Below are 457,483 nucleotides of genomic sequence, written 5' to 3'. Positions count from 1 at the left end.
CGACCATTGTCTGTTCTGGGGTGGTTTGCGGACTGGCGGCTTCTGGGCGGGCTTTCGCAAAAATGGACATTAGGCGATCGTCAGGTTTGGGGCCGTCAGCGCACCAACTGCTTATGGCAGGAATCCGAAAGCGGCCGCGTTTGTCTCCACGCAGCCGCGCCACTGACAAACGCGAAATAGTTACGCAGGCATGGCACAATCACGGTTCGTCACGTTTGCGCCGCTGGCTTCAAGGTCATTACCAGTGCATCGATTTCACCTATCAGTGACCTGCCTACACCTCTTACTTCGGTAACACAAATAGCCAGACCTTCTCTCCCCGCCTCTCGCTGAATGCAGTCGAACAAGGAATTGCGTTGATAGCTACCATCGTCCTCTTTCTTTAACGACATGTAGGACCCATTGCTAATGGGCTTAAGCGTCCAATAGTTTTCTAGCTCGAAAAACTGCCCATGCATTTCAACCATATCCAAGTACCGGGATTTGAGTACAGCGATACCCTCACTTGCCATCATTGACATGATCGTGGGGAGATCGAAAAATTCTGGCTGTTCCTGCCTCATAAACAACGCTGTCGCAACGCTTGTCGGGTCTATGTGTAGATCGCTGAGGCTATAGGCGGCGAGACACCATGTCAGCTTGTCCGCTCCTGCCTGTCTTAGCATCTCCAGTTGCTCGTCGGCCCACTTAGCCAGAGAACTCGCGCTTGCCCTAGTTTCTGCCGAAGTATCTCTCTTGGCGGACTGCGCATTATAGTCAAGGTAGCCAACGTATGAGTGGGAACCTCGAGAGTGTATGGTGGTCGCTAAGCCTCCCACAGAACGAACTGATAGGAAATTGCTATCCTTGTGAAGATGCGTTGAAAGAGCAGCCAGCCCACAAATAGCACCTTCGTCGTCATGTAGGTATCTCAAGCGCTCCGCGTAAACTCCAACGTCTATAGCGACGTCTGCATTGGGATTACTGCCAGAGAAAGACAATTGGCCCAGCCAAGCACTACGTTTTTGCGGTGTGTCAATATGCTGGATGCTTTCGTGTACAGTGCGGGTCCCGTGGTCATCCGATAGTTGCACGTCTACATCCAGACCTGCCGTCAAAGCGGCCAAATAATCACCGAACGGCACTACGAAGTTCTGGCTTCGTATATTGTCAGCTGTGATGTTGGGATTGTCTATGTCGCTATGAGCATTCAGAAGCCGCATTGACACCTTCGTGGACGAACCACTTTCGAACGCTGCTGGTCTACCCGAGGACAGAGTTGGGCGCATTGTTAGCCCATTCGGAAACGACAGAGTTCGGCATTCTGCTAAGCCCTCATCGGGACGCCGAGACGACACCAAGACCTTATCTGCGGCCATGAAGATAGAATAGAAGCCTACGCCAAAACGACCTATCGATCGGAATGAAGAAGAGACTAATCCTGGCAACTCTTCCCGAGCCAAATCTGATGCCCAAAATGAACTACCAAAATCCAAAAGCGGGCCAGTCAGAACCCGTTCCGACATCCCCATGCCGTCATCTTGCACATCGAGCCAAACTTCGGCTCCTTCGTGCCTTAGACCAATACTGATTGAACCATGATAGCTCGGCTCGACTGAGCGTCTAGCAACAATCGCGTCACGTGCGTTCTGTATGATCTCACGTAACGCTATCTCGACTTTATCGGATTGAACTCCGTACAAATTTTCGCCGCCAAGGCTCTTAATGAGATTCTCGATGTTGCTCACGTGCAACTTTGCAGAGCAAGGTTTCCAGCCCACAACTTTTACATGCGCACTCAACGTTTCTGGTGAGCTAGAGCCGGTAATGCGCTTTACGGCGAAGGGCGGACTGATGTTGTGCAATGTACGCTCTGCAAGCGCGGCATTAGACGATGCAACTTCATTTGCTAGAACAGAAATGGCATCGAAAGCGACCCACCATGCGTCAACATCGTCTGGTCCAAAGGTTTTGTTGGACGTAAAAAGCAATGAACTACGGCTTGGGTCAGACTGGTCTAGATCGACCCTTGCAAGCCAGTTCTGCGCCTTCCAATGGTCTGCAGAAATTCCCACCCGCCGGGCCAGCGCATAGAAGAAATCCGGCGCTCGTCTGTCGTCAATATGAGCGGCGTCTGCACAGCGCAGGAGCAGAGCGAGCTTCACTGGATCAATTCGCCACTCACGAGGAAGAAAACCCGGTGCGTTAACTTGCGGCGGTAGAGTGGCTAGAACTTTTTCGACAGGCCAGTGGTGACTGGCTGCGATATCGCCTATCAACGGGCCGAAACGCTGTCTCAGTTCGCTATCTTCAATGAGATGGAGCTGTTCGCCAGTCATATTGGTCCACGCTCTGGTTCCTAAGGCACCTGCTTGCTTTGCATGAAGCGTGCGAAGGGTAGTGAAGTCTGCTCGCTCGGCTAGTTGCGTCTCACCGATGCCTGATGTCGTTTTCCGAAGTCCTTCATATGCATCTTTCCATTCCACTGTCTGTCTTAGTCCCTCAGCGCCCCCTTCATAGGCTTCAAAACAAAGTGCAGCATCGTGCAGCAGAATGGCTCCACCTAGGACAAAGCCCTCAAGTGGATTGAGGGGATAGTCAGGGCCTGCCACCAAATCGGCGGTTTCCCAAAGGGCATCTAGGTGGGTGACATCGTGTATGGTCAGTTGCGGCAGAGCCTTGGAAATCTGTGCTGTTAGTACTGCGGCTCTGTCTCGCATGACATTGTGTGTGCTTAGCAGCCGCAGCTGCGAGGCATTGTTACTGTCTACGCTAATGCTGCCCATCGAGCGCAGCCATAGGCCAGTTCCTTGATACTGATGCGGCATAGCGTTCCCCCCACACGATTGGTACAGAGTCTTGGTATGCCCCTCATTCGTCAAGTGGCAGTCACCGAACTGAACGTGTTGCCCGTGAGGAGCGCCATGGCAGGTTTTGGGGTCTTGCAAACCGGTGCTAAACGCCCGAAATGGGGTCGCAAGCGGACATAAGGAGGATATTCGAGAGAAACGCTACCGGCGCAAGAAGCGCAAGCACGAAGATTGTCAGTAGTTAAGGTGCTGGTATCCGGCGGGCCGCCAGATATGCGGCGTCGGGGCGGCGGCCGGGGCGGTTGTCGTGATGTTGACGTTCACCGGCCGGTTCATGGCGTCTATCATTTGCTGGCGCTGCATTGCGGCACTGGCAGCTTGAAGGCTGGCCCCTAGCTGCGCCGACGCCGCTGCCCGGTTGCGATCAATTTCGGCGTCGATGTTGGATGCGACCGAAACAAGAAGCAGCTTCGCTTCCGCGTCCGTGATAGCGCCCTGTTTCCACTTTTCTTGTATGGCGTCACCGGCGGCAATGTACGTCGTCTTGTAGCGGTTCGGCGCTGCTTTCGCCACGGTCGCGGCTCTTGTGCAACTCCAAACCTTCCCGAAGTCTCCCCCGGTGTCGCAATTCGAGTACAAACCGGACGCGGTGACGCAACCAGCGGCAGGGGCCGCGAGGGCCGTCACGAAAAGCAAATCGCGAATTTTCATTTCCCGTCCCTGTTCCTACGCAACCATTCGTACGCAGCTATGTAAATCGACACCCCGACGGCAACCGCCGCGATGCTTTCAACCGTGAAGATCATGTGAGCCGATCTTTTTCGTTTCGCCATATGGTTTCGACCGCTTTTTCTCCGACATTTGCAAGACCTTTTTCCCCAACAAGTTCCGCCACGAGGCTGCACGCGGAGACGGCGTTGTCGTTGCTTCGCGTCAAATTAATGCCATGCCGCAGCGCGATATTGACGGTTTCGGCAATCACGGTATCCCGAAACCCCGCCTTGGCCGGCTTCGCCCCGTCGCCCCTGACAGCAGCGGCCGCGAACGCCCGGATAGGTGACGGGACGGGGCGGCCTCGCTCAAGGCAGAAAGCGGCGACCCGGCGCGCGATAGGTTCCCCCGCCGTGCCCTCGCTTCGGATCGTGACCGCGATCCTGTCAAGCCCGTGTTCGACGTGAACCCCTTCGCCGCGCTGCAATGCTTCGCTCTCGGCTTCCAGAACCCGTTGCGCGGCCAGAAGTTCGGCCGCCAGTGTACCCCTGTCCGGCATTTTGCAGAGCGGAACCGTTTGATCCAGAAAGTCGCGGATTTCAGCTTTGGCGGCAACGATGGCCGTGGTGGCGACAATCGTTCCTCGGCGACCACGACGCCGCGCCGGCAGCGACGGGAACATTTCAAACAGGGTGCGGTCACTGCTCATGACTGCGCCCCCGCAGCCTTCGGATGAAGTGCCACCACGTTGTCGCCGGGCTTTTGGTTGACGATCCGGTCAACCCGCACCGCCCACGCTTGAAGGGCCGCGCGCTTTTCATCAGCGAAGTCGTGGCGCTGGTAAACGCCCGTCACGCCGCCGAAAGTCCCCGAAACGTGGTTCAACACCTTTTCGACAACGTGGATGGGGGCACCGTTCTTCGCCATGCCCGTCGCTACAGTCCGCCGAATGTCATGCAACCGCCAAGGCGCGAGCGTGATGACTTCTGGATCGCCGCCGTTCTCGGCCGCCTGCTTGCGCAGGGCTTTCAGCATCTCGGCGTCAAGCGTTCGCTTAGCGCGGGAGAAGCCCGACACCGGCGTGGTGCCGGTGGTCGTGAACACGATATCGCCCGTCTGATGAGCATGCGAGAGGGCGTCGCGGGTCGCATCGCTCAAGGGCACAAGGTGGGTTGTGTCATTCTTGGCGCGCTCGCGCGGTATGGTCCATAAATCGCCGCTCACTTCCTCCCACCGCATGCCCGCGACTTCATCGCGGCGCTGGCCGGTTAGCACGAGAAGCTTGACCAGCGGGCCGAACGGCCACCCGATAGCATCGCACGCAATCCACAAGGCGCGGGTTTCGTCGTCGCTCAATACGCGGTCACGGGACTTTTCGGCTGTCGGCGGCTTCAAGCCTTCGCATGGGGATGCAGCCAACAAGGTGCGCTCCACCGTCCAGTTGAACAGCTTGCGCAGCGCGGCGAACGCCCGGTTCGCCTGCACGCCCGCCCCGCGATCCACGATGCTGTCGAGATGGGCGAGGACATCAGCGCGATCGATGGTCGTCACCGGGCGGTGCCCCCACTTGTCGATAGGACTGCCCTTGAGAACCGCGAACAGCGCGGGATCGTTCGCGAGCGCGTCGGCCACCTTCGTGTCGGCCGCCGCCGCGATCTTTCCCTTGTCGGGCGCAAGGCCAAGCTGTCGGGCGGTTTCCTTCCACGAGCGGTTCTTGGGCGCTGCATAGCGGGCGAGAAAGGAACGCACAACGGTATCGAAGCGCCGCAGGTCCGCCGTCTCACGCTCGTGCTGCTTCGCCGCCGCCGGGTCCGCGCCTTCCTGCACCGCCCGGAGCGCGGTACGGGCCGCATCACGCGCGCCGGCGAGGTCAAGCGCCGGGAATGCGCCCAAGGTGAGTTTCTTCGGTTTGCCATGCGACCTATAGCGGGCGGCCCATGATTTCTTGCCGGAGGGCTGGACCACGAGATACAGCCCGACCACAAAGCCATCGGGGATTTCAATGCGCTTTTCGGGATCGGCCTTGATCTTTTCGACCGCAGCGGCGGTGAGGGCCTTCGCCATCGGGGTATCTCCGGGGTAACGAAACGTGCGTGTTATGCGCTGTTATCCCGTGTTATCATCAGTTGCTCACAACTGCAATTTATGCATTAATTATCAACTATATCGTACGATACAAAGTTATTGAATGTTACCCCACGTTACGGTGTATCCAGCGACTTTTAATCAGTAGGTCCTGGGTTCGAGCCCCAGCGCGCTCACCAAGAAATTATGTCAATCAATGCGTTGTACATTCCACGGATTGGCTGATCATTCCGCTGCGGCAAATCGCGGGCGGCTCGCTTCGGCCAGCGTCCAGGCATCTTGAATGTCGGAGGCGGCAGGAAGCTTATCCGCCGCCAATAAGCACCCCCGCGGCGAAGACCAACGCGCCGCCCAGCACGACCTGAAACGCGGCGCGGAGGAATGGCGTTTCCATGTAGCGGTTCTGGATCCAGGCGATAGTCCAAAGCTCGATGAAGACCACGAGGACGGCGATCGCAGTCGCGGTCCAGAAATCGGGGATCAGGTAGGGCAGCGCGTGCCCCAGTCCTCCCAGCGCGGTCATCACCCCGGAGGCAAGGCCGCGCTTCCACGGGCTACCGCGGCCTGACAGAACGCCGTCGTCGTGCGCCGCCTCGGTGAAGCCCATCGAGATCCCCGCCCCAACGCTGGCGGCAAGGCCGACCAGGAAGGTCGTCCCGCTGTCCTGGGTGGCGAAGGCGGTGGCGAAAATCGGCGCCAGCGTCGAGACCGAACCATCCATCAGCCCTGCCAGTCCCGGTTGCACCCAGGTCAGGATGAACTGCCGCCTCTCGGTGAAGTCCTCGGCGGCTTTGGCATCCGCGCCCAGATGGGCAATCTCCAGAGCCTCGGCCGTTTTCTCGTGGCCGGCTTCGGCCGCGGCCAGATCGCCCAGCAGCTTGCGCGTCGCTGCATCCGTGGTCCGGCCAGCGGCGTGGATGTAGAAGGCTTCGGCTTCCTTCTCCATGGCCGCCGCCTCGCCGCGGATCGTGTCCAGAGAGAGATTGGCCGACAGCCAGACCGGCTTGCGCGTGTAGTAGCCCGCCACATGTTCGCGCCGGATCAGCGGGATGACCGGGCCGAACCTCACCTCGTGCAGGTCGATCAGGCTGCGGCGGTGGTCGTCCTCCTCGGCGGCCATGCCCTCGAAGATCGCCGCGGTGTCGGGATAGTCGCCCCGCAGCTTTTCGGCATACTGGCGGTAGATGCGGGCATCGTCCTCCTCGGAGGATATGGCGAGCGCAAGAATCTCCTGCTCGTTCAGGTCCGAGAAACGACGACGGGAAGACAGGGCGGTCAGCACGACAGGCTCCATTTTAGAATTATTCTATAATAGGCGAGAGCACCGCAATTGCCAAGCTGCTTGTGCACGGCACAATAGAGCCTTCGCGAAAGCGGTTGAAAGCCGCACGCTTTCGGACAATACCGGTGTGGAGGTCGAGGCAGTCGGTCTACGGCGTCACCCGGAACGACAGACTCGTCGGCTAACTCAGCATATCTCCCGGATACTCTCGGCAAGCTGGACGTCGACCCCGTCGCCGGAACAGGGGCGCACACCACAACCTTCCGCGAAGCGCGGTGTCATACGGGTCGCACAGGAAGCCCGTACACGGTGACGGCTGCCCGCGCCGGATCGGACTGGCGGGGGCGCCGATATCGCGGAGAGTTCGCATGCTGGAGTCGGGCATCAAGCGTTTGCTGTTTGCAAGCCGGTGGCTGCTGGTGCCGTTCTACCTGGCGCTGGTCGTCGCCCTGATCGCGTTGCTGATCACGACGATCAAGGAACTGCTGGACTTCTTGCCTCTCATCTTGTCCTTGCCGCCGTCATACATGGTGCTGCGCGTCCTCACGATCATCGATCTGGCCTTTATCGGCGCGCTGGTCGTCATCGTCATCTTCTCGGGCTACAAGAACTTTGTCTCCACCAGAGCTGCGGACGAGCGGAACAGCTCTCCGGAGTGGATGGGCCAGATCGATTTCACCGGCCTCAAACTGAAGCTGATGTCATCCATCGTGGCTATTTCGTCCATTCAGTTGCTGAAGAACTTCATGGATGTGAGTCTTTACTCGGACAGGGAACTGGCCTGGATGGTGGGGCTGCACTTCGTGTTCGTTTTGACCGGTCCACTGCTGGCCGTGATCGAACGGTTATCGGGCGGCGACCGGAACGGGACCTGAAACAAGGCACGCCGCGGCACAGAACACCCCGCCGCAGTTCTGCGTTTTCGGGAATCGCGGCCGGCTGCCCTCTGCCGCCTGTCCCGGCAGCACTTCCCGATCCAACATGGTGAGCGGCGATTACAGTAGCGCCGGCCTCGGCCTCTGGTCTGAGCGAATTACAACCAAATTCCAGAATGCTCGTTATAGTTGTACCGCTCCATTGGGCGTTGTTGGCTTTTTAATAAAGTATTCACCATCGCGGATATGCATACTCTATTCTTTATCAGCCATGCTATGCGCTCCTGGATTCATTTTTTGCTTTGACATACTGAAAGAATCAGGCAGCATTCTCTTGGGGGCCAATCAACGAGATTGCTATGATACCCGAAAATCACAGGAGACCTTGGACCGATGCAGAAAAAAAGCGACTTCAAGACCTCGCCGCCGCCAACACCCCTACCCGCATGATCAGCATCGAACTGGGCCGGTCCGAAGATTCGATACGTGTGAAAGCGGCTGCGGAAGGTATCCCCTTGAAAAGGACAAACCGAAAATCAGGCGAGACAACAACCTGACAACGGTTCCGTTCTAGATCCGGAATACAGGCGGCCAGCCCTGACCGGCCGTCGTTTTCTCCGGGACAGGCTTCGGACACCGGTAAACCCCGCGCAGTGCGGGGTTGAAGCACACACAGCGGCGCCGGCTTCGCATCGGCCGCCCTGTGGTCATGGCGCGGAGATCTGCGGCCCTGCCATGCTGACTGAATGCTGGACTCTCGTCGCGGTTCGATTACGCTCCCGGCGTCAATCGATCAGGAGTAACCGAATGAGCGATCAGAACAGCAAGATTTCCCATCTCTTCACCGAACTGACTGCACTCCGCATTGTGGTTCAGGGGCTTGTCGGCAGAAGAGCTCTTGAAACCAATGATCCGCGGCTCTTCATCGAGAATCTGAAAGCCGCCTCCATAGACGATCTTTCGCGCGCCAGCTTTTCAGAAGCGGTCGCAGAACACGACAATGCAATCAGGGATGGCGTTCGCGAAGAGATTGAACGCTTCCTCGGCGCACTGAATTTTCCGCAGAGAGCGGGGAACCCGTAAGCCGCGCCCACACACCGGGGCCTTTTCATCAACAGATCCCGGCTTCGAGATCAGGCGCATTCATCAAGCAAAGCAATGACGCTTCTCGACAAGAGCAACTCCAGCAAAAGCAGACGCTGCGCTTGCGCCCGGAAATATGTAAAAACAAAATGACAGGCTATTTTTGCGTTTCGGCGAAACGTAGAAGTGGCCAGGCGTAACCTGTCGAGAAGCGTCCCGGTCTGCTCGCCTCCGCTTGCGGAAACAACAGTCCCTGGCGACAGCTCCATCCTCGCCCGTGCCTTTGCTGCGCGGGGCCGGATGTCAGGGCGGCCATGCCTCGCGGTGTTGGCCGCCCCTATATCGCCATAGAAGGGCTGTTCACTCACCGGATAAGGAGAGGGAGGAGGCTCGCCATGAGATTTCCACGTCTTCTGCGCAGCATGGCTGTCATCGTCGCCGGTGTACTGCTATCCGGATGCGTCTCGTATGGATACGGCCCGGGGCCGGTCTATCATGACGGCTATGGCAGAGTTTATAGCGAGCGGTATGCCTACCCGGCACCCCGCGTCGTCCCGGCACCGCGATATCGTTACCAGCGCCAAGACTACAGGCCACGGCCGGGCTACTATTATCAGCCGCGCGTCTACCGCGCTCGTCCTGTATATGGGCCGCGGCCAGGCTACTACTATCGAGGCCATTACGGGTATTGGCGCTGAACGGCGAGAACCATGACGCGGCCGTGCGGACGGCGGCGCGCCCCGCATAAGGGCCGCCGGCCGCGGCAGCGAGGCACGTTCAGCGAACGTCGATATTGATATCGTCGAGCGAGGGCGCCTTCCCGATCAGCCCCTGCTCAACGAGAAACGTGCCGAAGCGTTCGTAGCGGCGCCGGTCGAGCGCGGCGGGACGCCTAGCGAAACGCGGCAGCGTATCGAACCACGCCCGGCGGTTAAGCTCGTTATCGAGGTCCGGATAGGCGGCAACGAACAGTTTCCACGCTTCCTCCGGATGATTGGTCAGATAGAGCGTTGCATCCTCGACCGCGGCAAGAAAGCGGGGCAGGCGGTCGTCCCCCTCCAGCGCCCGGCGCGTGACGAGGATGAGTTCGTCATAGGTCGGCACACCGTGCTCTTCGGGATAGAATATCCGGCCTTCACGCCCCTCCAGCCGCATTTGCGTCAGCTCGAAATTGCGGTAGCTGCCAACGGTCGCATCCACCTTGCCGCCGATGAGCGCCGGGGTAAGCGCGAAGTTGACGTTGACCAGTTCGACATCATCCATGACAACGCCGGCGCTGGAGAGCATCCTGCCGAGAAGCGCTGTCTCGAAGCCCGACACCGAATAGCCGATTTTCCTGCCCTTGAGATCGGCCAGCGTCCTGACCGGGCCATCGGCAAGGACGGTTATACCGTTCAGGGGCGTTTCCACGAGCGTCGCGAAGCGGACGATGGGCAGGCCGGCCGCATGGTCGAGATAGAGCGACGGCTGGTAATGAACGCCGACGTCGGCCTGGCCAGCGGCCACGAGACGCGGCACGGACGACGGATCGGAGGGAGCAACGAGTTCGACATCGAGCCCGGCCTTTTCGAACAGCCCCAGACGGTCAGCGACAACGAGGGGCGCGTGGTCCGGATTGACGAACCATTCGAGCAGGACTGTCAGCTTGTCCGCCGCACGGGTGGGGGTACTCACGGCCAGCGCCAGAGCGCCGAGCGCGATGGCGAGCAGGGGGATTTTTCTCATCGGTTCCTCCTTTGATGCGAAAACGGGTCGACGGGGCGCTCCAACAGCTGGCGCCCGGGCTTCAGGGACCAGAGCGTCACGGCTCCTGCTCATGCGCCCACGGCGCGACGCGGCGGGCCACCTCGTCGACAAGCGCACGCAGCGCGAGACTGAGCGCCGCGATGATCGCCATCGCAGCGAAGGCTGTCGCCGTCTGCATACGGGCATTCGCCTGCCCCATCACGAAACCGAGGCCGGCCGAGGCTCCCACCCATTCGCCGACGACCGCGCCGAGCGGGGCAAGCGGCGCCGCAACGCGCAGGCCCGTCATCAGCGCCGGCAGGGCGAGCGGCACGCGGATATCGACCAGCGTCCGCCAATGGCTGGCGCCAGTGAGCGCCGTTGCATCGAGAATGTCGCGATCGACGCGGCGCAGGCCATCGGCAAAGGCCGAGGCGACGGGGAAGAAGATGATGATCGTCGTCATAACCACTTTCGACAGCATGCCGAAACCGAACCAGACGACCAGCAGGGGGGCGATGACGAAAACCGGCAGGGCCTGCAGCACGAGCAGCATCGGCCATACAAGCCGCCCGAGTCTTGGCACCGCGGCGACAAAGAACGCCGCCAGCACGCCGAAGCTCGTGCCGAAAACGAAGCCGAGCGCGATTTCCGTCACCGTCGTCAGGCTGTGACGGGCAAGATAACCCGCTTGTGCGCCGAACACGGCAGCGACGTCGGCCACGGACGGCAGGATGTAACGGGGAGGCTGGAACACCCAGACCGCGCCCTGCCAGACGAGAATCAGCGCGATCAGGGTGCGCAACGCCGCGCCGGTCCGCGCCATGCCGTTCAACGCCTCGCGCGCGGGTGGCCGGGGTCGGCGAAGGGGCGAAAAGACAGAAAAACCACGACATTCGACTCCGCATCAGCCGCGCGGCGCGAACCGGCCAGAGCCTTGCCGCGCCAGTGACGATCCGGATTGTCCAATGCCAGGAAAAGGATATGGGCCGCCGCTTGTGCAGAGCGGGGCTTTCCGTTCCTACGCCGGTACGAACCGGATCAGGTTCAAGGGTCCGGCTCGCCGCCATCTCAGCACCGTTCGGTGCACCCCTCGGATAAGCAGAGCATTGGGTCAGGGCATGAAGGAAGTCAAGCCCCGCCCGCACGAAAGCGTTGGCACCAACCACCTGAGCGATCATGACAATTTTGGGGAAAGTGGCGCCGCTTGCGTGACCGCTGACCGCGCGGCCAAGGGCTTGATATCGTGAATGCCCGAGACGGGGAGCAGGACAGCACGATGTCCCGCTTGTGCCTGGAGCGCGTTCCGATCAGAATTCGCTCAAAATTCGGCAGCCCATAAACGCGGACGCATTGCCGTACACGCGCAACTTGACAATCAAGGAACATAACATGCTGATCCGAAACGAAATCGCCAGTGACATCCCGGCGATCCGTGCGGTTGTGACCGAGGCCATGCGGATGCTGCCGCAATCCACCGGAACCGAGGCGACCATCGTTGACAGGCTGCGGGCAGAGGATGCCCTTACCCTGTCGCTCGTGGCCGAAGACGGTGGTGAGGTGGTCGGCTATCTCGCCGCCTCGAAGGCGCGGATTGGATCGCAGGACGGCTGGGGCCTGATCGGCCCCCTTGCGGTCTTGCCGTCGAGGCACCGGCAGGGGATCGGCAGCGCCCTGATGGCCGAGGCGATCCTTCGATTGAGGGCGACCTGCCCGGGCGCGACCTTGGTAGGCGACCCCGGATATTATGGTCGTTTCGGCTTCAGGGCGTTTCCGGGGTTGCGGATAGATGGCTGCCCGCCAGAGGTAGTTCAGGCCTTGCCGTTCGATGCCACTGAACCGAGCGGCGAAGTGATCCATCACGCCGCATTCGGTCTGGATCAACAAGGTTGACAGCAGCCAGGGCCGCACATTTGACAGCGTGGCTCCGGCGCCCGCATTTCATCGCACACCCGGCTATTAGGCCTGAACTCTGATGAAGGCCATGCCAATAACCGCGCGGTGACCGCCCGGGATTGGCGCGAAAGACTTGCCGGGCTCACATAACTTTGGCGTTCAGCTTCGTTCGCCAGTGGAGCGCTCGCTCCTTCAGGTTCTTGTCGCGTATATAAGGAGACTCATCGGTTTCGATTTTTTCAATGACCTCGAAACTGAAATGAGCTTCGCCGTATTGACGCCACGCGGCCAGCAAATCCGGTCTTGGATGAGTACCTTGCCGAAGTGCGAACCATATGCGTGTCTGGATGGTTTCTATATCGGGCCATTGGCCGATCCAGATATCACCAGAGACGGCAGAGCGAATGGCATAAACACCACCCACCACCTTGCGCTCCTTGTAGGCGGCAACTGCCGCCTTCCTCTTTTCGCTGTTCATCTTAATACCCCGATCAATTCCCGATTCCGCAAACGGCCTCGCCGAGAAGCGCACCGGCAGCGATAATATTATCCGGGTTATATTGACGCAAGAATTTTATCCGGGTATTTAATGCCCGTGATCATATGGAGTTGACCAGTGCCTGACTATCTCTCGAAACCCTGCACCGCATTCGACGGTTATCGGCTGCTGTTGTCCGGGCCGTTGATCGAGGTCGCCCTCGCTGTAAAAGCGACGATCGAAACCGACGCCACGCGCGCAGTTCTGGTGTTCGACGATTTGACGGGACGTGTAATTGATCTTGATCTGCGCGGCTCCAAGGCCGAGATCATTGAAAGGCTATCGCGTTCCGCGCAGCAATCTGCCGAGCATTCTGCGGCTCGATCGAGCGAACCATCAGAGTTGCCAAAGGCAGACGCTTCGGAACCACGAGGGCGGGGGCGGCCAAAATTAGGCGTCGTGGCCCGTGAGGTGACCTTGCTGCCGCGACAGTGGGATTGGCTGGCGGCGCAACCGGGCGGCGCCTCCGCCGTTCTCCGGCGGCTCGTTGATGAAGCCAAACGAAATGGCGGTTCCCGGCAACGACGAATTGCGCAGGAGGCTGCCTACCAATTCATGTTAGGGATCGCCGGCGACTTGCCAAATTACGATGAGGCTGCTCGTGCCCTTTTCGCAGATGATCGCAAGATGCTGGAGCATTGTGTCGCTGAGTGGCCGGGAGATATCGCAACCCATCTCATTCGCCTCGCCTTCGAAGCGCGCCCGTAGCTGGCGTCGCTTCGGCGATTCGTCGCCCAACACCGTGTTGCATCTCGTCTACCTGAAGCGGGGCAACCTTCATCCCCTGAAGGGCCCTACCGGCGTTACAACGAGCGCGATGGCTATCTATCGGAATTTTTTCGGGAGTTTTGGTGCCGCTTAGGTGACTCGAACACCTGACCCCATCATTACGAATGATGTGCTCTACCAACTGAGCTAAAGCGGCCAACCATTCCGATAACGGCACAGTACGCCTACGGCGCATCCGTCATCGCTATGTATGTTGTGCTTTTACCTTTCCTGTGCTGCGGGTCAAGCGGGAAATATCGTTTTCCACACCTGACTGGCTGCATTCCACGCGAGTCACCCTTCCCGTGGCGGCCGGCGCTCCTTGTCGGCGAGATACCGGCGCGCGTAGAGCGTGAAGACGGCCGCAAGCGTCACGGCGAGCCCGAACCACGTGAAGGCATAGTCGAGATGGTTGTTCGGAAAGCTGACCACCGTCAGCCCGCCGCGTGGCCAGGCCGCAGTGCCCTCGCCGGTTGCCTCGACGGCGTCGATCAGGAAAGGCGCCACGCGCGTCATCCCCGTGGCGCGGGCGATGGCCTGCGGATCGCGCGTGAACCACTCACCTGCCTCCGGCACGTCCGCCGGCACGAACCAGCCGCGCTCCTGTGGCGCGCGCAGCAGACCTGTCACTGTGACCGCGCCGTCACGGCGGTCGCCGTCGGACCACTGGCGGAATGCCGCCGCGTCCTGCTTCAGCTCCACCGGTATGAAACCGCGGTTGACGATGATGATGCTGCCGTCGGCCTGCTTCAGCGGTGTCAGCACGAAATAGCCCATCAGCGCGCTGCCGCCGCCGCGTCTGTCGAGCTGCGCATTGCCGTGGACATAGACCTGCAGGTCGTAAAGATACCCGCCCGTCGCGGTGATTGGGCGGTACTCCGCCTCGTCGCGCTGCCACGCCGCCCATTCGGCCTCCGCCGGCGCGGGAACGGGCGCGGCATGCGTGCGCGCCTCGATGCGGGCGATCAGCGCCTCTTTCCACGCCAGCCTCTGAAGCTGCCAGACACCGAGCACGACGAGGATGATCACGCCGGCGAGCGTGAAGATGCCAGGCGCCAGCAGGGCCCGCCACGCCGGCCCGTCCGAAGCCGCGCTGCCGGCGGCGGATGGTTGCCGTTTCTCCGTCCGCCGCTCGTCCATGGTCGGCCGACGGTCTCAGTGGCCGCCGCTGCCGCCGGAACCCCACACGTAGATCGCCACGAACAGGAACAGCCACACCACGTCGACGAAGTGCCAGTACCACGCCGCAAACTCGAAACCGAGATGCTGCGTCCGCGTGAAATGTCCGAGATAGACCCGCAGCAGGCAGACCGCGAGGAAAATCGTGCCGATGATTACGTGCGCGCCGTGGAAGCCCGTCGCCATGAAGAACGTCGCGCCGTAGATGTTGCCGGAAAAGCCGAACGTCGCGTGGCCGTACTCATAGGCCTGCACGAACGTGAACAGCACCGCGAGCGCGACCGTCAGCCACAGTGCCTGCTTCAGTCCCTCGCGGTCGTCCTCCAGCAGCGCGTGGTGCGCCCACGTCACCGTGGTGCCGGAAGTGAGCAGGATGAGGGTGTTGAACAGCGGCAGGTGCCAGGGATCGAGCGTCTCGATGCCCTGCGGCGGCCAGTGCCCGCCGGTCACCTCCGCGCGCTGGAACTGGATGGCCTCGCCCGGGAACAGGCTGGCATCGAAGAAGGCCCAGAACCACGCCACGAAGAACATCACCTCGGAGAGGATGAACAGGATCATGCCGTAGCGGTGATGGATCTGCACCACGCGGGTATGGTCGCCACGCTGCGCTTCGGTGATCACGTCTGTCCACCACGCGGCCATCGTATACAGCACGCCGATGATGCCCGCGCCGAACACGTAGGGGCCGATGTGCAGCCCGCCGAGCGCCAGGCTCTTCATGGTCATGATGCCGCCCACCGCGAGGATGAACGCGCTGAAAGAACCGATGACCGGCCAGGGGCTCGGGTCGACGAGATGGTAATCGTGATGTTTCGCGTGAGCCTGAGCCATGATTTTCCGGTCTCCGAATTCGTCGCTGGCGCCTCGCGGCATCACAGCCTTTTCCGCCCTGCAGAATCGTTGATGGATGCCGACGATGACAGGGGTTTGCCGTCCTTAACCGGGAACATGGTGTAGGAAAGCGTGATCGAGTCGAGCCCCTTCAGGTCACGCTCGTTGTCGAGATCGGCATCAATAAAGAATACCACCGGGGCGATGATCGTCTCGCCCGGCCCCAGCGTCTGTTCCTCGAAGCAGAAACAGTCGAGCTTCACGAAATACTGCCCTACCTGATCGGGCTGCACGTTGTAGGTGGCGACGCCGGTCACCGGCTTGTCGCTCCTGTTCGTCAGCTCGTAGAACACGGTGTGCGTTTCCCCGAGCCGCACCGTCACCACGGGCGTCTCCGGCACGATCCGCCACGGAATGGAGGGCGACACGTTGGCGTCGAACCGCACCGCGATGCGCCTGTCGGACACGCTGCCGTCGGACTTGACGCCCGCCACAGGCGTGCCGGCGAAGCCCGTCACCTGGCAGAACAGCCGGTAGAGCGGCACCGACGCGAACGCGAGGCCCAGCATGCCCGCGACCACGCCCACGCAGACGAGCGCCGTGCGGCGCGCCCTGACGGAAAGTTCGCGATGCGTTTGCGGCTCCTGTTCGCTCATGTCCCCTCGCAGGCCGTCACAGCGGCCGGTTGAAAACGTTTGAACCCAGCCGGGCAATGGTCAGGATATAGAACAGCACGAACAGCCCGCCCAGCGCGAGGCCGATGGCGACGTTGCGCGCGCGCTGGCGGCGGCGCTCCTCCGGAGACAGCCGCACACCCTCCGGCGCGCCTGCCGGCACTGTCTTGTCCGCACCCTGCTTGCCATGCGTCGCTCCGCCATTCACAGCAGATGCCCTCCCGAAATGGCGCCAAGGCCCGGAACCAGCCTGCCCAGCGCATGCTCCGCGAGCAGGGCGGCGAACAACAGGAAAAGATAAAGGATCGAGAAGCCGAACAGGCGCCACGCCGTCCTCACGCCGATGGCGTTCAGACTGGCGGCATCCCCCCCGCGCCGCCAGAGCCGGAACGCCAGCCATAGCATGCCCGCGCCGCCGAAGCCCGCCACCGCGGCGTAGAGCGCATGGCCCGAACCGAGCCACACAGGCAGCGTCGCCACCGGCACCAGCACCAGCGTGTAGAGCAGGATCTGCAGCCGCGTCGACGCCTGCCCGACGACGTTCGGCATCATCGGCACGCCGGCGCGCGCGTAGTCTTCCGACTTGACGAGCGCCAGCGCCCAGAAATGCGGCGGCGTCCACAGCAGGATGATCAGGAACAGCACCAGACCGTCCACGCTCACCGAGCCGGTGACGGCCGCCTCGCCGATCATGGGCGGAAACGCCCCCGCCGCACCGCCGATCACGATGTTCTGCGGCGTCGAGCGCTTCAGCCAAACGGAGTAGATCACCGCATAGAAGAAGATGGTGAAGGCGAGAAACGCCGCGGCGAACCAGTTGGTGGCGATGCCGAGCACGAAGACGGCGCCGCACGCCAGGATCATGCCGAAGGTGAAGGCCTCATCCGGCGTGATGCGCCCGGCCGGGATAGGCCGGTTGCGCGTGCGCATCATCACCGCGTCGATATCGGCGTCCCACCACATGTTGAGGCAGCCGGAGGCGCCGGCCCCGACCGCGATGGCGAGCAGCGCGATCGCCCCCACCACCGGATGCACGGTTCCCGGCGCCACCAGCATGCCGACGAGCGCCGTGAACACCACCAGCGACATGACGCGCGGCTTCAGCAGCGAAACGAAGTCGCCGACGCTCCCCGTCGAGACAAGCGGGGGCTGGACGGGCGACGCCATCGCCCGTTCCTGCTGCGGCCATCCATCCGTTACAACCGTCATCATCAACTATCCGCCAAACCGCAACCGTCTGCCCGTTCAGTGACCGCCGCCCGAGATGCGCGGCAGCGTCTCGAACTGGTGGAACGGAGGCGGCGACGACAGCGTCCATTCCAGCGTCGTCGCACCCTCGCCCCACGGATTGTCCGCCGCGCGCTCCTTGCGAGCATACGCGACCCACAGCCCGTAGAAGAAGACGCCGAGGCTGAGGGCGAAGATGTAGGAGCCGAGCGAGGCCACAAAGTGCCATCCCGCGAAGGCGTCCGGGTAGTCGACATAGTGGCGCGGCATGCCGGCGAGCCCGAGGAAGTGCATCGGGAAGAACAGCACGTTGGCGCCGATGAAGGCCATCCAGAAGTGCAGCCTGCCAATCCAGTCCGGGATGACGTAGCCGAACATCTTCGGGAACCAGTAGTACCAGGCGGCGAAGATGCCGAACACCGCGCCGAGCGACAGCACGTAGTGGAAGTGCGCGATCACGTAGTAGGTGTTGTGAAGCTCGCGATCGATGCCCGCGTTCGCCAGCACGACGCCGGTCACGCCGCCCACCGTGAACAGGAAGATGAAGCCGATCGCCCACACCATCGGCGCGGTGAAGCGGATGGAGCCGCCCCACATCGTGGCTATCCACGAGAAGACCTTGATGCCCGTCGGCACCGCGATCACCATGGTCGCGAACACGAAGTAGCGCTGCGTGTCGAGCGACAGGCCGACCGTATACATGTGGTGCGCCCAGACGATGAAGCCGACGACGCCGATCGCCACCATCGCGTAGGCCATGCCGAGATAGCCGAAGATCGGCTTGCGCGAGAAGGTCGACACGATGTGCGAGATCACGCCGAAGGCCGGCAGGATCATGATGTACACTTCGGGGTGTCCGAAGAACCAGAACAGATGCTGGTAGAGCACCGGGTCGCCGCCACCCGCGGGGTCGAAGAACGTCGTGCCGAAGTTGCGGTCGGTGAGCAACATGGTGATGGCGCCCGCCAGCACCGGCAGCGAGATGAGCAGCAGGAAGGCCGTCACCAGCATGCCCCAGGCGAAGAGCGGCATCTTGTGCAGCGTCATGCCCGGCGCGCGCATGTTCAGGATCGTGGTGATGAAGTTGATCGCGCCCAGGATCGACGACGCGCCCGCGATATGCAGCGCGAGGATGCCGAAGTCAAACGACGGACCCGGATGGCCGGACACGGAGAGCGGCGGATAGGCCGTCCAGCCGCCGCCGAAGCCAAGGCTGCCCGGAGCACCCGGCACGAACATGGAGATGACGAGCAGCGAGAACGCAGCCACCAGCAGCCAGAACGAGATGTTGTTGAGGCGCGGGAAGGCCATGTCGGGCGCGCCGATCATGATCGGGATGAACCAGTTGCCGAAGCCGCCGATCAGCGCCGGCATGACGACGAAGAACACCATGATCAGCCCGTGGCCAGTCACGACCACGTTGAAAAGCTGCCCGTTGGAAAAGAGCTGCAGGCCGGGGGACTGCAATTCGATACGCATCAGGATGGACAGCGCCCCACCGACGAGCCCCGCGCTGAGCGCGAAGATGAGGTACAGCGTGCCGATGTCCTTGTGGTTGGTCGAGAGCACCCAGCGCCGCCAGCCCGTCGGATGCGCGTGCTCATGCGCGTCATGCGCCGTTACTGTAGAAGCCATGGTCAAGCTCCTCCTTGGTATGTTCCGCCCGCGGCGTTCCTGGATGGTTTCAGTCTATCGTGAAGCCAGCCGGCTGGCGACCATCGTCGGCCGGCCGTTATTATCGTTGGCCGCGAATTTCGTCTTCGCCTCCGCCAGCCATTCCGCATAGCGCTCCTCGCTGACGATGCGGATGGCGATCGGCATGAAGGCGTGGTTCTGGCCGCAGATCAGCGAGCACTGTCCGTAGTAGATGCCTTCCTTCTCCGCCTTGAACCAGGTTTCGTTCAGGCGCCCGGGAATGGCGTCGATCTTGAGCCCGAAGGACGGCATCGCGAAGGCGTGGATCACGTCGGCGGCCGTCACCTGCACGCGGACGGTCTTGTTGACCGGCAACACCAGCTCGTTGTCAACGGCGAGCAGGCGCGGCTGTCCGGCCTGAAGCTGGTCCGCGGGAATGTAATTGGAATCGAAGCCGAAGCCGCCGCCCTGGTCCTCGGGATAGTCGTAGGTCCAGTACCACTGATGCGCCGTCACCTTGACGGTGATGTCGCTCGGCGGAAGGATGAGCTGCTGGCGCAGGAGCTTGAAGGACGGCACGGCGATCACGACGAGGATCAGCACCGGCACCACGGTCCACGCCACCTCCAGAAGCGAGTTGTGCGAGAACCGCGACGGGGTGGGGTTGGCCTTCTCGTTGTAACGCAGGATCACGATCAGCAGCAGCGCCGCCACGAAGGCCACAATCAGGCCGATGATCCACAACAGAAGGTTATGGAAATCATGCATGGCGTGCGCGACTTCCGTCACCGGCGTCTGCAGGCTGATCTGCCACGGCGAAGGCTGGCCCTCGGCCGCTTGCGCCTGCCCGGCCACAGCCCCGACACCCGCGATCAGCGCCGTCAGCGACCGCAAACGAAAAAACGTCTTGCCCATCGTTCGTCCGATGCTCCCGTTAGCGGTGAGGCGAGCGATCCTCATCCCTTGTCCCTTGGGCCGGTTAACGCCGGACCGGTTATCCCGGCTGCCCGATTAAACAGCCTTCGACGCACGGGCAAGCGAGAATACCATCTCCCCTCCCCTGCTACTACTTTTGAGCTTTATCAAAGATCACAACAAAGCGCCCGGTGCAACAGGGATAAAGCGCCTTCGCGCGCCCTTAGCCGGCGCTTCCACGGCTTCCCACTCTGGAATGCTTGAAAAACATGAGCCTGGCCGTTCGGCCCGTCCGTCGGGCAGGAAGCGCTCCGGCGGCGGAGACGCCCGGCAAGGCCGGATGGCGGGCGATAACCGTGGTTAACCAGCCCCGAATCATATACCGATGCGAAGCAGTCCGGCGGATATGTGGTGGCGCGACACGATTTCCGCCTGAAATTCGGGCCAGGCGACGATTTCCTGAATTTACGCGGACGGGAAATGGTTCTATCTCTTCGCGTTCTCCCGGTGCGCCGGATGCGGCGACGCTCCGCATGCGGCGCGCCTTCACGCATGATCGTCCGTGCATCGAATCTTTTTCGGAGGGCGGATGCCGCCCTCCGGCAACGTGACCCAGACCCCAGGGAAGTGAGCGCATGTTGGAAGTGAAGCGCATGTTCCGCCCCATCGTCTCCGCCGTCGCGCTCGCCGGGCTCGTCTGCGCCGCCGGCACGCCGGCCGCCGCGCAGGGCGTGGTGCGCGCCACGCACGGCGAGTGGCAGCTACGGTGCGAGACGCCGCCCGGCGCATCGGCCGAACAATGCGCCCTGGTTCAAAATGTCGCAGCCGAGGACCGGCCCAATATCACCCTGCTGGTGATCGTGCTCAAGACCGCCGACAACAAGAGCCGCCTGCTGCGCGTCGTGGCGCCCCTCGGCGTGCTGCTGCCCGCCGGGCTCGGCCTGAAGATCGACCAGACGGATGTCGGCCGCGCGGGCTTCGTGCGCTGCCTCAACACCGGATGCATCGCCGAAGTGGTGATGGACGACACCCTCCTCGGCCAGCTCAAGGCCGGCAAGACGGCCACCTTCATCGTGTTCCAGACGCCGGAGGAGGGCGTCGGCATCCCGGTCGCGCTCCAGGGCTTCAACGCCGGCTTCGACGCCCTGCCCTGATCCCCCCGCACGGGCGGCGGCATGCGGCCGACCGGGAACACGCTTCGCGCCGGACATCCGTTGCGCGGCAATTTTATCCGCACCAGGGCGTGCGCCTTTCAGGTCCATGCCGCACAGTCGACGAGGCGACCATGATTGACACCGGATCACGCATCACCTCCCGCGGCACGAAAGCCGGCGTGCCGGTCCTGCGCCGGCTGCTGCCGGCCGCGGCGGTCGGCGCGGCGCTGCTGCTCGCCGGCTGCCAGTCCTCGGGAAGCGGCGCGGACGGCGGCGGTTCCAGCCTGAAGAACTTCCTGCTCTATGGCGGCGCCACCGTGCCGCCGGAAATGCCGCCGGATCCGGAGGTCATCGCCTGCCCGCGTTTTGACGTCTTCGAGGGCGGCTCGGCCGTGCGCTCGGGCGAGGGACGGTCGCTGCGCTATCAGCTCGCGATCCGGACGACGGCGCGCGAGTGCATTCCGCAGCCGGACGGCAGGCACACGGTGAACGTGGGCGTGGAGGTGCTGGCGCTGCTCGGCCCTACAGGCGGGCCCGGCACCTATTCCGCGCCGTTGCGCATCTCGATCAAGCGGGACAACACTGTTCTCTCCACCCGCACGCGGCAGGTCTCGATCACCATTCCGGCGGGCGAGGCGCAGGCCATGACGCGCATCGTGGAGGAAGGCTTCCCGCTGCCGGAGGATACGTCCAATGTGCTGATCGAGATCGGCCTCGGCGCGCCCCGGCGATAGGGCCCGTCGGCAGCCGGTATCAAAAAAGGGGGAACCATGGCGACCGACGATTTGCTGACCACTCCGATCTTCGCGCGTCACGAGGCGCTCGGCGCGCGCATCGTACCGTTCGCGGGCTACGCGCTGCCGGTCCAGTATCCGGACGGCATCCTCGCCGAGCATCGCCACACGCGCCAGGCGGCGAGCCTCTTCGACGTCTCGCACATGGGGCAGGCCACGCTCGCCGGCCCGGACCACGAGACGACGGCCCGCGCCCTGGAGGCCTGCGTGCCCGCCGACATCCTCGGCCTCGCGCCCGGCCGGCAGCGCTACACGCAGCTGCTCAACGAGCAGGGCGGCATCATTGATGACCTGATGGTAAGCCGCTCGGCCGATCCGTCCTCGGAAGGGCGCCTTTATCTTGTCGTCAATGCAGCGCGCAAGGAGGTCGACTTCCGCCACCTCGCGCTCAACCTGCCGGCGGCCGTGCGGCTCGTTCCCCACCCCGGCCGGGCGCTGCTGGCGCTGCAGGGGCCGCTTGCCGTGGAGGTGATCGCGCGTTTCGCGCCCGCGCTGCGGGAGCAGCCGTTCATGGGCATGGCGGCGGCGCGTATCGGCGATATAGAGGTGTCGGCGACGCGCTCGGGCTACACGGGCGAGGACGGCTTCGAGCTTTCGGTCGTCGCCGACCGGGCGGCGGCGCTGTGGGACCTGCTGCTCAATGAGCCGGAGGTGAAGCCCGCCGGGCTCGGCGCGCGCGATTCCTTGCGCCTTGAGGCCGGCCTCTGCCTCTACGGACACGACATCAACGAGGAAACCTCGCCCGTCGAGGCCGGCCTCGCCTGGTCGATCCAGAAACGCCGGCGCGAGGAAGGCGGCTTTCCCGGCCACCGCCGCATTCTGTCGGAGCTGCAAAACGGCACGTTGCGCAAGCGCGTCGGCATCCTGCCGCAGGGCCGCACGCCGGCGCGGGAAGGCACCGCCATCCACGACAGCAAGGGGGAACTCGTCGGCGAGGTCACCTCGGGCGGCTTCGGCCCCACCGTCAACGGGCCGATCGCCATGGGCTACGTCGTCAGCGATTGCGCGCGCGTCGGCACCCCGCTGGGGCTGGACGTGCGGGGCAAGACCATCGCCGGCACCGTCGTCCCGCTGCCGTTCGTCGCGCACAGCTACCGCCGATAAACAACGAAGAGCCGCACAGGCATCCGCCAACATGAGCTTCCGGAGAAAAGCATGACCGACATCCGTTACACCAAGGATCACGAATACATCCGCATCGACGACGGAGCCGTGGCGACGGTGGGCATCAGCGACCACGCCCAGTCCGCGCTCGGCGACGTGGTGTTCGTCGAGCTGCCCGAGATCGGGCGGGTGCTCAAGGCAGGCGAGGAAGCGGCCGTCGTCGAGAGCGTGAAGGCGGCAAGCGAGATCTTCGCGCCGGCTTCCGGCAAGGTCGTCGCCATCAACACGGCGCTGGAGGAAAATCCCGCCATCGTCAACGAGGACCCGTTCGGCAACGGCTGGTTCTTCAAGATCGAGCTGGCCGACGCGGGCGAACTGGCGCAACTGCTCGACGAGGCCGCCTACGCGGACTACATCCGCGATCTGGCCTGAACCCGCGATCGCGAAACCGCGTCCGGCGCGCGGTCTCCCGCCGACAGGTTCCCGCCAGAAAGGCTGTTTCCCATGCGTTACCTTCCGCTGTCAGACGCCGACCGCGCCGAGATGCTGGCGCGCATCGGCATCGATTCCATCGACGCCCTGTTCGCGGACATCCCGCAGGAGAACCGCCTGAGCGGCGACCTGCCGCTGCCGCGCCATCAGGGAGAGCTCGCCGTCGAGCGTCACCTGCGGGCGCTTGCCGGCCGCAACGTGCCGGCCGCCTCGGTGCCGTTCTTCGTGGGTGCGGGCGCCTACCGCCATCACGTGCCGGCCACGGTCGACCATCTCATCCAGCGGTCGGAATTCCTGACGAGCTACACGCCCTATCAGCCCGAGATCGCGCAGGGTACCCTGCAGATGCTGTTCGAGTTCCAGACGCAGGTGGCCGCGCTCACCGGCATGGAGGTCGCCAACGCCTCGATGTACGACGGCTCGACCGCGGCGGCCGAGGCCGTGCTGATGGCCCACCGCCTCACCCGCCGCGGCAAGGCGGTGCTGTCGGGCGGGCTGCATCCCCATTATGCGCAGGTCGTGCGCACCGTCTCGTCGCTGGGCGGCCACGCGACCGTCACGCTGCCGCCGGATGTCGCCGCGGGCGAGGATCTCGCGGCGCATATCGATGACGACACCTCCTGCGTCGTTGTGCAGACGCCCGATGTGTTCGGCAACCTGCGCGACCTGCGGGCGGTGGCGGAAGCCGCGCATGCACGCGGCGCGCTGCTCGTCGCCGTGTTCACGGAGGCGGTGTCCCTCGGGCTTGTCACGCCGCCCGGCGCGATGGGCGCGGATATCGTCGTCGGCGAGGGACAGTCGATCGGCAACGCGCTCAACTTCGGCGGCCCCTATGTCGGCCTGTTCGCCACGCGGACGAAGTACCTGCGCCAGATGCCGGGCCGCCTTGCCGGGCAGACGCTCGACGCCGACGGCCGGCGCGGCTTCGTGCTGACGTTGTCGGCGCGCGAACAGCATATCCGGCGCGAGAAGGCGACATCGAACATCTGCACCAACTCGGGCCTGTGCGCGCTCGCCTTCTCCATCCACGCCACGCTGCTGGGGTCGGAGGGGCTGCGGCGGCTTGCGCTCGTCAACCACGCCAACGCGGTCGCGCTCGCCGAGGCGCTCGCCACCGTCGGCGGCGTCGCGGTGCTGAACGGCACCTTCTTCAACGAATTCACCGTGCGCCTGCCGCGCGCGGCCGCCGATGTCGTGGAGGAACTCGCCGGGCGCGGCATCCTCGCGGGCGTGCCGGTGTCGCGCCTGCTGCCGGACGCGGGGCTCGACGACCTGCTGCTCGTCGCCTCGACCGAACTCAACACGGCGGACGACCGCGCCGCGCTCGCGGACGGCCTCAGGGAGGTATTGTGATGCTGAACGATCAGGGCCGCCCCACTGCTCCCGTGCGGAACGGCGACAACAGCGACACGCGCGGCACCTTCACCGGCAACCGCGCGCTGGCGCAGGAGGAAGCGCTGATCTTCGAGATCGGCCGCGTCGGGACGACCGGTGTCGATATCGAGGAGCCCACCGCCTTCGCGCCGCGGCTGGGCGGGCTGGCGCGGCAGGACGGCATCGGCCTGCCGGGCCTCTCGGAGCCGGAGGCCGTGCGCCACTACGTGCGCCTCAGCCAGCAGAACTACGGCATCGATACGGGCCTCTTCCCGCTCGGCTCCTGCACGATGAAGCACAATCCACGCCTCAACGAGGCGCTGGCACGGCTGCCCGGCTTCGCCGACATTCACCCCCTGCAGCCGCTTTCCACCGTGCAGGGAGCACTGGCGCTGTTCGACGAGCTGTCCCGCTGGCTGCGGGAGCTGACGGGCGCCGAGGCCATCGCGCTGCCGCCCAAGGCAGGCGCGCACGGCGAGTTCTGTGGCATGGCCGCGATCAAGGCGGCAATCGCGGCGCGTGGCGAGGCGGCGACCCGCACTGTCGTGCTGGTGCCCGATTCCGCCCACGGCACCAATCCGGCGACGGCCGCGCTGCTCGGCTTCTCCGTGCGCCCCGTGCCGGCACGCGCGGACGGCACGGTGGATGCGGCAGCTGTCGCCGCGGCACTGGGGCCGGACGTGGCCGCCATCATGCTGACGAACCCCAACACCTGCGGCCTGTTCGAGCGCGACGTCCGGGCCATCGCCCATGCCGTGCACGAGGCCAGCGCCTTCTTCTATTGCGACGGAGCGAATTTCAACGCCATCATGGGCAAGGTGCGGCCGATGGACCTCGGCGTCGACGCCATGCACCTCAACCTGCACAAGACGTTTTCGACACCCCACGGCGGCGGCGGCCCGGGCGCGGGGCCGGTCGCGCTTTCCGGCCGGCTTGCGGCCTTCGCGCCCCTGCCCTACCTGAAACAGGACGGAGAGACGTTCACGCTGGTGGAGGATGAGGCGTCGGCGCGCGAGGCGGGTGCGGCGCCGCTCGGCCGCCTCACCGCCTTCCACGGGCAGGCGGGCGTGTTCGTGCGCGCGCTCGCCTTCATGCTGTCCCATGGTGCCGACGGCCTCCGGCAGGCGTCGGAAGACGCGGTGCTGAACGCCAACTACATCCGCGCCAGCCTCGGCAACCTGATGTCCGTCGCCTTCGACCGGCCAACGATGCACGAAGTGCTGTTCGACGACGCCTGGCTGAAGGGGACCGGTGTCACCACGCTCGATTTCGCCAAGGCGCTGATCGACGAGGGTTACCACCCGATGACGGTCTACTTCCCGCTCGTGGTTCACGGCGCGATGCTGGTGGAGCCGACGGAGAGCGAGTCGAAGGCCTCTCTCGACCTGTTCATCGCCACGCTGCGCGATCTCGCCCACAGCGCGCTGGCGGGCGAGACAGAGCGTTTCACCGGCGCCCCCCACTACGCGCCGCGCAGCCGGCTCGACGAAACCCGGGCGGCGCGCCAGCCCGTGCTGCGCTGGGCGCCCCCGCCCTGACGCCCGTGACGGAACCGCCGCAGCGCCGGCCCCGCCCGGCGCTGCCCGCAGATGTCCACATTCGTCAACGAATGATTCGTCTGTGTGCGGCGCGTCAACCTTTCATTTACCGCTGTCGTTAAGAATATCCCCCGACGCGGCTGACGCGGCCCATGCGACGTCCTGTCGGACGACCCATGGAGCGCGACGGCGGTGAAGTAATGAATCAATAGAATCGGTTAGCCCGATTCAGAACCTTGAAACGTCATGAAGCTCATTCGTGCCCATTTTTCCCGCATAGAGATTTACACCGAAAGAGTGAACCTCCCGCGTAAATAACTTGCCAGCACGAATCAGGGTTTGTTAACCATTACAGCATAGCGTTTCGGGTTGAAGTGGGATGAGACTGCGCGACGCCGCCGGGGACACCCGTCATTGGCGCCGATTGTCTCAGGGCCAACAGCACAGGGAGCCTCGGCAACGAGGTTAAGGACGAGGCCATGCGCGTATTGCTCATTGAGGACGACAGCGCTACCGCGCAAAGCATTGAATTGATGCTGAAGTCCGAAAATTTCAACGCCTATACGACTGATCTTGGCGAGGAAGGCGTCGACCTTGGCAAGCTCTACGACTACGACATCATCCTGCTCGATCTAAACCTTCCGGACATGTCGGGATACGAAGTCCTGCGCAGCCTGCGTGTCGCGAAGGTCAAGACGCCGATCCTGATCCTCTCCGGCCTCGCCGGCATCGAGGACAAGGTGAAGGGCCTGGGCTTCGGCGCCGACGACTATCTCACCAAGCCGTTCCACAAGGACGAACTCGTCGCGCGCATCCACGCCATCGTGCGCCGGTCGAAGGGTCACGCGCAATCCGTCATCACCACCGGCGATCTCGTCATCAACCTCGATGCCAAGACCGTCGAGGTCAGCGGCGCGCGGGTGCACCTGACGGGCAAGGAATACCAGATGCTGGAGCTGCTTTCCCTGCGCAAGGGAACGACGCTCACCAAGGAGATGTTCCTCAACCATCTCTACGGCGGCATGGACGAGCCCGAGCTGAAGATCATCGACGTGTTCATTTGCAAGCTGCGCAAGAAGCTCGCCAATGCTTCGGAGGGCACGAACTACATCGAGACGGTGTGGGGGCGCGGCTACGTGCTGCGGGACATCAGCCCGACGGAAGCGCGGATGGCCGGCTGAGTGGCGCGCCGGACAGGGGGCGCGATCGGTTCCGGCAACCGGAACATGCTGTTTTTAAGTATGAGTCTATCGGGAATATGAAGCAGTCCGGCGCAAATGCCGGCATCTCCGGAATCTTACTTGTCGCCTGAAAGTCCCAGCGCGCCGAGAACACGCAGGAACAGGCTCTTCCCGGCGTTGCGGTCGGGCGCCTCCGGCCGGACATCCCCGCTATCAGCCGATGGCTCCGCCGTCTCCGGACGTTGCGGCGCTTCATCCTTTTGCCCCCCGGCGCTTGCCTGCGCCGTGGGCAAGGGCACCGCGAGAGCCACGGGGAGAGCCACAGCCGCCGCCGGCGGCTCGGGTGGGGGCAGCGCTGTCGGCGCAGCCTCCTCCGGCGGCGCGGCGACGGCGGGTTCGCCCGCCGCCTGTTCCGCCTCGTGACGGCGCCCGGCTGCTCCGCCTTCCCGCAAGCGCAGCACGCGCGCGCCCTTGCCCCGCCTGCTACGCGAGGCAGGCAAAGCCGCCGAAGCGGCTGCGGGATGGCCGGCGACCTGCCGCTTGCCGCCGTCTGCGACCACGTGCGCGGGTTCCTCCAGCAGGCCGAAGAAGCGGGCAATTTCTTCCGTTGCAGAGAGGCCGATATCGGCGAAATGCGGCCCTGGCTGCTCATGGATGTCGGTGCGTCCGGCATCGATCGGCACGGCATGGCCGAGGTGCTCGATGGCCACTGCCTCGATCAGGATCTGCCCCTCGGCGCCACGCCAGCGCAACCGCCTGTTGCCCTTGATCTCGTCCTCATCGCTCGCCAGCTCGTCGAGGCCGTGCACGTTGGCCCATTGCTTGACGATCTCCATGGCGTTCGAGGGCCTCACCACATCGTCGGCGAGCCCTTGCCAGACGGCGATGCGCGGCCACTCCACGGCAATGCGGCTCTCCGTCAGGTCGCCAATCGGCGATGCCCGGCGAACGTCGTCGCCCCGCTCCTCCGGCGTGCGGCTGCTGCCCTCCATCATCACCTGCAGCGCCTCGTGCACCGTGGTAGCCGAGCGGTAGGGAAGCCCGGCAACGACGGCGCCGGCGGCGAACACTTCCGGATAGGCCGACAGCATGACATTCGTCATGCCGCCGCCCGCGGAGAGGCCGGTGACGAATATCCGCTGGAGATCGATCTGATGCGCCTTCGTCATGAAGGTCACCATCTGCCTGACGGACGCGGCTTCCCCCGCGTCGCGCTCGATATCGCTCACACGGAACCAGTTGAAGCAGCGGCGGGGGTTGTTCTCGTTGCGCTGCTGCGCGAAAAGCACGGCGAAGCCCTCCCGCTCCGCCAGATACGACCAGCCGGAACCGCGGTCGTAACCCGCCGCGGTCTGGGTGCAGCCGTGCAGCACCACGACCAGCGGCGCGCCGGGCGGGAGATCGTGCGGGACATACTGAAACATACGCAGGTTGCCGGGATTGTCGCCGAAATGTTCGACTTCGGAGATGCGACAGCCTTCGTCGCTGCCGACCTCGCCATCATCCAGAAGATGCGGCAGCGAGAACAGCGTATCCCACTGCATCCGCCACAGGGCGAGATTGGCGGTCGTCGATGCAATTCCCGTCATGTTGCTCCATCTTTCTTGTTGCCGAACTGTGGGGATGTCAGGGAAGCGACGAAAGAAAACGCGACGTCACCCCGGGACCCTGGCACCGCTGTTCCACCGTTCTCGAAGCGGGCCCTCTTGCACCAATGCTACCGCATTGCAGCAAAACCATGTCAACAAACTCAAAATATGCTCTTCAAAACATCGTTCAAGATAAGCCGAAACATGTGAAGTGAAAATAACAACCCTGCCACTACCCTTGAAAATACATCGCGATTCCGCCCGGGGCGAGCCGGCGGGCGGTGCGGAATCCACAGCGCAGAGCAGAGGACGCGGGCGCGCCCGTCAGCCAAATACCATGAGCCCGGCAAGGCCCGCCGTGCCCACGATGATGCGCCACCACGCGAACACGCCCAGACCGTGGCGGGCCACGAAGACGAGCAGCGAGCGCACTACCAAGAGGCCTGACAGGAACGCCGCGATGAAACCGACCGTGATCAACAGGCCGTCGTTGGCGTCCAGGTTCTTGTAGTTCTTCAGCAGGTCATAGGCGAAAGCCGCCGCCATGGTCGGCATGGCGAGGAAGAAGGAGAACTCCGTCGCCGCCCGCTTGTCGGCCCCGTTGAGCATGGCGCCGACGATGGTCGCGCCCGAGCGCGACACGCCGGGGATCATCGCCACGCACTGGCACAGCCCGATGATGAGGCACGTGCGCAGCGGAAACTGCGTCGCGTCGTGCAGGCGCGGCGAGAGCTTGACGTTATCCACCATGATCAGCACGAGCCCGCCCGTGATCAGCGACAGGCACACGATCCACGGATCGAACAGCACGTTCTTGATGAAGCCATGGGCAAGCGCGCCGACCACCACCGCCGGCAGAAACGCGACCAGCACGCCGAGCGCGAAGCGCTGCACGGCCGGATCGGTGCGGATGTCGCGCGCCATCGCGAACAGCCGGTGGAAATACACCAGCATGATGGCGAGGATGGAGCCGAGCTGCACCAGCACCTCGAATGTCTTGCCGTTCGATTCGAAGCCGATGAAATGGCCGAGCAGCAGCAGATGGCCCGTGGAGGAGACGGGAATGAACTCCGTCAGCCCCTCGACCACGCCCAGCGCCACCGCTTCCAGCAGATCGCCGATCACCATGATATTTCCCTTTTCGCGGATGTCTCGCCCGCCCGACGGTCCGTGCCGCCGCCCTCAGTTGTCCCGCGCCCCACCGGTTTTCGGGCGCACGATCCCTGCCGGAAAGCGGCGTCCATCTTCCGGGATCATGCGCTAACGTTCTGCCGGTGTAGCGTTAGCGAACCTTTAATGACATACTCGCTTAGGCCGGCAGCAGCGCATAAAATCGGTTGTTCACACCGCGAGCCGGCTCTATGAGTGGGCTGACAACCCGGATGGCTGACATCGTCTTGCAGGATTCCCCCGCGCATGTGTTGATCTGTCGACACCGCACGCGCGGTGCGGCACCGCAGCTTCCACCCCAGGGCTCGTTTGGCTGAATCGATGGCGACATTATTCCACTACCCCTTCTGCCCCCATTCGCGCTTCATTCGCCTCGTCATGGCCGAGATGGGCCTCGAATCCGCCCTGATCGAGGAAAAACCGTGGGAACGCCGCCATGAATTCCTGATCATGAACCCGGCCGGGAATCTGCCGGTGTTTCTGGAGGAACAGGGCTTTGCGGTGCCCGGCCCGGCCGTCATCGCGGAATATCTGGACGAGACGCGCGGCCTCGGCCTCGAAAACCGGCGCCTGCTGCCCGAGCAGTCCGCCGCGCGGGTGGAAGTGCGCCGGCTGATGGACTGGTTCCTGACCAAGTTTCACGCGGAAGTGTCGGACTATCTCGTGACGGAGAAGATCTACAAGCGCTTCATCAGCGTGGCCAACGGCGGCGGCCCGCCCGACATGAGCGCCATCCGCGCCGCGCGCGCCAACGTGCGCTATCACCTGAAGTACATCGGCTTCCTCATCGCCAAGCGCAACTGGCTGGCCGGGCCGGAACTCACCTACGCCGACCTCGCCGCCGCCGCCCACCTGTCGAGCGTCGACTATCTGGGCGACGTGCCGTGGGAGGAGGACGAAACCGCCCGCGCCTGGTATGCGCGGGTCAAGTCGCGCCCCTCATTCCGCCCCCTGCTGGCAGACCGCGTGCCGGGCATGCCGCCGGCCGCCCACTATGCCGATCTCGATTTCTGACAGGGTGTGATATAGATGGGGCCGCCCCTTCGGCCGCCTGTCGCGAAAGCCCGTCGATTGCACATCCGCCCCTCGCCCGTTCCGGCCACCTCCCGATCTGCCGATGCCCGTCCGGCCGGCGGCGGGGCCGCGTTGAAGCAGGCACTTGTAGCGCGGGCGCGGGCGGAGGGTTTCGACGTCGTCCGCGTCACGCGCGCGGATGCAATCCCGGAGGCGGGCGCGCGTCTCGAAAGCTGGCTTGCAGCCGGGCACCACGCCTCGATGGACTGGATGGCCCAGACCGCGGACAGGCGCGCCTCGCCGCACGCCTTGTGGCCGGAGGTACGCTCCGTCATTGTGCTCGCGATGAACTACGGCCCGGCCGACGACCCGATGGCGCTGCTCGCCCGCAGAAGCCACGGCGTCATCGCCGCCTACGCGCGCAACCGCGACTATCACGACATCATCAAGGGCAAACTCAAGCAGGTCGCCGGCTTTCTCGCCTCGCGCGCGGGGGAGGAGGTGAAGGTGTTCGTCGACACCGCCCCCGTCATGGAAAAGCCGCTCGCGCAGGCCGCCGGGCTCGGCTGGCAGGGCAAGCATTCGGTCATCGTCTCGCGCGACCATGGCGGCTGGCTGCTGCTTGGCATCATCTTCACAACCGCCGACCTGCCGCCCGACACGCCGGAGCGGGACCATTGCGGCTCGTGCACGCGATGCCTCGACATCTGCCCCACCGGCGCCTTTCCTGCCCCTTACCAGCTCGACGCGCGCCGCTGCATCTCCTACCTCACCATCGAGCACAAGGGCGCGATCCCGCGCGCGTTCCGCGCCGCCATCGGCAACCGGGTGTTCGGCTGCGACGATTGCCTCGCCGTCTGCCCGTGGAACAAGTTCGCCGCAGTCGCGCGCGAGGCGAAGCTCATCGCGTGCGAAGAAAACGTGGCGCCACCGCTGGCGGAACTCGCTCGCCTCACGGATGCCGCCTTCCGCCTGCGCTTCGCCGGGTCGCCCGTGAAGCGCACGGGCCGCGAGCGCTTCGTGCGCAACGTTCTCATCGCCATCGGCAATTCCGGCAATGCCGCCCTCCTGGACGAGGCACGCGCGCTCATCGACGATCCCTCGCCCGTGGTGCGCGCCGCCGCCGTGTGGGCGCTCGCACAGCTCCTGCCGGCGCGGGATTTCACCGCTCTCGCCCACACGCACCACCCGCGCGAGAGCGACGCGGAGGTAGCCGCCGAGTGGCAGGTGGCGCTCGACGAAAGGGGTGCGGCATGAGGCTGTTCATTTTCGGCGTCGGCTACACGGCGCAAGCCCTGATCGAGGCGCACCGGCCGCTCTTTTCCCGCATCGGCGGCACGGTCAGAACGGACGACAAGGCGCGCGCGCTGAGGGGGCGGGGCGTCGCCGCGCACGTCCTCAACGGCACCGCCGTCAGCGATTCGCTGCTGCGCGACATCTCGGACGCAGACGCGATTCTCGCCGGCATCCCGCCGGGTGAAGCGGGCGACCCGGCGCTCTCGCTGCTGCTCTCCGGCGGCGTCGAGATGCATGCGCGGTGGGTCGGCTACCTGTCCACGGTCGGCGTTTACGGCGATCACGGCGGCGCGTGGGTCGACGAAATGTCGCCTGCCGTCACCCGTGTTCCGCGCTCGATGCGCCGGCTGGCCGCCGAGGAAAGCTGGCGGGCCCTTGCCGCCGCCGCCGGCGCGCGCGGCCTCGTCTTCCGGCTTCCCGGCATATACGGACCGGGCCGCAACACCTTACGCGACCTCGCCACCGGCACGGCGCGCAACATCGTGAAGGATGGACAGGTGTTCAACCGTGCCCATGCCGCCGACATCGCCGCCGCCATCGCCGCCGCGATACGGGACGAGACGGCCGACGGCATTTACAATGTGGCAGACGACGAGCCGGCCGCGCAGGGCGAGGTCGTGGCCTTCGCCGCCGGGCTACTCGGCGTTACGCCGCCCGCGCCGGTCGATTTCGCCACGGCGGAGCTGTCGGACATGGTGCGCAGCTTCCATCTGGAAAACAAGCGGGTCGCGAACGCGCGACTCAAGACGCTGCCGGGCTTCCGGCTCACCTACCCCACATACCGCGAGGGGCTCGCCGCTCTCCACGCACAGGGTGAAGGCCGCACCGCTACCGCGACGCTTTCCCGGATCACGCCCTGACGGCGACGCGCGCCTCGCCACGATTGACGGCCTGCATCTGCGCCGTGAACGCCCCCTGCGCCGTGTGCAGCGTGAGTTGCGGCAGGATGCATAGCGGCGCACGCGATCCCTTGACGCCCGCGATCAGCAGGCGCGTGGCGGGCGCGTCGGCACGCGGATGGACGGGACGCACGGTAAGGCCGCCGAACCGGCCCTCCAGGGCCGCAAGCAGGCCCTGCAGCGCATCCGCCCGGTGGATGGCGACGATCCATCCGCCCGGCCGCGTCACGTCGGTGCAGGCCCGCAGCCAATCGTCCAGCGTGCCACCTTCCAGCACATGGGCGGAACGTCTGGCGGCGTCCGGCGAGCGACGCACGGCGTTTTCATCGTGAAAGGGCGGATTCGTCAGCACCAGATCGGCCGTTTCCCGCAATCCGGCCGCCTGCCGGGCGGCGGCGGCGAACAGATCGACGGCGGCGAGGCGCACACGCTCCTCCAGCGCGTTCAGCGCGATGTTCCGCTGCGCCAGCGCCGCCGCGCCGACATCGCGCTCGACGAGCGTCACGGTCGCAAGCGGATTGAGCGCCGCGGCCGCGAGCCCCACGGTGCCCACTCCCGCCCCGAGATCGGCGATATGCCCGTCGAAATCCGCCGGCACCGCCGCAGCGAGCAGCACGGCGTCCGTTCCTGCCCGGTGGCCGCGGCGCGGCTGGAGAAGCCGCAGCCGCTCGGCGAACAGGCGATCCTCGACGACATCGGCGCGATCGTCTGCCATCGTCACGTCGCCGTCGGTCATTCGCCCTCGAACGAGACCAGCGTGCGCACGGTGACCCCTTTCGCGCGCAGCTTTTCCGCTCCCCCGAGATCGGGCAGGTCAACGACGAAGACAGCGGCCACCACCTCGGCGCCGATCCGCCGCAGCAGATCGACTGCCGCAGTCGCCGTGCCGCCGGTCGCGATCAGGTCATCGACGAGGATGACCCGCTCGCCGGCGTCGATGGCGTCACGGTGCATCTCGATGGCATCGAGGCCGTATTCAAGCGAGTAAGGGAGCGAGACGGTGTCGCGCGGCAGCTTGCCCTTTTTCCGGATCGGCACGAAGCCGGCGGAAAGCTGGTGCGCGACCGCGCCGCCGAGAATGAAGCCGCGCGCCTCGATGCCGGCTACCTTGTCGATCTTGGCACCGGGCCAGGGCTGCACGAGTTCGTCCACTGCCCGCCGGAACGCCCGCGCGTTGCCGAGCAGGGTGGTGATGTCGCGAAACATCACCCCGGGACGCGGATAGTCGGGAATGGAGCGGATCGCCGCCCTGAGATCAGCCGTCGGATTGCTGCTCATGTCAAATCACCTTCGGCATTGTCGCGGGCCAGGTTCGCGGGCCGGAACATGATTCGAGAATAATGCCTTCCCGGCACGTGCCAAGCAGGAAAACCCCCTTGCGGGGGTTTTTCGTCAGCGTTCACGCTTATGCGTGGTGTTCTTCCGCGTGGGTGCTGGCCCAGATCTTCTTCTTGGTGAAGTAGAGCAGCGCCGCGAACACGGCCAGGAAGATGATGACCCTGAAGCCCATCGCCTTGCGCGCTTCGAGATGCGGCTCGGCGGCCCACATCATGAAGGCGGTCACGTCGCGGGCGTATTGATCCACGGTCTCCGGCACCAGGGCGCGGCCGTCCTCGCCCCTCGGAAACTCCACCTGTTCGTTGGAAAGCGGCGGCGGCATCGCGATGAGGTGGCCGGGAAAGAACTTGTTGTAGTACTGCCCGGGCTGCACCGTCACGCCTTCCGGCGCGTCCTCGTAGCCGGTGAGGATGGCGTGGATCAGGTCTGGCCCCTGCTCCTGATAGAGGGTGACGATGTCGAACAGGAAGGTGGGGAAGCCGCGCGTGTAGGTGCGGGCCTTGGCCAGCAGCGAGAAATCGGGCGGATAGGCGCCGCCGTTGGCCGAACGCGCCGCCTGCTCGTTGGGGAACGGCGAAGGGAAGCGGTCGGAAGCAACGCCGGGGCGCTCGAAATAGTCACCCGCGTCATTCGGCCCGTCCTGCACCTGGTAGGTGGCGGCGAGGGCCTTCACCTGATCCTCGGTGAAACCCGGCCCGCCCGGCTCGGAGAGGTTGCGGAACGCCACCCGGCTCAGCGCGTGGCAGCTCGAACAGACCTCGCGATAGATCTTGAAGCCGCGCTGGAGCTGCGCGCGGTCGTAGCTGCCGAATGGGCCGGCGAACGACCACGACACCGCCGGCGGATGAATGGCCTCGGCCGCCCGCGCCGGGGCGGCACCGGGCAGGGACAGCCCCGCCAGAAGGCCCGCGGCGGCGCCGAGCGTCAGGAGGAAGCCCCGCAGCCCGCGCCCGATGGAGGACGCCGCCGAGGCGACGGCGCCGACACGCTTGTTCTGGCTCATGTCCTGCTTTCCCTGCGCAACCAGGCAGCTTTCGTCGCTTGCGACAGTCGTCAACATATCTGCCCTCCTGTCAAACGTTACTGCCTGCGGCTGCAACCGCCGCGCCTTGCGGCTTCGCCAGCACCGACTCCGCGATCGAATTCGGGAGCGGCTTCGTCTTTTCGAAGAGCCCCAGCAGCGGCAGGATGACCAAGAAGTGGGCGAAGTAGTAGACCGTCAGAATACGGGAGGCGATGACGTATCCGCCTTCGGCCGGCATGGCGCCCAGATAGCCGAGGCCGATCGCCACCAGCACGAACACCCAGAACAGCTGCCGGTAGAGCGGGCGATAGACGGCGGAGCGCACCTTCGACGTATCGAGCCACGGCAGGAAGGCCAGCACGGCGATGGAGCCGAACATTGCGATGACGCCGCCGAGCTTGGAGGGGATGGCGCGCAGGATGGCGTAGAACGGCAGGAAGTACCATTCCGGCACAATGTGCGCGGGCGTCACCAGCGGGTTGGCCTGGGTATAGTTGTCGGCGTGGCCAAGGTAGTTCGGCGTGTAGAACACGAACCACGAGAAGAAGATGAAGAAGACGATGACGCCGAACATGTCCTTGATCGTCGCGTGCGGCGTGAAGGGCACCGAGTCCTTTCGGATATCCTTGATCTCGACGCCGGTCGGGTTGTTCTGCCCGACGTGGTGCAGCGCCCAGATGTGGAGCACGACCACGCCCGCGATCATGAACGGCAGCAGATAGTGCAGGGAGAAGAAGCGGTTCAGCGTCGGGTTGTCGACCGAGAAGCCGCCCCACAGCCACGTCACGATCGGATCGCCCACGAACGGCAGCGCCGAGAAGAGGTTGGTGATCACGGTCGCGCCCCAGAAGCTCATCTGGCCCCACGGCAGCACGTAGCCCATGAACGCGGTGGCCATCATCAGCAGGAAGATCACGACGCCCAGAATCCAGAGCACCTCACGCGGCGCCTTGTAGGAGCCGTAGTAGAGGCCGCGGAAGATGTGGATGTAGACCGCGATGAAGAACATCGACGCGCCGTTGGCGTGCAGATAGCGCAGCAGCCAGCCGAAGTTCACGTCGCGCATGATGTGCTCGACCGACGAGAAGGCCAGCGTGACATGCGGCGTGTAGTGCATCACCAGCACGACGCCGGTGAGGATCTGCGCGATCAGCATGAAGGAGAGGATCGCGCCGAACGTCCACAGGTAGTTGAGGTTCCGCGGCGTGGGAAAGGCGACGAACGACGAATGGACGAGGCTGATGATCGGCAGCCGGCTTTCCAGCCACTTCGTCAGGCCGGTCTGGGGAACGTAGGTCGAATGTCCGTGCATGGCTCTTCTCGGCTTCAGCGCATCAGGGGTCGCTGTTCTGGATGCGGTCTACCCGAGTAACGGTCTACCCAAGTCAACCGGTACGCATGTCAACCGATACGGATCGCCGTATCGGAGACGAACTGATAGGCCGGAATGTGCATGTTCTCCGGCGCGGGCCCGCGCCGGATGCGCCCGGCCGAATCGTAGTGCGAACCATGGCAGGGGCAGAACCAGCCATCGTAGTCGCCCTGGCTGCCGAGGGGGACGCACCCGAGATGCGTGCAGATGCCGATCATGACGAGCCAGGCTTCCTTGCCCTCGGCGGCGCGGTTGGTGTCGCTCGCCGGCGCGTCGGCGGGCAGGTTGCCGTTACGGGCCAGGGGGTCGACGAGGTCGCTGATCTGGACGGCCTTCGCTTCCTCGATCTCCTTGGGCGTGCGGTGGCGGATGAACACGGGCTTGCCGCGCCATTTCACCGTGATGCTCTGCCCTTCGGCGACCTGCCCGACGTCGACCTCCACCGAACTCAGCGCCAGCGTTGAGGCGTCCGGGTTCATCTGGTTGATAAACGGCCAGGCAAGCGCGGCAGCGCCCACTGCGCCCATGGCGCCCGTCGCGATGTAGAGAAAGTCTCGCCGTGTCGGCTCTACGCTCGCAGTCTCTGCCACGTTGCCCCCCAAATCGTTCTCCGCCGCACAGCCGCCGTGCCCGGCAACCACCGCCGGACCGGAAAACCGCGCGAACCACCTGCGTTACCACGACATACGCCGCTTGCCGGCGCATCGAGCGCACGACGGATACCCCCCGGCCGGGCGGCCGGGATTTCCATCCTTCGGCTCTTTGGCATGGTTCCAGAACCATGTCCAGAGTTACACTACAACAGTCTTAAAATGCAACGGCGATTCGCCACGGCCAAGCAAGGCCCGGCCTTGCGGCGCGAGGCTGGCGGCAAAACCGCGCAGGGCGCTTGCGCTGTTAGCCGTAAACCTGTCACATGGGCCTGCTAAAGCGTTTTTCGGGCGTGCTAAAGCGTTTTCCGGTTCGGAAGGTTGCCCGGCTCGCGGTTCGGCGCGCTTGTGGTGGGGTGCTTCTCGCTCCACCAGAAAGCGCACAGTTCATCGGTCTTTTGTGCCATCTCGTTGGGAGGAGACAGACATGAGTTTCACCGTTGGCGACGTTGTCATGCTCAAATCGGGCGGTCCGGCACTCACGGTCACGGCAGTCGACGACAAGGGCGTTTCCGTTGTCTGGTACGCCGACAGCGAGGACAACTTCCGCAACACCGTGCTTCCGCCCGAAACCCTCATCCTGTTCGACGACGAGGACGACATCGACGTCGAGGAAGAGGATGACGAGGAAGAGGAAGACGACGAAGACGACATAGCGTAACAGCCCGTTACGCGAATCAGGCGTCACCGTTTTCCGGGACCGCGAGGGCGGTCCCGGAATTGTGGTGTTTGTATTGATGCTGGCGCCGGGCAGGCCTGCGCGCGATGCGTTACAGGGTCGCTTGCGTCACATCATCGCAGGCCGTGCGCACACGCCTCGGCCCGCCTCGACGGGCCGCCGTCAGTCGGCGGGAACGCGGCGGACGATGAATTCGATTCGCCCGTCTCCCAGTTCGCGCCAGCTCTCGACCTCGGTCACATAGGCGGACCGCCGCAAGCGGTCCATCCATTCGCGCGCCTTCATGCGCGCCTTCTCACGCGGCAGAATGTAGGTTTCCCGCCAGCAGCACAGGGTGGTGCCGGCAGCATCGCGCTGCCGCGCGACCACGTCGCGGCGCCAGGCGAGACGCCGGGCAATCTGGTCGGGCAGATAGACGTTGCGGGCCATCGTTGATTCCCTGCGGGTCAGGTCAACCCTGACGACCCGGCAACTGTAGCCGCCCGCCAGAGACCTGACGATACCCGCGCAGAACTTGCGATATTATTTTATTCTCCTGCCGACGGCGTGCCGTTCTCCGGGCGTGCGCGCGGACGCTTGCCATCCGGCTTCCGGCTGGCGCATAAGATGGAGAAACGGCGGTCGGTTCCCCGCCGGCCTATCGGGGAGAGTGAGGGCGATGCAGACCTTTTTTGTCGAGATCAAGTGCCTGCTCGGACAGACCTACGCCGTCGCCAGCGCGCTGGCGGATCGGGAAATCGCGTCCGAGATCTATTCCATCGCCGGCGACTATGACATTCTCGCCAAGTTCCATGTCGATGCCGGTGTCGATGTCGGCCATTTCGTGGGTGAGAAGGTGCAGACCATCGACGGCATCTCCGACACACGCACGATCATCACCTTCAAGGCCTTCTGAGCAGCCGTGCGTCCTTCCGCGAATGTCCGTCCCTCCATGAAAAAGCGTATCCCATGCACGGGCTGAAGAGCGCACTCCTCACCATCTGGCGGCTCATCCTGCCCTATGCCACGACGCGCGACGCGGGCGAGATGACCATTCCGCTCATCGGTCGCGTGCGCCTGCAGGAGAGATGGATCGGGATCGGGCTTTTCATCTCGCTCATCCTGATCAACCTGTTCCAGGTCGCCCTGAACGTGCGTCTCAGCTACTTCTCGCGCGATCTCTACAACGCCCTGCAGGAGATGGATGCGGCAGCCTTCTGGCACCAGCTTCTGGCCGTCTTCTCGCCGCTCGCCGCCGTCTGGATCGCGATCGCGATCCTTGAGATCGTCGTGCAGTACATCTTCCACATCCGCTGGCGGGCGTGGATGACGCGCCGCTATATCGACAACTGGCTCTCCGGCAGCGCGCACTACAAGATGCAGCTTTCGGGCGCGGAGGCCGACAATCCGGACCAGCGCATCGCGGAAGACATCAACCTGTTCATCGCCAACACGCGCACGCTCAGCCTCGGGCTGCTGTCGCAGGTCGCGACACTCGCCTCCTTCGCGGCTATCCTGTGGTCGCTGTCCGAGAACTTCACCCTGCCGGGCACCGATATCGCCGTGCCGGGGCTCCTGCTGTGGGTGGCGCTGATCTATGCGGTGCTCGGCACGTGGCTCACGCATATCATCGGCCGGAAGCTGATCGGCCTGAACTTCGCCCAGCAGCGCTACGAGGCCGATTTCCGCTTCTCCCTGGCGCGCCTGCGCGAATACGGCGAGCAGGTGGCGCTGCTGTCGGGCGAGAACGCGGAGAAGGAGCAGCTCGGCCAGAAGTTCGGCCGCGTGATCGACAACTTCATGGCGATCCTCAACCGGCAGAAGAAGCTGACGCTGTTCACCGCCTCCTTCTTCCAGGCCAGCGTCGTCATCCCCTATCTCTTCGTGGCGCCCTACCTGTTCCTGAAGAAGGTGACGCTCGGGCAGATGATGCAGACGGTGGATGCCTTCTCTCGCGTGCAGGGCGCACTGACCTTCTTCATCTCCGCCTATACCACGGTCGCCGACTACAAGGCGGTGGTCGACCGCCTGTCGAGCTTCGAACATGCCATCAACGCCACGCGCCGGCAGGAACAGCGGCCGGGCGTACAGTCCCTGCTAGACCATCCGGTCCGGCCCACGTCCGATAACGGCGCCATCGTCATCTCGTCGGTCGACCTGCGCCTGCCCTCGGGCCGCACAGTGCTGTCGATCCCGGATCTCGTGCTGAACAAGGGCGAGCGTGCGCTCGTCACCGGTCGTTCCGGCGTCGGCAAGTCGACGCTGTTTCGCGCAATCGCCGGCATCTGGCCCTTCGGCGCGGGCCGCATCGCCCTGCCGAAAGGCGCCAGCGTGATGCTGCTGCCGCAGCGGCCCTACATTCCGATCGGCACCCTGCTCGACGCCGTCTCCTATCCGTCGACGAGCGACATCTACCCGAAGGAGGAGGTCGCGCACGCGCTCCAGGCGGTACATCTCGGCCATCTCGCCCCTCACCTCGACGACGAGGGGCTCTGGGGGCTCACACTGTCGCTCGGCGAGCAGCAACGCCTCTCGGTGGCGCGCGCCCTGCTCGCGAAGCCCGACTGGCTGCTGCTCGACGAGGCAACCGCCGCGCTCGACGAACCGATGGAAAAGGAAATGTACGCGCTGCTCGCCGAAAGGCTGCCGCACACGACAATCGTCTCCATCGGGCACCGTTCCACGCTCGATGCCTTCCACGACCGGCGCATCGAACTCACGGCCGCCGGCGTCGGGAAGGATACCGCGCTCACGCCCGCATAAAGCGGCTCAACGAAAAACACCCCGGCGCGAGCCGGGGTGTCGAAAAAGCCGTCCGGAAGAACAGCGGTCGCGAATCAGACCCAGTCGTCGCCGCCGCCGCCGAAGTCGTCGAAACCGCCGTCGGCGCTTTCGTCATAGCTGGCGTCCTGATAGGTGGCGTCGTTGCCAGCGTCGGCCGTATCCTGAGCCGAAGTGTCCTGAGCCGAGGCATCCTGAGCCGAGGCATCCTGCGCCGAAGCGTCGTTGGCGGACGAGGCCGCCCCGGCATCGGCGGCCTGCGCCCCGCCGTTGAGGCCGAAGGCGTTGGCGAGCACGTTGCCGATCAGCAGGCCGCCGGCGACGCCGGCCGCCGTCGTCATGGCAGAAGCGAGGAAGCCGCCGCCGCCGGCCCCGCCGCGATTGCCCCACGGGCCGGGTTGGGCACCCTGCGCGCCCCACGGCCCCTGCTGACCATCCTGCCCGTTCCTTGGCCCGTTACCCTGTTGCGGGTTGTTGGGCCGCGCGGCGGCGGGACGCGCCTGCTGCGCGGGCGGCGTCGAGGCGCCGAAAAGGCTCGACAGGAAGCCGCCGCTGGCGGCGGGCGCCGCCTTGACCTGCGCGACCTCATCTTCCAGCGCGTTGACGCGGTCGTTGAGCGTGGTGAGCGCCTGCTCCTGCACGTGCACGATCTGCGCCAGCAGATAGGCGGCGCCGGGCTGACCGGCGAGACGGTTGGCGATCAACGCCTCGGCTTCAGGGTCACGCGGCTGGCCTTCGGCCTGCTTCAGCCGGTCGAAAATTCCATTGATAACGTCACGTTCCTGCGGATTCATTGCATGGCCCTCTTGAAGCAAGATTCCAGATTCCGGACGCTCCTCGCGAAGCGTCGGATGCCGCAGAAGTAGGAAGCCGCGGCGCGTTCGCCAATGGGGGGACGGCAATAACAAATCCGTGACCGGCGATCGCGCCTCGCGCGGCCTTGACAGACAGGGCCGATGACCTGTAGCGCCAGAACATCGCACCGAGATATCGCATCAGGATGGCGCCGCGCGGCCATCCGCACCCCGGGACGGCATTGCCCATGACCTCACCGAACGACAACGCCACGGAAGTAATCGCCGGCCTCGGCACCATCGCCGACCGTTACGACGTGCTGCTGTGCGACGTCTGGGGCGTACTGCACAACGGCGTCGCGGCCTTTCCGGAAGCGGGCGAGGCGCTGGCGCGGTTTCGCGCGCGCGGCGGCACCGTCGTCCTCATCACCAACGCGCCGCGCCCGCACGGCGTCGTGCGCGTGATGCTCGACGGCCTGAACGCCCGCAGCGACGCCTATGACGCCATCGTCACCTCGGGCGACGTCACGCGGGGCGAGATCGCGGCCCGGCATGGCCTACCGGTCTGGCATCTGGGCCCGGCGCGCGACCTGCCGGTCTTCGAGGGGCTCGACGTTTCGCTCGCCGCGCTGGAGGATGCCGCCTATGTCGTGTGCACCGGCCTCTTCGACGACGACACCGAAACGCCCGACGACTACGCCGACAGGCTGCGGGCCATGGCTGAGCGGCGGCTGACGATGGTCTGCGCGAACCCGGATCTCGTGGTGGAGCGGGGCCATGAGCTGATCTACTGCGCCGGCGCCATCGCGGCCGCCTATGAAGCCATCGGCGGGCGATCGATCTATGCCGGCAAGCCGCACCTGCCGATCTACGCCCGGGCGATCGAACGCGCCGTCGCCGTTCGCGGAGCGGCGCCGGACGCGCGGCGCGTGCTCGCCATTGGCGACGCCCTGCGCACCGATATCGCCGGCGCGCGGGCGGCCGGCTTCGACTCGCTGTTTGTCGCGCGCGGCATTCACGCCGCCGAGACGCTCGACGACCGGGGGCATATCGACGAAACCCGCCTCTCCAGCCTCATCGCCGGCCGGCAACCGTCGCCGACGGTGGCGATCGAGCGGCTGGTCTGGTAGAGAAGTCCGCCGGAAACGGAAGCACGATTCCCGAAAACGGATGCCCCTTTCCGGAAAAGATCGTGCATAAACAACCGGAGCGGGCGGGTGGCGATTCGCGGAAAAGTCGTCCCGCTCAAGTCACGCGAAACCGCATCGAACCGAGCATGACCGCACCCCTGCCGCATCTTCCCCTCTCCCCGCCCCGCATCGTGCGCGGTTTCGATCCGCTGCCGGAGGGGTTTGAGCGGCCGGTGATCGCCATCGGCAATTTCGACGGCGTGCATCGTGGGCATCAGGCCGTGATCGGTGCGGCGCACGCACTTGCCCGCGACCTCGGCAGACCGGCAATTGTGCTGACGTTCGAGCCGCATCCGCGCCGCTTCTTCGCGCCGGCGAAGCCGATGTTCCGCATCACGCCCGTGCCGCTGAAGGCGGCCGTCACCGTCGCGTTCGGCGTGGACGCCGTCATCGAATTCGTCTTCGACGCCGCCTTCGCCGGCCTGACGGCGGCGGAGTTCGTGGACGACGTGCTCATCACGCGCTACGCCGCCTCGGGCGTCGTTGTCGGCCACGATTTCCATTTCGGCAAAGGCCGCGAGGGTTCGCCCGCTTTCCTCCAGCATCACGCCCACCGCCACGACCTGCCGGTCGTCGTCGTGGAACCTGTGCTGGAGGCGGATACGCCCGTCTCGTCGAGCGCCATCCGTGACGCGCTCGTGGCAGGCGACATCGCCACGGCGAACCATCTGCTCGGCTATCGCTGGCTCGTGCAGGCGGAGGTGGTGCACGGCGATGCGCGCGGGCGCACGCTCGGCTATCCCACCGCGAACATGCGCCTCGACGCTGCCTGCGGCCTGCGCCACGGCATCTACGCCGTGCGGGTGCGGGTGGACGGCATCATGCGCGCGGGCGTCGCCAGCTTCGGCCGCCGCCCCACCTTCGACGACGGCGCGCCGCTGCTCGAAACCCATCTGTTCGACTTCTCGGGCGATCTCTACGGCAAGCAGCCGGAGGTCGAGTTTCTGGCCTGGCTGCGCCCGGAGCTGAAGTTCGACGACGTCGACGCGCTTGTCGTCCAGATGGACCGCGACAGCGCCGGGGCAAGGGCGATAGCGGCCCGGCCGCCCGATCCGCGCGCTCCCTCGCTGCTTGGCTGATCCGCGGCGGGGCTTTTGCGGCGCATTCCCCTTTACGTGCCGATCTTCCGGCTGCTAGAAGTCTGCCATGAAACATAGCGTCATGACATATCGCTGCATTTGCGACCCCATGGGCATGCCCACGTGCATGCCCATGCCCGCATGGGGCCAAAGGGGCAGCAGGCGAATTAACGGCCCGGCCCCGGTGACCGCCTCGCCTCTTCCGATGGCGATACGGGCCGGGTCCGGGAGGAGATGACCGCTAACTGCGGTCCTGGATTATATCGCCTTACTCCGGCGTTCTCTCGCCGTGTTTACCGAGACGTTGCCCTTCCATGACAAATACAGACAAGACGACTTCCGACAACGCCGCCCGCGACTACACGGACACCCTGTTCCTGCCGAAGACCGATTTTCCCATGCGTGCGGGCCTGCCGCAGCGCGAGCCGGAAATTCTCGCCCGCTGGCATAAGAACGGCCTCTACGGCCAGTTGCGCGAGGCCGGCAAGGGGCGCAAGCGCTTCGTGCTGCACGACGGCCCCCCCTACGCCAACGGCAATATCCATATCGGCCATGCCCTCAACAAGGTGCTGAAGGACATGATCGTGCGGGCCCAGTCCATGCTGGGCCACGATGCGAACTATGTGCCGGGCTGGGACTGCCACGGCCTGCCGATCGAATGGAAGATCGAGGAGCAGTATCGCGCCAAGGGCCGCGACAAGGACGAGGTGCCGGTCGTCGAGTTCCGCCGCGAATGCCGCGCTTTCGCCGGTCACTGGGTTGACGTGCAGCGGGAGGAATTCAAGCGTCTCGGCGTCGTGGGCGACTGGGAGCATCCCTACCTCACCATGGCGCTGCCCGCGGAGGCGCAGATCGCGCGCGAGATCATGAAGTTCTCCGCTTCCGGCCAGCTTTATCGCGGCTCGAAGCCGGTGATGTGGTCCGTCGTCGAGCGCACCGCGCTGGCCGAGGCGGAGGTCGAGTATCACGAGCACACCTCGCCGAGCATCTTCGTCGCCTTTCCCGTCGTCGACACGGACGACGCGGGCCTGAAGGACGCGCGCGTCGTCATCTGGACCACGACGCCGTGGACCATCCCGGCCAACCGCGCCATCGCCTATTCCCGCGACATCGCCTACGGCCTCTACGAGGTGACCGAGGCGCCCGCCGACAACTGGGTGCGCCCGGGCGCGAAGCTGCTGATCGCAGACAAGCTCGCGGAGGGCCTGTTCAAGGCCGCGCGCGTCGAGGCGTTCCGCAAGGTGCGCGCCGTCGATCCGGCGGCGATCCGCGCGGCGGCGCATCCCCTGCGCGGCAAGGGCTATGAGTTCGACGTGGTGCTCGTCGCCACCGACTATGTCACCGACGACGCCGGTACGGGCTTCGTCCACACCGCGCCAGGCCACGGCGCGGACGACTACAGCGCCTATCTCGCCAACCGCGCCCTCTTCGCCGCCGCCGGCACCGTGGAGCTGCCGCACACCGTGGGGCCGGACGGCACATACTATCCGCATGTGCCCCTGTTCGCGGGCGCGCGGGTGCTCGACGACAAGGGCAAGGAAGGCGACGCCAACGAGCGCGTCATCGCGGCGCTGCGGGAGGCGGACGCACTCGTGGCGCGCGGGCGCATCAAGCATCAATATCCGCATTCCTGGCGCTCCAAGGCGCCGGTCATCTACCGCAACACACCGCAATGGTTCATCGCCATGGACAAGCCCATCGATGGACCGAACGGCGCCACGCTGCGCGAGCGCGCGCTCAAAGCCATCACGCAGACGCAGTGGGTGCCAGCCTCCGGCGAGAATCGCATCACCGGCATGATCGCCAACCGGCCGGACTGGGTGGTGTCGCGCCAGCGCGCCTGGGGTGTGCCGATCACGGTTTTCGTGCGCGAGGACGATTCGGGCAACGTCACCGATATCGCCCCCGGCCACGGTTTCGCGCATAACGCGGAACTGGCGAAGCGCATCGCCGACGCCTTCGAGGCGGAGGGCGCCGACGCCTGGTTCAATGCCGATCCGCGCCGCTTCCTCGAAGGGCTCGTGGACGATCCGGCCGCCTGGGCGCCGGTCAACGACATTCTCGACGTGTGGTTCGACTCGGGCTCCACCCATGCCTTCACGCTGGAGGTGCGCGACGACCTCAGGACCAACCGCGTCATCGACGGCGGGCCGGACAGGGTGATGTATCTCGAAGGCTCCGACCAGCATCGCGGCTGGTTCCACTCGTCGCTGCTGGAAAGCTGCGGTACGCGCGGGCGCGCGCCCTACGACGTGGTGCTGACCCACGGCTTCGTGCTCGACGAGCGCGGCGAGAAGATGTCGAAGTCGAAGGGCAATGTCACCGCGCCGCAGGACGTGATCAAGACCTCCGGCGCGGACATCCTGCGCCTGTGGATCGCGGCCTCGGACTATTCGGACGACCTGCGCATCGGCCCGGAGATCGTGAAGACCTTCGCGGAGACATACCGCAAGCTGCGCAACACGATGCGCTGGATGCTGGGCTCGCTGCATCATTTCGACGGCAGCCGCCTCGTGGTCTACGAGGCACTGCCGGAACTCGAACAGCTCATCCTGCACCGCGTCGCGGAACTCGACGAGGAAGTGCGCGCCGCCTATGCGGCCTTCGATTACAAGCGCATCGTCGCCGCGCTGTCGGCGTTCATGAACACCGATCTGTCGGCATTCTACTTCGACATCCGCAAGGACACGCTCTATTGCGATCCGCGCTCCAGCAAGACGCGGCTCGCCGCGCTCACCGTCATCGATCAGGTGTTCCGCACCGTCACCACGTGGCTCGCGCCCATCCTCGCCTTCACGGCGGAGGAGGCGTGGCTGTCGCGTTTCCCCTCGGAGACGGGCTCCGTTCACCTTGAGCCTTTCCCGCAGATTCCGCCCACCTGGCGCAACGATGCGCTGAAGGCGAAATGGGAGAAGGTGCGCGACGTCCGCCGCGTCGTCACCGGCGCGCTTGAGATCGAACGCGCTGCCAAGCGCATCGGATCGAGCCTTGAAGCGGCGCCGCGCGTGTTCGTCGATGACGAGGCACTGCGCGCCGTCCTGAACGGGCTGCCGTTCGCCGACATCTGCATCACCTCCGGCATCCACGTCGAGGCGGGCGACGGGCCGGCGGACGCCTTCCGCCTGCCGGAAGTGCCCGGCGTCGCGGTCGTGTTCGAGCGCGCCGCGGGTCGCAAGTGTGCCCGCTCGTGGAAGATCCTGCCCGAAGTCGGCACCGACCCCGACTATCCCGACGTCACCCTGCGCGATGCCGAAGCGCTACGGGAATGGGACGCCGTCCACCAGGCGCGCTCCGCATGAACGACGTGACGCGCGGCGCCATCACCCCGCAGCAGGCCGGCATCATCGCGGCGCTGGCCACGCTCGTTCTCGACCAGGCGACGAAGCTGTGGGTCTATCACGTCCTCGACATCGCCACGCGCGGGGCCGTGGAGGTGACGCCGTTCTTCAACATCGTGCTGGTCTGGAACCGCGGCGTCTCCTACGGCCTGTTCCAGCAGGACAGCGACCTGGGCCGCTGGCTGCTTGTCGGCGTATCGGTGGGCGCGGCCATCGTGATGGCCGTCTGGGCGCGCCGGGCGCGGACGACGCTCGTCGGCGTCTCGCTCGGGCTGATTCTGGGCGGGGCCGTCGGCAACGCCATCGACCGCAGCGTCTATGGCGCGGTGCTCGACTTCCTGCACCTCCACGCCTTCGGCTTCAGCTGGTACGTGTTCAACGTGGCCGACGCCGCCATTGTTGCCGGGGTGGCCGGACTTCTGTATGATTCGCTCGTCATCGAGCGGCGAAAAGGGGCTTCGGACGGAAAATGAGCCGTTGCCCCATTATCGCCGCAGACAGCCGGGACGATAGGCGGCAGGATGCGGCGGCGCGGTTACGGCTCGCGGGCCGACGGATTGGGCGGGGCGGGCAAGCTCTGCGGCGGAACGGGATGGGACATGACGCGCGTTGATCTTAAAAAGGCCGGACTTGTCATTGGCACGGTTTGCGCCGGTCTGGCTTTCGGCATGGCGGCGGGATCGTCGGAAGCTCTGGCGCAGGAACGCGACACCACCGGCGTCTTCATGAAAGACGTGCTGGGCAAGCTCGGCATCATCGAGGGCGACGCCCCCACTATCGACTATCAGGAGCGCGCGCCGCTCGTGCTGCCGCCCAGTGCCGGCAACAACCTGCCGCCGCCTCGCGCGGCGGGCGGCGGCCATCCGAACTGGCCGACGGACCCGGATGTCGCCGCGCGCCGGCGGGCGATCGAAGCCGCCAACAAGCCTGTGCCAGTCAACCGCGACAACGAGGAAGCCCGCCCTCTGAGGCCGGACGAACTGCGCGCCGGGCGGCGTGTCGGCGGCGGCGGTGTGCCGGCGCCCACAGCCGACGATTGCCATGGCGACGCCTGCAGCGCACGGCCGCTCGACCCGCGCCAGCTGCGCGGCACTGCGTCGCAGAAGGAGAAAGAGCCGGCCGTCGCCTACGGGAAGGAGCCGGCACGCGCGACGTTGACCGAGCCGCCGAAAGGCTACCGCATGCCCTCCGACAAGGCGCGGATTCCGGAGCCGGAGGTCACGCCGGTGGATCGCCTCGATCCCGCGAGCCCCTACTTCTTCCTCAACAGCCAGAATCGCAATTGATGCGGGAGCGGGGCCGTCCGGATTCGGCGCGCCCCTTGTCACGGATCGCGCACCGGGCCGCATCGGCGGGCGGTTCCGTGCCGTCCGATCCTTCCCTCCGACGCGCCCTGAACAAGTGAGTTGTGCATGACCAGTCCATTTTCCGGCCCGGATTCCAGCGGCGCGAGTTCCACGGGTGAAGGCTCCATCTCCGCCGCCGGACAGGCCGCCGGCACCGGAACCAGCCTGAAGGCAGGGCCGGAAGTGGTGACCCGCACGCTCGCCAACGGCCTCGACGTCGTCGTGATTCCTGACAGGCGGGTGCCGGTCGTCACCCATATGGTGTGGTACCGCAACGGCTCGGGCGACGATCCGCTGCGCAAGTCCGGCATCGCGCATTTTCTCGAACATCTGATGTTCAAGGGCACGGCGACACACCCCGCCGGCGAGTTCTCGCACCTCGTGGCGAGTCTCGGCGGGCAGGAAAACGCCTTCACCTCCTATGACTACACCGCCTATTACCAGCGCATCGCGAAGGAGCATCTCGGCACGATGATGGCCTTCGAGTCCGACCGCATGACCGGCCTCACGCTGGACGACGCGGCCGTGGACCCGGAACGGCTCGTCGTGCTGGAGGAGCGGCGCATGCGCACGGACACCGATCCGTCGGCGCAACTGTCGGAGGCGCTCGCCGCCACGCTTTACACGCACAATCCCTACGGCACCCCGATCATCGGCTGGCAGCACGAGATCGAGACCCTCGACCGGCACGACGCGCTCGCCTACTACCGGCGTTTCTACACGCCGGAGAACGCGATACTGGTCGTTGCCGGCGACGTGGAGGCCGATGAGGTGATCGCGCTGGCCGAAAGCACCTATGGCCGGATCGCCGCACGCGGCGAACGGCCGCAGCGCCAGCGCCCGCGCGAGCCCCTTCCCGTTGCCATGAAGCGCGTTTCAGTCGCGGATGCGCGTGTTGAGCAGCCCTACCTGCAGCGCGCGTGGCTCGTCCCCTCCGTGCGCACCCAGACCGGGCAGGAGGCCTATGCGCTTGAGCTGCTGGCCGAAATTCTGGGCGGGGGGCCGACCTCCCTGCTCTACCGCCATCTGGTGCTCGACCAGGGCGTGGCGGTGAACGCCGGCGCGAGCTACCATGCCACGATGCTCGACGATTCCCGCTTCGACATCTATGCCGTGCCGGCATCAGGCGTCACGCTCGACGCGCTGGACGAGGCGGTGGGCAAGGTCGTGACGCGCCTCGTCGAGGACGGCGTGAACGAGGCGGAGCTGACGCGCGCGCGCACCCGTTTCGTCTCCGAGATGATTTATGCGCAGGACAGCCAGGTCCACATGGCCCACATCTACGGGTCGGCGCTCGCCATCGGCGAAACCGTGGCGGACGTTCAGCAGTGGACGGACCGCATCGAGGCGGTCGATGCGGGTGCCATTCAGGAGGCGGCGCGGCGTTTCCTGAGCCGGCCGCACACATCCGGCTTCCTGCTGCCCGCATGACGGCGCCGGCCGCCTTCCGCGCCTGATCCGGCGCTTTCCGTTTCTGTCGAGGTTTTCGCATGTCGCTTGTCGAGCCGGGTTCCGCAAACGCTTCCAGTCAGACGTCCGCTTCGCGCGCCATCCAGCGCGTCGTTTCGCCCGGCGGCATCGAGGCCTGGCTCGTTGAGGAATACGCTGTTCCCCTCATCGCGGTGGAGTTCGCATTCAGGGGCGGCGCGTCCCTCGACCCGGCGGACAGGGCCGGCGCCGCGAAGCTGTTCGCGAGCCTGCTCGACGAGGGCGCGGGCCCCTACGATTCCGAAGCCTTCCAGGAAAAGCTCGCGGAACACGCCATCGAGCTGCACTTCGCCGCCGACCGCGACACCTGGCGGGGTTCGCTGAAGACTCTGGCGCGCCACGCCGGGCAGGCGTTCGAGCTGCTGCGCCTCGCGCTGACGGAGCCGCGTTTCGACGACAGCGCCGTGGCGCGCGTGCGCGAGCAGCTGCTCGCCGGCCTGCGGCACGAGGCGAACGACCCGGACACGCTCGCGAGCCGCGCCCTGTTCGCACGGGCCTTCCCCGGCCACCCCTACGCGCAGCCCGTCAAGGGCAGCATCGATACCGTGCCGGCGCTCGACCGCGACATCTTCCTCGCCATCAAGCCCGCAGCGCTCACCCGGGCGAATCTCACCGTCAGCGTGGTCGGCGCCATTGACGCCGCGACGCTCTCGGCGCAGCTCGACGCCGTCTTCGGCGATCTGCCGGCAGGCGGGCAGGTGCCCGCCGTCGCGCCGGCGGCGCCGCTGGCGTCAGGCGCGCTTGAGGTCATCGATGTCGACGTGCCGCAGACGTCCCTGCGCTTCGCGGTGCCGGGCTTCCTGCGCAACGATCCGGATTTCATGGCTGGGATCGTGTTCAACCACATTCTGGGCGGCGGCGCGTTTACATCGCGGCTGTTCCAGGAGGTGCGCGAGAAGCGCGGACTGGCCTACGGCGTCTCCACCTCGCTCGTGCCGCTGCGCGCGGCCGGCCTTCTGGTGGGCGGCACCGCCACCAAGAATGAGCGCGCGGCCGAATCGCTCGCCGTCATTCGCGCGGAAATCGCCCGCCTGACGGCCGACGGCCCGGACACGGACGAACTCGCCAAGGCCAAGCAATACCTCATCGGCTCCTATCCGCTGCAGTTCGACAACTCGGCCAAGATCGCCCGTCAGTTGCTGCAGATCGCACTCGACGACCTTGGCATCGACTACATCGACCGGCGACGCGGCCTTGTCGAGGCGGTGACGCTCGCCGATGTCAGGCGTGTCGGCGAGCGGCTTTTCGGAACGAGCAAACTGCTTGTCATCGCGGCGGGGCGGCCGGAGGGGCTGGCCTGACATCCGCACAAACGGGGCGAGGAATTATGTCGGGAACCATCGCATTTCAGCAATCCATCGATCTGGCGCGCGCCTCCCGCATCGGCGGTAACGGCCTGCCGGACACGGCGATCGATGCGGCCTTCGCTGCCGTAGGGACCGCGCTCGCGCGCCTCAACGCCGCTGTAGAGAAGGGCGAGCTGCCGCTCGTCGACGTCGCCGGCGGGAGCGACGACCTGCCCGCCATCCACGGCGCGGCGACGCGGTTTCTGGGCGCCTCGCCCGTCACCGACATCGTCGTGCTCGGCACCGGCGGGTCGAGCCTCGGCGCGCAGGCGCTGGCGCAGCTTGCGTTCTATCAGGTGCCGGGCCTCGGCCGGCGCGACGAGCCGCGCCTGCATTTCTTCGACAACCTCGATCCCGTTACCTTCGGCATCACGCTGGAGCGCCTGCCGCTCGATACCACACGGGTGCTGGCGGTTTCCAAGTCCGGCGGCACGGGCGAGACGCTGATCCAGGCGATCACCCTGCTCGCGAAGCTGGACGAGGCGGGGCTGCGCGACCGCGCCGCAAGCCTCATCCTCGGCCTGTCCGAACCGCGTAAGGACGGCAAGGCGCATCCGCTGCGCGATCTGCTTGAGCCGGAGGGCGTCCAGTTCCTCGACCACCACACCGGCATTGGTGGCCGCTATTCCGTGCTGAGCAACGTCGGCCTGCTGCCCGCCGCCATTCTCGGTCTCGATATCGACGCCATTCGCGCCGGCGCGCGCGCGGTCGTCGCCTCGCTGAAGGATGGCGACGTGCATGCCATCCAGCCGGCGGTCGGCGCGGCGCTCAATGTCGCGGCCCATCTCGAAGGCAAGGGCATCGCCGTGCTGATGGCCTATACTGACCGGCTGGAGCGCTTCGCCAAGTGGTGGATCCAGCTCTGGGCCGAGAGCCTGGGCAAGAAGGGCCTCGGCTCGCAGCCCGTGGGCGCGCTCGGCCCCGTCGATCAGCACAGCCAGCAGCAGCTCTATCTCGACGGGCCGCGCGACAAGCTGTTCACGGTCATCACCCTCGACGTGAAGGGCACGGGCCCGCTCATCGACGCGGAACTGGCCGCGCGCGCCGGCCAGGCCGGTTTCGCCGGCAAGCACGTGGGCGATTTCGTGGCTGCACAAGGGCTTGCCATGACGGACACTTTCGCGGCCAACGGCCGGCCTGTGCGCCAGATCCGCCTGCAGCGCCTCGACGAGTACACTCTTGGCGCGCTGCTCGCGCAGTTCATGCTGGAGACGATCCTCACCGGCTTCGCGCTCGGCATCGATCCGTTCGACCAGCCGGCCGTCGAGGAAGCGAAGGTGCTCGCCAAGCAGTATCTGGCCGAGGGCCGGGGCTGACGGCGGAGCTGAATGGCATGGCAGCAGGCATCGCAGCTGGCTTGGCAGTCCGCCGTCTCGAACCTGTCCTGATCGATCGCATCGCCGCTGGCGAGGTGATCGAGCGGCCAGCCGCCGCCATCAAGGAGCTGGTCGAGAATGCGGTTGATGCCGGCGCCCGCACCATCGAGGTGGTCGTGGAGGCGGGCGGCAAACGGCTGATTCGCGTCACGGACGATGGCTGCGGCATGTCGGCCATCGACCTCGATCTCGCGGTGGAGCGCCACGCGACCTCCAAACTGCCCGAGGGCGATCTGTTCGACATCCGCTCGCTCGGCTTCCGGGGCGAGGCGCTGCCGTCCATCGGCGCTGTGGCGCACCTGTCCATCCTCACCCGCAACGGGACGGATCCCAACGGCTGGGCCATCGTGGTGGACGGCGGGCGCAAGGAGTCCGTCCGCCCGGCGCCGGCAGGCCGTGGCACGCGCATCGAGGTGACGGACCTGTTCTCCGCCACTCCGGCACGGCTGAAATTCCTGAAGAGCGACCGCGCCGAGGCCCAGGCCGCGGTCGAAGCCGTGAAAAGGCTGGCGCTGGCGCATCCGCAGGTGCGCTTCACGGTCGCGGGCGATCACCTTTCCACCGTCGACCTGCCGGCGGAAGGCGACGACGAGGCCGCGCTGCTGCGCCGTCTCGCACGCATTCTGGGCGCCGAGTTCGCGCCCAACGCCGTCCCCATCGACGCGGAGCGCGAGGGCGTGGCGGTGACGGGCTTTGCCGGCCTGCCGACCTATCACCGCGGCACCTCCACGCACATCCACGCCACCGTCAACGGCCGCCCGGTGCGCGACAAGCAGATACTGGGTGCGGTGCGTGCCGCCTACATGGATTTCCTGCCCAGCGACCGCCATCCGGCGCTGATGCTGCGCATCGCCTGCGATCCGCGCCTTGTCGATGTCAACGTGCATCCGGCCAAGTCTGAAGTGCGCTTCCGCGACCCCGGTCTGGTGCGCGGGCTGATCGTGGGCGCGCTCAAACAGGCCCTTGCGGGCGCGGGCCACCGTGCAACGACCACCGGCGGCTTGCGGACGCTGGCGGCGTTACGGCCGCAGTCCATACCGGAAGCGATGAGCCCGCCGATGCAGGGCGCGCCGCAGCCGGATCTGCACATCCACACCGGCCAGCCCTTCCCCTCCTCCGTTTTCGGCGGGCGGGCCCGCCCCGCGCCCGCCACCTTCGACAACTGGCAGGCGCCGACTGGCTTCGCGGATAGCCCGCAAACGGCGTTTCACGCCTTTGCCCCTCCAGCGGCGGATGCGCGCGCCAGCGAGACCACCGCCGTGGCGGAAGCCGTGGAGCAGCCTCTCGGCGCGGCCCGCGCGCAGGTGCACGAGAACTACATCATCAGCCAGACGCGCGACGGCATCGTCATTGTCGACCAGCACGCAGCTCACGAGCGGCTGGTGTACGAGCGGCTGAAGCGCGAGCGCGCCGCCAGCGGCATCGCGCGGCAACTCGTGCTTATTCCGGAAATCGTGGAACTCGACCCGTCCGAGGCCGACCGGCTGCTCGCCCATGGCGACACGCTCGCGGCGCTCGGCCTTGTCGTCGAGGGCTTCGGTGCGGGGGCGGTCGCCGTGCAGGAGGTGCCGGCAGCGCTCGTGGGCGGCGACATCCGGGCACTGGTGCGGGACGTCGCCGACACGCTGACCGAATGGGGCGATGCCCGCGCACTCGACGAACGGCTCGACCATGTCCTCGCGACCATGGCCTGCCACGGCTCCGTGCGTTCGGGCCGGCGGCTGCGCCCCGATGAAATGAACGCCCTGCTGCGCGAGATGGAGGCGACCCCCTTCTCTGGCCAATGCAACCACGGCCGCCCGACGTACGTCGAACTCAAACTATCCGACATCGAGCGCCTGTTCGGGCGCAGTTGAAAGCACCCTGCGCCCGACGGACAAGCGCGTGTCGCCGTAGTCGCGGGTTTCCAGCTTCTCGAAACCTTCGGGAAAGACGAAGGCGGCATCGCTCGCCTCTTCCACCACCACGAGCGCGTCGTCGGTGAGCCAGCCGCCTTCGCGGGCAGCGGTGAGCGCTTTCTCCGCCAGTCCGCGGCCGTAGGGCGGATCGCAGAACACCAGGGAGAACGGTTCCAGCGGCTTTGCCTCGCCGAGCTTTGTCGCATCGCGCCGGTAGATGCGCGTCAGGCCGCCGACGCCCAGCGCATCCGTATTGGTGCGGATGACGGCGCGCGCTTCCGCGCCGTCATCGACCAGCAGCGCGAAGGCCGCACCGCGCGAGATGGCCTCCAGCGCCATCGCGCCCGTGCCGGCGAACAGGTCCAGCACCCGCGCGCCGGTCACGGGATCGCCATAGGCGTGCGCCAGCACATTGAAGATGGTTTCGCGCACGCGATCCGACGTCGGACGGATGGCGTCCGACTTCGGCGTGGTCAGGGCGCGGCCCTTGAAACGGCCTGCGACGATACGCAACCGCTGCCTCCGTCACTCAAGCATTTAGGACTTGCGCGGCGGACGCGAGCCGCCTGGACGCGAACCGGAAGGTTTGCCGCCGAACGACTTTCCCGACGGCGGTTTGCCGGCGAAGCGATCACGCCCACCGAAATCCCGCCTGCCGCGTGACTGGCTATCATCCGCCGCTTGGCCACGAAACGGCTTTTTCTCAAACGATTTGCCGGCGAATTTCCGCTCCGGCCTCTTCTCGCCGGACGGGCGATCCCCGCGGAAACCTTCATCACGAAAACTCTTGCCACGCGGACGATCGTCAGACGGCCGGTCGCCCTGGGACCTGTCACCATGCGGCCGGAAACCCGGCCGGTCGCCGCGCGGGCGATCGCCGCCAAAACCTCCGTCACGAAAACTCTTGCCACGCGGACGATCGCCAGACGGCCGGTCGCCCTGGGGCCTGTCACCATGCGGCCGGAAACCCGGCCGGTCGCCGCGCGGGCGATCGCCGCCGAAACCTTCGTCACGGAAACTCTTGCCATGCGGACGATCACCAGACGGCCGGTCGCCCTGGGGCCTGTCACCATGCGGCCGGAAACCCGGCCGGTCGCCGCGCGGGCGATCGCCGCCGAAACCTCCGTCACGAAAACTCTTGCCATGCGGACGATCACCAGACGGCCGGTCGCCCTGGGGTCTGTCACCATGCGGCCGGAAGCCCGGCTTGTCGCCGCGCGGGCGGTCGTCGCGATCCCGTCGGAAGCCTTCGTCGGGGCGACCGGCCGGACGATTGGCGCGGTCGGCGAAAGTGCGCCGCTCATCGCCCTGCTCGTCCCGTCCGAACCGCCGGGCGGGACGCTGGGAGTCAGCGCTCGCAGGACCGCGCCTGTCGAAGCCATCCCGCTTTCTGAAGCCGCCCTCGCGCGCCTCATCCGGCAGGTCGGGCCTGACCTTGCGGGCCGACCGCTCGGCGAGCTTCGGCATCGGTACCAGCCGTTCGACCTTGACCGTACGGCCGCCCGGATCGGTGATCGCGCCAGCGCGAACGTGCTCGCGCTCTCCGCTGAGGGCGCGCGACTCGCGTGCGTCCGCGCCGCGGCGGGGCACCCGTGTGCCCTTGGGGCGCACGGCCTCGGTCTCTTCATCGCGCCAGACGGCACGTTCCTTGGAACGCTGCTCGTAGGCCTCGCGCTTGTAGGCGGGCGCGGGCGCAGCGGCAGCACGCGGTCCCCGGGCGAGAAAATCCTCGCGCGAGCGGAAGCGGCCTTCGCGCGCGGGCACCGCGTCCGTTCGTGCGGACAGCGGACGTGCGGAGGGCTGGCGCGCGGGCAACTCGTCAGCCTGGGCAAGGCCGGTCTCGAAATCGACCCCCGCCTCGCGTGCCAGCGCTTCGCCGAGCTGGTCCTTGAGGATGCGGGTGCGCACTTCCTCCAACGCGCCCTCGCCCAGATCGCCGAGCTGGAAGGGGCCGAAGGAAACGCGGATCAGGCGGTTCACGCGCAAGCCGAGATGTTCGAGGATGCGCTTGACCTCGCGGTTCTTGCCCTCGCGCAGGCCGAGCGTCAGCCAGACGTTGTCGCCCTGAGCGCGCTGGATCGCGGCCTCGACCGGGCCGTAATGCATACCGTCGATGGTGATGCCTTCGCGCAGCGCGTCGAGTTGCGCCTGATCCACGGCGCCGTAGGCGCGCACACGGTAGCGGCGCAGCCACGCGGTATCGGGATGCGCCAGCACGCGCGCGAGGCCGCCGTCGTTGGTGAGCAGCAGCAGGCCCTCGGTGTTGATGTCCAGCCGGCCCACGGCCACAACGCGCGGCAGGTCCGCCGGCAGGCTGTCGAACACCGTCGGGCGACCTTCCGGATCGCGGGCCGTGGTGACGAGGCCGCGCGGTTTGTGGAACAGCCACAGGCGCGTGCGCTCACGCGCCGGCATCGGCGCGCCATCGATCAACACCCGGTCGGCCGGGCCGACCAATGTCGCGGGCGTGTCGATGACCTTGCCGTTCACGGACACCCGGCCTTCCGCGATCATCACCTCGGCATCGCGGCGCGAGGCGACGCCCGCCCGCGCCATCACCTTGGCGATGCGCTCCGGGCCGGACGTCACGGCGACGGGTTCGCGGCGCTGCTCAACGGCGCGCGGCTTGCGGGCATCGGGGCCGCCGACATCGGCGAAGCGGCGCGCGGGCCGCTCCGGCCGCTCGCCGCCCCCGCGCATCCCGTCCTTACGCTTTTCTTCCTTACCCGCGCCGCCGGGGCGCGGCTTGCCATAGCCCGCGCGGGGGCGCTCGCCCTCGCCCTGGGGGCCGGCGAACTTGCGCGGGGCACTGAATTTTCTGACACCTTTTGACGACCGCGCGGTATCGCCGCCCGGCCGCCGAGCGGGGCGACGCTCGTCTTTCCATTTATTGGTCATTGCTTGCTCATATCAGAACGGATGCATTGACGCGAGAGGATCGACGCATAATATCCGCGCTCTCGCGCGAAATATTTCAATGCCGGAGACTGCTGCCGTCACAATGCCACCGCATTCCGCCCTCCCGCCGGACGACCCGATGTCCATCGCCTTCGACGAGGCGCGCCGCGCCGCGCTTGCCGGCGAGGTGCCCGTCGGCGCGGCCGTGGTCTGCGACGGCATCGTCATCGCGCGCGCCGGCAACCGCACCCGCACCGACAACGACCCCACCGCCCATGCCGAGATGCTGGCCATCCGCGCGGCGTGCCTGCGGCTCGGCAGCGACCGCCTGCCGGGCTGCGACCTCTATGTGACGCTGGAGCCTTGCCCGATGTGCGCGGCGGCGATCTCGTTCGCCCGCATCCGCCGGCTCTACTACGGGGCGGAGGACCCGAAGGGCGGCGCGGTCGACAACGGCGTGCGCTTCTTTCACGCGGACACCTGCCACCACGCGCCTGACGTCTACGGCGGCATCCGCGCGCAGGAGGCGGCGGACATGCTGCGCACCTTCTTCCGGGAGAGGCGGTGAGAGGGCATGCTCCTTATAAATAGAGCGGACGCCATCTTCATTATCGAGGATATCGCGAAGCGCGGCGGTAGCCGCTGTTGCCGTATCGCCTCCAATAAGTCGGCACTGTTGCCATAAGGGCAACAATCGGCCATAGTCGGCGGTCATGGACAGGATGGGCGATCTCGATGTCTTCGCGCAGGTGGTGACGGCCCGGAGCATGTCGGCTGCGGGGCGGGAGATGGGGCTGTCGACGGCCGTCATTTCCAAGCGCATCCGCCGGCTGGAGGAGCGGCTGGGCGTGCGCCTGCTGCAGCGCACCACGCGCCAGATCACACTGACCGAGGCGGGGCAGGGCCTTTACGAACGCGCCGTCGCCATTCTGGCCAGCGTGGAGGAGGCCGAGGCCTGGGTGGCGCGCGGCAGCGCCGAGGTGCGCGGCGTGCTGAAGGTTTCCGCGCCCACCTCCTTCGGCCGCCTGCACATCGCGCCGCGCCTGCTGCCGTTTTTGCGGCGCCACCCGAATCTGACCGTCGATCTGAACCTGTCGGACGAGTTCATCGATCTCGTCGGGGAAGGCTATGACGTCGCGGTGCGCATTGCCGATCTCGCCGATTCCAGCCTCGTTGCCCGCAGGCTTGCCCCCAACCATCGCCTGCTCGTCGCCGCCCCCGCCTATCTGGAGCGCACTGGCGTTCCCCAATCCGTCGACGACCTGCCCCAGCACACGCTCATCGCGCACAACAGCGATCACTGGCGGCTCGAAGGGCCGCACGGGCAGCATGTCGTGCGCATCAACGCGCCGCTGCGCACGAATTCGAGCGAGGTGGTGCGCGAGGCGGTGATCGCGGGCATGGGCATTGCCCTGCGCTCGACGTGGGACATCGGGCCGGAGCTGCGCAGCGGCCAGTTGCGCGCCGTGCTGCCCGGCTACGGCGCTTCCAACCGCGTCGCGGTGTACGCGGTCTATCCCAGCCGCCGCCATCTGGAGCAGAAGGTGCGGGTGTTCGTGGACCATCTCGCCGCGCTGTTCGGCCCGACGCCCTACTGGGATGACGGCCTGACGCTCTCCTGACCAGCGGCGAAAGGCGAGGCGGCGGAAAAGGCGATCTCGACCATCGTGCCTTCGTGCAGGGCGCTCGAAATGTGGAAGCGCCCGCCGCTTGCCTCCACCAACGCGCGCGTCAGCGGCAGGCCGAGGCCGGTGCCCGTGCCGTGGCCGAGCCGCGTCGTGGTGAGCTGCGCGAAGGGTTCCAGCGCTGCCGATACCTGCGCGCGTGTCATGCCGATGCCGGTGTCGCGGATGCGCAGCGTCGCGCCGCCGTCATCCGCGCGCGCAGTGGAAACGATGACCTGCCCGCCCGCGTCCGTGAACTTCACCGCGTTCGACAGCAGGTTGAGAATGATCTGCTGCAGCGCACGCTCATCGATACTGACCGGCGGCAGCGCGCGCGCGAGGCTGGTGCGCAGCACCACCTGCTGTCGCCCTGCCTGTGGCATCAGCAACCCGACGCAGCCCGACACCACGTCGTTGAGGGAAACGAGGGAGGGTGCAAGCTCCAGCCGCCCGGCCTCGATCCGCGCCAGGTCGAGAAGATCGTTGACGAGGCTGATCACCTGTCCGCCGGAGGCGTGGATGTCTCGCAGGTATTCGCGGTAGCGCTCCGAGCCGACGGGGCCGAACCGCTCCTCCAGCATGATCTCCGCAAAGCCGATGATGGCGTTGAGCGGGGTGCGGATTTCGTGGCTGACGCGCGCCAGAAACGCGGCATGGCCGCCCTGCGCCTCTCCGCCGGCCGCCTCCGGCAGCGCGTCTTCGCGCCGGGGAGCGCCGCTGACATCGCGCAGGATGGCGAAGAAACGCTCGCCGTCGCGGGTCGCCGGCGCGTCCGCGACGTCCGGCGCGAGCCGGCCCATGACCATCATCAGCTCGATGGTGCCGCCGCCGCGCGCACGCGCCGTCACCAGTTGCCCGTCGTTGAGAACGCTGGCGAGTCCGCCCTCGCGCAGCCCCTCGAAATAGGCCTTCGCCCCGGCGACGCTCTCCGCCGTCAGCAGTCGCCACAGAGGCGTGCCTACCACGTCGGTTTCCTCGCGTCCGAACAGCGCCTCCGCCGAGCGGTTGAGCGACAGCAGGCGGCCCGCGCCGTCGAGCGTGACGACGCCGTCTGTTGCCGTGTCGAGGATGGTGTCGAGCGCCCGCACGCGCGATTCCTGATAGCGCAGTTCGCGTTCGAGATCGCGCAGGTGCGCTTCCATGCGGGGTTCGAGCGCGCGGCGGAACGACATCAGCGTCGCCGGCCCGCCCTCCCATGGCACGCTGACCATGCGCGCGTCGGCGGAAAGAGGCGTGCCCTGTGCAGTGCGCAACGCCAACGGCGCATCTCCGCCGCCCGGCGTGTTCGTGAACAGCGCCTGCAACCCCCCCGCTGCGGCGAAGGCGGCGGCATCCGTATAGCCAAGCAGATCAAGCAGGCCACGGCTCGCGAACAGCACCGAGCTGCCGCGTGTCACCAGCAGGCCGAGCGGCAGGCGGTCGGCGATTCGCCTGAAGACGGCGACGGAATCCTGCTCCGCGTCTTCCGGCCGGATGACGCCGGCTGCAGCTTCCCGATGCGCGTCGCCTGCCTCTTCCAGCGCGCGCGGCACAGCCGGGCGGGCTTCCGCCGGCAATGCCGCCGCCGGCGTGACGATATCCGCCACGGGGCGCGGTCCCGGTTTAGCATGCGGCGCTGTTTCGGGACGTCCGGCGGCGGGAATGTCCGGCGCGGGCTCACTGGCCGCGCCGCCGTCAGGCTCCCGGTCGTCGTGCGGCATAATGTCGCCGATGCGGGAGATGCCCAGCGCGCGGGCGATATCGCGGAACGCCTGTTTCTCGCTGTCCGTCAGCCGCGAGCGCTGCGGCGCCTCGGCCGGCTCAATCATCGGTTCGGCGACCGGAGCGACCGGAGCGGCCGGCGCGGCGGGAGCGGAGACGGCCGGCGCGGCAGGCGCAGCCGGGGCGGCAGCGCCGCCTCCCGCATCGCGCAGGCGGGCGATGCGGCAGAGGCCGAAGCCGCGGAATCCCTGAAAGCGGCGCTTCGCATCGTGCATCGGAATGCCGGCGAGTTCCACCGGCAGCAGCGGTATGGCCACGTCGTCACCGACGCGCCACAGCACCTCCCGGCCGCTCCATGTATCGTGGTGCGACAGGGCGGCCGCGACGCCGTCCGGATCGTGGACGATGCCTTCCGCCACGAGATCGCGCCAGCTTCGCCCCTCGATGTCGCCGGATTGCCGCCCCACGAGCCCCGCAAGCTCCTGCGAGACACGCGCGAACCTGCCCTGCGCGTCCGTCTCCCAGATGAAGCGCACGGTCGACCGGTTGCCGGCATAGACGAGCAGGCGGTCGAGCGCACTTTGGCGAGCGGCCTCCGCGTTCCCGTCCTCAACAATGTCGCCGCCGCGCGGCGCGGATGGTGCGGCGACGGCTTGCATCGCTGCGCCGTCGTCCGGGCCGCGATGAACGAAGCCGTCCTCCACCACGCGCGGCAGGCGCGGCAACGGCCCGCGCAGGATGGTGAGCAGGAACTCGCCCTCCCCCGTGGCGACGCGGTGGCATTCGAGCAGCAGGCGGGCGATGCCGTAGCCCTGCGGAAGCGTGATGCGTTCGAGCCGGACCCCGCTGCCAGCGGAAAGCGCCGCCGCGATGCGGCGCAGGCGCCCGCGCAGATTCTCGCCGCCGGCCGCCCGCAACGCGGGCGCGAGCCCGGCGGTGCCAACCGAGGCGCCAATGACGCGGTTGCCGTCAAGCGACCACAGCACCGCAGCCGCCTCCTGCTCCACGAGCGCGGCAAGCGCGGGATCTCCCCAGATACCTGTCTTCGATGCGTCCGGTCGCCTCGACATCCGAATCACCCGCCTCACTGTCACATTAGGACCGCGACATATGACTAATAAAATGTTAATATATCTTTGTCCTCAGAGCGTCACGGAATCTGCGTAGATTGCCGGCGCAATCCGGCATCAACGTTAACGTTGCGTCAGGAACGCCAAAATGTAGGTTTGACGGAATAAGCCCCCTTGCATTGCTGCGATGCAGCATATATGCATTGCAGTGCACAATCCGTCAGTGTATGTCCCTTTCGTCCAGCGTTTCCAAGGAGATTACGATGAGCAACAACCTCCCGACCTACGAGATCCCCGCCGAGCTGCGTGAGTTCGCTGAGAAGAGCGTCGACCAGGCCCGCAAGGCGTTTGATGGCTTCCTCGGCGCTGCCCACAAGGCGATCGCCACCTTTGAGAACCAGACGACGGCTGTCCCCTTCAACTCGCACGAAGTCGCCCGCCGCACGCTTTCCTACGCCGAGAGCAACATCGCTGCTGCCTTCGACCTCGCCGAGAAGCTCGTCCGCGCCAAGGACCTGCGTGAAGTGACGCAGTTCCAGAGCGAGTACCTGAAGAACCAGTTCGCTGCGCTTCAGGAGCAGGCCCGCGACTTCGGCGCCACCGTGCAGAAGACCGCCACGGAAGCCACGCAGCAGGTCCAGAACGCTGTGAAGGAAGCCACCCAGAACGCGACCGAAGCCGCCAAGGAAGCCGCGCAGGCCGCCAAGGACGCGACCAAGACCGGCGCGTGACATACGCGAGACCGGCCGCAACCATGCGGCCGGTTGCCCGACGTGATGCCGGATTGCACTGCGGCGCGGGGCGACTGTCCCGGCCGCGACCTTACTGCGCCGCAGCAGCCCCTTGTCCGATGCTACCGCTGACTGGCATGATACGTGGCGCGGTTTCCGGCAGTACAGGCGTCCGTTCAGGCGAGAACAGTTCGGGTATCAGGTCCAGTGATATAGAGACGGAGCAGAATTTCCATGACGACACGTAAGGTAACCGGCACTCCGGCAGGCGGAAGAAGAAGGACAACTTCCGCGAAAAGCACGACGACGGCCGAGGACGTGAGCGTTACGGATACGACTGCGCAGCCCGCCGCCACCGCCGCAGACAAGACGCAGGCAGCATCGGCTCCCCAAGCAGCATCGGCTCCCGCTGCTGCCCCGGCCCCCAGACAGGCCACCGCTCCCGTGGCCACGCCTTCTCCGTCCGTCAAGGCCGCCCCGGCTGCAGCCGTAAAGCCCGCTGAAGCTCCTGCCAAGGAAGCCCCCGCCAAGGCAGACAGCCCGGCGACCGAAACCAAGCCGGAGCCCGCCAAATCCGCGCCGGCCCAGCCTGAGGCGGTGAAGCCCGCTGAAGCCGCCAAGCCTGTCGAGACCATCGAGGCTGCGAAGCCTGTTGAGACCGCCAAGCCCGCCGAGGTCGCAAAGCCTGTCGAGGTCGCAAAGCCTGTCGAGGTCGCAAAGCCTGTCGAGGCTGCAAAGCCCGTAGAGACGGCAACGCCGGTCGAGCCCGCCAAGCCAGCTGAAACTGCTGAGGCCGCCAAGCCGTCCCAGCCAGCCGAACCCGCCGAGCAGCCTGCCCCCCGCAAGGTCGCCGCACCGGCTGCGAGCGCGGCGCCTGCTGCTCCAGGACTGTTCGACAAGCCGCTCGCGCCTCCGCGCACCCCTGCGGCGCCGGTTGCCCCCAAGGAGGAGGCTCCGGTCGTGACGGCAACGGTCGCTCCGGCGGCACCGGACGTGCAGCCCGCCGCAGCGCCGGCGGCTGCGGAAACGACGCCGGCGTCCGTCGTGGAAAGCGCGGTCGCACAGGCTGCCCCCGCCACCATCACCGCTGTTTCGACCACGACGCAGGTCGGCCTGCGCTACGCGCGCCAGGGCTACAGCAGTCTGCATGAGCAGAGCGAGCTGTGGACGAAGAATTTCTCGACCGGCGTCTCGCTCGCCTCGCGCGGCGTCACGGAACTGAACAGCAAGATGTTCGATCTCGTGCGCAGCCAAACGGACGGCACGCTCGACCTCTGGCGCCAGCTCCTGACTGTCAGTTCGCTCGCCGAGGCTGTGGAGCTGCAGACGCGGGAACTGCGTCGCCAGTTTGAGTCCACGTCGAGCCAGTTGAAGGATATCGCGCAGACGTCTAACCGGCTGCTGAGCGAGGCCTTCAGCCAGGTCCAGGCGCGGCAGTCCAAGTCCAACGACCGGTCCTGATCGCGGCGCCCGGCTTCCCGGGCCGCCATGCGGCATTTGAGACGCGACGGGCATTCACGGACGCCCGTCTGCCGTTCCCTCACGAGACCCCTGTGGACTCGATGCGCCGACAATGTGTCGCGGTTCTTGCATCAATCGCGCGAAGCCGCTATGTAGTGGCGTCTGATTCTCCAAACGGGCCGCTGCGGTTTCCGTTTGCGGGATGCAATACCGTTCTGACGGTAGAAGACCTGCCTCCGGCAGCACCGTGCAGCTGTAGCTCAGTTGGTTAGAGCGCTTGATTGTGGATCAAGAGGTCGCCCGTTCGAACCGGGCCAGCTGTACCATTCAAATCAATCACTTAGCTGATACGTTAAATGCCTCACCTCTTGCCGTGTCAGCGCCATGTCAGCAAGCCGTGAAGAAAGGGCCTATTTCGCATTCTCGGTTGTATATATAATTAATATACATAAATAATATGTATTATTATTTAAAATTGGACTTAAGCGACACTTGCGACAGATAGCGCGAGCTTAAAACCCTGCGACATTGCGACAAATGGCATAACACGCTGATATAAAAAGAAAAAACTGTCGCAATTTGATTTGCGACAGCTTGCGACACTTTTCTTTGAGCATTGAAAAATAACGGTTTTCCTGTCGCAGCATTAATCCGCTGTCGCACTGGCCTTCCGATAGAAGCCCTTCCGGTCGGGACATTCCTCGATATGCCCGTGATCGATCAGGATTTTCGACAGCTTGTCCGCCAACTCCTTTGAGCCGCGACAGCTCGCAGGCCCCGAGCGCATCACGTCACGGATGTTGAACGCCCCCCGCTTCAGCGCCCACTGGCTCAGCTCGGCGGCCTTCTTGATATTCTCGTCCGCGACGCTCTCGCCCAGCAGCCGCAATGCCTCGTCGATGTACCAATGCAGGATGGTTATGGCCTTCTCCATCATCGCCGCGCTGATCTCGATGCTCCCGAGGTCGCCGGCTTGCGACACGAATGCATCGTACACGGTCAGTACCCCGGCCAAGCGTGCAGCCATCTCCGCCGCCTTGCACACCAGCGGCTTGATCGGTCGCAGCCCGCCGCCATCATCCAGCTCGCGCTCGATCTCGTTGGAAAAGGTCTCCCACGCCGATTTCGCCTGGTCGCTCATCCGTAGCGCCGGCGGCGCCAGCTGGTTACGCGCACCCTCCGCGAGCGGCCAGCCGGCCTCCATCATCCGCCGCAGCCTTATCCGCAAACTGCCGATCGCCGCCAGATCATCCTGTAGAGGTTCCTGCCGCATTCGGGTGCCGGCCAGGGAGCGAGGGTAGGCGATCAGGAACCGCGCCGTTAGCCCTTGATCTCGCAGCGTAGGGTTGTTGATGAAGGCCAACGTGGCCGCCGGCTGCGCCATGAGGTGACACGAAAGGCGGCGGCCGGACGCGATGGTAGTGCGCTCGTCCTTGTCCGCCCTGATTCGCTTCAGCGCCGCTCCATCCCATGCCTTCGACAACAACCCGCCGGATCGCCCCGCATGGTCCTTCGACATGGAGTATCCGCCGAAAAAAACAGCTCCTTCGTCGCCGAACAGTCCGAGGCTCGCGTGATAGCGCGGCATGTTCTTTATCAGCCCGTCGATGCTCACATCGGACGCGACGACGAACGGATCCAGCGGCTCGTCTGGCTCCGGCCCCAGCGCCATCAGCTCCGCTGTCATAGCGGCCGCATCTTTTTTCTTGTCACCGATGATTTTCCGCCGTGCAGCTGCCCATGCCTCACGGCGCGCGTCCGCGCCCATCTTTTCATTTTTGTGCTCGGTGCGCAGATCGGCTTCAAAGTCGTTGATGCCGGCAAGCGCCTCGTGATCCGCGCCGCTTTTGCGGTCGCCAGATTCCGCGACGGTGATGAAGAACAGCGATAGCGGCTTCGGCCGCTCGTCCGGGATGTCAACGTCGGCATGCGCCTGTGCAGCCAGCGCGGCAGCCGCCAGCACGCTGTTCGCCGCCATTGCATGCGGAACCTGAACCTTACGTGCTATAGCCTCAGCAGCCGCCTGCAACGGCCCCAGCGCCTCCATAGGGAACGGAGCCGGGTCCGGGACTTCGGGCAGCAGCGGCAGCGCGGTCGACGGCAGTTCCCGCTTCCTATGCGTGTAGGAGGCTTTGGCTTTCTCTAGGTCGATTGTCACCATTTTGCCGCCCCCTTCAGCACGTCGTTCATGTCGCCGCGAATGTTGGGAACTTCCTCGACAACCTCCCGCCCCGCCGCCAGCCAGCGATCAGCCAGTTCGTCGCACGCTTTGGCGTTCGCGCCGTTGTCGTCTGTCTCACCCAGGATCGTGATCGCCTCGATGGCCTCGTGGAGCACCGGGAACGCCCCCAGCATCCCCGCGCTACCCAGCGCCCACGCGGGCCGATGTCCAAGGACGCGCCCGCTCAGCGCCGTTTCGCACCCCTCCGCGACGGTAATGCCGCCCGTCACCTCGGCGTCAGGGTCCAGCTTGATCGCCGCACCCTTCACTGGCCCGAACATTTCACGGTCGATCTTCTCCGCGAGCGGCGACAGATAGGTCTTCTGGATCGCAGCCGGCGCATCCGTGAAAATGTCGCGGTAGAGCGCAATCATTGCCGGGTGCCTGTCGCCGCCGGACGTGAAGACAGACGGATGGAAGCGCAGCGCCCCATGCGCAAGATCGTCGTCGTCAAGAACGACGGCGCGGCTGCGCAAATAGGAGGCCGCCAAGGTGCCCCGGATCGGAATGGCTTCTGACCAGATGTCGAGCGCCCGCTTCTGATTTCGATTCGGCTCCGGGGAAGGAACTGGTCTCCGCCGCTCCCGTGGCCTCTCATCTTCGCGGCCCTGCCCCGGTCTCCACGGCGTCAACCCGAGCGCAGCGCGAACGTAGTCACGGCACTCGCGCCAGTCGTCGTTGCAATGGCTCTTTACGACGAAGCCGTCTGGATCGCTGGCGCTAATCGTGACGGACAGCGATCGGTCCTTCCTGCTATGGCCTGGGCCAGGGACAACGGCGTTATTGCCCCGCGCCTCCCCGCCCAACGCCCGCGCGATATCGTGCGCGGAAAATGCTTGCCCGGAACGGGCAGGTTTGCTATACGGATAGTGCATAAAATTTGTTCTCCTTAGAACAACAACCCGGCTAATGTTGGCGCATTGCCGGGTTTTACTTTTCCTGCGAACTATTCTCGATAAGCTCTCCTAAGTATTGTGTTGCGAATGCGTCCAGTTCATCAACCGGATACAGCACGCTTTTGCCGGCTTTATGCAGTTTCGGCCCTGTTCCCTCGCTATGCTTCTTCGCCAGCGTGCTCGGCTTCAACTGAATATCCCACCGCTCCCGAAAATAGATCGACGCCTCCTTACGCGTGAGGCGCTTTTTCTTGAAAACAACATCGGACATCCGTTCTTCCTTTTTCGTAGATACGCGCCATGCAGTCACCCCGGTGTTTTATTTTTGTTCTATTTGTTTACCATATGTAGGATGCGGCTGCGAAAGGGGCGCTACATGCGGTACCCCTGTTATCCCCGGTTTCCACTGTAAGCAGCTTCATAGATCGCCAGAGGATGGAACGCGTTGTCACCGGTGATGTATTGCAGCGAGGCCGTCACGCGCTCGAATACGGCGCTTGCGTTGACCGTGATGAAGCCATCGGCATCGCCCAGCCGCCTGCTGGCCTCGGCAACGTCCAGGTGCGGATTGGCGGGTAAAATGGCCGAATTCCCCCCTGCCACGACGATGTACGTGGTGCCGTCACGTTCCGCGAAGGGCAGCCCTACGGCCCGCTCCGGGTTAACCTCTCCGGCGTCCCAGCCGACGTGAGCGAAACGGTTCGCAGCCTTCAAAGCATCCGCAGCCGAACCGGCGCCGGCGTCGATGATAGCGCCGCCGATACCGATCTCTATGATGTTTCCAAATGAAAACAGCCGGCGATGCCCAGGGCCGCCGACGCCTATAATGTTCTCGCCCCCGACGATCAGGCCGCGGTCAAGCCAATTTGTGATCGTCTTGGCGGACACTCCTGTCGCCTGGGACGCAACCCCGATTTGGAATTGCCGATAACGGAAATTGTTGTGCATCGCTAACTCCTGTCGATGCACTCTTTATGTCATATACTCATATGGGCTGTCAACGACTCTCACGAGTCTATAAAATTATCCTCCAGCCGCCAGCTTCTTCGCCCTCGTGTGCGCCGACTGCGGGCTGATGCCAACGGTGCGGGCGATGCTCGGCAGGGGCACGCCAGCGGCCAGCATCTCCGCGAACAGCCCCGCACCGGCTTCGGTGAGCTTGCGGCCCTTCCCTTCGCCGGTCGTCGTCGTGATCGCCGCCGCCTTCGCCGTCCAGTCTGCATCCTCGGCCTCAACGGCAGCGCCGGCAGGCTCGACGGGATCGTCCAGCACCGGCGACAGCAGGTCTTCGATATCGGCCTGCCTGCCGCCCTCGACCGGATCAGCTGCGATGCCGCCTTCGTTGCCGGCCGGAATCCGGCCGGCAGTGGTGTCGTCTTGCTTGCTTTCAATCGTCCCAACTTGGGACGATTGAAGCTCCAGCGCCTCCAGCCGCCGCTCGATCTCCGACCGCCAGTCCGCCAGCTCGTCGCCTGCACGGGTCGCCGCTATCCACACCGCCGCCCTCTCGATGAAACTCGGATCGGCCCGCATCTGCGCCGCGATCTCCAGCAGCACGGGACGCCCTTCCTCTGGAACCCGCGCCGACGCTTGAACATATCCAACCATGCTTCCATCTCCTATCAATTGCAGGCATGCACAATACTGCAAATGCATGTATCACGATGCAGTTATAAGCATGCATTTGATAACTTGCAATTGGTAGCATGTGCATGCCTGCAAAAGATGTCATTGATAGTCCCGAATAACCATGACGATCTGCTCCTTGTGCATGATCGCCCACCGCCAGTTCCCGCCATGCCTTGCCTTCATGGCGGCAGAGAGCTGCTCGGTCATGCGCTCGATTTCCTCGTCGGTCGGGACGTGTGCAGCTCGCACACCAAATGCCGTGACGGCCATCGCCCCAATGGCGGCCGCGCCGCCAAGGATCGACCGGCGTGTCGTGTCCGTGCTCATGCCGGCCTCCCCCTCCTCGCCCGCTCCCGCCGCGCGATCTCCCGCGCTTCGTCGTCGGTTACGACATAGGTTTCAACGTCATCCGGTACTGGCCCGAGGCATTTGTGGATCGCCTGAATTTGAGACGCACGGAACACCAGCTCCCGGCGCGGGTTGATCTGCTCGACGATGACCAGCGGATCAAGCTCCGCCTTGGGATGCAGGTCTGCGCCAAACCTCGCCCACGGCGCGATGGCATACTTCAACCGCTTCAGGAGGATCTGATGCTGGCCGGGTTGCAGAAGCTCCGGTCGGATGAACAGCGCCACGATGTCACCGGGCTTGTACGCCTCGGTCTTGCTCATGACTAACTTCTGGTCGTGATGCAGCCAGGGCTCCATGCAATGGCCGTCGAGAACCATCGCATAGACCTCCGGGAAATCGTCCGGGTGGATGGTGAACTGGATACGCTTTGAATTTTGCACAGCTCCGCTGGCTGCGCGAACGGGCGTGTTCGGCATTGGTGATGCTCCAGATTGCGAAATTATCGTAACGGTGATACGATATCCGAACAATGCATGAAGTCAACTCAAATCGTAACAGGGATACGAAATTGCTGCCCATTCAATGTAAGATGGCCCGCACGGCATTGGGTATCGGCGTCCGCGATCTAGCGGCGCTTGCCAAAGTTTCGCCCGATACCATTGCCCGGCTAGAGCGCGGGGAAGCACTCCGGGAGCGCACCGTCGACGATATCCGCGCCGCCCTCGAAGCCCAGGGCGTGCAGTTTCTCGACAGCGGGGAGGTTGCTGCCGGCCGGGGCGTGGCGCTGGTGAAGGGGGATGCGGAATGAGCCTCGGGCACTTTATCGACTCGGCCCTATTCTCAGCTTCGGCATTTCGACGTGCAAAAAAGGGAACAGAAAGAGAAGCAACCCCCGGCATCTCTCAGATTGCGCTGCTTCTCCCTTTCCTCTCCAATGCCTCTTGACGTGCTTTGCAAACTCGACTAGAAACAAAAAGAGACAGGCTCGAGCGATTCTTCGCCTGAGCCTGTCTCAAAAATGATCCGGTATATCCGGCTATGGTGCCGGGCGTGTAGGAAGGGTGGTCGAGCGGTCGAAGACTCTGAGCTTATACCTCAGCGTACGTGTTGGTAGCACGTACCGCGGGTTCGAATCCCGCCCCTTCCGCCATCGCTTGGGAGCGAATGACATGGAACGAGTAGAAGAATTTCTTGAATTTGTCAAGGGGCAAGCAGACTTTCATGATAGGCAACAGGTACGGCATAGCGCCAATGAGCGCCGTGCATCGCAACATGCTCGTACTGCAGGTAATTTTAGGGAGTTGGCGAACTTCCTTGAGAGACAGGCTGCCAGGGAAGCTGAACCGAAGGTCAAGCGTCTCGCCCTAGGGTGGGATGAGATTGAGGGCCTGCCCGAAGAGCTTCTCAGCGAGCTCAGCGTCTCGGAGTCCGATCGGACGGAATTCAACATTCTTTCTATTCTGGATGAAGCGGGAGGGGTTATTTCGTTGGATCGCCTATTGGTAGAGTATTATAAGCTCACGGGCGACGTAATGAAACGCCAAACGATGAACAACCGCCTTTACAGAATGGGAATAAAGGAATTAGTATTTTCTGTTCCTGGGAAAAAGGGTGTTTACTCAAATAGACGTATGGATGAATCCGAGGCCGCTCAACTTTCTTAGCCACGGAAAGATATTTTCCCGTCAGCTTGGGCGATCAATGACAAGAAACTTTTGCTCAATCCGTTGATAAAGAATCACGCTAAGCGGCCATTGAAAAAAGGGAGGGGGCGCCGCTGCCGCCCCCTCCCTTCACGCCCCTAATGCAGTCAACTCGAACGCTACAGTATCACCACCCAGCCGCCTCGTCGCGCTATCAACAGCCGTCACGGTCAGCGTGAGGCCCGCCCAGATGATCCTGTCGTTCTTCACCGGCGGCCCCAGCCATGATGCGGGAATGGTCTCCGCGAGGATGATGACGCGCCTGTGGCCCAACGTGATGCCCGTGGTGAGCTGTTCCGGCTGATAGCCTGTCACCCGCGCCAGCACCTCACATTCGGCCCCATCGAAGCCCCTGCGCAGTTTTACGGTCTCGCCGTGCTGCTCGATCTGCCGGCGGTACATGGCCCGTGCTTCAGATGGTTTCATTCCTCGCCTCCCATGCTTCGCGGATCACGTCCCGCACGGCTTCCAGCACCGCATCGGGCAGCGTCAGCAACAGCGTCACGTCGCCGCGAACGGTGCGGGTGAACGGCAGCTCGACGCGGAATCCATCCTCGGCGTGCCGATCCGCCACAACCCGCCAGCCGCGTGTCGTGATGGTGATGTCACCCGCGAGGATATCCACCGTTGCCAGCCCCCGAACGGTGCCGCCATCCAACGGGAGCGTCTCGATATGCGTCAACGCCACTTCGGTCATACGAGAAAGTCCTCCAGCGGCCAGTCGTTCTCAAATATGCTTCGCGGCTTCATCTCGCCGGACAGGGCGCGCGACACGGCCATGGCAGCCGCCACAGCGCCGTCGATCCGGTCCCTGCTTCTGCCCTTATGAAAGCTCCGGTTGCCGCTGCTGTCCGTTTGCACGGCCACGTTTTCGAAGCACCATCGCAGCAGAGGGTGCCCGCCGTGGTGGAACTTGCCGCCGACGATGGCGCGCTCCAGATCAGCGATGGCCGGCCCCATCGAGCGCCAGCCCTGGCGGAACTCGATCACGGGGAAGCCGTCGTTCGCCAGCGGGATTGTCACCTGGCGGGAATAGGCCGGATCGGCCGCGATCTCGACCACGTTGAACCGGGAGCACAGGTCACGGATGCAGTTCTCGACAGCCGGATAGTCGATCACGTCGCCCGGTGTCAGTGTCAGGTGCCCCTCATCGGCCCAGCGGGGATATGGAACGCCATCCACCTCGCCGCGCCTGCGCAGGGCATTACCGGGGCAGAAGAACGACGGCAGCACGAACAGCTCATCGTCATCGCCGCGAACGACAGCGACAACGGCGGTCAGGTCCGTGGTCGAGGACGCATCGAGGCCGATCCATGCTTCGCGGCCCTCCAGCTCGGCGACATCGAACAGATTTCGTCCCATGTCGTAAACGTCCATGTCGACGAACGGATCGTGCGACTTGTCCAGCCAGACGTTGAGGTTCAGTTGCCGGAAAGCCTCTCGATCACCCGGCCGGCGTTCGCCTTCCTTCGCCAGTTGCCGCAGGCCCTCCAGATCGGGATACGGCGGATCACACGACAGGCCGGGATTCGCCCGGAACCACAACGCCTCGTCGCGCCAGTCAGCATCAGCCGGCGTCTCGAACAGAATAGGCAGTATCGACGAATCTTCCACCTCGCCGCGAGCAACCTTCCGCGCGTCGTCGATGATGTCGTGGGCGATGTTCTCCTGCCCCCGGCCGGCCGTGGTGGCGACGATCAGCAGCGAGCCGGCTACCTTCACCAGACCGGATTTCACCACGTCCCAAAGGTCGCGCTTCTTCCAGGCATGAAGCTCATCGACCAGCGCGAACGCCGGTGTCCGCCCGTGCTGCGTGCCCGCATCCGACGAGATACTTTCGAAGAACGAGCGGTGCCGCGTCGAGGTGATCCGGTTGCGGTAATCCTGTATCGTGGTGACGCGCTCGATGGCCGGTGTTGCCGCGATGACGTTCACGGCCTCCTGAAAGGCCAGCCGTGCCTGCTTGCGATCGCTGGCAGCCGTCAGCACCTCACCACCGGGCAATCTTTCCGGCCCCACAGTGTGCAGCAGGGACAGCGCCGCGCCCAGTGTCGTCTTGCGGTTGCCGCGAGGAAGCAGCAGCACCACGGTCTTCACGATCCGGCTGCCGTCATCATGGCGAGGGCCGTAGATCGCCCGCACGATGCGCTCCTGCCAACGGTCGAGGCGAAACAGGCCGTCCGGTGCCTTCGGGTGCCGCAACGCCCGCAGGAACTTCACCGCCCGCTCACCATGCCCCAGCGGGTCGGCAATCGGGCTGTCGTCGTGGATCCATGCGGGATAACCCGTCGCATCACAGGCCAAGCGCATCGTCGTCATCGTCTCGCCGCTCCTGCTTCGGCCGCCGCCCCGGCAGCAAGCCCAGCTCACCGGAGAGAATGCGGAACTCCTTCTGCGCCAGATTGAGCGCCCGGAAGGCCGCATTCACCGCGCCATCGACCACGATCCCCTCCCGCGACAGGATGGCCTCGGCCTCGCGCATTGCGCTGACTGACAAGCAATAACTAGCAAATAGCTGCTTCGTATCCTCCTGCAACACGCCGTTCTCATGCAGCAATTGCGCCAGGCGCTTCCATTCGTCCTTCGCGAGCTTCGGAAGCCACGAGGGAGCAGCCGGCGGCGGCGTCAGCGCTGGGCCGTTATTCGACAAAGCCGGCTTTCCTCCCCTCATGTCACCCTCTTAGTTGCAACTCATTCGCAAGAAATCATTCCGGCCCCGATCTCACGCGATCGACCCCGGCCGGTACAGGCCCCCTTGCCATCAAGCTCAGACCCTCCCCCCTGCCCATCGTCGCCTGTCCGGCTAGGTGGGGCAGCTTCCGAAGCCAGCGCCTCTGTACGGCCTTCTGTGGCCCCGCAATCGACATTGCTCGCATCGCCATGCTCGAACCGCAGGTACGGCAGGCTGATACCGTCCCACCGCATGTACGACCGAATGCCAAGGTCGGCTGCCGTATCAAACTTCGCGCTATCATCAGATAGCAAGTGCGTGCTAGCTTGTGCTTGCATAGCGTCGTTCCTGCGATTGCTTCCAGCCCGAATGGCACTGAACGCAAAGTTGCTGCCAGTTCACCTTGTTCCAGAACAGCGCCCGGTCGCCACGATGCGGGATGACATGGTCAACCACCGTCGCCGGTGCGCCGCAGCGGATGCAGGTCGGGTGCGATGCGAGGTAGCTGGCCCGCGCCTTATCCCATGCGCTGTCATATCCGCGCTCCCGTGCATTCGGTCGGCGCGCATCGGCTTCGGCCTTCTGCGCAGGACGACAGGGGCACGACTCACCGCGCGACACGGCGTATCGGCCACACGAGCAAAGGCGCTTCGGTGCGAACGCCATGTCAGGCCACCGGAACGTCACGGTGCGGCGCCAACAATGCGTCGACCTCGACAGCCGATCCTATGTTGCCGAAGCTCTGGCTCCCAACGCCGTCGACGGTCTCAGACTTCACCCACGGATCGCGGGCCGAACTATGCCAATACGATGCCGCCAGCAACGTCGCAGCGCGGGTGATCGCAACAGGGAGATGAAAGCGCATAGGATCAGCAGGCGGTGCGCCATCCGGTCGAGGATCACTGCCCGGAAGATCATGCCCGGCCCAATAGGTGACGACATGCGTGCCGGCAGGCAGGCTCAGAAGGCCAGTACCAACATCGACTTCACGCCCCAAGAGGCCAGCAATTCCGTCGATGGTGATGGTGCGAACCGGAGTATGCGACAGGACAGCAGGCCGTGAAGCAGCGACATAAACGTGCTCTTCATACTGCTGAAGCGTGAGCGTCCGGCGCAACGTGCCCTCGATGGCAGCCGATGCCGCAAGGATCAGCTCGATCAGGCGTGGTGCATTGTCCGCGTCCGCCTTGATGCCCAACTGCCGTGCCACCTCATCCGGAGTCGTGAGTGCGCGCGTCGAGGCAGGCGTGATGATTATTGCCATAGCTTCCCTCATGATAGTGGTGGCGGCTGGCACTAGGAGCTGACCAGCCGCCCGACGCACGCAGCTTGAGCGGTTGAAAAGCGGTATCGGGGCGCCCGCAGCTGCGCTTCCGTTTTCGGACCGTCGTTAAGCCCTCAGAATTTGCACCCCGAATTTGGTAGCTGCCGGGGGAATCGCTCACCCCGGCAGCCGGTCGGTAGGGCAGCCTCGCGCGTGCCCCGCCTAGCCCCGCAGCCTCGCGCGTGCGGGGAATTGGATTACGCCTTGACCTTCAGCAGCTTCAGCGCCTCGGCCTTCACCACGCCGGCCGCGACACGGCGGCGCGCGTGGAACCGGACAACGCCGTTCACGGCCGCGCTGTAGTCGTCGCGCAGGACACTCAGTGCCACGCGGTCGAAAATGCGGAAGCCGGACTGGAAGTCGCCGAACGCGAGCGGGTATTTGCCAGCACCGATGTCATCCATGTCGGGCGCTTCCACGAGCGGGTAGCCCAGAAGGGTTTCAGGCTGGCCCGCTTGCAGACCTGGCTGCCAGATGTAATTGGCCGTTCCGTCCTTGATCTTGCGGATCGTTGCGATCGTGGTTCGGTTCGCCACAAATACGCCCTTCGCCCGATAGGCGCTCGGCAAGCTGTATGCGAGGGAGATAATCTCATCGGCCGTGACCACGTTGCTCGCCGCCGTCACCAGCGCGCCGGTGGTGAGCGTGGTGTCGGTGAGGAAGCCCGCAGGCTGCCCGGTGCCGCTGCCCTTCACGAAGGCGACGCCCTCGGCCTTGCCGAACGCCTCGGCCAGGTCAAGCGCCAGCTCACTCTCAAGGTTGAACGCACTGTCTTCCAGCAGGCGGCGCGTCACCTCGACATAGGTCGCCAGCTCATGAACCTGAAGCTTTTTCTGCGAGTAAGTCGGCTGCGACGGCGTGCGTGGTTCCGGGCCGGGGGTGGTCGTGTCCCATTCGTCCGTCCAGGTCGCGGTGCTGCCGGCCGTGCGCAGGGGAAGCGTCACCTCGTCGCCAGATGCCTGCGAGATGCGCGCAATCTGACGGATCGGGGAATGCTCCACAAGGTTCTTGATCAGCTCGCGCTCGAACTGCTCGGGGACAAGAAAGCCGCCCGTGAGACCGTTCGTGGTGCCGGAGACCAGCGCCTTCGTCTCGTCCAGGTCCATGTGCTCCCGGCCGATGCGCAGGTAGTTCACGAACGCCTTGCGCTCGACCGTCGGTTCGTCGAAAGCCGGGGCGGGGGCAATGGCCGGACGGGCAGCGGCAAGTTCGAGAGCTTCAAGGCGGGATTCGATAACAGAAACATCAGTCATATTGGAGCCTTTCACGGTGAGAATGCGAGCCGCCGGGTTTGCCGGAACAGCGACGAGGGAGATTTCGAGGAGATCGGCTGCGGTGATGCGCCTGCCCGTTGCGGTGGATGATGCGGCCGTGGTTTTGAACCCGACGGAAAGGCCACGCAGGTCACCTGTTCGCAGAAGGGCGTATACGTCCTGGCCGCGTGCGGTATCGAGATTGAGCTTGCCTTCGACAAGCAGACCGTCGCCGGTGGCCTCAACTTTCGTCCACCGCCCGACGACCTCGCCAGCATCGTGGTTGAAAAGCATTGGCAGGGGCAGATCGAACACGAACGCCGCCGGATCGATGCTATCGCCGTCCCTGTCCGTTGCCGGTGCTGATGCGATACCGGTGACGATGCCGGCGTCTGTTGCCTCGATGTAGGCGGAAAGCGCTTTGACCTCGACGTTCATGGGGTTTCCTCGCTCATAGGGGCAGCCGCGCCAGTCTGGCCGGCCTGGCGGACCAATTCGTCGCCACCGGGAACAGGGGGGCGGTTCTGGATCGCACGCACCTCGTTCGCCGTCAGCCAGGCGGTGCCGGTGGCCTTGGCGTAACCTTCGAACTGCTTTTCGAAATCGGCGCGGGTCAGCGGCTCGACGACATGATCGATGAACAACCCGCCCGACCGCTCGGCCGGCGTCAGCAGAACCCGCGTCAGGGCGCTCTCCCAAACCCACAGCCACGGCTCGACGGCCAGAAGCCATTGCTTGCCTTGCTGCTCGGTGTTGCTGAACGTGCCGTGGGACAGGTCACCGGCAATCGAGGGAGGCACCCTGAAGGCGCGGGAAATGTCCTCGACCACCAGCCGGCGAAGCTCAAGGAACTGCGCGTCAACGAGGCTCAGCGCGATCTGCTCCCATTCCGTGCCGGCGTCTAAAATTGCCGTGCGGCCGCTGTTGGTGCCGCCGTGGGCCGCGTTCCAGCTCGCCGCGATCCGCTTCAACGCATCCGCCGAGACGCCGGCCGGAACCTTGAGAATGCCGCTTGGCCGGCCGCCCTGTCCGAATACGCGAGCCTGATGCTCGGTCATGACGATATCGAGCGCGATGGCGTTTTGCGCCGCCTTACCAATCGCCAGCGGCCGGTCGTAGGTGGAACCCGGAGCGCGGATCACCAGCAGGTCTTTCCACGACACGACACGGCTGGTGTTGTCCGCGAGGGTGACGCGGTATTCAGGCTCGCCGGTCGGCAGGATGGTTTCGGACACGAACCCCGGTGCAAGCCGGTGGATTTCCCGGGGCTTGCCGCGAACACGGATGACCAGGCCGTAGCCTGAACCGCCGATCAGCGCGTCACGGGTGATCTGCGCCCGCGCCTCAAATGAGCTTGCCCACGGGCAGAAATCCCCTTCGAGGATCTTCGCCACCGGGTGCCCGACTTCCTGCTCCTGCGCTGTGCCCCGGCTGCGATAGAGCCGAACCTGAAGGCTCGCCACCGTCTCGCTGATTGCGCCGATGCAGGCTCGCGCCGTCGCGCTGCGCTCGATCGTGGAAGCCGTGACAGCCGGAAGCCCGGTCACGGAAAGCGGCTCGGTGATAATGCCGGACCAGGTGTCCCAATCCAGCGCCTTCGTCTCAGGCTCGACGGCAGGTGAAACTGCCCCAACTTGGGGAGGTTTGCGGGAGAAGGGCCAAACCATTATTGGATTGACCCCGCTTCCTCGGCCTCGATGATGGCGGACGCAATATGGTATCCCCGCGTGCTCTGCGCGATCCGCCGCAGCCGACGAACAACGGCGCTCGGATATTGCAAGACGTGAAGCGCACGATCAGGCACGCCGCCGCCGACGCGCTTGCCGTTCGGGGCGATGTCGGCGAGGATGCCGCCCACGATCACGGAATACGGCGGCAGCAGCGATACGAAGTCTGCGTCCGGGGGCAAGTCGTCCGACAGCAAGAGTTCGGTGATAATTGCCAGCGCCCCGGTGTCCGGCCCGTCACCGGTATGCAGATCGGCCAGACGAACCAGCACTCGCTCGGCATCCAGCACCCGCTCGGCGCTCATAGCCAGCATCAGCGCGGCCACATGCTGCGGCCCCAACGGATGATCGGCAGGCTCGACAGGCGGAACCCGAGCCGCACGCGCACCAGGCAGCCAGCCAGACGAAATCAGCACACGCGCAATGTTGCCGACACGCGATGCCGGCAGACCCGTCGCCTCGACAAATGCCGAAACCAGTTCTGACGTCTTTTCAAGCATTGCAAAATCCGATGTTCATGCCTATCCTAAAAAAGCATGAACCGCTTCAGCAAAGCACGCAAGTTTTTCTCAATCGTAAACGGAAATTAACTTTTCTATTGTTTCCGATTAATTCTTATTGTTTCTTATTCATTTACAAGAACAAAATTATCCACAGGCAAGGGGCAAATCTGCCGCTTGATCCGCCCCGGCAAGTCGGCGGTAAGCATCACCCGTCGCAAAATAGCCTGCGACAGAAAAGACCATTATAATTCAGCATGTTATGTAAAGTGTCGCAAACTGTCGCAAGCCCATTTGCGACATTATTATTGTTTTATATCAATCACTTATTTCATCTGTCGCAGGTGTCGCAGGGGTTTTCGCGCTCTCGCTCACATTTTTCACACCCGATGTCAGGGCAGCCGCGATGCGGGATGCGGTTTCCTCCGACGCCTGCCGGACGGGATCATCATGCAGATGCGCATAGATGGCCGTGGTTGCCGTTTGCGTGTGCCCGAGGATTTTCCCGATCACGGCAAGGCTACTTCCGCTCGACGCCGCGAACGATGCGAACGAGTGACGCAAATCGTGGATCCGAACATCCGTCACGTCAGCATCGTGGCCGGCCTCCTTGGCAATCGCTGTTGCCTTCTCCCGCACCTTCTCCCAGACCTTTTGAAGCCCGACGATCGGCTTGTGCTCCCCGATCTTCGACGGCAGGACATAGGGGTTGTTCGATCGCTTCTCCCAGCGCGCCGTGATCACCTCGCGCGCTGCTGGCGGCAACGGTGTGACCTTGGCACCCGTCTTGCTGTCAGGGAACTCGATGAAGCCCCGCCGCATGTCCAGCCATTCCCATTGCAGCTTCTGGATTTCATTCTTCCGGCAGCCCGTGAACATCAACAGCCGGATAGCGTCCGCGAACTCATCGCTGATCGCCGCATCGTTCTGCATCCTGGCGATGGCCTCGCCGATCAACGCCGCTTCAAGCTCGGAAAGGAACCTCTTCTTCTTCGCCCCTTTGTGCATCTCGATCTTGCCGGCCGGATTATCCGTAATGCCGATGTCAGCCATAGCGAAATTGATCGCCGCCCGGAGGGACACAACGGCATGCCCCGCAACGGACTTGCCGCCACGAACGATAGCCCGCCCCCGGAAACCCGTCTTGATATCCGTGGCTGTCTTGCCAGCGGCGATATCCGCCTGCATCTTGGACACGTCGCCTTTTGTCAGGGATCGCACAGTCCGCTTGCCGAGGAGCGGGATGATATGGCGTTCGAACATCGCCCTGTCGTTCTCCCAGCTCGACGCCTTCTTGTTTGGCCGCGCTATCTTTCCCTCGACGGAATAATGCGCCCAGAGCTGTGCGACCGTCATGGCGTCCCGCGCCGCCGCTTTCTTTTCCAGCGGGTCTATACCGTCCGCAAGGCCGCGCAGCGCATCTATTGCCCTCTGGCGAGCCATGTCGGGCGTCCAAGGCGATCCGTGCCGACCTATCGTCCATTCCCTCGAACGGCCCTCCGGTGTTCTGTAATTCAGGATGTAGGACTTCGCACCGCCAGAGGTTACGCGAAGGCCGAACCCCTTCACATCCGTGTCCCAGGTGATGTCTTTGCCAGTCTCCGGCACCTCGGCGGCATCAACCACGCGCTTTGTGATCTTCGCGGTTTTCGACAACAATTCCTCCCGTGTCAGCACCATGTCAGCAGCAGAGCCGAAAACATGGGTATCACCGCGAAGGGAAGGTAAACAATCTACAATGATAACTGATTGAAATATAATGATTAAGTCAACGCCCCGAAACCATAGGGAATCATGGAAAGCATATAACCGCCAAATTGTGGATCAAGAGGTCGCCCGTTCGAACCGGGCCAGCTGTACCATTCAATCACGTCAATCGAATCGTCACGCCGAGCGGCCCTTGATCACGGGGTTGCGGGGCGCTTTGCCCGGAAGCCTCTTTGCCGGAAGCCGCGCCGGTGCGGCGTGAGCGGCGTCAGGCCCGGCCGCGCAGCCGGCCCACGATCCCGGCGGGGAAGAAATAGACGCTGAGGATGAAGACGAGGCCGAGCCACAGCAACCACCTGTCGGGGTTCAGGATGTCAGGCAGCAGCGGCAGGCCGGCGGTTGCCGCTGCAGCGCGTTCCATCAGCGCCTGCAGATAGTTCTGCGCCAGCACGAAGATCGTCGCGCCAAGCACGGCGCCATACATCGTGCCCATGCCGCCGATCACCACCATCAACAGAATGTCGATCATGATCTCCATGCCGAGTGTCGTGCCGGGGCCGACGTAGCGCAGCCACACCGCGAACACCGCGCCCGCCAGCGCCGCGATCACCGCCGCAAGGCAGGTCGCGGCCGCGCGGTAAACGACTACGCGATAGCCGATCGCCTCTGCCCTGAAGGCGTTCTCGCGAATCGCCTGCAGCACCGAGCCGAAGGGCGAGTTCACCACCCGCAGCATGACGAGGAACAGCGCGAGGCACGTGCCGAACACGAGATAATAGGCAATCACCCTGCCGGTGATGCGCGTGCCGAACACGGGCTCCTCCAGCAGCCGGAAACCCGGCGTCAGCTCGCGCGGGATGCGGAAGTTCAGCCCGTCCTCGCCGCCCGTGATGCCCGAGAGCTGGCTGACCAGCACCGCCATGGCGGAAGCGACGGCGAGCGTGATCATGGCGAAGAAAATCGCCCGCACCCGGAGCGAGAACAGTGCGATCGCAAGCGCCGTCAACGCCGCGAGCGCCACGCCAGCGGCGGCGCCTGCACCGATGGGCAGCCAGCCCGGCCCGAGGCGAGCCGCGGCAATGGCGACACCATAGGCCCCCATGCCGAAGAACATGGTATGGGCGAAGCTCACGATCCCGGCATAGCCGAGCAGCAGGTCGTAGCTCGCCACCAGCACGATGAACATGCAGATCCGCGCCGCCGTCTCCAGCGCCCGCGTGCCGGGCAGCAGGAAGGGAGCGGCGGCGAGCACGACGAGGATGACGGCGAGCAACACCGCCAGCAGGCGGCTGCGCGGCAGGTCGTCGGAAAGGATCGCTCTCAGCATGGTCATTTCGCCTTCACGACCGGGATCATGCCCTGCGGGCGCCACATAAGGACCGCCACCATCAGCGCGATGTTCGACACCAGCGCGGCCTTGGGTTCCAGAAAGGCAACGTAGTTCTGCAGCAGCCCGACCAGCAGCGCCCCGATGAAGCAACCCTCGACCGAGCCCAGCCCCCCGATGATGACGACGATGAACACGAGCACCATGATCTGGTTGCCCATGCCGGCGGTGATCACCTCCTGATACAGGGCCCACATCACGCCGCCGAGGCCCGCGAGAGCCGAGCCGGCGACGAAGACGAGCACGAAGACGCGCCGGATGCGATAGCCGAGCGCCTGCACCATTTCCGGATTTTCGACGCCGGCGCGCACGATGAGGCCGAGCCGCGTGGCGCGCAGCAGCCAGCGCATGCCGAGAAACAGCACGAGCCCGATGGCCACCGCGAGCAGCCGGTATTTCTCCAGCGCCGCGCCCGCGAAGGTGACGGCGCCCTTCAACGTTTCGGGCCGCGGCACGGCGATCTGTTCGCCGCCCCAGATGACGTGGATGAGCTGCTCCGCCACGATCAGGCCGCCCATGGTGACGAGGATCTGCTTCAGGTGCGAGCCGTAGACCGGGCGGACGATCCAGCGCTCGAAGCCGAGGCCGAGGCCGCCTGCCGCCGCCATGGCGGCGGCGATGGCGAGCGCCACGGCGGCGACGTTGGCGGGCATGTCCGCCGCCCCCGCCATGCCCGGCAGCGCGAGCAGAACCGTGGCGCCGACGAAGGCGCCGAAGGAGATGAAGGCGCCGTGGCCGAAATTGATAACGTCCATCAGCCCGAAAACGAGCGTCATGCCGGAGGCGATGGTGAAGATCATCATCCCCATCGCAAGGCCGGAAACGGTCAGCGTCAGCCACGACGACCCTTGCGGGATGAGCACGAGGCCGGCGAGCATCAGCGCCGGGATCAGCAGCACCGGCAGCCAGGGCTCCAGGCGCCGGGCGAGCGGCGGGCGGGAGAAGGTGGGGGCGTGCTCCGGCGCGCGGCTCATGCGGCGCCCTCCATGCCGAGAAGCCGGCCCTGAAGCGCCGCATCGGCGGCGAGGTCCGCCATCCGCCCGGACCAGACGGTGCGCCCGTCCTCCATCACCACCGCGCCGTCGCCGAGCGCGCGGGAGAGGGCGAAGTTCTGCTCGACGAGCAGGATCGTCGCGCCGGCGCGCTTCAGGTCCTTCAGCGCCCGCGCCAGCGTGGTGACGATGGCGGGCGCAAGCCCCTTGGAGGGCTCGTCGATGAGGTAGAGCCGGCGCTCCTCGATCATGGCGCGCGCGACGGACAGCATCTGCTTCTGCCCGCCCGACAGCGTCCCGGCCGCGCTGTCCCAGAAAGTCTTCAGCGGCGGGAAGGCAGCGGTGATCCACGCCAGCCGGGCCTTGTCCATCGGGCCGGAAATCGCCGCAAGGCGCAGATTCTCGCCGACGGTCAGGTCCGAAAAGATGCCCATGTCCTCGGGCACGTAAGCGATGCCGCGCCGGGAGATCTCCGCCGTCGGAAGCGCGGCGATATCCTCGTCCGCGAACAGCACTTGCCCGGTGCGCGCACGCCACAGGCCCATGATGGTACGCAGCATTGTCGTCTTGCCGGCGCCGTTGCGGCCCAGCAACATCGTCACCTCGCCGCGCGGCACCGAAAAGCTCACGTCATGCAGGATGTGGTAACGCCCGATGTCGGTGGCGACCGACCGCAGCGTCAGGATCGGCTCAGACATCCTCCAGCGCCCCTCCCAGATAGGCTTCCCGCACGATGGCCGAGGCCATCACACCGGCGGGCGGGCCGTCGGCGACCAACGCGCCGTTGTGGAGCACGATCAGCCGGTCGGCGAGGCTGCGGATGACGTCCATCTTGTGCTCGACGAGCAGCACGGTCGTCGCGGGATCGGCCCGGATTTCCGCGATCAGGCCGAGGATCACGGGCGCCTCGTCCAGCGACATGCCCGCGGTCGGCTCGTCGAACATGTAGATCTTCGGTTCGAGCGCGATCATCATCGCCACCTCAAGCTTGCGCTGGTCGCCGTGCGACAGGGCGGCGACGGGACTTTTCGCGAGCCGCGTCAGCTTCACCCGCTCCACCACCGCCTCGGCCGCCGCGATGAGGTCGCGTTGCGCGGAGACGCGCGGAAACGCGCGCAGGCCCCGCCCCTGCCGCGCCTGGATGACGAGGCGGACGTTCTCCAGCACCGAAAGCGCGGGAAACAGGCTCGTCAACTGAAAGGCGCGGCCGATGCCGGCCCGCGTGCGCGCCGCGATGGGAGTGCGGGTGATGTCGCGCCCCTCCAGCAGCACCTGCCCCGCCGTCGCCGGGATCTGCCCCGAGATCAGGTTGAAATAGGTGGTCTTGCCCGCGCCGTTCGGGCCGACGATGGCCGTCAGCTCGCCGGGCCGAAAGGCGCAGCTCACGGCATCCACCGCGACATGCCCGCCGAAGCGGACTGTCAGTCCGCGCGTTTCAAGCGAAGGCCCGTTCATGCATCACCCCGTCAGGCAAGCTTCCGCCGCGCTCGCGGCCAGGGCCGGGTTCAGTCGCGCACGGGCACTTTCATCTCGTCGATGCCGATGACCCGCACCAGTTCCGGGATGCCCCAAGCCACGGCAGGATCGACCTTGATGCGGAAATGATACATTTCCTGCAGCGCCTGATGGTCCTCCGGACGGAAGATCATCTTGCCCTTCGGCGTTTCCCACTCCATACCCTCCATCGCCGCGATCAGCGCTTCCGTATCGGTGGAACCCGCCTTCCTGATCGCCTCGACGATGGCGATGCCGGCTGCCATGCCGCCGGCGGTGAAGAAGTCCGGCGGCGCGCCGAAGCGCTCCTGATGCGTCTTCACCAGCCATTTGTTCGCGGGATTCTGCGGGATCTCGTAATAATAGTAGGTCGCGCCCTCCATGCCCGGCAGTTCCTTGTAGGCGGCGAGCGCCGAGAGGATGTTGCCGCCGGAGGCGATCCGGATGCCGAAGCGGCCGGGGTTCATGGCGTTGATCCGGCCCATCGGGTTGTTGGCGCCCGCCCAGATGATGTAGAGCAGCTTCCTGTCGCCCCCGGCGTCCTTCATTGCGTTGAAGATGCGCTCGGCAGCGGCCGTGAAGTCGGTCGTGTCCTGCGGCACGTATTCCTCGTGCACGATCTTCGCACCGGTGTCCGCCAGCGCCTCGCGAAAGGCGGCCACGCCGTCACGACCGAAGGCGTAGTCCTGCGCCAGCGTGGCGATGCGCACGCCCTCGCCGCCCAGCGCCACGGCATTGGCGATGGCGTCCTGGCTGGAGTTGCGGCCGGTGCGGAAGATGAAGCGGTTGCGGTCCGCCCCTGTGATCGAGTCCGCCACCGCCGGTTCCACGATGAGAATCCTGCCATGTTCCTCGGCCACCGGCAGCATCGCCAGCGCTACGCCCGAACTGACGTCGCCCACCGCGAGCAGCGCATCGTCGTCGCCATAGACCTCGGCCAGAACGGCGCGGCCGACGTCGGGCTTCAGCTGGGTATCCTTCTCGATCACGACGATTTTCTCGCCGCCGATCTCCATCGTGCCGCCGGTCGCGTATTCGAGGCCGAGCAGCAGTCCTTCGTGAGACTGTCTGGCATAGGCTTCGAGGGCGCCGGTCTTGCCGTAGACGTGTGCAATCCGGATCTCGGCCTGCGCGGGGGACGCAAGAAGGCCGATGGCGACCGCAGCGGCCGCCAGAACACGGTTCATGATTTCCTCCCGTTATTCATGACATATGAGTCATGTTTCGCATGACGCTACTGGCGGCTGTCTTTCCTGTCAATCGCGACCGCTCCGGTATCGGGCGGCACGTTCAGGCGCGTGTCAGCAAATTTTTCCATGCATTTGCCCGGCTATCCACGTCTTTGCCGTACAGCCGGGACAACGCATGCTCCACCTTTCTTCCGACCGTTCGATGACGGTGCTCACCGGCGCCACCGTGGCGGGCATGGGTCTTGCCGCCTGCGATGCGTTCGCCGTCCCGGGGCCGTGGGGCCCCGCCGGCCTCGCGCTGGCCTATCTCGCGGGCGGGCTGCCGGCGGCGGCGCTGTGGCACGAGGGCGGCACGGTGCTCGTGGTGCTGAACGGCCTCCGGCTGCTCGCCGACCCCATCCGCAGCGACCGCAAGCGTGCCTGACCCGGCACGGCGCCAGCATGATCCACCGCTCATCCCATGGCTCCTCTCCCCGACATTATTTGAACCGTTCCAAAGAATGCGCGGATGCTCTACCTTGTCTGTGGAACGAGGATGCGCGGATTCTTCCGACGGACGGCTGGATGCGGCGGCGCCTGTTCAGCCGCCTGCCGGCGCGCAGGCCGGCGATCGTCGGGGCGAGGCGGGGAAAGGACGGAGGATGCGCATCCTTCTGGTGGAGGACGACCGCGGCATCGGCGATGCCGTGCGCGCCCAGATCGCGGCGGAGGGCCATACGCCCGACCTGGTGACGACTCTCGCCGACGCGCGCGCCTGCCTCGACACCGTCGCCTACGACCTGATCCTGCTCGATCTCATGCTGCCGGACGGCGGTGGCCTCGGCTTCCTGCGCGCGTTGCGCCGGAGCGGCTCGGCGACGCCTGTCATCATCCTGACCGCGCGCGACCGGATCACGGAGCGGATCGAGTGCCTGAACACCGGCGCGGACGACTATCTGGTCAAGCCCTTCGATCTCGACGAGCTGTCCGCCCGCATGGGCGCCGTGGCGCGGCGCTACGCGGGGAACCCCAACCCGCTGATCGAACTCGGCGGGCTTGCGATCGACATCGCCGCCCGCCGCGTCACCGGCCCCCAGGGCGAGATCACCCTCAGCCAGCGCGAATGGGCGGTGTTCGAGGCCCTGCTGCAGCGCCCGGGCAGCATCGTGCCGAAATCCGCGCTTGAGGAGCGGCTCTATTCCTTCGACGCGGAGGTGGAGAGCAACACCATCGAGGTCTACGTCAGCCGCCTGCGCCGGAAGCTCGGGCGGGGCAGCATCGAGACGCTGCGCGGCCTCGGCTACCGGCTGGGGCGTGGATGAACGCGGCGGATGCCCCGCGCAGCCTGCGGCGCGACCTCGCGCTCGGCCTTTCCCTCGGGCTCTGCGCCTTCTGGCTCATGGCAATGGCCGCGGCCGCGCAGATCGTGGGGCACGAGCTGGAGCAAATCTTCGACGCCGCCCTGCGCCAGACCGCCGAGCGCATCCTGCCGCTCGCGGTGATCGAGCAGGCCAACAGCGGGGAAGCACCCGCCACGCGACATATCTCCACCGTCGGGCCGCACCGGGAGGGGCAGATCACCTATGTCCTGCGCGATCGGGACGGGCGGATCGTGCTGGCCTCCGAGGACGCGGACCTTGCGGTTTTCGCGCAGCCGCTGGCCGAAGGCTTCCATAACGTGAACGATCATCGCGTCCATGCGCGGTTCGCCGTATCGGGAACCTATCGGATCGAGGTGGCCGAGCCGCTCTCCTACCGGCGCGAGGCGCGCCGGGAAACGATCGGCTTCATGTTTCTGCCGCTGCTCCTGCTGCTGCCGGCGAGCCTTGCCGGCATTGCCGTCTTCACCCGCGCGCGCCTCGCGCCGGTGGCGGCACTGTCGGCGGAGGTGGCGGGGCGAGACGCCTCGGACCTCTCGGCCCTGAGCACGCCCGGCCTGCAGGAGGAGCTGGTGCCGATCCGCGACGCGGTGAACCGGCTGATGACGCGGCTCGCACGCACGCTGGAGGCCGAGCGCGGCTTCACCGCCAATGCCGCGCACGAATTGCGCACGCCCATGGCGGCGGTGCTGGCGCAAACCCAGAGGCTGCTGGCGGAGGCGCCCGAAGGGCCGCTACGCCAGCGGGCGCTGACCATCGAGGCGGAACTGAAGCGCCTCGCCCGCCTCGCCGAAAAGCTCCTGCACCTCTCGCGCGCCGAAGGCGGTGGCGTTCTGGCCGGAGCGGACAGCGACGTGGCACCCATTCTCGCCTTGGTGGGGGAGGATTTTGCCCGCGCCGGCCACGGCGGGCGCCTGCGGCTCGCCCTGCCGGAGGGAGGCGCGCGGCTGCGCATCGATCCGGACGCCTTCGCCATCCTCGCCCGCAACCTGATCGAGAACGCACTGACCCACGGCGACCCGGCCACGCCTGTCGAGGTGAGGCTCTCGACCGGCGGCACGCTCACCGTCACCAACGCCGGCCCTGTCATTCCCGCCGAAACGCTCACGCGGCTCACCACCCGCTTCGAACGCGCCGGCAGCAGGGGGAGCGGCTCCGGCCTCGGCCTTGCCATCGCCGCCGCCATCGCACGGGGCACCGGCGCTGCGCTGACGCTGGCCTCGCCCGCGCCGGGACGTCACGACGGCTTCGAGGCCCGCTTCACGCCGTGCGCCCCGTGACATCGGGACGCGATGGTGGTATCGAAAGGTGGCATATGAGGGCGGCCTGCAGCCGGGAAACGGAACGTCCGGCCGGAGCGCTCCGCCGCGACGGGGGTGAGCGGGCATGATCGCGAATTCCAGCGCACCGGCCGGCGATCCCCGCGCCGCTCCACCGTCCTTCCGCCGTACCCTGACCGTCTGGGACCTCGTCGCCGTGCTGCTCGTACTCGGCGCCGTCGTCCTGCTCGCGCAGGCGAGCCTCGGGCTGATGCAGCCCCTGCCCGGCCCGGGCACCGGCGCGATAGACCTTTCTCCAGCGGCCCTGCCGGAATATGCGCTGCGCACGTCCATGCGCATGCTGGCGGCGATGGCGCTGTCGCTCGTCTTCACCTTCACCTACGCGACCTGTGCCGCGCGCAGCCGGCATGCGGAACAGATCCTGATTCCGCTGCTCGACATTCTCCAGTCCGTGCCGATCCTCGGTTTCATCTCGGTGACGGTCGTCTTCTTCATGTCGCTGGCGCCGGGGAAGGCACTGGGCGCGGAACTGGCCGCCATTTTCGCCATCTTCACCAGCCAGGCGTGGAACATGGCGTTCAGCTTCTACCATTCGCTGCGCACGGTGCCGAAGGAACTCGTCGAGGCGTCGCGTTCTTTCCGCCTCAGCGCATGGATGCGCTTCTGGCGGCTCGACGTGCCGTTCGCCATGCCGGCGCTGGTGTGGAACATGATGATGTCCATCTCGGGCGGCTGGTTCTTCGTCGTCGCGGCGGAGGCGATCAGCGTCGGCGAGACCACCGTCACACTGCCCGGCGTCGGCTCCTACATCGCGCTAGCCATCGAGCGGCGCGACATCGGCGCCATCGGCTGGGCCATTGCCGCCATGCTGGCCGTGATCCTGCTCTGGGACCAGTTGCTCTTCCGGCCGCTGGTGGCCTGGGCCGACCGGTTCCGCGTCGGGCAGGACGACACCGGCGGCCCGCCGCCACGCGCCTGGGTGCTGACCGCACTGCGCCGCTCGCGGTTGATAGCGACGGCCATCGCGCCGCTCGCGGCCGCCTGGCGGTGGACTTACCGGATAGCACCGCCCCCGGCGGCTGCCCGCGTGCCGGCCACGGCGGCCGGGGAAACGGCTGCGCGCTGGCGCGAGCGGCTCTGGTATGCCGCGGTCGCGGCCGTGTGCCTGTTCGCCCTGTGGAAGACCGCCACATTCGTGTTCACGGGCGTCACGCTGGCGGAAGCGGGGCGCACCGTCCTCCTCGGCCTCGCCACCATGGTGCGCGTCTTCGTGCTGATCGCGCTCGCGAGCCTTGTGTGGGTGCCCGTCGGCGTCTGGCTGGGGCTGCGGCCGGCGGCGGCGCGCATCGCCCAGCCGGTGGCCCAGTTTCTGGCGGCCTTTCCCGCCAACCTGCTGTTCCCGCTCGCCGTCTCCGCCATCGCGGCGCTGCGGCTCGATCCGGACATCTGGCTGAGTCCGCTGATGATCCTCGGCACGCAGTGGTACATCCTGTTCAACGTCATCGCCGGCGCGTCGACGATCCCCGGCGAGTTCCGCGACATCGGCACCAACCTGCGCGTGCGCGGCTGGCTGTGGTGGCGACGGATCGCGCTGCCCGCCGTCTTTCCGTTCTACATGACGGGCGCGATCACCGCCTCCGGCGGTTCGTGGAACGCCAGCATCGTCGCCGAACTCGCGAGCTGGGGCGACACGACGCTGAAGGCCCACGGCCTCGGCGCCTATATCGCCGAGGCGACGGCGGCCGGCGATTTCCACCGCGTCGTGCTCGGCATCGCCGTGATGAGCGGGTTCGTCGTCGTCATCAACCGCACGTTCTGGCGGCCCCTCTACGCCTTCGCCGAACGCAAGTTCAGCCTCGACTGACGGGAGGACAGGATGAACACCTCACACCACGATACGGCCGGCCGCCCGGACCCGGCATCCCGCGGCCCCGCCCTTCCGGACGCCGCCCCCCTGCTGGAGCTGCGCGGCGTGCGCAAGTCCTTCCCCAGGCCGGACGGAGGCGAGCTGCTCGTTCTCGACGGAATCGACCTGACCTTGCGGGAAGGCGAGGTCATCGGCCTGCTCGGGCGATCGGGCTCCGGCAAGTCGACGCTTCTGCGGCTCATCGCCGGGCTCGCCGCGCCGGTCGCCGGCTCCGTCACCTGCCTGGGGCAGGAGGTGGCCGGGCCGCCGCCCGGCGTGGCCATGGTGTTCCAGAGCGCGGCGCTGTTTCCCTGGCTCACCGTGCTGGAAAACGTGCAGCTGGGGCTTGAGGCGCTGTGCCTGCCGCCCGATGAAATCCGCCGCCGCTCGCTCGACGCGATCGACCTGATCGGGCTCGACGGCTTCGAATCCGCCTATCCGCGCGAGTTGTCGGGCGGCATGCGCCAGCGTGTCGGCTTTGCGCGCGCACTCGTCGTCCACCCCGCCATCCTGCTGATGGACGAGCCGTTCTCGGCGCTCGACGTGCTGACGGCGGAGACCCTGCGCACCGACTTTCTCGACCTTTGGGCGGAGGGCCAGTTGCCGATCCGCGGCGTGATCCTCGTCACCCACAATATCGAGGAGGCCGTGCTGATGTGCGATCGCATCCTCGTTTTCGGCTGCAATCCGGGCCGCATCCTCAAGGAGATCGCGGTCGACCTGCCGCAGCCCCGCGTCCGCCTCGACCCCGGTTTCCGCGATATCGTCGAGCGCCTTTACGTGGAAATGACGACCGCAGCCGCCGTCCGGGCCGCGGGCACGCGAACCGAGCTTTTTCCCGGCGCGGGGATCGGCACCGTCCTGCCGCCCGTGTCGTCGAACATGCTGGCGGGCCTGATCGAGGCCGTCGCGGGACCGCCCTATGACGGCAAGGCCGATCTGCCCGTCATCGCCGCGTCGCTGAATCTGGAGATCGACAGGCTCTTCCCTGTCGCCGAGACGCTGCAGATGCTGCGCTTCGCGGAAATGGCGGGCGGCGACATCACGCTGACACCGGAGGGCAAGCGCTTCGCCGACGCGGACACCGACGCGCGCAAGCACCTCTTCGCCCAGCATCTGCTCACCTATGTCGCGCTCGCGGCCCACATCCGGCGCGTGCTCGACGAGCGGCCCGGCCATCGCGCGCCCTGGCACCGGTTCCTGGACGAGCTGGAGGACCACATGTCGCCACGCGCCGGCGCGCGGACCCTGCGCACCGTCATCGACCTCGGCCGCTACGCCGAGATCTTCGCCTACGACGACCGGCGGCGCGTCTTCAGCCTCGACAATCCCTGAGGCGGCGCGAAACGGCCGTTCCCGGCAGGCGCTGGACCGGGCGTGGGGTCAGGCACCGGGCAATTGCGACAGAATGACGCCCGGCGCGCGCGCCGCATCCGTTTTCAGAGTGGTGTCAGCTTCGCAGCGTCAGATCGGTGCCGTCGCGCCCATCGCAGACGTCAGGAGAACGGAACCATGTCCCACCCCGCACCAACCGGATATTCGCTCGCGCAAATCACACTCCACTGGATCATTGCCGCCATCGTCTTCTTCCAGCTCGCCTTCGGGGAGAGCATGGCTCACGCCGTCAAGGCGCGCGAGGAAGGCGGTACGCCCGCCGGCGCAGATGGCGCGCTGGCCAGCGCGCACTACTGGCTGGGCATCGCCGTCCTCGCGCTGGTGGCGTTGCGGCTTGCGCTGCGCGTCGCGCGCGGCGTGCCGGCGCCGGTCGACGAGGGCCTCACCGGCAAACTCGCGGCTGGCATGCACCACCTGTTCTACCTGCTGCTCGTCGCCGCACCCGTCACCGGCCTGCTCGGCTTCTATGCGGGCGAGCCGTGGGGAGGCGTGCATACGGTCGCCAAGCCCCTCTTCATCGTGCTCATCCTCGGGCATGCCGGCGCGGCACTTTTCCACGCTTTCTGGCTCCACGACGGAACCCTGCGGCGGATGCTCGTTCCCCAGCGCGGCTGAGCCATGGAATCATTTGACGGGTAAAGGCGCTCGCTCCAGAAAAGAAGCGTGGGGGCCATCGGGCCACCCGCGATGCGTGAGGTTCGGAATGCTGATAAGGCCCGCCGCTGCGGCGGACGTGAAGGGAATCACGGCGATCTACAACGACGCCGTCGCCAACACGACCGCCATCTGGAACGAGACCGTCGTGGACGAGGCCGACCGCGCCGCCTGGCTCGCGGCCCGGCAGGGTGGCGGCTTCCCGGTTCTGGTCGCGGCCACGGAGGATACGCCGGCCGGCGAGGTGCTCGGCTATGCCACCTTCGGCGCGTGGCGGCCCCACGACGGCTACCGGCACACCGTCGAGCATTCCATCTATGTGCATCCGCGCCACCATCGCGCGGGCATCGGCGGGCTGCTGCTGGCACGGCTGATCGAGGAAGCGCGCGCGCAGGGGCGGCACGCGATGATTGCCGCCATCGAAGCGGGAAACGGCGCCTCGATCGCGCTGCACCGCCGGTTCGGTTTCGTGGAGGCCGGCCGCCACAACGAGGTGGGGACGAAATTCGGCCGCTGGCTCGATCTCGCCATCCTGCAGCTCATGCTCGACGACGGGCCGCCGCAGGCACCCTGCCGCCGGGATGTGCCCTGACTGGGCGCCTGCCGGTTTCTTTCCGGCCCCTGTCGAATTAGCGGTATCCGCCCTGCGGCCCGATGCTGTAGAATCGGCGCCGGCGAGAACAACGGGCGCACACGCGCCGGGAGGACGCATCATGAGCTGGAACCCCGCCCTCGAACCCGGTTGCCCGGACGACACCGGCGCCGACGCCATCGAAACGCTGATCATTCCCCGCACGCGCGACCTCGGCGGCTTCGAGGTGCGCCGCGCCCTGCCGGCGCCAAGGCGCCAGATGGTGGGGCCGTTCATATTCTTCGATCAGGCCGGACCGGCCGAGTTCCTCACCGGCGCGGGGATCGACGTGCGCCCGCATCCCCACATCGGGCTCGGCACCGTCACCTATCTCTATCGCGGCGACTTTCACCACCGCGACAGCATCGGCAGCGACCAGATCATCCGCCCGGGCGAGCTGAACTGGATGGTCGCGGGACGCGGCGTGACCCATTCCGAACGCACCAGCGCGCAGGGGCGTGCGGGCCCGCACAGCCTGTTCGGCATCCAGACATGGGTCGCGCTTCCCGAGGGGGCGGAGGACAACGCGCCCGTCTTCGAGCACCACGGCACGCGCGACCTGCCGGTGATCGAGAACGAGGGCGTCTCGCTGAAGCTGATCCTGGGGCATGCCTATGGCGAGAAAGCGCCGGCCACCGTCTATTCGGAAACGTTCTACGCCGACGTGCAGCTGCAACCGGGCGCGCGCTTCCCGCTGCCGGACGACCACGAGGACCGGGGCATCTACGTCTCGGAAGGCAGCATCGCCGTCGCCGGGCAGACTTTCGAAGCCGGGCGCATGATGGTGTTCCGCCCGGGCGACACGATCACCGTCGCGGCCGGCGAGCGCGGCGCGCGGCTGATGATCCTCGGCGGCGCGACGCTCAACGGCCCGCGCTACGTGTGGTGGAACTTCGTCGCCTCGTCGCACGAGCGCATCACGGCGGCGAAGGAGGCCTGGAAGGCACAGCAGTGGGGCAAGGGCACGTTCGACCTGCCCGTCGGCGACCGGGACGAATTCATCCCGCTTCCGGACGCGGTGCGCGTGCAGGCGGCGACGGGCGGCACGGCGGCGGATGCATGATGCGCGAACTTGAGATCGCGGTCGAGCACTGGCCCATCGCCGGCAGCTTCACCATCGCGCGCGGCAGCCGCACCGAGGCCGTCGTCGTGGTCGCAACCGTGCGCGAGGGCGAACACGCCGGATGGGGCGAATGCGTGCCCTACAAGCGCTATGGCGAGAGCGTCGACAGCGTCGTGGCGCAGCTGCGCGGACTCGCGGAGGCCGTGCGCGACGGCCTGATGCGCACCGACCTCCTCCGGCGGCTTACGCCCGGCGCGGCGCGCAACGCGCTCGACTGCGCCCTGTGGGACCTCGAAGTCCACGCCAGTGGCCGCCCGCTCCATGCACTCGCCGGCGCACTGAAGCCCGCGCCGATGACCACCGCCTACACGCTGAGCCTCGGGACACCGGAATCGATGTACGAGGCCGCAAGGCGCGCGGCGGAGCGGCCGCTGCTGAAGGTCAAGCTGGGCGGGGACGGCGATATCGAGCGGCTCGCCGCCGTGCGCGAGGGCGCGCCGCGCGCGCGCCTCATCGTGGACGCGAACGAGGGCTGGCGGCCGGACAACCTCGGCGCCAACATCGCGGCCTGTGAGCGGGAGAAAGTCGAACTCATCGAGCAGCCGCTGCCGGCGGGCGACGACGGGGCCCTCGCCCGCATCGATACGCCGGTCGCCATCTGCGCGGACGAAAGCATCCACGACGCGGCATCGCTTGCGGCACTGCCCGCGTGGTACACGGCCGTCAACATCAAGCTCGACAAGACCGGCGGCCTGACAGACGCGCTCGTGCTGCGGCGGGAGGCGGCCGCGCGCGGTCTCGGCATCATGGTCGGCTGCATGGTGGGCACGTCGCTCGGCATGACGCCGGCGCTCGTCATCGCCGAGGGGGCGGACTACGTCGATCTCGACGGCCCGCTGCTGCTCGCCCGCGATCGCGAGGGCGGCCTGCGGTATGAGGGCAGCACCCTCATACCGCCGTGATCGCAAGGGATCAGCGCTGGTCGTTGCTGGAAAGCAGGTGACGATAGATCAGGCCGCCCGCCGCGCCGCCGAGCAGCGGCACCACCCAGAACAGCCAGAGCTGCGCGATCGCCCAGCCGCCCTGGAACAGCGCGACGCCCGTGCTGCGCGCCGGGTTGACCGAGGTGTTGGTGACCGGAATGCTGATCAGGTGGATGAGGGTGAGTGCGAGACCGATGGCGAGCGGGGCGAACCCGGCGGGCGCACGCCCGTCCGTGGCGCCGAAGATGACGATGAGGAAGAAGGCCGTGAGCACGAACTCCACCACGATCGCGGCGAAAATCGAGTAGCCGCCCGGCGAATGTTCGCCGTAGCCGTTGGAGGCGAAGCCGCTCGCGGAGGCGTCGAAACCCGCCTTGCCGGAAGCGATCAGGTAAAGCACGAACGCGGCCGCGATGGCGCCCAGCACCTGCGCCACGATGTAGGGCCCGATGTTCCGGGCCGGAAAGCGGCCGCCCACGAAAAGGCCGACCGTGACAGCCGGGTTGAAATGCCCGCCGGAGATATGCCCGAGGGCATAGGCGCCGGTGAGGACGGTGAGGCCGAAGGCAAGGGCAACACCGGCATAGCCGATGCCCACGTCAGGGACGCCCGCGGCCAGCACGGCGCTGCCCGCGCCGCCGAGCACCAGCCAGAAAGTGCCCAGAAACTCGGCCGCAAGGGCCTTGCCCGCTCCGGGGAAACTGTCGCTCATCTTAGAACTCCTGGTTCGATCGATTCCGATAACCACCTGGAGAGGCGTCGCGGCGTGCATCTGCCCCCACATATGGCAGAATACAGAATACATCCGAACTGTGTATCTTGTATGCTATTCAATATACTGTATTAACCGAATTCGTATCGCCGCCGCACCATGCCGCGCGGCGGGCACCGTCGGAGACGCGGGAGCCGGTGGAATTTTGCCGCCAATTCACTTCGTCTTAACCGAAAACGTACAATGGTGACCACGCGGTCTGGGACGCAGGCGTTCATTCCGGCGGATTCGCGCCGGCCGGCTTCGTCACGATCCGTGTCTGATAGTTCCTGAAGCGGATCGTCTTGCGATGTTTGCGTCTATTTCCAGCCGGTTCACGAAGCCGCTGACGGCAGCCCTGCTTGCCGTGGCGGTCGCCTCCTGCGCCACGCAGCGGCGCGAGCCCGTGCCTTCCGACTACCCGATCCACGGCATAGACGTTTCCCGCTGGCAGGGCGACATCGACTGGGTCACGGTCCGGCGCAGCGGCGTCGCGTTCGCCTGGATCAAGGCGACGGAAGGGGGCGACCACATCGATCCGAGGTTCCTCGAAAACTGGTATGCCGCGGGGATCGCCAACGTGCCGCGCGGCGCGTATCACTTCACCTACTGGTGCCGGCCGGCGGTCGAGCAGGTGGCGTGGTTCATCCGGAACGTGCCCGTCGACCCCGATGCACTGCCGCCGGTGCTCGACGTGGAGTGGAACGGCCATTCGAAGACCTGCCCGCGCAAGATCCCGCGCGCCGCGGCCATCGCCGAGATGAAGATCATGCTCAACGCGATGGAGCAGCACTACGGCAAGCGGCCGGTGATCTACACCGACATCACCTTCTTCAAGGACGTGATGCAGGGCGAATTCGAGCGCTATCCGATCTGGGTTCGCAGCATCCCGCGCTATCCGACACCCCGCTTCGACGGGCGGCGGTGGTATTTCTGGCAGTATACCGCCAAGGGCACCATCCCCGGCATCGGGGAGCCCGTGGACCGCAACGCCTTTTTCGGCACGGCCCATATGTGGGAGCGCTTCCTTGCCGGAGATCTATAGGAACAGCGGGCTCGACAAGTAACGATTTATCGAAGCCTGCACGTTACTTATAATGATTCAAATATGACTGGAGTATAATAGCGCATCGCAGATGCGACTGCGGTCATACTTGCCGACTCAGCCGAAACGATCTAGCAAGAGACGGGGACCGGAGCGGAGTCGGCCGCATTCTCCTGGCGCTGCTCCGCGATAACGCCGATCCGGCGTCACCCGTGCAGGAGGTTGGGCAGGAGGTCATCTTGGCTACCGACACCGCAAACAAGCCGCCGGCGCCGGATTCCGGCTCGCAGCAGTTCGGAACCGAAGGCATCGCGCCGATGACGCGCCCGAGCCGCATCACCCGTGTCCTGATGGGAATCGTGGCGTGGGCGGAGCGGCTTAACCTGCGATATTCCAGGGTCGGCAACCCGCCGGTCTACGACAACGCCACCTTTCCCTGGGTCGCGGACATCGAGCGCGAATGGCATCTGATTCGCCACGAACTCGACGCGGTGCTCGAACGCCAGAGCGAGTTGCCGAGCTTTCAGGACATCTCGGCCGACGTGAAGACCATCAGCACCGATTCGCGCTGGAAGACGTTCTTCCTCACGGGCTACGGCCTCAAATCGGAGCAGAACATCGCCGCCTGCCCGCAGACATGGCGGATCGTCCAGAAGATCCCCGGCCTCAAGACGGCGATGTTCTCCATCTTCGAGCCGGGCAAGCACCTGCCGCCGCATCGTGGCCCTTACAACGGCGTCCTGCGGCTGCATCTGGGCCTGATCGTGCCCGAGCCGCGCGACAAGCTCGCCATCCGCGTGGACGACCAGGTGCTGCACTGGGAGGAAGGCAAGGCGCTTGTCTTCGACGACGCCTACAAGCACGAGGCGTGGAATCACACCGACAGGACGCGCGTGGTCCTGTTCGTCGACTTCGTGAAGCCGCTGCGTTTCCCCGCGAGCCTGATCAACTGGCTGCTGCTGAACGTCGCCGTCTTCACCCCCTTCATCCGCGAGGGGCTCGACAACCACAAGGCGTGGGAAAAGCGCTTCTACACGGAAGCCGAGGCGTTGCGCAACAAGGGCCATTGACGGCCCCAGGCGCCGTTCCGCCTTATGTGCGTGCCGCCTCGTGCCCGCGCGGCGGCCGCGTTGAGGAAACGCCACACCTCAAGAATACGGAAATAGATCGCGGAGCCGCGATCTCGCGGGAAAGTGAACCGTTCAGGAAAACGTGATGTCCGCGCCTGCCCGCAACGCATGGCTGGCGGCCATGCAGGATATTGACTTATAGCTCGCGCCGGCACATAGCCATCCAACGAGAAACGCGAGAACTCAGCTAAATGCAATCACAATATAATAATTCTAAACTGTACATCATAGTTCGCCGTGTTCCTTTTCTCGTGCGTATGCTTTCTCTCGCGCTTTCGATTTCTTTTATAATTATTCTTGATTCTGTTGTCCAAGCTCGTGCCCAGGACGTTCAGCCCGTCACGGTAACGGATATCGCGGGCAGGACGATCTCCCTTCCCCGGCCGGCACAGCGGCTTCTGATCGACGACGGACGTTATCTGATCGCCCTGTCGCTGATGGCGGACGATCCGGTTTCGCTCGTGGCCGCATGGCCGCACGACGTCCACCGTCTCGGCGACGCCGCCTACGGCGCCTATCGCGAGCGTTTTCCCGCCATCGCCGACAAGCCGCGCATTGCCGGTTCGGCGGACTCTCTCTCCGTCGAACAGGTCATCGACGTCGCGCCCGACGTGGCGATCTTCCGCGACGGGCTGGGACCGAACCCGGAGCAGATCCGCCAGATCGAGGCGGCCGGCATTCCCGTCGTCTTCATCGACTTCTTCTCGCAGCCGCTCGAAAACCTGGAGAAGAGCTTGCTCATCCTCGGCCGCCTGATCGGGGCGGAAGAACGGGCGCAGGCCTTCATCGACTTCCGGGACGCGCATCTGAAGCGCATCACCGGGCGGATCGCGCAGACGCCGGCCCTCCGGCGCCCACGTGTTTTCCTGGAAGTGCACGCCGGGCTGACGGAATGCTGCAACTCGCCGGGGCGGGGCAATGTCGGCAATTACGTCGAACTCGCCGGTGGCCATAATATCGGCGCGGACGTGCTGCCCGGCGCCAGCGGCAAGCTTGGCATCGAGTACATCATCAGCGCGGAGCCGGAAATCTACATCGCCACCGGCGGCCCGCACACCGCGAAGGCCGGCGGTTTCGTCATCGGGCCGGAATTCTCGCCCGCTGAAGCGCGGGCTTCGCTGGCGCGCATGGCGGCGCGGCCGGGCATCGCCTCCCTCGCCCCCGTCGAGCGCGGCGAGGTGCACGGGCTCGCGCATCAGCTTCTCAACTCGCCGCTCGACATCCTCGTCGCCGAACGGCTCGCCAACTGGATCCATCCCGAACTTTTCGCCGACGTCGATCCGGACAAGACGATCGAAGAGCTGAACACACGTTTCCTCGCCGTCCCGCTCGCGGGGCCAAACTGGATCGACCTGCGCCAGCAGGCCGGCGGCGCATCATCCGAGTGAACAGAATGGCAAGTGTCGCAATGCGTCAACCCGCCGAAGGCAGCGATATCGAGAACGCGGGCTTCGCCGCGCCTTTCGTTTTCAGTGGAGCCGGCGGAACGCTCGTCGGCCATGGCGCGGGCTGCAGCCTCGCGCCGACAGCCGCCGGCAGCCTCGCCGCCGCCGTCGAGGCGTTCTGGAAGGAGCAGCGCCACGCGACGCTGCTCGTCGGCGCCCTGCCCTTCGACCGGACGGCCGCCGCGCACCTCTACGCGCCGGAAAGCGTGTCCGCGGCCGCGCCCATCGGCAAGGTGCGGTCGCTGCCGCGCGCGGCGGGAGGCTGGACCAGCATCGCCGAGCCGCCGGCCGCGACCTACGCCGACAGCGTCGCACGCGCGCTCGCGCTGCTGAACGACGAAGCTGCGGCCCTGCGCAAGGTCGTGCTGGCGCGCAGCCTGCTCGTGACAGCCCCCCACGCCATCGATCTCGATGCGGTGCTGACGCGCCTCGCACAGGACTCCACCATCACGACCTATGCGGTGCCGCTGCCGGCGGCTGCTTCGGGCGCACCGCGCACACTCGTCGGCGCCAGCCCCGAGCTGCTCGTGGACAAGCGCGGCGGCACGGTCCGCTCCGCGCCGCTCGCCGGCTCCGCGCGCCGCCACGCCGACGCCGCCGCCGACAGGGCCTCCGCGGACGGCCTGCTGCACTCGGAAAAGGACCTGCGCGAGCATGCCTTCGTGGTCGAGGCCATCCTCGACACGCTCACCCCCTATTGCCGCGCGCTGTCCGCGCCGGAAGGCCCGTCGCTGGTCTCGACCGCCTCCATGTGGCATCTGGGCACGGCCATTGACGGCGAGCTGAAGGATCCGGCAGTGTCCGTCGTTGAACTCGCCGCCGCCCTGCATCCCACGCCCGCCGTCTGCGGCCTGCCACGGGCAACGGCGCGCGAGGCGATTGCCACGCTGGAGGACTTCGACCGCGGCTTCTACGCGGGGGCGGTGGGCTGGGCGGATCGCGCGGGAGACGGACGCTGGATGGTGGCGATCCGTTGCGCGGAATTTTCCGGTGCGACGGCACGCCTCTATGCGGGGGCGGGCATCGTGCCGGGTTCCGATCCCGAGTCGGAAGTCGCCGAGACCTCGGCGAAGTTCGCGGCCCTGCTCGCCGCGCTCGGCATCGACGAAGCCGGCAGGACGCAGGAACCGCGCTGACGCGGCAGACTGGCGATACGCCCCGTCCCGCGCCGCAAGCGCGGTCCGCACTGAGCGGCATGAGGAGGATGCAACGTGATTCCGGCAATCCAGAAATGGCCCGAGGAACTGGCCGCACGCTACCGGGAGGCCGGCTACTGGCGCGGCGAGACGTTCGGCGCCATGCTGCGCGACCGCGCCGGCCGCTTCGCCGATCGCACCGCCATCGTGGCGGGCGACACGCGCTGGACCTATGCCGAGCTGGACGCGCGCGCGGACGCGGTGGCGCGCGGCTTCGCGGCGCTGGGCTTTCGCGCCGGAGAGCGCGTGGTGGTGCAACTGCCGAACGTCGCGCCATTCTTCAGCGTCGTCTTCGGCCTGTTCCGCGCCGGCATCCTGCCCGTCTTCGCGCTGCCCGCGCATCGCTCCACCGAGATCGAGCATTTCCTCACCCGCACGGAAGCGCGCGGTTACGTGATAACGGACACGTTCGAGGGCTTCGACTATCGTGCTCTCGCGGCGGAGGTAAGGGCAAAGGTGCCGGCTCTCGGCCATGTGATCGTCGCGGCCGACGACGCCGGCCCCTTCATGCCGCTCGCCGCGGTGGAGAAGCATGACGGGCCGCTGCCGGAAGGCCCCTTGTCCTCCGATGTCGCCTTCCTCCAGATTTCCGGCGGCAGCACCGGCCTTTCCAAGCTCATTCCGCGCACGCATGACGACTATATCTACAGCCTGCGTGGCAGCAACGAGATTTGCCGGATGGACGAAACCAGCGTGTATCTCGGCGCGCTGCCCATCGCGCATAACTATCCCATGAGCTCGCCCGGCACTTTCGGCACGCTCCATGGCGGCGGCACGGTGGTGCTCAGCCCCTCCCCCGCGCCGGATGCGGCGTTTCCGCTGATCGCGCGCGAGAAGGTGACCATCACCGGCCTCGTGCCGCCGCTCGCACTGGTGTGGGCGGACGCGGCGCGAACCACGACGCACGACCTCTCCAGCCTTAAAGTGCTGCAGGCGGGCGGCGCGAAGCTGACGCCGGAAGTAGCGCGGCGCATCCAGGCGGTGTTCGGACCGGTGCTGCAGCAAGTGTTCGGCATGGCGGAAGGGCTCGTCAACTACACCCGCCTCGACGACAGCGAGGAGGTCGTCACGGAAACGCAAGGCCGCCCGATCAGCCCGGACGACGAACTGCTGATCGTGGACGACGACGACAGGCCCGTGGCGCCCGGCACGCCGGGCAACCTGCTGACGCGCGGCCCCTATACCATCCGCCAGTATTTCAACGAGCCGGAGGCCAACGCCCGTTCGTTCACGCCGGAAGGCTATTACCGCACCGGCGACATCGTATTGCTGCGGCCGGACGGCAATCTCGTGGTGCAGGGCCGCGCCAAGGACCAGATCAACCGCGGCGGCGAGAAGGTCTCCGCGGAAGAGATCGAGGACCATCTCCTTGCGCATCCCGGGGTGTTCGACGCGGCGGTGGTATCCATTCCCGATCCCTATCTCGGCGAGCGCTCCTGCGCCTTCGTCATTCCACGCAAGTCCGTTCCCGAGGGCGCGGGGCTCAGGCCGCTGGCGCTCAAGTCGTGGGTGCGCGAACGGGGCCTCGCCGCCTTCAAGGTGCCGGACCGGGTGGTGTTCGTGGACAGCTTCCATACGACAGCCGTCGGCAAGGTCAGCCGCAAGGACCTGCGCGCCACGCTACGCCAGCGTCTGCTGGAAGCGGACGCGGCGGAAGCCCGCGCGCAGACGCAAGAGAAGGATTGAACGATGGGATTGCCGAGCATCAGCGCCTATGCCCTGCCGGACGCGCGCAACCTGCCCGCGGCGCGCGTGCCATGGCGGGCGAGTCGCGACCGCGCTGCCCTGCTGATCCACGACATGCAGAACTATTTCCTGGCGCCCTTCCCCGCCGATGCCTTGCCGATCCGGCAGGTTATAGCCAACATCGACCGGCTGCGCCGCCATGCGCATCTGCTCGGCATCCCGATCTTCTACACCGCGCAGGAGGGCGATCAGGATCCGCGCGACCGGGGCCTGCAACGCGATTTCTGGGGGCCGGGCATGAGCACGCGGCCGGAGCATCAGGACATCCACGCCGTGCTCGCACCATTCGATGGCGACTTCGTCCTGCACAAGTGGCGCTACAGCGCTTTCCAGCGTTCCAATCTGGAACACCTGATGCGCGTGCGTAACCGCGATCAATTGATTGTCACCGGCATCTATGCTCACATCGGCTGCCTCATGACCACGGCGGAAGCGTTCCAGCGCAATATCGAGCCTTTCTTTGTAGCCGACGCGGTGGCGGACTTCTCGCGCGAGAAGCACGACCTGGCCGTGACCTACGCGGCGGAACGCTGCGCCGTCGCCACCCTGACGAACCACCTGCTGGAGAGCCTGTGAACCGATGAGCGCCTTCACGAAAGACACTATGCGCGCCGACATCGCCCGCATCATCGGCGAGGATGCTTCCGAAATCGGCGACGACGACAGCCTGATCGATCTCGGCCTCGATTCCATCCGCGCCATGGCGCTGGTGCAGCGCTGGAGCGATCTGGGCGTGAAGCTCGACTTCGCGCAGCTTGCCGAAAAGCCGACGCTGGCGCGCTGGTGGGCTATCGCCAGCCGTCATCTGGCCGGCCGCCATCCGGCAGAGTAGCCATGACCGCCACTCCCGCGCCGGCCGCCGGCCGGCCCAGTCCATCGCCGCCGGAGCGTCATCCGCTCCTGCAGGCGCAGGAGGGCATCTGGTTCGCGCAACGGCTCGACCCGGAAAATCCCGTCTTCAACACCGGGCAGATCGTCACGCTGTCGGGCCCGCTCGACTGCGACGCCTTCAAGGCGGCGGTGGAGCAGGCCCTGCGGGAAGCGCCCGCGCTCGCCGCGCGCTTCATCGACGGACGCGACGGGCCGGAGCAGACGATCGGCGCAGCGCCCCCGGCCGCGCTTTCGATCTTCGATTTCAGCCGTGAGAGCGATCCCCTCGCCGCCGCGCGCGCCCACATCGACCGCGACATGGCCCGCCCGCGTGATCCTACCCGCGATCCGCTGGTCACGGAGCATCTGCTGGTCGTCGGACCGGGCCTTTACCTGTGGCATCAGAACATCCACCATCTGGTGATCGATGGTTTCGGCACCGCGCTGCTCAACCGCCGTATTGCCGCGCTCTATAACGAGGCCGTGGCTGCCGTTCCCGCGCAAGAGACTGAATTCGGGGCGTTTTCCGGCTATCTCGCCGAGGACGCGGCCTATGCTGGCAGCACCCGCGAGGACCGGGAGCGGGCGTTCTGGCACGACCTGTTCGCGGACAGGCCGCATGTCGCCGGCATCGCGCCGGGCGAGGCGGCGAGCGCGCACAGTTTCCACCGCTTCACGCTTTCCCTGCCGGAAGAAACCGCCAGGGCACTGACGGCGCGGGCAGCGGACATGGGTCTGAGCTGGCCCGATCTGCTGACAACGCTGGCCGGCGCCTTCATCGTCCGCCATGCGGGCGGCGATGAGGCCATCGTCGGCGTGCCACACATGGGCCGCTTCGGCTCCGCGTCGGCGCGCGTGCCGTCCATGGTGATGAATGTGCTGCCGGTGCGCGTGCGCGTGGACGAGGATGAGCCGCTCGGCGACCTTGCCGCCGACACCGCCCGCAAGCTCACGCGGACGCGCCGCCACGGACGCTACCGCAGCGAGCAGTTGCGCCGCGACCTCGGCCTGATCGGGCAGGATCGCCGCCTCTACGGCCCGCTCATCAACATCCTGCCCTTCGACGAGCCGCTCGGCCTGCATGGCGTGGCCTCCGACATCGCGGTGCCCGGCGCCGGCGCCGTCGACGACCTTACCTTCACGCTGCGCGCAGACCGGGAAGGCCGGCAAATCCGCCTGGAACTCGACGCGAATCCCGCGCTCTATTCCGCGGACCGGACGCGGCAGCTCGGGCGGCGCTTCATCGCTTTCGTGCATGCCGCAGCCCAGGCGGAGCGCCTCGCCGATGCGCCGACGCTCTCCCCCGACGAATACGGTCAGTGGTTTGCCGCGCAGCGGGCGAGCGCGCATCCCGTCGCCGAGACGACGCTTGCCGCGCTGCTGGCGCGCACCGCCCGCAGCACGCCCGACGCGCCTGCGCTCGCCGAGGGTGCGCAGCGCTGGACCTATGCGGAACTGGAGCGTGAAACGGCGGCCTTCGCGCACCGGCTGCGCGCGGCCGGCGTGAATCCGGGCGACGCGGTGGCCGTGGCCTTGCCGCGCTCGCGCCATCTCGTGCTCGCACTGCTCGCGATCGTGCGGCTCGGCGCCGCCTATCTGCCGCTCGATGCCGACCATCCGCGCGAGCGCCTGACGCGCATCCTGCGATCAGCCGCCCCGCGCGTCGTCGTCACCACGCGCGAGTTGCGGCACAGGCTGCCGGAAGGCGCGCCGCCGTTCGTCATCGACGAGGAGGACGCGGGCCCCCCTGGCGGCGAGCCCTTCCACGACCCCGCACCGGGGGATGCGGCCTATATCATCTATACCTCCGGGTCGACCGGCGTGCCCAAGGGCGTGGTGGTGGAGCACCGGGCCATCGTCAACCGCCTGCTGTGGATGGCGGCGCACTACGGCATCGGTCCCGGCGACCGCATCCTTCAGAAGACGCCGGCCACGTTCGACGTTTCGGTGTGGGAGTTCTTCCTGCCCTTCATCACCGGCGCCACGCTCGTCGTCGCGCCGCCCGACACCCACAAGGACCCCGGCGCGCTCGCGGCGCTGGTGCGCGAACACGCCGTCACCACGATGCATTTCGTGCCCTCCATGCTGGCGCTGTTTCTCGACGAGCCGAAGGTGCGGGGCCTCGCCATCCGCCGCGTCTTCGTCTCGGGCGAGGAGCTGCCGGCGAAGCTGCGCGACCGCTTCCACGAGCTGATTGCGGGCGAGTTGCACAACCTCTACGGCCCCACGGAAGCAGCGGTGGATGTGAGCTACTGGAAGGCTTCCGCCGCCGACCGCAGCCAGCCTGTGCCGATCGGCTTCCCGGTGTGGAACACGCGGCTTTACGTGCTCGACGCGCGCCGCCGCCCCCTGCCGGCGGGAATCGTCGGCGAACTCTACCTTTCCGGCCGGCAACTCGCACGCGGCTATCTCGGCCAGCCGGAACTCACGGACGAGCGGTTCGTCGCGGACCCGTTCTTTCCCGGCGAGCGGATGTACCGCACCGGCGATCTGGCGCTGGCGCGCGAGGACGGCGCCATCGTGTTCCTCGGCCGCACGGACCATCAGGTGAAGCTGCGCGGCCTGCGCATCGAACTCGGCGAGATCGAGACGGCGGCGCTCGCGGACGAGGCGGTGGCGCAGGCGGTGATCGACGCGCGCGACGACGGCGCAGGCGGCAAGCGGCTCGTCGCCTATGTCACGCAGAAGCCCGGCCGAGACATCGACACGGAGCGGCTGCGCGCCGCCATCGCCGCGCGCGTGCCGGACTACATGGTGCCCGCCGCCTTCGTGACGCTGGCGCGCCTGCCGCTTTCCGCCAACGGCAAACTCGACCGCAAGGCCCTGCCGGAACCGGCCTTCGCCGGCCACGCCGGGCGCAAGCCGGAGAGCGCGACCGAAAAGCGCGTCGCGGCCCTGTTCGCGCGCTGCCTCCGGCTCGACGAGGCCACGATCTCGGCGGACGACGACTTCTTCAGCCTCGGCGGGCATTCCCTGCTCGCGGCGAAGCTCATGCAGCAGGTGCGCGACGACTGGGCGCAGGCACTCGGCGGCAACCCGTTCGGTCTCGGCGTGGTGTTCACCGATCCCACCGTGGCGCGGCTCGCGGCCCGGATCGACGCGGCTTGCGCGCCGGGTAACGGTTTTTCCGCCACCGAGAACGAGGGGCTTGCACCGCTCATCCGCCTCAACGACGGGCGGGGGGCGAGCCCGCTGTTCTGCATCCACCCCGCCGGCGGCATCTCGTGGTGCTACGGGGGCCTCGCGCGCGCCCTCCCGGCGCACGCTGTCTACGGCCTGCAGGCGCGCGGGCTCGATCCGCAGGCGCCCGCGCCCGCCAGCATCGAGGCGATGGCGGCCGATTACATCGCCCTCGCCCGCACCATCGTGCCGGACGGGCCCATCCACCTCGCGGGCTGGTCGGTAGGCGGCATCATCGCCCATGCCATGGCCGTGCAACTGGTGGAAAGCGGTGCGCCGCACGGGCTTCTCGCTCTGCTCGACGCCTATCCGAGCGATAGCTGGCGCGACCAGTCCGATCCCTCGGAAGATGTCTCGCTGAAGGCGCTGGTGCAGATCGCCGGCCATGACGTGTCGGAACTCGGCGACGGGCCGCTGACGCGGGAGAAGGTGGTCGCGTATCTGCGCGGCATCGACAACCCGCTCGGACTGCTCTCCGACCGCGCGCTGACCGGCGTCGTGCAGGTGGTGGCGGCGAACAACCGCCTGGTGCGCGGGCACTGGCATCGCTTCTACCCCGGCGGAGTTCTCTACTTTCGCGCCGCCCTCGACCATGCGGGCACCGATCTGACGCCGCAATTGTGGACGCCTTATGCGGCGTCGCTCGACGTGCACGACGTGCCGTCGCTCCATGCCCACCTGACGGGCGCGGCGGCGACCGCGCATATTGCGCCCGTGATCGCCGACAGGCTGCGGCGGCTTTCGTTGAGTTGACAGGAGTTTGCCATGCGTGAAAGCGGCATCGCCGGAAAAATCGCCTTCGTCACCGGCGCTTCGGGCGGCATCGGCGCCGCCGTCGTGCGCGCGCTGCTCGACGAGGGCGCGACCGTGGTCGCGACGGACCGGGACACGGAGGCACTGGCGCGCCTCGCGAACGCGAACGCACCGGACAGGCTCGTCACCGCGCCGCTCGACGTGACGCAGGCCGATGCGGTGGAACGCGCGGTGGCCGCCGTCGAGGAACGGACCGGCCCGATCGATATCCTAGCCAATGTCGCCGGCGTGCTGTCGGCCTCGCCGGTGGCCGAAACGGATCTGGCGGAATGGCAGCGCGTGTTCGCCGTCAACGCCACCGGCGTGTTCCTGGTCTCGAAGGCCGTCGCCGCCCGCATGCAGCCGCGCGGGCGGGGCGTGATCGTCACAGTCAGCTCGAACGCGGCCGGCATTCCCCGCCACGGCATGGCAGCCTATGCCGCCTCGAAGGCGGCGTCGACCATGTTCACCCGCTCGCTGGGGCTGGAACTGGCGCCGCATGGCATCCGCTGCAACATCGTCGCGCCCGGCTCCACACTGACGCCGATGCAGGAAGGGATGTGGACGGACGGGAACGGCCCGGCGCGGGTGATCGCGGGCGCGCCGGAAATTTTCCGCACCGGCATTCCGCTCGGCCGCATCGCCGCGCCGGAGGATATCGCGGATGCGGTGGTCTTCCTCGCTTCCGACCGCGCCCGCCACATCACGATGGCCGATCTCTATGTGGACGGTGGCGCCACCCAACGCGGGTGAATCTTACGCTTCCCCTGTTCGGGCTGGAACAAATCGAACGCTCGGCTGTTCTTCCCATGTCATCACCTGACAAGGAGAATACCATGCGTAATATTGTTTTCGGCGCTGTGTTGCTGTCTTCGGCCGCGCTCGCCGTCCCCGCACTGGCACAGACCGCGCCGACCCCGGCATCGCCGGCGGCGGTGGCACCCGTCTCCGCCGCCAGCGTGCTGAGTTCCAACCTGATCGGCCTCAATGTCGCCAACGCCGGCAATGAAACCATTGGCGAAATCAAAGACCTGGTGCTCGGGACGGGCAACGAACTGACAGGCATCGTCGTCTCCGTCGGCGGCTTTCTGGGCCTTGGCGAACATTACGTCGTTCTCGATCCCTCCACCGTCGCCGTAACCTACAACGAGACCGACAAGAAGTGGGAGGCTCGCGCGAACGCTACCGCCGAGCAGTTGAAAGCGGCTCCCGCGTTCAAGTATGAAGGCAAGTGGAAGTCCTGACGGAGCAGCCGCTTTAGCTGAGAAGCAAATCGGCGGACTTGTGCTTTGCAATACGTGTTTCGCGCTAGCGAAACCACGCGGAACAGCGGTCACGGAAACGGACGCGCCAGTCGTTCCTATCGGACTCCATTCGCTGTCAGGAACGGCGCGGTGACAGGCCGCGCCGTTCCTGCTAATTTCAGCGGTAAGAACCCGGCGTTGCACAGCCGCCCCCTTTGTTTGTTCATGTCTCCCGGCGGTCCAGAAAAGCGGATCATTATACGGCAATTCCGACGAGGCAACCGTGCCGCTTCTCCCCGATACCGTCGACATCTGGATCGCGCACATCGATGACGCGGCGGTGTTGGGAGTTCCCAACACCTCGCTCGACGGCATCCTCGCCCCCGAGGAGCGGGAACGGCGGTCACGATTGCGATTCGGTAGCGACCGCAAGCTGTTCACGATGGCACATGCGCTGCTGCGAATGGCTCTCGCCCGCTACGCGCCGGTGCTTCCGTCCGCTTGGACGTTCACGCGCGGCGCCTACGGAAAACCCGCGTTGCGCGCCGACCAGATGCAGATGCACAGGCTTTATTTCTCGCTGTCCCACGCGGGAACGGCGGTCACGTGTGCCGTCTGCCATGCCGCCGATGTCGGGGTGGATATCGAACCTCTCGACAACGCTGTCGACCCCTGCGAACTCGCCGCATCCGTGCTCTCGCCTGCCGAGCAGGCATCGCTGTCGGCGCTGGAGAACGGTGCGCGACGACAGCGGTTTCTGGCGTTGTGGACACTCAAGGAAGCCTATGTGAAGGCGCGCGGGCTTGGGCTGTCGTTTCCGCTGCAGGATTGCAGCTTCAGCCTCGATCCGCCGCAAATCGCCTTTGCCGGGCATGTCGTGGACGATCCGGACGACTGGCAATTCGACAGTCAGCTCGTTGACAACGGCCACATTATCGCGGCTGCCGCGCACCTCGGCAGCGCCCGGCCGCTGCGTTTCCGTTATCGCTATTCCCGCGATTGTCAGTCATGAAAAAAGGCGGAAGGCGCAATACCTTGCTCCACGAGCCCGGCTCGTCGAGCGGCGGTCAAGCCCGTGCGGCGCTTGGGCAAACACATCACACGAGCAGTTGAAGACCGGGAGCCGTGGTATTACCGCCTTCCGCCATCGGCCCCCTCTCCCGGGTCTCGGGTCCCGGCCGGGGGGCGCACCGCGATCCGGGCGCCTACAACACCGGCAGCGCCGCTTCCTCCTCCTCCGTGAACAGCCGCGAGCGCGTCAGGAAGCGCACATCGCGGCCGTTTTCCAGCGAAAACATGCCGCCGCGACCGGGCACGACATCGATGATGAGCTGCGTGTGTTTCCAGTATTCGAACTGAGGGCGGCTCATGTAGAACGGCGCGCCGCCGATCTCGCCCATCCGCACGTCGCTGTCGCCGATAAGGAACTCGCCCTGCGGATAGCACATCGGCGAGGAACCGTCACAGCAACCGCCCGACTGGTGGAACAGGATCGGACCATGATCGGCGCGCAAAGTATCGATCAGCGTAAGCGCCGCGTCAGTCGCCAGAACACGCTTGACGGTTGCATCGTTCATCGTCGGCCTCCCCGTGGGCCCGCCAATGCCGTTCCCCGCGGCAGTGCGGTATGGACCTGCCCCGCCACACTTCGGCGGCGGGGCAGGATCGTGATCAGAAGAAGCCGAGCTTCTGCGCGCTGTAGCTCACCAGCAGGTTCTTGGTCTGCTGGTAGTGGTTCAGCATCTGCAGGTGGTTCTCGCGGCCGATGCCAGACTGCTTGTAGCCGCCGAAGGCCGCATGCGCCGGATAGGCATGGTAGACGTTCGTCCACACGCGCCCGGCGTGGATGCCGCGCCCGAATCGGTAGGCGCGCGTGCCGTTGCGGGTCCACACGCCCGCACCCAGCCCGTAGAGCGTGTCATTGGCCAGTGCCAGCGCCTCGTCGTCGTCCTTGAAGGTCGTCACCGCGACCACGGGGCCGAAGATCTCCTCCTGGAAGATGCGCTGCCTGTTCTGGCCCTTGAACACGGTCGGCTTGACGTAGTAGCCGCCGGCGAGTTCGCCTTCCAGCACGTTGCGCTCGCCGCCGACGAGCAGTTCCGCCCCCTCCTGCTTGCCGATGTCGATGTAGCTCAGGATCTTCTCGAGCTGCTCGCTCGACGCCTGCGCGCCGATGGCGGTGGTGGGATCGAGCGGGTTGCCCTGCTTGATCGCCTTCACCCGCTCCAGCGCCCGCTCGATGAAGCGATCGTAGATCGATTCCTGGATAAGCGCGCGGCTCGGGCAGGTGCAGACCTCGCCCTGGTTGAAGGCGAACAGCACGAAGCCCTCGATGGCCTTGTCGAAGTAGTCGTCATCCGCGTCCAGCACGTCGGCGAAGAAGATGTTCGGCGACTTGCCGCCAAGCTCCAGCGTCACCGGGATGAGGTTCTGGCTGGCATATTGCGAGATCAGGCGGCCCGTGGTCGTCTCGCCGGTGAAGGCGATCTTGGCGATGCGCGGGCTCGACGCGAGCGGCTTGCCGGCCTCCAGGCCGAAACCGTTGACGATGTTCAGAACACCGGGCGGCAGGATGTCCTGAATGAGCTCAGCCAGCACCAGGATCGAGGCGGGCGTCTGCTCGGCCGGCTTCAGCACGATGGCGTTGCCTGCGGCGAGCGCCGGGGCGATCTTCCACACCGCCATGAGAATGGGGAAGTTCCACGGGATGATCTGGCCGACGACGCCGAGCGGCTCATGGAAGTGGTAGGCGACGGTGTCGTGGTCGATCTCGCTGATGCCGCCCTCCTGCGCCCGGATGACACCGGCGAAGTAACGGAAATGGTCCACCGCGAGCGGGATATCGGCGTTGGTGGTCTCGCGGATCGGCTTGCCGTTGTCCCACGATTCGGCGAGCGCCAGCAGATCGAGGTTTTCCTCGATGCGGTCGGCGACACGGTTGAGGATCAGCGAGCGCTCGGCCGCACTGGTGCGTCCCCACGCTTCCCGCGCGGCATGGGCGGCGTCGAGCGCCAGTTCGATGTCCTCCTTCTGCGAGCGAGCGACCTCGGTAATCTTCTTGCCGGTGATCGGCGACGTGTTGTCGAAATAGCGGCCGTCGACCGGCGCCACCCATTTGCCGCCGATGAAGTTGTCATAACGCTCCTTAAAAGGGGTCTTGAGAAGCGAGGTGGCTGGTTCGTACTTGTTCACGGCGATCCTCCCTGAAGTGTGCCTGACGGTCTCCTAGCACCGTGCATGCCACGTTCCGGGTGCGGCGCCGCAATTCCGTGCTGCAACGCGGCAAGTATTGACAGGCGTCAAGAAATCGCCAGTCTGCGGAATAACTCGAAAAAGAACGTCACGTTTGACGCAACGATCGTGCTGGAAAGGTGTTGCAGAATGCAGCATGATTGTTGCAACAGCCGCGGCAAATAACAACACCTGGAGGAACGGCCATGGCAACAGGTTCAACGACGCCGCAATCCACGGATACGGTTGCGGTCGCGCGACAGCAGTTTTTTTCCAAACAGAAAGTCCCCGCGTCGCTCGTCTCGCGGACCATCCTCCAGTCGTGGCTGCGGTGTTCGCAACTCGGGCACGACGCCAGCCGCGACCCCACTGTCGAGCCCGTCGGCCCGCAATACCTGCGCGAGGCCCACGAGCAGCACGAGATGCTGCGCCGCCTGTGCCAGGCGGAAATCGAGTCTCTGCGACGCGAGGCGCGCACCACGGGCGGCATCGTGGTCTTGTCCGACGCGAACGGCATGGTGCTCGACGCCGTCGGTGACACAGCCTTCGCCGGGAAGGCGGCGGGCGTCGCGCTGCGCCCGGGCGTGGCGTGGAGCGAGGCCAGCATCGGCACCAATGCCATCGGCACGGCGCTCGTCGAGCGGCGGCCGGTCATGGTGCGCGGCGGGGAGCATTTCTACGAGCCGCATCGCGTGCTGAGCTGCGCTGCGGCGCCCATCTTCGATCCCCGTGGAGCGATCGCCGGTGTGCTCGACCTGTCGGGCAGCGCCGCCACGATTTCCCGCCAGAGCCTGTCGATGGTGCGGCTCGTCATCGACCAGATCGAGCACCGGCTGTTCGATCAGGCCTTCGGGAACCGGGCGGACCGTGGCGACATCGAGATGTTGCGCTTCCATACGGAACGATCCCTGCTCGGCACCGCGCGCGAGTGCATTCTCGTCTTCGAGGGCGACCGCCTGATCGCCGCCAACCGGCACGCCCTTCAGGCCATATCGCGCGGCTGGGATGCGCTCGGCCGCACGTCCTTCGACGCCCTGTTCGACGGCGGCGGATCGCTTGGCGAGGAAGGGACGCTAAGGTTCCACTCGGGCGAGACCGTGCACTACAGGCTGCCGCGTCGCGGCGCCCGACGCTGCCAGCCGCAGCCGCGAGAGCGCCGGTCCCTGCGCGTGAGCGTCCCTCACCCGCCGCTTTCATGACCGCCATTCCCTGGCCGCAGCCGATATTCGACGCGCAGACGCTCGCCGATGTCGAGAATGCGGCACGGCTCGTCGACGCCGATATCCCGTTGCTGATTCATGGTGAGACGGGGTCCGGCAAGGAGGCGTTCGCGCGCGCCGTCCATGGGAAAAGCCGCTGCGCCGACAAGCCCTTCGTCGCCGTCAACTGCGCGGCCATTCCCGAAAGCCTGATCGAATCGGAGCTGTTCGGCTATGAGGAAGGCGCGTTCACCGGCGCGCGTCGGCAGGGCTCGCGGGGGCTGCTGCGGGAGGCTCACGGCGGCATCCTGTTTCTCGACGAAATCGGCGACATGCCGTTCGCGCTGCAATCCCGCCTGCTGCGCGTGCTGCAGGACAGGCAGGTGATGCCGCTCGGCGGCGGGCGCCCCTCGCCCGTCGACATCCGTGTGATCAGCGCGACCCACCGCGATATCGAGGCGCTTTCACGGCAGGGGCATTTCCGGCCGGACCTCTACTACCGCCTCGCCCAGTTCACGATGACGCTGAACCCGCTGCGCACGCGCACCGATCTCGTGCCGCTGATCGACGGCCTGTGGCGGCAGGTGACGGGCGGTTCGGCTCCCCTGCCGGAAGAAACCCGCAGCCGCATGGCTGCCTATGACTGGCCCGGCAACTATCGTGAACTGGTGGGCGCGCTGCGAGCGCTGGCGGCACTTGCGACATCCGGAACGCATCCCGGCCCGCACCTCCTGCCGACGGCCCTGCGCCGGATACAGCCGATGCCGGCCGTCGCGCAGCCCATCGAGACCGGCCTGCTGGAGCATCACACGCGCGACGTGATGCGTGCGACGCTCGAAGCCTGCGGCGGCAACATATCGCTCGCGGCGCGCCGTCTCGGCATCAACCGCAGCACGCTCTACCGCCACCTGCAGCGGCTGCAGTAGCGCCCCGTCATTGCGGCGCGGCGCCTTGCGCGGGCGGGGCATCCGTCAGCGAGAAACGGATCGGCAGGGATACGGTCGCATCGACGGGCTTGCCATCGCGGGTCGCGGGTTCGAACTTCCAGCGGCTCACGGCCAGCGCTGCCGCGACGTCGAGCGATACCACGGAACTGCTGCGCTCGACAGTGATGTTTTCCGGATTGCCCGCGGCGGTGATGCGCAGCCTTACGACGACCGTGCCTTCCTGTCCCGCGGCGCGCGCCTCATCGGGATAGGCCGGCCAATGCTTCATCACATCACCGGGATAGGGGCGCGGCGGCGCCGTCCGCCCCTTCGCGTTCTCACCGGCGCCGGGGCGTGGGGCGGCTGTCTGTGCCAGCACCATCGTTCCGGCGCACGCCACGAACATGGCGGCGAGGCCGCAACGCAGCAGCACAGGAACGCGCGGGAAAAACCGGTGCATCAAGCTTCGACCAGTCCGCGCGTGGACGAGGCAGCGGTTTTTGCGGCCTTGCGCTTCACCCGCACGATCACCTCGACGCAGACGATCTCCATGCCCTCGGGCGCTTCCGGAAGGCCGGCGACGGAAATCAGTCCGTCCGGAATATCGACCAGCGTCTGGTCGTCTTCCACGAAGAAATGATGGTGTTCGGCAATGTTGGTGTCGAAATAGCTCTTGGTGCCGTCGACAGCGAGCTGGCGCAGCAGACCCGCTTCCCTGAACTGGTGTAGCGTATTGTAGACGGTGGCCAGTGACACGCTGATCTTGGCCTCGCAGGCTTCGTCATAGAGCATCTCGGCCGTCAGATGGCGGTGACCGCGCCCGAACAGCAGCCACCCCAACATGATGCGCTGGCGTGTCGGCCGCAGACCGGCTGAACGCAGTATCTCACGGACGTCGTGGAAGCCGCAGCCGGTCTTCACAGGGCTGCCGACATTCTGGACGAGGGTGCGGGGATCGGTCTGAACCGGGACGCCGCGAAGCATCATCGCGCGAAAGGGGCTGGACATGGCACATCCTCAACGGTCTGGTGTCTCACGACACATGAGCAAGTTTATGAATATCTATTGGACCTTTATCGGCTAAATGTAAATAATAATAACATTTTGTTTTATTATAATAATTCCATTCAAAGGCCCTTTTCATGCACGGTGAACTATAGCTTTCCTGACACCATCATTCCGTGCCGCAGGGGCCGGGTGGTTGTTTCGTATCCGCTATTCCCGCACTGAATGCGATAACGTGGCCGTGTCATGCCACGCCACGGCGATCGGTTCCGTGACCGCTGTTCCGGCCTCCGGCTATGTCTTGTCTGCCTGCATTTCCAGACGGTTATATGCCTCCGTTGACAGTGGAAGCACGTGCCTTGGATGGCTGTTCCGTGACTGCCATTCCCGCGTTGCGAGATGTTGGCGTACGTCGTCGATGAGAAACGCCGGGAAATGAAGTGCTGTGTGGACTGAACATGGTGGAAACAGTGAATATCTGCTGAAGAGGCGATAAGGGCCGGTTTGTCGAGGCGTATCAGGAGGCTGATTCTGGCGCTGGGGCAAGTTGGCCGGGTAGTCGAAGCCGCAGCCGGAGGCCGGAATCGCGATGGTTCGTGACCGGCGTTCCCGAAAACTACACGATATTTCAAAATCTTACTAAATCATGGGGAATTCCGTTAACCTTTTTGGCCCGCCTGTCCAATAGGTCCCGTAATGCGCCGGGGAGCAAGGCATGAAGCAGGCACTATAGCCTTCCGGGGCTTTTGTTCCCGATTACCGCATTGATAAAGTTTGATAATTTTAACTGATGCATGTTGACGGATTCCGGGAGCGTACCGAATCGGAAACGCTTCAGAAGGGTGATTCCGTGATCGCTATTCCGGATAGAGATGTATGGAATCAGGTGCTTGGCGTGGAGCCTGCTTTTGTTCGGGGAAGAGAGCGGATTCTGATGCGGTTGGCTGGAGAGCCTAAGGAGACATGACGGACTGATTTTACGGGAGACGGGCGATGCTGGTTTTTTGGAGGCGTTTTCGAAGGAGCGCTGTCGTTAGAAATTATCCTTAAAAGAATCCTTTATAAAGAGTCTGACTCCCCATTCTGAGCATTTACAAAGTGTTAACGGCCGCTTTCGTGACCGCTGTTCCCGATTTCCGTGACCACGACTCCGGTTGCCGAGACCACTGTTCCCGTTTCCGGGGCCGGTGCTTCCGTTGTCGTGACCGCCGTTCCCATACGCTCGGCCTGTTGAAAACCTGTGTTTCCGTGACCGCTATTCCCGTTTGCTTGACGGTCGGTGCATATGCCGCCAAAGCTGACGGCGTTGGCAAGGTCGTGGGTCGGTTGGTCGGGACCGGATGTGGCGATCCGGATAGCGGGCGGAGGAAGGCATGGCTGAGGAACTCAGTGAAGTTGAGCGCAAGCGGCTTGAGCGTGACCGTCGGACGCGCCAGAACAGGCGCGGGCGCCGCAATCCCGCGCCCGTGCCGGCCAAGCTCACGCGCACGTCGGCGTTTGCCCCCAAGCGCCGCGGTATCATTGATTCGAATATCGAGCGCATTTTCTATGTTCCTGGTCAGTCCGTGGTGCAGGTGCGTGGCGGCGAACTCGGCAGCCTGCACCGTGATGTCATCTATGCGCTGTTCCGCCTGAAGGAGCGCATGACGACGCTGCGCATTCCCAATCCCGATGCGCCGCAAAATGGCACGCTGCAAGGTGTTCCGTCCCATTACGAGGTGATCGAGGTTGTTACCACCTGGCGTGAGCTGCTCAAGGCCCAGGGCCTCACGCAGCACGTCAACAACCTGCTCACCCAGAAACAGGTGTTTCAGGATCTGCGCCAGGTGGTGATCACCATCTATGAAGGCAATCCCGACCAGATCATGGAGAAGCTGCATCGCGGCAGGCTCGGCGGACGCGGCATGATCACCGGTATTATCGATACCGTGGAATGGGACGGCGTCAATCTCGACAGCCGCGTGAAGGTCCGTTTCGGGCGCGGCGTGCTGGCGGCGTTCCGTACCAAGAACCTCGTTTCCCTCAACGCCGAGGTGCAGTTCGCGCTGAAGTCGGACTATGCCAAGTCGTTCTGGCCATATATCGACTCGAAGCCCACCCACCTTTTTGTCGACGAGACCATGCTGGCTAGCCTTGTCGACCGTGAGGTCTATGGCGAGCGTGAGACGGATTCGACCCGCTCCCAGTTCCGCAAGGATTGTCGGCAGGCGTTTGACGACATGATCCGCGCCGGCGGTCTCAAGGAATGGTCGATCGAACTGCTGGGGGCCGGCAAGCGCAAGATCCGCCGCTATCACTACAAGCACGCGCTGCCGCGCAGGATCGAGCAGGAGCAGATCGAGCTGCCGTTCCCGCTCGCCGTGTGATTGCGGGTGCGCGACACGAGCTCATCGACGGGTTCGCGTACATGCCGGCGCATGAAGGATCGCCGGCGGTCGGGGTTCGAAATGGATGGCAGCGGCCGGTGTATGCGCTTGCGGCGCATCAGTGGGGGCAGTGCCGCCGGGCCGATCGAGATAGACGGCAATGGCGAGCAACGATGCGAACTCGCCAGGAACGAAGACGAGGGAATAGACGGCGGACTGGACAAGCATGAACAGGATGTAGTCGCCGACGGCCATCACGAACGGCGACGCCGCGCCGCCCCGGGCCAGTCCGCGCGCCAGACGGAAGCCCGCGAAGTGGATGGAAAGGATCAACGCGGCGCCCGCAAGGCCGTATTCGAAGACAATGCCGGCCCAGCCGATGTCCGCGAGAAAGAAGAAGTCGTTGCCGAGAATGTCCCCCATCGTCACCTCCCCGAAACGCGACATCGCACCCATGCCGACGAGCCAGCCGAAGGGATTGTCGCCGAGATAGGCGAAAGCGGACCGCAGCGACTGCAGGCGCACCGACAGCGAGCCGCCGAGCACCTCCTGAACCGATGCGGCGAAAGGGCTGAACCCTGCGCCAACCGCCGCCGCGGTACCGCCGCAAAGCACCAGCGCCGCGGCAAGCCGGAACCACCGCGGCGGTATCAGCGCGAGCCCCGCCACGACAGCGGCGGCAGCGATGGTCATGCGCTGTTTGTAGATAAATACCAGCATTGCAAAACAGCAGAGGATCGCGAGCGCCACCCATAACTCGCGTTGTTGCTGTAGGCGTCTGACAAGATAGAACAGCAGCAATACACCGAAGAACATTGGCATGTAGATGCGATAGCCGCGTTCGACGTCATAAAGCAGGAACTTCGCGCCAACGGCATCGGTCGAGTACCAGCTTTCAGGAATGGTGAGCCATAACAACGGCATCAGCACGAAGGTGGCAACACCCGGCGCCAGCATGGAGCACGCCAGTTGCCGCGGCGTCGGAGCCAGCAGCCTGAGCAGGGCGAGCAGCGCGAAGTAATAGGTGAAGGGCCAGACCTTCACCGTGGTAAGCATCGCATCGGCAAGGCCGCCGCCCCAGTTCGCCATGGCCACGACGGGAGCGATGCCTAACAGATACGCGAGGAGAAGGAGGAAGAACGGACGCAGCGGCGCATCCGCCGACGTCAGCCCGCGCAGTGTGAGCAGGACGACGATGACCGGCCACGCCTTCGACAGATAGTAGACCGCAGGCCACTGGCTCATGTAGTAGAAGCTCTGGCCGAAAAACGGCAACACGACCAGCAGGATGACGGTGATCGCCACGTTATGGGTCCCGCCCGTCGGCTCCGCCGCGCTGCCACCGGCGATGTCCGCTCCCGGCAAAATGGCTTCCAACGCTGGCGGAGTGGCGCCTGCGGGTGCGGGAGGGGTTATGGGATGGTTCGGCTCATCCGGTCCGGGCACGCGCTTCAAGGCATGATGCCCCCGGTCGTCGTGCTGTAGCTGCCGATCGTGTAACCGAAGCTGCGCTGGAATGGCACCACCTTGTTGATGAACTGGTCGACCCACAGGTTGACCTCCGCGATCGAGCTGCGCGGGACATAGATGACGTCGCCCGGCTGCAGAGCAATGTCCTCGACGCCGCCAGTCTCGATCACGGCGCGGATGTCCAGTGTGCGCAGCATCGCCTTGCCCTCCGGACTGCGGCGGATGACGGCGATCTGGCCGAGGCGTGCGTCGTCCGTGAAGCCGCCGGCCAGCAGAACGGCGTGCAGCGCGTTGATACGCATGTCCGTGAGTTGCATCGAGCCCGGGTTGCGGACCGCGCCGCCGATGTAGATGCGGGACGATACCGCCTCCTCGATCGACACCACCACCTGCTGATCGGCGACCGTCCTGCGCGAAACCGCGCGGATGAGCGTCTCAAGCTCCGGCAGCGTGCGTCCGGTGGCCCGTACCTGCCCGGTGGCGCGAAGGCCGATATGGCCGTCTGGCGAAACGATGACGTCCTCGTCCATTTCCTGCGTCAGCAGGAACTTGATCTTCAGGCGATCACCCGGGCCGACGCGGTATACGGGCGGTGCCGTGTCGCTCCAGGCCACGAAGCCCTCGGTGTTGGCCTCGACGAAGGTCAGGTTCTGGCCGGTGGACAGGGCAGTCTCGTTCCGGTCCACAGCGGCGCATCCGGCCAGCAGCGTGGCGGCCATTGCGACGCGCGCGTGCTTAAGCATCACAGCCATCGGTAAATCCATTCCGGCAGGTAGAACTTGCGTCCCGTGAACACGAAGCCGGCAATGCCGCCGCCGGCGTCGAAGATGTTGTCGCGGCTCCACGTCGCGACGGGGCCGCGCGACTGTTCCGCGCGCACCACCAGCAGGCTCGCCTCGACGGCAACTGCGAGGCGGCGCGTGAGATGAATCGATGGGGCTGGAAAGCCGATCAGGATCACGTCGTAGCGATGGCGCAGCCCCGCCAGCAGGTCGCGCGCGCTGCGGGGCGGCGCGCTGAGGCTTACGAGCGGCGAGTCGGCGTCGACCGAGGCGACGTCGAGGCCGGGAATGGCAGTCTGCGCGATCCGGACGCCGTCGTAACTCTCGATTTCCTGCGTTACGGGTACGGATACGCCGATGGCGAGCGTGCGCAGCCCCCTGCCCGCGCCCAGTTCGACCGCGAGCGCTTCGGTGAGGCGCACGTTGTCGCCGGCAGCGCCAATATCCACGAGTTGCAGGGTCGATAACGGCTCGCCGCCGACATCGATGTCGCGCAGGCGCGCGACGAGCGATAGCAGCGCCTGCCGGTTCTGCGGCGCGTCGAAACCCCCGGGCGCATCCGCCAACACAGCGAGCGCGGGAAGGCGCAGCGCCCGCTCCGCATCCTGCTGGCGAATGAAGCCGGGGCGCAGTTCCGCCGCGCAGACGCCGGCTGCGGCGCCCGAAAGGAGGCCCGCGAGAAGCCCTGCCGCAATGAACGGTAGCGCCAGGTGCCGCGCAACGACATCGTCCCGGCCGGACTGGATCACCCGGACATTGGAGGCCCGCACTGCAGCGGCGGTCTCCTCGATCCGGGCCGCTTCCGCGCGTTTGACGTATTCGCCGTGCGTATCCGTGAGGACGGTGCGCTCCCGCTGCAGTACGCGCAGCCGCGTCTCGGCGTTCCGCAGCGAGTCCACGCGCCGCTGTGCCTGTTCCTGCTGGGCATCGAGTTCGTGCATCTGCCGGTCGAGAGCGTCGCGCTCCACGTTCAGGCTGACCACCATGTTATCGATGAAGTCGGCGGAAGGGTTGCGAACGTCGCGTTCCGACCACGTGGAGCGCTCCGGCGGGTGTTTCGCGCTGTCGATCGCCACGGCGATCTTGGCGTCTACCTCGCGGATGAGCGGGTGGCCGGGCGCATAGCGTCTGATGAGCGATTCACGCTCGGTGCGCAGTTGCACCAGCAGGTCGCCGGCGTTGCTGCCGGGTACGGCTTCGTTGCTACGCTGGCGAGAGTCGAAAACGGTGTCGTGCAGCGCCGCCCGCTGCTTTTCCGCCTGCGCGAGTTGCCCGTCGATCGCACGCCGGCGCTCGCTCGCCTGCCGCCTGCGGTCCAGTATGCTGTCGGCCTGGTTGGCGGCGAGCGTCAGATCCTGGGCGAGGTCAATGATGCCGGCTTGCGTCATCTCTTCGCTAATGGCGCCGTCCGTCTCCCGGAGGCGGGTTTCGAGGTGCTCGACCTGCGATGTCAGGATGGCCGATGTCGGATTATCGAACAGCGTCTTGCGGCGGGCGAGATAGTGGTGGATGAGCCTGTCCATCGCCATCACGGCGAGATCGCGGTCCGGATGGGTGAAACCCACCAGAATGACGTTGGAGCCCGACTGGACGCTGGCGCGCAGCCGCTCGCGAAACGCCTGGAGTGCCGCGTCCTCGTTGGAACCCGCATCCCGTCCCAGCGCCACGGACCAGCGGGAGGCAAGCGAAGGCGGGAATAAAGCCTGCGAGCCGATGTCGGCGAGCGTCGCGCGGATAACCTCGGCACTTTCGAGGATGAGGACCTCCGCCTCGACGGATTTGAGGCCCTCGACCGACAGAACGGCCGGACCGTTGTCCGTCACGCCCTGCGTGCCGGAATACTCCCGGGAGACGAGAACCATCAGCAGGCCGTTCGACGTGTACTGAATCCGCGAGAAGACTGCGAGGGCGATGGCGGCGACGACCGGCACAAGCGCCGCCAGAACGATGACGCGCCTGTGATAGGCGGCTGCCGCCAGCAGGTCGCGGACGGTGAAATGTCGCGCCGGCACGGACACGCGGATACCGCCTGCGGCGTTATCGGGGCCATGCGCATCGCGATGTGTGGCGATCACCAATTCGAGTTGCCTTCTGCTATCCGTGGAACAGCTGGACGTAAAAATGAAAAAAATAAGAAAATAAAAAATAACTAATGATAATTATCATAATTATTATTATATAATATCTTCCCAAAAAGCATCTTATGCTCCGTTTATTAGTTATAAAAAGCAAATATCATTTGTGATAATAGAAAAATATACGACCTTTATAATTGCGGTGAATCGATGTATATATTGTTTACCACGGCGGCCCGGGTTGGCGACAGTGCGCAATGGTGGTCGGCGGCTCTTGCGGCCAGTTTCCACAGGAAAGGCGGTCACGAAATGGAATTTCATAACAAAAATACGAATACTGAATAAAATGTTCATTTATAAGAATGCATATTTAAATATAGAAGTTTCATTAAATTAAATAATAATTTCAATAAATTGATCTATATTTATGTGTAAAAATCAATATAAAATTTAAGTGTTATATTGATGTTTAAGGAAGCGGAAATTTAGCGTCATTATTGCCTTTTTAGCGAATTCTCGCGAGGTTGCCTCGATGCTGCGGTGCCGGGGGCTCGGCGAGGTGATTGAATGACACGGTGGACGCATGGCCTGATCAACAGGCTGGCCATGCTCGTTGACATTGCGATGCTCACGGCCGGCGCGGTGGCGGCGCATGTCCTGTGGGCGGACGGCGCCGCCGCGCGCAGTGCGGCGCTGTGCCTGCTTCAGGCTGCGATCTATCGCGCCGTCATGAAAGCTGGCGGCGCCTACCGGGCCGAATATTACCGGTCGGCCGGGCGCCAGATTCGCCAGGTCGCCGTCGGCGCGGGCGTGACCGTGGTGGCGGTGACTGTCTTCGAGACCGCCCTCGTGCCGGGCGCGCCCTCCTATGGCGCCGCCGTTCCGCTCTCCATGCTGCCGCCGTTCGCGGCGCTGCTGTTCGGCCGTCTGGCCATCGTGCTGCCTGGCATGCATCATCTCGCCCGCCGGGCTGTCCTGCGCCGGCGCGTCGTCATTGTGGGCGCCGTCGCCGAGGTGGAAAGGGCCATCTCCCGGCTGAACCGGAACGATGCGGGCCTGATGCAGTGCATCGGCGTCTTCACCGACGACACGGCGGGAACGGGCGCCGTCGCCGACGTGCCTGTGCTCGGCCGCACGGATGACCTGCTGACATGGGACGGGCGCGATGCGCTCGACCTTGTGATCGTCGCCCTGCCCTGGGACGACATCGTGCGTCTTGGGATGCTGATCGACCGCCTGGGCCGCCTGTCGGTCGATGTCACGGTGTCGTTGACGCATGACGCATTCCGTCCGCGTTTCGCGCAGGTCCTGCGCGTCGGCGAGTTGCCGACGCTACAGGTCGTCCGTCAGCCGCTCAAGGGCACGCTGCTGTTCGCGAAATGGATCGAGGACAAGGTCGTGGCGGTTGCCGGGCTTGCGGTTACGTTGCCGCTGCTCCTGCTCGCGGCACTGCTCATACGTCTTGAATCGCCCGGCCCCGTGCTCTTCCGTCAGCAGCGTGTGGGACGCAACGACAGACCGTTCACGCTCTATAAACTCCGTACCATGCGCGTCGACCCCGTCGACGACGGCACCCGGGGGACGTTGCGCGGCGACGCGCGGATCACGCGCGTGGGTGCCATCCTGCGCAGGACGTCGCTCGACGAACTGCCGCAACTGTTCAACGTGCTGGAGGGCCACATGTCCATCGTCGGACCGCGTCCCCACGTGGCGAGGATGGATGTCGGCGGCCGGCAGTACGACACGGTGGGTGCCTACATGCACCGCTACCGCATGAAACCCGGTATTACCGGCTGGGCGCAGATCAACGGCATGCGTGGCGGTATTCATTCGCTTGAGAAAGCCGAGCGCGGCGTGGAACTCGATCTGTATTACGTCGAGAACTGGTCGCTATGGCTCGATATCAAGATCATCCTGCTGACCCTGACCAAGGGCATGGCGGGGAGCGACGTGTTCTGACAGTCATCCTTCCGGTATGATCGCACGGCGGCGCGCAGCCCGCCGAAATGCGCAAGTCGGCGCGAGGTGTCTTGCGTTATGTGGTTGATCTGATACCATCACGCTGAAATTGCGGATACGGATATTAATCCGTGACGACGGAATCAAAATGACAGCCAGCGAACTTCTCCCGCGTCCCGCCAAAACGGCGGTGGACGTCACCATCGGCGAGCATGCGGAATTGCTCAGCAGCCAGTTGCAGGCGCTGAGCGACGCCCTGTTTCCGCCGTCGTCGCGCAAGACGCTGCGGCGCTTCACCTCCGGCGAGGTTGCTCGCCTGATAGGAGTGTCCGATTCCACGCTGCGCAAACTGTCGCTGGCCAATGAGGGGCCGGCGCCGGAGATGTCGGGCAACGGGCGCCGGCTCTATTCCCTGTCGCAGATCAACGAACTGCGGCATCTGCTGGCGGGGAACATGCGTGGCAGGGACACGCAGGCGCTGCTGCCGCGCCGTGGAGAGGGCGACCACCTGCAGGTCGTGGCGGTGACGAACTTCAAGGGTGGATCGGGCAAGACGACGACGGCCGCGCATCTTGCGCAGTATCTGGCGCTGCACGGATACCGGGTGCTTGCCATCGACCTCGACGCGCAGGCGAGCCTGTCGGCGCTTCTCGGCGTCATGCCGGAGATCGACGTCAAGGCCAACGACACGCTTTACGCGGCCATCCGGTACGACGACAAGATTCGCCCGCTGAGTGAAGTCGTGCGCCAGACGCACTTCGACGGGCTGGATCTCGTGCCGGGCAACCTCGAACTGATGGAGTTCGAGCACGACACGCCGCGCGCGCTTGCCGCCGGCGCGCAGGGAGGGGACGGAATTTTCTATACCCGCATCGCCCGTGCGCTGGACGACGTGGCCGACCGTTACGACATTGTGGTGCTCGACTGCCCGCCGCATCTCGGCTTCCTCACGTTGAGCGGGCTGTGCGCGGCCACCGCGATGATCATCACGGTGCATCCGCAGATGCTCGACATCGCGTCCATGAGCCAGTTCCTGCTGATGACGCACGATCTGCTGACGGTGGTGCGCGGCGTCGGCGCGTCGCTGGACTACGATTTCGTCCGCTACCTCATCACCCGGTACGAACCGCAGGACGGGCCGCAGACCAAGGTCGTCGCGTTGCTGCGCAACCTGTTCGGCGATCACGTACTCACCAACCCCATGGTCAAGTCGGCGGCTGTTTCCGACGCGGGGCTGACGAAGCAGACGCTCTATGAGATCGGCCGCGAGAACCTGACGCGCTCCACCTACGACCGGGCGATGGAAGCGCTCGATGCGGTGAATGGCGAAATCGAACGGCTGATCGCGGGCGCCTGGGGGCGCGGGGCATAGTCCGGCGGCGTTCTGTTGGGAGCTCCCAACAGGCTACGGACCGGATCGGGAAATTGAAGAAGGAAGCACCGATGAGCCGCAAGGACACTCTCGCCGCCCTGTTCACGCAGAAAAAGGCCGTCACGCCGCCTGCGGCACCCGTCGGCGAAGCGGAACGGGAGCGCATCAGGAGCGGGGCGATCTCCGCCATGGGGGCGTCGCTGCAGCAGCTCACCGAGGGGGCGCGTAACGCGGCACGGTTGCAGGAGCAGATCGAGGAGGGGACGGTCGTCGTCAATCTCGATCCCGCGCTGGTCGACAGCGGCATGGTGGCGGACCGCTTGCAGCCGGAGGTGGATCCGTCGTTCGACGAACTCGTGGCCAGCATCCGCGATTCCGGCCAGCAGGTGCCGATTCTGGTGCGCCCGCGCGATCAGGATCAGACACCGCGCCGCTATCAGGTGGCCTACGGACATCGGCGTCTACGCGCCGCGCAGCAGCTCGGTATCTCCGTCAAGGCGATCGTGCGGCCGTTGACCGACGCCGAGATGGTGGTCGCGCAGGGCAAGGAAAACCTCGAACGCCGCGATCTCTCTTATATCGAAAAGGCACTCTTTGCCCGCCGGCTGGAGGACGCCGGCTTCGAACGCGCCACCATCGTCGCAGCATTGTCGACGGACAAGGCAGACCTCAGCCGCTATATTTCCGTGGCGCGCCTCATTCCGGAGGACGTCGCGCAGGCCATTGGCCCGGCTGGTCGCGTCGGCCGCGCACGCTGGCTGCTGCTCGCCGAAAACCTCAAGCGTCCAGGCGCCAGCCGGCGGCTCAAGTCCGTGCTGGAAAGCGAAGAGTTCCGGCAGGCGGACAGCAATGCCCGTTTTGCGCAGGTGTTCGCGGCGCTGGCGGACAAGGCTGTGGCCGAGAAAACGTCCGAGCGCATCTGGCGCGATCAGGAGGGGCGGGCGGTGGTGCGGATCGAGTCCCGCAAGGATCGCACGGTCTTCGTCGTCGACGAAGCGGCGGCGCCGGAATTCAGCGTGTTTCTGGAGCAGGAGTTCGATACCCTGTACGCGCGCTACCGGCAGAAACAGGCGGAAAAGAGTGGTTGAGCCCTCAGGCGAGCGGCTGTAAATTCGTCTGAAAAACAATATAAAAAATCTGCAAACGGAACTGAACTCGCCGTTAGATTCCGTAGCCCGTGCAGCCTGCCAGCGGGGATTCTCATACGTTATGGAGCGTCCCGGCGCCGTCCCATAGCGCAAGCCGCAGGCCGTGGCTGATGCCGGTCAGCGCGGAAGACGAATGATCTTCCCCGGCCAGCTCCTCGAAACGCATGATGAGGCGCGCCGGCGCATGCGCTGCGAGCAGGCGGGCAAGATCGCGGGAGCGGTCCACCATGGCCCGTTCCTGCCGCAGGGCAACGATCCGCTCCGTGTCGGGCAGCGCCCGCTGCCAGGGTGCAAGCGCCTGCTCGTACTCGCCCACGGCGATCAGCGCGCGCCGCGGCGCCTGCTCCTCGCCGATCCGTGCCGGCAGCAGCGGCACGTTGGCGTGCAGCCACGGTTCATCCCACCACACCGAGGGGCTGATCGCCACGTAGCTCTCGAATGCGCCCGGATCGAGCAGCAATTGCGAAAGCACAAAGTACGCGCCGAGCGAATGGCCGAACAGGGCCTGGCGCGCGCGGTCGAGCGGCGCCTCCCGCTCCACGAGCGGGCGCACCACCTCGGCGATGAACCGCGCCAGCGTCTGCGCTCCGCCGGTCGGGCGCGGCCCGGCGTTGCCGCGCGGCCGGTCGCGCGTATGCGGCAGGGTGAAGTCGTGGACACGCCTGTGCTGGTCGTAGGGATTATCGGTGTCGTAGCCGATGCCGATGACGATAGCGGGCGCGACGCCCGTCGAATCCTGCCGCGCGGCGCGCATGCGCACGGCCTCGACGGTGGTCAGAAAGGTGGCGTTGGCGTCGAGCAGGAATATGGCGGGATAGCCGGCTGCCGGCGGCGCCTGCTCAGGCAGCGCCAGAAAGATGCGGTAGGCGAAGCCGTCGAAGGGCGAGCGGACGACGCGGACGCTGGTGCGGGGCAGGAACAGCGGTTGCGGCGCGTTGTCCAATTCTATCGCTCGGTCAGCTTGAGTTCGATGCGCCGGTTGCGCTTGAAGGCTTCCTCGTCGTCGCCGGGATCGAGCGGCTGGTACTCGGCAAAGCCTGCGGCGAGCAGCCGCTGCGGCGGCAGCCCGCGCGACTGCAGGTAGCGCACCACCGCGATCGCGCGGGCGGACGAAAGCTCCCAGTTGGAACGGAAGGCGCCGGCGCCGGAGAGCGGCCTGCGGTCGGTATGGCCGTCGACGCGCAGCACCCACGGGATATCCGGCGGAATTTCCTCGACGAGTTCCAGCAGCGCGTCCGCCACCTTGTCGAGTTCGCGCTGACCCTCCGGCAACAGTTCGGCCGCGCCGGTGTCGAAAAACACCTCGGACTGGAACACGAAGCGGTCGCCGACGATGCGAATGTCCTGCCGCTCGCCCAGAATCTGCCGCAGCCTGCCGAAGAAGTCCGAGCGGTAGCGCGCGAGTTCCTGCACGCGCTGCGCGAGGGCGACGTTGAGGCGGCTGCCGAGATCGGCAATCCGTGCCTGCGATTCCCGGTCGCGCGCCTCGGACGCGGAAAGCGCGTCCTCCAGCGCGGCGAGCTGCCGGCGCAGGGCCGCGAGCTGCTGGTTGAGCAATTCCACCTGCGCCAGTGCACGTCCCGAGATTTCCTTCTCGCTGGCGAGCGCGGAAGACAGGCGCCCGATTTCGCTGGAGGCGGACGAGCGCGCGTCCGTGCCGGCGGTCAGCAGCCCCTGCAGACGGTTCTGCTCCGCCTCGCTCGTCTGCAACGTCGATTGCAGGGTGGAGAGATTGTCCTGCAGGTTCCGGTTCTCGGAGCGGGCAAGGGCGAGCAGGTCGGTGAGTTCGGCGATCTGCTGGTTGAGGCGGCGCAGCGCCTCGTCCTTGCCAGAGAGTTCCTGCGAGAGATAGAACTGGCCCAGCACGAAAACCGATAGCAGGAATACGATCGACAGGACGAGCGTCGACAGCGCATCCACGAACCCTGGCCAGTAGTCGATCCGCCGGGCTTCCCGGCGCCCGCGCGACAGGGCCATGGCTCAGTCCACCCGTCTGGAGGGGGGGGCGGTGAGGCGTTCGAGCAGCCGCTTGATCTCGCTCTGCTGGTCGGCCTGCGCCTCGACCCAGTCGCGGATGAGCTGCTGCTCCCCGCGCATGTGCTGCACGAGCGACTGGATGCCCTCGGCGAGATTGGCGAGCGCCTGTGTGGCGGCGCGGTTGCCCTGGTTTTCGCTCACCAGCGCGGAGAGCCTGTCGAGTGCGACGCTCAGTTCCGCCGTCGGGGGAGCTGCCGTCTGCACCGGCCGGCCGGCCTCGGGAACGGCGGGCACGATGACTTCCGGCGCCGGATGGTCCACCACTGAGCGGGCAAGGATATCCTCAAGCTCGGTATAGAAACGGTTCTGCGCCTGGCCGGTCTGCAGGTCGAGAAAGCCGAGCACCAGCGAGCCGGCAAGCCCGAACAGGGATGACGAGAACGAGATGCCCATGCCGGCGAGAGGCGCCGAGAGCCCCGTTTTCAGGTCATCGAACAGCACGGCCGAGTCGCCGTCCGTGCGTAGAGAGCCAATGACGCCGCCAATGGAACTCACCGTCTCCAGCAGGCCCCAGAAGGTGCCGAGCAGGCCGAGAAACACGAGAAGCCCGGCGAGGTAGCGCACGATGTCCCGGCTTTCGTCGAGGCGCGCGGCAAGTGAATCGAGCAGCGCGCGCACCGTCAGCGTCGGGGCGGAGGCGCGCTCCAGCCGTTCGCCGAACACGGCGGCCATGGGCGCGAGCAACACCGGGGGCGCGGCGATCGCCACGCCCTCGCCCGTCAGCTGCGAAGCATTGACCCAGTTTACCTCGCGAAACAGTTGCCACATCTCCCGCAGCGACATCACGATGCCGACCAGCAGCACGCCGATGATCAGCCCGTTCAGGCCCGGATTGGCCATGAAGGCCTCGACGATCCGCCGTTGCAGCACCAGCGCGACAAAACCGATAAGGATAAGGAAGACGGCAGCGCGCACGAGATAAATCCGTGGCGCGGACAACTTCGGAGCGGCAAACGTCATCGTCTCGGCCCCCGGGGCTCCAGTTTGTGCAATGCGGTATCGCGACGGAAGTTAAGGATAAACATGCCAAACGACAATGACAATCGCGGGCAGGGGCAGCAACCCGTGAAGTCGGGTTGCCCGGCGGCCTGCCGGGCATCGGCTGAAAGACGCCGGAGGTCGCAATGCCCACGGTCTGGGGCGACACATTTGACTTTTGCAAGGATATATGCGAAATTTTGATGTAAAAATTGATAATATTAAAAATAAAACGCTGTTTATTTTTATAATTTTCGTCTTCTTTGAAACATCAGGATAGCAGTATATGTCTCATATTTCGTCTGTAAGTTTTGGATATATTTATGCAAAGCGTGGGGATTTTGAAGATACAGCCGACTATGAATCAATTCGGCGGGGTATTCCGGGTACCGGTCTCGCCGTTGCGGACAGGCCTCTTGCGGGTCGATGTGTCGAATGGGAAACCAATCCTGTTCCGGACGGCATGGGCTCCTCGCGGCGGCCGGCCTTGTCGGGCGTCTCACGGCCGCTGCCCGAGCAGTTCAATACGGCGCGTGGACCGATCAGAATCACGTCTGTGCAGAAGCCGCAGTCCAGATGCTATCTCGAATTCGATCTCGGACGAAGCCTGAGCGCGTCCGAGAAGAAAGCCGCCCGTGCCGGGTTTCAGGCAGTGGTCTTCAGCCTCGTCAAGCGGGAGATCATATTCAGCCGCGATTACACTTCGCTGCCCGAACTGGCCGTGAAGCAGAGCGAGGACGGGAACACCATCACATTCGATGTCACGGCCAGAGCCGGCGAGTACATCGAGATGCTGGAGAACCTCACCGGGCAGGTCAGGTTCCAGTTTTCCGATACGAGATCGCCCGTCTCGACCGCGCAGGTGCACGTGGACCTGAAGGGGAGCAGCATGTGGGCGACGTTGAAGCTGCGCAGCGCGCTCGCTCTCGGCCGCAGTGAATTTCGGGAGCAAGCCGAGAGGCTGCTCGGCAAGGTGCTCCTGCCCGGCGGCGGCCGATTCCCGTGAGTCAGGCCTTGGCGCTGCGCAGTAGCCCGAGCAACTCCCGCTGGATCACTTCGTTGCCGCAGACGACGGTGCCGGTTTCCAGCGGGTTGTCGCCGCCGTCGGCATCCGCGATGAAGCCGCCCGCCTCGCGCAGCAGCACGATGCCGGCGGCGATATCCCAGCTGTTGACGCCCCGTTCCCAATAGCCGTCGTAGCGGCCGCTTGCGACATAGGCGAGATCGAGCGCCGCCGCCCCCATGCGGCGCACGCCGGCCGTGCGAACGGTCACCGCCGCGAGTTCACGGATGAAAGCGGGGTGTCCGCCCTTGCCGAGATGGGGAATGCCGGTCGCGATAACGGCGCTCGCCATGTCGCGGCGCGCGGAAACGCGGATGCGGCGGTTGTTGAGATAGGCGCCGGCGCCCTTTTCCGCGACGAACAGCTCGTCCTTGATCGGGTCGTAGATAATGCCGGCGACAATCTGCCCCTGCCGCTCCAGTCCCACGGAGATGGCGAAATGGGGAATGCCGTGCAGGAAGTTCGTGGTGCCGTCGAGCGGATCGATGTGCCAGCGATGGGTCGTATCGGTGCCCGGCACGATGCCGCCTTCCTCCAGCACGAAGCCGTAGCCGGGGCGGACCTTTTCCAGCGCCTCGCGCAGGACGGTCTCGGCCTTTTTGTCGGCGGCGGAAACGAAGTCGCCCGGCCCCTTCAGGGAAACCTGCAACGCCTCCAGTTCGCCGAAGTCGCGTTTCAGTGAGCGGGCGGCCTTCATGACGGCATCGGTCATGACGGTGATGAGGGGGGAGCGAATCATGTTGAATTGCCTGTGGGACAAGCCGAATGAACGCCAGCTCCGGAACGGATGGCGAATGACGGATAACGGAAGCGTGTGCCGTTATCTGCCCGCAAGCAGCCGCGGCGTCAAGGTATGTTTCACCGGGCCGCCGTGCCCGCTCCTATGGCGCCAGCCCGAAGTTGATGTCGTCCGTGCGCTCGCGCGCCAGCAGCTCGGCCCGTTTTCGCTCTTCGGGCGTGAGGTTCTTCAGCGCCGTGTCGAGCCATGTATCCGTGCGCCCCTGCGCGGAGGCCATCAGGTGCCAGGCCGCTGCCTGCACGAGGTCCTTCGGCAGGCCCCGGCCGGCGACGAGAATGCGCGCCAGCCTGTTCTGGGCAATGGCGTTGCCGCGCGCGGCGGCGACGGCGAACAGGCGCGCGGCGCGCTCCTCGTTCACCTCCACGCCGTTGCCGTTGAACAGCATGATCGCGAGTTCCACCTGCGCCGCGATGTTGCCGTTGGCAGCCGCCCGCGCCATCCATTGCGCCGCGCGCGCGGCGTCGCGGCCGACGCCCTGGCCCTCGCGCAGCATGACGGCGAGGGCGTATTGCGCATCCGGCACCTCGGCGGCGGCGGCCTTCTCCAGCAGGGAAACGGCGCGCGAAACGTCGTCGGCGCGGCGCGCGGCGAGCAGTGACAGCGCCAGATTGTAGGCCGCCAGTGGATGGCCGGCGGCGGCAGCCTTCTCCAGCAGCGCGACGGCGGCCTTGCGTTTCTCCTCGGCGCCCGCTGCGGCGCCGTCGGCGCTTTCAGCGACGGCCAACATGGCGAGCGCGAAGGTGCCGTTGCGGTCTCCCGCCGCGTCGGCGCGCCGATACCACGCGGTGGCCTGCGTGAGATCCTTCGCCACGCCGAGCCCCTGGGCGTAGATTTCGCCGAGCAGCGTCATCGCCGCGCCGTCACGCGGGTTGCGCGCAGCGCGCAGGGAGGCGCCCTCGAAGGCCGATTTGTAGAAGCCGCGCTGATAGTCCGCGAAGGCGTAGTCCGCCGTGAAATCCGGCAGCGTCGGGATGTCGTCCGCACCCGAATCACCCGGCATCACGGGGGAGGGGAGAAAACGGGCTCCCGGCGGTGCGCCGGTCGGCGCCGGCTGCGCCCGTGGCAGCGCGTTGCGGGGGCCGCCCGCGCCCGGCAGGCCGAAATCGCCGGTGAAAGGAATGGCCGGCGCCTTGTCCTTGCCATCCTGCGCCGCCGCCGGCAGGCCGAGGAGCAGGCTGGCGGCCACGGCAACGGCGGCCTGCCGGACACCGGCGCGCGGCAGAACGGAAGACGGGCCGTCTGGCAGTTCCCGCGTCATCGGCCCGGCGCTTCCCTGCCCGGCACGTCGGTCGTGGCGATGATGGCGCGCACCCTGGCGACGGCGGCCGCCGGGCCTTCCGCATGCGACCAGACGGCCTCGCCGACGCCGATGAACTCCGCGCCGGTTTCGGCCATGGCGGCGACATTATCGAGATCGTGGACGAAGCCGACGCAGGGCACGGCGAAGATCTCCGCCCACCAGGCCGCGCGCTCGATCGTGGTGTCGAGGTCGGGCAGACTGCCGTCCGCCCGGGGCTCGCCGAACATGAGATAGTCGATGTCGCGCTCGCCTGCCTCCATGGCCTCATGGCGGGTGCGCAAGCCGCCGACGCCGACGATGCGGTCCGGCTTCAGGGTGTCGATCGCCTCCTGCACGGCGCCGTGGGTATCGATATGCACGCCGTCCGCGCCACCGCGCACGGCGACGAGAGGGGAGGTGCGCGCGATCACCGCCGCGCCTGCCTTCTGCAACACGGGTACGATGGTCTTCAGCGCTTTTGTCTGCTCGCGCTCGTCGGTGAAGGCGAACGACAGCAGCACCGCCGCGACCCCGCCGCCGTCGCACGCCTCGGCCAGCGGCGCCATGGCGCCGCTCGGGTCGTCGATGGTGCGGGAAACGAGATAGATCTGTGCTTTGTCGGTCATGGCAACCCTGTCGAACCTCTCTTGTGTCATGGCGCGCCGTGCGCGCGGATGCAAGGCCCAAATGCGTGGCGGGGGCCCCGGCATGAATCTGCGGGCGCGGATCTCATATCCGCGGGCCGACGAGCCCGGCTAATCGGCCCGCGGTGAAGCCCGGTTGCCGACAAGTATCAGGAGGCGCCCTGCGGCAGCGCGGCCTGGCGGGCGCCTTCGTCAGCCTCGCCGGCCGGCTCACGGCTGACGAGGGCGACAGCCGCGCGCAGCACCTCAAGGCCCGCGCCGTGCCTGACGGCTTCCGTCGCGAGGTGGCGGCGGAAGAGGCGCGCCCCGCGCCGGCCGGGAAACAGCCCCAGCAGGTGGCGCGTCATCTGGTTGAGGCGTACACCCGCCTGCAGCTGCGCCCCCACATAGGGCATGAAGGCGTCGATGGCCTCGAACCCGTCCGCCACGGGCGCCGGTGCGGGCGCCTCTCCCGGCGGTGGCAGGGCGTCGACACCGAGCAGGATCTCCGGGTTCTGGTAGGCGGCCCGTCCGATCATGGCGCCGTCGAGCGGCCGCTCGACGCCGTCGCGAATCGCATCTTCCGCCGCCGCTAGCGTGGCGAGACCGCCGTTCAGCATGACGGGCAGCCCAGGCCGGTCCTGCTTGAGGCGGTGGACGCGGGCGTAGTCGAGCGGCGGGATGTCCCGGTTCTCCTTCGGGCTGAGGCCGGAGAGCCACGCCTTGCGCGCATGCACCACGAGCCCGTCGACGCCCGCCTGCACCACGGCCTCCGCGAGGGCGTCGAGAGCCTCCTGCGTGTCCTGATCGTCGACCCCGATGCGGCATTTGACGGTGACGGGAATGGAGACGGCACCCCTCATCGCCGCCACGCAATCGCCGACGAGCGCAGGCTCGCGCATCAGGCAAGCGCCGAACCGCCCGTTCTGGACGCGGTCGGACGGACAGCCGACGTTGAGGTTGATCTCGCCATACCCCCAGTCCGCGCAGATGCGCGCCGCCTTCGCCAGCTCGCCGGGGTCGGAGCCGCCAAGCTGCACCGCGATCGGGTGTTCCGCGGGTGAGAAATCCAGAAATCGCGCCTTGTTGCCGAACAGGATGGCGCCGGTCGTCACCATCTCCGTATAGAGCTGGACGCGGCGCGACAGCAGGCGATGAAAGAACCTGCAATGTTTATCAGTCCAGTCGAGCATCGGGGCAACCGCGTAGCGCGCACCGCCGAACGGGCTGATATTCCTTGTTTTATAGGCAACTGGCTCAAACATATGCAACTTCATTATAGCGAAAGACTGTTAGTGATCATGGACGGGGCGATCAAGAACGGGCCATTGACATGGACGGCATGGCGCATGGGGTCGAAACCATGCGGCAATCGAAGCCCGGAAGGCGCATGTAAACCAATTGCTTACATGGCGTCAAAGAATATGTAAGCAAAGAACTGACAGTCGCCTTCGAGGGGCGGGTATCGGGAGGGAGGCGGCATTCGTCACCCCGTTTCGTCATCTTGGAAGCCGCATGTCTGTCGCTCCCCCATCGAAAGCCTTGACAAGGCGACGCCTGGCAGGAAGCTGCGGGAGATCGGCCGGAGCGAGGGCCACGTCGCCCCGGTCCGAGGTGAGTTTCGGCATGAGGTGAATCATGGACGTCGTCATCTATCACAATCCCGCCTGCGGCACGTCGCGCAATACGCTCGCCATGATCCGCAACGCCGGTATCGAGCCGCACGTCATCGAATATCTGAAGACGCCGCCGACACGGACGATGCTCCAGCAACTTATAAAGCGCATGGGCATGCCCGTCCGCGCCCTCCTGCGTCAGAAGGGCACGCCCTATGCGGAGCTTGGCCTCGACGATCCGGGCCTGACCGACGACCAGCTTCTCGACGCCATGCTGGCGCATCCGATCCTGATCAACCGGCCCGTCGTCGTCAGCCCGAAGGGGGTGCGGCTCTGCCGTCCGTCCGAAGAGGTGCTGGATCTGCTGCCGCCCCAGCGGGGCGCGTTCACGAAGGAGGATGGCGAGCGCGTGGTGGACGAGCACGGCCGCCGCGTGGCGACGGCATAAGGACGGGCAGCGCCTGTCCCAGCCGGGTCCGTGACCGTTCCGGCAAGGCATAGGCTATCGCATAAGCGGGACGATGATGCTCAAAGTCCGGTCCCGGGCTTACACAGATTGCCGGCCGCAACGCAAGGTGCCGCAGAAACATCAATTATGTCAAATAATTGATGCAATCCGTCGGCATATGAAGCGATCTTCCCGTCGCGCCTGACCGCGCCCGGCGTGTATGCCGTTCGATGCAATCAAAACGACGGAAACACTATCCCGGCACGCACACGAACAATTGCCTGGTGGCGGCGTCGACGGCGTCGCGGCTGTAGACGAGCGGGTAGTATTCGCCGTCGCGCCAGGCGGTGGCGAGATCGCCGTAGTGGGGTGAGCCCGGCAGGCCGGACTGGCCCGGCGTGTTGACGAACAGGCTGTTGTCCCAGCCGCCGACGTCGATGATCATGCGCACCGAGGGTCCCGTCGTGACGTCGAGGTTCGAGGCGCGGTAACCCGCGTAGTTGGGGGTGGAGGAACTGCCGCCGAGCCGCACCGGCGGCATCGACCACACGGCGGCGCCCTCGGCGATGCCGTCAAGCGGATGCTTCAGCGACAGCCGGTGGATGTCGCCCCAGGCCCAGGCTGCCGGGTCTTCCCCCATGAGCGACCGGCACTCGGCCCAGGCCGCCGACAGGGTCGCGTCCAGCGTGGTCTGCAGCACGTCCTCGTCCGCCGCCCGCACCCAGTCGGCGATCGCCGGCAGGTTGACGGGCTGGAGCAGCGGCAGGTCCTCGTCGGCGAGCCCCGCGGCGCGGCCGAGCGCATTGCCGATATGGCGCGAGAGCCATATCTCGAAAAGCGCCGCCGCGCCGGACGAGGCCCGCAGGTCGCCATCCCACGCCCGCAGAAGGGCGTGCGCCGATGCCGCGTCTCCGCCTGCCCGGTAGCGTTCCCCCAGCAGGGAGACGAGGCGCGCGGCGGAGACGGAAAAAGTGTCGTTCTGGAGCCGCGCGCAATCGTCGAGCGTGACCTTGTCCCGTCGCGACACCACGTCGTGGATGCGGTCCGAGCGGCTCGCGTCGAGCCATTCGTAACCGATGGGCGGATGGGTCGCGGCCCAATCCGCGGGCACGTTCATGGCGTTCGCCGTTGCGATGAAGCCGCGTGCCGGGTTCCTTTCCACGGGGCCGTCCTCGGGCGCGAGGTAGCCCACCCATGCATAGCGGCCGTCGCCCGGCACGGGCAGCAGGCCGTTCCAGCCCTCGCGCAGCGGCGTCGCGCCGGACGGCTTCCAGCCGATGGTGCCGGCCAAGTCCGCATAGACGTGGTTCACCGACGGCGTGCCCCAGCCGCGCAGCGCCTGCGTATAAGCATCGAAACTACGTGCCCGCATCACTGCGAGGCTCGCCATGTAGGGCGCCATGCCGGCGTCGGTCCACACGGTGCGCAGCGCGTAGGCGCGGCGGGCGGCGGGATCGCGGTGGATCACCGGGCCGTGGCGGGTGAAGTAAAGGCTGCGCCGCTCGAACCCGCTTCCCCTGACGGGGATGTCCTCGACGCATTCCGTCATCCTCTCCCAGCCATCGCCGAAGCGGTAGCTGAGCGGATCGTCGGGGTGCGTGTCGTAGACGAAGACATCTTCCTGATCGGCGCCGAAGATCGTCAGCGCGAACGCGGCGGTGCCGTTGTGCCCCATCGAGATCCCCGGCACAGCCGGCTCTCCCGCGCCGATGGCGTCGAAGCCGGGCATCGAGAGGTGGACGACGTAACGGATCGAGGGGAGGGTGTGGATGCGGTGCGGGTCGAGCGCCAGGATGGGCCGCCCGGTGGCGGATTTTTCCGCCGACACGGCCCAGTTGTTCGACCCTTCCGACTGGACCGCCTGGACGATTTCCCCGGTGGGCGCGACCCTCCGCCACCGGGAGGCTTCCGCCGGCGTGGCCGCGAGGCGCTGTGCCGAAAAGCTCACCGGGGCGACCGCGAGATTGAAGTCGTCGAGGATCGCAAGCGGCAGGGAGGCGAGATCGAGGTCGGGAGCGGTCTGCGGTACGACGGGCGGCTCGCGTCGCAGGCGCAGTTCGTCCGCCGCGGCGCCTGCGCGCGCGGTCAGCCGGGCGCGCAGGATCTCCGACGTCGCGTTGCGGGTGAGGGAATGGCTGCGGATGCGCACGACATCCTCCGCCGCCCAGCGGGAAGGCGCGTTGCCAAGTTCCGCGAACTCCGGTGGCAGGGGGTGCGCGCCCGCCTCGATGCCGGCGATATAGGCATTGATGCCTGCGGCGAAGGACGCGCAGATGGCCTGCGCGTCGCTGCCGTAGGCCGCCCATTCCGCCGCCATGTCGCCCCTGTATAGGAAGAGGCGCGCGGCCCGGTCCTGCTCCAGATAGCCCGGCCCGAAATCGGCGGCGAGCAGGCCGAGTCCGCGCTTTCGCCACAGGTCGATCTGCCATAGCCGGTCGCGGGCCACGTTCCAGCCCTGGGCGAAGAACAGGTCGTCCCGGTTCCGCGCCCGGATGTGCGCCACCCCCCATGTGTCGACGGCGATCTCGACGGGTTCCTGCAACCCCTCGACGACGATCGGGGCGGGGGCGTTTCCGGGCATGGCTGGTTCATCCTTCTTGAGGGGCGCGCCGTGTCGTGGTCCGGCCGCGTTATCGCAGGCGTGTGAACAGGCCCGCGAAGAGCTGCGCGCGCTCGCGCAGGCTCGCGACCTCGATATGCTCGTTGAGCGTATGCAGGCCCGCGCCGCGAACGCCGATCGAGTCGAGAGTGGGAATGCCGAGCGCGCCGGTGAAATTGCCGTCCGAGCCGCCGCCGGCGCTCGCATGGGTAAGCTCGAAGCCGATTTCCCGGGCGATGTCGCGTGCGACGGCGTGGAGCGCCATCGTGCCCGGCTGGTCCGGCTCCCACACCGGCCGCGTGACGCCGCGTGTCACCTCGAAGACGACATCGCCGGCTTCGCCCGCCAGCGCGAGCATGCGCTCGACGCCCCGGTCCAGATCCTCCTGCTTCTTCGCCATGCTCAGCGCTTCGGCCTCGCACGAGGAAGAGACGCAGTTCACCCATTGCCCGGCATGAACGACGCCGACGCTGAAGGTGCAGTCGTCGGTCGTCATCGCCTCGATTTCAAGTATCTTCTGTGCCATGCGGGCGATGGCCGAGCGCCCCTCCGCCAAAGCGGCGCCCGCGTGGCTCGGGCGGCCGGTGGTCCGCAGGTTGTAGCGGGCGATGGCATAGCGGCCGGTGACTGCGCCGCCGTCGGCCAGCGCGGGCTCGGGAACGAGGACGTAGCGGTTCTTCAAGGCTTCCTGTTCAATCAATTCGCGCGTCGAGGGCGTGCCCACCTCTTCGTCGGGAGTGAGCAGGAAGGTGACGGGAAGCGGCGTTACCAGGGCGGCGCGCACGAGCTGGCGGATTGCCTCGAAGGCGACGAAATTGCCCGCCTTCATGTCCTGGATGCCGGGGCCGTAGCAAAGGTCCCCCTCCCGGCGGAAGGGCAGCTTCTCCAAGGTGCCGACGGGGTGCACGGTGTCGAGGTGGCCCGAGACGAGGATGCCCGGCGCGCCGAAGTCCCGGTGGGGGAAGCGCGCACGCAGCGACCCGCCGTAGCCCAGGCGCCCCGGGATGCGCTCGACATGCGCACCGGCCGTCGCGAAGTCGAAGGCGGCGACGTCCATCATGCGGTCGACGGCGGCGGCGTCGAACGTGGGGCTTTCACACGTGATCCAGGGCCGCAGCCGGTTCACCATGTCGTCGATGTCGAAGGGAAGATTGAGGGCGCTCATGCCGTCGGTTCCTTGTCGATGGGCAATCGGGTTTCGATGATGCGCGCGTAGATGGAGGCGCCGACGGGAAGGATGTCGGGATCCAGCACGAACGCGGGGTTATGCAGGGGAACGGTCCCGGCGTGACCGAGATTGAGGTAGCTGCCCGGCACGCGCCGCAGCATGTCCGCGAAGTCCTCGCTGCCCATGAAGGGCGCATCTTCCTCGGCGACGTTCCCGGCGCCCACCACGTCGGCGGCGGCCGCCAGATAGGCATCGGAGAGTTCGGCGTCGTTGAGCAGCACGTCGAAGATCTCATGGAAGGCGACGTCGATGGTGATGCCGTGGCCAAGGGCGAGGCCCTCGCAGATGGCGCGCATGCGCGACTGGACGAGGTCCCGCACGTCGGTGCTGAAGAAGCGGATCGTGCCTGTGATCGTGGCCGTTTCCGGGATGACGTTGTACGCAGAACCGGTGTGGAACTGCGTGCAGGAGACCACGCACGCATCCGTGGCGCGCACGTTCCGGCTGACGATGCTCTGCAACTGCTGGATGAGGTCGGCGCCGATCACCAGCACGTCGCGCGCCTGATGAGGCATGGCGGCATGGCTGCCCCGGCCCCGGAGATGGATGTCGAAGAACGAGGCGCCGGCCAGTGCCGCCCCCTTGCGCAGCGTGGCATGGCCGGGCTTGCCGGTCGGCTGGTTGTGCATGCCGTATATCTCGTCGCAGGGAAAGCGTTCGAACAATCCCTCCTGCAGCATGCGGCGCGCGCCGCCTAGCCCCTCTTCGGCGGGCTGGAAGACGAAGACGGCGGTGCCGGCGAAGCCCCGGCTGGCGGCGAGATATTGCGCGGCGCCGAGCAGCATCGTGGTGTGGCCGTCGTGTCCGCAGGCGTGCATCCTGCCGGGGTTACCGGAAGTGTAGGCGACGCCGGACGCCTCCTCGATCGGCAGCGCGTCCATGTCGGCCCGCACGCCCACGCGGCGATTGCCGGCGCCGCCGCGCGTCCCCCGGCCGTGCAGGATGCCGACGACGCCGGTCGTGCCGATGCCGGTGTGGACCTCGTCGAACCCCCACGAGCGCAGTTTGTCCGCGACGACGGCGGCGGTGCGGCTTTCCTCGAAGCCGAGTTCCGGGTGCCGGTGCAGGTCCTCGAAGATCGAAAGGAGATCGGCCGACCGTTCATGTATCGCGGGAATGACAGGCATGTGCTGGCCCTCTGTTTCTCATGTTAGCTGGCTTCCAGATAGCGACGGCCGGCGAAATCCCAGAAGCGCCCCGGCGCCGCGTCGATGAGCGTCCGGGTGTACTCGTGGCGGGGATGCGCGAGCACCTCGGCGGCCGGTCCCTGTTCCACGACGACGCCGCGCTGCATGACGATGACGTCGTCGCAGATCTGGGCGGCGACGCGCAGGTCGTGGGTGATGAAGATGATGGCGATGCCGACCGCTTGCTGCAGTTCCGCGAGCAGGTCGAGAACCTGCGCCTGCACGGACACGTCGAGGGCGGAGACGGCCTCGTCCGCGACCAGCACGTCCGGACGCAGCGCGACCGCACGGGCGATGGCGATGCGCTGGCGCTGTCCGCCCGAGAACTGGTGCGGGTAGCGGTTCAGGGCGTCCTCGGGCAGCGAGACGATCTTGAGCAGGCGCCGCGCCTCCGCGACAGCGTCATCCCGGCTGATGCCGTAGTTGAGCGGGCCTTCGGTGAGGCTCTTCTCGATGGTCCAGCGCGGATTGAGCGAGCGGAAGGGGTCCTGGAACACCACCTGCAGGTGCTTGCGATGGCGCCTGAGCTGCGGGTGGGGCAGATAGGCGATGTCGTGGCCCTCAAGGAAAACATGCCCCTCGGTGGGGTCGATGAGGCGCATGATCGAGCGCGCGACCGTCGACTTGCCGGAGCCGGATTCGCCCACGATGCCGAGCGTGCGGCCGCGCTTCAGCGTGAAAGTGACGCCTTGCGCGGCCTTCACCGGCGGCCGCCGGTTGAACAGCGAGCCGGCATGATAGGTCTTGCCGAGGTCGCTCACCTCCATGACCGGCGGCTCCTTCGGCTCCGGGCGGGGCACGCGGGGCGTCAGGCCGGGGATGGCGTCGAGCAGGTCGCGCGTGTAGGGTTCCCGCGGGGTGCGCAGGATATCTCCGATCGGGCCGCTTTCCACCACCCGCCCATGCCGCATGACGCAGACGGAATCGGCGATCTCGGCCACCACGCCCATGTCGTGGGTGATGAACAGCACGGCCGTGCCGTGCTTCTCCTGCAATTCGGTGATCAGCGAGAGGATCTGCTTCTGGGTCGTGACGTCGAGCGCGGTTGTCGGCTCGTCGGCGATGAGCAGGACGGGTTCGAGGATCAGCGCCATGGCGATCATGATGCGCTGGCGCTGCCCGCCGGAAAGCTGGTGCGGGAAGGAGCGGTAGATGCGTTCGACGTCGGGCAGGTGCACCTGCCGCATGATGTCGAGCACGCGGGCGCGTTTTTCGTCCTTGCCGAGCCGGGTGTGGAGGTCGAGGACTTCGGTGATCTGCCGGCCGACCGGCATGACCGGGTTGAGGGCGGTCATCGGCTCCTGGAAGATCATGGACAGTCGCGTGGCGCGCATCTCCCGCATCTGCGCCTCGCCGAGCGAGAGCAGGTTCTCGCCCGAAAGCGAGATGCGTCCGGAACGCACGGCGAGCGAGCCCTTCGGCAGCAGCCCCATGGTGGCGAGGGAGGTGACGGACTTGCCCGAGCCGGATTCGCCGACGAGGCAGAGTGTCTCCCCCTTGCGGATGCGCAGCGAGATGCCGTGCAGGAATGGTTCGTTTTTCGACGTGTGGGCCAGGCCGACCACGAGGTTCTCGATGTCGAGCACGACGGGGGCGCCGGAAAAGTCGCGGTTGCGCAGTTTCATGCCTCAGCCCTCGCGCATCTTGAGACGGGGATCGAGCGTATCGCGTACGGCGTCGCCGAGCAGGTTGATCGAGAGGATGCACAGCGTCAGCATCAGCCCCGGCCACAGCACCAGCGAGGGCTTGATGCGGAAGAAGGTGCGCCCTTCCGCCATGATGTTGCCCCAGGTCGGGATCTCGGTGCTGACGCCCGCGCCGAGGAACGAGAGGATCGCCTCGGTCAGGATGGCGGATGCGACGATATACGTGCCCTGCACGATCATCGGCGCCATCGTATTCGGCAGCAGGTGCTGGAACAGGATCTTGAACGTGCTCGATCCCAGCGCCGCCGCGGCCTCGACATAGGGCTCCTCGCGTGCCGTCAGGATCACGGCGCGCACCAGGCGCACGACGCGGGGTATTTCCGGAACGGTGATCGCCGCGACGACGGAGCCGATGCTCGGGCCGTTCAGCGCCACGAGGGCAATGGCGATGAGGATCGAGGGCATGGCCATCAGCGCGTCCATCATGCGCATGATGACGGCGTCGGCCCCGCGGAAGAAGCCGGCCACCAGGCCGATCAGCACGCCGAGCGCCACGCTGACCGCCGCCGCCGCGATGCCGATGAACAGCGATATGCGGCCGCCGATGATGACGCGGGAGAGGAGGTCGCGGCCGTAGGCGTCGGTGCCGAGGATATAGTCGGCACTCGCGGGCTTCAGCCGTTGGAGCGGCGACATGGCCATGGGGTCGTGCGGCGCCAGCCACGGCGACAGGATCGTCACGACGATGATGAGGAGCAGCACGACGGCGGCGATGGTCGGACCGATCCCGAGGGCCGCCACACGGGGCAGCGGCAGGAAGCGCAGGATGGATCGCATCCCGGAGGGGCGGGTTGTCTGGGCCATCAGTAACGGATCCTCGGATCGAAAATGGTGTAGGAAATGTCGATGAGCAGATTGATCAGGACGTAGATCGCGCTCGTCAGCAGGATCATGGCCTGGATGACGGGATAGTCCCGCGCCAGAACCGCATCCACCGTCAGGCGCCCGATTCCCGGGATGTTGAAGATGCTCTCGGTGACGACGACGCCGGAAATCAGCAGCGCGAAGCCGGTGCCGACAATCGTGACGATGGGAATGGCGGCGTTGCGCAGCGCGTGGATGAACAGCACGCGCCGTTCTCCCGCGCCTTTGGCGCGCGCCGTGCGCACATAGTCCTCGCCCAGCACCTCCAGCATGCTGGCGCGCGTCATGCGGGCGATGAGCGCGATGTAGATGGAGGCCAGCGTCAGCGCCGGCAGGATGGCCCGTTCGAGAAACGGCACGATCCCCTTGCTGATGGGCGTGAAGCCCTGCACCGGCAGCCAGCCGAGGTTCACGGCGAACAGCAGCAGCAGGAGATAGCCGACCAGGAACACGGGCATCGAGAAGCCCAGCACGGAGAAGCTCATGACGCAGTAGTCGACCCAGGAGCGCCGCCGCCACGCCGCCGCCACGCCCATGGGGATGGCGAGGACGACGGAAATGGTGATGGTGAGCAGTGCGATGGAAATGGTCGGCCCAAGGCGCTGGCTCATCATATCGATGACCGGCACGCCCGAGATGAGAGAGACGCCGAGGTCCCCCTGCAACAGCGCGCCCATCCAGGTGATGAACTGGATATGGATCGGCTGGTTGAGCCCCATGGCCTCGCGGATGCGCTCCAGTTGGGCGGGGGTCGCGGCATCGCCCGCGATGATCGCAGCCGGGTCACCGGGGGTGAGACGCAGCAGCAGGAACACGAACACCGCGACCAGCAACATGACGGGAATGACGGCAGCGATCCGTTTGAGAATGTAGGCCAGCATGTCGATCCTCGCTCGCCGAATGGTTGTTGAAGGGGGAGACCCGCCCGGGACACGTCCGGCGTTCCCGCCGGCCTTTTCCTCCTTCCGGCCATGACCGTCCCGTTCCCGGACGTGGCGGCTTGCCGCTGTCCGGGTTGTCAGGGAGGGGGCCGGTTGTTATTGGCGCCGCGCCGAGCGCGACGCCGCCCGTGCTGGACGGGGGCGGTTCATTCCGCCTTGTTGAGGTTCCAGAACACCGGGATCGGCGCGCGGATCATGTCCGTCACGCTGGCGCGCCGCGCCTGGGGCGGGTTGTACTCGCCGAGGGGGATGTAGAGGACATTCTCCATGGCGTGGGCCTGGATCCGCGCAGCAACCTTCGCCTGGTCCTCCGGCGTCGCCGCCGCGATGAACTCCTGCTTCAGCTTCTCGATCTCGGCATCCTGCGGCCAGCCGAACCAGGCCGTGTCGCCGCGCCCGTTCAGCATCACGTTGTTCAACGGGCCGGCGATTTCCGGGATCTGCCAATTGGTGAAGAAGACGTTCCAGCCGCCGTCCTTTGGCGCCGCCTGGGAAGCGCGCCGGCCGACCAGCGTCTGCCAGTCCATCGGCTGCATGTCGACATTGAAGCCGGCGGCGCGCAGCAGCTGGGCCGCGACCACGGGCTGGGCCGTGAGGCTGGAGACGTCGGTCGGCTGCATCAGCACGACGGGCGTATTGTCGTAGCCCGCCTCCTTGAGCAGCGCCTTCGCGCGCTCGGGGTCGCCCTTGGCGATGAGCGTCTCGGCCCCGGCCTCGGACGCGAGCGGCGTGCCGCAGCCGAAGATCGCGCCGCAGGGCTTGTAGAACTTCGGATCGCCCATCATCGTCGCCAGCACCGGCTCCTGAGAGAGCGCGAGCAGGGCGGCCTGGCGGATCTTCTGGTTGTCGAACGGCGGGTGCTTGAAGTTGAGCCGGCCCATCGTCTGGTATCCGAGCGGGTCGCGCAGTTCGAGCACCACCTTGTCGTCGCCGTCGAGGAGCGGGGCGAGATCGACCGGAACCTGCTCGATGTAGTCGATCTCGCCGCTGGCGAGCGCGTTGACGGCGGTCTGGCCGTCGGTCATGGTGAGCCACCGCACCTTGTCGACATTCACGACCTTGCCGCCCGCGAGCCAACTCGCCGGTTCGCTGCGCGGCACGTAGTCCGTGTTCTTGACGTAGGAGACGCCGACGCCCGGCTGGAACTCCTCCGGCACGAACTTGAAGGGGCCGGAGCCGATATGCTCCTTGATGGCGGTGTCCGCGGGGGTCTCCGCGATGCGCGCCGGCATGATGAAGGGCGGCAGCGCCGACTGTTTGGCGATGGTGTCGAGCAGCGGCGGGAAAGGCTTGTCGAGCGTCCACACCAGCGTCTTGTCGTCCTTGGCTTCGAGCGACGCCGTAATGTCCATGATGAGCTGGCCGCCCGCATCGCGCTTGGCCCAGCGCTGGAGGGAGGCGACCGCGTCCGCCGCCGTCACGGGGGCGCCGTCATGGAATTTCAGGCCGTCGCGCAGCGTGAAGGTGTAGACCTTGCCGTCGCCGGATACCTGCCAGTCCGCCATCTGCGGCTGCGGCTTGAAATTCTCGTCGACCGCGATCAGCACGTCGTAGATCATGTAGGCGTGGTCACGGGTGATATGCGCGGTGGTGATGACCGGATCGAGGACGCGCAGGTCTGAGTGCATCACGGCGGTCACTGTCCGGGCGGAGGCGGGCGCCGCCGAAAACCCTGCGACCAGCATCAGCACCGGGAGCGCGAGGCCGCCCAGCAGCGCGCGCGGCCGGAGACCGCGCCTCGCCGGACGCCTGGCATGTACTTCGCCGTCAATACAATGCGTTGCTGATACAATTCTTTCCTGACCGATAATAGACATGGTTTTTTATCCCTCTGGAGAACATGATTTTCGTTTGTCATGTTTTATATTGACGTTGCTGCGGAGGCTGAAGACAGTTTCAGGAGGCCGTTACCTCCCGGAAACGCCGACGCCCGCCGAGGTTATGCCGCCGGCGAAAACGGCCGGCCGAGAGGTTCCAGCCGGATGCCGGGCCGGAGCCGCTTCCAGGCGAGCACGGCGGGGCTGAGCGGCATGGGGCCGGGCGCGGTGCATACCAGGATGGTTTCCGCGATGGGATCGAAGTCCGCGCGGAAATGCACCGAACTCTTGTTGACGAGGATCGCCTGCCGCTCGGGCTCGATGCCGACCATGCGGTAGAGCGCCCGGTCGGCCATCTGCGCCTTGTGCGAGACGACGACGACGCGGATGTCGTCGATGCGCAGCGCGGCTGAGGGGCCCATTCGCATGTGCGCCCCACCGTAGTAGGGGCCCGGCGCGACGACGTTCCCGTCCGAAAGGCGCTCGACCGTGAAGGTGCCGACGAAGGGCGCGTCGCCCGGCACGCCGGAGCGGCCGCCGAGCGCAAGCGTGACCTGTGCTCCTTCTCCGGCGGCATGCGCTGCCTTCGCCGCCTCCGGATCGAAGAGGCACCCGAGCGCCGCCGCCCGCGCGCCACACGCCACCAGTGCCCGCAACATGCCGGTGGTGTCGGAGTCGCCGCCGGCGCCGGGATTGTCCTGTGTATCGGCGATGATGACGGGCCGCGTGGCCGTGCGGGCGATCTCCATCGCCGCGCGTACCCCCGCGTCTGGTTCGTAGGACGTGCCGGCGAATGCCGGCTCCGCGGCGAGGACTGCGTCGTGCAGCGCGTCGGCGGCTGCCTCGACCGCTGTCTCGGAGCGGCCGTAGGTCACGACCACCGGGCCGCATTCGGGAAAATCGGCTGCCGGGAACCCGGTGAAGAGCGAACTGGACGTCACCTGCCCGTCCCTTTCCTGCGCCACGGTGCGGGCGTAGAGCCCTTTTGCGGGCTCCTCGCTCGTGCATTGCCACGCGATCGGGATGAGGTAATCGAGGCGGCGAATGGCCTTGAACCACGGCTGCGGCCGTTCCATCAGCTCGCCGAGGACTGCCGCCGCGCGCCGGCCGGTGTCGGCCATGTCGATATGCGGATAGGTGCGAAAGCCGACCATGGCGTCCGCCGCCTCGAACATGCGCGCGGTGATGTTGCCGTGCAGGTCGAGCGCAACCGCGACGGGCACCCGCGGGCCTATCGCTTCCCGCACGCGCGAAAGGAGCGCGCCTTCCCCGTCGTCCTCGTGCTCCGCGACCATGGCGCCGTGCAGGTCGAGGAAAACGCCGTCCAGCGGGCCGGCGTCACGGATGCCGGCGACAATCTCGCCGGCGATCGCCTCGTAGGCCGCGGCCTCGACGGGGGCGGAGGGGATCGCCCCCGCCCACAGCACCGGCACGACCTCCCATCCCTGCTCCTGCGCGTAGGCGATGGCGCCCGCGATGCCGAGGTTGATGCCGCGCGAACGCACGATCACGTCCGCGCCGCGGGCGAACGGCATGTAGCCTCCGCCCTGAATGAAATCGCCCATACGCGCCGGAGACGGGGCGAACGTGTTCGTCTCATGAAGAAAACCGGCGACACCTATGCGTCTTGTCATGACCCGCATCCCGCTCTGGATGGATTCCACTTTTTCTTGCGTCCTGATCGGACTGTGGATATCCTGTATCGCTCAACGATATAGTCATATTGGTAATACTAGGAGGGTCTTGAATGTCTTGTCAATCGCTTTTGGTGCGCAGATGACATTTCGGAGCGTGCACCGTGCGAACGCACAAAGGGCCATCAATTTGGAGAGCGACGCCGAGGGTGATCCGCTGTTCCTGCGCTCGGTTGCGCGGGTGATGCAGGTTCTGAATGCGTTCAACGACGCCCACCGCCCGCTGACGTTGAGCGAGATCGCCACTGCCGCGCGCATCGACCGCAGCGCCGCCCAGCGCATCGTCCATACTCTGCGGAAACTCGGTTACATCGCCCGCGACGACGACGACAGGGGCTACATGCTCGGGCTGCGCGTGCTCGACCTGACGCTCGATTTCATGCGCCTCAACCCGCTGGTGAAGCGCGCGAGCCCCATCCTGCTGGAGTTGCGCCGCCGGGTGAGCGAGCGCGTGGACTTGTCGCTGTTCGACGACACAAGGGTACTCTACGCCATGCGCATGCCGAGCAAGCGGGAGGCGTTCCACGCCACGCTTCCGGGGCACAGCGTGCCCGTCTACTGCTCCTCGGGGGGCGTGGCGATCCTGGCGCGGCTCGACGACGAGCAGGCGCGCGACATCGTTGCACGCAGCGACCGCACCCCCTTCACAGCCTTCACGATGCGCGAGGTGGAGGAGGTTATGCAGGCCGTCGAGGAAACGCGGAGGAAGGGCTTCGCCTGCCTCACGAACCAGATCATGAACGAAGAGGTCGCCATAGGCGTGGCGATCACGGCGCACGACGGCCGCCCGCTGGCCGCCATTCACATCGCCGGGTCGCTGCTCGAATGGTCGAAGGAGGAGTTTGTGGCGAATTTTTCCGGGTTGGTGATGGAAGCCGCGGACGCCATCGGCAGCTGAGGCGGGCCGCCGTTCAGGTTCGGAAGAGCGATGGAAGGCCCGCCGGTCCGGCTCCCTCCCCGGACGTGGCAAGCGTATTGCTAAAGGTGAGGTAAGCGACGAATGGCGGTCATCCGCGCGGACGGGCGCATGGTGCACGACATGTATCTGGTCCAGGCGAAGACGCCGGAAGAGTCGACCGGAGAATGGGATCTCATGAAGGTTCTGCGGACCATCCCGGGCGATAAGGCCTTCCGGCCGCTGTCCCTTTCCACCTGCCGGCTCGTCCGGAAGAGCTGAGTCCGCCCGGTCTCCCGGCGCCGGATCGTGTCATCGTTTCTGTGGAGCGATGACACGATATGACTTTTTGATTTTGAATGAACTTTTCAGATCGGAAAGCGCTCTATGGACGTTGGGAAATCTCTGCCAGCTTCTTGTAGAGATAGGAGCGCGATATGCCCAGCTCCTCGGCGGCGCGTTTCTTGTTTCCGCTGTGGCGTTCCAGCGCCTCCCGAATCAGCGCGTGCTCCACGTTGCCCACCGTTTCGCGGATCGTGGCGGAACTGTTGACGGGGGGCGGGGCTTGATGATGCTCCGCCTCGTCTTCCAGGCTGCGGAAGTTCGCCAGGGTCAGCTCGCTCCCGTCCGCGAAGATCATGGCGCGCTGCACCTCGTGATGCAGCTGGCGGACGTTGCCGGGCCAGGAAAGGCCTTGCAGCATCTGCAGGGCGAGCGGATGGATGCGCCGTACGGGCGAGCCGATGCGCTGGCTCACTCTCTGCACGAAGTGGCGCACCAGCAGCGGAATGTCGCCCGACCGCTCGCGCAACGGCGGAACGTAAAGCGTTACGCCGTTGATGCGGAAATAGAGATCCGCCCTGAAAGCCTCTTCCGAGATCATGCGGCGCAGGTCGCGGTTGGTGGCACTGATGAGGCGGAAATTCGTGGTGCGGGCGCGGTTGGAGCCGACCCGCTCGAATACCCCGTTCTCGACCACGCGCAGCAGCTTGATCTGCGTTTCCATCGGCATGTCGCCAATCTCGTCGAGGAACAGGCTGGAGCGATCCGCCATCTCGAACTTGCCGCTGCGGCCCTCGCGGCGTGCGCCCGTGAAGGCGCCGGCTTCGTAGCCGAACAGCTCGCTCTCGACAAGCGTCGACGGCAGGGCGCCGCAATTCAGCACCACCATGGGCCGCTCGACCCGCCGGCTGAGATTGTGAATGGCATGCGCCACGAGTTCCTTGCCGGAGCCGCTCTCGCCGGAAATGAACACGGGCACGTCGAGGGGCGCGACCTTGCGGATCTCCTCCTTGAGCTGGCGGATGGCATCGCTCTCGCCGACGATTTCCTCAAGGCCGAAGGCGCGATGGCGCAGTCCAGCGAGCTCTTTCTTGTAGTAATCCACCTCGGCACGCAGCGATGAAATCTGGCGCGAGAGTTCGTGCACCTCCTCGGGGGCCTTGAACATGACGCGCCCGATCGCGCCCACGAGCTGGCCATCGCGCAGGATCGGCACGCGATTGACGACACGGGCCACGTTTCGCATCTCCTGCACCTGCCCGATTTCCGGCGTCCCGGTCTTTGCGACGATGTGCAGGCGGGTGTTCTCGATCACGTCCTGCACGGGACGGCCGACGGCGTCGCCGCGCGCATGGCCGAAGAAGCGTTCGTGGACCGGACTGAGGTAGCGGAGCACGGAATCTTGGTCGACCACCGTGATCCCCTCGAAGGGGTTGGTGAGGAAGTGGTTCAGGATGTCGAACGCGATGTCCACGCTGAGGATGAAGTCCACGAGCGTGGACGATTTGTCCTCGCGATGGACAACCACCGCCGTCATGTCATCGGCCGTAGGCATGGCCAGCACGACGTGCGGCTCGTCCTTGTACGTCGTGGCGGAAATGCGTTTGCCCGCTCCCGTTCCCTTCATGTGATCCACGATCGCATCCGCCAGCCCGGACGTGCGAGCGGGCTCGGAAGCAAAGGATATGGCGCCGGTGTCGTCCAGGACGACAATATTCAGGAGGGTGGGCATGGGGCGTTTCCGTGTGTTCTTTGAGGACATATGATTCTTGCAAGTGTCCATGCTGAAAACAGCAAACAACAACGGAAACGCGGTGGCAAGGAGAAAATAGCCTGCAACCGTATGAAATATATGCGGTTCGTGTGGGTGGCACGGGGCTTGCTAGTCATCGTTGGCACAAGGATGACTAGCAATGACCGCAACAAATCCGCCTCACTTCAAACTCCCAGTCTCGAAGCTGCCGCCGGGCCGCAGATCGGAGAAGTTCCGAATGCTTGACGGCGTGCGCGTGCTGGATCTGACTACCTCGATTGCCGGGCCATATGCCACCATGCTCCTGTCGGATTTCGGCGCGGAGGTGGTGAAGGTCGAGCGTCCGGAGGGCGACGATGCCCGGCATTGGGGGCCTCCGTTCCTGGACGGTGAATCCCTCTGGTTTCTCTCGGTCAACCGCAACAAGAAGAGTGTCCGGCTCGACTTCTCAGTTCCGGAGGGGCGCGAGGTGCTCGCCGGCCTGATCGACAGCGCCGACGTGCTGGTGACCAATCTGCTACCCACGGCCCAGCGCAAGTTCGGCATCGATGCCGGCAGGCTGAGGTCGGCCCGGCCCGACCTGCTGCATGTGTCCATCACCGGCTTCGGCCTGAACGGGCCCTATGCCGCGCGCCCGTGCTACGACCTTATCGCCGAGGGATTTTCCAGCGTGATGGACCTGACCGGGCCGAGCGGGGCCGCGCCGCAGAAGGTGGGCGCGCCTGCCGCCGACATGCTGGCCGGCACCGATGCCGCACTCGCGACGCTGGCCGCTCTGAACCGCCGCGCCGTTACGGGTGAGGGCTGCACTATCGACATCGCGCTGGCGGAAAGCATGGTCCGCTTCATGGCGCCGCGCATCGTGCCCTTTCTCGGCTCGGGCGAGGTTCCGCGCAGGAGCGGCGGCACCGACAGCGTCATCGCCATTTACCAGACCTTCGACACCGCCGACCTGCCCCTGACGCTCGGCCTGGGGAACGACGGAATCTGGAAGCGTTTCTGGGACGCGGTGGAGGATCCCGCCGGGGCGGAGGGAGAGGAAGTGGCGACCAATGCGGCCCGCCGCGCCAACCGTGGACAGATCGTCGACCGGATCCAGGCGATCCTGCGCCGGCGCCCGCGTGCGGAATGGCTGGAACGATTCTCGAAGGCGAGGGTGCCTGCCGGGCCGATCTACCGCGTCGACGAGGTGGTGGAAGACCGACACCTGCTTGAGCGTGATACCTTCTTCCGAATCGATCAGAATGACCGCCAGATACCGCAGGTTTCACTGGGTATTCATGTCGATGGCGAGGCGGCGGGCTACGTCGCCGCACCACCCCGCCTCGGCGAGCACAGCGAGGAACTGCTGCGCGGTCTGCTCGGCTACGACTGTGAAAAAATACAAAGGCTGCGCACGCTCGGCGTGATCTGAGCGGCTGACAGCCCCGATTATTCAGGAGGAAACCCCATGGCATACGAAACCATTCTCTACAGCGAAGACGGCCCCGTCGGCACGCTCACGCTGAACAGGCCCGACGACGGCAACATGTTCAACGCCGTCATGTGCCGCGAGCTGCGCGACTGCATCGAGGCCGTGCGCACCGAAACGCGCACCCGGGTTCTGGTCATCACCGGTGCGGGCGACCGCTTTTTTTGTACCGGGGGCCGCAAGGACGGCCTGGAGCCGACCAACCTCTACGCCGGCGTGCTTCCCACGCTCGAAATGTACGACGCGATCGAGCGTCTCCAGAAGCCCGTCATCGCCAGCGTCAACGGTTTCGCGGTGGGCGGCGGCAACGTGCTGCAGATGGTCTGCGACCTCTCCATCGCCAAGGAAAGCGCCGTTTTCCGCCAGGTGGGGCCGATGGTGGGCTCGTTCGACGCCGGTTACGGCACCTGGTTCCTGGAGGACATCGTCGGCAAGCGGCGCGCCAAGGAGATCTGGTACCTCAACGAGAAGCTGACCGCACGGCAGGCCCTCGAATACGGACTCGTCAACAAGGTCGTGCCGGACGACCAGCTCGCTGCCGCGACGCGGGAAATGGCCCTGACCATCGCCGAGCGCGGCCCCTTCGCCCTTGCATCGCTCAAGGCGGCGTTTTCCGCGCGGCACTCCGGCGTCGGCGGGCTGGCCCGCCTGGCGCACGATCTGCTGCTGCGCGGCTATCTCGACTCCGATGAGTCGCACGAGCTTTCGGAAGCTTTCGCGCAGCGCCGCAAGCCGGACCCCGCCAAGTTCGGCAAGTGAGCGTGGCACGAAGCGAGAGCCGATGTCCGATGCAGTCAACTCTGCTAACCCTTCACGATCCGGCTACGGCGCGTGCCTATTACGAGGCGCGGCAGTGGCGCGATGACACTCTCTACGGCCTCGCGGCCGCTCATGCCGCCTCGCGTCCCGATCTCTACGCCCTGCGCGACGCCACGCGCCGCCTGACCTGGGCGGAGCTGTTGCGCTGGGCCGACGCGACGGCGGCCGACCTGCTGGCCACCGGGCTGCGCGCCGGGGATCGGGTCGGCGTGTGGCTGCCCAATCGCGTGGAGGCCACGGTGGCCTTCCTGGCCTGTTCGCGTGCCGGGTTCGTCTGCGTGCCTTCGCTGCACCAGAACCACACGGTGGGCGAAATCGTCACGCTGATGGAGCGCTGCGCGGCTGCTGCCCTCGTCGCCCAGCCGGGTTACGGGGCGGATGCCGACCGGCATGACATCTTCATCGCGGCGCTCCACCTGCCGGCCATGCGCCGCGTCTATACGGTGGAGGCGCGGCCGGGGCTGTCCGGCAGGGTGGCGGCGTTCCCGCCCGCCGATGCGCCGGCGGCATTGCCGCCGCCTGTCGCCAATCCGGACAAGATCACATACCTCGCCTTTACCTCGGGCACCACGGGCGCCCCGAAGGGGGTTATGCACTCCGACAACACGCTGCTGGCCAATGGACGCGCCATGGTGGCGGACTGGCATCTGGGGCCGGATACGGTGATCTATTCACTCAGTCCGCTCAGCCATCACATCGGCACCGTGGCCCTTGAGCAGACGCTCGTCGCCGGTTGCGAACTGGTGCTGAACGACGCCGCGAAGGGCGTGAGCCCGGTCGACCGCATCGTCGAGACCGACGCGACCTACGTGATGGGCGTCCCCACGCATGCGATCGACATACTGGGCGAGATGGAACGGCGCGGACTCGCCTCCCTGGGCGCCGTCAAGACCTTCTACATGGCTGGGGCCGCCATTCCGATGCAAGTGGCGCGCCGTTTCCTCGCCTATCGCATCACGCCGCAGAACATTTACGGCATGACCGAGAACGGCTCCCACCAGTACACGATGCCCGACGATGACGTCGAGACCATGGTCCGCACCTGCGGCAAGGCCTGCGCGGCCTACGAAGTGAGGATCTGGCGGCCCGACGCGCCGGACATCGAGGCGGAGCCGGGCGAGGTGGGCGAGATCGGCGGGCGGGGCGCATGCCTGATGCTCGGCTATTTCGGCAATCAGGCCATCACCGAGCGCTCCTTCAACGCGCACGGGTGGTTCATGTCCGGCGATCTGGGAAGGCTCGATCCGAACGGCAACCTGGAAATCGTCGGCCGCTCCAAGGATCTCATCATCCGCGGCGGCCATAACATCCACCCCTCCCGGATCGAGGATCTCGCCATCCGCCATCCGTCTGTCTTCAAGGTGGCGGCCTTTCCGGTGCGCGACGACCGGCTGGGGGAAAAAGTGTGCCTGGCCGTCATCCCCTGCGAGGGAGCGGACGTCACCGCCGAGGAGATGCTGGCCCATCTCTTCGAGACCGGCCTGTCGAAATACGACATGCCCGAATACTTCCTCGTGCTCGATGCCTTCCCGCTGACCGCCAGCGGCAAGGTCCTGAAGCGCGAGATGGTGGAACAGGTGCGCGCCCGTCAGATCGAGCCGACGCCTGTCCGCTTCAAACCCGCCACCAAGCCCGTCGCGGCCACCGATCCCCTCACGACAAAGGGAAGCTGACATGGTGAAACTCTTGCGCGAGGGCGCTCTCGCCCTCCTTACACTCGACAGGCCCGAGGCGCTGAACGCGCTTTCCTTCGCCGTCATCCGCGACATCGGCGCGGCCATCGACGAGGCGGCGGGGTGGGACATCCGCGCCCTCATCCTGACCGGCACCGGGGAAAAAGCCTTCTGTGCCGGCGCGGACATCAAGGAACTCGTCGGCCGCTCCCTCATGGACGAACGCGCGGGGTCGGAACTCGGCCAGCGCGTGTTCGCGAAACTCGACAGTTTCAAGGTCCCCTCCATCGCCGCCATCAATGGCTATGCCTTCGGCGGCGGGCTGGAACTGGCGATGGCCTGCACCTTCCGCGTCGCATCGTCCAAGGCGCGGGTTGGCCTGCCGGAGATCAAGCTCGGCCTCATTCCCGGCTATGGCGGCACGCAGCGCCTGCCGCGCCTCGTCGGTGAGGCGCGAGCCGCAGAGATCGCCCTCACCGGCCGCACCATCGACGCCGAGGAGGCGCTCGCGATAGGGCTCGTCAACCGGCTGGCCGACGGCGACGTGGTCGAAGCCGCCAAGGCGTTCGCCGCCGAGTTCACGGGTTACGGCCTGCCCGCGCTCGCCCTTGCGCGGGCCGCGGTGCGGCGCGCGCTCGACGTGCCGCTCGACGAGGGGCTGCGCGTCGAGGCGGATCTTTCCACGCTTGCCTACCGCACGGAAGACGCCGCCGAGGGTCTCACCGCCTTCATCGAGAAGCGCAAGCCGCAATTCCGGGACAAGTGAAATGACGAGCCGAAACATCTTCCTCACCGGCGCGAGCCGCGGCATCGGGGCCGTGGTGGCGATCGAGCTGGCGCGGCGCGGCCATACCGTCGGCTGCTTCTCGCGCCGGGGCAGCGGCCCGGAGCACGCAGACGTGCCCGAAGCGCTGAAGGCGCGGCTGGTGCCCCTGAAGGGCGACGTGCTGGATGCGGAATCGGTGGCAGCGGCGTTGGCGGCCTTCGCTGCGGCCGCCGGATCCGTCGACGGCATCGTCAATAACGCCGGCGTGCACATCGCCCGTCCGTCCGACAGCCAGCCCCTGGCGGAGTTCGGGGAGGTTATGACCACCAACACCACGGCCACGTTCAGCGTGTGCCAGCAGGCTTACCCCCACCTCGTCGCGGCGGGCGGCGGGCTCGTCGTCAACATGGGTTCCTTGTTCGACAAGCTGGGCGTGCGTCACAACGCAGCCTATTGCGCCTCCAAGGCGGCGGTCGCCGCGCTCGGGCGCTGCCTGGCCGTGGAGTGGGCGGCCATGGGCATCCGCGTGCTCACGGTGGCGCCGGGCTATATCGAGACCGATCTCAACAAGGACTATCTGGCTTCGGAGAAGGTACGCACCTTGCTCGCGTCCCGCATTCCCACGGGCGGTCCGGCCGGCCCCGGGCAGGTGGCGCGGCTGATCGCCAGCCTCTTCGAGGAGGACATTCCCTTCCTGACCGGCGAGACCATCTATCTCGATGGCGGTCAGGGTATGGCGCACTGAGGACATCCCATGACTGTCATGACACGCCTCGACGGCCAGCTCGGCCTGTCCGAAGACGAGGCCATCCTTCTGGAAAGCGTGCGTCAGCTCGCCCGCGAGGAGATCGCCCCGCGCGCCGCGCATCACGATGAGACCGGAGAGTTCCCCTGGGAAAACGTCAGGAGCATCAACGCGCTCGGCCTGAACGCCATGTTCGTTCCGCAGGCCTATGGCGGCGCGGGCCTGAGCTATCTCGCCTATCTGGCCTGCGTGAAGGAAATCACGGCCGCCTGCGCGTCCACGGGCATCATCTGGGCGACGAATTTCCACGCCATGAAGCCTGTCATCGACTTCGGCTCCGAGGAACAGAAGCAGCGCTTTCTGCCAGCCGTCGCCGAGGGCGCGCTCGCGTCGCTGGTGATCACCGAGCCGGATGCCGGCTCGGATGCGACCGGCATGCGCACCAAGTTCACGCCCGACGGCGACGACATCGTCGTGGACGGCTTCAAGACCTTCATCACCAATGGCGACGTGGCCGATTTCTATGTCGTCTTCGGCAAGTGGTCGCAGGCCGAGGACCCGAAAGCGGCCATCTCCTGCCTCGTGCTGGAGAAGGGTACGCCGGGCCTGAGCGTGGAGCGGCTGGAAGACAAGATGGGGCACCGCGCCTCGTCGACGGCGTCTCTCGCCTTCGACGGCTGCCGCGTGCCCGGCGCCAATCTGCTGCGGGGGCCGGGTGAGGGGCTGAAGCTGCTGCTCGCCTCGCTCAACAAGTCGCGCCCGTCCATCGGCGCGCACGCCCTCGGCATCGCCCGCGCCGCCTTCGACGAGGCGACCGCCTACATCAACGGCCGCAAGCAATCCGGCCGCAAGATCATCGAGTTTCAGGGCATCCAGTTCCTGCTCGCCGACCTCGCCAGTGAGCTTGTGCTCTGCGAGGCCTGGCTGACGCATGTCGGCCGGCTGGTGGATGCCGGTGTCAACGATATCGGCATCGAGGCTTCCATCCTGAAAATGCGCGCGAGCGATCTCGCGATGCGGATGGCCACCGAGGCGGTCCAGCTCCACGGCGGCTATGGCTACGTCAAGGAGTACCGGGTCGAGCGGCTGATGCGCGACGCCAAGATCACGCAGATCTGGGAAGGCACGAACCAGATCCATCGCCAGCTCATTGGCCGCAGCTTCATTGAACGGTGAGAAAGACAGATGAGCGAACAGATCACAATCGGAGTTGCCGGCTCCGGCACCATGGGGACGGGAATAGCGATCGTCGCGGCGCGCGGCGGCTTCCCCACCATTATCTACGACGTCGATCCCGCGCGCGTCGAGGCGTCAATCGGGCAGATGAGTGCCTTCTTCGCCAAGTCGGTGCAGCGCGGCAAGCTCACGCAGGAACAGGTGGACGAAATCATGGGCCGGGTGTCCGGCACGAGCGATATCGCCGCCATGGCCCCTTGCGGCCTGGTTATTGAGGCCATCTTCGAGGAACTGGAGGTGAAGGGCGGGCTCTTCTCCGATCTCGACAAGGTATGCGGACCGCAGGCGCTGTTCGCCTCCAACACCTCCACCCTCTCGATCACCGAGATCGCCGCGCGGTCCGGGCGCGACGACCGCTTCGTCGGCATGCATTTCTGCCTGCCGGCCCAGCTGATGAAGCTGGTGGAGATGTCGCCCGGGATCAATACGTCGGATGAAAGCTTCGCGCGGGCGTGGCAGATCTGCGAGCAGATGGGCCAGCGGCCCGTGAAGACGCAGGACGCGCCCGGCTTCATCCTTAATTACTTCCTCGTCCCTTTCAACAACGACGCCATCCGGCTCGTCGAGGAGGGCGTGGCGGAGCCGGCGGAGATCGACAAGGCCATCAAGGGCGCGCTGGGCTACGCCATGGGGCCGATGGAGCTGCTTGATCTCATCGGACTCGATACGCAGGTACTGCTGTGCGAGGCGCTGCACGGGGTGACCCATGAGCCGCGCGCGGCCTGCCCGCCGCTGCTGCGCCGCATGGTCGCCGCCCGCCGCCTCGGCCGCAAGACGAGGCGCGGCTTCCTCTCCTACGAGACCGCCGCCATCTTCGGAGCCTGATCGCATGTCCAATCCCCATTCGCATTGCGTGATACTGAACGGCGAGAGCCGATCCTTTCCCGAGTCCCATCCGCTGCTCGACGCCACGGTGGCCGATGGCGACATTCTCGTCCTCGCCGGTGCAGACGCCGGCGAGAGTTTCGCCGGCCTTGCCGACACGGCACGCTACAGCGTGGTCCTGATCGAGCTTGGTAGCGAGTGCCTTGGCGTGCATACCGGCGAGAGCCGGGGCGAGGAAGGCAGCAACGTGCTCGGCTTCGCCCGCTTCCGCCTCGGGGATGCGAAGCCGTCCGATCTGGTGGAGATCGTGCGCCAGCCGCAGACCGCGCAGACGGCCGTGGAGGCCGCGCGGGCGCTGTTCGAGGCGCATGGGCTGAAAACGGCTGTCTGCGGCGATTTTCCGGGCCGCATCGTCGACCGGCTGGTGCGGCCCTACTACAACGCCGCCCTCAACCGGCTCGACGCGAAGCTGGCCACGGCCGCCGATATGGACCTGACGCTGAAGCTGGGCCTCGGCTATCCGGAGGGCCCCGTCGAGCTTCTGGAACGTACAGGGCTTGCCGCCCATCACGACACGACGAAGGTGCTTCACGATGCGCTCGGCGACCCGGCATATGCCCCGGCCCGCCGCGCGCAGGTGGCCAAAGCCCGCCAGCTCAAAGGGAGGTGATCATGCGTCCACTGGAAGGTCTTCTCGTTCTCGATTTCTCTACCCTGCTGCCCGGCCCGCTGGCCAGCCTCGTCCTGGCCGAGGCGGGTGCGCGCGTTGTGAAGATCGAGCGCCCCGGACGGGGCGACGAAATGCGCAGCTACGAGCCCAAGCTGGGCGAGGACAGCGTGAATTTCGCGATGCTCAACCGGGGCAAGCAGTCCATCGCCATCGATCTGAAGGCTGCGGGTGCGGTGGACGAACTGATCCCGCTCATCCGCCGTGCGGACGTGCTGATCGAGCAGTTCCGCCCCGGTGTCATGGAGCGGCTCGGCCTCGGCTACGACACCGTGCGCCATCTGAACTCGAAGCTGGTTTACTGCTCCATCACCGGCTGGGGCCAGAACGGGCCGAAGGCGCAAACCGCGGCCCACGATCTGAACTACGTCGCCGAGACCGGCATGCTCGGGCTCACGGCCGGCGCGGACGGCGCGCCGGTTTTGCCGCCGGTGCTGGCGGCGGACATCGCCGGCGGCGCGCTGCCGGGCGTCGTGAACATCTTGCTGGCCCTGCGCCAGCGCGACATCACCGGGTTCGGCAGCTACCTCGACATCGCCATGGGCGACAACCTGTTCACGTTCCTCTACTGGGGGCTGGGGGCGGGCTTCGCCGGCGCGGGCTGGCCGCGTCCTAGCGCCGACCTGGTGACGGGCGGGTCGCCCCGCTACCAGATCTATCGCACGGCCGATGGCCGCTATCTGGCCGCCGCGCCCATCGAGGACAAGTTCTGGGAGAACTTTACCCGCATTATCGGGCTGCCGGACGCCCTGCGCGACGCTGGCGCGCCGGCCGACCAGGTGCGGGCGGCGGTGGCCGAGCGCATCGCGGGCAAGACGGCGGCCGAATGGCAGGCCCTTATGGCCGGGCAGGACGTGTGCTGCTCCATCGTGGCGACGCTGGAAGAGGCGGTGGCCGATCCGCACGTGGCCGCCCGCCGCCTGTTCGACCACACGCTGATGGCAGGAGGCAGGGAGCTGCCGGCGGTGCCGGTGCCGATCGCCCCCGTTTTCCGTGCCGCACCCACGCGCGGCTCGGCCCCGGGGCTGGGCGAGACCACCGATCCCCTCCTGTCCATCTGAAAGGATTCGATATGCGCAGTTACCGCGTCTGGGAGCACGGCGCTCCCTCTTCAATGCAGGTCGATCTCCTCCCCGACCTCGTCCCCGCGCCGCGGGAAATGATCGTGGATGTGAAGGCGGTCGGGATCAACTTTCCCGATACGCTGGTGGTCTCCGGCAAGTACCAGGTCCTGCCGCCGCGCCCGTTCACGCCCGGCAAGGACCTCGCCGGGGTCGTGCGCGCCGTGGGAGCGGGGGTGGAAGGCTTCTCGCCGGGCGACCGCATCATGGCACAGGTGGAACACGGCGCTTTCGCCGAGCAGGCGAGCGTCCCTCCCTCCCAGGCATTCCTGTTGCCGGACGGCCTGTCCTTCGAGGCCGCGGCCGCCATGGGCCTCGTGTACCAGACCGCCTATTTCGCGCTGGTTGAGCGCGGCCAGTACAAGCGCGGCGAGACCGTGCTGGTGGGCGGCGCCGCGGGCGGCGTGGGCCTTGCGGCGGTGCAGATCGCCAAGGGACTGGGCGCGCGGGTGCTGGCCGGCGTGCGTTCGGCCGCGGAAGAGGCGGTCGTGCGCGAGGCCGGCGCGGATGCGGTCATCGATCTGTCCGTCGCGGATCTGCGCGACAACCTGCGGGCGCAGGTTCACGCGGCCACCGACGGCCATGGCGCCGACGTGGTGCTCGACCCGCTCGGCGCGGATTTCTTCGCGGCCGCCTTGCGGGCTGCGGCCTGGTGCGGGCGCCTCGTGGTGATCGGTTTCGCCGCGGGAGATATCCCGACGGTTAAAGTCAACTATCTGCTTGTCAAGAACATCTCGGTGAGCGGCCTCCAGTGGAGCGACTATCGGGACCGCACGCCCGAACTGGTGCTGAAGGTGCAGCAGGAGCTGTTCGATCTCTGGCGCGCCGGCGCGGTGAAGCCGCGCATCATGCGCGTGTTCCCGTTCGAGGAGCTGCCCGAGGCGCTGGAACTCGTCGCGCAGGGCAAGGTCCAGGGCAAGGCCGTGGTCTCCATCGGCGGGGGCGCGGCATGACGGCGCTGCCACGTTCCGCGCCTGTCGCCGTCGTCGGGGCGGGGGCCATGGGCGCCGGCATCGCGCAGGTGGCGGCGCAGGCGGGCCACCCCGTGACGCTGTTCGACGCCGCGCCCGGCGCCGCCGGGAAAGCGCGGGAAGGCATCCTCGCCAATGTCGCGCGGCAGGTGGAGAAGGGCCGCTTGCCCGAGGGCGCGCGTGAGGATATCGCCGCCCGCCTGGAGGTCGCGCCGGCGCTCGAAGCGCTGGGCGGCGCGGCGCTCGTGGTGGAGGCCATCGTCGAGAGGCTGGAGGTGAAGCGCCAGCTTTTCGCCGGGCTGGAGGAGATCGTCGCGCCGGATGCCATTCTCGCATCCAACACCTCCTCTCTCTCCATCACCGCCATTGCAGCCGGGCTGAAGCATCCGGAGCGCGTGGCAGGGCTGCACTTCTTCAATCCGGCGCCCGTGATGGCGCTGGTCGAGGTGGTCGCCGGCCTCGCCTCCGACCGCCGGGTGCTCGACACGCTCAGCGAAACGGCGCGGGAATGGGGCAAGCAGCCCGTGCTGGCGAAGTCCACTCCGGGTTTCATCGTCAACCGCGTCGCGCGTCCATTCTACGCGGAGGGCCTGCGGCTGCTGGAGGAGGGCGCCGCCGACGCGGCCACGATCGACGCCGTCGTCCGGGAGGCGGGGGGCTTCCGCATGGGGCCGTTCGAGCTGATGGATCTCATCGGCCACGACGTGAATTTCGCCGTCACCCGGTCCGTGTTCGAGGCCTATTTCCATGATCCGCGCTACCGCCCGTCCCTGACGCAGCAGGAGCTGGTGGCCGCAGGATGGTATGGACGCAAGTCCGGCCGAGGCTTCTACGATCATGCGCCCGGCGCCGTCCGCCCCGTGCCGGCGACGCTGCCAGCGTATCCGGCGCCGCGGGTCGCCGCGGTGGAGGGCGACCTCGGCCCGGCCGAGCCGCTGGTGGCGCTCCTGGAGCGGGCGGGCATCGCCGTCTCTCGCCGCGCGGGGGCGGGCGTTATCCGGCTGGATGGCGCCAGCCTCGCGCTGAGCGACGGGCGCACGGCCACCGCGCGGGCCGCTGGCGGGGAGCTTGAAGACCTCGTGCTGTTCGACCTCGCGCTGGACTACGGCACCGCCTCGCGGATCGCCGTCGCGGCTGCCTGCCAGGCGCGGCCGGAGGCGCTGGCACAGGCGGCGGGGTTGTTCCAGGCGCTGGGGAAGGCGGTCTCGGCGGTGCGCGACGTGCCCGGCCTCATCGTGGCGCGCACCGTGGCCATGCTGGCCAACGAGGCCGGCGAGGCCGTGCTGACGGGGGTGGCGACGCCGGCCGATATCGATCGCGCGATGACCTTCGGCGTGAACTATCCGCGTGGCCCCTTGGCTTGGGGGCAGGACGTGGGGCCGGCCCGCATCCTCCGCGTTCTGGAGAACCTGCAGGCGACCTATGGCGAGGATCGCTACCGTCCGTCGGCGCTGCTGCGCCACCGCGTGGCGGCCGGGCAGAGCCTGCGCACCGGGATGGAGGCGGAGGCCCTCAGCCTCTGAGGCGGGCTTGCACGCGAGGCGGAGGGCCGGGCGATCGTCGCCGCGCATATGGCGGGCGCGGATCGGCTTGAAGAGACGGGGGCGTCACACTCCCTGCACCATAGCGCCTCGGCGCGGGGGATAGCGACAACCAAAAGGCGGAAATGACCCGCAAACAATAAATCCAGGGAGGATCACATGCAACAGCATGCGCCGCGCCCATCCGGGCCCACCGGGGACGGCGACAACATCATCGAGACCCGGGGCCTCACCAAGGAATTTCTCGGATTCGTCGCCGTCCGGGATGTCAATCTGAAGGTAAGGCGCCATACGATCCATGCCCTGATCGGTCCGAACGGAGCGGGGAAGACGACCGTTTTCAACCTGCTCACCAAGTTCCTGAGACCTACGTCCGGCTCGATCCATTTCAATGGCGTCGACGTCACGCGGACCGCGCCCGCCGACATGGCGGGCCAGGGCATGGTGCGATCGTTCCAGATCTCGTCCGTTTTCTCGCACCTCACGGTGCTGGAAAACGTGCGTGTCGCGCTGCAGCGGCCGCTGGGTATATCGTTCCATTTCTGGAAGCCGCGCAGGACGCTGCATCCCCTGCACGAGCGGGCGGACGAGCTGATCGAGTGGGTCGGGCTGACGCCCTACCGCGACGTCAACGCCGGCGAGCTTTCCTACGGGCGCAAGCGCGCGCTGGAGTTTGCGACGACCCTGGCGCTCGAACCGGAAATGCTCCTGCTGGACGAGCCGATGGCCGGGCTCGGGCACGAGGACATCCACCGCATTTCCTCGCTCATCAAGCGCGTGGCGGCCAACCGCACGGTGCTGATGGTGGAGCACAATCTCTCCGTCGTGGCGGACCTGTCGGACACCATTACCGTGCTCACCCGCGGCAGCGTGCTGGCCGAGGGGGACTACGCCGCCGTGTCCACGAACCCGTCCGTGCGCGAGGCCTATATCGGAGGCGTCCATGCTTGATGTCTCGAAACCCGTCCGGCTCAAGGTCGAGGGCCTCAACGCCTATTACGGCGAAAGCCACGTGCTGCACGGCATGAACATCGAGGTGGGGCGCGGAGAACTCGTCACGCTTCTCGGCCATAACGGCGCGGGCAAGACATCGACGCTGCGCGCCATCATGGGCCTCATCCGGCGCAACGGCTCCATCCGCTTCGACGGTGACGAACTGGCGCGCATGCCCGCCAACCGCATCGCGCGGCGCGGGATCGGCTACGTGCCCGAGGAGCGCGGCATCTTTGCCAGTCTCGACACGACCGAGAACCTGCTGCTGCCGCCCGTCGTCAAGGACGGCGGCATGAGCATCGCGGAAATCCACACGCTGTTTCCCAATCTGAAAGAGCGGGCCCGCAGCCCCGGAACCAAGCTCTCGGGCGGCGAACAGCAGATGCTGGCCATGGCGCGCATCCTGCGCACGGGGGCCGATTTCCTGCTGCTGGACGAAGTCACGGAAGGTCTCGCACCGGTCATCATCGAGCAGATCGGTGTGGTGATACGCCTGCTGAAGGAGCGGGGCTTCACCATTCTGCTGGTCGAACAGAATTTTCCCTTCGCCGCGACAGTCGCCGACCGCCACTACGTTGTGGAAAGCGGCCGGGTGGTGGACATGGTGCCCAATACGGCCCTGTCCAACCCGGACGAGGTGTCGCGCCTCCACTCGTACCTCGGCATCTAGGAGGCGGTTCTCATGGAAATACTCGGTATCTCCTCCCAGGCCCTGTTCGGCCAGGTGCTCATCGGGTTCATCAACGGCGCGTTCTATGCCATGCTGAGCCTTGGCCTCGCCGTCATCTTCGGTCTGCTCAACATCGTCAACTTCGCCCATGGCGCGCAATACATGCTGGGTGCCTTCGTCACCTGGATGCTGCTGAACTATCTGGGCATCAACTACTGGCTGGCGCTCGTTCTCGCGCCGGTCTGCGTCGGGCTGTTCGGCGCGATGCTCGAACGGACCATGCTCCAGCGGATCTACAAGCTGGATCACATCTACGGCCTGCTGCTCACCTTCGGCGTCGCCCTGTTGCTGGAGGGTGGCTTCCGGCAGCAGTTCGGCGTCTCCGGCATGCCCTATGCGATCCCCCGGGAGCTGCAGGGCGGGCAGAATCTGGGCTTCATGTTCCTGCCCAACTACCGCGCGTGGGTGATCGTGGCCTCCGTCGTTGTGTGCGCCTCGACGTGGTTCCTCATAGAGAAGACGCGCCTTGGCTCCTATCTGCGCGCCGCCACCGAGAATCCCAAGCTCGTGCAGGCGTTTGGCGTGAACGTGCCGATGATGATCACGCTCACCTACGCCTTCGGCGCGGGCCTCTCGGCGCTTGCGGGCGTGATGGCGGCGCCGATCTATCAGGTCAGCCCGGTCATGGGCTCGAACATCATCATCGTCGTCTTCGCGGTGGTGGTCATCGGCGGCATGGGCTCGATCTCCGGCGCCATCGTTTCCGGCTTCGCACTGGGGCTCATCGAGGGCCTTACCAAGGTGTTCTACCCAGAGGCCTCCAGTACCGTCATCTTCGTCGTCATGGCCATCGTCCTGCTCGTCAAGCCGGCAGGCCTGTTCGGGAGGACAGCATGAGCTTCGTTGTTTCAGAACGGAAAGCCGCCCCGAACCTCGGCTCCACGTCCTTGCGCGTCCTGGCGGTGGTGGCGGCCGGCGTGTTGCTTGCGGCCGCGCCATTCTTCGTCTATCCGATCTTTCTGATGAAGGCGCTATGCTTCGCGTTGTTCGCCTGCGCTTTCAACCTGCTGCTCGGATACGGCGGGTTGCTGTCCTTCGGGCATGCAGCCTACTTTGGGGCCGCCGCCTACGTCTGCGGCTATGCCGCCAAGACGCTCGGCCTCACGCCCGAACTGAGCATTCTCGCCGGCACGGCGGCTTCCGCCCTGCTCGGCGTCGGCTTCGGCTGGTTGGCGATCCGCCGTCAGGGCATCTATTTCTCGATGATCACCCTGGCGCTGGCCCAGATGGTCTTCTTCTTCTGCGTGCAAGCGCCCTTCACCGGCGGCGAGGACGGCATGCAGGCCATTCCGCGCGGTTATCTGTTCGGCATCATCGACCTGAACAACACGCTGGCCATGTACGTTTTCGTCGTCGCCGTGTTCCTCATCGGCTTCGGCATCATCTGGCGGACCGTGGATTCGCCCTTCGGGGAAGTGCTACGGGCGATCCGGGATAACGAGCCGCGCGCGATTTCGCTGGGATACAAGGCCAACCGCTACAAGCTGCTGGCCTTCGTCCTCTCGGCAGCTCTCGCGGGCCTTGCGGGTTCCACGAAGGCGCTCGTGTTCCAGCTGGCCTCGCTCACGGATGTGCATTGGGCCATGTCGGGTGAGGTGGTGCTCATGACGCTGATCGGCGGCATGGGGACCATCTTCGGCCCCGTCGTCGGCGCGGTGATCGTGGTGGCAATGCAGAACTATCTCGCCCATCTGGGATCGTGGGTCATGATGATCCAGGGCGCGACCTTCATTGCCTGCGTGCTGCTGTTCCGGGCCGGGATCGTGGGCACGATCATCCATTATCTCCGCGCGCGACGGGGTGGATCATCCGGTCAGGCCTGAAAAGATCCGGCCTGAAAAGAAAGGAAGAGGCGCGGTGCGCCTCTTCCAGGTTACTGCCTTCGGGAGATGCGTGGCAGATTCGGTGACGGACGTCAGCCGCGCCTGCCCCAACCGGAGCAGGCATCGACCGCCCGGGCCGGATTGCCCGGGCTTACGTTTCAGGTCGCGCGGTTGCGAGCTCGTCCACGGTCTCGGGATTGATGAGGGCCGTGACGTCGCCCGGCGGCTGCCCCGTCAGCACGGCGCGGATGACGCGGCGCATCACCTTGAGGTTGCGGGTGCGGGGCAGGTCGGTGACGAAGATCATGCGCTGCGGCTTGAACGGCCCTCCGAGCCCCGAGGTCACGGCCCGGGAGAGCAGGGCGGCGAGTTCCTCGTCCGCCACCACGCCTTCCGCCGGCACCACGGCGCACACCACGGCCGAACCCTTCACCGGATCCGGCACGCCCACGGCAGCGGCGTCCGTCACCTTGCCGGTGGAGAGCAGCAGCGCCTCGATCTCGGCCGGCCCGGTGCGCTTTCCCGCCAGCTTGATGGTGTCGTCCGAACGCCCGTGGATGAACCAGTAGCCGTCTCCGTCGCGCGACGCCCAGTCGCCGTGGGTCCACACGCCCTCGTGGCGGCTCCAGTAATTCTCGATATAACGTTCCTGATCCCGCCAAAGGCCGCGTGTGGTGCCGATGCAGGGCGCGCGCATGACGAGCTCGCCCACCTCGCCCGCCGGTGCGCTGGCGCCATCCTCCAGCGCGATGTCGGCGCCGGTACCCGGAATGGGGCCGAAAAAGCTTGTCGGCTTGATCGGGTAGAGGATGTTGGTGGCGAGAATGCCGCCCATCTCCGTGCCGCCCACGTTGTTCATCAGCGGCCCACGCCCCTTGAGAACGTGCTCCATCATCCACGCCCACGAGGCAAGGTCCCAGGGCTCCCCGGTCGATGCGATGGCGCGCAGGGTGGACAGGTCGTAGGCCTGTGCCTCCGCCGCTCCGTGGGATTTCATCAGCCGGGCGATAGTGGGGCTGATGCCGAGGAGTGTCAGCTTGTGGTCCTGCACCATTCGCCACAGCCGTCCGGGCTGCGGATAGTCAGGCCCGCCTTCGGCCAGCAGCAGCGTCGCGCCCGCCATGAGCGTGGCGACGATCTGGATGGGCCCCACGAGCCAGCCCATGTCGCTCATCCAGAGCCAGCGGTCCGCGGGTTTCAGGTCGAAGGCGAGCAGATAGTCCTCGCCGGTCTTTACCGCGAAGCCGCAATGCGTGTGCACCGTGCCTTTCGGCTTGCCGGTCGTGCCCGAGGTGTAGATGACCATCATCGGGTGCTCGGCATCGACGATGACCGGCGCTGCCGCCCCGCCCGGAACGGCCACTTCGTCCCACCACCTGTCGCGCCCGGCCAGCATCGGGGCGGTGCCGCCCGCCGGGAGGACCACGACGCGCCGGACCGTGGGCACGTCCGCGAGGGCGGCGTCGAGCGCGCTCTTCATGGCGACGGGCCTGCCCCTGCGCACGGTGGCCTCGGCGGCGATGACCGCCACCGCATCCGCATCCGACATGCGCGAGGCCAGCGCCGCGGCGCCGAAGCCGGAGAACAGCGGCAGCACGACGCCGCCGGCACGCACGATGGCCAGGAAGGCGACCACCGCCTCGGGAACCATGGGCATGAACAGGCCGACCACGTCGCCCGGCCGGATGCCGTCACGCACCAGACCCAGCGCCAGCGCGTCCGCCTGCCGCGCCAGCTCGGCATAGGTCAGGCTGCGGGTAGCGCCGTCCTCCGCTTCGTAAAGCAGAGCCGGGTGCCCGCCGCGCCCGGTGGCGAGATGGCGGTCGAGCAATGTCTCCGTCACGTTCATGCGCCCGCCGACGCACCAGCGCGCATGCGCTATGCCGCCAGAGAGATCGCGCACGGCCGTGAACGGCGTCTCGAAATGCACGTCGAGAAAGGCGATCAGCTTTTCCCAGAACCAGTCCGGCTCCGTGGCTACCCTGGCTTCGAGCGCCGGATAGTCCGGCAGACCGGCATAGGCAAGGAAGCGGGTCCAGTTGGCCTCACGCCTGTGGGCCTCGGTTGGATGCCATGTCGCCCGGGCCACGATATCCGCATCTTCGTTCGCGTCTGTATGGTGCATGGGTCTTCCCGCATGTTGTCGGGCGGATGACCGGCGGTGCCGCCCCCGCCCGATCTGAGTTATTAATTTTGAGCGAATTCTTATCGATCAGGTTCTTCCATCCGACAGGTTCTTCCATCCGATCGTAACGCGCTCGGGCTCGGGTGAAATTCCACGTCGCCGTCGTCGAGGACGAGCCGGTCTTCGCGTGCGACGAAGGCCCGGAAGCGGCCCTGTCCCGGCGCCGAGCGCCACATGTCGACGCGCAACGTGTCGCCGGGCAGGACAGGGGCGGTGAAGCGCACCCGCATGGCTTTCAATCGCGCCGGCTCATCCCCGCAGAAGAAGCGCAGCGCTGCGCGCCCGGCCATGCCGAAGGTGGACAAACCGTGCAGGATGGGCCGTTCGAACCCGGCCGCGCGTGCGGTTGCGGGGTCCACGTGCAGCGCGTTGTCGTCGCCGGACAAGCGATAGATGAGCGGGGCCTGCGGCGAGACGGGCAGAAGAAGGCTCCCGTCCGGCTCGTCTTCAGGAAAGGGCCGGGTAACGATCCGGGGAGGTGGCGGACCGCCAAACCCGCCTTCCCCCCGGCACAGCTCGGTGAGGCGCACGGTGGCAACCGGGGCGCCGGTCATCCCGTCCACGATGTCGCGCCGCGTATGCAGCAGCGCACCGCGGCCGACGCCGTCCCTCACGCCGCGGTCGTGGATTTCCTCGATCCGGGTACGTCCGATCACTGTGCCGGACGTGGCGAGCGGACGATGCAGGACGATTTCCTGATCGATGTGCAGCACCGTCTTCCAGTCCAGCCCGGTATCGGGCTCCTGCAGCCAGAAACCCGGATAGCCGAGCACCGCCGCCATGGTGGGCAGCGCCTTCAGCTCCCGCTCCCACGTGAAGGCCAGCGCGCCTCCGTCCTCCGGATCCATCCCCGCGCCAACGCCGAGCGCGTAGAGGATGCAATCCGTGGGTCCGTAGGTGTGGGCGATGTCCGGGAAGGGGCGCTGCTTCAGGGCAGCGTAGTTGATCGCCATGTGTCGCGCTCGCTGCTGTTCGAGAGGGCCGCCACGCGGCCGCAAGGCTGACGTCCTTCGTCCTTTTGGCTATCAGGCGCCGGTCGGGGGCGCCCGGTAGCGCACGGGGAGGGGGGCAAGCTCGCCGTTGCGGGCCTGTTCGGCCAGCACGCGCTTGAGGATCTTGCCGCTTGCGGTCAGGGGGAAGGATTCCACGGCGAGGAAGTATTCCGGCATGTCGTATTTTGACAGCCCCTCGCTGGCCAGGTGCGCCAGCATCGCCTCCACCTCGACCTCGCGCCCTTCCACCGGCAGCACGGCCAGGCACACCTTCTCGCCCAGGCGCTCGTCCGGCATCGGAAACGCGGCGGCCGTGGCGACGTCCGGATGGCGCAGGGCGAGGCTCTCGATCTCGACGGGATAGATATTGTGCCCGCCGCGGATGACGATATCGCGCGAGCGGCCGACGATCTCGATGTTGCCGGCCGCATCCATCCGCGCCAGATCGCCGGACATGAACCAGCCATGGCGGTTGAAGGATTTCTCGGTCGCCTCCTGGTTGGCGAAATAGCCGAGCATGAGGGAGGCGCCGCGCCCGCCAAGCTCGCCGATCTCGCCGGGCCCGGCCGGCGTGTCGCGGTCGTCCGCCCTCCAGAGTTTCAGCTCGTAACAGGGATTGGCCCGCCCGCAGCACTGACCGACCGTGCCTACCATCGTCTCGAAGCTGTCGTCCCGCAGCGTGGTGGTATGCGAGCCGTTCTCCGTCATGCCGTAGGTGTTCTGCGGTGTGATGCCGAAATCGAGGAAGCGGCGCGCGATCTCCGGGGCAATCGAGGCACCGGACATGTAGAACACCGCGACATCGCCGATCTTTCCCAGTCCGCGCGCCGCCGCATCCTGCTGGATGTCGATGGCGTGTGTCGGCACGCCCATCACGTAGGTCGCGCGCGTCTCGATAATACGGTCGAGGGCCTTCATGCCCCTGGCAAGATCGTTGGTGATATACTCCGAGCCGCTCACGATCGCCTGTTCGAACGCCACCATGGACAGATGATGGCTCAGCGGGCCGAGGCAGTAGAGAACGGTGTCGCCGCCGTGCCCCCAGTCCGCCACCATGGCGCGGCCGTTGGCGAGAAGCGTGTTGTCGGAATGCATGAGCGCCTTGGGCTGGCCCGTGGTGCCGGAAGTGAAGGCGATATAGACCACCTTGTCCGGATCGGTGTCCACCGGCGGCGGCTCCGCCCGCGTGTCGATGCCGGGGAAGGGCAGCGTTCCGTCGGGGCGGGCAGGCGCCGGCCCGTCCGCCGGGTCCAGCACGTAGGTGCGGCGGAGCGTGTCAAGCTCGCCCAGACGCCCGAAGATGTCGTTGAGCGCAGCATCCGCGCCATAACCGACCTGACCGAGAAACGCCCGCACGGAGCAGCGCTTCAGCAGCGTCAGCACCTCGCCCGCCGTGTGGTTCTGATGCAACGACAGGATGCAGACATAGCCGTTGCGCGAGCACGCAAGAAAGACGATCAGGTTTTCCACCCGGTTGGGCAGCCATACCGCCACGCGGTCTCCGGCGCCCAGGCCGGCGGCTGCAAGATCCGCGGCGACGCTGTCCACCCATTGCTTGAGCCGCGCCCAGGTGAGGCGGTGGCGGCGGTCCTGCAGGGCGAAGGCACCCGGCCGCTCTTCCGCGTGCTGCGCGAGGAGCATGTACAGGGTCTCGTCGCGCCACAGGCCTCGCTCGTAATGGCGCCGGGCTTTGGCGGGGGAATGCAGTGTCAGAAGGGGAGCGGTCATGCGCTATCTCCGAGCGTCTACCCATCTGCCGCCGGACGCGCCGGCGGCATTATCCGTTTCGCGCAGGCGGGAAGGTTCAGCCGCCCTTTTTCATCAGTTCGCAGGCGTCGTCGGAGCCGGCGGGCTTGGCAACGTCGGCGGGCACCTTCGCAACCAGCGTGTAATAGTCCCAGGGACCCTTCGACTCCTCGGGCGACTTGACCTTGAACAGGTAGAAGTCGCGGTTCACCCAGCCCGAGGCCCAGATCTGCGCATCCTTGGTCATGAAGTCGTTGACCGGGATTTCACGCATCTTGGCCGCGACGGTCGGGCCGTCCTTGCTGTCGGCCGCCGCGACGGCCTTCAGATAGTGCCTGGTGGCGCTGTAGATGCCGGCCTGGATCATGGTCGGCTTCGCGCCGTTGTGGCGTTGGGCGAAGCGCGCCGACCATTCGCGCGTCTCGTCGTCGAGATCCCAGTAGAAGCTCTCCGTCAGGAAGGTGCCCTGTGCTACCGGCAGACCGAGGCTGTGCACGTCCGTGATGAAGGCGAGCAGCGCCGCGACCCTTTGTCCGCCTTGCGCGATGCCGAATTCGCTGGCCTGCCGCAGAGAGCCGGTGAGGTCGTTGGCCGAATTCGCGAGGCCGATCACGCTGGCCTTGGAGGACTGCGCCTGGAGCAGGAACGAGGAGAAGTCGCCATTGGACACCGGGTGGCGGACGCGGCCGGTGACCTTGCCGCCGTTCGCCTCGATCACGGCCGTGGCGTCGCGCTCGATTGCGTGGCCGAAGGCGTAGTCGGAGGTGACAAAAAACCAGTCCTTGCCGCCGTCCCGCGTCACGGCGGCGGCGGTGCCGTTGGCCACGGCCTTGGTGTCGTAGACCCAGTGGAAACCGGTCGGCGAACAGGCCTTGCCGGTAAGGTCCGACGTGGCGGAAGTGGCGAAGATCACCACCTTGCCGCGCTGCCGGGCGATCTCCTGCACCGCGAGCCCGGCGGAGGAAAGCGGCACGTCGAGGATCAGGTCCACGCCCTCATTGTCGTACCAGCGTGTCGCGAGCGAGGAGGCCACGTCGGGCTTGCGTTGATGGTCCGCCGAAATCAGGACCACCTTGCGGCTGCCCGCCACGCCGCCCGCGTCCTCGACCGCCATCTGCGCGGCGAGAACGGAGCCGGCGCCGGCCATGTCACTGTCCGGTCCGGACAGGTCGGTCATGACGCCGATCTTAACTTCTTCCGCAGCCTGCGAAGCGCCCATGCCCAGCGCCATCTGCATGGCGAGGCCGGCGAGAGCCCATTTTCTCATGACGTTCCTCTCGATGTTTGTTGTCGATAGGGAGTGCCGTCTCCCCTTGTATTTTGTGAAGCATGTTCCGTGCCAGCCGGACATCTATTTGTAATTAAACGATTATTTTTAAGATGCTCTCCTGTGTGAATACGGAGAGGACATAATTGCGCGCAGCCATGTCGTTACTGAGGACAGTCGCGTCACCCCGGCGATCCCGAAGCCAACGAATACACCTGCCCGGGCGGCAAGATGCTGAAGAAACGCCGGCGCACGATGCGCCGGCCGCCCAACCGGGGTCTGCAAAGATTGTGCAGCCAGATACCATACGAATAAGTACGATGGCTCCGCCGGCTGGCGTTCGCTGATGCCCGTGGCGTCGTAACGGGATGGTCATCCGCTGCCGCTTGGCCAAGGCAGAAGCTTCTGCATCGTATATAAAGTTGTCGCGGTGCTGAGGCGCAGTCGATCCCGTCGTCCTGGGGGCGCAGGGCGGGCACTGAAACTGCCTGATGTAACTCCTCGGCAGTCGCAACTGCTTCGGAAGATGTATGGTGCCGAGTGTCAGACTTGAACTGACGACCTACCGCTTACCGTCCCACTTCGGCTTTCGCCGCCGCAATCGCTTTTGCCGCGCGAGCCCGTGCTCCCGCTTGCGTTCGTGGTCTGGACTATCCCTTCGCCATAGCCCCGCGAGGCCTTAGGCGCTGCCCGTCTAGTCTCTACACCTTCCCCGTCGTGAGGCTCAGGGGCTTGGCTCGGGATTGGCGTGGCCGGATCGGCGTTAGCGTTCCCCGAGTTTGGGCAGTTCTACTCCCGGAATTTCTCCCGGGGCACTCGTGATTCAAGGCGGTTGCTCTACCAACTGAGCTAACCCGGCATCCGGCCCATTCCAGACCGGCCCGCTTTCTGCCATGAATGGCGAAGGCGCGTCAAGTGTGGCCGCACGGGCCGGCGGGCGGGCGGTGCTGTCTTGTGGTTTGAACCCGTTTGCCGTTATGCACGTTATCCAGAGGAAATTCAGGCGGCGGAGCTGCGCCTGTCGGGGAGAGCACCATGCGTTGGGATGATTTTCGCCGTTCCGGCAACATCGAGGACAGGCGTGGCGGCGACGGGGGCTTCCGGCTGCCGACGGGCGGAGGCGGCGGCCTCGGCATCGGGGCGCTTGTGGTGCTCGGCCTCGTGGGCTGGGCGCTCGGCATAGATCCGCGCGTCCTGATCAGCGGCGCGGAAATGCTGACGGGCGGCAGCTCGGGATACGTCACCGAACAGCAGACCAAGCCCGGCACCCCTTCGGATAAGGACGGCCAGTTCGTGGCGGCCGTTCTCGGCAACACGGAGGATGTCTGGGGGAAAGTGCTGCCGCAGCAGACGCAAACGCCTTATCGCCAACCTGGCCTGGTGATGTACACGGGCGGCACGCGCTCCGGCTGTGGCTCGGCGCAGTCGGCCATGGGGCCGTTCTATTGCCCGCTGGACCAGAAGGTGTATCTCGACGTCGCTTTCTTCGAGGAGATGCGCAGCCGCTTCCGCGCCGGGGGAGACTTCGCCTATGCCTATGTGATCGCGCACGAGGTCGGCCATCACGTCCAGAATCTGCTCGGCATCCTGCCCAAGGTGCAGCGGGCGCAGCAGCAGGCGGGCTCGCAGGCCGAGGCGAACCGGCTGTCTGTGCGGGTGGAGCTGATGGCCGACTGCCTCGCCGGCGTGTGGGCCTATCACAGCAACACGGGTTGGAACGCGCTCGAACCCGGCGACATCGAGGCGGCGCTGAACGCCGCCTCCGCCATCGGCGACGACCGGCTGCAGCAGGCTTCCCAAGGCCGGGTGGTGCCCGATTCGTTCACCCACGGTTCCTCGGCGCAGCGGATGCGCTGGTTCACGCGCGGCTTCCAGAACGGCAAGATCGCCGCGTGCGACACGTTTGCCGCGCAGCAGCTCTGATATAGACCATTTCTACGCTTCGTTGTCAGTCCGGCTGCCAGCCGTACAGCCAGTCGTAGCGCCTGTTCAGCCCCTCGGCGCCGAAGTGGCGCAGAAGCAGGTCGCGGACCACCGCGATCGCGCCGGAGAAGTGGAAAGAGCGCCCGTTGCTGCGCGATTCCTCCATGACGCGGCGCACGCGCGGATAGCGCGCCTCCTCATAGGCCGCGAGCGCGGCGCGGGTATTGCCGGCGTGCACGGCGAGCGCCTCGCCGAGCACGGCCGCATCCTCGATCGCCATGGCGCCGCCTTGCGCCAGAAAGGGCAGCACGGGATGGGCGGCGTCACCCAACAGGGTGGCGTGGGGCGTGCTCCAGCGCACTGCGGGCAGCGCATCGTGAAGCGACCACAGCCGCCAGTTCTCGCCGCCCAGCAGCAGGGCGCGCAGGTCCCCGAGCGCGGGGGCGGGGATGGAAGCGAGGAAGGCCCCCAGCTTGCCGTGCTCCATGGGCAGTCCCCAGCCCTCGGCGGCAGATTGGCTGCGCACGATGACGACGAGGTTCCAGGCACCGCCGCCGGCGACGGGATAGTGCACCACATGCGCGTTCCGGCCGAGCCAGGCGACGACGTCGTGGGCGCGCAGACGCTCGGGAACGCTGTCACGCGGGATCACGCAGCGCCATGCCTCGAAGTTGCGGAAGCGCGGCGCGTCGCCGTCGCCGATGACGCTGCGCAGCTTCGACCGCACGCCGTCCGCGCCGATCAGCAACGGCGTGCGCAACGTTTGCGGCGTGCCGTTCCCCGTCTCGAAGTGGACTTCCGCGTGATCGTCGCGCTCCGCCATACCGGTGACGTGCTTGCCGACCAGCAGCCTGATGCCGGGTTCGGCACGCGCGGCATCGAGCAGCACGCCGTGCAGGTCTGCCCGCAGGATCACCCAGTAGGGCGCCCCGTGGCGGGTGCGAATCGCGGCGCCGAGCGGCATCGTGGCGAGCTGGCGGCCATCCCCGAGCCGTCTGATCGACAGTTGTTCGGGCGCGACCGCCCGTCGGCCGATGGCGGCGCCGAAGCCGAGGCTGACGAGCACGCGGCTGGCGTTCGGCGAAAGCTGGATGCCAGCGCCGGCTTCCACCAGCGCCGTCCGCTTCTCCAGCACGGTGACGGACATGCCCTGGCGTGCCAGTTGCAGCGCGGCGGTCAGCCCGCCGATGCCGGCGCCGGCGACGACGATTGGCTCCGATGATATGGACATGAGGCGTTCAGCGCCGATGCGTCACGCGGCTGCCGCCTCGTCGCCTTCCCACAGACAATCGGCCGGCATGCAGGTGCCTTCGGCGAGCGAGGGATCGAAGCGGTAGAGCGTGGAGCAATAGCTGCAGACGGTTTCCGAATCACCGCCCATGTCGATGTAGATGTGGGGGTGGTCGAAGGGCGGACGCGCGCCGATGCACATGAATTCCTTCGAGCCGACATGGATGACGCGCACGCCCGGCGTGTTGTGGAAGTGGGGAATGGTGCTCGCGGCCATCGACAGAGATCCTTCACCAGAGTGCGACAAGCTTCATCGTCCGCAACTGCCGCTCCCGCCCGGGCGATCGCGCCGGCAGCCCGTGTGATGTTCGCGCGCACCATAATCGCTTGCGGTTGAAACGCCAACTCCGCAGTGCGGATTTGTCGGGGCCTCCGGCGGATTTTGTCGGCGCCGCACGCACCATTCCGCGATCAAGTTTTTCCGTCCCCTTCGACGGTATACGGTGCACATAATTCCCCGCCGGTGCTTGTAAATCGCGGCGGTCATCCAACTGTCAACGGGAATCGCTATTCGTCGGATATCGTTATCTGAACAGTGTGCGTTTTCAACTTGGACGGTTTCCGGGTTGGATCGGGGGGAATGTCGTTATCGGCCGTTGTTCCGGCCGGGTTCCGCCGGTTGTCCGAATCGTTCCGGTGGCACACACGCCGTCATCTCGCCGATTACCCTCCAGGGAGCTGTTTCATGTCGGATACCACAGTCGTCACCACCGCCGAGGAAGTCACCGCCGGTAACTTCAAGCTGCAGCTCCTGCATGCGTCGGATTGGGAAGCGGGCGTCAAGGCCCTCGACCGCGCCGCGAACTTCGCCGCGATCATCGACGTTCTCGAAGAGCAGTACGATAACACGCTGATCCTCTCGTCGGGCGACGGCTGGATCCCCGGCCCGTTCTACGCTTCCGGCGCCGACAGCGACTTCGCGGCGACGCTGCGCGCGGTCTACAGCCAGTTCTTCTCCACCGACGAGGTCGAGGTCATCTTCACGGCGCTGAGCGCCGCGGCCGGCCGGGCGGACATCGCCATCCAGAACATCATCGGCGTGGAAGCGGCCACTTTCGGCAACCACGAGTTCGATTCCCAGACGGCCGCGATCAAGGATATCATCGCCACCGCGGCGGGCACCGACGGCATCGTCGGCACGGCTGACGACGTCAGCATCGGCGCGCTGTTCCCCTACCTGTCGTCCAACCTCGACTTCTCGAAGGACGGCAACCTCGGCAGCCTCTACACCAACGACATCCGCGAGGCGTCTTCCTTCGCCCGCGACGCGGCCAAGAAGATCGCCCCCTCCACGGTGATCACCGAGGGCGGCGAGAAGATCGCCATCGTCGGCGCGACGACTCAGGCGCTCGCCACCATTTCTTCTCCCGGCGACACGAAGGTGATCGGCGCGACCGGCGACGACATCGCGCTGCTCGCGCAGCAGATCAACGCCGAGGTGGCGCGCATCCTCGCCGCCGACCCGACCATCAACAAGGTCATCGTGCAGAGCCATCTGCAGCAGCTCAGCAACGAGCAGGCGCTCGCGCCGCTGCTGGAGAACGTCGACATCATCGTCGCCGGCGGCTCCCATACGCGCCTCGCCGACAGCAACGACACGCTGCGCGACGGTGACGAGGCCCAGGGCGAATACCCGATCGTCACCGCCAACAAGAACGGCGATCCGCTGCTGATCGTGAACACCGACAACGAGTATTCCTACGTCGGCCGTCTCGTGGTCGAGTTCGACGCCGAGGGCAAGATCATCCTCGACAGCCTCGACAACACCATCAACGGCGCCTACGTCACGACGGACGAGAAGGTCAAGGAACTGTGGGGCGATGCCGATCCGTTCGCGGAAGGCAGCAAGGGCTATCTCGTCGACGAGATCGTCTGGGGCGCCAAGAACGAGAGCGGCGACCGCACCACCAAGGGCATCGGCACCATCATCCAGGAGCAGGACGGCAACATCTTCGGCCGTACCGACGTGTTCCTGGAAGGCCGCCGCAGCGAAGTGCGCACGCAGGAGACCAACCTCGGCAACCTGACCGCCGACGCCAATCTCGCCGAGGCGCGCAAGGTTGACACGGACGTCGTCGTCTCGATCAAGAACGGCGGCGGCATCCGCGATGCCATCGGCTTCGTCAACGCCGTCGGCGACGAGGCCATCCTGGCGCCGCCGGCCGCCAACCCGGGCGCCGGCAAGCTGGAAGGCGACATCTCCCAGCTCGACATCGTCAACTCGCTGCGCTTCAACAACGACCTCGCCATCGTCACGCTGACGGCCGAGGGCCTGCGCAACGTGTTCGAGCAGGGCTTCTCGGGCGTCCGCCCGGGCGCGACCCCCGGCTCCTTCCCGCAGATCTCGGGCGTCAAGGTGGTCTACGATCCGTCCCACGCCGCGGGCGGCCGCGTCGTCAGCCTCGACATCGTCGATGATGCCGGCAACCTGGTCCAGAACGTTGTCGCCAACGGCGAGGTCGTGGGCGATGCCGACCGCGCCATCAAGGTGGTGACGCTGACGTACCTCGCCACCGGCGGCGACGGCTACACCGCGTTCGTCAACAACCGCGTCGCGGGCACCGAACTCGTGCTGCTGACCGATGCCCTCGCCGACCAGGATGGCGCGGCCACCTTCGCCAAGGCCGGCACCGAGCAGGACGCCTTCGCCGAGTATCTCAAGGCGAACTACTCCGAGACGCCGTATGATGTCGCCGACACGCCGTCCACCGAGGACACGCGCGTGGTGAACTTCAGCGAGCGCTCCATCGTTGTAGGCAACAACGGCGTCGGCGGTCACGACATCTACGTCCGCGACGTGGCGGCGCTCTCGGCCGACCACGGCACGGACGGCGTGGATCGCGTGTTCTACAGCGGCGACGCTCTGGTCGCGCTGCCCGGCAACATCGAGGACGTCGTTCTCTCCGGCACGGGCAATGCCTCCGTCACCGGCAACGCGCTTAACAACGCGATCACGGGCAATGCCGGCGACAACAGCTTCCTGCTCGGCCAGGGCGGCAACGACGTCGTCGATGGCGACACCGGCCACGACATCCTGCGTCTGGAAGGCGCGGCCAGCCGCTACACGATCACGATCGAAGGCGGCCGTGCCGTGGTGACCGACAAGGACACCGGCGCCGCGATCAGCGTCGTCAACGTGCAGCAGATCGTGTTCGGCGACAGCGAGCAGGACCTGTTCGCCACCGACCAGACGGAACTCGCGGGCGTCTACCGGGCGCTGCTCGGCCGCTCCGTCGCGGGCGACGCGGATGGCTTCTCCTTCTGGGCCGGCAAGAGCGCGACGGGCGCGGACCTTTCCGTCCTCATCGCCCAGATCGGCGGCTCCGACGAAGCGGCTGCGTTCCGCAACGGCAAGTCGTCCGGCGACCTGGTCGACGCGCTGTATGAGAACGTCCTCGCCCGCACGGCGGATGAGGGCGGCCGGACCTTCTGGATCGCGCAGCTCGACGGCGGCACCGACTTCCGGCTCGTCGGCCAGGCCTTCGTCGAAAGCAACGAGTTCCAGGTGGGCGGCCGCACTCTCGCCGGCAGCGACTGGGATCTGGTGGCGTAAGCAGCCAGACGGCGAATGGTGCGACCATTCGCCGCCCGGCGCGGCGGCAACGCCGCGCCGGGGCTGGCGGCCGGTAACCATTCTACAAATCGGGGAACGGGAAAGCGCCCGTCCCCACTTGTAACAAGCGGAACGATCCTGTTAACGTTCCGTCAACGAAGTTCGTTCCTTATCGCAGGATGAGCGGTGGCATGCGCAAGATGCCGCCCTACTGTCGACGCTGGCAGGCGATGAGGGCGATTATGCGGGACGAGCCTATGCGGTTGACGAAACGAGCCAACATCACGATTCGTTCGGGAAATCCGGATGGGACTGATGTCCCTCTCGTTGACGGTCCGCCACCTTCCTCCTGTGGTATCATTCTGAAATTGCTGGGTGTCTCTCTGCTGGCGCTCGGCGTGGCCAACTGCAGCACCGCGCCGCGGTCGACCGGCGGCGCCAAGGTCAGTTCCCCGGCCAAGGTCGATCCCAAGTACGGCGTCAAGCCCAGCCCGCGCGTCGTCACCAACGGCAAGGTGCCCAAAGGCGGCGGGCGCGCCATGGTCGGCAAGCCCTACACGGTCGCCGGCAGAAAATTCACGCCGCGCGAGTCGGATAATTACGTCGCCGTCGGCACCGCCTCGTGGTACGGGTCCGCCTTCCACGGCCGCAAGACGGCCAACGGCGAGATTTTCGACAAGCACTCCATCGCCGCCGCCCATCCGACGCTGCCGCTGCCGAGCTACGTGCGCGTCACCAACCTCAGCAACAACCGCTCGATGGTGGTGCGCGTCAACGACCGTGGCCCGTTCCACGGCAACCGGCTGATCGACCTTTCGCGCACCGCCGCCGAGGCGCTCGACTTCCACCGTCAGGGCACCGCGCGCGTCAAGGTCGAATACGTCGGCCGCGCCTCGCTCGGCGGCAGCGACGACCGCAAGCTGCTCGCGACGCTGAACGCGGGCGCCCCCGCCGCCATTCCGGCCGCTGCACCTTCCGCTCCCGCCGTGGCCCCGGTTGTCCCTGCGGCACCTGTGATGGTGGCGAGCGCCGAGCCGCGTCCTGAGACACTGCCCGAGCCGCGCGCCGAAGCGCCGGCCCCTGCACCCGCCGTCGCGCCGTCGCGGACCGTCGTCGCCAGCGTCGCGCACGAGACGACCGAGAGCGACAGGCCGCTCGTTTCCAGAACGCTCGTCGCCGCCCCGGCCCCGCGCCCGATGCCGTCCGCACCCGCCCCTGCGCCGGTCGAGGTGGCCGCCGTCGGCGCGCCGGTCGCGGCTTCGGAGATCGCGCCGGCGCCGGCCCCCGCGCCCGTTTCTCCTGCCGTTCCCGTTCAGCCCGCCACGGCTTTCGTGCCTGCTGCCGAAGGCGGCCTGACCGAACTCGTACGCGAGGTGGCCGCCCCGGAGACAGCGCCGCTCCCGCCCTCGCGTCCGCTCGATCTCGCGCCCCGGCGCGCTGTCTTCGCGAATGCCGCCTCGTCGGCCACGCACGCCGAACAGCCGCCGGCGCGGCGCTCGCTCGTCGCGAGCCTGCCCTACGCCGGGCAGACGGACAAGGCCGGCGTCTTCTTTGAACCGATGCCCCTGTCGGACCTGACGCCGCAGCGCTTCGTCACTTTCGGCGCAAACGGCCGCCAGAAGACGGAACGGTAAAGGCAGTTCCGGCTCCTTCGGCGCTGAATGGCGGAAGGGATGAGCATGGTCTGGAGTTTTCGGTCGTTGCCGTGGCGCGTCGTGGCAGTGCTTCAGGCGCTCGTCCTGGTGTGCCTGCTCGTGGGCGGAACGGCCGGGCGCGCCGCCGCGCAAGGCTTCCAGACCGATCTGCCGCGCGCACTGCTCATCGATGTCGGCACCGGCACCGTCCTGTTCGAGAAGGGCGCCGACGAGCCGTTCGAGCCGGCGAGCATGGCCAAGATCATGACGGCGGAGGTGCTGTTCCACGAGATCAGGGAAGGCCGCCTGTCGCTCGACAAGGAGTTCTTCGTTTCCGAATATGCATGGCGGACGGGCGGCGCCCCCTCGCGCAGCACGGCGATGTTCGCGGCCGTCAACAGCAACATCCCGGTGCGCGATCTCCTGCGCGGCCTCGCCATTCCCTCCGGCAACGATGCCGCCATCATCATTGCGGAAGGCATTTCGGGAACCGAGACGGCGTTCACGCGGGCAATGAACCGGCGCGCGGCGGAGATCGGCCTGACCCGCTCCAGTTTCGTCAATGCCTCGGGACTGCCGGCGGAGGGGCAGGTGACGACGTCGCGCGATCTGGCGCGGCTGGCGGCGCACGTCATCGCTACCTACCCCGAGCTTTACCGTGTCTTTTCCGAGCCGGAGTTCACGTGGAGCAAGATCCAGCAGCGCAACCGCAATCCGCTGCTGGCGCTCAACATCGGCGCCGACGGCCTCCTGACCGGTTTCACCGAGCAGGCGGGCTACGGCATCGTCGGCTCGGCGGTGCTGGACGGCCAACGGCTGATTGTGGTCGTGTCCGGCGCGAAGACGGCGCGCGAGCGCGACACGGAGGCGCGCAAGCTGCTCGACTGGGGCCTGCGCTCGTTCGAGGTGCGGGAACTGTTCGCCGCCAGCGACGTGATCGGCGAGGCCGGCGTGTTCGGCGGCGAGAAGGGCGGCGTGGTGCTGGTGTCGCCCACGCCCGTGCGCGTGCTGGTGCAGCGCGGGTCGGACGAGCGGATCTCGGCGCGCATCGTCTATCGCGGCCCGGTCATCGCGCCGGTCGACAAGGGCGTGCCGGTTGGCCATCTGCAGGTGGAACGCGGCCGGCTGAAGGCGCTCGACGTGCCGCTCGTCACCGGCGAGGCGGTGGCGCGGGGCACCCTGTCCCAACGGGCGCTCGACGCGGCGCTGGAATGGGGCACCGGCGTCGTGCGCCGCGCGTTCGAGCGTTTGATGTGAGCGCGCCGTTCGCGTCCGGCAGGGGCCGGTTCATCACGCTGGAAGGCGGCGAGGGTGTCGGCAAATCCACGCAGATGCGCCTGCTTGCCGCCCGGCTGGAGGCGCGCGGCCTGGAGGTCGTCGCCACGCGGGAGCCCGGCGGGTCGCCGAAGGCGGAGGCCATCCGCGAGGCGATCCTGTCCGGCCGCACGAAGTTCCTCGGGCCGATGGCGGAGGCGCTGCTGTTCTCGGCCGCCCGCATCGATCATCTCGATTCCCTCATCCGCCCGGCGCTCGCGCGCGGCGCTTGGGTGATCTGCGACCGCTTCTCCGATTCGACCACCGCCTATCAGGGCGCGACGGGCGAGCCGGAACCTGCCGTGCTGCGTGCGCTCGAACGTGTGGTGGTCGGCGGCGACCGGCCCGACCTCACCCTGATCCTCGACCTGCCGCCTGAGGTGGGGCTTGCCCGTGCCGACGTGCGCCGCCGGCAGCGCGGTGAGGTAACGGATCGTTTCGAGGGCGAGGCGCCTGCTTTTCACCGCGATCTGCGGGCGCGATTCCTCGCCATCGCGGCGGCGGAGCCCGACCGCTGCGTCGTCATCGACGCCGACGCGCCGGTCGAGACCGTCGGGGACCGCATCTGGAAGGCGGTTGACGAACGCCTGCTTTCGCCGGCAAAAGACGGGACGTCTGCATCCGCCGCCGAGGATGCGGCGGCCGAAAGTGACGAATGATGACCGGAGCCGATACCGAGCCCGACCAGTTTCCCGGTGCGCCGCACCCGCGCGCGCAGACGGCGCTGTTCGGCCTTGAGGCGGCGGAGCACGAGTTTCTCGACGCCTACCGGTCCGGCAGGCTGCATCATGCGTGGCTGATCGGCGGGCCGCAGGGCATCGGCAAGGCGACGTTCGCCTACCGCGCGGCGCGGTTCCTGCTGTCGCATCCCGATCCGGCGAGCGAGGCGGTGCGGCGGGCTACCTCTCTCGCGGTCGACCCCGCCGCCGGCGTCGCGGCGAAGGTCGCCGCTCTGTCGCATCCCGATCTCGCCGTGCTGCGGCGCGCGCCGGCGGGCGAGAAGAAGGCCGCGTCCACCATCATCCCCGTGGATGCCGTGCGCCGCGCGCTGGCGTTGTTCTCGTCGACAGCGGGCAACGACGGTTATCGCATCTGCATCGTCGACAGTGTGGAGGACCTGAACATCTCCAGCGCCAACGCGCTGCTCAAGGTCATCGAGGAGCCGCCGCCGCGCGCGCTGTTCCTGCTCGTCGCCCATGCGCCGGGCCGCACCCTGCCCACCATCCGCTCCCGCTGCCGGCGCCTGCTGCTGCGCCGGTTGCCGCCGGCGGAGGTCGTGAACGCGGTGCGCTCGCTGCCGGCGCCGTTCGGCGATGCGGAGGCGGCCGTGCTGGCGCGGGCGGCGGAACTCGCCAACGGCTCGGTCCGCGCCGCGCTCGGCCTGATGGACGCGCATACGATCGCACTCGTGGAACGGGTACGCGCGCTGCTGCAGGGGCTGCCGGCCGCCGACCCCGCGCAGGTTCACGCGCTCGCGGAGGAGATGACGGGGCGGGAGGCGGAAACCGACTTCAACGTGCTGCTGTCCACGACGCATGACTGGATTGCAGAGCTGATCCATAATCGTGCCGGCGAGGGACCGGCAAAGCTTGCGCGTTTTGTCGAGGTGTGGGACAACATCGCTCGTGCGGCGCGCGAGACGCAGGTCTTGAATCTCGATCGCCGCCCGCTGGTCCTCACCCTATTCGGCGAACTCGCGGATGCCGCCCGGCGTGCCCGTGCTGCATGAATCCGCGTTTTCGCATCTTTGGCGGATTCAATGGCCGACGCTGAGACTTTCTACATCACGACTGCGATTTCGTACCCTAACGGCGCTCCCCACATCGGTCATGCCTACGAGGCGATAGCGACCGACGCCATCGCGCGCTTCAAGCGCCTTGACGGGTATGACGTGTTCTTCATGACCGGTGTCGACGAGCACGGCCTGAAGATGGCGCAGACGGCGGCGAAGGAAGGCATCAGCCCCCGGGAACTGTCGGACCGCCACACCGCCCGCTTCATCGCTATGGCCGACGCGCTCGACATCTCGCGCGACCGCTTCATCCGCACCACGGAGCCCGCGCACTACGCCGCCTCTCAGGAGCTGTGGCGGCGGATAAAGGAGGCGGGCGACATCTACCTCGGCACCTATGAGGGCTGGTACTCGGTGCGCGACGAGGCGTTCTACGACGAGAGCGAGACAACCGTGCGCGACGGCGTGCGCTACGGCCCGCAGGGCACGCCGGTGGAATGGACTGAGGAGCAGACATGGTTCTTCCGCCTGTCCGCCTATCAGGACCGCCTGCTCGCCTATTACGATGAGCACCCGGACTTCATCGGCCCCGACAGCCGCCGCAACGAGGTGGTGAGCTTCGTCAGGAGCGGCCTGCAGGACCTGTCCATCTCGCGCACGACGCTTTCGTGGGGCGTGCCGGTGCCGGACGCGCCGGGCCATGTCATGTATGTCTGGGTCGACGCGCTGACGAACTATCTCACCGGCGTCGGCTTCCCCGACGAGAACGATGCGGACTGGCGCTTCTGGCCGGCCGATGCGCACATCATCGGCAAGGACATCACGCGCTTCCATGCCGTCTACTGGCCGGCGTTCCTGATGTCGGCGGGACTGGCGCTCCCGAAGCGGGTCTTCGGCCACGGCTTCCTGTTCAACAGGGGCGAGAAGATGTCGAAGTCGGTGGGCAACGTCATCGACCCGATCGCGCTGTCGCAGGCCTACGGCGTGGACCAGTTGCGCTACTTCCTGCTGCGCGAGGTGCCGTTCGGTCAGGACGGCAGCTACAGCCACGAGGCCATCGTCAACCGCATCAACGCCGACCTCGCCAACGATCTCGGCAATCTGGCGCAGCGCTCGCTGTCGATGATCGCCAAGAACCTCGACGGCGTGCTGCCCGCACCCGGTGCGCTGGAGGAAGCGGACCGTGCCCTGCTCGCGGCCGCCGATGCGCTGCTCGGCAAGGCGCGTGTGGCGATCGAGGATTTCGCCCTCCATTCAATCCTGGGCGATGTCTGGGCCGTGGTGGCGGACGCCAACCGCTACTTCGCGGCGCAGGCGCCGTGGGCTTTGCGCAAGACCGATCCCGAGCGCATGGGAACGGTGCTCTACGTCACGGCCGAGGTGTTGCGCCAGGTGGCGATCTTCGCCCAGATCGCGACGCCGCAAGCGGCCGGGCGCCTGCTCGACCTGCTCTCCGTGCCGGCGGGCGCGCGCGATTTCGCCGCGCTCGGCGAGGCGGGCCGGATCGCGCCCGGCACGGCGCTGCCGGAGCCGGCGGGCGTGTTTCCGCGCTACGTCGAACCGGAGGACGGGGGCAGCGTCTGATGCTCGTCGATTCGCATTGCCACCTTGACTACTTTTCGAACGAGCTGGACGGCGTGCTCGCGCGCGCCGCCGCCGCCGGGGTGGGGCAGGTAGTGACCATTTCCACGCGGGTGCGGCAGGTCGCGACCTACCGCGCCATCGCCGAGGCGCATTCCGGCGTGTTCTTCTCCGTCGGCACGCATCCCATGCAGGCCAAGGACGAGCCGGACGTGACGCTGGCGGAGATCGTGGCGCTCGCCGGGCATCCGCGTTGCGTCGCCATCGGCGAGGCCGGGCTCGACTATTTCTATGAGCGCGAGTCGATGGCCGTGCAGAGAGAGGTGTTCGTGCGCCATATCGCGGCGGCGCGCGCCACCGGCCTGCCGCTGGTGATCCACGCCCGCAGCGCTGACGACGACATGATCGCCATCCTGTCCGAGGAAATGGCCAAGGGCCGTTTCACCGCCGTGCTGCACTGCTTCTCCTCAGGCCCGAAACTGGCGGAAGTGGGGGTGGAACTCGGGCTTTATGTGTCGTTTTCCGGGATTCTGACCTTCAAGAAATCCGAGGAAATCCGCGATATCGCCCTGCGGGTGCCTCTTGACCGGCTGCTGGTGGAGACGGACGCGCCCTATCTCGCGCCGCTGCCCTTCCGCGGCAAGCGCAACGAGCCCGCCTATGTCGCCCACACGGCGCGGGTGCTGGCGGAGGTGCGCGGCATGAGCGAGCAGGCGCTGGCGCAACTCACGACCGGGAACTTCCGGCGGCTGTTCAGCAAGGCCGGGACGGATCGGCTCGCTGGAAGCCTCGCGGCATGACGCTGACCGTCACCATCCTGGGCTGTGGCTCGTCAGCCGGTGTGCCGCGCGTCGGCGCCGGCTGGGGCGCATGCAACCCGCATAACCCGAAGAACCGCCGCCGCCGCTGCTCCATCCTCGTGTCGCGCCGCGAGAACGGAGGCGATACGCAGCTTCTCGTCGATACCGGGCCCGATCTGCGCGAGCAACTGCTCGATGCGGAGGTGACGAAGCTCGATGCCGTTCTTTATACGCACGAACACGCGGACCACACCCACGGCATCGACGACCTGCGCACGCTGGTGCTGACCATGCACCACAGGCTCGACGTCTATGCGGACGCGCATACCGAGGCGCTGCTGGCCGAGCGTTTCTCGTATTGCTTCAGCACGCCGGAGGGAAGCAATTATCCGCCGATCCTGTCGCTGCGCCGGCTCGTGCCCGGCCGACCCCTGATCTTCGACGGGGCGGGCGGCGCGATCGAGGTGCTGCCGGTGCGCGTGCGGCACGGCGAGATCGATGCGCTCGGCTTCCGTTTCAACGGCGGCACGGGCGCCATCGCCTACATTCCCGATGTTGGAAGCGTGCCGGAGGAGAGCCTCGTGCCCCTGCGCGGGCTTGAGGTGCTGGTTCTCGACGCGCTGCGCTACAGTCCGCATCCGTCGCATTTTTCCGTCGACGATGCGCTCGACCTGATCGGTCGCGTCGCACCTCGCCGCGCCGTCCTCACCGATCTGCACGCCGACCTCGACTACGATGCGCTCGCCGCACGCCTGCCCGCCGGCATCGAGCCCGCCTACGACGGCATGCGGATCACGCTGTAATCACTCAACGGCGATCACTCGTCCTCGCGCGGCGTGTGCGCTGCCGCGCCTGTGCGGCCGATGCGGTTGATGAAGCTCACGATGGGCTGGCTGACGTCGGGATGGCTCATGACGGGCGTATGCCCCTGGTCGGCGACGAGCACCGTTTCCAGCTTGTCGTGACGGGCCTGCATCTCGGCCAGCGTCTCGGGGCGCAGAATGTCCGACTTCTCGCCGCGCATCACCAGCACCGGCAAATCCTTCAGGCTTTCGAACATCGGCCACAGGGGTGGCACGGCGGCCGTGAGGTCTAGCCCCTCCAGCGTGTTCTTGAGCGCCGGATCGTAAGCGAGCTTCAGTTCGCCGTCGATCTCGTGCCAGGTGCCGTGGGCGAGGCCTTCCCAGTCCTCCTGGCCGAGCGTGGGGAACTGCGCGTCCTGATAGCTTTTCAGAATGGCGACGGCGTCGGCGAAATTGGCCGGCTTCGGCAGCTTGCCGAGATAGCCGCGGATGCGTACAAGCCCCTGCGGCTCGACCACCGGGCCGATGTCGTTGAAGACAACGGCGTGGATGAGTTCTGGCGCGACGGTGACGAGGCCGAGAACGATCAGCCCGCCGCGCGAGGTGCCGACGAAAATGGCCTTGGGAATGCCGAGCGCCGCAAGCACCTGCTGCAGATCGTCGATCTCGATGAGCGGGTTGTAGTGCGTCCAGTCCGGGTCCCAGTCCGAGAGGCCACGCCCGCGATAGTCTACGCAGATGACGCGGTGCGGCTGCTGCGGATCGTTGGCGAGCAGTTCCGCGAGCGGATGGAAATCATGTGCGGTCCGCGCCATGCCGGGCAGGCAGACGACAGCGGGCGTATCCGTGACGCGCGGGCCGTATTCGCGCACATGCAGCTTCAACCCATCCTTCGCCGAAACGTAGACATCGCGGAACGTATTGTTCGTGGCCATTCTTTCCTCTCTCGGCGATCGCCCGGCTTCTCGCGTCCGGCGCCCGTTGGCGTTGTGATCAGGTCGGATGTCTGACATGTCGTTCTGGACAGCACTATGCATGCTGCATCCGTCCACGTAGCACCCGTATATGACCACTATATTATTCGCGGGGGATAAATCCTTGCTTTCGCTCATGTTCGGGCGCGCGAAAACCGGCACAGGCGGGGGGACTTCAGGACAAACGGGCGCGCGGCGCCTGCTGCTTCAGTTGCGCCCGCGCACCATGTCCTGCGAGAGCAGCAGCGCCGTCTCGCTGTTGAGGCGCAGGCGATAGACCTGCAGGTTTTCGAGCACCCGCTGCACGTAGTTGCGCGTTTCGGTGAAGGGGATGCGCTCCACCCAGTCGACGGGGTCGATGCCGGCCGAGCGCGGGTCGCCATAGGCCGCGATCCACTTGCGCACGTTGCCCGGGCCGGCATTGTAGGAGGCGATGGCGAGGATGTACGAGCCCTTCCAGCGTTCGACGAGTTCCGCCAGATGGTTCGCGCCGAGTTGCGCGTTGTAGGCAGGATCGCTGGTGAGCCGCGCGAGATCGAACGGCAGGCCTGCGGCGCGCGCTGTTGCCTGCGCGGTGGCGGGCATGAGCTGCATGAGGCCGCGCGCGCCGGCGTGGGACACCGCCTTGCCGTCGAAGGCGCTTTCCTGCCGGGTGATCGCGTAGATCATCGGCTCCTCGATTGCCGCGCTGTTCACGCCGGGAATGCCAAAAGTGGGGAAGGCCGGCACGTCGAACGGCTTGCCCCTGTAGGCCGCGGCCTTGCCCATGATGAGAGCCGCGCGCGCATCGCGCGATTCCTGCACCAGTTCCGCCAGTGCCGCGAGATGGGCATCGTCGAGCGTGCGGGAGAGGCCGGGAAGAAACTGTAGCGCGAGGTCGGCTTCATCCGCCTCGAACAGCAGCCGCGCGGCCTGCACCGCCTTGGTCTGCGACAGATCGAAGCGGGCCTGCGCGGTGGGTTCCGGCAGGGCACGCACGGCGACGGCGTTGAGGCCGAGCTTCTCGCGTGCGAGCTGCCCATAGTAGGTCGTGGCGTGGTCGGCGGCCTGCGTGAAATACGTCTTCGCCTCTTCCTCCCTGCCTTGCGCCTGTGCCGCGCGGCCGCGCCAGTAGGCGACGCGGGCTATCGAGATCGGCAGGGTGGCGTGCGGCGCAGCCTCGGCGAAATGCGTGGCGGCTTTTTCCGGCTGGTTGAGGAAGCGCAGTGCGATCCAGCCGGCGAAAAAGGAGGCGTCGATGCTGTCCGATTCGCGGATGGCGAACGGCAGGGCCGCCACGTCGTACGCGGCCTTCGCGTTGCCGCCGTCCAGCAGCGCGCGCGCGACGAGGCGCTGTTCCAGCGCCCAGTGCGAGCCGGTCGTGCCGCTGTCGGCCATTGCGTCTTCAGCGATGGCGTCTTCGGGAATGGGCGCTGTGATGACCTTGATCGCCGGCGTGTCTTCCGCCTCGCCGGCGGGCGCGGGCGGCTCCTCGCGCACGGACTTCGCCGCCGCGCGGGCGAGCGCGGCCGCCGCCTCCTTCAGGTTGCCGCCGCGCCGCTCGAAGCGCGCCTTCGCGAGCAGCCATTCCGGCGTGTCGCGCATGGCGGGGGGAACGGCGTCGAGCAGCTTGCCCGCATCCCGTGTGCGCTTGCTCGCGGCGATGAAGGCCTCCGCGAGCGCCACTTCCCCGCGTCCCGCCCGCAGCGCGGCATCGGTGGCCGCATCCCACTGTTCGGCATAGAGCATGTTGCGCAGGCGGATGCGGTGATTGTCGGCGGAGAGGCCCGAGCCGTGGGTGTCGAGCAGGGAACGGCGCGCGGCGGGCGACAGTGCTTCCTGGTGCCAGAGCGCGCGGGCGATGGCGAGCGCCTGCCCGTCCCGCCCGCTGCCGGCGAGCGCGCGGCTGTAGGCCAGTCTCCCCACCGTCGTCGCCGGCGCCTGCCTGTCGAAGAACGCCAGCACCGCGTCGTCGGCCGGCGCGCCCTGCAGAAAGGTCGCCTCGGCACGGCGCCGGAGCGCTTCGGCGCCCGGCCAGTCGGGATTGCGCGCGAGAAAGGTTTCGATACGTACCCGGTCGATGCCCGCGCTGCTCGCGCGCAGGGCGATCCATTCCAGCGCGTCGCGCGTCGCCTGGTCGCTCACCCGCGCGGCGACGGCGTCACCCTGATCGAGCTGGCCGGAGCGATAAAAACCGACGGCCTCGCGGAAGACGGGCAGGTCGAACGTGGGCCAGCGTGGAACGATCGGGACGATAACCTCAGGCGGCTTCGGCGAATCGTCGGGCAGGGCGGCCATCTGCCGCGGGGCGGCCTCTTCCGGCGTCGTGGCGGGAGGGGCGCCGATGGAACTCGTGACCAGCGCCTCGTCCGCCGGCTCGCGCTCGTTCATCACGAGGCCCGGCCCCAGGATGACGGCAACGACGGCAAGCGTGAGGACAAGCCCGGTTCTAAAGCGCATCAATGGGTCTCCCTCGCAGGATGCGGGAACGGGCTTCTGTCTGCTTCCGGCTCCGCCACCGCGTTTCCGTCGCCCGCATCGTCGCCTCCAATCGTTCAAGAACTGTTAACCAGAACCGCGGATAGAGTGCGACTGCGCGGGCAACGCGGTGATAAATGTGTCCGATCGTCCCGCGTGATGCAATATGAGCCTTTGCGCAACCGCCTCCAAGTGATTAAGTATCAGCTTGCGCGGGTCGAGGCCCGAAGATGATCAGACCATATCGGGAGAGCCCCCGTCATCTCGGGGGATATATCATGACAGCACATCGCCGCTTCAAGGGTTTGTACACCGCCCTCGTGACGCCGTTTCGCGACGGCAGGGTCGACGAGGATGCATTTCGCGCGCTCATCGCCTGGCAGATCGAGAATGGCGTCGACGGCCTTGTGCCGGTAGGCACCACCGGTGAGAGCCCCACGCTGAGCCACGAGGAGCACAAGCAGGTTGTCGCGTGGGCGGTGGAAGAGGCGAAAGGCCACGTCCCGGTCGTGGCCGGGGCGGGATCGAACAGCACCGCGGAGGCGATCGATTTCGCCCGCCACGCGGAAGAGGTCGGCGCCGATGCCGTGCTCGTCGTCACGCCTTATTACAACAAGCCGAATCAGGAAGGGCTGTATCAGCACTTCAAGGCGGTCAACGACGCCATCGGCATTCCGATCATCATCTATAACATTCCGCCCCGCTCGGTGATCGATATGTCCGTGGAGACGATGGCGCGGCTCTATGAGCTGCCGAACATCGTCGGTGTGAAGGACGCCACCGCCAACATCGCCCGCGTCAGCCTGCAGCGCCAGGTGCTGGGGCCGGAGTTCGTCCAGTTCTCGGGCGAGGACGTGACGGCGCTCGGCTTCGTGGCGCACGGCGGCCACGGCTGCATTTCCGTTACCTCCAACACCGCCCCCCGGCAATGCGCGGACCTGCTGCACGCGGCGCTTTCGGGCGATTTCACCTCCGCGCTCGCCTTGCAGGACCGGCTTTTCCCGCTGCACACGGCGCTCTTCGCCGAGACCAACCCGTCGCCTGTCAAGTACGCGCTGTCGCGTATCGGACGGATTCACGACGAGGTGCGCCTGCCGATGGTTCCGGTGTCGGCCGCGACGAAAGCAAAGGTGGATGAGGCCCTCGCAATTGCCGGCGTGATCGACGGCTGACCTGATGGCTCCCAATGACAAGGGCGGGCAGCGGATTGTCGCCGACAACCGCAAGGCCCGCTTCAATTACGAAATCGTCGATACCATCGAGGCAGGCATCGCGCTGACCGGGACGGAGGTGAAGTCGCTGCGCACTGGCAAGGCGACCATCGGCGAGGCCTACGCAGGCCCGTCGGGCGAGGAATTTTTCCTCTTCAACGCCTATATCCCGGAATATCTGCAAGCCAACCGTTTCAACCACGAGACGCGCCGCCCCCGACGGCTGCTGCTGCACAAGCGACAGATCAACCGCCTGCTCGGCGCCACCCAGCGCGAGGGTTTCACCGTCGTGCCGCTGAAGATCTATTTCAACGATCGCGGGCGGGCCAAGGTGGAGATCGGGCTGGCGCGCGGCAAGCAGCTTCACGACAAGCGTGAGAGCGAAAAGAAGCGCACGTGGGATCGCGACCGCGCGCGCATCATGCGCGAAAAGGGATAACGCCGTTCCGCGACGAGCCATGCTCATCGCGAACGGTCGAACCTGCGCGGCTTCAGGCCGCGCGAGGGACGGCGTCCAGAAAATCCCGCACGTCGCCAAAGACCGCCCGGAACATCTCCGGCGTCAGCACCCGCGTATTCGTGTTGTAGCGCGAGCAATGGTAGCTGTCGAAAAGCCGCACGTTGCCAAGGTCGTAGTGGCCGCCGTGGCGGAACGGGACGCGCGTCGGCGCGCGTCCCAGCGCGCGCACAACCGTGTCGTGCGCCACGCGCCCGAGGGCGACGATGGCCTGCAGATTCGCCATTTCCGCGAGAGTGCCGGAGAGGAAGCGCCGGCAGGTGACGATCTCCGCGCCGGTCGGCTTGTTCTCGGGCGGCACGCAGCGCACGGCGTTCGTGATCCGGCTGTCAGCGAGTTCGAGGCCGTCGTCGGGCGAAGCGGCGTAACGGCCGCGCGCGAGGCCGAAGGTCAGCAGAGTTTCGTAGAGAAGGTCGCCTGCATAGTCGCCGGTGAACGGCCGCCCCGTGCGATTGGCGCCGCGCAGGCCGGGCGCGAGGCCGACGACCAGCAGGCGCGCGCCCACAGGGCCGAAAGATGGCACCGGTGCGTTGAACCATGCAGGCTCACGCGCCCGCCATTCCCGGCGGAACGCCGCGAGACGCGGGCAAAGATTGCAGTCGGGAGACGGCGTGCTGCCCGGATCAGGACAGGTCGCCGTCGTCATTGTTGTCCACCGGCTGGTTCCTGATTCCGTAGCGCCGCTCGACGAGCGAACGGCCCTTGACGTTTTCGGCGCGGTCATCGGCATCGGTGGCGAGCCGCACCGAACGCTCCGGCCGCTCGCTGTGTTCGCGGCCGATCAGGGGAGCGAGCTGGGTGATGTCGACGAACTCGTCGGCCTGGCGGCGCAGCTCGTCGGCGATCATGGGCGGCTGGGTCTGGATGGTGGAAACCACGATGACGCGCACGCCGCGACGCTGCATCGCCTCCACCAGCGAGCGGAAATCGCCATCGCCGGAAAACAGGATCATCTCGTCGATGTGGGGCGCGAGTTCGAGCGCATCGATTGCAAGCTCGATATCCATGTTGCCCTTGACCTTGCGCCGGCCGGAGGAGTCGATGAATTCCTTGGTCGGTTTGGTGACGACGCGGTAACCGTTATAGTCGAGCCAGTCGACCAGCGGACGGATGGATGAGTATTCCTGGTCCTCGATCATCGCGGTGTAATAGAACGCCCGGATCAGGCGGCCATTATGATTGTAGGACCGCAGCAGCCGCTTGAAATCGACGTCGAAGCCGAGGGTCTTGGTCGTTGCGTAAAGGTTGGCCCCATCAATGAACACGGCGCGCCGGCAGATCGTAGACATGATGCAATCTCTATAGGTTAAGTATAATTCATGGGTGCTGCTCCCGCCGACCTATGGAATCCGAGGCAATGGTTGGCGGACAACGGGTGTTTACTTTCTGGCTCCGGCAATATGCATAGTGCTGTTCAATCGCTCTGTTTTCACCTGCTCCTCTGTGACCATAGCCGCGAGCGTATCCCGCCGTATCCGCCGGGGGCGTGCCGTGCACGGTAACCCGAAGGACGTCGAATTCAACCTCGAAGAAACTATACTACATAACTTTCACATCAATTCAAACAACCGCTACTCAAAATTTATCCATGTACCGATATCCTTATAAGTAACGAAAGTCGAATATAGAAAAATAATAGTCCTGATTTCAAATGTATTGCAGCATATTGCGTTCTTATCGGCGATGCATGCGGGCGGAAGCGCGAAGCAAAGGCCGCGCATCTATCTCGTATTATCCATGGACTACGTCAATATGTCTACTCGTCATGGGGCTATACATGCCGCTTTCAGTTCGCGCATGTTGTCGCGTATGGAAAATTCTGGACATTTTCTGTCGCATGATTTCCACGAGACGGGCCGGACGGCGGGCGCCGGGCCGAAGAACCGGTGGACGGCCGTGGCGGCCGCCCTAATCCGTAATGCGTTCCGCCGAACTCACCGACCGTGTGGTCCGCAGTTCGGCGATCAGGCTGGTGAGGTGCTTGAGGTCCCACACCGACAGCCGGATGGTGAGATGCGTGAAATCGGGCGTGGGCCGCTTCATCGCGATATCCTCGATGTTCGCATCGTGGTCGGCGATGATCTGGGTGATCTCGGCGAGCGCTCCCGGTTCGTTGACGGCGCTGAGCGAGATGATGGCCGGGAAGCGCTGGATGTTCTCCTCGTCGACATCCCAGCGCACGTCGAGCCACCGTTCGGGCTCGTGCTCGAACGCCGCCAGCGCCTTCGACTGGATCGGGTAGATGGTGATGCCCTCGCCGGCGGTAAGGATGCCGACGATGCGGTCGCCCGGCACGGCGCCGCCCTCCGGCGCGAAGGTGACCGGCAGGTCGCTGTTGAAGCCGCGAATCGGGATCGCGTGCCGCCCGTCCGCTTCCTTGCCGCTGTCGGGCACCTTGAACTTCAGCGTCTCGCTGCCCTTGAGGCCGAACCAGCCGTGGCCGGACAGCCCGTCGACGGTCGGCCGCCGTTCATCCTTGAAATCGGGATAGACGGCCTTGACGACATCGCCCGAGAACATCTCGCCGCGCCCCACGGCCGCCAGCGCGTCGTCTAGGGAGGCGCGCGCCAGCCGCGGCAGGGCCGCCTTCAGCTTCTCGTCGGAGTAGGCGCGGCCTGCGCGTGCGAAGGCGCGCGCCAGAATCTGCGCGCCGAGCCCCGCATATTGCCGGCGCACGGCGTCGCGCGTCGCCCGGCGGATCGCGGCCCGCGCCTTGCCGGTGACGACGAGCGATTCCCATGCCGCCGGCGGTGTCTGGCCGTCGGCGCGCACGATTTCCACCTCGTCGCCGTTCTGCAGTTCCGAGAGCAGCGGCGCGATCTGGCCGTTGATCTTGGCGCCGACGGCCGTGTTGCCGACGTTGGTATGCACGGCATAGGCGAAGTCGATCGGCGTCGCGCCGCGCGGCAGCGCGATGAGCCGGCCCTTCGGCGTGAAGCAGAACACCTGGTCGTGGAACAGTTCGAGCTTGGTATGCTCCAGAAATTCCTCGGGGCTGTCACCTTCCGCCAGCAGGTCGACGGTGCGGCGCAGCCATTGATAGGCGCGGCTTTCGTTCAGCAGGCGCCCGGTGCGTCCGTCCTTGTAGAGCGCATGCGCCGCGATACCGTACTCGGCGACCTCGTCCATGTCCTGCGTGCGGATCTGCAGCTCCACGCGCTGGTGGCCGGGGCCGATCACCGTGGTGTGGATGGAGCGGTAGTCGTTCTGCTTCGGGGTCGACACATAATCCTTGTAGCGCCCGGGCACCATCGGCCAGGCGGTGTGCACGACGCCCAGCGCCCGGTAGCAGTCGTCGATGGAAGCGACGATGATGCGGAAGGCGAAGATGTCCGACAGCTGCTCGAACGCCAGCGACTTGCGCTCCATCTTCTTCCAGATGGAATAGGGGCGCTTGCGCCGGCCCTTGACGCAGGCGACGATGCCCTTTTCCGCGAGGCGCTCCGTCAGGTCGTGCTCGATCGTCTCGACCAGCTTGCCGTTGCGCGCGCTGACATTCTCCAGCCGGCGGGCGATGGTCTCGTAAGCTTCCGGCTTCAGGTGGCGGAAGGCGAGGTCCTCCAGCTCGTCGCGGAGTTCCTGAATGCCCATGCGCCCGGCGAGCGGCGCGTAGATCTCCAGCGTTTCCTCGGCGATGCGCGCCCGCTTCTCCTGCGCCATGAAGCCGAGCGTGCGCATGTTGTGCAGCCGGTCGGCGAGCTTGACCAGCAGCACGCGCACATCGGCGGCGATGGCGAGCAGCAGCTTGCGGAAGTTCTCGCCTTGCGTGGCCTTGCGAGAGACGAAGTCGAGCTTCTTGATCTTGGTCAGCCCGTCCACCAGCGCGCCGATCTCGGGGCCGAAGAGCTGGTCGATCTCCTCGCGCGTGGCCTCGGTGTCCTCGATCGTGTCGTGCAGCACGGCGGCGACGATGGTGGCGTCGTCGAGCTTGAGGTCCGTCAGGATGGCAGCGACTTCGAGCGGATGCGAGAAGAACAGGTCGCCCGACGCGCGCTTCTGGGTGCCGTGGGCCCGCATCGCATAGACATAGGCGCGGTTGAGCAGCCCTTCGTCGGCGTTGGGATCGTAGCGCTTCACGCGCTCTACAAGCTCGTACTGCCGCATGATCGGCAGCGCGCCTCTCACGCCGCGGGACTGCTCCGCGCCCGCCCGTTCCGTCTCGATACGCTCCGCCTCGCCCCGCTCCGTCACGGGCCGGCCTTCCGTCACCTGACTGTCTGCCACGGTAATCCCGATACTTTTCACCCGGTCCACGCGGACCCATGAAGAATTATGACAAAGGTTCTGATGAAAAACAAACGGGTGCGAGGCCGGAACGGAAAAGGCCCGGAACGATCCGGGCCTGCCAAACGCGCCTGAACTGAAAGCGACAATCAGTCTTCGTCGTCGCTCGCGGCCGGCGGCACGAGCCCTTCAAGCCCGCGCAGCAGATCTTCCTCGCTCATGCGGTCGAACTGCACTTCGGTGTCGTCCACCGCGCCGCCCGTCGAGGTGCCGATCAGGGGAACCGCGTCCTCTTCCGGCTCGTCGACCTCGACATACTTCTGCAAGGAATGGATCAGGTCTTCCTTCAGATCCTCCGCCGCGAACTTCTCCTCGGCGATCTCGCGCAGCGCCACGACGGGATTTTTGTCACGGTCGCGGTCGACCAGCAGGGACGAGCCGGAGGAAATCATGCGGGCGCGGTGGCTCGCGAGGAGCACGAGCTCGAAACGGTTCTCAACCTTGTCGATGCAATCTTCGACGGTGACGCGAGCCATGACGGGCTCCTTTTCCTGCACGCAACGATAACAGACGAAGAAATCCGCCTATACCATTTCCATCGGAAATACAACATTTATATCACAATGGCAGAGCGGCGCCCGTCACAGCTCGTCGCGCGGGTTGGGTGTGTCGTTGCGGAACAGCGGCACCGGCGCTTCCTGCCGGAAACCTTCCGCGAGCCTCAGCGCCAGTTCCGCCATCACCATACGGGTGATTGTCGGCGTGTTCAGCGAGGCCGCGTCGTCGAGCCGCACCCAGACGAGTTCCACGAGTTCGTGGTCGGGGCCGTGCGCGCCTTCCACCGTGCGGGCGATGCTCGATGCCTCCGTCACGAAGAAGCGTGCGTCGAAGCGGCGCGGATAGCGCGGGGGCGTGATGGCGCGGGCGACGAAATGCAGCCCGTCGAGTTCCGGAAAAACCCCGTGCTCGGCGAAGGCGTGCCATTCGGCCGGCGTTTCCTCCGGCGCGCCGTAGTCGGTGGAGCCGATGAGGTGACCCGTTTCCTCGAAGGTTTCGCGGATCGCGGCGAGTGCCAGCGCGCGGGCGGTGAGGGGTGAGGGGTCCTCGACCTGCAGCATCAGCTTGTGCTCCGCCGCGGGATGCAGCGCGCCGGCGACCACCATCTCGCTGTCGCACGCCTCCAGCCGTCCGCCCGGGAAAACATAGGCGCCGGGCATGAACACATGGCGCTCGTGCCGCTTGCCCATCAGGACGTAGGGGCCTGTGAGCGTGTGGTCCAGGATGATGAGCGAGGCCGCGTCGCGCGGTACGATTTTCGTGTAGTCCGGCCTGTCTTCCGGCGCCTTCGGGGTGGTGGCTGCTTCGCTCATGGTCTCTCCCATTCCTTCTTGTCAGTGTTGCCTGCGCGCGGGCGCAGGGCCGCCTCGTCCTCCTGCGGACCGCCGAAGCCGTGCATGCGCAGCGCCCACTGGTAGCCCACCACCGCGCCCTTGACGGGCCGCATCAGCACCAGCGCGAGGGCGAGGGTCAGCAGCGGCCACAGGATCATCTGCGTGGTGGTGGAGTAATCCGCGAACATCTCCACCGCCAGCACGAGCGTGATGATGATGTGCCCGACGATGGTGATCACGATATAGGGCGGCAGGTCGTCGGCGCGGTGGTGGTACAGTTCCTCTCCGCAGGCGGGGCAGCGGTCCGCGATCCTGAGATAGCCGTCGAAGATCGCACCCTCTCCGCAAGCCGGGCAGCGGCATTGCAGCCCGCGCCGCACGGAAAGCCAGATGTCGCGTTGCGGCTGCGCGTCCGCCGCCGGATGCAGGTCCGGCCTGCCTGTCAACCGTTCGATGGTCATGGGCGGCGTTTCCTTCCCCCTGTCGTTGTCGCGCCGCGTGCTGGTGCCTCGTCGATTCCGGCGCGCCGTATGCGGCTGCCGCGCCGCGGCGTGCGCCCGGCGTCGCCGCCGAGCAGCTCGAACCTCAGGGCGCCGGCGATCGGCACGGCCTCGACGAGCCGCACCTCCACCCGGTCGCCCAGCCGATAGGTCTTGCGTGAGCGGCTGCCGACGAGGGCATGCAGCGTCTCGTCGAAACGGAAATAGTCCTGCCCCAGCGTGGAAGCGGGAATGAAGCCGTCGGCGCCGGTGTCGTCAAGCTTCACGAAAAGGCCGGCGCCCGTCACGCCCGCGATGCGGCCTGCGAAGGTGGAGCCGATCTGGTCGGCCATGAAATGGGCGATCAGCCGGTCTGTCGTCTCCCGCTCCGCCGCCATGGCGCGCCGCTCGGCCGCCGATATCTGGGCCGCGACCTCCGCCAGCTCCTCGCGCGAGGCGTGGGCCGGCAGGCCATCCTTGCCGAGCTTGAGCGCCCGGATGAGGCCGCGATGCACCACGAGGTCGGCATAGCGGCGGATGGGCGACGTGAAATGCGCATAGCGGCGCAGGTTGAGGCCGAAATGGCCGTAGTTGTCGGCGGAGTACTCGGCTTGCGCCTGCGTGCGCAACACCACCTCGTTGACGAAGTCACGGTTTGGCGAGCCCTCGACATGCGCGAGGATGCGGTTGAAGAGCGTGGGCGACAGCGCGCCCGTCTTCGGCGCCTTGATGCCGATGGAGGCGAGCACCTCCGCGAGCGCGCGCAGCTTCTCCGGCGAGGGCTCGTCGTGGGTGCGGTAGATCAGCGGCGAGCCCGCCTGCTCCAGCGTTTCCGCCGCGCAGACGTTGGCGAGGATCATGCATTCCTCGATGAGGCGATGCGCGTCCAGCCGCTCGGGCATCACGACGCGGTCGAGCGTGCCGTCGGGCTTCAGGATCAGCTTGCGCTCCGGCAGGTCGAGCGCCAGCGGGTCGCGCTCGTCACGCGCGTCGGTCATCGCCGCGTAGGCGTCCCACAGCGGCCTCAACACGCTGTCGAGGATGGGGCCGGTCGTGTCGTCCGGCGCGCCGTCTATGGCGGCCTGCGCCTGGGGATAGGCGAGCTTCGCGGCCGAGCGCATCATGATGCGGTGGAAGGTGTGATGACGCTTGCGGCCGCGGACGTCGATCACCATGCGCACGGCGAGCGCCGCGCGGTCCTCCCGCGGGCGCAGCGAGCCGAGGTCGTTGGAGATGCGCTCGGGCAGCATCGGCACCACGCGGTCGGGGAAATAGACCGAATTGCCGCGTTCCAGCGCGTCCCTGTCTAGCGCCGTGCCGGGGCGTACATAGGCCGCGACGTCGGCGATCGCCACCGTCACGATGAAACCGCCGGCGTTCGCGGGATCGGGGTCCGGCGTGGCATGGACCGCGTCGTCGTGGTCCTTCGCGTCGGCGGGGTCGATGGTGACGAGCGGCAGCGTGCGCCAGTCCTCCCGGCCCGCCAGCGGCGCGGGCTGCGCCTCTTCCGCCTCGCGCAGGGCGGCAGGGGAGAAGACGTCCGGAATGTCGTGCGCGCGGATGGCGATCAGGCTCACCGCGCGTTCCGATTTCAGCGACCCCAGCCGCTCGCTCACCTTGGCGAAGGACGAGCCGAATCGGCCTGCGCGGGCGACGGAGACGGAAACGAGATCGCCGTCCTGTGCATCGCCGGCATCCCCCGGCCGGATCGGCATCTCGCGCCCGAGCAGTTTCTTGTCGACGGGCACGAGCCGCCCGCCGGGGCCGTCCGGGTTGGCGCGGAAAATGCCGAGCACCTGCGCGCGCACCTTCGCCAGCACCTTGATGACGCGACCAACGTAAGCCACTGCCGCAGAAGGCGTTTCTTCGGAATCACGGTCACGGTTGGCCTCGATCCGCAGCAGCACGCGGTCGCCCACGCCGGGCACCGGCTGGCCGGGCCGCTGGCGGCGCGGCAGGTGGACGAGGATACGCGGCGCGCGTGCGTCGCCATCGGCGTCGTCCCATTCCGCGGGCCTGGCGATGAGTTCGCCGTCGCGGTCGCGGGCGGTGATGTCGGCGAGCACCACGGGCGGCAGGCTGCCCGTGCGGTTCAGCGTCTTGTGGCGGCGGTCGATCGCGCCCTCGTCTTCCAGTTCACGCAGGATGCGCTTCAGCCAGATGCGCTGGCCGCCGCCGATGCCGAAGGCGCGGGCGATCTCACGCTTGCCGACCTTGCCGGGCGACTCCGTGATGAAGCTGACGATCTGCTCCTTGGTCGGCAGAAATTCCTCCGGCGATCCGGCGCTTCCTTCCCCGGCGGCTTCGGGGCGCGCGCGCGTCTTGCGTGCCCGTGCCGGTGCGGCGGTTGCCGTGGTGGAGCGGTTCCTGATCTGTCTGGCCACTGTCTGTTCCAAGCCGACCTGTCGCGGCGAAGTGAGACTTCCTTCTCGCACGTTGCGGACGTTTGCGCCAGTCGGTCGCGAACGCGCCGCGCTCTTGCGTTTCGCGTCCGATCGGTTCACACAGCGGCCATGAGCGATCACCCCACGCGCGACGTCGGCTTTGGCGTCTATGTCCATTGGCCGTTCTGCGCCTCGAAGTGCCCGTACTGCGACTTCAACAGCCACGTTCGCCACGAGCCGGTGGACGAACGCCGTTTCGCGGCCGCTTTCGCGCGGGAGATCGCCCACAATGCCGCGCTCGCGCCCGGGCGCACGGTGACGTCCATCTTCTTCGGCGGCGGCACGCCCTCGCTGATGCAGCCGGCGACGATCGGCGTAATCCTCGACGCCATCGCCACGCACTGGAGCGTCGCTCCCGGCGCGGAAGTCACGCTGGAGGCCAACCCTACCAGCGTGGAGGCAGAGCGCTTCCGCGGCTACCGGCTGGCCGGCGTCAACCGCGTGTCGCTGGGGGTGCAGGCGCTCGACGACGCTGACTTGCGCGCCTTGGGACGCAGGCACACGGCGGCGGAGGCGCTTGCCGCCGTCCGGCTCGCCGCGCAAAGTTTCGAGCGCTATTCCTTCGACCTCATCTACGCCCGCCCGCGACAGACGCCGCAGGCGTGGGCGGCGGAGTTGGAGCAGGCCATCGCGCATGCCGTGGAGCATCTGTCGCTCTATCAGCTCACCATCGAGCCCGGCACCTGGTATGCCCGGCTTCACGCTGCCGGCAAGCTCGTCATTCCGGACGACGACGCGGCGCGCGACCTTTATGACGTCACGCAGGAGGTCTGCGCCCGCCATGGCCTGCCTGCCTACGAAATCTCGAATCATGCCAGACCCGGCGCGGAAAGCCGCCACAACCTGCTCTACTGGCGCTATGGCGAATACGCCGGCGTCGGTCCCGGCGCGCACGGGCGGCTTGTCACCAACGAAGGGCGCATGGCGCTTTCCACGGAGCGCAATCCCGAGCAATGGCTGGCGCTGGTCGAGCGCGACGGCAACGCCATTATCGAGCGCGAATGCCTGGACATGGGGACGCAGGCGGACGAATTCCTGCTCATGGGCCTGCGGCTGGTGGAAGGCATCGACCCGCAACGCTACGCGCAGTTCGCCGGCCGTCCGCTGCCGGCGGAAAACCTGCGCTTCCTCGCCGAGCAGGGCCTCGTCGACACGGCGGGCGGCCGCCTGCGCGCCACCGCTGCCGGCCTGCCCGTGCTGAACGCACTCATCGCCGATCTTGCGGCGTGATGCATCGTCAACACGACGGCGCCCGTCGATTGCATTTCCGACGACAATCCCGACGCCGCCCAGCGGTTGCAGGGAGAGATTCAGGTAAAGGCCGGCCTTACTCCGGATTATCGCAGGCTTTATCGTGCGCGGCGGGTGGCGGGCACACGTGAGATGATTGTCAGATCCAACTACAGCTCTATCTACGCAGAAACACTGCAGGCGATCTCGATCTGGCGCATCCTGCATGCGGCGCGCGATTGGCAGCCTATCGCTTCGCCTCCAGCAGCGCTTCATGCAACGCCTCGCCGAGGCTGGCGCGTTCGTCGGGCGAGAGGGCGTCGCCCACCGTCACCCGCTGGCCGCGCGAGACGAGCGCGAGTCTCTCAACGCCCGACTCGACATGCGCCGTCTGCTCCAGGCGTGTCCAGAGAGGATTGAAGCGCCATTCCCGCCATATGCCCCGATGGCTGACCTTGCGCAGCAGCAGTTCGATGCGCGACAGCCAGACCTCCTCGAAGGATGCGGCCCGGCGGAAGTTGACGCGGAAGGCGATGTAGAGCGCGAGCAGATCGAGCCCGAAGAAGCCCGCCACCGGCCACGCGCCCATCAGCACGAAAGGCAGGCTGGAAATCACGCTCGCCAGACAGATGAGCGTCATGGTAATGCGGAACGCCTGCCGCCCCATGGAGCGGTGCGGCGTGATGCGTGCGGCGAACAGCGTCGCATCGGGCGCATGCGCGTTCACGGAGGCGGGAACGTCGGCTGGGGTCATTCGGCCGGGGCCTTGGGGGCGTCACATTTTCTACGAGTAACTTTTTCTGCAAGTAACTTTATACCCGAAAATCATCCGGAGCGAATCATAAAAGCCGTGACCAGCAGCGCCGTACCGTCATCCGCCGCCAGCCCCGTCGATCCCGCCACTGTGGAGGAGATTTTCCGCCGCTTCGAGGCGGCCAACCCGGAGCCGAAGGGCGAACTCGAATACACGAATCCCTTCACGCTGCTGGTGGCGGTGGCGCTTTCAGCGCAGGCAACGGACGTGGGCGTCAACAAGGCGACGCGCGCGCTGTTCGCGGTTGCGGACACACCCGAGAAGATGGCGGCGCTCGGCGAGGAAAGGCTGCGCGACTATATCAAAACGATCGGCCTGTACCGCAACAAGGCGAAGAATGTCATCGCGCTCTCGCGGATGCTGGTCGAGCAGTACCATTCCACCGTGCCGCGCACGCGCGAGGAGCTGGAAAAACTGCCGGGCGTGGGCCGCAAGACGGCAAACGTCGTGCTCAACATCGCCTTTGGCCAGCCGACGATAGCCGTGGACACGCACCTGTTCCGCGTCTCGAACCGCATTCCGCTCGCTATCGGCGCGACGCCGCTTGCGGTTGAACTCGGGCTGGAGCGGATCGTGCCCGCCCGCTACGCCCGCCACGCGCATCATTGGCTCATCCTGCACGGCCGCTATGTCTGCAAGGCGCGCAAGCCGGAATGCCCGCGCTGCCTTATCAACGACTTATGTCGCTATGAGCCGAAAACCGCTTGACTCTTCGCCGGGAACAGCGGTCCCGGAAACGGGAATCACGGTCACGGAACCCGGATTCAACTGGCGGCCGTTTCCTTCTGGCGGCGCTCGATGGCGTCCCAGATGATGGCGGCGACGTCGGGCCCGCCGTTGCGCTTGATGGCGCGGATGCCGGTGGGGGAGGTGACGTTGATCTCGGTGAGATAGCCGTCGATCACGTCGATGCCGACGAACAGCAGGCCGCGTTCGCGCAGATGCGGGCCGATGGTCTCGCAGATCTGGCGCTCGCGCTCCGTCAGCTCAGTGGCGAGGGCCGCGCCGCCCCTTACCATGTTGGAGCGTATATCGTTTTCGGCCGGCACGCGGTTGACGGCGCCCGCATACTCGCCATCGGCAAGAATGATGCGCTTGTCGCCAAGCTTCACCTGCGGCAGAAACTTCTGCACCACCCAGGGCTCGCGGAAGGTGACGGAGAACAGGTCGAAGAGCGAGCCGAAATTGCCGTCCTGCTCGTTCACCTGGAACACCGAGGCGCCGCCGTGGCCGTAGAGCGGCTTCATGACGACAGGCCCGTGTTCGGCGCGGAAGGCGTTGATTTCATCCTTGTCGCGAGTGATCAGGGTGGGGGGCATCAACTCGGGAAAAGCGGTCACGAAAACCTTCTCCGGCGCGTTGCGCACGGAGGCCGGATCGTTGACCACGAAGGTTTTCGGGTGGATGCGTTCGAGCAGGTGCGTTGACGTGATATAGGCGAGATCGAAGGGCGGATCCTGCCGCAGCAGCACGACGTCGGTCTCTTCCTCCAGATCGATGCGGCGCACCTCGCCGAGTGTCGCGTAGTCGGGCGTGGCGACGTCGCGCACGGCGAGCGGGCGCACCTTCGCCGTGACGCGGCTGTCGCGCAGCGTCAGGGAATCGGGCGTGTAGTACAGCAGTTCATGTCCGCGCTTCTGCGCCTCCAGCAGCAGGGCGAAGGTGGAATCGCCAGCCACGTTGATACGCTCGATCGGGTCCATCTGGACGGCCACGACAAGACTCATCGCCACGATACTCCGGTTGTCAGCAACGGTCCGTTTTTATGCGCCGGCGCGGCTGGTCCCGCAATCGCAAAACGTCAGTCCAGGCAAAGCGTCATGACGTCAGCCACATGGCGGGGCAGGCTGCGGCGGCCGATGAACACCGCGTCGCAGCGCAGCGTCAGCGGCATCGCCCAGCCGTTGCGCGTCAGCCAGTGGCGGGCGGCGCCGGCGATGCGCCGCTCCTTCCCGCCCGTGATCGCGACACGGGCGTCGTCGAGCGCCGCCCGTGCCTTCACCTCGACGAAGGCGACGGTGCCGCCGCGCCGGGCGATGATGTCGATCTCGCCGCCGGCCGCCCTGTAGCGGCGCGCCAGGATGCGATAGCCCTTCAGCATGAGCAGCAGGGCGGCGAGGCTTTCGGCCCGCTGGCCGGCGTCATGCGTCGCGGCCCGCCGCAGGCCCGGCGGTGGCTTGTTCATGGCGCGCCTTCACCGCCCTCGTCGCGGGCGGCGGCGAGCTGCAGCGCGCGGGCGTAGACCTCTCGTTTCGGCTGCCCGGTCGCGGCCGAGACGATGGCTGCGGCGTCCTTGACGCTGTGCCGGGCGAGCGCGGTTTCGATGCGCGCGTCGAGGTCGGCCTGCGACAGTGCCTTCGCGCCCTCGGGCGGCGGGCCGATCAGCACCACGATCTCGCCCTTCGGTGTCTCGTCCGCGTAGCTGCGGGCGAGGGCCGGCAATGTGTCGCGCCGCACTTCCTCGTAAAGCTTCGTCAGTTCGCGGGCCACGGCGGCGGGCCGCTCGCCGAGGATGTCCGCCGCGTCGGCCAGCATTTCGCTCAGCCGGCGGGGCGATTCGAACAGCACCAGCGTCGCCGGAATGTCGCCTAGCGCGGCGAGTCGCGCGCGGCGGGGGCCGCTTTTCGTCGGCAGGAAGCCCTCGAAGAAGAAGCGGTCCGTCGGCAGGCCCGAGACGACGAGCGCCGTGAGCACCGCCGACGGGCCGGGGTTGGACGTGACCTTGACGCCGTGTGCGAGCGCATCCTCGACCAGCCGGTAGCCGGGATCGGAAACGAGCGGCGTGCCCGCATCCGACACCAGCGCCAGCGCCTCGCCGGCCTCCAGGCGGGCGAGCACCCTGGGCCGCATCTGCTCCGCGTTGTGCTCGTGATAGGCGATGAGCGGCGTGGTGATGCCGTAGTGGGCGAGCAGCACCTTGGTCACGCGCGTATCCTCGGCAAGGATGGCGTCGGCGGCGGCGAGCGTCCCGAGCGCGCGGAAGGTGATATCCTTGAGGTTGCCGATCGGGGTCGCGACGATGTGCAGGCCCGGCGCGATCGGCTCCGCCTCTGCCGCGAGGCCGAAGGCGGTGAAGCGGGAGGCGGCGGCCGGCGCCGCGCCGGGCGGAGGCGGGAGGGGCGTGGCGCTGCCGGGGTCGCGCACCGGCGCGCGCTTGTCTTCACTCATTTCATCCATATCCTCTTCACACCGACCATGCCTCCCTGCCGCGTCGGCTTTCCGGGTGTCGTCAACGTGATTCTGTTCCCGCGCCGGCAGCATGACACAGGGGCGGGCCGTCGATAAATGGGGATAACAGCCCGCGGCCCCCCGGACAACGCCCGGAAGGATGCGGCGACGTTTTGGAAGCGACGTAAAGAGGTGTTAACCTTTGATTGCGAAATAGCTTCAAGCCGGTAGTATCGGCAGCGGTCTGTCCGGTCGCTACGATCGGCCGCGCCGCCGGCGTGTTCGTCGCCAAGCGTCCGAACGTGCCGGGTTCCTGCAAACCCCGCTGTCTTGCAGACCTGCCGTCCTGTATGAGCCTGCCATGCCACGAGCCAGGGAGAGTGCCGTGTTCCGTGCCGTCAACCGCAACCTGCCATCCAGCGTCTCAAGACCGGGTGCTTCAGGGCCGCAGAGTTCCGCCCCCGCGTCGGGGATGCGCGCCGCAGGTTTCAGGGGCCTCGCGGCTGCCGTGCTCGCCAGCCTGTTCCTTGCCGGCTGTTCCGGCTCGGGCGGGTTCTTCGGTCTTGGCGGATCGGAAGGCGGCGGCGGCACCGAGGCTGCGCCGGCGAGCACCATCGGCACGGGTTCGGTGAAGGTGGCCCTCGTGTTGCCGCTCTCGGCGCAGGGTGGCGCCGGCGCCACGGCGCAGTCGCTTCGCAACGCGGCGGAACTGGCGATCAGCGAGTTCAACGAGCCCGACATCCAGCTTCTCGTGCGAGACGATCGGGGCACCGAGGCCGGCGCGCGCGATGCGACGCGGGCAGCGATCGATCAGGGCGCGGAACTCGTGCTCGGGCCGCTGTTCTCGGCCTCTACCCGCGCGGCGGGGGCGGTGGCGCGTCCGCACAATCGTCCGGTCATCTCGTTTTCCACCGACAGCTCCGTCGCCCAGCCCGGCGTCTACCTGCTGAGCTTCTTGCCGGAGACGGAGGTCGACCGCATCATCCGCTTCGCTTCCCAGCGCGGCCGCAAGTCCTTTGCCGCGCTCGTCCCCGACAACGCCTACGGCAAGGTGGTGCAGGCGGCGTTCCAGACGACCGTCGCATCCACGGGCGGGCGCGTCGTCGCCATCGAAACCTACGCCGCCGACCGCTCCAACCTGCAGCAGGCCGTGCAGCGCATCGCGGCGCACGCCGGCCAGATCGATGCGCTGTTCCTGCCCGACAACGCCGATACTCTGCCGAGCGCGGCGCAGTACCTGCGCACGGCGGGCGTCGATACGGGGCGGGTGAAGCTGCTCGGCACCTCGCTGTGGAACGATCCGCGCGCACTGGCGGCGCCCGGCCTGCAGGGCGGCTGGTTCGCCGCGCCCGATTCGGCCGGTTTCAACGCCTTCTCCCAGCGCTATCGCGCGAAGTTCGGCGCGGAGCCGGCGCGCATCGCGAGCCTGGCGTACGACGCGGTCTCGCTGGCGGCGGCGCTGGTGCGCACGCAGGGATCGCAGCGCTTCTCCACCACCGTGCTGACGAACCGCGCGGGCTTTGCCGGCGCGGACGGCGTGTTCCGCTTCAACGCGAACGGCACCAACGACCGCGCGCTTGCGGTGCTGGAAGTGCGCCAGAACGCGGCCGTCACCGTCAGCGCCGCACCGCGCGAGCTGCGCTGACGAACCGCATGCGGGGAGGGCGATGTCCTTCCCCGCTTCCCGGCGGCCGGGCCGGCGGGCATTTTTCGATCAGGCGGGAACGCTGAGCGAGAGTGTGGGAGGAGTTCTGTCGGCGGTGGGGTCCGTCTCCACCCGACCCGACGGGGCGCCGGGCACGAAGCGCACCGCGCCGCCTGCGACGAGGGCGAGGGCGTGCGGATAGAGCAGGTGCTCCTGCGCCAGCACGCGCGCCGACAGGATGTCCGGCGTATCGCCGGGCAGGACGGGCACGGCGGTCTGCGCAATGATCGGGCCGGCGTCGACTTCGGGCTCGACGAAATGCACCGTGCAGCCGTGCAGCCTGACGCCCGCCGCCAGAGCGCGCTCGTGGGTCTGCGTGCCCGGGAAGGAAGGCAGCAGCGAGGGGTGGATGTTGATGAGCCGCCCGAGCCACCGCTGCACGAACCACGGCGTGAGAATGCGCATGAAGCCGGCGAGGCAGATGAGTTCGATGCCGTGTGCATTGAGCCGCGCGTCGAGCGCGCGCTCGAATGCCTCACGGTCGCGGCCGAAAGGCTTGTGATCGATGCTTTCCGTGGCGATTCCGGCATCGCGGGCAGTGGCGAGGCCCGCCGCCTCCGGCCGGTTGGCGGCGACGAGGACGATCTCGGCGGGAAAGTCGGTGGCAGCGGCCGCCGCCAGCAACGCGGCCATGTTGGAACCGCGCCCGGAAATCAGCACCGCCGTGCGCCGCCGTTTTCCGCCCGCCGTCATTCCGGTCACAGCCGCAACTCGCCGGTGGTGACGACGCGCGGACCGTCGCCCGCCGCGATGACGTCGCCGATCAGCACCGGTGTTTCGCCTTCCGCGATCAGCGCGTCCGTCACGGTCTCGACCTGTCCGGCCTCCACGACGACGACCATGCCTATGCCGCAGTTGAAGGTGCGCAGCATCTCCCCTGCGTCCACGCCGCCGACGCGCGCGAGCCAGCCGAACACCGGCAGCGGCAGGATGGCAGCGAGGTCGAGACGCGCCGCGGTGCCCTCGGGGAGCACGCGCGGAATATTGTCGATGAAGCCTCCGCCGGTGATGTGGGCGAGGCCCTTGATGGCGTCCGTGCGCCGAAGGGCGCCGAGCAGCTGGCGCACGTAGATGCGCGTCGGCTCCAGCAGCGCGATCCCGAGACGCTTTTCGGGGGCGAAGGGGGCGGTAGCGTTCCAGTCCAGCCCTGCGGCGGCAACGATCTTGCGCACGAGCGAGAAGCCGTTGGAATGAACGCCGGACGACGGCAGGCCGAGAAGGGCGTCGCCTGGCCGGATGTCCGCGCGCGGCAGCAGCCGGCCGCGCTCCGCCGCGCCCACGGCAAAGCCGGCGAGGTCGTAGTCGCCGTTGCCATAGAGGCCGGGCATTTCCGCCGTCTCGCCGCCGAGCAGCGCGCAGCCCGCCTGCCGGCAGCCGTCGACGATGCCCTGCACGACGAGCGCGCCCTCGCGCGGGTCGAGCTTGCCGGTGGCATAATAGTCGAGGAAGAACAGCGGTTCGGCGCCCTGCACCACGAGATCGTTGACGCACATCGCGACGAGGTCGATGCCGATCGTCTCGTGATGGCCCGTCTCGATGGCGATCTTGACTTTGGTGCCCACGCCGTCGTTCGCTGCGACCAGAATCGGATCGACGTAGCCGGCGGCCTTGAGGTCGAACAGGCCGCCGAAGCCGCCGATCGTGCCATCCGCGCCGGGGCGGCGGGTCGCGCGCACGAGCGGCTTGATCGCTTCCACCATGGCGTTGCCGGCGTCGATGTCGACCCCGGCCTCGGCATAGGTCAGCCCGTTCCTGATCGATCCGTCATGTCCGTTTTGCGACATCGCTTGCGGTTCCTGTGAACAATTCCATCTGGCACCTACGACGGCGGACGCCCGAAGGCAAGTGCGAAGGCGGACGCGCGGCCGCGGAATACCGATTTTTCGGTGAACCGCGCCCGCCGCGCCAGTCATTATATAGACAGGCCGCCACGGATGGCGAGGAAGCCTTTTCGCCGCCGCCGCGCCGTGGCTTGTCGGGCGGGCGGGATTTGGTATAGCTGGAAAAAATGCGCAGAACGGCGAGCCTCCCGCGGCCTGCGGACCCCACGCCGACCGGGCGCCGGAGGATGAACGCGGTTCCATGACGATCCCCAACCTGATCACGATCCTGCGGCTGTTGCTGGTGCCAGTCATCGTGGCGTCGATCGGCGCGCAGGCGTGGCTTGCCGCCTTCGTAATGTTCGTCGTGGCGGGCCTCTCCGACGGGGTGGACGGCTATATCGCACGCCGCTTCGACATGCGCAGCGAACTGGGCGCCTATCTCGACGCCTTCGCCGACAAGGCGCTGCTGGTGTCGATTTACGTGGCGCTCTCCGTCGTCGGCGTGCTGCCGGGCTGGCTGGCGATCCTCGTCGTCTCGCGCGATGTGCTGATCCTGATGGCCATTGCCATCTCATGGCTGATGACGCGGCCCGTGGCGATCCGCCCGCTCCTCGTCAGCAAGCTGAACACGGCGGCGCAGATCGGCTTCGCCGCGTTGACGCTGGGGAGCCTCGGCCTCGCCGGCGCCGGGCCGGCGGTCGCCGCGCCGTGGCTGTTCAACGCGGGCATGGCTTCGGTCGTCGGCTTGACGCTGCTTTCCGCGGGCGCCTATCTCACGCTGTGGCTTCGTCATATGGCCGAATGAATAATCGGTGTTAGATGGAGCGCATGCGCGGTATCCTGCGCGGAAAGGCGGTTGCGCCCAAACCGGGGGCTGGCAGAAAATGGACTGGCGGATGAGTGATTTCTCTCCTGTCGAGCGTCAGATGCGCTTCTGGATCGTGGCGCTGGCGGCGTTGCTTGTCGGGGTTTACCTGCTGCGGGGCATCCTGCTGCCGTTCGTCGCGGGGCTGGCGCTCGCCTACATTCTCGACCCGGTGGCGACGCGGCTTGAGCGGATCGGCATGGGGCGCCTCACGGCATCGCTGCTGATTCTGCTGTTGTTCGTGCTGGCCTTCATTCTCACGCTGGTGCTGCTGCTGCCGGTGGTGGTCAACCAGCTCGGGGTGCTGCTCGAAAACCTGCCGGCGAACGCCAGGAACCTGCAACAGTGGGCGACGGAATACGGCGGCCCGCTGATCGAACATCTCGGCGGGCCGGAGGCGTTGGCCACCGTGGAGCGTTCGCTCACGGATATCGTGGGGCAGGCGGCGCGGTGGCTCGGCACGTTCGCGACCTCCCTCTGGTCGGGCGGGCAGGCGGTGATCAGTGTGCTCGCCCTGCTGGTGGTGACGCCCGTCGTCGCCTTCTACCTGCTGGTGGACTGGGGGCGGATGGTCGAAACGATCGATAGCTGGCTGCCGCGCCGCCACGCCGACACCATCAGGACGCTGGCGCAGGACATGAACGGCGCCATCGCCGGCTTCATCCGGGGACAGGCGCTGGTGTGCTTCATCCTCGGCTCGTTCTACGCCATCGCGCTGACGTCGGTCGGCCTGAACTTCGGCCTGCTGATCGGCCTCGTCAGCGGCGCGCTCACCTTCATTCCGTACGTGGGCTCGTTCACCGGTTTCGTGCTGTCGGTGGGCGTGGCGCTGGTGCAGTTCTGGCCGGACTGGACGATGATCGCCGTCACCGTCGGCATCTTCCTGTTCGGGCAGTTCGTGGAAGGCAACATCCTGTCGCCCAAGCTCGTGGGGGATGCGGTGGGGCTGCATCCGGTCTGGCTGATGTTCGCGCTGGTGGCCTTCGGCTCGCTGTTCGGTTTCGTCGGCCTGCTGCTCGCGGTACCCATCGCGGCCGCCATCGGCGTGCTGACGCGCTTCGCACTGCAGCTTTATCTGGCGAGCCCGCTCTATACCGGGGCGGACCGTGAGCCGAGGGCCCGGATTCACGTCGATGTCTGAAGAGCGGCCGCAAGCGCCGAGGCAACTGCCGCTCGACCTGCCCGTGGAGCCGCGTCTGGAGGCAGCGGATTTTCTCGTCAGCCCCGCCAACGCGCAGGCGTTCACCATGATCGAGAGCTGGCCGGCGTGGCCGGACAGGCTGCTGCGGCTCGTCGGCCCGGCGGGATCGGGCAAGACGCATCTCGCGGCGATCTGGGCGCGGCGCGCGGGCGCGCGCATCGTGTCGGCTGCCGGGGTCACCGCGCAGGGCGTGGAGGAGCTGGCCCTGTGCGAGGCGCTCGTCATCGAGGATGCGGACCGGCCGCCGCGCGACGAACATGCGCTGTTCCACCTGCTCAATGCGGTGCGCCGCAACGGCGCGTCGATGCTGATCACGGCGCGCGCGCAGCCCGGAATGTGGGGACTCGCCACGCCCGATCTCCTGTCGCGCCTGCGGCTGTCGCCCGCCGTCGCCATCGATCCGCCGGACGACACCCTGTTGCGGGCCGTCCTGGTGAAGCTCTTCATCGACCGGCAACTCGTCGTCGATGCCGGCGTCGTCGAGGCGCTGGGGCGGCGGATGGAGCGCTCGCTCGCGGCGGCGCGGGAACTCGTCGAGGTGCTGGACCGCGAGGCGCTGAGCGACCGCCGGCGCATCACCCGCCCTTTCGCGCTCGCCGTACTGGACCGGCTGGCCGTGCGATCGGGCGCGGACGACGCATAGAGTCCGTCGCGCTTCATATCGGGGTTTCATGATATTGGGGTTTCATGGTTTTTCGTCGTGGAATTGTCGCAGAAGATTGCGACAACGCGGCTTGAATAGGATAACGGCGGGCGATGATCGCACGCGGCCCGGGTCGAATGTGGAGGTTCACCATGACGGATGTCGAAACGGTTCTGAACGTGGTAGACGAGGATGCCGGTGTTCCCGCGGAGGTGAGCGCCCCGGCGGAGGATTTCCCTGCGGGCGACGCCCTGCTTCATTCCCCCGAGCGGCTGGTCAACCGGGAGCTGTCGTGGCTGCAGTTCAACCGGCGGGTGCTGGAGGAGGCCTCCAACCGCAACCACCCGCTGCTGGAACAGCTTCGCTTCCTGTCGATTTCCGCCAGCAACCTCGACGAGTTCTTCATGGTCCGCGTGGCGGGCGTGCGCGGCCAGCTCCGCTCGGGCGTGTCCGTCGTCTCGCAGGACGGCCTGACGCCTGCCGAACAGCTCGCCCGCATCGGCGCCGGGGTGACGAAGCTCGCCAGCGACCAGCAGAAGCGTTGGCTTGAGCTGCGCGAGGAGCTGGTCGAGAACGGCATCGTGCTCATCAACCCGGACGAGCTGACCCGCGCCGAGCTGAACTGGCTCGACGACTACTTCCTGCACTACGTCTTCCCGGTGGTGACGCCGCTCGCCATCGACCCGGCGCATCCCTTCCCGTTCATTCCCAACCTCGGCTTCTCGCTGGCGCTCGCCCTGCACCGCCAGAGCGACAACAAGTCGCTCAACGCCCTGATCCGCATTCCCAACAAGGTGCAGCGCTTCATCAAGCTGCCTGACTTCGCCGAGACGGGCGCCTCGCGCTTCATCGTGCTGGAGCAGGTGCTGGTGCTGTTCATCAACCGCCTGTTCCCGGGCTATTCGGTGCAGGGCCAGGGCAGCTTCCGCATCGTCCGCGACTCGGACCTTGAGATCGAGGAAGAGGCGGAGGATCTGGTGCGCGTGTTCGAGAGCGCGCTGAAGCAGCGCCGGCGCGGCGTCGTCATCCGGCTGGAGCTTGAGGGCGCGATGCCCGAGAACCTGCGCGACTTCGTCGCCAAGGAGCTGAATGTCCTGCCGGACGAAATCTTCGTCTCCACAGGCATGCTGGCGCTCAACGAGCTGTCGCAGCTCGTCGGCCTCGACCGGCCCGACCTCAAGTTCACGCCCTACAATCCGCGCTATCCGGAGCGCATCCGCGAGCACGCGGGCGACTGCTTTGCCGCGATCCGCGAGAAGGATCTGATCGTCCACCACCCCTATGAATCCTTCGACGTGGTGGTGCAGTTCCTGCAGCAGGCGGCGCGCGACCCCGACGTCGTCGCCATCAAGCAGACGCTCTACCGCACCTCTTCCGACTCGCCCATCGTCAAGGCGCTGGCGGAGGCGGCCGAGGCCGGCAAGTCGGTGACGGCGCTGGTCGAGCTGAAGGCGCGCTTCGACGAGGAAGCGAACATCCGCTGGGCGCGCGATCTGGAGCGGGCCGGCGCGCAGGTGGTGTTCGGCTTCATCGAGCTGAAGACCCACGCCAAGCTGTCGTCGGTGGTGCGTCGCGAGGGCGGCCAGCTCGTCACCTACTGCCACGTCGGCACCGGCAACTACCACCCGATCACGGCGCGCATCTACACCGACCTGTCGTTCTTCACGGCCGATCCGGCGATCGCGCGCGACGTCAGCCGCATCTTCAACTTCATCACCGGTTATGCGGAACCGGCGGAGCTGGAGCGCATGGCCGTGTCGCCGCTCACCATCAAGCCGCGCCTCCTCCAGCACCTGCAGGAGGAGATCGAGCACGTGAAGGCCGGCCGCCCCGGCTCGGTGTGGATGAAGTGCAACTCGCTCGTCGACACGGACATCATCGACGGGCTTTACGAGGCGAGTCGGGCCGGCGTGCAGATCGATCTCGTCGTGCGCGGCATCTGCTGCCTGCGCCCCGGCATTCCCGGCCTGTCGGAAAATATCCGGGTCAAGTCGATCGTCGGCCGCTTCCTCGAACATAGCCGGATCTACGCCTTCGGCAACGGCCAGGAACTGCCTAACCCGCAGGCACATCTGTATATTTCCTCTGCGGACCTGATGCAGCGCAATCTGGACCGGCGCGTGGAAGCGATGTGCCCGATCTCGAACCCCACAGTTCATCAACAGGTTCTTGACCAGATTCTGCTTGCCAATCTGCTCGATAACGAGCAGAGCTGGACAATCCTGCCGGATGGGACGAGCACGCGCATCACGCCTGCCGAGGGTGAGGAGCCGTTCAACGCCCATGCTTACTTTATGACCAACCCGAGTTTGTCTGGCCGTGGAAAGTCTCTCAGAAATTCACGCCCCCGGAGCCTCGCCAAGGGGCCCGTCGGCTGATCGTGTGCCGCCCGACCAGGGTTTCCGGGCGCATGGCGCCGCCGATCAGGGGGCACGCATCGTAGAACAGCCGCAATATCTGGGGCGGGCCGGCAACGGCTCGCCCATTGCTATTATCGATATCGGATCGAACTCCATCCGCCTCGTGGTCTATGAGGAGTTGAGCCGCTCGCCCGCCCAGCTCTTCAATGAGAAGGTGCTCTGCGGGCTGGGGCGCTCCGTCGTCTCCACCGGACGGTTGCCGGAGGATGCGGTCGAGAGGGCGCTCAAGGCGCTCGCCCGCTTTCGCATTCTCTGCGACGCCATCAAGGTCGAGCGCGTGCATGTGCTCGCCACCGCCGCGGCGCGGGATGCCGCCAACGGTCCCGATTTCATCGCCGAGGCCGAGCGCATTCTCGGTTACAAGATCGAGCTGCTGTCCGGCCGGCGCGAGGCGCAACTGTCCGCCTATGGCATCCTCTCCGGTTTCCATCACGCGGACGGTGTCGTCGGCGACCTTGGCGGCGGCAGCCTCGAACTTATCGATGTCATCGGCAACACCGTGGCGCAGGGCATCACCACCAAGCTCGGCGGCCTCGCGCTGCAGGACGTGACCGGCGGCTCGCTGAAGCGGGCGGTCCGGGTGATCCGCGATGCGCTCGCGGACGCAGCCCCGCTCGATGCCCTGCGCGGCCGCAATTTCTATGCCGTGGGCGGCACCTGGCGCGCGCTCGCCGCGCTGCACATGGCGCAGAAGGCTTATCCGCTGCACGTGATGCACGGCTATTCCATTCCGGCCCGCGACGCGGTCGAGTTCACCAAGCTCGTCGAGCGCGCCGACACGGATATGCTGGAGTCGATCGAGTCCGTTTCCGAAGCCCGCCGCCCCCTGTTGGGCTATGGCGCGCTGCTGCTCGACGAGATCATCCGCAGGGGCCGGCCCGAGGCCGTCGTGATGTCGGCGCAGGGCGTGCGCGAGGGGCTTCTTTACGAGCTGCTCAACGAGGAGGAGCGTCGCACCGATCCGCTGCTGGCCGGCGCGGGCGAGCTTAACCGGCTGATGTCCCGCTCGCCCGGCCACGCGGCCGATCTCATTGCCTGGACGGCGCGCCTGTCCGCGTCGCTGCACCTCGACGAGACGGAAGACGAGCGCCGCCAGCGCGAAGCCGTGTGCCTGCTGTCCGATCTGGCCTGGCGCACGCATCCCGATTACCGCGGCGAGCAGAGCCTCAGCCTGATTGCGCATGCGGGCCTGACGGGCGTCGACCACCCCGGCCGCGCCTTCATCGCGCTGTCGGTGTTCTTCCGCCATGAGGGCCTGTCGCTGGACGGCGCGAGTTCCCGCATGCGCGAACTCGTTTCGCCGCGGATGCTGAACCGCGCCCGCATTCTCGGCGGCATGCTGCGGGTGGCCTATCTCGTTTCGGCGGCGATGCCGGGCGTGCTGCCGCGCACGCCGCTCGTCGGCAGCGGGGCGCGGCTGGCGCTGTCGCTGCCGGGCGATCTCGAACCGGTGGCGAACGAACGGCTGGTCAACCGCCTGCGTCAGCTCGCGCGCATCGTCGGGCGCGATCCCGCCGTGGTCACCGTGCCGAACCCCGGCGGCGGGGCGGCATAAGGAAGGTGCCGGGCGCTCTGCCGACCGCCCGGCCCTCGAAAAAGTCCGGCATCACCGCTCTATCAGGATCACCCTGTTGCCCTCCACGGCGATGGCGAGCCTGCCGTGCTTGAGCTTCAGCGCCTGTTCGCCGAACAACCCGTGCCGCCAGCCCTGCAGCGCGGGCACGTCGGCATCGTCATCGGCGACGATGGCTTCGAGATCGTCGACGGTAGCGAGGATCTTGGGTGCCACGCGCGCCGTCTCGGCGACGCTCTTCAGCAGCACTTTCAGCAGCTCCAGCACCGCGCCGCCGCCATTGCGCCCCCGCGGCCGTTCGAGCTGCGGCAACGTGGCTGGATCGCGCGCCAGGCCGCGCTCCACCGCAGCGAGGATCTCTGTGCCGGCGCGTGAACGCTCGAAACCGTTGGGGATCGAGCGCAGGCGGCCCAGCGCCTCCGCGGAGCGCGGGGCATGGACGGCGATGTCGGCAAGGCCGTCGTCCTTCATCACCCGTGAGCGCGGTACGTCGCGCGTGCGCGCCTCGTTTTCCCGCCACCCGGCGACTTCGATCAGCACGGCGACCTCGCGCGACTTCCGGACGCGCCCGCGCAGCCTCTGCCACGCATCCTCCGGCTTCAGCTCGTAGGTGTCCGGCGAGGTGAGGATTGCCATTTCCTCATCCAGCCAGCCGAGGCGCCCGCTGCGCGCGAGATCGTCGGACAGCGCGCCGTAAATGGTGCGCAGATGCGTGACGTCCGATTCCGCATAGAGCAACTGCTGGTTGTCGAGCGGCCGCTGCGACCAGTCCGTGAAGCGGGACGACTTGTCGATGCGCTGGTGCGCGAGATCGTTGGTGAGCTGTTCGTAGGACACCGAATCGCCATAGCCGCAGACCATGGCCGCGACCTGCGTGTCGAACAGCGGCGTGGGAATGACGTGGCCGCGCTGCCAGATGATCTCCACATCCTGTCGCGCCGAATGGAACACCTTGACCACGGCCTCGTTCGTCATCAGCGCGAAGAAGGGGGCAAGGTCGATATCGGGGGCGAGCGGATCGACAAGCACCGCCTCGTCGGGGCCCGCCATCTGGATGAGGCAGAGCCGCGCGAAAAAGGTCGTCTCCCGCAGGAATTCGGTATCCACGGTCACGAACGGATGCCGTGCGAGGCGCGCGCAGGCCGCCGCCAGCATGTCTGTTGTCGAAATCAGATCCATAATGGTCCCGCTATAGCGGAGCGGCCGGCGCTTGTCGCGGGGGTCGCGGCGATTTAGCGGCCAATCCGGCGTCTTTTTCGGCACGATGCTTGACAAGCGGTGCCCGTCGTGGACTTCTCCCGCCGGTCTGTCGCGTCGACCGGGCGCGTCGGTGTTCTTTTCCCGTCATCTACTGTGGCTTGTTCCGTCATGCATCGCTATCGTTCCCACACATGCGGCGCTCTGCGCGAATCCGATATCGGCGCCGAAGTGCGTCTGTCAGGCTGGTGCCACCGCATCCGCGACCATGGCGGCGTGCTGTTCATCGACCTGCGCGACCACTATGGCCTCACGCAGTGCGTCGCCGACTCCGATTCGCCGGCCTTCGAGGCCGTGTCGCAGGTGCGCTCGGAATGGGTGGTGAGGATCGACGGCAAGGTGCGCCACCGCCCCGAGGGCACCGAAAACGACGATCTTTCCACGGGCCAGGTCGAGATCTACATCACGGGCCTCGAAGTGCTCGGCCCGGCGGCGGAGCTGCCGCTGCAGGTGTTCGGCGATCAGGTCTATCCGGAAGAGACGCGCCTCAAGTACCGCTTTCTCGATCTGCGCCGCGACAAGCTGCACCGCAACATCATCCGCCGCGGGCAGGTGATCGATTCGCTGCGCCGCCGCATGCGCGAGCAGGGCTTCTTCGAGTTCCAGACGCCGATCCTCACCGCCTCCTCGCCCGAGGGCGCGCGTGACTTTCTGGTGCCGAGTCGCCTGCATCCGGGCAAGTTCTATGCGCTGCCGCAGGCGCCGCAGCAGTTCAAGCAGCTCCTCATGGTCGCGGGCTTCGACCGCTACTTCCAGGTCGCGCCCTGCTTCCGCGATGAAGACGCCCGCGCCGACCGCTCGCCGGGCGAGTTCTACCAGCTCGATATCGAGATGAGCTTCGTCACGCAGGAAGACGTGTTTCAGGCCGTGGAGCCGGTGCTGCGCGGCGTGTTCGATGAATTCGCCGACGGCAGGCAGGTCACGCAGACCTTCCCGCGCATTCCGTACGCCGAGGCGCTGCTGAAGTACGGCTCCGACAAGCCCGACCTGCGCAACCCGCTCGTCATCGCCGACGTCTCGCAGGAATTCCTCGCCGAGGGCGTCACCTTCAAGGCGTTCCGCGGCGTGATCGAGTCGGGCGGCGTCGTGCGCGCCATTCCCGCCCCTGGCGCGGCGAGCCAGCCGCGCTCGTTCTTCGACAAGCTGAACGACTGGGCGCGCGGCGAAGGCGCGCCGGGGCTCGGCTACATCGTGTTCGAGGACGAGGGTGGCGCGCTCGTCGGCAAGGGGCCCATCGCCAAGTTCATCCCGGCCGACGTGCAGGCCGCCATTGCGGCGAAAGCTGGCGTCGGCGCGGGGGACGCTGTCTTTTTCTCGGCCGGCGAGGTGCTGAAGGCGGCGAAGCTCGCCGGCGCGGCGCGCCTGCGGATCGGCGACGAACTCGACCTTTCCGCGAAGGACCGCTTCGACCTCTGCTGGATCACCGATTTTCCGATGTACGAGTGGAACGAGGAGGAGAAGCGCATCGACTTCTCGCACAACCCGTTCTCCATGCCGAACTTCGACCACGACGCCTTCCTCGCGCTCGATCCCGCCGACGAGAAGACGATCCTCGACATCACTGCCTTCCAGTATGACATCGTCTGCAACGGCATCGAGCTGTCGTCGGGCGCGATCCGGAACCATCGCCCGGATATCATGCGCAAGGCTTTCGCCATCGCCGGTTACGGCGAGGACGTGCTGGAGGCGAAGTTCGGCGGCATGCTGCGCGCCCTGAGCTACGGCGCCCCGCCGCACGGCGGCATTGCGCCCGGCATCGACCGCATCGTCATGTTGCTGTGCGATGAGCCCAACATCCGCGAGGTCGTGCTGTTCCCGATGAACCAGCGCGCCGAGGACATCCTGATGGGCGCGCCCTCCGAAGTGACGGCGAAGCAGCTTCGCGAACTGCATATCCGCCTGAACCTGCCGGAAAAGCCGGCCTGAGATGGAGCCGGTCGACGCGGTCGTCGTCAGCTTCAACAGCGCCCGCGTGTTGCCCGCCTGCCTCGATGCACTGAGGCGGGAGGGCGCGCGGGCGATTGTCGTCGACAACGCGAGCAGCGACGATTCCGTGGCGGTTGCGGAGGCACACGGCGCGTATGTCATCCGCAATCCCCGCAACGAGGGTTACGGCCGCGCCAATAACATCGGCATCCGCATGGCGGCGGCCGATCATGTGCTGATCGTCAATCCCGATGCCGTACTCGGCCCCGGCGCGCTGGCGCTGCTCGTCGCGGCAGCCGGGCGCTATCCCGATGCGGCCCTGCTCGCGCCGCGCATCGTCGAGCGGGAAGGGCGCTTCTTCTTCCAGTTCCGCTCGCTGCTGTCGCCGTATCTTCCTAATCCGAAGGCCATCCGGCGCTTTCCGGAGGGCGATTGCTGCGCCCCTTTCCTCTCGGGCGCCGTGCTGCTCGTGCGGCGCGCCGCCTTTCTCGATGCCGGCGGGTTCGACGAGAACATCTTCCTGTTCTACGAGGATGACGACCTGTGCCGGCGCCTTGCGGATGCCGGTCATTCACTCGTCCATGTGCATGAGGCCACGGCGCAGCATCAGCGCGGCGCTTCGAGCGCACCCGATCTCGCACGCGCCTTCAACGCCCGCTGGCACCTCGCATGGTCGCGCGCCTATATCAGCCGCAAATACGGGCTGCCCGACCCCGCGCCGGGCATGGCGCTCGTCAACGGCCTCAAGGCACTGGGCTCGCTGCTCATTCTCGATCGTGTCCGCGCTGTCCGCTACGGCGGTTCGGCGGCCGGCGCCTGGGCGTGGCTGCGGGGCCGCAACGCGCTGTCGCGGCAGGGGCTTGAGCCGGGCGCCGCGACTTCCCCCGGCAGGTGAGGGCCGGAAGACGACGGGAGCGGAACGGCGCCGAAAACGGGACGTCATTCGCGGTTTCGCAATTTGTAACGATTCTGCTATTTGTGTTCGGGTCAGTCCGGCTGTCGTCGGCAATCGGGAACCTGAATGGCGGAAGATTCATATCGGTACGGCGCCACCATCGAGACGGCGATGGCGCGCGGCGGCGACAATTTCAGTCTGATCCGCCATTGCCTGGCGGCGGCGGTCGTCGTCTCGCACGCCTTCAGCGTCGGCACCGGCATCGGTGCGGATGAGCCGCTGCATGCCACGACTGGTTTTTCGCTGGGTGAGCATGCTGTCAACGGCTTCTTTGCCGTGTCCGGCTTTCTCGTCACCATGAGCTTCATGCGGCGCGGGCCGCTCGACTATGTCGTGGCGCGCGCACTGCGCATCGCGCCGGCGCTCGTCGCTGCCGTTCTGCTCTGCGCTTTCGTCATGGGCCCGCTGCTGACGCAGCTGTCGCCCGGCGACTACTTCCGCGATCCGATGTTGTGGCGTTTCGTGCAGGCGACGCTGACGACGCTGAAAAGCACCGCGCCGCTGCCGGGTGTGTTCGAGGACAACCCGTTCCGGTTCGCGCTCGGCACGGTCTGGACGTTGAAATACGAGATCGCCTGTTATGTTCTCGTGCTTGCCATCGGCATGGCCGGCGTATTGCGCCGCCGGACACTGGTTCTCGCCGGCGTCATTGCTCTCGCCGCGGCGAGCCTCCTGCTCGATTTTCTGTATCCCGAGGCGGGCAAGGGCCAGCAGACGGCGATCCGGCTGCCGCTCATCTTCATGACAGGAAGCCTGCTCTTCCTCTATCGCGACCGGGTTCGCCTCGGCCTCCTGCTCCTCGCGGTGCTGGCGTTCGCGGTGTGGCTTGCTGCCGGCACGCCGCTCTACCGGACGTTGCTGTTCGTGACGCAGGCCTACGGCGTGCTGTGGTTCGCGCTCGCCGTGCCGCCGCTGCTGCGCAGGCCCCCGCGGGCCGATCTGTCCTATGGCCTTTATCTTTATGGCTGGCCGGTGCAGCAGGTTCTGTTCGGCTTCTTTCCGCAGATCGCCGCGTGGGCGATGATCGGGCCGGCCCTCGTGCTGTCGGCGCTCGTCGCCGCGTTGTCGTGGTATCTCGTCGAGCAGCCTGCGCTTGCCCTCAAGGGCCGGCTTATGCTGACAGCGCGCCGGTCGTCCGCAGCCGCCTGATGGCGTCGATCAGTTCCGGCGTCCGCTCGCTCTGCAGCAGCGGCAGCAGGGTGGCGATGGCGGCGTCGGGCAGATCCCACCAGGCCGTGTCGAGGAGAGCGTCGATGACGTCGGGCGGGAACCTGTGCCGGACGACCTGCGCCGGCACGCCCGCCACGATCGCATACGGCGGTACATCGCGCGTTACCACCGCCCGTGCCGCGATCACGGCCCCGTGGCCGATGGTCACGCCCGGCATGATCATCGCCCCCGATCCGATCCACACGTCCGATCCGATCGAAACGTCTCCGCCGCCCGCGCGATAATCCGGCAGTGTCTCGCTGCCAGGCCACCGGTCCGGGAAGGCGGAAAACGGGTAGGTCGTCGTCCAGTGCAGGTGATGGCCGCCGCCGAGCAGAATCTCGACCTTGTCGGCGATGGAGCAGAAACGCCCGATGGCGAGGCTGTGCCCCTGGTCGGCGAAGCGCACCTTGGGGTGGCCATAGCTATGCGCGCCAACGGAAAATCCGTAACGGCGAATATCGCGCGCCAGAAAAAGCCGCGTTTCATTGTGCGGATTGCGCCAGCGTTTCACACGTCTGAAAAGGGACATCAGCTATTCCTGGAACGCAAGCCGAAGGCGGGACAGAGCATTGACGAACGTGCACCGACACGCGACAAACGGACGGCGGGACACCAGACCCGGAAATTCGTACCAGCCATTCGCCAAAGACAGGGGACATCGCGCCAATGACCGGCAATATCTCGCAAGATCTCAAATCGGGGGCTCTCTTCTATCACCGCAACCCCCGGCCGGGAAAGCTCGAGATCAAGCCGACCAAGCCGCTCGGCAACCAGCGCGACCTCGCGCTCGCCTATTCGCCGGGCGTCGCCGTTGCCTGTGAGGCCATCGCGGCAGACCCGACGGAGGCCGACAGCCTCACCACCCGCCAGAACCTCGTCGCCGTGGTGTCGAATGGCACGGCCGTGCTCGGTCTCGGCAACATCGGGCCGCTGGCCTCGAAGCCGGTGATGGAGGGCAAGGCCGTCCTGTTCAAGAAATTCGCCGGCATCGACGTGTTCGACATCGAGGTGGCGGAAAACGACGTAGAGCGCCTCGTCAATGTCGTGGCCGCGCTGGAGCCGACGTTCGGCGGCATCAACCTTGAGGACATCAAGGCGCCGGAGTGCTTCGAGGTCGAGGAGCGGCTCAAGCTGCGCATGAACATCCCGGTGTTCCACGACGACCAGCACGGCACAGCCATCATCGTCGGCGCGGCCGTCACCAACGCGCTGGCGCTGGCAGGCAAGCGGATCGACAAGGTCAGGATCGTCGCTTCCGGCGCGGGCGCGGCGGCGCTTGCCTGCCTCAACCTGCTCGTGTCGCTCGGCGCGCGGCGCGAGAACATCTGGGTGACCGACATCGAGGGCGTCGTCTACGAGGGCCGCGCCGCGTTGATGGACCGCTGGAAGGCGATCTATGCCCAGAACACCGACAAGCGAACCCTTGGCGAGGTTATCGAGGGCGCGGACATCTTCCTTGGTCTCTCTGCGGCGAACGTGCTGAAGCCCGAGATGGTGAAGAAGATGGGCGAGAAGCCGCTCATCCTCGCGCTCGCCAACCCCAATCCGGAAATCCTGCCCGAGGCGGCGCGCGAGGCGCGGCCCGATGCGATGATCTGCACGGGGCGTTCGGATTACCCCAACCAGGTCAACAATGTCCTCTGCTTTCCATACATTTTCCGCGGCGCGCTCGATGTCGCGGCTTCGACCATCAACGAGGCGATGAAGGCCGCGGCCGTCAAGGCAATTGCGGAACTGGCGCGCGAGGCGCCCTCGGAAGTGGTGGCGCGCGCCTATGGCGGCGAAACGCCCAACTTCGGCCCGGAGTCGCTCATTCCGAACCCGTTCGACCCGCGCCTGATCCTGCGCATCGCGCCCGCTGTCGCGAAGGCAGCCATGGAATCGGGCGTCGCGCGCAAGCCCATCGCGGATTTCGATGCCTATGCCGACTCCCTGAACGGTTTCGTGTTCCGCTCCGGCTTCATCATGAAGCCGCTGTTCAGTCAGGCGCGTTCGGAGCCGGGCCGCGTTATCTACGCCGAAGGCGAGGATGAGCGCGTGATGCGGGCGGCGCAGGCGGTGGTGGAGGATGGCATCGCGCGGCCCATCCTCATCGGCCGTCCCGCCGTGGTGGATGCCCGCCTGAAGCGCTTCGGCCTGTCGATCGAGGCGGGACGCGACTTCGATCTCATCAATCCGGAAGACGATCCGCGCTACCGCGACTACGTTGCCACCTATCTGGAGGCTGCTGGCCGCAAGGGCATCACGCCGGATGCCGCGCGCACGCTGATGCGCACAAACCCCACCGTGATCGCCGCCGTGGCCTTGCTGCGGGGTGATGCCGACGCGCTGATCTGCGGGGTGGAGGGCCGCTTCGACTCCCACCTCAAGCATATCCGCAACATCATCGGCGTCGCGCCGGGCGTCGACGACTTCGCCGCGATGAGCCTCGTCATCACCTCGAAGGGCCATTACTTCCTGGCCGACACGCATATTCGCCCCGATCCGACCGCGCAGGAAATCGCGGATATGGCTGTCTCCTGCGCCGTCCATGTGCGCCGGTTCGGGATCGAGCCGCGCATCGCCCTGTTGTCGCATTCCAACTTCGGTTCCGCCGACACTGCTTCGGCGCGCAAGATGCGCACTGCGCTGGCGCTGCTGCGCGAGCGCGCGCCCGATCTTGAGGCCGACGGCGAAATGCAGGCCGATGCCGCGCTGTCGCAGGTGGTGCGCGACCGGGCACTGCCGTCCTCGCACCTCAAGGGCGCGGCCAATGTGCTGATCCTGCCGACGCTCGACGCCGCGAACATCGCTTTCCAGTTCGCGCGCGTACTGGCGGACGCGCTGCCGGTGGGTCCCATTCTTCTGGGCCCGGCAAAGCCCGCACACATCCTGACGCCGTCGGTCACGGCGCGCGGCGTGGTCAACATGACGGCGGTTGCCGTCGTCGAGGCACGTGCGCAGACCGAAACGCAGCGACAGGCCGGCGCGCAGCCGCAGCGGGCCTGAGCAGAGCCGGCAAGGCGCCTCCCGTCGGGCCGGGATGACTTTTCGCTGAATCGTCATCCCGATCCATCTCTCTGATCGAGCATGATCTTTTTCCGGGATCATGCTTTGGCGGGCGCCTTGTCGCGATGCTTATTCGTTTGCCGTGCTGATGTCGAAACGGTCCAGAATGGCGCGCGGTTCGGAGGCGCCGAAATCGATGGTGCCGATGCCGACGCCGGCGGGATCCCTGGCCGTCGCAGTCAGGGCGAGTTTGCCCGGCGAGTTTGCGAAGCGCGCTACCGCTGAGGCGATCTTTCGTGCGGCGGCGGAGTCGCCGATGACAGCCGGAATGCCTATCGTCGCGAGTGCGGCGAACTGCTGCTTGACGTCGTCCGGGCTGGCATCCGCGGCTTGCCGCTTGACGATCCGCTCGAACAGGCCCTTGTTTTCAAGGGTGAGGGTGATGTCGTGCAACGTGGCCTTGCCGAGCGCCTGCAACGCCAGATCGGTGTCGCCGGAAAAGGCGCGCCTGTCCACCTGCCCGAGCCGTGCTCGCACGTCGATGCTGCCGATTTCTTTTCCCGACAGAGACAGTGCCTCGACGGCGAGCCGGCCGCCCTCCGCTGTCCAGTGTCCGCGCGCGGTCGCCGAGAGGGTGACCTCGTCGTAGCCCAGCTCCCGCAACTGGTTGACGCCGTCATTGTCGGTCGCGGGCAGGAGCGCATGAAACCCGTCGAGAACGGTTTCGAACTGCGCGCTATCCCCGTCCGGCACAAGATCCGTCATGCTGGTGAACGAGGCGATCGAGAAAGCCACCCGTCCAGATGCGTCGTTCACCTGTTTCCCGTCCGCATCATCGATGTTGAAATCGACGTTGACATTTTCGACGCGCAGCCGCCCGCCCTCCGGCGCGAGGCGCGCGTTATCGAGCGTGATATCGGGGTTGTCCGGATCGGGCCGCGCGGCCTCGGCCAGCGCGCTTGCCGTCGACCTGAACGAGAGATCCTCCACAGCGAAAGTCCGCACCGAGGCCTTGCCGGCGTTGCCTTCGAACGTAATTCCCTCGAACGAAAATCCTAGCTTCCGGTCGATGAAGCGGGTTCGGATCGTATCGACGCGCAGGGAATAGTTGTCCTCTTTCGCGTGTGCGCCGGTCTGCGAGACGGCGACGCCCGAAGCGGTGGTCTCGCCCAGTTCGAGGCCGGAGAGCAGGCCGGCAAGTGCCGCGAGCACCTTGCGCTTGCCGTCGGGCGACAGTGAGTCGAAATTGCCGCTCCCAGCTTCCGCCAGTCCGGCCAGTTCCGACAGGGAGGTGCTGCCCGGTCGCACGGAGAGGCCCTCGCCGTCGATTCCGGCAATCTCCATCGAAAACGTGGCGTCGTCCGCGTTGCCGGTTACACGGTAATCCTTGATTGAAAACGGGCCATGGAGGGGCTGCACAGGCTGCTCCCGATCCCGCGCGGCGCCGTCCGTTTCATCGCCGCCGAAAAGGCGCGCAAGGAGCACGGTATCGAATTTCTCGACCGAGGTTTCGCCTGAGGTGCCGGTAAACTGTACCTTGTCCCCGCTGTCGTCGGTGAGCGTGGCCGTGACGGCGCTGCGCGCGGAGCGGAGCGATCCGATGACGCCGTTGACGACATCATGCAATTCCATGTCGAAATAGGTTGTCACCTGCCGCACGCCGCCGGAGTGCTGCGTCACGGTCAGTTCGGGGATCGCGATGCGCGTCGCCGACAATGTGCCGAGACGTGCGGGCAGCGATCCGGCCCCCGTGGCGAACAGCGCCCGCAGTTCCGCTTCCGGCAGGCTGGAGCCGGTAATGGCCGCGCTCGGGATCGCGATCTCGACTCCGTTTCCGGAAATCCCGATATTCGCGAGAGAAATGTCAGAGGCAGCGTATGCCGCAGAAGGCCCCAGGAGGGCGAGGAGCGATGGCCGTGCCGGCTCCCCGCCAGGGAAGGACGATCCGGCGACGACGAAGGCGGCAACCAGCGTGCCGATAATGCGAGAGGCACAGGACATGCGATTCCCCAACATGCGGCCGGGCAAGGATGGATTGCCGCTGACGATCAGTGCTGAGAACGTAACACGTACAAGCACAGACTGTCAATTTCCGCTGGGCATGTTCAGATTCCAGATCGCAAAATAGTGATGAGTGTAATTCAATTACAAATGCCATGAAAAAGAAAGGTTAATGACTTGCGAATATTTATAACGTCTTCTTGATGCGAGTTTATGGATGATGTTTTACAAAAAATGAGGGATTCATAAACTCTCTTTCGCTCCGTTATTGATGCCGGGCATTGCGGGGCGGGGGTTGTGGGGAGGCGGGCGCCGTATGAGAGCAGGCATTTTTTCCTTGTCATCGCCCTCACATTGGTCATGCATATGGTGCCTGCCGTTTCAGGGGCTCCCGGTGTTCGTGTAAAGTGGCGCACGAATCAGGTAATGGAGATTGCAAGATGAGTGACGCGACCTCTCAGAATCCGCAGAACGGGGCGCAGGAACCGCTGGCCCTGACGTTTCACGCAGAGGTCGGCGAGGGCGATCAGGTCCTTCTGAAGGCGCGCTCCCCGCACGCCGAAACCGCCCTGCCGCTGACGAGCGCGCAGGCAGCGCATCTCGGGCGCGCGCTCCTGACGGCCGCGGTGGCAACCCATGCCGGCGCTTCACGTCCGGTTGCCGGCACGCCGGTGGACGATTGCCAGTTCCCAGTTTTGCGCTGGATCGCGGCGCGCTCCAGCCGCAACGGGTTTCCGCTCGTCACGGTGATCCTGCCAGGCAATGTCAGCCTCACGCTGCAGCTTGACGACAGCTCGACGGTGAAATGCGGCGAATCGCTGATCAGGCTGGCGCAGCGCGGCGCCGAGGACGCTAACGGCACGCAGGACGGCGGACTGCCGCCCATCATCTGACGCGCGCTGTGCCGGCAGGTCGCCGCGCGGGTGACAATTCTATATGCGCAGCCCGCGAGGCCTGCTACAACGCGGCCCCGAGTGCGGGAGCAATAGATACAGCAGCGCGGAACATGTGGCATGACTGACAGCCTGACAATCCTGCAGCCGGACGACTGGCACGTGCACCTGCGCGATGGCGACATGCTCGCGGCGGTGCTGCCGGCGACGGCGGCACATTTCGGCCGGGCAATCATCATGCCCAATCTCGTGCCGCCCGTCGTGACCGCCGCGCAGGCGCGGGACTATCGCGGCCGCATCCGCGCCGCCCTGCCGCCGGACACCGCCTTCACGCCGCTGATGACGCTTTATATGTCGGACGATACGGCGCCCGAAGACGTCGTGGCCGGGCATGCGGAAGGCACAGTTGCTGCGGTGAAGCTTTATCCGCAGCATGCGACGACGAATTCCCATTTCGGCATCAGCGATATCGCGAAGGTCTATCCGGTGCTGGCGCGCATGGAGAAGGCGGGCGTGCCGTTGCTGGTGCACGGCGAGGTCGCCGATCCGGAGGTGGACATCTTCGACCGCGAGGCCGTGTTCCTGGAGCGCGTGTTCGATCCGCTGGTGCGCCGCTTTCCGGGCCTGACCGTCACGCTGGAGCACGTGACGACGCAGGAAGGCGTGGACTATGTGACGGGCGCGCGCGAAGGCGTCGGCGCGACAGTGACGCCGCACCATCTCATGTTCAACCGCAACGCCATCTTTCAGGGCGGCATCCGACCGCATTATTATTGCCTGCCGATCGCCAAGCGCGAACAGCATCGGCAGGCCCTGCGGCGGGCGGTGACATCGGGCAATCCGCGGTTCTTTCTCGGCACGGATACGGCGCCCCACCCCCGCCGGGCGAAGGAGGCCGCTTGCGGCTGCGCGGGCCTGTTCGTCGCGCCCGTGGCGCTCGCCACCTACGCGCAGGTATTCGACGAGGAAAGTGCGCTAGGCCATTTCGAGGCTTTCGCCAGCCTCAACGGGCCGCGTCACTACGGCCTGCCGGCGAACACGCGCCGGATCGTCCTTCGGCGTGCTTCCCGCTTCGTGGCGGAAGACCTCGATGTCGCCGGCGGCGATCGGGTCCATGTGTATCGCGGCGGCGAGAGCGTGGGCTGGACGGTGGAGAGCGTGGGCTGAGCGGCCGTTTCGCGCCCGCCCCGCGCGGATCGAAAAGGATGCTTGCAATGCGTCCGGTTTGGCAACAAAACCGTTTCGATAGACAGAATCGGCAACAAACGCCGCCGATCGGGGGTGGCGAGGGCGTTGCGCCTGGAAGATGCGCGCGAGCGGGTAGGGGAGCTGTAGATGAAGATACGCCGTCTGCTTGTGGCCAACCGGTCGGAAATCGCCATTCGGGTTTTCAGGGCGGCGGCGGAACTTGGGATCGAGACCGTCGCCATCTATGCCGAGGAGGACAAGCTCTCCCTGCATCGCTTCAAGGCGGATGAGGCGTATCAGGTCGGCAAGGCCCAGGAGGGGCGCCGGCAGCTTGGGCCGCTTGAGGCGTATCTGTCCATCGATGAAGTGATTCGCGTAGCGCGCGAGGCGAAGGTCGACGCCATCCACCCCGGTTACGGCTTTCTGTCGGAAAGCCCGGAATTCGCCGATGCCTGTGCCGCGAACGGCATTATCTTCATCGGCCCGCGCCCGGAGACGATGCGTACGCTCGGCAACAAGGTCTCGGCGCGCAACCTCGCCATTTCCGTCAACGTGCCGGTGATGCCGGCCTCCGATCCGCTGCCCGAGGATCCGGAGGCGGTCAGAACCATCGCGGAGAAGATCGGCTATCCCGTCATGCTCAAGGCGAGCTGGGGCGGGGGCGGGCGTGGCATGCGTCCGATCGAGGGGCCCGACAACCTCGTCAGCGTGGTCGCGACCGCGCGGCGCGAGGCGAAGGCGGCCTTCGGCAAGGACGAGGTCTATTTCGAAAAGCTCGTGCGCCGCGCCCGGCATGTCGAGGTGCAGTTGCTGGGCGATACGCACGGCGGGCTGGTGCATCTCTTCGAGCGCGACTGCACCATCCAGCGCCGTCATCAGAAGGTGGTCGAGCGCGCGCCCGCGCCCTATCTCGACGGGAAGCAGCGGGCCGAGCTGTGCGAGGCCGCGCTCAGGATCGGCCGCGCTACGGGCTATGTCGGGGCGGGCACCGTCGAGTTCCTGATGGACGCCGACACGGGGGCCTTCTACTTCATCGAGGTCAATCCGCGCATCCAGGTCGAGCATACGGTCACCGAAACCGTGACCGGGCTCGATATCGTCAAGGCCCAGATTCACGTGGCCGAGGGTGGGCATGTCGGCAACGTCGCCGAAACCGGCATTCCGCCGCAGGAGCAAATCCGCCTCAACGGCCATGCGCTGCAGTGCCGCATCACCACGGAAAATCCGGAAAACAACTTCATCCCTGACTACGGCCGCATCACCGCCTATCGCGGTGCGTTCGGCTTCGGCATCCGCGTCGATGGCGGCACGGCCTATTCGGGCGCGGTGGTGACGCGCTTCTACGACCCCATGCTGGAGAAGATCACCGCCTGGGCACCGACGCCGGACGAGGCGGTGGCACGCATGGTGCGGGCGCTGCGCGAGTACCGCATTCGCGGCGTGGCCACCAATCTGAGTTTCCTCGAAGCGCTGCTGAACCACGAAAAGTTCCTGCGCGGCGACTATACCACCCGCTTCATCGACGAGACGCCGGCGCTGTTCGCCATGCCGCGCAAGCGCGACCGCGCCACCAAGCTGCTCGGCTACCTCGCGGACGTCACGGTCAATGGCCATCCGGAGGCGCGCGGGCGCGCCCGTCCGCCGGCGGAGGCACGCTTTCCCGCGCCGCCGGCCTTCCATCGCGATGATCTGCCGGAAGGCTCGAAGCAGATATTCGAGCGCCTCGGCGCCAAGGGCTTCGCCGACTGGATGAAGGCCGAAAAGCGCGTGCTCGTCACCGACACCACCATGCGTGACGCGCACCAGTCACTGCTTGCCACGCGCATGCGCACCTTCGACATCGTCTCGGTGGCGGATGCCTATACGAAGGGCCTGCCCGAGCTTCTCTCGCTCGAATGCTGGGGTGGCGCGACCTTCGACGTGGCCATGCGCTTCCTTTCCGAGGACCCGTGGGAGCGGCTGGCGCTGCTGCGCGAGCGCGCGCCAAACATCCTGCTGCAGATGCTGCTGCGTGGGGCGAACGGCGTCGGCTACACGAACTATCCCGACAACGTCGTGCGCTACTTCGTCCGGCAGGCGGCCGAGGCCGGCATGGACCTGTTCCGTGTGTTCGACTGTCTCAACTGGGTGGAGAACATGCGCGTCGCCATCGATGCCGTGGGCGAGGCGGGCAAGCTCGTCGAGGGCGCGATCTGCTACACGGGCGATCTCGACGATCCGGCGCGGCCGAAATACGCGCTGAAGTACTACGTCGATCTGGCGAAAGAACTGGAGGCGGCGGGCTGCCACATCCTTGGCATCAAGGACATGGCTGGCCTGCTCAAGCCTTCCGCCGCGAAAAAGCTCGTGAAGGCGCTGAAGGAGGAAATCGGCCTGCCGATCCACCTGCACACCCACGACACCTCCGGAATTTCCGCCGCGAGCGTGCTGGCGGCGGTCAACGCCGGGGTGGATGCAGTCGACGCGGCAATGGACGCCATGTCCGGCCTCACCTCGCAGCCATGTCTCGGCTCGCTGGCGGAGGCGCTGCACAACGACGAGCGCGCCACGGGTCTCGATTCGGACGCCATTCGCCGCATCAGTTTCTACTGGGAGGCGGTGCGGGCACAGTACACGGCCTTCGAGAGCGACCTGCGGGCGGGGGCGTCCGAGGTTTATCTGCACGAGATGCCGGGCGGCCAGTTCACCAACCTGAAGGAGCAGGCGCGGGCACTCGGCCTGGAGACGCGCTGGCACGAGGTGGCGCGCGCCTATCGCGATGCGAACGACCTGTTCGGCGACATCGTCAAGGTCACGCCGTCGTCAAAGGTGGTCGGCGACATGGCGCTGATGATGGTGGCGCAGGAACTGGCGCCCGCCGACGTGCTCGATCCGGCACGCGAGATCGCCTTCCCGGCCTCCGTGGTGGAGATGCTGCGCGGCGATCTCGGCCAGCCCCCCGGCGGCTGGCCGGAGGCGCTGCAGAAGAAGGTCCTGAAAGGCGAGACGCCGTCGACCGCCCGCCCGGGCGCGCTCATCCCGGCGGCCGACCTCCCCGTGGAGCGGGAGACGGTGGCGGGCAAGATCGACCGGCCGGTCAGCGATCAGGAGCTGGCTTCCTATCTCATGTATCCGAAAGTCTTCACCGATTTTGCCATGACGAGCTGGAAGTACGGTCCGGTATCCACGCTGCCGACGCCCAACTTCTTCTATGGCATGCAGCCCGGCGGCGAGATTACCGTTGAGATCGAACGCGGCAAGGCACTCGTCATCCAGTTGCAGGCCATCGGCGAGACTGACGAGGACGGGCTCGTGCGCGTGTTCTTCGAGCTTAACGGCCAGCCGCGCATCATCAAGGTGCCGAACCGGGCGGCGGTGGCGGACCTGCCGTCCCGTCGCAAGGCGGAGGACGGCAACGACGCCCATGTCGCCGCGCCGATGCCGGGCCTGATCGCCACGCTCGCGGTGCAGGCGGGGCAGAGCGTGAAGGCCGGCGACGTGCTCGTCACCATCGAGGCAATGAAGATGGAAACCGCCTTGCGGGCGGCGCGTGACGGCGTTGTGCGTGAGGTTCTGGTGAGCGCGGGCAGCCCCGTGGACGCCAAGGATCTGCTGGTGGTGCTCGAATAGAGAGCTATCGACCCGATTACTCATTTTTCTCGCATTAACGTCCTCGCACATGGACGAAAACAAGGGTATGATGCTCCGTCGCCGGTAAACTGCGATGGAGAGGGGCCAACCATACGAATGGTTCGTGCGGGGGTTGCCTGTCCTGTTAACATTGACCACCTGTAGTTGGATCTTTCTGTATGAACCGATATGACGATTCCCGTGACGCGCGCCGGCGGGGCGCCCGTAGAGACGGTTTCGAGCCGCGCGATGGCGGGTATGGCCATTCCAGCCGTGACGACAGTGACAACGGCTATTATCCCCAGTCGATCGGCGGCCCGACGGGGCCCGCCATCGAAGCAACCGTGAAGTGGTTCAATCCGAGCAAGGGCTTCGGCTTTGTGGCCGCGTCGGACGGCTCGGGCGATGCGTTCCTGTCGCTGCGGACGCTGGAAGCCGCCGGGCATTCCGGGGCCGAGGCGGGGGCGCGCGCAATCGTTCGCCTGCGCGACGGTCCGAAGGGGCCTCAGGTGGCCGAGGTTCTCGAACTCGAAGACCTTCCGCCCCAGTCGCGTCCCGCGCGTCCGCCGCGTGCCGGCGGTTTCGGTGGCGGCTATCCGCCGCGTATCGAAGGGCCGGCCGAGGACATCAACGGAACGGTGAAGTGGTATAACCGCGACAAGGGCTTCGGCTTCGTTCAGCCCGACGACGGCGGCAGGGACGTTTTCGTTCACGCTTCGACGTTGCAGCGCGCGGGTCTCACCGATCTCGCGGAAGGCCAGCGCGTGCAGATGGGTGTCGTTGCCGGCGCCAAGGGCCGCGAGGCGTCAAACATCGCTCTCGATTGATATCGGGCCTCATGGGCTTGATGTCCGGTGGGACAACCGCTTCGGGTGTCCCGCAGACGGGGACGGGCTCATGTCCGTTCGTTGCAAAAACCGGGGTCGTGTCGTGCGGCGCCCGGCGCTATGGTGGTGTTGCTGCTCCCCGTTCCGGCCAATAAACGGCCTGTTTGGCGGATTGTCGATTTATCGCCTTGATTCGACCGTATGCTATCGAGTGTCGAATCAGTGTTATCTGGCAGCACGTCCGCAGGGGCATGCTGCTTTTTTCTTTTGATGGGTGAAGGTTGCGGCGGCACGGGCACCGCGCGGGCGGAAACAGCCCAGTCATCGGTTCGGCACGAACTGTACGGGCATGCGTGATATCTGACATTAACATAATTCCACGCAGTCACGCCATATTGAACCACAAGAAGAAATATCCGGCGCCGAAAAGCTTATTGACTTGATTTCTATTGGCGCTCTGCGTTTTTTTAACAAAAATTTAATGAATTTTAACGCGGTTCGAGAGAATATTTCATCATGTTTATTACGGAAAAGGAAAAATTTTTCCGAAAATTCCAAATTTTGACTTGTATCTATATCAAGTTTCCCTCTCATATTCGCGTGGCGTTTTCGCAACACAAGGTTCAAAACGCATCATAATCGTTCCATAATTATTGAATGAACGGTGTCGGTCGGTCATGGTTGTCGCGTCGAGGGCAACCGGACAATCGGATGAGTCGCAGATTACCTGTCTATCGGCGGGGCATTGTGGGGCAAGACTGGTTTTCGGAAGAACAAAGGCGCTTCATCTGCCGGTCTCTTGGAAGGCGGCTTATAGGGGACGGCCTGCTCTCGTAAGGGTCTCGATATCTCTCTGGAGGTCACACAATGAAGCTCGTGAAGAGCCTTCTCCTCGGAACCGCCGCCGGCATCGCCGCGGTTGCCGGAGCTCAGGCTGCAGATCTTCCCGTCACGAAGGCTGCTCCCGTCGAATACGTCCGCGTCTGCTCCACGTACGGCGCTGGCTTCTGGTACGTCCCCGGCACGGATAGCTGCATCCAGCTCTCCGGCCGTGTCCGTGCTGACTACGTCTACATCGAGCCGCGCAACACCAACGCCTCCCCGAACCAGGCTGGCAATGGTCGTTACAAGGATGCCACCGGCATCAAGGCCCGCGCCCGTCTGAACGTCGACGTCCGTACGCCGACCGAGTGGGGCACGCTGCGCGCCTACATGCGCTTCCAGATCGACAAGAACACCGGCAACCAGGGCACCAGCAACGGTGCGCTGCTCGACAAGGCCTACATCCAGTGGGCTGGCATCACCGCCGGTCAGGCCCAGTCGTTCTTCGACTTCTACGCGTCTGACCTGAACTGGGGCAGCTTCGGCGGCGCGCCTGGTTCGGATACCTCGACCAACCTGCTGGCCTACACCGCCACGTTCGGTTCGGGCTTCTCGGCCACCATCTCGCTCGAAGACCGCGGCAACCGCGAGCTGAATTCGAGCTACTACGACCGTGCTGGCCAGCGTCTGCCCGACGTCATCGCCAACCTGCGCGTCGATCAGGATTGGGGCTCCGCTCAGCTGTCGGGCGCCCTGCATCAGCTCAACTCCGGCACGATCTACAATCCGTGGGGCGGCAGCTGGGGCACGCGCGTCGACACCACCTATGGCTGGGCCATTCAGGGTGGCGTGAAGTTCAAGCTCCCGCAGCTCGGCGCGGGTGACGTGCTGTGGCTGCAGGCCGCTTACGCGGACGGCGCTCTCAGCTACCTCGGCCTGAACGGCAGCACCACTGCCGGCAAGGTCTCGAACACCGTGATCGATGGCTACGTCATCAACGGCGATATCAAGACCTCTTCGGGCTTCAACATCACCGCTGCCGGCGTCCACTACTGGACCCCGAGCGTCCGTTCGACCCTCTGGGGTTCGTACACGGACGTGTCCTACAACTCTGCGGTCAAGTTCAGCAACGCGCTGTTCCGCGACTTCAACATGTGGCAGGCCGGTACGGCTCTGATCTGGTCGCCGGTGTCCAAGTTCGACATCGGTGTCGAGGTCCTCTACGGCCGTCTGGAGCGCGACCGCTTCCGCGTCGTCGACTTCAACCAGCCCTACTACGTGAAGCGCAACGAGGACCAGGTCCAGACGCGCATCCGTCTGCAGCGCGACTTCTGATACGCGCTCTCCGTCGTATCGGGATCCACGGCCCCGGCGCTCCTGCGCCGGGGTTTTTCGTTATGGGCCACCTCCCGGCGCTGCCAGATCCGGGGCGCCGTTAACCGGACCTCAACCTTGAACGGCTTTTCTTGTTGCCTGATCCGGATGGATACCGTCCGGACATCCTGCGACCGTGGGTCAACCGGCCCCATGAACAGCCTCAGGTAAGTAGCCCAGGTGAATAGCCCATGACGCAGCCGTCAGGCGCCGTTTACGCCGCGCCGATAATCCCCGCCGGAGCGGGGAGGCGCGCCCGCGCGTTGCTGCGGTGCTTGCCGGTCGCACTGGCGGTCGGGCTCGTCGCCCTGCTGGCGGGCGCGTTTGCTGCTTCGCTGGTGCCGCTGCGCTTCACGGCGCAGACGTCGCTGCTGCTGATGGAGGGGCAGGGCCTCGCGCCGGTGGGCGACAGGCCATCGGTTGCGGCGGCGATCGTCGCCTCGCCGGATTTCGCGCGCGAAGCGGTGGCGCTGCTTGGCGCGGAGACGGTCGCGCGACTGCGCGGCGACCCGCTGGACGGCCTGCCCGGGCTCGTCCGTCAATGGCTGGGGGAACCTGGGGGCAGGAACGGCGCCGGGCGCGACAGCGAGGCCGGCCTTGAACGCGCTTTCCTGAAGGCGCTCGGCACACGCCCGGCAGACGATACCGGCATTCTGTCCATCACCATGACGGCCGACGACGCGGAGGCCGCGGCGCGGGCCGCCAATGTCGTGGCGCAGGTCTACCTCGACCGTCGCAGGGCCGCCGTCACCGAGCGGGACGATGCGCTGCGCGCTGCATCCCTGCGCGTTGCCGAGGCGCAGCAGGCGCTGCAGCGCGGCCTCGATTCCGCCGCGGCCTTCCGGGCCGATCCGGCGGGCGGTGAGACCGCGCAGCGTGCGCGCACGGCCGCGGACGACCTCGCCCTGCTGATCGCCGAACGGGCGGCACTGCTGGCGGAGCAGGATGCGATCGGGCGCCGTCTCGCATCGGTCGAGACGATGGGCGCCTCGGGCGATCTGTTCCGCGCGCCGTCCGAGGGTGCGAACCTGTTGAGCCACCTCGTCGAGCAGCGGCTCACGCTGCGCGCCGAACTCGCCGCCGAGCGCCGCATCCGGGAGGCGCGGCACTGGCGGGTGCGGGCGCTCACGGCGCGGGCCGCCGATCTGGACGACCAGATTTCGCAGGCCCAGGGATCGACACGTGAATGGCTGGCCGGTGAGCGCGAGCATCTGGCGGCGCGTGTCGTGGAGCTCGATACCGCCATCCGGCTGCGGCAAGCGATCATAGCTGCCGCACATGACAATCGCCGGCGCCAGGAGGCGATGGACCGCGACGTCGAGCGGGCGCGCCTGCAACTGGCGCTTGAGCGCGAAAGATTGCAGGATGAGGCGGCGCGCGTGCGCGACGGCGCGGGCGCTGCCCGCGTTCTCACCCCTGCCGGCTCGCCCGAGGCGCCCGACCGCGCGGTGCCGGTGGGCGTCGGCGCGGGCGCGGCCCTGGTCGCCGCGCTCGTCGCGACCGCGCTGTTCGGCGGCGGCACCGGGCGGAGCGGGCGTCCGCGCGGCGGCCTCGCGCCGGGTGCGGTCGGCGCGCCACCGCCGGTTTTCACGGCGGGAGAGGCAGAAACCGCGGCCGGTCCTCCACCGGCGGCCGATATCGCCCCTGTTGCGTCCGCCGCCCCCGCAAGCATCCCGATCCGGGCGGGAGGGTCCGTTCCGCCGCCGGTCGCGCAGCGGCCGCCCTTTGCCTCGGTGCGGGTGGAGGGCGCGGGCGACGATGCGCTCGATGCCCTGCTGGCGCGGCTCGCCATCGCCGCCGTTCCCGAGAGAGGGCGGCGCTTGCTCGTCCTCGGCGCGGCGCCGTCCGGGCGCACGGCGGCAGCCGCTGGTGCACTCGCGCGGCGGCTCGCCCTGCAGGAACGGGTCATTTTCCTCGATCTCACGCTGCCCGCCGCACCGGCCGACGTCGCGGCGGCCGGCTTCGCCGATCTCGTCGAGGGCCGCGCATCGTTTTCGGAAATCATCGTCCGCGATCCCGGTTCCCGGCTCCATCGGATGGAGCGCGGGCGGGCCATCGCGCAAAGCCTGCCGGCGGGCGACGCAGCCGAACTCGCGCTCGCCGCGCTCGACCAGACCTACGACTGGGTCGTCGCTGCGGTGGGGGCGGACGAGCAGGGCGATCTGTCCGACAGGCTGGCCCGGCGCGCCGACGGCGTGGTGCTGGTTGCACAGGGCGATGTCGTCGACGTCGCCGCCTTCGCCGCCTACGAGGCGCTACGCGAGCAGGGGATCGACAACATCGTCGTGGCGCTGGCGGACGCGTAACCGCCGGCGCTGTCCTATTCCTCGCCGGCGCCGCGCTTCTCCATCCAGCGGATGAGCGGCAGGATCGGCAGGATCCAGCCCATGCCGAATACGATATAGAAGGCGAGCTGCGCTGCGCTCGGCCACTCCGGCACGCGCGAATGGGCGAAGGCCATGACGAGCAGCGCGTAGAAGATGCCGAACGCCAGAATGGCGATCGTGCCGATGAACTTTCGCGTGCGCCGCTTCATTATGTCGTCTGCCCCGCTCGGGTCCGCGGCGGCCGGAGGCCGCGCAGGCGTGAAAATCTGCCGCATCCGCGTGCGTTGTGCCGGGCGCGTCGACGGACTATGTTTGGGCTGATCGATACCCGTAATCCCGGAAGCGTCAAGCCGCAACTCATGACGATCAGCACGTTCCCCCCATCCGTCGCCGTCGCCGAAAAAATGGCCGATCCCGCCCGCCGCTCGGTGCGGATATGGCTGGGTATGGTGGCGGCGCTCATTGTGCTGATGGTGATCGTCGGCGGCGCGACGCGGCTCACCGGCTCCGGCCTCTCAATCACCGAATGGCGGCCCGTCACCGGGATGCTGCTGCCGCTGACGGAGACGTCGTGGCTGGCGGAGTTCGAAAAGTACCGCGCCACGCCGCAATATCAGTTGCTCAACCATGGCATGACGCTGGGTGAGTTCCAGTTCATCTATCTGTGGGAATGGGGGCATCGCCAGCTCGGCCGGCTGATCGGTTTCATCTATCTGTTGCCGTTGCTGTGGTTCGCCTACAGGGGCGTCGTGCGTGGGCGGTTCCTCGCCACGCTGCTCGCCATCGGGCTGCTCGGCGGGGCGCAGGGCGGCATCGGCTGGATCATGGTGGCGTCCGGCCTGGAACCCGGCATGACGGCTGTCGCGCCGATCAAGCTCATGCTCCATCTCGTCGCGGCCTGCGGCCTGTTCGTCGCGGTGGTGTGGATCGCCGTCGGCCTGCGCGACAGGCATGCGCGCATCGCCGTGCCCGCGCGGCTGCGGATCACGGGTTCCATCGCGGTCGCGGCGATTCTGGTGCAGATTGCGCTCGGGGCGCTGGTTGCCGGGCTCAATGCCGGCATGTCGTTCAACACCTGGCCGCTGATGGCGGAGCGCCTCATTCCCGACAGCTTCACCCTGCTGCAGGTTTCGCCGTGGTGGCGCAATCTGGTGGAGTCGACCGCGCTCGTGCAGTTCAATCACCGCGTCGGTGCCTATCTGCTGCTGGCGCTGGTCGTCTGGCACGCCATCGACGCGGCAAGGGCCGCGCCGGGCTCGAAGACGGTGCGGATGGCGCGCGTGCTGGCAGGGCTGGTACTGGCGCAGGCCGCCATCGGCATCATGACGCTGCTGCTGTTCGCACCCCTGTGGGCGGCGCTGCTGCATCAGGCGATGGCCGTGCTGCTTCTCGGCCACGCGGTCGCGCACCGGCGCATGATGTCGCCGGCGCGCGTGTTTCCGGTTCAGCCGGCGAGCGCCTGATCGAGGTCGGCGATCAGGTCTGCCGCGTCCTCAAGGCCGATGGAGAGGCGCACCACGTCCGGCCCCAGCCCCGCGGCGATACGTTCCTCCGGCGGCATGTTCTTATGGGTCGTCGTCGCCGGATGGATGATCAGCGAGCGCGTCTCGCCGATGTTGGCGAGGTGCGAGAAGATCTTCAGCGTACTGATGAGGTGTTTCGCCGCCGGCTCGCCGCCCTTGACGCGCACCGTGAACACGGCGCCCGGCCCCTCGGGCGTGTAGCGCTGGACGAGCGGGTGGTTCGGGTGGCCTTCGAGTCCCGGATAGCTCACCTCGGCGATCGCCGGATGGCCGGCGAGATGGCGCGCGACGGCCTGCGCGTTGGCGACGTGGCGGGGCATGCGCAGGTGCAGCGTTTCCGTGCCGGTGAGGGCGAGAAAGGCGTTGAAGGGCGACAGGCCCGGCCCCAGATCACGCATGCCGTAGACGCGGGCTGCGACGCCGAATGCCGTCTGCGGGAATTTCTCGGAAAGCACGATGCCGCCGTAGTCCTCCCACGGCTCCGAGAGCAGCGGGTAGCGGGCGTCGCCCGCCCAGTTGAACTTGCCGGCATCCACGATGATGCCGCCGATCACCTGCCCGTGGCCGCCAATGAACTTCGACAGCGAATGGAAGACGATGTCGGCGCCGTATTCGATGGGGCGGATCAGGTAAGGTGTGGCCAGTGTGTTGTCGACGACGAGCGGGATGTTATGCTTCTTCGCGATATCGGCCACGGCGGCGATGTCGACCACGTCGCCCGAGGGGTTGACGATGGACTCGATGACGATGGCCCGCGTGCGCTCGGTGACGGCGGCGGCGAAGGCGTCGAGATCGAGCGGGTTGGCGAACGTCACCTTGAGGTCGTGGCGCTCTTCGAGGCGGCGCATCAGGCCGAGCGAGCCACCGAACAGGCGGTTGGCGGAAACGTACTCGTCGCCCGATTTCAGCAGCGTCAGCAGGATGACGAGCAGAGCCGACTGGCCGGAGGCGATGGCGACCGCGTTGGTGCCGCCTTCAAGGGTGGCGATGCGCTTTTCCAGCACGGCGCCCGTCGGGTTGCCGCCACGCGCGTAGGAATAGCCGCTCTTGCGCAGCGCGAAAATGTCGGCGGCGGCCTCCGGCGTCTCGAACGCGAAGCCGTTGGTGAGATAGAGAGGCGTCACGCGCGCGCCCGTGACGGGATCGGGACTGGCGCCTGCGTGCACGGCAAGCGTTGCGAAGTGGTTTCTACAGTCGGATGACATGGTTGTTATTCTCCGCCAAATGGCAACAATGTGGCGACGGACACGGTCTGTAAAGGACGGAACGGGCGGTTCACGGCAATGGATCGACCTCGTCGGGACACGGCGTGTCAAACAAGGCCGCGCTCCTGTTCCGCGGGCGTTTCCCCGGCGAGGGAAGAGCGTATATGTTCGATATAACGAACGCCGCGTCCGGTCAACAGCCTGCATGGCATGATGGAGCGCTTCTGGGCGCTGCTGGCGCATTGACCCGACCCGGGGCTTTGGCTACGACCTTTCCGACGTATGGGAGCGATGGTCCGCCATGACGAGGCAATCCGTCCATGTTTGATGCTATGTGGTGGAGGATCAAGGCCTTTGCGCGGGCAGAGGAGTTGTCGCTTTCCGTCTTCGCCATCCTGATCGGCACGGTGACGGGCGTGGGCGTGGCGCTGGCCCACAGCGCGGCGCAATGGCTGCACGAGGAACTGTTCGGGCTTGAGCGGGGTGCGTATCTCAGCGCTTCGCTATCGCTCGATCCCGTGCGCGTCTTCACGTCGCTCATCGTCGGCGGGCTCGTCGTCGGCTGCTACACGTGGGCAGTGCACCGGCTGCGCCGGCGCGATGCCGTCGACCCCATCGAGGCGAATGCGCTCTACGGCGGGCGCGTCTCGCTGACGGACAGCGTGTTGCTGACGGGCGGCACCGTGCTCTCCAGCGGCTGCGGCGCGGCTGTCGGCATGGAGGCGGGCTACACGCAGTTCGGCGCGGGAATGGGGTCGTGGCTCGGGCGGAAATTCAACCTGCGGCGCGCCGACCTGCGCACGCTCGTCGCCTGCGGCGCGGCCGCCGGCATCGCCGCCGCGTTCGATGCGCCGATGGCCGGCGCCTTCTACGCCTTCGAGCTGGTGCTGGGTGCCTATGCGGTGGTGACGCTCGCGCCTGTCATGCTGTCGGCACTGACCGCGCCGGCCGTCGCCGGGCTGTTGACGCAGGAGCTGACCAGCCCGCTGCTCAACATCGACCTCTACTTCTCGCGCTACGACATCATCGTTTTCGTCGGGATTGGCGTCGTCGCGGGCGTGATCGGCATCTGGATCATGAAGATGGCCACGGCGGGCGACTTCGTGCTGCGCCGCTTCAAGGTGCCTGCGCTTCTGCGTCCCGCGCTCGGCGGCCTCGGCGTCGCGGTGCTGGCGCTCTATTCGCCGGCGGTGCTCGGCGCGGGGCACGGCGCGATGCAATATTATCTCGTGCACGCGCACGGCTTCACGGTGCTGCTGGGGCTGCTCGCCGCGAAGGTGCTGGCGGCGGCGTTGTCGGTGGGTACCGGCTTTCGCGGCGGCCTGTTCCATACGTCGCTCTTCGTCGGCATCCTGCTCGGCGACGTCATCGGGTTCGGCATCACGTCGCTCTTCCCGGCGCTGCCGGTGGACCGCATCGTCTATGCGCTCGTCGGCATGGCCTCAATGGCAGCTGCCATCATTGGCGCGCCGATCACCATGATCTTTCTGGTGTTCGAGCAAACGGGCAATATCGCCATCGCCAGCGGCGTGATGATCGGCGCGGTCATCGCCTCGCTGATCGTGCGGCGGCTGTTCGGCTACTCGTTCGCCACCTGGCGTTTCCACGTGCGCGGCGAGTCGATCCGCTCGGCCTTCGACATCAGCTTCGTGAAAGACCTGACGGTGGTGAAGCTGATGCGGCGGGAGGCGCGCACGGCGGGCGAGCACATGACTGTCGCGGCCTTCCGCAAGCGCTTCCCCATCGGCTCCACGGAGCGCGTGTTTCTGGTGGACGAGGGCGGCGGCTACGTGGGCTTCGTGCTGGCGGCGGAGGTGCATGCCAACGGGCAGGACACCGACGCGGAGACCGTGCCGGTGCGCAACCTGCGCCACGCGCCAGACGTCTTCCTGCTGCCGCGCCAGAACATCAACATGATTCTGGAGGCATTCGACAGGGCGGAAACCGAAACGCTGGCCGTGGTCGACGATCCGCAATGCCGGTCCGTTCTGGGCTACGTGACGGAGGCCCATGCGCTGAGGCGCTACGCCCAGGAACTCGATCGGCGGCGGCGGGAGTTGAGCGGAGAGCGCTAGCGATAGCGGTACTATAATACCTAATATCGTAACATTTTGAAATATATAATTATTTCATGGCGTCATCGAATTGACGTCCTCTTGACAGAGCGATTTCAGTAGCTTAGTGATCCGCCATCCCGCGTCGTCTGCTTGTGAGGGCAGGCGGCTCGTTTGTTTTTCCGCTCCCGTCCGGTGCCGCACTGCGGTTCTTCCGGGCCGGGACCTTCTGAATGTGAAGAAGATCCATCATGACGACGTACTCGGCCAAGCCCGCCGAAGTCGAGAAGAAGTGGGTGATCATCGACGCATCCGGCCTCGTGGTCGGCCGCCTCGCCTCGATCATCGCGCTTCGTCTGCGCGGCAAGCACAAACCCACCTTCACGCCCCATGTCGATGACGGCGACAATGTCATCGTCATCAACGCGCAAAAGGTTGTCTTCACCGGCAACAAGTATACCGACAAGCGCTACTACCACCACACCGGCTATCCGGGTGGCATCAAGGAGCGTACCGCCAAGTCCATTCTGGAAGGCCGCTTCCCCGAGCGCGTCGTGGAGAAGGCCGTGGAGCGCATGCTGCCGCGCGGTCCGCTCGGCCGTCGCCAGCTCGGCAATCTGCGCGTGTACGGCGGCGCGGAGCATCCGCACGAAGCCCAGCAGCCCGAGGCGCTGGATGTTGCCGCCCTCAACCGCAAGAACGCGAGGAGCGCCTGATCATGTCCGATACCATCCAGAGCCTTGCCGATCTCGGCCAGATCGCCGGTGTTGTCAGCGACACGCCGGAAGCGCCCCGCTACGAGCAGAAGCTCGACGCCCAGGGCCGCGCCTACGCCACCGGCAAGCGTAAGGACGCCATCGCCCGCGTGTGGATCAAGCCCGGTGAGGGCAAGATCGTCGTCAACGGCCGTTCGGTCGAGACCTACTTCGCCCGTCCGGTGCTGCGCATGATCCTGCGCCAGCCGCTGGTGCTGGTGAACCGCGACGGCCAGTACGACGTCACCGTCACCGTCACCGGCGGCGGCCTCTCCGGTCAGGCGGGCGCGGTGCGCCACGGCCTCTCCAAGGCACTGACCCACTACGAGCCGGAACTGCGCGGCCCGCTGAAGAAGGAAGGCTTCCTCACCCGCGACAGCCGTACCGTCGAGCGTAAGAAGTACGGCCGCGCCAAGGCCCGCCGTTCCTTCCAGTTCTCGAAGCGCTGATTCTTCACGCCGGTTGCCGGCTGCGAAACCGGCAGCCGGCGCGAGAGACGACAGGGCGGCCGCAGGGCCGCCCTTTTTGTTTGCGACGTGCGCCCCCGTCCGCATAAAAAAACCGGCGGTCAGAGACCGCCGGAGTTGCTCCCCTCATTATTCGTGGGCCGTCGTCAGACGGAGTAGTACATATCGAACTCGACCGGGTGCGGCGTGTGTTCGAAGCGGATAACTTCCTGCATCTTCAGTTCGATGTAGGAGTCGATGAACGTGTCGCTGAACACGCCGCCGGCCTTGAGGAAGGTGCGGTCCTTGTCGAGTTCCTGCAGCGCCTCGCGCAGGCTGGCCGAGACGGTCGGGATCTGCTTCAGCTCACGCGGGGGCAGATCGTAGAGGTCCTTGTCCATGGCTTCGCCGGGATCGATCTTGTTGAGGATGCCATCGATACCCGCCAGCGCCAGCGCCGAGAAGGCGAGATAGGGGTTGGCGGCCGGATCGGGGAAGCGCACCTCAAGCCGCTTGGCCTTCGGGTTCGTCGTCCACGGAATGCGGCAGGACGCCGAGCGGTTGCGCGACGAATAGGCCAGCAGCACGGGGGCTTCGAAGCCGGGCACGAGACGCTTGTAGGAGTTCGTGGACGGGTTCGTGAAGGCGTTCAGCGCCTTGGCATGCTTGATGATGCCGCCGATGTACCACAGGCACTCCTGGCTGAGGTCGGCATACTTGTTGCCGGCGAAGAGCGGCTTGCCTTCCTTCCAGATGGACTGGTGCACGTGCATGCCCGAGCCGTTGTCGCCGTAGATGGGCTTGGGCATGAAGGTCGCAGTCTTGCCGTAGCTCGACGCGACATTATGGATGCAGTACTTGTAGATCTGCATCGCGTCGGCGGTCTCGACAAGCGTGGCGAACTTGATGCCGAGTTCGTGCTGGGCGGAAGCGACCTCGTGGTGGTGCTTCTCGACGGTCACGCCCATGGCGGCGATGGCGGCCAGCATCTCGCTGCGGATGTCCTGGCTGGCATCGAGCGGGGGAACGGGGAAGTAGCCGCCCTTGGTCGGGATGCGGTGGCCGAGGTTGCCGCCCTCGTATTCGGTATCGCCGTTGGTCGGCAGTTCGGCGGCATCCAGCTTGAAGCCGGTGTTGTAGGGGGTCGCGGTGAACCTGACGTCGTCGAACAGGAAGAACTCGGCCTCCGGCCCCACGAAGAGCGTGTCGCCGATCCCGGTGGACTTCAGGTAAGCTTCCGTCTTCTTGGCGATGCCGCGCGGGTCGCGCTCATAGGGTTCGCCGGTCGTGGGTTCCAGCACGTCGCAGACGATGGAGAGCGTCGAGGCCGAGAAGAACGGGTCGACCTGGGCGGTCGTCGGGTCGGGCAGCAGCACCATGTCGGATTCGTTGATGGCCTTCCAGCCGGCAATGGACGAACCGTCGAACATCGTGCCTTCGCTGAAGAAGTCTTCATCGATGAAGGACACGTCGAAGGTGACGTGCTGCCATTTGCCGCGCGGGTCGGTGAAGCGCAGGTCGACGTAACGGATGTCGTTGTCCTTGATGAGCTTGAGGACATCCTGAGCGGTCGTCATGAGTAACGTTCCTTGTTGCTTTCGTTAGGTGCCGGGCCATTTGCGACGCACGTCGTCCGTTGGCCGTTGAGTAGAGGTCGCCGGGTCAGATCGCGTCCGGGCCGGTCTCGCCGGTGCGGATGCGGATCGCTTCCTCGACCGGAGATACAAAAATCTTGCCATCTCCGATGCGGCCGGTAGCGGCAGCCTTGCGGATGGCCTCGACCGCGCGCTCGACCTGCTCGTCGGCCAGCACGATCTCGATTTTCACCTTGGGCAGGAAGTCGACCACGTATTCCGCGCCGCGATACAGTTCGGTATGGCCCTTCTGACGTCCGAAGCCCTTGGCCTCAATGACCGTGATGCCTTGCAGCCCGACTTCCTGCAGCGCTTCCTTCACCTCGTCGAGCTTGAAGGGTTTGATGATCGCTTCGATCTTTTTCACGTCGGAAGCCCTCCCATGGCCAGTGAGCCGGTATCGGTTCGCGTATCTATTCCACGTCGCCTCCGGCCGGGGCCTTCGCGACGTTGGCGCGGCGCCGCGCGCCGCTCTCTGCCGACGATAATTACCATCAATGCCCGGGGGCGGACATGCCCAAAATCGTTGCGCCCGACGATGTATGCCCAGCAAATAGGCAAATGCTGGTGATAAAATGGGCAAATGCTGCACTTCACCGCGCCACAACAGCCGTCACGGCGGGAAACGCCCGGGCGCTCCGTTGACACGCGGCGTTCCGGCGGCTTCCCTTTGCGGAGGACGTGCGGTTTCGGCAGCGACGGAGAAACGGTGATGGCGACGACCCTGTGGACGACACGTGCGATGCGCGACGCCGACGCCCGCACGATCGCGGCGGGCACGCCCGGCTACACGCTCATGCAGCGTGCCGGGGCCGCGGTCGCTGAGAAGGCGGCGCAGCTCGCCGGTTCTCCCGCGCGCAAGATCATTGTGCTGTGCGGGCCCGGCAACAACGGTGGTGACGGCTTCGTGGCCGCGCGCCTGCTGGTCGGCCGCGGCTTCACGGTGCGGCTGGCGCTGCTGGGCGCGGTCGCGGCGCTGAAGGGCGATGCCGCCGCCGCGGCGGCGGACTGGCAGGGCGAGGTTCTGTCCATCGACGATGTGACGCTCAATGACGCGGACGTGATCATCGATGCGCTCCTCGGTGCGGGTCTCGACAGGGACCTGACGGCGGAGCTTCAGGCGCTCGTGGCGCGCGTGAACGCCAGTCCGGCGGCGGCGGTGGCTGTCGACGTGCCGACAGGGATCGACGGCGACAGCGGTGCCGTGCGCGGCGCGGCGGTGCAGGCAACCCTTACCGTGACGTTCGCCCGCGCCAAGCCCGGGCATTATCTCTTTCCCGGACGCGCCTGTCGCGGCGACCTGCATGTGGCGGACATCGGCATTGCCGATGTGTTGGCGGACGAGCTGTCGAACGGGCTCACGGTCAACGGGCCGGGGCTGTTCGGCGACAGTTTGCCGGTGCCGTCCGTGACCGGCCACAAATATGGACGCGGGCATGCGCTCGTCGTCTCGGGCGGAAGGGCGCGTACCGGCGCGGCGCGCCTTGCGGCGCGGGCAGCCCTGCGCATCGGTGCCGGGCTGGTGACGGTTGCCTCGCCTGCCGATGCGCTCGCCGAGAATGCCGCCCACCTGACCGCCATCATGCTCCGCCCGGTCGAAGATGCCGCGCAGCTTGCGGAAGCGTTGGCCGACGAGCGGTTCAACGCGCTGGTCATCGGCCCGGCAGCCGGTGTGGGCGAGCGCACGCGCGCCTTCGTGGCGGCGGCGGGCGCGGCCGGCCGCGCGCTCGTGCTCGACGCCGACGCGCTGACGAGCTTCGCCGGGGATGTCGACAGCCTGCGCGCGGCAATCGGGCCCGCCACGCGGCGGGGTGTCGTGCTGACGCCGCACGAGGGCGAGTTCGCCCGGCTCTTCGCGCAGGAGGCGGCGGTCGCGTCCGCGCGCTCCAAGCTCACCCGGGCGCAGCATGCCGCGCAACGCACCGGGGCGGTCGTGGTGATCAAGGGCGCCGACACGGTGATCGCCGCGCCCGATGGCCGCGCCGCGATCAACGACAATGGTTCGCCTTGGCTGGCGACGGCGGGATCGGGCGACGTGCTGGCCGGCATGATCGCGGGCGCGCTCGCGCAGGGGGTGCCGGCGTTCGAGGCGGCTTGCGCCGGTGTCTGGCTGCACGGCGCCGCCGCGCAACTCGCGGGCCCTGGCCTCATCGCCGAGGATCTGCCGGAGCTGCTGCCGCGCGTCCTGCCGCAAGTGCTGAAGCCGCTGGAGCCGCTCCGGAAAAAATGAGCGGGCGCCCCTTCGCCTGCTGTCCTATCCGACCTCGAACCAGCCCGCCAGTCCCGCGCCGAGCCGGTCTAGAACGGCGGAGCCGATCATCCAGCGCCCGGGATTGTCAGCGAGAAAGGCGACGCGCACTGTCTGCCCCGCCGGCACGGCGATGGTATCGAGCCAGAATGGCTCCCAGCCGTCGTCGAGGCGGTGCAGCTGGCGGGCGTGGTGGCCGTGCAGATGCAGCACCTGCAAAAAGGCCGTGCGGTTCTCCAGCGCCATCACGACCGGCGTGCCGCCCGGCACCCGGAACAGCGGGCGCGCCACCGCATCGCGCCAGGACAGGCCGCCGAGCCGCCAGATGCGTGTGGGATCGCCCGCACTCTCGCTGGCGGCGGGGTCGAGGCCGCCATCGATGATCAGGTCGAAACGTCGCGCGCGGGCGAGATCGAGCGATTCGGGCAGGTCGTTTGGCGGCAAGCCGGCCACGGGTTCCGGCGCGTGCGTCTCGGGCGTGCCCGCGCCCGTGAGGGCCAGCAGCGGCAGGCCGCTGCCGAGGGCCGCGACCACCTTGCCGGAAACGCCATCCTCCGGCGTATCCACCACCACGTCGACGCGCCCGCCCGGCGCCAGCGCGATGCTGTCGCGCACCGGCCGAAAAGGCGAGTCGACCGGCTGGCCATCGGCGGCGATGACGTGGGTCGTCAGGTTCTCGAAGCGCAACGTCAGCGGCCGCGCATTGGCAATGTTGGCGATCCGCAGCCGCAGCCGCCGGCCAGGCGGGCGGGAGAGCTGTTCCGGCGCGGTGCGGCCGTTGATCAGCAGCCGGTTGCCGAGGCGTCCCGCCAGGCCGATCTCGGCGGGGGAGCCGAAGCTGTCGCGGACCTGCCCGTTGTCGTCGAGAGCGATGTCATCGAGCACGAGGGCGACGTCGTCCGCGTAGGGCGGCGTGTCCTCGTCGACGACGAGGATGCCGGCAAGGCCGCGCTCCGTCTGTTCGGCCGCGTGCTCCGGCACGAGAGGACGGTAGACATACGTGCCGGCGTCGCGCGCGGTGAAGCCGATGTCCGCGCTCTCTCCGGCCGCGAGCGCCGGGCCCGTGAGGCCGGCGACGCCATCCATGGCGTTGGCGATCCGCAGGCCGTACCAGTGCAGCGAGGTCGGCTGGGGCAGGGTGTTGCGCAGCCGCAGGTTCAGGGCGGTGCCCCGGCGCACACGCAGCAGCGGGCCGGGGAAGCGCCCGTCGTAGGTCCACAACCGCACGGGCGCCGGCACACCGTCGAGGGCATGGGCCGATTCGCCCGCGGTCAGCGTGAGCGGGGATTCTGTGGATGAGGCGGAGGGCGCCGCCTCGTCGGCGCGCACCGCCGGCGACAGGCCGGGAACGGCGGCGAGGGCAAGCGACGCCAGCAGCGAACGGCGGCTCGGGAAAAGAGGGTTTCCGTTGTATCGCAATGGGTTGCTCATCGATTCCGGGTTCCTGTCGGTCCTCTGCGTCATTGGCCGGCAGCGCGCCGTCGCGCTGTTTTATCCGCGCCCGGCGCGCAAGGCGAGGCGTAAAGAACTAGCGTGCCTGTCATTTTTTTGCTGCAATAGCCGGCGGCCATGATATAGAGCCGCGACCCGGGGAAGGGCTCGCTGCGGCAGCGGGTCCGTGATGCGGGCGTGGCGGAATTGGTAGACGCGCAGGATTTAGGTTCCTGTGACGCAAGTCGTGGGGGTTCGAGGCCCTCCGCCCGCACCATAGCTCCGCTGTCTAATTCTGAACGCGAACTGGATTGAGAAACTGTACCATGCAGGCGACCGAGACTCTTTCAGAGGGTTTGAAACGCGAGTTCAAGGTGGTGGTGCCCGCCACCGAGCTGGAAAGCAAGCTGTCGAGTGAACTCGCGGGCCTGAAGGACCGCGTGCGCATCAATGGCTTCCGCCCCGGCAAGGTGCCGGTGGCGCATCTGCGCCGCCTCTATGGTCAGTCGCTCATGGCGGAAGTGGTGCAGGGCGCCATCAACGACGCCAACCGCCAGATCGTCGAGGACAACGCGCTGCGTCTGGCAGGCGAGCCGAAGGTGACGCTGCCGGAAGACAAGGAAGAGATCGACGCCGTCATTGCCGCCAAGGGCGATCTGGCCTTCAGCGTCGCCGTCGAGCTGCTGCCCACGTTCGAGCTGAAGTCGCTCGAAGGGCTGGCGCTGGAGCGCGAGGTCGCGGAAGTGCCGGAGTCTGAGGTGGACGAGGCCATCGCCCGCATCGCCAGGGAAAGCCGCCCCTTCAGCGAGAAGGACGGCGCGGCAGAGGCCGGCGATCGTGTGCTGATCGACTTCGTCGGCTCCATTGACGGCACCCCCTTCGAGGGCGGCTCCAGCCAGGACATCCGCGTCGAGATCGGCTCGAACAGCTTCATCCCCGGCTTCGAGGAGCAGCTGATCGGCGCGTCCAAGGACGAGGAACGCACGATCGTGACGACGTTCCCCGAGAATTATCAGGCCGAGCACCTCGCGGGCAAGGAAGCCAGCTTCGCCGTGACGGTGAAGGCTGTCGAGGCGCCGGGCGAGACCGCGCTGGACGATGAATTCGCCAAAGGCATCGGCTTCGATTCGCTGGAAGCCCTGCGCAACGTGATTCGCGGCACGATCGAACGCGACTTCCAGACGCAGACGCGCCGCAAGGTGAAGAAGGAACTGCTCGACGCGCTCGACGCGCAGTACGACTTCGAACTGCCGCCCAGCCTCGTGGACCAGGAATTCGCGGGCGTCTGGCAGCAGGTCGTCTCTGACCTGAAGCAGGCCGGCCGCACCTTCGAGGACGAAGGCACGACGGAAGAGGCGTCGAAGGCGGACTACCGCAAGATCGCCGAACGCCGCGTGCGTCTGGGCCTCGTGCTTGCCGAGGTCGGTGACCGGGCCAGCGTGAGCGTCTCCGACGACGAGGTCACGCGCGGCGTGGTGGAACGCGCGCGGCAATTCCCGGGCCAGGAAAAGGCCGTGTGGGACTACTACAACAAGAATCCGCAGGCGCTGGCGGAAATCCGTGCGCCGATCTTCGAGGAGAAGGTCGTCGACCACCTGCTCGCGCAGGCGACGGTGACGGACAGGACGGTGACCCGCGAGGAGCTTTTCGCGGATGAGGACGGCGAGGAAGCCGCTCCCGCGCCGGACGCGGCAAAGGCGGCCGGAGACGATGCCGGGGCGTGATCGCACGGATGGATGGCGCTGCGTCTGTCGTTGCAGCCCTCCATAATGCTATGAAGGAGCGCGACTCGCTGCCGGGGGCGGCGAATCGCGCTTCTGTCGTTTTATCCGCGTGGCGTCTGGCGCCGCCGGCACGGGGGCGGGAAGGTGATGATGGCGCGGGAGGTCTTGAATATTCGTGTTCCGCGCCATAGGTGCGTGCCGTGCCCGTCACACAGTGCCGCGCAGCGTCGCGGCGGCATCCAATCAAGGCTTGATCAGCGATGAGAGATCCGTTCGAGGTTTACAACAGCACGCTCGTGCCGATGGTGGTGGAGCAGTCCAATCGCGGCGAGCGCGCATTCGACATCTATTCGCGGCTGCTGCGCGAGCGGATCATCTTCCTGACCGGACCGGTGGAAGATTATTCGGCCTCGCTCGTGGTGGCGCAGTTGCTGTTTCTGGAAGCGGACAATCCGAAGAAGGAAATCAACTTCTACATCAACTCGCCCGGCGGCGTGGTGACTTCCGGCCTGTCCATCTACGACACGATGCAGTTCATCCGCAGCCCGGTGACCACGCTCTGCCTCGGGCAGGCGGCCTCCATGGGCTCGCTGCTGCTGGCGGCGGGCGAGGCGGGGCAGCGATTCGCGCTGCCCAACGCGCGAATCATGGTGCACCAGCCCTCCGGCGGCTTCCAGGGGCAGGCGACCGACATCCTGATTCACGCCCGCGAGATCGAGGCGCTGAAGCGGCGGCTGAATGAGATTTACGTGAAGCATACCGGCCGTGACATCGCCGAGATTGAAGCGGCGCTTGAGCGTGATAACTTCATGACGGCCGATGCCGCGAAGGAATTTGGCCTGATCGATCAGGTCCATACGAAGCGCGCGGAAATCGAAGGCTGACGCGCGTTGCCTCGCCTGCTGGGTGGGGCGCACGCGGCGCTGCGGAAAAGATCCTGCGATATCAATGGATTGACAACGCGGCGCATGGTGTGGATTGTTGAGAAGGCCGAGGGCGCCCGCGGCGTCGTCTGTGGATCGCCCGGCCGGGTCATGCGAGATGGTGCCGCGGCTATTGATTGCGACAGGGCACCGTGATTGCATGGAAATTCTGCGGTGTCGCCAGCCGGTGGCAACGCGGGAGGGGGTGGCCTCCGGGCCACCTTCGCGGGACAGGGTCGGGCAATGGCAGAACGCTGCGGTCACACCGCTTACTTTTTCTTTGTCCCTGGCCTATATGAACACATGATGACGCTCCGTCGATTTTGACGCGAGCAGTGACCGAGTGGAGACGGACCATGAGCAAGACAGGCGGCAGTGACTCGAAGAGCACGCTCTACTGCTCATTCTGTGGCAAGAGCCAGCATGAGGTCCGTAAACTCATCGCCGGGCCGACGGTGTTCATATGCGATGAGTGCGTGGAGCTGTGCATGGACATCATCCGCGAGGAATCCAAATCCTCGCTGGTGAAGTCGCGCGAGGGCGTTCCGACGCCCAAGGAAATCAGCAAGGTGCTCGATGACTACGTCATCGGCCAGTCGCACGCCAAGAAGGTGCTGTCGGTGGCGGTTCACAACCACTACAAGCGCCTGTCGCACGCGACGAAGCACAACGACGTCGAACTGGCGAAGTCGAACATCCTGCTCGTGGGCCCCACGGGCTCGGGCAAGACGCTGCTGGCGCAGACGCTGGCGCGCATCCTCGACGTTCCCTTCACCATGGCCGACGCCACCACGCTGACCGAGGCGGGCTATGTGGGCGAGGATGTCGAGAACATCATCCTGAAGCTGCTGCAGGCATCCGACTACAATGTCGAGCGCGCCCAGCGGGGCATAGTCTACATCGACGAGATCGACAAGATTTCCCGCAAGTCGGATAATCCGTCGATCACGCGCGACGTCTCGGGCGAAGGCGTGCAGCAGGCGCTGCTGAAGATCATGGAAGGCACGGTCGCCAGTGTGCCGCCGCAAGGCGGGCGCAAGCATCCGCAGCAGGAATTCCTGCAGGTGGACACCACCAACATCCTGTTCATCTGCGGCGGTGCCTTCGCGGGGCTCGAACGCATCATCATGGGACGCGGCAAGGGCACGTCGATCGGCTTTGGCGCCAACGTGCAGGCGCCCGACGACCGGCGCACCGGCGAGGTGTTCCGCGAGGTGGAGCCGGAGGACCTGCTCAAGTTCGGCCTCATTCCGGAATTCGTCGGCCGCCTGCCGGTGATCGCCACGCTGGAGGACCTCGACGAGGTGGCGCTGAAGCGCATCCTTCAGGAGCCGAAGAACGCGCTCGTCAAGCAGTACCAGCGGCTGTTCGACATGGAGGACGTCGAACTGACGTTCAACGACGAGGCGCTGTCGCTGATCGCCCGCAAGGCGATCGAGCGCAAGACCGGCGCGCGTGGCTTGCGCTCCATCATGGAGGGCATCCTGCTCGACACGATGTACGACCTGCCGGGCCTGGAGGGCGTGGAGCAGATCGTCGTCGGCCCCGAGGTGGTCGAGGGCAAGGCGAATCCGCTGTACATCTATGCCGACCGATCGGATGCGAACGCATCCGTCAGCGCGTGACGGAAGGCTGTCCCGGCAGGCGCCGGGAAGCAGAACGATGAGATATGAGGGCGCTGTTCTCCGGGACGGCGCCCTTGCTTTTACCGCGCTCGCGCGTTGGGTGAGGGTTTGGCGTGTTTGTGCACACTTCTTGCCGCCGACGAACTTGAAAGCCGGCGCAACTCTCTCCAACTTAGGGAAGTCGCTGCTGGACCATCATGCCAGGAGGGTGATGGAGGCAGCGCACCGGAGGCAGTCGCCCGCGCGATGAGCGCTTCCGGCAACCGTCCGTGAACCTGCCAAAGAGGGGGGCGCGGGCGCAAACGAAAGGATACGGGCCATGACGACAACGAAGCCCCGACAGGCGGTGGCCGCAGGAACGGTCGGGATCTACCCTGTTCTTCCGCTCCGTGACATTGTTGTTTTCCCGCACATGGTCGTGCCGCTTTTTGTAGGGCGCGACAAATCCATTCGCGCGCTGGAGGAGGTCGTCAAGAGCGACCGGCACATCCTGCTGGCCACGCAAATCAATGCGTCTGACGACGATCCGGCGACCGATGCGATCTACGAGGTCGGCACGCTTGCCAACGTGCTGCAACTCCTGAAGCTGCCCGACGGCACCGTGAAGGTGCTGGTGGAAGGGACGACACGTGCCCGCGTGCGGACCTATACCCGCAGCGAGGGGTTTTACGAGGCCGAGGCCGAGGCCCTGCCCGAGTCGACGGGCGCCGATGTCGAGGTCGAGGCGCTTGCGCGCTCGGTGGTCGCCGAGTTCGAAAATTACGTCAAGCTGAACAAGAAGATTTCTCCCGAGGTGGTTTCCGCTGTCACGCAGATCGATGAGCCATCGAAGCTCGCCGACACGGTGGCCTCGCATCTCGCGGTCAAGATCGCCGACAAGCAGGCCATCCTGGAGGCCTCGTCCGTTTCCGAGCGGCTGGAGAAGGCGCTTGGGCTGATGGAAAGCGAGATCTCCGTCCTGCAGGTGGAAAAGCGCATCCGCACGCGCGTCAAGCGCCAGATGGAGAAGACCCAGCGCGAGTACTACCTCAACGAGCAGATGAAGGCGATCCAGAAGGAGCTGGGCGACGAGGACGGCCGCGACGAACTGACCGAGATCGAGGAGCGGATCGAGAAGACGCGCCTCACCAAGGAAGCGCGCGAGAAGGCGCTCGGCGAGCTGAAGAAGCTGCGCCAGATGTCGCCGATGTCCGCGGAAGCGACGGTGGTGCGCAATTACCTCGACTGGATCCTCGGCATCCCGTGGTCGAAGCGGTCGAAGGTCAAGAAGGATCTGGTGCTGGCGCAGAACGTGCTGGACACGGATCACTACGGCCTCGACAAGGTCAAGGAACGTATCCTCGAATATCTCGCGGTGCAGCAGCGCGCCAACAGGCTGACCGGCCCCATCCTGTGCCTCGTCGGGCCTCCCGGCGTCGGCAAGACGTCGCTCGGCAAGTCGCTCGCCAAGGCGACGGGACGTGAGTTCGTGCGGCTGTCGCTCGGCGGCGTGCGTGACGAGGCGGAGATTCGCGGACACCGGCGGACCTACATCGGCTCGATGCCCGGCAAGATCATCCAGTCGATGCGCAAGGCCAAGACGTCGAACCCGCTCATCCTGCTCGACGAGATCGACAAGATGGGCATGGACTTCCGCGGCGATCCCTCGGCGGCGTTGCTGGAGGTGCTGGACCCTGAACAGAACGGCGCCTTCAACGATCACTACCTCGAAGTCGATTACGACCTGTCGAACGTGATGTTCGTGACCACGGCCAACACGCTGAACATTCCGGGGCCGCTGCTCGACCGTATGGAGGTGATCCGCATCGCCGGCTATACGGAAGAGGAGAAGCTGGAAATCAGCCGCCGGCACCTCATCCCCGAGGCGGTGAAGAAGCACGGTCTGAAGGACGGCGAGTGGTCGATCGACGACGCGGGCCTGCTGCTGCTGATCCGCCGCTACACCCGGGAAGCGGGTGTGCGTAACCTTGAGCGCGAGATTTCCAACCTCATCCGCAAGGCGGTGAAGGAAATCGTGCTCAAGAAGGCGGACAGCATCCACGTGACGGCATCCAACCTCGCCGACTATCTCGGCGCGCCGAAGTTCCGCTTCGGCGAGGTCGAGGACGAGGATCAGGTGGGTGCGGTCACCGGACTGGCGTGGACCGAGGTGGGCGGCGAGTTGCTGACCATCGAGGGCATCAGGATGCCGGGCAAGGGCAAGATGACCGTGACCGGCAACCTGCGGGACGTGATGAAGGAATCGATTTCGGCGGCGGCTTCCTATGTCCGCTCGCGCGCGCCCGATTTCGGCATCGAACCGGCGTTCTTCGACAAGCACGACATCCACGTGCACGTGCCTGAAGGAGCGACGCCCAAGGACGGCCCGTCGGCCGGCATCGCCATGGCGACCGCTATTGTCTCGACCGTGACGGGCATTCCCGTCCGCAGGGACATCGCGATGACGGGCGAGGTGACGCTGCGCGGTCGTGTCCTGCCGATCGGCGGGTTGAAGGAGAAGCTGCTGGCGGCGCTGCGCGGCGGGCTGAAGAAGGTCCTCATTCCGGAAGAGAACGCCAAGGACCTGGCGGAGCTGCCGGACAGCGTGAAGAACGGGCTGGAAATCGTGCCCGTGTCGCGCATGGACCAGGTTCTTCAGCACGCGCTGGTGCGGCTGCCGGAAGCTCTCGTGCAGCCGGTGGCAGAGGCCGCGGCGGTGCCCCTGCCGGCCGAGGACGGCGAAAGCGCGGTTTCCGTGGCGCACTGAGCCGGCTGATGTTGCCGAATAATTGTTGAAAACGGCCCCCCGGAGCGGATCCGGGGGGCTTTTTTGCCGAAAAATGCTGGGAAGGCATTGCTTTCGCTTATAATTTACGGCATCCGGTGGCACTTGCCGTATGATCGGACACGATGCCCACGCCGGCATGATACGAAACCATAACTCGGGTTGACGAGTTCAGGAGGACCATATGAATAAAGGTGATCTCGTTTCAGCCGTCGCCGACAAGGCCGGTCTGACCAAAGCCCAGGCGGGCGATGCGCTGGACGCCGCTATCGAGGTGATCACCTCGGCGCTTGCCCAGGGTGACGAAGTCAAGCTGATTGGTTTCGGCACCTTTGTGGTCGCAGACCGTCCGGCCGGTACGGCCCGCAACCCTCGCACCGGCGAGACCATCGAGGTCGCTGCTTCCCGCACGCCGAAGTTCAAGGCTGGCGCCGGCCTCAAGGATGCCGTCAACAACAAGTAAGCTTTCTCCCGGGTCGCGCGACGGCGCCTGTGCACGGAAAAGCCCGGATGTGGATCAGCTCCCGATATCTTCGGAGACTTGGTGCTGCAGGCCCTTTCGGGCGGGCCGGGGAAGAGTCGATTTGCATCTTGAAACACCCGGCAGGTTCCCTTAGACGATGGGGGCGTGCCGGTGTCGCCGGAAGAAGATTGCGCCTCGTCGACCCGCGGGCGTGTTTTGAAGCCTGAAGTTGTCGGGGGCGGTTAGCTCAGCTGGTTAGAGCGCCACGTTTACACCGTGGATGTCGGGGGTTCGAATCCCTCACCGCCCACCATGTTTCCGGGCGACACGCGCGGCGCACCAGCCCGTTACCGGCAGGGAGGAAGTGCAGCGTGCAGGCGTTCTCGTCCGATGGCGTTCGCATCAATTTCATCGATATTCCTGCCCGGAACGGCGATGGCCGGCCGGTGCTGCTCATTCATGGCTTCGCCTCGAATCATGCCGTGAACTGGGTCAATACGATGTGGACGACGACGCTGGGGCGTGCCGGCTATCGCGTCATCGCGCTCGACAACCGCGGGCATGGCCAGAGCGAGAAGCTCTACGATCCGGCTGCCTATACCACCGCGAACATGGCGGAGGACGCGCGCCGCCTGCTCGACCATCTGGACATCGAGCGCGCCGCCGTGATCGGCTATTCGATGGGCGCGCGCAACACGGCGCGGCTCACCGTGCTGCATCCCGAAAGGGTGGCGGCGGCCGTGCTCGGCGGGCTCGGCATTCACCTCGTCGATGGCGACGGCCTGCCGACCGCTATCGCGGAGGCGATGGAGGCGTCGTCGCTGGAGGATCTGACGGACCCGAACCAGCGCATGTTCCGCGCCTTCGCACAGCAGACGGGCAGTGACCTGCGGGCGCTCGCGGCCTGCATTCGCGGCTCGCGCGGCGGGGCGCTGACCCGCGCCGAGGTCGCCGCGATCGCCATGCCCGTGCTCGTCGCCGTGGGCTCGCGCGATCCCATCGCCGGCTCCGGCGAGGCGCTGGCGGCGCTCCTGCCTCACGGCCGTTTTCTTGAGATTCCCGGCCGTGACCACAATCTCGCGGTTGGCGACAAGGCGCACAAGCAGGGCGTGCTGGCGTTCTTCAGCGAGGTCTATCCGGCCGCGTAAGCCTCCGGGCGGGGCGGTGGAAACCGGGGGCGCAAGTCTGTCCTGCGCTGCACGCAATTGACGCCTGGCGGAGTGAGTGCGTACTTTTTCGAGGTCCGCGCGCTTGCCGGTGCGTCGATGCGCCTTCCGCCCTCCCACTTTCTTTCCCTCCGCCTTCACCGGATGAATCAGATACTGACCCTCGTCGCGCCGGTTTTCGGGCTCATCGGGCTTGGCTGGTTCGTCGCAAGAACACGGCTGCTGCCCGAAAGCACGGCGATCGGCGTGTCGGACTTCGTCGCGACACTCGCCATTCCGGCGCTGATTTTCCGCACCCTGTCGGAGGGCAGCGTTCCCGAGGCCAGCCCATGGAGCTACTGGGCGGCGTATTTCCTGGGCGTTGCCATTGTGTGGCTGCTGGCGATGGCGCTGGCGCGCCGGTTGTTCGAGGCGAGCGGAACCGAAACCGTGATATGCGGCTTCTCCGCCGCGCAGTCGAACACCGTGCAACTGGGTGTGCCGCTCATCGTGATGGTGTTCGGCGAGCCCGGCGCGCTGCCGATGTTCCTGCTGATCGCCGTGCATCTGCCCATCATCATGCTGGCGGCGGCCATCATGTTCTCCCGCGCCAACGGGGAAGGGCGCGGCTTCGGCATCGTGGCGACGCTGCGGGCGCTGGCGACGAACCCGATCATCATCGCGATCGTGCTCGGCGGCATCGTGCGCATCGCGCATATCCCGTTGCCGGGCCTTGTCGTGGACATCGTCGGGCAGCTCGCCGTGGCCGCGGCGCCCGTAACGCTCGTCGCGATGGGCATGGCCGTGGCGCGCTACGGCCTGCGGGGCAATCTCGGCCCGACAACGGTCATGACTGTGTTCAAGCTGGTCGTGCATCCGTTCGTAACCTGGATTCTCGCCTTTCACGTCTTCGCGATGCCGCCGGTTTTCGCCGCCGTGGCGGTGACCTTCGCGGCGTTGCCGACCGGCATCAATGCCTATCTGGTCGCGATCCGCTACAGATCCGGCGAGGCGTTGGCCTCAAACGCCATTTCGCTGACAACACTCGTTTCGGTCGTCACTATAACGTTCTGGCTATGGTTCATCGGCGCGGCGCCCGTGTAGGAGGCCTTGCGGACTTTCCGGAACGCGCGGGGAATATGTCGATTTTTGTCGTTCGCCGCGCCGGGGAGAAACGACTATTTTACATCTTCCGTTCAAGTTGTGGCGAGGGCGCGAAGTGTGCGTATCCCGGCCCTGCATCGGGACGGGAAGGGAATGTGAATTCGAGAATACGGCGCGCCCGACCCTTCGATCGTGTGACCCTCTGACCGGCGGCCGTTCTGGCCGCCGGATTTTTTTGTTCTTGGGGAATGTTTCGCGGAACTCGGGCTATACGGGTGAGAAAATCTTCAGGCCGACGATCCCGGAGACAATCAGCCCGACGCAGACGAGCCGCATCGTCGTCATCGGTTCGTGGAACAGCACCACGCCCAGAATGACGGTGCCGATCGCGCCGATTCCGGTCCAGATCGCATAGGCGGTGCCGACGGGCAGAACTTTCAGCGACCACGCCAGCAGCGCGAAGCTGACCGCCATCGCCGCCAGCGTGAGGAGCGAGGGCACAAGGCGGGTGAAACCTTCCGTATACTTGAGCCCGATCGCCCAGACGGTCTCGAACAGGCCCGCGACGAAGAGGGCGAGCCACGCAATTCCGGATTGTCCCATGAAGGGCCTCCAGTCAGTTCGTGGCGGGGTCGTCCCCGCCGGATTGAGGAGGCGTCGACATCGGGCGTCGAGGGCGGGGCCGTCCCCGCCGCGCCGTGACCGGCCGGAGCCCTCCCGCCGCTGGCGGAAGGCGATTGTCAGTGAATGCGCATGAACAGGCGGTCCCAGCGCACCGCCGACGGCCAATTCCATATCTGCCACGCGGGCGTTTCGTCGTCCAGCGAGAAGAATGTGATCTCGGCCCGGCCGATGAAGTGATCGAACGGCACATAGCCCATGGACGCGAGGTCGCGGGAATCGCTGGAGTTGTCGCGGTTGTCGCCCATCATGAAATAGTGCCCGTCCGGCACCTTGTAGACGAACGTGTTCGCCCAGTAGCTTGCCGCGCCCTCGCGCTCAATGATGAGGTGGCTGCGGCCGCCGGGGAGCGTTTCGCGGTAGAGCGGCACGTTCAGCGGCCGGCCCCACTGATCGGCGTCGGGATAGGTGCCGATCCGCTCGCGTTCGACCGGCTTGCCGTTGATGACGAGCACGTTGTCGACCATCTGGATGGTGTCGCCGGGCAGGCCGATCACCCGCTTGACATAATCGGTGCCGTCGTTCTTCGGCGAGGCGAAGACGGCGATATCGCCGCGCTGCGGTTCCGCGCTCCAGATCCGCCCCTCGAACGGGACGATGCCCCACGGGAAGGAATAGCGCGAATAGCCGTAGGCATATTTCGACACGAACAGATAGTCGCCGATCAGAAGCGTGGGGATGAGCGACCCGGAGGGGATGCTGAACGGCTGGAACAGGAAGGTGCGGATCACGAGTGCGATCAGTATCGCCTGGGCGACCACCTTGACCGAGTCGCCGATGCCGCCTTTTCCGCGTTTCGGTGCGTTGCTGTCGTCCCGCTGCTGCGTACCGTCGTCGGATGAGGCGTTCATGACATGCTCCGTGCGTGGGCCTCCTGAATAGGAGATGGATGCCGATGCGGGCAAGCGCTTTGTGGGCGTCACGCTCCCTGCCGGTCGCGCGAGGCTGCCGTGCGCGAAACGCAGCTTGACGGTCGATGGCCTCATTTATATAGTTAGTCTAACTAATATTATGAGGCGGCGAAAGACGTTTTCCTGTCTTGCTGCGGTCGCGGCGTGCACCCCGAGAGTATATCCACCATGCCATCCGAGCGTCTTGAGGACGAGGCGGCGGCCATCGCCGATCTGCTGCGCCCGGCCATCCTGCGGCTCAACCGCGACCTGCGCCGGGAGACGCGGGGAGCGGTGGGCCTGTCGCCGTTCCAGACGCTGCTTCTGGGCACGCTCCAGCGTGAGCCCGGCATCGGCGTCAACGAGCTGGCGGCGCGCGAGCGCATCACGCCGCCAAGCATGAGCGCGCATATAAAGCAGCTCGAAACGGCGGGCCTGCTGCGGCGCATCGAGGGCGCGCACGACGACCGCCGGCGGGTGGGCCTTGCGATCACCGGGGAAGGCGAGCGCGTGCTCGACGAGGTCAAACGCCTGCGCACCGCCTGGCTCGCCGCCCGCATCGCGCAACTGACGGACCAGGAACGCAAGCGCATCCAGCTGGCAATCGAGCCGCTGATCAGACTGAGCGAGTTGCCCCCATCATGACTTCCGCTGCAAAGCCTGGCCTGATCGAGCGGGTCGCCCGCTCGCGCTTCATCGTACCCTATATCGTGGGCTTCGCGCTGTTCATGCAGATGCTCGACTCGACGGTGATCGCGATGGCCCTGCCGGACATGGCGCGGTCGCTGAACGCCGATCCCGTGCGGCTCAATATCGCGATCACGTCCTACCTGCTCAGCGTGTCGGTGTTCATTCCCGTGAGCGGCTGGGTGGCGGACAGGTTCGGCGCGCGCAACGTGTTCGTCGCGGCGATCGTGCTGTTCACGGTCAGCTCCGTCTTCTGCGGCCTTGCGGGCTCGCTCGGCGAACTCGTCGCCGCGCGGCTTGCGCAAGGCGTGGCGGGGGCGATGATGGTGCCGGTGGGGCGCATCGTCATGCTGCGCTCCGTCAGCAAGGCCGATCTCATGCAGGCGACGACCTATCTCACGTTGCCCGCGCTGCTCGGCCCGGTGCTCGGCCCGCCGGTCGGCGGCTTCATCACCACCTTCGGCTCCTGGCGGTGGATATTCCTGATGAACGTGCCGGTGGGCGTGATCGGCGTCGTGCTGGCGCTGACGTTCATCAGGAACACGCGCGAGGACGGCGTGCCGCCGCTCGACGTGCGCGGCTTCGTGCTGACGGGCGTGGCGCTGGCGTGTCTCGTGCTTGGCTTCGAGACGCTCGGCCACGGCGCGATCTCGTGGCAGTTCAGCACGCTCGTGCTGCTGGTAGGGCTGGTGTGCGCGCTGCTTTATGTCCACCACGCGCGCCGCACGCTCCACCCCGTCGTGGACTTCGGGCTGATGCGGATACGGACGTTCAGGGCCTCCATCGTGGGTGGCAATCTGTGCCGGTTCGATGTGGGGGCGGCGCCCTTCCTGATGGCGCTGCTGCTGCAGGTCGTGATGGGCATGTCGCCGTTCGCGGCGGGGATGATCACCTTTACCGGAGCGACGGGGGCGATCATGGCCAAAATCCTGATCACACCGGTTTTCCGGCGCTTCGGCTTCCGGCTGGTGCTGACCGCCAACGCCGTGATGGTGGCGCTGACGATCGTCGCATGCGCGGCGCTGACGCCGCTCACGCCACAATCCGTCATCATGATCGTGCTGTTTGTCGGCGGCATGTTCCGCTCCCTTCAGCTCACGGGGGTGAATGCGCTGGTCTATGCCGATATCCCGCCGGAGCGCATGAGCAGCGCCAACACATTGTCGAGCATGCTGCAGCAGGTGGCATTCAGCATGGGCGTCAGCATCGCGGCGCTTGCCATCCAGGCGAGCATGGCGGCGCGCGGCGCGGCGACGATATCCATTGTCGACATCAGGGCCGGCTTCATCGTGCTGGCGCTGCTTGCGGCGGCCTCCACCATATCGTTCCTGCGCCTTCCGCCGCGGGCCGGCGAGGAGGTAAGCCGCGGGCGGACCGGCGCCATGGAGGCTTCCGTTTCCGACGGCCATGCGTGAATTCCTGCGTGAATTCACGCGCGAGTTTCTGTTGACAGGCGCTGGCGGGCGGACTTTCCTCGACGGAGGCGAGGTCCGGCCGGGTGCCGGGCTTCGGGAACTCCATTCAGGCAGGTATTCATGACGACGCATCCGCAGGACCTTTCCCCCTCGATCGATCCGGTGAAGCTCGACAGGCTGGCGGAGGTTGCCATCCGGGTCGGGCTGCAACTGCAGGCAGGGCAGGACCTGCTCGTGACGGCACCGGTGGCGGCGCTGCCGCTCGTGCGCCGCATCGCCTTCCATGCCTATTCGGCGGGTGCCGGGCTGGTGACGCCGTTCTTTTCCGACGAGGAACTGACGCTTGCCCGCTACCGCTTCGCCGCCGATCCCGGGTTCGACCGCGCGGCGGGCTGGCTCTATGAGGGCATGGCGAAGGCGTTTTCGGCCAACACGGCCCGGCTCGCCATCGTCGGCGACGACCCGATGCTGCTCTCGAACGAGGACCCCGTGAAGGTAGCGCGCGCCAGCAAGGCCAATTCGGTCGCCTATCAGCCGGCGCTGGAGAAGATCGCGGGTTTCGACATCAACTGGAACATCGTCGCTTATCCCGGGCTCTCCTGGGCGCGGCAGGTCTTTCCGGACGACGCGCAGGACGTCGCGGTGCGGAAGCTGTCGGATGCGATCTTCGCCGCCTCGCGCGTCGACGGCGACGATCCGGTGGGCGCTTGGGCGGCCCACAACGCGGCGCTGCACCGCCGCTCGGCGTGGCTGAACGCCCAGCGCTTCCACGCGCTGCATTTCACCGGGCCGGAAACGGACCTCACGATCGGCCTCGCCGACGGCCACGAATGGCACGGCGGCGCCTCGACGGCGAAGAACGGCATCACCTGCAACGCCAACATCCCCACCGAGGAGGTGTTCACCACGCCGCATGCCGCGCGCGTGGAGGGATACGTGGCGAGCACCAAGCCGCTCTCGCATCAGGGCACGCTGATCGACAACATCCGCGTGCGCTTCGAGGCGGGCCGGATCGTGGAAGCGAAGGCCTCGCGCGGCGAGGAGGTGCTCAACCGGGTGCTGGACACCGACGAGGGCGCGCGCCGGCTGGGGGAGGTCGCGCTGGTGCCGCATTCGTCGCCGATCTCGAAGAGCGGCATCCTGTTCTTCAACACGCTGTTCGACGAGAACGCCTCCTGCCACATTGCGCTCGGCCAGTGCTACGCCAAGTGCTTCGTCGATGGCGCGAAGCTGACGCCGGAAGAGATCGCGGCGCGCGGCGGCAACAAGAGCTTCATCCACATTGACTGGATGATCGGTTCGGACGAGGTCGACATCGACGGCGTGCATGCCGACGGCCGCCGCGTGCCGGTGTTCCGGAAAGGCGAATGGGCCCGGCCGGAAGAGGTCTGACCATGACCGGCGACTTCAGGATCGAAAGGGACGCGGGCGGGGACTTCGTCCTCGACCCTGCGGTGCTTGCCGCCCGCTTCCGCCTGTCCGTCGCGGATTTCCGCCGCAACATGGCGCTCGGCCATATCACGAGCATGGTCGAGGCGGGGCAGGGGGAGGACGCGGGACGATTTCGCCTGACGCTGCGCTTTGGCAACCGGGTCTGGCGGGCCGTGGTCGATACTTCTGGCAGGGTTGCCGACGAGACGCTGGGCTTCACCAGTCCGGTTCGCGGCATCCGGGCGGCGGCGACCTGTTCCGCGTCTGCACGAAAACCCTAATAATTCCTTCACAGTGAAGGTGTTATAGAATGAATTGATCGTTCGGGACGTCTCGTTCCCGGAAATCCCTCAAGACAAGGCGGCGGAAGAGATGGCGATAACGCAAGTGGATTATCTCCTGCTGGGGGGCGGCCTCGCCAGCGCAACCGCCGCCGAGACCCTTCGACATGAAGGCGCCAAGGGAAAAATCCTGATCCTCTCCGAGGAAAGCATCTCGCCCTACTATCGCCCGTTCCTGTCCAAGGAATATCTGGTGCAGGAACAGGATCCCTCGAAACTGCAGATATTCCCCGAGAAGTTCTACGCGGAGCAGGACATCCTGCTGGCGCTGAACACCACGGCGGTGACGCTCAACGCTTCGGGCAAGTTCATCGTCACGAATACCGGGCAGGTGATCGGCTATGACAAGCTGCTGATCGCCACGGGAGCGAAGCCGAAGCCGCTGCGCATCCCCGGCTGGGAGCGGGCGGGCGTCTTCTGGCTGCGCCGGCGCAGCGAGGGCGAGGCCATCCGTCGCGCGGCGGCGAAGGCGAAGACCGCCGTCGTCATGGGCGGCAGCTTCCTCGGCATGGAAATCGCCATGTCGCTTCACCACCTCGGCCTCAAGGTCACGGTGGTGGAACGCGGCGACAAGGTGCTGACCCACCTCGAATCGGCGCAATTGTCGGCCTACTTCCGCGCCTTCGCGGAGTCGAAAGGGCTGACCTTCCATTTCTATGACGAGGTCGTCAGCATCGAGGGCGACGAGCACGTGCAATCGGTCGTCACCCGCGAGGGCCGCACCATCCCGGCCGAGATGGTGATCGCCAGCATCGGCGTCGACCCGGCGACATCCTTCCTGCGCGGCACCGACATCGCGTTGGAGAACGGCCGCGTGCTGGTGAACGAGTTCATGGCGACCAACGTCCCCGGCATCTATTCCGCCGGCGACGTCACCACCTTCTACGATCCCGTTTTCCGCTCGAAGCGCCACATCGAGCATGCCGACAACGCCATGCGGCAGGGGCGCATCGCGGCGCGCAACATGCTGGGCAAGCGCCAGCGCTACGAACAGGTGTCGTACTTCTTCTGCGAGGTTGGGGAACTCAGCTTCAGCGCGCTCGGCGTCTCGGAGGAGGCGGACGAATGGATCGAGCGCGGAAGCCTCGATGCGCGCTCCTACTCGTTGTTCTATCTCCGCAACGGCGTGGTGCAGGGCTATTTCTCCATGGGTCGCCCCGCGAGCGAGACGCGCACGGCCGAGGGGCTGATCCGCTATCGCGTCAACGTCGCGGACCGCAAGGAGCGCATCGCGGACGCCTCCGTCGCGCTCGACGACATTCCCACCCAGAACGTGTTCGTGCTGCAGGGCGGCGGCGCGCTCGGCGCTTTCGAGACGGGCGTGATCAAGGGGCTTGAGGAACACGGCATCTATCCGGACATCGTGGCGGGCGTGTCCATCGGCGCGATCAACGGCGCGGTGATCGCCGGCAATCCGAAAAATCCGACCCGCGCGCTGGAGGCGTTCTGGAAGGACCTTACCGTGGACGCGCCGCACCTCCTGCCGGACGACGCGCGCCGCACGGCGGTGTCGCTGCAGATTCTGGCTTTCGGCGTGCCGAGCTTTTTCCGCCCGCGCTGGCTGCCGCCCGTGTACGACCCGATGACGCTGCCCTTCAACTGGACGAGCTACTACGACACGTCGCCGATGAAGTCCCTGCTGCGCAAGTATGTGGATTTCTCCGCACTGAAGGACAGCCCGGTGCGGCTGCTCGTGAGCGCCGTCAACGTCAACACCGCCGAGCTGGAAATCTTCGACAGCTACGTGGACGACATGACGCCGGACCATATCCTCGCCAGCGGCAGTCTGCCTCCGAGCTTTCCGTGGACGGAGATCGACGGAAAAGCGTATTGGGACGGCGGCATCATCAGCAATTCGCCGCTCGATATCGTTCTCGACCGCTGCGGCCCGGACGGCAAGCGCGTCTACGCTGTCGATCTGTTCGCGTCCAGCAAGCCCTTGCCGCAAAACATGATGGAAGTGCGCTCGCGCCTGAGCGAGATCATCTATTCGGAGCGGGTGCGCAACGACATCCGCATCCGTGAGGTTGTCAGCGCCTATCGCGGGCTCATCGAACACGTGCTCAGCCACGTGGAGGAGGAAACCGCCGCCCGCATCCGCCAGCGCCCCTACTACATCCAGCTCATGGGCGACGGCGCGCCGATGAAGATCATCCGTTTCCTGCGCGTCGGCACGCCCGGCGAACCGTCCTCGCGCGACTACGACTTCTCCGACATGGGCATCCGCGCGAACCAGAAAGAAGGCTACGAACTGGTCATCAGGACGCTTCAGGAACTGCGCCAGCAGGAAGAGGGCGACGAGATACCGGTATCCATCGCCGCGAAATAAGGTTTTGTGCCGCCTTTTATTGTGTCTGCAAAATTATGCCGGCAGCATGTTGACTTGACACACAATTGTTAAGTCGCCGTTTTAAGAGAATAAACGAGACGACGTCTCTGCCCGGCTGTCCGGCCAGCCAGTTTATAATAACTATAAGCTGGCCGTCTGCGGGTGTGTGTATGCCGTAACCGGGCGCCGACAAGCGGCGCGCCGGATTCGGGGCGCGCAACACATAATGTGAGATGGATCATGGCTGGATATGCCAAGCCTGCCGTCGCTGCCCGGGCATTCGGGCTCGTGGCGGCGATATGCTTTTCTGTGTTTTCTTTCGTGACGGTTCTGGCTGTCGGGGAGGTCCGTGCAGAGCCGATACGTGGCGCGGGGTCGACTTTCGCCGCGCCCGTCATCGCCCGCTGGGCGCGGGCCTACAGCGAGGCGCGCGCTGACGGCGGCGACTTCGTTTCTCCCGACTGGACGGTCGATTACGAACTGGTTGGGTCGCTCGCGGGCCTCATGCGCCTTGAGCAGCCCGAACTCGATTTCGCCGCGAGCGACGTGCCCGTCGAGCCCGAGGAGCTTGCGCGGCGCGGCCACCAGCAGTTTCCGTTCGTCCTGGGCGGCATCGCCGTCGTCGTCAACCTCGACGGCGTGAGGGTGGGCGAGCTGCGCCTGCCTGGGCCGGTGCTGGCGGACATCTATCTGGGCCGGGTGACGACGTGGAAAGACCCGGGCATCGCGGCGGCCAATCCGGGGCTCGGCCTGCCCGATCTGCCGATCACCGTCGTTTACCGCAAGGACGGCTCGGGCTCGACCTTCGCCTTCACCGAATACCTGTCGGCGGTCAGCCCGGAATGGCGCGAGCGCCTGGGCGCGGATACGCTGATCGCCTGGCCGGCCGGCAAGGGCGCTGAAGGCACGCAGGACCTTATCCGCAGCGTGCAGGCGACCAAGGGCGCCATCGCCTATGCCGAGTTCGGGCAGGTCGCGCGTACGAGCATGCCCTTCGCGTCCATCGAGAACGCTTCCGGCCGCTTCGTCGCGCCCGGGCACGAGGGCTTCCAGGCTGCCATCGACTCCGTCGACTGGTCGCAGACGCGGGACTTCTACGCGGCGCTGACCAACCGTACCGGCGAGAACGCCTATCCGATCACGGCCGCGACCTTCGCGATCGTGCCGGTCGCCCGGCGTTCGGCGGGCCGCTATGGCCGCGTGCATGACTTCTTCCGCCTTGCCTTCGACAAGGGCGGCGAGGATGCGCGCGCGCTCGGCTACGTGCCGCTTCCGGCGCCGCTCGTGGAGCGGATCAAGCAATACTGGGTCGAGGAACTGCGCACGCGAAGCTGATCGCGGTGCCTTCTGGGGATGGCGTAACTATGGATATTGATATCTTCAAGGACATTCTTGTCCCTGTCATCGGCGGCCTCGGGCTGTTCATGCTGGGCCTCGAATTCATGTCGAACGGCATTCAGGCCCTTTCCGTCAACAGGATGCGCGAGTTCCTCGCCAAGGCCGCGGGTACGCCGATCAAGGGCGTCATGGCGGGTACGCTGATCACGGGCGTCATCCAGTCGTCCACGGCGATGACGGTGATGGTGGTCGGTCTCGTCAACGCCGGCGTCGTCGCGCTGCGACCCGCCATCAGCGTGATCATGGGCGCCAACATCGGCACCACGCTCGGCAACGGCCTCATCGCGCTGCCGCTCGGGCCGCTTGGGCTCGTCTTCTCCGGCTTCTTCGCGCTCGTCTACTGCTTCTCGAAGAACGAGAAAGTGCGTAACATCGCGCTGTCGGCCATGGGCTTCGCGCTGATCTTCTACGGCCTCAACCTGATGACCGGCGGCCTGCGCCCCCTGCGCAACATGCCGGAAGTCATGGCGCTGCTTTCCACGCTGCAGGCCGACTCGTACATCAACCTCATCAAGTGCGTGTTGATCGCCGCCGGTATCACGGCGCTGATCCACTCCTCGTCGGCGACCATCGGCATCGTGATGGGCCTCGGCGCCGCCGGCATCCTGGACTGGAAGACGGCCGTCGCCTTCTCGCTCGGCGCGGATCTCGGCACCACGATCACCTCGTGGATGGCCTCGATCAACCTGTCCAAGAACGCCAAGCGTGCCGCTTACGCCCATATATCCTTCAATCTCATCGGCGTCTGTATCACGGTGCCGCTGTTCTTCGTCTCCATCGAGGTGCTGCGCTGGGGCATGCAGTGGTTCGGTGGCGATCCTGCGGTTCCGGTTCTGGTCGGCGGCAAGGAGACTTTCCCGCTGGTGCCGGTCGCGGTGGGTCTGTACTCGACGGTGTTCAACATCTTCAACACGCTGCTGCTTTTCCCCTTCGTGGGCGTGTTCGAACGTGTTCTCCTGCGTGTCGGCCATACGGACGACGAGGATGTAGAGGATTACTCCACGCCGAAGTTCCTCAACCGCGCTGTGGCTGACGACTTCGCCCGCGCCGTTCCCGCGGTGGAGCAGGAAACCGCCCGCCACCTGCAGGCCGGTGCCCTGTTCCTCGACATCGCGCGCGGCAAGAAGAACGCGCCGTCCGATCCGGGCGAGCACTACCTCGCGACGGATATCCTGAGCCGCGACATCCGCGCCTACACGGCGGCGCTGATGAAGGAGGATCTGCCCTACGAGCAGCTCGACCTCATCGCCAGCCTGATCGAGGAGGCGGACTTCACCGCCGCCCTTACCGAGTCGATGCATCAGGTGGCGCGCCGCGTGAAGCGTGAGAAGTTCTCGGACAAGGCGCAGGCGATCGTCGACGTCGCCCTCGACAAGCTCGACTACTCGCTGCGCGAGATCCTGCCCGACTACGGCATCGCCGATCCGCAGATGCCGGCAGGCCACGTCACGTTCCCCGGGGTCGATGAATTGCGTGCCCGCACGCTGGCGCTCGGCCCCAACGCCGGAGCGGGCGAACGCGGCACCATCCTCGCGCTGCTCGGCTCCATCGAGCGCGCGGAGCTGCTCATCCACCGCATCGACGCCGAACGCAAGTCCGTGAACCGGCAGAGCGTGCTGGCGCGCGCGGCCCGGCAGCAGGCCCCGACGCCCCGCGCGGACGAGGGCGGGCTGGCACCGGTGCCGGCCGAGTAAAACGGGCTTCCCGTTGCGCCGGAACATCGTGTAACGATCTTTCCCGCCGGGGGCGCACTCCGGCGGGAACAGTTTCGGCAGTCGCCTGTTGCCGCAGGATTTGATGCCACAACGACGATTGGAACGAACTGGGCGAGGCTTCGATGAGTGTCGGTCTGGTAGCACTTCTTGACGATATCGCGGCGCTGGCCAAGGTTGCCGCCGCTTCCCTCGACGATGTCGCCAGCCAGGCGGCACAGGCGGGCACCAAGGCGGCGGGCGTGGTTATCGACGATGCGGCGGTGACGCCGCGCTACGTCGTGGGCTTCGCCGCCGCGCGCGAGGTGCCCATCATCGGCAAGATCGCCATTGGCTCCCTGCGCAACAAGCTGCTGATCCTGCTGCCGGCGGCCCTCATCCTGAGCCTGCTGCTGCCGCAGGCCATCACGCCGCTGCTGATGATCGGCGGTCTTTATCTATGCTACGAGGGCGCCGAGAAGGTGTTCGAACTCGTCCTGCCGCACGCGGCCCACAGCCACGAGGCGGAGCTGGAGACGGTGGCCGTCGACGCCAGGACCTTCGAGGACCAGAAGGTCGCGAGCGCCATCAAGACCGACTTCATTCTCTCGGCCGAGATCATGGCCATCACGCTCGGCGCGGTGCCGAACGCCTCGCTCGGCATGCAGGCGATCGTCCTCGCCGTGGTCGGCGTCGGCATCACCATCGGCGTCTACGGCGCCGTCGCGCTGATCGTGAAGGCGGACGACTTCGGCCTGATGCTGTCGCGCTACAAGGCGCCTTCCACGCCCGGCAAGCTGATCCGGGGGCTGGGGCGCGGTATCGTGCAGGGCATGCCGTGGTTCCTGAAGGGCCTCGGAGTCGTCGGCACCGCCGCCATGATCTGGGTGGGCGGCGGCATCGTCCTGCACGGGTTCGAGCAGTTCGGCCTCGGCGGCGCCGCGCATCTGGTGCACGATTTCTCCGAGGCGGCGGAGCACGCGGCGGGGTCTGCTGTCGGCTGGCTCGCCGGCGCTGCGGGTTCGGGCGCGTTCGGCCTCGTTCTCGGCGGGCTCATGATTCCGATCATGAGCCATTGCGTTTCCCCTCTCTGGCGGCGCGCCAAGCTGCAGCTCAAGAGCGCCTGAGCCGCCCCGCTCCCCGCCGCATGTTCTCGCCGCGCGGCGCGCGGCCGCTCGCGGAGACTTCCGGGCCTCGTCTCAGTCGCGTCGTCCTGCCCGCCATGGACAAGGCCACGGTGCCGGTTTACAGCTTTTCCAATGTCCAGCGATTGCGGGACGCGGGACGGGGAGGTCGGCCGTGGAAGAGGCGCGCCACAAGCTTTCGATGAGTATCCTGATGACGCCCGACATGGCCAACTTTTCCGGCAATGTTCACGGCGGCCACATCCTGAAGTATCTCGATCAGGTCGCCTTTGCCTGCGCCAGCCGCTACGCGGGCAGCTATGTTGTGACGCTCTCCGTCGATCAGGTGATCTTTCGCCAGCCCATCCACGTCGGCGAACTGGTGACGTTCTATGCCGCCGTCAACTATACCGGCCGCACCTCGATGGAGATCGGCATCAAGGTGGTGACCGAGGACATGCGCGCCCGGAGCGTGCGTCACACCAACAGCTGCTACTTCACCATGGTCGCCGTCGACGAGAACGGCAAGGCGATCCCCGTGCCGCCTCGCGTGCCGCAGGGCACGGAGGAGCGCCAGCGCTACGAGGCTGCCATCCAGCGCCGCGCCCTGCGGCAGGAGATGGAGCAGCGCCACCAGCGCATCCGCGAATCCGTCAGCCACGGCCCGCACGAGGTGGCGCCGGTTTCCGACGAATAGCGCATCGGCAGGGACGCGGCGCGGCGGCCTTCAGACCTGCGTCGCGCCCCTTGCCCGCTTTCCCGTGTCGCTGCCCTCAGCCGGCCAGCATGGTGCCCTTTTCGCGCAGCCGGGCATGCCATCCCAGCGCTTCCTCGATGACATGCGGCGTCTGCCCGCCGCGCTTGAGGGCGCGGCCGAAGTAATCGTCGAGGGCGTCGCGGTAGCTCGCGTGGGCGCAGTGGTCGATGATCTCGCGCGCCCGCTCGCGCGGCGCCAGGCCGCGCAGATCGGCAAGACCCGCCTCGGTGACGATGATGTCCACGTCGTGTTCGGTGTGGTCGACATGGCTCGCGAACGGCACCACGCTCGAAACGGCGCCGCCCTTGGCGATGGACTTGGTGACGAACACCGACAGATAGGCATTGCGGGCGAAGTCTCCCGACCCCCCGATGCCGTTCATCATGTGCGTTCCGCCGACGTGGGTCGAGTTGATGTTGCCGTAGATGTCGACCTCCAGCGCCGTGTTGATGGCGATGATGCCGAGGCGGCGGATGATCTCCGGATGGTTGCTGACCTCCTGCGGGCGCAGGATGAGCCGCGACTTGTAATCGCCCAGGCGCGGCAGCACCCGGCCGTAGCACTCGCGCGACAGCGTGATCGACGAGCCGGAGGCGAAGCGGAGCTTGCCGGCGTCGAAGAGATCGAAGGTGCTGTCCTGCAGCACTTCGGAATACATGGTCAGGTCGTGGAAGGGCGTCTCGATGAAGCCGTGCAACACCGCGTTGGCGATGGAGCCGATGCCCGCCTGCAGCGGCTGCAGGGTGTTGGTGAGGCGGCCCCGCGCGACCTCGTTCTGCAGGAAGTCCGACAGATGGCTGGCGATGGCGCGGGTCTCGTCGTCGGGCGGCAGCACGGTGGAGGAGCTGTCGAGCTTCGTCGTCACCACGATGGCGACAATCTTTTCCGGCGGGATATCGATATACGGCACGCCGACGCGGCTTTCCGGCGTGACGACCGGGATGGGCTCGCGGTAGGGGCGGCGCTTGGGGATGTAGATGTCGTGCAGCCCCTCCAGCACGTCGGACTGCTCCAGGTTGATCTCGACGATGACCTTCTCGGCGAGGATGGCGAAGGAGGCCGAATTGCCGACCGAGGTGGTGGGCACGATGCCGCCGTTCTCCGTGATGGCCACCGCCTCGATCACGGCGACGTCGACCGGGCCGATCTGGTGCGTGCGCAGCAGCTCCACCGTTTCCGACAGGTGCTGGTCGACGAACATCACCTCGCCCTCGTTGATGAGCTTGCGAAGCGCGGGATCGGACTGGAAGGGCATGCGGCGCGCCAGCACGTGCGCTTCCGCCAGCGTCTTGTCGAGATCGTTGCCGAGCGAGGCGCCGGTGATCAGCGTGATCTTCAGCGGTTCCTCCTTCGCGCGGGCCGCGAGCGCCAGCGGTACGGCCTTGGCCTCGCCGGCGCGGGTAAAGCCGCTCATGCCCACAGTCATGCCGTCACGGATGTGGCGCGATGCTTCCAGCGCCGTCGTAACCTTGGACTGGAGGCCGGGATGGCGGATTCTCTCGCGATGCATAAGCGTGTCCTCGAAAACTGCGCGCGGTTTCGGTTGCCGTCTTTCCGGCAATGCCTGTCCACGTGGCAAATGAACGTCAGGGAACGGCCCGCCCGTGGCGTCGGGAAGGGGCCGTCCATCGTCATGACGGAGAGAGCCGTTCGTTGCCGCACGACTCACCCGCCAGCATATGTGGCGATATTCGATACGATCAACGGCGCGGGCGCGGTTTGGAACCTAGCAATTGGTTGTATGGGAAGGAAAAATGGAAATGCATTGCCGCTAACCCGCCGCCCGCCGCGCGCTTGTCAGGCCGCGCCACGGCGTGGTAACCGGAGACGGGGCAGCCGGGCGGTGGCGCATCGGCGCCGGTCCGTATATGCTCCGGGTAACGGGGATAGGCTCCGGGATGGAGATCGCAGGAGGCGTCAATGGCTGAAAACAATGCGCAGGGTGGCGGCGTCGGGACCGAGGTGCCGTTCAGCCTGTTCGTGGGCGGGGTTGCGATCGCGCTCGTCCTGATCGCGCTCGTCGCCATCGTGAACGTCGGCTGATGCCGGGCCGTCGCCGGGCAAGCGCCGGCGGCTGGGGTGAGCGGGCGTGAAAAAGCCGGCAGGGGAATGTCCCTTGCCGGCCGCATTGCGTTGCGGCTGCTTCAGCCGCGGTTACAGGCTGCCCTGCGAGACGAATTTCGTGTTGAGATAAGCCTCGATCGCCTCAAGGCCGCCCTCGGAGCCGTAGCCCGAATCCTTGATGCCGCCGAAGGGCACTTCGGGGAGCGCGAGGCCGAGGTGGTTGATGGTCAGCATGCCGCTTTCGATGGACTGCGCCAGCGCGGTGGCGGTCTTCGCGGAGCGGGTCACGGCGTAGGAGGCGAGGCCGAAGGGCAGGCGGTTGGCTTCGGCCACGGCGTCGTCGAAATCGCGGAACGGCACGATGAGCGCCAGCGGGCCGAAGGGTTCCTCGTTCATCGCCCGCGCGGTGGTGGGCACGTTGGCGAGCACCGTCGGCTCGAAGAAGTAGCCCTTGTTGCCGATGCGGTTGCCGCCTGTGACGAGTTCCGCGCCGTGCTGGACGGCGTCCTGGATGAGGCCTTCGAGGGCGGGGATGCGCCGTTCGTTCGCGAGCGGCCCCATGGTGGTGCCCTCCGCCGTGCCGTCGCCGACCTTGATGGCCTTCGCGAACGTCGTGAACTTGTTGACGAAGTCGTCGTAAACGCCTTCCTGCACCAGGAAGCGCGTCGGCGAAACGCAGACCTGCCCGGCGTTGCGGAACTTCGCGCCGGCAAGCATCTTCGCCGCGACGTCGAGGTCCGCATCGTCGAAGACGATGGCGGGCGCATGGCCGCCGAGTTCCATCGTGACGCGCTTCATGTGCAGGCCGGCAAGCGCCGCGAGCTGCTTGCCCACGGGCGTGGAGCCGGTGAAGGAAATCTTGCGGATGACCGGATGCGGGATGAGGTATTCCGAAATCTGCGCCGGCACGCCGTAGACGAGGCTGATGACGTCACCCGGCACGCCGGCGTCGATGAACGCGCGGATGAGTTCGGCGGGCGAGGCCGGCGTTTCCTCGGGTGCCTTGACGATGATGGAGCAGCCGGCGGCGAGCGCGGCCGAGAGTTTGCGCACCACCTGGTTGATGGGGAAATTCCACGGCGTGAAGGCGGCGGCCGGGCCGACGGGCTCCTTGATCACGAGCTGGTAGACGCCCTCGGCGCGGGCGGGAACCACGCGCCCGTAGGCGCGGCGCGCCTCTTCCGCGAACCAGTCGATGGTATCGGCGGCGGCCAGCGTTTCCATGCGGGCCTCGGCCAGCGGCTTGCCCTGTTCGAGCGTCATCTTCAGCGCGATCTGCTCTGCCCGTTCGCGCAGCAGGTCCGCCGCCTTGCGCATGAGCTTGGAGCGCGCGAACGCAGACGTCCTGCGCCAGGTCTCGAAGCCGCTCGCCGCCGCCGCGAGCGCGAGGTCGAGATCGGGAATCTCGGCATGCGCAACCGTGCCGATGACTTCCTCCGTCGCGGGATTGACGACCGGGATGGTTTTGCCCGACAGGCTGTCGCGCCAGGAGCCGTTTATGAAGAGCTGGACATTGGCATACATGTGAAGTCGTTCCCTCAGGTGAAGTCATTGGTGCGTTCGCCGCGCTGCGCTGGCGGCCCGGGCGGATTATGCTGCCTTTGCCGCAAAAGGAAAGGGCACCGGGCGCGCGTCAAACGCGCCCTCCCTGCATGGCGATGCAGGCGGTTCGCTTCAGGCGCGCGGCGGCCCGAGGCGCCCGGCGAGGCCGGCCGCGAATCCCTTTACCAGCGCGCGCGGCCGCGCCGTCCTGCCGCGGTCGGCCAGCCAGTAGGCCAGCGTCTGCGCGGCGATGTAGAGACAGATGCGCGTCTTCCAGCGCAGGGGAACGTGATCCATGCCCAGCAGCGCCGCCTGGTTGCGCGCGTAGGTGCCCAGCCGCAGGGGCGACTGCACCGGCAGTTCCCAGCCGATGACGGGCACCCGAAGCTGCCCGCCGCCGAGGCGGTGCGGCATCGGGATGTCATCCGCCAGCCAGCAGGAAAACCCCTTCGACCAGGCGCGGAAGCACCATTCCACGTCGATGGCGTCAATGAAGAAGTCGCCGCGGAACGGGCCGATTTCACGAAACGCCGCGATATCGATGAGGCTGCCCGACGAAATCGCGAACCACACGGCCCGCGCCTTTGCCACGACGCGCCCGTCGGGATGGGGATGCACGGTCGGCGGCTTGTGGTCGGGCGAGGCGGAGACGGGCAGGGGCCCGGTCAGCGCCGCGCGCTCGCCCGCCGCCAGGAGTGCCGACAGCCGGCGGGAAAGTGCCGTCACCATGCCCGGCGGGGGGCTCGAATCCTGGTCGAACAGGATCACGCGGCCGGCCACGGCTGATTCGGCCCTGGCCATGATGCGGGCGTAGGCCTCGCCCAGCCCGACATTGCCGCCCGGATCGTCGATGTGGATGGGCGTGTCCCCGGCGATATCCAGCAGGCGCGCGCGCTCCTCCGCCGGCATGGGGGAGTTGGTGACCACGACGACCTCCGCCGTCTCGGGCGCGACCGTGGCGACGAGATCCGCGAGCACGGCGAAATCGGGATTGAAGGTGACGATGCCGGCGACGATCCGTTCCATGTTGCCCCTGCCCGCGCCGGACATTCCCGCCGCCTGCGCCCGTGACCGTTTAACAGCGATATCCGGCAAGGTCCACGAGGATCGTGCCGTTTGCCCGGCACGGACGTTGACCCGGGGGGGCGTCTCCGATAATGACAGGACGCGCGGTCAAGCCTGCTCCAGTTGTGCGACAGGTTACGAAGGGTGATGCGGTTGCTGCCCGGCCGGCTCCCGAGCGGATGCTTGCGAGGGGACCGGGAGCAGGCGGCGCCCTTCGATGCCTCATCGCGGGCCTGATTCCTCGGGTCCGCGTGCGGTCAACCTGTTGCTGCAACCAGTTGTCGAGTGAACATCTGCATGTCCCTTCATCCCACTTCCAGAGACTGGCGGCTTGCCGCCGACGATTTTCTGCGCGGCATGAAGTCCTGGCAAATCTGGACCCTGATGGGCGTCAGCGACATCAGGCAGCGTTACAAGCGATCGCGCTTCGGCCAGTTCTGGATCACGCTGTCGATGGCCGTGTTCGTCGCCGGCATCGGGGTCGTGTTCTCGCTGCTGTTCAAGCAGTCGGTCGCCGAGTATGTGCCGTATCTGGCCGTCAACTACATCATCTGGACCTTCATGTCCGGCGTGGTGTCGGACAGCACCACGGCCTTCGTGCAGGGCACGGTCTTCCTGCGGCAGGAGAACCTGCCAAAGACGATTTTCGTGATGCGCGTCATCGTGCGCAATCTCATCGCGCTGGCGCACAACATCGTGATCGTGCCGCCGGTGTTCCTGCTGTTCGGCGTGGTGCCGGACTGGGGCATCTTCCTGATGCTCCCGGGCTTCGCGCTGCTGCTGGTGGCGTCGTTTCTCGTCACGCTCCTGTGCGGCATCCTGTGCACGCGCTTCCGCGACCTGCCCCAGATCATCGCCAACCTGCTGCAGCTCGCCTTCTTCATCACCCCGATCATGTGGCGCGTGAGCCAGCTCGACGGGCGGGGATGGTATGTGACGCACCTCAACCCGTTCGCGGTGTTCCTGCGCATCGTCACCGATCCGATTCACGGCAAGGTGCCGGAATTGTACGACTACGGCGCGGCGCTGACGGTCATCGCCGTGCTCACGGCGGTCACGTGGCCGCTGTTTGCCCGCTTCCGCGCCCGCATCGTCTACTGGCTGTGAGGAATCATGGCGAAGAGTAACGTTTTGCCGTCCATTGAACTCGTCAACGCGAGCGTCGAGTTTCCGATCTACAACGCGCGCGGCCGCTCGATCCGCTCCACCCTGCTGCAGCGGGTGGGGGGCGCGGTGAGCACCGAGGCCGACGGGGTGACGGTGACGGCCCTGCGCGACATCACCCTGTCGCTGCGCAACGGCGACAGGCTCGCGATCGTCGGCCACAACGGCGCCGGCAAGTCCACCCTGCTGCGGGTGTTCTCCGGCGCATACGAGCCGTCGAGCGGCGCTGCCGAGATCGTCGGCAAGGTCGCCTCGCTCCTTGACATCACCATGGGCATGGACCCCGAGCTGACCGGCGCGGAGAACATCATCCTGCGCGGCGTCTTCACCGGCATGACCATCGATGAGGCGCGCGGCTTCATTCCGGAGGTGGCGGCGTTCTCGGAACTCGGGGACTACGTCAACCTGCCGATGCGTACCTATTCCAGCGGCATGACGCTGCGGCTCGCCTTCGCCATCTCGACGGCCAGCACGCCGGATATCCTGCTGCTGGACGAGCTGATCAGCGTCGGCGACAGCTCCTTCGCCCACAAGGCGCGCGACCGCATCGAGCGCATGATGGACCGCGCCAGCATCCTGGTGCTCGCCTCCCATGACGCCAAGACGCTGCGCAAGTACTGCAGCCGCGCCGTCATGCTCTCCGAGGGGCGCATCGTGGCGGATGGCACCGTAGAGGAGGTGCTGGAAGCTTACGGCATCGGCGACGACGGCGACGGCGTGCTGTAGCAACGCCGGCGCCGGTCGCCGCGCCCGTCACTTGGCGGGCGTGTCGTCCGTGCGGGCGTAAATGTCCTCGATGCGCACGATGTCGTCCTCGCCGAGATAGGGTCCGGACTGCACCTCGATCAGGTTGAGCGGCAGCTTGCCCGGATTTTCCAGCCGGTGGACGCAACCGAGCGGCAGGAAGATGGACTCGTTCTCGCGCAGCAGAATCTGTTCGGAGTCGCGGGTGACGAGCGCCGTGCCGTTGACGACCACCCAGTGCTCGGCGCGGTGGAAGTGCTTCTGCAGCGACAGCTTCGCCCCGGGATTGACGGTGATCCGCTTCACCTGAAACCGCTCGCCGGTGTGGATGGACTGGTAGTAGCCCCACGGGCGATGCACCTGCACGGTCTGCGTGGCGGCGGCGTGGCCGTTCCGGCGCAGGCGCTCGACCAGTTTCTTCACGTCCTGGTCCCGGTCCTTGCGCGTCACCAGCACGACGTCGGGCGTGGCGACCACCACGAGGTCGTCGATGCCGAGCGCCGCGACAAGCTGGCCCTCGCCGCGCAGGTAGCTGCCGCGCACGTCCTCCGCCACCACATCGCCGATGAGCACGTTGCCGCTGCCGTCACGGCTGCCGATCGCCCATAGCGCCGACCAGCTTCCGACATCCGTCCAGCCGCAATCGGTGGGCGTGACGACGGCAAGCGCAGTCTTCTCCATCACCGCGTAGTCAACGGCGATGGAGGGGCTTTCGGCGAACGCGGCCTCGTCGAGGCGGACGAAGTCGAGATCGGCGCGCGCGGCGTCGAGCGCCGTGCGGCTCGCGGCCAGCACCTCGGGCGCAAGCCGTTCCAGCTCCTGCAGGAACACCGCCGCCGGAAGCAGGAAGATGGCGCTGTTCCACAGATAGTCGCCCGAATCGAGATAGGTCTGGGCGGTCGCGGCGTCGGGCTTCTCCACAAAGCGCTGCACCGGATAGACGCCCGGCACGTCGGTTTCCTCGGCGCCCCGCTGGATATAGCCGTAACCGGTGGCGGGCGCGGTCGGCTGCACGCCGAACAGGACGAAGCGGCCGGCCACCGCCGCCGGCAGGCTGTTGAAGACGGCGTCGAGCAGGGCCGGTGTGTCCTGGACGACATGGTCGGCGGCGAGCAACAGAATGAGCCCCTGCGGATCGCGCCGGCTCTCGACCAGCGCCGCGATGGCGGCCGCGGCCGTGGTATTGCGCCCGACGGGCTCCAGCACGATGGTGGCGTCGTCGATGCCGAGAGCGCGCAACTGCTCGGCAATGACGAATCGATGCTCGACGTTGGCGATCACGATGGGGGCGTTGAAGCGCTTGCGGTCGGCGACGCGCAGCACCGTTTCCTGCAGCATGGAGCGCTCGCCGGCAAGCGGCAGCAACTGCTTGGGGAAGGTCTCGCGCGAGAGCGGCCACAGCCGCGTGCCGGTGCCGCCGGAAAGAATGACGGGAGTGATGCGTCCGGAAGGGGCTTGCCTGTCTGTCTCGCTCATGTCTCGCTCACGTTATTATATTGCCACTCGTGCCGGGTTGTTTAGCACAGCTTCGTCGTGATTGGGCAATCCTGCTTCCTCCATAAAGTTGCTTGCGTCAGGCTGTCTTTCCCCGGATAACCTGACCTGCGAAACCGAACCGCGGGTTCCGCGGCGCGCTCAGGAGATGCGGGATGGTGGCTTTGCATATGACTTCGCCTGTAGCCCGGGGCGGATTCCGGCGGCTGATCGGTTATCTCGCGATGGCGGCGCTCTGCGCGTTCCTGCTGTCCGGCGTGCAGTCCGCGATGGCCGCGCGCAGCCAGATCGTGGTCGGCGTACGGCTGGAGCCGCCGCACCTAGACCCCACTGCCGGCGCGGCGGCGGCCATCGGCGAGGTGACCTATGCCAACGTCTTCGAGGGGCTGACCCGAATCGACGGCAAGGGTGAGGTTCTGCCGGGGCTCGCCGAAAGCTGGGACATCGCCGACGACGGGCGCACCTACACCTTCCGCCTGCGCGAGGGCGTGCAGTTCCACGACGGCAGCTCCTTCGACGCCGCCGATGTGAAGTTCACGCTCGACCGCGCGGTCGCGGCAGACAGCGTCAACCCGCAGAAGTCGCTGCTGGAGCCGATCGAAAGCGTGGAGGTCGTCGATCCGCGCACCGTGCGTATCGTCCTCAGGCGGCCCACCGCGCAGTTCCCGTTCACGCTCGGCCTGCCCGCCGCCGTCATCGTGGCGAAGGAAACTGCCGATACGAACCGCACCAACCCCAACGGCACCGGCCCCTTCCGCGTTTCGCGCTGGGTGAAGGGCGACCGGATCGATCTGGAGCGCAACGAGCGCTACTGGGGCGCGAAGCCCGCACTGGCGCGGGCCACGTTCCGCATCATCGGCGATCCCTCCGCCGCCTATGCCGCGCTGCTCGCGGGCGATATCGACGCCTTCCCGAATTTTCCCGCGCCGGAGAACGTGCCCCAGTTCCGGGCCGACCCGCGCTTCACCGTCGTCGTCGGCAACACCGAGGGCAAGACGGTGCTCGCCATCAACAACGGCCGGAAACCGCTCGACGACATCCGCGTGCGCCGCGCCATCGCGCACGCCATCGACCGCAAGGCGCTGATCGATGGCGCGATGGACGGGCTCGCCCAGCCCATCGGCTCCCACTACGCGCCCCAGAACAAGGGGTATGTCGACCTTACGGGCCGCTATCCTTACGATCCCGACAAGGCGCGCGAGCTGCTGAAGGAAGCGGGCGTGCCGGAGCTGCGCCTGCGACTCGTGCTGCCGCCGCCGTCCTACGCGCGCCGCGGCGGCGAGATCATCGCGGCGCAGCTGCGGGCCGTGGGCATCGAGACGGAAATCGTGCCGGTGGAATGGGCGCAGTGGCTCTCCGACGTGTTCCGCGACAGGCGCTACGATCTCAGCATCGTCGCCCACGTCGAGCCGAACGACCTCGATATCTACGCGCGCGACGACTATTACTTCGACTACCACAGCCCGGAATACAAGGAACTCTATGCCGCGCTCGTGGCCGAGACGGACGATGCGAAGCGGCTCGACATCCTGAAGCGGATTCAGGAGAAGCTTGCGGACGATTCCGTCAACGGCTTCCTCTTCCTGCTGCCCAAGATCGGCATCTGGGACGCCAAGCTGAAGGGCCTGTGGGAGAACGCGCCGATTCCCGCCAACGATCTGACCGGCGTTTCGTGGCAGGACTAGCCCTTTCCCGTCCCGCGCCTGCCGGCCCCTCGCCATGATCCGCGTGCTCCTGCGGGCGGTGCTGTCGCTGCTGCTGACGCTCGCGTGTGCGTCTGTGCTGGTGTTCGCTGCCATGCAGGTGCTGCCCGGCGACCCGGCGGAGGTGATGCTGGGCGTGAACGCGCGTCCCGATACGCTGGCGGCGCTGCGAGCGCAACTGGGACTGGACCAGCCCCTGCCCGTGCGCTACGCCGCCTGGGCGGCGGGCTTCTTCTCCGGCGACCTCGGCACGAGCAACACGTATGCCGTGCCGGTGATGGAACTGGTGAGGGAGCGGCTGTCCGTCAGCCTGCCGCTGGCGCTGCTGGCGCTGGCGCTCACCGTCGCCATAGCCTTGCCGCTCGGCATGCTCGCGGCGGCGCGGCGCGGCCGGCTCGCGGATCGCGGCGTGCTGCTCGTCACGCAGCTTGGCATCGCCGTGCCCAATTTCTGGTTCGCCATGCTGCTGGTGCTGCTGTTCGCCATCACCTGGCGATGGCTGCCGCCGGGGGGCTTCCCGGGCTGGGAGGCCGGCGTGCTGCCGGCGTTGGCGGCGCTGCTGCTGCCGGCGGTCGCGCTGGCGCTGCCACAGGGCGCAATCCTCGCGCAGGTGATGCGCTCCGCGCTGATCGATACCCTCGATCAGGACTTCATCCGCACCGCCCGCGCCAAGGGGCTGACGCGGGGCGAGGCGCTGCGGCGGCATGCGCTGCGCAACGCGCTTATCCCGGTGCTGACCGTCGTCGGCCTGCAATTCTCCTTCCTGCTCGCCGGCACGATCATCATCGAGAACGTGTTCTTCCTGCCGGGCCTCGGGCGTCTCGTCTTCCAGGCCGTCAACCAGCGCGATCTCGCGGTGGTGCAGAGCGTCGTCATGCTGTTGGTGGCGAGCGTGGTCATCGTCAACTTTCTCGTCAACCTCGCCTATGCCATCGTCGATCCGCGACTCAGGGGGCGCGCGTGAACGGGCGCCTCGCTTGCGGCCTCGCCATCGTGTCGTTCGTCGGGTTCTGCGCGCTGCTGTCGCTCGTGTGGACGCCGCATGACCCGCTGGCACTGGACATCGCCAACAAGCTGGCGCCGCCGGATGCCGCCCACTGGCTAGGGACGGATCAGCTCGGGCGCGACCTTCTTTCGCTCATCATGCGCGGCGCGCTCGCCTCCGTCGCCGTCTCGTTCGTCGCGGTCACGCTCGGTGTCGCGGCCGGCGTGCCGCTCGGCGTGCTGGCTGCGGGCCGGCGGGGCGTGACGGGCGACGTTGTCATGCGGATCAGCGATTTCCTGTTCGCCTTTCCGGCTATCATCATCGCCATCCTGCTGCGCGAGACCTTCGGCCCCGGCGTGACGAACGCCGCCGTCGCCATCGGCCTCTTCAACGTGCCGGTGTTCGCGCGCGTGGCCTATGGCGCGGCGCTGCCCGTGTGGGGCAGCGGCTACGTGATGGCGGCGCGCGTCGCTGGCCGGCGGGGGCTATGGATCGGCTGCGCCCATGTGCTGCCGAACATCGCCAGCACGCTCATCGTGCAGGCCACTATCCAGCTCTCGCTCGGCGTGCTGGCGGAGGCATCGCTGTCCTATGTCGGGCTCGGCGTGCAGCCGCCGCAGCCGAGCTGGGGGCGCATGCTGTTCGAGGCGCAGACCTTCATGGCCATCGCGCCGAGGCTCGCCGTCGTGCCGGGCCTCGCCATCGCCGTCGCGGTGCTTGGCCTGAGCCTCACGGGCGAGGGGTTGCGCCGCGCGCTCGATCCGCGCCGGGAGGAGCGCCGATGACGCTGCTGTCGGTGGAGAACCTGCACGTCGGCGTCGGCGGGCGCGACATCCTGCGCGGGATAGACTTTTCCGTCGCGCGGGGGGAGACGCTCGGCCTCGTCGGCGAATCGGGCTCGGGCAAGTCAATGACGGCGCTGGCCCTGATGCGCCTGCTGCCCGATAAGGCCACGGTGCGCGGGCATGTGCGGCTGGCGGGGAAGGACCTGCTCGCGCTGGACGAGACCGCGATGTGCGCCGTGCGCGGCGGGCGGATCGGCATGGTGTTTCAGGAGCCGATGTCGGCGCTCGACCCGCTGATGAGCATTGGCGATCAGGTGGCGGAAGGCCTGCGCGCGCACCTGCCCCTCGGCCGGCGCGCGGCGCGGGAGCGGGCAGCAGCGGTGCTGGCGCGCGTCGGCCTCGATCCCGCGCAGATCGCGCCGGACCGTTTTCCGCACGAGCTGTCGGGCGGTCAGCGCCAGCGGGTGGTGATCGCCATGGCGATCGCCATGCGTCCGGACCTTCTCATTGCCGACGAGCCCACGACCGCGCTCGACGTCACCGTGCAGGCGCAGATTCTTGCGCTGCTGAAGGAGATCGTGCGCGAGGATGGGCCCGGCCTGCTGCTGATCTCGCACGATCTCGCCGTGATCGGCGCGATGGCGGACCGCATCGCCGTGCTGCACCGGGGCGAGATCGTGGAGACGGGGCGTGCGCCGGGCTTCTTCCTGCGCGCCGTGCATCCGCGCGCCAGGGCCTTGTGCGCGGCGGCCGCAGCCATGCCGAAGGCGCCGCCCGCCGGTCCGGTGCCCGAAGGCCCGCCGTTGCTGGCGGCGGAGGGGCTGACGCGGCGCTATCCGCTCGCCCGCCCGCACCCCTTCGCGCGCCGCCCCTTCCGGCTGGCGCTCGACAATGTCAGTCTCGCCATTCACGCTGGCGAAAGCGTGGCGCTGATCGGCGAATCGGGCTCGGGCAAGTCGACGCTGGCGCGGCTGCTGCTCGGCCTCGACAGGCCGGACGCGGGCACCGTCACCTATCGCGGCGGGGACATCGCCCGCGCGGACGCCACGGCGCTGCGCGCCATGCGCCGGGACGTGCAGGCGGTGTTTCAGGACCCGTTCGGCTCGCTCGATCCGCGCCGGCGCGCGGGCTGGATCGTGGCCGAGCCTCTGCACGGTCCGCAGGACGCGGGGGAGGACGTGCGCGCCCGCGTCGCCGCGGCGCTTGAGGAGGTGGGCCTGTCAGCGGACGACGCCGACAGATATCCGCATGCGTTTTCCGGCGGTCAGCGGCAGCGGATCGCGCTCGCGCGGGCGCTGATCACCCGTCCGCGTCTCATCGTGCTGGATGAGGCGGTGTCGTCGCTCGACATGTCGATCCGCGCGCAAATTCTCGCCCTGCTCGCCGATCTGCGCGCGCGGCACGGGCTCGCCTACCTGTTCATCACCCACGACCTGCGCGTCGCGGAGGCCGTCTCCACGCGGGTGCTCGTGATGCACGACGGGCGCGTCGTGGAGGAGGGGGCTTCCGCCGATGTGCTGCGCGCGCCGCGGCATCCCTATACGCGCGCGCTGCTCGCCTCCGCGCCCGATCTCAGCGCGCTGCTTTCGGCCGGGAACGCCTGACCGGCCGGGCATTGTGGCCGACGACGATTGTCGTGCGCGGCCCCAGCACGGCGAGCAGCCGCGCCGCCCGGGCGCGCGGCACGGCGACACAGCCTTCCGTGGGGCCGAAGTTCTCGCGCGCGAGGTGCAGGAAGATGGCGCTGCCGCGCCCCTGGACGCGCGGCCGGGCGTTCCAGCCGAGGTCGAGCACGATGTCGTAGAGGCGGTCGTCGCGCCACATGCGCTCGTGCCGGGCCGGAAACGGCAGGCGGACCGGGCGGTTGTAGAGGCGGTGGCCCGGCTCGTCGCACCAGCCGTCGTCGGCGCGCAGGGGCGCGAGCGGCACGGTGGTCGCCGGCCTGTGCAGCCTGTCGGCGCGATACCAGCCGCGCACGGCATGGTGGACGCCGGCGGGCGTGACGCCGTCGCCCTCGCGTTTGACAGCTGCGATGCCGCCTTTGCCGAGCGCGCAAGCGATCGTCATCTGACCCGCGGCGATGCGGCCGCGCCTGCGATCGCCGACGCCGGCGAACACACGAATCCGTGAAAAGGTGGTGGACTTCTTCATCGTCTGTCCGAAAGCGCCGACGTTGCCCAAGATTTGGGGACAGTTTATGGAGGATAGTCAATGATGGTTGAATCAGCCTTAACGGTTCGACACCGTTCCGCCTTACACGTTCCGGAGAACACCTACGGATGCCAAGCGCCTACCAACTGCTGATCGTCGACGATGAGGCGGAGTTGCGCGACACTCTGTCCGAGCAGCTTGAGCTGACCGGGGACTTCAAGGTTTCGACGGCCGATACGGCCGCGGGCGCCATCGAGGCCGTGCGCAACGACCGTTTCGATATCGTCATCATGGATATCGGCCTGCCGGACATCGATGGCCGCGAGGCGGTGAAGGAGATGCGCCGCAACGGTTTTCGCGCCCCCATCCTGATGCTCACCGGCCACGCCGAGGACGCCGATACCATCCACGGGCTTGAGGCCGGCGCCAACGACTATGTCGTCAAGCCCTTCCGCTTCGCGGTGCTGCTGGCGCGCATCCGCGCGCAGCTTCGCCAGCATGAGGCAAGCGAGGATGCGGTGCTGACCGTGGGGCAATACACGTTCCGCCCCGGCGCGAAGCTGCTCGTCGACGTCAAGGGATCGCGGCTCAAGCTGACCGAGAAGGAAACGGCGATCCTGCGCTTTCTCTACCGTGCGGAGGATCAGGTCGTCACGCGCGAGACGCTGCTCGCGGAAGTGTGGGGCTATAACGCCAACGTCACCACGCACACGCTGGAGACGCACATCTATCGCTTGCGGCAGAAGATCGAGGAAGATCCGTCCAACGCCCGCATTCTCGTGACGGAGCCGGGCGGCTACAAGCTCGTGCCGTGAGGTTTTCCGGAGCCTTCCACCCCTCGCCGGAGCGGAGTGCCGATCATGGCGTTGAATGACGAAATCACGGTGTTGTCATCCCTGCCGGCATTGCGGGGTTTCGAGCAGGGCGCCCTGCGGCGCATCGCCCTGTCGGTGCAGACGCGCATCCTGCGCGCGGGGGACACGCTCTACCGTCGCGGCGAGGCGGCGGAGGGCGCTTATGTGGTGATGTCGGGCGAGATCGCGCTCGTCGATGCGGCGGGCAACACCGTCGCGCTGGCCCGGCCGGGCGACATGCTGGGCGAACTGGCGCTGCTGATCGAGATCGAATGGCGGGAAACCGCGACGGCACGCCGCTCGGCCTCGGTGATGCGCGTGTCGCGTGCGCTCATGCGGCGTATCCTGGGCGAGTTTCCTGCTTCCGCAGCCGCGTTTCAGGCGGAGATCGCGGGCCGCGTGTCGGCGCTGTCGGGCGAGCTGGAGCGCGTGCGCCAGTCCCTGCTCGCGCTCGACGGGGCGGCACCGGGCGGCGATGAAACGATGGGGGCGGCCCCGTAAGGCCGCCCCCGCTTCAACCGTTCCCCTTATGTAATCTTGCCGGTTGAAATCAGAGGTTGTAGGCCCGCTCGCCGTGCTCGGCGAGGTCGAGGCCCTCGCGCTCCACTTCCGGGCTGACGCGCAGCCCGACGAGCACGTCGACGACCTTGTACAGGATGGCGGACCCGACGCCCGTCCAGACAACGGTCAGCAGCACGCCCTTGAGCTGGGCGATGACCTGCGAGCCGATCGACACGGCCGCGCCCACTGCCTCACCGGGGCTCGCCACGTAGTCGACCAACCCGGCGCCGCCCAGCGAGGGCGCCACGAGGATGCCCGTGCCGATGGCGCCCACGATGCCGCCCACGCCGTGGATGCCGAAGACGTCGAGCGAATCATCGTAGCCGAGCGCGTTCTTGACGGCGGAGCAGAAGTAGAAGCAGATCACGGCCGCGACGATGCCGAGGAAGGCCGCGCCAACCGGCCCGGCGAAGCCGGCGGCGGGCGTGACGGCGACGAGGCCCGCGATCGCGCCCGATACCATGCCGAGCAGGGAGGGCTTGCCCTTCGCGCCCCACTCCACGAACAGCCAGCCGAGCACGCCGCCCGCGGTCGCGAACAGGGTGTTGACGAAGGCGAGCGCCGCGCCGCCGGTGGCTTCGAGATTGGAGCCCGCGTTGAAGCCGAACCAGCCGATCCACAGGATCGAGGCGCCGATCATCGTCATGGTCAGCGAGTGGGGCGGCAGCGCCTCCTTGCCGTAGCCGATACGCTTGCCGATGATGATCGCGCCCACGAGGCCCGCGACGCCGGCGTTGATGTGGATCACGGTGCCGCCGGCGAAATCGAGCGCCCCCCACTTGTAGATGAGCCCGGCGTCGGCCTGTACGGCTTCGAGGTTGGCGACGGCAGCCGCGCGCGCGGCGTCATCCGTGGCGGCGGCAACGGCACGCGCCGCATCCGCCAGCGCATCGGGGCCGGCCCAGTACCAGACCATGTGCGCGATGGGGAAGTAGACGAAGGTCAGCCACAGCGCCGTGAACAGCAGCACGGCGGAAAAGCGCGTACGCTCGGCGAACGCACCCACGATCAGCGCCGGTGTGATGCAGGCGAACGCTGCCTGGAAAGCAATATAGGCGTATTCGGGAATGACCACGCCATTGGAGAAGGTCGCGGCCGTCGACGAGGCATCGACGCCGGCGAGGAAGAGCTTGTCGAAGCCGCCGACGAAGCTGTTGAGGCTGCCGCCGCTGGTGAAGGCCAGCGAATAGCCGTAGGTGACCCAGATGATCGCGGCGAGGCAGACGACGGCCAGCACCTGCGAGAGGACGGAAAGCATGTTCTTGGAGCGGACGAGCCCGCCGTAGAACAGCGCGAGGCCCGGCAGGGACATGAACAGCACGAGCGCCGCGCTGATGAGCACGAAGGCGGTGTCGCCCTTCTCGGGGACCGGCGCGTCCTGCGCCATCGCCGGCGTCGCGAGGCAGGCCGCGGCGAGCGCGAGCGGAAGCGCGGAGCGCACAAGGGCGCCCGACGACAGGGAAGGCGAGGCGGAACCCCGGAGCCTGGAATTAAAGAACTTCATCGATTGAATTCCTCCCGTCACAGCGCGTCCCGACCGGTCTCGCCAGTGCGGATACGGATCGTCTGCTCTATGGGTAGAACGAAAATCTTGCCGTCACCGATCTGGCCGGTGCGGGCGGCGGTCTTGATCGCCGTGATCACGGCGTCCACTTGCGAGGCCTCGACGGCGACCTCGATCTTGAGCTTGGGCAGGAAGCTGACGGCGTATTCGGCGCCGCGATAGATTTCCGTATGCCCCTTCTGACGGCCGTAGCCCTTCACTTCGCTCACTGTCAGCCCGTGAATGCCGAGCGCAGTCAGAGCATCGCGAACTTCTTCGAGCTTGAAGGGCTTGATAACGGCCACGACGAGTTTCATGGTGTTGTCTCCCGCTGCGGATTCGGCGCGCACCATTGCGGCCGACGCGGGAGATCAATCAAGCTTCGTGCCAGATGGGGAGGGAACGCCCGAAAATCGCCTTCGGCAGGCGGGGAAACGCGGGCGCACGGCGAAAAACGCCGCAAACGGCATCAAACGCTGCGATTGCTCGCAACGGCATGCATTCGACGGCAGGAGGTGCCGCCTAAAAAACAGGCTGTGATTAAAATTCGTGCAACAATCAGGCGAGATTCCGCAGCGGGCGGATGAGGCCCTCCTGCGCGACGGTGGCGATGTGCCGGCCGTCCCGCGTGAAGACGAGCCCCCGCGACAGGCCGCGCGCACCGCCGGAGAACGGGCTTTCCTGCGAGTAGAGCAGCCATTCGTCGGCCCTGAACGGCTGATGGAACCACATCGCGTGGTCGAGGCTCGCGCCCTGGATATCGCCGTCGAAGACGGAGCGGCCGTGAACGGCGAGACTCGTGTCGAGCAGCGTCATGTCCGACGCATAGGCCAGCGCGCAGCGGTGGATCGCCGGGTCGTCGGGGAGGGGGCCGGTGGCGCGGATCCAGATGTCGAACGTCGGCTTGCGCGCGCCCTCGACGCCCGGGATGAAGCGGTTGTAGTCCACGGGCCGCAGCTCTATGGGCCGCTCGGCTTCGAAATAGGCGCGGATGTGGGGCGGCATGCGGTGCAGGAACGCCTCCCGCAGCTCTTCCGCGCCCGTTTCCTCCGGCGGCGGCACGACCGGCATCGGCGGCTGGTGGCGCAGGCCCGGCTCCTCCCTGTGGAAGGAGGCCGTCAGCGTGAAGATCGCATGACCGTGCTGGACGGCCTCGACATAGCGCGTGGTGAAGCTGCGGCCGTCGCGGATGTGCTTCACGACATAAATGATCGGCGCGGCCGGATCGCCGGGATGGATGAAGTAGCAATGCAGCGAATGGGCGCCGCGCTCGGGCGGCACGGTGTGCGAGGCCGCCACCAGCGCCTGCCCGATGACCTGCCCGCCGAAGACACGCTGCCAGCCCACCTGCGGGCTGCGGCCGCGAAACAGGTTGTCCTCCAGCACTTCGAGGTCGAGGATGGAAACCAGGGCGGCAACGGCTGCACTCATGAACGCAATCCCCTATCGCTGGGCAGGTGTCTCTAGACGGATGCCGGCGGGCCCACGGCCCTCCCGATTGAACAAACACTTGTTTTGCCGCTTCGGCGCAGATCGGGCTGCACCACCTTCCGGTCGGCCTGCCTCCATGGGGCATGTTCCATTGCGGCGCGTCAAGTGTATATAGAATGTTTTCAGATGGAGTTGATGACAGGCGCGACGTGCGCGCCGATCGAGGCGGAGGTGCGGCAATGGCGGAAACGGCGTTTCACGGGCGGGCCATCGTGGTGGCCGGTGGCGGGGCTGCCGGCCTCGCGGCGGCGCTGGCGCTCGGCCGGGCGGTCGGCGGGCGCCATCCGGTCGCGGTGCTCGATCCGGCGCTGGCGCGCGATCCCGCCCACGAAGCCGGCCGCGCCTACGCGCTCGCGGGCGGTTCGCAGCGGATGCTGGCGGTGCTCGGCGTCTGGGACAGGATCGCGGATTCCGCCCAGCCGGTCGCCCGCATGCGCATCACGGACAGCCGGGCGGGCGACGCCGTGCGCCAGCCGCTGCTGACCTTTGGTGAGGCGGGGGAGGCGGAGGGGCCGCTCGCCTGGATCGTCGAGGGCGACGTGCTGGTCGAGGCGCTGCGGCAGGCGAGCCGCGAGGCGGGTATCGCGCTGGAGCCGGTGGCGGTGAAGGCGTTCGACACCGCCTCCCGCCAGGACCTCGCCCATCGTGTCCGCGTGAAGCTGGCGGATGGGGGCGACCGCGAGGCGGCGCTTGTCGTGGCGGCGGACGGCAAGAACTCGCCCCTGCGCCGCGCTGCCGGCATTTCATGGATCGGCCGGCCCTACGGGCAGGCGGGCATCGTCGCCACCATCGGCCACGAGCGTCCGCACGAGGGCGTGGCCGTGCAGCACTTCCTGCCGGCGGGCACTTTTGCCATGCTGCCGCTCACCGGCAACCGCTCGTCCATCGTGTGGGTGGAGCAGGAGGAGGAGGCGCGCCTGTTCGCCGCCCTCGACGCGGAGGACGTCGTCCGCGAGGTCGAGCGCCGATTCGGCGCCTCGCTCGGCCGCCTCGAACTGCTGGACAAGCCGCGCGCCTTCCCGCTCGCGGTGGGTATCGCCCGCCGCTTCACCGGTGAGCGGCTGACGCTGGTGGGCGATGCGGCGCATGTCGTGCATCCGCTGGCGGGGCTCGGGCTCAACGTCGGCCTGCGCGACGTGGCGGCGCTCGCCGAGGCGGTCGCCGACGCGGTCCGGCTGGGGCTCGATCCGGCGCATCCCGACGCGCTGGAAGCCTACGAGCGCGCGCGCCGCTTCGACGTGGTGAGCACCGGCCTTGCCATGGACGGCATGAATCGGCTGTTCTCCAACGATATCCTGCCCCTGCGGCTCGCGCGCGACCTGGGGCTCGGCGTCGTTGACAGGTGGCCCGGCCTCAAGCGGCTTCTGGCGCGCGAGGCCGGCGGCCTCACTGGCCGCCCGCCCCGGCTGTTGCGGGGCGAGGCGCCGTAAGGGGTCGCGCCGTCAGGCCGCGATGGAGGCGTGCGGCGCGGCGGCGTGCACGTCCGCGTCGACATGCGGCGCGAAGGACGCGAAGTTCTCGCGGAACATGCCGACGAGGCGCGCCGCCGTCTCGGCGAACTCCGCCTTGTTCGCCCATGTCTTGACCGGATAGAGAATGTGCGGCTCGACGCCCGGCACGGAAGTGGGCACCGTGAAGCCGAAGTAGGGATCGGTACGGAAGTCTGCCCGGTTCAGCGAGCCGTCGAGCGCCGCCGACAGCAGCCGCCGCGTCACGCGGATCGGCATGCGCCGCCCCACGCCGTACTTGCCGCCCGTCCAGCCCGTGTTCACCAGCCAGCAGTCCACGCCGTGGCGGGCAATGAGATCGCGCAGCAGATTGCCGTAGACGGACGGATGGCGCGGCATGAACGGCGCACCGAAGCAGGTGGAGAACGTGGCCTCCGGCTCCGTGACGCCCTTTTCCGTGCCGGCGACCTTGGCCGTGTAGCCCGAGAGGAAGTGATACATGGCCTGCGCCGGCGTCAGCTTCGCGATGGGCGGCAGCACGCCGAAGGCGTCGCAGGTCAGCATGACGATGTTCTTGGGAATGCCGGCCCTGCCGGTGGCGCTGGCGTTGGGAATGAAGTCGAGCGGATAGGCGCAGCGCGTATTCTCGGTCTTCGAGATGTCGTCGAAGTCCGGCACGCGCGTCAGCGGGTCGAGCACGACGTTTTCCAGCACCGTGCCGAAGCGCGAGGTGGTGGCGAAGATCTCGGGCTCCGCCTCGGCGGAGAGGCGCACCGTCTTGGCGTAGCAGCCGCCCTCGAAGTTGAAGATGCCGTTCGCCGACCAGCCGTGCTCGTCGTCGCCGATCAGCGTGCGGGAGGCATCGGCGGAAAGCGTCGTCTTGCCGGTGCCGGACAGGCCGAAGAACACAGCCGAATCGTCGTCGTCGCCGGTGTTGGCCGAGCAGTGCATCGGCATGACGCCCCGCTCCGGCAGCACGAAGTTGAGATAGGTGAACACGGATTTCTTGATCTCGCCCGCGTAGGACGTGCCGCCGATGAGCACGATCCGCCGCGAGAAGTCGCAGGCGATCACCGTGGAGGAGCGCACGCCGTGGCGCGCGGGATCGGCGCGGAAGGAGGGAAGGTCGATGATCGTCAGGTCGGGGACGAAGTCCGCAAGGTCGCTTTTGTCGGGCCGGATCAGCAGGTTGCGGATGAACTGGGAATGCCACGCATATTCGGTGAACACCCGCGCCTTCACGCGGTAGGCGGGGTCGGCGCCGGCATGGAGATCCTGCGCGAAAAGCTCCTTCCCGGCCGCGTGGGCGAGGAAGTCCGCCAGCAGGACGTCGAACGATTCGGGTGCGAGCGCACCGTTGTTGTCCCACCACACGGCCTTTTCGGTCAGGGCGTCGCGGACGATGAACTTGTCCTTGGGGCTGCGGCCGGTGTGAACGCCGGTGTCGGCGACGAGCGCGCCGCCCGCCGCGAAGGTCGCCTCGCCACGCCGGATGGCCTCTTCGCTGAGGAAGGGTGCGTCGAGATTCCAGTAGATGCGCGCCGCGTCGCGCAGGCCGGGGGCGCCCGTGGCGCCGATCGTTCCGGCATCTGCCGCGTTGTTGAATACCCCGATGTTCTCCACGGTACGCTCTCCCTGATTGTTTCGGCTGACCGCTTCCGATGTCCGTCCACGATCCGGTTCCGGTTCGTTACAGTAGATGCCAATGTGACGAAACAATGCAATCCGGGATTACACATCTTTCGGCGATTCGGGCGTCGCCGGCGGCGCCCGCGCCGCCGCACGCGGGCGTTCTCCGATTGTATCGGGGGCGGGGAAAGTGTAGTTTGCCGAATTGTGGCTGGCCCGCCGGAGCGAAAACCGGTTGCCGCAGCGGCTTCGGACAGGGAAGCGCCATAATTCGGCCCCGCTCGCCCGTGCAAAAGGGGGGCAGGTTCCGGGGGAGCCAGTGCCGAGGAGAGCGACATCGTATGCCAACCATCGCCCTTGTAGATGACGATCGCAACATCCTGACGTCGGTATCCATCGCGCTTGAGGCCGAGGGCTACCGCATCCAGACCTACACCGACGGCGCCACCGCGCTCGACGGCCTGGCCAGCGATCCGCCCGACATGGCCATCTTCGACATCAAGATGCCGCGGATGGACGGCATGGAGCTGCTGCGCCGCCTGCGGCAGAAGTCCGATCTGCCGGTGATCTTCCTCACCTCCAAGGACGACGAGATCGACGAACTGTTCGGCCTGAAGATGGGCGCGGACGATTTCATCCGCAAACCGTTCTCGCAGCGCCTGCTGGTGGAGCGTGTGCGGGCCGTGCTGCGCCGCGCCGCGCCGCGCGACCAGTCCGCCCCGCGCGAGGCCGACGTCGCCGCGCGGGTGCTGGAGCGCGGGCACCTCAAGATGGACCCGGAACGCCACACGAGCACCTGGCGCAACCAGCCGGTGACGCTGACCGTGACCGAGTTCCTGATCCTGCAGGCGCTTGCCCAGCGGCCTGGCGTGGTGAAAAGCCGTAACGCGCTGATGGACGCCGCCTATGACGACCAGGTCTATGTCGACGACCGCACGATCGATAGCCATATCAAGCGGCTGAGGAAGAAGTTCAAGGCCGTGGACGACGAGTTCGACATGATCGAGACGCTATACGGCGTCGGCTATCGCTTCAAGGAAGCATGACCGAACCCGCGCGGCGGCCCGGCCGGCTGATGACGATGACACGCTGATGGGCGATGACGATCGAGTATCCTGACACAGGCGTTGCCCGGGCTTCCGCCGAGGCGCCCGCCACCCCGCCCCGCGCCGGCGCGCGGCGCTGGTGGCGGCGCGCGGGACGGCGCATGCTGCGCGGCGTGCTGCGGCGAGGCCTTTCCAGCCTGACGCGGCGCATCGTGCTGCTCAATCTCGCCGGCCTCGTCGCGCTGCTGCTCGGCTTTCTCTACCTCAACCAGTTCCGTGCCGGCCTCATCGAGGCGCGCACGCAGAGCCTGCTCATCCAGGGCGAGATCATCGCCGGCGCCATCGCCGCCTCCGCCACGGTCGAGACGGACACCATCACCATCGATCCCGACCGGCTGCTGCAGCTTCAGGCCGGCGAGAGCCTCGGGCTCGGCGACGACCTGTCCCCGCTCGATTTCTCCATCAATCCGGAGCAGGTGGCGCCGGTGCTGCGCCGCCTCGTTACGCCGACGCGCACCCGCGCCCGCATCTACGACAGGGAAGGGATGCTGCTGCTCGACTCCCGACACTTCTATTCGCGCGGCGACATCCTGCGCTACGACCTGCCGCCCATCGACCAGCAGCCGGGCCCGCTGGAGCGGGTGCGCGACTGGACCGCGCCGCTCACCCGGCTTTTCGGCGGCGGCAGTTCCGGCTTCTCGGAGGAGATAAGCACGGCCAACGGCCGCAATCTCGCCGAGGTGAAGCAGGCCCTGTCCGGCACGGCCGCCAGCACTGTCCGCGTCAATGGGCAGGGCCAGACAATCGTCTATGTGTCGGTGCCGATCCAGCGGCTGCGCACGGTGCGCGGCGCGCTGCTGCTTTCCACGCAGGGCGGCGACATCGACGCCATCATCGCCGGCGAGCGCTGGGCACTGCTGCGGGTGTTCGCCGTCGCCGCCGCGGTGATGACGGTGCTGTCCGTGCTGCTCGCGGGCACCATCGCCGGCCCGGTGCGGCGGCTGGCCGAGGCGGCGGAGCGCGTGCGTCGGGGCATCAAGTCCCGGCAGGAGATTCCCGACTTTACCGACCGGTCGGACGAGATCGGCCACCTGTCGGGGGCGCTGCGCGACATGACGCAGGCACTCTACCGCCGGATCGACGCCATCGAGAGCTTTGCCGCCGATGTGGCGCACGAGCTGAAGAATCCGCTGACCTCCCTGCGCAGCGCCGTCGAGACCCTGCCGCTGGCGCGCAACGACGAAGCGCGCGCGCGGCTGATGGCGGTGATCCAGCAGGACGTGAAACGGCTCGACCGGCTGATCAGCGACATTTCCGACGCCTCGCGCCTCGACGCCGAGCTGGCGCGCATCGAGGCGGAGCCCGTAGATGTGCTGCAGCTCGTGGAGGCCGTCGCGGCCGTGGCGCGGGGCGTCCATGACCATCCCATCACCGTGACGGTCGCGGCCGTTGACGATCCGGGCCGGGATTTCCTCGTGCTCGGCCAGGACGGCCGGCTGGGACAGGTGCTGAACAACCTCGTCGACAACGCACTGTCGTTCTCGCCGCCGGACGGCGAAATCCGCGTCTCCCTCGCGCGGGAGGGCGGCGACGTGGTCGTGGCCGTGGAGGATGACGGGCCCGGCATTCCCGAGCATGCGCTGGAGCGCGTGTTCGAGCGTTTCTACACGGATCGCCCGGAACAGAAGTTCGGCCAGAACTCCGGTCTCGGCCTGTCGATCTCGCGCCAGATCGTCGAGGCGCACCGGGGGCGGATCGAGGCCGGCAACTGCACGCCGCAGCCGGGTGCGCCGGAAGGGCGCGCCGGCGCCCGTTTCGTTGTGCGCCTGCCCGCCCTCGTGCAGGAGGAGGACTGAGGGCGAGATGGCGCAGGACACCCGGCCGCGCTCGCAAACGCAGCACGCCACGGCGGTCGTCATCGGCGAAACGGGGGTGCTGATCCGCGGCCGTTCGGGAACGGGCAAGTCGACGTTCGCCCGCCGGCTGATCGACCGCGCGGCACGCGGCGGGCGCTTCGCCCGCCTCGTCAGCGACGACCGCGTGCGGCTGACGGCCATTCACGGCAGGCTGTTGGCGGAAACCGTGGCGCCCATCGCGGGCCTGCTGGAGGTGCGCGGCGTGGGAATCGTGAGGGTTCCCCACGAGCCCGCCGCCGTGATCGGGATGGTCGTCGACGTCGACGTGACACCTCCACGGTTGCCTGAGTCGTGCGACAAAATGACCACAGTGTTGGAAATAGTTCTCCCACGTCTCGCCATCGGCGGCCTCATCGACGCAGCCGACGTGGTCGACTGCCTTGTTGCGCAACGAGAAAGCGGCGGCAGGCGCGGTTTATGGCTGAACGATGACAAAATGAACTTAGAACCCTTGCACTTTTCCGTGCAATGCACAAAATGATTGCTCCTGTCATGGATCGTGACGGTGATACAGGGTTCTGAATGATCGGTCTCGTATTGGTGACTCACGGTTCTCTGGCGACGGAATTTCGCGCCGCGCTGGAGCATGTCGTCGGTCCGCAAAAACAGCTGGAGACCGTCGCTATCGGTCCGGAAGACGATATGGACGGCTGTCGACAGGATATCCTGTCGGCCGTATGCAGAGCAGATGCCGGGGACGGCGTGGTCGTGCTGACCGACATGTTCGGCGGCACGCCGTCTAACCTCGCCATTTCATGCATGAACGGCAGCAAGGTGGAGGTGATCGCCGGGATCAACCTGCCCCTGCTCATCAAGCTTGCCTCGGTAAGGGAAGATCATCCGCTCGACGAGGCGGTGATCGAGGCCCAGGAGGCGGGCCGCAAGTACATCAACGTCGCCAGCCACGTCCTGACGGGGCGGTGACGTCGCGGCGCTCCGCCGAAGGAGCGCACGTTTGTGTGTTGAACAGGCCGGCTGAAGCGGTTACCTGAAAGGTGCGCGGCGCGGATGCTGCCGGTGTGGCCGCGACCACGCCTGTGACTGTTGCGCCTGAACTGTTTTGCGCCGGGTAAGGCGCCGTGCGAAGAGTGCCCGACCTTGACCGACTCCGTTGACAGCGCCGCCCCCCGACATACCGACAACGCATCCCCGGATGCCGGAGACGGCGCGGCCGTGCCGCCGCGCGAGCTGCCGATCATCAACCGCAAGGGACTGCACGCGCGCGCCTCCGCCAAGTTCGTCCAGACGGTTGACCGCTTCGATGCGGAGGTCACTGTCACCCGCTGCGGGGAAACAGTCGGCGGCCGCTCGATCATGGGCCTGCTGACGCTCGCCGCCGCCAAGGGAACCACCATCGTCGTGGCCGCCTCCGGCCCGCAAGCCGTCGAGGCGCTCGACGCCATCGAGGCGCTGCTCGCCGACCGTTTCGGAGAGGACGAGTAGGCCCGGCGCGTTTTCTATATAAAGACTTCTTTATATGCTTATTGCCGTTCTTTCCTGACGCTGCTATAGAGCGGACCAGAACGGCGTGTGCCCGCACGCCGGAACCGCACTTCACGATGGGACGCTGTTCATGTCGCAGGATTATGTCGTCAAGGATCTGTCGCTGGCCGACTGGGGCCGCAAGGAAATATCCATCGCCGAAACGGAGATGCCCGGCCTGATCGCGGTGCGCGAGGAATTTGGCCCGTCGCAGCCGCTGAAGGGCGCGCGAATCGCCGGCTCCCTGCACATGACGATCCAGACGGCGGTGCTCATCGAGACGCTGAAGGCGCTGGGCGCCGACGTGCGCTGGGCTTCCTGCAACATCTATTCCACGCAGGACCACGCGGCGGCGGCGATAGCGGCCGCGGGCGTGCCGGTGTTCGCTGTGAAGGGCGAGACGCTGGAGGAATACTGGAACTACACGCGCCGGATTCTGGAATGGGGCGACGGCGGCACGCCGAACCTCATCCTGGACGATGGCGGCGACGCGACGCTGCTGGTTCATCTCGGTCTGCGTGCCGAGCAGGGCGACGCGGCCTTCCTCGAAAAGCCGTCCTCCGAGGAGGAGGAGGTGCTGTTCGCGCTCATCCGCCGCACGCTTTCCGAAAAGCCCGGCTGGTTTGCGGAACTTGCGGCCAACATCGTGGGCGTGTCCGAGGAGACGACGACGGGCGTGCACCGTCTCTACATCATGGAGCGGGAGGGCAACCTGCTGTTCCCGGCGATCAACGTCAACGACTCGGTCACCAAGTCGAAGTTCGACAACCTCTACGGCTGCCGCGAGTCGCTGGTTGACGGCATCCGCCGCGGCACCGACGTGATGATGGCCGGCAAGGTCGCCATGGTGGCGGGCTTCGGCGATGTGGGCAAGGGCTCCGCCGCCTCGCTGCGCAACGCGGGCTGCCGCGTGCTCGTCTCCGAGATCGACCCCATCTGCGCCCTGCAGGCGGCGATGGAAGGCTATGAGGTGGTGACGATGGAGCAGGCGGCGCCGCGCGCCGACATCTTCGTCACGGCGACCGGCAACAAGGACATCATCACCCTTGATCACATGCGCGCGATGAAGGACCGCGCCATCGTCTGCAACATCGGCCACTTCGACAACGAGATCCAGGTCGGGTCGCTGCGCAACTTCCAGTGGGACAACATCAAGCCGCAGGTGGACGAGATCACCTTCCCCGACGGCAAGCGCATCATCCTGCTGTCGGAAGGCCGTCTGGTGAACCTCGGCAACGCCACGGGCCATCCCTCCTTCGTGATGTCGGCCTCCTTCACCAACCAGACGCTGGCGCAGATCGAGCTGCACACGAAGCGCGGCGAATATGAGAAGAAGGTCTACACGCTGCCCAAGCACCTCGACGAAAAGGTCGCGTCGCTGCACCTCGCCAAGATCGGCGTCACGCTGACGAAGCTGACGGACGAGCAGGCGACCTATATCGGCGTCTCCGCGAACGGGCCGTTCAAGGCGGACCACTACCGCTACTGAGGCGGCAGCTTGGCCGGGCGCGGCCGGGCGCTTGTGAACGTCCGGCTGCGACATATTGAATCGTTTGACGATTCCCCCTGTCCGGGAAGTCCAGATAGCTGGGGGCAGGCTGCGTTTCCTCCCCGTTAACCACTTTCTGATGAGCTGCACGAAACGTTAATGTACAGGTGATTCGCGGCTCGGTTTTTCGCCGGGCGGGTATTATCGGCAAAACTTTCCGGGCAGGCTCTTCGGGCGGGGATGATGAGGGCGATGGCGCGCAGGCATTGGCGTCGGTGCGGGGCTGCATTGTCGGTGCGCGCCCGCCGCGCGGCCGTGTGCGCGGGCCTGCTCACGACACTCCTTGCCGCCGGCGGCGTTGCGGACGCGGTGGGCGCGACCAGCGGCGAGGCAGACGGCGCCGTTGACGGTTTTGCACTGCGCTACACACCCCGATCCGCCATCGTTCTCACGGGTTTCGCCGGTCTCGCGGTCGCCTTCGCGCTCGCGGCTGCTGCGCTGGCGCGCGAACGCGCGCGCGGGCGCATGGCGACGACCGCCCTGCTGCGGGAGCTGAACGATCTGCGCGCGCGGCACGACCGGCATGTCACCCTGATCGCCAGCGATCCGCAGGTGATCGTGAGCTGGCCGGGGCGGGACAGCGAACCCGTCATCGAGGGCGACGCCGGCATTGCGGTGCCGGGGCAGTCGGCGCGGCGCGTGCTGGCCTTCGGCGCCTGGCTCGCGCCCTCGCACGCGCAGGCGCTGGACGCCGCGCTCGATGCGCTGAAGAACGGCGGCGAACGGTTTCACCTGGGCGTGCGCGCGCTGGACGGCCGCTATTTCGAGGCGGACGGGCGGGCCATCAGCGGGCAGGCGGTCTTTCGCCTGCGCGAGATGACGACGGACAGGCAGGAACTCGCCCGCGCCCGCGATTCGCTCACAGCCGCGCGCGGCGACCTCGCGGCGCTGCGCACCATGCTCGACGCCATGGCGCAGCCCATATGGCTGCGTGACCGCGAAGGCGCGCTGATCTGGGCCAATCTCGCCTACGCGGCGGCGGTGGGTGCGGCGGACGGTGCCGAGGTCGTGGCGCGGCAGGTTGAGCTGCTCGACGAGGACGCGCGCCGTGCCGTTCGGACGCGCATCGCGGAGGGGGCGATCTACACCGGCCGCGTGACGACCGCGGCGGGCGGAACGCGGCTGTCGCTGGAGATCGTCGAGAGCCCCGGCGGCAGCGGCGCGGCCGGCACGGCGAGCGACGTGACGGCGCTGGAGGAGGCGCGCGCCGATCTCGAACGTCTGCGGGAGGCGCATGCCCGCACGCTGGACAAGCTGCCCACGGCGGTGGCGATCTTCGACGCGGACAAGCGGCTGGTGTTTCACAACGCTGCCTATCGCAGGCTCTGGGCGCTGGACGCCGACTTTCTGGAGACCGTGCCCGGCGACGGCGACATTCTCGAACGGCTGCGCGGCGAGCGCAAGCTGCCGGAGCAGGCCGACTTCCGCGCCTGGAAGCGCGAGCTGTTCGCCGCGTATGGCGCGAGCGCGCCGCAGGATCACTGGTGGTATCTGCCGGACGGACGCACGCTGCGCGTCGCCATCACACCGAACCCGCAGGGCGGCGTGACCTACGTCTTCGACGACGCGACAGAGCGGTTCACGCTGGAATCGCGGTACAACGCGCTGATGCGCATCCAGGGCGAGACACTCGATTCGCTGCGCGAGGGCGTCGCCGTGTTCGGCTCGGACGGCGGGCTGACGCTGTCGAACCCTGCCTTCTCCGAACTCTGGGAACTCGACGACAGCCTGATCGCCTCGCGCCCGCATGTCGACGCCATCGCCGGCCATTGCGCCGCGCGCTCCACGGATGCCGCTGTCTGGCGCGACATCCGCATGGCGGTCGCCGGCCTGCACGACGCCCGCACCGCGCATACGTTCCGCGTCGTGCGCAAGGACGGCGCCACGCTCGATTGCGCCACGGCGCCCCTGCCGGACGGCTCGACCCTGCTCACCGTCACGGACATGACAGCCAGCGTCAATGTCGAGCGGGCGCTGACCGAGCGCAACGAGGCGCTGGAAAAAGCGTCGCGCATCCGCGACGATTTCGTGCATCATGTTTCCTATGAGCTGCGCTCCCCGCTCACCAGCGCCATCGGCTTCGCCCAGCTGCTGGCGGAGGAGACCGTGGGGCCGCTCAATGCCAAGCAGCGCGAGTACGCGGACCACATTACACGCTCGTCGGAAAGCCTGCTGGCGCTGATCAACGACATTCTGGACCTCGCCAGCATCGACAACGGCGGCGTCGAGATGAACATGGGCGATGTCGATGTGGCCGAGGCGGTCGCCGGCGCCATCCGCGGCATCGAGGACAGGCTGGCGGAAAAGGCCGTGCGGCTGCGCGTCGATGTGCCGGTGGATATCGGCGTCTTCATCGGCGATGCCCGCCGGGTGCGGCAGGTGCTCTACAATCTGCTGTCCAACGCGGTCAATGCCTCGCCGGAAGGCGGGACGATCGTCGTGGGCGCGGTGCGCGGCGGCGAGGATATCCGTATATCGGTCGCGGACGACGGGCCGGGAATGGCTCCCGGCGAGGCGGAGCGGCTGTTCTCGCGCGCGCAGGCCGCGACGGGCATGCGGCTTTCGGTGGGTGTCGGCCTGTCGCTCGTCGGCTCGTTCGTGGAACTGCACGGCGGGCGCGTCGAGGTGGAATCGGTCCCCGGGCAGGGCACGCGGATCGTCTGCATATTCCCGCTCGCGCGTGCGCAGGACAAGGCGGGTGAAGCCGGAGAAGCCGCCGCATGACGGATAATGGAACCAGCACGGGCGCGGCCGGAACGCCGGCGACATCGCCCATGACGACCTGGGCGGTGCGCCTCGGCGACGAGGCGGCGACGGAACATCTCGCCCGCGTGCTCGCGGACGAATCGCAGCCCGGCGATCTCATCACGCTCTCGGGCGATCTGGGCGCGGGAAAGACGACCTTCGCGCGCGCCTTCGTGCGCGCCTTCGCCGGCGATCCCGGACTTGAGGTGCCGAGTCCGACCTTCACGCTGATGCAGCTTTACGAGACGGCGCGCGGCAATGTCGTGCACGCCGATCTCTACCGCATCTCCGACCCGCTGGAACTCGACAATCTGGGCTGGGACGAGGCCATTGAGGACGCCGTCGTGCTGGTGGAATGGCCGGATCGCGCGGGAGAATACCTGACGGCCGACCGGCTCGACGTGAACCTGCGGCTGGTGCCGGGGCTGGAAGGCGAGCGGGTCGCGGTACTGACGGCGACGGGCAGCCGGGCGGCGTGGCTCGCGGATTTCAAGGCCGTGCGCACCGTGCTCGACCGCGCGGGATGGGGCCTCGGGGAGCGCAAGCCGATCTACGGCGATGCGTCGAGCAGGCGCTACGAGCGGGTGACGAAACCCGGCGGCGAGACGGCTATCCTGATGTTCTCGCCACCGCGCCCGAAGGTTCCCACTCTGGGGCGGGAGAAGCCCTATCACGTGGTCGCCCGCCTGTCGGAATCCGTGCATGCCTTCGTCGCAGTGGACCGGGGTCTGCGGGCGCTCGGCTTCAGCGCGCCGGTCATCTACGGGCAGGACCTAGACGCGGGCCTGCTGCTGGTCGAGGACTTCGGCGGCGAGGGCGTGGCGGATGCGGCGGGGCCCATTCCGGAGCGCTACGCGGAGGCGGTGCGCCTGCTCGCCCGCCTGCATGCCTCGCCGGTGCCGGATGTCCTGCCGGTCGTCGAGGGCGTGGACCATGCCATACCGCCCTACGATCTCGACGCGCTGACGATCGAGGTGCGCCTGCTGCTCGAATGGTATCTGCCCTACCGGGCGGAGCGATTCGTGCCGAATGCGGGGCGCGAGGCCTTCGGCCGGATCTGGACCGGCCTGCTGAACGAGGTGACCGCCGGCCCTCACACCTGGGCGCTGCGCGACTTCCACTCCCCGAACCTGATCTGGCTGAAGAGCAGGCAGGGCGTGGCGCGCGTCGGGCTGATCGACTTCCAGGACGCGGTGATGAGCCACCCGGCCTACGATCTCGCCTCGTTGTTGCAGGATGCCCGCGTCACCGTTTCGCCGGAACTCGAACTGCGGCTGCTCGCGCTCTATGCACGGGAGCGGCGCGCGCGGGATCCCGCCTTCGATGCCGAGGCGCTGACGCGCGCCTATGCCATCCTCGGCGCACAGCGCGCGACGAAGCTGTTCGGCCTCTTCGTGCGACTCGACCGGCGCGACGGCAAGCCCGCCTATCTGGCGCACCTGCCGCGCATCGGCGAATATCTGCGCCGCAATCTCTCCCATCCCGCGTTGCACGAGTTGCGTGACTGGTTTGCCACGCACCTGCCGCAACTGGCGACGGAGGCCTGATTCCGCCTGCAGGGGGTGCACGCGCGGGCGTTTCGTGCAGGTCAGGACTTTTCGCATTCCGATTGAATAAAAAAGCTGAAAAACGTCCAGGGATGCGTGGCGCTTGAGCATTGAAAAAGCGAAACTTTTTCCGCCGGGTGCAAATGCTGGAGTGCTTCTGTTTTCATCGGAAGCACTCTAATGGTTGCCTTATGGCGTACAGGTTCTAAAAAGGCGGAAAAATATCCCGTGCGGGAAAGATGGTTCCATCGATCTCCCTTGGCCGTATAGTCTCTCGCAAGAGCCAGATCAGCAACATCGATCATGTCCGAGCGCCCTTCGTTTACGCCCACCTCCGCCATGGTGCTTGCCGCAGGGCTTGGCAAGCGCATGCGTCCCGTCACCACGACCCTGCCCAAGCCGCTCGTGCGCATCGCCGGGCGCTCGCTGCTCGACCGGGCGCTGGACCGGCTGGTCTCCGCCGGCGTGCAGCGCGCGGTCGTCAACGTGCATTACCTGCCGGACCTCGTCGAGCAGCACCTGAAGCACTTCGACGGCCTTGAAATTGTCATCTCCGACGAGCGCGCCAAGCTGCTGGAGACGGGCGGCGGCACCAAGAAGGCGCTGGACCGGCTGGGGCCGGATCCGTTCCTGGTCGTCAATACGGACGCCATGTGGCTGGAAGGGCCGACGTCGAATCTCTCGCGGCTCATCCGGCGCTGGAATGCCGATGAAATGGACATCCTGCTGCTGCTCGCCACGTCTTCCAACAGCATCGGGCACGAGGGCAGCGGCGATTTCATCATGGAGCCGGACGGGCGTCTCAGCCGCCGTCCGGAGCGGCTGGTCGCGCCGTTCATCTATGCCGGCGTCGGGCTCGTCAAGCCGGAGCTGTTCGCGGACACGCCCGACGGGCCGTTCTCCATGAACCTGCTGTTCGACCGCGCCATCAGCGCCGGACGCCTCTTCGGCCTGCGCCTCGACGGGGAGTGGCTGCATGTCGGCACGCCGCATGCCATCCTTGAGGCGGAGGAATACGTTGCCGCGAGCGCCCGGTGACGGACAGGCACAGGATGGCGGGCGCGACCTGAGTCTCGCGCGGCGCGCGGCGCGCGTCCATGCCATCCCCACCGGAGCGCCGTTCCTGCCGACGCTCGCGGATGCACTGCTCGACGGGCGCGTCGTGCCGGGATTTCCGGATCGCGGCGACCCGCTGTCGCTGTCGCGGGCGACGATCTTCCTGCCGACCCGCCGCGCGGCGCGCGCCTTCGCGACGCTGCTGTCGGAGCGCTTCGCGCCGGCGCCCGTGCTGCTGCCGCGCCTCGTGCCGCTGGGCGATGTCGACGACGCTGAACTGTCGCTGGCCGCCTCGGCAGCATTGGACGAAGGTGATATCGATGTCGCTCTCGGCGCCGCACTGTCGGCGTCGCTCGCGCCGGCCCTGGGGGACACCGAGCGCCGGCTGATTCTCACCCGCCTCGTGCTGGCATGGGCGCGGGCAGTGGACCGCGCCTTGCTGCGGCTCGACGAGCGTGAACCGTTGCTGGTGCCGGCCTCGCCCGCCGACGCGCTGGCGCTGGCGGGCGATCTCGCGCGGCTGATGGATTCGCTCACCACCGAGGACGTGCCGTGGAGCGCACTGGCGGCGCTGGTGGAGGAGCGGCACTCGCAGTATTTCGCCATCACGCTCGCCTTCCTGAAGATCGCGGCGGAGCAGTGGCCGCAGATTCTGGAGGAGCGCGGCGCGAGCGACCCGGTGGCGCGCAACCACCGGCTGATCCTGGCGCAGGCCGCGCATCTGCGGCAGGCGCCGCCGGCCGATCCGATGATCGTCGCGGGCTCCACCGGTTCCATCCCGGCGACGGCGCAGCTCATCGCGGCCATCGCCCACCTGCCGCTGGGGGCCGTGGTGCTGCCCGGCCTTGACGACAGGCTCGACGAAGAGGCGTGGGAGGTCGTCGGCGGCAGGCGCGGCGGCTCTCCCGTGGCGCATCCCGAGGCGACGCATCCGCAGGCGATCCTGCGCCGGCTGCTCGACACCATCGGTGTCTCGCGCGAGGACGTGGAGACGTTGGGCGCGGCCGCGCCGGGGCTGGAGGCGCGGCGCCGCTTCGTGAGCGAGGCGCTGCGGCCGGCCGAGACCACGGAGCGCTGGCATATCAACCGCGCGGATGTTGCCGGCGCGCAGGCCGAAGCGGCGCTCGCCGGCATGGCGCTGATCGAGGCGGCGGACGAGCGCACCGAGGCGCTGGCCGCGGCTGTCGCGCTGCGCGAGGCGGTGGAGCGGGACGGGCAGACAGCCGCGCTGATCACGCCGGACCGGGCGCTGGCGGAGCGTGTCAGCGCCGAACTCGCCCGCTGGGGGATCGAGGCGGAGGACTCTGCCGGGCGACCGCTGTCGCGCAGCCGTGCCGGCACGCTCGCGCGGCTCGCGGCGCAGGTCGCGGTGTCGAACTTCGCGCCCGAGCCGCTGCTCGCGCTGCTCGCGCACCCGATGGCGGTCTTCGGCACGACGCGGGCGGAGGTGGAACGTGCGGCCGCAGTGATCGAGATCGGCCTGCTGCGCGGGCCTGCGCCGCCCGCCGGCATTGACGGGCTGCGGGCAATCCTGCCGGTGCGCCGGGCCGCGGCGCGGGAAGCGCATGCGCTGCGCCCGCTCGCGGCGCTTTCCGCCGACGACTGGGCGCTGGCGGAAGGTTTTCTGGACCGCTTGCAGGAGGCGTTCGCCGGGTTTCTGCCGCAGGCGGGCGACAATCCCGCCAGTCTCGATCTCGTCGCGCTCGCTCCGCGCCATGCGGCGGCGCTGGCCAGGATCGCCGCGCGCGACGGCGTGGAAACGTTGCCTGAGGGCGAAGGCGGCGAGGAACTCGCGGACCTGTTCGACGAACTCGCGTTTTCCGAAAGCCTCGGCGTGTGCGGGCGCTTCGCCGATTATCCCGCCCTGTTCGAGGGGCTCGCGGACATGCGCATCGTCCGCCGGGAGAGGCATGCGGGCGCGAGCGTCCATCCGCGCGTCAGGATATGGGGCCTGCTGGAGGCGCGCCTGCTGCATGCGGACAGGCTCGTGCTCGGCGGGCTCGACGAGGGTGTCTGGCCGCCGCGCACGCGCAGCGACGCCTTCCTCAACCGGCCCATGCGCGCCATGCTCGGCCTCTCCTCGCCGGAGCGGCGCATCGGGCAGACGGCGCACGATTTCGCCGAGGCGCTCGGCGCGCGCGAGGTGGTGATGACCCGCGCCGTGAAGCGGGACGGCGCGCCGACCGTGCCGTCACGGTTTCTCCAGCGCATGAAGGCGCTTGCAGGGGCGCAGTCGTGGCAGGCGGTGGCGGATGCCGGCCGCCGGTTCGTCGCGCTCGCGGAGGCGCTCGATGCGCCGGTTGCGGTGGCGCCCATCCGCCGGCCCGCACCCCGGCCGCCTGTCTCGCTGCTGCCGAGACGCCTCAGCGTCACCGCCGTCGAGACGCTGGTGCGCGATCCCTATGCGGTCTATGCGCGCCATGTCCTGAAGCTCGATCCGCTCGACGGCATCGCGGTGCCGCCCGGCGCCGCGGACCGGGGCACGCTGGTACATGCGGCGCTCGGCGATTTCGCGGCACGCTGGCCGCAGTCGCTCCCGGACGATCCGCTGGACGAGGTGCTCGCCGCCGGCCGCGCGGCCTTTGCGCCGCTGGCGGTCTATCCCGACATCGCCGTGCTGTGGTGGCCGCGTTTCGAGAGATTGGCGCAGGCTTATGTCGGCTGGGAAAAGGCGCGCCGCGCCGCCATCTGCAAGGTGCACGCGGAAGTATCGGGAAAGCTCGACATCCCGCTGCCGGACGGTGGTGGCTTTGTGCTCACCGCCCGTGCCGACCGCATCGAGGAGACTGACGCCGGCGCCGTGATCGTGGATTTCAAGACCGGCGCCCCACCGTCCACCAAACAGGTGTTCGCCGGCTTCGCGCCGCAGATGACGCTGGAGGCCGCAATGCTGAAACGCGGTGCATTCCGCGGCGTTGCACCCTGCGATGCGCCGGCGCTGCTCTACATGCATGCCACCGGCGGGCGCGAGCCGCTGCTGGACAGGCCGGTCAACCCGCCACGTGGCGAGGAACGCACCGTGGAGCAGATCGCAGAGGAACACTTTGCCGGCTTGCGGGCGTTGCTGGAAAGATATTTTGCCGGCAATTCCGGCTTTATCTCGCGTCCCTTTGCGGAGTTCGCGCGACGCGAAGGGCCATATGACCATCTGGCACGGGTGCGCGAATGGTCGGTGATGGCGGGAGAGGGGGAAGACGCATGAGCGACATCGTCGTTCCGCCGAAAACCGGCCAAGACCAGCGCCGTGCCGCCGATCCGGCCGCATCCGCCTGGGTGTCGGCCAACGCGGGCTCGGGCAAGACGAAGGTGCTGGCGGACCGCGTGCTGAGGCTGTTGCTGTCCGACGTCGATCCGGCGCGCATCCTCTGCCTCACCTTCACCAAGGCGGCGGCCGCGAACATGTCGAACAGGGTGTTCGACGAACTCGGCGCGTGGGTCGCGCTGGACGATGCGGCGCTGGGGCAAAGGCTCGCCAGGCTCGTCGGCGGGGAGCCGGGAGCCGGCAAGATCGAGGCTGCGCGCCGTCTCTTCGCCCGCGCCGTGGAGACGCCCGGCGGCCTGAAGATCGAGACCATCCACGCCTTCTGCGAACGGCTGCTGCATCTCTTCCCCTTCGAGGCCAACGTGCCGGCACGCTTCGAGGTGCTGGACGAGACGCAGTCGCAGGAAATTCTCGAACAGGCGGTGCGCGATGTGCTGATCGCGGCCTCGCGTGCCGGCGATCCGGCTCTCACCGGCGCGCTGGCGTTGATGTCGCGCGAGGCCGGTGACGAGGCGGTGAACAGGGTGCTGCGCGCGGCGCTGCGCTGCAAGTCGTTCCTGCGCGATTACGCGCGGGAACCTGGCGGGCTTGCGCGGGCGCTCGCGGCGTTCGGCGTGCTGTGCGGCCTCGCGCCCGGCGACACACCGGAGCGTCTGCGCCGCGCCATCGTGGAAGACGGCCTCGTGCCCGACGAATGGCCGATCGTCGCCGAGGCGCTGGAGGCGGGCAAGAAGACGGACAAGGAGCGTGCGGAGGGCTTCCGCCGCGCCTTCGCCGCCGCTGACGAGGATGAGCGGTTCGCGCTCTATCGCGACATCTTCCTGACGAAAACCGGCACGCCCGTCGCCCGGATGGCGACGCAGTCCGTCGATGCGGCGATGGCGGAGCGGCTGGTCGAGGAGCGCGACCGGATCGTCGACCTGCTCGGCCGCATCCGGGCGGCGGAGGCGGTGGCACGCACGCAGGCGCTGTTCGCGCTGGCGGACGCCGTCTTCGGCCGTGTGGAAGCGCTGAAGAACGCGCGCGGCGCGCTCGATTTCGACGACCTCATCGCCCGCACCGTCGCGCTGCTGCAACGTGCCGACGCGGCCTGGATCCTCTACAAGCTCGACGCCGGCATCGACCACGTGCTGATCGACGAGGCGCAGGACACATCGCCCGAGCAATGGGCCATCCTCAAGACGCTGGTGGCGGAGTTCACCGCCGGCGAGGGTGTCTTCCCGCGCCCGCGCACGCTGTTCGCGGTGGGCGATCCCAAGCAGTCGATCTACGGGTTTCAGGGCGCGGCGCCGCATGAGTTCGAGGCGAGCGGGCGCTATTTCCGCACCCGCACGCGCGGCGCGGGCATGCGCTTCGAGGACGTGGAACTGACGGTCTCGTTCCGCTCCGCGCCGGAGGTGTTGTCGGCGGTCGATGCCGTGTTCGACGTGCCGGAGCACCGCCGGGGACTGTCGTTCGACGACGGCGCGGGAGCGCCCGTGCACGAGAGCGCGCGTCCCGCGGCGCCGGGCATCGTCGAGGTGTGGGAAACGCAGTGGAAGGCGCCGGTGCCGGACGCGGATGCCTGGGCTTTGCCCGTCGACGAGCCGGAACGGTCGGCGCCTGCCGTGCGGCTCGCGCGCAAGATCGCGGCGACCATCCACCGCTGGATGGAGCAGGGCGACGGAAAAGACCCGGCGATCCCGCCCGGCGACGTGCTCGTGCTGGTACGCAAGCGCGGCGCCTTCTTCGAGGCCGTGATCCGCGCGTTGAAGGACGCGGGTGTGCCTGTCGCCGGCGCGGACCGGTTGACGGTCGCCGAGCACATCGGCGTGCGCGACCTCGTCGCGGCGGGGCGCGCGGCGCTGCTGCCGCGCGACGACCTCACGCTCGCGGCGGCGCTGAAATCGCCGCTCGTAGGCTGGGACGACGGCGATCTCATGCGCATCGCGGCAACGCGCGAAGACGATATGCCGCTCACGGAGGCGCTGCGCGCGGCGGCGGAGGCGGGCGATGCAGCGGCGGCGAAGGGGCTCGCGGCGCTCGCAGGATGGCGGGAACTGGCGGCGCGGGAAGGGCCGTTCGGCTTCTACGCCACCGTGCTGGGGCCGCGCGGCGGGCGCCGCGCGCTGGTGTCACGGCTGGGGGCCGAGGCTGGCGATGCCATCGACGCCTTCCTCGCGCAGGCGCTCGACCACGAGAGGCGCTTTCCCCCCTCGCTTACCGGCTTCCTCAACGCCTTCGAGGGCACGGCCGGCGACATCAAACGCGACATGGACGACGCGCGCAACGAGGTGCGGGTGATGACGGTGCACGGCGCGAAGGGGCTTGAAGCGCCGGTCGTCATCCTCGCCGACGGCGGCGAAAAGCCCGACGGCCGGCACGATCCCCGGCTGATCGAGGTCGAGGTCGCGCTGGACGGGAAAGCCGTTGCGGTGCCCGTGTGGTCGCCGGGCGAGAAATTCGATCCGGAGCCGGTCGCCGAAGCGCGCGCGGTCCTGCGCCACAAGGCCGTCGAGGAGAACAACCGCCTGCTCTACGTCGCGCTGACGCGGGCCAGAAACCGCCTCATCGTCGCCTCCGCCATCAACCGCTCGCCGCCTGCCGAGGGCGAGCCGCGCCCGCCCGAGGAAAGCTGGACCGGCATGGTCATCAACGGGCTCGAACGAGCGGCGGAAGGCGCGGGCCGGCTCGCCGGCCGGGGAACGCTGCTGCGCGATCGCGACGCCGATGGCGGCGAGGTGCTGCGCTGGCTGACGCCGGACAAGCCGGCCCCCGCCGTCCCGCCTCCGGTGGGGCCGAAGGCGCCGCCGCCGCCGATGCCGGACTGGCTCACCGCGTCCGCGCGCGCTGAGACGGAGGCCGTGCCGCCGTTGCGGCCGTCAAGCGCGCTCTCGGCGGCGGACCGGCCCCACCGCGCGCCGGAGACGCCGTTCGTCGCCCGCGCCCGCCTGCGCGGCCAGCTCGTGCATGCGCTGATCGAACGTCTGCCCGGCCTTCCGCTTGCGGCACAGGCTGGCGCGGCGGCGGCCTTCGTGAAGGCACGCGCGGCGCGCCTGCCGGCGCACGAGCAGCAGCAGATTGTCGCGGCCGCGCTCGATGTGCTGAACGCGCCGCCGCTCGCGGTGCTCTTCGGGCCGGGGAGCCGCGCGGAAGTGGCGTTGGCGGGCAACGTCACGCTGGAGCTTGCCGGCGGCCGGCGCGTCCTGCCGATTTCCGGCCGCATCGATCGGCTCGCCGTCGCGGGCGGCGAGGTGCACATTGCCGATTTCAAGACGGGCACGCCGCCCCCTCTCGACACGCGCCCGTCTCATGTGGTGCAGCTTGCGCTCTACCGCGCCCTGCTGCAGCAGATATTGCCGGGGAAGGCCGTGCGCGCCTTCCTGATCCACACCGCCGGGCCTGCTGTGCAGGAAGTGCCGGCCGCCCGGCTCGACGAGGCGCTGCGCCTGCCGGGGCTGGCGGGCGGCTGACGGGGGACACGATTGCATGGCGCGTCAGCATCTTCAGGTGGAAACAGTCATTCTCGGGGCAGGCGCGGCCGGCCTCATGTGCGCCGCCCATGCGGGCGCTGCGGGCAGGCGGGTGCTCGTCGTCGACCATGCCCGCGCGCCGGGCGAGAAAATCCGCATCTCCGGCGGCGGGCGCTGCAACTTCACCAATCTCAATGTGAAGCCGCAGTGCTTTCTGTCGGACAATGCCCACTTCGCCAAATCCGCGTTGAGCCGCTATACGCAGCACGATTTCATCGCGCTCGTGGAGCGCTACGGCATCGCCTATCACGAAAAGACGCGCGGCCAGCTTTTCTGCGACGACAGCGCCAGGCTGATCGTGGATATGCTGTGCGCGGAAATGGCGCGGGCGGGTGCCGAGCTGCGCCTGCAGACCCGCATCGACGGCGTGGCAAAGACGGAAGGCGGCTTCTCGCTCGATCTCGACGGGCAGGAAGGAGCCTATGGCGTCGCCTGCCGCAATCTCGTGGTGGCGACGGGCGGCAAATCGATTCCCAAGATGGGCGCGACCGGCTTCGGCTACCGGCTCGCGGAGCAGTTCGGGCTCGCCGTGACGGAAACGCGGCCGGGGCTCGTACCGCTGACCTTCGGGGAGGATGTGATGGCGGATTTCCGCCCGCTCGCGGGCGTCGCCGCCGATGTCGCGGTGACGTGCGGCGCGGCACGCTTCGAGGAAGCGATGCTGTTCACGCATCGCGGCCTGTCCGGTCCGGCCATCCTGCAAATCTCGTCCTACTGGCGGGAGAAGATGCCGATTGCGGTGGCGCTGCTGCCGGGGGCCGATCCGTTCGAGGTTCTGCGCGAGCGCCGGCGGCAGGACGGCCGCAAGGCCATCGCCTCCGTGCTCGCCGACCTGCTGCCGAAGCGGCTGGCGCTCCATATGGCGGACCGGCTCGGCCTCGCCGGCAACATCGGCGACATGAGCGACAGGAAGTTGTCGGCGCTGGCGCAGGCGCTCAACGGCTGGGAGCTTCATCCTGCCGGCAGCGAGGGCTACCGCACGGCGGAGGTGACGCTGGGCGGCGTCGACACGGCGGCGCTCAACTCGCGGACCATGGAGGCGAAGGCGGTGCCGGGCCTTTACTTCATCGGCGAGGTAGTCGACGTCACAGGCTGGCTCGGCGGCTACAACTTCCAGTGGGCGTGGTCGTCGGGCCGGGCGGCGGGCACGGCAATCGCCGGGGAGCGATCCGCCTGACCGGGCGCGATGTTTCCGGCGCCGGTCGCGGCTTCGTTGCCTGCCGCGCGATGCTGCGTTGCGGTGGCAGCGCCGCCTGATCCGTTATACACTGCCCGGCGTCCGGCCACTCCGGCCATATCCCAGAAAGGCATCGTTCATGAACATTCCCGCTACCGTTGCCGTCTTCGTCGGCAGCCTGCGCAAGGCCTCGTTCAACCGCAAGATCGCACATGTCCTCGCGGATATCGCCGCCGACAGCCTCAAGCTTGAGATCGTCGAGATCGGCGATCTTCCCCTCTACAATCAGGACCTCGACGACGAAGGCACGCCGCCCGCTGCCTGGACCGCCTTCCGCGAGAAGGTAAAGGGGTTCGACGCCGTGCTGTTCGTGACGCCGGAATACAACCGCTCGGTGCCGGCGGTGCTGAAGAATGCGCTCGACGTCGGCTCGCGCCCCTACGGGCAGAGCGTGTGGGGCGGCAAGCCCGGCGCGGTGGTGAGCGTCTCCATCGGCGCCATCGGCGGCTTCGGCGCCAACCATCATCTGCGCCAGTCGCTGGTGTTCCTCAACGTGCCGACACTGCAGCAGCCGGAAGCCTACATCGGCGGTGTCGGCCATTTGCTCGACGATGACGGCAAGCTGACGAACGAGGGCACGAGAACCTTCCTCGGCAAGTTCGTCGCCGATTTCGCGGCATGGATCGAGAAGAACCGCGCTCACTGATCCCTCACGCGGCGGGAGCAGCGGGCCACCCCAGGCTATGAGTTCCGTGGCCTTTATGGTATGCATGATCCCAAGGGAGGTGAGACGACCTTTCCTCCGGTGGGAGCCGGGCTTTCGCCCGACCCCCGTTCTCTTAGCGACTGACTGTCAGGGTGAAGCGCCACACTCCGATCCTGACAACCAGCGTAAGCCGGAATTTCAATCGTCTCACCTCCTTTCGTGTCGCCGAATCGCCTCGACCCGGCCGTTACTTTCTGCTTGATGCGCAATATTTTTCAAGCGCGGCGTCACTTGCGTCGCGCCGCATGGCGTTTCGATGCCGGATGGTATTGCTGTCCGGAAAGTGGACGATGAGCGCGTCAGACGGCTTTGCGGAGCGTTTTCCGCTCCGGCCGAATCATCCGGACAATAAGGATTCGCTCGAAATCAAAGCATTGATGAGCATGATCCGATTATTTCAAACCGTTTCGCGTTTTCGGGCTATCGTCATAAAAAAGGGGAAGGCCGCCAGAGCGTCTTCCCCCAGTTGGCACGGCGGGTTTCCGTGGTGAAGGGTTACGCGCGTGCGCGTTCCGGCACCGGCAGGTTCAGCCAGTCGCGGTAGAAGGTCTCGATATCGGGCTCGAAGTCGTGGATGACGGGATACCACGGCGTCGGGGCCTCCACGTCGAGCAGCGTGCCACAATCCGGGCAGTAGTACTCGCGCAGCACCTGCCAGGTGGCGGTGGGCGCCATGAGCCGGGGATAGATTTCCTCAAGGTCGGCCTGGGTGTCGCGCACGCGCACGCGCGCGTGCAGCTTCCAGTTCTCGCTGGCGTCGCAGAAGTCGTGGCCGCATTCGCAACGCACCACCCACTGCTTCGTATCCTTGCGCTGGACGATGTAGAGCTTCGGGCCGAGCGGCAGCAGGATGCGGTCGTCCCACTTCACGCGCTCTTGCAGGATGTCGATGTAGGTGACGAAGCGGTCCGGGTCCTTCGGCGTCGAGAGCATCTGGTGCAGGGTGTCGTGGTCGATGGTGCCGTCGACCAGATCCGCGATCTTGGTGCGGGTGTAAGAAGCCATGATGTTTCCTCCGGTGTTTCTTGGCGGGAAGGAGGCGGCGCTTCACGCCGCCCCGCGTTGTTTCATTCGTCCACGAATTTCACCGTGGTGACATCCGGCAATTCGGACACGTCCATCGAGTAGTTCGCGCCGTAGCTCGGGATATCGAGGTCCTCCTCGCGCAGATCCCACTCCGCCGGCAGCTTCCAGAACGTCTTGAAGTCGCCAAGGAACTTCGGGCTGAGCTTGAAGGAGGCGGCGAACATCTGCTGCACCTGCGTTTCCGCCTGCTTGGCGACGATCTTCTCCCGTTCCCGCGCCAGCCAGTCGGACACCGGTTCGGATTTCGCGAGGCGTTCCTTGCGGATTTCGAGGCGGCGTGCCACGGTCGCGTCCTCGTCGATGACATGCCGGCCGCCTTCGTGCTGCAGCACGACGCCGTAGACTCGCTCGGCGAAGCGGGGCAGCAGGTAGCCGCCGTCGAGATCCTCCTGGATGCGCGCCGTCTCGCGGTCGAGCGGATCGCCGAAGCCTGGGCCGCCACGCAGGTAGTTGAGATAGAGGTCGTAGTCGGCGAACATCTCCTCCGTGGTGATGGCCTGCTTGTCGCGCTTGATCTGCGCTGCCGGCAACAGGCCGTCCCATTCAGGATTTTCCGGGTCGGTGTCGCCACCCAGCGGCAGCGGCTTGCCCTCCTCGATGAGCGCCTTGATGTTCGTTTTGTGCGCGGCGAAGCGATAGCCGGAGGCGGCGGGATAGCCGCCCATCAGCCCCCAGTCGGAGGTGATGTGGCCGTTGCCCATGAAGAACATGGTCCAGTCCTTGGCGTTCCAGACCATGCGCAGGCTCTCGAAGCCGCAGCCGCCGCGATACTTGCCGTAACCGGCGGAGTTCGTCTTGATCTTGCGCCCCAGATAGACGAGCGGCTCGGCCAGTTCCCAGATTTCCATGTCGCCCATGTCGCCTTCCGGGTTCCAGATGGCGGCGGCGTGGTCGAGGCCGTCTTTCACCGCGCTCGCGCCGGTGCCTTCGGCGGCGGACTCGAACGAGTTGACGGCGTGGATCTCGTCGTACTGGTTGAAACCGCCGCCCTGCAGCCAGTTGGAGGTGTTGGCGTTGCCGGAGTTGACCTCCTCAAGATACCCGCGCCCGAAGTAGGAACGGCTGAGACCGCGCCACAACGACGTCCATGACGAGACGAGGAAGTGCCAGGCGTAGGAGAAGGCGACGCGCCGGTCGTCCGGGTTCATCCAGGTGCCCTTGGGCAGGCGGAACTCGGTGCCGTAGGCCGCGCCGTCGTTGATCATCTCGGACGGAATCAGCGTTTGCGTCATCATCACCCAGATGCCGGATGTGAAGCTCACCGCATGCGCGTTATAGGTATGCCAGCCCCAGCGCGACGAGCCGTCGAAGTCCAGCCGCCAGGTGCCGTCGCCCCGGATGGTGATCTCGGAGGGCGTGTGCATGATGGTGTTGACCTTCGCGAAGTCGGAAGGCACGCGCACGTCCGGGTGATCGTAGGGCACGTCGACGAAACCGACCTGCCGGTACTTGCCGGGAATGGTCATCGCCTTGATGCGGTTTTGCAGGCCCTGCCGGCCGTGCTCCACCGCCTCGTAGGCGAATTTCCAGTAGTTTTCGATGCCTTCCTCGGCGATCACTTCCTCGACGAGCTTGCGGATCATGTGGCAACCGGCCACGCGGGTGCGCTCGTCGAGCACCCAGTAGCGGGTGGTGCGCACCATGCGCTGGCTCTCGTGCAGCCAGTCGCGGAACAGCGTGTCGTTGGCGCCGATCTTGCGGCAGGTGATGGAGTAACCGTCGCCGAAGCGCTGCACCTGCCCGGTCGACATCGAGCCCGGCCCGACGGAGCCGGTGTCGATGACGTGGGTGACGCCGCCGACCCAGCCGATCAGCTCGCCCTCCCAGAAGATCGGCACGATGGTATGGATGTCGCACGGATGCACGTTGCCGATCAGCGCATCGTTGTTACAGAAGATATCCTTGTCGGCGACGCCGGGGTTCTGCTCCCAGCCGTTCTCGATCATGTACTTGATCGCCGCGCCCATGGTGCCGACGTGGATGATGATGCCCGTCGAGGTCAGGATCGAGTCGCCCGCCGCGTTGTAGAGCGTGAAGCACAGCTCGCCTTCCTGCTCCACGATGGGGGAGGCGGCGATCTTCTTCGCCGTCTCACGCGCGTCGACGACGCCGGCGCGCAGGCGGGAGAACAGCTTGTTGTACAGAATGGGCTGGGTGTCGCGCAGTTCGAGCCCCTTGAGGCCGGCATAGTGGCCGCTGCTCTTCGTCGCGTCCATCAGCCGGTCGCGGTGCTGCTTCAGCGTCTCGCCGCCGCGCACGATGCCGCGCGCCGCCCCGGCGAGGGCATCCTTGCGAACATTGACGTTCATGATGTTTCCTCTCTGAACTTATTGTTGGGGTCACACTTCCTTGAGGTGGAAGAGGCGATGGCCGTCGAGCCACGTCTCGAACCCGTCGGGCACGACGAAGGTGGTCGCGTCCGATTCGATGATCGCGGGGCCGGTGATGCGGTTGCCTGGCAACAGCGCCTCCATCCGGTAGAGCTGTGCGTCGACCCAGCGCTTCTTGCGGTAGAACTTGCGCGTACCGAGGAACGCCTCTTCGGGAGGCGTCGGGCCGTGTTCCGGCTCCTTCGGAATCTTCGGCTTGGGGATCGGCACCGAGCCGCGCATGATGGCGCCCGTCACCGAGTATCCCAGCTCCGGCGAGCGGGCGGAGGCGGCGTAGACGCGCCCGTAGGTGTCGTTGAAGGCATCGACGAGCTGGTTCCAGTCTTCCGTCGTGGCGACGGCGGGGAGCGGCGACTCGATCTCAAGGTCATTCAACTGACCGCGATACTGCATGCGGAAGCCCGGCGTCAGCGTCACCTGGTCGGCGGCGTAGCCGTTGAGCCGGAACTCCTCCAGCACGTTCTCGCGCAGTTCCTCCCACGCCTGCTGCAGGGTTTTCGACGCGGCCTCGCGGTCGCTGTCCGGCGCGTCCGGCGGCAGGTTGATGTCGAGGCTTTTGTCGTAGCGGTACTCGAAGTCGGCGGCCGCGCAGCCGAAGGCCGAGAAGCCCGCCGCCCACGCCGGTACGATAACGTCCTCGAAGCCGAGCCCCTCGGTGTAGCCGTAGGTATGCACCGGCCCGGCGCCGCCGTAGGAGAAGCAAACGAAGCTTGCGGGGCTGTAGCCCTTGCCGGAGATCATCGAGCGCAGGTAATCCCGCAGGTCGGAGTCGAGCAATTCGATCACGCCCGCCGCCGCATCCTCGACGGAAAGCCCCAGCGGGTCGGCGACCTGCGCCTTGATGGCGGCCACTGCCCGGTCGCGGTCGAGCTTGATCGCGCCGCCCAGGAAGTTGTCCGGGTTGAGATAGCCGAGCACGACGTGGCAGTCCGAGATGCTGACCGTCTCGATGCCGCTGTCCGCCCAGCAGACGCCGACGCGGTAGCCGGCCGAATCCGGGCCGAGCTTGATCGCCTTCGTGTAGGGATCGAGCCGGATGAAGCTGCCCGCGCCCGCGCCCACCGAGTCCATCGCGACGAGGGGAAGCGACAGCACGAGGCGCGCCATGTCGGGATCGTTCTTGATGGTGAGTTCGCCCTGCGTGATCAGTGCCACGTCGAAGGACGTGCCGCCGATGTCCGAACAGGCGATGTTCTTGTAGCCCAGCACCTCGCCGAGATACTTCGCGCCGATCACGCCGCCGATGGGGCCGGAGACGATGGTGCGCGCCAGCTCCTTCGCCTTCCACGAGATGGTGCCGCCGTGGGTCGCCATCACACGGAAGTCGAACTTCGTGCCGTGCTCCTTGAAGCTGTCGGATATTTTCTTCAGCGTTTGCCGCGAAGGCTCCGCCGCATAACCCTCCAGAATGGTGGTGTTGGTGCGGTGCGTCTCCTTGCGCACGGGATAGTAATCGGCCGAGGCGAACACCGGGATGTTCTTGCCGCTCTTCTTCACCGCTTCCAGCACGATGTCGCGCACGCGCCGTTCGTGAGCCGGGTTGCGATAGCTGTGCAGCAGGCTGATGACGATGCCCTCGACATCCTGATCGATCAGCTCCTGCGCGGCTTTCAGCGCGCTCTCCTCGCGCAGCGGAATGACCACCGTGCCGAACATGTCGACACGCTCCACCACACCGCGCGTGAGGTGGCGCGGCACCAAAGGCGGGTCGTAGCGGTGGGTGTTGAGATGGATCCGGTCCTCATAGGCATAGCCGAGATAGGCCTGGATGGCCCGGCCCATGCGGTGGAAGTCCTCAAGGCCCTGGTTGACGATGAGGCCGCATTTCAGGCCCTTGCGCTGTACCACGCGGTTGAGCATGGCGGTGCCGGAATAGACGCCGGTCTGCAATTGCTTCAGCGCATCGTCGAGGGAGATGCCCCAGGCCGCGAGGCCGTCGACGCTGGAGTTGATGAGGCCTATGGCCTCGTTCTGCGGCGTGCTCTGCGCCTTGCCGACGACGAAGTCGCCGTCCGCGTCGACGAAGAACGTGTCCGTCATCGTGCCGCCGGCGTCGATGCCGAGCACCTGCACGTTACGGGCTGGCACGTCCTTGTTATGGACATTCATGAAGTTACCTCCCCTTGGTCCGTGGTTTTTTGCGAAGCCGGTCCGCTTGTCGACCGGTCCGCCTGTGATGGAGCAAGGGGCGTGCCAGTGGTGCCCGGGCGGCGAAATGCCTTGCCATTGCACGGTAATTCGGGAAACGGCGCGTGTCCGGCCGCTGTCGTGGCGGTGTCGTGTCCGACAGCTATCGGACAATGGCCTGTCCGGATTTCGAACAGGGTAAATCAATATATTGTTGCGTGAGAACGTCAGCGGAAGACATATTGGCAAATGCCGTCAAACACGGTTATGCTACGTGACCCAGTTGCGCCGGCCTTACAGAAGCGCAACGGGATGGGGAAACGTGGACGGTTGACAGACCTGGGGCATCGCGCCGACCGTCGGGCAGGCCGATACGCCTGTCTGCACCTTTCCTCCTGATGCCTGTGCCATTGCAGATGCGGCGTTCCTTCACACGCGGCATGGCACGACGGGAAGGGAACTGCTGTGAACGAACGCGAGATTCGTCAGGCGTGGGAGACGTTCGTGGCCGATGGCCGGGTGCCGTCGGATTTCCGGCAAGACATTGCGGCATCCTGGGTTCGCTCGCGCGGCTATACGAGCATCGCGCGCCGTCGCAATGCCCCGAAGCTGCCGGAGCCGGAGCTTTACCGCCGCAGGCACGAGAACCGCATCCTTCTGAACGCCGCCCGCGGCGCGCTGGCGCGCACGGCCGATTTTCTGGCCGAGGCGAATTCGATGATCATCCTCACCGATCCCGGCGGCCTCATCATCGAGACGAGGGGCGATCCGCGCGTCATCGATTCAGGGCGCGACGTCCATCTCGAACGCGGTGGGCGCTGGGCGGAGGATGATATCGGCACCAACGCCATCGGTACCGCCATCGCGATGAAGCGCCCCGTCCAGATCCACGCCGCCGAGCATTATTGCGAGGATGTGCAACGCTGGACCTGCGCGGCGAGCCCCGTCAGGCACCCCATAGACCAGGAGATGCTCGGCATCATCGATATCTCCGGGCCGGCCAGGACGTTCAATCCGCAAAGCCTCGCGCTCGCCGTTTCCGTCAGCCAGCAGATCGAGGCGCTCCTGCTGCAGAACGTGCAGGATACACGGGAGGAACTGCTGCGGGTTTTCCTGTCGCGCCGCTCGCGCTGGCAGAACGACGAGATCGTGGTGTTGGACAACCGCGGCGCCATCATCCATGCGACGGACGCCGCGCTCGCGGCGCTCTCCCGCGATCATCCGGGCATGGTCGTCGGCCGGTCGATCGAGCCCCTGCGCGGCGTGCCCCTCGACCTGTGGCGGCCTCTGGTGCGGGGAAGCCTGCCCAGCGCCGAGGTCGAGATCATCGATGCCGCGCGGCGGCAGGCGCAACGCGACGATGCAGGGGACGGCCAGATCGGCGCCGTGCTGACATTTCCCTCCCGGCGCAGGCCGCGCCCGGTGGTGGCGCGGCCGCAAGCAGGCGAAGCCGTCGCTCTCGATGATATTCTGGGCGAAAGCGCGATCATGCGCGAGACGTTCGAGCGTGTCCGGCGCATGGCGGCGAGCCGCGCGCCGGTGCTGATCGAAGGGGAGACGGGCGTCGGCAAGGAGCTTTTCGCCCGCGCGCTGCATATGCTTGGCAGCGCGGAGGGCGCGCCGTTCATCCCGATGAACTGTGGCGGCATGTCGCGCGATCTCATCGCCAGCGAAATCTTCGGCTACGAGAAGGGCGCCTTCACCGGCGCGGACGACCACGGGCGAGCGGGCCGCATGGAGGCGGCCGACGGCGGCACCCTGTGTCTGGACGAGGTCGGCGAGATGCCGGCGAGCCTGCAGCCCTACCTGCTGCGGGTGCTGGAGGACGGCGTCGTCTATCGGGTGGGCTCGAACATCGGCCGGTCGGTGAATGTGCGTCTCGTGTCCATGACGAACCGGGACCTGCTGTCCGAGGTTGCGTGCGGCAATTTCCGGCGCGACCTCTACTACCGGATCGCGACATTGCGGCTTGCCATCCCCCCGCTGCGCGAGCGTGGCGACGATGTGCTGCTCATCGCCGGCCACCTGCTGCACAGGAGCGCGCGCGCCATGGGCCTGCCGATGCCGACGCTCGACCACGAGGTGGCGGACGTGTTCCGGCGCTATCCGTGGCCGGGAAACGTCCGCGAGCTTCGCAACGTGATCGAGAGCATGGTCGTTCTCGGCAGCGCGCATCTGACCATGCGGGAGGTGCCCGGCGAAATCGTCCGCGCCGTCGTCGGCGGCGAGGTTGCGGGGCAGTGGGAGGATCCCGCGCCGGGCACGGCTGAGGACCGCCTCCAGCAATGGAGCGCGGCGCAACGCGCGGTGATCGAGCGTGAACTGGCGCAGACGGGCGGCAACATCTCGCTCACCGCGAGGCGGCTCGGCATCGCGCGTTCGACACTCTACGCCAAGCTCGAAAAATACGGCTTCCGGCGCGACCACTGAACAAATGCGCCGGCGCCTCACGCCCCCGCATCGCTGGAGGCGGCGGCATGCACCACGATCCCGTCGAGCAGCAGTTCGATGGTGAGGGCGTGAACCGCGTTCGGCGCGAGGTCGCGATAGCGCGGCAGGAGCCGCTTCAGCAGCGGATACGAAGCGTCGGGAAGCTGGTCGATCTCCAGGGCGTCCTCGTCGGTCGCGGGGCGGATCAGTCCGCCGACCTCGCCCATCGCAAGGCCGGTGATGCAGGTGTACCAGCCGAGGCAGATGCCCGGGATGTCGCGGTCGGCGATGCCGGCCTCCTTCAGGGCGCGGTGTACCATCTCCACGTGCCCGTAGTCGGCGATGCCGGTGTGCGGGAAGCGTTGCATCAGCCGGAAACTGTGCGGGAAGCGAAGCGCGAGGCTGCGGTACTGGTCGGCGAGGTGGCGCAGCCGCCCGCGCCACGGCTGGTCCTCCGGCGCGGGGCGGATCTGGGCTTCCAGCTGGTCGGCCATGGCGCGGAACAGGCCTTCCTTGGACTTGAAATGGTAAAGGATCGACATCGGGTCGCACCCGACCCGCGCGCCGAGCTTGCGCAGGGTGAAGCCCGCCTCGCCGGCGGCCTCCATAAGCTCGATGGCGGCTTCCGCGAGGACCTTTCTGGATAATCCGCGCGAACCCGGACTGGTTTTGGGTTTGGTGTTGGGCATCTCACGCCGACGGAGAGGGCGGCGGCGGCGCAAGCCGTCGTCTGTGACAGTCGATTCCGGATTTTACGTTGCCGACATGGCGCGCGCAATGTTCTCTGTTCCGCGCCGGGCCGTTCCGGCACGCGGTTGAGCGGAGGCCGGGTTTCGTGCCATGAAAGTCCTTCCATAAAAATCTGCCGGCGCGTCTACACGAGAGGAGAACGGTCATGAGTCATCACCTGAAGTTTTTCATCGACGGTGCCTGGGTTGATCCGGTCACGCCGAATATCCTTGACGTTATCGATCCCGCGACGGAGGAAGCGTTCACGCAAATTTCGATCGGCTCGGCCGCCGATGTCGACAGGGCGATCGCGGCCGCGCGGGCTGCATTCGGCGCCTTCTCCACGACCTCCCGGGACGAGCGGCTCGCCCTGCTGCGGCGCATTCTGGCGCTCTACAACGAGCGTTACGAGGACATCGCCCGGGCCGTGAGCCGGGAGATGGGCGCGCCGATCACCTTCGCGCGCCGGGCGCAGGCTGCCGCCGGACAGGCACATCTGGAAGCGACCATCGCGGCGCTTGAGACCTTTGCCTTCGAGGAGCAGCGCGGTACGACACGCATCTTCCGGGAGCCGATCGGCGTTTGCGCGCTGATCACGCCGTGGAACTGGCCGCTGAACCAGATCGTCTGCAAGGTGGCGCCCGCCATCGCCGCCGGCTGCACCGTGGTGCTGAAGCCCTCGGAGATCGCGCCGGTGAGCGGCATCGTCTTCGCGGAGATCATGGAAGCTGCCGGCACGCCGAAGGGCGTCTTCAATCTCGTCAACGGCACCGGCCCGGACGTCGGACAGGTCATGGCCGGACACCCGGAAGTGGATATGGTCTCCTTCACGGGCTCGACGCGCGCCGGGATCATTGTCGCCCGCACCGCTGCTGAAACGGTCAAGCGGGTTGCGCAGGAACTCGGCGGCAAATCGGCCAACATCATCCTGCCGGATGCCGACTTCGAGCGGGCGGTGACGAAGGGCGTGCGGGGCTGCTTCGGCAATTCCGGCCAGTCGTGCGATGCGCCGACCCGCATGCTCGTGCCGGTGGACCGCCACGAGGAAGCGCTGCGTATCGCGGGCGCGGTGGCGGCAGCGGTGAAGGTGGGCGATCCGCGCGAGGAGGAAACGACGCATGGACCCGTGGTCAGCGCCACTCAGTTCGAGAAGATCCAGCGACTGATCGAAACCGGCATCCGCGAGGGTGCGACGCTTGTCGTCGGCGGTCCCGGCCGGCCGGAAGGGTTGGAACGCGGCTACTACGTCCGCCCCACCGTGTTCGGCCATGTCGCGAACGGGATGACCATTGCCCGCGAGGAGATTTTCGGGCCGGTCCTGTCGATCCTTTCCTATGAGGACGAGGAACACGCCATCCGCATCGCCAACGACACCGTTTACGGCCTTGCCGCCTACGTCCAGTCGCGGGATATCGGCCATGCCCGCCAGGTCGCGGCGCGGATGCGCGCGGGCTCGGTCTATCTGAACTATCCTGAGTGGGACACGACCGCCCCGTTCGGCGGCTACAAGCAGTCCGGCAACGGCCGCGAATACGCCGACTGGGGCATTCACGACTTCCTTGAGATCAAGGGCGTGGTCGGCTGGGGTGAAGCCTGAGGCGGGGGCTCACTCCGCCCATTCGGGGTCGGTGGTGAAGACGATGGTGAGCCAGCGGTCGGGGCTGTCGTCGCCGAGCGCCTTGCCAATCTCGTCGCGCAGCTTGTCCCATTCTTCCAGCCGCTTGGCAGGCCACGCGGGGGGCACGATGAAATAGAGTTCGATCTGCCTGCCGCGCCCGACCCGGGCGACATAGGCGCGGTAGGAGACGAAGCCGTAGCGTTGCACCATCTCCTGCGCGACGGTGTCCACGTGCCGCTTCAGGTCCGCTGGCGTGACCAGCAGAATGTCGGCCAGCGCCCGCCGCACCGTGCCGATGGGCATCGGAATGACAACGAGGCAGACCGCCGCCAGCACGGCGGGGTCGATGTAGGGCGAGATCCACGCAAGCTGCGTGCCCTGCACCAGATAGCCGAAAACGAAGGCAGCGAGCCACGCCACCGTCATGGCGGCCGACATCAGCCAGCCCTTCGCGTCGAGCGCCAGCAGATCGGAGCGGATGGTCTGATTCGCCGACCTCGCATAGAGCCCCATGCCGACCTCCGCCACGAGGGAGATGAGGGCATAGACGATGGCGTAGTCGAAGGAGATCAGGCGCCCGCCCGACAGGAAGGCGTCGATGGCGTTGATCAGCGCGTAGATGGCCGCGCCGATCAGCATCGTGCCGTTCAGCCCCAGTACCATGGGTTCCAGATGCCAGAACCCCATGGTGAAGCGCTCCACCAGCCTGCCGTGGGAAGGGCTGCCCGAGGTGCCGGCCGCGATCAGCCTGGCGACGAGCAGGGCAAGCGTCGTCATGGCGGCGTCCGTCAGTTCGTAGATGCCGTCGAAGACGATGGCCGACGAGCCCGCCAGCAGGCCGAAGAGAATGCCGAGCCCCGACATGAAGACGGTGAGCACGATGGAGACGCGGAGAACGCCCTGTTCCGATTGCATGTTGCCGCCCTCCGTCCGCAAGAAACCCGTCGGCCCCGGGCGGCCACCGGCTGCGCATACCGGCATTGTGACCTGCATCCCGGCGAAAGCCGGGGAAAGGAGCGCGCGGCGCGATTTCCCGAGCGGGCGCACCACGGGAGCACCGTTGCCGGGGAGAGGCGCGGCCACGCGGCGCCCCCGATCTGCCACGCTGCGTTTCTACATCGTAGAATGAAAAAGTCAAGTTCTCAGCCCGTCGCGGATGTTCAGGCCGACCAGCAAGGAAGCCTATCTGGCGACGTTGCGGACGATCATCGCCGCGCTCGATGCGCTTCCGGAATAAGCGGCGATCGGATGACACCGCCCGGCGAACGGGTATTATACCGCCTCCACCGCGAGGCGCCCGCCGGCAGGCGAGGGCGCGCCGCGACGGAAACCGCGGCGCTTTCCGGTTGGATGTAAGCATCCAGGCTTCCGGAATGCGTTCAATATCAAGAGAATCATGGGGCAGGTCCGGCGATGCCGGGTCGGGCTCCGGTAACGGGCGCTGTGAAATCATGTCTCTTCTTGATCGTCTGAACCTCTCTTATCCTATCGTCCAGGCGCCCATGGCCGGCGTCTCCACGCCGGCGCTGGCGGCTGCTGTCAGCGAGGCGGGCGGTCTCGGTTCGATCGGCGTCGGAGCGACGGATGCCGCCGGCGCGCGGGCGATGATCGCGGAAGTGCGGCAGCGCACGGCGCGGGCGTTCAACGTCAACGTGTTCGTCCACGCGCCCGCGCGGGCGGACGCCGTTCGCGAGGCCGCATGGATCGAGGCGCTCGCACCGCTGTTCGCGCGTTTCGGAGCCGAGCCGCCGCGAGGCCTGCGGGAAATCTACCGGAGCTTCGCCGGGGACGATGCGATGCTTGCCGCTCTTGTCGAACTCGCGCCGCCTGTCGTCAGCTTTCATTTCGGCTTGCCGGCGGCACCGCGCATCGCCGCGCTGAAGGCGGCCGGCTGCATCCTGTTGTCGACCGCGACCAACCTGGCCGAGGCCGAAGCCGCGCGCCGGGCCGGCATCGACGCCGTGGTCGCGCAGGGCTTCGAGGCAGGCGGCCACCGGGGTGTGTTCGATCCCGCCGCGCCCGACGAGCAGGCGGGCGTGCTGCCGCTCACACGGCTGCTGGCCGCCCGCGCCGGCCTGCCTGTCATCGCAGCCGGCGGTATCATGGACGGGCGGGGAATCGCGGCGGCGCTCGATCTCGGCGCGGTGGCGGCGCAGCTGGGCACGGCCTTCGTCGCCTGCCCGGAAAGCGCGGCCGACGCCGCCTATCGCGCCGCTCTCGCCGCCGCGCCCGGCACGGTCATGACGGACGCCATCTCTGGCAGGGCCGCACGCAGCCTGCGCAACGGCTTCACCGCATGGGCGGAGGCGCATGCGGCATTGGCGCGGCCGGATTATCCCATCGCCTACGATGCTGGAAAGGCGCTGAACGCCGCCGCGAAAGCCGCTGGGGAGAACGGTTTCGGCGCGCAATGGGCGGGGCAGGGGGCCGGCCTGTCGCGGGCGCTGCCCGCGGCCGAGCTGGTTGCGACGCTCGCGGTGGAACTGGCAGCGGTGCGGGAGCGCTCATCCGTTGCCGAAGCTGCGTCCTGAGGTCCGCTTTTCCATCTACGGACGGCGCGTCAGCCTGCGGGTTCCGCCCGGAAGATTGCCACGGCCGCGGCCACCAGCGCGGCATTGCCAGCGGCCGTCGCGCCGTCCGGCAGATGCTGGCCGTCCTCCAGCCCGACCCGAGTCGACCAGCGTCGCTGACGGGCAAGCGCGACGAAGGGCCAGACCATGGCGTCGAAACCGTGCAGCAGGACCGGCCGCGACGCCTCCGCGCGGCCGAGCACGCGGGCGATGCCGTCCGTCACTTCCCAGGCCGCATCCGGCTCCTGCTCCCCGATCTCGATCAGGATGCGAAACACTTGTCCGTGACCTGCGAGATTCACGAAACGCTCCGCGTCGGCGACTGATGCGAGTCCCGCCTCGATGCCGATTCCCCGGCGCCGGAGCAGATCCATGACGGCCGGCGCGTCGGGTTCCGACAGGTTCACGGACGCATGGTCCGGCAGCGCCTGCCAATCCGCTATGGCGGCGCGCGTCCTCGCTGCGCTGTTCTCGATCCATGCCCCCGTCGAAACGCCGATCAGCGTGCCCGGACAGGCGCGGCGCACGGCGTGCACAGTCGCGTCCACGGCCGCGAGGCTTTCGCAGCCGTCCGTCCCACGCGGGTGAATGTGCAGTTCGGCGGCTCCTGCCGCGACGCAGGACGCACCATCGCCGGCCATTGCCTCCGGCGTGAGCGGCAGCCGGGGATGGAAGCCATCGGGACGCGCACCATTGAGGCAGGCCTGAACGATCATCTGCTTTCCTGTCCGGTGAACTGATGTTTACTTTAATAGAGCGACCGCGGGTTGCAAGAATAACAGCGGCCGGGAAGCTCCTTTCATGCCGGCGGTCCGCGACGGCCGCATCCGGCCTTTTACCACGGTAACCGCCTCCCGCTGCAGCAGCGGGCATGTCGTCATCCGGCTCCCCTTACGTCCTTTTTCGCCGCGCCGCTGCTCGCCGGTCCGGTGTTCTGAATCGGCATAAGAATTATAATATTTCTAAAGCGATGTATTATTGACACAAGAATCGTCAAAATGAACATCGTTTCACATAAAATACTTCAGATTCATCTCACCGTAGGTCAGAAGCATAAGCAGTGCACAGGGTGCTAATTCTGATTCTTCCTTGAGGCGAAAACTTTTGAATTATTGAATTCTTGTTTTCGAAGTAGAGGAATTATAAAAAGGGGCTGTCAACATGACACGTCATGGAGAATTTGTCGGGGCAACGGCCCTGGTGTTGCTGTTTGCCGTTGCCAGCGGGGCTGCTCACGCGCAGGGCGCTGGAGCGCAGAGCCAGCAGGCGAACGCGGACAAGGAGCTGACGGGCGACGAACTGCTGCTCGACGAGGTCGTGGTGGTCTCCGCCCGCGAACAGCTGAACCAGGCGCCGGGCGTGTCGATCATCAGCCGGCAGGAGATCGAGCGCAATCCTCCGGCACGCGGCGACCTTGCCGAGATTATCCGCCGCCAGCCGGGCGTCAACCTCACCGGCAATTCGTCCAATGGCCAGCGTGGCAACAACCGCCAGATCGACATCCGCGGCATGGGCCCGGAAAATACGCTGATCCTCATCGATGGCAAACCGGTGTTCTCGCGCAACTCGGTCCGCATGCGCCGCGGCGGCGAGCGCGATACGCGCGGCGATTCGAACTGGGTCCCGGCGGAAGCGGTCGATCGCATCGAGGTGCTGCGCGGCCCCGCCGCCGCGCGTTACGGCTCGGGCGCCGCGGGCGGCGTGGTCAACATCATCACCAAGCGGCCGGAGAAAACCACGTTCAGCGCGACGAGCTTCGCCAATATTCCGGAAAGCAGCAGCGAAGGCCGCACGTACCGCTCCACCGTCGTGGCGGGCGGGCCCATCGATGAGCGTTTCTCCTACCGCATCTCGGGCAACTACAACCGCAGCGACGCCGACGACATCGATATCAACGAGGACGCCACGCCTGATGGCCAGAACGTCGCCGCCGGTAATGAGGGCGTGATCAACACCGACTTCCGCGGCCTGCTGTCGTGGAAGCTCGACGAACGCCACGTGCTGGACTTCGAGGCGGCATGGAGCCAGCAGCGCAACATCTATGCCGGCGATTCGCTGTTCCAGGATGTGCTCGGCTCCGCGCTCAACCAGGAGCTGGCGCGCGGCGGCCACGAGACCAACCGCGTGACGCGCACCACGCTGTCCGCCACCCATCGTGGCAAGTGGGAATTCGGTACGTCGAATACCTACATCCAGTGGGAAAACACCAAGAACAAGCGCCTCGGTGAAGGCAACGCCGGCTCTGTCGAAGGGCAGATCAACAGCCAATACGCCAAAGATCGCAAGACTATTACGCTCGACAACATCACGGCCAAGAGCGAATGGAACTTCCCGCTGACCATCGTCGTACCCCAGACGCTGACGCTCGGCACCGAGTTCCGCGGCGAGTGGATGGATGACGAGAACATGGCCGACGGCAACGCGCTCGATGCGCCGCAGTTCGGGGTGTCGAGCGCCGAAAACCGCAATCCCAAGAGCCAGGCGATGCTCGGCGCGATCTATGCCGAGGACAACATTCTCGTCACCGACAAGTTCATCCTGACGCCGGGCCTGCGCTTCGACCATCATACCGAGGCGGGCAACAACTGGAGCCCGAGCCTCAACGCCTCGTATTCGATCACCGACGAGATCACGCTCAAGGCCGGTGTCGCGCGCGCTTTCAAGGTGCCCAACCTGTTCCAGCTCAATCCGAACTACCTTTACTCCTCCGCCGGCAACGGCTGCCCTCCCGGCACGGGCCCCTGCTGGGTGATGGGCAATCCGGACCTGAAGGCGGAGACCAGCATCAACAAGGAAATCGGCATCAACTACACCGACGAGAAAGGGTGGAACGCCGGTATCACCTACTTCCACAACGACTACAAGAACCGTATCCAGGCGGGCACGACGACAGTCGGCACGTTCCAGGCATACAACTCGCGGCTGGGCCGCTGGGCCCCGAACAACGTCTTCCAGTGGGAGAACGTGCCCAAGGCCGTCATCTCGGGTCTTGAAGGCAACCTGCGCGTGCCGGTTCTGGAAACCGTGACGTGGAGCACCAACGCCACCTACATGATCCAGTCCAAGGACAAGAGCAGCGGCGAGCCTCTCTCGCTTGTGCCCAAGTACACCATCAACTCGAATGTCGAGTGGCAGGCCACGGAGGAGCTTCAGCTCAACCTCGGCGTCACCCACTACGGTGAGATCGAGGCGCCGACCATCTCCTATTCCACGCTGCAGCCCCTCTCGAATACCCGCTCGCGCTCGCCCTATACGCTCGTCAACATCGGCGCGCGCTACGAGTTCAACGAGAACCTGCGCCTGCTCGCCGGCGTCACCAACCTGTTCGACAAGAGCGTCAAGCGCGAGGGCACGGGCAACAGCGCCGGTGCCAACACGTTCAACGAACCGGGCCGCGCCTACTACATGTCGCTGACAGGCTCGTTCTGACGTTTTCCGGCGCGGGAGGGGGCCGCCACACACCTCCCGCGCTGCCTCTTGTATTCGCGCGTCGATTTTCCGGAGATTGCGTCTGCTTTCCGGCTCGATGCTTCGGATAACAACCAGAGAGACCGACCAGACTTGAAGGCTCCACGCTCCCGCCAGCCGGCGAGCGGGGAGCCTTTTTTATATGCTCGGGGCCGCAACCTCCCCCGCCCACCTTGCGGAAGCCGTGCCGCGCCCGTGGTCACACGCCGGATGGGGAAGGCTTTTCCGTGCTTTCCTGAAGCCGTTTCTGTACGAGCAGCATCGTGCGGTGCAGATCGTCGAGTTCCTTCTGCGAAAGGCCCAGGGCTTCGACCACACAGGCGGGGATGTGCTCCGCCTGCTTCCTCAACTCCCGTCCCTTGTCCGTCAGGCGGATACGCACCTGGCGTTCGTCCTTAGGATCGCGGGTGCGCGAGACAAGCGCCAGCGCTTCCAGCCGCTTCAGCAGCGGCGTCAGTGTATTCGACTCAAGCGACAGGGCCTTGCCGATCTCCCTGACGGTCTGGTCGTCGCGCGACCAGAGGCTCACCATGGCGAGATACTGCGGATAGGTCAGCCCGATTTCTTCCAGAAGCGGCCGGTAAAACTGGTTGAAGGAGTGTCCGGCCAGATACACGGAAAAGCACAGGAACTGGTCGAGCTGCAGGACATTCGCCACGGGGAGGGGCCTTTCATCAAGGAATCGTTATCGCCTCCTCCATGTAGATCGCGCGCGCCTTGATCGCAAGCGCTTGACAGCATGTCCGGGATCGGGCATAAAAATCTCACACGATTTAATCGTGAGCGATTTAATGGAGCCTGGCATGAGCTTCGGACACCCTGAATTCACCCGCCGTGGAGCGCTCGCCCTGGGCGCGGGCGCCGCGGCCTTCTTCCTCGCCGCCTCGCCAGCCGGTGCGGCGACCCGAAACCTTCATACGAGAGGAGACCTGATCATGAGCACCATCGCGACCAAGGACGGCACGACGATTTTCTACAAGGACTGGGGGCCGCGCGACGGCCAGCCGATTGTTTTCGCCCACGGCTGGCCGCTCTCGTCGGATGCCTGGGACGCGCAGATGCTCTTCTTCGGCCTGCGGGGCTTCCGCGTCATCGCCCATGACAGGCGCGGCCACGGCCGCTCCGGCCAGCCGTGGGACGGCAACAACATGGACCAGTATGCCGACGATCTGGCGGAGCTGATCGAGAAGCTCGATCTCCGGAACGCGGTTTTGGTCGGCCATTCGACCGGCGGCGGCGAAGTCGCCCGCTATATCGGCCGTCACGGTACGCAGCGCGTTGCCCGGGTCGTTCTGGTCGGTGCCGTGCCGCCGCTGATGCTGAAGACGGCCGGCAATCCGGAAGGCACGCCGATCGAGGTTTTCGACTCCATCCGCGCCGGCGTCGCGACCAACCGCTCGCAGTTTTACTACGATCTGACGATCCCCTTTTACGGCTTCAACCGTGAGGGCGCGGCGATCAACGAGGGCTTTCGCGAGAGCTTCCGCCTGCAGGGTCTCGCCGGCGGCATCAAGGGGCAGTACGATTGCGTCCACGAGTTCTCGGAGGTCGATTACACGAACGACCTCAAGGCGATAGACCGGCCGACGTTGATCATCCACGGTGACGACGACCAGATCGTGCCGATCAAGGCCGCTGCCGACAAGGCTGCGAAGCTGGTAAAGGGCGCGGTCTACAACGTCTACAAGGGCAGCAGCCACGGCCTCGCCCAAATCGAAGCCGACCGCTTCAATGCGGATGTGCTCGCCTTCATCAAGGCATGACGGACACCTGCCGTCAGCGGACCTGGAGCATTTCTCGGTTTCGTTGAAACGCGACGATGATCTATGTCTTTGTTTTTAAAACATTTCAGCAAAAGTGGCGTCTACTTTTGCTGAAATTGTCTTATAGCATTTCGACATTTCATTGAAACGCCGAAATGCTATAAGTTTTTGGTATTACGCGCTTTCTTCACGCAAACCGGTACCCGCTTTGCTTGAAAACGCTTTAAGGCCGCCGAAAGCCGCGGGTAACCGCGGCTTTCGGCAATATCGCTGTCCTCCGGGAAGGTGTTCATGGATTCTGGTGCCCGCGCGGCACCGGGGTGGTGACCTGCGAGCCGAGCTGCTTCTGCAGATTCTGGATCTCGTCCCTGACGGCTTCCAGTATCCGGCGGGAGCGTGCCGGCGCCTGCCGCAGCGGCGTCGCGACGCACAGGGCCCGCGTCACCGCCGGCTGGATCAGCTTGCTGCGTTGCCAGTTCGGGTGGAACGTCGCCAGATAGGGCAGAATCCCCATGGCCATCCCGCTGTCCGTGATCTTGATCACCGACCAGAGGCTGCCGGATTCATAGACCACGTTCAGCGTCACGTTGCGCGACCGTGCCACCTGCTCGATCTGCCGGCGGGTGATGTGCTCCTTGCCGGACAGCACGAGGGGGTAGCGATGCAGATCGGCGACCGGCGTCTCCGGCGGAAGCCGGATATCATCGCGGTGGCAGACCAGATACAGCGGGTTGCTGGCGATGGGGATCGGATTGAAGCGCTTGAGCATCGGCCCGTCGTCGAGGCAGGCGATGTCGAGCCGGCTGTCGTTCAGCCATTCGACAAGTGTGCCGCCCGCCGCTTCCTGGATAAGCAGTCGGGTGTCGGGAAGCATCTCCGACAGCCTGCGGATCAGCGGAACCGTGGCGATGGCCGCCAGCGAGGGGATGAGGCCGATCCTCAGCCTGCCGGGATTGAAGTCCTTGCTCTCGTCGATCAGTTCGCGGACCTGCTCGATGTCGCTCAGGATACGCCGGGCCATCTCGATGATCAGCGCGCCCTCGCGCGTCTCGACCAGCCCGCGGCCGGTGCGGTGAAAGATGGTCGTGCCGGCCTCCGCCTCCAGCTCCTGCACATGACGGCTGAGCACGGACTGGGTGACGCCCAGCACGATGGACGCCCGCGAGAAACTGCCGGATTCGGCGATCTTGACCAGATAGCCGAGGTTGCGCGCGTTGAGCTTGGTTCCGGTGACCAATGCGGCCTGCCCCTCCTGTTCGGGCTGCGGCGGCCGGATAGCCGCCGCAGCCCAAGCTACTAGGCGGCCACCAGCGTGTCGAGACCGTAAAGCCGTTCAAGCAGCAATAGCACCGCCAACGCTATCAGCATCTGGATAGCGCTGATGGCCGCGATTGCGGGGTCGAACTGGTTCTCCATGTAGCTCAGCATCACCACGGGCAGCGTCGTGGCCGACGCCGAGCCGAAGAAGAATGACAGCGAGAGGTTGTCGAAGGAGATCAGCGCGGCGAACATCGAGCCCGCGAAGATTCCGGGCCGGACCATGGGCAGGGTCACATGGCGCAAGGTGGATAAGCGCGAGGCGCCAAGGATCGCGGCGGCTTCCTCAAGGTTTTCCGGGACCGAGCGATAGACCGCCAGAACCGTGCGGGCGATGTAGGGTATGGCCACCACGGTGTGGGCAACCCACAGCCCGAAGAACGAGACCCCGATCCCGACGGCCGAAAGATAATACAGAAGCGCGAAGCCGAGGACGATGGCCGGGATCGAGATCGGCGCCACCAGAAAGGCCGCCAGTGTCCGCGCGGCGGCGGTCCGGCTGCGCGCCAGTGCCAGCGCCGCCGGCACGCCCAGCAGACAGCCGGCCAACGTCGAGGCGACCGCCAACTGGATGCTGATCCACAGCGACTTCATGAACGGTCCGTATTCGATGGCCCTCACATACCATTTCAGCGACCAGCCCCGGATCGGGAACTGGATGAAACTGGCCGAGGAAAAAGACGCAATCACCACCAGCACGATCGGTAGCATGACGAACGTCAGCAGCGCCACCGTATAGAGGCCGAGCGCCAGCCCGCTCATCTCGCGGCGCTTTCGGACGGTAACAAGGCTCATCTCAGCCTCCCTGCTTTCTGGCGAATTTCGATTGCGCCCACAACCCCAGCAGGGCGATCACCAGCAGCACGTTGCCCATGGCGCCGGCGAAAGAGGTGTCCTGGGTCAGGTTGAACTGCTGGTAGATCAGCAGCGGCAGCGTCTTCACGGAGTTGCCGCCCAGAAGCAGCGCGGCGACGAAATTGCCGTTGCACAGGACGAAAACCAGAATAGCGCCGGTGATGATGCCCTCCACGCTGAGCGGCAGCGTCACGTGGAAGAAGGCGCGCAGCTTGCTGGCGCCAAGCATCCGGGCCGCCTCCTCAAGGTTGCGCGGAATCGCCTGTAGCACCGAAGAGATCGACAGCACCATGAAAGGCAGCAGAATCTGGATCAGCGCCACATAGACAGAGACCGGATGGTTCACGAGGTTGACCGGCCGTTCGAGAAGCCCCCAGTCGATGAGCACGGAGTTCATCAAACCGCGGTTGGCGAACAGGACCCGCCAGCCGAACGCCCGCATCACCACCGAGGTCAGCAGCGGCGCGATCAGGCAGAACAGGATCAGCCCCTTCCAGCGACCGGCCTTCCGCACCATGAAGTAAGCCAGCGGATAGCCGAGCAGGATGCAAACCAGCGTGACGATCACCGCGACGAGGATGGTCTCGCGCAGGACGCCGAAATAGAACGGGTCGGTGACGAGAACCGCGTAGTTCTCCCAGATGCCCCGCGCTCCGGCCGCTGCCGGGGAGCCGGTGCTGCGCCAGGCATTGGTCAGCATCGGCGTGACGAAGAACAGCACCAGATAGAGGACCGCCGGAACGGTCCACCAGGCATTGGCGACGCGGTAGCGTCTGGGGCGGCGGCGGGGTTGGGTGGTGACGGCGTTCATTCCGCCACCTCGCGCAGAAGCACGGGCGCATCCGACCAGTCGAGGCCGACGACGCCGTCGCCGGGCAGGTCGAAGGACTGCTGGCTGTAGACGATGACCGGCTTCTCATGGCCGTCCACGGTCAGCTCGTAGGTGTACTGGCTGCCGCGGAACACCACGTCGCGCACCCGGGCGTTGATCTGCCCCTTGCCGGCGGCGGTGATCTGCAGCTTCTCGGGGCGGAAGACGAGAGACGAGGGACCGTCCGGTTCGCCCGCGCACGCGATCCGCAGCGCCGGCACGCCATCGGCGACGAAGAATCCCGACCGGAGCTTTCCGCTGAAGATGTTGCTGGTTCCGAGAAACTCCGACACGAAGATTGAATTCGGCCGGGCGTAGATATCCTGAGGCGTGCCGATCTGCCGGATTTCGCCTGCACCCATCACCGCGACGCGGTCGCTCATGGTGAGCGCCTCTTCCTGATCGTGGGTGACAAGGATTGAGGTGATGCAGAAGCTGCGCTGCAATTGCCGCAGTTCGAACTGCATTTCCTCGCGCAGCTTCTTGTCCAGCGCGCCGAGCGGCTCGTCCAGAAGCAGGACGGAGGGGTTGACCACCAGCGACCGCGCCAGAGCAATCCGCTGCTGCTGGCCGCCCGACAGCTGGCTGATCGCCCGGTCGCCGAAGTTGCGCATCCTGACCATGTCGAGTGCGGTCTCGATCCGGCGGGCCGCCTCGGCTTTCGCGATCCCGCGCATCTTCAGGCCGAAGCCGACATTCTCGGCGACTGTCATGTGCGGAAACAGCGCATAGTTCTGGAACATCAGGCCGATATCGCGCATGTTGGGAGACAGCCCCGTCACGTCGCGCGTTCCGATGCGGACCGAACCCGTATCCGGAGTCTCGAAACCCGAGATGATCCGCAATGTCGTGGTCTTGCCGCAGCCCGATGGTCCCAGCAGCGCGATCAGCTCTCCGGGAGCGACCTCAAGGTTCATCGGCTTCAATGCCGTCACCTGGCCATATCTCTTCGAGATGTCGGTCAGCGTAAGCGAGACGGACTTGTTCATCTGGTTCCCTGTTCTGGCTTCGATCTGCGGTGGTCCATGGCGTCGAGCATCTGATAATAGCTGCCGAGCGCGAACATAAACCACGGGTTACCATAATAGAGGGCGTGGCGCGGCAGGGGTTGCCCGTCGAAGGCGCAGACCGGCTCATTCACGCCCTCGCGCAGCTTGCGGCCCAGCATGTGGCCCAGCCAGGACATCATGGTTACGCCGCTGCCGTTGCAGCCGAAAACCCAGTGCAATCCCTCGCGGCCGCCGATATGGGGCATGTAGTCCAGCGTCATCGAGACATCGCCGCCCCAACTATGGGTGATCTTCACCCCGGCCAGTCGGGGACAGCGCTGCACCATCATCTGGTGCAGCAACCGGGCTGTGGTTTCTTCAGAAGTGGGCGTGAAGCGCGCCCGCCCGCCGAACACCAGCCGCTGGCCATCGCCGGACAGGCGATAGTGATTCACGACCCGCCGCGATTCCGAAACGGCCCTGTCGTTGCGGATGATCTCGCGCGCCAGCCCTTCCGGCAACGGCTCGGTCGCAATCATGTGGCTCGTCACCGGAACCACGCTGCGCGCCAGCTCGGCGTCCAGCTGGCCGCTCGAACCGTTCAGCGCCAGCACCACCTGACCGCAGCGGATCTCGCCTCGTGGGGTCTGGACCGTGAAGCCGTCGGTGGTGCGCTTCACCGCCGTCACCTGCACGCCGCCCCAGCCGCGTACGCCCTGCGCCATGGCGCGACGCAGCAGCCCGCCGTAGAAGGCCGACGGGTTCAGATGACCGGCGTTCCTGATGAATGCCGCGCCGTGATAGGCCGTGGTGCCCAGTTCCGCCGCCAGTTCGTCGCGCGTCAGCATCACCGCGTCGGAATCCGTCAGGGAGTTGAGCTGCGGCAGCCGCGCCTTCCACGCGGCGAAGTGATCCGCAGCCCAGAGCGCGGTCAGCCGGCCGTTCTGCACATAGTCGCAGTCGATGCCGTCGCCGGCGATGACTTCCTTCAGCCAGCGGTAGGAGGCGGAGGCGTCGCTCAACCGCCGTTCCAGGAGGCGTTGCGCCTCCGGGCTGCGGTTGCCGGCCATGGCCTGATTGGCCTTTTTCTGGATGTTGACGCCGCCGGTCACCTGGCCGCCCGACCGGCTGGAGGCGCCGCCGCCCAGCGGGCCCGCGTCCAGAACCGCAACATCGCGTCCGCCGGCGGCAAGCTCGGTTGCGCAGCAGATTCCGGCGTAGCCGCCGCCGACCACAACCGCGTCGGCCACCTGGGGAAGCGGATCGGTGCTGCCGTTATGCGGCCGAAACGCCTGCCACCAATAGGGTTCGGCAACGTAATCCGGCGCAAAGATGGAGTGAGCCATGGCCATATCCTTGAAGGATGAGAGGCGGGGCGGCATGCCGCCCCGAGGGTCAGTCGGCGATTCCGATGTCCTCGCGCATCTTCAGCCACCAGCCGTAGGACGCCGGCCACATGGACCAGGGGTTCTCGACATTCAGCGCCCGCGCGGCATTCAGCGCCCAGTGCGGATCGACCAGAGCCTCCCGCCCGATGGCGATCAGGTCGGCCTTGCCGGCCTGCAGGATCGCCTCGGCCTGCGGCCCGTCGAGGATCACCCCGACCGCCATGGTCGGGATCTCGGCATCGCGGCGGATGCGGTCCGCATAGGGAACCTGATGACCCTTGCGCAGCGGCTGCCGCTTCAGCAGGAAGTCGGTGCCGGAGCTGGCCGAGCGGATACCGCCCGAGGAACAGTCGATCACATCCACGCCGCGCGCCTTCAGCTCCCGCGCCAGCACCACGGAATCCTCCAGTGTCCAGCCATCCTCGCGATTGTCCAGATCGGGGCGCCAGTCGACGCAGGACAGCCGGAAGAACAGCGGCTTGCCGGCGGGCCAGTATTTCCTGAGTTCCTCGGCGATCTCCAGCGCCAGCCGCATCCGGCCTTCCCGCGAGCCGCCATATGCGTCGGTGCGGTCGTTATTTACCGGCGAGAGGAAGGAATGGATCAGATATCCGTGCGCCGCATGGATATCGAGCACGTCGAAGCCCGCCTCGTCAGCCCGCCGGGCGCCCTGGCCATAGGCTGCGACAATCTCGCGGATGTCGTCGACAGTCGCCATGCGCGGCTCGTGCCAGTTGTCCAGGGTCTTGTTCATCGCGGCGGCCACCGGCTGCCAGGCCGGCTCGCCACGGGCGGCCTCCGCCTCGCCGAGCGGGCCGCGTCCCTCCCACGGGCGTTGCCGCGATGCCTTGGGGCCGGCGTGATGGAGCTGCGCGGCCGCCAGGGTGCCCTGGGCGTGCAGGAAATCGACGAGGCGACGCAGCGGGGCGACATGGCCATCGTCCCAGATACCGCAGTCGCCATAGGTGTTGCGGCCCCGGGCCTCCACCATCAGCGCCTCGGTCATCACGGTGCCGAAGCCGCCGGTGGCAAAACGGGCAAGGTGCTGGAAATGCCAGTCGTTGAGCTTGCCGTCGGCGCCGGCGACATACATCTGCATCGGCGCCAGAACCAGCCGGTTGGGGAAGACGACATCCCGGACCCGGTAGGGCGTGAACAGCATCGGGCTGTTGTCGGAGGCCGGGCGGCTGGCCCGGCATTGGATCGTGGTGCTCATCGCGGCTCTCATTGCTCGGAAACGGTCAGATCGATGGATGGCAGCTCATTGAAGCTGGCCTGCAACTTTGCGTATGTCTCCCGGATGCTTTCAGGGGACAGGGACGTGTCAAGGGTCTCAGCCGCCCTGAACAGCCGGTGCTTGACGAAATGACGCCAGTTGATCGGAACGAGCGACATGATCTCGGTCATGGCATCATAGTTCCGGCGGCTCCAGACGGCTTCGAAGGCGGAGCGATTGGGGCCGAAGTCGAAATGGTCCTCCGGCGCCGCGCGCGTGCCGCGCAGTCGGGCTGTTGCCGCCATGTCGACCGCGCCGTCGACGACGATCACGCCATAGGCATCGCGGGCATGGTTGACGGAGACGAAGCCGCTTTCGACATCCTCCAGCACCGCTTCCGCCGGACGGTCGAACGGATGGCCATACCCGCCGCCGCCCGGGCCCTGGCTGCGGATCACGTCGCCCGGCTCGCAGGGAACGATGTCGGTATTGCCCAACTCGACGGCGTGGTCGGTGCCGGGGTTGCGGGTAAAGCGCGCGTTGGCTCCCGCCTTGCCGCCCAGCACGCCCCAGGCGGCGAGGCTGGCGCGGTTGCGGTTGCGGGCGGTCACCATCGCCTCCGGGGTGCGCATGCGGAACTCCATCACCGCTGCATTGCCGCCCCGCCAGCGACCAGCGCCGCCGGTATTGGGAACGACGCCATAACGGATGATGTGGATCGGTACCTCGGCCTCGTTGATCTCCACCGGCGTGTTTTTCAGGAAGGCGGAGTTGGCGCCGCAGCCTTCCTGCCCGTCCGCGGTCGGGCCACCGCCCGCACCGCCGCCTACCGGGCCGATGGAGGCGATGATCCGCTGCCCGTCGCTGGCCACCGCCCGCACGTTCAGCAAGCTCGAACCGCCCGCCGGGCAGGCAGGCATCCTCTCCGGCACCGCCTGCGAGAACAGGCCGAAGATGGCCGCCTGATTGACGGCGCTGATCAGGCTGCGCATGCCCACGGCCGCCGGCGCCACCGGATTGACGATGGTGCCGAGGGGCAGGGTGCCCGTCAGGATCCGGACCGTGCCGGCGTTCAGCAGCGCGTCGGGCCGCAGCGTGTGCAGGCTGTAGATCAGCCCCACGGTGATCAGCGAATGGCGGATGTTGCCGCCGGTCGGCATGTTCAGCGACGAAACGACCTGCGGATCGCTGCCGGTGTAGTCCAGATCGACGCTGTCCCCGGCAATGGTCATCCGGATATTGATCCGGCAGGGCACGCCGTCCACGCTGTCCTCGTCGGCGAATTCCGAGAAGACATATTCCCCGTCCGGAATCGAGGCGATGATCTGGCGGGCCTGGGATTCGGCGTAAGCCAGCAGTTGCTGGCTTCCGGCCATGAACTCTTCGGTGCCGAAGCGGTCGATGATCTCATGCACCTTGCGCTCGCCCGTCACGAGGCAGGCGAGCTGCGCGTCCAGGTCGCCGCGGTTCTGGGTGGGAGAGCGGACGTTCATGTCGATGATCTTCAGCAGCCGCTCGTCCAGCACCCCGTCGCGCATGATGCGGACCGGCGGGAAGCGGATGCCTTCCTGATGCACCTCCGTCAGCGTGCGCGACAGCGAGGCCGGCACGGCACCGCCCATGTCGGTGTTATGGACATGGTTGCCCACGAAGCAGACCAGCTGCCCGTCGCGGAACACCGGCATCCACAGGTGCACGTCCGGCGTATGAGTGGCGACAAAGCCGCTGTAGGGATCGTTCACCGCATAGACGTCGCCTTCGCGGTAATCGTCAATCATCCGGATGACTGGGCCGTAATCCAGACCCGTATACCAGGTCGCGCCCGTGGTGATCGGCGAGGCGAAGGTCAGCCCTTCCGGCGTCATGAGCTGGCAGGAGAAGTCCTCGGTCTCCTTGACGAAGGTCGAATAGGCGGTGCGCATCATGGTGAAACCCATCGCCTCGGCCGCCGCCGCGCAGTAATTGGCCAGAATCTGGAGGCGGGAGTTGCTGATCATGCCTGATCCCCTTTCACGATCCGCAGGTTGCCGTTGCGATCGACGCGGCAGCTATGGCCCCGCGGAATGACGGTGGTGGTATCGTCCTGTGCCACGATGGCCGGGCCGTCGAAATGGCTGCCGGCGGACAGGTCGTAGCGGCTGAACAGCCCCACGTCGCGCCAGTCGCCGTCCATGAACGCCCGGACCAGACGCTGCGGCTCCGCCCGGGCGGGAACGACCTCCTGCTCCTCGAACATGGGTTTGTCGCCAACGCCGGTGATGACCACCTTCAGTGAGATCAATTGCAGCGGGGCGGCCGGATTGCTGTGGCCGTACATCCGTGCATGCTCGGCATGGAAAGCGGCCGACATCGCCGCCACGTCGCCGGCCAGCGCGGCCGCCAGATCGATCGGCGTGTCCAGCTCGTAGGACTGGCCCTTGTAGCGCATGTCGGCGCTGGCGGTGACCCGGAAGTCGCCGTCGAAGCCCTGTTCATCCCCGAGCCAGCTTTCCGCCCGGTCCTTCAGGCGCGCGTACTCCGAGGCGATGAGCGCGGCGTCGCCTTCCGAGAGGTCCAGATAGACTGTCGAGAGGAAGTCGCTCTTCAGATCCGCGATCAGCCCGCCCAGTGCGGAGAGCACACCCGGCACCAGCGGCACCACGGTTTCCTTCACGCCAAGCTCGCGCGAGAGGTAGCAGCCCAGCATCGGACCGGCGCCGCCGAAGGCCAGCATGGAGAACTCGTTTATATCGATTCCGTACTTCGAGATCAGCGCGCTGACCTCGGTATACATGCCCGAAACTGCGATCTGCAGGATCGTTTCGGCGGTCTGTTCGATGGTATCGTTGAGACGGTCGGACAGCGTGGCGATGGCGCGCCGGGAGGCCTCGATATCGACATTGACGGCGTTGAAGCCCAGCGGCGCATGGCCCAGCAGCCCGGTGGCGGCCATGGCGTCGGTGATGGTTGGCCGGTCCCCGCCGCGTCCGTAGCAGGCCGGTCCCGGCCGCGAGCCGGCGCTTTCCGGCCCAACCTTCAGCACTCCCAGGTCATCCACCCAGGCGATCGAGCCGCCGCCTTCCCCGACCGACGAGACCGAGACCGAGGGGATATGAATGTTGAAATCGCCGATCAGCTCGCCGCTGCCGAACTTCGGCTGGCCGTCCGAAATCACCGCGATATCGGCGCTGGTGCCGCCGATATCGAGGCTGAGGCATCTGGTGATCCCGCAGGATTGCGCCAGATGGGCAGCGCCGATCACGCCCGAGGCGGTGCCGGACAGGATCATCTGCACGCAGTCCCGCTTGCCCTGTTCGGCAGACATGATACCGCCGTTGGACTTGGTCAGGCGGGGCTCGCAGGTGACGCCGGCCTTCTTCAGCGCCTGCTGCAGCGAACCGAGATAATGCGCGACACGCGGCTGCACGTAGCCGCCGATCACGGCCGTGATCGTTCGTTCGTATTCGCGGATGATCGGCCAGGTCTGCGACGAGCAGTTGACGAACACGCCGGGCCACAGCTCCTCCACCCGCGCGCGCACCGCCAGCTCATGCTCGGGATTGCGGTAGGAATGCAGCAGCGAGATGATGATGCCCTCGGCGCCGCGCGCCCTGGCGGCCTCGACAGCGGCGACGATCGAGGCGTCGTCCAGGGGAAACCGCTCGCTTCCGTCCGCATTGAGGCGCCCCTCGATGCCGAAAACCATCGAGCGTTTCACCAGTGGTGCCGGGCGCTTGGAGAGCAGGCTGTACATGTCCGGCCCCTTCAGGCGCCCCATTTCGAGAACGTCCTCGAAGTTGCGGGTAACGAACAATGCCAGCTTCAGCCCCCGGCGCTGGATCACGGTATTGATGCCAACCGTGGTGCCATGTGTGAAATAGGTGATCTCCCCGGGAGAGATTCCATAGCGTTCGCCCAGAAGGCGGATGCCCTCGATCACTTCCGCGCCCGGCTCGTCCGGTCGGGAGAAGGTCTTCATACTGCTGAGCTTTCCGGTTTTTTCATCGAAGACCGCAAAGTCAGTAAAAGACCCACCGATGTCGACGCCGACTCGATAACCCATAGCGATGTCCAGATTTTAGTGAGGAAGAGGAGTGGACCGACCGGAGCACCGGCCGGCCCGTCGGATCACTTATCGATCTCTTTGTTCCAGCGTTCGATCCAGCTCGCCAATCTGGTGGAGGCCCCATCGAAAGGCGGAACGACCAGGCCCTCGTGATTGGGCATGAAACGTGCGAGATCCGCGGGCACCTTCGCATTCATGTTGCCCACGCCATAAAGGATGTTGGCGGCGAAGCAGGCCTGCTGCTTCTCCCCCAGCAGGAAGTCGATGAACTCGTAGCCGAGTTCCTTGCCGTTCTTGACCTTCTGCGCCCAGGTCATTGCCGGAACCACGCCCGGCTCCGGGCCGTAGAAGTTGAAGTTCTCGTTGCCGTCGCGCACGAAGGCCCAGGCGCGGCCGTCCCAGTAGACGGCGATGTCCGCCTCGCCCGATCCCATCAGCGGCAGTACATCGCTGGAGCTGTTCCAGACGATCATGTTGCCGCTCTGCTTCATCGCCTTCAGCTTCTCGAATGCGCTGTCGACGTTGTCGAGACCGCCGCCCATCTGGCTGGACCAGAACCAGACGGTGGTCAGCATGGCGCTGATGCCGTTGTTGACGCCCGGGACGGCCAAGGTCCATTTTCCGTCGATGGTCCCGTCGATCAGCTCGACCCAGGTTTTCGGCGGTTCGGGAACAGTGTCCTTATTGTAAAGGACACCCATGGCGCCAAAATTGTGAACCGCGCCGTTGTCCCCGGTGAATTCGCGGAACTTGGGCAGGCTTTCGGCGAGCGCCGGCACTTTATCGACGGTCAGATGTTCGACCAGCCCACGGTGGATGGCGTCGAATGCCGCGTCGCTGGAGATCAGCAGCACGTCGATAGGCGGATTCCCGGGCGTGGCCGAAATCTGGTTCAGCCATTGCGCGGAGCCGCCCAGCTGGATCGCCACCTTCTTGCCGGTCTTGGCCTCGAAGGGTTCGATCGTGCATTTGCGCAAGGATTCTTCCCAGATTCCGCCAAAGGCTGTCACCGTCAGGTCCTGAGCTGTCGCCGGCAGGACTGAACATAGCAAAACTGCTAACGGACCAAGAGTTCGCTTCATGTTATGTTCCCGTCTGTGGAAGTTATATATGTTATTGATATACAAAGCTTTATATGCTTTGTCGTTGCGCCATTCCAGGATGGCGAGGGGGATATTGGGGTGCAGATTCGCGATGTCTGCATAGAAACGTTAGCATGACAGCTTCGTTCGACTATGCGGAACCAGATATTCGCAATCCGGCATAGCCGCTGCCTGAAAACCCCGCAGGACGGCCCGCCCCGAAGCCGGCCCCCCGGCCGGACACCCCGGCCGGACACCCCGGCACAGCGCCTCGAATGACCAGGCATTCGGCGGTTGGATTCTATTGCATCGTGCTTGACGATTTGAGCGGAGGCGGTGGAGGTGAGGGCTGGCCGGCTTCCGGGATGTTGACGAGTATTAGGCCCGGCTATGCTGAGCTTGGCGAAGCTTGTGCCGCTATTTATATTAACGTCGTGAGCATCGAGAAACTCGCCACCCACGTTCCTTCGCACTGGCGCCATCGCCACGCCGTCGTTCGCACCGTGGAAGATGAGAATGCCAAACTGAACAAGCTGCTCGCCGAGGCGATGTTGGCCAATGCTATTCTGAAAGATGTCGCATCAAAAAAATGGTGTCGCCCGGCGCAAACCGTGCACGCTTCATTCGGCCCGTCTCTTGGATACGACGGACTCTACCAAAGTATGGAGGTGGTTAAGGGGCTTAGGTCAGTAGCAGCGCGGAAGGAGGTTGGGCTGACGCAAGCCGAATAGGGGAAGCGACTGGGTCAGCGCCAGACTTTCGTATAAAGTCCGAGTTAGGCGAGCGCTGCCTCGACGTTGCGAAGTTCATCATGATCAGTCGGGCGATTGGGATTGATCCGGATGCGGTGATTCGGCAGGCAGAATCTCCTTGATGCTGCTAAACACCTTACCGAGTCCCACATACCCGAGAAACTAACATATGCACCAAGACACAATAAGCCGTCCTCATTACTCTTCAAACGAGAAATCCTTTATATTAGACCACTTCATAAAGAACCGTAGAAATGGATCTGTAATATAAAGATAGTCAGATGACCATTCTAGCACAGGTTCACCTTTAATTTTTTCCTTCGCAATGGACTCCATATGTCCTAAGGCATTTGAAACCTCGTGTTTCTGTGGAATGTCGGCCTCTCGAAGGAGATCTTTAAGCTGGTCACGAATTTCGTCATAGTGGAGCTTGGCTTTGGGGCCGGTCTTCCCCACAGCCATTAAGATTGCCTGGTAAATGTCAACACTGCCGGAGCCATCCCTGAGTCGGCGAGGGTTTCTTTTCGACCTCGATTGCGGCCCCTTTGCCAACTTCTCAAAAGTCGGAAATCCAAACTGTTTTACAACCTCCTTATAGATATCCTCAAGTATTATGTTCGTTGGTTCAAAATTTCTTATGGGCTTTATCGTTTCTGTAACCTCATAATAAGCGCATACACGACCACAAAACCTCTGCATCAATAAAGGACTTTGAAGTGCTTCCGCAGCCATTGTCTTGCACGTCTGATCAGGAACTGTCATCCCTAATTTTGGAAATCCCTTTTCGGGAATCGACAAAAGATCATCTATAGACCACGGCGGAATCGTAATGTGAGCATAGCGACCTTCCATTTCTGGTTCTGCGCTAATTGTATCAAATGCTCTATGTGGGACGGCAATAAATACAACAATTAATCCGTCAAATATTTCAGCTTTAAGAGAGCGCACAACCTCCTGCTGAATGGCGGGGGAGAGATAGTGAAAATCATCCACCACCAGAGTGAGATTCGACAAGCGCATCGCAGTTAGGATTTCTTTTTTTGTTGGAGCAGGATATTTTACTATGCTTCCAGCAGTAATTTGAGATTTTATTCCTATAATCGCTTGCCACGAAAACGACGCACTACCTGAAATATTTTCTGTTTCCTCAGTAGGTAATCGAAGGCTCCTAACTATTGCTGTCCAGAAGTCATCTGGACTTTCAACCTGTCCTCCGTCAATCCAAATGCATTCCTTAGCTGGTATGACCTTTCTACATAAAACCGTTTTTCCTGATTTTGTCGGACCAGTAATTGCAACAATTTTATATCCTTCCATCAACTCCGTGCGGAATTTCTTCTCTAAGGATAAATGGTTCCTATCAACATAGGTCACATTGGGCATTCCGCCCGCGACAAAGACATCCTGAAGTTTCACGTTTGCAAGCCCTTTACCCGAGCACTCGTTCACTACTGGCTATCATAGGCGATTTGCACTCAGAGACCGAGTCTTTCCGGTCCCATTATAGTGACATTCCGCTGAACTCCACCGCATCCCGCGCCCTTGTAACCCGCTTGTAACCGCGCCCTCCGAAGCCCCATCAACCGCCTGCGACTTCAACCACGCCCAAAACGACGAAAGCCGCGGAGAACCGCGGCTTTTGATCGTACCAAATTTTTGGAGCGGGCGAAGGGATTCGAACCCTCGACCCCAACCTTGGCAAGATTGAGACGACTATACTCTACGCTATCCAAAATCTATATATCTTACTGCGATAGCTATCGAAATCAGTTTCAAGATTGCCGCTCATATCCGCTAAATACCCTTCCATTTCTCTTTTTCTGCTGACAATTTGCTGACAGAGGCCATGCCATTATGCTATTGTCAGCAAGATCGTCAATCGCAGTCTCAGAGAGGAAGCGTTATGGCCAAACTCACCAAGCGGGCGCTCGAAGCCATGACCCCGCCCGAGAAGGGCAAGCAGGCATTCTTGTGGGACAGCGAACTTCGGGGTTTTGGAGTCCGCATGCTTCCCTCCGGCCTTCAAACATTCGTGCTGAATTATCGAAACGCGGCCAACAAGGAGCGGCGGATCAATCTCGGCCGCTTCGGAGTGATGACCGTCGAACAGGCCCGCGAGAAAGCCAAGGTCAAGCTCGGAGCCATCGCGGACGGAGAAGATCCTGCTGATACCGATGACGACCCGCACCACCAGCAGACGGTTTCCGCTTTGTGTAACTGGTATCTTGCGGAAGCGGAGGCCGGCCGCATCCTCGGCCGCCGCAATCGGCCGATCAAGAAGTCGACGCTCGCCATGGACAAGAGCCGCATCGAGACGCACATCAAGCCGCTTCTGGGCAACCGTCTCGCGCACACCTTGAAGGTGGCCGACATCGAGGGGATGCAGTCCGACATCGTGGCCGGCAAGACGGCAAAGCCGCGGGGCAAGGGCCGAGGCGGCGTCACGACCGGCGGTTCTGGTGTTGCATCTCGCGCCGTCGGAACGCTCCAGAGCATCCTTGGACATGCCGCCCGCCTCGACAAGCTCGAAAACCATCCCAGCCGTGGCGCGCGTAAGCTGACGGGCAACAAGAAACAGCGGCGGTTGAGCGTGGCCGAGATCAAGAAGCTCGGTGCGGCGATGCGGAACGCGGAACGCGATGGCGAAAACCCGGTGGCGCTCGCCATCGTCCGGTTCCTGGTCCTCACCGGCTTCCGCATTTCCGAGGGCCAGGGTCTGCAACGGCATTGGCTCCACCCAGATGCAGGCTATGTAGCCTTCCCCGACACCAAGGGAGATGCCCAGGTCCGCGCGATCGGCCCCTCTGCCGCGACGCTTGCTACCAGTCAACCGGTTCGAGGCAAGAGCCCTTATATCTTTCCCTCCGATATCACCGAGGGGCACTTCACAGCGGCCAAAGCCTGCCTTTCCCGGCTATGCGCCAGCGTCGGCATCAAAGGCGTTACGCCACATACGTTGCGTCACACCTTCGGCAGCGTCGCCGGCGATCTCGGCTTCTCCGAACTGACGATCAGGGCTCTCCTTGGTCATGCCGCCCAAAGCGTGACCCAAGGCTATGTCCATATCGACCAGGCCCTGAAGCTCGCCGTCGCCCGCACCTGCGAGGAGATCGCCTCCCTGCTTGATGAAAAGGACAAAGCGGTGCTTCCCGAGCAAGAAGAGAGGCAGGCGGCGTGATGACACAGCGCAAGGAAGCGGGTGCTGCCCGCGGCGGTTTCCGTCGGCAGCGCATTCGCAAGTCTCACGGACTTTCAGTTATTGCAGATGAAAGCGCGTACCCCTATATTGGCGGGCAAGGAGAACATGCCATGGCCAGCCAAGTCGTCCAGTTCGCCGGCCTCTCGGACCGGGATCGCAAAGCGGTGCCGCACCTGCCGAAACTCGGCGAGGGCGATCATCTTGAGCTGCATGTTCGGCGCCGGGACGGCGAGGAGCAGACGATCTCGCTGCCGCCGGCTGCGGCCGATGTCGTCGAAGCCTTGCTGTCTCGGCTTCTCAGTGGCGAACGGGTAGCGGTCATCGCGGAGCATGAGGAGTTGAGCCCCACCGAAGCCTCGATCATCCTTGGCATCTCTCGCCCCCTTGTCGTCCACCGCATGGAGATCGGCGATCTGCCGTTCCGCTATGTCGGAAAGCACCGGCGCGCGTCGCTGAAGGACGTGCTGGCGCTGAAGGCGCAGCTCGACGTCCAGCGCAAGGCCATGGAAGCCCTGGCCGCCGACGCCGAGGATCTCCACCGCGAATATGGCATTTAGTCCTGTTGTCGCGGTCTGCGACGCCTGCATCCTTTACCCGTTCCATCTGAGGAACATCATCGTCCAGGCAGGAGTCGACCGCCTGTTCCAGGCGCGTTGGACTGAAGAGATCCACGACGAATGGATGCGCAATCTCGTAGCCAACACGCCGAGCCTTTCGCTCACTCGCCTGGAAGCCGCGAAGCAACTCATGACAATCGCGCTGCCGGCGGCGACGGTTGTTGGATATGAGAAGCATATTGCGGCCGTCAGCTTGCCCGACCCCGATGACCGTCACGTCGCCGCCGCCGCGATCGAGGCCGGTGCATCGACAATCATAACCTGGAACCTGCGTGATTTCCCGGTCCCCAAGCTGAAGAAGCACAATCTGGTACGTCAGACACCGGATGCCTTCCTCGCCGGTCTCTATGAACAAGTTCCAGAGCGGCTGACCGGCTCGCTGGCGAATGCGCGGCGCAATCTCAGCCGGACGCGCGTGTCGGCTGCCGACTTCATCAGCATCCTTCGCGACCAGAGGCTCACCAAGCTGGCGGCGCAGATCGAGAAGCATGTCGACGATCTGTAGGGTGGCTTTCTCCATTTCCTGAAACCCTCAGCCACGGCTTTGCGCCTATACAATTCAGCGCATGATGCTTCGATGGGGTTGCACGCCGAGACCGGAGGGCAGAGCCGCAAGAGCGTTTTCAACGGGACCGCTTTGATCCGTTTCGAGGCTTAATTCCAGACTGTTGTTTCTACGCTTTTGCGTATTTACGGCGGGGGAAAGCCTTGTATGGGGAGTTCCCTGTCAAGGTCCAAGGAGCGACCGTCGGAGCGTGATTGGCCTGGAGAGCGTCGCGATAAGCGGACAGCAGGCGTCATCGCCAGCGTCGCACGCACGCACTGTTTCGGCCAGAACGCGTTCCATGCGCCTTAGATCGGCTATTCGCGTCCGGACGTCCTTCAGATGTACTTCAGCAAGATCGCGAGCTACAGCGCACGACGCTTGTCCGCTGGCGGCCAGGCCAAGCAGTGTCCGCACCTCGTCGAGCGTGAAGCCGAGCTCCCGTGCGCGTAGCACGAACGCCAGCCTGCCAACGTCCTCAGGTCCATAGCTGCGATAGCGTCCACGCCGCAGCGGTTCTGGCATCAAGCCGATGCGTTCGTAGTAGCGGATCGTCTCGATGTTGCAGCCGGTTCGCCGCGAAAGTTCACCGATGGGGATGGTGTGTTCGGCCATATCCAGCTCCCTGAAATTAGGGCTTGAATCTGTAGCGACTACAGACGGTAAGGTCACTCCATCCTGATTTCAAGGAGTGTCCTATGTCCGATGCGATCGAGAAAATGGCGGCGGCTCGACAGCCCCCAAGCGGGTCGGGGGCCGAGCGGGTCAACTTCGGGGCCTTGGCTGCCGCCTTTGGCGTCGCATCGTGCTGCGCGCTCCCACTGCTCCTGACGACGATCGGCGAGAGCACAGCTTGGCTCGGTGGCGTGGCGCTGTTGTGGCGTGAGCAGCGGGCCGCATCGATCTGCGGGCCGAACGACACCTGCACGCCGCCCGCTGTTCGCGTGCTGACTTTAGTTGGGCTTTTGATTGGAGCCGGTCTGCTCTGGGCAGGATACGTCTATGCCTGACACAACTCTCGTTCTGGAATCCACGATCATATGTCCGAACTGCGGTCATCGCGCGACCGAGACCATGCCGACAGAAGCTTGTCAGTACTTCTATGACTGCAAGGCGTGCGGCGCACTTTTGAAGCCGAAGTCCGGGGACTGTTGCGTGTTCTGTTCCTATGGCAGTGTGCCGTGCCCGCCGATTCAGGCTGGAGGCGGCGCGCCGACCTGCTGCGCTGGTGATGCTGCGGCCGTCGAGATCAGGCCGGGCGTCCAGCGCCAGACTGGTCGCTCGTGACTAGTGCAGCGGCAAGAGATGCCCTTCTCGCCCGCGACCGTAGCCGACCCGGACCTGTCGAGGCGTGGAGCACAGGCTTGCCACAGGCGGCCGATACGCGACCCGTCAAGGTCCAGCGCATCGTCTCCGCAGCGATGACCGGGAGGGCGCAGTCATGAGCGATGCGCCCAAGTCAAAACTCCTGCTGATCCTCGCCTGCTCGGCGACCATCCTCGACGATCTGCTACTGGTGTCAGAAGCCGACCTCGACCGGCTGCGGAGCCGGATCGAACGGCAGGAAGCGGCGATCGAGGTGCTGCGCCGGAAATACGGCGTCAACGAGGAGCGCCCGCAGCACTCCGACTGGTAACGCCGAGCCTGTCGGTCGCGCTTTAGAGGGAGAGAGGGGCTGGGGATTTCATGACGGGTTGGTAAGTCGAGAGAGAGGTTCTCGGCTGCTCGTCATGGAGTAACCCATCATGGCAAGAGCTGCCAAGAAGAAGTCCGCCCCTGCGATCATCGTCTTCTCGCGGGCGCGCGACATTCCGTTCAACCGCATCCGGCTGTCGGAAGCCAACGTTCGCGAGACGAACGTCGAGGCCGGTCTGGACGAACTCACCCAGGACATCAATCGTCGCGAGGACCTCGTGCAGGGCCTCAATGTCCGCGCCATCCTCGACGGTGATGGTAACGAGACCGGCGATTTTGAGACCCCGGCCGGCGGTCGCCGCTACAGGTCGATCGCGCGGCTGGTCGAGGCCGGGCGATTCCCGGCCGATGGCCTTGTCCCCTGCATCGTCAAGAAGGCTAATGCAAAGACCACCGCCATCAATGACTCGCTGGCCGAGAACACGTTCCGGCTCGCGCTCCATCCGCTCGACCAGTTCAAGGCGTTCAAGCGCATGGTCGATGGCGGCATGACCACCGAAGAAGTCGCCAGCGCCTACTTCACCACCCAGCGCTATGTCGATCAGCGCCTCGCACTCGCCAAGGCCTCCCCCAAGCTGCACGAGGTCTATGCCCAGGATGGCATGACACTGGCGACGCTGGAGGCGTTCACCGCGCACCCTGATCACGCCCGCCAGGAACAGGTCTGGGATGCCATCAGGCAGTCCTATTATCGCGAGCCCTGGCGCATCCGGCAGATGCTGACGGAAACCAGCGTTCCTGCTTCTGACAAGCGGGCGCTCTTCGTCGGCCTCGATGCCTATATGGCGGCGGGCGGCCCGGTGCTGCCGCGTTACCTCTTCGACGATGAGGAAGACGGCTGGCTCGACGACGTGCCGCTCCTCGACCGTCTGGTCGCCGAGAAACTGAAGGCCACCGCCGATGAAGTGGCCACCGAGGGATGGAAGTGGGTCGCGGTCGACCTCGAGCTTCCCTACAACCATGACTACGGACTGCGTGCCATCACCGGCACTTTCGCTGATCTGACCGAGGAAGAGCGGATCGCCCGCCAGGCACTCCGCGACGAATATGACCGGATTGAAGCCGAACATGGAGGCGACGAGCTGCCGGAGGAGATCGACCACCGTCTCGGCGAAATCGAAAAGCAGCTCGAAGCCTTCGAGCGCCGCCCGGCCATCTACGATCCCGCCGAGATCGCCACCGCCGGCGTTTTCGTCAGCTTCGACGAGGACGGCGCGCTTGTGGTCGATCGCGGCTGGGTGCGGCCGGAGGACGAGCCGGCTGCGTCCGTCGAAGGCGGAACGCCGGAGGTAGGCGCGGACGGTGATGCGGATGGTGCGGCCGCACCGGATGCACAACGTACCGTCATCACCATCGGCGGTCAGCCGGCCGAGCCCGAAGAGGATGAGGACACGATCAAGCCTCTCCCTGAAAGGCTCGTGTCCGAGCTGACCGCGCACCGCACCGTTGCGCTGAGCGACGCCGTGGCTGCCAATCCGCACATCGCCATGACCGCGCTGCTGCACCGGCTGGTCCGTGACACCTTCAATCGGTCCACCAGCGGTTCGGCTGTGCAGGTTTTAGTGCGTGAGGTGCATTTCCGCGAACAAGGCATCGACCTCAAGGACAGCCCCTACGCGAAGTCGGTGGGTCAACGACATGTGGACTGGAAGGCCGACCTGCCGGCCGACGACGATGCGCTGTGGGACTGGCTCGACGCGCTCGACGAGACCAGCCGTCTGGCGCTGCTGGCCCATTGCGTCTCGTTCGGAATCAATGCGCTCTATGAGCGGCCGAATCCTTACAGCGCCACCGGCGTTTCTGAACAGGGCCTGCGGACACGCATGGTAGAAGCCGACCGCCTTGCCCGTGCCACCGGCCTCGACATGGCCGACGCAGGTTTCCGGCCGACTGTCGTTAACTATCTCGGCCGCGTCACCAAGCCCCGCATCCTCGAAGCGGTCCATGAAGCGCTTGGCGAGGACAAGGTGCGCCTGATCGACCACCTGAAGAAAGACGCCATGGCGCGGGAGGCCGAACGCCTCCTGGCCCACACCGGCTGGTTGCCGGAGCCGCTGCGCCTTCACATCGAGGAGTCGGCTGCCGACACATCGGCCGGGGCGGACGAAGAGAGCATGGCATTGCCTGATTTCCTCGCCAGCGACGGCGAGGACGCAGACGATTCGGCGGCTCTCGTCGCCGCCGAATGACGCACGCTGGTGAGGCGGCTTCGGTTGCCCCGCCTTTTTCACCCTTCCACCACAAGGCCCGGCATCCCGCCGGGCCGTTTTTCGTTTCAGGAGAGCAGTTTCATGTCCGCTTCCCTCATCTTCGACATCGCACCACTCGGCTCGCTTGTGTCCTACAGCGACAATCAGCCGAAACCGCCCACGCGCTTCACCAAGAAGCTCGCCGCATGGAAATCACGCAATGGCGTCGGCCGGCTCGTGCGCAAGGAACCCGCCCGCGAACGCCCCACCTACACGAGCCCGCCGTATTTCACGCTGCATGAAGGCGACTTCGGAGAAGGCGGCATCATCCTCGTCACGATCATGCGGACCTACAGCATCGACAGCGATCTGACGTTCCGTGTGATCGAGCGTCCCAGGATCGGCCAGGTCCGTGTCGTGCAGGATATTGGCGAGAACGTCGAGCTGCTTCACCTCGCCGAAAATCGCGACGCCGCCGAACTCTGGCTGGCGAAGGGCAGATACAGCCGTGCCTGCCTGGAAGAGGTTACGGCCGACGAGGTTGGCGCAGATGTCGTCGAAGGCCGCACTGCCGCCTGACCTTAGCTCATTCCGCTTCACCTGGCTCGCCGTCGAAGGACGGCGGGCCGTTTTCATTTCAGGAGCCAGGGTATGACCATGCCGTCCAATACCAAACCCGCACGCGACCAACACAGCCTGCGGCCTGTTCATGTTGCTATCTATGAGCACCCCCATGGCACTGATGTCCGTGTTTTTCTCGACCAAGACCAAGCAATGGACTGGCGCACAGGCATTGCCAAGGAATGGTGGAGCAATGCCTACGATGACGATCCCCCACCGGACGATGAAATCGGCGAGAAATATTTCGAGCGCATGCTCGAGCGCGGCGACGAATTTTTCTCGACGGTGATGTGCGACGTCGAAATCTGCCCTCCCGATGCCGACGCTCCAATACCGTCCGGCGATCTCTAGCTTGCCTTCTTCCTTTTACCTCGTCTTCGCCCGGTCTCGCACCGGGCTTCTTTTCTTTCAGGAGAACATCATGGCTATTCCCGATCCCGTCCGCACCAACTTCCACACGCTGCTGCGCGCCGCCGACGATGGCAATCTCGCCCTCATGGAATGCCTCGACGCCGCCACGCGCGAGACCCGCTATGTCCTGTGCGCCGTCGGACGCGCAGACGACGGCGATATCGTCATGACGCCGTTCGGCCACCTCGCCGACGGCAATCCCTACGACGCCTATCTGCCGCCGGACCCAAATGATCCGGCGGGCTTCATCGAGAACTCGGATAGCAGGAGCACGGCATGATCACCGTCGATGAAATCTTTGCCGATGATCGCCGCAATTCTCCTCCGGAGCGGTCTCTTCCCTGGCAGGAAACACGCGAAGGCATCACCGTGATCGTCGAACCGAAGCCCCATTGGGCCGAGGACATGCGCGCCTTTCGGCTCGATGCCTGCGAATATTGCCGCTATGCCGATTGGACCACGCAGGGCGCCCGGACCCGCTTTTATGGCCATATCGACACCTCCGGCGACGGGGTGATGATGAAAGCAAGGTCCATGATCGCACGCGAGATCGCTGATGGGCTCTGGGACTGAAGGCCCGACAGCACCCTGCGAAAGCCGTCATGGTCACAACAACGGCCCCGACGGCTCAGATTCCAGCTTCACCCCGTCACCTTCCACCGACATCGCGGGGCATGGGGGTCCATCCCCGGCCTGAAGGAATACGACCCTGATGGCCGCATGGCGATGAGGCTGGCGCGGCGAAAGCATCTGCGTCGGCTATCCGGCACATGTCAGATGCGAAACACCACCCCCGCTTCCATTCGCAAACCTTGGTCCAATCCGTCTTCTTATCAATCAACCCGCAAGGGGTCGGCTTACGCGAGCGTGCCGCCCTCGCGGATTCGGGCTTGCCCGAACGCGCGAGGGTGATTGCAAATCCGGTCAGACACTTCGGGCGCCTGTCGCGCGGGGGATGGTCCCCCGCCTCCAAAGACAGGAGCCGGAACCCATGTCCTATGCAGATGCCACCGCCTACGCCGCCAGCCTCGTTACCACGCTGATGGTTACGATCGTCGTGTTCCAGGCCGGGGACGGCACCCATGGCGCGATGCCCGCCGCCGAGTTCGACGGCGACGAGGAAATGGTGAAGCTGGAACTCGATCCTTTCGGCTGAGGCGCAAAAGCGCCTCACCCCAACAGCCCGGATCGCGCAGGACGCGGCCGGGCCTTCCGGCCTGCGATGGCCGCCCATCGCCGGAAATCGCGCCGGGGACCAAGCCCCAACAATGGAGAGTGAGAGTACGGGCCGGATTTCCGTGACGGGTTGGTTGCCGGAGAGAGAGGCTCCCGGCGCCCGTCATGGAGTGATCCCGATGACCCATTCTCGCCATGACAGCTTCCGGCCGGTCAATCCCTTCGGGCGCGAGGTCGCGGCCGAGTTGCTCGCGCTGCCGCAGGCCGCCTGATCTCCCGTCCCATCTCCCGTCTATCCGGCCCGGCCTCGCGCCGGGCTTTCTCGTTTCAGGAGCCAGACATGGCCGACTATTTCACCCATTTCTCCTGCCTGCTCGATGTGGGCACCCCCGAAAACGCCGCCCGCGCGCTCGATCTCTACAACGCGTTGTCTGACGAGAACGCCGCCGAGGACCCGCCTTCGGACGGCTTCCTGCTGTCGATCCAGCCCGAACATGGGGGCACGCAGCTCTGGATGCGCGATGACGTCACCGGCGATCCCGAACATGTCATCCAGTTCGTCAAACGCTGCGCCGCCGCGTTCGGTCTGACCGGACTATGGGGTTTCCAATACGCCAACACCTGTTCACGGCCCCGCCTGGACGGCTTCGGCGGCGGCGCGCATGTCCTCGATCTCGCCACCGGCGAGACGGTCGCATGGACCTATACCGACGGCTGGCTCGCCCAGGTTCTCGATGGATGTGATCCCGATGCCTGAGATCATCGAAACCACCGTCTATCGGATCAACGAGCTTTCGAACGCCGCGAAGGAAAAGGCTCGTGCCTGGTATCGCGAAGGTGGCTTCGACTACGACTGGTATGATGCAGTCTATGAGGATTTCCAGTGCATCGCGGAAATCCTCGGACTGCGCCTCAAGACCCGTGCCGTCCGCCTCATGGGCGGCGGCACCCGCCAGGAACCCCGCATCTGGTTTCGAGGGTTCTGGAGCCAGGGCGACGGCGCCTGTTTCGAGACCTTCTATTCCTACCGGAAGGAAGCCACGCGCCGGATCAGGGAATATGCGCCACAGGATACGACCCTGCACGGCATCGCCGATGCCCTTCAGGCCACCCAGCGCCGCAATTTCTAACAGCTTCGCGCCGAGGCCAGCCATCGCGGGCACTATTATCATGAATACTGCATGGCGATCTCGGTCGAGCGCGATAGCCCGACCTGGCAGGACATGACGGAAGATGCCGAGGAAGTCGTGACGGAAGCGCTGCGCGATCTCGCCCGCTGGCTCTACCGGCAGCTTGAGCGGGAATACGACTACCTCTCCTCGGACGAGGTGGTGGACGAGACCATCGCGGCCAACGAGTACACCTTCACCGAGGCCGGTCGCCGCTTCGGCTGATCCAGACCAGTGCCCCTGCGGGGGCGCTTTTGTCATGCCAGTCACGCCCGCCTCTTGAGAGGCAGAGGGAGGCCGGGACGGGTTTGAGCTGGTGCGGTCGAGAGAGAGCGCCGCGCGGCTCGATCCTGTCCCGCTCTCCCGAGGTCTTCCCCATGAACATGATTTCCGCATCCGCGACGGCGCAGTCCGCCGCGTCGCTTCCGCTCACCTCCGACATCGATACCGCTGCGTCCATCTTCGCGGCGGCGGGGTTGCTGCTGCCGCATCTCGAACGCGGTCAGCGTATCGACGCCGCCACGCTGCGCGGCGCGATGGAAGCGGCCTTCGGCGCTTCCGATTCCGCCGGCGTCTGGGACTGGAAAACCGCCTATGACGCCTGCGAGGCGGCGACCGTCCTGTTCCTGCGCAAATACGGAAAGACGATTTTCCGTAAAGCCGGGTCTGCGGCCGATTGCCTGCCGCTGCTGGCGAAGATCGCCGGGCTTCTGCCGACGCATACGCGCCGGTCGAAGGAAGCCCAGACCTTTCAGCAGTTCTCGACGCCGATCCCCCTCGGCCTGATCGCCGCCACCGCCGCCGCCATCAAGCCCGCCGACCGGGTGCTTGAACCCTCGGCCGGGACCGGGCTGCTCGCCATCCTGGCCGAGATCGCCGGCAGCGCGCTGATTCTGAACGAACTGGCCGAAACGCGGGCCGCTCTTCTTTCCTCCCTCTTTCCGGCCCTTTCCGTCACTCGCTTCGACGCGGCGCAGATCGACGATCATCTCGATCCGTACCTGATCCCATCCGTGGTACTGATGAACCCACCGTTCTCGGCGCTGGCCAATGTCGAGGGCCGCGTGGCCGATGCCGCCTTCCGCCATGTCGCCTCGGCGCTGGCGCGTCTCGCGCCCGGCGGGCGGCTGGTGACGATCACCGGTGCCAGCTTCGCCCCCGACAATGCCACTTGGCGGGCCGCCTTCACCCGATTACAGGAGCGCGGCCGCGTCATCTTTTCCGCCGCCATCGACGGTTCGGTCTATGCCAAGCATGGCACGACCATCCCGACGCGGCTGACCGTCATCGACAAGCTGCCCGCCGAAGATCCGGCGGTCTTTCCAGCCGCTCCCGGCGTCGCGCCGGACGCCGCCACGCTGATGTCCTGGCTTGCCGGGCTTCCGGCTCGTCTGCCGGTCGAGATGCCCGCCGCTGCGGCTGTCGTCCCGGCTGCGCCCGCGCCCCGCACCGCGCGCGGCTATGTCAACCGCTCCGCGAAATCCGCACGACCCGCGCCGCTGGCCGAGCCGGAAGCCGTACCGCTCGACTACGAGGCCGTCGACTGGCAACCGGCCGAAAGCGGCAATATCTCCGACGCCATCTACGAGGAATACGGGCTTCAGGTCATCCGTATCCCCGGCGCACAGGCGCATCCGACCCAGCTCGTTCAGTCGGCGGCGATGGCGAGCGTCGCGCCGCCGAAGCCCAGCTACCGGCCGCATCTGCCGAAAACCATCCTCAGCCTGCTGTCCGACGCACAACTTGAGACCGTCATCTATGCCGGGCAGGCCCATTCGGATCATCTCGCCGGGGCCTGGACGGTGGACGACACCTGCGATGTTGTCAGCGCCGCGCCGGAGGACGCCAAGGCCGCGGTCCGCTTCCGGCAGGGCTTCTTCATCGGCGACGGCACCGGCGTCGGCAAGGGCCGGGAATCCGCCGCCATCATTCTGGACAACTGGATGCAGGGCCGCCGCAAGGCGGTGTGGATCTCGAAGTCGGACAAGCTGCTGGAAGACGCGCAGCGGGATTGGTCCGCCCTCGGCATGGAGCGGTTGCTGGTCACGCCGCTGTCGCGTTTCCCGCAGGGCAAGCCGGTCACGCTGCCGGAAGGCATCCTATTCACCACCTATGCCACGCTACGCTCCGACGACCGTGGGGAAAGGGTTTCCAGGGTCAAGCAGATCGTCGAATGGTTGGGTTCCGACTTCGATGGGGTGATCATTTTCGACGAGGCGCATTCGATGCAGAACGCCGCTGGCGGCAAGGGGGAACGCGGCGATGTCGCCGCTTCGCAGCAGGGCCGTGCCGGGCTCCGCCTCCAGCACGCCCTGCCGGATGCCCGCATCGTCTATGTCTCGGCGACCGGCGCCACCACGGTCCACAACCTCGCGTATGCCCAGCGGCTCGGCCTCTGGGGCGGCGAAGATTTCCCCTTCGCCACGCGGGCCGAGTTCGTCGAGGCCATCGAGGGCGGCGGCGTCGCCGCGATGGAAGTCCTGGCCCGAGATCTTCGGGCGCTTGGCCTCTATACCGCGCGATCGCTGTCCTTCGCCGGCGTCGAATACGAGCTGGTCGAGCATGAGCTGACCCCCGAGCAGACCCGGATCTACGACGCCTACGCCGGGGCCTTCGCCATCATCCACAACAACCTGGATGCGGCGATGGAGGCCGCGAACATCACCGGCAGCACGGGCACTCTCAACCGGCAGGCCAAATCCGCCGCCCGCAGCGCCTTTGAATCGGCCAAGCAGCGGTTCTTTGGCCATCTTCTGACCAGCATGAAGACCCCGACGCTGATCCGGTCGATCACCGCCGATCTGGAAGCGGGCCATTCCTCCGTCATCCAGATCGTCTCGACCGGCGAGGCGCTGATGGAACGGCGGCTGGCGGAGCTACCCACCGAGGAATGGAACGACGTCCGGGTGGACATCACGCCGCGCGAGTATGTCCTGGACTACCTCGCTCACAGCTTCCCGGTGCAGCTCTACGAACCGTTCACCGACAGCGAGGGCAATATGTCGTCGCGGCCCGTCACCCGAGACGGCCAGCCGGTCGAAAGTCGCGAAGCGGTCGCCCGGCGCGACGAGTTGATCGCCCATCTCGCCAGCCTGCCGCCGGTCCCCGGCGCGCTCGATCAGGTGATCCAGCATTTCGGGACGGATACCGTGGCGGAGGTGACGGGCCGGTCGCGCCGCATCATCCGCAAGCCCGGCAATGGCGTTACCCTGGATCGGCTTGTCGTCGAAAACCGTGCCGGATCGGCCAACCTGGCCGAGACGCAGGCGTTCATGGACGATAGCAAGCGCGCACTGGTGTTCTCGGACGCCGGCGGCACCGGGCGCAGCTATCACGCCGAACTGTCGGCACGAAACACCCGGCTGCGCGTCCATTACCTACTCGAAGCCGGGTGGAAAGCGGACACGGCCATCCAGGGCCTTGGCCGCACTCACCGCACCAATCAGGCGCAACCGCCGCTGTTCCGGCCGATCTCGACCAATGTGAAGGCCGAGAAGCGGTTTCTCTCGACCATCGCCCGCCGTCTCGACACGCTGGGCGCTATCACGCGTGGCCAGCGCCAGACCGGCGGCCAGGGCCTGTTCCGGCCCGAGGACAATCTGGAGAGCCACTACGCCCGCGATGCCCTGCGCCAGCTTTACCTGCTGCTGGTGCGCGGCAAGGTCGAGGGTTGCAGCCTCGACCGTTTCGAGGCGGCGACTGGGTTGAAGCTGATGGACTCGAACGGGATCAAGGACGATCTCCCCGGCATCACGACCTTTCTGAACCGAATGCTGGCGCTCACCATCGAGCTTCAGGGCATCCTGTTCACCGCCTTCGAGCAGCTCCTGACCGCGAAGATCGAGGGCGCCATCGCATCCGGCACCTATGACGTCGGGCTGGAGACGCTGACGGCCGAGAGCTTCGTCGTCACCGACCGGCAGACGATCTACGCTCATCCGCGCACCGGCGCCGAAACCCGGCTGCTGACCATCACCGAGCGCAAGCGCAACCATCCGGTCGCGCTGGCCGAGGCGTTCTCTTATCTGGACGATCCGCGGGCCGTGCTGCTGGTCAACGGGCGGTCGGGCCGCGCCGCCGTGCAGATACCCACCACCAGCGTCATGCTGGATGATGGCGAGATCGAGCGCCGCGTCCGGCTGATCCGGCCGATGGAGGCGCAGAATATCCCGGTCAAGGCCATGCCCGAGACCCATTGGGTCGAGGCCGACCGGGATGCCTTCGCTTCGGCCTGGACTGCCGAGGTGGCGGAAGTGCCGGAGTTCTCCGACGCCACCCTGCATATGGTCACGGGCCTCCTGCTGCCGATCTGGAAGCGGCTGCCAAACGACAGCACCCGTGTCAATCGGCTCCAGACCGATGCGGGCGAGCGGATCATCGGCCGCCGGGTGTCGCCCGCCTGGGTCGCCCATGCGACCGTGACCGGCACCACCTCGCTTACGCCGGAGGATGCTTTCACGGCGCTGATGGACGGGCGGACCATCCTCGATCTCGCCGAGGGCCTCCAGCTTCGCCGGGTCCGGGTCATGGGCGCGCTGCGCATCGAATTGTCCGGCTTCACCGACACGATGCGCGAGCGGCTGATCGCCTATGGCCTCTTCCACGAGATCATTTCGTGGAAGCTCAGGATGTTCGTGCCCACCGATGCCAGTGGCCCGGCCGTTCTCGCCCGGATATTCGACCGCTGGCCGGTCGAGCGCATCGGCGAGCGGGAGGCCGCGTAATGGCGCCTCGCTTCGCCACGGATCTGGCACACCGTCTCGGCCGGGAGGCCGAGGCGGTGTGCCGCGAATATCTCTCCTCCGGCAAGCGCGCCGGGAACTACTGGCTGGTCGGGGATGTGCGGAACACCCCCGGCCGCTCCCTCTATGTCCGCCTGAAGGACAGCGCCAAAGGCCCGGCAGGCAAATGGACCGACAGCGCCACGGCCGAATATGGCGATCTGCTCGATGTGATCCGCGAGGCGCTTGGCCTTGTCGACTTCAAGGACGTGGCCGAGGAAGCGCGCCGTTTCCTTTCGATCCCGTATCCCGAATCAGAAAAGACCATGACGCCGATGGGGAGGATGCCGGGCACGGCACCCGGTTCGCCAGAAGCGTCTCGGCGTCTCTTCGCCATGTCGCAGCCGATCCCCGGCACGCTTGCGGCGCTCTACCTGCGCGGGCGGTCGATCATGTCGCTCGAAGGCACCGCCGCGCTGCGCTACCATCCCCGGTGCTATTATCGGCCCGACGATTCTTCGCCCACCGAGATCAGGCCGGCGATGGTCGCCGCCGTCACCGACCTTGCCGGACGACAGACCGGCGCGCACCGCACCTGGCTCGCCCCGGACGGTTCCGGCAAGGCGCCTGTCGAGACACCGCGGCGGGCGATGGGCGACCTTCTCGGGTGCGCTGTCCGCTTCGGGGTTGCGGGTGAGGTGCTCGCCGCCGGAGAGGGAATCGAAACCGTGCTGTCGCCCCGTCAGGTTCTGCCCCACATGCCGATGCTGGCGGCGCTTTCGGCCGCTCACCTCGCTGCCATCCTGTTCCCGGCGACGCTGCGCAGGCTCTATGTCCTTCGGGATCGCGACCCGGCCGGGGACGGCGCCAGAGACAGCCTGATCGCCAGAGCGACGAGCCTCGGGATCGAGCCGGTTTCGGTGTCGCCGGTGCGTGAGGACTTCAACGAGGATCTGCGCTGGCGTGGCGCCGACGCCCTGCGGGCGGCCTTGAAAGACCAGCTTCACCCTGAAGACGTCAGCCGATTCATGGAGGGGTGAGGCGATCAGCAGGGGCATGACGTGGTCCTGGCGTCTGCTCCTGCCGTCTCCGGTCATCCTTCGGGGGAGACGATCCTTCCTGTCGGAGAGGCCGGCGCCCACGGCCTTCTGAGAGGGCGATCGGCCCACAAACGGGCCGGCCGGGCAATGGCGCGGCGCTTTCGGCTATTTTCCGCCGGCGGGGACGAGCCCCGCCTTTGCATCGCGAAGCAAAATAGCCGGCTTGGCCATCAAGGCCCTCGCGGAGGCGCGAGGGCTGCCAGGCAGTCCCGCCTGTGGGCTTCGACGCCTGCGAAGGCCGCGATGGGCGCGGTCTCGTGGACAGAAGGATGCTCCCGATGATGAACGAAGACGATACCGCAGGTTTCGAGCCGGCCCACAGCTCATCCCCCACCGATCATGTCCTCACCGAACTCCAGCTCTACGGCTACCGCCCGTTTCAGGATGAACCCGATCCACGGCCGCTGCCGGAGGGCAATGACGTCGCCGCCGCTGTCGCAGACATCTTCGACGCCCTCGTCTCGACGCTCGGCGACACCCGCCTCGAACCTGACCTCGACGATCTGCTCTGGGGGGCTGTCAACCTCTTCCACCGCGCCGCCGACCGGGTGGAACGCGACCTGGACGACAACGAGCAGGCGCAGCGCCGCCTCCAGCGCGAACAGGACGGCAGCGAGGTTAAGAGCGTCGAACTCGAACGCCTCACGGCGGAGGGGCAGACCCTGATCGAGCGGCGCAACAGCATGGAACTCTTCCGCGACCTCGCAGCGGACGCTTTCGAGCACCACACCCACAAGCCCTGGCGGCCACGCAGCGGCTCGATGGTCAACCATCGCAACCTGACCTCGGCGATGATCGACAGCCGCGACTTCCTTGCCGCGAAACGCCGGGCGGAGACCGAGGTGCTGCTGCCCGCTGGCCCCAGGGTCGCCGTCACGGGCGGTACGGACTTCAACGACCATCGCCTGGTCTGGGCGAAGCTCGATCTGGTCCATGCCAAGCACCCCGACATGGTGCTGCTGCATGGCGGCTCGCCAAAAGGGGCGGAGCTGATCGCCTCCCGCTGGGCCGATCACCGCGGTGTGCGCCAAGTCGCCTTCAAGCCCGACTGGACGAAACACGCCAAGGCCGCGCCCTTCAAGCGCAACGACGCCATGCTCGACACCCTCCCCATCGGCGTCATGGTCTTCCCCGGCACCGGGATTCAGGAGAACCTCTCGGACAAGGCCCGCAAGCTCGGCATCCCGGTCATGAAGTTCGACAAGGGCGGCGCGTAGAGCGCCTCCCTTCCGCATCACATCTCAAAACATATGATGCGTTATGTGCGGACAGCGCAGCAGACCGGATCTTTCCCGCGCGCCGATCATGGTGACTGGCCGATGATCGGCGCCGGTTCGGTCAAATGGCCTTCGCCAGAGCCACCGCATCGGCCCCCGCCGGGTAGCGCAGCCTGTCCGATCCATCGGTCGCAGCCCGCCAGACCGCCTCTGCCACATCGCTTTCCTTCGTCGTCTGCGGCGGATGGGCGAAGCCGGCAAAGATCGGCTGGGCGAACGCCGCATAAGCCTCGGGGATCAGGTCCGCGACAGGAATGTCGGTGTTCGCGGCGAAGCGCGTCGTTGGGGCATAGCCAGGCTCCACCAGCTTCACGCGCACATCGAAAGCGCCCAACTCATGCGCCAGCGAGCCGGTGAAGCCCTCGATCGCCTGCTTGCTGGCGGTATAGGCCGCGGCCAGCGGCATCGGCGCCAGCGTCACGCTGGATGTGACGTTGACGATCACGCCCGACCGGCGCGCCCGCATCTGCGGGATCACCGTCTGCACCATCGCCATGGTGCCGAAAGTGTTGGTCTCGAACACCTTGCGCACATGCGCCATCGGCGTCGCCTCAAAGGCCCCGACCACGCCGATCCCGGCATTGTTCACCAGCACGTCGATGGGGCCGGCGGCCTCAACCGCTGCGGCGATGCTGACCTGATCGGTCACGTCCAGCGGCAAGATGCGCACGCCGTCGGGCAAGAGCCCCTCGCGCGGGGTGCGCATGGTGGCGATGACGGCCCAGCCCTGAGCGTGGAAATGGCGGGCGATCTCCAGCCCGTAGCCCGACGAGGTCCCGGTGATGAGGACGGTATTCATGGCGGTCTCCTGTGTTTCGTGTTGACGAGACCTGTGTAGCCGCCATAGATAGGACTATCATCAATCTTAAGTCCGATATTAATTTGCGTTAGTCCGATATGGCCGATCCGCTCACCGAGGTGATCCAGCTCCTTCGCCCCCGCGCCGTGTTCTCGAAAGGGATCAGCGGCGCCGGCCGCTGGGCCGTGCGCTATGCCGAATTCGGCCAGCCCGGCTTTTGCGCCGTGACCGAGGGGCGATGCCGTCTCGCCGTCGAGGGCGAGGCGCCGGTCGTGCTCGAGGCCGGCGACTTCATCCTTCTGCCCGCCACGCCGGCCTTCACCATGTCCGGTTTCGACCCCGCGCCGCTCCAACGCATCGACCCGAACACCGCCCCGCCGCCCGACCGGGAAGTCCGCTACGGCCGACCGGACGGGCCACCCGATGTCCGGCAGTTCGGCGGCTGGTTCGCCTTCGGCTCACCCGACGCCGGGCTGCTCGTGTCGCTCCTGCCGCGCATGATCCACATCCGCGGCATCCCGCGCCTCACGCAACTCGTCCGCCTCGTCGGCGAGGAGGCGGCGCGCGATGACGTCGGCCGCGATCTCATCCTCGAACGCCTTGTCGAAATCCTGCTGATCGAGGCGCTGCGGACAACGCCGGCGGCGGCGGCGCAGCCGGGCCTTCTGCGCGGCCTGGACGATCCGCGCATCGCTGGGGCCCTGCGCGCGATGCACGGCGCTGTCGAGCGGCCGTGGACGATCCCGGATCTCGCCCGCGCGGCGGGCATGTCCCGTTCCGCCTTCTTTGACCGCTTCGTTCGCACGGTCGGGGTCAGGCCCATGGAGTATCTGCTGGCCTGGCGCATGGCCGTGGCGAAGAATCTGCTGCGCGGCGGCAAGATGGCGCTCGACGAGGTGGCCAGACGGATCGGCTACGGCTCTGCCAGCACGTTCAGCACCGCCTTCAGCCGCCATGTCGGCCTGCCGCCCGGCCGCTTCATGAGGCTCGAAGTGACATGCGACGGGCCAGCGGTTGCTTGACGATATCCCCCTTTCCGTACCATCTTGTCCAAGAAGAACCGGCGAAGCAGCACAGTCGCAGGCGGAGCGTATTCCGAGGCAGCCTGTCGTGATCCAGAAATCACCGACCTGTGGAGGCTCCCGTGACGCTTATCCTTCTCGCCATCTCGTTGACGATCGCGCTTTGCGTGATTGCATATAACTTCGCCATCTACGCCCTGCCGTTCATGGTCGGGCTGACGGCGTTCCAGCATGTCTATGCCGCCGACGCCGGATTCCTGATGTCCGGTCTTGCCGCCATCGGCGCGGCGCTTCTCTCGGTCGCGCTGGTCATCGCGGTTCTCGGCTTCGCCCGGAATCCGGTCCTGCGGCTTGTCGCGCTGGCCGTCTTCGCCATTCCCGCCGCCATCGCCGGATATGCGCTCGTCCATGGCGTCACCAAAAATGCCACGGACTCGGCGATCCTGCTCAACCTGCTCGGAGGCATGGGCGGTTTCATCATCGGCGTCGCCGCGATGGTGAACCTCAACGCGCTCGGAACCGCCGTCTTGTCACGCTGACGCTGCGGCACAGGTCCGCTCCCATGAGGCAATCCGGCGGCTTGCGCCGCCGGGCCTCCGGCATCCCGCACAAGGGGAAGCGGTCGTGTCCGCTGTAAACTCACCATCATCGTTTTCGGTCTGCTGCGCCCTGGGGGGCAGTCAGTCATCAAGCGAATATCCCACCGTTGCTCAAGCTCAGCCGCCGCGTCAGTTGCGGGACTCAGGCCGCGCAGTTCCTTCATCTTTCCCCGTTCACGCAATTCGTCGGTTCGCACCTTCGCCCATCGAGGCGGATGCGGAGCCATTCGCTCTGAGCCCGATAACTGTCATCTTCCCTTCCCAGCCGACCTTGCTCATCCGAGCGGGAACGCGAGGCGGCCGGTGGCGAGGGTTCTCATGCGGCGCCCGGCATGGGGCGGCGGTTCCATGAGCCTGTCAGCACGCCGTCGCCGGCAAGGACGAAGGTTCCGCTGTACGTCCCCGGTTCATGCTCTCAAAGGCGCCAATCCCTCCGACTGACTGATCCCCTAAGACCGTTCGGTTTCCGACCGCAACCCCCGCGGCTCCGGACCGTGTTGGCGCAAGCGCCGGCCCGCGCCACTCCGGGCCTTGGGGGCGAGCTGCCGTGAAGGCGGCAGTTGCTGTCGTCTCCCGACGGCCTTTGCCGGGTCTCGTCGGAGGGATGGTCCCTCCGAGGAGCAACGGAGACTTACAATGCAGAACATCGTCATTCTTGCCGGCAATATCGGTCAGACCCCCGAAACCCGCACCACCCAGGGCGGCACCAGCATCACCCACTTCACCCTGGCCACCTCGCGCCCCCGCTACTCGGAAGGCAGGGCTGTCCGGGACGAGAACGGCTACCGGGTCCAGGACACAGAATGGCACCGCGTCACCGCCTTCAACGGCCTCGGCAAGACGATCCAGCAATATTGCGAGAAGGGGATGAAGCTCCTGGTTCGCGGCCGCATCCACTACACGAAGTGGACCGATCGCGAGGGCGTCGATCGCTACAGCACGGAGATCATCGCCGAGACGGTAGATTTCCTGAGCCGTGCAAAGCAGACCGAGAACGCGGAGGATCAGCGTGATCTCGACGATGACATCCCGTTCTGAGTGGGGCGCGAAGGTCCGGCGGCGCAAGCCGCCGGGCCGGGTTTTCCGTTGTTCATGGCGGATTGCGGCGCCGTCCCCACGCCTACATCCCGGAACACAGGATATCTGGCCGGATCAACCGGCCCGGTATCCTCGTGAGCCCCGTTGCAGCGTGGTGCCAAACCGGCTTTCTCCCAATGACGGCCCATCATACCAGCAGTCGGGCCGCGTCAAGGACGTGCGGTTCCCCCAAAATGCTGACGCATTTCGGCTCCCCCACACGCCGGCTCCGCCGGTCGCTGCGCGATCCTTGACCCGTCCCTCCAACAACTGGTTGCCCGCCTCCGTCATCGAGACAAAGGAGGTTCACATGACACGGGTCGACATCTACACCGAAATCGCCGAGCTGCGTGCCGAACTCGGGCACTGCATCCTTACCCGCAAGGAGCGCAGGGAATCGCTGCGGCGCCTCGAAGAGCTGCTCGCCGAAGCTGAGCGCAGGCGGTGCGAGGAGGAGGGAGCGTAAGCTCCTTCTTTTTGTCGGCGACGGTGGCTGCGGACAGCATCGACAGGATCTCCAGCCGGATCGACCGGCCGGATCTCCTCATGAGAAGGGGGAAAGCCCCCCTCTCAAGCTCTCCCCCAAAGGGGCAGGGACACCCCGCCCCCTTGAACCCCCACCCATGGAGGGGGTGAATCACCCCCTCCAAACCACCCCGGCGCATACGGGCGCGGCGCCTCGTCGACGCCGCGGGCTCTTCTCTCTCTGACTTCCCATCATAGCACCGCCTCTCCGGCGTCAAGGACATCGCGGCCCCCTCCAATTTTCAGCCGCCGTCCCGAAGGACGGCGCCGGAAAATCGGTGCCTCCGCTCGCCGCAAGCGGCGGCTTACGCCGTCCTTGACCCCTCGATGCGCCGGTGCGGCCTCCTTCCGTCAGAGAACGAAAGGAGAGATCTCATGACAAAGCACAAGATCACTTACATCGACGGTGACAGCGCCGAATACCGGCGGCAGCGGAAGGAAGGCTTCCGCCGCATCCGCGAAGCCGAGCTGGCAGCCCAGAGGCTGAAGCGCGCGCCGATGTATCTTCACGGCGGCTACGACGAGGATGGCGACGTCATCCCGATCGAAAACCTCGGACCCCATGACGATATGGAGGACGCGATCCGGGCCATCGAGGCGAGCGAGACGGCCGTGAGCATCCTCGTTGCGCAACGTCGCGTCGAAATCGCAGGGCATCGCATCCCGGCTGTGACGCACGCGCTCCACCGGGACGATGAATTCCTCTACTGGGACGACGACTTCGATCCGGAGGCCACGGGTCCAGACACCGACTGAGACCCAGACCAGAGGCGGCATCCGCCGCCTCTGGTCTTTGCCTCGGTTGGAAGCGACGCCGGCCGGATCGACCGGCCGCCTTCGCTGACGAAAGAGGGGCAAGCCTCCTCTCGCCGCTCACCCCATGAGGGAAGGGCAAGCCCCTCCCTCAAACTCCCTCCCATGGGGAAAGAGGGACGGTTCCCTCCACCTCTTTCCCCAAACCCCTATCCCCCCTCCCGGCCCAGCCTGATTGGTCTTATCTCACCGGGATGATGCCGAAGGCCATACCCGATCCGCACGCGCCGCCCACTCCGGCCCTCCGTAAACGTCCGGTCTGACCGCTATCCGTTCCAACGCCACGGCATCAGGTCATCGACCTTTGTGATTTTGTAGTCGGGGATGCGGGCGATGGTATCTGCGAGCCAGGTTTGGGGATCGAGGGCGTTGAGCTTGGCTGTCTCGATCAGGGTGTAGGCGATGGCGGCGGCCTTTCCGCCCGCCTCCGAGCCGACGAAGAGGTAGTTCTTCCGCCCGAGGGCGATGGCGCGCATGCCGCGTTCGGCGGTGTTGTTGTCCAACTCCAGGATGCCGTGGTCGAGGTAGGGGCGCAGGCGTTCCATCCGCGACAGCGCGTAGCGGATGGCCGCGGCGAGCGGAGATTTTCCCGAGATCGTGGTGAGTTGCATGGCCAGCCAGGCCTCGAGATCATCGAAGACAGGGGCGGCATGGGCCTTTCGCAACTCTGCGCGACGATCAGGTGGCGACCCTCGAGCTTCCTTTTCGACGGCATATAGCTGGGCGATCCGTCCGATGGCCTCTTCGGCAATGGGGGAGCCTTGCGACCGGTGGATATCGACGAACTTGCGTCGGGCATGGGCCATGCAGGCGACCTCGCAGATGGCGCCGGAACGATAGAGATCCTCGAACCCGGCATAACCGTCGGCATGCATCCAGCCGCGGAAGCGGGCGAGATGGTCCTTCGGATGCTGGCCTTTCCGGTCACTGGAGAAGCGATACCATGCGGCAGGCGGAGCATCGCTGCCCCAGGGTCGCTCATCGCGGGCATAGGTCCAGAGCCGCGCCGTTTGGGTCTTGCCTGCGCCGGGCACCAGCATCCGCACCGGAGTATCATCGGCGAAGATCGCCTCGGCGGACAGGACATGTCGGCCGATGGCTTCGGCCAGCGGTTCCAGCAGAGCGGTGGACTTGCCGACCCAGTCGGCCAGGGTAGAGCGGTCGAGATCGAGCCCTTCGCGATCGAAGATCTGGCTCTGGCGGTAAAGCGGCAGATGGTCGGCATACTTGCTGACTAGCACATGGGCGAGCAGGCCGGGGCCGGGACGGCCGCGTTCGATCGGGCGCGAGGGCAACGGCGCCTGGACGAAACGCTCACAGCAGGAGCAGGTCAGTCGGGGACGGACGATGCGGTTCACGATGAAGCGCCCGGGGACATATTCCAGCTCTTCCGTGACGTCTTCCCCGATCCGGCGCAGGTGCCCGCCACACTCAGCGCAGGCATCAACACCGGGCGTCAGTTCCACTTCCATCCGGGGAATGTGGTCCGGGATCGGGCGGCGCTTGGGTTTGCCCTTCTCTTCGATGTCCGGCAGCTTCATCCGTGCCGTCATTACGGCGGCGGCGATCTCGCTGGTCTCAAGGGCCAGTTGCAGTTGCCCGGCAGTCTCGGACGAGGCCCCGAACCGATGTGCGCGGTGCCCGGCCAACTGGTGTCGGAGCTTCTCGATCAGGATCGCCTGCGCCTTCACCTCGGCCAGAAGCCGCGCGGTGAAGCTGCGCAACTCCTCGGGATCTTCCGGTAAGGTCAGGGTTTGCTCGAACATGAGAGAAGTCTATCCCACGGGATTCCTTGTGGGAATCCCGTGGTTGCCGAGCGGTCGGATTATCCCGCTGCCAGCGGGCGCCAGGTCCGTTCCGGGGTCCGCCAGTCGATCCCCTCAAGCAGCATGGATAACTGTGCAGGCGTCAGCGCGACCTTGCCCTCCTTGGCCGAGGGCCAGACGAACCGGCCCCTCTCCAGCCGCTTCATGAACATGCAGGCCCCCTGGCCGTCCCACCAGATCACCTTCACGAGGTCGCCCCGGCGACCACGGAACACGAAGAGATGCCCGGCGAACGGGTCCTGCTTCAGCACCGCCTCGGCTTGCGCCGCGAGCGCCGCAAAGCCCTTGCGCATGTCCGTCACTCCGGCCGCCAGCCAGACCCGCGTGTTGGCCGGGACCGGGATCACGCCGTCAGCCCCCGGATCAGCCGTGCCAAGGCTTCCGGATCATAGCCGCCGCTGATCCGCATCCGGTGACCGCCTGCAAGTTCGATTTCGATCCGGTTCTCGGCAATAGGCGTGGTCACCGGCGGCGGCGCCTCCCCGACGATCTCCACCGGCAGAAAGTGCGCTTCTTCTGAAGGGGCCGGAACCGAAGCCGGGTCAGGTGCATAACGGGCATCGCGCAGCCACTTGAAGATCAGATTGGCATTCACCGCGTAGCGCCGCGCCACCTGGGCCACCGAAACGCCGGGCGCAGTCGTCTGGAAACAGATCGACCGCTTCTCCTCGTCCGTCCAAAGCCGCTTCGTCCGACGCGCCACGCCATCACCATAGTGTCCACTATCGATGGTGGACACTATCCCGCACTCTCAGAACGCGGCAGTGCGGGCAGACCGGACGCTTACGGCCCTCCTGATCCAACAGGAAGCGCAATGCCCGCTGCCGACTATGACGGAGACGACAGGGACGACGACACCATCATTTAGGAAATCGACCAATTCTCTTGAAGCCGGTGGAGCTTCTGCCCCGATCGTCCGCCTGATCACGCCAGGAGGGGCTGCAAGCGGGCCTATCCGCTTGCACGTCCGAATCAGTTCCAACCAAAAAGGCTTGAAACCCGTCTTTGCGGCCAACTCCTTCACCCGCAGCAAAGAACGGCTAAAATAGACGAGATACTCGGTCGTTTGTGCCTCAATTGAACATGATAGACGTTCTAACTCCTTTTAATAATTTATTTTACTGCCGCGCTATCGTCTTCGATCGACCGCCTGAACGCTTCAGCGATAGTGGAAGGAAACAGTCGATCTCGTCGGCGCTGAATGTTAAATCTTCCATTTTCTGCAGTCGCTTCTGAGCTTCGATATAGGCCTTGCCATTTGTTTGTGGCGCAGCCTGATAGAGCGCAGCAAGCATTGTCTGCAACTCATCGCGACGTTCGACAGCAGCCTGCCGATCGAGCGTCGGTAAATCTGTAAGAAGCGAAAGATAACATTCGCGGACGTTCCACAGTTTCGCGGCCGCCTCACGGTGCTTCTGCGCTGTAGAACCCAAGTCGAAATTCTTCAAATATGTCGTTACAAATAGCGTGAGGAACGACACTAGAGCCGTTGCGACTTCAACCCACGCTTTGTCCGTTACCACCGCGCCAACGGCACTCGTACTCGTGAGTGCTGTGAGGACAATTTGCAGGATCTTATAGCTGTTGAGTTGCTTGGCGCAGTTATCGGCCATCCGCTCATGCGTCTTGTGGGTGTAGACGACCCTACCAAAACATTCGCGGATCTGATCCTCAAGGGTGATGTCATAATCAGGCTGCATAATCGTCTACCTCGGCGCTCTGTGCGCTGATGGGAACCCGAATGACATCCCGGGCGACAACCACCCCATTCAAAACTGCATAGGATTCTACACGATGATTGCCACGAAAATCAGTGCTTTCGTACTGCTCCCAAGAGCCGGAGTCCCGGACAATCTGGCCACGTATCATGTCGCGACGCTCGGCCTCCTCGCCACGATTCAGTACCTTCCAATAGATTTCGACTTCGGGGGGGAGATCGGAGCTATCTGCTATGAAAAAGCGGAGACTTTTCTTGCGTAGAAGAATGCCGTGGCGTTCGAGAAGGTCGAGCAAGAGCGTAGGACGGAAGCCATTCTGGATCACCTCGCAATCGATTCGCACATCATACCGCACATCCACTGGAAAGCGGTCCTCAATATATTCTTCCGTATTGCGAAATGCAGCTTTGGCAAACGCGGCTTCGGATGCCGATTTGGATACTGGGGCAGGATAGCCATTCCCAAACACGTTACGCCATTTCTGGCGTTCATTGGCTTGCCCGCTCGCCTCGATAGCTTTCAGGCAGAGTTCGTATGCCTTTTTGGCTTTCCTCTCGAATCTCTTTTTGACACGCACACGCTGCCTGCTGCCAAGGGCGGCGTATTCAGACTGTTTTGGCTGCTCAGATAAGAACTTAAAAAAATCACGACACATGTAATCGTAGTACAGATAGCTCCTTTTGTCGTACTCGTCGGTGGATTCCAGAAAATTGTAGGCGAGCGTATCTATCAGGAGCCCGCTCATCGCTACGCCATGCTTGTTTTTCCAAGCGCGTGTCATTTTGCACAAGCGGCGTAGATTTCTGTTTTTTCGATCATTTGCCGCTTGCATCTCATCAAGCTCATCCTGCGGCTTGGTTATCTTCCATGATCCGCCATTCGCGGTATCCGGATATTTATAGCTTCCATCTGATTGCCGAAAAGCGGGCATCACCTCAACGTGGAAGTCCTTGTAGAGAACCTGCACGACTAGTCTGTCGACCTTTACGGTAGTCGACGGATAACGCGATTTGATCGCATCTTTGGTATCACGAAGAAGTGCGTAATGGCCGCCGTTCTTGTAATTATCCCATTCCGCGGCAGGGACGATGTAAATCATGTCCAAGTCGGAGATACCTTTTATTGCCGTCCAGCGACCGTAAGACCCTACTTGGAGGCTGTTGGCAGTTTTCGATTCGGTCTCTCGGAATCGCTTATTAAGAGCGGCGGTGATCTCACCATAGCGAAGTGAGATAGTTGCTGCGTTATCGATTTTGATGTTGTCGAGAAAGGTTTTGAAGTCGTCTGCGATGCCCACTGTGCCCCCAATCGGCTGAAGGGATGATGCGCCCTAGCATGCGAGCTCGACAAGCGCAGGTTCCTATTCTGTGCTCATCTGGGCATGACCGTCAAACTTCACAAGGCGATTATCACACGGAAATTTCGTACAGGACACCGCAGACACAAATATGGGCGGTCAGGAACACCTGTAGGCGACATCTGTCTTTCTTAATTCGCTGAATAATGATTAAATAAATCATAATTAAAAAATAATACTGATATTGGTTATGAGGAGTTAGCGTTCCTGATTCTAGATGGATTCGGCATATCTTAGAGGCGCTATATTGGTATTTATGTCCTGTCCCGCAGCATCAACCTCTGAGGTTGAGCGCGGCAGCCTCGTCTGTCACGAACGAAAGCTATACGACAATTAGGTCGTGGTGACGATTTAATTTTTGGGATTCCCAAAGTGCTACAAATCAGATTCATATGTGGACGCCCCCTATGGCAAGGGTTTTTGTCTGATGAATTTGATCGGTTGCTTTCATATGTCCGGCCTGTTTGTGCGGCATTGTGATGGCCGCTGGCCCTGATGGAAATCCGTCGGTGAGGTCCCTGATCAATTTGGCGCGCTTGTGAGGCGCGTTGAATCAGACGGGCTGGTCTCACCATTGGCTCGATCGTTACTCATCATTGACTGCCGTTACCAATTCGGGTGATCTGTATTCTGTCAGGCTGCCAGTGGGTGAGGTCGATAAGCTTCCTTTCGCGTCAACACGGCCCATGCGATCCGAGCCAACTTGTTCGCCAGTGCCACGGAGACGAGCCGGAAGGGTTTTTTCTCCATGAGCTTCCTGATCCAGTCAGCCATGGGTGTTGGCTTATCCTTGACGTGGCGGATGACAGCGGTGGCGCCGACGACGAGCAGGCGGCGCAGATATCGATCTCCCTGCTTGGAGATACCACCCAGCTTCGTTTTGCCACCGGTGGAATGCTCTTGCGGGGTCAGGCCCAGCCATGCGGCGAACTGTCTTCCCGAGCGGAACTGATCGGGATTGGTGACGGTGGCGGTGATCACGCCGAGGCCGGGGATCGCGGCAAGCCTGCGGCTGGCCTCGCTCTCGGCATGCCAGGAACTGAGCTGCTGGTCGAGGACCGTAATCTCGCTGCTGATCGCCATGATTTGGCGGATGAATGTCTCCCGGGCGGTGCGCGCATAGGATGGCAGGGCATTGGCGAGCATGGTGCGCTGACGTACGAACAGGGACCGGGCGCGATGTGTCATGAGGATGCCCTGTTGCTTGATCGTTTTGACCGGCACGAACCGCATCGTCGGACGTTGCACGGCCTCGCAGATCGCTTCGGCATCGAGTGCATCGCTTTTACCGCGCTTCACATAGGCCTTCACGTAGGACGGGGGAATCAGGCGGACTTCATGCCCCATCGCGACGAGCGTTCGCGCCCAGTGATGCGCCGTTCCACAAGCCTCCACGCCAATCAGGCAGGGCTGCAGCTTTGAGAAGAACGGCAGCATCTGCTTCCTGTGCAGCCGCTTCACCAAAATCGTGGCGCCGTTCTCGTCGACACCGTGTGCCTGAAACACGTTCTTGGCCAGATCCAGTCCAATCGCTGCAATCGTCATCGTAAATGCTCCTTTTCCTGCTTCGGCCGGTTGAGCAGCATAACCGCTGCTGGCAGTGCAGGGGCGTCCACATCATCAAGGCTGTTTTTTTGGAGATCGGCGATGGACTGTGATGCTCTTCGGGATGATCAGTGGGAACGGATCAGGAGCTTTGTGCCCGGCGGCATGAAGGGCAAGCGCGGACCACGCACCGATAACCGCAAGTTCCTCGACGCACTGTTATGGATGGCGCGCTCTGGCGGCCGCTGGCGCGACCTGCCTGAGCGGCTTGGCGACTACCGTTCGGTGAAGCGTCGCTACTATCGCTGGATCGAAATGGGTGTGCTGGACAACATGCTGGCTGCGCTGGCCCGCGAAGCCGATCTGGAATGGCTGATGATCGACAGCGCCATCGTCCGCGCCCATCAACACGCGGCCGGAACCCGCAAGGTCAAAGGGGGGCGGATGCCCAAGGCCTGGGTCGGTCTCGCGGGGTCCTGAGCACCAAAATCCACGCTGCCGCCGAGGCCCTTGGCTTGCCTGTCCGCCTGATCGCTTCGCCCGGCCAACGCAATGACATTGCCTTCGCCCACGATCTGATCGACGGCATAGAAGCCGATGCTACCATTGCGGACAAAGGCTACGACGCCGATCATCTTGCAGACAAGATAACCGACAGCGGTGCGGAAGTCGTCATCCCGCCCAAGCGCAACCGCAAGGTTCAACGCCCCTACGACGTGGATCTCTACAAAGAGCGCAACTGTATCGAACGCTTCTTCAGCAAGCTGAAACAATTCAGGCGGGTCGCCACACGCTACGACAAATTGCTCGCAAACTTCATGGGCTTCGTCAAACTCGCCGCAATCGCCATATGGATCAGATAGTTAAATCGTCACAACGACCTAGATCATATCACGCAATACATTCTATCACTCCCGTTTCCGATCCGCCCATAAGCTTGGAGGCCGGAATGCTGTCTCAGCATATCTGTGGGCGGTCGTCTGCATCGAGACCCGTCACATGAAGGCCGCGCTTTCGGCACAGCTCAACAAAACTGATGGTCATGATGCATGCGGGATCGCTCAGATGATGCGTGTCAGCCTGTTCAAGCCGGTTCGTATCAAAACGCGGACCAGCCAGCGCCTTCGGACTATGCCCACAGCACAGCAATGTTTGCGGAACAAGCTCCAAGATATCGCGAACAAAATCCGCTGCCTTATCCGCAACACCACCTCAGCAAGGCGATCATCGCACTGGCGCGCAGAATCGTGGTGATCTTGCGTCGCATCTATATCGACCGCATGGAATTCGATTAGAGCGAGAAGCCGGAAGCAGAAGCTCCTTCGGCTTGAGCTTCAGCCGGATAAGACCCTATCGATGCAACTCTCCGCAAGGGGACGGGAACTGACGAGTTCGCAAATACGACTTAACTACCCAGGCCCCGCCAAAGCGATGCCGCATAATAGATTGTTTCGTTGGCTCCTCTGGCCCCATCTTATGGTGGCCTCCTGCCTACTACGAAGAGTAGCGTGATCCTCGCGAGAGGGGCGCTCAACTTTGATCGTCGGGCGTAACCAGCTCGACGTGACTGACGCCGAGAGCTTGGGCCAGTTCATAGAGCGTGATCACGGTCGGATTCCTCCGACCGCGTTCAAGGCTGCTGAGATATTGTTGACTGAAGCCGGAACGCGCCTCGACCTCTTCCTGAGTCAGGCCCCTCTCCCGACGCAGGCGGGCGAAGTTCCGGCCGACCAGTTTGCGCATATCCATGCATAGGAAGATTGCCGTTTACATACTTTAAGTTTATCAACTATAGTATGTAATTGAGCTGCAGATGGAGATTGGGGTCGTGCAAGCGGCATGGTCTGGATAGAGAGGCCGCAGTTTGGGAATGCGCGTAGGTCCATGCGGACGGTGATCATGTATGATCATCGCTCGACAATCACGGGCCGCACGCGCGTTGCTGGGTTGGACACAGGAGACGCTCGCTGACAAGGCCCGAGTATCACTGACCGCACTCAAGCGCCTCGAATCCGAGAACGGGTTCGAAGTGTACGAGTCGACACGCGATCAGGTGCGCCGATCTCTCGAAACGGCGGGGATCGTTCTCCTGTCGACAGAAAAGGGTGAAGGGGACTTGCTACTACACGATAGGACCGATGCCTCGCAGTAGCTGTTCTTTATGACGAGCTACCAATCCTTGTCACAAAAAGAGCTTATCTCCTGCGGAGATCGTTAATGGCAAAGTGCGCACGAATATGGGTGGAACAAAATGGGGCAAGCAATCCAGACATTTTTGCACAAACCCCCGTCCAGCGAGACGATTACGTCTTACGATCGAGAGCACATGAAACTCTATATGCGGCTACTCGATGCCGAGCGCGATGGCGCCGACTGGTACGAAGCCGTCAGCATCCTATTTGGCCTGGATCCTGATCACGATCCGAAACGCTGCCACGCCATCTACGAGGCCCATCTTGCTCGCGCTCACTGGATGACGGAGTACGGCTACAGAGAACTGGTTCGCGAAAGCCAGCGGAAGACATCATCGTGATGCGTTGAAGGCATCACCTGATGCTCTCCAACTGACTTCCCAAATTCAACCCGAAGGGGAATCGTGACCCCTCCCAAGTTCTTAAACCGAGATTCGGGAGAATCGCGATGACACCTGATGCATCGACCTGGCGTACATCGGCACACTACGACCATCTGGATGAACTAACGCCATCCGATCTCGCCTGGGAATGGCTCCGCCGCAACGACGAATACGACGCAGACTTCGAGGCGTCGATTTCCGAAAGTAGTGATCGCGAAACGTTGACCGAGCGAATGAAGTGGCGGTGGCGATTGCGATTTCGCCGTTGACCCCCTTACACCACCTCCCGATGCTCCCGTCTTTTGGCTCCCGCTGGAGGACACCAGCGTTGTCGTGCTGACCGAAGCCCCTTCGGCACTTAGCGACAGCATCGCAGATGGTTCCATCGAACCCTGGCGACCCGTCCCACCGGCTGACGGTGCAGATGACGCTGCGTTCCGCTACCCTTTGGGCAATGGGCAGCACCTCCAGGTTGTCGATTGCGCTGTCCAGAAAGGCGCTGTAGCCGCCGTTCCTCTCGGCATTGAGGGCTTCGACCGGATCGAGGCAGTTCATCGCCTCCTCTCGGCTCTGCATGGCCGCGCTGTTCCGCCAGATACGCGCCTCACACACCAACAGCGCATCCGTCAACGCAGAATGCTTCGCGCGTTCGACGGAGACCGCGCTGGCGCGACGCAACAGGAAATTGCGCAGGTTCTCTTCGACGTCGATCATCTCAACCGCGACGAATGGCAGGCTTCGTTTGCTCGCCATCGCGTCAAGACGCTCCTTCGTGACGCCCGCAAGATGATCACGGGCGGATATCGAAAACTCCTTCATCATCGCCGCCAATCCTAGCGCGCTCCTATCCCCGCATGGTGGGCGATTTCAATACCTCCCAACTTCGCCCTGCAACTCGCCAGCTCTCCTCCGCCACCGTGGTCGCTGTCAGCCGCTGATCCGCAGCGGCCGTCCCCAACGCCACGGAGGCCCGATCCATGCCCCACGAACCCGTCGTTTTGCCGCCGCGTTTCCTGCGCACCAAGGAAGCCGCCGAGTTTCTCAGCTTGTCCGCCCGCACTCTTGAGAAGCATCGCACCTACGGAACCGGCCCCGCCTATCGCAAGCTCGGCGGTCGCGTCGTCTATGCGATCGACGATCTCGAAGCCTGGGCTGCGCGCGGCTCCGTCACCTCGACCTCCGATCCGCGTGGGCAGGTGCTGCCGGCGAAGCGCCAGGTGCTCCCCGCCGTCCCGCAGCCCGGCCGCTACGCACGCTGATCGCGGGCGGTCGACCGAATGGCGGTGCGGAGCCGATCTTCCTCGGAGCGCGGGCAACTCGATCTGTTCCGGGCGCTCCCCGGCGACTTCGCGCCAAGAGACGCGCAGGATCTCATGGCCTATCCCTTTTTCTCTCTCGCAAAGACGCCACGTGTCGCGCCGATCGATTTCGTCGCCGGCGACATCACCATCCGTGTCGAGGCCGTTCCCGACCATGGCATGGCCACCATCTGGGACGCCGACATCCTTATTTGGGCAGCGAGTCAAATCGTCGAGGCCCGGGACACGGGGCTTCGCACCTCCCGGCTCATGGCCGCGACCCCCTACGAAATCCTCAAATTCATCGGACGCGGCGTGTCGATCCGCGATTACCAGCGCCTGAAGGCGGCGCTCGATCGCCTTCAGTCCACCACCGTCAGCACAACCATCCGCCAGCCCGCCGAGGGCCGCCGCCATCGCTTCTCCTGGATCAACGAATGGAAGGAGCGCACGGACCGCAACGGCAAGCCCGATGGCATCGAGATGATCGTGCCCGATTGGTTCTACCAAGCCGTCCTTGATGATGCGCTCGTGCTCACCATCGATCGCGCCTATTTCGGTCTGACGGGCGGCCTCGAACGCTGGCTCTACCGCATCGTGCGCAAGCACGGCGGCAGACAGCGCGCCGGATGGCGCTTCGACTTCCGCCATCTTCACCAGAAATCCGGCAGCCTGTCGCCGTTCAAGCGCTTCGCGTTCGAGCTGCGCGACATCATTCGGCGCCAGCCGTTGCCCGGCTATACCCTATTTTTGGAGGTCGAGCTGGGCGGCCGCGTCCTGCTCGCCTTCGAACCGTCGGCGCCCTGTGGACAAGCTGTGGATGGCTTCGTGCCATCAGGAACCCGCCGGGACGTGCTATCCGGAACCGCCCCCTCGTGCCAACGGGAACCCAAACAGGATGTAAACTACCGAATAAAAAAAGAAAATAGCGCCCTTAACTTAGAATCTAACATAGATTCTAACCTTTATAGGGGCGTGCGCGATGTGGAAAGCATCGAAAACCGGCCACCGACAAGGCCGAAAACCGATAAGATCTATCCTACGCCGAATACGTCTTTCCGTAAATCCGTAAATCCTGCCAACGAAGCTTCGGACGCGCCGCAGTTGCCCCTCGACCACCGGCCGGGAGGGGCAAGATGATCGTGGCGCTCCTCAACCAGAAAGGCGGAACCGGCAAGACGACCCTCGCCCTGAATCTCGCCGGCGAATGGGCCAGCCGAGGGCTGCGCGTCACTCTGATCGATGCGGACCCGCAAGGCTCCGCCCTTGACTGGTCGCAGCAACGCAGCCGTGAAGGTCTGCCGCGCCAGTTCGGCGTCGTCGGCCTGGCGCGCGACACGCTGCACCGCGAAGCACCGGAACTCGCCCGCGATGCCGACATGATCGTCATCGACGGACCGCCGCGCGTCGCCGGCCTGATGCGCTCGGCGCTACTCGCTGCCGACCTGGTGCTGATCCCCGTGCAACCATCGCCGCTTGACGGCTGGGCCTCGGCCGAGATGCTGGCGCTTCTGAACGAAGCGCGCATCTACCGGCCAGAACTGGCCGCTCGCTTCGTGCTCAACCGATGCGGCCCCCGCACCGTTCTGGCGCGTGAGATAGCCGAAACGCTGGCCGACCACGACCCGCCGGCACTCTCCAATACCATCGGACAGCGCATCGCCTTCGCCGTCGCGGTGCAGTCCGGCCGCCTCGTCTCGGAACTCGATGACGACACGCCCGCCGCCCGCGAGATCGCGGCGCTTGCGGACGAAATCGACCGGCTCGGTGTCGGGAGGATCGCATCATGACCATCCTCACCGGCGATTGCCGCGACCTCATGCCCGCGCACGGCCCTTACGACCTGATCCTCGCCGATCCGCCCTATGGCGACACCTCGCTCGCCTGGGATAGCCGCATGGATGGCTGGATCGCGCTCGCCCGCGCGGCGCTAGCCCCCACCGGGTCGCTCTGGGTGTTCGGCTCGCTTCGCCATTTCATGGCGACCGCCGACCAGTTCGCTGACGCCGGGTTCCGGCTGGCACAGGAGATCGTCTGGGAAAAGCAGAACGGCTCCGGTTTCCATGCCGATCGCTTCAAGCGCGTCCATGAGTTGGCAGTTCAGTTCTATCCGGCCGAGACGCCCTGGCGGGACATCCACAACGTCGTCCAGACCACGCCCGATGCGACAGCGCGCACGGAACGGCGCAAGCAGCGCCCACCGCATACCGGCCATATCGACGCCGGTCACTATGTCAGCCGTGATGGCGGACCACGCCTCATGCGCTCCGTCATCTATGTGCGCAACTGCCACGGTCGCGCGATCCATCCGACCGAAAAGCCGGCCGCTCTCCTCGAAATCCTCATCCGCACAAGCTGCCCGGAGAGCGGGCTTGTCGGCGACTGGTTCGCGGGATCGGGCGCGGCCGGTGAAGCCTGCCGGCTGACCGGCCGCCGTTACCTCGGCTGCGAAATCGATCCCGGCATGGCAGAGAAGGCCCGCGCCCGGATCGCCACGGTGCTGCCGTTCGACGGGAGGGCCACGTCATGAGCGAGCGCCCGGCCCGCAAAGGCTTTGCGACCCGGCCTGCCGATCCCGAAAGCTGGATCAAGGCCACCGATGCGTCGACGGCTCGCAAGGAAGACATTGGCACCTACACCGCCCGGCTGACCATCGACATCACGCCCGAATTGCGCGGCCGCATCAAGATCACCGCCTTCCGGCACGGCGTCACCGTCGCCGAGATGCTGCGCGAGCTGCTCGCGCGCGAATTTCCCCCGACACAAGGAGATCTCCCATGACCGGCATTGCGGCCTCCCGCGTGCGCGGCGGCCCATGGCCGGCCGCACGCTCCTCAGACAATATGACCGACGTCGAGCTGACCTGGATCGAGCAGAAGATCGAGTTCTGGATCAGGTTCGGATGCGAAGCGCATGAGCAAATCCTCGACCGCCGCAGGCGCATCGTCTCTTTCCGGCCGAACAGCATCTTCGCCTTCGTTCGCTGGGCCGCCAACGACTTCGGGACGGTCATCTCGCGCATCGACATCGTGCGCGCCGTCAAGCCGGGCGAAGCGTATCAGACACTGCCCTTTGTGCGCCCCGGCGGGGACATCCTGCTGAAGATCGAAGGCTGGCGACAAGTCGAGGATGTGCTGCGCCACATCGATATCGTGGAGCGCATCGGCATCGACGCTTGCGACGTGGCCCCCGATTACTGGCGTCATGTCGCCCATCGCATGCAGGCCGGCCTTAAGCCGCGCCTTTACGCGATGGAACGCCATCAGGCGTGGCTCATGCGGCGGGAGATCGAAGGATGACCCGCTTCGGTTACGTCATGGTGACGTATTTCGCGGCGATGGGCGTCGCCATAGCCGCGTTCATTCCGACACCGACCAGGCTTATCTGGAACGCCACCGCCAGCGCGCCGATCGGGATCTACACCATCACACCGGCCGACCGGCTGGAGGTACCCGAACTGGTCGCCATCAACCTGCTCGAACCGCTCGCGGATTTCATGGTCGAGCGCGGTTATGTCGGCCGCGACGTGCCGCTCCTCAAGCGCGTCCTCGGCTTGGCCGGTCAGCGCGTCTGCCGCATCGGCCGCGTCATCACCGTCGACGACGTGGAGATGGGCGAGGCTCTGGAGCGCGATCGGACCGGCCGCGATCTGCCCGTCTGGCAGGGCTGCCGACGCATCGCCGACGACGAACTTTTCCTCATGAACTGGGAAGTCCGCGACAGCCTCGACAGCCGTTACTTCGGCCCGATTCCGGCCTCCGCCGTGATCGGCCGGGCGCTCCCTCTCTACACCGATGAAGACGGCGACGGCCGCTTCGTCTGGCGCGCGCCGACGCGGTGACGGCGTGTCCACATCCATCCTCACCGCGAAACCCAAGGAGACGATTATGGCTCAGATCGGCCAATTCAACCGCACGGAAACCGGCTTCGAAGGCCACCTCAAGGCGCTCGGCCTCGACGCCGAACTCACCCTCGTTCCGGCCGAACCTTCAGACTCCGAGAACGCTCCGGACTATCGTGTCCTGCTCGGCGACGAGGAAGGCTTGGACATTGGCGCAGGCTGGAAGCATGCCAGCGAACGCGCCGGCGAATATGTTTCTATCGAGGTCGACAGCCCGCTTTTCGCCAAGCCGTTGCGGGCCAACCTCTTCCAGCCCGGCGGCGACAGCACGCTCTGGGGCCTGCACCTGAACCGGCCCGCCAAACCGCGCAAGGAGGATTGAGCGGTGCCGGCCCGTCGCCATGCCACCTTTGCCGGACGGCCGACCACCGTCCGGCATACGGCCGTCCTTCTTCTCCTTTCCGGCATGGTCGCCGCCACCGCAGCGTTTCCGGCTACGGCGCAATCGCTGCCGGCGACGCGCGCGCCGACTGCCAGTCCCTATGCCGCGCATATCGCCGAGGCATCGCAACGGTTCGGCATTCCGACGCCATGGATCACGGCGGTCATGGGGGCCGAAAGCGCCTACGATCTGCTCGCCGTATCACCGGCGGGCGCCATGGGCCTCATGCAGTTGATGCCCTCGACCTGGCGCGAGCTGCGCGTCCGATATGGCCTCGGCGATAATCCCATCGACCCGCGCGCAAACATACTCGCCGGCACGGCCTATCTGCGGGAAATGCACGAGCGATACGGCACCATTCCCGCAATGCTCGCGGCCTATAACGCGGGACCGGCGCGCTATGACGAGCATCTCGCGACCGGCCGTCCACTGCCCGCTGAAACGCGCGCCTATGTGGCGTCGCTCGCTCCCAGGCTCGGCGCTGGACCGCTGCTTGCAGAGCCGAGAACCGTGCCGCCGACACCGCCCGACTGGCGCGAGGCTCCGCTCTTTGTCGCGCGCTCGGACGACCGCCGAACCACGGATCCCCGTGCATCCGACGCTTCGTCGAATGGCGCGCGCGCAACCGCCTCCCTTCAGGGCACGGCTCCCGCCGGGCCGCAGACGGAAGCGATTTTTCTCGCCCGAAGCGATGGGGAAGACCCGCGATGACCCCCAAAGGCTCATTTCGCACCCTGTCGGGCTCCCGCGCATCATGGAGCGTGAAGGGGCGAGAGACAGGCACAACAACCGTATGCGTCCGGGGGCTGCACGTGATGTCAGCTCTTGACGGGATTTTGCGCTTTCCAGTTCCACGGCAGCAGTTCGTCGAGTCGATTGACGGTGTGTCCGTCGCGCATGCGCTGGAGAACGTCGGCAAGATAAGCGTAAGGTTCGACGCTGTTGAGCTTGCAGGTTTCGATGAGCGAGCACACGACCGCCCAGCGATCTCCACCGCCGTCGCTGCCGGCGAAGAGATGGTTCTTGCGGCCGAGACTGACCGGGCGGATGGCGCGCTCGACCGGATTGGTATCAAGTTCGATGCGGCCGTCGGCGAGGAAGCGGCTCAATCCCTCCCAGCGTGCCAGCGCGTAGCGGATCGCCTCGGCCAGCGTGCTGCGACCGGGAATGCGCGGCAGTTGCGTCTCCATCCAGACGCGCAGATCGGCGACGACGGGTTTCGATTGGAACCGTCTGGTCGCAAGGCGATGGGCGGGCGATTGGCCGCGCACCTGCGCTTCGATGGCGTAAAGCTCGCCGATCCTGCGCAGCGCCTCGGTCGCAATAGGCGATCCGGTGGCCTGCGCCACGTCGTAAAACTTGCGTCGCGTATGCGCCCAGCAGGCGGCGAGAACGATGTCTCCCTTGGCGGTAAGCTGCTCGAAGCCGGCATAGCCATCGACATGCAGCACGCCCTTGAAGTGCTGAAGATGCGCGACCGGGCGTTCGCCCTTACGATCGGGCGCGAACACATAGACGGCAGCCGGAGGTTCAGGTCCGGCCCATGGCCGCTGCTCGCGAGCGTAGACCCACAACCTGCCGGTCTTGGTGCGCCCGCGTCCGGGATCGAGCACCGGAACCGGCGTGTCGTCGGCGAACAGATGGTCGGATGCGAATACGTTCTTCGCCAGCCGATCGTGCAGGGCTTCGAGCCACCAGCATGCGCCGCCGACCCATCCCGCAAGCGTGGAGCGGGCAAGATCGACGCCATGACGGGCGAAGATTTGCGACTGCCGATAGAGGGGCGTGTGATCGCAGTATTTGCTGACCAGCACCTGCGCCAGCAGCGCCGGCGTCGCCAGGCCACCGGCGATCAGCCGTTCCGGCGCGGAAGCCTGCACCACTGTTTCACAGGCACGGCAGGCGTATTTCGGGCGAACGGTTCGGATGACGCGAAGTTGCGCCGGCACCCAGTCGAGCATTTCGCTGACGCTCTCACCGATGGCATGAAGCGGGCCACCGCAGCAGGCGCATATCGTGCCGCCAACATCGAGAACGACATCCTCGCGCGGCAGGTGATCGGGCAGCGATCCGTGTTGTGCAGGTCGTTCGCTCGACGGTTTGGCGACAATGGGACGGCTTTCCCAGATACGCGCGATGTCACCGTCGAGGTCTTCCAGCGCGAGCGCCAACTGGTCGGCATCAAGGCGTTCGGAGCGACGGCCGAACTGCGCCCGCTGAAGTTTTTTGATGATGGCTTGAAGGCGCTCGATCTCTCCGTCCCGGCTCTCGACGACGCTCGCCATGTCGCGCACGAGGCGCTGCAAAAGCGTTGGATCGGAGGGCAGGTTTTCGAGATCGATCAACATGATCGAATCTACCATAAACCACTCAAAAACCCAAGGATTCCGGCAATTTTCGTGCAGGTTGGTGGCGCATTTTCAGCCAGCCAAAGCGGGTCTCCACACACGCTCGGGAGCGCGCCAGTCGATACCCTCGATCAGCATCGCGAGCTGCGCAGGCGTCAGCGTGATCGAGCCGTCGTAGCCCGCCATCACCGGCCACACGAAGCTACCCTGGTCGAGTCGCTTGGTGAACAGACACAGCCCGTTGCCGTCCCAGAACAGGATTTTCAGCATCGACGCCTTCTTCCCCCGGAAGGCGAACAGATGGCCCGAGAACGGGTCTTGTTTCAGCGTTTGCTGCACCAGCATGGCGAGCCCGTCGAGGCCTTTCCTCATGTCGGTGTAGCCCAGCGCCAGATGCACTTTAACGCCGGCCGGGACCATCATCATGATGCTGTCCCCACGTCGCCGATCTGCGCGCGAACGGCAGCGGGATCGCTTCCTTCCGGCACGAACATGCGCCGTCCGTCCGGCAGATCGACGGCTATCATTCCGTCAGGCGGTCGCACGAGTTTCTGCAAAGCCAGTGTCGCCGGTGTGTCGTCCGGCAGCACAACGGGTGCCAGTTTCGCGCGCTTCTTTTGCGTCACGCCGAACTGTACCCGCCAGCGGAACAGCATGCCGGTGACGATCCCGTGCTTGCGCGCCACAGCGGAGACACTGACGCCCGGCTGGTCGCTCTCCAGCGCGATGGCGTGCTTCTGCTCATCGCTAAAGAAGCGTCGGACAGGCGATCGGGGCGGCTCGGGATCGTCCTTAGGATGGCCTGTCAAGCTGCTTTCGGGCCGCGATTTCTTAGCACTAGTGCCAACGACCGGGCGGGCGGAGGGGTGAAGATGCGCACGCCAGTCGATCTCAACCTCGCCTTCGTCCAGCCGGTCACGCCAGATGCGCAAGCTTGTCGGCGAGATATGCAGCCCGGCCGCATATTCGCGCACGCCCATGCCGCTCCAGTTCATCGCCTCGACATGCATCGCCCAAAACGCCTGGAGCGCCCGATTGCGTTCTTCCGTGCTCACACCGAAGCGCCGCCGAGCACGTATTTTGCGCCGCTTTTCCCGTATCTCAAGCTTCTGCTGACGGCGCAATTCCGCCTGATATTCCGCATGCTTACGCGCCGCATCTTCACCCGCGAGATGCTTCAGCCATCCGTCAAGCGTGTGCTTCGACACCCGATGCTGACGGCAATAGGCCGTGCGTGTGAGGCCGCTGCGTTGCCATGCCTCGATATGAACCAACCAGAAAGAACGGTGTGCCGTGTTCTCGAAACGTTTCAAATTCATCGAAGATCCTCCAGGCTACGAAGGAACCCGACATGCTGCTCTATTGCACTACCCGATCAGTGTGCAGGGAACGGACGCTTACCAACAACCGGACGATGGCAGGATAAAAGGCCGCACATTGTGCGTTGGTCGGGCGGTTGGTTTTGTTGGAGTTTCTGGCTCAGCGCGCACCTTGCCACCTTCCGGCGCAAAGTGCGCGGAAATCGTAAGCCTCTCTATTTGAATGACCTTTTGCACATTGCGGAGCCGCGCCATGGCCGATGAGCGTGATTTCCGCATCCGGCCGGGGCGCATCCGCTCAACCCGCGCGCAGTCCACGAGGCCCTTCATCGCCCAGGCGCTCGCCGCCGCGAAGAAGGCGGGTGGCGGCGTGTCGCGTTCGGGCCGCATCGTCTCCGGCAATCGCTCGCGCTTCGGCCACGGCCAGCGCGCCAGTATCCAGGCCAACCGGCTGATCACGTCCCGTTCACGCGGCGCCGTGATCAAGGCCCGCGTCGTCCGCCACTCGGCGCGTTCGGCCCCGCTCGGAACCCATCTCGACTATCTGCGCCGCGATGGCGTGACCCGCGACGGAGAAAAGGCGCGTCTGTTCGGGCCGGGAACGGAAGAGGCGGACGGCCGCGCCTTCGCCGAACGATGCGAGGATGACCGGCACCATTTTCGTTTCATCGTATCGCCCGACGACGCGGTGGAAATGTCGGATCTCAAGTCCTTCACCCGCGATCTCGTGCGCCAGATGGAACATGATCTCGGCACCCGGCTCGACTGGGTGGCCGTCGATCACTGGAACACCGCGCATCCGCATGTCCATCTGATCGTGCGCGGCGTGCACGACGACGGCCAGGATCTCGTCATTTCCCGTGACTACGTCAAGGAGGGGATGCGCGATCGCGCGCGCGATCTCATCACGCAAGAGTTGGGACCGCGTACCGACCTCGACATCCGCCGCACCATCGAAAGGCAGGTCGAGGCGGAACGCTGGACGCAACTCGATCGGCAGCTTGTCCGCGATGCAGGTAAAGTCGGCATCATAGATCTTGCCCCGCACGCCGACCGCCAGCCCGACGAGTTCCACGCGCTGAAGGTCGGCAGGCTGCGTACCCTCGAAATCCTTGGGCTGGCCGGACAGGTCGGCCATTCGCAATGGTTCATCAAGCCCGAAGCCGAGACGGTGCTGAGGGAACTCGGCGAGCGGGGCGACATCATCAAGCGTATGCACCATGCGCTCACCGAACGCGGCATCGAACGCGGGTCGGCGCAATTTGTCCTGGCGGCCGAGAGTCTCGATGCGCCGGTCATCGGCCGCCTGGTCGAGCGCGGTCTCGACGATGAGCTGAAGGGAACGGCCTACGCCGTCGTCGACGGGGTGGACGGCCGCAGCCATCATATCAAGTTGCCGCATCTCGACGCCGCCGGCGACAGTCCGCCCGGTTCGATCGTCGAACTGCGCGCCTATGAAGATGCACACGGCGAACGCCGCATTGCGCTCTCCGTCCGTTCGGATCTCGACATCGATCGCCAAATCACGGCCTCGGGCGCCACATGGCTCGACCGGCAGGCTGTGGCGCGCGAACCGCTGGCGCTCTCCGAGACCGGCTTCGGCGCCGAAGTGCGTCAGGCCATGGAACAGAGGGCCGATCATCTGGTCGGTGAAGGGCTGGCCGAGCGCCAGGGCCGGCGCATCGTTTTTGCCAGACGGCTGATCGACACCCTGCGCCGCCGCGAATTGGATGCACTCGGCGAGACGCTCGCCGCGCAGACCGGCACGGCGTTCAACCGTGCCGGCGGTGGCGAGTATGTCGCCGGCACCTATCGGCAGCGATTCACGCTCGCCTCCGGCCGCTTCGCCATGATCGACAACGGCCTCGGCTTTCAGCTCGTTCCCTGGTCGCCCTCCCTCGAACAGCAACTCGGCCGCCATGTCTCTGGCGTCGCCCGCAGCGACGGCGGCGTCGACTGGAGCTTCGGCCGCAAGCGGGGGCTCGGCCTCTAACTCTCAATTCCCAAGAAAGGACCATCGCCATGTCCGCGACGAAAATCCTCTGGGGGCAGATCATAATTGTCTTCCTCATCATTCTCCTGACCACCTGGGGCGCCACGCAATATGTCGGCTGGAGCCTTGGCTTTCAGACGCAACTTGGCGAGCCGTGGTTCAAGCTGTTCGGGATGCCCGTCTATTACCCGCCGGCGATCTATGTCTGGTGGTATTTCTACGATGCCTATGCGCCGGAGGTTTTCGCCAGCGGCGGGATCATCGCTGCATCCGGTGGATTCATCGCCATTGCCGTCGCCATCGGCATGTCCGTCTGGCGCGCGCGGGAAGCGAAGAACGTCGCCACCTACGGCTCCGCGCGTTGGGCCGAGACAGTCGAGGTCAAAGACGCCGGGCTGCTCGATCCCGATGGCGTCGTGCTCGGTCGATACGAGCGCGAATATCTTCGCCATGACGGGCCTGAGCATGTGCTGTGCTTTGCGCCGACCAGGAGCGGCAAAGGTGTAGGCCTCGTCGTGCCCTCACTGCTGACCTGGCCGGGCTCTGCCATTGTCCATGACATCAAGGGTGAGAACTGGCAGATCACCGCCGGCTACCGTGCCCGGCACGGCCGCGTCCTGCTGTTCGATCCGACGAACACGCGATCTTCCGCCTACAATCCGTTGCTCGAAGTCCGCCGCGGCGAATGGGAGGTGCGTGATGTTCAGAACATTGCCGACATCCTCGTCGATCCGGAGGGAAGCCTGGAAAAAAGAAATCACTGGGAAAAGACATCCCATGCCTTGTTGGTCGGCGCCATTCTCCACGTTCTCTACGCCGAAGAGGACAAGACCCTGGCCGGCGTCGCCGCTTTCCTCTCCGACCCGAAGCGCCCGATCGAGTCGACACTCGCCGCGATGATGAAGACGGCGCATCTGGGCGAAGCCGGTCCTCACCCGGTCATCGCCAGCGCCGCGCGCGAACTGCTGAACAAGAGCGACAACGAGCGCAGCGGTGTGCTCTCGACCGCGATGTCATTTTTGGGGTTGTACCGCGATCCCGTCGTCGCACAAGTGACACGCCGCTGCGACTGGCGGATCACCGACATCGTGGGCGGCAAACGTCCGGCGACGCTCTACCTTGTCGTGCCTCCGAGCGACATCAACCGGACAAAACCTCTCATTCGCTTGATCCTTAATCAAGTCGGCCGGCGCCTGACCGAGGACTTGCAGGCGAGGGCCGGGCGGCACAGGTTGTTGCTCATGCTCGACGAGTTCCCGGCCCTGGGCCGGCTGGATTTCTTCGAGTCCGCCTTGGCCTTCATGGCCGGTTATGGCCTCAAGTCCTTTTTGATCGCCCAGAGCCTCAACCAAATCGAGCGCGCCTACGGCCCGAACAACAGCATCCTGGACAACTGCCATGTCAGGGTCTCGTTCGCAACCAATGACGAAAGGACGGCGAGAAGGGTGAGCGATGCGCTCGGCACCGCCACCGAGATGAAGGCGATGAAGAACTACGCCGGGCACCGTCTGTCGCCTTGGCTCGGGCATCTGATGGTCTCGCGCTCGGAGACTGCCCGGCCATTGCTCACCCCCGGCGAAGTGATGCAACTGCCGCCATCAGACGAGATCGTCATGGTCGCCGGAACGCCGCCGATCAAGGCGAAAAAGGCGCGATACTTCGAGGATCCGCAGTTTCAGGAGCGGGTCTTGCCGCCACCAGAACTCACCCGTCCCGGTGAACCGCGCCCCGACGACTGGAGCCGTTTGCCGATCCCAGTTCGCCCGGAAAGTGGGGAGGCTCCAGCAGGCTCGGCCGCGGAAAATGAAGACCCGACAGAATCCGAGCGTCGCCATCAGCCGGAGCTTAATCGGGTGAAGCCGGTGGAGAAGAAGGCGCCGATCGAGAACGAGTTCGGGATCGATCCACCCGACGACATGGAGGAGGCGGCCACCCGAAACCGGCGTCTGACGCGCCTCATGCACGGCGTCGCACGGCAAGTTTCGCTCGATCCCAATGACGGCATGGAGCTGTGAGCGCCATGACCGGACGAAAGAAGAAGGCCCAGATTTCCGTCTATCTCGACCCGGACGTGATGACGATGCTGTCAGACTACGCCGCACGCCGGGAGCAATCGCTTTCCCAGATCGCCGAGGCCGCGATCGCGTCGTTCCTGTCACCGGACGACGCCGAGCGACGCGAGGCGGTAATCGCCAAACGCCTCGACCAGCTCGACCGCAGGATGACCCGGATGGAGCGCGATCTCGGCATCTCGGTGGAAACCCTGGCGGTCTTCATCCGCTTCTGGCTCACCACTACACCGGCATTGCCCGAACCCGCTGCGCAGGCTGCGCGCGCCAAGGCTGGAGAGCGTTACGAAGCCTTCGTAACCGCGCTCGGCCGCAGGCTCGCGCAGGGGCCAAAGTTGCGGCAGGAAATCAGCGAGGACATTGTCGACTCATCGGACGGTCAGGTCGCTTCGGGCGCAGACGCACAGGGCGAATAGTGACCACTCCGGTGAGGTCAAGGAGATCGCAACTCCGCCGTTCTCCTGTATTTGCACGCCATGCCACTACGACGCTAAATACTTGTTGAATAGGTCGAATTTACGGCTCTTTTAATCATCCCCGTCCGGGGACTGTCTGATCTTCCCCGGCCAGGAACGGGGATCGGATGGCAGGTTCGCATCACAATTCGGAAGGCTTGGCTCGCAGCGTGCGGATGCTGCGCACCGCACTCGGCCTCGCCATTGTCCGGTTTCTGGACGACCCGGACGTTGCCGAGGTGATGCTCAATCCCGACGGCCGGTTGTGGATCGACCGCCTGTCGGGAGGGATGTCCGACACGGGCGAGCGTCTGTCCCCGTCTGACGGCGAACGCATCATCCGTTTGGTCGCCCACCACGTTGGTGCGGAGGTTCACTCCGGAGCGCCAGGGCTTTCGGCCGAGTTGCCGGAAACTGGCGAACGCTTCGAGGGGCTGTTGCCTCCAGTAGTGACCGCTCCCGCTTTCGCGATCCGCAAGCCAGCGGTCGCCGTGTTCAGCCTCGACGACTACGTTGCCGCCGGCATCATGTCGGCGGATCAGGCAGAGACGCTGCGGGGAGCCATAGTCGGCCACGCCAACATCCTCGTCGCCGGCGGAACCAGCACCGGCAAGACGACATTGGTCAATGCACTTCTGGACGAGGTTGCCAAAAGCCCCGACCGCCTTCTCATCGTCGAGGATATGCGTGAGCTGCAATCCCGATCCGAAAACAAGGTGCCTATGCGCACCAAGGACTTTATCGCCGATCTTCTCTATCTCTCCCGCCGCTCCATGCGTCTCCGGCCCGACCGCATCATCGTTGGCGAGGTGCGTGGGTCCGAAGCCCTTCAATTGCTGAAACTCTGGGGCACCGGCCATCCCGGCGGTATCGGCACCATCCACGCCAGCACGGCGATCGGCGCCCTGCGCCGGCTGGAACAACTCGTCCAGGAAGCCGTCGTTACCGTCCCGAAGACGCTCATCGCCGACACCATCGACATCGTTGCCGTGCTATCCGGTCGCGGCCCCGCGCGCCGGCTCTCCGAACTCGCCCGCGTCGAAGGGCTCGGGCCGGACGCCGACTACCGCATCGCCCCCGCGATCCCACCCGCAAACCCCAATGGAGAACAATCATGATTCGAACCCTTTCGTGCGGCTGCAACGCCATGGCGACGGCCGCGACCGCCATGACCGTCAGCCTCATGTTCGCGCCGGCGGCCCATGCCTCCGGCTCATCCATGCCGTGGGAGGCGCCGCTGCAATCCATCCTTCAGTCAATCGAAGGGCCGGTCGCCAAGATCATCGCCGTCATCATCATTATCGTCACCGGCCTGACGCTGGCCTTCGGCGACAGCTCCGGCGGCTTCCGGCGGCTGATCCAGATCGTGTTCGGTCTCAGCATCGCCTTCGCCGCTTCAAGCTTCTTCCTGTCGTTCTTTTCGTTCGGTGGCGGGGCGCTGGTCTGATGGCGGGCGGTCTCGAACAACTCGACGAGGTGCCGGGCTTCACGGTGTCGGTTCACCGCGCGCTGACCGAACACATCCTGCTCGGCGGCGCCCCGCGCTCCATCGCCATCATGAACGGCACGCTCGCCGGGGCTGTGGGCCTCGGCCTGCGCCTCTGGCTGGTCGGCCTCGCCATCTGGGCCATCGGTCATTTCGCGGCAGTCTGGGCCGCGAAGCGCGATCCGCTGTTCGTGGAAGTGGGAAGGCGACACCTGCGCATCCCCGGCCACCTCACGGTCTGAAGGAGTCTGTCGATGATGAACCTTGCCGAATACCGCAATCGCAACGCACGGCTGGCCGACTATCTGCCTTGGGCCGCGCTGGTCGGCGGGGGCGTTGTTCTGAACAAGGACGGCAGCTTCCAGCGCACCGCGCGGTTCCGCGGGCCTGATCTCGACAGCGCCGTCGCCGCCGAGTTGGTCGGCACGGCCGGCCGCATCAACAATGCCGTGCGCCGTCTAGGTTCCGGCTGGAGCCTCTTTGTCGAGGCGCAGCGCTACGAGGCCGCGAGCTACCCGGACAGTCGTTTTCCCGATGCCGCGTCGGCGCTGGTCGATGCAGAGAGGAAGGCCGATTTCGAGGAAGCCGGCACGCACTATATATCCAGCTACTTCCTGACCTTCGCCTGGCTGCCACCAGCCGAAGATGCTGCCCGCGCCGAAAGCTGGCTCTACGAGGGCCGCGAGCAAGGCGGCGTCGATCCGTTCGAGGCCCTGCGCGGCTTCACGGATCGCACCGATCGCGTGCTGGCGCTGCTCGACGGCTTCATGCCGGAATGCCACTGGCTCGACGATAGCGAGACGCTGACCTACCTACACTCAACCATTTCCACCAACCGGCACCGCGTCCGCGTTCCCGAGACGCCGATGTATCTCGATGCCCTCCTGGCCGATCAGTCTCTGACTGGCGGGCTGGAGCCGCGCCTCGGCAACACGCATCTGCGCATTCTCACGATTGTCGGTTTTCCGACCGCAACCACGCCCGGCATCCTCGATGAGCTGAACAAGCTCGCCTTTCCCTATCGCTGGTCGACGCGCGCGATCCTGCTGGACAAGACCGACGCCATCCGGCTGCTCACCCGCATCCGTCGCCAGTGGTTTGCGAAACGCAAGTCGATCGCCGCCATCTTAAAAGAAGTGATGACCAACGAGGCGTCCGTCCTCGTGGATACCGATGCCGCGAACAAGGCGGCCGATGCGGACATCGCGCTTCAGGAACTCGGCGCCGACTATGCCGGCATGGCCTATGTCACGGCGACAATCGCCGTCTGGGACACCAATCCCCGTCTGGCAGACGAAAAGCTCCGCCTTGTCGAAAAGACAGTTCAGAGCCGCGATTTCACGGCGATGCCGGAAACCATCAATGCGGTCGATGCCTGGCTCGGCTCACTGCCGGGGCATGTTTACGCCAATGTCCGTCAGCCACCGATCTCGACGCTCAATCTCGCCCACATGATCCCCCTCAGTGCCGTGTGGGCGGGGCCGGAACGGGACAGCCATCTCGGTGCGCCGCCCTTGCTCTTTGGCAAGACCGAAGGAAGCACCCCGTTCCGGCTTTCCATTCACGTCGGCGATGTCGGGCATACGCTTGTTGTCGGCCCGACCGGATCGGGCAAAAGTGTGTTGCTCGCCTGCATGGCGCTCCAGTTCAGGCGCTATGAGCGGAGCCAGGTTTTCGCTTTCGATTTCGGGGGCTCGATCCGGGCCGCAGCCCTCGCCATGGGCGGCGACTGGCATGATCTTGGAGGTGATCTCACCGAGGGAGACGCATTTTCCGTTTCGCTCCAGCCGCTTGCGCGCATCCATGATGTTCCGGAACGCGCTTGGGCGGCCGACTGGATCGTCTCCATCCTGACCCGCGAGAACATCGCGATCACGCCGGATGTCAAGGAACATATCTGGACGGCGCTGACCTCTCTCGCTTCGGCGCCGGTCGAGGAACGCACCATCACCGGCCTGACGGTGCTGCTGCAATCGAACGACCTGAAACAAGCCTTGCGCCCGTATTGCGTCGGCGGTCCCTACGGCCGCCTGCTCGATGCCGAAACCGAACACCTCGGCAGTGCGTCGGTGCAGGCGTTCGAGATCGAGGGGCTAGTCGGCACAGGCGCCGCGCCGGCCGTCCTGTCCTATCTGTTCCACCGCATCGGCGACCGGCTCGACGGCTCGCCGACCTTGCTCATCATCGATGAGGGCTGGTTGGCGCTGGACGACGAAGCCTTTTCCGGACAGTTGCGGGAATGGCTGAAAACCCTGCGCAAGAAGAATGCATCGGTCATCTTCGCCACGCAGTCGCTGTCCGACATCGACAATTCTGCCATCGCCCCCGCGATCATCGAAAGTTGCCTGACACGGCTTCTTCTTCCGAACGAGCGTGCCGTCGAACCGCAGATCACCGCCATCTATCAGCGATTTGGCTTGAACGCACGGCAGATCGAGATCCTCGCGCGGGCCGCGCCGAAGAAAGACTACTACTGCCAGAGCCGCAGCGGGAATCGTCTGTTCGAGCTGGGCCTGTCCGAAGTCGGGCTGGCGCTCACGGCCGCCTCCTCGAAATCCGACCAGTCCGCCATCGCCCGCGTCTTCGCCGAGCACGGCCGGGACGGCTTCCTAGCCGCCTGGCTTCGCCTGCGCGGCGTCGACTGGGCCGCGGACCTCATTCCCGACCTCGCAAATCTCATCCCCCAGCCCGACAAGGAGACTTCATCATGAAAACCCGTCATTCCCGCGCGGCCTTGCTTGCCGCATCTTTTCTTGCCCTCTCAGGCCCGGCTTCGCTGGTTCTGGCGCCGCCGGCTTCCGCTGCCTGGATCGTGTTCGATCCGAGGAATTACATCGAGAATGTCCTGTCGGCCGCGAGATCGCTGGAGCAGATCAACAACCAAATCCAGTCGCTTCAGAACGAGGCGCAATCGCTCATCAACCAGGCCCGCAATCTGGCGAGCCTGCCATATTCCTCGCTCCAGCAGCTCCAGCAGTCCGTTCAGCGCACACAGCAGCTTCTGCAGCAGGCGCAGAATATCGCCTTCGACGTCCAGCAGATCGACCAGGCGTTCCAGCAGCAATATGGCAACGTCTCGCTGACGACGAGCCAACAGCAGCTCGTCGCCGACGCCCGCTCGCGCTGGCAGAACACGGTCGGCGGCCTTCGAGACGCTCTCCGCGTTCAGGCCGGCGTCGTGGGCAACATCGAGACCAACCGCGCCGAGATGTATGCGCTCGTCGGCCAGAGCCAAGGCGCAACCGGAGCGCTGCAAGCCACTCAGGCCGGCAATCAATTGTTGGCCCTTCAGGCGCAACAGCTTTCCGACCTGATCGCGCTGATTTCGGCCAATGGCCGCGCCGAAGCGCTCACCGAGGCCGAACGCACCGCCGCCGCCGAACAGGGCCGCGAGCAGCGCCGCCGCTTCCTAACGCCGGGCAGCGGGTATCAGCCAGGCAATGCGCAGATGTTCAACAACGGCAATTGACCGACGGAGGGGCGCCTATGGACGGCAAGATGCTGGCCCGGCTCGCGGCGGTCGTGTTCGTCGCCATCGCCATCACCGCCACGGCGATCGAGATGACCCGCACGGAGGAGCCGCCGACGCCCCGCTCGGCCGTTTCCGCCGAACCAGCGCGCGATCCACTGCGCGAGAAGCAGCGTCGGTGCCAGCGTCTCGGCGAAGCGGCCGCAAGCGACCCCGAATGCCTGCGCGTCTGGGCCGAGAGCCGCGACCGCTTCCTCGGCCGGGCCTCTGCACCCGCCGCACCACAGACCGCGGAAGGACAGTGATCCGATGGGCGGCACCGGCGTAATCGACTCGTTTCTCGGGGTTTTCACATCCTACATAGACTCCGGCTTCGGCCTGCTTGGCGGAGAAGTCGCCTTCATCGCCACCACCCTGATCGTCGTCGACGTCACCTTAGCCTCGTTGTTCTGGGCCTGGGGCGCGGATGACGATATCATCGCCCGGCTGGTGAAGAAAACCCTGTTCGTCGGCATGTTCGCCTACATCATCGGCAACTGGTCGAATCTCGCCCGCATCGTCTTCGAGAGCTTCGCCAGCCTTGGCCTCAAAGGCTCGGGCACCAGCTTCTCGGTCGCTGACCTCATGCGCCCCGGAAAGGTGGCGCAGGTCGGCCTCGACGCCGGACGGCCACTGCTGGAATCCATCAGCGATTTGATGGGATGGATCGCGTTCTTCGAGAATTTCATCCAGATCGCTTGCTTGTTATTCGCCTGGGCCTTGGTCTTGTTGGCCTTCTTTATTCTGGCGATCCAACTATTTGTCAGTTTAATTGAGTTCAAGCTCACCACTCTCGCCGGATTCGTGTTGATTCCGTTTGGCCTCTTCGGGAAAACGGCTTTCATGGCCGAAAGAGTCCTGGGGAACGTGATCTCCTCGGGCATCAAGGTTCTGGTGCTGGCCGTAATCATAGGAATCGGCTCGACACTGTTTTCGCAGTTCACCGCTGGCTCCGGTGGCGCGACGCCGACCATTGACGACGCCATGGCGATCGTGCTGGCCGCCCTGTCGCTGGTCGGATTGGGAATATTCGGGCCAGGAATTGCGAACGGCATCGTTTCCGGAGGCCCTCAGCTTGGCGCTGGCGCGGCCGTCGGCACCGGCCTTGCGGTCGGCGGGGCGGCCGTCGCGGCCGGTGGCGCAACCATGCTCGCCGCAAAAGGTGGAGCGGCCGCACTCTCCGGTGGAGCTGCGGCCGTCCGGGGCGGTGCGGCTGCCGCCGGTGCGACGTCGACCGCCTACAGTCTCGGTTCCATGGGCCAATCCGGTGCAGCCGGTGTCGCCTCCGGTCTCGGCGGCGTTGCGCGCGCGGCCGGATCGGCGGCCGTCTCGCCCCTGAAGCGCGCAGCAAGCCGTGCCGCGGAAAGTGTCAAATCCAGCTTCTTCGATGGCGCGAAGGCAGGGTTCAGCGCGACGGGCGGCACCTCGACCATGGGCACCGTCGCCAGCGCAGCCGGTGCATCCCCTGCTTCCCCGGCGCCCGCTGATGGCCCGCCCGCCTGGGCGCAACGTATGCGGCGCAGTCAGGCGATCAGCCACGGCATCAGCTCTGCCGCCCATGCCGTCCGTTCCGGCGACAGCCATGGCTCCGGCTCCTCCGTCAATCTCTCCGAAAGCGACCGCTCATGAGCTTCTTCAAACGACCCGCCGCGCATTACGGCAAGACACCTGAACCGGAAACACCTTATCAGCGTGCAGCACAGGCTTGGGACGACCGCATCGGATCGGCGCGGGTTCAGGCCCGCAACTGGCGATACATGGCCTTCGGCAGCCTGATCCTGTCCGCCGGCTTCGCCGCAGCCCTTGTCTGGCAGTCGGCGCACGGGACTGTCGTGCCCTGGGTGGTTCAGGTCGATCGGCTCGGCCAGGCGCAGACCGTCGCCCCCGCCACGGCCGACTACCGCCCGACCGATCCGCAGATCGCCTGGCATCTCGGCCGCTTCATCGAGCAGGTCCGCGCCATCCCGGCCGACGCCATCATCGTCCGCCAGAACTGGCTCCGGGCCTATGAATGGACCACGGATCGCGGGGCGGCAGCGCTCAACGACTATGCCCGCGCCAACGATCCGTTCACGAAGGTCGGTCGCCAGCAGGTTGCCGTCGAGGTCTCCAGCGTCATCCGCGCCTCGCCGGATTCGTTCAGGATCGCCTGGACGGAACGCCATTACGAGAACGGCCAGCTCTCCCGAACCGAGCGCTGGACCGCGATCCTGACCATCGTGATCCAGACCCCGCGCGATACCGAGCGGCTCCGGACGAATCCCTTGGGAATCTACGTCAACGCCATCAACTGGTCGCGGGAGTTGGGCCAATGAGCGCGATGTTCCGCCAATCCGCATTTCCGGCTTTACGCAAATCCGCGATCGCGGTTGTCCTTCTTTCCGCATCCATGCTGGCCGGTTGCGCGACCTACAAGCCGCCGCAGATCAGCTACGACGCGGACGTGCCACCTTTGCCGGCCGTGCCCGCCGCCGTCACCGACGAGCGGCCGCGCCCCTTGCATGTTCCGCCCGCCTGGACGCCGAGCCGGGGCGGCAATGCCGCAAGCACCCCGGCCGGCCGCGTCACCAACGCTAATGCCGCCGCCCGTGTCGAGCCGCGCCGCGAGGGTTATTACAATTCCATTCAGATCTACCCGTGGAGCGAAGGCGCACTGTATCAGGTCTATGCGGCGCCCGGCCAGATCACCAATATCGCGCTTGAGCCGGGGGAAAACCTGACCGGTGCCGGCCCGATCGCGGCCGGCGACACCGCTCGCTGGATCATCGGCGACACCGAGAGCGGTTCGGGCGTGACCCGTCGCGTGCATGTGCTGGTCAAACCGACGCGCGCCGACATCTCGACCAATCTGGTTATCACTACTGACCGGCGCACCTACATGATCGAGCTGCGCTCGGGCGAGACCCCCTACATGCCGGCCATCGCCTGGGCCTACCCGACGCCTCCCGCGTCCCAGCGTCAGGCAGCGCCCGCCACCCCGATCATTCCAGCCGCCGCGGCGCGTAACTACCGCTACAACCTCACGGGCGCCACGCCGCCCTGGCGGCCGGTCGCGGTCTATGACGACGGCCGCCGAGTCTATATCGTTTTCCCGCGCGGCATCGCGCAGGGGGAGCTTCCGCCCCTGTTCGTCCTCGGCCCGGAGGGCGAGGCGCAGATCGTCAACAGCCGTATCCACCAGAATATCCTGATCGTCGATCGCATCTTCGCGGCCGCTGAGCTGCGCCTCGGCAGTGGCGAGCGCCAGCAGACCGTCAGGATCGTGCGCACCGACGGGAGGCCCGCGTCATGAGCGATACCGAGAACACGCCAGAAGACAGCGTGCCGCTGACCGGCGCCGCAAGCGATTCAGCCTCCGCCATGCGCCTGCGCGCCGAAGCGCCGCGCGTCACCCGCCTGTCGCGCAAGGTGCTGGCCGGCCTTGGCGTCGTCGCCGGCCTCGGCATCGGCGGAGCGCTGATCTATGCTCTCCAGACCCGCGATCCCGGAGCCGGCGGCGAGGAACTCTATTCCACAGAGAATAGGCCAACGGCCGATGGTCTTGCCGGCCTGCCGCGCGATTATACCGGCCCTGTGCTCGGGCCGCCGCTGCCGGGAGACCTGGGCGGGCCGATCCTCGACGCACAGAACCGGGGCCAGCCCGTCGCTCCGCCACCCATGACGACCCCCGCCGTCGATCAGGCGGAACAGCGGCGGCTTGCCGAGGAAGAGGCCGCACGCCTGAGCCGTGTCTTCTTCCAGACCGAGGCCCGTCCAGGTGCGGCCACCGGCACGCTCGCCGGCGGTGCGAACCCGAGCTTCGCCGGACTCGGCCTTGCCGGCCAGACCGGAATACCCACCGCGCAGGATCGGCAATTGGCCTTCCTCAATGCGGCTGTCGATCGACGCACGGTCGCCCCCGATCGCGTCGCCCCCCCGGCATCGCCCTATGTGCTTCAGGCAGGTTCAGTCATCCCGGCCGCGCTCATCACCGGCATCCGCTCCGATCTTCCCGGCCAGATCACCGCCCAGATAACCGAAAACATCTACGATAGCCCGACCGGCAATATCCTGCTCGTGCCCCAGGGCGCTCGCCTGATCGGCGAATACAGCAACGACGTCGGCTTCGGGCAGCGCCGCGTCCTGCTCGTCTGGAACCGGATCATCCTGCCCAACGGCCGCTCCATCGTGCTGGAACGCCAGCCCGGCGCCGACACGCAGGGCTACGCGGGGCTTGAGGATGGCGTCGATTACCATTGGTGGGACATCGCCAAGGCCGCCGGTCTTTCGACCCTGCTCGCGGTCGGGACGGAACTGGCCGTCGACGACGATGACAGGCTGCTTCGAGCCATACGTAACGGCGCACAGGACACGATCAACGATGCCGGTCAGGAAATCGTCCGCCGCCAACTCAATGTCGCGCCGACGCTGACGATCAGGCCCGGCTTCCCCGTCCGCGTGGTCGTTACCCGCGATCTTGTCCTCGAACCCTACAGGGGCTGATCATGGCGAAACTGAAACTTGGTCCCCTCGCCGACGACAAACCCGTGAAGGTCACGGTGGAGTTGCCCGCATCACTCCATCGAGACCTTGTAGTGTATGCCGAAATTCTCGCCCGAAACGCCGGTGAGGTTGCGCCGTATGATCCGGCGAAGCTCATCGTCCCAATGCTTCAGCAGTTCATGGCCACTGACAAGGGATTCAGCAGGGCGAAACGATCCTCTGAATAGAGATCCTGCAATATCCTGCGCATCATGATACAAGAATACTAGCACGGCCGAGGTAGGAGCTACTTACCAGTGGCAATCTGTTCGTCTGAGAGAGTGCGGGCAAGGCTGAGAAGGCGCCGGCATGCGGGATTGTCGTTTGTCGGCGACCATACTGTGCAAAACGGAACCGTCTCGCTTGCAAGTTGGCGATATAGCACGCCCGGAAAAAGCATTGCGGTAGCCGCCTCGCTGACCAGAGTCAGATTTCCACCACTAGCGACCATTTGCATGAGGTTGTCTCGATAAACCGCCTGCACCTTAACTGATGGTTGATGCCCCGGTTCCGACAGGTGTTTTATTAGAAAATCATGGATTTCAGGGCCTGGCCACGTCTCGCAAACTACAAACCGCCGCCCTTGCAGTTCTCTCCAAGTGATGCTTTCATGCACAGCTAGGTTGTCATCCTCGGGCATTGCAACAAAAACCTGTTCGCTCCATAGCTGCCTAGTCTCGCAGCCGCTGACATGCGGTGATCCAGTAAGAAATGCGACATCCAACTGATGTGTGCGTATGGCTTGGATGTGCTCTAACGGAGTGCCTTCAATGAACTCAAGGCGCACTTTCGGATGACTATTAGTATAATTTTCGATTAAGCTTGTCATAAAATTTGAAGCAAGGGACACTGAAATTCCAACGTGTATCCTTCCTTCATCTCCCTGGCCTGCAGACGCGACATCTTTTCCCGCAGATTTGATATGCTTCATGGCGCGCCTCGCCCGTTGTAGGAAAAGCTCACCGGCGTATGTCAGACGTACCCCATTCGACTGCCTGATGAATAGCGCAGCACCAATGTTATCCTCTACATCCCGAATGCGTCGGCTCACTGCTGACACTTGCACACCTATGGCTGCGGCAGCCAGCCGAAAGCTTCCATGTTCGGCTGCCGCGATAACATATCGGAGATGACGTACTTCGATGTCCGAGTGCTTCGTCCACATCTTCAGCCTCTACAATAGTGGATGGCCATGCAAGCGGGCGTTCGAGGCTCGCGAAACATAGCTCTCGAGAACGAACTGTTGAGCTGATTCGATACTCAATTCGTTTGGAGAACGATTCAGTCCTTTCGAGAAACAAACGATCGCGTGCAACTGCTGTCCTTTTACGACCTCAGTATCAACGGCTGGCTGTCAGGGGATATACGACACCGCCCGCTTGACAAGTTATTGCACGCCCCCGAAATGGGTCAGCGCCTAAGTCAGCTCGTCGTGCATTGCCAGCGAGCTTTGACCGGCATTGTAACTGCGGATGACCGGCTGGGGTGCGTAGAGCGAATCTGAAAGCTTGAGCGCTTGCCTCATCCGATGCCTTGTTGCTGCTGACACTTCGAATACGCCGCAACACACCGGAAAACGGCCGAAACCGTTCGCATGCCCGATCTCATCGAACTTGAGGCCCGCGCGTCGGTAGATTCTCCGCATGTGGGGCTCGTAGTTCGAAATTAGGGTATGTATTCCGTAATGAAGTGCACACTCACATAGCGCCAGAAGTAGCATGCTGAAAGCGCGTCTCGGATCGAGGTCCGGAAAATCGGCGAGAATTGCAGTTTCATCAACACACATTCTTGTCCCTTCCCAGATCCCGGGTCCGATAAGGGAGATGTCAGGGAAGGTCGACCGAAATACGTCATATAGAAGAGTCGGACCGGTCGTCGGTAACAGGCGCACGCTACCGTAGAGATGATCGGCTTGTTCGTCGCACCAAATGAGATAGGCAGGCCCAAGATTATCGTAACTGTCGCGCTCGTATGGACCTGTAACCTCCACTTTCCATCTCAGTTGATCGACAAATATCCTTTTTCTAAGACGGAATGATTGATCGATAAGGTGGGCGTATTTATTGTATTCATTCTTCTGGATGACAATAAACATCATATCCTCCAACCGGTGATTGGTGGATAAACAATGCAGTATGAAAGTTCGCGATGAAATTCCCTCATATGAGTACCCTCATATGAGGGTATAGGATCACAAAGTAATGAGGCGCAGATGCAATGCGAGCGTCGCGGCAGATGAAATTGTCACGCATCCAAGCTTGATTCGTGCTGATTTCAGGTAACTCCGCGCTGTATGATCGGATATGCCAAGTATGAGCGCGATTTCCTTGTATCCTTTGCCAAGTGCTGTCCAATGAAGGCATTCCAGTTCGCGCGGGCTCAAAGACGGTGCAGGATCTCGTTCACCATACAGCTCAAGGACGGCCTTCTGGTGAACGAGTAATGCAAGCTCCACCCATTCTTCCTTATGGCGATTTACTGTTCTGTTCCAGATGGATGGCGCCTTCATACTATTCATCGATAGCAAGGCGCGACGTCGTACTTTATCAACAATAGGTATTGAAAATCCATTCTCTCCGATTCCGTGACGTTGTGCATCTTGAAAAAAATCATAGGCGTCAGGTGGAATTTCGATTTCGCGCCAGTGGAACGGTAATTGTCGTAAAAATCCCTCCTTTACAATTGGATCAACCTTGACATACCCATTCAACAAGTAACGTGAAACCCATTCATCAGGATAATTAGTCCGGACGAACGGGGAGTCTACTGAATCGATAATGGTCTGGGCGAAGTGATATGTTACAAAATCGATGTTGTAGATTTTTGACAGGCTTACAATTGCCTCTCCAACGGTCGAGGCAGCTTCGGTTGCGTAATACGCCTGCTCAAAAAGACTTTGACGACGTGTCATTTTCATCCGCTGCGAAGGGCGGCACTCCATGCTTGGGTTGCCATCTGGACCGGATCCCACGGGCTGCTCAAGGGCGGGGTGTAGCTGAGGTCAAGATCGCTTGCCGCCTCGACGCTCATCCCGTGATGAATGGCGGCCGCAAATATGTCGATGCGCTTGGAAACCTCGGTCCCGTAGTGCCCGATGATCTGCGCTCCGAGCAGTCTCTGTGTCGAACGGTCGCCCGTCACCCGGATCGTCATCTCCCTGGCGCCGGGGTAGTAGACCTTGTGATCCCATACGACGGAGTCGACGGAAAGCGGATCAAATCCGGCGTTTGCCGCGTCCCGGTCGTGAAAGCCGGTGCGTGCGACGACGGACTCGAACAGGCGAACCGACTGGGTGCCGAGACTGCCTTCGAACTGCCGGTCGCCGCCGACTGCGTTCTCGCCGGCAATCCTGCCTTGTTTGTGCGCGGTCGTTCCGAGAGGCAAGTAGGCGTTCGCCCGGGTGATCCGATGCCATGTTTCGACGCAGTCGCCCGCCGCATAAACATCAAGGATGTTGGTCTCCATCCGCCGGTTCACCTGCAGGGCTTTCTTGAACCCGAGGGTGATGCCTGCCGCCTCCGCAAGCCCCGTTTCCGGCCGGGCGCCGACGGCGACAAGAACCATGTCCGTCGGCAGCGAGAAGCCGTTCGGGCCATCCAGGCGCAGTCCCACGCCATCCCGCGAAATCGACGAAATAGCCTGACCAGCGGCGATGTGAATTCCATTGCGCCGGAGTTCCTCACCGACTTTCTGCCCCAGGTCGGAGTCGATTGTCGTCATGACGCTCGGCGCCATTTCCACCACCGTGACGTCAATGCCGCGCCGCGTAAGCGCCTCGGACATTTCAAGCCCAATATAGCCTCCGCCGATAATGGCGATGCTCCGCGGCTTGGCTTCCTCCAGGTGCTTCTCGAAGGCGAAAGTGTCGTCCATCCATCGCAGCAGGAAAACTCCCGGCAGATCAAGGCCGGGAAGCGGCGGCCGTATCGATGTCGCTCCTGTGCCGATGACAAGCTTGTCATAACGGTGTTCGACTATGCGTCCGCTGCTGTCCCGGGTCGTCACCTGATGACTGGCAGGATCGATGCCTTCCACCGCATGGTCCAGCAGCAGCTCGACGCCGAGCGCTTCGATGTCGGCAGCCTTGCGGTGAGCAAGGTTGGTAGCTTCTTCCACCTCACCGCTGAGGAAGTACGGGATGCCACAAATGCTGAAGTTCGGATAACGGTCTGCAGTGGCAATTGTGACATGCCAATCTAGAGCGAGTTCGCGTGCTCGAAGGGCGGCGCTAATGCCGGCATCGCTTCCGCCGATAATGAAGAGTCGAGGCATGATAACTCCGTCAGAGGTTCCGATTTGCTGCTGCATTCCGATTTCGTGGCTGCGGGAGACTCCTGCTCGCGAATGACGACAATAACATAACAAATTGCCATTTTTCTGGAAATCTGGATTTCCAGAAATAATGTGGCTTTATGCATCGACCTGATTGCCATTCATTTCGGTTGCTGTAGCCATGATGCAGCGCGCCCCGCTCCCCACCGCCAGCAGGTAAAACTTCCGCTACGAATCGCTTCTCATGCACTTACCGAAGGGATTTCCCTTGCTTCGATCCCGCGCATTTGCTACCCAATATCTCAACATTAATTGAGGCGTGGAACAATGGAAGAAAAGCAAGCCCTCGATGCTTTCGGCGCCCTTTCGCAGGAGACGCGGCTGCGTATCGTCCGGTTGCTAGTGGCTGCCGGTCCCGAGGGTATGCCCGCAGGGGCCATCGGCGAGGCGCTGGGAGGCGCGTCCTCCTCGCGCCTGTCGTTTCACCTCAGCCACCTCGAACATGCCGGTCTCGCCCGGTCTCGCCGGGGGGGGCGGCTGATCATCTACAGCGCCGTCTATCCGGCGCTTTCCAGCCTCATCCAGTTTCTCATGCGCGATTGCTGCCAGGGCCATCCGGAGGTGTGTACGCCAGCCATCTCGGCCCTGTCCTCCTGCTGCCTTTCAACTACTGGGGAAAACGCCCATGCTTGAGCCGTCCTTGCAAGTCCGTGTATTCAACGTTCTCTTTCTTTGCACCGGCAATTCCGCCCGTTCCATCGTCGCCGAAAGCATCCTGAACAAGGATGGGGAAGGCCGTTTCCATGCCTTCTCGGCGGGCAGTCATCCAAGGGGCGACGTGCATCCCTTGACGTTGGAGACGCTGGAGAGCTTCGAGTACCCGACCGAGGGATTGCATTCGAAGAGTTGGGACGAGTTTGGTCAGCCCGACGCTCCGGTGATGGATTTCGTATTCACGGTCTGTGACAACGCTGCCGGCGAAGTCTGCCCCGTCTGGCCCGGACAGCCGATGACCGCCCATTGGGGCATCGAGGATCCGGTTGCAGTTGAGGGAACCGACATCGAGAAGCGGACCGCTTTCGTGACGGCGCTTCGCTATCTGAAGAACCGGATCTCCATTTTTGCCGCACTGCCGATCGAGAGTCTCGACCGCACATCGCTCAAGGCCAAAGTGACGGAAATCGGTCGCATCGAAGGTGCGACCGATTTCCGCGCTGATATCGCATGAGGTCAGCCATGGACGTGATCATCTACCACAACCCCGACTGCGGCACCTCGCGCAACACGCTTGCCATGATCCGCAATGCAGGCATCGAGCCCCATGTGATCGAGTACCTGAAGACGCCGCCGTCGCGCGCGCTGCTCGTCCAGCTCATCGCGCGCATGGGGCTGACGGTGCGCGATATCCTGCGGGAGAAAGGCACGCCCTATGCGGAACTGGGCCTCGATGACCCAGCGCTGAGCGACGACCAACTGCTCGATGCGATCGAAAAGCATCCGATCCTCATCAATCGTCCGATCGTCGTCAGCCCGCAGGGCGTGCGGCTCTGCCGCCCTTCGGAAGCGGTGCTCGACCTGCTTCCCCCGCAACGCGGCGCGTTCACCAAAGAGGACGGCGAGAAGGTTGTCGACGCACTCGGCAACAGGCTCGTCTGACGTGCCAGGAGCTTCCCCCATGGAAACCACTGTTCGGCCGGCCTCGCGGCTGTCCTTTCTCGACCGCTACCTGACGGTCTGGATCTTCGCCGCGATGGCGCTCGGCGTCATTCTCGGCACCGTCTTCACCGGCCTGCCCGATGAGCTCAACGCGCTGTCGGTCGGTTCCACGAACATCCCGATCGCCATCGGGCTGATCCTGATGATGTATCCGCCGCTCGCCAAGGTGAAGTACGAGGAACTTCATCGCGTCTTTGCCGACAAGCGCGTGCTCGCGCTCTCGCTGGTGCAGAACTGGATCATCGGCCCCACGCTGATGTTCGCGCTCGCCGTCATCTTCCTGCGCGACCATCCGGAGTACATGACCGGCCTCATCCTGATTGGCCTCGCGCGCTGCATCGCCATGGTGCTGGTCTGGAATCAGCTCGCCAAGGGCGACAACCAGTATGTCGCCGGTCTCGTCGCCTTCAACTCGATCTTCCAGATCCTGTTCTTCTCGACCTATGCTTGGATATTTCTCACCGTGCTGCCACCGCTGTTCGGACTTGAAGGCAGCGTCGTCGATGTCGGATTCTGGACGATCACTGAAGCGGTGCTGATCTATCTCGGCATTCCGTTTCTGGCCGGATTCCTGACCCGCCGTATCCTGGTCGCGAAAAAGGGCGCCGACTGGTATGAGAACGTCTTCCTGCCGAAAATCAGCCCGATCACGCTGGCGGCGCTGCTTTTCACCATCGTCGCGATGTTCAGCCTCAAGGGCGGCGATGTGGTGCGCCTGCCGCTCGACGCTGTCATCATCGCGATCCCGCTGACGATCTACTTCATCGTCCAGTTCCTGATCAGCTTCTTCATGGGCAAGCTGATCGAAGCCGATTATCCCCGCACCACGGCGATCGCCTTCACCGCCGCCGGCAACAATTTCGAGCTGGCGATCGCGGTGGCGATCGCGGCCTTCGGGCTCGCATCGCCGGTTGCCTTCGCCGCGGTGATCGGTCCGCTGGTCGAGGTGCCGGTGCTGATCCTGCTGGTCCATGTGGCGCTGCGGCTTGGGGAACGATTGTTTCCGACGACCGCACCGGCGCCCGTCGCGGCGGTGAAACAATAGAAAGAGAGAATCATGCGTTTGCGTACGTTGTCCGAACCCGACCATCTGCCTGCTCTCGATCGCCGCTTCGCGCATCGTCGTCCGGGCATCGGTCTGGGTCCGGGCGATAGCAAGCCGCGTATCCTCCTGCTCTACGGTTCGCTGCGTCCGCGCTCCTATTCGCGGCTGGCAACGGAAGAGGCGGCTCGGCTTCTCGCGTTCTTCGGGGCGGAGACTCGCATCTTCGATCCTGGCGATCTGCCCTTTCCCGACCAGGTTGCCGACGACGACCATCCGGCCATCAGGGAGCTGCGCGAGCACGCGATCTGGTCGGAAGGCATGGTCTGGTGCAGTCCCGAACGTCATGGCCAGATGACCGGCCTGATGAAGGCGCAGATCGATCACCTGCCGCTCAGCATGGGAGGGATTCGACCGACCCAGGGGCGAACGCTTGCGTTGATGCAGGTGTCGGGAGGCTCCCAGAGCTTCAACGCGGTCAATGCGCTGCGTCTGCTGGGGCGTTGGATGCGCATGTTCACCATCCCCAACCAATCGAGCATTGCCAAGGCGTTTCAGGAGTTCGACGAGAATGGCCGCATGAGGCCGTCGAGCTACTACGATCGCATTGTCGACGTGATGGAGGAACTCGTCCGCTTCACCATCCTTCTGCGGCCGCATGCCGGTGAACTCGTCGATCGCTATTCCGAACGCAAGGAAGCTGGCAAGCCGATAGACGCCGGAACCGACCTGTCGTCCATCGCCACCGCATCGCGGAAGAAGTCGGCATGACGAAGCCGGATCACGAGGTGATCGTCGTCGGAGGCGGTCAGGCGGGGCTTGCCGTCGCCTACTATCTTCGCCGACTCGGACTGGATTTCCTCATTGTCGACGCAGGTGACGGGCCGGGCGGAGCATGGGTCCACACCTGGGACTCGCTACATCTGTTTTCGCCGGCGGCCTACAGTTCGCTGCCGGGCTGGCCCTTTCCGCCGGGCGCAACGGACGGATATCCGACTCGAGACGAAGTGATCTCCTATCTTACGCGCTATGAGGCGCGCTATGATTTCCCGATCGATCGGCCTCGGACCGTTGGAGCCGTCGAGCGGGAGGGCACTTTTCTCCGGATCGGATTCCGTGATGGCGGGAGCCTTGCCGCTCGCGCGGTGGTCAGTGCGACCGGCACATGGGCCGCGCCTTTCGTGCCCGACTACCCCGGACGCGAATTGTTCGAAGGCGTCCAGCTCCACTCGGCCCATTACCGGACGCCCGCGGCATTTGCGGGGAAGCGCGTCCTGATCGTCGGCGGAGGGAATTCCGGTGCGCAGCTTCTCGCGGAACTGAGCGAGGTGGCCCAGACGACCTGGATGACGCTCAGGGAACCCGTCTTCCTGCCCGACGATGTCGACGGGCGCGTGCTGTTCGAGCGCGCCAGCGCCCGCGTGCGTGGCATCGACGACGCCTCCTCGACGACGACCATCGGCGATATCGTCATGGTGCCGCCAGTGAAGGAAGCCCGGACACGTGGTGTGCTCAAGGCCGTTCGCCCGTTCGCACGCCTCATTCCGGGCGGCGTCGTCTGGCGTGACGGAACCGAAAGCACGGTCGATGCGATCATCTGGTGTACGGGCTTCCGGCCTGCGACCGATCATCTGAAGCCCCTTGGCATCGTCGAACCCGACGGGCGCATCGAAGTCGTGGAGCAGCGGGCGGTCAAGGAACCGCGCCTTTGGCTCGCCGGCTACGGCAACTGGACGGGCGCAGCGTCGGCCACGCTCCTGGGGGCGGGAAGGACGGCACGAGAGATGACGCCGCGCCTGGCGCAAGCGCTCGCCGAAGCCATATCGGCGGCGCCGTATCAGGCGGGCTGATGTCTGCGTGCGGATGTCGGCAGGATGGCGAACAGGACGGTGACCAGCGCGACATTGGTCAGCGCGACGGCAAGCAACATACCAAGCGTCGCATCCGCTCCGAACCGATCGATGAGCACCGCTCCGACGGACGGAGCGGCCGCCTGGGCGATCAGGCTCGGCATGGCGATGCGTCCCATGACGACGGCATAGCGCTCCTCCCCGAACAGGGCGAGGGGCAGCGTGCCGCGCGCGATCGACTCGATGCCGATTCCCGCGCCGTAGAAGATCAGCGCGGCGGAGATCAGCGGAAGCCCGGCCCACAGGGCGCCGACACCGGCGGCGACGAACACCGTCGATGCGAGCTTCGTCCAGATGGGATGGTGATAGCGGCTGATGGCCATCTCGATCACGCGCGCCCCCACCTGCGCGGGACCGACCGTCGCGCCAAGCGCCACGGCGGCGGCCAGGGCGATATCCCGGGCCTGCAGGATGGTCAGCAGATGAACCGAGAGCAGCGCCGAGATCATCGAGCTGACCGTGATAGTCAGGGCGACGAGGATGAACAGCAAACCGGACGCGCGTGCTGTCTGGACGTCGGGGGAGCCGACAGCGGCCTGCGCCTGCTCCGGTTTCGCCGGCATGGGGCGTTCGGGCTCGCGCGGCAGGGCGAAGAGGTAGAGCGGCATCAGCAGGCCAAGGTGAATGCCTGCGTAGACGAAGCAGGCGCCCCGCCAGCCAAGCTCGGACACCAGCCAGGCTGACAGCGGCCAGCACAGCGTGCTGGCGAAGCCGCCGAACAGGGTCAGCGCGGTAATCGCCGAGCGGGCCTTGAGCCCGTAAAGGCGTCCGAGCGTGGCGAAGGCGGCGTCGTAAAGCCCCGCGCCCATGCCGACGCCGACGATCAGCCACGCGGCGATATAGACGAGCAGGTTTGGCGACAGCCCGAGCCCCGCCAGACCGAGACCGAGGCAGGCCGCGCTGAACGCCAGCACCGGGCGGCCACCCAAACGCTGGATGCTGCCGCCGACGCGGGGCGATACGATGCCTGCGGTGAGAAGGCCGAGCGACAGGCCGCCGACGATCCAGGCAAGAGGCCAGCCGGTGTCGGCCGCGATGGGCGCGGCGAGCACCGCGAGCAGATAGTAGGACGAGCCCCACGCCAGTATCTGCGTCATCCCAAGGACGGGGATGACATGGCGTCGCGACGGCACGGCCACGGGAATATTCGCCCCGGCCGTCATGCTGCACAGCAACGATCGCGGGCGCAGCAGGCCGTATCGGCACTTTCAACGATCCGGGGTGCATCATCCGTTTCCGGTCCGCCACAGCAGCTTGCTCTAGATGGTCCATCGGCGACAGGCGGTCCGTCGGCAATCTGCGTGGTGCAGACGCCGGTCTCCGGAAGCACGAGACGGACGTCGTCCGCCGCCGCAAGGTCGCCGGACAGCGCCGCTGCCACCGAGCGGGCCTGTTCGTATCCCGTCAGCAGCAGGAAGGTCGGCGCCCGCCCGTAGCTCTTGACCCCGACCGTGTAGAAGCCCTTTTCCGGATGCGACAGCTCCCGGTGGCCGTGAGGCGGCACTGAGCCGCAGGAATGCAGATTCGGATCGATGGCAGGGCCGAGCCTTCTCGCGCACTCCAGCCCCGGATCAAGTTCGAGGCGCAATTCGCGGGTGATGGCCAGGTCCGGGCGCTGGCCGGTGCAGACGACGATGCGATCGACCGGGGGAAGTGCCTGCGGCCCGTCGGCCGTCTCCCCCTCGACGAGCAGGCGTCCGGCCTCCTCGCGCACGTGCCGGATCGCGAAACCGGCAACGAGCCGGATGCGGCCGTGCTCGATCAGCCGGCGTGTACGGGTACCGAGATCCGCGCGCGAGGGGAGTTCATCGGCCGCGCCGCCGCCGAACACGCGCGCGAGATTCGCGCCCCGCGTCGCCCAGACGATCGCCGTTTCCGGTGCCTCCCTCGACAGGCGGTCGAGATCGAGCAGGACATTGGCGGCGGAATGCCCGGCGCCGACGACCAGCGTCGTCCGGCCGGCATAAAGCGGCCGGTCGCGCCCGAGCACATCCGGAATGCCGTAAGCGATCCGTTCCGCGAACGCGGCTTCGCCTGTCGCCGCGATGCCGTCGGCGCCGAGGGGATTGGGCGAGGCCCAGGTGCCGGAAGCGTCGATGACCGCCCGCGCCAGATCGCGGCGCTCGCCCTCGGGTGTCTCGACAACGAGAACGAAGGGCCGCCCGTCGCGGCCGCGGCTGACGACCTTGTCGATGCCATGGCGGGCGATCGCGGTGACGCGGGTGCGTGTCTCGATGATAGCCGACAGCGCCGGCGTGGCCGCCAGCGGTTCGAGATAGCGGGAGACGAGTTCATGACCCGTCGGCACCATTTCCCCATCCGGCATCTGCCAGCCGTGCCGCGCGAGGAGCCGCACCGCCTCCGCATCGACGCAATATCGCCACGGCGTGAACAGGCGGACATGCCCCCAGTCGCGGATATTCTCGCCGACGATTGAACCGGCCTCGTAGACCTTCACCGGCATTCCCCGGCCGACGAGATGAGCGGCCGCCGCAAGCCCGATGGGACCGGCGCCGACAACCGCGATCGGCAATGCAGAAGGAAAAGGCGCAGACATATTTTATCCTTCCGGGATTATGGAAATAGTTGGCGAAGAAAAAACGCCTCAGGCGAGCGCGGCGGCCTTTTCTCGTGGAGCGCAGCGGGCGTCGATGCAGCATTCGTCGACCAGAAAGCCGACGAGGCCGTGCATGGCCGGATAGTTCGCGCGGCAGATCAGCGTCGTTGCCTGCCTTTCCTGGGTGACGAGCCCCGTCGAGATCAGGCGGTGCAGGTGGTGGGACAATGTCGACGCGGCAATCCCGATCCGCTCCTGCAGGCTGCCGACGGGAAGACCGTCGTCGCCCGCGCGCACCAGCGTCCGGTAGACGCGCAGGCGCGTGACGTTCCCGAGGGCCTCAAGCTGTTTTGCCGCTGTTTCGATGCTCATGGAAATAGCGGTAACCTCCGCTCGTTCATCGAGTCAAGTCATATTTCGAGCTTCTTCGAAATATGGGCCCGAACGGCGCGATCGGGGGCGTTCTTCGGCCCCGCTGTCCGGTCCGGATGTCAGTGCTGCGTTTCCGGTCGCGCACACGACGACGCTGGATCGAGCATGGCTGCCACTTCGCCACAAAGACCGGGCTGTCCCTTGCAGCAATCCTGCACGAGATAGAGGACCAGCGCCTTCATGGCATCGAGCCGGGCGCTGTAGACGATCGAGCGGCCGGAGCGCTGCGATGCGATCAGTCCCGCGCGCTCGAGGATGGCGAGGTGCGTCGACATGGTGTTGGACGGAACGCCGACAATCCGCGCGACGTCGCCAGCCGGTAAACCATCCGGTCCTTCGGCGACCAGCAGCCGGAACGCCTCGAGCCGGGTTTCCTGGGCGAGCGCCGCCAGCATGGCAAGTGACTGGTCCGTCGTGATTTCGGTCATCGTGCAATCCGTTCGGTGGGCATCGAGCAAATATCTATCTATCGCGAATAACGGAAGTTGATGAACGGCGCAAGAAAAATATCGATATTTCTCGAAATATCGTTGCATGTGACATTTCGATGGTTGTAGAAATGAGGGCAACGAACAACAGGAGGAGCCACTTCCATGCCGTCCCAGCCGTTCCGCACCCTCTTCCTCTGCCGAGAGAACGCCTGCCGTTCCATTATGGCCGAAGCGATCCTCCGCGACATGGACGATCGGTTCGAGGTATTCTCCGCCGGTAGCCATCCTGCGGCCGCAATCGATCCGGACACACGCTTGCTCCTCGGTTCGCTTGGACACGACACGACGCCGCTTCGGACAAAGAGTTGGGCAAGTTTTGCAACGTCCACCGCACCTGCACTCGATTTCGTTTTCACGGTTTGCGATCGTACAATGGGCGAGATTTGTCCGAGTTGGCCCGGAGATCCCATCACCACCCATTGGAGTATCCCTGACCCGACGCTCGCTCAAGGCAACACCGCCGAGCGGGCGTTGGCGCGGTGTGAAGTCTATCAGATGCTTGCCCAGCGCATTTCTATTTTCACGAGCTTTCCGCTTGAGACTCTGGATCGTCTTGCGCTGACAAACAGGATCGCCGCGCTTGGTCGACTTCGCTCCATCTCCCATGAAAGTGCGGGACGTCAAGACTATAGTCCAGTTTATAACTCCCAAGCGACCATATCAGACCGCCATAATGGATGAAATTCTTCTATATATCCAAGTAAAACGATATTTATATTATTATAATATTATGTATTGTGTATATAATAAATATTTATTATTAGAATGCGTCAGTTCGTGTTCTGCAACAGAGCAAGAGGTTATCATGATCAGCGGAAATAAACTTTTCCATCTCGTTCAAACAAGGCGCACGCCTGTCACCGTTGCCCGATCCTGCTTTGGAGAATGGTTCATGGAGAGCTTTAGCCCGAAGAACGCGCTTTATGCGGCAACGCTTGCAGCGGCCTTCTGTCTTGCCGGACAGGCGAGAGCCGTTGAACTCAATGGAGCCGGATCATCATTCCATTCCAATCTCTACAAAGAGTGGATGGCCGAGTTCAACCGGGCCAACCCGGACATCACCGTCACCTACAAGAGCGTTGGCAGTGGTGAGGGCATTCGGCGCTTCACGCAGGGGAGCGTTGCTTTCGGCTCGACCGAGCGCCCGATGACCGATGCAGAAATCGCGAACGTGCCGGAGAACGTGTTGCATGTGCCGACCACCGCGGGGATGGTCGTTCTGGCCTATAACATCCCGGGCTTCTCGGGGGATCTGCGGCTAAGCCGCCAAGCCCTCGTCGGCATCATGAGCGGCAGGATCAAGACGTGGGACGATCCGCTGATTCGTGCCGCCAATCCGGGCGTCGACATTCCGAAGCGCAATATCGCTGTCGTTGCCCGGCGAGACGCGAGCGGCACGACCTTCTCTTTCACCACCCATCTCGCTGCGGTGAGCGACGCCTGGAAGGAGGTCGGCACCACCGTCGCCTGGCCGAACAACGCGATGATCGTTTCAGGCAATGAAGGTGTCGCAGGCCGGATCGCGATCGCGGAATACTCCATCGGATATGTCGAGTATTCCTTCGCCGCACAGTTGAACCTGCGGTCTGCGCTGATCGAGAACAGGGCCGGGCAGTACGTTCGTGCGGACGGCGCTTCAGGCTCGGCAGCGCTTGCCTCTGCGCTTGATGGCATGCCGGAGGATGGACGTCAGATCATACCCGACCCCGTGGGCGATACGGTCTATCCCATCGTTTCCTATAGCTGGACCTTGTTGCGCAAGGCCAACAAGGATCCGCAGGTCGCCGATGGACTGAAGCGGTTCGTCGGCTGGGGACTGGTAGAGGGCCAGACTTTCGCCGAAGGACTCGGCTACATCCCGTTGCCCGCGCCCGTCGTGAACCGTGCGCAGGCGATCCTTGCGGGGTTGCACTGACGGAGGGCGATTGCAGAGGGGCGATCGCGGGTTTCCCGCGATCGGGAAAGTGGCTGCGCCATCCGACGAAACGTCATCGGATGGCGCTCGGGGGCGCGATCGAAAACGCAACGCCTCACCAAACCAGCCCTGTCGGATGCGGGTAATAAAAATGTAACTGCCAGATTATATGTGTATTTCACATAGAGAATTGCCATTCAATATATATCAATACATCCAGATACTATGATATTACTTATTTGACACACAATTGTCATCTGTGATTACTATGTGAAGCATAGGCGCTGTCGGTGCCGCCCCTTCCCATGCTCATAAGAGAGTCGCCATGACCAGCAGAACCCACCCCATCGCTCCCGCGTCGAAGTCGCTCATCAAGGCGGCAACGGCCGCGTTCATGCTTGGCTGCCTGCTTACGCCTTCCTTCGCCCAGCAGGCGCCGACCGTCCTGATCGATGGATCGAGCACGGTTTTCCCGATCTCCGAAGCCATGGCGGAGGAGTTTCAGAACAAGCAGTCAGGCAAGATCCTAGCTACCGTCGGCTCGTCCGGCACAGGCGGCGGGTTCAAGAAATTCTGTCGCGGCGAAACCGACATCACCGGCGCATCGCGTCCGATCCGCTCCGAGGAAATCGCGCTTTGCAAGGAAAGCGGCATCGAATTTATCGAGCTGCCGGTGGCCGTCGATGCTCTGGCAACCATCATTAATCCGGGCAACGATTGGGCTACCTGCCTTTCCGTTGCCGAGTTGAAGAAAATCTGGGAACCGGAGGCACAGGGCAAGGTCCAGAACTGGAATCTGGTCCGCGAAGGCTTCCCGAGCGGTCGTCTGGCCCTGTTCGGCGCCGGCACTGATTCCGGCACATACGACTATTACACGCTGGCTATCAACGGTAAGGAACACTCCAGCCGCGGCGACTACACGGCGACGGAAGACGACAACATCACCATCCAGGGGGTGATCGGCGACAAGAATGCCCTCGGCTTCCTCGGTCTGGCATACCTCACCGAGAACGCCGGCAAGGTGAAGGCCGTCGCGATCAGGCAGGCGGACGGCTCCTGCGTGGAACCCTCGATCGCGACAGCCACCGACGGCACCTATCAGCCGCTGACCCGCCCGCTCTTCTATTACGTGTCCAAGCAGGCGGCGGACGCGAAGGAACATGTTCGTGAGTTCGTGGCGTTCCTGTTCGATGCCGATAATCAGAAGGAACTCGTCAGCGAGGTTGGCTACGTGGCGCTGCCCGCCGAGGCTGCGACCCTCGCTCTCATGAAGTTCGAGAGCCGCAAGACAGGCTCCCATTTCGAGGGCGGCTCCAAGATCGGCGTGACTGTGACCGATCTGGTTCAGGACGCAGCCAACTGACGCGATGACCAGCCCCGATGGCTGAGGTCAAGCGCCTCGGCCATCATCACTACCGGAGATGCGCCAATGAGTTCGTCGGCTGACGCCTTCCGGCCTTCCGAGGCCTTCCTTCGCCGACGCCGGTTGATCGATCTCGGCATGCGCGCCGTGCTCTTTCTGTCGGCGGCGCTTTCCGTGTTCGTGACTGCCGCGATCGTTTATGTCCTCGTCAGCGAGTCGTGGGGCTTTTTTACCGAAGTATCGCTATGGACATTCCTCACTGATACTCAGTGGACCCCCGTTTTCGCGCAACCCCGCTATGGCATCCTGCCGCTGCTGACCGCGACGCTTTGGGCTGCGGGTATAGCGATCGCCATCGCGATCCCGTTCGGAACCGTTCTCGCTGTCTATCTCAGCGAATATGCTCCGGCCGCCGTGCGCGAAACCGTTAAGCCGATGCTCGAACTGTTCGGCGCCATACCGACGGTCGTCTATGGATATTTCGCCCTGCTGTTCCTGACGCCGCTGTTTCAGACCTTCATTCCGGGCTTGACCGGGTTCAACCTGCTGGTTCCGGGGATCGTGCTCGGCATCATGATCCTGCCCTACATCGTCTCGATCAGCGAGGATGCAATGCGTGCCGTTCCCGCGTCGCTGCGCGAGGGCGCATTCGCGCTCGGCATGACGCGCCTTCAGACCACCTTCAAGGTGATCATCCCGGGCGCGTTCTCCGGCATCACCGCGGCATATCTGCTCGGCATGTCCCGCGCGGTAGGGGAGACCATGGTGCTTGCCATTGCGGCCGGGCAGAACCCGAACCTGACTGCTGATCCACGTGAGGGGGCGGCGACCATCACATCCTACATCGTGCAGATGAGCCTCGGCGATCTGCCGCACGGTTCACTGGCGTACCAGACCATCTTTGCCGCCGGCCTTGCGTTGTTCCTGCTGACGCTCTTCTTCAATATCGTCGGTTTCTTCCTGCGCCGACGCTTCCGGGAAGCGTACTGATGACCTCCGAAATTCTCACACGGGCCACCACGGCCTCATCCGAGCAGGACGAAATCGTTCTGGTAGGCAGGGCACGCCGAAGGGATGCCATCTTCGCCGGCCTCGGTCTTTTCATTCTCTTCGTGGCCATGGCGTTCCTGCTGGCGTTGATCGCCGATCTATTCGTGGATGGCTTTTCCAGAATAGACATGGCTTTCCTGACCGATTTTCCTTCCCGGCGCCCCGAACGATCCGGCATCCTTTCCGCATGGGTCGGCACATGCCTCGTCATGTTCGTCACTGCCATGCTCGCCATCCCGCTCGGTATCGCCGCCGGTCTCTACCTCGAGGAATATGCGCCGAAAAACTGGTTGACCGACATCATCGAGATCAACGTCACCAACCTCGCCGGCGTTCCTTCGATCATTTACGGTCTGCTGGCGCTCGGCTTCTTCGTCTACCTGGCCGGGCTTGGCCGGTCGGTCATGGTTGCCGGCATGGTGCTTGCCCTTCTCATCCTGCCGATCGTCATCGTCGCAACGCGCGAAGCCGTCCGCAGCATTCCGCAAATGATTCGGGAAGGGGCTTACGGGATCGGGGCGGACAAGTGGCAGACCATGTGGCACTACATCCTGCCGGCAGCCCGGCCCGGTATCCTGACCGGAGCGATAGTCGGCCTGTCGCGTGCGATCGGCGAAACGGCGCCGATCATCACCATCGGCGCGCTGACCTTCATTGCCTTTCTGCCGCCGGCGCCGGTTCAGCCAGATTTTCCCTTCGTCAACTTTGACTGGTTGCACGCGCCCTTCACCGTGATGCCGATCCAGATGTTCAACTGGATCTCGCGCCCGCAGGCTGCCTTCCACGTCAACGCCGCCGCCACGGGTGTCGTACTCCTCATCATGACTCTTGGCATGAATGCCATTGCGATCTGGATCCGCTTCAGGCTGCGTCGCCGGATTGGCCTCTGAACCAAGGACAGGACTTGAACATATGGTCGAAACGCCCGCTCCCACCTTTCAGAAGCCGATTGCCGGGGAGACCGAATCTGGCGGCATCGGCGGTATCCTAGTCCGCCCGGAAAAACTCCGGGCCGAAGTTCGCAACTTGTCCTTCTGGTATGGCGACTTCCTCGCTCTGAAATCGGTCAACCTGCCGATCGCCGACCGGGAGGTTACAGCGCTCATCGGTCCTTCCGGATGCGGCAAGAGCACCTTGCTGCGCTCGTTCAATCGCATGCACGATCTGTATCCGGGAAACCGCTATGATGGCGAGATTACGCTCTTGCCGGAGGGAAGGAACGTGGTCGGGCCGCAAACCGACGCGATACTGATCCGGCTTCGCATCGGCATGGTATTCCAAAAACCCAATCCCTTTCCGAAATCGATCTACGAAAACGTGGCGGCGGGGCTTCGGGTTAGAGGCATCAATCGCAAATCCGTGCTTGACGAGCGGGTGGAAGAGGCACTCAGGGGCGCGGCGCTCTGGAACGAGGTCAAGGACCGTCTGCACGATTCCGCCTACGGCCTTTCGGGTGGGCAGCAGCAGCGCCTTTGCATCGCCCGGACGCTCGCGCCCAATCCGGAAATCATTCTTTTCGATGAGCCCACGTCCGCGCTCGACCCTATCGCGACCGCGCGTATAGAGGAACTGATCGACGAGCTCCAGCAGCACTACACGATCGTCATCGTCACCCACAACATGCAGCAGGCTGCACGCATATCGAGCTACACGGCCTACATGCACCTGGGCGAAATGACCGAGTTCAACGCGACCAAGGAATTTTTCACCAATCCGCGCCACGAGCGGACCCAGCAGTATATCACCGGGCGGTTCGGTTGAGGCGACGGGAGGGAGCGGTGAATCTCGCGGCATGATTCGCTACGACGCGCGAGGCGCGAGCCTGCATCGTCACGCAAGACAAGAAGCCGCGGTGCCTTACAAACTGCCGATCGTCCGGAGCTTGTCGCGAAGGGACATCCGGTCGAGCGAATCCAGCGGGAGGCTGATGAACGCGGCGACACGATTTCGGATGTAACCTGCCGCCTGGCGGAATGCGGCGGCTTGCCGAAAATCAGCCTCTCCGACGATGGAGGGGTCTTCGATGCCCCAGTGGGCCGTCAGCGGGCGCCCTGGCCAGACCGGGCATTCCTCACCCGCCGCGCTGTCGCAGAGCGTGAATACGAAATCCATGATGGGAGCTTCGGGGCTCGCGAATTCGTCCCAGCTCTTCGAACGCAATCCCTCAGTCGGATAATCGAGTTCTGCCAAAGTTGCGATGGTGGTCGGGTGAATCTCGCCTCGTGGCTTGTTACCGGCAGAGAAAGCACGGAATCGCCCCCCGCCATCGCGGTTCAAAACGCTCTCCGCGAGGATCGACCGCACGGAGTTGCCCGTACAGAGAAACAAGACGTTGTATACGGGGTCGGGTGCAGCGCCAGCCCGCGGAATGACGGCTGTTGAAATGGACCTGTCCGTGGTCGCCGCGAGAGCCGCAAAGTCTGTGACCAGAAAATCGACGAGTTGCCAGACCCGCTCGGTGTCCGGCCGGTAGATGATCGTCGTTCCGTGCCGTTCGGTACGAACGAGGCCGGCCCGCTTCAGCACCGCAAGATGGGCCGACATGGTATTCTGCGGCACGTCGAGCAGCTTCGCGACGTCGCCCGCCGGCACTCCCGTCTCCCGGCGATCCAGGAGCAGGCGCAACGCATCCAGTCGTGTAGCTTGCGCGATGGCTGCAAAAGCCTCGACGATTATGTGTTTTTCCATGCGTCGAGATTTATCGAAATAATATGCCGAACGCAAGTACCTCCACAAATGAGCGCGATCAGAATATCTCGCCGGCGCGTGCAGCAACACCCTCAAGAAAACGGACGATACGCAATCGGCTCAGGTTGTAGAACCAGCATGTTCAATGAGATGCACCGCTACAAGCTATTTTAGCTGAACACCGTGCTGGAGCAACGCGAGAACGAGATTTCCACGAAGAAAGTGCGATCGGCGATCGATGCACTCAGGGCTTTGGCCTCGCGCCCGACCGGGGTAGTCGCTCTGCATCGCATCAGAGTGTGGCGATAACCTTCTCGTCGATAGCGAAGCCGAGCCGCTGTTGTCCGTGAATTAGGAAAAATTTCTCCGATACCAACAGATGCTGGGTGGCGACATGGGCGTCCCTGAGTCGCTTCTGGAGCGGATTCGCTAAGAATGTCGAGGTGGCGCCGCCTAGCGTATACAAGGCGTCAACCACCTTCGAGGCTTCCTGAGCAGCGTGGCTGATGGCGAGGCGGGCGGTCGTCCTCTGGTCTACTGTCGCTGGATCGCCAGCCTGAATGGTTTCCCATATGCTGGCCAAAGATTCGCGTACGAATGCGGAGGCTGCAAGAAGCCTAGCTTCGGATTGAGCAACCGTCAGTTGCGTCAACGGAGTTTCAGCAAGTGTCGCCTCGCTACCAGTCGGAACCTTGTGCCTAGCCAGATCAACGAGTTCATGGATGGCCCCCCGCGCGTTCCCTAGCAGTACTGCAGCATAGGCAGCGGCGATGTAGACGAAGCCCGGAAAACGGGCAAGGGCGCTATCGACGGCAGGAACGAAGCCCTTGCCGAACTCAAGGATACGGTGCCCGGGAACGATGGCTCCCTTGCGAACCGAAAAATCATTTGAAGCCGTCGCCTTTAGACCGAACGCATGCCATGTATCATGCGGCTCAAAATCGCCGCGGGGGAGGAAGATGATGAAGAGACGGTCGCCGTCGAGAACCCCACCAGTCATCCAGTCTGCTTGAAGGCCACAAGATCCCCACGGCCACCGCCCCTCATCGACCCGCAGCCTTCCGTCAACCCATGAGCCGCGCCCCGTCGGGGCGAACGAGCCCCCTGTGAGAGACGCCGGATTGGCAACGTAGATTTCTCGGACCGCCTCGGGCTGCAGATACCATGCGAGCACGGATGTCGTAGATGAAACAGCAGCGTACCATCCGGCAGCCGCGTCCCCCTCCGACAGAGCTGCTATCGCGTCGACATAGGTCACGGGATCTGCCTCGGGTCCGCCATACACGGCAGGCACTGCTAGCCTGAACAGGTCGGCAGCCCCGATTGCGTCTACCACCTCTCGCGCCAGGACCCGAGCATTCTCCGCGGCGACGGCGTGCTCACGGGCAAGACTGGCAATCTCCCGCGCTCGCGAGACGAGGTGGCTGCCAGAGGCATTTAGCGGATGATTCACCGGGCTGTTCATGGAGAGGTACCTCATAAAGAGCAGTCGCGACTTGTTTGACGATGAATCGCAATGAATGGAATGCGGAGCAGTTCCGGTCTCCTTTCCAAGCATTTCGACGTTTGTACGATTCTCATAAATTACATATAGTTTATAAAAAATCTAGAATTCTATGGAAATAGCTATGCGATTCTCCGGAGAGGCTCGTGGGACGCCCCTGAAAGGGAGCATGCCCAACGTCTATAGATTGGTCTCGCCATATAAGAGGCAGAGGAAGGCATCATTACCTTTGCCGCGCCGCGTGTACCGACGCACGTTTGCGTCACTCGATAGCAGCCTCCTGCTAGTCTATGAGCCTTGCTTCTGCGCCGAGACCTGGACCGCTCATGGATAGGATTGTCCGATTAAGTGCTTTCACGCACGCCAAATTTTCGACACCTGTAGTGCGCCATCTGCAGTATAGAATTGGCGATAAATCGTGCATGGACTGGGTATGAAAAACACCCTGGTCTCTGCGCGATTTCTTGTTGCCGGTTGTCAATTGCCGGTCCGGTAGAATCGTAGCAATTGTGCGTTGATTGCGACGATGATCGTGCTCGCGGACATGAAGATCGCGCCAACGGCTGGCGTCATGAGAAAGCCGGTGCCGAAAGTAATGCCCGCCGCCATTGGAATGGCAATGACGTTATAGGCGGTTGCCCAAATCAGGTTCTGCACCATTTTTCTGTAAGTAGCGCGCGACAGACCCAAGATCGCTGCAACATCGCGCGGATCGCTCCGAACCAAAACGATATCCGCTGATTCCACGGCCACGTCGGTCCCGGCGCCGATGGCGACACCGAGATCAGCCTGCACCAGCGCCGGCGCGTCGTTGACACCGTCGCCCACCATGGCGACCTTGAGCCCGCGGGCCTGAAGCTCCTTGATCTTGGCCGATTTCTGATCAGGCAGAACCTCGGCGAAATACTTGGCGATGCCGAGATCTTCCGACACGGCCTTGGCCACGCCCGCGGCGTCGCCGGTCAGCATCACCGAATTGACGCCCAGCCGCTTCAGTTCCGCGATGGCTTCCCGGGATTCGGGGCGCACGATGTCGGCCAGCGCGAGCAGCGCCTGCGGGACACCGCCTCGGACCAGCACGACAACGGTCTTGCCCTGCGCCTCAAGCTGCTTGAGACGTTCCCCGCCCACAGGATTGCCCTGCCGCGCCAGATGGCCGGGGCTGACGATGCGCACGTCCTCGCCGCCCACCGTCGCCGCGATCCCTTCACCGGTGATGTTGCGCACGTCGCCGGCTGGCGGCGGTACAAGACCCCTTCTCTTAGCCTCGGCCAGGATGCCATGGGCGATCGGATGCTCGGACCGGCTCTCGGCGGCGGCGGCGTAGCGCAGCGCCTCAGCCTCATCCCCCGCCAGGAGCACGACGTCGCTGACCCCGAACCGGCCTTCGGTGAGGGTGCCGGTCTTGTCGAAGACCACCGCATTCAGGTTGCGTGCCCTCTCGAAGGCGGCCCGGTCGCGGATCAGGAGCCCGTTGCCGGCGCTGAGCGAGGTGCTGACCGCTACGACCAGCGGCACGGCGAGGCCGAGCGCATGCGGGCAGGCGATCACCATCACCGTCACCATACGCTCGATGGCGAACTGGAAGGGGGCGCCGAGGGCGAGCCAGACGACCAGCGTGCCGATGCCCACCGTCAACGCGATATAGGTCAACCAGGCCGCGGCGCGGTTGGCGATATCCTGCGTGCGCGAGCGGCTGGCCTGCGCCTCTTTCACGAGCGTGATGACCTGCGCGAGATAGGTCTTGTCGCCGGTGGCTGTGACCTCGATCGTCACCGAGCCTTCGCCGTTGATCGCCCCGCCGATGGCGCTTGCCCCTACCGCCTTGGAGACCGGCCGCGATTCGCCGGTCAGCATCGCCTCGTTGAACGAACTCACGCCCTCGATGATCTTTCCGTCCACCGGCACCTTGGCGCCGGGGCGGATGAGCACGCGGTCGCCGGGCTGGAGAGCGGAAATCGGCACATCCTGCGTTGCACCATCCGCGCCGATCTTCGTGGCGGTGTCCGGCAGCAGCCTGACCAGCTCCTCCAGGGCGCGCGAGGCCCCCATCACCGAGCGCATCTCCAGCCAGTGGCCGAGCAGCATGATGGTGATCAGCGTCGCGAGCTCCCAATAGAAGGACTCGCCGGGAAGGCCGAAGGTGACGGCGACGGAGTAAAAATAGGCGGCCGAGATCGCCAGCGCGATCAGGGTCATCATGCCCGGCTGCCGGTCGCGCAGTTCCGAGGTGAACCCGGTCAGGAAGGGCCAGCCGCCATAGACATAGACGATGGTGGAGAGCGCGAAGAGCACGAGCCCGCTGCCCGGGAAGGCCAGCGCATCGCCAAGCCCCAGCCAGTGCTGGATCATCGGCGACAGCAGCAGGACCGGCGGCGTCAGCACCAGCGAGATCCAGAACCGGCGCCGGAAGTCGGCGATCATGGCAGCGTGGTCATGGCCGCCGTGCGCGGAATGGGTGGAGCCGGCTGCCGCGACGACGGAGTTGCCGTCAGGATGGTGATGCGCATGGCCGCCGTGATGGTCATGATGGCTGGCGTGGGACTTGTGATCGGTCATCGTCTGAAATCTCCGGGATAGGTGTTGTTTGCTCCGGAACGAGCGATCCGGGGAATGAAGGCGGGCACGCTGCGGGCGTAGCTTTCCCAAGCGGCGGCGAACTCCGCCCGTGCCGCCGTTTTCACCAGCGATGGCGGTTTCAGGCGGCGTAGTCGACGAATGCCATCATTCCCGCGGCCATGTGATAGAGATGGTGGCAGTGGAGCGGCCAGCGGCCGGGGTTGTCGGCGTCGAAGACGACGGTCACACGGGCATGCGGTGGCGCCAGCACCGTGTCGCGCACCGCACCGCGGATGGCCCTGCCGTCGATGCCGGTCACCTGGAAATGGTGGCCGTGCAAGTGCATCGGGTGCGCCATCATCGATGTGTTGACAAGCGTCACCGCGATCCGCTCGCCGTGGGCGGCTGTGAGGGCGTCGCCGCTACCGAAACCCCAGACGTAACCCGCCATGTCACCAGTGAGGGCGAGGGTGTAACGGCGGTCCGGCGCGCGGTGCGCGAGCGGTGCTGTCGCCGACAACTGCCTTTCGAGATCGAGATCGAGAACCGGCCCGGCAACCGCGCCATGCACCGGGATCTTTCGGACCGGCGCGCCGGGCGTGGCGAGGATGATGCCGGCGCGCTCGACGGCGCCCTCGCGCAGGGCGAGGATCGGCCACGCGCCTCCGCCTTGCGGCAGTTGCAGCCGGATGTCGACGCGCTGGCCCATCGACAGCGGAAAGGCGTTGCCCACAATTGGCCGCACGTCCTGCCCGTCGACAGCGATCAGGGTCCCGCCGAGGCCGCCGGTGTCGATGGTGAAGGCGGTCGCCGTCGCGCCGTTGATGATGCGCAGCCGTATCCGGCCGCCCCTCTCCACGTGCACGACTTCCGGATCGTCGAGCGTGCGGTCGTTGGCGAGATAGGCGTCGTACTCGATGTCGTTGAGGTCCATCACCGGTATCGGCATTGTGCCGTGTCCTCCGGCGGCTCCGTGCGCTGCAGACCCGTGCATCGCGGATTGGCTCATGGCGGCGCCGTGCTGGCCGCGCCCGCTACCCGTGGCATTCTGCAGCCGATTGAGAAGTTCCTCCGCCGGTGTGAAAGAGAAGTCGTGCAGCAGGATCACGACTTCCTGCTCGTCCCGCGCGCGGTCGGCGGCGGTGCGTACGATCAGCGGGGCGGCCTGCTCCTGCAGCGTATGGGCATGCATCCAGTGGGTGCCGCCGGCGCCCGCCGGAAAGCTGTAACGGCGGGTTTCGGCCGGTTGCAGCAGGGCAGCCGGGTTGTCCGGCACGCCGTCCTGTTCCCACGGCGGCGTCAGACCGTGCCAGTGGATCAACGTCGGTGCATTGGCCCGGTTGGTGAGCGTCACGTCGAAGCTGCCGCCTGCGTCGAGAGTCAGCCCCTGCGTTCCGTCGGGCTGTGCGAGCCCGAAGACACGCGCGGCCCTGCCGTTGATGTCGAGCGTACGGGTGATGACGGCGAGCTGGCGCGTTTCGTCTTCAGCCGGAGAGGCCGGGCTGGCGGTTTGCGCCCGGGCAAGGCCGGGAAGGGACATGGCGGTCGGCGACGCGAGCGCTACCGCGCCGGCCGTCAGCCGCGTGAGGAAGTCACGACGATTCATGTTGGGAACCCGTTTCCATGCCGACACGGTGGTCGGCGAATTGATCTATGCGCGCCCTTGCGGCGCACAATCATCCACATGACGCCGGAGAGCGGCGTCCTGACGGCTTCAGACCATGGATCGGGGAGGAGTCAGCAAGGGCAAGACCGACAGGCCAAGGGAAATCTGGTCGGCCCATCCGTAATATTGCCTGACGGAAGCCGGAACGAAAGTGCTCGCATCCGCTGCACCGGCCACGACGGCGCACACGCCGCAGGCGAAGCTGCAGCATACCTTATAATCAGCCGCGTGTAACTGACCGTTTCCGGTATGGATCTTATGAACGGATACGGCGGCTTGATGTTGATTCCCAACGCCGTCTTGCGCCGGTACCTGAACGGTCTGGCTGTGGCACGGTACCGGCATGGCATGAGCCAACGGCGCAGCAAACAACGCGACAGCAACCAGCAGGGCTGGCAGCAAGCGCATCCGTGAAAGCGTGTACCAAACGGCCATCCGCCAGCTCACTTTCCGCCACATGGTTTGCCGCTTGTAGCAAACCATCCGGTTGCGCCTCAATAACCGGCGCGTCGGCTTCCTGTCAAGGAAAGCCGATATCAAGACAACACGATCCGCCCTCGGATAACAGCGCCTCGCCGGCAGGAAGCGATATGCGGTGGGCCTGCATGTCTGCAGGTATCGCGTATCCCCGCGCGGGCGAAAATCGTTCGGAGGCGCTTTCCTAGCCCTTGCGCAACCACCGGTCTGCGAGTAATTTCCGGTGCAAGGGGTTGATCGCGATTACCCCGTGAGGCGGCAGCCTAAACATCGCGTCCATGTTCCCTGAAAGAGGAATGGACGTTCATGCCGTCTCATACCGAAATCACCGTACCGCAGCTTTCCCGTCTTGCCGGCCTGCCGACCGCGCCGGTCATCGTCGATGTCCGCGTGCAGGCGGACGTCGATGCCGACCCGCGCTTCCTGCCTGCTGCCCTGAGCCGCGACGCTTCGCGTGTCGCGGCCTGGGCCTGCGAATTAGCCGGCCGCCACGTCGTCGTGGTCGACGGCAGGGGGCGGGATTTCGCCCAGGCCGTGACCGCCTGGCTGCTCCACGAAGGCGCCAGAGCGGAAACGCTCGAAGGCGGTTTCGACGCTTGGCGCGCCGCCGGTGGGCTCCTCGTCAGGCCCGACAGGCTGCCGCCGCGCGACGACGCCGGACGGACCGTGTGGGTCACGCGGGCGCGGCCCAAGGTCGACCGCGTCGCCTGCCCCTGGCTCATCCGCCGCTTCATCGATCCGAACGCCGTGTTCCTCTACGTCGGCGCGCCGGAGGTGACGGCGGTCGCCGAACGCTTCGGCGCAACACCCTTCGATATCGACGGGGTGTTCTGGAGTCACCGGGGCGAGCGCTGCACCTTCGACGTCATGCTGGAGGAATTCGGGCTCGTCTCCGAACCGCTCGGCCGTCTGGCGGCGATCGTGCGCGCGGCGGACACGGCGCGGCTCGATCTCGTGCCGGAGGCCGCCGGCCTTCTCGCCGCCTCGCTCGGCCTCTCCCGCATGTTCCGCGACGATCTCGAACAGCTCGAGGCGGGTCTGCTGCTCTACGACGCCCTCTATCGCTGGAGCCGGGATGCCACCGAGGAAACGCACAACTGGCCTTCCACCAAGAAGCCGGCATAACGGAGGTCGCTATGACAATCACTGTCACGACGGATGAAGCCGTCGCCGCGCCGGCCGTCCCGACCTTCGCCGAGGCGACGCGGGTGTGGGCTAAGATCGGCCTGCTCAGCTTCGGCGGGCCGGCCGGCCAGATCGCGCTGATGCACAAGGAACTGGTCGAGGACCGGCGATGGACCGGCGAGCAGCGTTTCCTGCACGCCCTCAACTACTGCATGCTGCTGCCAGGCCCCGAGGCACAGCAGCTCGCCATCTACATCGGCTGGCTGCTGCATCGCACCTGGGGCGGAGTGGTCGCCGGGGTGCTGTTCGTGCTTCCCGGCGCGCTGGTCATGCTGGGCCTCAGCCTGCTCTATGTCTTCTTCCGGGAACTGCCGTTCGTCGATGCCATGTTCCTCGGCGTAAAGGCGGCGGTGCTGGCCGTCGTCATCGACGCCGTGCTGCGGATCGGCCGGCGGGCGCTCGCCAGCCCCGCGCTGGTCGCGATCGCGGTCGCGGCCTTCATCGGCATCTACGCGTTTCGTATCCCGTTCCCGCTTCTCATTGCGATTGCCGCCCTCACGGGCTGGCTCGGCAGCCGCGCCATGCCGCAGCTCTTCGTTGCCAAGGGGCACGGCGCGAAGGGGAGTGCGGCGGACGACGCGGGCGTGGTCGACGGGATGTTTGCGCGCGGGGAACTCACCCACGCCGATCCGTCGTCGGCGGGCTTCCTCAAGGTGCTGGCGCTGTGGCTGCCGATCTGGCTCGGGCCGGTGCTGCTGCTGTGGCTGCTGACGGGCTCGTCCAGCGTCTGGACGCAGCTTGGCGCCTTCTTCAGCGCGATCGCGGTGGTCAGCTTCGGCGGCGCCTATGCGGTGCTCGCCTATGTCGCGCAGGCAGCGGTCGACGGCTACGGCTGGCTCTCCACCGGCGAGATGGTCGACGGGCTCGGCCTTGCCGAAACCACGCCGGGGCCGCTGATCCTGGTGCTGCAGTTCGTCGGCTTCCTCGCCGCCTGGCGCGCGCCGGGCGCCCTCGATCCGCTCCTCGCCGGGGCGCTGGGCGCGCTGCTGACCACCTGGGTGACGTTTGCGCCGTGCTTTTTGTGGATCTTTCTCGGCGCGCCCTATGTCGAGGCGCTGCGCGGCAACAGGGCGATCTCGGCGGCGCTGTCGGCGATCACCGCCGTCGTGGTCGGCGTGATCATGAACCTCGCGCTGTGGTTTGCGCTGCATGTCGTCTTCGACGCGGTGCAGAGGGTCGACGTCCTCGGCGCCAGCCCCTATGTGCCGGTCCTTTCCTCGGTCAACTGGCGCGCGGCCGTGCTCGCCGCCGCCGCGATGGTCGCCATGCTGTGGTTCAGGGTCGGCATGATCACGACGCTTGTCGCCAGCGCGGCGGCGGGATTGATCATCGGCTACTGGCTGGCGTGACGGCCAGCCGGCCGGAAACGCGCCTCGAAGCCGTCGCTTCTGCCGGGCGCTGGCGAAGTCAGGGTCAGCGTCGCGCCGGTTCCTCTAGTGATGGCGGCGGCGATGGCTAGGCCCAGCCCCGAGCCCCCGCTGATGCTTCCCGCCCGCTCGAACCGGGCAGTGAGGCGCGAGAGAACTTCCGGCGGGATGACGGGGCCTGCGTTGCTAACGGTCAGCCCGCCGTCGGGTGCGAGCGTCACCTCGACCGGCTTGGCGGAATCGCCGTGGATCAGCGCGTTCTCGATCAGGTTGCGGGCGAGGATGGCGAAGGCGTCGGGGTCGATCCGCGAGCTTGCGCCGTCCTCCGGCAGGCTGAGCCGCAGACGCTCGCCGTGCCCCGCGCGAACAAAGTCTTCCGCCACCATCGACAGGATCGGCGCCATGTCGCTTGCAATGTCGGCCAGCACGCCGCCGCCTTCCGCGCGCGACAGGTGAAGCAGCTTTTCCGCCAGGCGTGCGACACGCTTCAGCTCGGCCTCGATCCCCTGCGCACGCTGGCGCAGCGGTCCCTCCGGGGCCTCGGCGACGAGCCGCTGCGTCTGCGCAAGCACGGCAGCCACCGGCGTGCGCAGCTCGTGCGCGGCATTGGCGGTGAAGCTGCGTTCGGCGTCCAGCGTGCGGGAAAGCCGGGCCATCAGCCGGTCCACGGCGGTGCGGATCGGCACCAGTTCGAGCTGCAAGCCGGGCGTGGTCAATGGCGAAAGATCGGAGGCGTCGCGCCCCGCCACCTCGACGGAGAGCGCCGCTATGGGCGCCAGCCGCGCACGGGTGAAGAGGCCGATGCCGATAAAGCTTGCCGGCAGCAGCAGGATGAGCGGCAGGAACATCGAGCCTATGGTGTCAAGCCGCGCCTCGCGCCGATAGGAAAACGGTTCGGCCACCTCGATCCGGTAGGCGCCCGACACGGCCGAGCGCGCGTAGATGCGGTGGTCGTTCACGGTGTGGAAGCCTTCGGCCAACGGTTGCGCGAAGACTGCGAGATCGGCGTCGTCCGAGAACAGCGCGATCCTGCCGTCGCGCCCGCGCAGGACATAGGTGATCTGCCCCGTCATCGGCGGCCCGAGCGCCGAGATCTGCCGCGAGGTGGGCGCGTCTTCCGCGTTGATCTGCTCGATGACCGCGAGCGGCAGGATGCGCTCGGCCGTCTGGCGCAGGGCGGCATCGAAGATTTCCTCCAGCTCGTGGCGGACGACGAACCCCGCCGTGATCATCGCCAGCAGCCAGAACAACGACAGCCCGAGCGACAGCCCCACCGCCAGGTCGCGGCGCAGGCTGGGGGGGCGGCCGGCGGGACTGGCGATTTCGGGCGCACTCATCCGCGCCCCAGCCGATAGCCGAGGCCGCGCAGCGTCTCGATACTGGCCCGCCCGAGCTTGCGGCGCAGACGGCTGACGTAGACCTCGATCGTGTTGCTCTCCACTTCCGCGTCGAAGGAATAGAGCCGTTCCTCGAGCCGGGATTTTGGCACGACGATGCCGGGGCGCTGCAACAGGGTCTCGAAGATGGCCCATTCCCGTTGGCTCAGCCCGATCTCGCCGCGCGGACCAGTGACGCTGCGGGCGGCGAGGTCGATGGCGAGCGGGCCGAGCCGGATCAGCGGGTTGGGATTGCCCGCATAGCGGCGTGCTACCGCACCGACGCGGGCGGAAAGCTCGGCGAGGTCGAAGGGCTTGACCAGATAGTCGTCAGCTCCCGCGTTCAGCCCCTCGATGCGCTCGGTGATGCGGTCGCGCGCGGTCAGGATGATGACCGGCGTCACCGAGCCGCCCCGGCGCAGCGCCCGCAGGAAGTCGAGGCCGCCGCCGTCGGGCAGCATCAGGTCGAGCAGGATCAGGTCATAGGCCACGGTCTCGGCGCAGGCGCGCGCATTGGCGAGCGTCGACACCCAGTCGGGCGTGTGGCCCTCGGCGGCCATCTGGGCGCGCACGGCGTCTCCGATGCCACGGTCGTCCTCGACCAGAAGGATGCGCATGACCTGTCTTTCACCTGTCCCGGCGATGGTCGGCCCACAAGCTGACGCGGGGCTGAATGCCGCGGAGTGCGACGTTCAGCCCCGCGTCAGCAGAACCATATATCGTCGTAACATTGAATGATTATAAAGAGGAGTGGAGGGATGAAACGACATGTTCTGCTCGCGGCGCTGGCCTTCGTCGGCATCGGCGCCGGCGCAGCGCGGGCCGACGACGGTTGTCGCGTGCCGATGGCGCGCTGGCAGCCGCGCGAGTCGGCGGGCCAGGCGGCCGAGGCGCTGGGCTGGCAGGTGCGGCGGATCCGCACCGATGACGGCTGCTACAGGATCGACGCCGTCGATGCGCGCGGCAACCGCATCGAGGCGCAGCTTCAGCCGGACACGCTGACACTGCGCCGGATCGAGGTGGAATTCGCCCCCGGCGGCGGCCTTGCGGATCTTGACGCCGCGACCGTCTCCGGATCGCTCGCCGCGCCCCGCTAATCGACAGGGAAGCGATCCCCAAGGGGATCGTCCATCGACAACCCATTCAGGAGAACCCACGATGTCTGCTTCGAGACCCATCGACTATTCGTCTGCGCAGATCGCGCTCCACTGGCTCATCGCCGCACTGGTGCTCTTCCAGCTCATCTTCGGCGAAAGCATGAAGGAAGTGATTGATGCAGCCGAGGAGGGCAAGGCGATGTCCGCCACCGACGCGGCGTTGGGGAACGCCCATTACTGGGTCGGAATCGCGGTACTCGCCCTTGTGGCGCTGCGTCTTGCGCTGCGTATCGCTCGCGGCGCGCCGGCGCCGATCGGCGAGGGCATCCTGACCAGGGTTGCGGCGGGCACGCATCATCTCTTTTACGTGCTGCTCGTGCTCGCACCGGTCACCGGGCTGCTCGGCTTCTACGTCGGCGAACCGTGGGGAGACCTGCACGAAATCTTCAAGCCCATCTTCATCATCCTCATCGTCCTGCATGCAGCCGGCGCGCTCTTCCACGCCTTCTGGCTCCACGACGGGACATTGCGGCGGATGCTGGTTCCGCAAAGGAGCTGACATCGCTCGCGCGGCCGGGGCGAGGCGTTCAGCCCCGGTCGCTGCGGATCGGGTCGGCGAGGAGCCGCAGCCCGTTCAGCACCACCAGCACCGTGCCACCCTCGTGGCCGAGCACCGCGAGCGGCAGCGGCAGGTCGAGGAACAGGCTCGATGCCACCAGCACCGCCATCGCTCCCATGGCGAAGGCGAGGTTCTGCCGGATGATCCGCCGGGTTCGGCGAGCCAGCCTGCGGGCGGCGGCGAGCCGCTGCATGTCGTCCGACAGCAGCGCAATGTCGGCAGCCTGAAGTGCCACCTCGCTGCCGGCGGCCCCCATGGCGATGCCGACATCGGCCCGCGCCAGCGCGGCGGCGTCGTTCACGCCGTCGCCGACGAAGGCCACCCGGCCGCGGCCCGTCAGTTCGCCGACGAGCCGCACCTTATCCTGCGGCAGCAGATCGGCATGGATGTCGGCGGGTGCGAAGCCGAGTGCGGCGCCCATGCGCAGCCCGACCGCGCGGCGGTCGCCGGTCATCATGACGATGGTCGTGACGCCTTCGGCCTTGAGCGCGGCAAGCCCGGCGGCGGACGTCTCGCGCGGCCGGTCAGCGACGCTGACGGCGCCGAGCACCTGGCTGCCGCGCCCGAGATAGACGACCGTCTGGGCGCTCTCGGCGAAGCGTGAGAACTCAGGCGTGTCCGCCGGCGCGCCCATCCGTGCCGCCATGCGCAGGTTGCCGGCCCACAGCGTGCCCTCGGTGTCGGCCCCGACGATGCCCTCGCTCGGGATGGACTGCACGTCGCGCATGGTCGTCGGAACGACGCCGCGCGCCTGTGTATGGCGGCGGATCGCCTCGGCGACGGGGTGCTCCGACTGCGCCTCCAGCCCCGCCAGCAGCGCCAGGAACGCCGCATCGTCGTCGCGGGCAACGATCCTCGTCACCTCGGCCTTGCCGGTGGTGAGCGTGCCGGTCTTGTCGAAGGCGAAGGTGTCGACTTCGGCGAGCGTCTCCAGCGCCGCGCCGCCCTTGAACAGCACGCCGCCGCGCGCAGCGGACGCGAGCGCCGACAGGATCGCGGCGGGAACGGAGATCACGATGGCGCAGGGGCTTGCCGCCACCAGCAGCGTCGCGGCGCGGTAGAGCGCGTCCCGCATCGGCCAGCCGAGCCAGGCGAAGGCCGCGAAAGCGAGCGCCGAGCCAGCCAGCACCGCCACGGTGTAGCGTTGGCCGAACCACTCGCTGAACCGTTCCGACGGCGCGCGGGCGGCCTGCGCCTCCGTCACCAGAGCGATCATCCGCGCCACGGTGCTGTCGGCGATGGAGCGCGCCACCTCCACCGCCAGCACGCCGTTGAGGTTGACCGTGGCCTCGAACACCTTGGCGCCGGGGCGCTTGTGGACGGGCATCGATTCGCCGGTGATCGTGGCCTCGTCCAGCGATCCCTCGCCGTCGAGGATCACGCCGTCCACCGGCACGCGCGCGCCGGGCCGCAGCATCACGACATCGCCCGGGGCGAGCGCCGCCGCCGGCACCTCGGTCACCGTGCCGTCCGGTTCGCGCCGCAGGGCGGTATCGGGACGCAGCGCCATCAGCGCCTCGACGGCGCGCCGCGCCCGGCCCATGGCGCGGTGTTCGAGCGTGGTGGAGATGCTGAACAGCGTCAGCAGCACCGCGCCCTCCAGCGCCGCACCCACGGCGGCGGCGGCAAGCGCCGCGATCACCATCAGCAGGTCGATATCGAGGATCTTCTCGCGCCACAGCGCCGACAGCGCCCGCGCCCCGGCCGGCAGCCCGCCGGCGAGATAGACCAGGGCGACGCCCGCCGACCCCCAGACTCCCGGAATGCCGAAAGCGTTGAAGGCGGCAAGCGCCATCCCCGCCACGGTGGCGACGGTCAGCGCCGTCGTCAGACGGTCGGACGAAAGATCGACGTGCAATGCATCTCCCCCGCTCTGCGGCGCCGACAACGGCCCCGCGACGAGTGGGGGAGTTTCCTGACACCAGCCTGAACGCGGGCGCTTCCAGCCTGTCAGGCGGCGCGACGTGTATCGCCGGCTCGCTCGGCCTTTCCGGCGTCAGCTACGCCGGCTGACCGACACGGTGTCGTCCGGCTCGGCCGCGGTGCCCTGATTGGCGGCATAGACGAAACGGCCGTCCGGGGTGGCATGGACCTGGATAGGCTGGCGCCCGACATCGATGCGGGCAACGACCTACCGCTGCGTGGTATTGATGACGGTAACCCTGTTCTCGCCACGCAGCGAGACGTAGACGCGGCTGCCATCGGGCGTGAAACCGACCTGCACGGGAGCGGCGCTCGCCACGATCCCGTCGACCTCCGTCAGCGAACCCGTGTCGATGACCGATACCGTGCCGTCCCGGACATTGGCGACATAGGAGGGACTTCCCGTTCGGGCTCAGGCGCAACCCGTGCGGAGATTCGCCTGTTGCCGCGGCTGCAACCGCCTTGCGTGCCTGCAGATCGACGGTCGATACGGTGTCGTCGCCCGCATTCGTCACGTAGGCGCGCTGGCCCTCCGCGTCCGCCACGACATGGGCGGGATGGCTGCCGACAACGATCGAATCTCCCGGCCCGGAGGCGGAGCTGTCCGTGCGCAGCAGAACCGGCGCGCCCACCGCCCCGTCGTGCCCATGACCGCCGTCGCCGTCATGGCCGTCGTCCGCACACTTTCCACCGCCATGGCCGTGGGAGGTTTCGTTCTCCTCCCCCACAACCGTACCGGCGGCGAGCAGGAGATTTCCGGCCGGCACGAACTGGACATTATGCAGCTTGATGCCGATCGCGACGATGTCCACGGTTCCGTCGTACAGGTTGATGCGGCTGATCGTGTTTCCGTGCTCGTTGGCCGTGTGGACGAAGCCCGATGCAGCGGGCTCCGCATTCCCCGGGAGAAAGGAGGACGACAGCGCCAGTGCCGATGCAGCGGCAAGTACGAGAGTCGAATAGAACCATCCCCATAACGGCGATCTTGATTGTATTAACGGCGGAACATGGCGCACGTCCAAGCCGTGCAGGGGGCGGTAGAGTCGCACGGAGCCGCTTGACGACGCTGCAATCGCTTTCAGGAAACCAATGGATCGTACCTGCACACAAGGGGTTATCCGCGCAAAAAAACACGCCAGGACATCCCAAAACGCTCTCTCTCGTGCTGACAACCTGCTGACAAAGAGCCATCGCGCAAGCGCTGTAAGCAAAAACGGCCCCGAAGGACCGTCTTTATCGCTTTGATTTTCCTGAAGAAATTTGGAGCGGGCGAAGGGATTCGAACCCTCGACCCCAACCTTGGCAAGGTTGTGCTCTACCCCTGAGCTACACCCGCATCCACTGTCGCGGCGGTCATTGCCGCCGCCGATGGGTGGGTTATGTCTGGAATTTTCCCTGAGTGCAAGTCCCAATTTTCGGGCTGTGGAAAACTATGCCGGCCACATAATTTGCACAGCTGCCTTTCGTTGCTTTGCAAGGCTTTTGGGCCGGCTGTGCTATGTTGCGACGTTGGCGAGGCGGGCAGTGTCGCGGACCGGTTCTTGTCGGCTGACGGAATCGGCCGTGGAATCAGTAGCCTTCCTCGGTGTTGACGAGGCCTTCCGGCGTTTCGCCCGCCTGAACCGCGTTAATCTGGCTGGCGATGCGGCGGGTGATGGCGTCGAGGTCGCTTATCGCAGCACTGTGCGGGGTGACGACCACCGCAGGGTGGTCCCATAACGGCGAATCGGCCGGCAGCGGCTCCGTCTCGAAGACGTCGAGGGACGCGGCTCCCAAGGTGCCGTCACCCAGCGCCTCCAGGATGTCGGCTTCGTTCTGCAGGCCGCCGCGTCCGGCGTTGATCAGTACCGGGCGGCCCAAGCGGCCATTACGCGCGAGGCCCGCAAAAATGCTCTTGTCGAGCAGGCCGCGCGTTCCGTCGGTCAGCGGCAGCAGCGACACCAGAATATCCGTACGCGCCAGGAAGGCGGGCAACTGCCCGTCGCCCGCGAAGATTTCGATGCCGGGGATGTCCTTGGGCGTGCGGCTCCAGCCGGCGACCTCGAACCCGATGTTGACAAGCTTCTGCGCCGCATCCCGCCCCAGAACGCCGAGGCCCATGATGCCCACCCGCACGCTCTGCGCCGCCGGCTGGAGCAGGTCCGGCGCCCAGCGACGCTGACGCTGATTCTGCAGATCACGCAAAAGGCCCCGCTGGTGCAGCAGGCAATGCAGCACCACGTACTCGCTCATGCGGCCGGTGAGATCCGCATCGATGATGCGATAGACCGGCACCGGCGGCAAATCAGGGTCGCGCAGCAGATGGTCGACCCCGGCCCCGGTAGAAAAGATCGCCGCCAGATTCGGCAGCCCGTTGAGACTGCGCGGCGGATGCTGCCAGGCAACGACGTAATGGATTGCCCGCCGGTCGAAGGGCTCCCCCGGCACGAACACGCTCATGCCCGGCAGGAGTGCGCTCAGCCGCTCCTGCCAGACTTCCAACGGCATGCCGGAAATGGCAAGCAACACGCTCATGAGCTTCCCCCTGCAGGTTTTCCGCGCCCGGTGTTCGCGCGCCGGGCGCTCGCGTACGACATCCGTACGGCATCTGGCAAGGATGGCCTGCGAAGCGGCGGTGCGCAAGAGCCGCGCTGCCGTGCGCACCGCTCTGCGTCCCTGCGCCGCTGTTCAGGACGTCAGGGCGGGGACAGGCGGGGCCGGGGCTCGGCATCGAGAACGAGCTGCCATTGCGGGCCCCAGACACGGCGATGGATGCCCATCGCGGCGCTTGCGAAGGCCCGCCAGTCGTCCGTCGCCTCCTGCGCAAGGCTCATCGCTGTCGGGTTGAGATTGACGATGATGCCCGTGCGCTCGTCCGGCGCCAGCCTGATGCGCGCCTGGAAGTGCCGGGCGAGGTTCTGCATGGCGCGGTTTTCGGGCAGGCAGTGCATGACGAGCCTTGCCGTCTGGCGGTTGCGCGCGGTGATGATGAGCTTTTCGAACAGGGAACTGCCGATCCCCCTGCGCCGCCAGTCGTCCTCGACGCTGAACGCCACCTCGGCATGCTGCCCGTGCTCGCCGCGGTAGGGCCGGAACTCGGCCGCGCCACGCACCAGCCCATCCTCGACATAGCCGAAAACCAGTGCATCGTCCCGAAAGCTGCTTTCCACGTAGGACTCGATGAAGGCATCGCGCACGAAGCTCCCGAAACGGCTGTAGCGGGTGTGCGAATCGAGGCGCAGAAGATGCGCGCGGTATTCATGCAGATCCGTGGCGAATAGCTTGCGGACACGGAACGTCTGTATCAATCGGGATAATCTGAATTCATTCATCGACGGGCATCAAACTCCGGCTTAACCACCGGGCGCCTCATCCCTGAAAAGAACCGGCTTGCCTCGCCGTTATTAGTGAGCATCCGGGGGCAAAATGCGACCCGTTGCCAAAATGTAATCTTCTTATATCACACATGCTGCACTGCGATATGAAACGCAAGTGCGCATTCCACATCTCCACAGGTTCGTCAATGCGTCATATGCATGGATGACCAGGTGCGGCATCCATCATTCATCGGCCGGCAAGGGCTTCCTCGCGCAGTGCCGTGATTTCGGGTTCCGTCAGGTCGAGCAGGCGGGCGGACCGCCAGATCGCGTCGTCCTCGAAAGCGTGAACGGCGCCGTCGACGCGCGCCACGTCCCAGGCCGTGCGAATCAGCCGCTTGCGCTCTTCCCGGTCCATTTCGCGGCGCAGCGGCCGCAGCACGCCCACGATTCCAACCGGATCTTGCTCGGCATCCTGCGCCTTTTCCAACAGCGCACCCGCATCAGCCGGCTGCAGGCCGAACCGGTCCACGAGCACGTTCACCAGATAATCTCGCTCGCGCTTGACGATGACGCCATCCACGCGGGCGACATGCACAAGCACCGCCGCGAGCGCCGTCAGCGCCGGTTCAGGCACGCCGGGGGCCGGCGATGTCGAGACCTGCGTCGGCAGAAATCGCTTCACGGCGTTATCGAACAGCGAAAACAGACCAGACGGAGATGCCATGCGCCACCTCAGGATATACCGTTTCGAAGGTGGTCCGCGACACACCCGCCCCGTAGTCTGGCGGCTTTCCGGCTGGTGGGCCGAAAGGCACCGATCCTGTTGCTGTTGCCCTCAGCGGCGCCGGAACTGCGGACGTGCGGCCCCTGCGCCCGGACGTGGGGCGGAGTGCTGTTCGCGATGCCGGAAGATCAGCCGGCCTTTTTCAAGGTCGTAGGGCGACATCTCGACCGTCACCCGGTCTCCGGCAAGCGTCTTGATCCGATGCTTTTTCATCTTGCCGGCTGTATATGCAATGATAGAATGGCCTGTATCGAGTTGTACCCTGTAGCGGGCGTCCGGCAGTATCTCGGTCACAAGACCTTCAAATTCCATCACTTCTTCTTTAGCCATAAACACACCTTCTTCAGCGCCGAACTCTGGCGGCAACCTGCCGTCGCGAACCGACGGAATGACGTTTGGCAGGGCCGGTGCAGGGCGATGCGCCGCGAGGGCGCCGGGCCGAGGGTCGACAATGCCGTTCAATCGTTGCTGATATAAAGCATTTCAGGCGACGCAATCAATGCCTCGCCTGAAAAAGCGTTACCGGACGGATAAACCGCCGCATGCGCCGGACCGGAAAGTGCAGATATCGATCGGGGAATCCCGTGTCTGAACAATCAGATAGTGCGCAGATAACGCGGCTGGCCTCTTTCCGTTCAAAAACGCATTGCGGCGGAGCGTTCACCGATCGGACCGGATCGGTGAACGCTCCGCCGCTTTTTCTCCGGAGCGAATTCTTGTCCATCGAATGATTTCATTGACGGACAAGCGCTCCAAAAGGGCACGATTACTGCAGTTGCAGATTCACTGCCGACTCGCGCCCCGTACGGCGGTCGGTTTCGAGTTCGTAGGTGACCTTCTGGCCGTCGCCCAACGAGTTGAGGCCCGCGCGCTGCACGGCCGTCACGTGAACGAACACGTCCTTGCCGCCGGCGTCGGGCTGGATGAACCCGTAACCTTTTTGTTCATTATACCATTTCACCGTGCCGGTAGCCATTGTATCAATCCTTGTCGTCACAAACAGATATCAGACGGACGGGGCTCAAGCCCCAGTCCGGGTGGGTCGAAACTTGGAGGTAGCTGAACGTCCACCCCGCAATGGCGCAGGCAACGGCCCAGTCATCTGGCCAAAATCGATACCGACAACGTAGGTTTGCGCAAGGCATTTGGCAAGCCTCACGCTCAAAATTAACATATATATATCACTTTCCATTCAGAAAAATGACATGATGCTCTATTATGTCAACATTAGGACGAAATTCTTCCAACACCTTTCCATCCGTCGAATGCTGCGCATCGGCAACATTCTGCTGACCAGAAGTGCCGCGGCCGCTGTGTGAAAGGTAGGGAAAGGCTGCCGCCTCTCTCACTCCCACTCGATCGTGCCCGGCGGCTTCGAGGTGACGTCGTAGGTGACACGGTTGATGCCCTTCACCTCGTTGATGATGCGCGTCGCCACCCGTCCGAGGAAGCCCATGTCGAAGGGATAGAAATCCGCCGTCATGCCGTCCACCGACGTGACGGCGCGCAGCGCCAGCACGTAGTCGTAGGTGCGGCCGTCGCCCATCACGCCCACCGTGCGCACCGGCAGCAGCACCGCGAAGGCTTGCCAGATGTCATCGTAGAGGCCGGCGCGGCGGATTTCCTCCAGATAGACGGCATCGGCGTGGCGCAGAATGTCGAGCTTTTCGGCCGTGATCTCGCCGGGGCAGCGGATCGCGAGTCCCGGGCCGGGGAAGGGGTGGCGGCCGACGAAAATCTCCGGCATGCCAAGTTCGCGCCCAAGCTTGCGCACCTCATCCTTGAACAGGTCGCGCAGCGGCTCCACGAGCTTCATGTTCATCCGCTCAGGCAGTCCGCCCACGTTGTGGTGGCTCTTGATGGTGACGGACGGGCCGCCGGTGAAGCTTACGCTTTCGATTACGTCGGGGTAAAGCGTGCCCTGCGCCAGGAATTCGACCGGCTTGCCGTCCTGCGCGGCGAGCTTCCGCGCCTCGGCCTCGAAGACGTCGATGAACAGCCGGCCGATCGTCTTGCGCTTCGCTTCCGGATCGGTGACGCCTGACAGCTCCTTGAGGAACAGGTCCTGCGCCTCAACGTGAACGAGCGGGATATTGTAGGCATCGCGGAACAGCTGCACGACGCGCTCCGCCTCGCCGAGCCGCAGCAGGCCGTGGTCGACGAACACGCAGGTGAGCTGGTCGCCGATCGCCTCGTGGATCAGCACCGCCGCCACCGCCGAGTCGACACCGCCGGAAAGCCCGCAGAGCACCTTGCCCGTGCCCACCTGCTCCCGGATGCGGGCGATCGCCTCCTGGCGGAAGGTCGCCATCGTCCAGTCGCCCGCGCAGCCGGCGATGCGGCGCACGAAATTGCGCAGCAGTCCGGCGCCGTGGGGCGTGTGCACCACTTCGGGATGGAACTGTACGCCGTAAAAACGCCGTGCCTCGTCGGCAATGGCGGCGAACGGCGCGTTCTCGGACGTCGCCACCACCTTGAACCCGTCGGGCAGGCGGGTCACCCGGTCGCCGTGACTCATCCACACCGGGTAGGATTCGTCGACGCGCCACACCTCCTCGAACAACGGGCTTTCCGCCTTGACGTCGACCTCCGCACGGCCGAACTCGCGATGGTGGCCGCTCTCGACCTCGCCACCGAGCTGCGCGACCATCGTCTGCTCGCCGTAGCAGATGCCGAGCACGGGCACATTGGCCTCGAAAATCTCCTCCGGCGCGCGCGGACTGAAATCCTCCGTCACGGAAGCCGGGCCGCCGGACAGGATCACGCCCTTCGGCTTCAGCGTGCGGAAGGCCTCCGCCGCGCGGGTGTAGGGCACCACTTCCGAATACACCCGCTCCTCACGCACGCGCCGGGCGATCAACTGGGTGACCTGGCTGCCGAAATCGACGATGAGGATCTTGTCGTGCGTTGCGTCGGTCATGGTCTCAATCTTGTCGGTCAGGGATCAGGAAGCGCTTGCGGCCGGACGGGGCGCTGGCGGCTGTGGCCACAATACCTTGTCCTGCGGAAAATCATAGATGATGCCGGTCTGCGTCCACGCTGGCGACAGCAGGCGCACGAGGTGGGGCGCGAGTTCCTCCGGCGTGCGCAATGTCTGCGGATCCTCCCCCGGCATGGCGGTGGCGCGCATGCGCGTGCGCAGCGGGCCGGGGTTGACGAGCGACACACGCACCGGCGTCGTCTGCGTTTCCGAGGCGTAGGTCAGTGCCAGCGCCTCAAGCGCCGCCTTCGAGATCGCGTAGGCACCCCAGAAGGCGCGGAACCGGTGTGCGGCGCCCGACGTCACGAACACCGCCCGGCCTGCGTCGGAAGCCCGCAGCAGCGGATCGAGGGAGCGGACCAGCCGCCAGTTGGCGGTGACGTTGACGGCGATCACCTCGTCCCAGCGCTTCTGATCAAGATGGGCGAGCGGCGTCATGGTGCCGAGCACGCCCGCGTTCGCCAGCAGCGCATCGAGCTTGCCCCAGCGCTGGAAGATGCTGAGGCCGAGCCTGTCGAGCGCGTCGAAATCCTTCACATCGACCGGCACGAGCGTCGCGGTGCCACCCAGAGACTGGATGCTGTCGTCGAGTTCCTCCAGTGCGCCGACGGTGCGCGCCAGCGCGATGATATGGGCCCCCGCCTGTGCCAGCTCCAGCGCCGCCGCGCGCCCTATGCCGCGCGAAGCGCCCGTGACGAGAGCCACGCGGCCGGCGAGGGGCTTTTCCGCGGCAGAGCTGCCGGATGTCGCTGCCGTCATGACACTCAGCCCGCTTCGGCGAGCAGCGCCGCCTGGCGCGGGGCCTCGCCGTCGACATCGGTGAGCGGCGTGGGATAATCGCCGGTGAAGCAGTGGTCGGCGAACTGCGGCCGCCGGGGGTCTCGCCCCTGATAGCCGCAGGCGCGGTAGATGCCGTCCACCGACAGGAAGGCCAGAGAATCGGCGCCGATGAGCGCCCGCATCTCCTCCACCGAGTGCGTGGCGGCGAGCAGCTTCTCCCGCTCGGGCGTGTCGATGCCGTAGTAGTCGGGATGCGTGATCGGCGGGCTCGCGATGCGGAAATGCACCTCGCGCGCGCCGGCGTCGCGCATCATTTGCACGATCTTCATCGAGGTGGTGCCGCGCACGATGGAATCGTCTACGAGCACGATGCGCTTGCCCTCCACCGCGCCCCGGTTGGCGGAGTGCTTCATGCGCACGCCAAGCTCGCGCACCGACTGCGTGGGCTGAATGAAGGTGCGCCCGATATAATGGTTGCGGATGATGCCGAGTTCGTAGGGAATGTCGCAGGCGCGCGCGTAGCCTATGGCGGCCGGCACGCCGGAGTCCGGCACCGGCACCACGACATCGGCCGCCGCCGGCGCCTCAAGGGCGAGCTGCGCGCCCATCTTCTTGCGTACGTCATAGACGCTGCGCCCGTGGACGATGGAATCGGGACGGGCGAAATAGATGTATTCGAAGATGCAGGGGCGCATCGGCTGTGCCACGAAGGGCTTGATGGACTCGATGCCGTCATCGTCGATGACGATGATCTCGCCGTTCTCCACGTCGCGGATGAACTGCGCGCCGATGATGTCGAGCGCGCACGTCTCGGAAGCCAGGATGTAATGGCCGTCGAGCTGGCCGAGCACCAGCGGGCGGATGCCGAGCGGATCGCGCGCGCCGACCAGCTTCTTGTTGGTGAGGCCGACGAAGGAATAGGCGCCTTCGAGCTGCACCAGCGCGTCGATGAAGCGATCGACGAAGCGGCTGTGGCGGCTTCTGGCGACGAGGTGCAGGATCACTTCCGTATCGCTCGTCGACTGGCAGATGGCGCCCTCGCGCACCAGCCTGCTGCGCAGCGTCAGCCCGTTGGTGAGGTTGCCGTTGTGCGCCACGGCGAAGCCGCCGCCCGCGAGTTCCGCGAACAGCGGCTGAACGTTGCGCAGCATCGTCTCGCCCGTCGTGGCGTAACGCACGTGGCCGATGGCGGAATTGCCGGCGAGCTGTCGGATGACATCGTGGTCTGAGAAGGCGTCGCCGACGAGGCCGAGACGCCGCTCGGAATGGAAGCGCGCGCCATCGAAGGAGACGATGCCCGTGGCCTCCTGTCCACGGTGCTGCAGGGCGTGCAGCCCCAGCGCCGTGATGGTGGCGGCCTCCGGATGTCCGTATATGCCGAATACGCCGCATTCCTCGCGCAGCGTATCGTCGTCGGGATCGAAGTCCCAACCGGAAAGCAGGTCTGTGGACCGACCGTTATCCATCGAACATCCTCCGATAGCCTTGCGCCGCAACACGCTTCCTGACGACATCCCCTGCCGGAAGGCCGGGAACGGGCCGGAAATGGGGCGACAGGCCTTCGCTCCTTGCCGGCAACGATCATGTGCGCGATGAGCGCCGGGAATACCACCCTTGCGGGTGCACGACAGCCCTGCTTCACAGGACTGTCATACAGCATCCGTGCCGGGAATCGCGAAGCAAATTTTCGCGATTCCCGGCACGATACACGCTATTCCGTGGCGCCTGCCGCAGACCGCGTCACTGCGTCCGCGTCGGGCCGCCGAGCAACTGCTGGATCTGGTCGCCGGAGCCCTGTCCGGGATCGGCGTCGGCGGGCGAGGCGTCGTCGCCCGCCTGCTGCGGCTTGACCTTCTGCAGGATGGCGTTGCCGAAATCGGCGGGCAGCAGCGCCAGCAGGCCGTCGCCGGTGCTTTGCAGCAATGGGCGCGACTTGGCGTCGCGCGCCCATTCGGGCTGCGCCTCGGGCTTCACGAGCCAATTGAAGAACAGGAAGGCGATGGCGCAGATCAGGATGCCGCGCGCCGCTCCGAACACGAAGCCGAGCGAGCGGTCGACGGCGCCGATGCGCGAATCGAGGATGAGGTCCGAAATCTGCACCGTCACGAAGGAGACCAGCACCAGCGTGACGATGAACACTGCGGCGATCGCTGCCACCTGCGCCACCGTCGGATTGGAGATGTAGGGCTCCAGATGCGGCAGCACGAAGGGGTGCAGATAGAGCGCCGCGATGGCGGCCGCTATCCACGAGACGATCGCCAGCACCTCCCGCGTGAAACCGCGTACGGAGGCGAGCAGCGACGAGATCAGCACGACGCCGATAACGATCAGATCAAGCAGGGCGATAGGCATGGACCGGCACCTTGGTGGCAAGCGGGACGGGTGGAAGGACGCGCACGGCGGAACACATTCGGGAAGATGTGGTGCACATACGGGTCATGGCTGCGAATGTTGTCCGTGTGTATAGCGGCAGAATTGCGCCGCGTCACCTGTCCGCGCTCAGGCTGCGCCGCTCGCGCGGGGTCTGTGGCCGCCGTGCCGCGATGGCGGCGACGAGATCGGCGATATGGCCGAGGCTCTGCAGCGCCAGCGGCGAGGCGTCCGGCGCGTCCTTCAGGGCCGCGGGCACCACGGCGCGGCTGAAGCCGAGCTTGCCGGCCTCCTTCAGTCGCGCGGGCGCCTGGGCCACGGGCCGGATCGCGCCCGACAGGCCGATTTCGCCGAAATAGACAGTCTCCGGCGACAGCGGCGCGCCGGCGAGCGAGGAGATGAGGGCTGCGGCGGCGGCGAGGTCGGCCGCCGGCTCGTTGATGCGCAGGCCGCCGGCCACGTTGAGGTAGACATCATGCTGGCCAAGCTTCAGCCCGCCGCGGGCCTCCAGCACCGCCAGCACCATGGACAGGCGGCTCGGGTCCCAGCCGACCACGGCCCGGCGCGGCGTGCCCAGCGACGAGGGGGCGACGAGTGCCTGTATTTCCACCAGCAGCGGGCGCGTGCCCTCCATGCCGGCGAACACGGCGGTGCCCGGCGCGGAAAGGTCGCGCCCGGCCAGAAACAACGCTGACGGGTTCGCCACTTCGGACAGGCCATGCCCGGTCATCTCGAACACGCCGATTTCGTCGGTCGGGCCGAAGCGATTCTTCACCGCGCGCAGGATGCGGAAATGATGGCCGCTGTCGCCCTCGAACGACACCACCGCATCCACCATGTGCTCGACGACGCGCGGCCCCGCGATCTGCCCATCCTTGGTGACGTGGCCGACGAGGATGACGGTGGTACCCGTGGTCTTCGCGAAGCGGATCAACGCCTGCGCGCTGCCGCGCACCTGCGTCACCGTGCCGGGCGCCGCCTCGACGGCGCTGCTCCACATGGTCTGAATGGAGTCGATCACCGCGAGCTGCGGAGGTGCGCCCGCGCCGAGCGTCGCGACGATGTCCTCGACGTTGGTTTCGGCCGCGAGTTCCACCGGCGCGTCGGTGAGGCCCAGCCGTTCGGCGCGCAGGCGCACCTGTGCCACCGCTTCCTCGCCCGAGATATAGGCGACCCGCCGGCCCCGGCGTGCCAGCGCCGCGCAGGCCTGCGTGAGCAGGGTCGACTTGCCGATGCCAGGGTCGCCGCCGATCAGGATCACCGATCCCGGTACGAAGCCGCCACCCGTCACCCGGTCGAGTTCCGCGATGCCGGAGGCGACGCGCGGCGCCTCGCGGCTGTCGCCCTTCAGGCCCTCCAGCGCGAACACTCGGCCCTTGCCGCGCGCACCGCCGCGCACCGCCCCCGCGACGGGCGCGGCCACGGCTTCCTGCGCCAGCGTGTTCCAGCCGCCGCAGGCGTCGCATTTGCCCTGCCAGCGCGAATAGACCGCGCCGCAGCTCTGGCAGATGTAGGAGGGGGAGCGCGCCAAATGTCAGGCCTCGTCTTGTGTTTCAGAAGCGCCTGCGTGTCAGAACTGATCCGGCATATGGTCGTCGCTCGCCAGATTGCCGAAGCGTGTGACGTCGGCCTGGAACGAGAGGCGCACCGTGCCGGTGGGGCCGTGGCGCTGCTTGCCGATGATGAGTTCGGCCGTGCCGTGTGCCTGATCCATCTCCGCCTGCCACTTGAAATATTCCTCGCTGCCCATTTTGGGCTCCTTGTTCTTGAGGTAATACTCCTCGCGGAACACGAACAGCACCACGTCGGCGTCCTGTTCGATGGAGCCCGATTCGCGCAGGTCCGACAGCTGCGGGCGCTTGTCGTCGCGCTGCTCGACCTGGCGCGAGAGCTGCGACAGCGCCATGATCGGCACGGCCAGCTCCTTGGCGAGCGCCTTGAGCCCGGTGGTGATCTCGGTCAGTTCCTGCACGCGGTTGTCGCCGCGCTTCGTCGAGCCGGAGAGCAATTGCAGGTAGTCGACCACCAGAAAATCAAGCCCGCGCTGGCGCTTCAGTCGCCGCGCGCGCGCCGCGAGCTGGGCGATGGAGATGCCGCCCGTCTGGTCGATATAGAAGGGCAGCATCTGCATTTCGCGCGCCACGTCCGACACCCTGTAGAATTCCTCCTCGGCGATGTCGCCGCGGCGGATCTTGTAGGAGGGCACGCCGGACTGCTCGGCGATGATACGGGTGGCGAGCTGTTCGGCCGACATTTCGAGTGAGAAGAAGCCGACGATGCCGCCATTGGCCGTCTTCACCGCGCCGTCGGGCTGCTTCTCGCCCCGCCAGGCGCGGGCGACGTTGAAGGCGATGTTCGTGGCGAGCGCCGTCTTGCCCATGCCGGGACGCCCGGCGAGGATGATCAGGTCCGAGGACTGCAGGCCGCCCATGGTGCGGTCGACATCGGTAAGCCCGGTAGCGATGCCCGAAAGGTTGCCGTCGCGCTTGTAGGCGGCGGCGGCGACGCTGATGGCGGTGGTCAGCGCATCCGAAAAGCGCATGAAGCCGCCTTCGTAGCGGCCGGTTTCGGCAAGCTTGTAAAGGCGCTGCTCGGCGGTCTCGATCTGCTCGCGGGGGCTCGAATCGACCGGGGCGTCATAGGCGGTGTTGACGATGTCCTCGCCGATGGCGATCAGCTCACGCCGCACCGCTAGGTCGTGAATCGCGCGGCCGTAGTCCTCGGCGTTGATGACGGTGGTCGCCTCCGCCGCCAGCCGCGCCAGATATTGCGGGATGGTGATGCCGCCGAGATCGTGGTCGCCGAGGAAGGTCTTCAGCGTGATCGGCGTCGCGACCTTGCCCGCCTTGATCAGGGAGGACGCGACCTCGAAGATGCGCCGGTGGATATCCTCCTGAAAATGCCCCGGCTCCAGAAAATCCGAGACGCGGAAATAGGCGTCGTTGTTGACGAGAACGGCCCCGAGCAACGCCTGTTCGGCGTCGATGTTGTGCGGCACCTGCCGGTACTGCGGCTCCTGTCCGGTATCCAGCCTTGCCACGAGCGAATTGACGATGCTCATTCCCACCCCACCGGCGCGCGGATTTCCCACGATTGCGACTCACCCGTCATCGTAGAGAGATTCCCGGCGGCGGGGTACTCCCGAACCGCCGGGAAGGGACGTTTCCCCGCAATGCACCTGCGGGTCACTCGCCCGCCTGCCGCAGGCCGCCGTCGTTGTCCTGCGCCAGAAGCTCCGCCTCGCGCCGGCGCAGCATCGCCTCCTGCCGGGCGATATAGTCGCGGGTGAGGGGCACTGCGTCCTGCCGCCGCGCGAGCTGTATCTGAAACACCATCATGCCGTCGTGCCGGAAGGCCATCTCGGAGCCCGCCAGGTAGAAGTCGAACATGCGGAAGAAGCGCTCGTCGAACAGCGCCAGCACCTCGTCGCGCCGGGCGTGGAACCGCCGCCGCCATGCCTTGAGGGTTTCGGCGTAATGCAGGCGCAGGATTTCGATGTCCGTGACGACGAGCCCCGCACGCTCGATGGCCGGAAGCACTTCGGAGAGCGCCGGGATGTAGCCGCCGGGGAAAATGTAACGGGCGATCCACGGGTTGGTGCTGCCCGCCCCGTCCATCCGCCCGATGGCGTGCAGCAGCATCACGCCGTTATCCGCGAGCAGCTTCGCCGCCTTGTCGAAAAACACCTGATACCACGGCACGCCGACATGCTCGAACATGCCGACCGAGACGATGCGATCGTAGGTGGCGTTCAGCGTGCGGTAGTCCGCCAGCGCGAACTGCGCCCGATCCGCGACGCCGAGTTCCTGCGCCCGGGCCTGCGAGACGCCGAGCTGCTCCCGGGACAGGGTGACACCGGTGACGGAAGCGCCGCAAAGCCGCGCCAGATAAAGCGCCATGCCGCCCCAGCCGCTGCCGATGTCGAGCACCTTGTATCCCGGCTTCATCACCAGCTTGGCGGCGATGTGGCGTTTCTTGGCGAGTTGCGCCGCTTCAAGGCCATCCGGGTCCGGCACACCGCCGGCCGGCGTTTCGGCGACGTTGCGGCCGTTCTCGCTCGCCAGCGTGCATGGCGCGCCGAGGTTCTCGAAGTAGGCGCAGGAGTACTGGAGGTCGCGGTCGAGGAACAGCTTGTAGAGGCGGCCGTCAAGATCGTAGTGATGCGCCACGTTGCGGCGGGAGCGCCCGATGAAGTTGAGCTGCGCGAACGTCCGGAATATCCGGCGCCACCAGCGCGTCAGCCGCACGGGCAGGATGGTGTCGGCGGCGTTGTAGTTGCGCATCGCGAGTGCCAGAAACTCGCCGATATCGCCCTGCCGGATTTCCAGTTCGCCGTCCATGTAAAGCTCGCCGATCCGCAGGTCCGGGTTGCGCAGCAGGCGGCGGACGGCGCGGTCTGTCTTCAGATGCATGGCAAGCGGGGGACCAGACCCGTCGCCGACGGTAAATGGCGGATGCGCGGCCACCGACACAGTCAGCGACCCCGATCGGATCAGGTGAGTGAGAACGAACCGCAGCAATTTTTCCATGCCCGACTCCGTATGCTTATGTTCACTCCATTCGTTCATTCCCGCATGAATTCGGGATCGCCGCCCTCCAGTTCGCAAGGTAATCCCATTCGGACAAAAAACAACGGGGGGCGTCGTCGCGCCCCCCGCCAACATGATCAGCAGTCCGTTTCCGGACGATTGCCGGCGACAATTTTGTCGCCGCCCCGCAATTGCGGATGTTATGCTTCGTCGTCTTCGCCGGCGGCATCGGCGAGCGCCGCGCCGACTTCGAGGCCGAGTTCGTCGAGGTCGATCTCCTCACGGGCGATGACTTCCTCGCCACGGCCCTGACGTTCGGCCTCCTCGGGGCTGCGGGCGACGTTCAGCGTCACCGTCACCTCGACTTCCGGATGCAGCGCCACCGGCACCGCGTGCAGGCCGAGCGTCTTGATCGGCGTGTGCAGGACGATCTGCTGGCGGTTGACGGTGAAGCCGCCCTGCGTCAGCACTTCGGCGACGTCGCGGGTCGCGACCGAACCGTACAGCACGCCCGACTCGCCGGCCTGACGGATGAGCACGAAAGTCTGCCCGCCGAGCTTCTCGCCGACGGCTGCGGCTTCCGTGCGCAGTTCGAGGTTACGGGCTTCAAGCTGGGCGCGCTGGTTCTCGAAGCGCTTCTTGTTGGTGTCCGTCGCGCGCAGCGCCTTGCCGCGCGGCAGCAGGAAATTGCGGGCATAACCGTCCTTCACGCGCACCGTGTCGCCGATCTGGCCGAGGTGGGAAACGCGCTCAAGCAGGATGACTTCCATTGTTATTTCTCCTTTTAGAGTGTCTTTTCGTTCAGTTTCAGATTCAATTCGGGTTGCCGGGCGGTTGGGGCGCACGGCCGGGCCGGGCCTTCAATGCGACGGCGGCCGCGCCCGTGCCTGCCAGAATGACGATGATCCAGACCGACAACAGCAGCAGCGACAGATAGAGGAGCGCCAGCAGCGCCGGCCGCGCCCGGTTGCCCCGGGTCGCCGCATGGATCGCCGCGAGCCCCTGCAGCGCGAAGGCCGCGGCGAAGCCGCCCAGAACCGCTATCGCCGTCAAACCCGCATAGCCGGGCAGAACGGCCGCCGCTGCAACCGCGCCACCCGCGATCGCGAGCGAGGTGCGCGGCATGAGGGTATCGGGCAGGGAAGGCCATGGCCGCGGCAGCCGTCCCGATACCCGGACGGTGAAGGCGGCGAGCCACAGGTTGATCACCAGCATGAAGACGAAGGTCATCGCCGCGACGGCGGGCACGGCTGTGGCGACGAGGCGCACGAACTGTTCCGTATCGGCATCGTCCGGCAGGGTCGTCGACAGTTCCGCGCCGGCCAGCGCGCGAATCAGCTCTTCAAGGCTGTTCCGGTAGGTTTCATAGGAAGGGCCGAGCGCGATGGCGCCGATCAGCGTGATGAGGGCGGCTGTGGCCGCCACCCACACCAGGATGCGCCCAAGCGGATACCACTCGATCCGGCCGGCGCTGTCCGGGCGCCCGAGCAGGGCGAGATACGCCAGCCACCACGCCGGCAGGCCGACGGCAACGGCGAACACGGCCCCGGCGGCGGGCGCGAGGACGATGGCGCTCACGACCGCGCCAACAGCGGAAGCAACCAGCCCGGCACGGTGATTCCAGCCGAGAGCAGCGATCAGGACGGGGAGGGGGGCGACATAGGACAGCAGCAGGCCAAGCGGTGACAGCGTCGCCACCACGCCGAACAGAAGCGCGGAAACCAGGCCCGCGCCCGCGCCGATCAGGGAAATCCTTGTCATCGTCCAGCTGTCCCACTGCTTTTGCAGGGTTAGAAGCGTCTGCCGCCCCAACAAACCTTCCGGCGCTGCACGACGGAAGGCGACTTGTTCATTTCGTCTCGTGACGGGTCGCGCGGTTTCGCCCGCGCGGCCCGTGGTTCGTTCAGGTGCCGCTTACGCGATCACGTAGGGCAGCAGGCCAAGGAAGCGCGCGCGCTTGATCGCCTGTGCGAGTTCGCGCTGCTTCTTGGCCGACACGGCGGTGATGCGCGAGGGAACGATCTTGCCGCGCTCCGAGATGTAGCGCGACAGCAGGCGCGTGTCCTTGTAGTCGATCTTCGGAGCGTTGGCGCCGGAGAACGGGCAGGTCTTGCGACGGCGGAAGAAGGGGCGACGGGGAGCCGCTGCGGTCGTCATGATCAGTTCTCCTCCGATTCTTCAGCTTCAAAGTCGTCACGCGGGCGCTCACGGCGGGGGCCGCGGTCACCACGATCGCCGCGGTCGAACCGGCCGCCGCCGCGCTCGAAGCCGCCGCCGTCACGCTCGCGGCGGTCGTCGCGGTCGCGCTTCTGCAGCATGACGGACGGGCCTTCCTCAAGCTCCTCGACACGGATGGTCAGCGAGCGCAGCACGTCCTCGTTGATGCGCTGCAGGCGCTCGACCTCGGCCAGCGCCGCGGACGGGGCGTCGACGTTGAGCAGCGTGAAGTGCGCCTTGCGGTTCTTGCGGATGCGGTAGGCGAGGGACTTGATGCCCCACGGCTCGATCTTGGTGACCTTGCCGCCGTTCGTCTCGATGATGCCCTTGTACTGCTCGACAAGCGCCTCGACCTGCTGCGACGTCACGTCCGGACGCGCCAGAAAGATATGCTCGTATAAAGACATAGTGGCCTTTCAATCCTGTTTTCGACCGTCGTTCCGGCGCCAAGCCCTTCGAGCCTCGTCACCAAGGCCCGAGTGGTGTTGCGTCGAAGGCGGAGACACGGGACGAAAAGGGAGCACCCTCATGCCGCAAGGCACCGTCCGTTCAGCCCCCGGCCGGAGACAACGAGAAGCAGGCCCAATACACGACAAGCGGGCGGAAAGCAAGCTGCCCCGGGCAATTTTCCGCCCCTGCCTGCGGAGCGCTCGCGCGAGGCTTCATATATAAGGAAGCAGGCGGCAGGAGAAAGGACAAGGCATGATCATCGGTATCGGCTCCGATCTGTGCGACATCGACCGCATCACCCGCACGCTGGAACGCTTCGGCGAGCGTTTCACGCATCGGGTCTTCACGGAAGGGGAACGGGCGCGTTCCGACAGGCGGGCGGCGCGGGCGCCCTCCTATGCGCGCCGCTTCGCCGCGAAGGAAGCCTGCGCCAAGGCGCTGGGCACCGGCATGGCGCGCGGGGTTTTCTGGCGGGACATGGAGGTGGTCAACCTGCCGGGCGGCAAGCCGACCATGCGGCTCACAGGCGGTGCGGCGGAGCGCCTCTCGGAGCTGCTGCCCGACGGTCACCGGGCGGTCGTCCACGTTTCCCTCACCGACGATCCGCCGCTGGCGCAGGCCTTCGTCATCATAGAAGCGCTGCCGGAGTAAGCCGCCGCCGATGCCCGGCAAAGGACAGGGGGCCTGACAAGAAAAAAGGGCCACATGTAAACATGCGGCCCAAGTCTAGGGAGGAAACGCCCAAGAAGGGCAGCGGCAGGCAGAGCCATACCGCAATGCAACAATACCCGGATTGGAAAATATAGCAAGAGGTTGTCTATGCAAATTTTGCATTTCTCAATTGCACGGGCAGGGAAGTCGGAGTCCGGCAGGGCATGAATTTCGCCTTCTTAATGCCTGAATCGTTGCCCTGCAGGGCGCCGACGCTGCGTGGATGCAATTGGCAGGATTGATGCATTATGCGTCAGAGGCATGCCGCCCATTGTGCACCCCCGCATCAGAAGGGGTCTGCGGAAGCCTGCGGCGGGCAAATACTGCTTACTTTTTAGGCAATTTCCCTGATGCATCCATGGCGGATATCCGCCGTCCGGCGGGCCTCGGCGGCCGTCTCCGCCCCCGGCGCTCTATCAACGGGGCGCGGCATCGTTTATCAGGAAACAATCCGTATTTTTTTGACGCTGTGGATGAACGAACATGTCGCACAACACCTTCGGCCACCTGTTTCGGGTCACTACCTTCGGCGAGAGCCATGGGCCGCTGATCGGCGCGGTGGTCGACGGCGTGCCGCCCCGCATTCCGCTGACGGAAGCCGATATCCAGGCCGAGCTTGACCGCCGCCGTCCCGGCCAGTCGCGCTACACCACCCAGCGGCAGGAGCCGGACCAGGTGCGAATCGTTTCCGGTGTCTTCACGGATCCGCGGACCGGCGGGCAGGTAACGACGGGCACCCCCGTCGGCCTGATCATCGACAACGTCGACCAGCGCTCCAAGGATTACGGCGACATCCGCAACACCTACCGGCCCGGCCACGCGGACTATGTCTACGATGCCAAGTACGGCATCCGCGACTATCGGGGCGGCGGGCGCTCCTCGGCGCGCGAGACGGCGATGCGGGTGGCGGCGGGCGCCATCGCCCGCAAGGTCGTGCCGGGGCTCTCGGTGCGCGGCGCGCTCGTGCAGATCGGCCCCCACGTCATCGACCGCGAGCGCTGGGACTGGGACGAGGTTGCCCGCAACCCCTTCTTCACGCCGGACGCGGTGGCGGCGGAAGTGTTCGGCAATTATCTCGACGGCATCCGCAAGAGCGGCTCGTCCGTGGGCGCGGTGATCGAGATCGTGGCCGAGGGTGTGCCCGTGGGCCTCGGCGCGCCGCTCTACGGCAAGCTCGATGCCGATATCGCCGCGCTGCTGATGAGCATCAATGCGGTGAAGGGCGTCGAGATCGGCGAGGGTTTCGCCGCCGCGGCGCTGACCGGCGAGGAGAATGCCGACGAGATGCGCCCCGGCAACCAGGGCGGGCCGAGCTTTCTCGCCAACCACGCCGGCGGTATCCTGGGCGGCATTTCCACCGGTCAGCCGATCGTCGCCCGCTTCGCCGTCAAGCCCACGTCGTCCATTCTGACACCGCGCCGCAGCGTCGATCGCAGCGGCGCGGAAGCCGAGGTGCTGACCAAGGGCCGTCACGATCCCTGCGTCGGCATCCGCGCCGTGCCGGTGGGCGAGGCCATGGTTGCCTGCGCCATTGCCGACCATTACCTGCGCCATCGCGGACAGGTCGGGGAGTCGCCCGAGTGGCCGTTCCCCGATCATTGATCTGTGCTCAATCGCACAGGCTGTTGCATATGCGTCGATTTTAGTTGAACTAAAATCAGACGTATTCTAGCGTTTGCCTATGAAGCTTGCGGATTGGCTCGACAGGAACGGAATCACGCGCGTGGCGTTCGCGCGGCGCATCGGTGTGACGCCGGGCGCGGTGACGCAGCTTTGCAACAACCCGGCCGGCTGGCTCTCGCGCGAGACGGCCGAACTCGTTCTGCGCGAGACGCGCGGAGCCGTGACGCCGAACGACTTTCTCGGCAGCCACGGCGCTCAGGAGAATATGATGACCCAGTCGGTTACAGAAGCCATTGAGGCCTTTGCGCGTGGCGACATTGTCGTTGTCACCGATGACGACGATCGCGAAAACGAAGGCGATCTGATCTGCGCCGCCTCCCTGTGTACGCCGGAGAAGATGGCCTTCATCATCCGCCACACTTGCGGCATCGTCTGCGCCCCGCTGTCGCTGGAGGAAGCGCGCCGGCTGCGGCTGGAGCCCATGGTGGCCTCCAACGACGCGCCGCTCGGCACCGCGTTCACCGTCTCCGTGGACGCGCGTCACGGGCTTACCACCGGCATTTCCGCCGAGCAGCGCTCCAACACCGTGCGCGCGCTCGCCAACAACAACATGGGGCCGAACGATTTCGTCCGTCCGGGGCATGTCTTTCCGCTCATCGCCCGCGACGGCGGCGTGCTGATGCGCTCCGGCCATACCGAGGCGGCGGTGGACCTGTGCCGCCTCGCCGGCCTGCCGCCTGTCGGCACGATCTGCGAACTCGCCAACGACGACGGCACGGTGATGAAGGGCGCGCAGATCGAGGCCTTTGCCCGCGAACACAACCTGAAGCGCATCTCCGTCGCCGATCTCATCGCCTTTCGCCAGGCGCGGGAGAAGCTGGTTGAGCGTGTCAGTACCTTCTCCGTGCAGACGGATATCGGCGAGATGACCGGCTATGCCTACATCACGCCTTTCGACGACGTGCAGCACTTCGCCTTTGTCTACGGCGGCATTGGCGACGGGCGCGGCGTGCCCGCGCGGCTGCACCGGGCGGACGTCATCGGCGACATTTTCGGCGGCAAGCTGCTGCACCGGGCGCTGGACTATTTCCGCCAGCAGGGAAGGGGCGTGCTCGTCTACCTGCGCGACGGCACCGCCGGCGTGCCGGTGAAGCGGCCGGACGTGCTGGAGGGAACGGAGGCGCAGCGCGCGCAGCAATGGCACGAAGTGGGCCTCGGCGCGCAGATCCTGCGAGACCTCGGCGTCACCTCCATCGACAACGTCACCTCGACGCAACGCGGCTACGTCGGGTTGTCCGGCTTCGGCATCACCATCGACCGCAGCGTCGCGCTGGACAAGTGACGTCTCCGCCGCGCGGCCGCGGCACGAGCGGCGCCGTCATCCCCGCATCAGGGTGGTGACGTGCGCCGCGACTGACCGCGAGAGGCCGACGAGATCGTATCCGCCTTCCAGAATCGATACGACCCGCCCGCCGCAGCGCCGGTCCGCGAGGTCGAGCACCATGCGGGTGGCGATCGCGAAATCCGCTTCCGTCAGGTTGATGTTGGCGAGCGGATCGCGCCAGTGGGCATCGAAGCCGGCCGAAATGATGATGAGGTCCGGAGCAAACGAATCGATGCGCGGCAGGACTGCGATATCCAGTGCCTCCCGGAAGACGGGGCTGCCGTCGCCGGCGTGCAGCGGCACGTTGACGATGTTCTCGTACTCGCCGCGTTCGTTCTCGGCGCCGGTGCCGGGGAAGAGCGGCATCTCATGGATCGATGCATAGAGCACATTCTTGTCGGCCCAGAAGATGTCCTGCGTGCCGTTGCCGTGATGCACGTCCCAGTCCAGAATCGCCACCCGCTCGATGCCGTGTTCCTTCATCGCGTAGCGCGCCGCGACGGCGGCGTTGTTGAACAGGCAGAAGCCCATCGGCTTGTCGCGTTCGGCGTGGTGGCCGGGCGGACGGATGGCGCAGAAAGCGTTGTCGACCTTGCGCGTCATGACCTCGTCGACGGCGTACCGGCAGGCGCCGAGCGCGCGCATGGCCGCGTTCCACGATCCCGGCGACAGAACCGTATCATCGGCGATGCTGACGATGTCCTCGCGCGGCAACGCCTCGTAGATGTCGCGCACATAGTCTTCCGGATGGGCGAGCAGGGCCAGGGTTTCGTCCCCGCGCGGCGCGGCCTCGCGCAGCAGGCCGGAGAAAACCTCCTGCTCCAGCGCCCTTTCGACAACCACGAGCCGGTCCGCCCTTTCGGGATGGCCAAGCTGCGTCTGGTGGTCGAGACAGTCCGGGTGGGAGAGATACAGCGTATTCAATGAACGTTTCCTGCCCTGCGGCGTCCGGGCCGGATTCAGGCAAAGCGCTGATTCCCGGACGCATCATTGTTCTTTCAGGCCGGGGTGATTTTCCACGAATCGTTATCCCGTCCTATCCTTTTGTTTTTACAGCATATTTTCCGGAAGGCGGTATCCGCTTTCCGGAACCGTGAGCGAGAGCGGCGGAGAGAAAACTACAGTGGCGCCGTCGCTCTATCTCTTTGTTTTTTCACCCAATCCAGCCAGGAGACAGCATCCGTTTCCCGGTCTGGTATTCTAGAGCATAACCATTTTCCCGGCGGCGGCACGTCTTTTTTAGCCGGCACGCGCGGCCGGGCGGCGGGATAGCCGGAGAAGCGCCGGATTGTCCGCTGAATTCATGCTGTTGCCGTCAATCTGTTAACCATTTTCGACATGGTTAAACAGCACAATAGACGTGGTGAATCTGATACATGCTGAGCCCGGAATCAGGCACTCCGGCGGTGAGCTGTTGCACAGCCGCCGGACGGATCGCCGGGGGAACCGGTTCGCGTGTGTCTGGCCCGGTCGCTGTGTTTTGTCTGGGGCGCGATCCCGGAACGGGATGCCACTTTCCGGGACAGGTCGCGCCCGTTCACATGGATGGGTCGGGGCGGCGCTTCAGCGGAAGTCGTGCCGATCTGGAGGGGAAGAGGCGGGCGCTTCGACGTCCATCGCACTTTCATGCCGGCGCTCGCCATGGAACCGTTCCGTGGCGCGGGGCCTTATGATCCGTGAAGGTGCGAAGGGACGGGGAACCGTGCCGGCCGTTTTGAGCTTGCGGAAGGACAACGAATGGTGAGGTCCAGGATTGTGCAATGGAAGCGCGTGCTGCTGATGCTGGTGGCGGGCATCGGTCTGGCGCTGGCGGGCTGCACTTACAAAAGCACGCCCGATCCCTCCGTTTCCGGGCGGGACGCGGAATGGATGGCGCAGATGCCGAATGCGGACGTCGGTCTGGAGTTCGAGCGTTATCTCATCGACGACCCCACTGGCGAAGCGCCGGGCACCATCGTCGTGGACCAGAAGAAGAAGCTGCTTTACTACGTGCTGCCGGACAAGAAGGCGATGCGCTACGGCGTTGCCGTCGGCGACGAGGCATATGGCTGGACGGGCGAGGCGACGATCCGGCGCAAGGCCGAATGGCCGAACTGGAATCCGCCTGCCGAGATGGTCAAGCGCTGGCCCCATGTCCACCCGGTGAGCGGCGGCCCGCTCAATCCGCTGGGCGCGCGGGCGCTCTATCTCTATGACGCGCAGGGCCGCGATACGCTGTACAGGATTCACGGCACCAACGAGCCGGAGAAGATCGGACGCGCGGTGTCCTCCGGCTGCATCCGCATGCGTAACATCGACGTGATCGATCTGTACAACCGCGTCGATCCTGGCGCCCGCGTGGTCGTCAAGTAACGGATGAAGGCGGTATCGGCGCCGCTTGCCGGCGCCGATGGTTCGTGGCTGCGTCAGCTATAGTGGGGCTGGCGCAGGAAGACGGGCAGATCGTGGGCGGCTTTTGCCGTGTCGCGGCTCCCCTGCGCGCGGCGGGTCGCCGCCGCGAGGGCGGGGATGCCGAGCGCCCGGAAGGGCGGGGGCAGACGCTTGCCGGTCGGCTCGATGGCCGCGCGCTGCGCCTGAACTGCGGCCGTGTCATGGATGGCGGTCGTGTCGGGTTGGTACTGCTTGGCGGTCATGATACTCACACAACGATGCTGGAACCGGGATGCCGGAGTTGGGGTTAGGCGGAACGCTGCCGCAGGATGCTGGCGGAACGCGCCGACACACTAGCGATGACGAATGATAGCGACGGAGTATTGACCGGTGCATGGCAAACTCGTGGCATCCCGCCGTGCCGGCGGGAATCTTTGCGAGTGTTGCTAATGAATGATTAAGTTCTGTCGCGCACATGTTGACCCGGTGCGCCCGGATATCGTGATCCGGTGATCGCTTCAGGCCGGTGGAACATGCGACGTCTCGTTGTCGAAGAACCCGTCAGCCGCGCCGCTGTCGCTGGCCGGCGCGTCGGGCTGTTCAGCCTGCCGGTGCTGGCCGCCGGCGTCGTGCTGCTGCGGCTCGGGCTTGTGGACCTCGGCGCGGGGCTCGCCGTCATCGGCGCGGCCGCGCTGCTGGCCGCCACCGCGGCGGCGCTCGCGGTCGCCGCCTTCGTCCAGATCTGGCGCGAGGGCCGCCGGGGCCTCGGGGAAGCCATCCACGCGCTGCTGATCGCCGCCGTGGTGCTTGCCTATCCCGGTTTTCTGGCCGTCCGCCTGCTGCTGATGCCCTATTACGCCGACCTGTCGACGGATACGACGCGCCCGCCAGCCTTCTCGCGCACCACGGCCGCCATGGACGCGCGCGGCGGATACGTCCCCGGCGCCGCGATGCCGGCGGGCGGCGGGACCTGGCCCGGCGTCGCCCTGCCGTTTCCGGACAAGGCGGTGCTGCGGCAGTTGCAGCGGCGGCAGCATCCCGATTTCGCCCCCCGCAGCAGCGATCTGGCTGCCGACGTGGTCTTCGCGCGCGTGCAGCAGATGGCGGCGGCGGAGGGGTGGCGAATCATCGATTCGGCCCCGCCGGGAGGGCGCTTCGGCACGGGTCATCTGGACGCGCTGCTATACACGGGAGTGCTGAAGCTGCCCGTCGACGTGACGGTGCGGCTGCGCATTCACGCCGACGGCACCACCATCGACGTGCGCTCCGTGCCGCGCTATCCACTGTTCGACGTGGGCACCGGCCCGCAGCCCATCGAACGTTTTCTCGAAAGGGTGGACCCGGAAGAAGGCGTCGCCCGGGGGTGAGGGTGCCGGCCCGGCCGGCCTGCTACCGCCGCCGCAGGAAACGCCCGCCGAGGTGCGCCGGCCCTTCGGATTCCACCTGCCCTTCGGCGATGAGGCTTTCGATGTGCGCGAAGACGGAACGGGCCGCGCCGTCGCGCAGTTCCGGTGCGAGGCCGGTGTAGAGCTTGTCCACGATCTCGCCGATGCGGCCGTCTCCCGCCTCGATCCGCGCCAGAATCGCCGCCTCGCGCTGCCGGCGGTGATGGAGGAGGGCGCGCACGTAGCGGCGCGGGTCGCGCACCGGCCCGCCGTGGCCCGGCCAGTAGATGCGATCCTCCCGCATGCGCAGGCTCTCCAGCGAGGCCATGTAAGCGGCCATGGAGCCATCGGGCGGCGCGATCAGCGTCGTCGACCACGCCATCACATGGTCGCCGGAGAACAGCGCGCCGGTTTCCTCCAGCGCGAAGGCGAGGTGGTTGGCCGTATGGCCGGGCGTGGCGACAGCGATGAGCGTCCAGCCCTCGCCGGAGAGCCGCTCGCCGTCGGCCAGCACGCGGTCGGGGGCGTAGGCAAGGTCGGCGGCGGCCTCGATCTCCTCGGCCTCGCCCGGTGCGCGCGCGGCGAAGTGCGGCGCGCAGCCCGTCACCTCGGCCCCCGTCGCGGCCTGCAGAGCGGCAAGGCCCGCCGTGTGGTCGAAGTGTGTATGGGTGACGACGATCCGCGACACCCGCTCGCCCTTCACCGTGTCGAGCAGGCGGGCGAGATGGGCGGGATCGTCGGGGCCGGGGTCGATGATGGCGACATCGCCCTCGCCGACGATGTAGGTGCAGGTACCGGTATAGGTGTAGGCGCTGGCGTTCGGCGCGATCACCCGGCGCACGAGCGGCTCGGGTCGCGAAACCTGCCCCGCGACAGCGCTGTCGTCTCGCTCGAAGGGTATGTCTGACATGGGATG

The 457,483-nt window shown here is 65.7% G+C and carries 405 protein-coding genes, 7 tRNA genes, 5 pseudogenes and 1 riboswitch; of the genes and pseudogenes, 235 read left to right on the top strand and 182 right to left on the bottom strand.

The genetic code is table 11. The features are described from left to right. Window positions 1-209 precede the first annotated feature (209 nt). The 5 genes from ACFFJ7_RS05745 to mbfA form a co-directional block, all read right to left on the bottom strand. A complete protein-coding gene (locus tag ACFFJ7_RS05745) occupies window positions 210-2,807 on the bottom strand; it encodes an HD domain-containing protein (RefSeq protein WP_377591108.1) in 2,598 nt (865 codons plus the stop codon). A gap of 216 nt (window positions 2,808-3,023) precedes the next feature. Further along, a complete protein-coding gene (locus tag ACFFJ7_RS05740) occupies window positions 3,024-3,500 on the bottom strand; it encodes a hypothetical protein (RefSeq protein WP_377591106.1) in 477 nt (158 codons plus the stop codon). Between the two features lie 91 nt (window positions 3,501-3,591). Further along, window positions 3,592-4,209: a hypothetical protein gene (locus ACFFJ7_RS05735; protein WP_377591104.1), complete on the bottom strand. Its 618-nt coding sequence runs from the start codon at window positions 4,207-4,209 to the stop codon at window positions 3,592-3,594. Then, window positions 4,206-5,564, bottom strand: coding sequence for a tyrosine-type recombinase/integrase (locus tag ACFFJ7_RS05730; protein ID WP_377591101.1), 1,359 nt, complete (start codon window positions 5,562-5,564; stop codon window positions 4,206-4,208). The genes ACFFJ7_RS05735 and ACFFJ7_RS05730 overlap by 4 nt, the downstream gene beginning before the upstream one ends. A gap of 325 nt (window positions 5,565-5,889) precedes the next feature. Beyond that, on the bottom strand, window positions 5,890-6,879 hold the full coding sequence (mbfA, locus tag ACFFJ7_RS05725; RefSeq protein ID WP_377591099.1) for an iron exporter MbfA: 990 nt from the start codon (window positions 6,877-6,879) through the stop codon (window positions 5,890-5,892). A 356-nt stretch (window positions 6,880-7,235) separates the two neighbouring features. Here mbfA and ACFFJ7_RS05720 point away from each other — a divergent pair, with 356 nt between their 5' ends. Further along, the gene (locus tag ACFFJ7_RS05720; RefSeq protein WP_166947994.1) at window positions 7,236-7,742 is read left to right on the top strand and encodes a TIGR00645 family protein; all 507 of its coding nucleotides are present in this window, start codon (window positions 7,236-7,238) and stop codon (window positions 7,740-7,742) included. 807 nt (window positions 7,743-8,549) lie between these two features. After that, window positions 8,550-8,825 carry a hypothetical protein gene (locus ACFFJ7_RS05715; protein WP_166947992.1) on the top strand — a complete coding sequence of 92 codons (276 nt, stop codon included), beginning with the start codon at window positions 8,550-8,552 and terminating at the stop codon, window positions 8,823-8,825. A gap of 777 nt (window positions 8,826-9,602) precedes the next feature. Here ACFFJ7_RS05715 and ACFFJ7_RS05710 read toward each other — a convergent pair. Next, the gene (locus ACFFJ7_RS05710) at window positions 9,603-10,550 is read right to left on the bottom strand and encodes an ABC transporter substrate-binding protein (protein WP_377591097.1); all 948 of its coding nucleotides are present in this window, start codon (window positions 10,548-10,550) and stop codon (window positions 9,603-9,605) included. A gap of 76 nt (window positions 10,551-10,626) precedes the next feature. Beyond that, window positions 10,627-11,376, bottom strand: a complete 750-nt coding sequence (locus ACFFJ7_RS05705) for an ABC transporter permease (RefSeq protein ID WP_377591095.1) — start codon at window positions 11,374-11,376, stop codon at window positions 10,627-10,629. A 175-nt stretch (window positions 11,377-11,551) separates the two neighbouring features. Further along, window positions 11,552-11,654: riboswitch (TPP riboswitch) on the bottom strand. A gap of 288 nt (window positions 11,655-11,942) precedes the next feature. Here ACFFJ7_RS05705 and ACFFJ7_RS05700 point away from each other — a divergent pair. Beyond that, on the top strand, window positions 11,943-12,443 hold the full coding sequence (locus ACFFJ7_RS05700) for a GNAT family N-acetyltransferase (RefSeq protein ID WP_377591093.1): 501 nt from the start codon (window positions 11,943-11,945) through the stop codon (window positions 12,441-12,443). A 145-nt stretch (window positions 12,444-12,588) separates the two neighbouring features. Here the strand turns inward: ACFFJ7_RS05700 and ACFFJ7_RS05695 are convergent, their stop codons facing one another. Beyond that, window positions 12,589-12,924, bottom strand: a complete 336-nt coding sequence (locus ACFFJ7_RS05695) for a GIY-YIG nuclease family protein (RefSeq protein WP_377591091.1) — start codon at window positions 12,922-12,924, stop codon at window positions 12,589-12,591. 138 nt (window positions 12,925-13,062) lie between these two features. Here ACFFJ7_RS05695 and ACFFJ7_RS05690 point away from each other — a divergent pair, with 138 nt between their 5' ends. Then, window positions 13,063-13,692 (top strand): DUF2239 family protein, encoded by a 630-nt coding sequence (locus ACFFJ7_RS05690; RefSeq protein ID WP_377591089.1) that lies wholly within the window; start codon window positions 13,063-13,065, stop codon window positions 13,690-13,692. A 141-nt stretch (window positions 13,693-13,833) separates the two neighbouring features. Here ACFFJ7_RS05690 and ACFFJ7_RS05685 read toward each other — a convergent pair. The 8 genes from ACFFJ7_RS05685 to coxB form a co-directional block, all read right to left on the bottom strand. Further along, window positions 13,834-13,909: transfer RNA gene (locus ACFFJ7_RS05685), tRNA-Thr, on the bottom strand. 137 nt (window positions 13,910-14,046) lie between these two features. After that, on the bottom strand, window positions 14,047-14,892 hold the full coding sequence (locus ACFFJ7_RS05680) for an SURF1 family protein (protein ID WP_166947977.1): 846 nt from the start codon (window positions 14,890-14,892) through the stop codon (window positions 14,047-14,049). Window positions 14,893-14,907: 15 nt separating this feature from the next. Then, window positions 14,908-15,762 (bottom strand): cytochrome c oxidase subunit 3, encoded by an 855-nt coding sequence (locus ACFFJ7_RS05675; protein ID WP_166947975.1) that lies wholly within the window; start codon window positions 15,760-15,762, stop codon window positions 14,908-14,910. Window positions 15,763-15,803: 41 nt separating this feature from the next. Continuing rightward, the gene (locus ACFFJ7_RS05670) at window positions 15,804-16,418 is read right to left on the bottom strand and encodes a cytochrome c oxidase assembly protein (protein ID WP_166947973.1); all 615 of its coding nucleotides are present in this window, start codon (window positions 16,416-16,418) and stop codon (window positions 15,804-15,806) included. 16 nt (window positions 16,419-16,434) lie between these two features. Further along, on the bottom strand, window positions 16,435-16,644 hold the full coding sequence (locus tag ACFFJ7_RS05665; RefSeq protein WP_377591086.1) for a cytochrome c oxidase system small membrane protein: 210 nt from the start codon (window positions 16,642-16,644) through the stop codon (window positions 16,435-16,437). Then, on the bottom strand, window positions 16,641-17,603 hold the full coding sequence (locus ACFFJ7_RS05660) for a heme o synthase (protein ID WP_377592092.1): 963 nt from the start codon (window positions 17,601-17,603) through the stop codon (window positions 16,641-16,643). Before ACFFJ7_RS05660 ends, ACFFJ7_RS05665 begins: the two co-directional genes overlap by 4 nt. 78 nt (window positions 17,604-17,681) lie before the next feature. Continuing rightward, complete coding sequence (gene ctaD, locus ACFFJ7_RS05655; protein ID WP_166947971.1) at window positions 17,682-19,298, bottom strand: cytochrome c oxidase subunit I; 1,617 nt, start codon at window positions 19,296-19,298, stop codon at window positions 17,682-17,684. 54 nt (window positions 19,299-19,352) lie between these two features. Continuing rightward, window positions 19,353-20,213: a cytochrome c oxidase subunit II gene (coxB, locus tag ACFFJ7_RS05650; protein ID WP_377591084.1), complete on the bottom strand. Its 861-nt coding sequence runs from the start codon at window positions 20,211-20,213 to the stop codon at window positions 19,353-19,355. Window positions 20,214-20,866: 653 nt separating this feature from the next. Here coxB and ACFFJ7_RS05645 point away from each other — a divergent pair. The 7 genes from ACFFJ7_RS05645 (at window position 20,867) to ctrA (ending at window position 27,850) form a co-directional block, all read left to right on the top strand. Next, window positions 20,867-21,367 carry an invasion associated locus B family protein gene (locus ACFFJ7_RS05645; protein WP_246225023.1) on the top strand — a complete coding sequence of 167 codons (501 nt, stop codon included), beginning with the start codon at window positions 20,867-20,869 and terminating at the stop codon, window positions 21,365-21,367. A gap of 131 nt (window positions 21,368-21,498) precedes the next feature. Then, window positions 21,499-22,101, top strand: coding sequence for a hypothetical protein (locus tag ACFFJ7_RS05640; RefSeq protein ID WP_166947965.1), 603 nt, complete (start codon window positions 21,499-21,501; stop codon window positions 22,099-22,101). 36 nt (window positions 22,102-22,137) lie between these two features. After that, complete coding sequence (gcvT, locus tag ACFFJ7_RS05635) at window positions 22,138-23,265, top strand: glycine cleavage system aminomethyltransferase GcvT (protein WP_377591082.1); 1,128 nt, start codon at window positions 22,138-22,140, stop codon at window positions 23,263-23,265. A 51-nt stretch (window positions 23,266-23,316) separates the two neighbouring features. Continuing rightward, window positions 23,317-23,697 (top strand): glycine cleavage system protein GcvH, encoded by a 381-nt coding sequence (gcvH, locus tag ACFFJ7_RS05630; protein ID WP_377591080.1) that lies wholly within the window; start codon window positions 23,317-23,319, stop codon window positions 23,695-23,697. Between the two features lie 72 nt (window positions 23,698-23,769). Then, window positions 23,770-25,110, top strand: coding sequence for an aminomethyl-transferring glycine dehydrogenase subunit GcvPA (gene gcvPA / locus ACFFJ7_RS05625; RefSeq protein ID WP_377591078.1), 1,341 nt, complete (start codon window positions 23,770-23,772; stop codon window positions 25,108-25,110). Further along, window positions 25,110-26,669 carry an aminomethyl-transferring glycine dehydrogenase subunit GcvPB gene (gene gcvPB / locus ACFFJ7_RS05620; RefSeq protein ID WP_377591076.1) on the top strand — a complete coding sequence of 520 codons (1,560 nt, stop codon included), beginning with the start codon at window positions 25,110-25,112 and terminating at the stop codon, window positions 26,667-26,669. The genes gcvPA and gcvPB overlap by 1 nt, the downstream gene beginning before the upstream one ends. Window positions 26,670-27,148: 479 nt before the next feature. Then, the gene (ctrA, locus tag ACFFJ7_RS05615) at window positions 27,149-27,850 is read left to right on the top strand and encodes a response regulator transcription factor CtrA (RefSeq protein WP_166947956.1); all 702 of its coding nucleotides are present in this window, start codon (window positions 27,149-27,151) and stop codon (window positions 27,848-27,850) included. Window positions 27,851-27,966: 116 nt separating this feature from the next. Here the strand turns inward: ctrA and ACFFJ7_RS05610 are convergent, their stop codons facing one another. Together ACFFJ7_RS05610 and ACFFJ7_RS05605 are read right to left on the bottom strand one after the other, a co-directional pair. Then, window positions 27,967-29,439 (bottom strand): extracellular catalytic domain type 1 short-chain-length polyhydroxyalkanoate depolymerase, encoded by a 1,473-nt coding sequence (locus ACFFJ7_RS05610; protein ID WP_377591073.1) that lies wholly within the window; start codon window positions 29,437-29,439, stop codon window positions 27,967-27,969. 324 nt (window positions 29,440-29,763) lie between these two features. Continuing rightward, on the bottom strand, window positions 29,764-30,567 hold the full coding sequence (locus tag ACFFJ7_RS05605; protein ID WP_166947952.1) for an undecaprenyl-diphosphate phosphatase: 804 nt from the start codon (window positions 30,565-30,567) through the stop codon (window positions 29,764-29,766). A 363-nt stretch (window positions 30,568-30,930) separates the two neighbouring features. Here ACFFJ7_RS05605 and ACFFJ7_RS05600 point away from each other — a divergent pair, with 363 nt between their 5' ends. The 3 genes from ACFFJ7_RS05600 (at window position 30,931) to ACFFJ7_RS05590 (ending at window position 33,779) form a co-directional block, all read left to right on the top strand. Beyond that, a complete protein-coding gene (locus ACFFJ7_RS05600) occupies window positions 30,931-31,623 on the top strand; it encodes a glutathione S-transferase family protein (RefSeq protein ID WP_166947950.1) in 693 nt (230 codons plus the stop codon). A gap of 132 nt (window positions 31,624-31,755) precedes the next feature. Continuing rightward, on the top strand, window positions 31,756-32,880 hold the full coding sequence (queG, locus tag ACFFJ7_RS05595; RefSeq protein WP_377591071.1) for a tRNA epoxyqueuosine(34) reductase QueG: 1,125 nt from the start codon (window positions 31,756-31,758) through the stop codon (window positions 32,878-32,880). Next, window positions 32,877-33,779, top strand: a complete 903-nt coding sequence (locus ACFFJ7_RS05590; protein WP_377591069.1) for an NAD-dependent epimerase/dehydratase family protein — start codon at window positions 32,877-32,879, stop codon at window positions 33,777-33,779. The genes queG and ACFFJ7_RS05590 overlap by 4 nt, the downstream gene beginning before the upstream one ends. Here the strand turns inward: ACFFJ7_RS05590 and ACFFJ7_RS05585 are convergent. The 5 genes from ACFFJ7_RS05585 to petA form a co-directional block, all read right to left on the bottom strand. Beyond that, window positions 33,769-34,554: a tRNA1(Val) (adenine(37)-N6)-methyltransferase gene (locus ACFFJ7_RS05585; protein ID WP_377591067.1), complete on the bottom strand. Its 786-nt coding sequence runs from the start codon at window positions 34,552-34,554 to the stop codon at window positions 33,769-33,771. The genes ACFFJ7_RS05590 and ACFFJ7_RS05585 overlap by 11 nt on opposite strands. Next, the gene (locus ACFFJ7_RS05580; protein WP_377591065.1) at window positions 34,551-35,096 is read right to left on the bottom strand and encodes an adenine phosphoribosyltransferase; all 546 of its coding nucleotides are present in this window, start codon (window positions 35,094-35,096) and stop codon (window positions 34,551-34,553) included. The genes ACFFJ7_RS05585 and ACFFJ7_RS05580 overlap by 4 nt, the downstream gene beginning before the upstream one ends. Window positions 35,097-35,223: 127 nt before the next feature. Next, window positions 35,224-36,216 carry a cytochrome c1 gene (locus tag ACFFJ7_RS05575; RefSeq protein WP_377591063.1) on the bottom strand — a complete coding sequence of 331 codons (993 nt, stop codon included), beginning with the start codon at window positions 36,214-36,216 and terminating at the stop codon, window positions 35,224-35,226. A gap of 13 nt (window positions 36,217-36,229) precedes the next feature. After that, a complete protein-coding gene (locus tag ACFFJ7_RS05570; RefSeq protein ID WP_166947940.1) occupies window positions 36,230-37,492 on the bottom strand; it encodes a cytochrome b in 1,263 nt (420 codons plus the stop codon). A gap of 89 nt (window positions 37,493-37,581) precedes the next feature. Continuing rightward, a complete protein-coding gene (petA, locus tag ACFFJ7_RS05565; RefSeq protein ID WP_166947938.1) occupies window positions 37,582-38,142 on the bottom strand; it encodes a ubiquinol-cytochrome c reductase iron-sulfur subunit in 561 nt (186 codons plus the stop codon). A 487-nt stretch (window positions 38,143-38,629) separates the two neighbouring features. On the opposite strand from petA, the gene ACFFJ7_RS05560 reads away from it, so the two are divergent. Next, the gene (locus ACFFJ7_RS05560; RefSeq protein ID WP_166947936.1) at window positions 38,630-38,863 is read left to right on the top strand and encodes a YodC family protein; all 234 of its coding nucleotides are present in this window, start codon (window positions 38,630-38,632) and stop codon (window positions 38,861-38,863) included. A 180-nt stretch (window positions 38,864-39,043) separates the two neighbouring features. Here ACFFJ7_RS05560 and ACFFJ7_RS05555 read toward each other — a convergent pair whose 3' ends face one another. Beyond that, window positions 39,044-39,310 carry a hypothetical protein gene (locus tag ACFFJ7_RS05555; protein ID WP_377591060.1) on the bottom strand — a complete coding sequence of 89 codons (267 nt, stop codon included), beginning with the start codon at window positions 39,308-39,310 and terminating at the stop codon, window positions 39,044-39,046. 229 nt (window positions 39,311-39,539) lie between these two features. Here ACFFJ7_RS05555 and ACFFJ7_RS05550 point away from each other — a divergent pair, with 229 nt between their 5' ends. Both ACFFJ7_RS05550 and ACFFJ7_RS05545 read left to right on the top strand, forming a co-directional pair. Further along, window positions 39,540-39,776, top strand: a complete 237-nt coding sequence (locus ACFFJ7_RS05550; RefSeq protein ID WP_166947932.1) for an Lrp/AsnC ligand binding domain-containing protein — start codon at window positions 39,540-39,542, stop codon at window positions 39,774-39,776. 53 nt (window positions 39,777-39,829) lie between these two features. Beyond that, complete coding sequence (locus ACFFJ7_RS05545; protein ID WP_377591058.1) at window positions 39,830-41,623, top strand: ABC transporter ATP-binding protein/permease; 1,794 nt, start codon at window positions 39,830-39,832, stop codon at window positions 41,621-41,623. A gap of 74 nt (window positions 41,624-41,697) precedes the next feature. On the opposite strand, the gene ACFFJ7_RS05540 is transcribed toward ACFFJ7_RS05545, so the two are convergent. Continuing rightward, entirely contained in the window at window positions 41,698-42,435 is a 738-nt protein-coding gene (locus ACFFJ7_RS05540; RefSeq protein WP_377591056.1) for a DUF2076 domain-containing protein, read from the bottom strand. A gap of 248 nt (window positions 42,436-42,683) precedes the next feature. Here ACFFJ7_RS05540 and ACFFJ7_RS05535 point away from each other — a divergent pair, with 248 nt between their 5' ends. The 9 genes from ACFFJ7_RS05535 to mutL all read left to right on the top strand — a co-directional run bounded on the left by ACFFJ7_RS05535 (window position 42,684) and on the right by mutL (window position 55,454). Then, a complete protein-coding gene (locus ACFFJ7_RS05535) occupies window positions 42,684-43,565 on the top strand; it encodes a TIGR01459 family HAD-type hydrolase (RefSeq protein ID WP_166947926.1) in 882 nt (293 codons plus the stop codon). Window positions 43,566-43,711: 146 nt separating this feature from the next. Next, window positions 43,712-44,704 (top strand): bifunctional riboflavin kinase/FAD synthetase, encoded by a 993-nt coding sequence (locus ACFFJ7_RS05530; protein ID WP_377591054.1) that lies wholly within the window; start codon window positions 43,712-43,714, stop codon window positions 44,702-44,704. Window positions 44,705-45,018: 314 nt separating this feature from the next. Continuing rightward, the gene (gene ileS / locus ACFFJ7_RS05525) at window positions 45,019-48,003 is read left to right on the top strand and encodes an isoleucine--tRNA ligase (protein ID WP_377591052.1); all 2,985 of its coding nucleotides are present in this window, start codon (window positions 45,019-45,021) and stop codon (window positions 48,001-48,003) included. Window positions 48,004-48,023: 20 nt separating this feature from the next. Then, window positions 48,024-48,515, top strand: a complete 492-nt coding sequence (gene lspA, locus ACFFJ7_RS05520; RefSeq protein ID WP_166948877.1) for a signal peptidase II — start codon at window positions 48,024-48,026, stop codon at window positions 48,513-48,515. Window positions 48,516-48,641: 126 nt separating this feature from the next. After that, window positions 48,642-49,328 (top strand): hypothetical protein, encoded by a 687-nt coding sequence (locus tag ACFFJ7_RS05515; RefSeq protein ID WP_166947920.1) that lies wholly within the window; start codon window positions 48,642-48,644, stop codon window positions 49,326-49,328. A 126-nt stretch (window positions 49,329-49,454) separates the two neighbouring features. Then, the gene (locus ACFFJ7_RS05510; RefSeq protein ID WP_377591050.1) at window positions 49,455-50,819 is read left to right on the top strand and encodes a M16 family metallopeptidase; all 1,365 of its coding nucleotides are present in this window, start codon (window positions 49,455-49,457) and stop codon (window positions 50,817-50,819) included. Window positions 50,820-50,878: 59 nt separating this feature from the next. Continuing rightward, a complete protein-coding gene (locus ACFFJ7_RS05505; protein ID WP_377591048.1) occupies window positions 50,879-52,177 on the top strand; it encodes a M16 family metallopeptidase in 1,299 nt (432 codons plus the stop codon). 26 nt (window positions 52,178-52,203) lie between these two features. Then, entirely contained in the window at window positions 52,204-53,538 is a 1,335-nt protein-coding gene (locus ACFFJ7_RS05500) for a phosphoglucose isomerase-related protein (protein ID WP_377591046.1), read from the top strand. A gap of 17 nt (window positions 53,539-53,555) precedes the next feature. Further along, on the top strand, window positions 53,556-55,454 hold the full coding sequence (gene mutL / locus ACFFJ7_RS05495; RefSeq protein WP_377591044.1) for a DNA mismatch repair endonuclease MutL: 1,899 nt from the start codon (window positions 53,556-53,558) through the stop codon (window positions 55,452-55,454). On the opposite strand, the gene rsmD is transcribed toward mutL, so the two are convergent. Then, window positions 55,419-56,009 (bottom strand): 16S rRNA (guanine(966)-N(2))-methyltransferase RsmD, encoded by a 591-nt coding sequence (gene rsmD, locus ACFFJ7_RS05490; protein WP_166947911.1) that lies wholly within the window; start codon window positions 56,007-56,009, stop codon window positions 55,419-55,421. The genes mutL and rsmD overlap by 36 nt on opposite strands. A 24-nt stretch (window positions 56,010-56,033) precedes the next feature. Continuing rightward, window positions 56,034-58,394: a pseudouridine synthase gene (locus ACFFJ7_RS05485; RefSeq protein WP_377591042.1), complete on the bottom strand. Its 2,361-nt coding sequence runs from the start codon at window positions 58,392-58,394 to the stop codon at window positions 56,034-56,036. 139 nt (window positions 58,395-58,533) lie between these two features. Between ACFFJ7_RS05485 and ACFFJ7_RS05480 the strand changes: the two genes are divergently transcribed. Together ACFFJ7_RS05480 and ACFFJ7_RS05475 are read left to right on the top strand one after the other, a co-directional pair. After that, window positions 58,534-58,962, top strand: coding sequence for a nucleoside deaminase (locus tag ACFFJ7_RS05480; RefSeq protein ID WP_377591040.1), 429 nt, complete (start codon window positions 58,534-58,536; stop codon window positions 58,960-58,962). 145 nt (window positions 58,963-59,107) lie between these two features. Next, on the top strand, window positions 59,108-60,016 hold the full coding sequence (locus tag ACFFJ7_RS05475) for a LysR family transcriptional regulator (protein ID WP_377591038.1): 909 nt from the start codon (window positions 59,108-59,110) through the stop codon (window positions 60,014-60,016). Here ACFFJ7_RS05475 and ACFFJ7_RS05470 read toward each other — a convergent pair. After that, the gene (locus ACFFJ7_RS05470) at window positions 59,986-62,829 is read right to left on the bottom strand and encodes an ATP-binding protein (RefSeq protein ID WP_377591036.1); all 2,844 of its coding nucleotides are present in this window, start codon (window positions 62,827-62,829) and stop codon (window positions 59,986-59,988) included. The two genes, ACFFJ7_RS05475 and ACFFJ7_RS05470, sit on opposite strands and share 31 nt — an antisense overlap. Before the next feature lie 263 nt (window positions 62,830-63,092). On the opposite strand from ACFFJ7_RS05470, the gene ACFFJ7_RS05465 reads away from it, so the two are divergent. The 3 genes from ACFFJ7_RS05465 to ACFFJ7_RS05455 all read left to right on the top strand — a co-directional run bounded on the left by ACFFJ7_RS05465 (window position 63,093) and on the right by ACFFJ7_RS05455 (window position 65,347). Beyond that, complete coding sequence (locus ACFFJ7_RS05465; protein WP_166947901.1) at window positions 63,093-63,560, top strand: phasin; 468 nt, start codon at window positions 63,093-63,095, stop codon at window positions 63,558-63,560. 444 nt (window positions 63,561-64,004) lie between these two features. Continuing rightward, window positions 64,005-65,021 (top strand): phasin family protein, encoded by a 1,017-nt coding sequence (locus ACFFJ7_RS05460; protein ID WP_377591033.1) that lies wholly within the window; start codon window positions 64,005-64,007, stop codon window positions 65,019-65,021. A gap of 249 nt (window positions 65,022-65,270) precedes the next feature. Then, window positions 65,271-65,347 (top strand) — tRNA-His (locus tag ACFFJ7_RS05455). 320 nt (window positions 65,348-65,667) lie between these two features. Here the strand turns inward: ACFFJ7_RS05455 and ACFFJ7_RS05450 are convergent. From ACFFJ7_RS05450 to ACFFJ7_RS05420, 7 genes are all read right to left on the bottom strand, one after another. Then, the gene (locus ACFFJ7_RS05450; protein WP_377591031.1) at window positions 65,668-67,182 is read right to left on the bottom strand and encodes a YfjI family protein; all 1,515 of its coding nucleotides are present in this window, start codon (window positions 67,180-67,182) and stop codon (window positions 65,668-65,670) included. Next, window positions 67,176-68,117, bottom strand: coding sequence for a DUF7146 domain-containing protein (locus ACFFJ7_RS20985; protein WP_446686871.1), 942 nt, complete (start codon window positions 68,115-68,117; stop codon window positions 67,176-67,178). Before ACFFJ7_RS20985 ends, ACFFJ7_RS05450 begins: the two co-directional genes overlap by 7 nt. 55 nt (window positions 68,118-68,172) lie before the next feature. Continuing rightward, on the bottom strand, window positions 68,173-68,409 hold the full coding sequence (locus tag ACFFJ7_RS05440; protein WP_377591027.1) for a hypothetical protein: 237 nt from the start codon (window positions 68,407-68,409) through the stop codon (window positions 68,173-68,175). Between the two features lie 119 nt (window positions 68,410-68,528). Beyond that, window positions 68,529-69,086, bottom strand: coding sequence for a MerR family transcriptional regulator (locus tag ACFFJ7_RS05435; RefSeq protein ID WP_377591025.1), 558 nt, complete (start codon window positions 69,084-69,086; stop codon window positions 68,529-68,531). 75 nt (window positions 69,087-69,161) lie between these two features. After that, on the bottom strand, window positions 69,162-69,746 hold the full coding sequence (locus ACFFJ7_RS05430) for a hypothetical protein (protein ID WP_377591023.1): 585 nt from the start codon (window positions 69,744-69,746) through the stop codon (window positions 69,162-69,164). A gap of 120 nt (window positions 69,747-69,866) precedes the next feature. Beyond that, entirely contained in the window at window positions 69,867-70,094 is a 228-nt protein-coding gene (locus tag ACFFJ7_RS05425) for a hypothetical protein (protein ID WP_377591021.1), read from the bottom strand. Further along, window positions 70,091-70,594: a S24/S26 family peptidase gene (locus tag ACFFJ7_RS05420; RefSeq protein ID WP_377591019.1), complete on the bottom strand. Its 504-nt coding sequence runs from the start codon at window positions 70,592-70,594 to the stop codon at window positions 70,091-70,093. Before ACFFJ7_RS05420 ends, ACFFJ7_RS05425 begins: the two co-directional genes overlap by 4 nt. A 92-nt stretch (window positions 70,595-70,686) precedes the next feature. On the opposite strand from ACFFJ7_RS05420, the gene ACFFJ7_RS05415 reads away from it, so the two are divergent. The 3 genes from ACFFJ7_RS05415 to ACFFJ7_RS05405 all read left to right on the top strand — a co-directional run bounded on the left by ACFFJ7_RS05415 (window position 70,687) and on the right by ACFFJ7_RS05405 (window position 71,782). Next, window positions 70,687-70,926, top strand: coding sequence for a helix-turn-helix domain-containing protein (locus tag ACFFJ7_RS05415; protein WP_377591017.1), 240 nt, complete (start codon window positions 70,687-70,689; stop codon window positions 70,924-70,926). A gap of 247 nt (window positions 70,927-71,173) precedes the next feature. Further along, window positions 71,174-71,268, top strand: a tRNA-Ile gene (locus ACFFJ7_RS05410). 19 nt (window positions 71,269-71,287) lie between these two features. Continuing rightward, window positions 71,288-71,782 carry a hypothetical protein gene (locus ACFFJ7_RS05405; RefSeq protein WP_377591015.1) on the top strand — a complete coding sequence of 165 codons (495 nt, stop codon included), beginning with the start codon at window positions 71,288-71,290 and terminating at the stop codon, window positions 71,780-71,782. A 129-nt stretch (window positions 71,783-71,911) separates the two neighbouring features. Here the strand turns inward: ACFFJ7_RS05405 and ACFFJ7_RS05400 are convergent, their stop codons facing one another. The 15 genes from ACFFJ7_RS05400 to ACFFJ7_RS05330 form a co-directional block, all read right to left on the bottom strand. After that, a complete protein-coding gene (locus ACFFJ7_RS05400) occupies window positions 71,912-72,247 on the bottom strand; it encodes a hypothetical protein (protein ID WP_377591013.1) in 336 nt (111 codons plus the stop codon). After that, window positions 72,234-72,518 carry a hypothetical protein gene (locus tag ACFFJ7_RS05395; protein WP_377591011.1) on the bottom strand — a complete coding sequence of 95 codons (285 nt, stop codon included), beginning with the start codon at window positions 72,516-72,518 and terminating at the stop codon, window positions 72,234-72,236. Before ACFFJ7_RS05395 ends, ACFFJ7_RS05400 begins: the two co-directional genes overlap by 14 nt. Further along, on the bottom strand, window positions 72,515-74,131 hold the full coding sequence (locus tag ACFFJ7_RS05390) for a terminase large subunit (RefSeq protein WP_377592087.1): 1,617 nt from the start codon (window positions 74,129-74,131) through the stop codon (window positions 72,515-72,517). Before ACFFJ7_RS05390 ends, ACFFJ7_RS05395 begins: the two co-directional genes overlap by 4 nt. Then, the gene (locus ACFFJ7_RS05385) at window positions 74,115-74,471 is read right to left on the bottom strand and encodes a phage terminase small subunit P27 family (protein WP_377591009.1); all 357 of its coding nucleotides are present in this window, start codon (window positions 74,469-74,471) and stop codon (window positions 74,115-74,117) included. Before ACFFJ7_RS05385 ends, ACFFJ7_RS05390 begins: the two co-directional genes overlap by 17 nt. Before the next feature lie 342 nt (window positions 74,472-74,813). Next, window positions 74,814-75,158 (bottom strand): HNH endonuclease signature motif containing protein, encoded by a 345-nt coding sequence (locus tag ACFFJ7_RS05380; protein WP_377591007.1) that lies wholly within the window; start codon window positions 75,156-75,158, stop codon window positions 74,814-74,816. Window position 75,159: 1 nt separating this feature from the next. After that, window positions 75,160-75,756, bottom strand: a complete 597-nt coding sequence (locus tag ACFFJ7_RS05375; RefSeq protein WP_377591005.1) for a head-tail connector protein — start codon at window positions 75,754-75,756, stop codon at window positions 75,160-75,162. A 257-nt stretch (window positions 75,757-76,013) separates the two neighbouring features. Beyond that, a complete protein-coding gene (locus tag ACFFJ7_RS05370) occupies window positions 76,014-77,507 on the bottom strand; it encodes a phage major capsid protein (RefSeq protein WP_377591003.1) in 1,494 nt (497 codons plus the stop codon). Further along, complete coding sequence (locus tag ACFFJ7_RS05365) at window positions 77,504-78,616, bottom strand: phage portal protein (protein ID WP_377591002.1); 1,113 nt, start codon at window positions 78,614-78,616, stop codon at window positions 77,504-77,506. Before ACFFJ7_RS05365 ends, ACFFJ7_RS05370 begins: the two co-directional genes overlap by 4 nt. Window positions 78,617-78,735: 119 nt before the next feature. Beyond that, window positions 78,736-79,296, bottom strand: a complete 561-nt coding sequence (locus ACFFJ7_RS05360; RefSeq protein ID WP_377591001.1) for a hypothetical protein — start codon at window positions 79,294-79,296, stop codon at window positions 78,736-78,738. Between the two features lie 318 nt (window positions 79,297-79,614). Beyond that, a complete protein-coding gene (locus ACFFJ7_RS05355) occupies window positions 79,615-80,952 on the bottom strand; it encodes a tyrosine-type recombinase/integrase (RefSeq protein WP_377591000.1) in 1,338 nt (445 codons plus the stop codon). Between the two features lie 319 nt (window positions 80,953-81,271). Beyond that, window positions 81,272-82,330: a branched-chain amino acid ABC transporter permease gene (locus ACFFJ7_RS05350; RefSeq protein ID WP_377590998.1), complete on the bottom strand. Its 1,059-nt coding sequence runs from the start codon at window positions 82,328-82,330 to the stop codon at window positions 81,272-81,274. A gap of 2 nt (window positions 82,331-82,332) precedes the next feature. Then, window positions 82,333-83,364: a branched-chain amino acid ABC transporter permease gene (locus ACFFJ7_RS05345; protein ID WP_377590996.1), complete on the bottom strand. Its 1,032-nt coding sequence runs from the start codon at window positions 83,362-83,364 to the stop codon at window positions 82,333-82,335. Beyond that, a complete protein-coding gene (locus tag ACFFJ7_RS05340) occupies window positions 83,361-84,080 on the bottom strand; it encodes an ABC transporter ATP-binding protein (RefSeq protein ID WP_377590994.1) in 720 nt (239 codons plus the stop codon). The genes ACFFJ7_RS05345 and ACFFJ7_RS05340 overlap by 4 nt, the downstream gene beginning before the upstream one ends. Then, complete coding sequence (locus tag ACFFJ7_RS05335) at window positions 84,073-84,837, bottom strand: ABC transporter ATP-binding protein (protein WP_377590992.1); 765 nt, start codon at window positions 84,835-84,837, stop codon at window positions 84,073-84,075. The genes ACFFJ7_RS05340 and ACFFJ7_RS05335 overlap by 8 nt, the downstream gene beginning before the upstream one ends. 50 nt (window positions 84,838-84,887) lie before the next feature. Further along, window positions 84,888-86,063 carry a substrate-binding domain-containing protein gene (locus ACFFJ7_RS05330; protein WP_377590990.1) on the bottom strand — a complete coding sequence of 392 codons (1,176 nt, stop codon included), beginning with the start codon at window positions 86,061-86,063 and terminating at the stop codon, window positions 84,888-84,890. A 178-nt stretch (window positions 86,064-86,241) separates the two neighbouring features. Here ACFFJ7_RS05330 and ACFFJ7_RS05325 point away from each other — a divergent pair, with 178 nt between their 5' ends. The 9 genes from ACFFJ7_RS05325 (at window position 86,242) to dgcA (ending at window position 95,315) form a co-directional block, all read left to right on the top strand. Further along, window positions 86,242-86,490, top strand: a complete 249-nt coding sequence (locus ACFFJ7_RS05325; RefSeq protein ID WP_377592127.1) for a hypothetical protein — start codon at window positions 86,242-86,244, stop codon at window positions 86,488-86,490. 217 nt (window positions 86,491-86,707) lie between these two features. After that, window positions 86,708-87,367, top strand: coding sequence for a response regulator (locus ACFFJ7_RS05320; RefSeq protein WP_166947885.1), 660 nt, complete (start codon window positions 86,708-86,710; stop codon window positions 87,365-87,367). Beyond that, window positions 87,364-88,704, top strand: coding sequence for an ATP-binding protein (locus ACFFJ7_RS05315; protein WP_377590988.1), 1,341 nt, complete (start codon window positions 87,364-87,366; stop codon window positions 88,702-88,704). The genes ACFFJ7_RS05320 and ACFFJ7_RS05315 overlap by 4 nt, the downstream gene beginning before the upstream one ends. Before the next feature lie 106 nt (window positions 88,705-88,810). Continuing rightward, window positions 88,811-90,568, top strand: coding sequence for an ABC transporter permease (locus ACFFJ7_RS05310; protein WP_377590986.1), 1,758 nt, complete (start codon window positions 88,811-88,813; stop codon window positions 90,566-90,568). Between the two features lie 12 nt (window positions 90,569-90,580). Continuing rightward, window positions 90,581-91,945 carry an ABC transporter ATP-binding protein gene (locus ACFFJ7_RS05305; RefSeq protein ID WP_377590984.1) on the top strand — a complete coding sequence of 455 codons (1,365 nt, stop codon included), beginning with the start codon at window positions 90,581-90,583 and terminating at the stop codon, window positions 91,943-91,945. A gap of 177 nt (window positions 91,946-92,122) precedes the next feature. Next, window positions 92,123-92,620 carry a cytochrome b gene (locus ACFFJ7_RS05300; protein WP_377590982.1) on the top strand — a complete coding sequence of 166 codons (498 nt, stop codon included), beginning with the start codon at window positions 92,123-92,125 and terminating at the stop codon, window positions 92,618-92,620. Window positions 92,621-92,708: 88 nt separating this feature from the next. Then, on the top strand, window positions 92,709-93,251 hold the full coding sequence (locus ACFFJ7_RS05295; RefSeq protein WP_377590980.1) for a GNAT family N-acetyltransferase: 543 nt from the start codon (window positions 92,709-92,711) through the stop codon (window positions 93,249-93,251). Window positions 93,252-93,372: 121 nt separating this feature from the next. Then, entirely contained in the window at window positions 93,373-94,353 is a 981-nt protein-coding gene (locus ACFFJ7_RS05290) for a pirin family protein (RefSeq protein WP_377590978.1), read from the top strand. Next, entirely contained in the window at window positions 94,353-95,315 is a 963-nt protein-coding gene (gene dgcA / locus ACFFJ7_RS05285; RefSeq protein ID WP_377592085.1) for an N-acetyl-D-Glu racemase DgcA, read from the top strand. Before ACFFJ7_RS05290 ends, dgcA begins: the two co-directional genes overlap by 1 nt. Window positions 95,316-95,325: 10 nt before the next feature. Here the strand turns inward: dgcA and aqpZ are convergent, their stop codons facing one another. Continuing rightward, window positions 95,326-96,048: an aquaporin Z gene (gene aqpZ, locus ACFFJ7_RS05280; RefSeq protein ID WP_166947871.1), complete on the bottom strand. Its 723-nt coding sequence runs from the start codon at window positions 96,046-96,048 to the stop codon at window positions 95,326-95,328. A 349-nt stretch (window positions 96,049-96,397) separates the two neighbouring features. Between aqpZ and ACFFJ7_RS05275 the strand changes: the two genes are divergently transcribed. The 11 genes from ACFFJ7_RS05275 (at window position 96,398) to ACFFJ7_RS05225 (ending at window position 109,747) form a co-directional block, all read left to right on the top strand. Then, window positions 96,398-97,132, top strand: coding sequence for a glycoside hydrolase family 25 protein (locus ACFFJ7_RS05275; protein ID WP_166947869.1), 735 nt, complete (start codon window positions 96,398-96,400; stop codon window positions 97,130-97,132). A gap of 239 nt (window positions 97,133-97,371) precedes the next feature. Next, window positions 97,372-98,202, top strand: a complete 831-nt coding sequence (gene olsC, locus ACFFJ7_RS05270; RefSeq protein WP_377590975.1) for an ornithine lipid ester-linked acyl 2-hydroxylase OlsC — start codon at window positions 97,372-97,374, stop codon at window positions 98,200-98,202. A gap of 497 nt (window positions 98,203-98,699) precedes the next feature. Beyond that, a complete protein-coding gene (locus ACFFJ7_RS05265; protein ID WP_246224956.1) occupies window positions 98,700-99,650 on the top strand; it encodes an ABC transporter substrate-binding protein in 951 nt (316 codons plus the stop codon). 5 nt (window positions 99,651-99,655) lie between these two features. Beyond that, window positions 99,656-100,843: an isochorismate synthase gene (locus ACFFJ7_RS05260; protein WP_377590973.1), complete on the top strand. Its 1,188-nt coding sequence runs from the start codon at window positions 99,656-99,658 to the stop codon at window positions 100,841-100,843. A 75-nt stretch (window positions 100,844-100,918) separates the two neighbouring features. Beyond that, on the top strand, window positions 100,919-102,589 hold the full coding sequence (locus tag ACFFJ7_RS05255) for a (2,3-dihydroxybenzoyl)adenylate synthase (RefSeq protein WP_377590971.1): 1,671 nt from the start codon (window positions 100,919-100,921) through the stop codon (window positions 102,587-102,589). A gap of 3 nt (window positions 102,590-102,592) precedes the next feature. Continuing rightward, entirely contained in the window at window positions 102,593-103,225 is a 633-nt protein-coding gene (locus ACFFJ7_RS05250) for an isochorismatase family protein (RefSeq protein WP_377590970.1), read from the top strand. A gap of 4 nt (window positions 103,226-103,229) precedes the next feature. Next, window positions 103,230-103,481 (top strand): phosphopantetheine-binding protein, encoded by a 252-nt coding sequence (locus tag ACFFJ7_RS05245; RefSeq protein ID WP_166947861.1) that lies wholly within the window; start codon window positions 103,230-103,232, stop codon window positions 103,479-103,481. Between the two features lie 2 nt (window positions 103,482-103,483). Next, entirely contained in the window at window positions 103,484-107,452 is a 3,969-nt protein-coding gene (locus tag ACFFJ7_RS05240; protein WP_377590969.1) for a non-ribosomal peptide synthetase, read from the top strand. A gap of 12 nt (window positions 107,453-107,464) precedes the next feature. Further along, entirely contained in the window at window positions 107,465-108,244 is a 780-nt protein-coding gene (locus ACFFJ7_RS05235) for a 2,3-dihydro-2,3-dihydroxybenzoate dehydrogenase (RefSeq protein WP_166947857.1), read from the top strand. A gap of 83 nt (window positions 108,245-108,327) precedes the next feature. After that, window positions 108,328-108,735, top strand: a complete 408-nt coding sequence (locus ACFFJ7_RS05230; RefSeq protein ID WP_166947855.1) for a PRC-barrel domain-containing protein — start codon at window positions 108,328-108,330, stop codon at window positions 108,733-108,735. Window positions 108,736-109,018: 283 nt separating this feature from the next. Next, a complete protein-coding gene (locus ACFFJ7_RS05225) occupies window positions 109,019-109,747 on the top strand; it encodes a 4'-phosphopantetheinyl transferase family protein (protein WP_377590968.1) in 729 nt (242 codons plus the stop codon). Window positions 109,748-109,940: 193 nt separating this feature from the next. Here the strand turns inward: ACFFJ7_RS05225 and ACFFJ7_RS05220 are convergent, their stop codons facing one another. Beyond that, window positions 109,941-110,312 carry a DUF779 domain-containing protein gene (locus ACFFJ7_RS05220; protein WP_166947851.1) on the bottom strand — a complete coding sequence of 124 codons (372 nt, stop codon included), beginning with the start codon at window positions 110,310-110,312 and terminating at the stop codon, window positions 109,941-109,943. A gap of 94 nt (window positions 110,313-110,406) precedes the next feature. Further along, a complete protein-coding gene (adh, locus tag ACFFJ7_RS05215) occupies window positions 110,407-111,927 on the bottom strand; it encodes an aldehyde dehydrogenase (protein ID WP_377590967.1) in 1,521 nt (506 codons plus the stop codon). A gap of 245 nt (window positions 111,928-112,172) precedes the next feature. Here adh and ACFFJ7_RS05210 point away from each other — a divergent pair, with 245 nt between their 5' ends. Beyond that, window positions 112,173-113,165 carry a sigma-54-dependent Fis family transcriptional regulator gene (locus tag ACFFJ7_RS05210; protein ID WP_377590966.1) on the top strand — a complete coding sequence of 331 codons (993 nt, stop codon included), beginning with the start codon at window positions 112,173-112,175 and terminating at the stop codon, window positions 113,163-113,165. Beyond that, window positions 113,162-114,091, top strand: a complete 930-nt coding sequence (locus ACFFJ7_RS05205) for a sigma-54-dependent Fis family transcriptional regulator (protein ID WP_377590965.1) — start codon at window positions 113,162-113,164, stop codon at window positions 114,089-114,091. Before ACFFJ7_RS05210 ends, ACFFJ7_RS05205 begins: the two co-directional genes overlap by 4 nt. A 7-nt stretch (window positions 114,092-114,098) precedes the next feature. Here the strand turns inward: ACFFJ7_RS05205 and ACFFJ7_RS05200 are convergent, their stop codons facing one another. Together ACFFJ7_RS05200 and irrA are read right to left on the bottom strand one after the other, a co-directional pair. Beyond that, on the bottom strand, window positions 114,099-114,551 hold the full coding sequence (locus ACFFJ7_RS05200) for an energy transducer TonB (protein WP_377590964.1): 453 nt from the start codon (window positions 114,549-114,551) through the stop codon (window positions 114,099-114,101). Then, on the bottom strand, window positions 114,551-115,099 hold the full coding sequence (irrA, locus tag ACFFJ7_RS05195; protein ID WP_166947843.1) for an iron response transcriptional regulator IrrA: 549 nt from the start codon (window positions 115,097-115,099) through the stop codon (window positions 114,551-114,553). The genes ACFFJ7_RS05200 and irrA overlap by 1 nt, the downstream gene beginning before the upstream one ends. Before the next feature lie 1,370 nt (window positions 115,100-116,469). Here irrA and ACFFJ7_RS05190 point away from each other — a divergent pair. Continuing rightward, the gene (locus ACFFJ7_RS05190; RefSeq protein WP_166947841.1) at window positions 116,470-117,462 is read left to right on the top strand and encodes a hypothetical protein; all 993 of its coding nucleotides are present in this window, start codon (window positions 116,470-116,472) and stop codon (window positions 117,460-117,462) included. A gap of 21 nt (window positions 117,463-117,483) precedes the next feature. On the opposite strand, the gene ACFFJ7_RS05185 is transcribed toward ACFFJ7_RS05190, so the two are convergent. The 3 genes from ACFFJ7_RS05185 to ACFFJ7_RS05175 form a co-directional block, all read right to left on the bottom strand. Beyond that, a complete protein-coding gene (locus ACFFJ7_RS05185) occupies window positions 117,484-118,827 on the bottom strand; it encodes a hypothetical protein (protein ID WP_377590963.1) in 1,344 nt (447 codons plus the stop codon). Between the two features lie 86 nt (window positions 118,828-118,913). Continuing rightward, window positions 118,914-119,684 (bottom strand): polysaccharide biosynthesis/export family protein, encoded by a 771-nt coding sequence (locus ACFFJ7_RS05180; RefSeq protein WP_377590962.1) that lies wholly within the window; start codon window positions 119,682-119,684, stop codon window positions 118,914-118,916. Then, window positions 119,675-121,792, bottom strand: a complete 2,118-nt coding sequence (locus ACFFJ7_RS05175) for a GumC family protein (RefSeq protein ID WP_377590961.1) — start codon at window positions 121,790-121,792, stop codon at window positions 119,675-119,677. Before ACFFJ7_RS05175 ends, ACFFJ7_RS05180 begins: the two co-directional genes overlap by 10 nt. A 564-nt stretch (window positions 121,793-122,356) precedes the next feature. On the opposite strand from ACFFJ7_RS05175, the gene ACFFJ7_RS05170 reads away from it, so the two are divergent. The 3 genes from ACFFJ7_RS05170 (at window position 122,357) to repB (ending at window position 126,208) form a co-directional block, all read left to right on the top strand. Then, window positions 122,357-123,748 carry an exopolysaccharide biosynthesis polyprenyl glycosylphosphotransferase gene (locus ACFFJ7_RS05170; protein WP_377590960.1) on the top strand — a complete coding sequence of 464 codons (1,392 nt, stop codon included), beginning with the start codon at window positions 122,357-122,359 and terminating at the stop codon, window positions 123,746-123,748. A gap of 148 nt (window positions 123,749-123,896) precedes the next feature. Continuing rightward, complete coding sequence (repA, locus tag ACFFJ7_RS05165; protein ID WP_166947832.1) at window positions 123,897-125,120, top strand: plasmid partitioning protein RepA; 1,224 nt, start codon at window positions 123,897-123,899, stop codon at window positions 125,118-125,120. A 71-nt stretch (window positions 125,121-125,191) separates the two neighbouring features. After that, complete coding sequence (gene repB / locus ACFFJ7_RS05160; protein WP_166947830.1) at window positions 125,192-126,208, top strand: plasmid partitioning protein RepB; 1,017 nt, start codon at window positions 125,192-125,194, stop codon at window positions 126,206-126,208. 112 nt (window positions 126,209-126,320) lie between these two features. Here repB and ACFFJ7_RS05155 read toward each other — a convergent pair whose 3' ends face one another. Genes ACFFJ7_RS05155 through ACFFJ7_RS05145 form a run of 3 tightly spaced genes read right to left on the bottom strand, consistent with a single transcriptional unit; the run spans window position 126,321 to window position 129,265 of the window. Next, entirely contained in the window at window positions 126,321-127,211 is an 891-nt protein-coding gene (locus ACFFJ7_RS05155; protein ID WP_377590959.1) for an alpha/beta hydrolase, read from the bottom strand. A gap of 2 nt (window positions 127,212-127,213) precedes the next feature. Beyond that, on the bottom strand, window positions 127,214-128,245 hold the full coding sequence (locus tag ACFFJ7_RS05150; protein ID WP_377590958.1) for a peptidoglycan -binding protein: 1,032 nt from the start codon (window positions 128,243-128,245) through the stop codon (window positions 127,214-127,216). Window positions 128,246-128,248: 3 nt separating this feature from the next. After that, complete coding sequence (locus tag ACFFJ7_RS05145; RefSeq protein ID WP_166947823.1) at window positions 128,249-129,265, bottom strand: flagellar motor protein MotA; 1,017 nt, start codon at window positions 129,263-129,265, stop codon at window positions 128,249-128,251. 505 nt (window positions 129,266-129,770) lie between these two features. Here ACFFJ7_RS05145 and ACFFJ7_RS05140 point away from each other — a divergent pair. Continuing rightward, on the top strand, window positions 129,771-130,289 hold the full coding sequence (locus ACFFJ7_RS05140; RefSeq protein WP_377590957.1) for a hypothetical protein: 519 nt from the start codon (window positions 129,771-129,773) through the stop codon (window positions 130,287-130,289). 1 nt (window position 130,290) lies between these two features. Here the strand turns inward: ACFFJ7_RS05140 and ACFFJ7_RS05135 are convergent, their stop codons facing one another. The 4 genes from ACFFJ7_RS05135 to dusA all read right to left on the bottom strand — a co-directional run bounded on the left by ACFFJ7_RS05135 (window position 130,291) and on the right by dusA (window position 134,312). Then, window positions 130,291-131,085 carry an inositol monophosphatase family protein gene (locus ACFFJ7_RS05135; protein ID WP_166947819.1) on the bottom strand — a complete coding sequence of 265 codons (795 nt, stop codon included), beginning with the start codon at window positions 131,083-131,085 and terminating at the stop codon, window positions 130,291-130,293. A 142-nt stretch (window positions 131,086-131,227) separates the two neighbouring features. Beyond that, window positions 131,228-132,403 (bottom strand): tetratricopeptide repeat protein, encoded by a 1,176-nt coding sequence (locus tag ACFFJ7_RS05130; RefSeq protein ID WP_377590956.1) that lies wholly within the window; start codon window positions 132,401-132,403, stop codon window positions 131,228-131,230. Further along, entirely contained in the window at window positions 132,400-133,050 is a 651-nt protein-coding gene (locus ACFFJ7_RS05125; protein WP_377590955.1) for a thiamine phosphate synthase, read from the bottom strand. Before ACFFJ7_RS05125 ends, ACFFJ7_RS05130 begins: the two co-directional genes overlap by 4 nt. Before the next feature lie 167 nt (window positions 133,051-133,217). Then, a complete protein-coding gene (dusA, locus tag ACFFJ7_RS05120) occupies window positions 133,218-134,312 on the bottom strand; it encodes a tRNA dihydrouridine(20/20a) synthase DusA (RefSeq protein WP_377590954.1) in 1,095 nt (364 codons plus the stop codon). 373 nt (window positions 134,313-134,685) lie between these two features. Between dusA and arsC (ACFFJ7_RS05115) the strand changes: the two genes are divergently transcribed. Then, entirely contained in the window at window positions 134,686-135,111 is a 426-nt protein-coding gene (arsC, locus tag ACFFJ7_RS05115) for an arsenate reductase (glutaredoxin) (RefSeq protein WP_377590953.1), read from the top strand. Between the two features lie 253 nt (window positions 135,112-135,364). Here the strand turns inward: arsC (ACFFJ7_RS05115) and ACFFJ7_RS05110 are convergent, their stop codons facing one another. The 8 genes from ACFFJ7_RS05110 to ACFFJ7_RS05075 form a co-directional block, all read right to left on the bottom strand. Next, window positions 135,365-137,692, bottom strand: a complete 2,328-nt coding sequence (locus ACFFJ7_RS05110) for a penicillin acylase family protein (protein ID WP_377590952.1) — start codon at window positions 137,690-137,692, stop codon at window positions 135,365-135,367. Window positions 137,693-137,741: 49 nt separating this feature from the next. Then, on the bottom strand, window positions 137,742-138,875 hold the full coding sequence (locus tag ACFFJ7_RS05105) for a M20/M25/M40 family metallo-hydrolase (protein WP_166947807.1): 1,134 nt from the start codon (window positions 138,873-138,875) through the stop codon (window positions 137,742-137,744). Next, the gene (locus tag ACFFJ7_RS05100; protein ID WP_377590951.1) at window positions 138,872-140,065 is read right to left on the bottom strand and encodes a M20 aminoacylase family protein; all 1,194 of its coding nucleotides are present in this window, start codon (window positions 140,063-140,065) and stop codon (window positions 138,872-138,874) included. Before ACFFJ7_RS05100 ends, ACFFJ7_RS05105 begins: the two co-directional genes overlap by 4 nt. A gap of 23 nt (window positions 140,066-140,088) precedes the next feature. Further along, window positions 140,089-141,750 (bottom strand): ABC transporter ATP-binding protein, encoded by a 1,662-nt coding sequence (locus ACFFJ7_RS05095; protein ID WP_377590950.1) that lies wholly within the window; start codon window positions 141,748-141,750, stop codon window positions 140,089-140,091. Between the two features lie 3 nt (window positions 141,751-141,753). Further along, window positions 141,754-142,635, bottom strand: coding sequence for an ABC transporter permease (locus ACFFJ7_RS05090; protein ID WP_166947801.1), 882 nt, complete (start codon window positions 142,633-142,635; stop codon window positions 141,754-141,756). Next, window positions 142,635-143,576, bottom strand: coding sequence for an ABC transporter permease (locus tag ACFFJ7_RS05085; protein ID WP_377590949.1), 942 nt, complete (start codon window positions 143,574-143,576; stop codon window positions 142,635-142,637). The genes ACFFJ7_RS05090 and ACFFJ7_RS05085 overlap by 1 nt, the downstream gene beginning before the upstream one ends. Window positions 143,577-143,782: 206 nt before the next feature. Further along, window positions 143,783-145,321, bottom strand: a complete 1,539-nt coding sequence (locus ACFFJ7_RS05080) for an ABC transporter substrate-binding protein (protein WP_166948865.1) — start codon at window positions 145,319-145,321, stop codon at window positions 143,783-143,785. 254 nt (window positions 145,322-145,575) lie between these two features. Further along, window positions 145,576-147,087 carry a M81 family metallopeptidase gene (locus tag ACFFJ7_RS05075; RefSeq protein WP_377590948.1) on the bottom strand — a complete coding sequence of 504 codons (1,512 nt, stop codon included), beginning with the start codon at window positions 147,085-147,087 and terminating at the stop codon, window positions 145,576-145,578. Between the two features lie 190 nt (window positions 147,088-147,277). Here ACFFJ7_RS05075 and ACFFJ7_RS05070 point away from each other — a divergent pair, with 190 nt between their 5' ends. Further along, window positions 147,278-148,045, top strand: a complete 768-nt coding sequence (locus ACFFJ7_RS05070) for an IclR family transcriptional regulator (RefSeq protein ID WP_246224955.1) — start codon at window positions 147,278-147,280, stop codon at window positions 148,043-148,045. A 111-nt stretch (window positions 148,046-148,156) separates the two neighbouring features. Then, a pseudogene (locus ACFFJ7_RS05065) lies at window positions 148,157-148,324 on the top strand (ABC transporter substrate-binding protein); the annotation flags it as partial. Window positions 148,325-148,427: 103 nt separating this feature from the next. On the opposite strand, the gene ACFFJ7_RS05060 reads toward ACFFJ7_RS05065, so the two are convergent. Then, a complete protein-coding gene (locus tag ACFFJ7_RS05060; protein WP_377590947.1) occupies window positions 148,428-150,056 on the bottom strand; it encodes a sigma-54 interaction domain-containing protein in 1,629 nt (542 codons plus the stop codon). 259 nt (window positions 150,057-150,315) lie between these two features. On the opposite strand from ACFFJ7_RS05060, the gene ACFFJ7_RS05055 reads away from it, so the two are divergent. The 15 genes from ACFFJ7_RS05055 (at window position 150,316) to ACFFJ7_RS04985 (ending at window position 165,518) form a co-directional block, all read left to right on the top strand. After that, window positions 150,316-151,491: a CaiB/BaiF CoA transferase family protein gene (locus ACFFJ7_RS05055; protein WP_377590946.1), complete on the top strand. Its 1,176-nt coding sequence runs from the start codon at window positions 150,316-150,318 to the stop codon at window positions 151,489-151,491. 36 nt (window positions 151,492-151,527) lie between these two features. Beyond that, window positions 151,528-152,307: an enoyl-CoA hydratase-related protein gene (locus ACFFJ7_RS05050; RefSeq protein WP_166947791.1), complete on the top strand. Its 780-nt coding sequence runs from the start codon at window positions 151,528-151,530 to the stop codon at window positions 152,305-152,307. A gap of 29 nt (window positions 152,308-152,336) precedes the next feature. Next, on the top strand, window positions 152,337-154,040 hold the full coding sequence (locus ACFFJ7_RS05045; protein WP_377590945.1) for a class I adenylate-forming enzyme family protein: 1,704 nt from the start codon (window positions 152,337-152,339) through the stop codon (window positions 154,038-154,040). 1 nt (window position 154,041) lies between these two features. Beyond that, a complete protein-coding gene (locus ACFFJ7_RS05040) occupies window positions 154,042-154,806 on the top strand; it encodes an enoyl-CoA hydratase/isomerase family protein (RefSeq protein WP_377590944.1) in 765 nt (254 codons plus the stop codon). A 1-nt stretch (window position 154,807) separates the two neighbouring features. Further along, window positions 154,808-155,551 (top strand): SDR family NAD(P)-dependent oxidoreductase, encoded by a 744-nt coding sequence (locus ACFFJ7_RS05035; protein WP_377590943.1) that lies wholly within the window; start codon window positions 154,808-154,810, stop codon window positions 155,549-155,551. 9 nt (window positions 155,552-155,560) lie between these two features. Next, entirely contained in the window at window positions 155,561-156,727 is a 1,167-nt protein-coding gene (locus ACFFJ7_RS05030) for an acyl-CoA dehydrogenase family protein (protein WP_377590942.1), read from the top strand. Window positions 156,728-156,736: 9 nt separating this feature from the next. Continuing rightward, window positions 156,737-157,612 (top strand): 3-hydroxyacyl-CoA dehydrogenase family protein, encoded by an 876-nt coding sequence (locus ACFFJ7_RS05025; protein WP_377590941.1) that lies wholly within the window; start codon window positions 156,737-156,739, stop codon window positions 157,610-157,612. Window positions 157,613-157,616: 4 nt separating this feature from the next. Then, a complete protein-coding gene (locus ACFFJ7_RS05020; RefSeq protein ID WP_166947778.1) occupies window positions 157,617-158,282 on the top strand; it encodes a 3-hydroxyacyl-CoA dehydrogenase family protein in 666 nt (221 codons plus the stop codon). A gap of 2 nt (window positions 158,283-158,284) precedes the next feature. Further along, window positions 158,285-159,400, top strand: a complete 1,116-nt coding sequence (locus ACFFJ7_RS05015) for a CaiB/BaiF CoA transferase family protein (protein ID WP_377590940.1) — start codon at window positions 158,285-158,287, stop codon at window positions 159,398-159,400. Between the two features lie 11 nt (window positions 159,401-159,411). Beyond that, on the top strand, window positions 159,412-160,413 hold the full coding sequence (locus ACFFJ7_RS05010; RefSeq protein ID WP_377590939.1) for an NADPH:quinone oxidoreductase family protein: 1,002 nt from the start codon (window positions 159,412-159,414) through the stop codon (window positions 160,411-160,413). Continuing rightward, on the top strand, window positions 160,410-161,954 hold the full coding sequence (paaH, locus tag ACFFJ7_RS05005) for a 3-hydroxyacyl-CoA dehydrogenase PaaH (RefSeq protein ID WP_377590938.1): 1,545 nt from the start codon (window positions 160,410-160,412) through the stop codon (window positions 161,952-161,954). Before ACFFJ7_RS05010 ends, paaH begins: the two co-directional genes overlap by 4 nt. 177 nt (window positions 161,955-162,131) lie before the next feature. Continuing rightward, window positions 162,132-162,923, top strand: coding sequence for an ABC transporter ATP-binding protein (locus tag ACFFJ7_RS05000; RefSeq protein WP_377590937.1), 792 nt, complete (start codon window positions 162,132-162,134; stop codon window positions 162,921-162,923). Further along, window positions 162,916-163,635 (top strand): ABC transporter ATP-binding protein, encoded by a 720-nt coding sequence (locus ACFFJ7_RS04995; RefSeq protein ID WP_166947770.1) that lies wholly within the window; start codon window positions 162,916-162,918, stop codon window positions 163,633-163,635. Before ACFFJ7_RS05000 ends, ACFFJ7_RS04995 begins: the two co-directional genes overlap by 8 nt. A gap of 12 nt (window positions 163,636-163,647) precedes the next feature. Continuing rightward, entirely contained in the window at window positions 163,648-164,532 is an 885-nt protein-coding gene (locus ACFFJ7_RS04990; RefSeq protein WP_166947768.1) for a branched-chain amino acid ABC transporter permease, read from the top strand. Next, the gene (locus tag ACFFJ7_RS04985; protein ID WP_166947766.1) at window positions 164,529-165,518 is read left to right on the top strand and encodes a branched-chain amino acid ABC transporter permease; all 990 of its coding nucleotides are present in this window, start codon (window positions 164,529-164,531) and stop codon (window positions 165,516-165,518) included. Before ACFFJ7_RS04990 ends, ACFFJ7_RS04985 begins: the two co-directional genes overlap by 4 nt. 151 nt (window positions 165,519-165,669) lie before the next feature. Here ACFFJ7_RS04985 and ACFFJ7_RS04980 read toward each other — a convergent pair whose 3' ends face one another. The 4 genes from ACFFJ7_RS04980 to ACFFJ7_RS04965 form a co-directional block, all read right to left on the bottom strand. Beyond that, window positions 165,670-167,643: an AMP-binding protein gene (locus tag ACFFJ7_RS04980; RefSeq protein ID WP_377590936.1), complete on the bottom strand. Its 1,974-nt coding sequence runs from the start codon at window positions 167,641-167,643 to the stop codon at window positions 165,670-165,672. An 80-nt stretch (window positions 167,644-167,723) separates the two neighbouring features. Then, the gene (locus ACFFJ7_RS04975; protein ID WP_377590935.1) at window positions 167,724-168,656 is read right to left on the bottom strand and encodes a MaoC family dehydratase; all 933 of its coding nucleotides are present in this window, start codon (window positions 168,654-168,656) and stop codon (window positions 167,724-167,726) included. A gap of 72 nt (window positions 168,657-168,728) precedes the next feature. After that, complete coding sequence (locus tag ACFFJ7_RS04970) at window positions 168,729-170,423, bottom strand: class I adenylate-forming enzyme family protein (protein WP_377590934.1); 1,695 nt, start codon at window positions 170,421-170,423, stop codon at window positions 168,729-168,731. A 76-nt stretch (window positions 170,424-170,499) separates the two neighbouring features. Continuing rightward, window positions 170,500-171,708 carry an ABC transporter substrate-binding protein gene (locus ACFFJ7_RS04965; protein ID WP_377590933.1) on the bottom strand — a complete coding sequence of 403 codons (1,209 nt, stop codon included), beginning with the start codon at window positions 171,706-171,708 and terminating at the stop codon, window positions 170,500-170,502. Between the two features lie 1,035 nt (window positions 171,709-172,743). Here ACFFJ7_RS04965 and ypfJ point away from each other — a divergent pair. After that, window positions 172,744-173,631, top strand: coding sequence for a KPN_02809 family neutral zinc metallopeptidase (gene ypfJ / locus ACFFJ7_RS04960; protein WP_166947756.1), 888 nt, complete (start codon window positions 172,744-172,746; stop codon window positions 173,629-173,631). Between the two features lie 25 nt (window positions 173,632-173,656). On the opposite strand, the gene ACFFJ7_RS04955 is transcribed toward ypfJ, so the two are convergent. Both ACFFJ7_RS04955 and ACFFJ7_RS04950 read right to left on the bottom strand, forming a co-directional pair. Next, a complete protein-coding gene (locus tag ACFFJ7_RS04955; protein WP_377590932.1) occupies window positions 173,657-174,862 on the bottom strand; it encodes an FAD-dependent monooxygenase in 1,206 nt (401 codons plus the stop codon). Between the two features lie 21 nt (window positions 174,863-174,883). After that, window positions 174,884-175,138 (bottom strand): zinc-finger domain-containing protein, encoded by a 255-nt coding sequence (locus ACFFJ7_RS04950; protein ID WP_166947752.1) that lies wholly within the window; start codon window positions 175,136-175,138, stop codon window positions 174,884-174,886. Between the two features lie 468 nt (window positions 175,139-175,606). Between ACFFJ7_RS04950 and ACFFJ7_RS04945 the strand changes: the two genes are divergently transcribed. From ACFFJ7_RS04945 to ACFFJ7_RS04910, 8 genes are all read left to right on the top strand, one after another. Continuing rightward, window positions 175,607-178,474 carry a 5'-nucleotidase C-terminal domain-containing protein gene (locus ACFFJ7_RS04945; protein ID WP_377590931.1) on the top strand — a complete coding sequence of 956 codons (2,868 nt, stop codon included), beginning with the start codon at window positions 175,607-175,609 and terminating at the stop codon, window positions 178,472-178,474. 368 nt (window positions 178,475-178,842) lie between these two features. Next, a complete protein-coding gene (locus tag ACFFJ7_RS04940; RefSeq protein WP_377590930.1) occupies window positions 178,843-180,108 on the top strand; it encodes a septal ring lytic transglycosylase RlpA family protein in 1,266 nt (421 codons plus the stop codon). 45 nt (window positions 180,109-180,153) lie between these two features. Continuing rightward, window positions 180,154-181,365 carry a D-alanyl-D-alanine carboxypeptidase family protein gene (locus ACFFJ7_RS04935; protein WP_377590929.1) on the top strand — a complete coding sequence of 404 codons (1,212 nt, stop codon included), beginning with the start codon at window positions 180,154-180,156 and terminating at the stop codon, window positions 181,363-181,365. Continuing rightward, window positions 181,362-182,081, top strand: coding sequence for a dTMP kinase (tmk, locus tag ACFFJ7_RS04930; protein WP_377590928.1), 720 nt, complete (start codon window positions 181,362-181,364; stop codon window positions 182,079-182,081). Before ACFFJ7_RS04935 ends, tmk begins: the two co-directional genes overlap by 4 nt. Next, entirely contained in the window at window positions 182,081-183,151 is a 1,071-nt protein-coding gene (locus ACFFJ7_RS04925) for a DNA polymerase III subunit delta' (protein ID WP_377590927.1), read from the top strand. Before tmk ends, ACFFJ7_RS04925 begins: the two co-directional genes overlap by 1 nt. A gap of 18 nt (window positions 183,152-183,169) precedes the next feature. Beyond that, a complete protein-coding gene (gene metG / locus ACFFJ7_RS04920; RefSeq protein WP_377590926.1) occupies window positions 183,170-184,738 on the top strand; it encodes a methionine--tRNA ligase in 1,569 nt (522 codons plus the stop codon). After that, a complete protein-coding gene (locus tag ACFFJ7_RS04915) occupies window positions 184,738-185,535 on the top strand; it encodes a TatD family hydrolase (protein ID WP_377590925.1) in 798 nt (265 codons plus the stop codon). Before metG ends, ACFFJ7_RS04915 begins: the two co-directional genes overlap by 1 nt. Continuing rightward, entirely contained in the window at window positions 185,532-186,338 is an 807-nt protein-coding gene (locus ACFFJ7_RS04910) for an MBL fold metallo-hydrolase (RefSeq protein ID WP_377590924.1), read from the top strand. Before ACFFJ7_RS04915 ends, ACFFJ7_RS04910 begins: the two co-directional genes overlap by 4 nt. A gap of 14 nt (window positions 186,339-186,352) precedes the next feature. On the opposite strand, the gene ACFFJ7_RS04905 is transcribed toward ACFFJ7_RS04910, so the two are convergent. Both ACFFJ7_RS04905 and ACFFJ7_RS04900 read right to left on the bottom strand, forming a co-directional pair. Then, window positions 186,353-187,273, bottom strand: a complete 921-nt coding sequence (locus tag ACFFJ7_RS04905; protein ID WP_377590923.1) for an alpha/beta fold hydrolase — start codon at window positions 187,271-187,273, stop codon at window positions 186,353-186,355. A 246-nt stretch (window positions 187,274-187,519) separates the two neighbouring features. After that, window positions 187,520-189,751 (bottom strand): lytic transglycosylase domain-containing protein, encoded by a 2,232-nt coding sequence (locus ACFFJ7_RS04900; RefSeq protein ID WP_377590922.1) that lies wholly within the window; start codon window positions 189,749-189,751, stop codon window positions 187,520-187,522. A 296-nt stretch (window positions 189,752-190,047) separates the two neighbouring features. Between ACFFJ7_RS04900 and dapA the strand changes: the two genes are divergently transcribed. Further along, the gene (gene dapA, locus ACFFJ7_RS04895; RefSeq protein WP_377590921.1) at window positions 190,048-190,941 is read left to right on the top strand and encodes a 4-hydroxy-tetrahydrodipicolinate synthase; all 894 of its coding nucleotides are present in this window, start codon (window positions 190,048-190,050) and stop codon (window positions 190,939-190,941) included. A gap of 4 nt (window positions 190,942-190,945) precedes the next feature. Further along, window positions 190,946-191,419: an SsrA-binding protein SmpB gene (smpB, locus tag ACFFJ7_RS04890; RefSeq protein WP_166947732.1), complete on the top strand. Its 474-nt coding sequence runs from the start codon at window positions 190,946-190,948 to the stop codon at window positions 191,417-191,419. A gap of 52 nt (window positions 191,420-191,471) precedes the next feature. Here smpB and ACFFJ7_RS04885 read toward each other — a convergent pair whose 3' ends face one another. The 7 genes from ACFFJ7_RS04885 to rnr all read right to left on the bottom strand — a co-directional run bounded on the left by ACFFJ7_RS04885 (window position 191,472) and on the right by rnr (window position 199,855). Continuing rightward, the gene (locus tag ACFFJ7_RS04885) at window positions 191,472-192,143 is read right to left on the bottom strand and encodes a uracil-DNA glycosylase (protein WP_377590920.1); all 672 of its coding nucleotides are present in this window, start codon (window positions 192,141-192,143) and stop codon (window positions 191,472-191,474) included. After that, entirely contained in the window at window positions 192,121-192,786 is a 666-nt protein-coding gene (locus tag ACFFJ7_RS04880) for a LabA-like NYN domain-containing protein (RefSeq protein WP_166947728.1), read from the bottom strand. Before ACFFJ7_RS04880 ends, ACFFJ7_RS04885 begins: the two co-directional genes overlap by 23 nt. A 619-nt stretch (window positions 192,787-193,405) precedes the next feature. Continuing rightward, window positions 193,406-195,604, bottom strand: coding sequence for a RelA/SpoT family protein (locus tag ACFFJ7_RS04875; protein WP_166948857.1), 2,199 nt, complete (start codon window positions 195,602-195,604; stop codon window positions 193,406-193,408). Between the two features lie 266 nt (window positions 195,605-195,870). After that, window positions 195,871-196,257 (bottom strand): DNA-directed RNA polymerase subunit omega, encoded by a 387-nt coding sequence (gene rpoZ / locus ACFFJ7_RS04870; RefSeq protein ID WP_166947726.1) that lies wholly within the window; start codon window positions 196,255-196,257, stop codon window positions 195,871-195,873. Between the two features lie 105 nt (window positions 196,258-196,362). Beyond that, window positions 196,363-197,091 (bottom strand): NUDIX hydrolase, encoded by a 729-nt coding sequence (locus ACFFJ7_RS04865; RefSeq protein WP_166947725.1) that lies wholly within the window; start codon window positions 197,089-197,091, stop codon window positions 196,363-196,365. After that, entirely contained in the window at window positions 197,088-197,573 is a 486-nt protein-coding gene (locus ACFFJ7_RS04860; protein ID WP_377590919.1) for a DUF983 domain-containing protein, read from the bottom strand. The genes ACFFJ7_RS04865 and ACFFJ7_RS04860 overlap by 4 nt, the downstream gene beginning before the upstream one ends. Beyond that, entirely contained in the window at window positions 197,570-199,855 is a 2,286-nt protein-coding gene (rnr, locus tag ACFFJ7_RS04855; RefSeq protein ID WP_377592082.1) for a ribonuclease R, read from the bottom strand. Before rnr ends, ACFFJ7_RS04860 begins: the two co-directional genes overlap by 4 nt. A gap of 249 nt (window positions 199,856-200,104) precedes the next feature. Between rnr and hemW the strand changes: the two genes are divergently transcribed. Beyond that, window positions 200,105-201,265 (top strand): radical SAM family heme chaperone HemW, encoded by a 1,161-nt coding sequence (gene hemW / locus ACFFJ7_RS04850; protein ID WP_166947719.1) that lies wholly within the window; start codon window positions 200,105-200,107, stop codon window positions 201,263-201,265. Window positions 201,266-201,268: 3 nt separating this feature from the next. After that, window positions 201,269-201,496, top strand: a pseudogene (locus ACFFJ7_RS04845) (type II toxin-antitoxin system RelE/ParE family toxin); the annotation flags it as partial. 16 nt (window positions 201,497-201,512) lie between these two features. Here ACFFJ7_RS04845 and ACFFJ7_RS04840 read toward each other — a convergent pair. Continuing rightward, complete coding sequence (locus tag ACFFJ7_RS04840) at window positions 201,513-202,019, bottom strand: DUF2244 domain-containing protein (protein WP_166947717.1); 507 nt, start codon at window positions 202,017-202,019, stop codon at window positions 201,513-201,515. 96 nt (window positions 202,020-202,115) lie between these two features. Between ACFFJ7_RS04840 and nth the strand changes: the two genes are divergently transcribed. Then, on the top strand, window positions 202,116-202,787 hold the full coding sequence (gene nth / locus ACFFJ7_RS04835; protein ID WP_343042473.1) for an endonuclease III: 672 nt from the start codon (window positions 202,116-202,118) through the stop codon (window positions 202,785-202,787). 56 nt (window positions 202,788-202,843) lie between these two features. Here nth and gshB read toward each other — a convergent pair whose 3' ends face one another. The 3 genes from gshB to rsmI form a co-directional block, all read right to left on the bottom strand. Beyond that, entirely contained in the window at window positions 202,844-203,806 is a 963-nt protein-coding gene (gene gshB, locus ACFFJ7_RS04830; protein ID WP_377590918.1) for a glutathione synthase, read from the bottom strand. Window positions 203,807-203,880: 74 nt separating this feature from the next. Further along, entirely contained in the window at window positions 203,881-204,264 is a 384-nt protein-coding gene (locus ACFFJ7_RS04825) for a YraN family protein (protein WP_166947711.1), read from the bottom strand. After that, window positions 204,261-205,247: a 16S rRNA (cytidine(1402)-2'-O)-methyltransferase gene (gene rsmI, locus ACFFJ7_RS04820; protein WP_377590917.1), complete on the bottom strand. Its 987-nt coding sequence runs from the start codon at window positions 205,245-205,247 to the stop codon at window positions 204,261-204,263. Before rsmI ends, ACFFJ7_RS04825 begins: the two co-directional genes overlap by 4 nt. Before the next feature lie 361 nt (window positions 205,248-205,608). Here rsmI and ACFFJ7_RS04815 point away from each other — a divergent pair, with 361 nt between their 5' ends. Continuing rightward, the gene (locus ACFFJ7_RS04815) at window positions 205,609-206,892 is read left to right on the top strand and encodes a penicillin-binding protein activator (RefSeq protein ID WP_246224953.1); all 1,284 of its coding nucleotides are present in this window, start codon (window positions 205,609-205,611) and stop codon (window positions 206,890-206,892) included. Between the two features lie 69 nt (window positions 206,893-206,961). Here ACFFJ7_RS04815 and purN read toward each other — a convergent pair whose 3' ends face one another. Beyond that, on the bottom strand, window positions 206,962-207,645 hold the full coding sequence (gene purN / locus ACFFJ7_RS04810) for a phosphoribosylglycinamide formyltransferase (protein ID WP_377592081.1): 684 nt from the start codon (window positions 207,643-207,645) through the stop codon (window positions 206,962-206,964). A 5-nt stretch (window positions 207,646-207,650) separates the two neighbouring features. Beyond that, window positions 207,651-208,736, bottom strand: a complete 1,086-nt coding sequence (gene purM / locus ACFFJ7_RS04805) for a phosphoribosylformylglycinamidine cyclo-ligase (RefSeq protein WP_377590916.1) — start codon at window positions 208,734-208,736, stop codon at window positions 207,651-207,653. A gap of 298 nt (window positions 208,737-209,034) precedes the next feature. On the opposite strand from purM, the gene ACFFJ7_RS04800 reads away from it, so the two are divergent. The 5 genes from ACFFJ7_RS04800 to ppx all read left to right on the top strand — a co-directional run bounded on the left by ACFFJ7_RS04800 (window position 209,035) and on the right by ppx (window position 215,459). Continuing rightward, window positions 209,035-209,580: a CDP-alcohol phosphatidyltransferase family protein gene (locus tag ACFFJ7_RS04800; protein WP_166947705.1), complete on the top strand. Its 546-nt coding sequence runs from the start codon at window positions 209,035-209,037 to the stop codon at window positions 209,578-209,580. 91 nt (window positions 209,581-209,671) lie between these two features. Continuing rightward, window positions 209,672-210,781 (top strand): AI-2E family transporter, encoded by a 1,110-nt coding sequence (locus ACFFJ7_RS04795; RefSeq protein ID WP_246224952.1) that lies wholly within the window; start codon window positions 209,672-209,674, stop codon window positions 210,779-210,781. Beyond that, on the top strand, window positions 210,774-211,484 hold the full coding sequence (locus tag ACFFJ7_RS04790; RefSeq protein ID WP_377590915.1) for a P-loop NTPase family protein: 711 nt from the start codon (window positions 210,774-210,776) through the stop codon (window positions 211,482-211,484). The genes ACFFJ7_RS04795 and ACFFJ7_RS04790 overlap by 8 nt, the downstream gene beginning before the upstream one ends. A 152-nt stretch (window positions 211,485-211,636) precedes the next feature. Continuing rightward, on the top strand, window positions 211,637-213,862 hold the full coding sequence (locus ACFFJ7_RS04785) for an RNA degradosome polyphosphate kinase (RefSeq protein WP_208394019.1): 2,226 nt from the start codon (window positions 211,637-211,639) through the stop codon (window positions 213,860-213,862). A 58-nt stretch (window positions 213,863-213,920) separates the two neighbouring features. Further along, window positions 213,921-215,459, top strand: coding sequence for an exopolyphosphatase (gene ppx, locus ACFFJ7_RS04780; RefSeq protein ID WP_377592078.1), 1,539 nt, complete (start codon window positions 213,921-213,923; stop codon window positions 215,457-215,459). A gap of 51 nt (window positions 215,460-215,510) precedes the next feature. Here ppx and rnd read toward each other — a convergent pair whose 3' ends face one another. Then, window positions 215,511-216,656 carry a ribonuclease D gene (gene rnd / locus ACFFJ7_RS04775; RefSeq protein WP_377590914.1) on the bottom strand — a complete coding sequence of 382 codons (1,146 nt, stop codon included), beginning with the start codon at window positions 216,654-216,656 and terminating at the stop codon, window positions 215,511-215,513. A gap of 189 nt (window positions 216,657-216,845) precedes the next feature. Here rnd and aspS point away from each other — a divergent pair, with 189 nt between their 5' ends. The 3 genes from aspS (at window position 216,846) to ACFFJ7_RS04760 (ending at window position 220,764) form a co-directional block, all read left to right on the top strand. Beyond that, window positions 216,846-218,660, top strand: a complete 1,815-nt coding sequence (aspS, locus tag ACFFJ7_RS04770) for an aspartate--tRNA ligase (RefSeq protein WP_377590913.1) — start codon at window positions 216,846-216,848, stop codon at window positions 218,658-218,660. 1 nt (window position 218,661) lies between these two features. Continuing rightward, window positions 218,662-219,555 (top strand): glycosyltransferase family 2 protein, encoded by an 894-nt coding sequence (locus ACFFJ7_RS04765; RefSeq protein ID WP_377590912.1) that lies wholly within the window; start codon window positions 218,662-218,664, stop codon window positions 219,553-219,555. Between the two features lie 126 nt (window positions 219,556-219,681). Beyond that, the gene (locus ACFFJ7_RS04760; RefSeq protein WP_377590911.1) at window positions 219,682-220,764 is read left to right on the top strand and encodes an acyltransferase family protein; all 1,083 of its coding nucleotides are present in this window, start codon (window positions 219,682-219,684) and stop codon (window positions 220,762-220,764) included. On the opposite strand, the gene ACFFJ7_RS04755 is transcribed toward ACFFJ7_RS04760, so the two are convergent. After that, window positions 220,727-221,356: a CatB-related O-acetyltransferase gene (locus ACFFJ7_RS04755; RefSeq protein ID WP_377590910.1), complete on the bottom strand. Its 630-nt coding sequence runs from the start codon at window positions 221,354-221,356 to the stop codon at window positions 220,727-220,729. The genes ACFFJ7_RS04760 and ACFFJ7_RS04755 overlap by 38 nt on opposite strands. A 137-nt stretch (window positions 221,357-221,493) precedes the next feature. Here ACFFJ7_RS04755 and ACFFJ7_RS04750 point away from each other — a divergent pair, with 137 nt between their 5' ends. Then, a complete protein-coding gene (locus ACFFJ7_RS04750; protein ID WP_377590909.1) occupies window positions 221,494-223,815 on the top strand; it encodes an NADP-dependent malic enzyme in 2,322 nt (773 codons plus the stop codon). A 129-nt stretch (window positions 223,816-223,944) separates the two neighbouring features. Here ACFFJ7_RS04750 and ACFFJ7_RS04745 read toward each other — a convergent pair whose 3' ends face one another. Then, the gene (locus ACFFJ7_RS04745; protein ID WP_377590908.1) at window positions 223,945-225,816 is read right to left on the bottom strand and encodes an aq_1923 C-terminal domain; all 1,872 of its coding nucleotides are present in this window, start codon (window positions 225,814-225,816) and stop codon (window positions 223,945-223,947) included. 440 nt (window positions 225,817-226,256) lie between these two features. On the opposite strand from ACFFJ7_RS04745, the gene ACFFJ7_RS04740 reads away from it, so the two are divergent. The 6 genes from ACFFJ7_RS04740 (at window position 226,257) to ACFFJ7_RS04715 (ending at window position 236,835) form a co-directional block, all read left to right on the top strand. Beyond that, complete coding sequence (locus ACFFJ7_RS04740) at window positions 226,257-226,709, top strand: hypothetical protein (RefSeq protein WP_166947677.1); 453 nt, start codon at window positions 226,257-226,259, stop codon at window positions 226,707-226,709. A gap of 120 nt (window positions 226,710-226,829) precedes the next feature. Then, complete coding sequence (gene pyrC, locus ACFFJ7_RS04735; protein ID WP_377590907.1) at window positions 226,830-227,876, top strand: dihydroorotase; 1,047 nt, start codon at window positions 226,830-226,832, stop codon at window positions 227,874-227,876. A 168-nt stretch (window positions 227,877-228,044) separates the two neighbouring features. Further along, window positions 228,045-231,506 carry a pyruvate carboxylase gene (gene pyc, locus ACFFJ7_RS04730; protein WP_377590906.1) on the top strand — a complete coding sequence of 1,154 codons (3,462 nt, stop codon included), beginning with the start codon at window positions 228,045-228,047 and terminating at the stop codon, window positions 231,504-231,506. A 179-nt stretch (window positions 231,507-231,685) separates the two neighbouring features. Then, window positions 231,686-232,333 carry a cold-shock protein gene (locus ACFFJ7_RS04725; RefSeq protein ID WP_166947668.1) on the top strand — a complete coding sequence of 216 codons (648 nt, stop codon included), beginning with the start codon at window positions 231,686-231,688 and terminating at the stop codon, window positions 232,331-232,333. Between the two features lie 867 nt (window positions 232,334-233,200). Continuing rightward, the gene (locus ACFFJ7_RS04720) at window positions 233,201-234,490 is read left to right on the top strand and encodes a porin (protein ID WP_166947666.1); all 1,290 of its coding nucleotides are present in this window, start codon (window positions 233,201-233,203) and stop codon (window positions 234,488-234,490) included. Window positions 234,491-234,720: 230 nt separating this feature from the next. Then, window positions 234,721-236,835, top strand: a complete 2,115-nt coding sequence (locus tag ACFFJ7_RS04715; protein WP_377590905.1) for a GumC domain-containing protein — start codon at window positions 234,721-234,723, stop codon at window positions 236,833-236,835. Between the two features lie 14 nt (window positions 236,836-236,849). On the opposite strand, the gene ACFFJ7_RS04710 is transcribed toward ACFFJ7_RS04715, so the two are convergent. Beyond that, a complete protein-coding gene (locus ACFFJ7_RS04710; RefSeq protein WP_377590904.1) occupies window positions 236,850-237,065 on the bottom strand; it encodes a DUF2842 domain-containing protein in 216 nt (71 codons plus the stop codon). A 150-nt stretch (window positions 237,066-237,215) separates the two neighbouring features. Here ACFFJ7_RS04710 and ACFFJ7_RS04705 point away from each other — a divergent pair, with 150 nt between their 5' ends. Next, window positions 237,216-238,319 carry a COX15/CtaA family protein gene (locus ACFFJ7_RS04705; protein WP_377590903.1) on the top strand — a complete coding sequence of 368 codons (1,104 nt, stop codon included), beginning with the start codon at window positions 237,216-237,218 and terminating at the stop codon, window positions 238,317-238,319. On the opposite strand, the gene ACFFJ7_RS04700 is transcribed toward ACFFJ7_RS04705, so the two are convergent. Continuing rightward, a complete protein-coding gene (locus ACFFJ7_RS04700; protein WP_377590902.1) occupies window positions 238,301-239,584 on the bottom strand; it encodes an O-acetylhomoserine aminocarboxypropyltransferase/cysteine synthase family protein in 1,284 nt (427 codons plus the stop codon). The two genes, ACFFJ7_RS04705 and ACFFJ7_RS04700, sit on opposite strands and share 19 nt — an antisense overlap. A gap of 320 nt (window positions 239,585-239,904) precedes the next feature. Here ACFFJ7_RS04700 and ACFFJ7_RS04695 point away from each other — a divergent pair, with 320 nt between their 5' ends. The 3 genes from ACFFJ7_RS04695 to rpsI all read left to right on the top strand — a co-directional run bounded on the left by ACFFJ7_RS04695 (window position 239,905) and on the right by rpsI (window position 242,842). Next, entirely contained in the window at window positions 239,905-241,659 is a 1,755-nt protein-coding gene (locus ACFFJ7_RS04695; RefSeq protein ID WP_166947656.1) for a chloride channel protein, read from the top strand. Window positions 241,660-241,889: 230 nt separating this feature from the next. Beyond that, on the top strand, window positions 241,890-242,354 hold the full coding sequence (rplM, locus tag ACFFJ7_RS04690; RefSeq protein WP_166947654.1) for a 50S ribosomal protein L13: 465 nt from the start codon (window positions 241,890-241,892) through the stop codon (window positions 242,352-242,354). A 2-nt stretch (window positions 242,355-242,356) separates the two neighbouring features. Next, window positions 242,357-242,842: a 30S ribosomal protein S9 gene (gene rpsI, locus ACFFJ7_RS04685; RefSeq protein WP_166947652.1), complete on the top strand. Its 486-nt coding sequence runs from the start codon at window positions 242,357-242,359 to the stop codon at window positions 242,840-242,842. Between the two features lie 164 nt (window positions 242,843-243,006). Here rpsI and glnA read toward each other — a convergent pair whose 3' ends face one another. Together glnA and ACFFJ7_RS04675 are read right to left on the bottom strand one after the other, a co-directional pair. Then, window positions 243,007-244,416 carry a type I glutamate--ammonia ligase gene (gene glnA, locus ACFFJ7_RS04680; protein ID WP_166947650.1) on the bottom strand — a complete coding sequence of 470 codons (1,410 nt, stop codon included), beginning with the start codon at window positions 244,414-244,416 and terminating at the stop codon, window positions 243,007-243,009. A gap of 85 nt (window positions 244,417-244,501) precedes the next feature. Further along, entirely contained in the window at window positions 244,502-244,840 is a 339-nt protein-coding gene (locus tag ACFFJ7_RS04675) for a DUF3240 family protein (RefSeq protein ID WP_166947648.1), read from the bottom strand. A 345-nt stretch (window positions 244,841-245,185) separates the two neighbouring features. On the opposite strand from ACFFJ7_RS04675, the gene ACFFJ7_RS04670 reads away from it, so the two are divergent. Then, entirely contained in the window at window positions 245,186-246,703 is a 1,518-nt protein-coding gene (locus tag ACFFJ7_RS04670; RefSeq protein ID WP_377590901.1) for an NAD(P)H-hydrate dehydratase, read from the top strand. Window positions 246,704-246,727: 24 nt separating this feature from the next. Here the strand turns inward: ACFFJ7_RS04670 and ACFFJ7_RS04665 are convergent, their stop codons facing one another. Continuing rightward, window positions 246,728-248,152, bottom strand: a complete 1,425-nt coding sequence (locus ACFFJ7_RS04665; protein ID WP_377590900.1) for a multicopper oxidase family protein — start codon at window positions 248,150-248,152, stop codon at window positions 246,728-246,730. A 192-nt stretch (window positions 248,153-248,344) separates the two neighbouring features. Here ACFFJ7_RS04665 and ACFFJ7_RS04660 point away from each other — a divergent pair. From ACFFJ7_RS04660 to ACFFJ7_RS04620, 9 genes are all read left to right on the top strand, one after another. Then, window positions 248,345-248,429 (top strand) — tRNA-Leu (locus ACFFJ7_RS04660). 49 nt (window positions 248,430-248,478) lie between these two features. Continuing rightward, on the top strand, window positions 248,479-249,876 hold the full coding sequence (gene tig / locus ACFFJ7_RS04655; protein ID WP_166947642.1) for a trigger factor: 1,398 nt from the start codon (window positions 248,479-248,481) through the stop codon (window positions 249,874-249,876). Between the two features lie 260 nt (window positions 249,877-250,136). Beyond that, complete coding sequence (locus ACFFJ7_RS04650) at window positions 250,137-250,760, top strand: ATP-dependent Clp protease proteolytic subunit (protein WP_166947640.1); 624 nt, start codon at window positions 250,137-250,139, stop codon at window positions 250,758-250,760. Window positions 250,761-251,155: 395 nt separating this feature from the next. Continuing rightward, entirely contained in the window at window positions 251,156-252,424 is a 1,269-nt protein-coding gene (clpX, locus tag ACFFJ7_RS04645) for an ATP-dependent Clp protease ATP-binding subunit ClpX (RefSeq protein WP_166947638.1), read from the top strand. A 319-nt stretch (window positions 252,425-252,743) separates the two neighbouring features. Continuing rightward, on the top strand, window positions 252,744-255,170 hold the full coding sequence (gene lon / locus ACFFJ7_RS04640) for an endopeptidase La (protein ID WP_166947636.1): 2,427 nt from the start codon (window positions 252,744-252,746) through the stop codon (window positions 255,168-255,170). Window positions 255,171-255,372: 202 nt separating this feature from the next. Further along, a complete protein-coding gene (locus tag ACFFJ7_RS04635) occupies window positions 255,373-255,651 on the top strand; it encodes an HU family DNA-binding protein (protein WP_166947634.1) in 279 nt (92 codons plus the stop codon). 236 nt (window positions 255,652-255,887) lie between these two features. Further along, a tRNA-Val gene (locus tag ACFFJ7_RS04630) sits at window positions 255,888-255,964 on the top strand. A 58-nt stretch (window positions 255,965-256,022) separates the two neighbouring features. Continuing rightward, window positions 256,023-256,799, top strand: a complete 777-nt coding sequence (locus ACFFJ7_RS04625) for an alpha/beta fold hydrolase (protein ID WP_377590899.1) — start codon at window positions 256,023-256,025, stop codon at window positions 256,797-256,799. 162 nt (window positions 256,800-256,961) lie between these two features. Continuing rightward, window positions 256,962-257,900, top strand: coding sequence for an AEC family transporter (locus ACFFJ7_RS04620; protein WP_377590898.1), 939 nt, complete (start codon window positions 256,962-256,964; stop codon window positions 257,898-257,900). Window positions 257,901-258,167: 267 nt separating this feature from the next. Here ACFFJ7_RS04620 and sugE read toward each other — a convergent pair whose 3' ends face one another. Further along, window positions 258,168-258,488: a quaternary ammonium compound efflux SMR transporter SugE gene (sugE, locus tag ACFFJ7_RS04615; RefSeq protein ID WP_166948849.1), complete on the bottom strand. Its 321-nt coding sequence runs from the start codon at window positions 258,486-258,488 to the stop codon at window positions 258,168-258,170. A 152-nt stretch (window positions 258,489-258,640) separates the two neighbouring features. Continuing rightward, on the bottom strand, window positions 258,641-259,432 hold the full coding sequence (gene lepB, locus ACFFJ7_RS04610; protein WP_166947628.1) for a signal peptidase I: 792 nt from the start codon (window positions 259,430-259,432) through the stop codon (window positions 258,641-258,643). A 228-nt stretch (window positions 259,433-259,660) separates the two neighbouring features. Between lepB and ACFFJ7_RS04605 the strand changes: the two genes are divergently transcribed. From ACFFJ7_RS04605 to ACFFJ7_RS04565, 9 genes are all read left to right on the top strand, one after another. Continuing rightward, window positions 259,661-260,116: a MarR family winged helix-turn-helix transcriptional regulator gene (locus ACFFJ7_RS04605; protein ID WP_166947626.1), complete on the top strand. Its 456-nt coding sequence runs from the start codon at window positions 259,661-259,663 to the stop codon at window positions 260,114-260,116. Further along, window positions 260,113-261,573: a DHA2 family efflux MFS transporter permease subunit gene (locus tag ACFFJ7_RS04600; RefSeq protein WP_377590897.1), complete on the top strand. Its 1,461-nt coding sequence runs from the start codon at window positions 260,113-260,115 to the stop codon at window positions 261,571-261,573. The genes ACFFJ7_RS04605 and ACFFJ7_RS04600 overlap by 4 nt, the downstream gene beginning before the upstream one ends. Before the next feature lie 120 nt (window positions 261,574-261,693). After that, window positions 261,694-262,965, top strand: coding sequence for an aminopeptidase (locus tag ACFFJ7_RS04595; protein WP_377590896.1), 1,272 nt, complete (start codon window positions 261,694-261,696; stop codon window positions 262,963-262,965). 2 nt (window positions 262,966-262,967) lie between these two features. Then, window positions 262,968-263,285, top strand: coding sequence for a DUF6522 family protein (locus ACFFJ7_RS04590; protein WP_377590895.1), 318 nt, complete (start codon window positions 262,968-262,970; stop codon window positions 263,283-263,285). Between the two features lie 91 nt (window positions 263,286-263,376). Continuing rightward, window positions 263,377-265,674: an FAD-dependent oxidoreductase gene (locus tag ACFFJ7_RS04585; RefSeq protein ID WP_377590894.1), complete on the top strand. Its 2,298-nt coding sequence runs from the start codon at window positions 263,377-263,379 to the stop codon at window positions 265,672-265,674. A 240-nt stretch (window positions 265,675-265,914) separates the two neighbouring features. Further along, on the top strand, window positions 265,915-267,009 hold the full coding sequence (gene pstS, locus ACFFJ7_RS04580) for a phosphate ABC transporter substrate-binding protein PstS (protein ID WP_377590893.1): 1,095 nt from the start codon (window positions 265,915-265,917) through the stop codon (window positions 267,007-267,009). A 29-nt stretch (window positions 267,010-267,038) separates the two neighbouring features. Beyond that, on the top strand, window positions 267,039-268,766 hold the full coding sequence (locus tag ACFFJ7_RS04575) for a Na/Pi cotransporter family protein (RefSeq protein ID WP_166947616.1): 1,728 nt from the start codon (window positions 267,039-267,041) through the stop codon (window positions 268,764-268,766). A gap of 143 nt (window positions 268,767-268,909) precedes the next feature. Next, the gene (locus tag ACFFJ7_RS04570; protein WP_377590892.1) at window positions 268,910-269,890 is read left to right on the top strand and encodes a DUF808 domain-containing protein; all 981 of its coding nucleotides are present in this window, start codon (window positions 268,910-268,912) and stop codon (window positions 269,888-269,890) included. 199 nt (window positions 269,891-270,089) lie between these two features. Further along, on the top strand, window positions 270,090-270,584 hold the full coding sequence (locus tag ACFFJ7_RS04565) for an acyl-CoA thioesterase (protein WP_166948847.1): 495 nt from the start codon (window positions 270,090-270,092) through the stop codon (window positions 270,582-270,584). Window positions 270,585-270,660: 76 nt separating this feature from the next. On the opposite strand, the gene scpC is transcribed toward ACFFJ7_RS04565, so the two are convergent. Beyond that, window positions 270,661-272,154 (bottom strand): succinyl-CoA:acetate CoA-transferase ScpC, encoded by a 1,494-nt coding sequence (gene scpC, locus ACFFJ7_RS04560; RefSeq protein WP_377590891.1) that lies wholly within the window; start codon window positions 272,152-272,154, stop codon window positions 270,661-270,663. Window positions 272,155-272,564: 410 nt separating this feature from the next. Between scpC and ACFFJ7_RS04555 the strand changes: the two genes are divergently transcribed. Continuing rightward, window positions 272,565-272,687 carry a hypothetical protein gene (locus tag ACFFJ7_RS04555; RefSeq protein ID WP_281351042.1) on the top strand — a complete coding sequence of 41 codons (123 nt, stop codon included), beginning with the start codon at window positions 272,565-272,567 and terminating at the stop codon, window positions 272,685-272,687. A 111-nt stretch (window positions 272,688-272,798) separates the two neighbouring features. Here ACFFJ7_RS04555 and ACFFJ7_RS04550 read toward each other — a convergent pair whose 3' ends face one another. Beyond that, on the bottom strand, window positions 272,799-274,232 hold the full coding sequence (locus ACFFJ7_RS04550; protein ID WP_166947610.1) for an NAD-dependent succinate-semialdehyde dehydrogenase: 1,434 nt from the start codon (window positions 274,230-274,232) through the stop codon (window positions 272,799-272,801). Between the two features lie 150 nt (window positions 274,233-274,382). Continuing rightward, window positions 274,383-275,300 (bottom strand): glycosyltransferase family protein, encoded by a 918-nt coding sequence (locus ACFFJ7_RS04545; RefSeq protein ID WP_377590890.1) that lies wholly within the window; start codon window positions 275,298-275,300, stop codon window positions 274,383-274,385. Between the two features lie 312 nt (window positions 275,301-275,612). Between ACFFJ7_RS04545 and ACFFJ7_RS04540 the strand changes: the two genes are divergently transcribed. Continuing rightward, on the top strand, window positions 275,613-276,422 hold the full coding sequence (locus tag ACFFJ7_RS04540; RefSeq protein ID WP_166947606.1) for an ABC transporter permease: 810 nt from the start codon (window positions 275,613-275,615) through the stop codon (window positions 276,420-276,422). A 6-nt stretch (window positions 276,423-276,428) separates the two neighbouring features. Then, a complete protein-coding gene (locus ACFFJ7_RS04535) occupies window positions 276,429-277,205 on the top strand; it encodes an ABC transporter ATP-binding protein (RefSeq protein WP_246224951.1) in 777 nt (258 codons plus the stop codon). A 27-nt stretch (window positions 277,206-277,232) separates the two neighbouring features. Here ACFFJ7_RS04535 and ACFFJ7_RS04530 read toward each other — a convergent pair whose 3' ends face one another. Then, the gene (locus ACFFJ7_RS04530; RefSeq protein WP_377590889.1) at window positions 277,233-278,699 is read right to left on the bottom strand and encodes a mannose-1-phosphate guanylyltransferase/mannose-6-phosphate isomerase; all 1,467 of its coding nucleotides are present in this window, start codon (window positions 278,697-278,699) and stop codon (window positions 277,233-277,235) included. 188 nt (window positions 278,700-278,887) lie between these two features. Between ACFFJ7_RS04530 and ACFFJ7_RS04525 the strand changes: the two genes are divergently transcribed. Genes ACFFJ7_RS04525 through ACFFJ7_RS04510 form a run of 4 tightly spaced genes read left to right on the top strand, consistent with a single transcriptional unit; the run spans window position 278,888 to window position 283,794 of the window. Further along, window positions 278,888-280,402, top strand: a complete 1,515-nt coding sequence (locus ACFFJ7_RS04525) for an ABC transporter substrate-binding protein (RefSeq protein WP_377590888.1) — start codon at window positions 278,888-278,890, stop codon at window positions 280,400-280,402. A 34-nt stretch (window positions 280,403-280,436) separates the two neighbouring features. Continuing rightward, window positions 280,437-281,384 carry an ABC transporter permease gene (locus tag ACFFJ7_RS04520; protein WP_377590887.1) on the top strand — a complete coding sequence of 316 codons (948 nt, stop codon included), beginning with the start codon at window positions 280,437-280,439 and terminating at the stop codon, window positions 281,382-281,384. Further along, window positions 281,381-282,190 (top strand): ABC transporter permease, encoded by an 810-nt coding sequence (locus ACFFJ7_RS04515; RefSeq protein WP_377590886.1) that lies wholly within the window; start codon window positions 281,381-281,383, stop codon window positions 282,188-282,190. Before ACFFJ7_RS04520 ends, ACFFJ7_RS04515 begins: the two co-directional genes overlap by 4 nt. Beyond that, window positions 282,187-283,794: a dipeptide ABC transporter ATP-binding protein gene (locus ACFFJ7_RS04510; RefSeq protein ID WP_377590885.1), complete on the top strand. Its 1,608-nt coding sequence runs from the start codon at window positions 282,187-282,189 to the stop codon at window positions 283,792-283,794. Before ACFFJ7_RS04515 ends, ACFFJ7_RS04510 begins: the two co-directional genes overlap by 4 nt. On the opposite strand, the gene ACFFJ7_RS04505 is transcribed toward ACFFJ7_RS04510, so the two are convergent. After that, the gene (locus tag ACFFJ7_RS04505; RefSeq protein WP_377590884.1) at window positions 283,763-284,341 is read right to left on the bottom strand and encodes a L,D-transpeptidase family protein; all 579 of its coding nucleotides are present in this window, start codon (window positions 284,339-284,341) and stop codon (window positions 283,763-283,765) included. The two genes, ACFFJ7_RS04510 and ACFFJ7_RS04505, sit on opposite strands and share 32 nt — an antisense overlap. A 128-nt stretch (window positions 284,342-284,469) precedes the next feature. Between ACFFJ7_RS04505 and ACFFJ7_RS04500 the strand changes: the two genes are divergently transcribed. Together ACFFJ7_RS04500 and ACFFJ7_RS04495 are read left to right on the top strand one after the other, a co-directional pair. Further along, the gene (locus tag ACFFJ7_RS04500) at window positions 284,470-285,156 is read left to right on the top strand and encodes a response regulator transcription factor (RefSeq protein WP_166947593.1); all 687 of its coding nucleotides are present in this window, start codon (window positions 284,470-284,472) and stop codon (window positions 285,154-285,156) included. 45 nt (window positions 285,157-285,201) lie between these two features. Beyond that, the gene (locus ACFFJ7_RS04495; protein ID WP_377590883.1) at window positions 285,202-285,696 is read left to right on the top strand and encodes a cyclic nucleotide-binding domain-containing protein; all 495 of its coding nucleotides are present in this window, start codon (window positions 285,202-285,204) and stop codon (window positions 285,694-285,696) included. A gap of 49 nt (window positions 285,697-285,745) precedes the next feature. Here ACFFJ7_RS04495 and ACFFJ7_RS04490 read toward each other — a convergent pair whose 3' ends face one another. From ACFFJ7_RS04490 to tesB, 3 genes are all read right to left on the bottom strand, one after another. Beyond that, window positions 285,746-287,260: an ammonium transporter gene (locus ACFFJ7_RS04490; protein ID WP_166947589.1), complete on the bottom strand. Its 1,515-nt coding sequence runs from the start codon at window positions 287,258-287,260 to the stop codon at window positions 285,746-285,748. Between the two features lie 17 nt (window positions 287,261-287,277). Further along, complete coding sequence (locus ACFFJ7_RS04485; RefSeq protein WP_166947587.1) at window positions 287,278-287,616, bottom strand: P-II family nitrogen regulator; 339 nt, start codon at window positions 287,614-287,616, stop codon at window positions 287,278-287,280. Between the two features lie 241 nt (window positions 287,617-287,857). Further along, entirely contained in the window at window positions 287,858-288,730 is an 873-nt protein-coding gene (gene tesB, locus ACFFJ7_RS04480) for an acyl-CoA thioesterase II (protein ID WP_166947585.1), read from the bottom strand. Between the two features lie 239 nt (window positions 288,731-288,969). On the opposite strand from tesB, the gene ACFFJ7_RS04475 reads away from it, so the two are divergent. Beyond that, window positions 288,970-290,220 carry an FAD-dependent monooxygenase gene (locus tag ACFFJ7_RS04475; protein ID WP_377590882.1) on the top strand — a complete coding sequence of 417 codons (1,251 nt, stop codon included), beginning with the start codon at window positions 288,970-288,972 and terminating at the stop codon, window positions 290,218-290,220. Window positions 290,221-290,232: 12 nt separating this feature from the next. Here ACFFJ7_RS04475 and ACFFJ7_RS04470 read toward each other — a convergent pair whose 3' ends face one another. Beyond that, the gene (locus ACFFJ7_RS04470; protein WP_377592074.1) at window positions 290,233-291,816 is read right to left on the bottom strand and encodes a phosphoenolpyruvate carboxykinase; all 1,584 of its coding nucleotides are present in this window, start codon (window positions 291,814-291,816) and stop codon (window positions 290,233-290,235) included. A gap of 392 nt (window positions 291,817-292,208) precedes the next feature. Here ACFFJ7_RS04470 and ACFFJ7_RS04465 point away from each other — a divergent pair, with 392 nt between their 5' ends. From ACFFJ7_RS04465 to tsaE, 8 genes are all read left to right on the top strand, one after another. Further along, window positions 292,209-292,913 carry a response regulator gene (locus ACFFJ7_RS04465; protein WP_377590881.1) on the top strand — a complete coding sequence of 235 codons (705 nt, stop codon included), beginning with the start codon at window positions 292,209-292,211 and terminating at the stop codon, window positions 292,911-292,913. 53 nt (window positions 292,914-292,966) lie between these two features. Continuing rightward, window positions 292,967-294,769 carry a sensor histidine kinase gene (locus tag ACFFJ7_RS04460; RefSeq protein WP_377590880.1) on the top strand — a complete coding sequence of 601 codons (1,803 nt, stop codon included), beginning with the start codon at window positions 292,967-292,969 and terminating at the stop codon, window positions 294,767-294,769. 7 nt (window positions 294,770-294,776) lie between these two features. Continuing rightward, window positions 294,777-295,310 (top strand): HPr kinase/phosphorylase, encoded by a 534-nt coding sequence (locus ACFFJ7_RS04455; protein ID WP_377590879.1) that lies wholly within the window; start codon window positions 294,777-294,779, stop codon window positions 295,308-295,310. Between the two features lie 41 nt (window positions 295,311-295,351). Then, the gene (locus ACFFJ7_RS04450) at window positions 295,352-295,753 is read left to right on the top strand and encodes a PTS sugar transporter subunit IIA (protein WP_166947575.1); all 402 of its coding nucleotides are present in this window, start codon (window positions 295,352-295,354) and stop codon (window positions 295,751-295,753) included. Window positions 295,754-295,927: 174 nt separating this feature from the next. Next, window positions 295,928-296,272 (top strand): HPr family phosphocarrier protein, encoded by a 345-nt coding sequence (locus ACFFJ7_RS04445; protein WP_208394015.1) that lies wholly within the window; start codon window positions 295,928-295,930, stop codon window positions 296,270-296,272. 130 nt (window positions 296,273-296,402) lie between these two features. Further along, a complete protein-coding gene (ahcY, locus tag ACFFJ7_RS04440; protein ID WP_377590878.1) occupies window positions 296,403-297,800 on the top strand; it encodes an adenosylhomocysteinase in 1,398 nt (465 codons plus the stop codon). A 252-nt stretch (window positions 297,801-298,052) separates the two neighbouring features. Next, the gene (locus tag ACFFJ7_RS04435; RefSeq protein ID WP_166947571.1) at window positions 298,053-300,584 is read left to right on the top strand and encodes a sensor histidine kinase; all 2,532 of its coding nucleotides are present in this window, start codon (window positions 298,053-298,055) and stop codon (window positions 300,582-300,584) included. After that, complete coding sequence (gene tsaE / locus ACFFJ7_RS04430; RefSeq protein WP_377590877.1) at window positions 300,581-302,152, top strand: tRNA (adenosine(37)-N6)-threonylcarbamoyltransferase complex ATPase subunit type 1 TsaE; 1,572 nt, start codon at window positions 300,581-300,583, stop codon at window positions 302,150-302,152. Before ACFFJ7_RS04435 ends, tsaE begins: the two co-directional genes overlap by 4 nt. 41 nt (window positions 302,153-302,193) lie before the next feature. On the opposite strand, the gene ACFFJ7_RS04425 is transcribed toward tsaE, so the two are convergent. Further along, window positions 302,194-302,457: a hypothetical protein gene (locus ACFFJ7_RS04425; protein WP_166947567.1), complete on the bottom strand. Its 264-nt coding sequence runs from the start codon at window positions 302,455-302,457 to the stop codon at window positions 302,194-302,196. Here ACFFJ7_RS04425 and ACFFJ7_RS04420 point away from each other — a divergent pair. From ACFFJ7_RS04420 to ACFFJ7_RS04395, 6 genes are all read left to right on the top strand, one after another. After that, complete coding sequence (locus ACFFJ7_RS04420; RefSeq protein WP_166947565.1) at window positions 302,456-303,190, top strand: nucleotidyltransferase family protein; 735 nt, start codon at window positions 302,456-302,458, stop codon at window positions 303,188-303,190. The genes ACFFJ7_RS04425 and ACFFJ7_RS04420 overlap by 2 nt on opposite strands. Beyond that, window positions 303,171-306,410 carry a double-strand break repair protein AddB gene (addB, locus tag ACFFJ7_RS04415; protein WP_446686870.1) on the top strand — a complete coding sequence of 1,080 codons (3,240 nt, stop codon included), beginning with the start codon at window positions 303,171-303,173 and terminating at the stop codon, window positions 306,408-306,410. Before ACFFJ7_RS04420 ends, addB begins: the two co-directional genes overlap by 20 nt. Beyond that, on the top strand, window positions 306,407-309,922 hold the full coding sequence (gene addA / locus ACFFJ7_RS04410) for a double-strand break repair helicase AddA (RefSeq protein ID WP_377590876.1): 3,516 nt from the start codon (window positions 306,407-306,409) through the stop codon (window positions 309,920-309,922). Before addB ends, addA begins: the two co-directional genes overlap by 4 nt. Before the next feature lie 16 nt (window positions 309,923-309,938). Further along, the gene (locus tag ACFFJ7_RS04405) at window positions 309,939-311,159 is read left to right on the top strand and encodes a BaiN/RdsA family NAD(P)/FAD-dependent oxidoreductase (RefSeq protein ID WP_377590875.1); all 1,221 of its coding nucleotides are present in this window, start codon (window positions 309,939-309,941) and stop codon (window positions 311,157-311,159) included. 139 nt (window positions 311,160-311,298) lie between these two features. After that, the gene (locus ACFFJ7_RS04400) at window positions 311,299-311,865 is read left to right on the top strand and encodes an NADPH-dependent FMN reductase (RefSeq protein ID WP_377590874.1); all 567 of its coding nucleotides are present in this window, start codon (window positions 311,299-311,301) and stop codon (window positions 311,863-311,865) included. 152 nt (window positions 311,866-312,017) lie between these two features. Next, complete coding sequence (locus tag ACFFJ7_RS04395) at window positions 312,018-312,416, top strand: hypothetical protein (protein ID WP_377590873.1); 399 nt, start codon at window positions 312,018-312,020, stop codon at window positions 312,414-312,416. A gap of 4 nt (window positions 312,417-312,420) precedes the next feature. Here ACFFJ7_RS04395 and ACFFJ7_RS04390 read toward each other — a convergent pair whose 3' ends face one another. The 3 genes from ACFFJ7_RS04390 to ACFFJ7_RS04380 form a co-directional block, all read right to left on the bottom strand. Continuing rightward, window positions 312,421-312,930, bottom strand: a complete 510-nt coding sequence (locus ACFFJ7_RS04390) for an acetone carboxylase subunit gamma (protein ID WP_166947555.1) — start codon at window positions 312,928-312,930, stop codon at window positions 312,421-312,423. 62 nt (window positions 312,931-312,992) lie between these two features. Continuing rightward, on the bottom strand, window positions 312,993-315,320 hold the full coding sequence (locus ACFFJ7_RS04385; RefSeq protein ID WP_377590872.1) for a hydantoinase B/oxoprolinase family protein: 2,328 nt from the start codon (window positions 315,318-315,320) through the stop codon (window positions 312,993-312,995). A gap of 30 nt (window positions 315,321-315,350) precedes the next feature. Further along, window positions 315,351-317,510: a hydantoinase/oxoprolinase family protein gene (locus tag ACFFJ7_RS04380; RefSeq protein WP_166947551.1), complete on the bottom strand. Its 2,160-nt coding sequence runs from the start codon at window positions 317,508-317,510 to the stop codon at window positions 315,351-315,353. A 483-nt stretch (window positions 317,511-317,993) separates the two neighbouring features. On the opposite strand from ACFFJ7_RS04380, the gene ACFFJ7_RS04375 reads away from it, so the two are divergent. Then, window positions 317,994-319,958, top strand: a complete 1,965-nt coding sequence (locus ACFFJ7_RS04375) for a sigma 54-interacting transcriptional regulator (protein ID WP_166947549.1) — start codon at window positions 317,994-317,996, stop codon at window positions 319,956-319,958. A gap of 17 nt (window positions 319,959-319,975) precedes the next feature. On the opposite strand, the gene ACFFJ7_RS04370 is transcribed toward ACFFJ7_RS04375, so the two are convergent. Beyond that, window positions 319,976-320,647, bottom strand: coding sequence for a TetR/AcrR family transcriptional regulator (locus ACFFJ7_RS04370; RefSeq protein WP_377590871.1), 672 nt, complete (start codon window positions 320,645-320,647; stop codon window positions 319,976-319,978). Window positions 320,648-320,853: 206 nt separating this feature from the next. Here ACFFJ7_RS04370 and ACFFJ7_RS04365 point away from each other — a divergent pair, with 206 nt between their 5' ends. Beyond that, window positions 320,854-322,284 (top strand): aldehyde dehydrogenase family protein, encoded by a 1,431-nt coding sequence (locus ACFFJ7_RS04365; RefSeq protein ID WP_377590870.1) that lies wholly within the window; start codon window positions 320,854-320,856, stop codon window positions 322,282-322,284. Window positions 322,285-322,293: 9 nt separating this feature from the next. On the opposite strand, the gene ACFFJ7_RS04360 is transcribed toward ACFFJ7_RS04365, so the two are convergent. After that, window positions 322,294-323,220, bottom strand: a complete 927-nt coding sequence (locus ACFFJ7_RS04360) for a cation diffusion facilitator family transporter (RefSeq protein WP_166947543.1) — start codon at window positions 323,218-323,220, stop codon at window positions 322,294-322,296. Between the two features lie 536 nt (window positions 323,221-323,756). Here ACFFJ7_RS04360 and ACFFJ7_RS04355 point away from each other — a divergent pair. Next, window positions 323,757-324,836 (top strand): NAD(P)H-dependent flavin oxidoreductase, encoded by a 1,080-nt coding sequence (locus ACFFJ7_RS04355; protein WP_166947541.1) that lies wholly within the window; start codon window positions 323,757-323,759, stop codon window positions 324,834-324,836. Window positions 324,837-324,865: 29 nt separating this feature from the next. Here the strand turns inward: ACFFJ7_RS04355 and ACFFJ7_RS04350 are convergent, their stop codons facing one another. Then, window positions 324,866-325,591, bottom strand: a complete 726-nt coding sequence (locus ACFFJ7_RS04350; protein WP_377590869.1) for a 3-keto-5-aminohexanoate cleavage protein — start codon at window positions 325,589-325,591, stop codon at window positions 324,866-324,868. Between the two features lie 445 nt (window positions 325,592-326,036). On the opposite strand from ACFFJ7_RS04350, the gene ACFFJ7_RS04345 reads away from it, so the two are divergent. Beyond that, complete coding sequence (locus tag ACFFJ7_RS04345) at window positions 326,037-328,304, top strand: FepA family TonB-dependent siderophore receptor (RefSeq protein WP_166947537.1); 2,268 nt, start codon at window positions 326,037-326,039, stop codon at window positions 328,302-328,304. A 238-nt stretch (window positions 328,305-328,542) separates the two neighbouring features. On the opposite strand, the gene ACFFJ7_RS04340 is transcribed toward ACFFJ7_RS04345, so the two are convergent. After that, complete coding sequence (locus tag ACFFJ7_RS04340) at window positions 328,543-329,001, bottom strand: MarR family winged helix-turn-helix transcriptional regulator (RefSeq protein ID WP_377590868.1); 459 nt, start codon at window positions 328,999-329,001, stop codon at window positions 328,543-328,545. Window positions 329,002-329,278: 277 nt separating this feature from the next. Here ACFFJ7_RS04340 and ACFFJ7_RS04335 point away from each other — a divergent pair, with 277 nt between their 5' ends. After that, window positions 329,279-330,106, top strand: a complete 828-nt coding sequence (locus ACFFJ7_RS04335; protein ID WP_377592069.1) for an alpha/beta fold hydrolase — start codon at window positions 329,279-329,281, stop codon at window positions 330,104-330,106. Window positions 330,107-330,395: 289 nt separating this feature from the next. On the opposite strand, the gene ACFFJ7_RS04330 is transcribed toward ACFFJ7_RS04335, so the two are convergent. From ACFFJ7_RS04330 to ACFFJ7_RS04290, 9 genes are all read right to left on the bottom strand, one after another. Then, window positions 330,396-331,343 (bottom strand): LysR family transcriptional regulator, encoded by a 948-nt coding sequence (locus ACFFJ7_RS04330; RefSeq protein WP_166947533.1) that lies wholly within the window; start codon window positions 331,341-331,343, stop codon window positions 330,396-330,398. Between the two features lie 59 nt (window positions 331,344-331,402). Further along, window positions 331,403-332,218 (bottom strand): ABC transporter permease, encoded by an 816-nt coding sequence (locus ACFFJ7_RS04325; protein ID WP_246224950.1) that lies wholly within the window; start codon window positions 332,216-332,218, stop codon window positions 331,403-331,405. 1 nt (window position 332,219) lies between these two features. Continuing rightward, on the bottom strand, window positions 332,220-333,089 hold the full coding sequence (locus ACFFJ7_RS04320) for an ABC transporter permease (protein WP_377590867.1): 870 nt from the start codon (window positions 333,087-333,089) through the stop codon (window positions 332,220-332,222). Beyond that, a complete protein-coding gene (locus ACFFJ7_RS04315; RefSeq protein WP_377590866.1) occupies window positions 333,086-334,138 on the bottom strand; it encodes an ABC transporter ATP-binding protein in 1,053 nt (350 codons plus the stop codon). The genes ACFFJ7_RS04320 and ACFFJ7_RS04315 overlap by 4 nt, the downstream gene beginning before the upstream one ends. Further along, the gene (locus ACFFJ7_RS04310) at window positions 334,135-335,484 is read right to left on the bottom strand and encodes an NAD(P)/FAD-dependent oxidoreductase (protein WP_377590865.1); all 1,350 of its coding nucleotides are present in this window, start codon (window positions 335,482-335,484) and stop codon (window positions 334,135-334,137) included. The genes ACFFJ7_RS04315 and ACFFJ7_RS04310 overlap by 4 nt, the downstream gene beginning before the upstream one ends. Window positions 335,485-335,533: 49 nt before the next feature. Then, window positions 335,534-336,742, bottom strand: a complete 1,209-nt coding sequence (locus ACFFJ7_RS04305) for an NADH:flavin oxidoreductase/NADH oxidase (protein WP_377590864.1) — start codon at window positions 336,740-336,742, stop codon at window positions 335,534-335,536. An 8-nt stretch (window positions 336,743-336,750) separates the two neighbouring features. Then, entirely contained in the window at window positions 336,751-338,739 is a 1,989-nt protein-coding gene (locus ACFFJ7_RS04300) for a hydantoinase B/oxoprolinase family protein (RefSeq protein ID WP_377590863.1), read from the bottom strand. Further along, entirely contained in the window at window positions 338,736-340,784 is a 2,049-nt protein-coding gene (locus tag ACFFJ7_RS04295) for a hydantoinase/oxoprolinase family protein (protein ID WP_377590862.1), read from the bottom strand. Before ACFFJ7_RS04295 ends, ACFFJ7_RS04300 begins: the two co-directional genes overlap by 4 nt. Window positions 340,785-340,849: 65 nt before the next feature. Next, complete coding sequence (locus tag ACFFJ7_RS04290; RefSeq protein WP_166947519.1) at window positions 340,850-341,764, bottom strand: extracellular solute-binding protein; 915 nt, start codon at window positions 341,762-341,764, stop codon at window positions 340,850-340,852. Window positions 341,765-342,363: 599 nt separating this feature from the next. Here ACFFJ7_RS04290 and ACFFJ7_RS04285 point away from each other — a divergent pair. Beyond that, window positions 342,364-342,474, top strand: a pseudogene (locus ACFFJ7_RS04285) (IS3-like element ISBcen22 family transposase); the annotation flags it as partial. 345 nt (window positions 342,475-342,819) lie between these two features. Here ACFFJ7_RS04285 and ACFFJ7_RS04280 read toward each other — a convergent pair. Together ACFFJ7_RS04280 and ACFFJ7_RS04275 are read right to left on the bottom strand one after the other, a co-directional pair. After that, window positions 342,820-344,037, bottom strand: coding sequence for an AAA family ATPase (locus ACFFJ7_RS04280; RefSeq protein WP_377590861.1), 1,218 nt, complete (start codon window positions 344,035-344,037; stop codon window positions 342,820-342,822). Window positions 344,038-344,278: 241 nt separating this feature from the next. Continuing rightward, window positions 344,279-344,416: transfer RNA gene (locus ACFFJ7_RS04275), tRNA-Ser, on the bottom strand. 108 nt (window positions 344,417-344,524) lie between these two features. On the opposite strand from ACFFJ7_RS04275, the gene ACFFJ7_RS04270 reads away from it, so the two are divergent. The 3 genes from ACFFJ7_RS04270 to ACFFJ7_RS04260 all read left to right on the top strand — a co-directional run bounded on the left by ACFFJ7_RS04270 (window position 344,525) and on the right by ACFFJ7_RS04260 (window position 346,942). Beyond that, window positions 344,525-345,799 carry a site-specific integrase gene (locus ACFFJ7_RS04270; RefSeq protein WP_377590860.1) on the top strand — a complete coding sequence of 425 codons (1,275 nt, stop codon included), beginning with the start codon at window positions 344,525-344,527 and terminating at the stop codon, window positions 345,797-345,799. 131 nt (window positions 345,800-345,930) lie between these two features. After that, window positions 345,931-346,377 carry a MerR family transcriptional regulator gene (locus ACFFJ7_RS04265; protein ID WP_377590859.1) on the top strand — a complete coding sequence of 149 codons (447 nt, stop codon included), beginning with the start codon at window positions 345,931-345,933 and terminating at the stop codon, window positions 346,375-346,377. Further along, the gene (locus ACFFJ7_RS04260; protein ID WP_377590858.1) at window positions 346,367-346,942 is read left to right on the top strand and encodes a PIN domain-containing protein; all 576 of its coding nucleotides are present in this window, start codon (window positions 346,367-346,369) and stop codon (window positions 346,940-346,942) included. The genes ACFFJ7_RS04265 and ACFFJ7_RS04260 overlap by 11 nt, the downstream gene beginning before the upstream one ends. A gap of 222 nt (window positions 346,943-347,164) precedes the next feature. Here the strand turns inward: ACFFJ7_RS04260 and ACFFJ7_RS04255 are convergent, their stop codons facing one another. Beyond that, window positions 347,165-347,596, bottom strand: a complete 432-nt coding sequence (locus ACFFJ7_RS04255) for a MerR family transcriptional regulator (RefSeq protein WP_377590857.1) — start codon at window positions 347,594-347,596, stop codon at window positions 347,165-347,167. Between the two features lie 83 nt (window positions 347,597-347,679). Between ACFFJ7_RS04255 and ACFFJ7_RS04250 the strand changes: the two genes are divergently transcribed. The 14 genes and pseudogenes from ACFFJ7_RS04250 to ACFFJ7_RS04185 all read left to right on the top strand — a co-directional run bounded on the left by ACFFJ7_RS04250 (window position 347,680) and on the right by ACFFJ7_RS04185 (window position 361,280). Next, complete coding sequence (locus tag ACFFJ7_RS04250; RefSeq protein ID WP_377590856.1) at window positions 347,680-347,991, top strand: mercuric reductase; 312 nt, start codon at window positions 347,680-347,682, stop codon at window positions 347,989-347,991. Further along, a complete protein-coding gene (locus tag ACFFJ7_RS04245; RefSeq protein ID WP_377590855.1) occupies window positions 347,984-348,268 on the top strand; it encodes a GDCCVxC domain-containing (seleno)protein in 285 nt (94 codons plus the stop codon). The genes ACFFJ7_RS04250 and ACFFJ7_RS04245 overlap by 8 nt, the downstream gene beginning before the upstream one ends. A 154-nt stretch (window positions 348,269-348,422) precedes the next feature. Continuing rightward, the gene (locus ACFFJ7_RS04240) at window positions 348,423-348,617 is read left to right on the top strand and encodes a hypothetical protein (RefSeq protein ID WP_377590854.1); all 195 of its coding nucleotides are present in this window, start codon (window positions 348,423-348,425) and stop codon (window positions 348,615-348,617) included. 109 nt (window positions 348,618-348,726) lie between these two features. Beyond that, window positions 348,727-350,865: a ParB/RepB/Spo0J family partition protein gene (locus ACFFJ7_RS04235; protein WP_377590853.1), complete on the top strand. Its 2,139-nt coding sequence runs from the start codon at window positions 348,727-348,729 to the stop codon at window positions 350,863-350,865. Between the two features lie 102 nt (window positions 350,866-350,967). After that, entirely contained in the window at window positions 350,968-351,444 is a 477-nt protein-coding gene (locus ACFFJ7_RS04230; RefSeq protein ID WP_377590852.1) for a UCP036055 family protein, read from the top strand. 72 nt (window positions 351,445-351,516) lie between these two features. Next, window positions 351,517-351,837 carry a hypothetical protein gene (locus tag ACFFJ7_RS04225; protein ID WP_377590851.1) on the top strand — a complete coding sequence of 107 codons (321 nt, stop codon included), beginning with the start codon at window positions 351,517-351,519 and terminating at the stop codon, window positions 351,835-351,837. 70 nt (window positions 351,838-351,907) lie between these two features. Beyond that, on the top strand, window positions 351,908-352,177 hold the full coding sequence (locus ACFFJ7_RS04220; RefSeq protein ID WP_377590850.1) for a DUF6117 family protein: 270 nt from the start codon (window positions 351,908-351,910) through the stop codon (window positions 352,175-352,177). Beyond that, complete coding sequence (locus tag ACFFJ7_RS04215) at window positions 352,174-352,470, top strand: hypothetical protein (protein ID WP_377590849.1); 297 nt, start codon at window positions 352,174-352,176, stop codon at window positions 352,468-352,470. Before ACFFJ7_RS04220 ends, ACFFJ7_RS04215 begins: the two co-directional genes overlap by 4 nt. A gap of 418 nt (window positions 352,471-352,888) precedes the next feature. Then, window positions 352,889-353,053, top strand: coding sequence for a hypothetical protein (locus ACFFJ7_RS04210; RefSeq protein WP_377590848.1), 165 nt, complete (start codon window positions 352,889-352,891; stop codon window positions 353,051-353,053). A 360-nt stretch (window positions 353,054-353,413) separates the two neighbouring features. Further along, window positions 353,414-353,830 carry a hypothetical protein gene (locus tag ACFFJ7_RS04205; protein WP_377590847.1) on the top strand — a complete coding sequence of 139 codons (417 nt, stop codon included), beginning with the start codon at window positions 353,414-353,416 and terminating at the stop codon, window positions 353,828-353,830. Continuing rightward, window positions 353,823-354,467 (top strand): annotated as a pseudogene (locus ACFFJ7_RS04200) (DUF8835 domain-containing pootine). The gene ACFFJ7_RS04205 and the pseudogene ACFFJ7_RS04200 overlap by 8 nt, the downstream one beginning before the upstream one ends. Before the next feature lie 152 nt (window positions 354,468-354,619). Beyond that, window positions 354,620-358,966 carry a strawberry notch-like NTP hydrolase domain-containing protein gene (locus ACFFJ7_RS04195; protein WP_377590846.1) on the top strand — a complete coding sequence of 1,449 codons (4,347 nt, stop codon included), beginning with the start codon at window positions 354,620-354,622 and terminating at the stop codon, window positions 358,964-358,966. Next, window positions 358,966-360,003, top strand: coding sequence for a DUF7146 domain-containing protein (locus ACFFJ7_RS04190; protein ID WP_377590845.1), 1,038 nt, complete (start codon window positions 358,966-358,968; stop codon window positions 360,001-360,003). Before ACFFJ7_RS04195 ends, ACFFJ7_RS04190 begins: the two co-directional genes overlap by 1 nt. Before the next feature lie 338 nt (window positions 360,004-360,341). After that, entirely contained in the window at window positions 360,342-361,280 is a 939-nt protein-coding gene (locus ACFFJ7_RS04185; protein ID WP_377590844.1) for a DUF2493 domain-containing protein, read from the top strand. A 121-nt stretch (window positions 361,281-361,401) separates the two neighbouring features. Here ACFFJ7_RS04185 and ACFFJ7_RS04180 read toward each other — a convergent pair whose 3' ends face one another. Beyond that, window positions 361,402-362,139, bottom strand: a complete 738-nt coding sequence (locus ACFFJ7_RS04180) for an SDR family oxidoreductase (protein WP_377590843.1) — start codon at window positions 362,137-362,139, stop codon at window positions 361,402-361,404. 98 nt (window positions 362,140-362,237) lie between these two features. Between ACFFJ7_RS04180 and ACFFJ7_RS04175 the strand changes: the two genes are divergently transcribed. The 5 genes from ACFFJ7_RS04175 to ACFFJ7_RS04155 all read left to right on the top strand — a co-directional run bounded on the left by ACFFJ7_RS04175 (window position 362,238) and on the right by ACFFJ7_RS04155 (window position 366,118). Next, on the top strand, window positions 362,238-363,161 hold the full coding sequence (locus tag ACFFJ7_RS04175) for an AraC family transcriptional regulator (protein ID WP_377590842.1): 924 nt from the start codon (window positions 362,238-362,240) through the stop codon (window positions 363,159-363,161). 122 nt (window positions 363,162-363,283) lie between these two features. Further along, window positions 363,284-363,700 (top strand): hypothetical protein, encoded by a 417-nt coding sequence (locus ACFFJ7_RS04170; protein WP_377590841.1) that lies wholly within the window; start codon window positions 363,284-363,286, stop codon window positions 363,698-363,700. 696 nt (window positions 363,701-364,396) lie between these two features. Beyond that, window positions 364,397-364,798: a single-stranded DNA-binding protein gene (locus ACFFJ7_RS04165; RefSeq protein ID WP_377590840.1), complete on the top strand. Its 402-nt coding sequence runs from the start codon at window positions 364,397-364,399 to the stop codon at window positions 364,796-364,798. A gap of 349 nt (window positions 364,799-365,147) precedes the next feature. Next, complete coding sequence (locus ACFFJ7_RS04160; protein ID WP_377590839.1) at window positions 365,148-365,303, top strand: hypothetical protein; 156 nt, start codon at window positions 365,148-365,150, stop codon at window positions 365,301-365,303. Window positions 365,304-365,737: 434 nt separating this feature from the next. Next, window positions 365,738-366,118, top strand: a complete 381-nt coding sequence (locus ACFFJ7_RS04155; RefSeq protein ID WP_377590838.1) for a hypothetical protein — start codon at window positions 365,738-365,740, stop codon at window positions 366,116-366,118. A 323-nt stretch (window positions 366,119-366,441) separates the two neighbouring features. Here ACFFJ7_RS04155 and tnpC (ACFFJ7_RS04150) read toward each other — a convergent pair whose 3' ends face one another. The 6 genes from tnpC (ACFFJ7_RS04150) to ACFFJ7_RS04125 form a co-directional block, all read right to left on the bottom strand. Further along, window positions 366,442-367,941 carry an IS66 family transposase gene (gene tnpC, locus ACFFJ7_RS04150; protein ID WP_377590837.1) on the bottom strand — a complete coding sequence of 500 codons (1,500 nt, stop codon included), beginning with the start codon at window positions 367,939-367,941 and terminating at the stop codon, window positions 366,442-366,444. A gap of 59 nt (window positions 367,942-368,000) precedes the next feature. After that, complete coding sequence (tnpB, locus tag ACFFJ7_RS04145) at window positions 368,001-368,348, bottom strand: IS66 family insertion sequence element accessory protein TnpB (protein ID WP_377590836.1); 348 nt, start codon at window positions 368,346-368,348, stop codon at window positions 368,001-368,003. Then, on the bottom strand, window positions 368,345-368,740 hold the full coding sequence (gene tnpA / locus ACFFJ7_RS04140) for an IS66-like element accessory protein TnpA (RefSeq protein ID WP_377590835.1): 396 nt from the start codon (window positions 368,738-368,740) through the stop codon (window positions 368,345-368,347). The genes tnpB (ACFFJ7_RS04145) and tnpA (ACFFJ7_RS04140) overlap by 4 nt, the downstream gene beginning before the upstream one ends. A gap of 379 nt (window positions 368,741-369,119) precedes the next feature. Then, on the bottom strand, window positions 369,120-369,701 hold the full coding sequence (locus tag ACFFJ7_RS04135; protein WP_377590834.1) for an SLATT domain-containing protein: 582 nt from the start codon (window positions 369,699-369,701) through the stop codon (window positions 369,120-369,122). After that, the gene (locus ACFFJ7_RS04130) at window positions 369,691-371,016 is read right to left on the bottom strand and encodes an SMODS domain-containing nucleotidyltransferase (protein ID WP_377590833.1); all 1,326 of its coding nucleotides are present in this window, start codon (window positions 371,014-371,016) and stop codon (window positions 369,691-369,693) included. Before ACFFJ7_RS04130 ends, ACFFJ7_RS04135 begins: the two co-directional genes overlap by 11 nt. A 693-nt stretch (window positions 371,017-371,709) precedes the next feature. Then, a complete protein-coding gene (locus ACFFJ7_RS04125) occupies window positions 371,710-372,621 on the bottom strand; it encodes an IS110 family RNA-guided transposase (protein ID WP_377590832.1) in 912 nt (303 codons plus the stop codon). Window positions 372,622-372,723: 102 nt separating this feature from the next. Between ACFFJ7_RS04125 and ACFFJ7_RS04120 the strand changes: the two genes are divergently transcribed. Both ACFFJ7_RS04120 and ACFFJ7_RS04115 read left to right on the top strand, forming a co-directional pair. Next, window positions 372,724-373,484, top strand: a protein-coding gene (locus tag ACFFJ7_RS04120; protein WP_377590831.1) for an IS5 family transposase whose coding sequence is annotated in 2 segments (ribosomal slippage) — window positions 372,724-373,063 and window positions 373,063-373,484 — 762 coding nt in all. Because the reading frame shifts where the segments join, the coding sequence is not laid out codon by codon here. Between the two features lie 136 nt (window positions 373,485-373,620). Next, window positions 373,621-373,875: a hypothetical protein gene (locus ACFFJ7_RS04115; RefSeq protein WP_377590830.1), complete on the top strand. Its 255-nt coding sequence runs from the start codon at window positions 373,621-373,623 to the stop codon at window positions 373,873-373,875. A 276-nt stretch (window positions 373,876-374,151) separates the two neighbouring features. On the opposite strand, the gene ACFFJ7_RS04110 is transcribed toward ACFFJ7_RS04115, so the two are convergent. Continuing rightward, on the bottom strand, window positions 374,152-374,370 hold the full coding sequence (locus ACFFJ7_RS04110) for a helix-turn-helix domain-containing protein (protein WP_377590829.1): 219 nt from the start codon (window positions 374,368-374,370) through the stop codon (window positions 374,152-374,154). A gap of 154 nt (window positions 374,371-374,524) precedes the next feature. Here ACFFJ7_RS04110 and ACFFJ7_RS04105 point away from each other — a divergent pair, with 154 nt between their 5' ends. From ACFFJ7_RS04105 to ACFFJ7_RS04045, 13 genes are all read left to right on the top strand, one after another. Further along, a complete protein-coding gene (locus ACFFJ7_RS04105; protein ID WP_377590828.1) occupies window positions 374,525-374,773 on the top strand; it encodes a helix-turn-helix domain-containing protein in 249 nt (82 codons plus the stop codon). A 174-nt stretch (window positions 374,774-374,947) separates the two neighbouring features. Then, window positions 374,948-375,154 (top strand): hypothetical protein, encoded by a 207-nt coding sequence (locus ACFFJ7_RS04100; RefSeq protein WP_433456154.1) that lies wholly within the window; start codon window positions 374,948-374,950, stop codon window positions 375,152-375,154. Window positions 375,155-375,261: 107 nt separating this feature from the next. Then, window positions 375,262-375,465: a transcriptional regulator domain-containing protein gene (locus ACFFJ7_RS04095; RefSeq protein WP_377590826.1), complete on the top strand. Its 204-nt coding sequence runs from the start codon at window positions 375,262-375,264 to the stop codon at window positions 375,463-375,465. A 64-nt stretch (window positions 375,466-375,529) separates the two neighbouring features. Next, window positions 375,530-376,033 (top strand): DUF2285 domain-containing protein, encoded by a 504-nt coding sequence (locus ACFFJ7_RS04090; RefSeq protein WP_377590825.1) that lies wholly within the window; start codon window positions 375,530-375,532, stop codon window positions 376,031-376,033. Window positions 376,034-376,173: 140 nt separating this feature from the next. Continuing rightward, entirely contained in the window at window positions 376,174-376,455 is a 282-nt protein-coding gene (locus ACFFJ7_RS04085; RefSeq protein WP_377590824.1) for a helix-turn-helix transcriptional regulator, read from the top strand. An 18-nt stretch (window positions 376,456-376,473) separates the two neighbouring features. Beyond that, window positions 376,474-377,634, top strand: coding sequence for a replication initiator protein A (locus tag ACFFJ7_RS04080; protein WP_377590823.1), 1,161 nt, complete (start codon window positions 376,474-376,476; stop codon window positions 377,632-377,634). Then, entirely contained in the window at window positions 377,631-378,284 is a 654-nt protein-coding gene (gene parA / locus ACFFJ7_RS04075; RefSeq protein WP_377590822.1) for a ParA family partition ATPase, read from the top strand. Before ACFFJ7_RS04080 ends, parA begins: the two co-directional genes overlap by 4 nt. Continuing rightward, complete coding sequence (locus ACFFJ7_RS04070; protein ID WP_377590821.1) at window positions 378,281-379,024, top strand: DNA-methyltransferase; 744 nt, start codon at window positions 378,281-378,283, stop codon at window positions 379,022-379,024. Before parA ends, ACFFJ7_RS04070 begins: the two co-directional genes overlap by 4 nt. Then, window positions 379,021-379,275, top strand: coding sequence for a ribbon-helix-helix protein (locus ACFFJ7_RS04065; RefSeq protein WP_377590820.1), 255 nt, complete (start codon window positions 379,021-379,023; stop codon window positions 379,273-379,275). Before ACFFJ7_RS04070 ends, ACFFJ7_RS04065 begins: the two co-directional genes overlap by 4 nt. Beyond that, complete coding sequence (locus ACFFJ7_RS04060; protein WP_377590819.1) at window positions 379,272-379,793, top strand: DUF2840 domain-containing protein; 522 nt, start codon at window positions 379,272-379,274, stop codon at window positions 379,791-379,793. The genes ACFFJ7_RS04065 and ACFFJ7_RS04060 overlap by 4 nt, the downstream gene beginning before the upstream one ends. Beyond that, complete coding sequence (locus ACFFJ7_RS04055; protein WP_377590818.1) at window positions 379,790-380,335, top strand: S26 family signal peptidase; 546 nt, start codon at window positions 379,790-379,792, stop codon at window positions 380,333-380,335. The genes ACFFJ7_RS04060 and ACFFJ7_RS04055 overlap by 4 nt, the downstream gene beginning before the upstream one ends. 46 nt (window positions 380,336-380,381) lie before the next feature. Beyond that, entirely contained in the window at window positions 380,382-380,717 is a 336-nt protein-coding gene (locus tag ACFFJ7_RS04050) for a DUF736 domain-containing protein (protein ID WP_377590817.1), read from the top strand. Window positions 380,718-380,720: 3 nt separating this feature from the next. Next, window positions 380,721-381,488 carry a lytic transglycosylase domain-containing protein gene (locus ACFFJ7_RS04045; protein WP_377590816.1) on the top strand — a complete coding sequence of 256 codons (768 nt, stop codon included), beginning with the start codon at window positions 380,721-380,723 and terminating at the stop codon, window positions 381,486-381,488. Between the two features lie 107 nt (window positions 381,489-381,595). Here ACFFJ7_RS04045 and tnpC (ACFFJ7_RS04040) read toward each other — a convergent pair whose 3' ends face one another. From tnpC (ACFFJ7_RS04040) to tnpA (ACFFJ7_RS04030), 3 genes are all read right to left on the bottom strand, one after another. After that, on the bottom strand, window positions 381,596-383,125 hold the full coding sequence (gene tnpC / locus ACFFJ7_RS04040) for an IS66 family transposase (protein ID WP_377592067.1): 1,530 nt from the start codon (window positions 383,123-383,125) through the stop codon (window positions 381,596-381,598). 72 nt (window positions 383,126-383,197) lie between these two features. Continuing rightward, entirely contained in the window at window positions 383,198-383,551 is a 354-nt protein-coding gene (gene tnpB / locus ACFFJ7_RS04035; protein WP_377590815.1) for an IS66 family insertion sequence element accessory protein TnpB, read from the bottom strand. Further along, complete coding sequence (tnpA, locus tag ACFFJ7_RS04030; RefSeq protein WP_377590814.1) at window positions 383,548-384,444, bottom strand: IS66-like element accessory protein TnpA; 897 nt, start codon at window positions 384,442-384,444, stop codon at window positions 383,548-383,550. The genes tnpB (ACFFJ7_RS04035) and tnpA (ACFFJ7_RS04030) overlap by 4 nt, the downstream gene beginning before the upstream one ends. 253 nt (window positions 384,445-384,697) lie before the next feature. Between tnpA (ACFFJ7_RS04030) and ACFFJ7_RS04025 the strand changes: the two genes are divergently transcribed. The 14 genes from ACFFJ7_RS04025 to ACFFJ7_RS03960 all read left to right on the top strand — a co-directional run bounded on the left by ACFFJ7_RS04025 (window position 384,698) and on the right by ACFFJ7_RS03960 (window position 398,664). Continuing rightward, complete coding sequence (locus ACFFJ7_RS04025) at window positions 384,698-386,437, top strand: relaxase/mobilization nuclease domain-containing protein (RefSeq protein WP_377590813.1); 1,740 nt, start codon at window positions 384,698-384,700, stop codon at window positions 386,435-386,437. 29 nt (window positions 386,438-386,466) lie between these two features. After that, window positions 386,467-388,452 (top strand): conjugal transfer protein TraG, encoded by a 1,986-nt coding sequence (locus ACFFJ7_RS04020; RefSeq protein ID WP_183754284.1) that lies wholly within the window; start codon window positions 386,467-386,469, stop codon window positions 388,450-388,452. Window positions 388,453-388,457: 5 nt separating this feature from the next. Further along, window positions 388,458-388,922 carry a CopG family transcriptional regulator gene (locus ACFFJ7_RS04015; RefSeq protein WP_183754286.1) on the top strand — a complete coding sequence of 155 codons (465 nt, stop codon included), beginning with the start codon at window positions 388,458-388,460 and terminating at the stop codon, window positions 388,920-388,922. A gap of 167 nt (window positions 388,923-389,089) precedes the next feature. Then, a complete protein-coding gene (trbB, locus tag ACFFJ7_RS04010) occupies window positions 389,090-390,079 on the top strand; it encodes a P-type conjugative transfer ATPase TrbB (protein ID WP_183754288.1) in 990 nt (329 codons plus the stop codon). After that, window positions 390,076-390,408 (top strand): TrbC/VirB2 family type IV secretion system protein, encoded by a 333-nt coding sequence (locus tag ACFFJ7_RS04005; RefSeq protein ID WP_183754290.1) that lies wholly within the window; start codon window positions 390,076-390,078, stop codon window positions 390,406-390,408. The genes trbB and ACFFJ7_RS04005 overlap by 4 nt, the downstream gene beginning before the upstream one ends. Continuing rightward, window positions 390,408-390,689 carry a VirB3 family type IV secretion system protein gene (locus ACFFJ7_RS04000; protein WP_183754292.1) on the top strand — a complete coding sequence of 94 codons (282 nt, stop codon included), beginning with the start codon at window positions 390,408-390,410 and terminating at the stop codon, window positions 390,687-390,689. The genes ACFFJ7_RS04005 and ACFFJ7_RS04000 overlap by 1 nt, the downstream gene beginning before the upstream one ends. A 12-nt stretch (window positions 390,690-390,701) precedes the next feature. Next, the gene (trbE, locus tag ACFFJ7_RS03995) at window positions 390,702-393,158 is read left to right on the top strand and encodes a conjugal transfer protein TrbE (RefSeq protein ID WP_183754293.1); all 2,457 of its coding nucleotides are present in this window, start codon (window positions 390,702-390,704) and stop codon (window positions 393,156-393,158) included. Then, entirely contained in the window at window positions 393,155-393,916 is a 762-nt protein-coding gene (gene trbJ / locus ACFFJ7_RS03990) for a P-type conjugative transfer protein TrbJ (RefSeq protein ID WP_183754294.1), read from the top strand. The genes trbE and trbJ overlap by 4 nt, the downstream gene beginning before the upstream one ends. A 17-nt stretch (window positions 393,917-393,933) precedes the next feature. Further along, the gene (gene trbK-alt, locus ACFFJ7_RS03985; RefSeq protein ID WP_183754295.1) at window positions 393,934-394,221 is read left to right on the top strand and encodes a putative entry exclusion protein TrbK-alt; all 288 of its coding nucleotides are present in this window, start codon (window positions 393,934-393,936) and stop codon (window positions 394,219-394,221) included. Window positions 394,222-394,225: 4 nt separating this feature from the next. Beyond that, on the top strand, window positions 394,226-395,584 hold the full coding sequence (gene trbL / locus ACFFJ7_RS03980; protein ID WP_377590812.1) for a P-type conjugative transfer protein TrbL: 1,359 nt from the start codon (window positions 394,226-394,228) through the stop codon (window positions 395,582-395,584). Next, a complete protein-coding gene (gene trbF, locus ACFFJ7_RS03975) occupies window positions 395,581-396,270 on the top strand; it encodes a conjugal transfer protein TrbF (protein WP_183754297.1) in 690 nt (229 codons plus the stop codon). Before trbL ends, trbF begins: the two co-directional genes overlap by 4 nt. After that, entirely contained in the window at window positions 396,267-397,247 is a 981-nt protein-coding gene (gene trbG, locus ACFFJ7_RS03970; protein ID WP_183754300.1) for a P-type conjugative transfer protein TrbG, read from the top strand. Before trbF ends, trbG begins: the two co-directional genes overlap by 4 nt. Then, window positions 397,244-398,437: a TraB/TrbI/VirB10 family type IV secretion system protein gene (locus tag ACFFJ7_RS03965; protein WP_183754302.1), complete on the top strand. Its 1,194-nt coding sequence runs from the start codon at window positions 397,244-397,246 to the stop codon at window positions 398,435-398,437. Before trbG ends, ACFFJ7_RS03965 begins: the two co-directional genes overlap by 4 nt. A gap of 2 nt (window positions 398,438-398,439) precedes the next feature. Continuing rightward, on the top strand, window positions 398,440-398,664 hold the full coding sequence (locus ACFFJ7_RS03960) for a DUF2274 domain-containing protein (RefSeq protein WP_183754304.1): 225 nt from the start codon (window positions 398,440-398,442) through the stop codon (window positions 398,662-398,664). A gap of 59 nt (window positions 398,665-398,723) precedes the next feature. Here the strand turns inward: ACFFJ7_RS03960 and ACFFJ7_RS03955 are convergent, their stop codons facing one another. The 5 genes and pseudogenes from ACFFJ7_RS03955 to ACFFJ7_RS03935 form a co-directional block, all read right to left on the bottom strand. Further along, window positions 398,724-399,407 (bottom strand): LysR family substrate-binding domain-containing protein, encoded by a 684-nt coding sequence (locus ACFFJ7_RS03955; RefSeq protein ID WP_246375052.1) that lies wholly within the window; start codon window positions 399,405-399,407, stop codon window positions 398,724-398,726. 39 nt (window positions 399,408-399,446) lie between these two features. Beyond that, a pseudogene (locus ACFFJ7_RS03950) lies at window positions 399,447-399,641 on the bottom strand (helix-turn-helix domain-containing protein); the annotation flags it as partial. 252 nt (window positions 399,642-399,893) lie between these two features. Beyond that, a complete protein-coding gene (locus tag ACFFJ7_RS03945; RefSeq protein WP_183754309.1) occupies window positions 399,894-400,571 on the bottom strand; it encodes an acyl-homoserine-lactone synthase in 678 nt (225 codons plus the stop codon). Between the two features lie 96 nt (window positions 400,572-400,667). Next, window positions 400,668-401,393 carry a helix-turn-helix transcriptional regulator gene (locus ACFFJ7_RS03940; RefSeq protein ID WP_183754311.1) on the bottom strand — a complete coding sequence of 242 codons (726 nt, stop codon included), beginning with the start codon at window positions 401,391-401,393 and terminating at the stop codon, window positions 400,668-400,670. Continuing rightward, window positions 401,390-402,784, bottom strand: coding sequence for an FAD-dependent oxidoreductase (locus tag ACFFJ7_RS03935; protein ID WP_246375048.1), 1,395 nt, complete (start codon window positions 402,782-402,784; stop codon window positions 401,390-401,392). The genes ACFFJ7_RS03940 and ACFFJ7_RS03935 overlap by 4 nt, the downstream gene beginning before the upstream one ends. Window positions 402,785-403,075: 291 nt before the next feature. Here ACFFJ7_RS03935 and ACFFJ7_RS03930 point away from each other — a divergent pair, with 291 nt between their 5' ends. Genes ACFFJ7_RS03930 through ACFFJ7_RS03905 form a run of 6 tightly spaced genes read left to right on the top strand, consistent with a single transcriptional unit; the run spans window position 403,076 to window position 407,356 of the window. Continuing rightward, window positions 403,076-403,441, top strand: a complete 366-nt coding sequence (locus tag ACFFJ7_RS03930; RefSeq protein ID WP_183754313.1) for an ArsR/SmtB family transcription factor — start codon at window positions 403,076-403,078, stop codon at window positions 403,439-403,441. Then, window positions 403,434-403,976 (top strand): arsenate reductase ArsC, encoded by a 543-nt coding sequence (locus tag ACFFJ7_RS03925; RefSeq protein WP_183754315.1) that lies wholly within the window; start codon window positions 403,434-403,436, stop codon window positions 403,974-403,976. The genes ACFFJ7_RS03930 and ACFFJ7_RS03925 overlap by 8 nt, the downstream gene beginning before the upstream one ends. Window positions 403,977-403,984: 8 nt before the next feature. Continuing rightward, window positions 403,985-404,404 carry an arsenate reductase (glutaredoxin) gene (arsC, locus tag ACFFJ7_RS03920; RefSeq protein ID WP_183754317.1) on the top strand — a complete coding sequence of 140 codons (420 nt, stop codon included), beginning with the start codon at window positions 403,985-403,987 and terminating at the stop codon, window positions 404,402-404,404. Between the two features lie 19 nt (window positions 404,405-404,423). Further along, window positions 404,424-405,509, top strand: coding sequence for an ACR3 family arsenite efflux transporter (gene arsB / locus ACFFJ7_RS03915; protein ID WP_183754319.1), 1,086 nt, complete (start codon window positions 404,424-404,426; stop codon window positions 405,507-405,509). 12 nt (window positions 405,510-405,521) lie between these two features. Beyond that, a complete protein-coding gene (gene arsH, locus ACFFJ7_RS03910) occupies window positions 405,522-406,277 on the top strand; it encodes an arsenical resistance protein ArsH (protein ID WP_183754321.1) in 756 nt (251 codons plus the stop codon). Then, on the top strand, window positions 406,274-407,356 hold the full coding sequence (locus tag ACFFJ7_RS03905) for an ArsO family NAD(P)H-dependent flavin-containing monooxygenase (protein WP_183754323.1): 1,083 nt from the start codon (window positions 406,274-406,276) through the stop codon (window positions 407,354-407,356). Before arsH ends, ACFFJ7_RS03905 begins: the two co-directional genes overlap by 4 nt. Here the strand turns inward: ACFFJ7_RS03905 and ACFFJ7_RS03900 are convergent. The 4 genes from ACFFJ7_RS03900 to ACFFJ7_RS03885 all read right to left on the bottom strand — a co-directional run bounded on the left by ACFFJ7_RS03900 (window position 407,344) and on the right by ACFFJ7_RS03885 (window position 410,833). After that, window positions 407,344-408,513, bottom strand: coding sequence for an MFS transporter (locus tag ACFFJ7_RS03900; protein WP_183754382.1), 1,170 nt, complete (start codon window positions 408,511-408,513; stop codon window positions 407,344-407,346). The two genes, ACFFJ7_RS03905 and ACFFJ7_RS03900, sit on opposite strands and share 13 nt — an antisense overlap. Before the next feature lie 62 nt (window positions 408,514-408,575). Next, complete coding sequence (locus tag ACFFJ7_RS03895; protein WP_183754325.1) at window positions 408,576-409,973, bottom strand: NAD(P)-binding domain-containing protein; 1,398 nt, start codon at window positions 409,971-409,973, stop codon at window positions 408,576-408,578. Between the two features lie 48 nt (window positions 409,974-410,021). Next, window positions 410,022-410,345 (bottom strand): ArsR/SmtB family transcription factor, encoded by a 324-nt coding sequence (locus ACFFJ7_RS03890; RefSeq protein WP_183754327.1) that lies wholly within the window; start codon window positions 410,343-410,345, stop codon window positions 410,022-410,024. A gap of 119 nt (window positions 410,346-410,464) precedes the next feature. Beyond that, window positions 410,465-410,833, bottom strand: coding sequence for an ArsR/SmtB family transcription factor (locus ACFFJ7_RS03885; RefSeq protein WP_210281741.1), 369 nt, complete (start codon window positions 410,831-410,833; stop codon window positions 410,465-410,467). 165 nt (window positions 410,834-410,998) lie between these two features. On the opposite strand from ACFFJ7_RS03885, the gene ACFFJ7_RS03880 reads away from it, so the two are divergent. The 6 genes from ACFFJ7_RS03880 (at window position 410,999) to pstB (ending at window position 416,985) form a co-directional block, all read left to right on the top strand. After that, the gene (locus ACFFJ7_RS03880; RefSeq protein WP_183754329.1) at window positions 410,999-411,577 is read left to right on the top strand and encodes an arsenate reductase ArsC; all 579 of its coding nucleotides are present in this window, start codon (window positions 410,999-411,001) and stop codon (window positions 411,575-411,577) included. A gap of 124 nt (window positions 411,578-411,701) precedes the next feature. Continuing rightward, window positions 411,702-412,811: a phosphate ABC transporter substrate-binding protein PstS gene (gene pstS, locus ACFFJ7_RS03875; RefSeq protein WP_377590811.1), complete on the top strand. Its 1,110-nt coding sequence runs from the start codon at window positions 411,702-411,704 to the stop codon at window positions 412,809-412,811. 325 nt (window positions 412,812-413,136) lie between these two features. Next, a complete protein-coding gene (locus ACFFJ7_RS03870) occupies window positions 413,137-414,174 on the top strand; it encodes a PstS family phosphate ABC transporter substrate-binding protein (RefSeq protein WP_183754333.1) in 1,038 nt (345 codons plus the stop codon). Between the two features lie 123 nt (window positions 414,175-414,297). Continuing rightward, window positions 414,298-415,164, top strand: a complete 867-nt coding sequence (gene pstC, locus ACFFJ7_RS03865) for a phosphate ABC transporter permease subunit PstC (protein ID WP_377590810.1) — start codon at window positions 414,298-414,300, stop codon at window positions 415,162-415,164. Continuing rightward, window positions 415,164-416,114, top strand: coding sequence for a phosphate ABC transporter permease PstA (gene pstA / locus ACFFJ7_RS03860; RefSeq protein WP_183754337.1), 951 nt, complete (start codon window positions 415,164-415,166; stop codon window positions 416,112-416,114). Before pstC ends, pstA begins: the two co-directional genes overlap by 1 nt. A gap of 22 nt (window positions 416,115-416,136) precedes the next feature. Then, on the top strand, window positions 416,137-416,985 hold the full coding sequence (pstB, locus tag ACFFJ7_RS03855) for a phosphate ABC transporter ATP-binding protein PstB (RefSeq protein ID WP_183754340.1): 849 nt from the start codon (window positions 416,137-416,139) through the stop codon (window positions 416,983-416,985). Between the two features lie 96 nt (window positions 416,986-417,081). On the opposite strand, the gene ACFFJ7_RS03850 is transcribed toward pstB, so the two are convergent. From ACFFJ7_RS03850 to ACFFJ7_RS03830, 5 genes are all read right to left on the bottom strand, one after another. Continuing rightward, complete coding sequence (locus ACFFJ7_RS03850) at window positions 417,082-417,948, bottom strand: metalloregulator ArsR/SmtB family transcription factor (RefSeq protein ID WP_377590809.1); 867 nt, start codon at window positions 417,946-417,948, stop codon at window positions 417,082-417,084. A gap of 256 nt (window positions 417,949-418,204) precedes the next feature. Then, entirely contained in the window at window positions 418,205-419,392 is a 1,188-nt protein-coding gene (locus ACFFJ7_RS03845) for an acyl-CoA dehydrogenase family protein (protein WP_377590808.1), read from the bottom strand. Between the two features lie 501 nt (window positions 419,393-419,893). Then, window positions 419,894-421,975, bottom strand: coding sequence for a copper-translocating P-type ATPase (locus ACFFJ7_RS03840; protein WP_377590807.1), 2,082 nt, complete (start codon window positions 421,973-421,975; stop codon window positions 419,894-419,896). A gap of 139 nt (window positions 421,976-422,114) precedes the next feature. Next, window positions 422,115-423,581 (bottom strand): multicopper oxidase family protein, encoded by a 1,467-nt coding sequence (locus ACFFJ7_RS03835; protein WP_377590806.1) that lies wholly within the window; start codon window positions 423,579-423,581, stop codon window positions 422,115-422,117. Between the two features lie 108 nt (window positions 423,582-423,689). Then, window positions 423,690-424,124, bottom strand: coding sequence for a hypothetical protein (locus ACFFJ7_RS03830; protein ID WP_377590805.1), 435 nt, complete (start codon window positions 424,122-424,124; stop codon window positions 423,690-423,692). 300 nt (window positions 424,125-424,424) lie between these two features. On the opposite strand from ACFFJ7_RS03830, the gene ACFFJ7_RS03825 reads away from it, so the two are divergent. Both ACFFJ7_RS03825 and chrA read left to right on the top strand, forming a co-directional pair. Continuing rightward, window positions 424,425-425,243, top strand: a complete 819-nt coding sequence (locus ACFFJ7_RS03825) for a chromate resistance protein ChrB domain-containing protein (RefSeq protein ID WP_183754352.1) — start codon at window positions 424,425-424,427, stop codon at window positions 425,241-425,243. Between the two features lie 11 nt (window positions 425,244-425,254). Beyond that, window positions 425,255-426,652 (top strand): chromate efflux transporter, encoded by a 1,398-nt coding sequence (gene chrA / locus ACFFJ7_RS03820; protein WP_183754354.1) that lies wholly within the window; start codon window positions 425,255-425,257, stop codon window positions 426,650-426,652. Here the strand turns inward: chrA and ACFFJ7_RS03815 are convergent. Together ACFFJ7_RS03815 and ACFFJ7_RS03810 are read right to left on the bottom strand one after the other, a co-directional pair. Beyond that, window positions 426,637-428,007 (bottom strand): ATP-binding protein, encoded by a 1,371-nt coding sequence (locus ACFFJ7_RS03815; RefSeq protein WP_183754356.1) that lies wholly within the window; start codon window positions 428,005-428,007, stop codon window positions 426,637-426,639. The two genes, chrA and ACFFJ7_RS03815, sit on opposite strands and share 16 nt — an antisense overlap. Beyond that, on the bottom strand, window positions 428,004-428,663 hold the full coding sequence (locus ACFFJ7_RS03810; protein WP_183754358.1) for a response regulator: 660 nt from the start codon (window positions 428,661-428,663) through the stop codon (window positions 428,004-428,006). Before ACFFJ7_RS03810 ends, ACFFJ7_RS03815 begins: the two co-directional genes overlap by 4 nt. A 141-nt stretch (window positions 428,664-428,804) precedes the next feature. On the opposite strand from ACFFJ7_RS03810, the gene ACFFJ7_RS03805 reads away from it, so the two are divergent. Both ACFFJ7_RS03805 and ACFFJ7_RS03800 read left to right on the top strand, forming a co-directional pair. Next, complete coding sequence (locus tag ACFFJ7_RS03805) at window positions 428,805-429,143, top strand: PepSY domain-containing protein (RefSeq protein WP_183754359.1); 339 nt, start codon at window positions 428,805-428,807, stop codon at window positions 429,141-429,143. 61 nt (window positions 429,144-429,204) lie between these two features. Beyond that, window positions 429,205-429,702 carry a cytochrome b gene (locus ACFFJ7_RS03800; protein ID WP_183754361.1) on the top strand — a complete coding sequence of 166 codons (498 nt, stop codon included), beginning with the start codon at window positions 429,205-429,207 and terminating at the stop codon, window positions 429,700-429,702. A gap of 28 nt (window positions 429,703-429,730) precedes the next feature. Here ACFFJ7_RS03800 and ACFFJ7_RS03795 read toward each other — a convergent pair whose 3' ends face one another. Beyond that, window positions 429,731-431,620 carry a heavy metal translocating P-type ATPase gene (locus ACFFJ7_RS03795; RefSeq protein ID WP_246375050.1) on the bottom strand — a complete coding sequence of 630 codons (1,890 nt, stop codon included), beginning with the start codon at window positions 431,618-431,620 and terminating at the stop codon, window positions 429,731-429,733. Between the two features lie 622 nt (window positions 431,621-432,242). Here ACFFJ7_RS03795 and ACFFJ7_RS03790 point away from each other — a divergent pair. Next, window positions 432,243-432,662 (top strand): hypothetical protein, encoded by a 420-nt coding sequence (locus tag ACFFJ7_RS03790; protein WP_377590804.1) that lies wholly within the window; start codon window positions 432,243-432,245, stop codon window positions 432,660-432,662. Window positions 432,663-432,946: 284 nt separating this feature from the next. Here the strand turns inward: ACFFJ7_RS03790 and ACFFJ7_RS03785 are convergent. The 17 genes from ACFFJ7_RS03785 to rpsF form a co-directional block, all read right to left on the bottom strand. Next, window positions 432,947-433,021 (bottom strand) — tRNA-Gly (locus tag ACFFJ7_RS03785). 233 nt (window positions 433,022-433,254) lie between these two features. Continuing rightward, window positions 433,255-434,199, bottom strand: a complete 945-nt coding sequence (locus ACFFJ7_RS03780; RefSeq protein ID WP_377590803.1) for a 2-hydroxyacid dehydrogenase — start codon at window positions 434,197-434,199, stop codon at window positions 433,255-433,257. Between the two features lie 161 nt (window positions 434,200-434,360). Continuing rightward, window positions 434,361-434,972, bottom strand: a complete 612-nt coding sequence (locus ACFFJ7_RS03775) for a GNAT family N-acetyltransferase (protein ID WP_377590802.1) — start codon at window positions 434,970-434,972, stop codon at window positions 434,361-434,363. A 256-nt stretch (window positions 434,973-435,228) separates the two neighbouring features. Then, window positions 435,229-435,708: a tellurite resistance TerB family protein gene (locus ACFFJ7_RS03770; protein ID WP_377590801.1), complete on the bottom strand. Its 480-nt coding sequence runs from the start codon at window positions 435,706-435,708 to the stop codon at window positions 435,229-435,231. Window positions 435,709-435,819: 111 nt separating this feature from the next. After that, window positions 435,820-436,098 (bottom strand): translation initiation factor IF-1, encoded by a 279-nt coding sequence (infA, locus tag ACFFJ7_RS03765; protein WP_166948831.1) that lies wholly within the window; start codon window positions 436,096-436,098, stop codon window positions 435,820-435,822. Window positions 436,099-436,534: 436 nt separating this feature from the next. Further along, window positions 436,535-436,744: a cold-shock protein gene (locus tag ACFFJ7_RS03760; protein ID WP_166947506.1), complete on the bottom strand. Its 210-nt coding sequence runs from the start codon at window positions 436,742-436,744 to the stop codon at window positions 436,535-436,537. A gap of 369 nt (window positions 436,745-437,113) precedes the next feature. Then, window positions 437,114-438,688 carry a glutamine-hydrolyzing GMP synthase gene (guaA, locus tag ACFFJ7_RS03755; protein WP_377590800.1) on the bottom strand — a complete coding sequence of 525 codons (1,575 nt, stop codon included), beginning with the start codon at window positions 438,686-438,688 and terminating at the stop codon, window positions 437,114-437,116. A gap of 24 nt (window positions 438,689-438,712) precedes the next feature. Then, window positions 438,713-439,507 (bottom strand): SDR family NAD(P)-dependent oxidoreductase, encoded by a 795-nt coding sequence (locus tag ACFFJ7_RS03750; RefSeq protein ID WP_377590799.1) that lies wholly within the window; start codon window positions 439,505-439,507, stop codon window positions 438,713-438,715. 5 nt (window positions 439,508-439,512) lie between these two features. Then, window positions 439,513-440,994, bottom strand: coding sequence for an amidophosphoribosyltransferase (gene purF, locus ACFFJ7_RS03745; protein ID WP_377590798.1), 1,482 nt, complete (start codon window positions 440,992-440,994; stop codon window positions 439,513-439,515). Window positions 440,995-441,268: 274 nt separating this feature from the next. Further along, a complete protein-coding gene (locus tag ACFFJ7_RS03740) occupies window positions 441,269-441,880 on the bottom strand; it encodes a CvpA family protein (protein WP_166954529.1) in 612 nt (203 codons plus the stop codon). A gap of 133 nt (window positions 441,881-442,013) precedes the next feature. Continuing rightward, entirely contained in the window at window positions 442,014-443,429 is a 1,416-nt protein-coding gene (radA, locus tag ACFFJ7_RS03735; protein ID WP_166954531.1) for a DNA repair protein RadA, read from the bottom strand. 39 nt (window positions 443,430-443,468) lie between these two features. Continuing rightward, window positions 443,469-444,959 (bottom strand): replicative DNA helicase, encoded by a 1,491-nt coding sequence (locus tag ACFFJ7_RS03730; RefSeq protein WP_166954533.1) that lies wholly within the window; start codon window positions 444,957-444,959, stop codon window positions 443,469-443,471. Window positions 444,960-445,083: 124 nt separating this feature from the next. Beyond that, window positions 445,084-446,427 carry an SAM-dependent methyltransferase gene (locus ACFFJ7_RS03725; RefSeq protein ID WP_166954535.1) on the bottom strand — a complete coding sequence of 448 codons (1,344 nt, stop codon included), beginning with the start codon at window positions 446,425-446,427 and terminating at the stop codon, window positions 445,084-445,086. 200 nt (window positions 446,428-446,627) lie between these two features. Further along, window positions 446,628-447,197 (bottom strand): 50S ribosomal protein L9, encoded by a 570-nt coding sequence (gene rplI / locus ACFFJ7_RS03720; RefSeq protein WP_166954538.1) that lies wholly within the window; start codon window positions 447,195-447,197, stop codon window positions 446,628-446,630. Window positions 447,198-447,240: 43 nt separating this feature from the next. Next, window positions 447,241-448,188, bottom strand: coding sequence for a DUF2232 domain-containing protein (locus ACFFJ7_RS03715; protein ID WP_377590797.1), 948 nt, complete (start codon window positions 448,186-448,188; stop codon window positions 447,241-447,243). A gap of 153 nt (window positions 448,189-448,341) precedes the next feature. Next, a complete protein-coding gene (gene rpsR, locus ACFFJ7_RS03710) occupies window positions 448,342-448,584 on the bottom strand; it encodes a 30S ribosomal protein S18 (protein WP_166954542.1) in 243 nt (80 codons plus the stop codon). 2 nt (window positions 448,585-448,586) lie between these two features. Further along, window positions 448,587-449,051 (bottom strand): 30S ribosomal protein S6, encoded by a 465-nt coding sequence (gene rpsF / locus ACFFJ7_RS03705; protein ID WP_377590796.1) that lies wholly within the window; start codon window positions 449,049-449,051, stop codon window positions 448,587-448,589. A 295-nt stretch (window positions 449,052-449,346) separates the two neighbouring features. Here rpsF and acpS point away from each other — a divergent pair, with 295 nt between their 5' ends. The 3 genes from acpS to ribB all read left to right on the top strand — a co-directional run bounded on the left by acpS (window position 449,347) and on the right by ribB (window position 452,770). Then, window positions 449,347-449,745: a holo-ACP synthase gene (acpS, locus tag ACFFJ7_RS03700; protein WP_166954546.1), complete on the top strand. Its 399-nt coding sequence runs from the start codon at window positions 449,347-449,349 to the stop codon at window positions 449,743-449,745. Window positions 449,746-450,288: 543 nt separating this feature from the next. Next, a complete protein-coding gene (aroC, locus tag ACFFJ7_RS03695; protein WP_377590795.1) occupies window positions 450,289-451,407 on the top strand; it encodes a chorismate synthase in 1,119 nt (372 codons plus the stop codon). Between the two features lie 79 nt (window positions 451,408-451,486). After that, window positions 451,487-452,770 (top strand): 3,4-dihydroxy-2-butanone-4-phosphate synthase, encoded by a 1,284-nt coding sequence (gene ribB / locus ACFFJ7_RS03690; RefSeq protein ID WP_377590794.1) that lies wholly within the window; start codon window positions 451,487-451,489, stop codon window positions 452,768-452,770. A gap of 36 nt (window positions 452,771-452,806) precedes the next feature. Here ribB and ACFFJ7_RS03685 read toward each other — a convergent pair whose 3' ends face one another. Next, complete coding sequence (locus ACFFJ7_RS03685) at window positions 452,807-453,736, bottom strand: histone deacetylase family protein (RefSeq protein ID WP_166954552.1); 930 nt, start codon at window positions 453,734-453,736, stop codon at window positions 452,807-452,809. 813 nt (window positions 453,737-454,549) lie between these two features. On the opposite strand from ACFFJ7_RS03685, the gene ACFFJ7_RS03680 reads away from it, so the two are divergent. Next, window positions 454,550-455,164, top strand: a complete 615-nt coding sequence (locus ACFFJ7_RS03680) for a L,D-transpeptidase (RefSeq protein ID WP_208394282.1) — start codon at window positions 454,550-454,552, stop codon at window positions 455,162-455,164. Between the two features lie 53 nt (window positions 455,165-455,217). On the opposite strand, the gene ACFFJ7_RS03675 is transcribed toward ACFFJ7_RS03680, so the two are convergent. Further along, entirely contained in the window at window positions 455,218-455,445 is a 228-nt protein-coding gene (locus ACFFJ7_RS03675; RefSeq protein ID WP_166954556.1) for a hypothetical protein, read from the bottom strand. 270 nt (window positions 455,446-455,715) lie between these two features. Here ACFFJ7_RS03675 and ACFFJ7_RS03670 point away from each other — a divergent pair, with 270 nt between their 5' ends. Beyond that, window positions 455,716-456,549, top strand: a complete 834-nt coding sequence (locus ACFFJ7_RS03670; RefSeq protein WP_377590793.1) for a DUF1499 domain-containing protein — start codon at window positions 455,716-455,718, stop codon at window positions 456,547-456,549. A 22-nt stretch (window positions 456,550-456,571) separates the two neighbouring features. On the opposite strand, the gene ACFFJ7_RS03665 is transcribed toward ACFFJ7_RS03670, so the two are convergent. Then, window positions 456,572-457,477, bottom strand: coding sequence for an MBL fold metallo-hydrolase (locus tag ACFFJ7_RS03665; RefSeq protein WP_377590792.1), 906 nt, complete (start codon window positions 457,475-457,477; stop codon window positions 456,572-456,574). Between the last annotated feature and the right edge of the window lie 6 nt (window positions 457,478-457,483).

Origin of the sequence: Pseudochelatococcus lubricantis, assembly GCF_042432495.1 — a bacterium.
Classification (GTDB): domain Bacteria; phylum Pseudomonadota; class Alphaproteobacteria; order Rhizobiales; family Beijerinckiaceae; genus Pseudochelatococcus; species Pseudochelatococcus lubricantis.
This window is presented reverse-complemented; position numbering and strand designations above follow the sequence as displayed.

Coding starts and splice junctions, on each gene's coding strand:
- ACFFJ7_RS05745 (WP_377591108.1), bottom strand. CDS start 2,807: ATGCCGCATCAGTATCAAGGAACTGGCCTATGGCTGCGCTCGATGGGC.
- ACFFJ7_RS05740 (WP_377591106.1), bottom strand. CDS start 3,500: ATGAAAATTCGCGATTTGCTTTTCGTGACGGCCCTCGCGGCCCCTGCC.
- ACFFJ7_RS05735 (WP_377591104.1), bottom strand. CDS start 4,209: ATGAGCAGTGACCGCACCCTGTTTGAAATGTTCCCGTCGCTGCCGGCG.
- ACFFJ7_RS05730 (WP_377591101.1), bottom strand. CDS start 5,564: ATGGCGAAGGCCCTCACCGCCGCTGCGGTCGAAAAGATCAAGGCCGAT.
- mbfA (WP_377591099.1), bottom strand. CDS start 6,879: ATGGAGCCTGTCGTGCTGACCGCCCTGTCTTCCCGTCGTCGTTTCTCG.
- ACFFJ7_RS05720 (WP_166947994.1), top strand. CDS start 7,236: ATGCTGGAGTCGGGCATCAAGCGTTTGCTGTTTGCAAGCCGGTGGCTG.
- ACFFJ7_RS05715 (WP_166947992.1), top strand. CDS start 8,550: ATGAGCGATCAGAACAGCAAGATTTCCCATCTCTTCACCGAACTGACT.
- ACFFJ7_RS05710 (WP_377591097.1), bottom strand. CDS start 10,550: ATGAGAAAAATCCCCCTGCTCGCCATCGCGCTCGGCGCTCTGGCGCTG.
- ACFFJ7_RS05705 (WP_377591095.1), bottom strand. CDS start 11,376: ATGGCGCGGACCGGCGCGGCGTTGCGCACCCTGATCGCGCTGATTCTC.
- ACFFJ7_RS05700 (WP_377591093.1), top strand. CDS start 11,943: ATGCTGATCCGAAACGAAATCGCCAGTGACATCCCGGCGATCCGTGCG.
- ACFFJ7_RS05695 (WP_377591091.1), bottom strand. CDS start 12,924: ATGAACAGCGAAAAGAGGAAGGCGGCAGTTGCCGCCTACAAGGAGCGC.
- ACFFJ7_RS05680 (WP_166947977.1), bottom strand. CDS start 14,892: ATGGACGAGCGGCGGACGGAGAAACGGCAACCATCCGCCGCCGGCAGC.
- ACFFJ7_RS05675 (WP_166947975.1), bottom strand. CDS start 15,762: ATGGCTCAGGCTCACGCGAAACATCACGATTACCATCTCGTCGACCCG.
- ACFFJ7_RS05670 (WP_166947973.1), bottom strand. CDS start 16,418: ATGAGCGAACAGGAGCCGCAAACGCATCGCGAACTTTCCGTCAGGGCG.
- ACFFJ7_RS05660 (WP_377592092.1), bottom strand. CDS start 17,603: ATGGCGTCGCCCGTCCAGCCCCCGCTTGTCTCGACGGGGAGCGTCGGC.
- ctaD (WP_166947971.1), bottom strand. CDS start 19,298: ATGGCTTCTACAGTAACGGCGCATGACGCGCATGAGCACGCGCATCCG.
- coxB (WP_377591084.1), bottom strand. CDS start 20,213: ATGGGCAAGACGTTTTTTCGTTTGCGGTCGCTGACGGCGCTGATCGCG.
- ACFFJ7_RS05645 (WP_246225023.1), top strand. CDS start 20,867: ATGTTCCGCCCCATCGTCTCCGCCGTCGCGCTCGCCGGGCTCGTCTGC.
- ACFFJ7_RS05640 (WP_166947965.1), top strand. CDS start 21,499: ATGATTGACACCGGATCACGCATCACCTCCCGCGGCACGAAAGCCGGC.
- gcvT (WP_377591082.1), top strand. CDS start 22,138: ATGGCGACCGACGATTTGCTGACCACTCCGATCTTCGCGCGTCACGAG.
- gcvH (WP_377591080.1), top strand. CDS start 23,317: ATGACCGACATCCGTTACACCAAGGATCACGAATACATCCGCATCGAC.
- gcvPA (WP_377591078.1), top strand. CDS start 23,770: ATGCGTTACCTTCCGCTGTCAGACGCCGACCGCGCCGAGATGCTGGCG.
- gcvPB (WP_377591076.1), top strand. CDS start 25,110: ATGCTGAACGATCAGGGCCGCCCCACTGCTCCCGTGCGGAACGGCGAC.
- ctrA (WP_166947956.1), top strand. CDS start 27,149: ATGCGCGTATTGCTCATTGAGGACGACAGCGCTACCGCGCAAAGCATT.
- ACFFJ7_RS05610 (WP_377591073.1), bottom strand. CDS start 29,439: ATGACGGGAATTGCATCGACGACCGCCAATCTCGCCCTGTGGCGGATG.
- ACFFJ7_RS05605 (WP_166947952.1), bottom strand. CDS start 30,567: ATGGTGATCGGCGATCTGCTGGAAGCGGTGGCGCTGGGCGTGGTCGAG.
- ACFFJ7_RS05600 (WP_166947950.1), top strand. CDS start 30,931: ATGGCGACATTATTCCACTACCCCTTCTGCCCCCATTCGCGCTTCATT.
- ACFFJ7_RS05590 (WP_377591069.1), top strand. CDS start 32,877: ATGAGGCTGTTCATTTTCGGCGTCGGCTACACGGCGCAAGCCCTGATC.
- ACFFJ7_RS05585 (WP_377591067.1), bottom strand. CDS start 34,554: ATGACCGACGGCGACGTGACGATGGCAGACGATCGCGCCGATGTCGTC.
- ACFFJ7_RS05580 (WP_377591065.1), bottom strand. CDS start 35,096: ATGAGCAGCAATCCGACGGCTGATCTCAGGGCGGCGATCCGCTCCATT.
- ACFFJ7_RS05575 (WP_377591063.1), bottom strand. CDS start 36,216: ATGTTGACGACTGTCGCAAGCGACGAAAGCTGCCTGGTTGCGCAGGGA.
- ACFFJ7_RS05570 (WP_166947940.1), bottom strand. CDS start 37,492: ATGCACGGACATTCGACCTACGTTCCCCAGACCGGCCTGACGAAGTGG.
- ACFFJ7_RS05560 (WP_166947936.1), top strand. CDS start 38,630: ATGAGTTTCACCGTTGGCGACGTTGTCATGCTCAAATCGGGCGGTCCG.
- ACFFJ7_RS05555 (WP_377591060.1), bottom strand. CDS start 39,310: ATGGCCCGCAACGTCTATCTGCCCGACCAGATTGCCCGGCGTCTCGCC.
- ACFFJ7_RS05550 (WP_166947932.1), top strand. CDS start 39,540: ATGCAGACCTTTTTTGTCGAGATCAAGTGCCTGCTCGGACAGACCTAC.
- ACFFJ7_RS05545 (WP_377591058.1), top strand. CDS start 39,830: ATGCACGGGCTGAAGAGCGCACTCCTCACCATCTGGCGGCTCATCCTG.
- ACFFJ7_RS05540 (WP_377591056.1), bottom strand. CDS start 42,435: ATGAATCCGCAGGAACGTGACGTTATCAATGGAATTTTCGACCGGCTG.
- ACFFJ7_RS05535 (WP_166947926.1), top strand. CDS start 42,684: ATGACCTCACCGAACGACAACGCCACGGAAGTAATCGCCGGCCTCGGC.
- ACFFJ7_RS05530 (WP_377591054.1), top strand. CDS start 43,712: ATGACCGCACCCCTGCCGCATCTTCCCCTCTCCCCGCCCCGCATCGTG.
- ileS (WP_377591052.1), top strand. CDS start 45,019: ATGACAAATACAGACAAGACGACTTCCGACAACGCCGCCCGCGACTAC.
- ACFFJ7_RS05515 (WP_166947920.1), top strand. CDS start 48,642: ATGACGCGCGTTGATCTTAAAAAGGCCGGACTTGTCATTGGCACGGTT.
- ACFFJ7_RS05510 (WP_377591050.1), top strand. CDS start 49,455: ATGACCAGTCCATTTTCCGGCCCGGATTCCAGCGGCGCGAGTTCCACG.
- ACFFJ7_RS05505 (WP_377591048.1), top strand. CDS start 50,879: ATGTCGCTTGTCGAGCCGGGTTCCGCAAACGCTTCCAGTCAGACGTCC.
- ACFFJ7_RS05500 (WP_377591046.1), top strand. CDS start 52,204: ATGTCGGGAACCATCGCATTTCAGCAATCCATCGATCTGGCGCGCGCC.
- mutL (WP_377591044.1), top strand. CDS start 53,556: ATGGCAGCAGGCATCGCAGCTGGCTTGGCAGTCCGCCGTCTCGAACCT.
- ACFFJ7_RS05485 (WP_377591042.1), bottom strand. CDS start 58,394: ATGACCAATAAATGGAAAGACGAGCGTCGCCCCGCTCGGCGGCCGGGC.
- ACFFJ7_RS05480 (WP_377591040.1), top strand. CDS start 58,534: ATGTCCATCGCCTTCGACGAGGCGCGCCGCGCCGCGCTTGCCGGCGAG.
- ACFFJ7_RS05475 (WP_377591038.1), top strand. CDS start 59,108: ATGGACAGGATGGGCGATCTCGATGTCTTCGCGCAGGTGGTGACGGCC.
- ACFFJ7_RS05470 (WP_377591036.1), bottom strand. CDS start 62,829: ATGTCGAGGCGACCGGACGCATCGAAGACAGGTATCTGGGGAGATCCC.
- ACFFJ7_RS05465 (WP_166947901.1), top strand. CDS start 63,093: ATGAGCAACAACCTCCCGACCTACGAGATCCCCGCCGAGCTGCGTGAG.
- ACFFJ7_RS05450 (WP_377591031.1), bottom strand. CDS start 67,182: ATGGTGACAATCGACCTAGAGAAAGCCAAAGCCTCCTACACGCATAGG.
- ACFFJ7_RS20985 (WP_446686871.1), bottom strand. CDS start 68,117: ATGCACTATCCGTATAGCAAACCTGCCCGTTCCGGGCAAGCATTTTCC.
- ACFFJ7_RS05440 (WP_377591027.1), bottom strand. CDS start 68,409: ATGTCCGATGTTGTTTTCAAGAAAAAGCGCCTCACGCGTAAGGAGGCG.
- ACFFJ7_RS05435 (WP_377591025.1), bottom strand. CDS start 69,086: ATGCACAACAATTTCCGTTATCGGCAATTCCAAATCGGGGTTGCGTCC.
- ACFFJ7_RS05430 (WP_377591023.1), bottom strand. CDS start 69,746: ATGGTTGGATATGTTCAAGCGTCGGCGCGGGTTCCAGAGGAAGGGCGT.
- ACFFJ7_RS05425 (WP_377591021.1), bottom strand. CDS start 70,094: ATGAGCACGGACACGACACGCCGGTCGATCCTTGGCGGCGCGGCCGCC.
- ACFFJ7_RS05420 (WP_377591019.1), bottom strand. CDS start 70,594: ATGCCGAACACGCCCGTTCGCGCAGCCAGCGGAGCTGTGCAAAATTCA.
- ACFFJ7_RS05405 (WP_377591015.1), top strand. CDS start 71,288: ATGGAACGAGTAGAAGAATTTCTTGAATTTGTCAAGGGGCAAGCAGAC.
- ACFFJ7_RS05400 (WP_377591013.1), bottom strand. CDS start 72,247: ATGAAACCATCTGAAGCACGGGCCATGTACCGCCGGCAGATCGAGCAG.
- ACFFJ7_RS05395 (WP_377591011.1), bottom strand. CDS start 72,518: ATGACCGAAGTGGCGTTGACGCATATCGAGACGCTCCCGTTGGATGGC.
- ACFFJ7_RS05390 (WP_377592087.1), bottom strand. CDS start 74,131: ATGCGCTTGGCCTGTGATGCGACGGGTTATCCCGCATGGATCCACGAC.
- ACFFJ7_RS05380 (WP_377591007.1), bottom strand. CDS start 75,158: ATGGCGTTCGCACCGAAGCGCCTTTGCTCGTGTGGCCGATACGCCGTG.
- ACFFJ7_RS05375 (WP_377591005.1), bottom strand. CDS start 75,756: ATGGCAATAATCATCACGCCTGCCTCGACGCGCGCACTCACGACTCCG.
- ACFFJ7_RS05370 (WP_377591003.1), bottom strand. CDS start 77,507: ATGAACGTCGAGGTCAAAGCGCTTTCCGCCTACATCGAGGCAACAGAC.
- ACFFJ7_RS05360 (WP_377591001.1), bottom strand. CDS start 79,296: ATGCTTGAAAAGACGTCAGAACTGGTTTCGGCATTTGTCGAGGCGACG.
- ACFFJ7_RS05350 (WP_377590998.1), bottom strand. CDS start 82,330: ATGCTGAGAGCGATCCTTTCCGACGACCTGCCGCGCAGCCGCCTGCTG.
- ACFFJ7_RS05345 (WP_377590996.1), bottom strand. CDS start 83,364: ATGAGCCGCGCGCCGGAGCACGCCCCCACCTTCTCCCGCCCGCCGCTC.
- ACFFJ7_RS05340 (WP_377590994.1), bottom strand. CDS start 84,080: ATGTCTGAGCCGATCCTGACGCTGCGGTCGGTCGCCACCGACATCGGG.
- ACFFJ7_RS05335 (WP_377590992.1), bottom strand. CDS start 84,837: ATGAACGGGCCTTCGCTTGAAACGCGCGGACTGACAGTCCGCTTCGGC.
- ACFFJ7_RS05330 (WP_377590990.1), bottom strand. CDS start 86,063: ATGAACCGTGTTCTGGCGGCCGCTGCGGTCGCCATCGGCCTTCTTGCG.
- ACFFJ7_RS05325 (WP_377592127.1), top strand. CDS start 86,242: ATGCTCCACCTTTCTTCCGACCGTTCGATGACGGTGCTCACCGGCGCC.
- ACFFJ7_RS05320 (WP_166947885.1), top strand. CDS start 86,708: ATGCGCATCCTTCTGGTGGAGGACGACCGCGGCATCGGCGATGCCGTG.
- ACFFJ7_RS05315 (WP_377590988.1), top strand. CDS start 87,364: ATGAACGCGGCGGATGCCCCGCGCAGCCTGCGGCGCGACCTCGCGCTC.
- ACFFJ7_RS05310 (WP_377590986.1), top strand. CDS start 88,811: ATGATCGCGAATTCCAGCGCACCGGCCGGCGATCCCCGCGCCGCTCCA.
- ACFFJ7_RS05305 (WP_377590984.1), top strand. CDS start 90,581: ATGAACACCTCACACCACGATACGGCCGGCCGCCCGGACCCGGCATCC.
- ACFFJ7_RS05300 (WP_377590982.1), top strand. CDS start 92,123: ATGTCCCACCCCGCACCAACCGGATATTCGCTCGCGCAAATCACACTC.
- ACFFJ7_RS05295 (WP_377590980.1), top strand. CDS start 92,709: ATGCTGATAAGGCCCGCCGCTGCGGCGGACGTGAAGGGAATCACGGCG.
- ACFFJ7_RS05290 (WP_377590978.1), top strand. CDS start 93,373: ATGAGCTGGAACCCCGCCCTCGAACCCGGTTGCCCGGACGACACCGGC.
- dgcA (WP_377592085.1), top strand. CDS start 94,353: ATGCGCGAACTTGAGATCGCGGTCGAGCACTGGCCCATCGCCGGCAGC.
- aqpZ (WP_166947871.1), bottom strand. CDS start 96,048: ATGAGCGACAGTTTCCCCGGAGCGGGCAAGGCCCTTGCGGCCGAGTTT.
- ACFFJ7_RS05275 (WP_166947869.1), top strand. CDS start 96,398: ATGTTTGCGTCTATTTCCAGCCGGTTCACGAAGCCGCTGACGGCAGCC.
- ACFFJ7_RS05265 (WP_246224956.1), top strand. CDS start 98,700: ATGGCGGACGATCCGGTTTCGCTCGTGGCCGCATGGCCGCACGACGTC.
- ACFFJ7_RS05260 (WP_377590973.1), top strand. CDS start 99,656: ATGGCAAGTGTCGCAATGCGTCAACCCGCCGAAGGCAGCGATATCGAG.
- ACFFJ7_RS05250 (WP_377590970.1), top strand. CDS start 102,593: ATGGGATTGCCGAGCATCAGCGCCTATGCCCTGCCGGACGCGCGCAAC.
- ACFFJ7_RS05245 (WP_166947861.1), top strand. CDS start 103,230: ATGAGCGCCTTCACGAAAGACACTATGCGCGCCGACATCGCCCGCATC.
- ACFFJ7_RS05240 (WP_377590969.1), top strand. CDS start 103,484: ATGACCGCCACTCCCGCGCCGGCCGCCGGCCGGCCCAGTCCATCGCCG.
- ACFFJ7_RS05235 (WP_166947857.1), top strand. CDS start 107,465: ATGCGTGAAAGCGGCATCGCCGGAAAAATCGCCTTCGTCACCGGCGCT.
- ACFFJ7_RS05230 (WP_166947855.1), top strand. CDS start 108,328: ATGCGTAATATTGTTTTCGGCGCTGTGTTGCTGTCTTCGGCCGCGCTC.
- ACFFJ7_RS05220 (WP_166947851.1), bottom strand. CDS start 110,312: ATGAACGATGCAACCGTCAAGCGTGTTCTGGCGACTGACGCGGCGCTT.
- ACFFJ7_RS05210 (WP_377590966.1), top strand. CDS start 112,173: ATGGCAACAGGTTCAACGACGCCGCAATCCACGGATACGGTTGCGGTC.
- ACFFJ7_RS05205 (WP_377590965.1), top strand. CDS start 113,162: ATGACCGCCATTCCCTGGCCGCAGCCGATATTCGACGCGCAGACGCTC.
- ACFFJ7_RS05200 (WP_377590964.1), bottom strand. CDS start 114,551: ATGCACCGGTTTTTCCCGCGCGTTCCTGTGCTGCTGCGTTGCGGCCTC.
- irrA (WP_166947843.1), bottom strand. CDS start 115,099: ATGTCCAGCCCCTTTCGCGCGATGATGCTTCGCGGCGTCCCGGTTCAG.
- ACFFJ7_RS05190 (WP_166947841.1), top strand. CDS start 116,470: ATGGCTGAGGAACTCAGTGAAGTTGAGCGCAAGCGGCTTGAGCGTGAC.
- ACFFJ7_RS05180 (WP_377590962.1), bottom strand. CDS start 119,684: ATGGCTGTGATGCTTAAGCACGCGCGCGTCGCAATGGCCGCCACGCTG.
- ACFFJ7_RS05170 (WP_377590960.1), top strand. CDS start 122,357: ATGACACGGTGGACGCATGGCCTGATCAACAGGCTGGCCATGCTCGTT.
- repA (WP_166947832.1), top strand. CDS start 123,897: ATGACAGCCAGCGAACTTCTCCCGCGTCCCGCCAAAACGGCGGTGGAC.
- repB (WP_166947830.1), top strand. CDS start 125,192: ATGAGCCGCAAGGACACTCTCGCCGCCCTGTTCACGCAGAAAAAGGCC.
- ACFFJ7_RS05150 (WP_377590958.1), bottom strand. CDS start 128,245: ATGGCCCTGTCGCGCGGGCGCCGGGAAGCCCGGCGGATCGACTACTGG.
- ACFFJ7_RS05145 (WP_166947823.1), bottom strand. CDS start 129,265: ATGACGTTTGCCGCTCCGAAGTTGTCCGCGCCACGGATTTATCTCGTG.
- ACFFJ7_RS05135 (WP_166947819.1), bottom strand. CDS start 131,085: ATGATTCGCTCCCCCCTCATCACCGTCATGACCGATGCCGTCATGAAG.
- ACFFJ7_RS05130 (WP_377590956.1), bottom strand. CDS start 132,403: ATGACGCGGGAACTGCCAGACGGCCCGTCTTCCGTTCTGCCGCGCGCC.
- ACFFJ7_RS05125 (WP_377590955.1), bottom strand. CDS start 133,050: ATGACCGACAAAGCACAGATCTATCTCGTTTCCCGCACCATCGACGAC.
- dusA (WP_377590954.1), bottom strand. CDS start 134,312: ATGTTTGAGCCAGTTGCCTATAAAACAAGGAATATCAGCCCGTTCGGC.
- arsC (WP_377590953.1), top strand. CDS start 134,686: ATGGACGTCGTCATCTATCACAATCCCGCCTGCGGCACGTCGCGCAAT.
- ACFFJ7_RS05110 (WP_377590952.1), bottom strand. CDS start 137,692: ATGCCCGGAAACGCCCCCGCCCCGATCGTCGTCGAGGGGTTGCAGGAA.
- ACFFJ7_RS05105 (WP_166947807.1), bottom strand. CDS start 138,875: ATGAGCGCCCTCAATCTTCCCTTCGACATCGACGACATGGTGAACCGG.
- ACFFJ7_RS05100 (WP_377590951.1), bottom strand. CDS start 140,065: ATGCCTGTCATTCCCGCGATACATGAACGGTCGGCCGATCTCCTTTCG.
- ACFFJ7_RS05095 (WP_377590950.1), bottom strand. CDS start 141,750: ATGAAACTGCGCAACCGCGACTTTTCCGGCGCCCCCGTCGTGCTCGAC.
- ACFFJ7_RS05090 (WP_166947801.1), bottom strand. CDS start 142,635: ATGGCCCAGACAACCCGCCCCTCCGGGATGCGATCCATCCTGCGCTTC.
- ACFFJ7_RS05085 (WP_377590949.1), bottom strand. CDS start 143,576: ATGCTGGCCTACATTCTCAAACGGATCGCTGCCGTCATTCCCGTCATG.
- ACFFJ7_RS05080 (WP_166948865.1), bottom strand. CDS start 145,321: ATGCTGGTCGCAGGGTTTTCGGCGGCGCCCGCCTCCGCCCGGACAGTG.
- ACFFJ7_RS05075 (WP_377590948.1), bottom strand. CDS start 147,087: ATGACAAGACGCATAGGTGTCGCCGGTTTTCTTCATGAGACGAACACG.
- ACFFJ7_RS05060 (WP_377590947.1), bottom strand. CDS start 150,056: ATGCCCACCCTCCTGAATATTGTCGTCCTGGACGACACCGGCGCCATA.
- ACFFJ7_RS05055 (WP_377590946.1), top strand. CDS start 150,316: ATGCTTGACGGCGTGCGCGTGCTGGATCTGACTACCTCGATTGCCGGG.
- ACFFJ7_RS05050 (WP_166947791.1), top strand. CDS start 151,528: ATGGCATACGAAACCATTCTCTACAGCGAAGACGGCCCCGTCGGCACG.
- ACFFJ7_RS05045 (WP_377590945.1), top strand. CDS start 152,337: ATGCAGTCAACTCTGCTAACCCTTCACGATCCGGCTACGGCGCGTGCC.
- ACFFJ7_RS05040 (WP_377590944.1), top strand. CDS start 154,042: ATGGTGAAACTCTTGCGCGAGGGCGCTCTCGCCCTCCTTACACTCGAC.
- ACFFJ7_RS05035 (WP_377590943.1), top strand. CDS start 154,808: ATGACGAGCCGAAACATCTTCCTCACCGGCGCGAGCCGCGGCATCGGG.
- ACFFJ7_RS05030 (WP_377590942.1), top strand. CDS start 155,561: ATGACTGTCATGACACGCCTCGACGGCCAGCTCGGCCTGTCCGAAGAC.
- ACFFJ7_RS05025 (WP_377590941.1), top strand. CDS start 156,737: ATGAGCGAACAGATCACAATCGGAGTTGCCGGCTCCGGCACCATGGGG.
- ACFFJ7_RS05020 (WP_166947778.1), top strand. CDS start 157,617: ATGTCCAATCCCCATTCGCATTGCGTGATACTGAACGGCGAGAGCCGA.
- ACFFJ7_RS05015 (WP_377590940.1), top strand. CDS start 158,285: ATGCGTCCACTGGAAGGTCTTCTCGTTCTCGATTTCTCTACCCTGCTG.
- ACFFJ7_RS05010 (WP_377590939.1), top strand. CDS start 159,412: ATGCGCAGTTACCGCGTCTGGGAGCACGGCGCTCCCTCTTCAATGCAG.
- paaH (WP_377590938.1), top strand. CDS start 160,410: ATGACGGCGCTGCCACGTTCCGCGCCTGTCGCCGTCGTCGGGGCGGGG.
- ACFFJ7_RS05000 (WP_377590937.1), top strand. CDS start 162,132: ATGCAACAGCATGCGCCGCGCCCATCCGGGCCCACCGGGGACGGCGAC.
- ACFFJ7_RS04995 (WP_166947770.1), top strand. CDS start 162,916: ATGCTTGATGTCTCGAAACCCGTCCGGCTCAAGGTCGAGGGCCTCAAC.
- ACFFJ7_RS04990 (WP_166947768.1), top strand. CDS start 163,648: ATGGAAATACTCGGTATCTCCTCCCAGGCCCTGTTCGGCCAGGTGCTC.
- ACFFJ7_RS04985 (WP_166947766.1), top strand. CDS start 164,529: ATGAGCTTCGTTGTTTCAGAACGGAAAGCCGCCCCGAACCTCGGCTCC.
- ACFFJ7_RS04980 (WP_377590936.1), bottom strand. CDS start 167,643: ATGCACCATACAGACGCGAACGAAGATGCGGATATCGTGGCCCGGGCG.
- ACFFJ7_RS04975 (WP_377590935.1), bottom strand. CDS start 168,656: ATGGCGATCAACTACGCTGCCCTGAAGCAGCGCCCCTTCCCGGACATC.
- ACFFJ7_RS04970 (WP_377590934.1), bottom strand. CDS start 170,423: ATGACCGCTCCCCTTCTGACACTGCATTCCCCCGCCAAAGCCCGGCGC.
- ACFFJ7_RS04965 (WP_377590933.1), bottom strand. CDS start 171,708: ATGAGAAAATGGGCTCTCGCCGGCCTCGCCATGCAGATGGCGCTGGGC.
- ypfJ (WP_166947756.1), top strand. CDS start 172,744: ATGCGTTGGGATGATTTTCGCCGTTCCGGCAACATCGAGGACAGGCGT.
- ACFFJ7_RS04955 (WP_377590932.1), bottom strand. CDS start 174,862: ATGTCCATATCATCGGAGCCAATCGTCGTCGCCGGCGCCGGCATCGGC.
- ACFFJ7_RS04950 (WP_166947752.1), bottom strand. CDS start 175,138: ATGGCCGCGAGCACCATTCCCCACTTCCACAACACGCCGGGCGTGCGC.
- ACFFJ7_RS04945 (WP_377590931.1), top strand. CDS start 175,607: ATGTCGGATACCACAGTCGTCACCACCGCCGAGGAAGTCACCGCCGGT.
- ACFFJ7_RS04935 (WP_377590929.1), top strand. CDS start 180,154: ATGGTCTGGAGTTTTCGGTCGTTGCCGTGGCGCGTCGTGGCAGTGCTT.
- ACFFJ7_RS04925 (WP_377590927.1), top strand. CDS start 182,081: ATGACCGGAGCCGATACCGAGCCCGACCAGTTTCCCGGTGCGCCGCAC.
- ACFFJ7_RS04915 (WP_377590925.1), top strand. CDS start 184,738: ATGCTCGTCGATTCGCATTGCCACCTTGACTACTTTTCGAACGAGCTG.
- ACFFJ7_RS04910 (WP_377590924.1), top strand. CDS start 185,532: ATGACGCTGACCGTCACCATCCTGGGCTGTGGCTCGTCAGCCGGTGTG.
- ACFFJ7_RS04905 (WP_377590923.1), bottom strand. CDS start 187,273: ATGGCCACGAACAATACGTTCCGCGATGTCTACGTTTCGGCGAAGGAT.
- ACFFJ7_RS04900 (WP_377590922.1), bottom strand. CDS start 189,751: ATGCGCTTTAGAACCGGGCTTGTCCTCACGCTTGCCGTCGTTGCCGTC.
- dapA (WP_377590921.1), top strand. CDS start 190,048: ATGACAGCACATCGCCGCTTCAAGGGTTTGTACACCGCCCTCGTGACG.
- smpB (WP_166947732.1), top strand. CDS start 190,946: ATGGCTCCCAATGACAAGGGCGGGCAGCGGATTGTCGCCGACAACCGC.
- ACFFJ7_RS04885 (WP_377590920.1), bottom strand. CDS start 192,143: ATGACGACGGCGACCTGTCCTGATCCGGGCAGCACGCCGTCTCCCGAC.
- ACFFJ7_RS04880 (WP_166947728.1), bottom strand. CDS start 192,786: ATGTCTACGATCTGCCGGCGCGCCGTGTTCATTGATGGGGCCAACCTT.
- rpoZ (WP_166947726.1), bottom strand. CDS start 196,257: ATGGCTCGCGTCACCGTCGAAGATTGCATCGACAAGGTTGAGAACCGT.
- ACFFJ7_RS04865 (WP_166947725.1), bottom strand. CDS start 197,091: ATGAGCGAAGCAGCCACCACCCCGAAGGCGCCGGAAGACAGGCCGGAC.
- ACFFJ7_RS04860 (WP_377590919.1), bottom strand. CDS start 197,573: ATGACCATCGAACGGTTGACAGGCAGGCCGGACCTGCATCCGGCGGCG.
- hemW (WP_166947719.1), top strand. CDS start 200,105: ATGAGCGATCACCCCACGCGCGACGTCGGCTTTGGCGTCTATGTCCAT.
- ACFFJ7_RS04840 (WP_166947717.1), bottom strand. CDS start 202,019: ATGACCCCAGCCGACGTTCCCGCCTCCGTGAACGCGCATGCGCCCGAT.
- gshB (WP_377590918.1), bottom strand. CDS start 203,806: ATGAGTCTTGTCGTGGCCGTCCAGATGGACCCGATCGAGCGTATCAAC.
- ACFFJ7_RS04825 (WP_166947711.1), bottom strand. CDS start 204,264: ATGAACAAGCCACCGCCGGGCCTGCGGCGGGCCGCGACGCATGACGCC.
- rsmI (WP_377590917.1), bottom strand. CDS start 205,247: ATGAGTGAAGACAAGCGCGCGCCGGTGCGCGACCCCGGCAGCGCCACG.
- ACFFJ7_RS04815 (WP_246224953.1), top strand. CDS start 205,609: ATGCCACGAGCCAGGGAGAGTGCCGTGTTCCGTGCCGTCAACCGCAAC.
- purN (WP_377592081.1), bottom strand. CDS start 207,645: ATGACGGCGGGCGGAAAACGGCGGCGCACGGCGGTGCTGATTTCCGGG.
- purM (WP_377590916.1), bottom strand. CDS start 208,736: ATGTCGCAAAACGGACATGACGGATCGATCAGGAACGGGCTGACCTAT.
- ACFFJ7_RS04800 (WP_166947705.1), top strand. CDS start 209,035: ATGACGATCCCCAACCTGATCACGATCCTGCGGCTGTTGCTGGTGCCA.
- ACFFJ7_RS04795 (WP_246224952.1), top strand. CDS start 209,672: ATGAGTGATTTCTCTCCTGTCGAGCGTCAGATGCGCTTCTGGATCGTG.
- ACFFJ7_RS04790 (WP_377590915.1), top strand. CDS start 210,774: ATGTCTGAAGAGCGGCCGCAAGCGCCGAGGCAACTGCCGCTCGACCTG.
- ACFFJ7_RS04785 (WP_208394019.1), top strand. CDS start 211,637: ATGACGGATGTCGAAACGGTTCTGAACGTGGTAGACGAGGATGCCGGT.
- rnd (WP_377590914.1), bottom strand. CDS start 216,656: ATGGATCTGATTTCGACAACAGACATGCTGGCGGCGGCCTGCGCGCGC.
- aspS (WP_377590913.1), top strand. CDS start 216,846: ATGCATCGCTATCGTTCCCACACATGCGGCGCTCTGCGCGAATCCGAT.
- ACFFJ7_RS04765 (WP_377590912.1), top strand. CDS start 218,662: ATGGAGCCGGTCGACGCGGTCGTCGTCAGCTTCAACAGCGCCCGCGTG.
- ACFFJ7_RS04760 (WP_377590911.1), top strand. CDS start 219,682: ATGGCGGAAGATTCATATCGGTACGGCGCCACCATCGAGACGGCGATG.
- ACFFJ7_RS04755 (WP_377590910.1), bottom strand. CDS start 221,356: ATGTCCCTTTTCAGACGTGTGAAACGCTGGCGCAATCCGCACAATGAA.
- ACFFJ7_RS04750 (WP_377590909.1), top strand. CDS start 221,494: ATGACCGGCAATATCTCGCAAGATCTCAAATCGGGGGCTCTCTTCTAT.
- ACFFJ7_RS04745 (WP_377590908.1), bottom strand. CDS start 225,816: ATGTCCTGTGCCTCTCGCATTATCGGCACGCTGGTTGCCGCCTTCGTC.
- ACFFJ7_RS04740 (WP_166947677.1), top strand. CDS start 226,257: ATGAGTGACGCGACCTCTCAGAATCCGCAGAACGGGGCGCAGGAACCG.
- pyrC (WP_377590907.1), top strand. CDS start 226,830: ATGACTGACAGCCTGACAATCCTGCAGCCGGACGACTGGCACGTGCAC.
- pyc (WP_377590906.1), top strand. CDS start 228,045: ATGAAGATACGCCGTCTGCTTGTGGCCAACCGGTCGGAAATCGCCATT.
- ACFFJ7_RS04725 (WP_166947668.1), top strand. CDS start 231,686: ATGAACCGATATGACGATTCCCGTGACGCGCGCCGGCGGGGCGCCCGT.
- ACFFJ7_RS04720 (WP_166947666.1), top strand. CDS start 233,201: ATGAAGCTCGTGAAGAGCCTTCTCCTCGGAACCGCCGCCGGCATCGCC.
- ACFFJ7_RS04715 (WP_377590905.1), top strand. CDS start 234,721: ATGACGCAGCCGTCAGGCGCCGTTTACGCCGCGCCGATAATCCCCGCC.
- ACFFJ7_RS04710 (WP_377590904.1), bottom strand. CDS start 237,065: ATGAAGCGGCGCACGCGAAAGTTCATCGGCACGATCGCCATTCTGGCG.
- ACFFJ7_RS04705 (WP_377590903.1), top strand. CDS start 237,216: ATGACGATCAGCACGTTCCCCCCATCCGTCGCCGTCGCCGAAAAAATG.
- ACFFJ7_RS04700 (WP_377590902.1), bottom strand. CDS start 239,584: ATGTCATCCGACTGTAGAAACCACTTCGCAACGCTTGCCGTGCACGCA.
- ACFFJ7_RS04695 (WP_166947656.1), top strand. CDS start 239,905: ATGTTTGATGCTATGTGGTGGAGGATCAAGGCCTTTGCGCGGGCAGAG.
- rplM (WP_166947654.1), top strand. CDS start 241,890: ATGACGACGTACTCGGCCAAGCCCGCCGAAGTCGAGAAGAAGTGGGTG.
- rpsI (WP_166947652.1), top strand. CDS start 242,357: ATGTCCGATACCATCCAGAGCCTTGCCGATCTCGGCCAGATCGCCGGT.
- glnA (WP_166947650.1), bottom strand. CDS start 244,416: ATGACGACCGCTCAGGATGTCCTCAAGCTCATCAAGGACAACGACATC.
- ACFFJ7_RS04670 (WP_377590901.1), top strand. CDS start 245,186: ATGGCGACGACCCTGTGGACGACACGTGCGATGCGCGACGCCGACGCC.
- ACFFJ7_RS04665 (WP_377590900.1), bottom strand. CDS start 248,152: ATGAGCAACCCATTGCGATACAACGGAAACCCTCTTTTCCCGAGCCGC.
- tig (WP_166947642.1), top strand. CDS start 248,479: ATGCAGGCGACCGAGACTCTTTCAGAGGGTTTGAAACGCGAGTTCAAG.
- ACFFJ7_RS04650 (WP_166947640.1), top strand. CDS start 250,137: ATGAGAGATCCGTTCGAGGTTTACAACAGCACGCTCGTGCCGATGGTG.
- clpX (WP_166947638.1), top strand. CDS start 251,156: ATGAGCAAGACAGGCGGCAGTGACTCGAAGAGCACGCTCTACTGCTCA.
- lon (WP_166947636.1), top strand. CDS start 252,744: ATGACGACAACGAAGCCCCGACAGGCGGTGGCCGCAGGAACGGTCGGG.
- ACFFJ7_RS04635 (WP_166947634.1), top strand. CDS start 255,373: ATGAATAAAGGTGATCTCGTTTCAGCCGTCGCCGACAAGGCCGGTCTG.
- ACFFJ7_RS04620 (WP_377590898.1), top strand. CDS start 256,962: ATGAATCAGATACTGACCCTCGTCGCGCCGGTTTTCGGGCTCATCGGG.
- lepB (WP_166947628.1), bottom strand. CDS start 259,432: ATGAACGCCTCATCCGACGACGGTACGCAGCAGCGGGACGACAGCAAC.
- ACFFJ7_RS04605 (WP_166947626.1), top strand. CDS start 259,661: ATGCCATCCGAGCGTCTTGAGGACGAGGCGGCGGCCATCGCCGATCTG.
- ACFFJ7_RS04600 (WP_377590897.1), top strand. CDS start 260,113: ATGACTTCCGCTGCAAAGCCTGGCCTGATCGAGCGGGTCGCCCGCTCG.
- ACFFJ7_RS04595 (WP_377590896.1), top strand. CDS start 261,694: ATGACGACGCATCCGCAGGACCTTTCCCCCTCGATCGATCCGGTGAAG.
- ACFFJ7_RS04590 (WP_377590895.1), top strand. CDS start 262,968: ATGACCGGCGACTTCAGGATCGAAAGGGACGCGGGCGGGGACTTCGTC.
- ACFFJ7_RS04585 (WP_377590894.1), top strand. CDS start 263,377: ATGGCGATAACGCAAGTGGATTATCTCCTGCTGGGGGGCGGCCTCGCC.
- pstS (WP_377590893.1), top strand. CDS start 265,915: ATGGCTGGATATGCCAAGCCTGCCGTCGCTGCCCGGGCATTCGGGCTC.
- ACFFJ7_RS04575 (WP_166947616.1), top strand. CDS start 267,039: ATGGATATTGATATCTTCAAGGACATTCTTGTCCCTGTCATCGGCGGC.
- ACFFJ7_RS04570 (WP_377590892.1), top strand. CDS start 268,910: ATGAGTGTCGGTCTGGTAGCACTTCTTGACGATATCGCGGCGCTGGCC.
- ACFFJ7_RS04565 (WP_166948847.1), top strand. CDS start 270,090: ATGAGTATCCTGATGACGCCCGACATGGCCAACTTTTCCGGCAATGTT.
- scpC (WP_377590891.1), bottom strand. CDS start 272,154: ATGCATCGCGAGAGAATCCGCCATCCCGGCCTCCAGTCCAAGGTTACG.
- ACFFJ7_RS04555 (WP_281351042.1), top strand. CDS start 272,565: ATGGCTGAAAACAATGCGCAGGGTGGCGGCGTCGGGACCGAGGTGCCG.
- ACFFJ7_RS04550 (WP_166947610.1), bottom strand. CDS start 274,232: ATGTATGCCAATGTCCAGCTCTTCATAAACGGCTCCTGGCGCGACAGC.
- ACFFJ7_RS04545 (WP_377590890.1), bottom strand. CDS start 275,300: ATGTCCGGCGCGGGCAGGGGCAACATGGAACGGATCGTCGCCGGCATC.
- ACFFJ7_RS04540 (WP_166947606.1), top strand. CDS start 275,613: ATGTCCCTTCATCCCACTTCCAGAGACTGGCGGCTTGCCGCCGACGAT.
- ACFFJ7_RS04535 (WP_246224951.1), top strand. CDS start 276,429: ATGGCGAAGAGTAACGTTTTGCCGTCCATTGAACTCGTCAACGCGAGC.
- ACFFJ7_RS04530 (WP_377590889.1), bottom strand. CDS start 278,699: ATGAGCGAGACAGACAGGCAAGCCCCTTCCGGACGCATCACTCCCGTC.
- ACFFJ7_RS04525 (WP_377590888.1), top strand. CDS start 278,888: ATGACTTCGCCTGTAGCCCGGGGCGGATTCCGGCGGCTGATCGGTTAT.
- ACFFJ7_RS04520 (WP_377590887.1), top strand. CDS start 280,437: ATGATCCGCGTGCTCCTGCGGGCGGTGCTGTCGCTGCTGCTGACGCTC.
- ACFFJ7_RS04510 (WP_377590885.1), top strand. CDS start 282,187: ATGACGCTGCTGTCGGTGGAGAACCTGCACGTCGGCGTCGGCGGGCGC.
- ACFFJ7_RS04505 (WP_377590884.1), bottom strand. CDS start 284,341: ATGAAGAAGTCCACCACCTTTTCACGGATTCGTGTGTTCGCCGGCGTC.
- ACFFJ7_RS04500 (WP_166947593.1), top strand. CDS start 284,470: ATGCCAAGCGCCTACCAACTGCTGATCGTCGACGATGAGGCGGAGTTG.
- ACFFJ7_RS04495 (WP_377590883.1), top strand. CDS start 285,202: ATGGCGTTGAATGACGAAATCACGGTGTTGTCATCCCTGCCGGCATTG.
- ACFFJ7_RS04490 (WP_166947589.1), bottom strand. CDS start 287,260: ATGAAGTTCTTTAATTCCAGGCTCCGGGGTTCCGCCTCGCCTTCCCTG.
- ACFFJ7_RS04485 (WP_166947587.1), bottom strand. CDS start 287,616: ATGAAACTCGTCGTGGCCGTTATCAAGCCCTTCAAGCTCGAAGAAGTT.
- tesB (WP_166947585.1), bottom strand. CDS start 288,730: ATGAGTGCAGCCGTTGCCGCCCTGGTTTCCATCCTCGACCTCGAAGTG.
- ACFFJ7_RS04475 (WP_377590882.1), top strand. CDS start 288,970: ATGGCGGAAACGGCGTTTCACGGGCGGGCCATCGTGGTGGCCGGTGGC.
- ACFFJ7_RS04465 (WP_377590881.1), top strand. CDS start 292,209: ATGCCAACCATCGCCCTTGTAGATGACGATCGCAACATCCTGACGTCG.
- ACFFJ7_RS04460 (WP_377590880.1), top strand. CDS start 292,967: ATGACGATCGAGTATCCTGACACAGGCGTTGCCCGGGCTTCCGCCGAG.
- ACFFJ7_RS04455 (WP_377590879.1), top strand. CDS start 294,777: ATGGCGCAGGACACCCGGCCGCGCTCGCAAACGCAGCACGCCACGGCG.
- ACFFJ7_RS04450 (WP_166947575.1), top strand. CDS start 295,352: ATGATCGGTCTCGTATTGGTGACTCACGGTTCTCTGGCGACGGAATTT.
- ahcY (WP_377590878.1), top strand. CDS start 296,403: ATGTCGCAGGATTATGTCGTCAAGGATCTGTCGCTGGCCGACTGGGGC.
- ACFFJ7_RS04435 (WP_166947571.1), top strand. CDS start 298,053: ATGGCGCGCAGGCATTGGCGTCGGTGCGGGGCTGCATTGTCGGTGCGC.
- tsaE (WP_377590877.1), top strand. CDS start 300,581: ATGACGGATAATGGAACCAGCACGGGCGCGGCCGGAACGCCGGCGACA.
- ACFFJ7_RS04420 (WP_166947565.1), top strand. CDS start 302,456: ATGTCCGAGCGCCCTTCGTTTACGCCCACCTCCGCCATGGTGCTTGCC.
- ACFFJ7_RS04425 (WP_166947567.1), bottom strand. CDS start 302,457: ATGATCGATGTTGCTGATCTGGCTCTTGCGAGAGACTATACGGCCAAG.
- addA (WP_377590876.1), top strand. CDS start 306,407: ATGAGCGACATCGTCGTTCCGCCGAAAACCGGCCAAGACCAGCGCCGT.
- ACFFJ7_RS04405 (WP_377590875.1), top strand. CDS start 309,939: ATGGCGCGTCAGCATCTTCAGGTGGAAACAGTCATTCTCGGGGCAGGC.
- ACFFJ7_RS04400 (WP_377590874.1), top strand. CDS start 311,299: ATGAACATTCCCGCTACCGTTGCCGTCTTCGTCGGCAGCCTGCGCAAG.
- ACFFJ7_RS04390 (WP_166947555.1), bottom strand. CDS start 312,930: ATGGCTTCTTACACCCGCACCAAGATCGCGGATCTGGTCGACGGCACC.
- ACFFJ7_RS04385 (WP_377590872.1), bottom strand. CDS start 315,320: ATGAACGTCAATGTTCGCAAGGATGCCCTCGCCGGGGCGGCGCGCGGC.
- ACFFJ7_RS04380 (WP_166947551.1), bottom strand. CDS start 317,510: ATGAATGTCCATAACAAGGACGTGCCAGCCCGTAACGTGCAGGTGCTC.
- ACFFJ7_RS04370 (WP_377590871.1), bottom strand. CDS start 320,647: ATGCCCAACACCAAACCCAAAACCAGTCCGGGTTCGCGCGGATTATCC.
- ACFFJ7_RS04365 (WP_377590870.1), top strand. CDS start 320,854: ATGAGTCATCACCTGAAGTTTTTCATCGACGGTGCCTGGGTTGATCCG.
- ACFFJ7_RS04360 (WP_166947543.1), bottom strand. CDS start 323,220: ATGCAATCGGAACAGGGCGTTCTCCGCGTCTCCATCGTGCTCACCGTC.
- ACFFJ7_RS04355 (WP_166947541.1), top strand. CDS start 323,757: ATGTCTCTTCTTGATCGTCTGAACCTCTCTTATCCTATCGTCCAGGCG.
- ACFFJ7_RS04350 (WP_377590869.1), bottom strand. CDS start 325,591: ATGATCGTTCAGGCCTGCCTCAATGGTGCGCGTCCCGATGGCTTCCAT.
- ACFFJ7_RS04345 (WP_166947537.1), top strand. CDS start 326,037: ATGACACGTCATGGAGAATTTGTCGGGGCAACGGCCCTGGTGTTGCTG.
- ACFFJ7_RS04335 (WP_377592069.1), top strand. CDS start 329,279: ATGAGCACCATCGCGACCAAGGACGGCACGACGATTTTCTACAAGGAC.
- ACFFJ7_RS04325 (WP_246224950.1), bottom strand. CDS start 332,218: ATGAGCCTTGTTACCGTCCGAAAGCGCCGCGAGATGAGCGGGCTGGCG.
- ACFFJ7_RS04320 (WP_377590867.1), bottom strand. CDS start 333,089: ATGAACGCCGTCACCACCCAACCCCGCCGCCGCCCCAGACGCTACCGC.
- ACFFJ7_RS04315 (WP_377590866.1), bottom strand. CDS start 334,138: ATGAACAAGTCCGTCTCGCTTACGCTGACCGACATCTCGAAGAGATAT.
- ACFFJ7_RS04310 (WP_377590865.1), bottom strand. CDS start 335,484: ATGGCTCACTCCATCTTTGCGCCGGATTACGTTGCCGAACCCTATTGG.
- ACFFJ7_RS04305 (WP_377590864.1), bottom strand. CDS start 336,742: ATGAGCACCACGATCCAATGCCGGGCCAGCCGCCCGGCCTCCGACAAC.
- ACFFJ7_RS04300 (WP_377590863.1), bottom strand. CDS start 338,739: ATGATCAGCAACTCCCGCCTCCAGATTCTGGCCAATTACTGCGCGGCG.
- ACFFJ7_RS04295 (WP_377590862.1), bottom strand. CDS start 340,784: ATGGGTTATCGAGTCGGCGTCGACATCGGTGGGTCTTTTACTGACTTT.
- ACFFJ7_RS04270 (WP_377590860.1), top strand. CDS start 344,525: ATGGCCAAACTCACCAAGCGGGCGCTCGAAGCCATGACCCCGCCCGAG.
- ACFFJ7_RS04265 (WP_377590859.1), top strand. CDS start 345,931: ATGGCCAGCCAAGTCGTCCAGTTCGCCGGCCTCTCGGACCGGGATCGC.
- ACFFJ7_RS04260 (WP_377590858.1), top strand. CDS start 346,367: ATGGCATTTAGTCCTGTTGTCGCGGTCTGCGACGCCTGCATCCTTTAC.
- ACFFJ7_RS04255 (WP_377590857.1), bottom strand. CDS start 347,596: ATGGCCGAACACACCATCCCCATCGGTGAACTTTCGCGGCGAACCGGC.
- ACFFJ7_RS04250 (WP_377590856.1), top strand. CDS start 347,680: ATGTCCGATGCGATCGAGAAAATGGCGGCGGCTCGACAGCCCCCAAGC.
- ACFFJ7_RS04245 (WP_377590855.1), top strand. CDS start 347,984: ATGCCTGACACAACTCTCGTTCTGGAATCCACGATCATATGTCCGAAC.
- ACFFJ7_RS04240 (WP_377590854.1), top strand. CDS start 348,423: ATGAGCGATGCGCCCAAGTCAAAACTCCTGCTGATCCTCGCCTGCTCG.
- ACFFJ7_RS04235 (WP_377590853.1), top strand. CDS start 348,727: ATGGCAAGAGCTGCCAAGAAGAAGTCCGCCCCTGCGATCATCGTCTTC.
- ACFFJ7_RS04230 (WP_377590852.1), top strand. CDS start 350,968: ATGTCCGCTTCCCTCATCTTCGACATCGCACCACTCGGCTCGCTTGTG.
- ACFFJ7_RS04225 (WP_377590851.1), top strand. CDS start 351,517: ATGACCATGCCGTCCAATACCAAACCCGCACGCGACCAACACAGCCTG.
- ACFFJ7_RS04220 (WP_377590850.1), top strand. CDS start 351,908: ATGGCTATTCCCGATCCCGTCCGCACCAACTTCCACACGCTGCTGCGC.
- ACFFJ7_RS04215 (WP_377590849.1), top strand. CDS start 352,174: ATGATCACCGTCGATGAAATCTTTGCCGATGATCGCCGCAATTCTCCT.
- ACFFJ7_RS04210 (WP_377590848.1), top strand. CDS start 352,889: ATGTCCTATGCAGATGCCACCGCCTACGCCGCCAGCCTCGTTACCACG.
- ACFFJ7_RS04205 (WP_377590847.1), top strand. CDS start 353,414: ATGGCCGACTATTTCACCCATTTCTCCTGCCTGCTCGATGTGGGCACC.
- ACFFJ7_RS04195 (WP_377590846.1), top strand. CDS start 354,620: ATGAACATGATTTCCGCATCCGCGACGGCGCAGTCCGCCGCGTCGCTT.
- ACFFJ7_RS04190 (WP_377590845.1), top strand. CDS start 358,966: ATGGCGCCTCGCTTCGCCACGGATCTGGCACACCGTCTCGGCCGGGAG.
- ACFFJ7_RS04185 (WP_377590844.1), top strand. CDS start 360,342: ATGATGAACGAAGACGATACCGCAGGTTTCGAGCCGGCCCACAGCTCA.
- ACFFJ7_RS04180 (WP_377590843.1), bottom strand. CDS start 362,139: ATGAATACCGTCCTCATCACCGGGACCTCGTCGGGCTACGGGCTGGAG.
- ACFFJ7_RS04175 (WP_377590842.1), top strand. CDS start 362,238: ATGGCCGATCCGCTCACCGAGGTGATCCAGCTCCTTCGCCCCCGCGCC.
- ACFFJ7_RS04165 (WP_377590840.1), top strand. CDS start 364,397: ATGCAGAACATCGTCATTCTTGCCGGCAATATCGGTCAGACCCCCGAA.
- ACFFJ7_RS04160 (WP_377590839.1), top strand. CDS start 365,148: ATGACACGGGTCGACATCTACACCGAAATCGCCGAGCTGCGTGCCGAA.
- ACFFJ7_RS04155 (WP_377590838.1), top strand. CDS start 365,738: ATGACAAAGCACAAGATCACTTACATCGACGGTGACAGCGCCGAATAC.
- tnpC (WP_377590837.1), bottom strand. CDS start 367,941: ATGTTCGAGCAAACCCTGACCTTACCGGAAGATCCCGAGGAGTTGCGC.
- ACFFJ7_RS04135 (WP_377590834.1), bottom strand. CDS start 369,701: ATGCAGCCTGATTATGACATCACCCTTGAGGATCAGATCCGCGAATGT.
- ACFFJ7_RS04125 (WP_377590832.1), bottom strand. CDS start 372,621: ATGACGATTGCAGCGATTGGACTGGATCTGGCCAAGAACGTGTTTCAG.
- ACFFJ7_RS04115 (WP_377590830.1), top strand. CDS start 373,621: ATGAAGGCCGCGCTTTCGGCACAGCTCAACAAAACTGATGGTCATGAT.
- ACFFJ7_RS04110 (WP_377590829.1), bottom strand. CDS start 374,370: ATGGATATGCGCAAACTGGTCGGCCGGAACTTCGCCCGCCTGCGTCGG.
- ACFFJ7_RS04105 (WP_377590828.1), top strand. CDS start 374,525: ATGATCATCGCTCGACAATCACGGGCCGCACGCGCGTTGCTGGGTTGG.
- ACFFJ7_RS04100 (WP_433456154.1), top strand. CDS start 374,948: ATGAAACTCTATATGCGGCTACTCGATGCCGAGCGCGATGGCGCCGAC.
- ACFFJ7_RS04095 (WP_377590826.1), top strand. CDS start 375,262: ATGACACCTGATGCATCGACCTGGCGTACATCGGCACACTACGACCAT.
- ACFFJ7_RS04085 (WP_377590824.1), top strand. CDS start 376,174: ATGCCCCACGAACCCGTCGTTTTGCCGCCGCGTTTCCTGCGCACCAAG.
- ACFFJ7_RS04080 (WP_377590823.1), top strand. CDS start 376,474: ATGGCGGTGCGGAGCCGATCTTCCTCGGAGCGCGGGCAACTCGATCTG.
- parA (WP_377590822.1), top strand. CDS start 377,631: ATGATCGTGGCGCTCCTCAACCAGAAAGGCGGAACCGGCAAGACGACC.
- ACFFJ7_RS04070 (WP_377590821.1), top strand. CDS start 378,281: ATGACCATCCTCACCGGCGATTGCCGCGACCTCATGCCCGCGCACGGC.
- ACFFJ7_RS04065 (WP_377590820.1), top strand. CDS start 379,021: ATGAGCGAGCGCCCGGCCCGCAAAGGCTTTGCGACCCGGCCTGCCGAT.
- ACFFJ7_RS04060 (WP_377590819.1), top strand. CDS start 379,272: ATGACCGGCATTGCGGCCTCCCGCGTGCGCGGCGGCCCATGGCCGGCC.
- ACFFJ7_RS04055 (WP_377590818.1), top strand. CDS start 379,790: ATGACCCGCTTCGGTTACGTCATGGTGACGTATTTCGCGGCGATGGGC.
- ACFFJ7_RS04050 (WP_377590817.1), top strand. CDS start 380,382: ATGGCTCAGATCGGCCAATTCAACCGCACGGAAACCGGCTTCGAAGGC.
- tnpC (WP_377592067.1), bottom strand. CDS start 383,125: ATGTTGATCGATCTCGAAAACCTGCCCTCCGATCCAACGCTTTTGCAG.
- tnpB (WP_377590815.1), bottom strand. CDS start 383,551: ATGATGATGGTCCCGGCCGGCGTTAAAGTGCATCTGGCGCTGGGCTAC.
- tnpA (WP_377590814.1), bottom strand. CDS start 384,444: ATGAATTTGAAACGTTTCGAGAACACGGCACACCGTTCTTTCTGGTTG.
- ACFFJ7_RS04025 (WP_377590813.1), top strand. CDS start 384,698: ATGGCCGATGAGCGTGATTTCCGCATCCGGCCGGGGCGCATCCGCTCA.
- ACFFJ7_RS04020 (WP_183754284.1), top strand. CDS start 386,467: ATGTCCGCGACGAAAATCCTCTGGGGGCAGATCATAATTGTCTTCCTC.
- ACFFJ7_RS04015 (WP_183754286.1), top strand. CDS start 388,458: ATGACCGGACGAAAGAAGAAGGCCCAGATTTCCGTCTATCTCGACCCG.
- trbB (WP_183754288.1), top strand. CDS start 389,090: ATGGCAGGTTCGCATCACAATTCGGAAGGCTTGGCTCGCAGCGTGCGG.
- ACFFJ7_RS04005 (WP_183754290.1), top strand. CDS start 390,076: ATGATTCGAACCCTTTCGTGCGGCTGCAACGCCATGGCGACGGCCGCG.
- ACFFJ7_RS04000 (WP_183754292.1), top strand. CDS start 390,408: ATGGCGGGCGGTCTCGAACAACTCGACGAGGTGCCGGGCTTCACGGTG.
- trbE (WP_183754293.1), top strand. CDS start 390,702: ATGATGAACCTTGCCGAATACCGCAATCGCAACGCACGGCTGGCCGAC.
- trbJ (WP_183754294.1), top strand. CDS start 393,155: ATGAAAACCCGTCATTCCCGCGCGGCCTTGCTTGCCGCATCTTTTCTT.
- trbK-alt (WP_183754295.1), top strand. CDS start 393,934: ATGGACGGCAAGATGCTGGCCCGGCTCGCGGCGGTCGTGTTCGTCGCC.
- trbL (WP_377590812.1), top strand. CDS start 394,226: ATGGGCGGCACCGGCGTAATCGACTCGTTTCTCGGGGTTTTCACATCC.
- trbF (WP_183754297.1), top strand. CDS start 395,581: ATGAGCTTCTTCAAACGACCCGCCGCGCATTACGGCAAGACACCTGAA.
- trbG (WP_183754300.1), top strand. CDS start 396,267: ATGAGCGCGATGTTCCGCCAATCCGCATTTCCGGCTTTACGCAAATCC.
- ACFFJ7_RS03965 (WP_183754302.1), top strand. CDS start 397,244: ATGAGCGATACCGAGAACACGCCAGAAGACAGCGTGCCGCTGACCGGC.
- ACFFJ7_RS03960 (WP_183754304.1), top strand. CDS start 398,440: ATGGCGAAACTGAAACTTGGTCCCCTCGCCGACGACAAACCCGTGAAG.
- ACFFJ7_RS03955 (WP_246375052.1), bottom strand. CDS start 399,407: ATGAAGCATATCAAATCTGCGGGAAAAGATGTCGCGTCTGCAGGCCAG.
- ACFFJ7_RS03945 (WP_183754309.1), bottom strand. CDS start 400,571: ATGTTTATTGTCATCCAGAAGAATGAATACAATAAATACGCCCACCTT.
- ACFFJ7_RS03940 (WP_183754311.1), bottom strand. CDS start 401,393: ATGAAAATGACACGTCGTCAAAGTCTTTTTGAGCAGGCGTATTACGCA.
- ACFFJ7_RS03935 (WP_246375048.1), bottom strand. CDS start 402,784: ATGCAGCAGCAAATCGGAACCTCTGACGGAGTTATCATGCCTCGACTC.
- ACFFJ7_RS03930 (WP_183754313.1), top strand. CDS start 403,076: ATGGAAGAAAAGCAAGCCCTCGATGCTTTCGGCGCCCTTTCGCAGGAG.
- ACFFJ7_RS03925 (WP_183754315.1), top strand. CDS start 403,434: ATGCTTGAGCCGTCCTTGCAAGTCCGTGTATTCAACGTTCTCTTTCTT.
- arsC (WP_183754317.1), top strand. CDS start 403,985: ATGGACGTGATCATCTACCACAACCCCGACTGCGGCACCTCGCGCAAC.
- arsB (WP_183754319.1), top strand. CDS start 404,424: ATGGAAACCACTGTTCGGCCGGCCTCGCGGCTGTCCTTTCTCGACCGC.
- arsH (WP_183754321.1), top strand. CDS start 405,522: ATGCGTTTGCGTACGTTGTCCGAACCCGACCATCTGCCTGCTCTCGAT.
- ACFFJ7_RS03905 (WP_183754323.1), top strand. CDS start 406,274: ATGACGAAGCCGGATCACGAGGTGATCGTCGTCGGAGGCGGTCAGGCG.
- ACFFJ7_RS03900 (WP_183754382.1), bottom strand. CDS start 408,513: ATGACGCAGATACTGGCGTGGGGCTCGTCCTACTATCTGCTCGCGGTG.
- ACFFJ7_RS03895 (WP_183754325.1), bottom strand. CDS start 409,973: ATGTCTGCGCCTTTTCCTTCTGCATTGCCGATCGCGGTTGTCGGCGCC.
- ACFFJ7_RS03890 (WP_183754327.1), bottom strand. CDS start 410,345: ATGAGCATCGAAACAGCGGCAAAACAGCTTGAGGCCCTCGGGAACGTC.
- ACFFJ7_RS03885 (WP_210281741.1), bottom strand. CDS start 410,833: ATGACCGAAATCACGACGGACCAGTCACTTGCCATGCTGGCGGCGCTC.
- ACFFJ7_RS03880 (WP_183754329.1), top strand. CDS start 410,999: ATGCCGTCCCAGCCGTTCCGCACCCTCTTCCTCTGCCGAGAGAACGCC.
- pstS (WP_377590811.1), top strand. CDS start 411,702: ATGATCAGCGGAAATAAACTTTTCCATCTCGTTCAAACAAGGCGCACG.
- ACFFJ7_RS03870 (WP_183754333.1), top strand. CDS start 413,137: ATGACCAGCAGAACCCACCCCATCGCTCCCGCGTCGAAGTCGCTCATC.
- pstA (WP_183754337.1), top strand. CDS start 415,164: ATGACCTCCGAAATTCTCACACGGGCCACCACGGCCTCATCCGAGCAG.
- pstB (WP_183754340.1), top strand. CDS start 416,137: ATGGTCGAAACGCCCGCTCCCACCTTTCAGAAGCCGATTGCCGGGGAG.
- ACFFJ7_RS03845 (WP_377590808.1), bottom strand. CDS start 419,392: ATGAGGTACCTCTCCATGAACAGCCCGGTGAATCATCCGCTAAATGCC.
- ACFFJ7_RS03840 (WP_377590807.1), bottom strand. CDS start 421,975: ATGACCGATCACAAGTCCCACGCCAGCCATCATGACCATCACGGCGGC.
- ACFFJ7_RS03835 (WP_377590806.1), bottom strand. CDS start 423,581: ATGAATCGTCGTGACTTCCTCACGCGGCTGACGGCCGGCGCGGTAGCG.
- ACFFJ7_RS03830 (WP_377590805.1), bottom strand. CDS start 424,124: ATGGTTTGCTACAAGCGGCAAACCATGTGGCGGAAAGTGAGCTGGCGG.
- ACFFJ7_RS03825 (WP_183754352.1), top strand. CDS start 424,425: ATGCCGTCTCATACCGAAATCACCGTACCGCAGCTTTCCCGTCTTGCC.
- chrA (WP_183754354.1), top strand. CDS start 425,255: ATGACAATCACTGTCACGACGGATGAAGCCGTCGCCGCGCCGGCCGTC.
- ACFFJ7_RS03815 (WP_183754356.1), bottom strand. CDS start 428,007: ATGAGTGCGCCCGAAATCGCCAGTCCCGCCGGCCGCCCCCCCAGCCTG.
- ACFFJ7_RS03810 (WP_183754358.1), bottom strand. CDS start 428,663: ATGCGCATCCTTCTGGTCGAGGACGACCGTGGCATCGGAGACGCCGTG.
- ACFFJ7_RS03805 (WP_183754359.1), top strand. CDS start 428,805: ATGAAACGACATGTTCTGCTCGCGGCGCTGGCCTTCGTCGGCATCGGC.
- ACFFJ7_RS03800 (WP_183754361.1), top strand. CDS start 429,205: ATGTCTGCTTCGAGACCCATCGACTATTCGTCTGCGCAGATCGCGCTC.
- ACFFJ7_RS03790 (WP_377590804.1), top strand. CDS start 432,243: ATGGCTGCCGACAACGATCGAATCTCCCGGCCCGGAGGCGGAGCTGTC.
- ACFFJ7_RS03780 (WP_377590803.1), bottom strand. CDS start 434,199: ATGAGCGTGTTGCTTGCCATTTCCGGCATGCCGTTGGAAGTCTGGCAG.
- ACFFJ7_RS03770 (WP_377590801.1), bottom strand. CDS start 435,708: ATGGCATCTCCGTCTGGTCTGTTTTCGCTGTTCGATAACGCCGTGAAG.
- infA (WP_166948831.1), bottom strand. CDS start 436,098: ATGGCTAAAGAAGAAGTGATGGAATTTGAAGGTCTTGTGACCGAGATA.
- ACFFJ7_RS03760 (WP_166947506.1), bottom strand. CDS start 436,744: ATGGCTACCGGCACGGTGAAATGGTATAATGAACAAAAAGGTTACGGG.
- guaA (WP_377590800.1), bottom strand. CDS start 438,688: ATGACCGACGCAACGCACGACAAGATCCTCATCGTCGATTTCGGCAGC.
- ACFFJ7_RS03750 (WP_377590799.1), bottom strand. CDS start 439,507: ATGACGGCAGCGACATCCGGCAGCTCTGCCGCGGAAAAGCCCCTCGCC.
- purF (WP_377590798.1), bottom strand. CDS start 440,994: ATGGATAACGGTCGGTCCACAGACCTGCTTTCCGGTTGGGACTTCGAT.
- ACFFJ7_RS03740 (WP_166954529.1), bottom strand. CDS start 441,880: ATGCCTATCGCCCTGCTTGATCTGATCGTTATCGGCGTCGTGCTGATC.
- ACFFJ7_RS03730 (WP_166954533.1), bottom strand. CDS start 444,959: ATGAGCATCGTCAATTCGCTCGTGGCAAGGCTGGATACCGGACAGGAG.
- ACFFJ7_RS03725 (WP_166954535.1), bottom strand. CDS start 446,427: ATGGAAAAATTGCTGCGGTTCGTTCTCACTCACCTGATCCGATCGGGG.
- rplI (WP_166954538.1), bottom strand. CDS start 447,197: ATGGAAGTCATCCTGCTTGAGCGCGTTTCCCACCTCGGCCAGATCGGC.
- ACFFJ7_RS03715 (WP_377590797.1), bottom strand. CDS start 448,188: ATGACAAGGATTTCCCTGATCGGCGCGGGCGCGGGCCTGGTTTCCGCG.
- rpsR (WP_166954542.1), bottom strand. CDS start 448,584: ATGACGACCGCAGCGGCTCCCCGTCGCCCCTTCTTCCGCCGTCGCAAG.
- rpsF (WP_377590796.1), bottom strand. CDS start 449,051: ATGTCTTTATACGAGCATATCTTTCTGGCGCGTCCGGACGTGACGTCG.
- acpS (WP_166954546.1), top strand. CDS start 449,347: ATGATCATCGGTATCGGCTCCGATCTGTGCGACATCGACCGCATCACC.
- aroC (WP_377590795.1), top strand. CDS start 450,289: ATGTCGCACAACACCTTCGGCCACCTGTTTCGGGTCACTACCTTCGGC.
- ribB (WP_377590794.1), top strand. CDS start 451,487: ATGAAGCTTGCGGATTGGCTCGACAGGAACGGAATCACGCGCGTGGCG.
- ACFFJ7_RS03680 (WP_208394282.1), top strand. CDS start 454,550: ATGGTGAGGTCCAGGATTGTGCAATGGAAGCGCGTGCTGCTGATGCTG.
- ACFFJ7_RS03675 (WP_166954556.1), bottom strand. CDS start 455,445: ATGACCGCCAAGCAGTACCAACCCGACACGACCGCCATCCATGACACG.
- ACFFJ7_RS03670 (WP_377590793.1), top strand. CDS start 455,716: ATGCGACGTCTCGTTGTCGAAGAACCCGTCAGCCGCGCCGCTGTCGCT.
- ACFFJ7_RS03665 (WP_377590792.1), bottom strand. CDS start 457,477: ATGTCAGACATACCCTTCGAGCGAGACGACAGCGCTGTCGCGGGGCAG.